Annotated in this window: 383 protein-coding genes, 4 pseudogenes and 1 riboswitch (1 of these 388 cut by a window edge); of the genes and pseudogenes, 182 read left to right on the plus strand and 205 right to left on the minus strand. The window is 63.0% G+C overall.

Features of this window, described 5'->3' with window-relative positions; genetic code table 11:
• The 4 genes from NKH05_RS00490 to NKH05_RS00505 all read right to left on the minus strand — a co-directional run.
• Positions 1–832 carry the 5' portion of an ABC transporter ATP-binding protein gene (locus NKH05_RS00490; protein WP_353024861.1) on the minus strand. It extends 1,064 nt beyond the left edge of the window, so the window shows 832 of its 1,896 coding nt (coding positions 1–832); it begins with the start codon at positions 830–832; its stop codon lies beyond the left edge, outside the window.
• A 165-nt stretch (positions 833–997) separates the two neighbouring features.
• Entirely contained in the window at positions 998–2,338 is a 1,341-nt protein-coding gene (locus tag NKH05_RS00495) for an adenylate/guanylate cyclase domain-containing protein (protein ID WP_023716526.1), read from the minus strand.
• Between the two features lie 51 nt (positions 2,339–2,389).
• Positions 2,390–3,733, minus strand: coding sequence for a nucleotide sugar dehydrogenase (locus NKH05_RS00500; RefSeq protein ID WP_031193288.1), 1,344 nt, complete (start codon positions 3,731–3,733; stop codon positions 2,390–2,392).
• 106 nt (positions 3,734–3,839) lie between these two features.
• Positions 3,840–5,018 (minus strand): DUF3095 domain-containing protein, encoded by a 1,179-nt coding sequence (locus tag NKH05_RS00505; protein ID WP_353024863.1) that lies wholly within the window; start codon positions 5,016–5,018, stop codon positions 3,840–3,842.
• A 74-nt stretch (positions 5,019–5,092) separates the two neighbouring features.
• On the opposite strand from NKH05_RS00505, the gene NKH05_RS00510 reads away from it, so the two are divergent.
• Both NKH05_RS00510 and NKH05_RS00515 read left to right on the plus strand, forming a co-directional pair.
• Positions 5,093–6,181 carry a glycosyltransferase family 4 protein gene (locus NKH05_RS00510; RefSeq protein ID WP_352590464.1) on the plus strand — a complete coding sequence of 363 codons (1,089 nt, stop codon included), beginning with the start codon at positions 5,093–5,095 and terminating at the stop codon, positions 6,179–6,181.
• Positions 6,178–6,954, plus strand: a complete 777-nt coding sequence (locus tag NKH05_RS00515) for a polysaccharide deacetylase family protein (protein ID WP_352590461.1) — start codon at positions 6,178–6,180, stop codon at positions 6,952–6,954. Before NKH05_RS00510 ends, NKH05_RS00515 begins: the two co-directional genes overlap by 4 nt.
• 90 nt (positions 6,955–7,044) lie before the next feature.
• Here NKH05_RS00515 and NKH05_RS00520 read toward each other — a convergent pair whose 3' ends face one another.
• The 4 genes from NKH05_RS00520 to NKH05_RS00535 form a co-directional block, all read right to left on the minus strand.
• Positions 7,045–7,899, minus strand: coding sequence for an MBL fold metallo-hydrolase (locus NKH05_RS00520; protein ID WP_352715985.1), 855 nt, complete (start codon positions 7,897–7,899; stop codon positions 7,045–7,047).
• 122 nt (positions 7,900–8,021) lie between these two features.
• The gene (locus NKH05_RS00525) at positions 8,022–8,471 is read right to left on the minus strand and encodes a cyclic nucleotide-binding domain-containing protein (protein ID WP_254023581.1); all 450 of its coding nucleotides are present in this window, start codon (positions 8,469–8,471) and stop codon (positions 8,022–8,024) included.
• A 157-nt stretch (positions 8,472–8,628) separates the two neighbouring features.
• A complete protein-coding gene (locus NKH05_RS00530) occupies positions 8,629–11,343 on the minus strand; it encodes an ABC transporter transmembrane domain-containing protein (protein ID WP_352638886.1) in 2,715 nt (904 codons plus the stop codon).
• Between the two features lie 17 nt (positions 11,344–11,360).
• A complete protein-coding gene (locus NKH05_RS00535; protein ID WP_352482312.1) occupies positions 11,361–11,825 on the minus strand; it encodes a hypothetical protein in 465 nt (154 codons plus the stop codon).
• Between NKH05_RS00535 and NKH05_RS00540 the strand changes: the two genes are divergently transcribed.
• Positions 11,811–12,482, plus strand: a complete 672-nt coding sequence (locus NKH05_RS00540) for a class I SAM-dependent methyltransferase (protein ID WP_031193291.1) — start codon at positions 11,811–11,813, stop codon at positions 12,480–12,482. The two genes, NKH05_RS00535 and NKH05_RS00540, sit on opposite strands and share 15 nt — an antisense overlap.
• A 129-nt stretch (positions 12,483–12,611) precedes the next feature.
• Here the strand turns inward: NKH05_RS00540 and NKH05_RS00545 are convergent, their stop codons facing one another.
• The 8 genes from NKH05_RS00545 to NKH05_RS00580 form a co-directional block, all read right to left on the minus strand.
• Entirely contained in the window at positions 12,612–13,808 is a 1,197-nt protein-coding gene (locus NKH05_RS00545) for a glycosyltransferase family protein (protein ID WP_352482311.1), read from the minus strand.
• Positions 13,805–15,049 (minus strand): glycosyltransferase, encoded by a 1,245-nt coding sequence (locus NKH05_RS00550; RefSeq protein ID WP_352482310.1) that lies wholly within the window; start codon positions 15,047–15,049, stop codon positions 13,805–13,807. Before NKH05_RS00550 ends, NKH05_RS00545 begins: the two co-directional genes overlap by 4 nt.
• Position 15,050: 1 nt before the next feature.
• On the minus strand, positions 15,051–16,265 hold the full coding sequence (locus NKH05_RS00555) for a glycosyltransferase family protein (RefSeq protein ID WP_023716538.1): 1,215 nt from the start codon (positions 16,263–16,265) through the stop codon (positions 15,051–15,053).
• Between the two features lie 103 nt (positions 16,266–16,368).
• Positions 16,369–16,782, minus strand: coding sequence for a hypothetical protein (locus NKH05_RS00560; RefSeq protein WP_352590455.1), 414 nt, complete (start codon positions 16,780–16,782; stop codon positions 16,369–16,371).
• 344 nt (positions 16,783–17,126) lie between these two features.
• A complete protein-coding gene (locus NKH05_RS00565) occupies positions 17,127–17,645 on the minus strand; it encodes an SRPBCC family protein (RefSeq protein WP_352590452.1) in 519 nt (172 codons plus the stop codon).
• Complete coding sequence (locus NKH05_RS00570) at positions 17,626–17,988, minus strand: ArsR/SmtB family transcription factor (protein ID WP_353024865.1); 363 nt, start codon at positions 17,986–17,988, stop codon at positions 17,626–17,628. Before NKH05_RS00570 ends, NKH05_RS00565 begins: the two co-directional genes overlap by 20 nt.
• Positions 17,989–18,092: 104 nt before the next feature.
• Positions 18,093–18,446, minus strand: a complete 354-nt coding sequence (locus NKH05_RS00575; RefSeq protein WP_023716542.1) for a hypothetical protein — start codon at positions 18,444–18,446, stop codon at positions 18,093–18,095.
• 280 nt (positions 18,447–18,726) lie between these two features.
• A complete protein-coding gene (locus tag NKH05_RS00580; RefSeq protein WP_353024866.1) occupies positions 18,727–19,014 on the minus strand; it encodes a winged helix-turn-helix transcriptional regulator in 288 nt (95 codons plus the stop codon).
• 194 nt (positions 19,015–19,208) lie between these two features.
• Between NKH05_RS00580 and NKH05_RS00585 the strand changes: the two genes are divergently transcribed.
• Positions 19,209–20,063, plus strand: a complete 855-nt coding sequence (locus NKH05_RS00585) for an SDR family oxidoreductase (RefSeq protein WP_352964624.1) — start codon at positions 19,209–19,211, stop codon at positions 20,061–20,063.
• 55 nt (positions 20,064–20,118) lie between these two features.
• On the opposite strand, the gene NKH05_RS00590 is transcribed toward NKH05_RS00585, so the two are convergent.
• The gene (locus NKH05_RS00590) at positions 20,119–22,179 is read right to left on the minus strand and encodes a N,N-dimethylformamidase beta subunit family domain-containing protein (RefSeq protein ID WP_352590449.1); all 2,061 of its coding nucleotides are present in this window, start codon (positions 22,177–22,179) and stop codon (positions 20,119–20,121) included.
• Positions 22,180–22,376: 197 nt separating this feature from the next.
• On the opposite strand from NKH05_RS00590, the gene NKH05_RS00595 reads away from it, so the two are divergent.
• From NKH05_RS00595 to NKH05_RS00635, 9 genes are all read left to right on the plus strand, one after another.
• Positions 22,377–23,150 (plus strand): SDR family NAD(P)-dependent oxidoreductase, encoded by a 774-nt coding sequence (locus NKH05_RS00595; RefSeq protein ID WP_023716546.1) that lies wholly within the window; start codon positions 22,377–22,379, stop codon positions 23,148–23,150.
• 80 nt (positions 23,151–23,230) lie between these two features.
• Positions 23,231–24,553: a histidinol dehydrogenase gene (gene hisD / locus NKH05_RS00600; RefSeq protein WP_352482878.1), complete on the plus strand. Its 1,323-nt coding sequence runs from the start codon at positions 23,231–23,233 to the stop codon at positions 24,551–24,553.
• Positions 24,554–24,568: 15 nt separating this feature from the next.
• On the plus strand, positions 24,569–25,591 hold the full coding sequence (locus NKH05_RS00605; RefSeq protein WP_352895219.1) for a zinc-dependent alcohol dehydrogenase: 1,023 nt from the start codon (positions 24,569–24,571) through the stop codon (positions 25,589–25,591).
• A gap of 31 nt (positions 25,592–25,622) precedes the next feature.
• Complete coding sequence (gene hutC / locus NKH05_RS00610) at positions 25,623–26,354, plus strand: histidine utilization transcriptional repressor HutC (protein ID WP_353024868.1); 732 nt, start codon at positions 25,623–25,625, stop codon at positions 26,352–26,354.
• 215 nt (positions 26,355–26,569) lie between these two features.
• Positions 26,570–27,571, plus strand: coding sequence for an ABC transporter substrate-binding protein (locus NKH05_RS00615; RefSeq protein ID WP_352547393.1), 1,002 nt, complete (start codon positions 26,570–26,572; stop codon positions 27,569–27,571).
• A gap of 97 nt (positions 27,572–27,668) precedes the next feature.
• Positions 27,669–28,466: an ABC transporter permease gene (locus NKH05_RS00620; RefSeq protein WP_245278504.1), complete on the plus strand. Its 798-nt coding sequence runs from the start codon at positions 27,669–27,671 to the stop codon at positions 28,464–28,466.
• A 10-nt stretch (positions 28,467–28,476) separates the two neighbouring features.
• The gene (locus tag NKH05_RS00625; RefSeq protein WP_031193294.1) at positions 28,477–29,259 is read left to right on the plus strand and encodes an ABC transporter ATP-binding protein; all 783 of its coding nucleotides are present in this window, start codon (positions 28,477–28,479) and stop codon (positions 29,257–29,259) included.
• A 399-nt stretch (positions 29,260–29,658) separates the two neighbouring features.
• Positions 29,659–30,027 (plus strand): YciI family protein, encoded by a 369-nt coding sequence (locus NKH05_RS00630; protein WP_352482873.1) that lies wholly within the window; start codon positions 29,659–29,661, stop codon positions 30,025–30,027.
• Between the two features lie 118 nt (positions 30,028–30,145).
• Entirely contained in the window at positions 30,146–31,402 is a 1,257-nt protein-coding gene (locus tag NKH05_RS00635) for an RNA polymerase sigma factor (RefSeq protein WP_352845761.1), read from the plus strand.
• Between the two features lie 64 nt (positions 31,403–31,466).
• On the opposite strand, the gene NKH05_RS00640 is transcribed toward NKH05_RS00635, so the two are convergent.
• The 4 genes from NKH05_RS00640 to NKH05_RS00655 form a co-directional block, all read right to left on the minus strand.
• A complete protein-coding gene (locus tag NKH05_RS00640) occupies positions 31,467–31,874 on the minus strand; it encodes a PIN domain-containing protein (RefSeq protein ID WP_352482870.1) in 408 nt (135 codons plus the stop codon).
• Complete coding sequence (locus NKH05_RS00645; protein WP_023676182.1) at positions 31,864–32,094, minus strand: AbrB/MazE/SpoVT family DNA-binding domain-containing protein; 231 nt, start codon at positions 32,092–32,094, stop codon at positions 31,864–31,866. The genes NKH05_RS00640 and NKH05_RS00645 overlap by 11 nt, the downstream gene beginning before the upstream one ends.
• A 99-nt stretch (positions 32,095–32,193) precedes the next feature.
• Positions 32,194–32,619: a type II toxin-antitoxin system VapC family toxin gene (locus tag NKH05_RS00650; RefSeq protein ID WP_352855283.1), complete on the minus strand. Its 426-nt coding sequence runs from the start codon at positions 32,617–32,619 to the stop codon at positions 32,194–32,196.
• Positions 32,619–32,861, minus strand: a complete 243-nt coding sequence (locus NKH05_RS00655; RefSeq protein ID WP_352845763.1) for a type II toxin-antitoxin system Phd/YefM family antitoxin — start codon at positions 32,859–32,861, stop codon at positions 32,619–32,621. The genes NKH05_RS00650 and NKH05_RS00655 overlap by 1 nt, the downstream gene beginning before the upstream one ends.
• A 324-nt stretch (positions 32,862–33,185) precedes the next feature.
• On the opposite strand from NKH05_RS00655, the gene NKH05_RS00660 reads away from it, so the two are divergent.
• From NKH05_RS00660 to NKH05_RS00685, 6 genes are all read left to right on the plus strand, one after another.
• On the plus strand, positions 33,186–33,509 hold the full coding sequence (locus NKH05_RS00660) for an ArsR/SmtB family transcription factor (protein WP_023716560.1): 324 nt from the start codon (positions 33,186–33,188) through the stop codon (positions 33,507–33,509).
• Positions 33,506–33,916, plus strand: a complete 411-nt coding sequence (locus NKH05_RS00665) for an SRPBCC family protein (protein ID WP_352590440.1) — start codon at positions 33,506–33,508, stop codon at positions 33,914–33,916. Before NKH05_RS00660 ends, NKH05_RS00665 begins: the two co-directional genes overlap by 4 nt.
• 74 nt (positions 33,917–33,990) lie before the next feature.
• Positions 33,991–34,383 carry a VOC family protein gene (locus NKH05_RS00670; RefSeq protein ID WP_352845765.1) on the plus strand — a complete coding sequence of 131 codons (393 nt, stop codon included), beginning with the start codon at positions 33,991–33,993 and terminating at the stop codon, positions 34,381–34,383.
• 86 nt (positions 34,384–34,469) lie between these two features.
• Complete coding sequence (locus tag NKH05_RS00675) at positions 34,470–34,700, plus strand: hypothetical protein (protein ID WP_023716563.1); 231 nt, start codon at positions 34,470–34,472, stop codon at positions 34,698–34,700.
• 4 nt (positions 34,701–34,704) lie between these two features.
• The gene (locus NKH05_RS00680) at positions 34,705–35,175 is read left to right on the plus strand and encodes a DUF1801 domain-containing protein (RefSeq protein ID WP_352845767.1); all 471 of its coding nucleotides are present in this window, start codon (positions 34,705–34,707) and stop codon (positions 35,173–35,175) included.
• A gap of 92 nt (positions 35,176–35,267) precedes the next feature.
• Positions 35,268–35,666 carry a DUF1801 domain-containing protein gene (locus tag NKH05_RS00685; protein ID WP_352846017.1) on the plus strand — a complete coding sequence of 133 codons (399 nt, stop codon included), beginning with the start codon at positions 35,268–35,270 and terminating at the stop codon, positions 35,664–35,666.
• On the opposite strand, the gene NKH05_RS00690 is transcribed toward NKH05_RS00685, so the two are convergent.
• Positions 35,667–36,575, minus strand: a complete 909-nt coding sequence (locus NKH05_RS00690; protein ID WP_352845768.1) for a dihydrodipicolinate synthase family protein — start codon at positions 36,573–36,575, stop codon at positions 35,667–35,669.
• Between the two features lie 265 nt (positions 36,576–36,840).
• On the opposite strand from NKH05_RS00690, the gene NKH05_RS00695 reads away from it, so the two are divergent.
• The 6 genes from NKH05_RS00695 (at position 36,841) to NKH05_RS00720 (ending at position 42,586) form a co-directional block, all read left to right on the plus strand.
• Positions 36,841–37,938 (plus strand): Gfo/Idh/MocA family protein, encoded by a 1,098-nt coding sequence (locus NKH05_RS00695; protein WP_352493888.1) that lies wholly within the window; start codon positions 36,841–36,843, stop codon positions 37,936–37,938.
• 11 nt (positions 37,939–37,949) lie between these two features.
• Positions 37,950–38,609, plus strand: coding sequence for a ThuA domain-containing protein (locus NKH05_RS00700; RefSeq protein WP_352493889.1), 660 nt, complete (start codon positions 37,950–37,952; stop codon positions 38,607–38,609).
• Positions 38,610–38,762: 153 nt separating this feature from the next.
• Complete coding sequence (uxuA, locus tag NKH05_RS00705; protein ID WP_352515646.1) at positions 38,763–39,962, plus strand: mannonate dehydratase; 1,200 nt, start codon at positions 38,763–38,765, stop codon at positions 39,960–39,962.
• Positions 39,959–40,873 (plus strand): PfkB family carbohydrate kinase, encoded by a 915-nt coding sequence (locus NKH05_RS00710; RefSeq protein ID WP_352493891.1) that lies wholly within the window; start codon positions 39,959–39,961, stop codon positions 40,871–40,873. Before uxuA ends, NKH05_RS00710 begins: the two co-directional genes overlap by 4 nt.
• 98 nt (positions 40,874–40,971) lie before the next feature.
• On the plus strand, positions 40,972–41,754 hold the full coding sequence (locus tag NKH05_RS00715; protein WP_352493892.1) for an SDR family NAD(P)-dependent oxidoreductase: 783 nt from the start codon (positions 40,972–40,974) through the stop codon (positions 41,752–41,754).
• 70 nt (positions 41,755–41,824) lie between these two features.
• A complete protein-coding gene (locus NKH05_RS00720) occupies positions 41,825–42,586 on the plus strand; it encodes a GntR family transcriptional regulator (RefSeq protein WP_352493893.1) in 762 nt (253 codons plus the stop codon).
• A 182-nt stretch (positions 42,587–42,768) separates the two neighbouring features.
• Here NKH05_RS00720 and NKH05_RS00725 read toward each other — a convergent pair whose 3' ends face one another.
• Positions 42,769–42,897 carry a hypothetical protein gene (locus NKH05_RS00725; protein WP_280940403.1) on the minus strand — a complete coding sequence of 43 codons (129 nt, stop codon included), beginning with the start codon at positions 42,895–42,897 and terminating at the stop codon, positions 42,769–42,771.
• Between the two features lie 6 nt (positions 42,898–42,903).
• Positions 42,904–43,116 carry a DUF2934 domain-containing protein gene (locus NKH05_RS00730; protein WP_352493894.1) on the minus strand — a complete coding sequence of 71 codons (213 nt, stop codon included), beginning with the start codon at positions 43,114–43,116 and terminating at the stop codon, positions 42,904–42,906.
• Between the two features lie 227 nt (positions 43,117–43,343).
• On the opposite strand from NKH05_RS00730, the gene NKH05_RS00735 reads away from it, so the two are divergent.
• From NKH05_RS00735 to NKH05_RS00775, 9 genes are all read left to right on the plus strand, one after another.
• A complete protein-coding gene (locus tag NKH05_RS00735; RefSeq protein WP_353024985.1) occupies positions 43,344–43,733 on the plus strand; it encodes a hypothetical protein in 390 nt (129 codons plus the stop codon).
• Positions 43,730–44,950: an NRAMP family divalent metal transporter gene (locus NKH05_RS00740; protein ID WP_353024872.1), complete on the plus strand. Its 1,221-nt coding sequence runs from the start codon at positions 43,730–43,732 to the stop codon at positions 44,948–44,950. The genes NKH05_RS00735 and NKH05_RS00740 overlap by 4 nt, the downstream gene beginning before the upstream one ends.
• Positions 44,950–45,312 (plus strand): hypothetical protein, encoded by a 363-nt coding sequence (locus NKH05_RS00745; protein WP_352493896.1) that lies wholly within the window; start codon positions 44,950–44,952, stop codon positions 45,310–45,312. Before NKH05_RS00740 ends, NKH05_RS00745 begins: the two co-directional genes overlap by 1 nt.
• The gene (locus NKH05_RS00750; RefSeq protein ID WP_352493897.1) at positions 45,312–45,650 is read left to right on the plus strand and encodes a hypothetical protein; all 339 of its coding nucleotides are present in this window, start codon (positions 45,312–45,314) and stop codon (positions 45,648–45,650) included. Before NKH05_RS00745 ends, NKH05_RS00750 begins: the two co-directional genes overlap by 1 nt.
• A 24-nt stretch (positions 45,651–45,674) precedes the next feature.
• Complete coding sequence (locus NKH05_RS00755) at positions 45,675–46,973, plus strand: SDR family oxidoreductase (RefSeq protein WP_353024873.1); 1,299 nt, start codon at positions 45,675–45,677, stop codon at positions 46,971–46,973.
• A complete protein-coding gene (locus NKH05_RS00760; RefSeq protein ID WP_352715917.1) occupies positions 46,973–47,446 on the plus strand; it encodes a DUF2269 family protein in 474 nt (157 codons plus the stop codon). The genes NKH05_RS00755 and NKH05_RS00760 overlap by 1 nt, the downstream gene beginning before the upstream one ends.
• 271 nt (positions 47,447–47,717) lie before the next feature.
• The gene (locus NKH05_RS00765) at positions 47,718–48,446 is read left to right on the plus strand and encodes a hypothetical protein (protein ID WP_353024875.1); all 729 of its coding nucleotides are present in this window, start codon (positions 47,718–47,720) and stop codon (positions 48,444–48,446) included.
• Positions 48,443–48,838, plus strand: coding sequence for a phage holin family protein (locus tag NKH05_RS00770; protein WP_353024877.1), 396 nt, complete (start codon positions 48,443–48,445; stop codon positions 48,836–48,838). Before NKH05_RS00765 ends, NKH05_RS00770 begins: the two co-directional genes overlap by 4 nt.
• Complete coding sequence (locus NKH05_RS00775) at positions 48,835–49,749, plus strand: hypothetical protein (protein WP_352590402.1); 915 nt, start codon at positions 48,835–48,837, stop codon at positions 49,747–49,749. Before NKH05_RS00770 ends, NKH05_RS00775 begins: the two co-directional genes overlap by 4 nt.
• Positions 49,750–50,060: 311 nt before the next feature.
• On the opposite strand, the gene NKH05_RS00780 is transcribed toward NKH05_RS00775, so the two are convergent.
• The 3 genes from NKH05_RS00780 to NKH05_RS00790 form a co-directional block, all read right to left on the minus strand.
• Entirely contained in the window at positions 50,061–50,582 is a 522-nt protein-coding gene (locus NKH05_RS00780) for a ferritin-like domain-containing protein (RefSeq protein WP_352482843.1), read from the minus strand.
• An 81-nt stretch (positions 50,583–50,663) separates the two neighbouring features.
• A complete protein-coding gene (locus tag NKH05_RS00785; protein ID WP_352590399.1) occupies positions 50,664–51,095 on the minus strand; it encodes a zinc-binding metallopeptidase family protein in 432 nt (143 codons plus the stop codon).
• Positions 51,096–51,104: 9 nt separating this feature from the next.
• Complete coding sequence (locus NKH05_RS00790) at positions 51,105–52,190, minus strand: M20/M25/M40 family metallo-hydrolase (RefSeq protein ID WP_352482841.1); 1,086 nt, start codon at positions 52,188–52,190, stop codon at positions 51,105–51,107.
• Between the two features lie 452 nt (positions 52,191–52,642).
• Between NKH05_RS00790 and NKH05_RS00795 the strand changes: the two genes are divergently transcribed.
• From NKH05_RS00795 to NKH05_RS00835, 9 genes are all read left to right on the plus strand, one after another.
• On the plus strand, positions 52,643–52,741 hold the full coding sequence (locus NKH05_RS00795; RefSeq protein WP_352482840.1) for a pyrroloquinoline quinone precursor peptide PqqA: 99 nt from the start codon (positions 52,643–52,645) through the stop codon (positions 52,739–52,741).
• Between the two features lie 87 nt (positions 52,742–52,828).
• The gene (gene pqqB, locus NKH05_RS00800; RefSeq protein ID WP_352482839.1) at positions 52,829–53,761 is read left to right on the plus strand and encodes a pyrroloquinoline quinone biosynthesis protein PqqB; all 933 of its coding nucleotides are present in this window, start codon (positions 52,829–52,831) and stop codon (positions 53,759–53,761) included.
• A gap of 14 nt (positions 53,762–53,775) precedes the next feature.
• On the plus strand, positions 53,776–54,516 hold the full coding sequence (gene pqqC / locus NKH05_RS00805; RefSeq protein ID WP_352493902.1) for a pyrroloquinoline-quinone synthase PqqC: 741 nt from the start codon (positions 53,776–53,778) through the stop codon (positions 54,514–54,516).
• Positions 54,513–54,809 (plus strand): pyrroloquinoline quinone biosynthesis peptide chaperone PqqD, encoded by a 297-nt coding sequence (gene pqqD / locus NKH05_RS00810; protein WP_023716589.1) that lies wholly within the window; start codon positions 54,513–54,515, stop codon positions 54,807–54,809. The genes pqqC and pqqD overlap by 4 nt, the downstream gene beginning before the upstream one ends.
• On the plus strand, positions 54,779–55,924 hold the full coding sequence (gene pqqE / locus NKH05_RS00815; RefSeq protein ID WP_502913231.1) for a pyrroloquinoline quinone biosynthesis protein PqqE: 1,146 nt from the start codon (positions 54,779–54,781) through the stop codon (positions 55,922–55,924). Before pqqD ends, pqqE begins: the two co-directional genes overlap by 31 nt.
• Positions 55,925–56,116: 192 nt before the next feature.
• The gene (locus NKH05_RS00820) at positions 56,117–57,295 is read left to right on the plus strand and encodes a lanthanide ABC transporter ABC transporter substrate-binding protein PedA1 (RefSeq protein WP_353024879.1); all 1,179 of its coding nucleotides are present in this window, start codon (positions 56,117–56,119) and stop codon (positions 57,293–57,295) included.
• The gene (locus tag NKH05_RS00825) at positions 57,283–58,251 is read left to right on the plus strand and encodes a PQQ-dependent catabolism-associated beta-propeller protein (RefSeq protein WP_352845784.1); all 969 of its coding nucleotides are present in this window, start codon (positions 57,283–57,285) and stop codon (positions 58,249–58,251) included. The genes NKH05_RS00820 and NKH05_RS00825 overlap by 13 nt, the downstream gene beginning before the upstream one ends.
• Positions 58,248–58,973, plus strand: a complete 726-nt coding sequence (locus tag NKH05_RS00830) for a lanthanide ABC transporter ATP-binding protein PedB/LutE (RefSeq protein WP_023716593.1) — start codon at positions 58,248–58,250, stop codon at positions 58,971–58,973. Before NKH05_RS00825 ends, NKH05_RS00830 begins: the two co-directional genes overlap by 4 nt.
• A complete protein-coding gene (locus NKH05_RS00835; RefSeq protein ID WP_023716594.1) occupies positions 58,970–59,773 on the plus strand; it encodes a lanthanide ABC transporter permease protein PedC in 804 nt (267 codons plus the stop codon). The genes NKH05_RS00830 and NKH05_RS00835 overlap by 4 nt, the downstream gene beginning before the upstream one ends.
• A 3-nt stretch (positions 59,774–59,776) precedes the next feature.
• On the opposite strand, the gene NKH05_RS00840 is transcribed toward NKH05_RS00835, so the two are convergent.
• From NKH05_RS00840 to NKH05_RS00885, 10 genes are all read right to left on the minus strand, one after another.
• Positions 59,777–60,190, minus strand: a complete 414-nt coding sequence (locus NKH05_RS00840) for a c-type cytochrome (protein WP_352482833.1) — start codon at positions 60,188–60,190, stop codon at positions 59,777–59,779.
• Complete coding sequence (locus NKH05_RS00845; RefSeq protein WP_352482832.1) at positions 60,171–61,049, minus strand: cytochrome c oxidase assembly protein; 879 nt, start codon at positions 61,047–61,049, stop codon at positions 60,171–60,173. The genes NKH05_RS00840 and NKH05_RS00845 overlap by 20 nt, the downstream gene beginning before the upstream one ends.
• Positions 61,046–61,387 (minus strand): hypothetical protein, encoded by a 342-nt coding sequence (locus tag NKH05_RS00850; RefSeq protein WP_023716597.1) that lies wholly within the window; start codon positions 61,385–61,387, stop codon positions 61,046–61,048. The genes NKH05_RS00845 and NKH05_RS00850 overlap by 4 nt, the downstream gene beginning before the upstream one ends.
• A 1-nt stretch (position 61,388) precedes the next feature.
• The gene (locus tag NKH05_RS00855) at positions 61,389–61,994 is read right to left on the minus strand and encodes a cytochrome c oxidase subunit 3 (RefSeq protein WP_352482830.1); all 606 of its coding nucleotides are present in this window, start codon (positions 61,992–61,994) and stop codon (positions 61,389–61,391) included.
• The gene (ctaD, locus tag NKH05_RS00860) at positions 61,991–63,967 is read right to left on the minus strand and encodes a cytochrome c oxidase subunit I (RefSeq protein ID WP_352845786.1); all 1,977 of its coding nucleotides are present in this window, start codon (positions 63,965–63,967) and stop codon (positions 61,991–61,993) included. The genes NKH05_RS00855 and ctaD overlap by 4 nt, the downstream gene beginning before the upstream one ends.
• Entirely contained in the window at positions 63,964–64,938 is a 975-nt protein-coding gene (gene coxB, locus NKH05_RS00865; protein ID WP_352482828.1) for a cytochrome c oxidase subunit II, read from the minus strand. The genes ctaD and coxB overlap by 4 nt, the downstream gene beginning before the upstream one ends.
• A 38-nt stretch (positions 64,939–64,976) precedes the next feature.
• Complete coding sequence (locus NKH05_RS00870) at positions 64,977–65,510, minus strand: c-type cytochrome (RefSeq protein WP_352638931.1); 534 nt, start codon at positions 65,508–65,510, stop codon at positions 64,977–64,979.
• Positions 65,507–66,376, minus strand: coding sequence for a substrate-binding domain-containing protein (locus NKH05_RS00875; RefSeq protein WP_352482827.1), 870 nt, complete (start codon positions 66,374–66,376; stop codon positions 65,507–65,509). The genes NKH05_RS00870 and NKH05_RS00875 overlap by 4 nt, the downstream gene beginning before the upstream one ends.
• Complete coding sequence (locus NKH05_RS00880; protein WP_353024881.1) at positions 66,357–68,159, minus strand: methanol/ethanol family PQQ-dependent dehydrogenase; 1,803 nt, start codon at positions 68,157–68,159, stop codon at positions 66,357–66,359. Before NKH05_RS00880 ends, NKH05_RS00875 begins: the two co-directional genes overlap by 20 nt.
• A 62-nt stretch (positions 68,160–68,221) precedes the next feature.
• Positions 68,222–68,998: a heme-binding protein gene (locus tag NKH05_RS00885; protein WP_023716604.1), complete on the minus strand. Its 777-nt coding sequence runs from the start codon at positions 68,996–68,998 to the stop codon at positions 68,222–68,224.
• 212 nt (positions 68,999–69,210) lie between these two features.
• Between NKH05_RS00885 and NKH05_RS00890 the strand changes: the two genes are divergently transcribed.
• The 4 genes from NKH05_RS00890 to NKH05_RS00905 all read left to right on the plus strand — a co-directional run bounded on the left by NKH05_RS00890 (position 69,211) and on the right by NKH05_RS00905 (position 71,532).
• Positions 69,211–70,041 carry an SIR2 family NAD-dependent protein deacylase gene (locus NKH05_RS00890; protein WP_023716605.1) on the plus strand — a complete coding sequence of 277 codons (831 nt, stop codon included), beginning with the start codon at positions 69,211–69,213 and terminating at the stop codon, positions 70,039–70,041.
• A 111-nt stretch (positions 70,042–70,152) separates the two neighbouring features.
• Positions 70,153–70,311: a hypothetical protein gene (locus NKH05_RS00895; protein ID WP_352810369.1), complete on the plus strand. Its 159-nt coding sequence runs from the start codon at positions 70,153–70,155 to the stop codon at positions 70,309–70,311.
• A gap of 4 nt (positions 70,312–70,315) precedes the next feature.
• Complete coding sequence (locus NKH05_RS00900) at positions 70,316–70,951, plus strand: LysE family translocator (protein WP_352845789.1); 636 nt, start codon at positions 70,316–70,318, stop codon at positions 70,949–70,951.
• A gap of 86 nt (positions 70,952–71,037) precedes the next feature.
• The gene (locus NKH05_RS00905) at positions 71,038–71,532 is read left to right on the plus strand and encodes a hypothetical protein (protein WP_023716608.1); all 495 of its coding nucleotides are present in this window, start codon (positions 71,038–71,040) and stop codon (positions 71,530–71,532) included.
• A gap of 43 nt (positions 71,533–71,575) precedes the next feature.
• On the opposite strand, the gene NKH05_RS00910 is transcribed toward NKH05_RS00905, so the two are convergent.
• The 3 genes from NKH05_RS00910 to NKH05_RS00920 form a co-directional block, all read right to left on the minus strand.
• Complete coding sequence (locus tag NKH05_RS00910; protein WP_084642356.1) at positions 71,576–71,875, minus strand: DUF982 domain-containing protein; 300 nt, start codon at positions 71,873–71,875, stop codon at positions 71,576–71,578.
• Between the two features lie 33 nt (positions 71,876–71,908).
• Positions 71,909–72,256: a DUF982 domain-containing protein gene (locus tag NKH05_RS00915; protein ID WP_353024883.1), complete on the minus strand. Its 348-nt coding sequence runs from the start codon at positions 72,254–72,256 to the stop codon at positions 71,909–71,911.
• A gap of 126 nt (positions 72,257–72,382) precedes the next feature.
• Positions 72,383–72,586, minus strand: coding sequence for a hypothetical protein (locus NKH05_RS00920; protein ID WP_352845795.1), 204 nt, complete (start codon positions 72,584–72,586; stop codon positions 72,383–72,385).
• 270 nt (positions 72,587–72,856) lie between these two features.
• On the opposite strand from NKH05_RS00920, the gene NKH05_RS00925 reads away from it, so the two are divergent.
• A complete protein-coding gene (locus NKH05_RS00925) occupies positions 72,857–73,441 on the plus strand; it encodes a sigma-70 family RNA polymerase sigma factor (protein WP_036244131.1) in 585 nt (194 codons plus the stop codon).
• Between the two features lie 370 nt (positions 73,442–73,811).
• On the opposite strand, the gene NKH05_RS00930 is transcribed toward NKH05_RS00925, so the two are convergent.
• The 10 genes and pseudogenes from NKH05_RS00930 to NKH05_RS00975 form a co-directional block, all read right to left on the minus strand.
• Complete coding sequence (locus NKH05_RS00930) at positions 73,812–74,030, minus strand: hypothetical protein (protein ID WP_023717099.1); 219 nt, start codon at positions 74,028–74,030, stop codon at positions 73,812–73,814.
• 267 nt (positions 74,031–74,297) lie between these two features.
• Positions 74,298–74,954, minus strand: a pseudogene (locus NKH05_RS00935) (class I SAM-dependent methyltransferase); the annotation flags it as partial.
• 59 nt (positions 74,955–75,013) lie between these two features.
• Entirely contained in the window at positions 75,014–76,003 is a 990-nt protein-coding gene (locus NKH05_RS00940) for a GNAT family N-acetyltransferase (protein ID WP_353024885.1), read from the minus strand.
• Positions 76,004–76,010: 7 nt separating this feature from the next.
• Positions 76,011–77,075, minus strand: a complete 1,065-nt coding sequence (locus NKH05_RS00945; RefSeq protein WP_352493909.1) for a glycosyltransferase — start codon at positions 77,073–77,075, stop codon at positions 76,011–76,013.
• 20 nt (positions 77,076–77,095) lie between these two features.
• A complete protein-coding gene (locus NKH05_RS00950) occupies positions 77,096–78,028 on the minus strand; it encodes a glycoside hydrolase 5 family protein (protein ID WP_353024886.1) in 933 nt (310 codons plus the stop codon).
• Positions 78,021–78,782: a TIGR04290 family methyltransferase gene (locus NKH05_RS00955; protein ID WP_023716617.1), complete on the minus strand. Its 762-nt coding sequence runs from the start codon at positions 78,780–78,782 to the stop codon at positions 78,021–78,023. Before NKH05_RS00955 ends, NKH05_RS00950 begins: the two co-directional genes overlap by 8 nt.
• A 2-nt stretch (positions 78,783–78,784) precedes the next feature.
• Positions 78,785–79,585 carry a nucleotidyltransferase family protein gene (locus tag NKH05_RS00960; RefSeq protein WP_353024887.1) on the minus strand — a complete coding sequence of 267 codons (801 nt, stop codon included), beginning with the start codon at positions 79,583–79,585 and terminating at the stop codon, positions 78,785–78,787.
• The gene (locus NKH05_RS00965) at positions 79,585–80,688 is read right to left on the minus strand and encodes a CgeB family protein (RefSeq protein WP_023716619.1); all 1,104 of its coding nucleotides are present in this window, start codon (positions 80,686–80,688) and stop codon (positions 79,585–79,587) included. The genes NKH05_RS00960 and NKH05_RS00965 overlap by 1 nt, the downstream gene beginning before the upstream one ends.
• Before the next feature lie 14 nt (positions 80,689–80,702).
• Complete coding sequence (locus NKH05_RS00970) at positions 80,703–81,296, minus strand: histidine phosphatase family protein (protein WP_353024889.1); 594 nt, start codon at positions 81,294–81,296, stop codon at positions 80,703–80,705.
• Entirely contained in the window at positions 81,293–82,396 is a 1,104-nt protein-coding gene (locus tag NKH05_RS00975; RefSeq protein WP_352850525.1) for an inositol-3-phosphate synthase, read from the minus strand. Before NKH05_RS00975 ends, NKH05_RS00970 begins: the two co-directional genes overlap by 4 nt.
• Positions 82,397–82,555: 159 nt before the next feature.
• On the opposite strand from NKH05_RS00975, the gene NKH05_RS00980 reads away from it, so the two are divergent.
• Complete coding sequence (locus NKH05_RS00980; RefSeq protein WP_353024890.1) at positions 82,556–84,388, plus strand: hypothetical protein; 1,833 nt, start codon at positions 82,556–82,558, stop codon at positions 84,386–84,388.
• Between the two features lie 251 nt (positions 84,389–84,639).
• On the opposite strand, the gene NKH05_RS00985 is transcribed toward NKH05_RS00980, so the two are convergent.
• From NKH05_RS00985 to NKH05_RS01020, 8 genes are read right to left on the minus strand one after another with little or no spacing between them, the layout of a single operon-like run.
• Positions 84,640–85,686 carry a UDP-glucuronic acid decarboxylase family protein gene (locus NKH05_RS00985; protein ID WP_352493912.1) on the minus strand — a complete coding sequence of 349 codons (1,047 nt, stop codon included), beginning with the start codon at positions 85,684–85,686 and terminating at the stop codon, positions 84,640–84,642.
• A gap of 23 nt (positions 85,687–85,709) precedes the next feature.
• Positions 85,710–86,819, minus strand: coding sequence for a CgeB family protein (locus NKH05_RS00990; RefSeq protein ID WP_023716624.1), 1,110 nt, complete (start codon positions 86,817–86,819; stop codon positions 85,710–85,712).
• Positions 86,816–87,910, minus strand: a complete 1,095-nt coding sequence (locus NKH05_RS00995) for a CgeB family protein (protein ID WP_352715879.1) — start codon at positions 87,908–87,910, stop codon at positions 86,816–86,818. Before NKH05_RS00995 ends, NKH05_RS00990 begins: the two co-directional genes overlap by 4 nt.
• The gene (locus NKH05_RS01000) at positions 87,907–89,037 is read right to left on the minus strand and encodes a CgeB family protein (protein WP_023716626.1); all 1,131 of its coding nucleotides are present in this window, start codon (positions 89,035–89,037) and stop codon (positions 87,907–87,909) included. Before NKH05_RS01000 ends, NKH05_RS00995 begins: the two co-directional genes overlap by 4 nt.
• Positions 89,038–89,039: 2 nt before the next feature.
• Complete coding sequence (locus NKH05_RS01005; RefSeq protein ID WP_352715876.1) at positions 89,040–90,140, minus strand: glycosyltransferase family 4 protein; 1,101 nt, start codon at positions 90,138–90,140, stop codon at positions 89,040–89,042.
• Entirely contained in the window at positions 90,125–91,417 is a 1,293-nt protein-coding gene (locus tag NKH05_RS01010) for a TIGR04295 family B12-binding domain-containing radical SAM protein (RefSeq protein ID WP_352715873.1), read from the minus strand. The genes NKH05_RS01005 and NKH05_RS01010 overlap by 16 nt, the downstream gene beginning before the upstream one ends.
• Complete coding sequence (locus NKH05_RS01015; RefSeq protein WP_352638951.1) at positions 91,414–92,493, minus strand: NAD-dependent epimerase/dehydratase family protein; 1,080 nt, start codon at positions 92,491–92,493, stop codon at positions 91,414–91,416. Before NKH05_RS01015 ends, NKH05_RS01010 begins: the two co-directional genes overlap by 4 nt.
• Positions 92,490–93,596, minus strand: coding sequence for an NAD-dependent epimerase/dehydratase family protein (locus NKH05_RS01020; RefSeq protein ID WP_352845806.1), 1,107 nt, complete (start codon positions 93,594–93,596; stop codon positions 92,490–92,492). Before NKH05_RS01020 ends, NKH05_RS01015 begins: the two co-directional genes overlap by 4 nt.
• 238 nt (positions 93,597–93,834) lie before the next feature.
• On the opposite strand from NKH05_RS01020, the gene NKH05_RS01025 reads away from it, so the two are divergent.
• Positions 93,835–94,107, plus strand: a complete 273-nt coding sequence (locus NKH05_RS01025; RefSeq protein WP_023716631.1) for a hypothetical protein — start codon at positions 93,835–93,837, stop codon at positions 94,105–94,107.
• Positions 94,108–94,133: 26 nt separating this feature from the next.
• Here the strand turns inward: NKH05_RS01025 and NKH05_RS01030 are convergent, their stop codons facing one another.
• Both NKH05_RS01030 and NKH05_RS01035 read right to left on the minus strand, forming a co-directional pair.
• A complete protein-coding gene (locus NKH05_RS01030; protein WP_023716632.1) occupies positions 94,134–94,730 on the minus strand; it encodes a response regulator in 597 nt (198 codons plus the stop codon).
• A gap of 1 nt (position 94,731) precedes the next feature.
• A complete protein-coding gene (locus NKH05_RS01035) occupies positions 94,732–94,929 on the minus strand; it encodes a hypothetical protein (RefSeq protein ID WP_023716633.1) in 198 nt (65 codons plus the stop codon).
• A 165-nt stretch (positions 94,930–95,094) separates the two neighbouring features.
• Here NKH05_RS01035 and NKH05_RS01040 point away from each other — a divergent pair, with 165 nt between their 5' ends.
• The gene (locus tag NKH05_RS01040) at positions 95,095–98,199 is read left to right on the plus strand and encodes a CheR family methyltransferase (protein ID WP_352482799.1); all 3,105 of its coding nucleotides are present in this window, start codon (positions 95,095–95,097) and stop codon (positions 98,197–98,199) included.
• Positions 98,196–98,555 carry a response regulator gene (locus NKH05_RS01045; RefSeq protein WP_023716635.1) on the plus strand — a complete coding sequence of 120 codons (360 nt, stop codon included), beginning with the start codon at positions 98,196–98,198 and terminating at the stop codon, positions 98,553–98,555. Before NKH05_RS01040 ends, NKH05_RS01045 begins: the two co-directional genes overlap by 4 nt.
• A gap of 60 nt (positions 98,556–98,615) precedes the next feature.
• Here the strand turns inward: NKH05_RS01045 and NKH05_RS01050 are convergent, their stop codons facing one another.
• A complete protein-coding gene (locus NKH05_RS01050) occupies positions 98,616–100,916 on the minus strand; it encodes an FdhF/YdeP family oxidoreductase (protein ID WP_353024892.1) in 2,301 nt (766 codons plus the stop codon).
• Positions 100,917–101,061: 145 nt separating this feature from the next.
• Here NKH05_RS01050 and NKH05_RS01055 point away from each other — a divergent pair, with 145 nt between their 5' ends.
• From NKH05_RS01055 to NKH05_RS01075, 5 genes are all read left to right on the plus strand, one after another.
• Complete coding sequence (locus tag NKH05_RS01055; protein WP_254818791.1) at positions 101,062–101,280, plus strand: hypothetical protein; 219 nt, start codon at positions 101,062–101,064, stop codon at positions 101,278–101,280.
• A gap of 27 nt (positions 101,281–101,307) precedes the next feature.
• Entirely contained in the window at positions 101,308–101,745 is a 438-nt protein-coding gene (locus tag NKH05_RS01060) for a GFA family protein (protein ID WP_353024893.1), read from the plus strand.
• Between the two features lie 148 nt (positions 101,746–101,893).
• The gene (locus tag NKH05_RS01065) at positions 101,894–102,052 is read left to right on the plus strand and encodes a hypothetical protein (protein ID WP_023716639.1); all 159 of its coding nucleotides are present in this window, start codon (positions 101,894–101,896) and stop codon (positions 102,050–102,052) included.
• 138 nt (positions 102,053–102,190) lie between these two features.
• Complete coding sequence (locus NKH05_RS01070; protein ID WP_031193315.1) at positions 102,191–102,370, plus strand: hypothetical protein; 180 nt, start codon at positions 102,191–102,193, stop codon at positions 102,368–102,370.
• A 3-nt stretch (positions 102,371–102,373) separates the two neighbouring features.
• The gene (locus tag NKH05_RS01075; RefSeq protein WP_352482793.1) at positions 102,374–102,592 is read left to right on the plus strand and encodes a hypothetical protein; all 219 of its coding nucleotides are present in this window, start codon (positions 102,374–102,376) and stop codon (positions 102,590–102,592) included.
• Between the two features lie 43 nt (positions 102,593–102,635).
• On the opposite strand, the gene NKH05_RS01080 is transcribed toward NKH05_RS01075, so the two are convergent.
• Positions 102,636–103,022, minus strand: a complete 387-nt coding sequence (locus tag NKH05_RS01080) for a hypothetical protein (RefSeq protein WP_352895231.1) — start codon at positions 103,020–103,022, stop codon at positions 102,636–102,638.
• A 327-nt stretch (positions 103,023–103,349) separates the two neighbouring features.
• Here NKH05_RS01080 and NKH05_RS01085 point away from each other — a divergent pair, with 327 nt between their 5' ends.
• From NKH05_RS01085 to NKH05_RS01125, 9 genes are all read left to right on the plus strand, one after another.
• On the plus strand, positions 103,350–104,066 hold the full coding sequence (locus NKH05_RS01085; protein WP_352895232.1) for a GntR family transcriptional regulator: 717 nt from the start codon (positions 103,350–103,352) through the stop codon (positions 104,064–104,066).
• On the plus strand, positions 104,066–105,160 hold the full coding sequence (locus tag NKH05_RS01090; RefSeq protein ID WP_023716644.1) for an LLM class flavin-dependent oxidoreductase: 1,095 nt from the start codon (positions 104,066–104,068) through the stop codon (positions 105,158–105,160). Before NKH05_RS01085 ends, NKH05_RS01090 begins: the two co-directional genes overlap by 1 nt.
• Positions 105,160–105,705 (plus strand): flavin reductase family protein, encoded by a 546-nt coding sequence (locus NKH05_RS01095; RefSeq protein ID WP_352963484.1) that lies wholly within the window; start codon positions 105,160–105,162, stop codon positions 105,703–105,705. Before NKH05_RS01090 ends, NKH05_RS01095 begins: the two co-directional genes overlap by 1 nt.
• Before the next feature lie 80 nt (positions 105,706–105,785).
• Positions 105,786–106,763 carry a TRAP transporter substrate-binding protein DctP gene (gene dctP / locus NKH05_RS01100; protein ID WP_352963487.1) on the plus strand — a complete coding sequence of 326 codons (978 nt, stop codon included), beginning with the start codon at positions 105,786–105,788 and terminating at the stop codon, positions 106,761–106,763.
• A 79-nt stretch (positions 106,764–106,842) separates the two neighbouring features.
• On the plus strand, positions 106,843–107,355 hold the full coding sequence (locus tag NKH05_RS01105) for a TRAP transporter small permease (protein WP_023716647.1): 513 nt from the start codon (positions 106,843–106,845) through the stop codon (positions 107,353–107,355).
• Positions 107,356–107,358: 3 nt separating this feature from the next.
• Positions 107,359–108,669, plus strand: coding sequence for a TRAP transporter large permease (locus NKH05_RS01110; RefSeq protein WP_353024896.1), 1,311 nt, complete (start codon positions 107,359–107,361; stop codon positions 108,667–108,669).
• Positions 108,670–108,695: 26 nt separating this feature from the next.
• Positions 108,696–109,409: a hypothetical protein gene (locus NKH05_RS01115; RefSeq protein ID WP_353024898.1), complete on the plus strand. Its 714-nt coding sequence runs from the start codon at positions 108,696–108,698 to the stop codon at positions 109,407–109,409.
• A gap of 43 nt (positions 109,410–109,452) precedes the next feature.
• Positions 109,453–110,211: an HpcH/HpaI aldolase family protein gene (locus tag NKH05_RS01120; protein ID WP_353024900.1), complete on the plus strand. Its 759-nt coding sequence runs from the start codon at positions 109,453–109,455 to the stop codon at positions 110,209–110,211.
• A 12-nt stretch (positions 110,212–110,223) separates the two neighbouring features.
• Positions 110,224–111,180, plus strand: a complete 957-nt coding sequence (locus NKH05_RS01125) for a C-terminal binding protein (protein ID WP_352856139.1) — start codon at positions 110,224–110,226, stop codon at positions 111,178–111,180.
• A gap of 226 nt (positions 111,181–111,406) precedes the next feature.
• Here the strand turns inward: NKH05_RS01125 and NKH05_RS01130 are convergent, their stop codons facing one another.
• The 8 genes from NKH05_RS01130 to NKH05_RS01165 all read right to left on the minus strand — a co-directional run bounded on the left by NKH05_RS01130 (position 111,407) and on the right by NKH05_RS01165 (position 118,739).
• Positions 111,407–111,886: a MaoC/PaaZ C-terminal domain-containing protein gene (locus NKH05_RS01130; RefSeq protein WP_023716652.1), complete on the minus strand. Its 480-nt coding sequence runs from the start codon at positions 111,884–111,886 to the stop codon at positions 111,407–111,409.
• Between the two features lies 1 nt (position 111,887).
• Positions 111,888–112,964 (minus strand): Gfo/Idh/MocA family protein, encoded by a 1,077-nt coding sequence (locus NKH05_RS01135; protein WP_353024902.1) that lies wholly within the window; start codon positions 112,962–112,964, stop codon positions 111,888–111,890.
• Positions 112,957–113,286: an L-rhamnose mutarotase gene (locus NKH05_RS01140; protein ID WP_023676093.1), complete on the minus strand. Its 330-nt coding sequence runs from the start codon at positions 113,284–113,286 to the stop codon at positions 112,957–112,959. Before NKH05_RS01140 ends, NKH05_RS01135 begins: the two co-directional genes overlap by 8 nt.
• A gap of 9 nt (positions 113,287–113,295) precedes the next feature.
• Positions 113,296–114,408 (minus strand): mandelate racemase/muconate lactonizing enzyme family protein, encoded by a 1,113-nt coding sequence (locus NKH05_RS01145; protein WP_352814462.1) that lies wholly within the window; start codon positions 114,406–114,408, stop codon positions 113,296–113,298.
• Between the two features lie 4 nt (positions 114,409–114,412).
• Entirely contained in the window at positions 114,413–115,510 is a 1,098-nt protein-coding gene (locus NKH05_RS01150; protein WP_023716655.1) for an ABC transporter ATP-binding protein, read from the minus strand.
• 1 nt (position 115,511) lies between these two features.
• On the minus strand, positions 115,512–116,378 hold the full coding sequence (locus NKH05_RS01155) for a carbohydrate ABC transporter permease (RefSeq protein WP_023716656.1): 867 nt from the start codon (positions 116,376–116,378) through the stop codon (positions 115,512–115,514).
• A gap of 2 nt (positions 116,379–116,380) precedes the next feature.
• Positions 116,381–117,277, minus strand: a complete 897-nt coding sequence (locus NKH05_RS01160; protein ID WP_352856137.1) for a carbohydrate ABC transporter permease — start codon at positions 117,275–117,277, stop codon at positions 116,381–116,383.
• Positions 117,278–117,419: 142 nt separating this feature from the next.
• Positions 117,420–118,739, minus strand: coding sequence for an ABC transporter substrate-binding protein (locus NKH05_RS01165; protein ID WP_353024904.1), 1,320 nt, complete (start codon positions 118,737–118,739; stop codon positions 117,420–117,422).
• A 158-nt stretch (positions 118,740–118,897) separates the two neighbouring features.
• Here NKH05_RS01165 and NKH05_RS01170 point away from each other — a divergent pair, with 158 nt between their 5' ends.
• Both NKH05_RS01170 and NKH05_RS01175 read left to right on the plus strand, forming a co-directional pair.
• Positions 118,898–119,686 carry an IclR family transcriptional regulator gene (locus NKH05_RS01170; RefSeq protein ID WP_352482774.1) on the plus strand — a complete coding sequence of 263 codons (789 nt, stop codon included), beginning with the start codon at positions 118,898–118,900 and terminating at the stop codon, positions 119,684–119,686.
• A 67-nt stretch (positions 119,687–119,753) separates the two neighbouring features.
• Positions 119,754–120,590 (plus strand): amidohydrolase family protein, encoded by an 837-nt coding sequence (locus NKH05_RS01175; RefSeq protein WP_352482773.1) that lies wholly within the window; start codon positions 119,754–119,756, stop codon positions 120,588–120,590.
• Positions 120,591–120,595: 5 nt separating this feature from the next.
• Here NKH05_RS01175 and NKH05_RS01180 read toward each other — a convergent pair whose 3' ends face one another.
• The 7 genes from NKH05_RS01180 to NKH05_RS01210 all read right to left on the minus strand — a co-directional run bounded on the left by NKH05_RS01180 (position 120,596) and on the right by NKH05_RS01210 (position 126,209).
• On the minus strand, positions 120,596–121,177 hold the full coding sequence (locus NKH05_RS01180) for an ABC transporter permease subunit (protein ID WP_353024906.1): 582 nt from the start codon (positions 121,175–121,177) through the stop codon (positions 120,596–120,598).
• A gap of 242 nt (positions 121,178–121,419) precedes the next feature.
• Complete coding sequence (locus tag NKH05_RS01185; RefSeq protein WP_352482771.1) at positions 121,420–122,331, minus strand: M48 family metalloprotease; 912 nt, start codon at positions 122,329–122,331, stop codon at positions 121,420–121,422.
• Positions 122,332–122,529: 198 nt separating this feature from the next.
• Positions 122,530–123,000: a DNA adenine methylase gene (locus tag NKH05_RS01190; RefSeq protein ID WP_353024908.1), complete on the minus strand. Its 471-nt coding sequence runs from the start codon at positions 122,998–123,000 to the stop codon at positions 122,530–122,532.
• Positions 122,997–123,308, minus strand: a complete 312-nt coding sequence (locus tag NKH05_RS01195; RefSeq protein WP_352482769.1) for a hypothetical protein — start codon at positions 123,306–123,308, stop codon at positions 122,997–122,999. Before NKH05_RS01195 ends, NKH05_RS01190 begins: the two co-directional genes overlap by 4 nt.
• Positions 123,309–123,330: 22 nt before the next feature.
• On the minus strand, positions 123,331–124,473 hold the full coding sequence (locus tag NKH05_RS01200; protein WP_353024988.1) for an extracellular solute-binding protein: 1,143 nt from the start codon (positions 124,471–124,473) through the stop codon (positions 123,331–123,333).
• Between the two features lie 20 nt (positions 124,474–124,493).
• Positions 124,494–125,654, minus strand: coding sequence for a CaiB/BaiF CoA transferase family protein (locus NKH05_RS01205; RefSeq protein WP_352590337.1), 1,161 nt, complete (start codon positions 125,652–125,654; stop codon positions 124,494–124,496).
• Positions 125,655–125,657: 3 nt separating this feature from the next.
• Entirely contained in the window at positions 125,658–126,209 is a 552-nt protein-coding gene (locus tag NKH05_RS01210) for a MaoC family dehydratase (RefSeq protein WP_352590334.1), read from the minus strand.
• Positions 126,210–126,398: 189 nt separating this feature from the next.
• On the opposite strand from NKH05_RS01210, the gene NKH05_RS01215 reads away from it, so the two are divergent.
• On the plus strand, positions 126,399–127,496 hold the full coding sequence (locus NKH05_RS01215) for a lactonase family protein (protein ID WP_352917867.1): 1,098 nt from the start codon (positions 126,399–126,401) through the stop codon (positions 127,494–127,496).
• Between the two features lie 7 nt (positions 127,497–127,503).
• Here the strand turns inward: NKH05_RS01215 and NKH05_RS01220 are convergent, their stop codons facing one another.
• Positions 127,504–128,217: a GntR family transcriptional regulator gene (locus NKH05_RS01220; RefSeq protein ID WP_023676076.1), complete on the minus strand. Its 714-nt coding sequence runs from the start codon at positions 128,215–128,217 to the stop codon at positions 127,504–127,506.
• Positions 128,218–128,475: 258 nt separating this feature from the next.
• Here NKH05_RS01220 and NKH05_RS01225 point away from each other — a divergent pair, with 258 nt between their 5' ends.
• The 6 genes from NKH05_RS01225 to NKH05_RS01250 all read left to right on the plus strand — a co-directional run bounded on the left by NKH05_RS01225 (position 128,476) and on the right by NKH05_RS01250 (position 134,407).
• A complete protein-coding gene (locus NKH05_RS01225; protein ID WP_352547462.1) occupies positions 128,476–129,564 on the plus strand; it encodes an ABC transporter ATP-binding protein in 1,089 nt (362 codons plus the stop codon).
• 36 nt (positions 129,565–129,600) lie between these two features.
• Positions 129,601–130,890 (plus strand): ABC transporter substrate-binding protein, encoded by a 1,290-nt coding sequence (locus NKH05_RS01230; RefSeq protein WP_023716671.1) that lies wholly within the window; start codon positions 129,601–129,603, stop codon positions 130,888–130,890.
• Positions 130,891–131,087: 197 nt separating this feature from the next.
• Positions 131,088–131,999, plus strand: a complete 912-nt coding sequence (locus tag NKH05_RS01235; protein WP_352590328.1) for an ABC transporter permease — start codon at positions 131,088–131,090, stop codon at positions 131,997–131,999.
• A 4-nt stretch (positions 132,000–132,003) separates the two neighbouring features.
• Positions 132,004–132,822 carry an ABC transporter permease gene (locus NKH05_RS01240; protein WP_352482762.1) on the plus strand — a complete coding sequence of 273 codons (819 nt, stop codon included), beginning with the start codon at positions 132,004–132,006 and terminating at the stop codon, positions 132,820–132,822.
• A 2-nt stretch (positions 132,823–132,824) separates the two neighbouring features.
• Positions 132,825–133,565, plus strand: coding sequence for an aspartate/glutamate racemase family protein (locus NKH05_RS01245; protein WP_023716674.1), 741 nt, complete (start codon positions 132,825–132,827; stop codon positions 133,563–133,565).
• 5 nt (positions 133,566–133,570) lie between these two features.
• Positions 133,571–134,407: a GNAT family N-acetyltransferase gene (locus NKH05_RS01250; protein ID WP_352547470.1), complete on the plus strand. Its 837-nt coding sequence runs from the start codon at positions 133,571–133,573 to the stop codon at positions 134,405–134,407.
• A 51-nt stretch (positions 134,408–134,458) separates the two neighbouring features.
• Here NKH05_RS01250 and NKH05_RS01255 read toward each other — a convergent pair whose 3' ends face one another.
• The 6 genes from NKH05_RS01255 to NKH05_RS01280 all read right to left on the minus strand — a co-directional run bounded on the left by NKH05_RS01255 (position 134,459) and on the right by NKH05_RS01280 (position 139,399).
• A complete protein-coding gene (locus NKH05_RS01255; RefSeq protein WP_023716676.1) occupies positions 134,459–134,605 on the minus strand; it encodes a hypothetical protein in 147 nt (48 codons plus the stop codon).
• A gap of 76 nt (positions 134,606–134,681) precedes the next feature.
• On the minus strand, positions 134,682–135,974 hold the full coding sequence (locus tag NKH05_RS01260; protein WP_352963547.1) for an NAD(P)/FAD-dependent oxidoreductase: 1,293 nt from the start codon (positions 135,972–135,974) through the stop codon (positions 134,682–134,684).
• Entirely contained in the window at positions 135,971–136,954 is a 984-nt protein-coding gene (locus NKH05_RS01265) for a branched-chain amino acid ABC transporter permease (protein ID WP_353024989.1), read from the minus strand. The genes NKH05_RS01260 and NKH05_RS01265 overlap by 4 nt, the downstream gene beginning before the upstream one ends.
• Positions 136,951–137,859, minus strand: coding sequence for a branched-chain amino acid ABC transporter permease (locus NKH05_RS01270; protein WP_352482758.1), 909 nt, complete (start codon positions 137,857–137,859; stop codon positions 136,951–136,953). Before NKH05_RS01270 ends, NKH05_RS01265 begins: the two co-directional genes overlap by 4 nt.
• Entirely contained in the window at positions 137,856–138,605 is a 750-nt protein-coding gene (locus tag NKH05_RS01275; protein WP_353024915.1) for an ABC transporter ATP-binding protein, read from the minus strand. Before NKH05_RS01275 ends, NKH05_RS01270 begins: the two co-directional genes overlap by 4 nt.
• Positions 138,602–139,399, minus strand: a complete 798-nt coding sequence (locus NKH05_RS01280; RefSeq protein WP_352493944.1) for an ABC transporter ATP-binding protein — start codon at positions 139,397–139,399, stop codon at positions 138,602–138,604. Before NKH05_RS01280 ends, NKH05_RS01275 begins: the two co-directional genes overlap by 4 nt.
• Positions 139,400–139,530: 131 nt before the next feature.
• Here NKH05_RS01280 and NKH05_RS01285 point away from each other — a divergent pair, with 131 nt between their 5' ends.
• The 6 genes from NKH05_RS01285 to NKH05_RS01310 are packed head-to-tail and all read left to right on the plus strand — an operon-like array spanning position 139,531 to position 143,904.
• Positions 139,531–140,268, plus strand: coding sequence for a GntR family transcriptional regulator (locus NKH05_RS01285; protein WP_084642406.1), 738 nt, complete (start codon positions 139,531–139,533; stop codon positions 140,266–140,268).
• Positions 140,265–140,753: a DUF3830 family protein gene (locus NKH05_RS01290; RefSeq protein WP_352482754.1), complete on the plus strand. Its 489-nt coding sequence runs from the start codon at positions 140,265–140,267 to the stop codon at positions 140,751–140,753. The genes NKH05_RS01285 and NKH05_RS01290 overlap by 4 nt, the downstream gene beginning before the upstream one ends.
• Positions 140,754–141,107: a TIGR04076 family protein gene (locus NKH05_RS01295; RefSeq protein ID WP_352482752.1), complete on the plus strand. Its 354-nt coding sequence runs from the start codon at positions 140,754–140,756 to the stop codon at positions 141,105–141,107.
• Positions 141,104–142,159, plus strand: a complete 1,056-nt coding sequence (locus tag NKH05_RS01300; protein ID WP_353024917.1) for an aldo/keto reductase — start codon at positions 141,104–141,106, stop codon at positions 142,157–142,159. The genes NKH05_RS01295 and NKH05_RS01300 overlap by 4 nt, the downstream gene beginning before the upstream one ends.
• An 8-nt stretch (positions 142,160–142,167) precedes the next feature.
• Positions 142,168–142,596, plus strand: coding sequence for a DUF4440 domain-containing protein (locus NKH05_RS01305; RefSeq protein WP_023716686.1), 429 nt, complete (start codon positions 142,168–142,170; stop codon positions 142,594–142,596).
• Positions 142,597–142,644: 48 nt separating this feature from the next.
• Positions 142,645–143,904 (plus strand): ABC transporter substrate-binding protein, encoded by a 1,260-nt coding sequence (locus NKH05_RS01310; protein WP_353024919.1) that lies wholly within the window; start codon positions 142,645–142,647, stop codon positions 143,902–143,904.
• A gap of 71 nt (positions 143,905–143,975) precedes the next feature.
• Here NKH05_RS01310 and NKH05_RS01315 read toward each other — a convergent pair whose 3' ends face one another.
• The 3 genes from NKH05_RS01315 to NKH05_RS01325 form a co-directional block, all read right to left on the minus strand.
• A complete protein-coding gene (locus tag NKH05_RS01315; protein ID WP_353024920.1) occupies positions 143,976–144,893 on the minus strand; it encodes a sigma-70 family RNA polymerase sigma factor in 918 nt (305 codons plus the stop codon).
• A 22-nt stretch (positions 144,894–144,915) separates the two neighbouring features.
• Positions 144,916–145,455, minus strand: coding sequence for a dihydrofolate reductase family protein (locus NKH05_RS01320; RefSeq protein ID WP_352547478.1), 540 nt, complete (start codon positions 145,453–145,455; stop codon positions 144,916–144,918).
• Between the two features lie 138 nt (positions 145,456–145,593).
• Positions 145,594–146,133, minus strand: coding sequence for an Lrp/AsnC family transcriptional regulator (locus tag NKH05_RS01325; protein WP_352482745.1), 540 nt, complete (start codon positions 146,131–146,133; stop codon positions 145,594–145,596).
• 48 nt (positions 146,134–146,181) lie between these two features.
• On the opposite strand from NKH05_RS01325, the gene NKH05_RS01330 reads away from it, so the two are divergent.
• Together NKH05_RS01330 and NKH05_RS01335 are read left to right on the plus strand one after the other, a co-directional pair.
• Entirely contained in the window at positions 146,182–147,363 is a 1,182-nt protein-coding gene (locus NKH05_RS01330; RefSeq protein WP_023716690.1) for an MFS transporter, read from the plus strand.
• 49 nt (positions 147,364–147,412) lie between these two features.
• Positions 147,413–147,841 carry a GNAT family N-acetyltransferase gene (locus NKH05_RS01335; protein WP_353024922.1) on the plus strand — a complete coding sequence of 143 codons (429 nt, stop codon included), beginning with the start codon at positions 147,413–147,415 and terminating at the stop codon, positions 147,839–147,841.
• On the opposite strand, the gene NKH05_RS01340 is transcribed toward NKH05_RS01335, so the two are convergent.
• The 9 genes from NKH05_RS01340 to murA form a co-directional block, all read right to left on the minus strand.
• Complete coding sequence (locus NKH05_RS01340) at positions 147,842–148,966, minus strand: anhydro-N-acetylmuramic acid kinase (RefSeq protein WP_353024923.1); 1,125 nt, start codon at positions 148,964–148,966, stop codon at positions 147,842–147,844. It lies immediately after the preceding gene.
• Between the two features lie 5 nt (positions 148,967–148,971).
• Positions 148,972–149,973, minus strand: coding sequence for a serine hydrolase domain-containing protein (locus tag NKH05_RS01345; RefSeq protein ID WP_352482740.1), 1,002 nt, complete (start codon positions 149,971–149,973; stop codon positions 148,972–148,974).
• Between the two features lie 70 nt (positions 149,974–150,043).
• The gene (locus tag NKH05_RS01350; protein WP_352493946.1) at positions 150,044–151,792 is read right to left on the minus strand and encodes an ABC transporter ATP-binding protein; all 1,749 of its coding nucleotides are present in this window, start codon (positions 151,790–151,792) and stop codon (positions 150,044–150,046) included.
• The gene (locus NKH05_RS01355; protein ID WP_023716694.1) at positions 151,789–152,628 is read right to left on the minus strand and encodes an ABC transporter permease; all 840 of its coding nucleotides are present in this window, start codon (positions 152,626–152,628) and stop codon (positions 151,789–151,791) included. Before NKH05_RS01355 ends, NKH05_RS01350 begins: the two co-directional genes overlap by 4 nt.
• On the minus strand, positions 152,628–153,587 hold the full coding sequence (locus NKH05_RS01360; RefSeq protein ID WP_352482735.1) for an ABC transporter permease: 960 nt from the start codon (positions 153,585–153,587) through the stop codon (positions 152,628–152,630). Before NKH05_RS01360 ends, NKH05_RS01355 begins: the two co-directional genes overlap by 1 nt.
• A gap of 34 nt (positions 153,588–153,621) precedes the next feature.
• Entirely contained in the window at positions 153,622–155,142 is a 1,521-nt protein-coding gene (locus tag NKH05_RS01365) for an ABC transporter substrate-binding protein (protein ID WP_353024924.1), read from the minus strand.
• A gap of 99 nt (positions 155,143–155,241) precedes the next feature.
• Positions 155,242–156,147 carry an N-acetylmuramic acid 6-phosphate etherase gene (murQ, locus tag NKH05_RS01370; RefSeq protein WP_502907172.1) on the minus strand — a complete coding sequence of 302 codons (906 nt, stop codon included), beginning with the start codon at positions 156,145–156,147 and terminating at the stop codon, positions 155,242–155,244.
• 186 nt (positions 156,148–156,333) lie between these two features.
• The gene (locus NKH05_RS01375) at positions 156,334–157,224 is read right to left on the minus strand and encodes a glucosamine kinase nucleotide-binding domain-containing protein (RefSeq protein ID WP_352789794.1); all 891 of its coding nucleotides are present in this window, start codon (positions 157,222–157,224) and stop codon (positions 156,334–156,336) included.
• A complete protein-coding gene (gene murA / locus NKH05_RS01380) occupies positions 157,221–158,477 on the minus strand; it encodes a UDP-N-acetylglucosamine 1-carboxyvinyltransferase (RefSeq protein ID WP_352547495.1) in 1,257 nt (418 codons plus the stop codon). The genes NKH05_RS01375 and murA overlap by 4 nt, the downstream gene beginning before the upstream one ends.
• 216 nt (positions 158,478–158,693) lie before the next feature.
• Between murA and NKH05_RS01385 the strand changes: the two genes are divergently transcribed.
• Positions 158,694–159,542, plus strand: a complete 849-nt coding sequence (locus NKH05_RS01385; RefSeq protein WP_023716700.1) for a MurR/RpiR family transcriptional regulator — start codon at positions 158,694–158,696, stop codon at positions 159,540–159,542.
• 43 nt (positions 159,543–159,585) lie between these two features.
• Here NKH05_RS01385 and NKH05_RS01390 read toward each other — a convergent pair whose 3' ends face one another.
• Entirely contained in the window at positions 159,586–160,431 is an 846-nt protein-coding gene (locus tag NKH05_RS01390; RefSeq protein ID WP_245278491.1) for a FadR/GntR family transcriptional regulator, read from the minus strand.
• A gap of 21 nt (positions 160,432–160,452) precedes the next feature.
• Between NKH05_RS01390 and NKH05_RS01395 the strand changes: the two genes are divergently transcribed.
• The 13 genes from NKH05_RS01395 to NKH05_RS01455 all read left to right on the plus strand — a co-directional run bounded on the left by NKH05_RS01395 (position 160,453) and on the right by NKH05_RS01455 (position 176,402).
• Positions 160,453–161,331, plus strand: coding sequence for a fumarylacetoacetate hydrolase family protein (locus tag NKH05_RS01395; RefSeq protein WP_023716702.1), 879 nt, complete (start codon positions 160,453–160,455; stop codon positions 161,329–161,331).
• Positions 161,328–162,107, plus strand: a complete 780-nt coding sequence (locus NKH05_RS01400; RefSeq protein WP_353024926.1) for an alpha/beta fold hydrolase — start codon at positions 161,328–161,330, stop codon at positions 162,105–162,107. Before NKH05_RS01395 ends, NKH05_RS01400 begins: the two co-directional genes overlap by 4 nt.
• 54 nt (positions 162,108–162,161) lie before the next feature.
• Positions 162,162–163,502 (plus strand): metal-dependent hydrolase family protein, encoded by a 1,341-nt coding sequence (locus NKH05_RS01405; RefSeq protein WP_352482722.1) that lies wholly within the window; start codon positions 162,162–162,164, stop codon positions 163,500–163,502.
• Positions 163,503–163,576: 74 nt separating this feature from the next.
• Entirely contained in the window at positions 163,577–164,578 is a 1,002-nt protein-coding gene (locus NKH05_RS01410; RefSeq protein WP_023716705.1) for a branched-chain amino acid ABC transporter permease, read from the plus strand.
• Entirely contained in the window at positions 164,575–165,600 is a 1,026-nt protein-coding gene (locus NKH05_RS01415; protein WP_353024928.1) for a branched-chain amino acid ABC transporter permease, read from the plus strand. The genes NKH05_RS01410 and NKH05_RS01415 overlap by 4 nt, the downstream gene beginning before the upstream one ends.
• Before the next feature lie 46 nt (positions 165,601–165,646).
• Positions 165,647–166,894: an ABC transporter substrate-binding protein gene (locus NKH05_RS01420; RefSeq protein WP_353024930.1), complete on the plus strand. Its 1,248-nt coding sequence runs from the start codon at positions 165,647–165,649 to the stop codon at positions 166,892–166,894.
• 27 nt (positions 166,895–166,921) lie between these two features.
• Positions 166,922–167,707, plus strand: a complete 786-nt coding sequence (locus NKH05_RS01425; protein WP_352493955.1) for an ABC transporter ATP-binding protein — start codon at positions 166,922–166,924, stop codon at positions 167,705–167,707.
• Positions 167,700–169,955: an ABC transporter permease gene (locus tag NKH05_RS01430; protein WP_353024932.1), complete on the plus strand. Its 2,256-nt coding sequence runs from the start codon at positions 167,700–167,702 to the stop codon at positions 169,953–169,955. Before NKH05_RS01425 ends, NKH05_RS01430 begins: the two co-directional genes overlap by 8 nt.
• Before the next feature lie 79 nt (positions 169,956–170,034).
• Positions 170,035–172,221, plus strand: a complete 2,187-nt coding sequence (locus tag NKH05_RS01435; protein WP_353024934.1) for a flotillin family protein — start codon at positions 170,035–170,037, stop codon at positions 172,219–172,221.
• 81 nt (positions 172,222–172,302) lie between these two features.
• Complete coding sequence (locus NKH05_RS01440; RefSeq protein WP_353024935.1) at positions 172,303–172,740, plus strand: SRPBCC family protein; 438 nt, start codon at positions 172,303–172,305, stop codon at positions 172,738–172,740.
• A gap of 10 nt (positions 172,741–172,750) precedes the next feature.
• On the plus strand, positions 172,751–174,268 hold the full coding sequence (locus tag NKH05_RS01445; protein ID WP_352909384.1) for a zinc-binding dehydrogenase: 1,518 nt from the start codon (positions 172,751–172,753) through the stop codon (positions 174,266–174,268).
• Between the two features lie 84 nt (positions 174,269–174,352).
• Complete coding sequence (locus tag NKH05_RS01450) at positions 174,353–175,462, plus strand: carbohydrate kinase (RefSeq protein ID WP_352515636.1); 1,110 nt, start codon at positions 174,353–174,355, stop codon at positions 175,460–175,462.
• 10 nt (positions 175,463–175,472) lie between these two features.
• The gene (locus NKH05_RS01455) at positions 175,473–176,402 is read left to right on the plus strand and encodes a pseudouridine-5'-phosphate glycosidase (RefSeq protein ID WP_352909450.1); all 930 of its coding nucleotides are present in this window, start codon (positions 175,473–175,475) and stop codon (positions 176,400–176,402) included.
• A gap of 35 nt (positions 176,403–176,437) precedes the next feature.
• Here NKH05_RS01455 and NKH05_RS01460 read toward each other — a convergent pair whose 3' ends face one another.
• The 7 genes from NKH05_RS01460 to NKH05_RS01490 all read right to left on the minus strand — a co-directional run bounded on the left by NKH05_RS01460 (position 176,438) and on the right by NKH05_RS01490 (position 184,425).
• A complete protein-coding gene (locus tag NKH05_RS01460) occupies positions 176,438–177,853 on the minus strand; it encodes an FAD-binding oxidoreductase (protein WP_353024937.1) in 1,416 nt (471 codons plus the stop codon).
• 82 nt (positions 177,854–177,935) lie between these two features.
• A complete protein-coding gene (locus NKH05_RS01465) occupies positions 177,936–179,216 on the minus strand; it encodes an amylo-alpha-1,6-glucosidase (RefSeq protein ID WP_023716716.1) in 1,281 nt (426 codons plus the stop codon).
• Positions 179,217–179,254: 38 nt separating this feature from the next.
• Complete coding sequence (locus tag NKH05_RS01470; RefSeq protein ID WP_352482714.1) at positions 179,255–180,295, minus strand: ABC transporter ATP-binding protein; 1,041 nt, start codon at positions 180,293–180,295, stop codon at positions 179,255–179,257.
• A 21-nt stretch (positions 180,296–180,316) separates the two neighbouring features.
• Positions 180,317–181,156: a carbohydrate ABC transporter permease gene (locus NKH05_RS01475; protein WP_352482712.1), complete on the minus strand. Its 840-nt coding sequence runs from the start codon at positions 181,154–181,156 to the stop codon at positions 180,317–180,319.
• The gene (locus NKH05_RS01480; protein ID WP_023716719.1) at positions 181,153–181,998 is read right to left on the minus strand and encodes a carbohydrate ABC transporter permease; all 846 of its coding nucleotides are present in this window, start codon (positions 181,996–181,998) and stop codon (positions 181,153–181,155) included. Before NKH05_RS01480 ends, NKH05_RS01475 begins: the two co-directional genes overlap by 4 nt.
• 76 nt (positions 181,999–182,074) lie before the next feature.
• The gene (locus NKH05_RS01485; protein WP_352845855.1) at positions 182,075–183,343 is read right to left on the minus strand and encodes an ABC transporter substrate-binding protein; all 1,269 of its coding nucleotides are present in this window, start codon (positions 183,341–183,343) and stop codon (positions 182,075–182,077) included.
• A gap of 38 nt (positions 183,344–183,381) precedes the next feature.
• On the minus strand, positions 183,382–184,425 hold the full coding sequence (locus NKH05_RS01490) for a LacI family DNA-binding transcriptional regulator (RefSeq protein ID WP_352493963.1): 1,044 nt from the start codon (positions 184,423–184,425) through the stop codon (positions 183,382–183,384).
• 226 nt (positions 184,426–184,651) lie between these two features.
• Between NKH05_RS01490 and NKH05_RS01495 the strand changes: the two genes are divergently transcribed.
• From NKH05_RS01495 to NKH05_RS01540, 10 genes are all read left to right on the plus strand, one after another.
• Positions 184,652–185,626, plus strand: a complete 975-nt coding sequence (locus NKH05_RS01495; RefSeq protein ID WP_023676028.1) for a sugar-binding transcriptional regulator — start codon at positions 184,652–184,654, stop codon at positions 185,624–185,626.
• 44 nt (positions 185,627–185,670) lie between these two features.
• Entirely contained in the window at positions 185,671–187,116 is a 1,446-nt protein-coding gene (locus tag NKH05_RS01500; protein WP_353024939.1) for an ABC transporter substrate-binding protein, read from the plus strand.
• A gap of 153 nt (positions 187,117–187,269) precedes the next feature.
• The gene (locus NKH05_RS01505; protein WP_023716724.1) at positions 187,270–188,193 is read left to right on the plus strand and encodes a carbohydrate ABC transporter permease; all 924 of its coding nucleotides are present in this window, start codon (positions 187,270–187,272) and stop codon (positions 188,191–188,193) included.
• 9 nt (positions 188,194–188,202) lie between these two features.
• Positions 188,203–189,060: a carbohydrate ABC transporter permease gene (locus NKH05_RS01510; RefSeq protein WP_353024940.1), complete on the plus strand. Its 858-nt coding sequence runs from the start codon at positions 188,203–188,205 to the stop codon at positions 189,058–189,060.
• Positions 189,061–189,064: 4 nt separating this feature from the next.
• Positions 189,065–190,183, plus strand: a complete 1,119-nt coding sequence (locus NKH05_RS01515) for an ABC transporter ATP-binding protein (protein WP_023716726.1) — start codon at positions 189,065–189,067, stop codon at positions 190,181–190,183.
• Positions 190,180–191,304, plus strand: a complete 1,125-nt coding sequence (locus tag NKH05_RS01520) for an ABC transporter ATP-binding protein (protein WP_023716727.1) — start codon at positions 190,180–190,182, stop codon at positions 191,302–191,304. The genes NKH05_RS01515 and NKH05_RS01520 overlap by 4 nt, the downstream gene beginning before the upstream one ends.
• Positions 191,304–192,866 carry an FGGY-family carbohydrate kinase gene (locus tag NKH05_RS01525; RefSeq protein WP_353024942.1) on the plus strand — a complete coding sequence of 521 codons (1,563 nt, stop codon included), beginning with the start codon at positions 191,304–191,306 and terminating at the stop codon, positions 192,864–192,866. The genes NKH05_RS01520 and NKH05_RS01525 overlap by 1 nt, the downstream gene beginning before the upstream one ends.
• Positions 192,867–192,873: 7 nt before the next feature.
• On the plus strand, positions 192,874–193,914 hold the full coding sequence (locus NKH05_RS01530) for a 2-hydroxyacid dehydrogenase (RefSeq protein WP_352493965.1): 1,041 nt from the start codon (positions 192,874–192,876) through the stop codon (positions 193,912–193,914).
• Positions 193,915–193,933: 19 nt separating this feature from the next.
• Positions 193,934–195,451: a glycerol-3-phosphate dehydrogenase gene (locus tag NKH05_RS01535; protein ID WP_352493966.1), complete on the plus strand. Its 1,518-nt coding sequence runs from the start codon at positions 193,934–193,936 to the stop codon at positions 195,449–195,451.
• Positions 195,451–196,389, plus strand: a complete 939-nt coding sequence (locus tag NKH05_RS01540; protein WP_023716731.1) for a sugar phosphate isomerase/epimerase family protein — start codon at positions 195,451–195,453, stop codon at positions 196,387–196,389. The genes NKH05_RS01535 and NKH05_RS01540 overlap by 1 nt, the downstream gene beginning before the upstream one ends.
• A gap of 46 nt (positions 196,390–196,435) precedes the next feature.
• Here the strand turns inward: NKH05_RS01540 and fba are convergent, their stop codons facing one another.
• Positions 196,436–197,500: a class II fructose-bisphosphate aldolase gene (fba, locus tag NKH05_RS01545; RefSeq protein WP_352493967.1), complete on the minus strand. Its 1,065-nt coding sequence runs from the start codon at positions 197,498–197,500 to the stop codon at positions 196,436–196,438.
• A 262-nt stretch (positions 197,501–197,762) separates the two neighbouring features.
• Here fba and NKH05_RS01550 point away from each other — a divergent pair, with 262 nt between their 5' ends.
• Genes NKH05_RS01550 through derI form a run of 3 tightly spaced genes read left to right on the plus strand, consistent with a single transcriptional unit; the run spans position 197,763 to position 199,767 of the window.
• The gene (locus tag NKH05_RS01550; protein WP_352482709.1) at positions 197,763–198,527 is read left to right on the plus strand and encodes a DeoR/GlpR family DNA-binding transcription regulator; all 765 of its coding nucleotides are present in this window, start codon (positions 197,763–197,765) and stop codon (positions 198,525–198,527) included.
• 11 nt (positions 198,528–198,538) lie between these two features.
• The gene (locus tag NKH05_RS01555) at positions 198,539–199,297 is read left to right on the plus strand and encodes a triose-phosphate isomerase (protein WP_352482707.1); all 759 of its coding nucleotides are present in this window, start codon (positions 198,539–198,541) and stop codon (positions 199,295–199,297) included.
• Between the two features lie 26 nt (positions 199,298–199,323).
• Positions 199,324–199,767, plus strand: a complete 444-nt coding sequence (gene derI, locus NKH05_RS01560) for a D-erythrulose-4-phosphate isomerase (protein ID WP_353024943.1) — start codon at positions 199,324–199,326, stop codon at positions 199,765–199,767.
• Here derI and dhaL read toward each other — a convergent pair.
• The 10 genes from dhaL to mtnK all read right to left on the minus strand — a co-directional run bounded on the left by dhaL (position 199,764) and on the right by mtnK (position 210,474).
• Entirely contained in the window at positions 199,764–200,402 is a 639-nt protein-coding gene (dhaL, locus tag NKH05_RS01565; RefSeq protein ID WP_352482704.1) for a dihydroxyacetone kinase subunit DhaL, read from the minus strand. The two genes, derI and dhaL, sit on opposite strands and share 4 nt — an antisense overlap.
• Before the next feature lie 9 nt (positions 200,403–200,411).
• Positions 200,412–201,419, minus strand: coding sequence for a dihydroxyacetone kinase subunit DhaK (locus NKH05_RS01570; RefSeq protein WP_023716736.1), 1,008 nt, complete (start codon positions 201,417–201,419; stop codon positions 200,412–200,414).
• A gap of 69 nt (positions 201,420–201,488) precedes the next feature.
• On the minus strand, positions 201,489–201,962 hold the full coding sequence (locus tag NKH05_RS01575; RefSeq protein ID WP_023716737.1) for a 6,7-dimethyl-8-ribityllumazine synthase: 474 nt from the start codon (positions 201,960–201,962) through the stop codon (positions 201,489–201,491).
• 76 nt (positions 201,963–202,038) lie between these two features.
• A riboswitch (FMN riboswitch) is annotated at positions 202,039–202,184 on the minus strand.
• 128 nt (positions 202,185–202,312) lie between these two features.
• Positions 202,313–204,622 carry a xanthine dehydrogenase family protein molybdopterin-binding subunit gene (locus NKH05_RS01580; protein WP_353024945.1) on the minus strand — a complete coding sequence of 770 codons (2,310 nt, stop codon included), beginning with the start codon at positions 204,620–204,622 and terminating at the stop codon, positions 202,313–202,315.
• Between the two features lie 98 nt (positions 204,623–204,720).
• Positions 204,721–205,191, minus strand: coding sequence for a nuclear transport factor 2 family protein (locus tag NKH05_RS01585; RefSeq protein WP_023716739.1), 471 nt, complete (start codon positions 205,189–205,191; stop codon positions 204,721–204,723).
• A gap of 71 nt (positions 205,192–205,262) precedes the next feature.
• Entirely contained in the window at positions 205,263–206,249 is a 987-nt protein-coding gene (locus NKH05_RS01590; protein WP_023716740.1) for an FAD binding domain-containing protein, read from the minus strand.
• A 3-nt stretch (positions 206,250–206,252) separates the two neighbouring features.
• Positions 206,253–206,912: a 2Fe-2S iron-sulfur cluster-binding protein gene (locus NKH05_RS01595; RefSeq protein WP_023716741.1), complete on the minus strand. Its 660-nt coding sequence runs from the start codon at positions 206,910–206,912 to the stop codon at positions 206,253–206,255.
• 131 nt (positions 206,913–207,043) lie between these two features.
• The gene (locus tag NKH05_RS01600) at positions 207,044–207,928 is read right to left on the minus strand and encodes a helix-turn-helix domain-containing protein (protein WP_353024991.1); all 885 of its coding nucleotides are present in this window, start codon (positions 207,926–207,928) and stop codon (positions 207,044–207,046) included.
• A gap of 183 nt (positions 207,929–208,111) precedes the next feature.
• Positions 208,112–209,206, minus strand: a complete 1,095-nt coding sequence (mtnA, locus tag NKH05_RS01605) for an S-methyl-5-thioribose-1-phosphate isomerase (RefSeq protein ID WP_023716743.1) — start codon at positions 209,204–209,206, stop codon at positions 208,112–208,114.
• The gene (mtnK, locus tag NKH05_RS01610) at positions 209,203–210,474 is read right to left on the minus strand and encodes an S-methyl-5-thioribose kinase (protein WP_023716744.1); all 1,272 of its coding nucleotides are present in this window, start codon (positions 210,472–210,474) and stop codon (positions 209,203–209,205) included. The genes mtnA and mtnK overlap by 4 nt, the downstream gene beginning before the upstream one ends.
• Before the next feature lie 135 nt (positions 210,475–210,609).
• On the opposite strand from mtnK, the gene NKH05_RS01615 reads away from it, so the two are divergent.
• The 4 genes from NKH05_RS01615 (at position 210,610) to NKH05_RS01630 (ending at position 215,304) form a co-directional block, all read left to right on the plus strand.
• Entirely contained in the window at positions 210,610–212,121 is a 1,512-nt protein-coding gene (locus NKH05_RS01615; protein WP_023716745.1) for a sugar ABC transporter ATP-binding protein, read from the plus strand.
• Between the two features lie 83 nt (positions 212,122–212,204).
• Positions 212,205–213,200 (plus strand): ABC transporter permease, encoded by a 996-nt coding sequence (locus NKH05_RS01620; protein WP_023716746.1) that lies wholly within the window; start codon positions 212,205–212,207, stop codon positions 213,198–213,200.
• Between the two features lie 46 nt (positions 213,201–213,246).
• Positions 213,247–214,302, plus strand: a complete 1,056-nt coding sequence (locus NKH05_RS01625; protein WP_023716747.1) for a substrate-binding domain-containing protein — start codon at positions 213,247–213,249, stop codon at positions 214,300–214,302.
• 156 nt (positions 214,303–214,458) lie between these two features.
• Positions 214,459–215,304: an acyl-CoA thioester hydrolase/BAAT C-terminal domain-containing protein gene (locus tag NKH05_RS01630; RefSeq protein ID WP_023716748.1), complete on the plus strand. Its 846-nt coding sequence runs from the start codon at positions 214,459–214,461 to the stop codon at positions 215,302–215,304.
• Between the two features lie 73 nt (positions 215,305–215,377).
• Here NKH05_RS01630 and NKH05_RS01635 read toward each other — a convergent pair whose 3' ends face one another.
• A complete protein-coding gene (locus NKH05_RS01635) occupies positions 215,378–217,432 on the minus strand; it encodes a bifunctional aldolase/short-chain dehydrogenase (protein ID WP_352590237.1) in 2,055 nt (684 codons plus the stop codon).
• An 85-nt stretch (positions 217,433–217,517) separates the two neighbouring features.
• Positions 217,518–218,483, minus strand: a complete 966-nt coding sequence (locus NKH05_RS01640) for a sugar-binding transcriptional regulator (RefSeq protein WP_352482687.1) — start codon at positions 218,481–218,483, stop codon at positions 217,518–217,520.
• Between the two features lie 188 nt (positions 218,484–218,671).
• Here NKH05_RS01640 and NKH05_RS01645 point away from each other — a divergent pair, with 188 nt between their 5' ends.
• The 5 genes from NKH05_RS01645 to NKH05_RS01665 all read left to right on the plus strand — a co-directional run bounded on the left by NKH05_RS01645 (position 218,672) and on the right by NKH05_RS01665 (position 227,286).
• Positions 218,672–220,312 carry an acyl-CoA synthetase gene (locus NKH05_RS01645; RefSeq protein ID WP_023716751.1) on the plus strand — a complete coding sequence of 547 codons (1,641 nt, stop codon included), beginning with the start codon at positions 218,672–218,674 and terminating at the stop codon, positions 220,310–220,312.
• 250 nt (positions 220,313–220,562) lie between these two features.
• A complete protein-coding gene (locus NKH05_RS01650) occupies positions 220,563–221,171 on the plus strand; it encodes a TetR/AcrR family transcriptional regulator (RefSeq protein WP_023716752.1) in 609 nt (202 codons plus the stop codon).
• A 62-nt stretch (positions 221,172–221,233) separates the two neighbouring features.
• Entirely contained in the window at positions 221,234–222,385 is a 1,152-nt protein-coding gene (locus NKH05_RS01655) for an efflux RND transporter periplasmic adaptor subunit (RefSeq protein ID WP_023716753.1), read from the plus strand.
• Positions 222,386–222,593: 208 nt separating this feature from the next.
• Positions 222,594–225,728 (plus strand): efflux RND transporter permease subunit, encoded by a 3,135-nt coding sequence (locus tag NKH05_RS01660; protein ID WP_023716754.1) that lies wholly within the window; start codon positions 222,594–222,596, stop codon positions 225,726–225,728.
• Positions 225,729–225,798: 70 nt separating this feature from the next.
• Positions 225,799–227,286, plus strand: coding sequence for an aldehyde dehydrogenase family protein (locus NKH05_RS01665; RefSeq protein WP_353024947.1), 1,488 nt, complete (start codon positions 225,799–225,801; stop codon positions 227,284–227,286).
• A 258-nt stretch (positions 227,287–227,544) separates the two neighbouring features.
• Here the strand turns inward: NKH05_RS01665 and NKH05_RS01670 are convergent, their stop codons facing one another.
• The 16 genes from NKH05_RS01670 to NKH05_RS01745 all read right to left on the minus strand — a co-directional run bounded on the left by NKH05_RS01670 (position 227,545) and on the right by NKH05_RS01745 (position 245,234).
• Entirely contained in the window at positions 227,545–229,254 is a 1,710-nt protein-coding gene (locus tag NKH05_RS01670; protein ID WP_023716756.1) for a trimethylamine N-oxide permease, read from the minus strand.
• A gap of 395 nt (positions 229,255–229,649) precedes the next feature.
• Positions 229,650–232,019, minus strand: coding sequence for a trimethylamine N-oxide demethylase (locus tag NKH05_RS01675; RefSeq protein ID WP_023716757.1), 2,370 nt, complete (start codon positions 232,017–232,019; stop codon positions 229,650–229,652).
• A 301-nt stretch (positions 232,020–232,320) separates the two neighbouring features.
• On the minus strand, positions 232,321–232,950 hold the full coding sequence (locus NKH05_RS01680) for a sarcosine oxidase subunit gamma (RefSeq protein WP_023716758.1): 630 nt from the start codon (positions 232,948–232,950) through the stop codon (positions 232,321–232,323).
• The gene (locus NKH05_RS01685; RefSeq protein WP_023716759.1) at positions 232,943–235,927 is read right to left on the minus strand and encodes a sarcosine oxidase subunit alpha; all 2,985 of its coding nucleotides are present in this window, start codon (positions 235,925–235,927) and stop codon (positions 232,943–232,945) included. Before NKH05_RS01685 ends, NKH05_RS01680 begins: the two co-directional genes overlap by 8 nt.
• Positions 235,927–236,202 carry a sarcosine oxidase subunit delta gene (locus NKH05_RS01690; RefSeq protein ID WP_023716760.1) on the minus strand — a complete coding sequence of 92 codons (276 nt, stop codon included), beginning with the start codon at positions 236,200–236,202 and terminating at the stop codon, positions 235,927–235,929. The genes NKH05_RS01685 and NKH05_RS01690 overlap by 1 nt, the downstream gene beginning before the upstream one ends.
• Before the next feature lie 17 nt (positions 236,203–236,219).
• A complete protein-coding gene (locus NKH05_RS01695; RefSeq protein ID WP_023716761.1) occupies positions 236,220–237,473 on the minus strand; it encodes a sarcosine oxidase subunit beta family protein in 1,254 nt (417 codons plus the stop codon).
• A 36-nt stretch (positions 237,474–237,509) separates the two neighbouring features.
• Positions 237,510–238,817 (minus strand): type III glutamate--ammonia ligase, encoded by a 1,308-nt coding sequence (gene glnT / locus NKH05_RS01700; protein ID WP_023716762.1) that lies wholly within the window; start codon positions 238,815–238,817, stop codon positions 237,510–237,512.
• A 34-nt stretch (positions 238,818–238,851) separates the two neighbouring features.
• Positions 238,852–240,180 (minus strand): FMN-binding glutamate synthase family protein, encoded by a 1,329-nt coding sequence (locus tag NKH05_RS01705; protein ID WP_023716763.1) that lies wholly within the window; start codon positions 240,178–240,180, stop codon positions 238,852–238,854.
• Between the two features lie 6 nt (positions 240,181–240,186).
• Entirely contained in the window at positions 240,187–240,921 is a 735-nt protein-coding gene (locus tag NKH05_RS01710) for a GltB/FmdC/FwdC-like GXGXG domain-containing protein (protein WP_023716764.1), read from the minus strand.
• A gap of 4 nt (positions 240,922–240,925) precedes the next feature.
• Entirely contained in the window at positions 240,926–241,819 is an 894-nt protein-coding gene (locus NKH05_RS01715) for a class II glutamine amidotransferase (RefSeq protein WP_023716765.1), read from the minus strand.
• A 95-nt stretch (positions 241,820–241,914) separates the two neighbouring features.
• Positions 241,915–242,235, minus strand: coding sequence for a hypothetical protein (locus NKH05_RS01720; RefSeq protein WP_031193328.1), 321 nt, complete (start codon positions 242,233–242,235; stop codon positions 241,915–241,917).
• Positions 242,232–242,861, minus strand: a complete 630-nt coding sequence (locus tag NKH05_RS01725) for a hypothetical protein (RefSeq protein WP_051409557.1) — start codon at positions 242,859–242,861, stop codon at positions 242,232–242,234. The genes NKH05_RS01720 and NKH05_RS01725 overlap by 4 nt, the downstream gene beginning before the upstream one ends.
• A 102-nt stretch (positions 242,862–242,963) precedes the next feature.
• Positions 242,964–244,364, minus strand: a complete 1,401-nt coding sequence (locus tag NKH05_RS01730; protein WP_031193329.1) for an APC family permease — start codon at positions 244,362–244,364, stop codon at positions 242,964–242,966.
• A gap of 15 nt (positions 244,365–244,379) precedes the next feature.
• Entirely contained in the window at positions 244,380–244,541 is a 162-nt protein-coding gene (locus NKH05_RS01735; RefSeq protein ID WP_023716769.1) for a hypothetical protein, read from the minus strand.
• A 16-nt stretch (positions 244,542–244,557) separates the two neighbouring features.
• Positions 244,558–244,935, minus strand: coding sequence for a hypothetical protein (locus tag NKH05_RS01740; RefSeq protein WP_023716770.1), 378 nt, complete (start codon positions 244,933–244,935; stop codon positions 244,558–244,560).
• 11 nt (positions 244,936–244,946) lie between these two features.
• Entirely contained in the window at positions 244,947–245,234 is a 288-nt protein-coding gene (locus NKH05_RS01745; protein WP_023716771.1) for a hypothetical protein, read from the minus strand.
• Between the two features lie 248 nt (positions 245,235–245,482).
• On the opposite strand from NKH05_RS01745, the gene NKH05_RS01750 reads away from it, so the two are divergent.
• Genes NKH05_RS01750 through NKH05_RS01765 form a run of 4 tightly spaced genes read left to right on the plus strand, consistent with a single transcriptional unit; the run spans position 245,483 to position 249,239 of the window.
• Positions 245,483–246,616 (plus strand): aminomethyl transferase family protein, encoded by a 1,134-nt coding sequence (locus NKH05_RS01750; RefSeq protein ID WP_023716772.1) that lies wholly within the window; start codon positions 245,483–245,485, stop codon positions 246,614–246,616.
• A 14-nt stretch (positions 246,617–246,630) separates the two neighbouring features.
• Positions 246,631–247,227: a dimethylamine monooxygenase subunit DmmA family protein gene (locus NKH05_RS01755; protein ID WP_023716773.1), complete on the plus strand. Its 597-nt coding sequence runs from the start codon at positions 246,631–246,633 to the stop codon at positions 247,225–247,227.
• On the plus strand, positions 247,224–248,189 hold the full coding sequence (locus NKH05_RS01760) for a PDR/VanB family oxidoreductase (protein ID WP_023716774.1): 966 nt from the start codon (positions 247,224–247,226) through the stop codon (positions 248,187–248,189). Before NKH05_RS01755 ends, NKH05_RS01760 begins: the two co-directional genes overlap by 4 nt.
• 9 nt (positions 248,190–248,198) lie before the next feature.
• Complete coding sequence (locus tag NKH05_RS01765; protein ID WP_353024949.1) at positions 248,199–249,239, plus strand: heme-dependent oxidative N-demethylase family protein; 1,041 nt, start codon at positions 248,199–248,201, stop codon at positions 249,237–249,239.
• Positions 249,240–249,407: 168 nt separating this feature from the next.
• On the opposite strand, the gene NKH05_RS01770 is transcribed toward NKH05_RS01765, so the two are convergent.
• Positions 249,408–250,124: a helix-turn-helix domain-containing protein gene (locus tag NKH05_RS01770; protein ID WP_023716777.1), complete on the minus strand. Its 717-nt coding sequence runs from the start codon at positions 250,122–250,124 to the stop codon at positions 249,408–249,410.
• A gap of 260 nt (positions 250,125–250,384) precedes the next feature.
• Here NKH05_RS01770 and NKH05_RS01775 point away from each other — a divergent pair, with 260 nt between their 5' ends.
• The gene (locus NKH05_RS01775; RefSeq protein WP_352484113.1) at positions 250,385–251,743 is read left to right on the plus strand and encodes a trimethylamine monooxygenase; all 1,359 of its coding nucleotides are present in this window, start codon (positions 250,385–250,387) and stop codon (positions 251,741–251,743) included.
• Between the two features lie 26 nt (positions 251,744–251,769).
• Here the strand turns inward: NKH05_RS01775 and NKH05_RS01780 are convergent, their stop codons facing one another.
• Positions 251,770–253,107 carry an aminotransferase-like domain-containing protein gene (locus tag NKH05_RS01780; protein ID WP_352548728.1) on the minus strand — a complete coding sequence of 446 codons (1,338 nt, stop codon included), beginning with the start codon at positions 253,105–253,107 and terminating at the stop codon, positions 251,770–251,772.
• Positions 253,108–253,215: 108 nt separating this feature from the next.
• Between NKH05_RS01780 and NKH05_RS01785 the strand changes: the two genes are divergently transcribed.
• The 5 genes from NKH05_RS01785 to NKH05_RS01805 are packed head-to-tail and all read left to right on the plus strand — an operon-like array spanning position 253,216 to position 258,006.
• Positions 253,216–254,190, plus strand: a complete 975-nt coding sequence (locus tag NKH05_RS01785) for a substrate-binding domain-containing protein (RefSeq protein WP_352484111.1) — start codon at positions 253,216–253,218, stop codon at positions 254,188–254,190.
• Positions 254,191–254,223: 33 nt separating this feature from the next.
• Entirely contained in the window at positions 254,224–255,093 is an 870-nt protein-coding gene (locus NKH05_RS01790; RefSeq protein ID WP_352484110.1) for an ABC transporter substrate-binding protein, read from the plus strand.
• Positions 255,094–255,101: 8 nt separating this feature from the next.
• Positions 255,102–256,022 carry an amino acid ABC transporter permease gene (locus NKH05_RS01795; RefSeq protein WP_352484109.1) on the plus strand — a complete coding sequence of 307 codons (921 nt, stop codon included), beginning with the start codon at positions 255,102–255,104 and terminating at the stop codon, positions 256,020–256,022.
• Entirely contained in the window at positions 256,009–256,782 is a 774-nt protein-coding gene (locus NKH05_RS01800; protein ID WP_352484108.1) for an amino acid ABC transporter ATP-binding protein, read from the plus strand. The genes NKH05_RS01795 and NKH05_RS01800 overlap by 14 nt, the downstream gene beginning before the upstream one ends.
• Positions 256,783–256,824: 42 nt before the next feature.
• Positions 256,825–258,006 (plus strand): M20 aminoacylase family protein, encoded by a 1,182-nt coding sequence (locus NKH05_RS01805; protein ID WP_352484107.1) that lies wholly within the window; start codon positions 256,825–256,827, stop codon positions 258,004–258,006.
• Between the two features lie 123 nt (positions 258,007–258,129).
• On the opposite strand, the gene NKH05_RS01810 is transcribed toward NKH05_RS01805, so the two are convergent.
• The 5 genes from NKH05_RS01810 to NKH05_RS01830 form a co-directional block, all read right to left on the minus strand.
• Positions 258,130–259,695 carry a hypothetical protein gene (locus tag NKH05_RS01810; RefSeq protein WP_352484106.1) on the minus strand — a complete coding sequence of 522 codons (1,566 nt, stop codon included), beginning with the start codon at positions 259,693–259,695 and terminating at the stop codon, positions 258,130–258,132.
• 160 nt (positions 259,696–259,855) lie between these two features.
• Entirely contained in the window at positions 259,856–261,838 is a 1,983-nt protein-coding gene (locus NKH05_RS01815; RefSeq protein ID WP_353024951.1) for an ABC transporter permease, read from the minus strand.
• Positions 261,835–262,911: a quaternary amine ABC transporter ATP-binding protein gene (locus tag NKH05_RS01820; RefSeq protein ID WP_352548720.1), complete on the minus strand. Its 1,077-nt coding sequence runs from the start codon at positions 262,909–262,911 to the stop codon at positions 261,835–261,837. The genes NKH05_RS01815 and NKH05_RS01820 overlap by 4 nt, the downstream gene beginning before the upstream one ends.
• A 73-nt stretch (positions 262,912–262,984) precedes the next feature.
• Entirely contained in the window at positions 262,985–263,959 is a 975-nt protein-coding gene (locus NKH05_RS01825) for an ABC transporter substrate-binding protein (protein ID WP_352493991.1), read from the minus strand.
• 306 nt (positions 263,960–264,265) lie between these two features.
• Positions 264,266–264,496: a hypothetical protein gene (locus tag NKH05_RS01830; RefSeq protein WP_352588893.1), complete on the minus strand. Its 231-nt coding sequence runs from the start codon at positions 264,494–264,496 to the stop codon at positions 264,266–264,268.
• A gap of 21 nt (positions 264,497–264,517) precedes the next feature.
• Here NKH05_RS01830 and NKH05_RS01835 point away from each other — a divergent pair, with 21 nt between their 5' ends.
• Positions 264,518–265,591: a D-alanine--D-alanine ligase family protein gene (locus NKH05_RS01835; protein ID WP_353024952.1), complete on the plus strand. Its 1,074-nt coding sequence runs from the start codon at positions 264,518–264,520 to the stop codon at positions 265,589–265,591.
• A 56-nt stretch (positions 265,592–265,647) separates the two neighbouring features.
• Here NKH05_RS01835 and NKH05_RS01840 read toward each other — a convergent pair whose 3' ends face one another.
• From NKH05_RS01840 to NKH05_RS01860, 5 genes are all read right to left on the minus strand, one after another.
• Positions 265,648–266,433, minus strand: coding sequence for an SDR family oxidoreductase (locus NKH05_RS01840; protein ID WP_352484100.1), 786 nt, complete (start codon positions 266,431–266,433; stop codon positions 265,648–265,650).
• An 8-nt stretch (positions 266,434–266,441) separates the two neighbouring features.
• Positions 266,442–267,206 (minus strand): SDR family oxidoreductase, encoded by a 765-nt coding sequence (locus NKH05_RS01845; RefSeq protein WP_353024954.1) that lies wholly within the window; start codon positions 267,204–267,206, stop codon positions 266,442–266,444.
• A 126-nt stretch (positions 267,207–267,332) separates the two neighbouring features.
• On the minus strand, positions 267,333–268,841 hold the full coding sequence (locus NKH05_RS01850) for a sugar ABC transporter ATP-binding protein (protein ID WP_353024955.1): 1,509 nt from the start codon (positions 268,839–268,841) through the stop codon (positions 267,333–267,335).
• A gap of 33 nt (positions 268,842–268,874) precedes the next feature.
• Positions 268,875–269,813, minus strand: coding sequence for a sugar ABC transporter substrate-binding protein (locus NKH05_RS01855; protein WP_352484098.1), 939 nt, complete (start codon positions 269,811–269,813; stop codon positions 268,875–268,877).
• A 149-nt stretch (positions 269,814–269,962) separates the two neighbouring features.
• Positions 269,963–270,946: an ABC transporter permease gene (locus NKH05_RS01860; RefSeq protein WP_502895879.1), complete on the minus strand. Its 984-nt coding sequence runs from the start codon at positions 270,944–270,946 to the stop codon at positions 269,963–269,965.
• 292 nt (positions 270,947–271,238) lie between these two features.
• On the opposite strand from NKH05_RS01860, the gene NKH05_RS01865 reads away from it, so the two are divergent.
• Positions 271,239–272,201, plus strand: coding sequence for a sugar-binding transcriptional regulator (locus NKH05_RS01865; RefSeq protein WP_031193335.1), 963 nt, complete (start codon positions 271,239–271,241; stop codon positions 272,199–272,201).
• Here the strand turns inward: NKH05_RS01865 and NKH05_RS01870 are convergent.
• The 7 genes from NKH05_RS01870 to NKH05_RS01900 all read right to left on the minus strand — a co-directional run bounded on the left by NKH05_RS01870 (position 272,191) and on the right by NKH05_RS01900 (position 282,029).
• Complete coding sequence (locus tag NKH05_RS01870; protein ID WP_353024956.1) at positions 272,191–273,690, minus strand: xylulokinase; 1,500 nt, start codon at positions 273,688–273,690, stop codon at positions 272,191–272,193. The genes NKH05_RS01865 and NKH05_RS01870 overlap by 11 nt on opposite strands.
• A gap of 20 nt (positions 273,691–273,710) precedes the next feature.
• A complete protein-coding gene (locus tag NKH05_RS01875) occupies positions 273,711–275,033 on the minus strand; it encodes an NAD(P)H-dependent oxidoreductase (protein ID WP_353024957.1) in 1,323 nt (440 codons plus the stop codon).
• Between the two features lie 225 nt (positions 275,034–275,258).
• On the minus strand, positions 275,259–276,365 hold the full coding sequence (locus NKH05_RS01880) for a mandelate racemase/muconate lactonizing enzyme family protein (RefSeq protein WP_352855969.1): 1,107 nt from the start codon (positions 276,363–276,365) through the stop codon (positions 275,259–275,261).
• 50 nt (positions 276,366–276,415) lie between these two features.
• Entirely contained in the window at positions 276,416–277,153 is a 738-nt protein-coding gene (locus tag NKH05_RS01885) for a GntR family transcriptional regulator (protein ID WP_352845937.1), read from the minus strand.
• A 256-nt stretch (positions 277,154–277,409) separates the two neighbouring features.
• Positions 277,410–278,564, minus strand: coding sequence for an efflux RND transporter periplasmic adaptor subunit (locus tag NKH05_RS01890; protein WP_023716800.1), 1,155 nt, complete (start codon positions 278,562–278,564; stop codon positions 277,410–277,412).
• A gap of 16 nt (positions 278,565–278,580) precedes the next feature.
• Positions 278,581–281,760, minus strand: a complete 3,180-nt coding sequence (locus NKH05_RS01895) for an efflux RND transporter permease subunit (RefSeq protein ID WP_023716801.1) — start codon at positions 281,758–281,760, stop codon at positions 278,581–278,583.
• Positions 281,754–282,029: a hypothetical protein gene (locus NKH05_RS01900; RefSeq protein ID WP_023716802.1), complete on the minus strand. Its 276-nt coding sequence runs from the start codon at positions 282,027–282,029 to the stop codon at positions 281,754–281,756. Before NKH05_RS01900 ends, NKH05_RS01895 begins: the two co-directional genes overlap by 7 nt.
• Before the next feature lie 252 nt (positions 282,030–282,281).
• Between NKH05_RS01900 and NKH05_RS01905 the strand changes: the two genes are divergently transcribed.
• Positions 282,282–282,863 carry a TetR/AcrR family transcriptional regulator gene (locus NKH05_RS01905; RefSeq protein WP_352895548.1) on the plus strand — a complete coding sequence of 194 codons (582 nt, stop codon included), beginning with the start codon at positions 282,282–282,284 and terminating at the stop codon, positions 282,861–282,863.
• 552 nt (positions 282,864–283,415) lie between these two features.
• On the opposite strand, the gene NKH05_RS01910 is transcribed toward NKH05_RS01905, so the two are convergent.
• The 9 genes from NKH05_RS01910 to NKH05_RS01950 form a co-directional block, all read right to left on the minus strand.
• A complete protein-coding gene (locus tag NKH05_RS01910) occupies positions 283,416–284,438 on the minus strand; it encodes a LacI family DNA-binding transcriptional regulator (RefSeq protein ID WP_352548708.1) in 1,023 nt (340 codons plus the stop codon).
• 50 nt (positions 284,439–284,488) lie between these two features.
• Positions 284,489–285,283, minus strand: coding sequence for an ATP-binding cassette domain-containing protein (locus NKH05_RS01915; RefSeq protein ID WP_023716805.1), 795 nt, complete (start codon positions 285,281–285,283; stop codon positions 284,489–284,491).
• Positions 285,284–285,287: 4 nt separating this feature from the next.
• Positions 285,288–286,274, minus strand: a complete 987-nt coding sequence (locus NKH05_RS01920; RefSeq protein ID WP_352493998.1) for an ABC transporter permease — start codon at positions 286,272–286,274, stop codon at positions 285,288–285,290.
• A gap of 107 nt (positions 286,275–286,381) precedes the next feature.
• Positions 286,382–287,314, minus strand: coding sequence for a substrate-binding domain-containing protein (locus tag NKH05_RS01925; RefSeq protein ID WP_023716807.1), 933 nt, complete (start codon positions 287,312–287,314; stop codon positions 286,382–286,384).
• Between the two features lie 357 nt (positions 287,315–287,671).
• A complete protein-coding gene (locus NKH05_RS01930; RefSeq protein WP_352493999.1) occupies positions 287,672–288,499 on the minus strand; it encodes an SDR family NAD(P)-dependent oxidoreductase in 828 nt (275 codons plus the stop codon).
• Positions 288,496–289,404, minus strand: coding sequence for an SMP-30/gluconolactonase/LRE family protein (locus NKH05_RS01935; RefSeq protein WP_352515634.1), 909 nt, complete (start codon positions 289,402–289,404; stop codon positions 288,496–288,498). The genes NKH05_RS01930 and NKH05_RS01935 overlap by 4 nt, the downstream gene beginning before the upstream one ends.
• On the minus strand, positions 289,401–290,234 hold the full coding sequence (locus tag NKH05_RS01940; protein ID WP_352494001.1) for a carbohydrate ABC transporter permease: 834 nt from the start codon (positions 290,232–290,234) through the stop codon (positions 289,401–289,403). Before NKH05_RS01940 ends, NKH05_RS01935 begins: the two co-directional genes overlap by 4 nt.
• On the minus strand, positions 290,231–291,154 hold the full coding sequence (locus NKH05_RS01945) for a carbohydrate ABC transporter permease (protein ID WP_352484091.1): 924 nt from the start codon (positions 291,152–291,154) through the stop codon (positions 290,231–290,233). Before NKH05_RS01945 ends, NKH05_RS01940 begins: the two co-directional genes overlap by 4 nt.
• A gap of 37 nt (positions 291,155–291,191) precedes the next feature.
• Positions 291,192–292,634, minus strand: a complete 1,443-nt coding sequence (locus NKH05_RS01950) for an extracellular solute-binding protein (RefSeq protein WP_023716812.1) — start codon at positions 292,632–292,634, stop codon at positions 291,192–291,194.
• A 294-nt stretch (positions 292,635–292,928) separates the two neighbouring features.
• Between NKH05_RS01950 and NKH05_RS01955 the strand changes: the two genes are divergently transcribed.
• A complete protein-coding gene (locus NKH05_RS01955; protein WP_023716813.1) occupies positions 292,929–293,726 on the plus strand; it encodes an SDR family NAD(P)-dependent oxidoreductase in 798 nt (265 codons plus the stop codon).
• 5 nt (positions 293,727–293,731) lie between these two features.
• Positions 293,732–294,748 carry a LacI family DNA-binding transcriptional regulator gene (locus tag NKH05_RS01960; RefSeq protein WP_353024959.1) on the plus strand — a complete coding sequence of 339 codons (1,017 nt, stop codon included), beginning with the start codon at positions 293,732–293,734 and terminating at the stop codon, positions 294,746–294,748.
• Positions 294,749–294,862: 114 nt separating this feature from the next.
• On the opposite strand, the gene NKH05_RS01965 is transcribed toward NKH05_RS01960, so the two are convergent.
• From NKH05_RS01965 to NKH05_RS02000, 8 genes are all read right to left on the minus strand, one after another.
• On the minus strand, positions 294,863–296,077 hold the full coding sequence (locus NKH05_RS01965) for a CoA transferase (protein ID WP_353024960.1): 1,215 nt from the start codon (positions 296,075–296,077) through the stop codon (positions 294,863–294,865).
• On the minus strand, positions 296,074–297,078 hold the full coding sequence (locus NKH05_RS01970; RefSeq protein WP_353024962.1) for a MaoC family dehydratase: 1,005 nt from the start codon (positions 297,076–297,078) through the stop codon (positions 296,074–296,076). The genes NKH05_RS01965 and NKH05_RS01970 overlap by 4 nt, the downstream gene beginning before the upstream one ends.
• Positions 297,079–297,093: 15 nt before the next feature.
• Complete coding sequence (locus NKH05_RS01975; RefSeq protein ID WP_023716817.1) at positions 297,094–297,378, minus strand: muconolactone Delta-isomerase family protein; 285 nt, start codon at positions 297,376–297,378, stop codon at positions 297,094–297,096.
• Positions 297,357–298,391, minus strand: a complete 1,035-nt coding sequence (locus NKH05_RS01980) for a thiamine pyrophosphate-dependent dehydrogenase E1 component subunit alpha (RefSeq protein ID WP_084642367.1) — start codon at positions 298,389–298,391, stop codon at positions 297,357–297,359. The genes NKH05_RS01975 and NKH05_RS01980 overlap by 22 nt, the downstream gene beginning before the upstream one ends.
• The gene (locus NKH05_RS01985; protein ID WP_352789882.1) at positions 298,388–299,395 is read right to left on the minus strand and encodes an alpha-ketoacid dehydrogenase subunit beta; all 1,008 of its coding nucleotides are present in this window, start codon (positions 299,393–299,395) and stop codon (positions 298,388–298,390) included. The genes NKH05_RS01980 and NKH05_RS01985 overlap by 4 nt, the downstream gene beginning before the upstream one ends.
• 96 nt (positions 299,396–299,491) lie before the next feature.
• The gene (locus tag NKH05_RS01990; protein WP_352588929.1) at positions 299,492–299,965 is read right to left on the minus strand and encodes a VOC family protein; all 474 of its coding nucleotides are present in this window, start codon (positions 299,963–299,965) and stop codon (positions 299,492–299,494) included.
• Positions 299,966–299,984: 19 nt separating this feature from the next.
• On the minus strand, positions 299,985–300,782 hold the full coding sequence (locus tag NKH05_RS01995; RefSeq protein ID WP_352494009.1) for an SDR family NAD(P)-dependent oxidoreductase: 798 nt from the start codon (positions 300,780–300,782) through the stop codon (positions 299,985–299,987).
• 39 nt (positions 300,783–300,821) lie between these two features.
• The gene (locus NKH05_RS02000; protein WP_352999403.1) at positions 300,822–301,955 is read right to left on the minus strand and encodes an enolase C-terminal domain-like protein; all 1,134 of its coding nucleotides are present in this window, start codon (positions 301,953–301,955) and stop codon (positions 300,822–300,824) included.
• A gap of 246 nt (positions 301,956–302,201) precedes the next feature.
• Between NKH05_RS02000 and NKH05_RS02005 the strand changes: the two genes are divergently transcribed.
• The 4 genes from NKH05_RS02005 to NKH05_RS02020 all read left to right on the plus strand — a co-directional run bounded on the left by NKH05_RS02005 (position 302,202) and on the right by NKH05_RS02020 (position 305,499).
• Positions 302,202–303,389: an ABC transporter ATP-binding protein gene (locus NKH05_RS02005; RefSeq protein ID WP_352484087.1), complete on the plus strand. Its 1,188-nt coding sequence runs from the start codon at positions 302,202–302,204 to the stop codon at positions 303,387–303,389.
• A 172-nt stretch (positions 303,390–303,561) separates the two neighbouring features.
• Entirely contained in the window at positions 303,562–303,798 is a 237-nt protein-coding gene (locus NKH05_RS02010; protein ID WP_023716824.1) for a biotin/lipoyl-containing protein, read from the plus strand.
• 1 nt (position 303,799) lies between these two features.
• On the plus strand, positions 303,800–304,291 hold the full coding sequence (locus tag NKH05_RS02015) for a MaoC family dehydratase (protein ID WP_023716825.1): 492 nt from the start codon (positions 303,800–303,802) through the stop codon (positions 304,289–304,291).
• Complete coding sequence (locus tag NKH05_RS02020; protein ID WP_352484086.1) at positions 304,291–305,499, plus strand: CaiB/BaiF CoA transferase family protein; 1,209 nt, start codon at positions 304,291–304,293, stop codon at positions 305,497–305,499. Before NKH05_RS02015 ends, NKH05_RS02020 begins: the two co-directional genes overlap by 1 nt.
• Before the next feature lie 6 nt (positions 305,500–305,505).
• Here the strand turns inward: NKH05_RS02020 and NKH05_RS02025 are convergent, their stop codons facing one another.
• Positions 305,506–305,799 carry an AMP-binding enzyme gene (locus NKH05_RS02025; protein WP_352494032.1) on the minus strand — a complete coding sequence of 98 codons (294 nt, stop codon included), beginning with the start codon at positions 305,797–305,799 and terminating at the stop codon, positions 305,506–305,508.
• Between NKH05_RS02025 and NKH05_RS02030 the strand changes: the two are divergent.
• Together NKH05_RS02030 and NKH05_RS02035 are read left to right on the plus strand one after the other, a co-directional pair.
• Positions 305,798–306,334, plus strand: a pseudogene (locus NKH05_RS02030) (LacI family DNA-binding transcriptional regulator); the annotation flags it as partial. The gene NKH05_RS02025 and the pseudogene NKH05_RS02030 sit on opposite strands and share 2 nt — an antisense overlap.
• A gap of 85 nt (positions 306,335–306,419) precedes the next feature.
• Positions 306,420–306,854: a substrate-binding domain-containing protein gene (locus tag NKH05_RS02035; RefSeq protein ID WP_352494013.1), complete on the plus strand. Its 435-nt coding sequence runs from the start codon at positions 306,420–306,422 to the stop codon at positions 306,852–306,854.
• A 45-nt stretch (positions 306,855–306,899) separates the two neighbouring features.
• On the opposite strand, the gene NKH05_RS02040 is transcribed toward NKH05_RS02035, so the two are convergent.
• Positions 306,900–308,057, minus strand: coding sequence for a fumarylacetoacetate hydrolase family protein (locus NKH05_RS02040; RefSeq protein ID WP_023716830.1), 1,158 nt, complete (start codon positions 308,055–308,057; stop codon positions 306,900–306,902).
• Positions 308,054–308,398, minus strand: coding sequence for a hypothetical protein (locus NKH05_RS02045; RefSeq protein ID WP_353024963.1), 345 nt, complete (start codon positions 308,396–308,398; stop codon positions 308,054–308,056). Before NKH05_RS02045 ends, NKH05_RS02040 begins: the two co-directional genes overlap by 4 nt.
• Between NKH05_RS02045 and NKH05_RS02050 the strand changes: the two genes are divergently transcribed.
• The 7 genes from NKH05_RS02050 to NKH05_RS02080 all read left to right on the plus strand — a co-directional run bounded on the left by NKH05_RS02050 (position 308,283) and on the right by NKH05_RS02080 (position 314,977).
• Positions 308,283–309,566, plus strand: a complete 1,284-nt coding sequence (locus NKH05_RS02050; protein WP_502913232.1) for an NAD(P)/FAD-dependent oxidoreductase — start codon at positions 308,283–308,285, stop codon at positions 309,564–309,566. The genes NKH05_RS02045 and NKH05_RS02050 overlap by 116 nt on opposite strands.
• Positions 309,567–309,650: 84 nt before the next feature.
• Positions 309,651–310,538: an ABC transporter permease gene (locus NKH05_RS02055; protein ID WP_353024966.1), complete on the plus strand. Its 888-nt coding sequence runs from the start codon at positions 309,651–309,653 to the stop codon at positions 310,536–310,538.
• Entirely contained in the window at positions 310,535–311,413 is an 879-nt protein-coding gene (locus NKH05_RS02060) for an ABC transporter permease (RefSeq protein ID WP_353024967.1), read from the plus strand. Before NKH05_RS02055 ends, NKH05_RS02060 begins: the two co-directional genes overlap by 4 nt.
• On the plus strand, positions 311,398–312,468 hold the full coding sequence (locus tag NKH05_RS02065) for an ABC transporter substrate-binding protein (protein ID WP_353024968.1): 1,071 nt from the start codon (positions 311,398–311,400) through the stop codon (positions 312,466–312,468). The genes NKH05_RS02060 and NKH05_RS02065 overlap by 16 nt, the downstream gene beginning before the upstream one ends.
• A 59-nt stretch (positions 312,469–312,527) precedes the next feature.
• The gene (locus NKH05_RS02070; RefSeq protein ID WP_023716835.1) at positions 312,528–313,136 is read left to right on the plus strand and encodes a cupin domain-containing protein; all 609 of its coding nucleotides are present in this window, start codon (positions 312,528–312,530) and stop codon (positions 313,134–313,136) included.
• Positions 313,126–314,211 (plus strand): ABC transporter ATP-binding protein, encoded by a 1,086-nt coding sequence (locus NKH05_RS02075; RefSeq protein ID WP_023716836.1) that lies wholly within the window; start codon positions 313,126–313,128, stop codon positions 314,209–314,211. Before NKH05_RS02070 ends, NKH05_RS02075 begins: the two co-directional genes overlap by 11 nt.
• 169 nt (positions 314,212–314,380) lie before the next feature.
• The gene (locus tag NKH05_RS02080; protein WP_353024969.1) at positions 314,381–314,977 is read left to right on the plus strand and encodes a 2'-5' RNA ligase family protein; all 597 of its coding nucleotides are present in this window, start codon (positions 314,381–314,383) and stop codon (positions 314,975–314,977) included.
• A gap of 17 nt (positions 314,978–314,994) precedes the next feature.
• On the opposite strand, the gene NKH05_RS02085 is transcribed toward NKH05_RS02080, so the two are convergent.
• Entirely contained in the window at positions 314,995–315,474 is a 480-nt protein-coding gene (locus tag NKH05_RS02085; RefSeq protein WP_023716838.1) for an SRPBCC family protein, read from the minus strand.
• 2 nt (positions 315,475–315,476) lie between these two features.
• Positions 315,477–315,827 (minus strand): ArsR/SmtB family transcription factor, encoded by a 351-nt coding sequence (locus NKH05_RS02090; RefSeq protein ID WP_353024970.1) that lies wholly within the window; start codon positions 315,825–315,827, stop codon positions 315,477–315,479.
• Between the two features lie 174 nt (positions 315,828–316,001).
• Between NKH05_RS02090 and NKH05_RS02095 the strand changes: the two genes are divergently transcribed.
• Positions 316,002–316,355: an ArsC family reductase gene (locus tag NKH05_RS02095; protein ID WP_023716840.1), complete on the plus strand. Its 354-nt coding sequence runs from the start codon at positions 316,002–316,004 to the stop codon at positions 316,353–316,355.
• 200 nt (positions 316,356–316,555) lie between these two features.
• Here the strand turns inward: NKH05_RS02095 and NKH05_RS02100 are convergent, their stop codons facing one another.
• From NKH05_RS02100 to NKH05_RS02110, 3 genes are all read right to left on the minus strand, one after another.
• Positions 316,556–316,912, minus strand: coding sequence for a DUF488 domain-containing protein (locus NKH05_RS02100; protein WP_353024972.1), 357 nt, complete (start codon positions 316,910–316,912; stop codon positions 316,556–316,558).
• A gap of 57 nt (positions 316,913–316,969) precedes the next feature.
• A complete protein-coding gene (locus NKH05_RS02105) occupies positions 316,970–318,226 on the minus strand; it encodes an aminopeptidase (RefSeq protein ID WP_352484077.1) in 1,257 nt (418 codons plus the stop codon).
• Positions 318,227–318,437: 211 nt separating this feature from the next.
• A complete protein-coding gene (locus NKH05_RS02110) occupies positions 318,438–319,328 on the minus strand; it encodes a LysR family transcriptional regulator (RefSeq protein WP_352484076.1) in 891 nt (296 codons plus the stop codon).
• Positions 319,329–319,480: 152 nt separating this feature from the next.
• On the opposite strand from NKH05_RS02110, the gene NKH05_RS02115 reads away from it, so the two are divergent.
• The 3 genes and pseudogenes from NKH05_RS02115 (at position 319,481) to NKH05_RS02125 (ending at position 321,631) form a co-directional block, all read left to right on the plus strand.
• Positions 319,481–319,864, plus strand: a complete 384-nt coding sequence (locus NKH05_RS02115; protein ID WP_352484075.1) for a DUF1330 domain-containing protein — start codon at positions 319,481–319,483, stop codon at positions 319,862–319,864.
• Between the two features lie 102 nt (positions 319,865–319,966).
• A complete protein-coding gene (locus tag NKH05_RS02120) occupies positions 319,967–320,809 on the plus strand; it encodes an SDR family oxidoreductase (protein WP_352548684.1) in 843 nt (280 codons plus the stop codon).
• Positions 320,810–320,999: 190 nt separating this feature from the next.
• Positions 321,000–321,631 (plus strand): annotated as a pseudogene (locus NKH05_RS02125) (IS5 family transposase).
• Here the strand turns inward: NKH05_RS02125 and NKH05_RS02130 are convergent.
• The gene (locus tag NKH05_RS02130) at positions 321,628–322,542 is read right to left on the minus strand and encodes a LysR substrate-binding domain-containing protein (protein ID WP_353024975.1); all 915 of its coding nucleotides are present in this window, start codon (positions 322,540–322,542) and stop codon (positions 321,628–321,630) included. The pseudogene NKH05_RS02125 and the gene NKH05_RS02130 sit on opposite strands and share 4 nt — an antisense overlap.
• 97 nt (positions 322,543–322,639) lie before the next feature.
• On the opposite strand from NKH05_RS02130, the gene NKH05_RS02135 reads away from it, so the two are divergent.
• The 3 genes from NKH05_RS02135 to sbmA all read left to right on the plus strand — a co-directional run bounded on the left by NKH05_RS02135 (position 322,640) and on the right by sbmA (position 325,509).
• Positions 322,640–322,849, plus strand: a complete 210-nt coding sequence (locus NKH05_RS02135; protein ID WP_352484072.1) for a hypothetical protein — start codon at positions 322,640–322,642, stop codon at positions 322,847–322,849.
• A gap of 111 nt (positions 322,850–322,960) precedes the next feature.
• A complete protein-coding gene (locus tag NKH05_RS02140) occupies positions 322,961–324,115 on the plus strand; it encodes a YbfB/YjiJ family MFS transporter (RefSeq protein ID WP_352484071.1) in 1,155 nt (384 codons plus the stop codon).
• Positions 324,116–324,231: 116 nt separating this feature from the next.
• Positions 324,232–325,509: a peptide antibiotic transporter SbmA gene (gene sbmA / locus NKH05_RS02145; protein WP_352484070.1), complete on the plus strand. Its 1,278-nt coding sequence runs from the start codon at positions 324,232–324,234 to the stop codon at positions 325,507–325,509.
• 25 nt (positions 325,510–325,534) lie between these two features.
• Here sbmA and NKH05_RS02150 read toward each other — a convergent pair whose 3' ends face one another.
• Positions 325,535–326,527: a polysaccharide deacetylase family protein gene (locus NKH05_RS02150; RefSeq protein WP_023716847.1), complete on the minus strand. Its 993-nt coding sequence runs from the start codon at positions 326,525–326,527 to the stop codon at positions 325,535–325,537.
• Positions 326,528–326,729: 202 nt separating this feature from the next.
• Here NKH05_RS02150 and NKH05_RS02155 point away from each other — a divergent pair, with 202 nt between their 5' ends.
• Together NKH05_RS02155 and der are read left to right on the plus strand one after the other, a co-directional pair.
• The gene (locus tag NKH05_RS02155; RefSeq protein WP_352484127.1) at positions 326,730–327,395 is read left to right on the plus strand and encodes a tetratricopeptide repeat protein; all 666 of its coding nucleotides are present in this window, start codon (positions 326,730–326,732) and stop codon (positions 327,393–327,395) included.
• Positions 327,396–327,401: 6 nt separating this feature from the next.
• Positions 327,402–328,835 (plus strand): ribosome biogenesis GTPase Der, encoded by a 1,434-nt coding sequence (gene der / locus NKH05_RS02160; protein ID WP_352496677.1) that lies wholly within the window; start codon positions 327,402–327,404, stop codon positions 328,833–328,835.
• Positions 328,836–328,849: 14 nt separating this feature from the next.
• Here the strand turns inward: der and NKH05_RS02165 are convergent, their stop codons facing one another.
• The gene (locus NKH05_RS02165) at positions 328,850–329,767 is read right to left on the minus strand and encodes a LysR substrate-binding domain-containing protein (protein ID WP_352515631.1); all 918 of its coding nucleotides are present in this window, start codon (positions 329,765–329,767) and stop codon (positions 328,850–328,852) included.
• Positions 329,768–329,887: 120 nt separating this feature from the next.
• Between NKH05_RS02165 and NKH05_RS02170 the strand changes: the two genes are divergently transcribed.
• From NKH05_RS02170 to NKH05_RS02200, 7 genes are all read left to right on the plus strand, one after another.
• The gene (locus NKH05_RS02170; protein ID WP_352885500.1) at positions 329,888–331,207 is read left to right on the plus strand and encodes an MFS transporter; all 1,320 of its coding nucleotides are present in this window, start codon (positions 329,888–329,890) and stop codon (positions 331,205–331,207) included.
• A gap of 107 nt (positions 331,208–331,314) precedes the next feature.
• Complete coding sequence (locus NKH05_RS02175) at positions 331,315–332,499, plus strand: cell wall hydrolase (protein WP_023716851.1); 1,185 nt, start codon at positions 331,315–331,317, stop codon at positions 332,497–332,499.
• A gap of 255 nt (positions 332,500–332,754) precedes the next feature.
• Positions 332,755–333,153, plus strand: coding sequence for an AtpZ/AtpI family protein (locus NKH05_RS02180; RefSeq protein WP_023716852.1), 399 nt, complete (start codon positions 332,755–332,757; stop codon positions 333,151–333,153).
• Between the two features lie 70 nt (positions 333,154–333,223).
• Entirely contained in the window at positions 333,224–333,982 is a 759-nt protein-coding gene (locus NKH05_RS02185; RefSeq protein ID WP_023716853.1) for a F0F1 ATP synthase subunit A, read from the plus strand.
• 67 nt (positions 333,983–334,049) lie between these two features.
• On the plus strand, positions 334,050–334,274 hold the full coding sequence (locus NKH05_RS02190; RefSeq protein WP_006206606.1) for a F0F1 ATP synthase subunit C: 225 nt from the start codon (positions 334,050–334,052) through the stop codon (positions 334,272–334,274).
• Between the two features lie 81 nt (positions 334,275–334,355).
• Entirely contained in the window at positions 334,356–334,937 is a 582-nt protein-coding gene (locus NKH05_RS02195; protein WP_023716854.1) for a F0F1 ATP synthase subunit B, read from the plus strand.
• Positions 334,938–334,947: 10 nt separating this feature from the next.
• Positions 334,948–335,439, plus strand: a complete 492-nt coding sequence (locus NKH05_RS02200) for a F0F1 ATP synthase subunit B (RefSeq protein WP_023716855.1) — start codon at positions 334,948–334,950, stop codon at positions 335,437–335,439.
• Positions 335,440–335,686: 247 nt separating this feature from the next.
• On the opposite strand, the gene rnhB is transcribed toward NKH05_RS02200, so the two are convergent.
• Together rnhB and NKH05_RS02210 are read right to left on the minus strand one after the other, a co-directional pair.
• On the minus strand, positions 335,687–336,382 hold the full coding sequence (gene rnhB / locus NKH05_RS02205; protein WP_352483735.1) for a ribonuclease HII: 696 nt from the start codon (positions 336,380–336,382) through the stop codon (positions 335,687–335,689).
• 166 nt (positions 336,383–336,548) lie between these two features.
• Positions 336,549–337,703: a PA0069 family radical SAM protein gene (locus NKH05_RS02210; RefSeq protein ID WP_352483734.1), complete on the minus strand. Its 1,155-nt coding sequence runs from the start codon at positions 337,701–337,703 to the stop codon at positions 336,549–336,551.
• A 151-nt stretch (positions 337,704–337,854) separates the two neighbouring features.
• Here NKH05_RS02210 and NKH05_RS02215 point away from each other — a divergent pair, with 151 nt between their 5' ends.
• Both NKH05_RS02215 and NKH05_RS02220 read left to right on the plus strand, forming a co-directional pair.
• Positions 337,855–338,358, plus strand: a complete 504-nt coding sequence (locus NKH05_RS02215) for a glycosyltransferase (RefSeq protein ID WP_023716858.1) — start codon at positions 337,855–337,857, stop codon at positions 338,356–338,358.
• A 189-nt stretch (positions 338,359–338,547) separates the two neighbouring features.
• The gene (locus NKH05_RS02220; RefSeq protein ID WP_353024977.1) at positions 338,548–339,522 is read left to right on the plus strand and encodes a phytanoyl-CoA dioxygenase family protein; all 975 of its coding nucleotides are present in this window, start codon (positions 338,548–338,550) and stop codon (positions 339,520–339,522) included.
• A gap of 33 nt (positions 339,523–339,555) precedes the next feature.
• On the opposite strand, the gene moaB is transcribed toward NKH05_RS02220, so the two are convergent.
• From moaB to NKH05_RS02250, 6 genes are all read right to left on the minus strand, one after another.
• A complete protein-coding gene (gene moaB / locus NKH05_RS02225; RefSeq protein ID WP_023716860.1) occupies positions 339,556–340,098 on the minus strand; it encodes a molybdenum cofactor biosynthesis protein B in 543 nt (180 codons plus the stop codon).
• The gene (locus NKH05_RS02230; protein WP_023716861.1) at positions 340,085–340,987 is read right to left on the minus strand and encodes a 4-(cytidine 5'-diphospho)-2-C-methyl-D-erythritol kinase; all 903 of its coding nucleotides are present in this window, start codon (positions 340,985–340,987) and stop codon (positions 340,085–340,087) included. The genes moaB and NKH05_RS02230 overlap by 14 nt, the downstream gene beginning before the upstream one ends.
• A 26-nt stretch (positions 340,988–341,013) precedes the next feature.
• Positions 341,014–341,199: a membrane protein gene (locus tag NKH05_RS02235; RefSeq protein ID WP_023674078.1), complete on the minus strand. Its 186-nt coding sequence runs from the start codon at positions 341,197–341,199 to the stop codon at positions 341,014–341,016.
• Positions 341,200–341,279: 80 nt separating this feature from the next.
• Entirely contained in the window at positions 341,280–342,137 is an 858-nt protein-coding gene (locus NKH05_RS02240) for a S49 family peptidase (RefSeq protein ID WP_023716862.1), read from the minus strand.
• A gap of 87 nt (positions 342,138–342,224) precedes the next feature.
• A complete protein-coding gene (locus tag NKH05_RS02245) occupies positions 342,225–343,025 on the minus strand; it encodes a tRNA1(Val) (adenine(37)-N6)-methyltransferase (RefSeq protein ID WP_352483733.1) in 801 nt (266 codons plus the stop codon).
• Positions 343,025–343,249: a putative signal transducing protein gene (locus NKH05_RS02250; protein ID WP_023716864.1), complete on the minus strand. Its 225-nt coding sequence runs from the start codon at positions 343,247–343,249 to the stop codon at positions 343,025–343,027. Before NKH05_RS02250 ends, NKH05_RS02245 begins: the two co-directional genes overlap by 1 nt.
• A gap of 160 nt (positions 343,250–343,409) precedes the next feature.
• Here NKH05_RS02250 and NKH05_RS02255 point away from each other — a divergent pair, with 160 nt between their 5' ends.
• Complete coding sequence (locus NKH05_RS02255; protein ID WP_023716865.1) at positions 343,410–344,426, plus strand: polyprenyl synthetase family protein; 1,017 nt, start codon at positions 343,410–343,412, stop codon at positions 344,424–344,426.
• Between the two features lie 25 nt (positions 344,427–344,451).
• Here the strand turns inward: NKH05_RS02255 and NKH05_RS02260 are convergent, their stop codons facing one another.
• Positions 344,452–345,888, minus strand: a complete 1,437-nt coding sequence (locus tag NKH05_RS02260; RefSeq protein ID WP_198030447.1) for an MFS transporter — start codon at positions 345,886–345,888, stop codon at positions 344,452–344,454.
• Between the two features lie 104 nt (positions 345,889–345,992).
• On the opposite strand from NKH05_RS02260, the gene NKH05_RS02265 reads away from it, so the two are divergent.
• Positions 345,993–346,598 (plus strand): TetR/AcrR family transcriptional regulator, encoded by a 606-nt coding sequence (locus tag NKH05_RS02265; RefSeq protein ID WP_352965346.1) that lies wholly within the window; start codon positions 345,993–345,995, stop codon positions 346,596–346,598.
• Between the two features lie 18 nt (positions 346,599–346,616).
• Here NKH05_RS02265 and NKH05_RS02270 read toward each other — a convergent pair whose 3' ends face one another.
• Positions 346,617–346,739, minus strand: a complete 123-nt coding sequence (locus NKH05_RS02270) for a hypothetical protein (protein WP_352483732.1) — start codon at positions 346,737–346,739, stop codon at positions 346,617–346,619.
• Between the two features lie 323 nt (positions 346,740–347,062).
• Between NKH05_RS02270 and NKH05_RS02275 the strand changes: the two genes are divergently transcribed.
• Both NKH05_RS02275 and NKH05_RS02280 read left to right on the plus strand, forming a co-directional pair.
• Positions 347,063–348,838, plus strand: a complete 1,776-nt coding sequence (locus tag NKH05_RS02275; protein WP_023716869.1) for a tetratricopeptide repeat protein — start codon at positions 347,063–347,065, stop codon at positions 348,836–348,838.
• 64 nt (positions 348,839–348,902) lie between these two features.
• Entirely contained in the window at positions 348,903–349,847 is a 945-nt protein-coding gene (locus NKH05_RS02280; RefSeq protein WP_023716870.1) for a glycine--tRNA ligase subunit alpha, read from the plus strand.
• Here NKH05_RS02280 and NKH05_RS02285 read toward each other — a convergent pair.
• Positions 349,844–350,017, minus strand: coding sequence for a hypothetical protein (locus tag NKH05_RS02285; protein WP_023716871.1), 174 nt, complete (start codon positions 350,015–350,017; stop codon positions 349,844–349,846). The genes NKH05_RS02280 and NKH05_RS02285 overlap by 4 nt on opposite strands.
• Positions 350,018–350,294: 277 nt before the next feature.
• Between NKH05_RS02285 and glyS the strand changes: the two genes are divergently transcribed.
• On the plus strand, positions 350,295–352,883 hold the full coding sequence (gene glyS / locus NKH05_RS02290; protein WP_353024980.1) for a glycine--tRNA ligase subunit beta: 2,589 nt from the start codon (positions 350,295–350,297) through the stop codon (positions 352,881–352,883).
• A gap of 107 nt (positions 352,884–352,990) precedes the next feature.
• On the plus strand, positions 352,991–353,323 hold the full coding sequence (locus tag NKH05_RS02295; RefSeq protein WP_352965343.1) for an ATPase (modular protein): 333 nt from the start codon (positions 352,991–352,993) through the stop codon (positions 353,321–353,323).
• Between the two features lie 83 nt (positions 353,324–353,406).
• Here NKH05_RS02295 and NKH05_RS02300 read toward each other — a convergent pair whose 3' ends face one another.
• The gene (locus NKH05_RS02300) at positions 353,407–353,850 is read right to left on the minus strand and encodes a hypothetical protein (RefSeq protein ID WP_352965341.1); all 444 of its coding nucleotides are present in this window, start codon (positions 353,848–353,850) and stop codon (positions 353,407–353,409) included.
• Positions 353,851–354,009: 159 nt separating this feature from the next.
• On the opposite strand from NKH05_RS02300, the gene NKH05_RS02305 reads away from it, so the two are divergent.
• From NKH05_RS02305 to NKH05_RS02315, 3 genes are all read left to right on the plus strand, one after another.
• Positions 354,010–354,990, plus strand: a complete 981-nt coding sequence (locus tag NKH05_RS02305) for an L-threonylcarbamoyladenylate synthase (RefSeq protein WP_352483729.1) — start codon at positions 354,010–354,012, stop codon at positions 354,988–354,990.
• 18 nt (positions 354,991–355,008) lie between these two features.
• Positions 355,009–356,439, plus strand: a complete 1,431-nt coding sequence (locus NKH05_RS02310; protein WP_352483728.1) for an FAD-binding oxidoreductase — start codon at positions 355,009–355,011, stop codon at positions 356,437–356,439.
• A 185-nt stretch (positions 356,440–356,624) separates the two neighbouring features.
• Positions 356,625–357,191 (plus strand): DUF6101 family protein, encoded by a 567-nt coding sequence (locus NKH05_RS02315; protein ID WP_352483727.1) that lies wholly within the window; start codon positions 356,625–356,627, stop codon positions 357,189–357,191.
• A gap of 171 nt (positions 357,192–357,362) precedes the next feature.
• Here NKH05_RS02315 and ubiA read toward each other — a convergent pair whose 3' ends face one another.
• On the minus strand, positions 357,363–358,346 hold the full coding sequence (gene ubiA / locus NKH05_RS02320) for a 4-hydroxybenzoate octaprenyltransferase (RefSeq protein ID WP_352588985.1): 984 nt from the start codon (positions 358,344–358,346) through the stop codon (positions 357,363–357,365).
• Between the two features lie 156 nt (positions 358,347–358,502).
• Between ubiA and purD the strand changes: the two genes are divergently transcribed.
• Positions 358,503–359,780, plus strand: a complete 1,278-nt coding sequence (purD, locus tag NKH05_RS02325; RefSeq protein WP_352547529.1) for a phosphoribosylamine--glycine ligase — start codon at positions 358,503–358,505, stop codon at positions 359,778–359,780.
• Positions 359,781–359,801: 21 nt separating this feature from the next.
• Here the strand turns inward: purD and NKH05_RS02330 are convergent, their stop codons facing one another.
• Positions 359,802–360,962: a glycoside hydrolase family 25 protein gene (locus NKH05_RS02330; RefSeq protein WP_502898258.1), complete on the minus strand. Its 1,161-nt coding sequence runs from the start codon at positions 360,960–360,962 to the stop codon at positions 359,802–359,804.
• A 554-nt stretch (positions 360,963–361,516) separates the two neighbouring features.
• On the opposite strand from NKH05_RS02330, the gene NKH05_RS02340 reads away from it, so the two are divergent.
• Positions 361,517–363,280: an acyl-CoA dehydrogenase family protein gene (locus NKH05_RS02340; RefSeq protein ID WP_352895013.1), complete on the plus strand. Its 1,764-nt coding sequence runs from the start codon at positions 361,517–361,519 to the stop codon at positions 363,278–363,280.
• A 36-nt stretch (positions 363,281–363,316) separates the two neighbouring features.
• The gene (locus tag NKH05_RS02345; RefSeq protein ID WP_352788402.1) at positions 363,317–364,069 is read left to right on the plus strand and encodes a crotonase/enoyl-CoA hydratase family protein; all 753 of its coding nucleotides are present in this window, start codon (positions 363,317–363,319) and stop codon (positions 364,067–364,069) included.
• 72 nt (positions 364,070–364,141) lie between these two features.
• Here the strand turns inward: NKH05_RS02345 and NKH05_RS02350 are convergent, their stop codons facing one another.
• From NKH05_RS02350 to pdxH, 4 genes and pseudogenes are all read right to left on the minus strand, one after another.
• Complete coding sequence (locus NKH05_RS02350; RefSeq protein WP_023716881.1) at positions 364,142–364,441, minus strand: hypothetical protein; 300 nt, start codon at positions 364,439–364,441, stop codon at positions 364,142–364,144.
• 71 nt (positions 364,442–364,512) lie between these two features.
• Positions 364,513–364,875 carry a type II toxin-antitoxin system RelE/ParE family toxin gene (locus NKH05_RS02355; RefSeq protein WP_352547692.1) on the minus strand — a complete coding sequence of 121 codons (363 nt, stop codon included), beginning with the start codon at positions 364,873–364,875 and terminating at the stop codon, positions 364,513–364,515.
• Between the two features lie 31 nt (positions 364,876–364,906).
• Positions 364,907–365,079 (minus strand): annotated as a pseudogene (locus NKH05_RS33070) (CopG family ribbon-helix-helix protein); the annotation flags it as partial.
• Positions 365,080–365,106: 27 nt separating this feature from the next.
• On the minus strand, positions 365,107–365,724 hold the full coding sequence (gene pdxH / locus NKH05_RS02360; RefSeq protein ID WP_292663882.1) for a pyridoxamine 5'-phosphate oxidase: 618 nt from the start codon (positions 365,722–365,724) through the stop codon (positions 365,107–365,109).
• Positions 365,725–365,763: 39 nt separating this feature from the next.
• Here pdxH and NKH05_RS02365 point away from each other — a divergent pair, with 39 nt between their 5' ends.
• Together NKH05_RS02365 and NKH05_RS02370 are read left to right on the plus strand one after the other, a co-directional pair.
• A complete protein-coding gene (locus NKH05_RS02365) occupies positions 365,764–366,225 on the plus strand; it encodes an RT0821/Lpp0805 family surface protein (protein WP_352588994.1) in 462 nt (153 codons plus the stop codon).
• Positions 366,226–366,328: 103 nt separating this feature from the next.
• Complete coding sequence (locus NKH05_RS02370; RefSeq protein WP_352788398.1) at positions 366,329–367,258, plus strand: DnaJ C-terminal domain-containing protein; 930 nt, start codon at positions 366,329–366,331, stop codon at positions 367,256–367,258.
• A gap of 63 nt (positions 367,259–367,321) precedes the next feature.
• Here NKH05_RS02370 and NKH05_RS02375 read toward each other — a convergent pair whose 3' ends face one another.
• The 5 genes from NKH05_RS02375 to NKH05_RS02395 all read right to left on the minus strand — a co-directional run bounded on the left by NKH05_RS02375 (position 367,322) and on the right by NKH05_RS02395 (position 374,340).
• Positions 367,322–368,053: a hypothetical protein gene (locus tag NKH05_RS02375; protein ID WP_352788396.1), complete on the minus strand. Its 732-nt coding sequence runs from the start codon at positions 368,051–368,053 to the stop codon at positions 367,322–367,324.
• 29 nt (positions 368,054–368,082) lie between these two features.
• Positions 368,083–369,231 (minus strand): gluzincin family metallopeptidase, encoded by a 1,149-nt coding sequence (locus NKH05_RS02380; RefSeq protein ID WP_502899494.1) that lies wholly within the window; start codon positions 369,229–369,231, stop codon positions 368,083–368,085.
• Between the two features lie 135 nt (positions 369,232–369,366).
• Complete coding sequence (locus NKH05_RS02385; RefSeq protein ID WP_352788392.1) at positions 369,367–370,035, minus strand: TfuA-like protein; 669 nt, start codon at positions 370,033–370,035, stop codon at positions 369,367–369,369.
• Between the two features lie 61 nt (positions 370,036–370,096).
• Positions 370,097–371,245: a YcaO-like family protein gene (locus tag NKH05_RS02390; protein ID WP_352788389.1), complete on the minus strand. Its 1,149-nt coding sequence runs from the start codon at positions 371,243–371,245 to the stop codon at positions 370,097–370,099.
• Positions 371,245–374,340, minus strand: coding sequence for an ATP-binding protein (locus NKH05_RS02395; RefSeq protein ID WP_352715670.1), 3,096 nt, complete (start codon positions 374,338–374,340; stop codon positions 371,245–371,247). Before NKH05_RS02395 ends, NKH05_RS02390 begins: the two co-directional genes overlap by 1 nt.
• Positions 374,341–374,621: 281 nt before the next feature.
• Here NKH05_RS02395 and fabI point away from each other — a divergent pair, with 281 nt between their 5' ends.
• Together fabI and NKH05_RS02405 are read left to right on the plus strand one after the other, a co-directional pair.
• Entirely contained in the window at positions 374,622–375,440 is an 819-nt protein-coding gene (fabI, locus tag NKH05_RS02400; RefSeq protein ID WP_031211054.1) for an enoyl-ACP reductase FabI, read from the plus strand.
• A gap of 31 nt (positions 375,441–375,471) precedes the next feature.
• Positions 375,472–376,059, plus strand: a complete 588-nt coding sequence (locus NKH05_RS02405; RefSeq protein WP_352788386.1) for a histidine phosphatase family protein — start codon at positions 375,472–375,474, stop codon at positions 376,057–376,059.
• Between the two features lie 52 nt (positions 376,060–376,111).
• Here the strand turns inward: NKH05_RS02405 and NKH05_RS02410 are convergent, their stop codons facing one another.
• Together NKH05_RS02410 and NKH05_RS02415 are read right to left on the minus strand one after the other, a co-directional pair.
• Positions 376,112–376,375: a DUF1344 domain-containing protein gene (locus NKH05_RS02410; protein WP_023716902.1), complete on the minus strand. Its 264-nt coding sequence runs from the start codon at positions 376,373–376,375 to the stop codon at positions 376,112–376,114.
• Between the two features lie 15 nt (positions 376,376–376,390).
• On the minus strand, positions 376,391–376,615 hold the full coding sequence (locus tag NKH05_RS02415) for a hypothetical protein (RefSeq protein WP_352494383.1): 225 nt from the start codon (positions 376,613–376,615) through the stop codon (positions 376,391–376,393).
• 37 nt (positions 376,616–376,652) lie between these two features.
• On the opposite strand from NKH05_RS02415, the gene aroC reads away from it, so the two are divergent.
• Entirely contained in the window at positions 376,653–377,768 is a 1,116-nt protein-coding gene (gene aroC, locus NKH05_RS02420) for a chorismate synthase (RefSeq protein ID WP_352589006.1), read from the plus strand.
• Positions 377,769–377,853: the final 85 nt, after the last annotated feature.

A 377,853-nucleotide genomic window follows, 5' to 3' on the forward strand; every position in this document is an offset into this window, starting at 1 on the left:
CGCCAGGCTTTAGGTCGAAATGCGGAACGGCTGCCATCAGGCCCTTCAGGTAAGGGTGGCCTGGCCGGCGGAATATCGCCTCCACAGGTCCCGCTTCCATGATCTCGCCATGGTACATGACCACCACCTCGTCGGCGACATTGGCGACCACGCCAAGGTCGTGCGTGATCAGCAGCATCGCCATGTTCAGCTTCGTCTGAAGCTCGCGCAGCAATTGCAGGATTTGCGCCTGGATGGTGACGTCCAACGCCGTCGTCGGCTCGTCGGCGATCAACAGGGCGGGCCGGCAGATAAGCGCCATGGCGATCATTGCGCGTTGACGCAATCCTCCCGAAAGTTCAAAGGGATACATGTCATAGGCGCGCTTGGGGTTGGGAAAGCCGACAAGGCCGAGCATTTCCTTGGTCAGCGCCTTGCGCTCCACCCGAGCCATGGGCGTATGAATCTGCAGGGATTCGCTGACCTGATTGCCAATCGTGTGCAACGGCGACAGCGATGTCATCGGCTCCTGAAAGATCTTGCCGATGCGGCTGCCTCTCAACGCCCGGATTTCGGGTCCGTCACGCGGCATTTGCAGGATATCCTGCGTCGTGCCGGGCTTTTCAGGATCGGAAAACAGGATACGGCCGCGGACATGGGCTGTGTTCGGCAAAATGCCCATAACTGCCTGGCTGAGAACCGATTTTCCGGAACCGGACTCGCCCACAAGCGCGGTAACCTTGCCGGGCAGGACGCGAAGATTTGCACGCCTGACGGCATGCAACGGTCCCCCTATAATGGCAAAAGAGATGCCAACATCCTCGATCCGCAGCAGATCAACGCTCGAATTCATTCTCACACCAGCCCCACTCTGGCGGCCTGCCGGTCGGCAGGCCCAGAAAAGCGAGACTAGCGCATTGCCAGCCTAGAGCAACTTGGATTCGAAACGGTCGCCAGTTCCCCGGCGGAACCGGCGACCGGACTGCATACCAAAGGCGTTCGGATCAGATCGTGACGGTTACTGGAGCTTCCTCGGGTCGCCCGCCGACAGCCGCGCGGCATCGCGATGAAGCAGCATGACCTGCTCGGCGTCCGATATTCGGTCGTAAATCGGCTCCAGCGCACCGTCTTCATCGAGTGCAAGAGCACCCGACAAATCGGGTGAAAGCACCGTCAGCTTCTGCTTGATGCCCGCCAGTTCCTCCTTGCCGAGCGTCAGCCAGTTGTTGGCGCTGCAATAGCCGGCGAAATCTTCGCTGGCGAGAACGCTGTGCGAATATTTCTTGGTCAGGGTCTGAAGGCGCTGGACCTCGTTTACAGCCGAGCCGAAGACAGAGAATGTGAGCCGGTCGGAAAGCCCGACATTGCCGAACATCACATTGCCGACATGCAGGCCGATGCCGAATTTAATGTCGCCCAACCGCTGCTCCTTTCTGCGCAGATTGAGATCCATCATGCGCGCGGTGGCCTTGTGCGCTGCCGCAAGGGCAGCCCGGCAGGCGATCTCGGACTGCGCACGGTGCCTTTCGCAAGGGTAGACAGCAATGAAGCCATCCCCCAGGAAACTCATGATCTGCCCGCCTCTGCGATTGAAAGGTGCAGCAATGGCATCGAAAAACTGGTTCAGCGTATCGATATAGATTTCGCGGCCGGAGGTTTCGGCAAGCCTTGTCGACCCGCGCATATCGGCCATGACCAGTGCAGCCCGGATTGTGTCGCCCTCGCCGCGCTTGATCTGGCCGTCCAGCACCCGCCTGCCGGCGTCGCCGCCGAGATAAGTGGTCATCATGTTGTCGGCGAGCTTGGTGAGCACCGCCATCTTGGTTGCGATAGCGAGATGGTTCTGGATCCGCAGCAGCGCCGAAATCATGTTGTCACTGAAGCCTGCAGCACTGTCGGTGGACCAAGACCCGATCATGCCCTGACTGGTGTTGCCGCTGAAGGGATGGACGAAAGCCATGTAATCGGTGACGCCCATAAGCTTGAGGTCATCGAAAACAGGAAATTCAGACGGCACCGACGGGTCGAGCCGGCGCCGCAGATGGTCGAGTTTGTGGCTGAGCAGATGGTAGTATGGGCTGGTCAGGAATCTGTCGGAAGGAACGCCGTCGTCATGACGGAAGCCTTCTACTTCCAAGCCCTGGCCGCGGAGCCAGGTGAAGCCAAGCGCGTCATAAAGCGGATGAAGCATCGAAAAGCTCAAATGCACCCGCCTCAACGGCAGGCCGGCAGCAGCCAGCCGTTCACAAAAGCCCTTTACCAATGTTTCCAGGTCGTCGCCCGCCAGCGCCGATTGGGTCAGCCAATCAGCAACCTTATCCATGAGAATGGCAGAAATTTCTGCTTGCGCTGTGCTCATGCTATCTCGAAATCTCCTTGATCCGCCACAAATTCGCCGGCTCGGACGCCGTCAGGCCTTCACCACCGTCTCTCGGGTTAGCCCGAGGCGGCCAAAAACATTGCGTGTGTCGACGATCAGAAGAGCGTGATCCGCGATCGCCTGATAGTCAATCGCGTCGTGGTCGGTTGCAACGACGACAGCATCGAAATCCTTCAAGGCCGCCTCGGTCAATTCGACCGAGCGACGCCCCTTGATCGCCATATGCTCCCGTGTGGTCGGGATCTCCGTAACATGCGGATCGTGGAATTCCGCCTTGCCGCCCCATTCCTCGATGAGTTCAATGAGCCGCAATGAGGGGCTTTCGCGGATGTCGGGCACATTCTTCTTATAGGCGAGCCCGATGATGAGAATGCGCGAGCGGCTGAGCGCCTTGCCGCAGCGCCGGTCCAGCGCCTTCGCCAGTTCATCGACCACATGACGCGGCATCGCCGTGTTGATCTCTGCCGCCAGCTCGATGAAGCGGGTCGGCAGTTCATATTCGCGCGCCTTCCACGTCAGGTAGAAGGGATCGATCGGAACGCAGTGGCCGCCAAGTCCGGGGCCGGGATAGAAAGGCATGTAGCCGAAGGGCTTGCTCTTTGCCGCCTCGATCACCTCCCAGATGTCTATGCCCATCGCACCGAGCACGACCTTCAACTCGTTGACCAGGGCTATGTTGACCGAGCGGAAGATGTTTTCCGTCAGCTTGACCGCCTCGGCGGTCGCCGTGGTGGAAACCGGAACAACGGTCTTGACCACGCCCTGGTAGAAAGCCTGAACGAGTGTCGCCGCTTCAATGCCGTCGCCTGCCACGATCTTGGGGATCGTCGCGACTTCAAAGCTTCGGTTGCCGGGATCCTCGCGTTCGGGCGAGAAGCCGAGGAAGAAATCTATCTTCGACCGCAAGCCGGTTTCTTCCAGTATGGGCTTGATCACGTCGTCGGTGGTGCCGGGATAGGTGGTCGATTCCAGCACGATCAGCTGGCCGAGACGCAGATGCTTCGCGATGGTGCCTGCCGTGTTCCTGACAAAGGAGAGGTCCGGCTCACGGTTTTTCGTCAGCGGTGTCGGAACGCAGATGATGATGACATCGCAGACGGCCAGTTCAGCAAAATCCGCAGTGGCGCGGAACCGTCCGCTCGCCACCTGGCCGGCAAGGGCTGTCGAGGTCACCGCCTCGATATAGGATTGGCCGTTGTTCAGGCTCTCGACCTTCTGGGCTTCGACGTCGAAGCCGGAAACCGGGAAGCCGGCGCGTGCGATCGCAACCGCCAGCGGCAGCCCGACATACCCCAATCCGATCACGCCGACTTGCGCGGCGCGCGTCGAAATCCGGTTCAGAAGACGGTCATATGTCGATCGTGAGGCGTCCAAAAATCTGCTTTCCCTTAATTCGGACAGACCGTCCGCTTCCATGGCGAGGCTCACTTGGTCCCAAGAACCCCGAGGCATATTGCGGAAAATCGATGTCCGCAAGCTGTCAGACCGGCACCTTCGCCTTCAGGCTTGCTGCAGCCATCGCATAGCCGCCGGCGGCGCCATCGATGAAATGAACGTGATCGCGCTGCAGCGGCGAGGCGACGAGGCATGTCATCAAGGCCGATTTCTGGCGGTGCAGGCCATAGTTGCAGATGCCCGCCTCTTCCGCCTTTTTCAGCCGGTTCTCGATCCGTTGCAACACATCCGCGTCAACGTCGATGGTCATCTTCAAGCCGTCGTCGAACTTCCGGAAATCCGAATTGCTGGCCACGTCGCGTTTGTAGATCTTCGGATCGAATCTGCCGATCGTCCAGCCATATCTATCGGTAACAGCCGTAAGCGTCATCAGGAACACTATCCACAGCTTCGACAGCCATCGCCGTCCTGCCCGCGCCGTGGCGCGCGCCTCGATATCGAGGCCGGCGGGCAGCAAACTGTAGTCCGGTCCGTTCACCGGCACCGGGTGGCCATCGCGTTCCTGCCTGCCGGCAAGGGCGATGATGTCGGAAACCAGAAACTGAAAATCGGGCACGTCGCGCGACGCCCCCGGTATGGCTATGATCGAGACGATTTCGCCATGCCGGGCTTCGATCGGGTTCCAGCGGCACGAGAGGCCGGTCAGATCCGGCCGCGCGCCGGCCGGCGCAGGATCGATGCGGTAGCGCCCCGCTTTCATCTCGGCTTCCGCCCAACTGCCGCCACCGCCGGCGAACATGGCATAGAAGACCGCTTCGGAGGCCTGGAACCTCGCCACGCGAACGTCGAGGCCTTGCGCTCTGATATCCTTTATCGGCACGATTGCGGCACGCAAGGTCAGGTCGAGTTCGTCCGCCACCCATCTCTGGACAGCCGCCAGCGCGTTGCGGGTGATCTCCAGCGCCGAGCCGGGAAATGCCACGAGCGCGCCGTCGCCGCCGAAGACAAAGGGAAGATCTTGCCGACCCAGCGCATTGAGCAGCGCCGAAATGACGCTGGCACCGGCCATATTGACGGTTTTATAGCGCCCAGCCCCGATCGCCTTGGTCGAGCCGACGATGTCGGCAGTGGCCAGCGCCCAGCCATCGGGGAGAGGCCGATAGTTATCGATATCGGCAACGCTTTCGAACTTAGCGAAGACCGGCAGGGAAGCGACAAACGGATCGGACGCGGCAGCTGTTTCCATGAGCATCAGATAGCACATTCCACTGCTTGAAGGTGAAGTCGATCATGCTTCGAAATTGACTTGCGCAGGCTTTCCGATGATAGGGTCCGGCGATGCGAATTGCCTTCTACGCGCCGCTGAAGTCGCCCAATCATCCCGTTGCCTCCGGCGACCGCCAGATGGCACGGATGCTGGTCAAGGCGCTGGAGCATGGAGGGCATAGCGTCGAACTAGCATCCGAATTACGCTTCTATCTACGCGAACCGGATTCGAAAAGTTTCGACGCGCTCAAGATCGAGGCCCGGGAGGAAGCCGCGCGGCTGGCAAGGCTTTGGGATCGTGACGGCAAGCCCGGTCTGTGGTTCACCTATCATCCCTATTACAAGGCGCCCGACCTGATCGGGCCCGAGCTGGCGTTGGCCTTTGGTGTCCCCTATGTGACAGCGGAAGCCTCCTATTCGAGGCGGCGCAACACCGGTTTGTGGGCCGATACGCAAGCGTTGGTGGCGCGAGCCGTCGAACAGGCAGCGCTGAACATCTGCTTCACGCAAAGGGATCGTCAGGGACTGGCAGATGCGATTCCCGACGCCGCTTTCGGCATGCTTTCGCCCTTCATCGACACATCGGTATTCCGGGAAACGCCGGCACGGAGTTGTCCGACGCGCCTCGTTACCGTCGCCATGATGCGCCCGGGCGACAAAGTCGAAAGCTATCGCATGCTGGCGCAAGCGCTCGGTCCGATCGGCCATCTGCCCTGGACCATGTCGGTCGTCGGGGATGGGCCTGCCCGTGACGAGGTCAAAGCGCAATTCGCCGGCTTGCCCGCCGACCGTATCGAATGGCTTGGCGCGATTGAGCCAGCCGCCGTGCCGGATGTCCTCTACAGTGGGGGAATTTACGTCTGGCCGGGTTGCGGCGAGGCCTATGGCGTTGCCTATCTTGAAGCACAGGCCGCCGGCCTTCCGGTGGTGGCTCAGGACATCGCCGGCGTGCCGGAGGTCGTGCGGGATGGCCAGACCGGGTTTCTCACCCCGCCGGGCGATGTGGCGGCGTTCGCTTCTGCCATTGAAAGGCTTCTGGCCCGTAACGACGAAAGAACCATCATGGGCGCGGAAGCCAGACGTTTCATCCTCGAAGAACGTTCCCTCGGTGCTGCAGTGGCGCGGCTGGCCGAACTCCTTGCGAAGATCCCGGTTTCATGACATCCGATCAGATCTGGCAGCCCTTGGTGGAAGAACTGGCGTGCCGGCAACGGGCAGATCGCAAGGCAGAGTTTTGGCTGCGCGACGATGACGCCGTGGATCCGACGCCTGCGCTTGATCGGCTGCTCGACCTCACCGGTGAATTCGCGGTTCCGGTGACTCTGGCCGTCATTCCGGCCCTGACTGATGAGAAGCTTGTCGTCCGGCTTGACGAGGCGCCGCATGCCACGGTCGCCATCCATGGCTGGGCGCACCGAAATCATGCGCCCGAGGACCAGAAAAAGCAGGAGCTCGGCGCGCATCGGCCACGCGAGGCGGTGCTCAATGATCTGGCTCGCGGGCTGTCGCACGTAACCGGCCTGCACGGCGCACGTACCGTTCCGATGCTGGTGCCACCCTGGAACAGGATCGACGCCGGCCTGGTATCCGACCTTGGATCGATAGGATTTGCGGCATTGTCGGTCTATGGGCCGCCGAGGCGTGCTTCACTGGCGGTCATCAACAGCAATGTCGACATCATGGATTGGCATGGCACGCGCGGCTGCCGCGATCACGGCCTATTGGTTCAGGCTATCATCGCGCAATTGCAGCATGCATTCGATGGCGGCGAACCGGTCGGTCTGCTCACCCACCATCTCGTACACGATGAATCGGCCTGGCTTTTCCTCGAACGGCTGTTCGCCGTCACCGCACGGACTGAAGCCTGCGCATGGCTTCCGATCAGGACATTGATCGGGCGCAGCGCCGGTAGAGCAATTCCAGGAAAAGTGTGAACGATTTTCCGTCTGGAATTGCGTCAAAACAAAGAGATAGAGCGCTTCGCCGTTTCTGTGAAACGGTGAAGCGCTCTAGAGGAAAATAGCTCAGCGCTTTTTGCGCAATGAGACTGGAAGTTTGAGCGTCTGGCCATCCCGCGCGGCAAAAGCGCCGGTAAACCTGTCCTTGGCCAGTTTCTCGATCTTGTCCAGTTCCTTGTCGGTGCGTGTCGGATCGTGGTGAAACAGCGCAAGCCCCCGCGCACCGGCCGCCTCACAGAGCTTGACGCCCTGTTGCCATGTCGAGTGCCCGTAACCGCGGCGGCGTTCCATTTCCTCCTCGGTGTAGGTGCAATCGTAAATGACGAGGTCGGCATCTTCGATCAGGCCGAGCACCGTCTGATCGAGTTTGTCCGGCTCGTGCTCAGTGTCTGTGATCACCGCCACGACGCGGCCGCCCCATTCGACCCGGTAGCCTATGCAGCCGCCCGGATGGATAAGACTGCCGGTTCGGACCACCACCCCTTCGCGCGGGCGAAGCACGTCTCCGGATACGAAATCGCGATAGTCGAGGCTTGCCTTGCTGATCTCCAGTTTCACCGGAAACCACGGCGGCCGCATGAACTCATCGACCATCTGCCGGGTCGTCATGTGTCCTGCAAGATGCCCGGACCAAAGCGTAACCTTGGCGCCCCGGTCATAGATCGGCGCAAAAGACGGCAGCCCGATGATGTGATCGTAATGGCAATGGGTGAAAAGCAGGTCGAAATCGGTCACGCCCAACGCCTGAAGCGCCGCGCCGGCAGGCCGTAGGCCAGAGCCTGCGTCGAACAGAAGCGTATGCTTACCGCATCGCATCTCGACGCAGATTGAGTTGCCGCCATAGCGAGAGAATTCTGGCCCTGATACCGAAATGCTGCCGCGGACACCCCAAAACCTGACCAGGAAAACGTTGTCGTCCATGCTACCCCTTCGCCCATCATATCCAAACAACTGCTGCTAGGCGAGACAGGCTTTCTCCGGGTGATCTTCTCAGCGAGAGGACAGTGCCGTCACGACGGCGAGGATCGAGCGCACGTCCTTCGTTATTTGGCGCTTCGTGCGTCGATCAGATCCGCGGTTGTATGGCTTAGGCGATCGGCAAGAACCCGCAATATCTCGATGGTCATTTCCGGGAACTCCCTCATAAGCCTCAGGAAATGATCCTTGCGGATTCTCAGGACTTCCAGCGGACTTGCCGCTCTGACGGTGGCAGTGCGGGAGCTGTTGCACAATATGGCGATCTCGCCAACGATCGAATTTGGCTCCAGTTCGGCAACTTTTATCGGTCCGCTGTCGGAATCGACAAGAATATCCGCCCTGCCTGAAAGGATGACATAGGCGGCGTCTCCCTCGTCGCCCTGCCGGAAAAGGATCTGGCCGGCGCTGTAGCTCACACGATCGGATGTGAACGCAAGCAGCTTGAGCTTTGTCGGCTCGATGGCAGAGAACAAGGGAACGCGTTGCAGCATTCCAACTTCATCCTTGAGCAGCATTGTCGCAAACCTTCCAAAATTCGCGTTTGCCAGACTAGAGCAACGGACGCCCAGATGGAATCAATTCTCTTTTCGAGACGGCGAGACAAACCACGCGAAAGGTGGCGAGCCCGATGTCGTGCACCGGCAGAATGATCCCATCTGAATGTCCGTTGCTCTATGACAACAGTTCCTTGAAGATACCGTTCCCTGCCAAAAGTGTCTCGTGTGTTCCGTCTTCCGCCAATTGACCCGAGTCGAAGACGATAACGCGATCGAACATCATCGCCATTGCTGGATTCGTCACGACCCATACAATTGCCGGCGAATGGCCGTCGCGCCTGGCTTCCTCGAGCACGTTTCGCAGCACCTTATCCTGCATGCGCTGGTCGAGCGCCGAAAGTGGCCGGTTGAGAATGAGAAAATCGGGACGCTTGAGCAGGGCCCGGGCAACATCGAGCTTCTGTCGCTGTCCACCGGTCAGCCGCCTGCCGCCGGAGCCGACGTTGAAGTCCAGGCCGACATCCAGAAGTTCGGCATAAAGCCCCAGTTCGTCAAGAATGTCATAGACGATGGAGCGTATGCGGTCCGGTGCGTCGGGATGGTTGTTGCCCACACGCCCGAACAGGACGTTATCCATGACGGTGGCCGCGGCAATGTATTTGGCAGGGTCATACCGTTCGACCGCATTTTGCAGTTCGGGCGGCAGGTTTTCATAGAACCGGCTGCGTGCAGCGACGATCTTGCTCATCAGCTCGTCGCTCAGCAGGCCGAAGCGATGCCGGGGCTCGATGTAGGCAAAGCTCAAGGTGACGATCATGGCGCGATCGTTCTCTGAAACCGCCTCGTGAGGACGGTTCTTGAGCCGTTGTAGCAAGGTTTCGTAGGCGGGTATCTCCTCGGCGCTCATGAAGGCGAGCTGCTGGAAGAACTGGTGATCGGGCGGCAGGTCGGCAAACAGCTCGATCGCCTGTTTGGCGATCTCCAAGCCCATTTCGTAGAGCGTGCGGTCGAGGCCGGCTTGCCTCAGCACAGAAGCAAAATAGGGATTGGCCGCCAGGGCCCTGTCGGCCAGTTCGGGGCCGGCGGCAGCGCCGAAGAGCAGGTTTTGGCCGATCGTTGCTTCCTTGTTGTAGGCGCCCGGTTCGAAAGGAACCACCAGTCCGCTCAGCCCCTCTTGTTCCAGCCGGGTTCGCAGCGCCGCACGCAGTTCAACGATCCGCCTGGCAAGCTCCGTGTGACGCGTGAGGTCGGCCGAAGAGCGCAAGCCGAGATCCAGAATGTCGCGCGACAGAACAACCGCGTCGAGCACCCGGCGCACGGCTTCAAAGAGGTCGTGCGGGCCGGTAGCGCCAGCGGAAGCATAGTTGATCCAGTCGCTGTGGATATCGAGATCCGGATTGCCCGACCGGCGCGCCTCGTGGATATTCCAGCGGTGCTGGTCTGCCGCGGCACCGTCATAAGGCACCGATGTCAGCGGCGCATGCTTCAACCCGTAGAGCAGGTTGTCGCGGAGGCTTGCCTGGAACAGGAAAACATCCGACGAGGCATAGGACATGCGCCGGCCGGTCACTGCCTCGGGAAGTTCAAGCAGGTCGTCGGTGCCCGAAGCGACCCTTCCGCTGTCCGGCCAGTTCAGCCGCGCGAAGGCTTCTGCAAGCGCCTCCGCTCCACCTGTTGCGGTACTGACCAGCGCCACCGTCTCACCCGGCTTGACCTGGAGGGAGATACGGTTGAGGAGCATTGCACCGCCATCGTCTGCTATAGACAGATTGATCGCCGACAGGGGATTGGTCATCGGATCAGGATCGTCGATCGTCAATGCCCCGATTTTCGGCGCGATGAGACCCTCGACGGTGAACTGTTCAACGACCTGTTGATATTTGACCTGGACATCCTGCCGATCCTGATCCCAGTCGATCAGTTCCTTCATCGGTCCGGGCAGGTCCTTGTAGGCGCCGATCACGGCCACGAGCTGGCCGACGTCCAGCCTCCCCTGGATGACCAGATACCCGCCGATCATATAGAACAGAAAGGGCGTGAGCTGCGCGAGAAAATTGTTGAGGAACTTCACCATGAATTTCCATTGGTAAAGATCGAAGCGGATCTTGAAGATGAGCCCGAGCCGGGCAGCTATGTCGGCGCGCTCGTAGTTTGATGTATCGTGGACGTGAACCGCGCCGATGCCGTCGACGATTTCGCCAACCCGGCCCGAAAGCGCGCGCGCCGTCAACTGCCGTTGGCGCCCGAGCACGATCAGCCGCCGCCGCATTCGCGGGATGAGTACGATCTGGATCACCACGATCACGACTGCTATCATTCCGAGCCAGACGTTCTGGATCATGATGAACAGCATGGCCGTCAGCGCCTGGCCGCCGAGCAGTACCGGCTGCAGGAAGGCGTCGCCGATGAAGCCGCCCAGCGGCTCTACCTCGTCCTTCACCATGGTCGCCACTTCGGCGGATTTCACCCGCTTGAAGTAGACCGGCGGAAAACGCAGCACACGGTCCACCAGATCGAAGCGGATACGTCGCAGCATGCGTTCGCCGAGGCGGCCCTTGTAGGTGTTGATGTAGAATTTGAACAGGCCGTTGATGACGACTAGCAAGAGGAACACAAGGCTCAGGGCAAACAGGGTCTCCTTGCGGTCGAGCTGAAAACCGGAGAAGAACTGGACCTCTCCAATGAACGGCAGGTTATAGTGTAGCCTCATGAATGGCTGGGTCGCGCCCGGTTGCTCGAAGCCCCTACCTTGGATCGGGCCGTTGACGATCAGCTTCGGTAGGTCGAAGGACATGAAATACGGGACCATCGAAAGCACGACGATCATCAATATCCAGAGCTGCTGCTTCTTGGTGTGCGTCCAGATGTAGCGGGCTAGGCTGGGTTCCATATGCGACTGCGGACCCTTCAGTTGAAAGGATGCAGGATGTAAACGCACCTGCTGGCGAATGGCGTATCGGCAATTTCTTCGTCGCCAACGACAAAGTCGAAGCTGCAGTGCACGGACATTGTCCTGCGCTCAACGATGCAAGGAACCTGCGAGGCGGCGCGATCCAGTTCCGGCGCATGGTCGATGACAACGACATGGGCATTGTTGATCAGCGAAGAAGGCAGCTGGCCAGACGGTTCGCGGCTTCCGCAGGGCGTTGGCGAATAGCCGAGCAGCACGAGGCCGCAACTGGGCGGCTGGTGCTGGCGGATGGACGCCGATGATCCGGACAGATGCAACAGGCTCTCTCCGGCACCGGGCAATAGCCAAGCGGCTTGCAGCATAATCACGTCCGCGGAATCAAACAGTCTTGCGGGAGGCAAGATTGCGTTGTGTCGCCCGAAATCCCAACATACAAGACAAATATGATGGATGTCACGCAACCACGCAATGCCGGTATGGACTGGCACGAGCAAGCCTTGGACCTCACGCGGGGAATTGCTGCTTATGTCAACTGCCCTCTCGTGGCAGGGCTGGCGCGCGTCGTCACCAAGCATCCGAAGGCCGATATCGCCAACGCCTTCAACCACAAGCAGGTCGCCTGCAAGATGTGGGCGCTCGACAGGCTGTTCGAAAGCTGCGGCGGCCGGTTCGGGCGCATATGGGTTCTGGGTGGATGGTACGGCGTATTGCCGGCAATGCTTTTCAACGACGCCCGCTTCGACATCGCGGCGGTCGATAGCATCGACATCGATCCCGAAGTCGCGCCGGTCGCCCGGACCCTCAACCGGGAAGCCGGCGACCGGTTCCGGGCGCTAACGGCAGATATGTACGCACTCGACTATGCGGCCGTCCGGCCCGACCTGATAGTCAATACGAGCTGCGAACACATAGCCGATCTGCGCGCCTGGCTTGCTCTGCTTCCGCGGGGCACGAATGTACTGCTGCAATCGAACGATTATTTCAGCGAGCCGACGCACATCAACTGCGTGGCTTCACTTGCAACCTTCGAAGCAATGGCGGCGCTACGGGAGGTGCGGTTCTCCGGCGAACTGCCGACAAAAAATTATACGCGCTTCATGCTGATTGGAACTGTTTAATGTATTTCGCCCAAAAGTGCGTAGCGGTTTTCGGACAACGACATGCATAAAACAGGACTTGAAGCGCGTCGCACGAAACTCACCAGACGCGACGTGCGTTAGTCCTACTGAGTCAGTAACGCAGTAGGACTAGGATCTATCGTCTGTTTGATCATGAGCTTTTCCGAAACCGGGCTCCACTTTTAGGGACCATGTTCGATACCGCTCGTGCAGGATTTGCGCGGAGCGACGCGCGCCTTCCAGATCGAGACGATGCGCGGATGGCGTCGGTCTCACAAGCGCCTGTTCGATCGCTTGCGCCAAACCTTCAGGCGTTAGGTCCTTTTCCATCAGCACCGTTGCAAGACCGAGTTCTTCGAGCATCAGGGCGCGAACCGTCTGTTCGGTTTCCCCGCCGGCTGCAAATGGAACGAGCAGGGAGCGACAACCCGCGCGCAGGACATCGCAGACCGTGTTGTAACCCGCCTGCGAGACTGACAGGCGGGCGCCTGTCAGCAGGCTGGCGAAATCCTCGCGGAACCGGAAGATGGACAGGCCCGGCGTGGCATCGCGTGCGATCGCGTCAAATTCGTCTTTCGGCAGGTTTGGGCCGGTGATCAAACACCATTTCCGAGCGTTGTTGGCATTCCGCGCCGCTGCGATCGTGGAGCTGACAAGGCTCTTTCCGGCAGCCCCGCCGCCAACCGACACCAGAACGTCGAAGCGCTCGGAGGCCGCGGGTGAGGGCGGCGCGGCAACGAGCCCTGTGTAGGTGACCTCGGCCCTGATCGTCCCAGCCAGCGGAAATGTCTTGTCGATGGTTGCGAACGCCGGATCGCCGTGGACCATAACAAGGTCGAAATGCCTGTTGATGAGATCGACCGTTTCCTCGTTTCGGCCCGGCTTGACGCGCTCCTGAAGGATGTCACGGACGGACGTCGCCAGCAGCGGTCTGGGCGACGTCGCGTCGATGGCCTCGATCAGCGGCAAGAGTTCGAAACGCATCTGTCGGCGTCCAAATGGAAACGCCTCGAGAATGACGATATCAGGCCTGCAATCCCGGAATGCCTGCAGCAGCATCTCTGAACGCCATTTCTTGAAATCATCGTCGATCGGGTTGCCCTCCAGGTCGACAAGTCCGGAAAATCCTTCATCACCGGAGGTGACAGGTGGCAGGATTACAGATTTTACACCGAGTCCCGGAAACCCGGCGATCGGCGCTCCGCCGGTCACGACGGTCACGTCAAACCCGTCATCGACCAGAGCCGCCGCAATGCGGCTGGCGCGCGCAAGATGGCCGATGCCGAGCAGGTGCTGGACATAGAAGAAAGCGCGCAGCCGCTTCATTCGGCGGCCCGCCACTCCCGCTCGAACAGTTCCTTGAGCTGTCCAATGCTTGCCATATGATCGAAATTGCCGCGCACGCGCCGCTCTGCGGCGTCGCCGAGGCGGGCGCGCAGTACGGGATCACGGATCAGGCGCTCCAGCGCCTGTGCCAGGGCAATTGGGTTTTCCGTCGGAACCAGCAGCCCGGTTTCATCCGGCGATAAAAGCTCCGGCACGCCGGAAATATCGGTCGACACGCAGGCAAGCCGCTGGCTGGCCGCCTCCACCAGAACATTCGGCAGACCGTCACGATCGCCATTTGCGGTGATCCTGCAGGCCAGGGCGAAGATGTCGGCGCGGCGGTAGTGCTCAAGCACTTCCTCCTGCGCAAGCGCGCCTTTCCAAGAGACGCGACCATCCAGTCCGAGCTTTTGCGCCAGCGCCTTGAACCGCTCCAGTTCCTCGCCGCCGCCGATATGCTCGAAACGCCACGCCAAATCACCGGGCAACAGGGCAAGGGCCTGCAGCAACGTATCGTAACCTTTCTTTTCAACGGCGCGCCCGACACTCAGAACGACAACCGGTTCGTCCGGCGCCGAGCCGTCATGCTGCTTTCGCGCCTCGCCGAAACTGCCGAAGCGATCAAGGTCGAGCCCATGATAGCTCAGATGTATAGACGAGTTGCCGTTAGCGAGTTTTTTCAGACGGTCGAAGCCGGTTTTCGTGCAGGTGACCGTCCAGCGCGCCGAGGAAAGCTTGCCGGCCAGATCCCAGTCCGCCGAAGTCCAGATGTCCTTGGCATGGGCCGAGCAGGTCCAGGGCAGGCCACGAAGCTGGCTGGCATAGCGCGTCACCGATGCCGGTGTGTGCGCGAAATGTGCATGCAGCCAGCCCGCGTCTTCCGGCCATTCGGCCGCCAGCACGAGCGCTTGCCCGAAGCGGCGCGCGCGATTGCGCGTAAAGTCGTGGGGGAGATCGGCAGCCAGCGATCCGAGCGTGCGCCAGAAGCACGGCCGCAGCAGATAGGCAAACAGCGAGCGAAGCACGCGCAGCGGCTCTTCATGCAGATATTCCGGCAGATAATGGACCGGCGCTTTGATCTCGTCATGCACGGGGTGGCGTTTTTCGTCGGTCGGCCGCCTGAGCGCGACGAGTATCAGGTCGAACCCTGCACGCTCCAGACCGAGCAATTCCTGCGCGATGAAGGTTTCGGACAGCCGCGGATAGCCCTTCAGAACCACGACGATCTTGCGATGTTGCAACTCAGGTCATTCCTTCAATGACCGAAAGGTGATGGCCGGCCCGCCGGTCGAGCAGTTCCGCGACGATTTCGGAAATATGAGGCAGCCCTTCCAGCGTCAGATGCGGATTGCTCTGTGATGGGTGGGGCCGGTCCGGCAGCGCCACCAGTGCATCGGCAAACCGCTGGGAATCCTTGGCTTCCTCCGGCAAAAGCATCTCGATGAGGCCAAGTTCGGCTGCGCGCCGAGCGCGGATCAGTTGTTCCTGGCGGGGCTCGACGCGCGGCACGATCAGCGCCGGCTTGTCGAAAGACAGTATCTCGCAATAGGTGTTGTAACCGCCCATCGCCACTACCGCCTTGGCGCCGGCAATCAGGTCTTCCATGCGGTTGTCGAACTCGATGATCTTGATGTAGGGGATCTTGGACCCCTTCTTGAGCAGCTTGTTGCGCTTGCGCGCCGGCATGTAAGGCCCAAGCACGATCAGGGCCCTATGCTGCAATTGCGGATCCTGCTGATAGGCATCGATGACGTCGTGGATCAGTTCGGCGCCGTCACCGCCGCCACCGGTAGTAACGAGGATATAGTCGCCCTCGGGCCGGTGGCCGGGCAACTCGTTCCGCTGCAGGCTCCGTTGCAGGAAACCGACGAACCTCATCTTTGCCCTGACAGCCGGCGGCACATCCAAGCCGGTCAACGGATCGTAGAAATCCGGCGGGCCATAGGCCCAGACCTTGTCGTAGAACAGGCCTATCTTGCGCATCACATCCCTGCGTGCCCACTCTGCTTCGAGCAGATGCGGCGCATCCATTACCTCGCGCAGGCCAAGCACGAGAGTGGTGCCCCGCGTCTTGAGGTAGGACAGCGTGTCCTCGATCTCACCGCGCAGGCCGAGCGGTTCCTTGTCGACGATGAAGATATCCGGCCGGAAGGTCTCAGCTGTATGGCGGATGATCGACTGGCGCATCCTTAGCGTCTCATGCAGATCGATGTCCTTTTCCAGCGAGGTGTATTCGCCGTTGCGCAGCTTGATGACGCTGGGGATCTTCACGAAGTCGACACGGGCGCGGTAGTCGAAGGCGCCAGCGATAGTCGCACCCGAAATGATAAGCACCTGAAGTCCGCGGAAATCCTCGACCAGCGAATGCGCGATAGTCCGGCAGCGCTGCAAATGGCCGAGCCCGAACGTGTCGTGGCTGTACATGAGAATTCGAGCGTTTTCTGCGTGCTGGGTCATTGTTGAACGTCTCTTAGAATTCTCGCTTTGAGGACCGTGAGCGACCCGCCGGCTTCGAAACCATCCTGGTTTTGAAACATGAGGCCGCGATTTTCAATTTGTATTACTTCTGTGGAATGCCTGTCAGATAACTTTCTGATTGCCTGAGTCCGAAACTAGATGGATTGGCGAATATCGCCTCGGCGGGAGCGGGTCGAGACTCCCTGTTGTTGTTTTGGGGATCGAAGGGGAAAGCGGTGTCCAAAAGATCGGCAGAAGTCATCGCTCTTGATTCCAATAAGGCCTCTCCGAACTTGATTGGTTTCCGAGCGGTGAAAGCGAATTCCGCTATCCTGCGCATATAGTCAATTGCTTGATCGGTATACGAAAGGACAGGGTCACCGGGCGTCGCACGGCGCATGTTGTTGTAGAACTCATTTCGCGCGCCATTGCTCTCGGTCTTGGGGGACCAAAAGTGCTGCCCATCAATCTCTTGACGGGCGGTCTGATTATGATTCACCGACCAGAACTGAGCCATCTATCGCCCAAGCTAGCCGGAATTTCGGCAGGAATCGAGTGGACGCCAGCGCTCACAACACACCGCCTGCGGCAGAGTGTGTGCAACACCGGTTACTTGTCGATCGCTATGGCCTCTGGCTAATGCCTTAGCTGGGGCGGTGACGGTCCTTTTTGAGACGACCTGAGCGCGTCGCCGAACGTCGCGAGGTGCGAAAATCACTCGATTGGTCCCGATAGTTGGCGAAACCTCAATGAGTTTGATGATTGGCCTCGTAGGTTCACAGAGGGCGGCGACGATCTCGTCGGGGTTCTCTTCCGCCTAGTTGAAGATCCAGGCTGCCGACCGGGAGATCGACGACTTCATCACCGTCGCACGCTCGCGCCTAGCGTGACGAGAAGCTCGTCCAGTTGCTCGAACGTCTCGCCCATCGCATCCGCCGCCCCGGTGCCGGCAGCGTCGAGAGCTTCCTTTGAGGGATAGAGCTCGTGCATGACCAGCAGCGTCTTGCCACCTATTTCCTCGAAGGTCACCGTGGTGATGGGTCCACCGTCACCACCTTCGTCATTGGTCCAGACGAGGCGCGAGTGCGGTGTCACTTCGATATACCTACCGAAGAACTCGTCAGGGTTTGAGGCATCGTGGCCGAATACCAAACGGTACCTGCCCCCGACACGAACATCCATCTCGCAGGAACGCAGGAACATGCCCATCGACTTCGGTGCCCACCACCGCATGAACAGCTCGGGCTTGGTCCAAGCCTCGAACACGGTGCGTGCCGGCGCGTCAAAGGTTCGCGTAACGACCAGCTCCCGGTCGGACTTCCGTTCCACCATCGTGCGGTTCTGCATGGGGGTGGGCTCACTAGCTCTTGTTTCGTCCATCGACTTTCTCCTTCCGTTTCAATTCCTCGACAACCTTGTCCAACTCGTTGAAGCGTGCGTCCCAGAGCTGGCGGTGCCTCTCGATCCATGCCGCCTCTTCCTCCAGTGCGCGTAGGCCAAGCTTGCAGGTCCGCACGCGCCCAACCTTCTTCGTGGTGACGAGCCCCGCCTTCTCCAAGACGCCGACGTGCTTCTTCATGCCCGTGAGGGTCATGTGGAACTTTTCGGCAAGGTCCGTGATCGAGGCGTCTGCTCGTCCGAGTTGCTCCAAAACGCCGCGCCGGGTGGCGTCCGAGAGCGCGGCGAATGAGGCATCGAGGTGGGGCATTAAATACTGAACCATATGGTTCAGTATTTAACAGGCGGGCTGGCGGCGTGCAAGGGGAGACCGAGTGGGCTGCGTTGCCGGCCGCCCCTTCTGGTAAATCGCAAGCGATTAGCGGATGTTCAAGTCGGAGCAGGGTCGGTGAGGAAGGGCATGATGTCCACGCCGTCTCCTGGGAAGACGGTGAAATGCGGGTGGTTCTCGAACAGGCGGGCGGCGGCATCGATGGTATCGGCCTCGACGACAATATAGCCGCAGAAAGGGTTCACGGCGTCGGCGATGCCGTCCCTGGTAACGCGCCTCGTCTTACCGACCATGCCGCCGCGATCGGGGAAAAATGCGGCATTTCTCTCCTCCCAGTCCGCCCACAGCTGTAAGCCGACGGCATCAATCGTATCCTGCTCGGGCTTAGGCAGGCTGCGAAAGCGGGCGAGGTCTTCGGGCTTCATGGTGTAGACGGCAAGAAAGCGGGGCATGCGGCGGTTTTTTCTTCGTGGTGGCAGAAGCATGCTAGCTTAGACTCCTGGAGGGCCCAAGTCACTGCGCATTACCACCCTTTGGCGCTCCGTATCTTTCAGTCCGAAATGATGACCCGAGGCTAAGGTTGGCCATCTATTTTGAACGCTGACCTGGGCGGGCGGAACTGCTCCACCACCAGATCAACACGCACATCAAGCGTCATCCTCGCTGTTAAGCGCAGGCCGAAAGTAGTGTCGACGCCACAAACTCGCGATTCTCTGATGTGCTCGCGATTCTCTAAAGAACAGAATCACCGTGCGGCAGGCGCGACCCGACCTCCACGATAGACCTGATAGCCGGCAGCAGCTCCTGCCCCAACGAGGTCAGCTCATATTCCACCGTCGGCGGCGAGGTCGCCATCACGTTGCGACCGAGGACGCCGCGCTCCTCGAGATCCCGCAGTCTGCTGGTCAGTACCTTCGCCGAAACGGCTGGGATATCGCGGCGGAGTTCCGAGAACCGACGCGGGCCTTCGCTCAGGGACCAGAGCACCTCGGGTGTCCAGCAGCCGCCAAGCAGCGCCATGCATCTCGACATGGGGCAGCCGGGGGGAGCCTTCACCTTCTTTCGCGCCTTGAGAACCATCGCACACCCTTCTCGAGGAGTTTCCAGTTGGTTACCGGAAAATGGCGGTAACCGCAAGATACGTGGTTTCCAATGGTAACGATGGCCGCTATTCGAAGGCTCTCCAATCACACAACCACGAAATGGACTGAACGATGTATGCAATAACTGGAGCAACAGGACAGCTTGGCCGTCTCGTGATCGCGGCACTGCTGAAGACCATTCCCGCCGACCGGATCGTCGCGGCGGTTCGCAATCCGGCAAAGGCCAGCGATCTGGCGGAGCTCGGTGTGATCGTAAGGGAGGCGGACTACGACCGTCCCGACACGCTCGCCCCGGCCTTCGCCGGCGTCCAGAAACTGCTACTGATTTCGTCGACCGAGGTCAGCGGCCGCCTGCCGCAGCATCGGGCGGTGATCGAGGCAACCCAACGCGCCGGAGTTTCGCTGATCGCTTACACCAGCATGCTGCATGCCGACACGTCTTCCGCAACGCTCGCAATCCAGCACCGGCAGACGGAGGAGGTCATCGCGGACTCGGGCGTTCCCGCCGTCATCCTGCGCAATGGCTGGTACACCGAGAACCATCTGCTGGCGCTTCCGGCGGCTCTGGAGCACGGCGCCTTCGTCGGCGCCGCGAAAGACGGGCGTTTCTCGTCCGCAGCGCGGCGGGACTATGCCGAGGCCGCAGCCGTGGTGCTGACGACCGACGACCATGCGGGAAAGACGTACGAGCTCGCCGCAGACCAAGCCTTTACGCTCGCCGAGCTTGCGGCGGAGGTCTCGCGGCAGTCGGGCAAGGCTATCGCCTACAACGATTTTTCCCAAGCCGCCTATCAGGATGTGTTGGCGGGGGCCGGGCTGCCGGCCGACCTCGCTGCGCTTCTGGCCGATACCGACGCCGCAGCCTCACGCGGAGCGTTGTTCGATGACGGAGGCGCCCTCGGGCGGCTGATCGGTCGTCCGACCACTTCGATGCAAAGCCTCGTCGCGGCCGCATTGCGCGGTTGAAGGCTGGGCTCAGCGACTTGAGGATGCGGTCTTTCTCGTAATGAGACCAATCAGCTTATCGATTTTCTCGGCCGGGTTCTCCTTTCGTCGCGCCGAGGCGGTTAAGCAGATTAAACGTGATCCTGCCGACATCGTTCATGGCGCCTGCGGCTGGCAGCGCGCCGCACCAGGCAACCGAGCTTGCCGAAAAGATCAAGCCGCCTGCTGCGAGCTTTCGCAGGGTCATTTCGGCGCAGCGGCGGGCGATGCGTTGCGTATCCCCGCCCTCGCACCAGCGCGTCGGATCCTGGAAGAAGCTGTCGGGAAATCCCGTCGCACGCGCGATCACGACGGTGTCCGCGGATGTGCCGAGGGCTGGATCCGTCGCATCCACTTCGTAGCCCGCGGCACCGCCCAGCACGATGCCGTCCGAACCGAAGGTCGCATTTTCAACGCCTTCGAACAGCCATGCGCATCCTGCTTCATGGCTTTCGTCAGTGCGCGTGAAGGGGCGTGCGCCTTCGAATCCCATCAGTGAGATCGCGCCACCGATCAGCGAGAATTCGCCGCGGCCACGGGAGCGGAGATAGCCGCCTGGTTCGTTGGTGATCGACAGCGCTTGTTCGGCGACCGGGCCGTCCCACGTGCGGCCGGCCTCCAGCGGCGAGCGCCGCAGCTCCATCAGATCGTCCTTGAAAGCCACAGTGGCGGCGAAGCCGTTTCCGCCGAGATAGGCGATGCTGCCGCCTTCGGCCACAAACTGCCGCAGCGCCTGCTCCATCTCGATCGACATATATTCGGGATGACTGCCGGTGACGACCGCTTGGTGTCCACGCAGACCGTCTATACCGCATTCGTGCAAATCATGATCGGTCATGACGTCAAACACGATTCCATTGTCGTGGCAGAATCGGAGGAAGTGCAGATCGACCGGCAAATTGTGTGGGCAGCCGCAGAGGGGATAATCGTAATCGTCCCTGAGCGTCACTTTCGGCTTTTTGTAGGAGCAGATAGAAACGCCGCTAAGGTCGGAGTGGTAGTCGTAAAGAGACTTCAGATTGTTGGCGACCGCGAAGCGATGTCCCCGGTCGTCGCTTTTCCATTCATAAAGATGATCTGGGAGATATTCGTCCGCATAAGCGAGATAGGTGGCCGTCGGCACGAGATACAACAGCGGCGACGAAACCTGTGATGAGGTGACGAAGAACACCACGCGTTCGTAGCTATCCTCCCATTCGATCTGGAACGCGTAGACGCCTGGGCGTGCGTTTTCAGGGATTGTCACGCAGTGCGATGCCGGCCACTCAAGCGGGCCGATGTCGTCGTCGTGGCAATGGATAGCGTCGTAGTGCGACGGCACGAAGCGAGGTTCGAAGCTCGATCCGTCCCAGCGTGCCGAAGTCATGCAGAAGGCTGGCTGATTGATCACATCGAGGAGCAGCGGATCTGCTCTGCCCGACGACAGGATCGGCTGCGTTGGTAACAGCGTCGGGAAATCCCAGGCAATGGTCCCCTGCGGTGTCTCGAGCCGGATCGCGGCAAATTTCGCGTTGAGGGTAGGTTCGTGGTGAGTAGCACTTGCGCCGAAATGGATGCCGTGCGCTTGAAGGTTCCGCGCAGGGCTGCCAAAACCTTCACGAAGTTCGTAAGGCGCGAGGAGATCATGCGATTTGATCCGCAGACGCGGCTGCTCCTGCCGCAGATCCAACTCGACAGTGAGCCACACACCAGTTGGCGCCTTCCTCTCGACAAAGGTTTCGCCGCCGATTTCCAGGGCAAATGCGCCGTCGCGGAGGCGCAGCTTGAGGGCGCCTGCTTCCAGGATCGTACGCGCACCTCCGTTGCGCGTGAGGAACAGCTCAAAACGAATGCCGTGGACGGCTTGTACTTTGGCCAGTTCGCCGGCTCGCACGAACAGGAACGACCCTTGGTCGAAATGCCGATGCCGTGGTTCACCCACCGCTTCGATGGGCCAGGCCAGAAATTCCGGAGCCGGCTTGTCGAGTCGGCAAATTCGTGTGGCCTTTATCGGCCGATCGCATGACAGGCTGAGGTTGATCTGCTGGCCTGCTTTGGCACTCCAGGGGGTGGTATAACCAACCACGCTCATCGCGTCGTGGTCTACTGCGCGCTTCATCTATCCTCCCGATGAACTCCAGATGGGCTGCGGCGAACCGCGCAGACCGGTCCGATGCCGGCCAATACGCTGCCGCTCTGACAAGCAAAGTTCCGCATGGCGCACTACCGCCATGATGTACATGCTTGTATAGATAAGCTGCATTCGGATAGTCTCGACGCGATCGGTCCAAGCGCGACATTACCAAGGAGGATGACATGCGCAACGCATCTCTCTTCGACCTGTCAGGCAGGAAGGCGCTTGTAACCGGCGCAAGCCGTGGCATCGGGCGCAGCATCGCCGAGGCGCTCAGCGCAGCCGGCGCCGACGTCGCGATCACGGCGCGCAGCGTGGCCTCGCTCGAGGAGACGGTGGCCGCCATCCGCACTGCCGGCGGGGCCGCGCATGCCATCGCCCTGGACGTCACCGATGTCGACCAATGCCGGGCGGCGACAGCCGAGGCCGGCAGCCTGCTCGGAGGTCTCGATATTCTCGTCAACAATGCGGGTGTGGAAGAGGTCCGCCCCTCGCTCGATGTCGACGAGGCCTTGTGGGACAGGATTGTCGATACGAATCTCAAAGGCGCCTTCTTCTGCGCCCAAGCCGCCGCGCGGCAGATGAGAGACGCCGGACGGCCCGGCGTCATTATCAATCTCTGCTCGTTGACCTCCGAGGTCGGGATTCCCACGGCGGTGCCTTACGGCTCGTCGAAATCAGGCCTCCTCGGCATGACGCGGGCGCTTGCGGCGGAGTGGGCCGATCTCGGGATCCGGGTCAACGCCATCGCGCCTGGCTATTTCAGGACAGCGATGACAGACGTGTTCTACAGCAACGAGGCATGGCAGCAATCGATGCTCGCCAAGATTCCGCAGCGCCGTTTTGGTGATCTCTCGGACCTGCACGGAATCGCGGTGTTCCTCGCTTCGGATGCGGCAGCCTACATAACGGGCCAGTCCATTCCCGTGGATGGAGGCTTTCTCGCATCGATTTGAAGGCTTCAGGGACTGGAGACGTGTCCCAGAAGTGATCGACAAGCGCTAACCGTGATTGCGTACTAAGAAAAGGAGCCGCCATGTCTGACGTCAGCTTCCACCGCCTGTCATCCCTCAGTGTCGATCAGCGCGCCAATTTACTTAAACGCGCCGAAGGAGATCTGTCTTCCTTCATCGAAAAGGTCCGTCCAATCATCCAGGCCGTCAAGAATGAAGGTGACGCGGCCTTGCTCCGGTTTGCGCGCGAGCTCGACAAAGCCGATGTTGCCGACGGTGGACTGAAAGCTTCGGAAGCGGAGTTCGATGCGGCATTCGACAAGGTCGACAAGGATGTCGTGGAGAGTATCCGGTTTGGCATCGAGAACATAAGGCATTTCCACGAGGAGCAGCGCCCGGAGACGATGTGGCTCAAGGAAGTTCGGCCTGGCGCCTATGCGGGTGACCGATACACACCGATCGCTTCGGTTGCGCTTTATGTTCCGCGCGGCAAAGGCGCCTTCCCCTCGGTGACGATGATGACCTCGGTTCCGGCGGTGATTGCCGGGGTTCCGCAGATCGCGATCGTGACGCCTGCGACTTCGGATGGTTCCGTCGATGCCGCGACGCTGGTTGCCGCCCGCCTCGCCGGCGTGGAGACCGTGTACAAGTGCGGCGGCGCCCATGCGGTTGCCGCTGTCGCCTATGGAACCGAGACTGTGAAGCCCGCCGTCAAGATCGTCGGACCGGGGAGCCCGTGGGTAGTGGCGGCAAAGAGCGTGTTGTCCCCGATCGTCAACACGGGTCTCCCCGCCGGTCCGTCCGAAGCGATCATCTTTGCCGATGACAGCATCGACGGCGGCCTGGCCGCTCTTGACCTGTTGATCGAGGCCGAGCACGGGCCGGATTCGTCCGCCTATCTGGTGACGCACAGCCGCAAGGTCGCCGAAGCCGCGTTGATTGCGATACCGGAACACTGGTCCCGGATGACCGAACAGCGCGTGGAGTTCTCGCGCGCCGTGCTCACCGGAAAACGCGGCGGTATTGTGCTGACCGAATCGCTGGAGGACAGCTACCGCTTCATCAACGACTATGCGCCGGAGCATCTCGAGATTCTGTCAACGGAGCCATTTGCGCATCTCGGACGTATCACAGAAGCCGCCGAGATCCTCATGGGGCCGCATACCCCGGTGACCCTCGCCAACTTCGTCCTCGGGCCCAATGCGGTGCTGCCGACCAGCCGGTGGGCGCGAACCTTCGGACCGCTTTCTGTGACGGATTTCGTCAAGAGATCATCAGTCGGCTATGTGACCTCGGCCGCCTATCCGGAACTCGCACTGCATGCCCGCAGGCTCGCCCGTTACGAAGGGTTCAGCTCGCACGAGAACGCGGTTTCGGAGATCCGCGATCGCTATCTCGCCGGCTGAGCGGAAACGATGATGATGAGGGCGGCACGACTCCATGGACCCGGCGACTTGCGCGTCGAGAACATCGCCGCGCCAGGCGCTCCCGAGGTGGGCTGGGTGAAGCTGAGGGTCGATGCCGCAGGCATCTGCGGTTCCGATCTCCACAACTTCCGCACGGGCCAGTGGATAAGCCGGTCGCCTTCGACGGCAGGCCATGAACTGACAGGCACGGTGATCGCCATCGGCGAGGGCGTGGATACCGTCGCTGTTGGCGACCGAGTGGTCGCCGATTCCCGCTTCTGGTGCGGAGAGTGCGCGCAATGCCATGCAGGCAGGCGGCATCTTTGCACGTCGCTGGGCTTTGTTGGCGAAATATGCGACGGCGGATTTGCCGAACAAGCGGTCCTGCCCGCACGCCTGCTGCACGTCGTCGATACCGCGCTTGACGAACGGGTCGCGGCGATGGCCGAGCCGCTGGCTGTAGCGTTGCATGCAGTGCGGCGTCTGCCGAAAACGGTCGGCTCCGTTCTTGTCGTCGGCTGCGGCACCATTGGCGGTCTTGCCGCGCTGCTGCTCTCTCGAACCTTCGCAGGTACCGTGCTCGTCGCCGATCGCAACCCTGGCCGATGCGCCCGGGTGGCGCGGGTGACAGACGCCAGCATCGTCGACTTGAACCGGGACGCCATTGCCGCGGCGACCGCGGATGCCCCCTTGCTCGCTGCCGTCGAAGCGACCGGCAGTATCGCAGCACTCAGCCAGCTGCTCGGCGTTCTCGATGCCGGCGGCACCGTTGCGATGGTCGGCATATTCCATGGGCGCCTCGATATCGATCCCAACATCCTGGTTGAACGCGAAATCACATTGCTGGGATGCCACGCCTTTGCAGATGAGCTTCCCGACGCCATCCGGATGCTCGGCGAATTGACCGAGCCCATGGTCGAACTGATCGACCGCGAGATCGGTCTGGATGATGTTCCCGCAGCCTATGAGCGGCTGTTGGCGGGGCAGGGCGATAGCTTGAAAACAATCATCCGGATGCGGTCTGCCGGGCGCGTGTGATTTCCGAACATTGCCGGAAAGGATTTTTGAAATGATCTCTTTGCCCGACACCGCCAGCCCTCTTTACGAGAAGGTCAAGGACTACATCCTGACGAACATCGGAACGGGGCGATGGAGCAAGGATCGGAAGCTGCCGTCCGAAAATGAATTCGTGGCGACACTCGGCGTGTCTCGGATGACGGTCCATCGTGCCTTGCGGGAGTTGACCTCTGCGGGTTTTCTGATCCGGCTCCAGGGCGTCGGCACATTCATCGCGCCACCTCGACCGCAATCCGCACTGATCGAAATCAACAACATCGCAGCGGAAATTGTCGCGCGGGGAAACAGGCATCGCTCCGCGGTTATCGTCCTCGAAGAGATCATGCCGACAAAGGAACTCGCGCTTTCGTTCGAGTTCGCAAAGCGCGCGTCGATCTATCATTCCATTGTCGTCAACTTCGAGAACGACCTGCCTGTGCAACTGGAAGAGCGCTTCGTCAACCCGGGCCTGATACCCGACTATGACAAGCAGGATTTTTCCAGGACAGCAACCTACGACTATCTCATGCCGAAAACCCCGGTGACGGAGGTCGAGCATATCATTTCGGCGACCCCTGCCGATGCCGAAACGGCGCGGCATCTGGGCATCGATGCCGGCAGCTGCTGCCTGCTTCTGCATCGCCGGACATGGACGGGCGCCGTCGTTGCCACGATCAGCAAGCTGACTTACGTTGGAAGCCGCTACTCGCTTGGCAGTCGGTATTCTCCGTCCAAAAAAACCTGATCGCAGTGAAGCGATTCAGAGAGGTCTGACTTGTATATGCATGTATGTATTTAGCCTTGACATCCGCTGTTGCTGACGTTGAAGTGTCGTCGCACTTCGGTTGAACTGACGCTAAGATGCCGAGGCACGGTGCCGCAAGAGCAGAAGCCCGCATTCTCACCAGGCCGGATGTTTGGTTCAAAAAAAGCGGCCTGATCATCAAGGGGAACAAGACGATGCGTAACCTAGCAGGACAATTTCGGGCACTCGTTATGGTTGCTGCCGTCGGGTTCGCCCCGGCGGCCTACGCGGCCGATACAACCATTCCGGCGACGCCTGAGGCAGGAACATTCAAGATCGGCATCGAGCCATGGCTTGGCTACGGCCAGTGGCACGTCGCCGAAGCCAAGGGTCTGTTCAAGGCAAACGGGCTGTCCGACGTACAGATCGTGAACTTCGCCGAGGACAAGGACATCAACGCCGCCTTGGCCAGCGGCCAGCTCGATGCCGCCAATATCGCGACCCACACGGCCATGGGCATGGTTGCGGCCGGCCTGCCGGTGAAGATCGTGCTTCTGCTCGACGTCAGCATGACGGCGGACGCCATGATCGCCGGCAAGGACATCGCGTCCGTCGCAGACCTCAAGGGAAAGCAGGTCGCTTTCGAGGAAGGCACGACGAGCGACATCCTGCTCAAATACGCGCTGGCCAAGAACGGCATGTCCATCGCCGATGTCCAGCCGGTTCCGATGCCGGCGGCGGATGCCGGCAGTGCGTTGATCGCTGGCCAGGTGCCGGTCGCGGTTACCTATGAGCCCTATCTCACCGCGGCCAGGGCGCAGAACAAGGATGTCAAGCTGCTCTTCACCGCGGGCGAAGATCCCGGCCTGATCAGCGACGTGTTCGTGGTGCGCGATGAGGTGATCGAGTCGCGTCCCGGCCAGGTGCTTGCCATGATCAAGACCTGGGATGCGGCCCTGAAGGCCTACAACGCCGACACGCCCGACGGCCGGGCGATCATCTCCAAGGCGGTCGGTTCGAGCGTCGAAGACCTCAACACCGCCTTTGATGGCGTGCGTTACTATACTCTCGCCGAAAACAAGGATGCGCTGACGGGCGAATTTTCCACCAAGACATTCGCCGATGTCGAGGCGGCCGCCAAGAACGCCGGGCTGCTTCAGGCGGACGTGACGCCGGAGCAGATGATCGACCCGTCATTCGTCAAGGCCGCGAAATGACGAGGGCCGGCTCGCGGTGGTGACGCAAATGTCCGAGCAGCGTGCGACCAAGCCAAGCCCGTCTCACGCAGCACCGGGGCCGGTGACCAAACAGCCGATGCGCCGTCGCCGATCCTCCGGGATCGGCGCGCCTATCGCACGCTCGCGCTTCCTGATGATAGCGGTGGCCGTCTTTGCCGGCCTCGGCCTCGCCTGGTGGGCGGCAACGGGGCTGGGGCTGGTAAAGCCGATTTTCCTGCCCTCGCCGGGAAGCGTGGTGACCCAACTCGGCAAGCTCGCGGGTGACGGCACGCTGTGGCTGGATCTCAGGACCTCGATATACCGTATTTCCATTGGCTTCCTCATCGCCTCGGCATTGGCGATTCCGATTGGCGTGCTGATCGGCAGTTTCAGGACCTGGGAAGCCGCCATCGAGCCGCTTGTGGATTTCATCCGTTACATGCCGGTGGTCGCTTTCGTGCCCCTCTCCATCCTGTGGTCAGGGACGGGCGATGCCCAGAAGTTCCTGATCATCTTCATCGGCACCTTCTTTCAGCAAGTGCTGATGATCATGGACAATGTGAAGCGGGTTCCCGCTGATTTCATTGGTCTTGGCAGGACGCTCGGGCTGCCGGATCGCAAGATCCTGACGCGCATCGTGGTTCCCAGCGCCTTGCCAGGCATCTGGGATACGTTGCGCATCAGTCTCGGCTGGGCCTGGACCTGGCTGGTGTTGGCGGAACTTGTCGCGGCGACATCGGGCCTCGGCTACCGCATCACCGTGTCCCAGCGTTATTTCCAGACAAACACCATCATCGGCTACATCCTGCTGCTGGGCGTGCTTGGTCTCATCACCGACCAGGTCATGAAGGCACTGGGAAAAGTGCTGTTTCGGCAGGAAGGCCACGTGCAATGAGGCCGGGCCGATGAATTTGCCCAAGCTGCGGATCAAAGGTCTCCACAAGAGCTTCGGCACGGGCGCGCGGCGCACGGAGGTGCTGCGCGATATCAATCTCGATCTTGCCGACAACGAGTTCGTCTCGCTGGTGGGCACGTCGGGTTGCGGCAAGAGCACGCTGCTGTCGATCGTTGCCGGACTGCAGGATTTTGACGCGGGAGATCTTGCCATCGATGGCGCGCCGATCCTGCAGCCGGGCCTCGACCGCGGCGTCGTTTTCCAGTCCTACACCCTGCTTCCCTGGCTGACGGCGCAGCAGAACATCGAGTTCGCCCTCAAGGCCGCGGGTCATGATCGCGCGACATGTCGCAGGATAGCGCGCGAGCATCTCGATCTGGTCAAGCTCCCGCACAGCGCCAATCGCTATCCGTCTGAGCTTTCGGGCGGCATGAAGCAACGTGTGGCCATAGCGCGTGCTCTTTCCTATCGACCCAAAATGCTTCTGATGGACGAGCCCTTTGGCGCGCTCGATGCCTTGACCAGGCATCAGATGCAGGAACTCCTGACGCAGATCTGGGAGGAGCACAGGCTCACCGTGCTCTTCGTCACCCATGATGTGGAAGAGGCGGTCTACCTGTCGGACCGCATCGTTGTGATGGGGATCGGCCCGGGACGCATCATGCAGACCTTCAATGTCGACATCGAGCGCCCGCGCCGGGAAGAGGTCATGGAAACCCCGGCTTTCATGGATTTGCAGCGCAGCGTGCACAAGGCGATCCGCGAGGCTTCAAAACGTCCCGAAATGGTTTAGGCGGGTCACTCATGCGTGTCAGGTCCAAGAGCAGCGCAACGAACGCGGCTGGGCGCGGGGATCGTCTCGGAAGACGGAGTTTCAGCCGGATGACGCCTGATGCCGCTACGGATTGCCGATCACAAGCCGGTTCACAGGTTCATTCGCGGCCGTCTGAAGGGTAGCAGGAGCTTCGCCCGATCAAGGCGTTCATGAAACTCGTGTTCGAGCTTGTGACTCGGGCGCCCGTCAAGCGCCCAATCTCAATATCGCACCGTCGCGATTCCTGACCCGGAAGCGGCCATTGGCGTCCCGCGCCTCAACCGTCGAAAAAAATTTGCAGGACAATGTCGATTTCCTAAACTCCGTTCGTCGTTCCGATGCCGGCCTATGAGGCCGGCTCAAACAAGGAGACAGACGATGCGTGTGATGGTGCTCGTGAAGGCTACCGAGGACAGCGAAAAGGGCTTTCTCCCCACGCCCGAGGCTAAGGAGGCGATGGAGGCGATGGGCAGATTTAATGATGAGCTGCGCAATGCCGGCATCTTGCTCGACGCCGACGGCCTCAAGCCCTCCTCGCAGGGCAAGCGCGTTGCGTTTGATGGTTCCCGCCGCACCGTCATCGACGGGCCTTTCGCCGAGACCCGCGAGCTGGTCGCCGGCTTTTGGCTTTGGGAAGTCAAGGATATGGACGAGGCGGTCGCCTGGGTGAAGCGCTGCCCCAATCCCATGCCGGGACCGAGCGAGATCGAAATCCGGCCGCTGTACGAGATGGCTGATTGGCAATGAAAATCTGATGCCGGAGGTCACGGAAATCCATGACCGAACGCGCGAGAAGCTCAGCGGCAACCGAGACTGTCGGCCGCAATCTGCTTGCCTCCGTTATGGCTTTGGCCGACAAGGCAGCATGACTGCAGGCGAGACGCACCAGGCGATCGAAGCGATTTTTCGCATTGAACGGGCCCGACTCATCGCGGGTCTGGTCCGCCTCGTGCGCAATGTCGACCTTGCAGAGGAACTGGTGCAAGACGCCCTGGTCATAGCCCTGTCCGAATGGTCCAAGGCCGGCGTGCCGGCCAATCCCGGCGCTTGGCTGATGACGGCCGCCAAACGCCGCGCCATCGACGCGATCCGTCGCGACAAGATGCGCGGGCGCAAGCATGAGGAGATCGCGCGGGAGCTTGACGGCGAGTGCAACGGCGCGGCCGAGGTGATCGAAATGGCTATCAACGACGATCTTGGCGACGAGCTGCTGGGCCTCATCTTCACAGCCTGCCACCCTGTACTTTCGGCCGACGCCCGCGCGGCGCTCACGCTGCGTGTCATCGGCGGTCTGACGACGGACGAGATCGCCCGTGCTTTCCTGTCGAGCGAGGTGACCATCGCCCAGCGCATCGTCCGCGCAAAGAAGACGATCGGAAAGGCCGGGCTCAGCTTTGAGGTGCCGCGCGGTGCCGAGCGTGCGGCGCGTCTGTCCTCGGTGCTGGAGGTCATCTATCTCATCTTCAATGAAGGCTATGCTGCCACGGCCGGCGACGACCTTGTCCGGCCGGGCCTGTGCCTGGAGGCACAACGGCTGGGCCGTATGCTGGCCGGGCTGATGCCCGAGGATGCCGAAGTGTTCGGCCTGCTGGCTCTGATGGAAATCCAGGCATCGCGCCTGCCCGCACGCATCGGGCCGGACGGCGCCCTCTTGACCCTGACCGAGCAAAACCGCGCACGCTGGGACCAACTGCTGATCCGCCGAGGCCTTGACGCGCTGGCCCGCGCCGAAGCTCTCGGGGGCGATGGCCCCTATGCGTTACAAGCCGCGCTTGCAGCCTGCCATGCGCGGGCGCGCAGTCCGGCCGATACCGATTGGCCCCGCATCGCAGCGCTCTACGACCGGCTGCGAGCAGTGATGCCCTCGCCGGTGGTCGATCTCAATCGAGCGGTCGCCCACAGCATGGCCTTCGGGCCTGAGGCGGGCCTGCGGCTGGTAGACGAGATTGCCGGCGCCGCCGCCCTGCGCAACTATGCGCCATTGCCGGCAGCGAGGGGCGACTTTCTGTTTCGGGCCGGCCGGCTGGCCGAGGCCCGCGCCGAATTCGAGGCGGCGGCCAAGCTCACCCGCAACGCGCGGGAAGCGGCCTTTCTCCTCGCCCGCGCCGACGCTTGTGGTTGAAGCATCGCCCTCGGTGCCTGAAACGCCGCTCGGCAAGGCCGAAAGCCGCCTTCAATGAGCGAGATCAACCCGCAACGCGAAAGGGATTAACGATGCGCAAGCCATCGCCGAGCGCCATTCCGTGCTGCATATCCTCTGACAAAAGTGTATCGCAGCCAGCGTGAATCGCCGCGGACGCGATCATCGCGTCATAGGTAGAAAGGCTGTACCGCTCGGCGAGCCTCAATCCTGTTTCGTGGGTCTCGAGCGTGAGCGGATGAACCGTCAACAGGCCGCGCAGCGTGGTCAGCAGCGCATGCGTGTCGGTCCATGACATTTGCATCTTCCGACGCGCGACGTTGGCGAGTTCGTTGAGAACCTGCACGCTGATCGCCCCGCCAGCAGCGATGGCCGCCTCGGCCCGATCAGCCTTCGCCGTATCGCTTGACGCGATATAAAGAAGGACATTGGTATCAAAAAAACTAACGGGCATTCGCCTCGTCCCGATCGAATTTGAAGTCAGCGGGGAGCCGACCACGGAAGGCGCGGAGACGCTTCAGCAACTCCTCGCGCCCGGGCTTCCGCGCGACGCCAAGCTGGCGGGCGTCAGCGACATGGATTTCGATCTCATCGCCTTCCCTGAGTTCAAGCGCTTCGACCACAGCGGCGGGAAGGCGGACCGCAAGACTGTTTCCCCATTTGGCGACCTGCATGCCACTTCCTCTCCTAGATATACGCTAGAGAAATGTATATCCAGAAGTGGTCGAGATCAAGGCAACTCGGGACATATGCATTTGAAGAAGGAGCCTTGATTATGCCAGCAACTGCGTCGGCACGCCGAGTATCGGTCCTGCCTCGGCGAGCCGCTGGTCGAGGGTTCGCACCGTGGCGCCATGCTCGGATGCCGTCGCGAGGTGCAGGGCGTCGCCAGCACGAAGCCCGAGCGTATGCTGATCGGCGAATTTCGCGGCGACCCGAAAATGCCCGCCCGTCACCGGCAGCACGGTGAAGCTCTCGGCGACCAGCTTGTTGAACATCGCGAGCGCTGCTGCGCGCTGCTCCAGGTCCATCTGTCCGGTCCGAAGCTTGATCGCCATGGCGGAGGACATCTCGGTGATGGTCCAGTCGCTGATCACAAGTTGCGCTGGGTCCTGCTCCGCCAGCCAGCCTTGAACGCGCGCGGTCATGGCTTCGTTGGATAGCGCTGCTACGATCAGCGAGGTGTCGAGATAGAGCATCAATAGCGATCGCCATCTCGCATCGATCGCACCAGATCGGCGGCCGCCTGAGCCTGCAGAGGCATGGTTGCGGTCAGGGATTGGAGCAGGACGGCGTCGATCCGCCTGCGGGGGCGGGCCACGGCTGTGAGTCGGGCGACCGGCTTGCCACGCCGGGTGATGTCGATCGAATCTCCAGCCTCGACACGGTCAACGAGTTCGCTCAGATGTGCCTTGGCGTCCGCCAGATTGACCGCGTCCATGTCACGCTCCTGACTATGTAGATGGTCATATAGCGCATCACGCTTGACAATTCCAGCGCAGAGTACTTTGGCACAAGGCCGACCCTCAGGTCTGCGACTGTCGCGGCGCGACCATTTTCTCATTCCACTTCTTGAAACGGGCGATCGCCTTCCTGATCGTGTCGCTCGGCATCCTTGCACTAACGTGCGAAGGCGAATGAGCAACTGGCTGCGTGAGCGAAGCAGGTGATCGCTCCTGCAACGAGAATTATGCCGCTTTCCGCTTGACTCATACATATCCCGGTGGTTATACATCGATCAATAGCCGAAGGGTTATCGATCCCAATGCCAAACGCTCACGATGTACTCTTCAGAACGCTTGCCGATCCGACTCGGCGCGCTATTTTTGAGCGACTGTGTCGCGAAGGAGAGCAGACGGTCGGGGCTCTGACGGCTCAGGCCGGGATCTCGCAACCGGCCGTGTCGAAGCATCTCGGGGTTTTGAGGCAGGCGGGGCTGGTGCGCGACCGCCATGCAGGACGACAGACCCACTATAGCGCGCAGCTTGCTGCGCTTGCCCCCCTGATCGACTGGACAAGCCAGATGACCGGGTTCTGGCAGAGCCGGTTCGACGACCTCGAAGACCTGCTCAAAAGGATGGACCAGTGAACCGAACGTCGACCGAAACACTCTCCGTCGTTGTCGAACGGGAGATCGCTTATCCGCCCGAGAAGATCTGGCGCGCGCTCACGCAACCACACTTGATCGAGGAGTGGCTCATGAAAAACGACTTCAAGCCTGTCGCGGACCACCGTTTTAATCTTCACGCAGCCTGGGGCTCCGTCGAATGTCAGGTCCAGACGGTCGAGCCGAACAGAACGCTGACTTACACGTGGGATACCAAGGATCTCAAGAGTGTCGTCTCCTGGACCCTCACCCCCACGAGTACCGGGGTCCGCTTGCGCATGGAGCAGTCGGGCTTCCGGCCGGATCAGCAGCCTTACTTCCGGGGTGCCAAAGTCGGCTGGCCGAGGTTCTTTGACGATCTGGAGCAGGTTCTGGCGCGGACGGACTGAGGTCCGCGGGCGCTATTCAAGCACGGGCTCTGTTACAGAGCGGCAGATGGCGGGGCGATAATGGAGGCAAGCCAATGAAGATCAAGTTGACCAAAGTATACGTGGATGACCAGGAAAAGGCTCTGGGCTTTTACACCGAAACGCTCGGCTTTACGAAGAAGGCCGATTTCAGCAATGGGCCGTTTCGCTGGCTGACCGTCGCATCACCCGACGAGCCGGACGGTGCCGAGCTGCAACTCGCGCTCAATGACAACCCGGCCGCAAAGACCTACCAGAAAGCCATGTTCCAGCAGGGCCAGCCCGCGGTCATGTTCTTCAGCGACAACATCAAGGGCGACTACGAGCGTATCAAAGCGCGCGGCGCCGAATTCACCATGCCGCCGACCGAAGTAACCGGCTCGACCATCGCCCAGCTGAACGACGGCTGCGGTAATGTCGTTCAAATCACCCAGCTGGCGCGCTGGTAAGGCACGCGTTCAGTGGCGTGGCTGCCCGGCGGGAGTCGCCAAACGGGCCGCCGATCCGCTTCGGTTCGTCTTCAGAGGAGGTCTCAATGGATTGGAACAAATGGGTTCGGCAGATCCACCGCTGGCTGTCGATTATCTTTGCGGCGGTCGTCGCCGCTATCTTCATCAGCCTGGGAGCAGGCAAGGAACCCGCCTACTGGGTATACCTTTTGCCGCTGTTTCCGCTCGGCTTGCTCCTGCTTACCGGTCTGTACATGTTCGTGCTGCCTTACGCTCCCAAGTGGCGCAACGCAGGGGGCACCGGCGCATTGGAGTGAACGCATGGCCAACAAGACGTCCATCAGGTCATTGGCGGTCGCGAAGAAGCCCGCCGCCAACCCTGCCGCTGCCAAGCCGGTCCTCCTCGCAGGCGGCAACCCGCAGATAGCGAAGGCCGATGGCGACGCCCCTGTGCAAGCCTACATCGCGGCCATGCCGGGCTGGAAACGCGACGTCGGGCGCCGCCTCGACGCGCTCATCGTGCGCAGCGTGCCCAACGTGCACAAGGCCGTCAAATGGAACTCGCCCTTCTATGGCGTAGAGGGTCAAGGCTGGTTCCTCAACTTCCATTGCTTCACAAAGTACATCAAGCTGGCTTTCTTCCGCGGCGCGTCGCTGCATCCTGTCCCTCCAGGCGAGTCCAAGCACAAGGACGTGCGCTACCTCCATATCCGCCAGGACGACCAGCTGGACGAAACTCAACTGGCCGCCTGGGTGAAGCAAGCCAGCCAATTGCCGGGCGAGCGAATGTGAGTGGGAATGCCAGTCATCCCCGCAAACCAGGTGCCGACTAGCGGTATTCATGTGACGGGCGAGCGGCAACAACCCTAGGGAAAGCGACAATGATGATGAAGAGTGGCTCGATGGAAGGAAATGCAGGCAACTCTCCCTCTCAGCTGATAGATGCGAGGATCAGCGCGCTGGGCGATTGGCGAGGCCAGACGCTTTCGCATGTCCGCGCTCTCGTCAAGCAGGCCGACCCGGAAGTGGTCGAGGAGTGGAAGTGGCGAGGCGTTCCGGTGTGGTCGCACGCCGGGATAATCTGCACTGGCGAGACCTACAAGAACGTCGTGAAAGTGACCTTCGCCAAGGGCGCCTCGCTGCAGGACCCTTCAGGCCTGTTCAACTCCAGCCTCGAAGGCAACACCAGGCGCGCCATCGATATCCGTGAGGGCGAGGCTATAGATGAGAATGCGTTCAAGGCGCTGATACGCGCTGCTGCCGCCCTGAACGCTGCCCGATAGTCAGCTCCGGCCGATATGGTCGGCTAGCGGGCCGAGAGCGGCGAGCAAAGCTTCGCCGCTGGTCTGCGTTGCATTCTCGTGCGGCGCGCGCAGGTTCAGCCAGCGCCTGTCGCCCGATCGTACTGACAGGACCGCCTTCATCGCAGCGATGAGGCCGGCATCCTGGATGATTTTGCGGAACGCCTTGATGCCGGCCTCCGCGTCGGTAGTGTCCTCTCCCGCCAGCGCTGCGTCATAGAGGGCCCGGATCGCCCCGGCATTCAAATTGACCGTCGCCGAGATGCAGCCGGCAGCACCATTGGCAAGGCCTTTGGTCAGCTGTGCTTCCGAACTTGGGAACACCGCGACCCTTGGCGCCGCCGCGATGACCGCCGCGGTGTTGTTCCAGTCACCGGCACTGTCCTTGTAAGCCACCACGACATCGGGAAACGCTTCGCTCAACCGGGCGGTCAGCGCCGGGCTCACCGGTACGCCGGAATTCTGCGGGATGTGGTAGAGGATCATCCTCATCGCCGGGTTCGCCACCCGTTCGATCAGCTCGCCGTAGTAGCGGGCCTGGCCGTTGTCGCCGGCAGCCGTATAGAAGAACGACGGCAATACCATCACCCCGGCACAGCCGAGACCGACCGCATGCGCCGTCAGCTCGACGGTTTCGGCAAGTGCTGTGACACCGGTGCCGGGCATCAGATGGCTTGGCGAAATGCCGGCCTCGACCAGCCACTCCAGCGCTTGCATGCGCTCGCGCAACGAGACGGACAACGCCTCGCCCGTGGTACCGAACGGCGACAGGAAATGCGCTCCCTGATCCAGCACCCACTTGGCGTGTGATATCCAGAGGTCGCGGGCAATGCGGCCGTCGTTTTCGAACGGCGTCAGGATCGGTGCGATGGTTCCTTGTGGGCGGATCATGTGCGTCCTTCTACCGGTGAAAATCGGTGCAGTGCTCAACGCCGGCATCAAGAATGTCGAGCAAGCTACATGAAGCAGTGTTGCTGAGTACCGGGCGTTCGACCTCGAAAGCAAGCGGCTCGCGCATAGGCGCGCGATTGTGATCGGGCCGCGGTTCTGAGGCTCTCGAGGTAAATCCTTTTCACGGGACAACATCGCCTGGCCGAAAAGGGGGTGACAAACGAGTTCTGCTGTTTCATCAATGCCGCCTTTTGAGGAGAAGCCCATGCGGAGGATCGGTGTCGGCATCATTGGCTGCGGCAACATTTCAGACGCCTATCTGAAGGCGTCGCCACAATTCCCGGTGCTCGACATTGTCGGCGTCACCGACATCAACCGGACGGCAGCTGAGGCCAAGGCAGCGGCCTACGGCCTGGCTGCCATGCCGATCGAGGCGCTGTTAGCCGATCCCCGCGTCGAGATCGTGCTCAACCTGACCACGCCGCAGCATCACGTGCCGGTCGGTTTGCAGGCTGTCGGGCAAGGCAAGCACGTCTACTCCGAGAAGCCGCTAGCAACGACGCTCAGCGACGCGGAGCGGCTCGTCGCGGCCGCACGCGAAAAGGGCGTGCGTATCGGCTGCGCCCCCGACACCTTTCTTGGCGGCTCCCACCAGACGGCGCGGCGGCTGGTCGATGAGGACACCGTTGGAAGCATTGTCGCCGGCTCTGCCTTCATGCAGGTGCCCGGCCACGAGCTCTGGCATCCCAATCCAGATTTCTACTATCAGCCCGGCGGTGGGCCGATGCTCGACATGGGACCTTACTATCTGACCTGCCTGGTCAATCTCCTAGGCCCGGTAAAGTCGGTGACCGGGCAGGCGAAGTCATCCTATGCCACTCGTACCATCGGTTCTGGACCGCGCCAGGGCGAAACCATCCAGGTCGAGGTGCCGACCCATATTTCCGGTCTGCTCGCATTCGAGAATGGCGCGGCGGTGTCGATCACCACCAGCTTCGACGTCTGGAAGCACGATCACAATCACATTGAGCTCTACGGCACCACCGGCTCGATGATCGTCTCCGACCCCAACCAGTTCCAGGGCGACGTCAGGACGAGCCAGCGCAAGGGCGACTGGACGGTGGCCGATCAGATCCATTCCTATGGCGACGGCAATTACCGGGGCCTCGGCCTCGCCGACATGGCGCAGGCGATCGTCTCCGGCAGGCAACAGCGCGCCAGCCTCGATCTTTCCCTCCATGTCCTGGAAATCATGGAATCGATCATCTCTTCAGCAGAGATAGGCCAGCGTATCGACCTGAGATATGGCTGCGCCCGGCCGGCGCCGATGCACGCCGATCTGCCTTTCGGAATTCTGGAATAGGGAATAATGCGATGAGCAAGACGGCACTGATTTTCTGGGGCGGCTGGGAAGGTCACACCCCGGCCCGAAGCGCCGAAATCGTCAAGGAGATGCTGACCGGCAACGGCTTCGACGTGCGGCTGGAGCAGGGGACCTCGGCACTCGCCGATCCGCAACTGGGCAAGCTCGATCTCATTGTCCCGGTGATCACCATGTCGACGATCGAAAAGCCGGAGCTGCAAAACCTGACCAGCGCCGTCGGGGCCGGCACCGGCCTTGCGGGCTTTCACGGCACGATGTGCGACAGCTTCCGCAACGAGCCGGAATACCAGTTCATGACCGGCGGCCAGTGGGTCGCCCATCCCGGCAACATCATCGACTATCACGTCGATATCACCAGGCCAGACGATCCGATTGTGCAAGGCATCGATAGTTTCGCCTACCGTTCTGAGCAGTATTACATGCATGTCGATCCGACCAACGCGGTGCTGGCGACAACGACGTTTACCGGCGAGCATCTCGACTTCATCGCCGGCGTCGTCATGCCGGTCGTCTGGAAGCGCCGCTACGGCAAGGGCCGCGTCTTCTATAGCGCGCTCGGCCACACCGCCGATGAGTTCGCCGTGCCGCAAATGCGCACGATGTTCGAACGCGGCGCGATTTGGGCCAGCCGAAACTCGGACCTTGCGTAGCCGTTCAATCTGAACGCCACGTATCGTTGTAATTTTTCAAAGGGCGGCCGCCCGAAACGCCGACCCAGGCACAGGACTGCAGGCAATTGACTGCCATGGTAGTATTCAATACCACCTGTGGTCTGATCGTGGAATTCCGCAGTTGGAGGTCGAATGGAGCAGACGTGGCGATGGTTTGGTCCGAGCGACGCGGCAACGCTTGCCCATGCCAGGCAGGCCGGCGCGACCGGCATCGTGACGGCACTGCACGACATCCCTTACGGCGAAGTCTGGCCGATCGACGCCATCAGGCAGCGCCAGGCGCTGATAGAGGCGGATCCGGCGATGGGGCTCAAATGGAGCGTCGTCGAGAGCGTCCCCGTGCACGAGGACATCAAGCTCGGCCGCGGCGATCTCGACCGGCTCTACGACAATTTCAGGCAGACCTTGCGCAATCTCGGCGCCTGCGGCGTGCGCACGGTCTGCTACAACTTCATGCTGATCCTCGACTGGACCCGCACAGACCTGGCTGCGCCGCTGCCGGGCGGCGGACGGGCGCTCCGCATGAACATGCACGAGCTTGCCGCATTCGATTGCTACATGCTGCAGCGCAAGGGATCGGAGCGCGACTATGCGTCCGATGTTCTCCAGCGGGCAAGCGAATGGTTCGAGACGACGCCGGACACGGCAAAAGAGCGTCTGCTCGCCAACATCATGGCCGGCCTGCCGGGCGCCTTCAAGCGCTACGACATAGCGGAATTGCGCGAAGTGGTTGCCGAGCAGTCGAGCCTGTCGCACGACCGGCTGCGCGAGAACCTCGTCCGTTTTCTCGAAAACGTGTTGCCGGCCGCCGAAGAGGCGGGCGTCACGCTGGCGATCCACCCGGACGACCCGCCGCGCGATCTCGTCGGCCTGTGCCGGATCGTCAAGAACGCCGACGACATTGCCTTTATCCTGGATGCCGTGCCATCGGCCCATAGCGGCCTTACTTTGTGCACAGGGTCGCTGGGGGCCAATCCGGCCAATGACCTGCCTGCCATCGCCAGGCGCTTTGCGCATAGGGTCAAGTTCGTGCATCTGCGCAATGTCAGCAAGGACCCGGACGGCTCGTTCATGGAATCGGAGCATCTGAGCGGCGATGTCGACATGGTCTCGGTGGTCTCGATCTTGCTCGACGAGCAGCAACGCCGCCGCGACGCCGGCGAACCGGCGGCGCTGCTGCCGTTTCGCCCGGATCATGGCCACGAGCTGATCGATGACGCCGCGCGGCACACCCATCCCGGCTACCCCGTGATCGGCCGTCTTCGCGGCCTTGCCGAACTGAGAGGCGTGATGACGGCGATTGCCCATCAGCGCGGCTACCGGCTGCAATGACGGCGCCCCGCCTGCTTTGTGTCGGCGCGCTCACCTACGACACGATCTTGCGCCTCGATGTCCTGCCCTCCGGCGCCGGCAAGTTCCTGCCAAGCGAGGCCGTGCAGATCGCGGCCGGCATGGCGGCCAGCGCCGCCGCGTCGGCCAGCCGCCAGGGCGGACAGGTCTGGCTATGGGCAAGCGTCGGCGACGATGCCGTCGGCCGCGATGTCATTGGCCAGATGGAGGCGGAGCGGGTCGACTGTTCGCTGGTGCGCAGGGTCGAGGGCGGCCGCTCGGCCATTGCTACGATCCTGGTCGACGCCGCCGGCGAACGTATGATCGTGCCCTTCTACGATGCCGTCACGCAAGCCGATCCGGACCGCCTTCCACCCGCGGATTTTTCCCAGTTCGACGCCGTGCTGGTCGATGTCCGCTGGCCCGGAGCCGCCGCCCTGGCGCTGGCGAAAGCTCGTGAATACGGCATTCCGGCGGTCCTTGACGCAGATGTCGCGTCGCGACCGGTGCTCGACCGGCTGCTGCCGATCGCCTCGCATGTCGTTGCTTCGCTGCCGGCGGCACGCATCCTTTGCGGTCCGGAGATATCCGCCGGTTCTGCCGTTGCTATCCTCGGCGAATGGACCGGCGCCTTCGTGGCCGTCACCGATGGGGCGAACGGCACCGCGTTCCAGCACCCGGGTGGCAATGATGTCCGTCACCTGCCGTCGCCGCGGGTCGAAGCCGTCGACACCCTGGCGGCAGGCGACGTGTTTCACGGCACCTTCGCCCTCGGTCTGGCTGAAGGTTGGGACGAAGAGCGGGCCATAGCAGTGGCCAGCGCCGCCGCCGCCCTGAAATGCCTGCGCTTTGGCGGACGTGTTGGCGCACCGACGCGCGCGGAAACGCTGGCTTTCATGCAAGGATCGGCATGATGCCGGACACGCTTGGGCCGGCTCCGCGGAAAAGAGCGCGTCAAATTGCGCCGATCGACTACCATGGTAATCGATCGGCAACTGTTCTTGGAGGATAAATGGCTGAATTCAGAAAACGCGCACTGGTCACCGGGGCAGCCATGGGCATCGGCCGTGCTGTCGCCGAAAGGCTGGCCGAGCAAGGCGTCGACCTTATCCTGTTCGACCGGGCGGGCGATCAGCTGGATGAGGTCGCGGCGCAGCTTTCGGCGCGCGGCGTGACCGTGCGCACCGTGCTTGGCTCAACCGCCGACACAGAAGCCTGCGGCCGCGCCGTCGAGCTTGCCCGGTCCGTGTTCGGCGGGCTCGACATGCTCTCCCACAATGCCGGCATCCAGCGTTACGGAACAGTGGAGACTACGGACGAGGCGCTTTGGGACGAGGTGATGAACGTCAACCTCAAGGCTGCCTACCTGTTGTCGCGTGCGGCGATGCCGCTGCTGCGCCAAAGCCGCGGTGCCATCGTCCATATGAGCTCGGTGCAGGGCCTGGCCAGCCAGGAAGGGGTTCTGGCCTACAGCACGGCCAAGCACGGCCTGATCGGCCTCGTCAAATCGATGGCCGTCGACTACGCGCCCCTCGGCGTGCGCGTCAATGCCGTCGCTCCGGGCGCCGTCGACACGCCGATGCTGCGGGATGCGGTCAAGCTCAACGACAACCCCGACGAGATACTGCGCATCCTCGACAACATGCATCCGCTCGGCCGTACCGCCCAGCCGCAAGAGATTGCCGCAGTCGTTGCCTTCCTGCTGTCCGACGATGCCTCCTTCGTCACTGGCGAGGTCGTGCGCGTCGATGGCGGGCTGCTGGCGCGCATCGGCGGTTCTCCGCGCACGGAGTAACGCCGGGCTGCTGCTTGCGCAGGCATTTCATGAACGGCTTGAAACTGCAGAGCCTTTAAGGGGATTGCCGATGGCAGGGCTTTTGGGAATGCGGACCATCACCGAGGGGCGGTTGGGCGAATCCGGCCCCGGCGCGTCGGTCGCGGCGAGGACGTTCGAGGTTCTGCTCGACCAGATCCTGACCTTCCGCCTGAAGCCGCATGAAGGGATCTCGGAAAAGGCGATGTCGGAAGCCCTTGGGGTGAGCCGCACGCCGGTCAGGGAGGCGCTCGCCCGGCTGGCCGGTCTTGGCCTGATCGACATCTATCCGCAGCGCGGCAGCATGGTGGCGCCGCTCCGTATTGCCAATCTCGAGAAGTCGCAGTTCCTGCGCGAATCGCTCGAAGTCGGCCTGATCAAGCGCGCCGTCGAGAGCCCGCACCGTGCCGACCTGCTTGCCATGCTCAAAGGCGAACTGGCGGTCCAGGAGACGTTCGCCTCCATCGCGGACGACAGGCGCTTCTTCAAGTCGGACGAGCTGTTCCACCAGCATATCGCCAGTCATGCCGGGTTTCCCGGAATCTGGGCCGACATCAGCGCGGCGAAGCTGCACATGGACCGGTTCCGCTTCCTGTCTTTTCCGCGCCTCGACAGCATGTCGGTGGTCCTCGGCCAGCATCGGCGGATTGTCGATGCGCTCGAGCAGGCCGACGCGCTTGCGGCGGAAGAAGCAATGCGAATGCATCTTCGCCACATCTTCGAGGTGCTCGAAATCGTCCAGCAGCGCTATCCCTATTATTTCGAGGCAAACGGCAGCGTGAGCCCGCCGTCAGCCGGCTCAATCCAAGCCTGAGCCTTTCTTGCGCGCTTCCGAAGGCGTCTTGGTCTTGCTGCCGGATTTGTCGGAAGCTGGCTCGGCTTTGCGATTTTGACCCTCGCCGCCTTGCTCCTTGCGGAGCTGCTTTTCCACTGTCGATCGCGATCCTTCGGCAGGGTCCTGTTCAGGATGAGTATCGGTTCCCGCCATGTCAGCTCCTATCCATTCTGATCTATTGCATGCGGCGTGGGCTGAGCTCCGCCACTGGTTCTGTCGCGTCCGATCATCAGCCAGGCGGCGAACAGCACGACCAGTACGACCACGATCCAGGCGACGAGACGAGGCATTGGACCTCACTTCCCCCGCCGCTTGCTGCCGCGCGCCTCTGGATTGGAGCCGGCCCCGACCGTTGGATCGGGCACGACCGGACCGCGTTCGGCCTCGGAACCCTCAGCTTCGATCTCCTGCACGGCCTGATCCCAATGCTCGCGCTCGCGTCCTTGCGGACGGCCTTCGCGCTCCCAGATCTCATTGGCTCGCTGCCTGATACGCTGTTCCCTGTCCATGGCCTTTGCCTCCTCATCACCTAATCCGGCGATCGCTGGTTTGTTCCGCGCTGCCAGCGCCGTTCATCCGGTTCAGTTGACGTGATTACCGGGCGCTCTAGATCAAACTTCACGCCGAAGTCGCTTGGTGCGGGGAGAACAATCGTGTGGCAGCAACGCTACAAGCACGTGTTGTAAATGCCGTTACAGCCGTCGGTCTTCGACCAGACCGCCTGTGCTTGCTGCTGATGATATCTGTACTGACGGCATGCACGTCTTCCGACCAGGTCGAGCAGCAGTCGAAAATCGCGGCTTCCGCCACACAGACCGCATCACTGGTCCTGGAGGCTTGGGTCGCTGGGGCAGCCCCTTCGAAATACACGTCGCGCACGTTGCAATCGGTCGGCAAGGCGCTCGCCGATGCCGGTGCGCAAATCCAGTCCGCCAAGTCGCCTGAGCCCAGCGAGCAAGCCGGTCTGACGACGGCGGTCGGACAGCTTTCGGCGGCGGTAACACGCGCAGCGACCGCAGTGCAGAACGGCAACCGTTCGGACGTGGAACACGCGCAACAGGATCTGCGGGCCGCCGCCGCCGATCTGAGCGCGTCCAACGCCAGATATTTCGCGCCGAAATCATGAAGAAGCTACTCGAAATATCGCTCGGCGTCGTCACCAGCGTTGGCGGCTTTCTCGAGGTCGGATCGATGGCGACCGCAGCTCAGGCCGGCGCGGCGTTCAGGTTCCAGCTGATATGGGCCGTCGTCCTGGGCACGATCTGCATCATCTTCCTGGTCGAAATGGCCGGACGCTTCGCCGCCGTTAGCCATCACACCATCGTCGACGGGATCCGGGAACGGTTTGGCTTCAACGCCTTTCTGTGGCCGCTGCTTGCGACTTTGCTGGTCAACTTGCTGGTCATGGCAGCCGAAATCGGCGGTGTTGCCATTGCGCTCGAGCTCGCCACCGGCATCGGCTTTCAGTGGTGGGCGCTGCCGGTCGCTTTTCTGGCATGGCTGTTCCTTTGGAAAGGCACGTTCGGATTCATCGAAAAAGGTGTCGCGGTCCTCGGGCTGGTCACGCTGTGCTTCGTGGTTGGCGCCGTCATGCTGAAGCCCGATTGGGGGCAGGTTGCGGCCGGTGCCGTGCCCACTCTGCCCGAGCACGACGCGGCCAATTACTGGTTCATGGCGGTCAGCATTCTTGGTGCATCGATCTCGCCCTATTTGTTCATGTTCTATTCGTCGGGAGCGATCGAGGACCAATGGGACAAGAGCTATCTCGGAGCCAATCGGGCCATTGCCGGCTTGGGCATGTGTTTTGGCGGCACAATCGCTATCGGTGTGTTGATCGTGGCAGCACTGGTGCTGGCAGCGCACGGCATTGAGCAGATCGACGACTACCACCAACTGCCGCTGATGCTGATTCCGATCTTCGGTTTCTGGGGGTTCGTCCTATTCGTTGCTTCACTAGGCATAGCTTGCTTCGGTGCCGCGCTCGAAATCGGGCTGCAGCAAGCGTACCTTGTGGCGCAGGGCTTCGGCTGGACCTGGGGCGAGGACCTGAAACCGCGCGACGATCCCGGCTTCAGCACCGTCTATACGATCTCGTTGTTTCTCGCCGCCATTCCGATCGCATTGGGTCTCGATCCGCTGAAGCTCACCATCTTTTCCATGGCTCTGACGGCCGCCAGCCTGCCGCTGACCGTGGTTCCGTTCCTCTTCCTGCTGAACGACGAGCGTTATGTCGGCGAGCACCGCAATGGGCTGATCGCGAATGCAGCGGTCATCTTCATCATAGCGCTCGGTTTCGTGCTCGCAGTCGTGACTATTCCTTTACAGATATTCGGAGGCACTTGATGGATTTGCTGCGCGACATCCTGGACAAGCAAGTGGTCGACCGCGAGCAGGTCAAGATCGGCAAGGTGGACGGGCTGGTGGCCGAACTCGGGCCAGGCAAGCCGCCAAAAATTATTGCGGTCGAGCTCGGTTCGATCACGCTGGCGCGCCGGCTTGGCCAGCGGCCCGGGCGCTGGATGGCGCGGCTTGCGGCAAGGCTCGGCGGCAGGCGCCATGCCGAGCCGCACCGCATCGCATGGAACAAGGTGCGCGACATCGGCGTCGACATCGAGTTCGATATCGACGTCCGCGAAACGGCGATTTTCGACTGGCAGGACTGGCTGCGCGATCATGTCATTGGGCGTATCCCGGGAGCTGGATGATGGCCACCGTCAATCTTGAGCAATTGGCTGGCAGGAATGTGCTTTCGCAGCGCGGCAAAAGCATCGGCCATATCGAGGAGATACGCGCCGAACCGGATGGCGATGACCTCGTGGTTACCGAGTACCATGTCGGCATCTACGCAGCATTCGAGCGCCTGTCCGCTTCTGCCATCGGCACAGCGGTCCTCGACGTCTTTCGAATGCGCAGTCGCGACAGCATGTACCGCATTCCCTGGGACAAGCTCGACATCTCCGACCCGGCGCGGCCGCGGTTGTTATGCACGAAGGAAGAACTTTCCGCTATGAAGGGGAGTATCGAGGGCGATAAGCGGGAATGAACGATACTGTCCCGCCGTCGGAGAATGGGGTCCAGTGTGAAAGTTCTGGTTGCCGGCGCTACCGGCCTGATCGGTGCCTCGGTCGTCGCACGCCTTCTTTCCGAAGGGCATGAGGTGATCGGCTTGGTCCGCAGCCCCGGCGCAAACCGGGCCGGCAATTATCAGTTGCTGGTGCTGGACATCGCGGTGGCGCTGCAGCCCGAAGACTGGTTGCCGCATCTCACGGGCATCGACGCCGTCGTCAATTGTGCCGGCGTTCTGCAGGACAGCCCCCGTGAAAAGACGCGGGAAGTCCATCGCGATGCGGCGGCAGCACTCTTCCTCGCCTGTGCGAGGGTAGGGGTTGCTCGGGTGATCCACTTCTCGGCGATAGGCGTCGATCGGGCGCAGCCTTCGACGTTCTCGGCGACGAAACTGGCCGGCGACCAAGCGCTAATGGCGCTTGATCTGAACTGGGTGATCCTGCGCCCGTCCGTGGTGCTCGGGCGGCCGGTGTTTGGAGCCAGCGCATTGTTTCGGGGTCTCGCCTCGCTGCCGGTGCTGCCGTCCATGCCCGGCACCGGCCGGCTCCAGGTGGTACAACTCGACGACGTGGTCTCAACCGTCGTCTTCCTTCTCGCTCCCGCCAGTCCGTCTCGCGTCGTGCTGGAACTTGCCGGTCCCGAACAGCTGACCCTGGACGAGGTCGTCGGCAGCTATCGCCGATGGCTCGGCTGGGCTCCGGCAGTTAGCTTTGTCTTGCCGGCGGCTGTTGCAAGGCTTCTCTACCGCCTCGGCGATCTTGCCGCGATGTTCGGCTGGCGCCCACCAATGCGTACCAACGCGGCCAGGGAGATCGCCCGAGGGGCGGTTGGAGATCCCTCCAACTGGACCGCCTTGACCGGCATACGGCCGCAAACCCTGGCGGGTTTCCTCGCGCTCAATCCGGCAACGGTGCAGGAAAAATGGTTTGCCCGGCTGTATTTCATCAAGCCTGCGATCTTCGTCGTCCTGCCGTTCTTCTGGATCGCGACGGGTATTGTGTCGCTGACCACCGGCTATAACGGCGGCATCGATCTGATGCAAAGCACAGTGGCTGGCATCTTGTCGGCGCCGATCGTGATCGCCGGCGCTCTGGCCGACATCGCCATTGGCGCGCTCATAGCTTGGCGGTCGACGACGCGAAAAGGCCTCTATGGCGGCATCGCGCTCTCGCTCCTCTACTTAGCCGTCGGAAGTTTCCTGCGCCCGGAGCTGTGGAACGAACCGCTTGGGCCGTTCCTCAAAGTGTTGCCGATCCTGGTGCTGCACTTTGTAGCCTTGGCAGTGCTGGAGGAGCGTTGATGGACTATTTCCTGCTGAAATTTCTGCATGTCATCGGCGCGGCCGTGCTGCTTGGCACCGGCGCCGGCATCGCGTTCTTCATGCTGCTCGCCCACAGGACGGGCAATACGGCAACGGTTGCGGCGGTGGCGCGCATGGTCGTCGTAGCCGACTTTCTTTTCACAGCGACGGCCGTCGTCGCGCAGCCGCTGACGGGCGCCGCGCTCGCCTGGCAGGCAGGCTACTCGCTGTCGGAAGGTTGGATCGTGCTTTCGATCACGCTCTATATCTTCACCGGAATGTTCTGGCTCCCGGTCGTCTGGATGCAGATGGAGATGCGCAAGCTGGCCTCGCAAGCCGCCGCTGCAGGCGCGCCGTTGCCGCCACGCTATCATCGGCTCTTCTGGCTGTGGTTCGCCTTCGGCGTCCCCGCCTTCGCTGCCGTACTCGGAATTTTCTGGCTGATGATCGCGCGGCCAGCAATCGAGTGGTAGGTCGCAGGCAGGTCCCACTGCGATAATGCGCAGTCAAGGCACTGCGGAAAAATTCCGGCCCATGCAGCACGAATATCTGCCGGAAAGGAACTGCGCCTCGACCCGTAAGTCGCACCGGAGTCCGGTCCCGTATCATTCCCAACCGCGCGCTCACCGCCATCGGCACAGGACAAGATCCCGTCTTGAGGCGGGTTAGGCTTCGCTTACCAAAAAAGATGACGTCCGAGGGAACACGGGAAGCACAGGCAAGTTCGGTGCGCAGTGGAGGAGATTGCGCCATGAACAGTGTTATTTATCTCATCGGCCTCGTCGTCGTCGTGCTTGCGATCCTCTCCTTCCTCGGATTCCACTAGGAGACACCATGCAGGACCAGGACGATCAGGGCCGTCAGCCGGCCGATTTCGAGACAGCCAGAAGCGAGCTTTCGGAAAGACTACAACGGGAAAAGCAGACCGCGACGGAAGCGCTCCACGATGCGCGTGACGAGATCACCAGGAAAGCCGGAGATTACGCATCGGAAGCAAAGCAAGCATTGTTCAACAAGGCGGAGGGAACGCAGCGCGACGTGAGCGCCAACCTCAAGGCCTTCAGCGGCGCATTGCGCGCGGCAAGCGAGCATCTTGCCAACAATGATCAACGGACCGCTTCGAAATTCGCCCTTGACGCCGCAGGCGGGCTCGAGCGGCTTTCCTCGTCCCTGAAGGATAAACCGTTCGACGAGGTGCTTGGCGAAATTCAGTCGTTCGGCCGCAAAAACTCGGGCGCGCTGATCGCCGGTTCGGTATTGGCAGGCCTGGCGTTGGGACGGTTCATCAAGAGCTCGCCACCCTCTGCCCAAACCGGAGCACCGGGCCAGTCGGAAACAGGCCGGGCGCCCGAGACGGGTCCTCGCTCGAATGAGTTCGGATGGCAATCGGCAGAGGCAGTTGAGCCGGCCCCGCTAGGATCCGATCAGTCCGGCGATGACTGGGCCAATGCAAGCCTGGAGCGAAACCCATGACTGACAATCAGGACACTCGCAGCCTGACAACCCTTGTCAGCGATCTGGCACAGCAGGTCACAACACTGCTTCAAACCGAAAGCAGGCTGTTGCGGGCTGAAATGTCGGAAAAGGTAAGCAAGGTCGGCGCCGGCGCCGTGGAGGTAATGGGAGGCGTCATTTGCCTGCTTGCCGCCCTGATGGTGCTTTTGCAGGCGCTGGTGATTGCCTTGGCGAGCGCCGGCCTGGGAGCCGGATGGTCCTCGCTGCTCGTCGGCGTCGTGGTGGCAGTAATGGGCGTCATACTCTTGCGCTCGGGCAAGGCAAGCATGGCTCCCTCCGAGTTGACCCCCGACCGGACACAAGACCAACTTAAACGCGACGCACGCGTGATCAAGGAACAGATAAGATGACCGAGAAATCCGCAGCCGAGTTGGAACGCGATGCTGATATTGCGCGCGCCAGAGTGGCAGATACCGCAGACACGATCCGCAGCAAGATGACACCGGGCCAACTGATCGACGAATTCACCGGGATGTTCAGCGGCGAGGGATCCGCCATGCTCAGCAATCTTAAGACTCAGGTCAGGGACAATCCGTTGCCGCTTACATTGGTCGGCGCGGGCCTAGCCTGGCTGATGCTTGGCAAGGGCACGTCGGTAGACAGTTCAGCACTTGATGCCTATTCGACCGGCAGGGAGCCTGACGGCACCCGAAACTTCTCTGACCAGAGGGGCTTGGGCGGGGCCTGGCAGGACTCACGCGGCGATGAGTACGGTGCCGAGGGCGAAGGTTCCGCCGGCTCCATGCTCTCCGATGCCGCTCGTTCGGTTGCGTCCGTGGCAGGCGGTGCGACTGAGGCTGTGGCAGACGTTGCGAGCGGCGCCAAAGAAAGATTGAGAAGCACAGCCGGGCAGGTCGGCTCGGCCGCCACCGATATGACGGGGCGGGTGCGGCAGTCGGCGCAGGACCTGTTCCAGCGCGAACCTCTGGCAATGGCCGCGGTGGGCCTTGCCGTGGGCACAGCCATCGGCGTGATGCTGCCTCACACCGCCGCGGAAGACGCGCAACTCGGCCCTTACCGCGACAAGCTTCGTGACAGTGCCGAAGAAGTCGTTGAAGAAGGCGTGGAGCAAGCCAAGCAGGTTGCCGCCGAAGCATATGAGACTGTAAAGGAAGAGGCTGACCGACAGGGTTCCAGCGGCGACGCCGAGACGTTGGTCGACCGCGTCGAGAAAGTCGTGAAAAAGACGGCAAGCAAAACCGAGGAAGCCATTCGCGATCGTTTGCCGGAGACCGACGAGTCTCCCAAATCGACGTCATAGCGCTGCCACCGGTCGTTCCTGGTGATTTCGACCGCGGGTCGCCTTGCGGTGGGAACATCGAAGTCGGCCAGGAGTCCGCAACCTTCCGCAGACAAATGGGATCGCGGCGTTCAAGCCATCAGAACCGGGGCGCTCCGATCCGTTCGGATTCTTAGCTCTGAATCCGTTCGGTTCTTCGGGCTCCAAGGAAGCGTGTCTGGCCGACGCGTGGCGCGCGGTCCTTAGCAGCACTTCCGATCCCAGAAAAAACAACCACCCCGTCAATTCGGCTGGGGTGGTTGTCAGGAATTCCTCTTCCCCAGCGGGGCGGCCTAACTCTTGGCGGTCTCTCCCGCCTCACGCAGCCTGGCGTATTGCAAGGTGACGGCGCGAAGGTTCTGCTTCAACCAGTCGGCCATTTTTTCTTCTTCGCTGAGATTTTGCTGAAGAGAGTTGGTTGCCTGACTAAACCCTCCGGCTTCGGCGAGTACGAGCAATGAGTTGTAGGCGGCGATCTCGTAATTTTCGAATGCAAAGTTGGCGAAGCTGTTCTTGAGGATTTCGTCGCCGGCTACGGAATGTCCCATCGCCGCCATGCTGCCGACCATCGACATGGCCGTGTCTTTCAATGTGGAATGGTCCTCGCCGAGGCCATCCAGAATGGATTCCAGCCGGGCGATCTGCCCTTCGGTCTCCGTGATATGCTGCTGCAGGCGATCGGCGACCTGCGGATAGTTCTCGATCCGCTTGACCTGAGGCTTCATGATCGAAAGTGCCTGGTTCTCCATGGCGTGGGCGTTGCGCAGCCCAACAATGAAGATCGAACGGGTTTCGGAGTTGACGTCAGTGTCCATAGGATTTCCTCGCGATTTGATTTGTAGAACCAAACCTCGGCTTCGCCGATTTGTTCCTGGCGAGATTTGATGGACTCGTACCTATCCTTGCTCTTTAAGCAGCGCTGCACAAACATCGCTCACGACCTGCGGCAGGACGTCGAAAGCATAGCCGATGTGAAGCCGCTCAGGCGGCGTGTGGTAGTCTCGTCCCCACGGACCGATATTGATGGTGGGAATGTTGGCTAGCCCACCTGACTTCGGCCAGCGAATGCCGTCCCGCCACATCGGCGTGTTGCGGGCGACGACCTTGAGACCGGACTCGGCCGCCTCGCCAAAGAAGCTCATATCCGAGATGCCGGCGAAATAATCCGCACAGCCGATTGCCGAGCCATAGCGGGCGCTTGCGTCGGCCGCGACGTCCGAAGCGATCGCCCGCAGCCGCGCCGCTGCCGGCCGGTCCGAAAGGTTCGTCGGCAAGTAAGGTATCGAGCCGAAGCCGGTGACGATTGCCGGTCCCGGCAAGCGGCTCAATCGCCATGCCTAGTCGGTGACCAGCCGGCATTGCTCCGGCAGTGGAAGATCGCGGGCGGCAAGCGAAGCCCCAACGGCGCCAAGCCTCGATCTTGCCTCCGCGTCGAGACGGTCCAGCACTGCCTCGTAACGATGCAGGGGGATTGTTTCGAGGAGATCGATCGCGGCGCTGCCGTGCTGGAAGTGCCGCCGCCGCTTCAACTCCGCCAGGCAGGCCGAAGCAGCATCGGCGCAAAGCCGGTCGAAGCGTTCGAGCACCTCATCCGGCGTCCGGCGATAGCTCAGCACGTTGAAGGTGGCGAACGCCGCAGCCGGCGTGGTCACGTCATAGCCGGACTTGCCGTCGCGAATGCTGAGCAGACTCGGCGGTGTACCCGGAAGCGACCGGGAGTCGTCGGTCAGCTCCGATGCCCATTCCACCCGGGCGGCTATGGCCGCGGCAATGGTCGCCGCATTCAGGCCACTCAACGGAAAGCCGCTATGCGCGGGAACGCCGACGACATGGGCCGTCGGAAGCAGCTTGCCGACCGTTCCAAGCGCGATGACGCGACCCTTGCTGCCGTCCCCGTCGTCGGCGATCGCATCGAGATTGATCGCCGCGAAAATGTCCAACTCGTGCTCGCCGGCTATCTCGGTGAGAACCTGTGCCGCTTTGCGCGCACCGGCAGAATTGTTCTCTTCGTCGGGAACCGCGATAAACAGAAAGTTTCCCGCCGCGTTGGTGCTTTCGGCGAATGCGGCGCAAACCGCCAGCCCGGCGGCCAAACCGGCCTTCATGTCGAGCAGCCCGCGGCCGGCGAGAAACTCCCCCGAGGCGAAGTCGTCCCGCGCCCGCCTCACGGCAGGCGCCTCGGCCATGGCCAAAGTTTTTCTTAGCGCTTGGGTGAGTTGTTGCGGCTGGGTGGCCAGATCCTCCAGATCGCCATAGTCGCGCGTCGTGACGGTGTCGTAGTGACCGGTCAGCACGATGGTGGCGCGGCCAGTACCGCGGACCAGCATCGCCACGCAATGGCGGCCATCTTCCGGCTCGACCTCTATGGTCCAGGTTCCGCGTGGCGAAACGCGGCTTCGCGGCGTAACTCGTCTGCCAGCCACGGGCCGAACGAGGCTTCGCCGCCGGTCCCGGTGACGCTCTTCTGCTCGGTCAATGCGATGGCCCAGCGCATGGCGCGCCCGGACAGGCTGCTTTTCGCCTCACCGTTCATCATTGTGCCCGATACAAGATGCAGGAGAACGAGCTTAGCGCCAGCAGGGCGATTTCCTCAAGAGTTGCGTTGCCCCGGCTTACATCCTCCTGGCTTCGTCAGAAGCCGGTTGTTTCACCGGGGCTTGCTTCTGGTCACAGGTGGCCGGCCGATGCTGTAAGCTTCGCGCGAACATCCGCCACCCCGGTTCCGCTTTCGGTTGATCTGTCTTTTCTTTGACGCGAGCGTCCGACGCCCAATCCGAAAGAGCACCCCTCGCATACCCTGTCGGGAACAAAGCTTGGGCTGCGTGCTTATGGGATTGGCTGCGGTATTTCCAAGGCAGCCAGATCGGAGAAAGACATGAAGAAGAAGACTTGGAAGAAGCCCGTCATGTGCGAAGTCGCGGCGGGAATGGAGATATCGCGCTATTTGCCTGCCGAAATCACCACAAAGAAATGACATTACGCAACCGGCGGGTACGGCATCGGCTGTGCTCGACCGGTTCGCGACATTGCTGGAATAGAGAAACGCGGAGTTTGTCACGGCGTGTGGATTAGGATCATCGGGTCCGCCGCGGGTGGCGGTTTTCCTCAGTGGAACGCCAACGACAGGCTGAACAGGGCCGCGCGGGCGGGTAATCCTGGGGTCCGCCCGCGTCTTCAGACGAGTGTTGCGGCATCTCCAGACGGGCGACACTGGGTGCTTTTCAATGCCTCTCCCGATATCCGCCAGCAGATTGCTGAAAACCCTGAACTCCAACCGCATCCGGAGATGTCGGCACGCGCCACACCGCTGGCAGCCGTCGTCCTGACCGGCGCCGAGATCGACCAGATTTCGGGGCTCCTCAGCTTGCGTGAGCGGCAACCCTTCGCTCTTTATGCAACGGAGCAGGTTCTGGCGGTTATCGCCTCCAATTCGATCTTCGATGTCCTCGATGCTCAGATTGTTTCGCGCCGCTGCCTTCCTCCTGAAGGCTTCATCGATCTTTGCGATGCCGAGGGCGCGGAAATCGGCATCCGCATCGAGGTGTTTTCCGTTCCTGGCAAGGTGGCGCTCTTTCTTGAAGATGGCGGCCGACAGGATCCGGAGCTCCGTTCCGCCGATGGCGGCACGATCGGGGTTCGTCTGATGGAGGGGAGCCGCTCGCTGCTCTTCATTCCCGCTTGTACAGCCGTCGATGAATCGCTGCGGCAACGGATTGCCGGCGCCGACATGGTTCTCCTCGACGGCACAGTGTTCACGGACGACGAGCTGATCACGGCCGGCGTGGGCGTGAAGACCGGCGCGCGCATGGGACACATCGCCATGTCCGGACCGAACGGTGCGATCGCATGTCTGAACCACCTGCCGGTCGACCGCCGGATTTTCATCCATATCAACAACACAAATCCGGTTCTGGACGAGGAATCGCCCGAACACGCGGCGGTGCGCGCAGCTGGATGGGAGATTGCGCAAGACCGGATGGAGCTCATGCTGTGAACGATTTTTCCGACGTGGTCGGCCGCGGCCTCAATGAACAAGATTTGCGCACAGTCCTTCTGCAGGTCGGCCGCGAGCGTTATCACAACCGACACCCCTACCATCGCAGAATGGTGGAGGGAGCGATGTCGAAGACCGAGCTGCAGGCCTGGGCGCTCAACCGCTACTGCTATCAGGCGGCCATCCCGCGCAAGGACGCCACCATCCTGTCCTACGCCGAGGATCCGGCATTCAGGGCCGCATGGCGCAAGCGCATCGAGGACCATGACGGCGAGGACGGCCGGAGTGGCGGAATTGCGCGCTGGCTGCATCTCGCGACGTCGCTCGGCCTTGAGTCGGAAGAGGTGAAAAGCCAAAGGCTGGCGCTGCCGGCAACACGCTTCGCGGTGCAGGCGTATGTCAATTTCTGCGCGTCCCATACGCTGCTCGAAGCAGTTGCTTCCTCCCTCACCGAACTCTTCTCGCCCGATATTATCGCAGAACGCGTGCCAGCGATGCTGGCGCGATACGACTTCGTCAGGGCCGACACGCTCGCCTATTTCGATCGGCGGCCCGATCAGGCCGCACGCGATTCCGATTTCGCGCTGGGCTACGTGCTTCGCTACGCCGATACGCCGGAACGTCAGCAGAAGGTTGTCGACGCCTTGGTCTTCAAGTGCGATGTGCTCTGGGCGATGCTCGACGCGCTCGACTACGCATATGGGCGTGACGGCGTCATACCCCCTGGCTGCTTCCGGCCGGAGACCAACGGATGACAGCGGACCGCCGGAGAGGGATTGTATCGGCGCAATCTCGCCCGCGCCTCGCGCCCTATGTACGCCTGCGTTTCGATCCCGTCCGGAATGCCTGGGCGGTGCTGGCACCCGAGCGCGTTCTGTGGCCCGATGCAATCGGACTGGACATCCTCCGGCGCTGTGACGGCAAGACGTCAATCAGTGCCATCGTGAGGGAGCTTGCTTGCGAATATGACGGTCAGGGCCAGGAAATCGACGCCGACGTCGGCGCCTTCCTGCAGGAATGGGCAGACCGGCTGTTGGTGCGGCTGTGACGCAGGCGCCGTTCCCTCCGATCGCGATGCTGGCTGAGCTGACGCATCGCTGCCCTCTGCAGTGCCCCTACTGCTCCAATCCCATTGATTTGCTGAAAGCCGACCGTGAAATGGAGACGGAACGCTGGCTCGACGTGTTCGAGCAAGTGGCGGCTATGGGCGTTCTTCAAGTGCATCTTTCGGGCGGCGAGCCGACGCTGCGCCGGGACCTCGAACAGTTCGTGTCAACGCTGTCGCAAACCGGTGTCTACACCAACCTCATCACGGCCGGCGTCGGCCTTGCCGGCATCCGTCTGGAAGCACTTGCCAGCGCGGGGCTAGACCATGTTCAGGTGAGCTTCCAGGGTGCCAATGCCGAAACCACCGCGCGGATCGGACGCCATTCCGGCGCCCACGCGCAAAAGCTCGCTGCCGCCAGACATGCGCGGGCCCTCGGACTGGCGCTGACGATCAATGCGCCGATCCATCGGCACAACATCGCGGAAATTCCCGATTACATCGACCTGGCGCTCTCGCTCGGCGCCGAGCGGCTGGAGATTGCCAACGTGCAATATGCCGGCTGGGCGTTGCTCAATCGTCGCTATCTGCTGCCCGACGGCGCCTCGATAGAGCATCAGGTCGCGACCGTGGAGGCCGCACGGGCACGTCTTGTCGGCGTGCTGGAGATCGATTTCGTGGTGGCGGATCATTTTGCGACCTATCCCAAGCCCTGCATGGGCGGCTGGGGGCGCGATGCTTTCGTCATCGCACCGGACGGCTTGGTGCTGCCCTGTCATGCTGCGATGACCATTCCATCGCTGCGATTCGAGCGCTTCGGCTCTCGGCCGCTGGCCGACATTTGGCGGGACTCGCCGGCATTCAACGCCTTCCGTGGGACGGACTGGATGCTGGAACCCTGCCGCAGCTGCGAGCGCCGTGATGTCGACTGGGGCGGCTGCCGTTGCCAGGCGCTGGCGCTGGCCGGCGATGCTGCGGCGGCCGATCCCGTATGCGTCAGGTCGCCCCCCCATGCCCGGATGGCGATGCTGCTCGAGGAGACGCTTCCGCCGTCCGATGCGAGGACCGGCGGAGACCTCATCCCGCCCTTTGCCTTTCGCCGTATCGGCCGCACATGATCTCGATCAAGAGTCCGGGGCCACCCTCGTTCTCACTCGGCGGCTGGAAGGAACAGTCGAGGTGAGGCCGATCCAGATCTGACCAGCCGTCACCACAAGGCCGTGAATATCCAGAGTGGAACCTTTTCAATGGCGGGGAATTAATCCAACTCCGCCTCGGTCAGTCACTGCGGGAGAGGGAGCTGCAGCGGAATGAGGCTGGCGCTTGCTGTTCTTGCCCTGTTGCTTTTCGTCGCTGCTCCCGGTCTTGCCGAGCCTCAGACGGTGGTAATCGGCTATCTCGGCCAGTCGCGCAAGCCGCCCTTACAGTTGGGTCCGCTGGACCAGTTCGCGACAGATGACGGGCTGCAAGGCGCACGTCTTGGCATCGCCGACGACAATACGACCGGGCGCTTTCTCGGCCAGCATTTCCGGCTGGAGGAGCGAGTGCTGAAGCCCGCCGAGGCGGCATCGGACGCGATAGGCCAGTTCGCTGGCGCCGGCCTTGCGTTTGTCGTCGCCGATCTTGACGCTGTGCCGCTCACGCAGGCGCTTGCGGCGCCTGGCGCCGAGAAGATGCTGCTGTTCAACAGCCGCGCTACCGACGATGCGCTGCGCCAGCAGGACTGCAGGAAGAACCTGCTACACACCATTCCAAGCCGCGCCATGCTCGCCGACGGCCTGGCGCAGTACCTGGTGTGGAAGCGCTGGCAGCGCTGGTTCCTGCTTGTCGGCACGCATTCTGCCGACCAGGCGATGGCCGCCGCTTTTCGCCGCGCGGCGCAACGTTTCGGGGCCGAAATCACCGTCGACCAGCCATGGACGTTCCGTCCGGCGAACGGACGCGCTGATACCGGCCATGTCACGCTGCAGTCAGAAATACCGGCCGCCACGCAGGTCGCCGATTATGATGTATTGGTCGTCGCCGACGAGGCTGACGAATTCGGCGCCTATCTCGATGACCGCACGGCACTGCCGCGACCGGTCGCCGGCACGCAAGGGCTGGTTGCGGCCGGTTGGAGCGCCGTCACCGAGGAATGGGGAGCGACGCAGTTGCAGGACCGCTTCCGGAAGCAGGCGGGGCGATGGATGACGCCGAGCGACTATGCCGCCTGGCTCGCCGTGCGCAGCGTCGGCGAGGCCGCGACGCGGCTGCGCAGCGTCGATCCGTCAGCCATCGCCGGCTACGTGCGCGGCGACGATTTTCTTCTCCCCGGTTTCAAAGGCCAAGGGCTCAGTTTTCGTCCATGGGACGGGCAACTGCGGCAGCCGATCCTGATTGCTGGGCCTCGCCTGCTGGTCTCCGCCTCGCCGCAGCCCGGCTTCCTGCATCAGCGGACGCCGCTCGACACGCTTGGCATCGATCTCGAGGAGAGCGCATGCCGCTTTTGACCGCAATCCTCCTGGTGGTGTCCGTGCTTATCTCGGTCGGTCCTGTTGCTGCCGAAACCGTCTACGTGTCGAACGAACAGGACAATGCGGTTGCCGTCGTCGACGGGGCAAGTATGAGCCTCTCGGCAACGATCGACGTCGGACGGCGGCCGCGCGGACTCGCGCTTTCCATTGACAAGAAGACCCTCTTTGTCGCTGTCGGCGACGACAATCGCATCGATGTCGTCGACCTTGCCAAGAGACGAGTGGTCGGCCAACTGCCTTCGGGAGCCGATCCGGAATTCTTCGTCGTGCATCCCGACGGCAAGCGGCTGTTTGTGGCCAATGAGAACGACAATCTGATCTCGGTAGTGGAAATCGCCTCGGCCAAGGTCATCGGCAACGTCGATGTCGGTGTCGAGCCCGAGGGAATGGCGGTCAGCGCGGACGGCCGTTACGTCGCCTGCACCTCGGAGACGACGAGCATGCTGCATCTCATCGACGCCGGCACGCTCGATCTCGTGGATAATTTGCTGGTCGACACGCGACCGCGCGCCGCGGCGTTCTCCCCGGACGCAAAGCGGCTTTGGGTCTCTTCCGAGATCCGCGGCACGGTGACGGTCTTCGACACCTTAACACGGGCTGAAACCGGCAAGGTCCAGTTTGAGGTGCCGGGTATTCGCCGCGAAGGCGTCCAGGCCGTCGGCATCGAGATGTCGCGTGACGGCGGCACTGCGTATGTCGCGCTGGGTCCCGCAAACCGGATCGCCGAGATTGACACGGCCACGCTGGCGGTGCGCCGCCTTTATCTTGTCGGCCAGCGGCCATGGCACGTCGCGCTGGCAGACGATCAGAGACGCCTATTCAGCGCCAACGGCAATTCCGGCGATATCTCGGTCATCGACCTTGAGAATGAAGAGGTGGTCAAATCGCTGCCGGTCGGGCGCGGTCCGTGGGGCGTCGTGGTTGGGCCATGAAAGCGCTGTCGCTCGACAATCTGGGGCACAGTTTCAAGGACCGGCGGGTGCTCGACGCTATCTCCTTCTCGGTCGAGCAGGGCAGGATGTGCATCCTGCTTGGTCGCAACGGCGCCGGCAAGACCACCTTGTTCTCGCTGATTACCGGTCTCTATCACGCTCGTTCTGGCTCGGTGCAAGTGTTCGGACACGCCATGCGCACCGACCCTGCGACCGCGCTCGCCCAGATGGGCGTCGTCTTCCAGCAGCAGACGCTCGATCTCGATCTCACGGCGGGCGAGAACCTACGCTATCACGCCGCCCTGCATGGTCTTGCCGCCGACGTTACCAAGGTCCGAACACGCGAGGAACTCGGCCGCCTCGAAGTCCTCGACAGGCTCGGCGATCCCATCCGCTCATTGTCGGGCGGCCAGCGGCGGCGTGTCGAGATCGCCCGTGCGCTCATGCACCAGCCGCGCCTTCTCCTGCTCGACGAGCCGACCACCGGACTGGACGTGCCCGGGCGCCGGGCACTGGCGCAGCATGTTCGCGGCTTATGCCGCGAACGCGGCATTGCGGTATTGTGGGCGACGCATTTCCTTGAGGAGGTGACTGCCGAAGATGATGTTGTCGTGCTTCACGGCGGCCGTGTGCGATGGGCAGGCCGCGCCGATCGCATTACCGCCGAACTCGGCGTCGGCAGCATGGCAGACGCGTTCGCTCGCTTGACGGAGTCGGCATGATAACCCGTCATGCGCTGCGGGCGCTCATCGGCATCTTGCAGCGAGAACTGCTTCGCACGCTGCGCCAGCGCGGCCGCCTGATCTCGGCGATTGCCCGGCCATTGGTATGGCTGGCCATCTTCGCCGCCGGCTTCCGCTCCGTGCTCGGCCTGTCGATCACGCCGCCTTACCAGACTTATGTGCTGTATGAAGTCTATGTGGTGCCCGGGCTGGCCGCGATGATGCTGCTGTTCCACGCCATGGCCAGTTCGCTGGCAATGGTCTATGACCGCGAAATGGGCAGCATGCGTCTGTTGCTGACCGCGCCGCTGCCGCGCTGGTATCTGCTCGGCGCTCGCCTGCTCGCCAGTGTGGTCGTCGGCCTGCCGCTCGTGTACCTGTTCTTGCTGATCGCGCGCTACTGGGACGTGCGGCCACCGATGCTCGGCTATCTCGCGGTTCTGCCGGCGCTGGTGCTGTCCGGGCTGATGCTTGGCGCCTTCGGCCTGCTCGTCTCGTCAGTATCGGCCCAGATGGAGAATTTCGCCGGGGTGATGAACTTCGTCATCTTTCCGATGTTCTTCGCCTCGACCGCGCTCTATCCACTGTGGCGACTTGCCGAGGCTGGTCCGGTGCTTGCGACGGTCGCAGCGCTGAATCCGTTCAGCCATGCAGTCGAGCTGATCCGCTTCGCGCTCTATCTGCGCTTCGAGCCGGTCTCATGCCAAGTAGTTCTGGCCTGCCTCGTCGTGTTCTTCCTCGCCGCGGCGGCCGCTTATGATCCCGGTCGTGGTCTGTGGTCGCGACGCGGCGAGCAATGACTTTCATTTGAGCGAATAGAGGTAGGCAGCCACGTCCCGCGCCTCCTGCTCGGAAATTCTGGTCGAAGGCATTGCCGTATGCGGGCTGATCTCCCTTGCCGCACGGATCCAGCGGATCAAGTTTTCCGGCTTGTTGTACAAGACGCCGCCGACGTAAACCCGGTTGGCCAAGCTGGCGTCGAGGCGCGGGCCGACCAGCCCTTGCGCTCCGGGAACGCCGGTGATGGTGTGGCAACCGGCGCAGCCATTGGCCATCATGATCGGTATGGCGCGGGCGCCGACACCGCCGGTCGCATCGTCGGCCTTCTGCTCGACCCGACGGCTTTGCTCGAAGTACAACGCAATCCCGGCCAGGGCTGCAACGAGCACGACAATTACCGCAGCGCCGATTATGGCTTTAGACAGCGTGAAGCGCATGCGGCGCCTCCTTTCGGCTGCTCGAGCGGATCCACAGGCCGGCCAGCAGCAACGCCGCGCCGCCATAGATCAGGCCGGCCGGAACCCACATCACCAAACCGGCGAGTTGCTGGTCCTCGAGCGGACTAAGGCTCCACAATTCTGCGCCGGCGGCGTTTTCCGGGTACCACAGCCTTGGCGAGACCAGCAGCAGCACTCCGAGCAGGCCGGTGTGCAGCGAGGTGAAGAAAAGGTGCATGACCGCGCTGCCATAGGCTTGTTCGCGGCCGGGGCGCGGCAGCAGCACCCACCAGAACAGCAGGCCGCTACCGAGGAAGCTGGCATGTTGCGCATAGTGCAGGGCACCCTGTCCAAGCGCTGCCTCGAACAGGGCCGGAACGTGCCACGCCCATATCGCGACGCCGTGCAGGACGGTGGCGGCTGCAGGGCGGCTGATGGCGACCCAAACCGCTCGCAGCATCTTGGCGTGCCCGGCTGTGCCCAGCGCCTGCCGCAGCTTGATCGGCAATGCCCACATCATCGCCGCGGCCGGACAGGAGGCGACCAGCAAGGGCGCCGCCACCGCCATCAGCAGCTCATGTTCGATCATATGGGCGGTGAAAACGCGCTCACCCAATGCATGGAGCGGATTGACCAGCGCTGCTGCCAGAATGACCCAGCCGGCCGCGAACAGCAGGGCTTGCCACAGCCGCAACGGGCGGCTGCGAGCACTCCGCCGCCACAACCGAGCGGCTCCAGCGGTGTAAAGCAGTGCGATCGCTGCCAACGGCAGCGTAATTGGCAGCGCCAGCGTCCAACCGGCCTGAGGGGCGCCGGCACCGTAGCAGATGGAGGTCGAGAAGAGCGCCTCGAAGCTCATCGTATGCAGCCGTCAAGAATGAGCGAGGCAGCGCCCTGCATGACGATTACCAGCGTAAACAGCACCGCGCTTAGAATACTGACATTGGCGACGAAATCTTCGGTGCCGCGCGTACGCTCCGGTTTGAAGGCGGCGCCGCCTTGCTGTCGCGCCCGCCACGAAAGCGCGCCGCCGAGCAAGGCCAGCACCGCCAACACCAACGCAATGACGGGGATGATCGCAATCCTGTGAGCGCACTGCCACTCGACAACCGCGTAGTTCAGTTGCGTCGATACCGCCCAGGCCAATGGCCCCGACAACAGCCCACCCCAGGAAGTTCCGTACCGAACCGCACGCATCTCAACCCAGCCTCGGCGTCCAGTAAATAAACAGATAGATCGGGATCCAGGTCGCGACCACGAAATCCCAGTAGAAGACGTTGTCGCCCACATCCCCGAAACGCCGGCCGCTATAGCCATGGCGCGTGAACATCAGAACCGTCAGCACCAGCGTGTCGCCGACATCGGTGATCAGATGTGTGGTGTGGAGGCCGAGCAGCACCCACAGCATCGAGCCATACGCATTGGTATCCCAATAAATGTTGAGGGCCGGAAATTCGAACCAGCGCACGACAAGCGGTGCGATGCCGAGCAGCGACATCACCAGCAGGCCGATGCGCACCGGCACCATGGCACAGGCTTCGGCGTAGCGGTTCAGTATGTGGTTGGGCACCACGCTGGCGAGCAGCAACAGCATGACGATGGTGCCCGGCCAATGGTTGGGCGGCGGCACGCCGAGCGGCCATTCGGGGGACAGGTAGGCAAGGTAGAGATAGGCGCCTGCGGCGAGCGCGAAACCAGTGCCCTCAAGCGCCATGAAGGCGAGGGTGCCCCACCAAGTCGGGCTGCGCGGTCCGAGCCCGAAGGTCGGGAGTTCGGAAAGATCCGCGGCCGGGCGCTGTTTCATTCCTCGTCCTCCGGATCGCCTTTCGGCCAGAACCAGCCGATCAAGGTGATGGCGATCGGCCCGGCTCCCCAGACCACCGCCCACGGGCTGAAGATCGAATAGAGAAAGGTGGCGCCCACGGCGAGGGCGGCGAATAACGGCCAGATCGATGGCGTCGCCGACTTCTCGCGCACATCGGGATGCGCCTCTGCCACGGTCGAAATAACAAGTTCGCGCACGTCGACACGAAGCCCAGTCGCCACCGGCAGCGTATCGCGTTCGGCCCACAGCGGCTCGGCATGTGTAACCACCGGAATATGGGCGAAATTGTAGTTAGGCGGCGGAGACATTGTCGCCCATTCCAGAGTGCCCGCATTCCAGGGATTGTCCCCGGCCGGCGCGCCCCTCAAGGCGCTGTGAACCAGGTTTATGGTAAACAGCACGAAGCTCAGGAACAGGACGACCGCGCCGGCTGTGATGAACAGGTTGATGTTGCCCCAGCCGAGCTCCGCCGGATAGGTGTAGACCCGGCGCGGCATGCCCCACAGCCCGACAATGTGCATCGGAAAGAACGCCGCATTGAAGCCTATGAAGGCAAGCCAGAAGTGCCAGCGTCCGAGACGCTCGTTCATTATCCGGCCGGTGATCTTGGGGAACCAGAAATAGGTCGCGCCGAGCAGCGGGAACACCGACCCGCCGATCAGCACGTAATGGAAATGCGCGACCACGAAATAGGTGTCGTGCACTTGCAGGTCCAATGGGACCGAGGCCAGCATCACGCCGGTCAGGCCGCCTGCGACGAAGGTGAAGAAGAAGCCGAACACGAACAGCAGCGGCGTCCTGACTATCGGCTTTCCGTCCCACAATGTCGCCAGCCAGCAGAAGATCTGCAGCCCATTCGGGATGGCGATCAGCATGCTCGACGCGGTGAAGAAGCTCGCGCCGAGCTTCGGCAAGCCGGTTGCGAACATGTGGTGGACCCACAGGCCGAACGACAGAAAGCCGACCGAAATCAGCGACAGAACCATGCCCAGATAGCCGAATACCGGACGCCGGGCGAAAGCGGCGATGATCGAGGACACCATGCCGGTGGCCGGCAGGAAAATGATGTAGACTTCGGGGTGGCCGAAGAACCAGAACAGGTGCTGGAAGAGCAGTACGTCGCCACCCTCGGCGGGATTGAAGATATGGGTGCCGACCAGCCGGTCGAGGATCAGGAACGTCGACGTGATCATGACCGCCGGCATGGCGAACACGATCACGAAGGAGGTGACCAGCAGCGCCCAGACGTAGAGCGGAATCTTGTCCAGCGACATGCCCGGCGCGCGTTGCTTCAGCACGGTGACGATGGTGGCAACCGCGACCGCCAACGACGACACTTCGGTATAGGTGATCATCTGCGCCCACACGTCGGAACGCTTGCCTGGCCCGAATTCAGGGCCGGACAGCGGCACATAGGAGAACCAGCCGACGTCGGGCGCCATGTCGAGTGCAAACGACACCCAGGCGAAGAGGCCACCGGAGAGATAAATCCAGAAGCTGAATGCATTGAGGCGCGGAAAGGCGATGTTGCGGGTGCCGACCATCAGCGGCACGAGGTAGATGCCAGTCGCCTGAACGATCGGCACTGCAAACAAGAACATCATGGTTACGCCATGCATGGTGAACAGCTGGTTGTAGCGGTCGGGCCCGATCAGCCCGCGCTCCGGCCCCGACAGTTGGATGCGCATGGCAACGGCGCTGAGGCCACCGAGGCACAGGAAGAAGAAGGCGGTGATCAGGTAGCGCCGCGCGACAATTTTGTGGTCGACGCTCGAGAGCGCACCGATGATGCCCGGTGCCGTCTGCCATGTCCGCGCCAGCCAGCGGTCAAGGCTGGCGTCGTCGAGGCCGGTATCGCGAGGACTGTCGTGCTCGGGAGCTAGGTCACCCTTTTGTGCTGCGGCGCGTTGCTGGGCGAGGTCACGCTCATGGGCTAGGTCGGCGCTGCTCATTTCAGGCCCTCGAGATAGGCTACGATCGCATTCAGCTCGTCCCCGTTTAGTCCCACTACGGGCATGTGGGCACCTGGCTTGATCCCTTGCGGATCGGCTATCCAGGCTGCGAGATTGCCGCGGCTCATCGCCAGCGTTCCGGCAGCGAGCGTCTGCCGGCTTGCGATATGTGTAAGGTCGGGAGCGACCGTACCGCCGGCGATGGTGCCGCCGATCTTGTGGCACATCACGCAAGGCCGTTTGAGGAATAGGTCATGGCCGGCTTTTGCCTCGCCAGAGGCAGGAGCGACCGCCGGCCGCAGCTGATCGTTCAGCCACGCGTCGAAGACGGGCCGGGGTTCGGCGACGATGAAGGTGCTCATATTGGCGTGCTGCGCGCCGCAGAACTCGGCGCACTGGCCGCGATAGACGCCGGGCTTGTCCGCCTTCAGATCGAGAACGTTCTCGTGGCCTGGAATGAGGTCCAGCTTGCCCGAGAGGTTCGGCACCCAGAAGGAATGGATGACGTCGGTCGAGGTCACGACAAGCCGCACCGGCTCCCCCGCCGGGATATGGATTTCATTGGCGGTCGTCAGGATGCGGTTCGGCTGATCGTTTTCGTAGCGCACCTCCCACCACCATTGATGCCCGGTCACCCGGATCGTCAGCGCCGCATCCGAGCCGATGGCGGCGAGCGTCCGGTTAGCGAAGTAGCTCAGCAGCGTCAGGCCGACCAGGATCAGGGCGGTAGCGGCGAGTGCGGCGACGACAATTCGCATCTTGCTGCGCTCGGCGGCAGCGTCGAGGACAAGCGGATCGCCGAGCGGCGCCGGGCGCCGGGCCAATGGCGTAATCAGCACGGCCATCACCAGAAGCCAGACCGCCGTGCACAGCGCGGTGAAGAACCAGATCAGCCATGCAAGCTCGCCCGCGGCCGGGCCTTTCGGGTCGAGCGCGGATTGCCAGCCGCTGCATCCTGCAAGGAGCAGCATGCAGGCTGTGCTGCAGCACACCCTGCAAAGAAGGCGGTTCACGGCGACTTCCCCAGCGTCGCGGCGTCCGGCAGGCGATTTTCGGATGGATGGGGCATCATGTCGTCGTCGCGGCTCGGCGCAGCGGACTTTGGCGCGTTGCCGCTCAGCGCGCGGACGAAGGCGGCAAGCTCCCAGATCTGGTCGTCAGGGATCTTGTCGCGGAAGCTCGGCATGCCGTTCGGCCGGCCGTCCCTGATCGTGGCGTGGATGCTTTCGATCGAGCTGCCATAGAGCCACTTCTGGTCCATGAGGGCCGGGCCCATGCCGCCGCCGCCATTGGCATGGCAGCCGGAACAGTTGAACCAGTTGAACAGACGCTTGCCCTCGCTGAGGTGGAAGGCGTTGGCCTCGAACACGCCGGCCTTGTTGTCGGACGAGGCCGGCCGTTGGCCGCCCGGCTCGAGGGCCGTCACAGCCGCCGGTTGGTTGCCCGAGCCGAGCACCGACTGTGGACGCGTGTCGCGTTCCTCGCGCTGGCAAGCGGCAAGGACGAGCATCGCCGACAGCAAGCATGGAAGGCCGCGGTTCATCGCACTGCCGCCCCGGCGCCGTCGAGGCGAGGCACGCCATATTCCGCCAGGATCGTATCGATCTCGGCGCGGTGTTTGGCAATAGCTGCGTCTACCTCACCGCGCAGTGCATCGTCGTCGCGGCGCACGGCCATCGAGATGTCGTAGATCATCGGCAGCAGCGGACCGTCGATACGCGGCGCAACCGGCGTAATTCGTAACGGAGCTTTTTGCCTGGCGGCGAAGTAGCCGGCCAACGGTCCCCAGACGACGGCAACATCGATGTCGCCATTCGCCACCGCCTCGATGATGCGCGCTGGCGGGTTCGGCGCGGAATAGTCGCCATAGACCGGGAAGCCGATGAGATGGCCGACGATGCCGCGGCGCCCGAGCGCCTGGACGGGTGGCGAGTTGGCGCCGTCGTCGCCGATCAGCTGGACGCCGATGTGCAGATCGCGCAGGCGAGGATCGTTGAAGGACGTGATTTCCGGCGCATCCTTTCGTGTCACGAAGACGTAGGAAGACCGGTAGTAGGGCGCGGTGGTGCGCAGCATTTCGAGATTGGCGGGTGTGCCGGGCACCAGATCGCACAGGCCGGCTTTCAGCGTGTTGCGCACAAAGCCGCGCCGCTGTGCCCACCATGTGTAGGAAACAGTCGCACCAAGCTCCTCGGCGACGAGTTCGGCAATCTTGTTTTCAAAGCCCTCCCTGGCGGCATTGGAGAACGGCATGTTGTTGGGATCGGCGCAGATTCTCAATTCGCGCGCATCGGCAAGGGGGGCAACAAGCGAGAGCGCCAGTGCACCGACCGCGGCGGCAAGCCGCCGCGGTCGCGTTCTCCGTGGCCGCGCAACTCGGCCGATCGTCTCAAGGCAGCCGGAACACATACAGCGTACCTCCCGGCGTGGTTACATCCTTCAGATCCTTCATGACGTTGACGAAGCCCAGCGCGGCGGTGGCGTCGCGCGGGTCGAGATCGCCGGATACGATCGCCCCAGCCCAGCCACCAACGCCCGAAAGGACCGCGACATATTGGTGCCCGTCTGGGCCGCGATAGGTGATCGGCTGGCCGATGATGCCGGACGACGTCTTGAACTGCCAAAGCAGCGCGCCGGTCCTGGCGCTGACCGCCTTGAACCAGCCTTCCATCGTGCCATAGAACACGACATTGCCGGCGGTGGCGACGGCGCCGCTCCACACCGGAAAGTTCTCCTTCAGGCTCCACGCCGGCTTGGCGGCGGCGACATCCCAGGCGGTGAAAGCGCCGCGATTGCCGCCCGGCCCCGGAATCATGCGCACGTTCATGCCGACATAGGGCGTCCCGGCGATGTAATTCACCTCGACGCCTTCTTCGTCCATGCACATGTTATTGTGCGGAATGTAGAGCAGGCCGGTCTTTGGCGAGAACGCCGAAGGCTGCCAGTCCTTTAGCCCGGATGCGGTGGGGCAGATGTCGCGCACGACCTTACCGGTGCCGGGTTTTTTGTCGGGATTTACAATCAGCCGGCCGGTCTTGAGGTCGACGCCCTTGCTGGAATTGACAGGCCCGAACGGCACCGCCGACAATACCTCCCCCGTCGTGCGGTCCAGCAAATAGACATAGCCGTTGCGTTCCGGTCGGACCAGGACCTTGCGGAGCTTGCCCTGCCAAGTCATGTCGAGCAGCACCTGCTCGTTGATGCCGTCGTAATCATGGAGGTCGTGCGGGGTCCATTGATAGAACCATTTGGCTGCGCCGGTGTCGGGATCGCGGGCAAAGATGCCGGCGGTCCATTTGTTGTCGCCGGGCCTCAGATCCGGATTCCACGGGCCGGGATTTCCGGTGCCGTGGAAGATAAGGTTCAGATCCGGATCATAGGAGATCCAGCCCCACACATTGCCGCCGCCGATCTTCCACGCATCGGGCGGCCATGACGTCACGCCGAGATCCTTGCCCTTGTCCATGTCGTAATGCGGCTTGAAATCGGGGCCGATCAGCACCTCGGCGTCCGGGCCGGTGTTGTAGGCCGTCCAGACGACGTGCCCGTCGCCGGCGTCAAGCGCCTTGATCCAGCCGCGCACGCCCATTTCGCCGCCGGAATTGCCGACCAGCACCTTGCCCTTGACCACCAGCGGCGCCATGGTGATGGTCTCGCCGATATTGATGTTGCCGATATGGGTGTTCCAGACCGGTTTGCCGGTGGCTGCATCAACGGCGATGGTATGGCCGTCGAGCGTGTTGAAATAGATGCGCCCGTCGAAGAAGACCGCACCGCGGTTGACCACGTCGCAACAGGCAACGCCCTGCGCCGCAGGCTCGGGATTGGGCTCGAATTTCCACTTCATCGGCGCGCCGGGCTTGGTAAGGTCAAGCGCGTAGAGGATGTTGGGAAACGGCGTCACGATGTACATCGTGTTGCCGACGACCAGGGGCGCAGCCTCCTGGCCCTTGTTGACGCCAGTGGAGAATGTGAAGGCCACCTGCAGGTTCTTGACGTTGTCCTCGGTGATTTCCGCAAGTTCGCTGTAGCGGGTCGAGGCGTAGTTCTTTGCCGGCATCGCCCACTGGCCGTCGTCGGGCGGAGCAGCCGCGGACGGCGGATTTATCGCAAAGCTTGACGTTGACTGAGCAACCGCCGTGGTAACTAGCGCGAAGCCTGCCAGCAGCGTCCATCCCAGCATCGCAGCCATTGGCCTTTCTCCCCTTTTGGCTGACACACTGGTTTTCGCTGCCACCTGTCGCACTTGCCTCATTAGCGTATCGACCCGCCGACACCGGCGCCAAGCTCTGCGGCTACGTCCGCCTCGGTTCCGGCACACAATGGATGGCCCCAGCCGGAAGCGCTCTTGCCGCCGGGATCGAGGTCGAAAATGATAGCGTCCTTGCGGTTTGGGTTGACGCCGGCCGGTACCTTGTCCAGCCCGAGTGCGGCCCGCACCCGCCAGGCGACATTGTGGTCGGCACAAGAGGAATCGCCGCTTATCCCGAGGGCCCCGACGATCCCCTTGCCGTCGTAGAGAGCCAGGCCACCGCCAAACACGACGACACCGCCGATGGGCTTTCCCAGCAATGGATCGCTGGAGCTTCCATACGTAGAAGGATCGCCCGCATAGGCTGCCGCCTGATTGACCGGATTGGTGGCCAGGAGGCCGAATAGAGGACCGCCGGGCTGCACCGGCGCGTAGAGGTTCGCGGTGGACAAAGCCATCTGCGCGAGGCTGAGCCCGTTGGCCGTATTGGCTTTTTCGGCGGCGATCAGTCGGCTGCCGGGCCACTGGGCGTCGGCGGTAGGCCCGCTGAAGGCGACGGCGCAGACAGTTCCGTCGCGAGCCACGATTGCCGCCCATTCATTGGTATCGAAGCCGCCATTGCCGGGGCCACCGCTGGCTTTGACGTTGGCCTTGAGGGCGGCCAGCAATTTGTCATGGTCGGCCGGGCAAGGTGCTTGAGCCCAAGCCTTTTGCTGGACGGCGCCGATTGTAAGCAGGAACAGACATAATGCTACTGAGACAATCCGATGGCGATCCATTAGCTGCGCCGTCTTTGTTGAACACTCCCAACGCGCGAGAGGCGCAGAAGTGCCAAATGGAATGAAATAAATGTCGGATTCCGTCGGCCAAACTCGGCGGCCGGCGCTCGGGATAGTTGATCCTGGCGTTCTCATTCAACCGCAAATTGGAGTTATTCCCGCGGTGGTCCGGGCTCGGCCGGAACGGAGGGCGCTGTTCGCAGTTGTGTCGGATGCTGTCTGCAGTCGAGCAACTGGCTCAATCGGTGAAAGAGCGACGAGCGATCTTGTTCGTTGGAGCCGGAGTGTCGATGAGCGTCGGCTTGCCGTCCTGGCAAAAGCTCATCGAGCACATGCAAAACGAGCTCGGCCTCGACGAGGACATGATCGGCGCACCGGAGGCCAACTATCAGGCCCTTGCCGAATATTACCGGCTGAAGCAGGGGAGCCTCGGCCCTTTGCGCAGCTGGATGGATCGCGAATGGAGCGTATCGCGGGAAAAAGTGCGGGGCTCGGCGATCCACAAGCTTATCGTGTCGCTCGATTTTCCGATCATCTACACCACCAATTATGATCGCAACCTCGAGGTTGCCTTCGAGATCCATGGCCGGCCCTTTGTGAAAGTGGCCAATGCAAAGGACTTGCCCAAGACAACAGGCGAGGTCACCCAGATCATCAAATTCCACGGCGATTTCGACGACGACAAATCCCTAGTCCTGGCGGAGACCGACTATTTCGACCGGCTTTCGTTCGATTCGGCGCTCGACGTGAAGTTTCGCGCCGACGCGCTCGGGCGTACCATCCTGTTCATCGGCTACAGCATGTCCGATATGAACATCCGTCTGCTGCTGCACAGGCTTTGGCAGACCTGGCGCCGGTCCGGTTATGAGAAGAATCGGCCAAAATCCTTCATCTTCATGCCGCAGCCAAGCATCGTCCAGGAGGCCGTCCTCGGACGCTGGGGCATCGATATGCTGACCGAGGATGCCGACGATCCAGAGGACGCGCTGCTCGCATTCCTGAACGAACTCAAGGACAAGGTCGGCCGGCCCGACGGCGCCTGAAAACCAGCGGAAGCGACGAAGCCGTGGGGAACCGGCTGGCCCGATGTGAGTTGGGAAGGCTAAGTTATACCGGATCCAGCGTGTATGAGTGGACGCAAACACAAGCGAAGAGTGCAAGCCAAAGATTGCCTCTCGACCGAGCAGGTCTATGAGATCAATTTCTTTGCCCGCAGGTGTGGCCTGACCAGGGACGAAGCGCTCAAGATGATGCGAGATGCCGGCCGGTTGAAGGGTGGCGGGAAGCCGTCTTACGAAACCGGGTCGAAGTAGCGGCATGGATCTCGCGTCGTGGGCGGCTTTTGGCGGGACGGTCATCCTGATGCAGATGCCGCCAGGGCCTGACAGTCTGCTGGTGATGGCGCGTGGCGTCGGACAGGGCCGGGACGTTGCCCTGTTCACCGTTCTGGGCATGACCCTCGGCGCCGGAATGGTCCAGTTGCCGCTCCTTGCCCTCGGCATATCGTCACTGCTCCAGGCATCGCCCCTTGCCTTTGCGATGCTTCGCTGGGCGGGCGCAGCCTATCTGGTTTGGCTTGGATCGCGTATGGTATTATTACGGTCGGATAGCGTCGCCGTCGACGAGCCGCGCAATGTCGGACCGCTTGCGGCCGCGCGTGAAGGAATGATCGCCAATCTGATAAATCCCTGGCCGATAACCTTTATGGTGGCATTCCTTCCGCAGTTCGTCGATCCTGCTCGCGGATCGGTCACGCTGCAATTGCTGCTGCTCGGTGGCACACAGAAAATGACCGGTGTGCTGGTGCTAGGCACATATGCGCTCGCGTCCGGCACCTTCGGGGCCTGGATTATGAAACGACCGAAGGTAAGGCTCTGGCAGCGCCGCGTGGCAGGCTGCCTCGTTGTCGGCCTCGGTGTCCGCATGGCACTCGGTGGTGGCGCACACCGCTGAGGATCGAGCGATGGCACCGGCGGCCGCCCTATGGAACATCCATCGACAATTTTCGTTGACATGCTCCACAAGGCGAGAGGTCGAACATGTCGAAGTTCCAAGCCGCCACCCCAGAGCGTTTGCAGCAGCTCAGGCTTGAGGCAACGGCGCACTTTGCGCCCCTCATACTGCGCGAGGCGCTGGTGCGTCTCTGCCGGGCCTGCGGAAGCGATAGCCTCGAACGTTTCGAGAAGACCATGGTCGACCAAATCGAAGCATCGCGTGACGAGAAAGCCGATTTCGACACGATGAAGGAATTTGCCATCGAACAGCTCTATGGCTGGATTCGAGACGTCAAGTCGTCACCGGATATGACACAGCCGCTGGAGAACGTAGATACTCGAAGGACTCCCGGCCGCTCTGAAGAGCCGCAGACGCTGGAAGACCAGTTGCAGGCTGGTCTGGAGGATTCTTTCCCGGCGAGCGACCCGCCGTCGGTCGTCTCCACCGCGATCCCCGGCGGATCGAAGAAGCTCGTCGGAACCGACGAGGTCCTCAGGCAGCAGCGCGAGAAAAAGGCCGAGAACGCCAGCCATTCGTGATAAGCTGGCGCTGGACGGAACTGCCGGGAGGCAGCCTGCCGGCTCACTCGATGTCGGACATGAAGGCTGTCGGGGCATGCGCATCATGCGGCTCGCCCTCGACAAGAATGTTCGCCTCCCAAGCGGCGTCGACAAATGCTTGGCGGGCTTTGGCGGCCGTGATTTCACCGGTCCGGGCGCGATTCAATAAATCTGCCGCCATCAGCGACAGCGGCGCGTTGCGCGCCGGCCATTTCTCGCTTTTCAGGCAATATAATGCTTCGAAAACGGAACTGACCAATCGCGATCGCCCAGGCTTGCCGAAATAGATGCAAACAGGAGTATCGAACTCTATTCTCAGCACCGTATTCCTCCCGGTTCAAGCAAGCTGGCCGCTTCAAGTAAGCTGGGTTTCTCCAGGGTCTCGAGGGCCGTCCGATGGGCGTTTTAGCCAAACGTCGTGAGCCTTCGCAGGTGTTGTAAAGCGTGCTGGTGTTTCGGTCGTCATATCGTGCGCCAGAATGCCCGCCTTGCGGGCGAATGCTTCGAACGCCGCGCGCACCGTCTGGGTATCGACCTCGTTAGCCAGCCCGGCGCGACAGGCGTCGAACGCCGCCTTGTGCGCCGGGCCGCGGCTCGGCCATTCGTTCAAGACGTCATAGGCCTGCCAGACATTTTCGACATGGCGAGGGAAACCAAGGCCGACGAGAATTGGAACGGGGCGGCCAAACGATTTTTTTGTCATCTGTGTCTCCGCGAAAGAGCCTGTCGCATCAACGCTCGGGACGGACAGAGGCCGATGCTCTTTAACGCGGGATTGCTGCACGGGTTGCAGCGGGTTTGTTCGATCGTGCGGCGGCCGGTCGTGCCATTATTTGTTGGTCCGCATCTTCTGCCGGGGATTGATACCGCCTTGGGGCGTGGTGTCGTTCTCGACATCACCTTCGAACGTGTTGTCGCCCTGATCGAGCCGGTCGCCCTCCTTGATCGTACCCTTGGAACTGCCGATGCCGGGATCGTTGGCGAGGTCGCTATCGGCCGGCGTTTTGCCTTTAACGTGCTTGCTTCCTGTCATGGATTCCTCCTGTTTTTGAGGTGGCGGGCTGTCCTTGAGGTGGCGGCCAAGGCTCGCGCCAGTAGCGGCGCCCCGGATTTTCGCAGACCTCGATTCGAACTCCGCGACACCGGTGGTTGTTCCGTCAAAAATATCGCCGTCGGCTGGATCGCCCAGCCAAGCCCCTCCGGTTTCTGGAGCCAGGTGATTTTCGCCAACCGGAACGATCTTTCGCCCAATGCATTTAACTGGTCTGCGCTCACGAACTCATTCTGGACGGGAGCTGGACCATTGCCACCCACAGCCTACGCCTTCGCGACCCGCGAAACCGAAGAAGTTTCCATCGTCCACCTCATACCCGCTTTAAGGGCTTTCGCCCGCACCTTCTGCCGCACTCCCGATGATGCCGACGACCTGGTCCAGGAGACGCTGACCAAGGGACTGGCCAACATCGACAAGTTCGAAGCTGGAACGCGCATGAAGTCATGGCTGTTCACCATCATGCGCAACACCTACTACACGCGTGTCAGAGCCGCGGTGAGGGAAGCGCCAGGCCTGCTCGACTGCGCTTCGCTGCGGCCGATCTCGGAAGCGACGCAGGAATGGTCGGTACAGGGCAAGGAAGTCCACCAGGCCATCCAGAGCCTTCCCGAGCACCAGCGCGAGGTTCTGATGCTGATAGGCGTGCTGGGCGTCAGCTATGAGGAAACGGCCGAAATATGCGGTTGCGCAGTCGGAACGGTGAAAAGCCGGCTCAACAGGGCACGCGCCGGCGTGCTGGAATACCTTGGCGAAAGTTCCTCGCAAACGCTGATGGAAAGGCGCAGCTACCTGTCCGAAGGACAACTGGACTTCGAAGCCGAGAGGCGCCGCTAATATACATGTGACGTTAGTTGCTGGTTTGGCGCAATCGTCTTTCCACAAGCGCGTGCTGCAATTCGATCGCAAGTTTGGTCAGCCGGTCAGGAACCCTTTCCTGTTCGATGGCCGCAAGCAAAGAAGCGATTTCCCGGTCTATCGTCAGATCGGCACGCGTGCTGACGGAATCTTCCCTTGAGCGAGACATCGCGTTCTCTTGGCAAATGTTGGTCCCTTCACCTCACTCTGGTGGCAACAGTGCGAGTTTGCAAGAATTTGCAGGCTATTCCATGCGACCGGCTTCGGTCCTTGCACAGCTTGGTCAGCAGTTGGGCTCTCGCTGCGTTTCAATTGCTCGCCGGCTGCAAGCCACATGCCGCCGCAACGATCAGTTTTCAGGCCGCCGATCCGCTGAATGATCCTGGTACTGCTCGGACTTGACCCGATTGCCGTCGAGCCCACGCTCCTTGGTGTGCTGCTTCTTGTCTCTGTTGGACAGAACGGCGTTCTCTCCGATCTTGTCCTTGGGAAGATCGGTCATCGCGCCAGCGCCAGCGCCTTTGCCGTGACTGCCGCGGCCGATGTGCTTCTTGCTGCCGGACGCCATCTTGTCCTCCTTCATACTGTCGAGCGGCTTTTCCCGTTCGGCATCCGAACCAGCGTTGGGCCGCAATGTTCCGCCGGAAATCGTAAGCAGGAAGGCATCGCCGTCCCAGTGCCGGAACGGCTTTTCCCCGTCGACGAGGACTTGCATGCCATTTGCATTGGCGAAGTTACGAACGTCGGCGCGATCCAGCGCCGGCTGTCCGCGATAGGAATAATTCAAAAGCACAGCGATGCCCGGCCTCTTCAGCACGCGGGCGATTTCCATGAAGTGCCGTTCCGCGAGGCCGGCCAGCACCAGATAGGGAAAGCTGTCGACGGCCAGCACGCGATCGAGGCTGGCATCGCGAAAATCGGCAAGATCGAAACCGCGGGTAGGGCGGAATTCTACATTGCCGAGCCCGGCGCATCGCCGCCGGGCGATCGAGATCATCGCCACGGATATGTCGATGCCGACGATCCGGTGCGATAGAGCGGAGAGCGCCTGTTCGAACCGACCGATGCCACAGCCGATGTCCAGTATGTCGCGGTCAGTGCCGGTAAAGCCTCGCCTCTCCAGCCATGCGACGATCTCAGCCGTCGCGGCCGAGAGCTTTTCCTCATTGCCCAGCGACGACAGCTGGACGCTCGCCGCCGGGGAGATCGCCGCCGCCGCGTCAAATCCTGCCGCCAGCCGCTTGACCACCGCATCGTCGGTCTCGTCCTCCCCGCGTTCGTGCCGAACCGCAGCACCTGTTTTGCGCAGCGTGGCGAAGATCTCGGGCCTGCGCTGAAGCAGGCCGGCAATCCGCTGTAGTTTCGCCGTCTTTCGCGGGTCGGCCGAGTGCATATTTTGCGCAATCGTCGCCAGTTCTACGGCGTCGATTCCTGTCTCGAAACGGAGAGCCAGCCTGGCGATGACGGCTTCGACGCCGGCACCATCTGCCATGCACTCCTCCAGCACCTGTGTTGCTGATGTCGCCCGCCGAGATCTCGATCGGGTCGCGTTCACCGCCCTTTGCTCCGCGTCCAGATCTTGCGCAGCGTCCACCGGTCGACGGCGCCCCAGCTGTATTTGTAGGCCTCTTGCCCGCGCAGAAAATCGAAGTCTTCCGCGCCTTCGCAGATCGCCTGGCTTATCGCCTGGCCGATGAGCAGCGCGCCGGGACTTTCCTCCGCATAGGCCGGATCGAAGCCACCGAGGTAAGCGTAAGCGCGGCCTCGATGATGAAACCCGTAATAGGCGCCCACGATCGCGCCATCGATGGCGACAAGCCAGCATCGGGCAAGTGCCTGAGCAGCCAACAGCGGCAGCGCCTGACGGTGGAATTCTTCCACGCGGGTATCGGACAGGACGCCGTCGCCGTTTCCGGCCCAGCGCGCGCGGTGGAGGCGGATCAAATGATCGAGGAATGTCTGCGGATCGGACAAAACGGGTTCGATGGAGACCCGGCCACGTCTCGAAGCAGCTCTATGGGCGCGGCGCAATTGGCGCCGTCGCCGCGCCGGAACACAGCTGAGAAGCGTCTCATCGCCCGTGAGGGAAAGCACCGGGCAAGCAGCGTGGCTGACAGCCTGGCTTGTTTCGAGCGCGGCATGGCAGATGGCGAGGCCGGCACCGCCGGCCGGCAGATCCGGCAAGATCCACTGTGACCAGCCGATGGAAAGAACCGAGCCGGCGATGACGGCGCCGACCGGTTCGGCGATCTCGGGAAGACAAAGGAGGTCCAGATAGTCGCTCAACGAAATCCCGAGCGGAAGCAATCGCGCGCCGGCTTCCCGGTGTTCCAGATAGAGTGGCGCCAAGCCGACCAGGTCATCGCCACTCCAGACGGCGACCGTCGCAAGCTCACCAGGAGCGAATGTCCGCCACCACGGCACCAGCCATGCGGGAGACTGGAACGGCGTCGCCGAGGGACTGCGCGACCAGAGTTCCCACCAGTGTGGCGCGAGGGCTTCGAGGCCCGCCGCATCGTCGATGATCTCGCTGCGGAGCATGTCCCGCTCACTTCGCCGCCGCGAGCTGTCCGCTGTCTGTGCCGAGCCGTGCCAGCGCCCGATAGGCGTCCATGTAGGAGGAGACCATGCGGTCGAGTGAAAAGCGGCGCCGCGCCTCGGCCCGGCAGGTCTCAGGGTCCAGGCCGGGTGCGGCAACGATGGCTTCCGCCATTTCGTCGACATCTCTGACGAGATACCCCGTCTTGCCATGCTCGACCACATCCGGCAGTGCGCCATTCGGGAAGGCCACCACGGGGGTGCCGCAGGCGAGTGCCTCCATGGCGACGAGAGAACTGGTTTCCGCGGCAAGGCTCGGGACGACCAGGCAGCGGGCTGTGTTGAGCAGGCGCCGCTTGGCGACAAAGCCGAGCGGACCGAGAAAGCGGCGCCGACTGTCCAGCCGCGGCTCGACCTCGTCGCGAAAATACGCTGTGTGGGTTTCGTAGGGATAGACTTTGCCGCCGATGACCAGCGGTACGTTGGCCTTCTTGGCTGCGTCCAGCGCCAGATGAATGCCCTTTTCCGGGCAGATTCGGCTGAGCACGAGCGCAAACTCACGCTTGACCTGTGGCTCGCTCAGCGCGTCGATGTCCACTCCATTGGGGATCGGCCCGATCAGCCTGGCGCCCGGTGGCGCGGTTCGTTGCTGAGCCGCCGATACCGCATGCAGCCACAGATCCTCTCGCGCCGGACTGAGAGCATCGGCCGGATACCAGTCGAGCGGCAGGTGCAAGGTCACCAATGTCGGCCCATCGCCCGGCAGATAGGCATCGAAATCGATGCCGTGCAAATGAACCGCGTCGATTGGCCAGCGTGCGCGTGCGGTAGCTATTGCTGCGCGATGAGCACGCTGGGCCCGGCGCTTCGCCGCTTCATCGAGCACGCCCGGTTCGGCCGGCGTCTCGATGAGGACACCCGCAGCGCGCGAGCCCTGGCAGCCGATCACGATCGAACGGTGTCCGGCCTGTACGAGCGCCTGATCGAGCATCGACAGCACCTGCTCGGCGCCGCCGACCGCATCCGGCCCGACCGGGGCGAGGGGATAGGCGACGTTGAGGACGGTGAGCGTCATGGCTGGCGAGCCGAAGCTCCTCACGCTGCGGAGGCGCGCTGCCTGCCGGCGGAAGGGGCAGCGATGCTGCCGGCATAGCGGCGCGTCATTGCCGCGCAGAACTCGGCGAATTCCGCCGGCACCAGCGGCGGGCTGGCGTGGTGCGGCATCATTCCGCGGTGTTCCGGCGTGAAGCAGAAGGTGACCGTCACGTCGAAGTCGGCCAACGCCTCCATTTGCCGGTCGAACCAGTCAAGTGCGTTCGGCCTGAAACTGTCGGCCCAGGAAAGCCCGGTGCGCAGATTGGTGACGCCGAGCCGTTTCATCCAGGCGACGGCGTCATCCAGCCGGTGATCTTCGAAATGGAACCACTGCACCAGTCCCATTGCCGGCGCGTGGTGCAGGAATTCCTCGAGCGCGGGCTTTGGCGTGCCGTCCTGGCGCAGCAGGCCCATGTAGAAATGGCGGTAGTAGGAAGAGCCTTCCGCCTCGCGATGGCGCGTCGTCGCTTCCCATTCGCGCGGCAGGTCGTAGAGGCTATACCATTGGATGCGCGGTGCGTTGCCGATCAGCAGTTCCGCTGTCCGGCGCAGGCCCCAGGCCTGTACCTCCTCGGCACCGAAGGTCGACACGCCGACCTCGCTGACCCATACCGGAAGATCGGTGACAGCCGAAATTTCGCCAATCTTCTGCGGCCATTCGTGGATCTGCCAGAGGTTCCAGTCGAGCGGAAAGCCGTGCACGGCGACCGCGTCGACATGATCGAGCACGCCGAATTCCTGCATCCGTGTTATGAAGGCGGCGTCGATCGGCGAGATGCCGCCAAGGACCTTGGTCAAGGCCGGATTCTCCGACGCTATCGCGTCGGCGGCCAGGATTGTCATGTTGGCGAAGCGGCTCCAGTCGGGATCGAGCTCTGGATCCCAGTGGGATTTGTTGTTTGGCTCGTTCCAGATCATCGCGGCTTCAATCATTTATCTGTCCTTTCGACGGGTAGATGGCGCCGCCGCCGGCCGGTACGTCGGCGGTGCGGCAGAAATAGACCTCCTGCTCGGGTTGCAGCACGATCTCGAAGCCGGCGCTGCGCAGCATGGCTTCGGTGCAGGCGCGATTGGGAATCCACCAGTTGGTCGGGTCGTCGGCATAACGATGCTCGATGAAATGCAGCTTTGGGAACTCCGGCCGGTCGAACAGGTCGTGCGTCCAGAAATGATAATTCTGCTCGAGTGCCGGCACGTCGGTGCTGCCGCGCTGCATCGACTGGAAAATCATCAGGTCGTCGGCAACGTGCTCCCGGATCAGATCGAGAGCGAGCAAGGGATGGCGCAAATGGTAGAGCACTCCCATGAACAGCACGATGTCGAACCGCTCACGCAGCGCGCCAACGTCGTAGACCGAGAGCTGCTGGAATTCGATGTCGCAGTCCGCAACCTCAGCGGCAAAGCGCGCCTGCGCAAGGTATGCCTCGTCGAAGTCGATGCCGAGCACGCGACCGGCGCCGCGGCGTTTCATCTCGATAGAGTAGAAACCTGCATTGCAGCCTATGTCGAGCACCGCCTTGCCGGAAAGATCGGCGGGAATGGCGTCGGCGAATTTGCGCCATTTGATCAGCGGGTAATTGCCGAGGAAATGATCGGGAGCCGTTTCCACGCCGGCCAGCTCCATATTGTGGAACCATGGGCCGAGCGCATCGATACGGCGGCGGATTTCGGCATCGGAATGCAGCATGGCTAGCCTCCTTCGCCTGCGAGGATAGGGAGGTGCTGGTGGCCGGGCAGCGTCATGGCGGCTTGGTCGTCCTTGGTACTGGCGGCGCTTTCGAGCAGCCGAAGTGCGGTGCGGTAGCCGTTGAAAGTACCGACATCGACATAGGCGGTGCCAGCCTTGATGCCATGTGCTTCACCCCCGGCGGCGAGATAGGCATTGACCAGCGTGCCGATATATTCGTCGCACCGGTCCCGTTCCCGCCACAGCACGGCGAGCTGGTGAAGGGTGTGGCCGGGCATCTTAAACGCACCCCAGATCCAGTTCGACGCGGCATTCTGCTGCTTGACCTGGATTTGCTTCACCCGGTCGTCCTGGTCGACAACGACGGCATCGAAGAATTCCGGCTGGTCCACCGGAAACAGCAGGAAGGACAGGCCGTCGTCCGGGAGAGCCAGGAAGCCGTCTTCGGGAAACCAGATTGTATCGGGAAGCCCGACCAGAACGGTCTCGTCGGCTCCGACGAGCGGTGCGGCGCGGAAGATGGCGTCGCAAAGGCCGACTGGAGAGGGCTGCACCACGAACAGCGCCGCCGCATCGGCATAGCCGGCAGAATAATATTCGAGGATATCCGACTTACCCGAACCGATGACAAAGCAGATCTTGTCGGCCCCCGCGCGCACCATGCGGCGCACCAGGTATTCGCTCACCGCGCAAGGCCGCTCGGTGTTGCCGTCGATGCGGCTGCCGACCGGCAGCAGTTCCTTCGAAAAGCCGAGCGGCTGGATGCGGCTTCCCCGCCCGGCGGCGGGCACAATGCCCAACATCAAACTGCCTCCTTCAACGGCTCGCCATGCGTGGAGCCGTGCAGTGCATCGGACAGGATGCGGTCGAATTCCTTCGCCCGCCGCGCCGAGGTGTGTTCGTCCAGCACCCGCTCGCGCGCCCGGCGGCGGATCGCGTCAAGCTCGGCGTCGGGCAGGTCGAGCGCGGCGACCACGTCGTCGGTGCTGTTGGCCACGACGATCTCTTCGCCGGGCCGGAAGAAGGCCTCCAGTCCCGGCCACGTGTCGCTCACCATCGCAGCACCGCACGCGGCGGCTTCGAATAGCCGGCCGGAAGGACACCAGCCCCTTTCGGCCATCGCCTCGCGGGTCACGTTCAGGGTCAGCCGTGATGATGAAAAGAAGGCGGGGTGTTCGGCGGGCGGCAGGTGACGGACGAAGAAAATATTGTCGCTCCACGGGAATTCTTGCGGATATTGTGCGCCGCCAATGATGAAACGGCGATCCGGCAGGCGCGCAGCCGGACTGACCAGCAGCCTTTCGACCCCGGTCTGGCGGTCTGCCGCATACGTCCCGAGATAGGAAAGGTCGCCGGCAAACTCCGGCTTGGGCGGGGCCGGCCGGTGTCGCTCTGGATCGACATGGCCGTAGAGTGGCATGACGCGGCGCGCGCCCAGCATCGTCTTCAGCGCATCGATCGCGGTTCCTCCCGTGTAGCTCAGCACGAGGTCGAAATCCCGAAGCCCTTCCGGCCCGAAATAGGCCGGAGGCTCACCTTGTTCGATTCGCGCCAGCGTCACCGGCGTGTCTAGGTCATAGAAGACCTTCAGCCCGCGACAGGCCTGGTGGGCAAAGCGCGACGCGCTCACCGCATCGGGGCAATAGGAGGTGACGATGACGACATCGGCCTCATTCACCGCCTGCTCGGCAGCGCTCTGGATGTCCTGCCAGTCCGGATAAAGGACAATGCTGCCGCCATCCAGCTGGTCGAGGTCGCGCGTCCCGGCATAATAGGGAGTGTTGCGTTCGAAGAAGGTGATGGACCAGCCCAGCCCGGCCATCGCCCGGATCAATCCGCGCCACAGCGTGGCGTGCCCGTTGCCCCACGACGATGTCACGGTAAGACCGAAAATGACCATGCGCATCCGGCAATTCCTCGTCAGGCAGCTTCGTTGAGTCTGACCAGCTTCGACCCCCAGTCTCCCCAAACAACCGTGGTGATCGACGCTGGGTCGATATCGAAACGAAAGCAGTTCCCCAGCGACAGGCCGAGCACTTTGCACACGGCGGCCTTGATGACGTCGGCATGGCTGACCAGTGCAACGCACTGGTTCTGGTATGTTCCGCGGACCTGCTCGATCAGCGAGACGACGCGTTGCTGCACGTCCAGCATGGTCTCGCCGCTCGGTGTTCTCGCCTGCTGGCGCTGGTCGTTCCACACCCGCCAGTCGGCATCCTGGTTCAGTTCCTCGAAGGTCTTTCCCGACCAGGTGCCGAAGTCGATCTCATCGAGTTCCTCGCGGGTCACGATTTCACCGGCATTGCAGGCGAGTGCAATCGGATTGGCCGTCTCCTGCGTGCGTTCGCGCGGGCTACAAAAGATTGCCGCTATCGCCTCGCGTGCCATACGGTCAGCCAGATGCGAGGCCTGTGCCCTGCCGGCTTCGCCGAGGCAAACGCCCGCCATCCGTCCGGCAAGATAACAGCCGACATTGTCATGCGCGGCGTGGCGGACCAGAAAGAACGTCGTCATTCCGCGGCATCGAGCATCGGCTCGTCCTTACCGGCGATGAAAGAGAGCGTGCGCTGGCGGGCTTCCGCGTCGGTGAACTGCTCGGGCGGCGATTTCATGAAATAGCTGCAGGGACCGGTCAGCGCGCCTGCGATGCCGCGGTCGAGCGCCAGCTTGGCGCAACGCACCGCATCGATCACGACCCCGGCCGAGTTGGGCGAATCCCACACTTCCAGCTTGAGCTCGGCATTCAGCGGCACACCGCCGAAGGTCGTGCCTTCGACCCGGATATAGGCCCACTTGCGGTCGGTCAGCCACGGCACGTGGTCGCTCGGCCCGACGTGAATGTTGCCGGGCTCCAAGGGAACATCGATCTGGCTGGTGACGGATTGCGTCTTTGAGATCTTCTTCGATTCCAGCCGCTCGCGCTCCAGCATGTTGAGGAAATCGGTGTTGCCGCCGAAATTGAGCTGGTAGGTGCGATCGATACGCACGCCGCGCTCACGAAACAGGTTGGCAAGCAGACGATGTACGATCGTCGCACCGACCTGGCTCTTGATGTCGTCGCCGATCAGCGGCAAGCCGTGTTGCTCGAAGCGGCGGCGCCACTCCGGCCGCGAGGCGATGAAGACTGGTATGCAGTTGACGAAGGCGCAGCCCGCATCGAGCGCGCACTCGGCATAAAAGCGCGTTGCCTCCTCCGAGCCGACTGGCAGATAGGACACCAGGATTTCGGCGCCGCTGTCGGCGAGGATCTTGCCGACATTGGCGACCGGCTCGTCGGCCTCCTCGATCTCGTCGCGCAGATATTTGCCGATGCCGTCCAGCGTCGGTCCGCGTTCGACGCGAGCGCCGGTAGGCGCCACATTGGCAAAGCGGAAAGTATTGTTCGGCGCGCTGTAGATCGCGTCTGCCACATCGCGTCCGACCTTGCCCTTGGCGACGTCGAATGCGCAGACCACTTCAATGTCCTTGACATGGTAGCCGCCAAGATCGGCGTGCATCAGCCCGGGTATGGGCTCATTGCTCCTTGCGTCGCGGTAATAGGTGATGCCCTGAACAAGGGAGGAAGCGCAATTGCCGACGCCGACTATACCGATTCGAACTTTCTTCGATCCCACGAAACCGCTGCCTATGCTGTTGAAGGTAAGTTCTTCGTGCCAAACCGCCTTCCTCCCGGATTGTTCCTTGCCGGCTGCAAAAATCGTGCAACCGATAGTGGATCAAAGTAGCGCCCGCCGAGTTGTGCAGCGAAGGGTGAGGCCAACCGGGACGGGACAATGATCGTCTATGGCGACCACAAGCGAATGCAGAGCGCGCAACATGTTCGCGGCTCAGCGTGCAAAGCGGCCGAGCACATTGCCGACATGCCAAGTGGGATCGAACGCCACGCAGCCTTGGTCGGCCTGTTCATCACGGCCTCGGAACTGGTCCAGGGTCTTGCCGATGCTGAATTCGAGGCCAACGGCACGGACAGGAATTCCCGATACCGGATCGCGGGCGCAAATCTCCTGGTCGGCTTGGCCCGGCACGTGGGTAGATCGTGGGACGCCGGATTCACGATCGATGGCCCAGTCGATGCTGACGTGCCGCGAATGTTGGCCGAACTCGAATGCGATGGCGAAATCCTCACCGGCACGGCTGAGGGATATGCTCACTATGCGCTCTATCCGGAAAGCTATTTCGTCGCCGCGCGGCATTCCGGTCTCGATGCGAACACATGCGTAATCGGCATCCGCAGCATCGGCCTGGGGCTTGCAGCGATGGTGGCTGCAGCCATCGGCGCACCAGCACCCGTCAGCGTCCGTCCGACCGGCCACCCGTTTCGCAGGCGGCTTGCCGCCGATCCGGAGCTGATCGGTGGCTGGATGACGAAGCCGTCGGCCCGCTTTGCAATCGTCGACGAAGGCCCGGGCCTGTCCGGCAGTTCGTTCCACGCCGTGGTCGCATGGCTGCAAGGGCTAGGCATCGATGCCGGGCGCATCCATCTGTTCCCAAGCCATTTGGGTGGCCCGGGTCCCGAGGCTTCGGCGGACAGTCGCGAGGCATGGAGGGTTTGCCAAAAACACACCGCGGATTTCGAACGCACTTTCCCCGCTGGATCCGCTGTCCCGACGTTGCGGAATTGGGTAGCCCGGACCATCGGCAGCACAGCGGCCAGCCTGGCGGAAACATCCGGCGGAGAGTGGCGTCGCTTGCACTATCACTCGCAGGATCATTGGCCACCCGTTCACCGCGGCTTCGAGCGGCGAAAGTTCCTCGCTTCTGCGGGCCGGGAAAAATGGTCGGTCAAGTTCGTCGGGCTCGGCGAAATCGGAATGCACAAGGCCGGGACTGCCGGGAGGCTACATGATGCAGGCTTTGGCCCGGAGGTCGCCGGGCTGTGCCATGGCTTTCTCGTCGAACGCTGGATCGACGGTACAACGCTGGACCGGGCAAGGCTTTCGAAAGAAAAAGTGGTCGCTCATCTCGCGCGCTATCTGGCCTGGCGCGCAGCCAATCTGCCCGCCTCCGAGCCGGGCGCCTCGCTGGAGGCGCTTGCCGACATGGCCGTGCGGAATACAAGTGAGGCGCTGGGCGAGCGCCGCGCGGCGGAGCTGCAGAACTGGTTCTCGAACCAGGCTTCACCCAAGAATATGCAGCGGGTCGAGATCGACGGGCGGCTTCATCCGTGGGAGTTCATCCTTTCGCGCGGCGGAACGCTGATCAAGACGGACGCCCTCGACCATTGCCGGTCGCACGATCTGGTCGGCTGTCAGGACATCGCCTGGGACATTGCCGGCGCCCGCGTCGAATACAGCCTCTCGGACGCGGCGACTGCGGCGCTTTGCAAGGTTGTGGAAGCGAGAGCTTCCCGTCCCGTCGATGCCAATCTGGTCCACTACTACGAGCCCTGCTATCTCGCCTTCCAGCTTGGCTTGTGGAGCATGGCTTTACGATCTGGCGATGATCGGGAACAGATCCGGCTGGCGGCCGCGGCAAGACGTTATAGGGCGATGTTGCTTCGGTTCCTGGATACCCAAGGGCACCTGCGGCCCTTCGAGCAGGATCAGTCCAGCCGGCGAAGCATATCCGCTTCCTTTTCGAGGATGGCGGCTACCTCTTCCCGCTGAAGATGCGTCAGCATCAGGCTCACGCAACATTCCAGATAGGTGATGGAGGCGCGCCGCAGGAAGGCAGCCGTCTCCCTTGCGGCCATTTGCTCGATGTCTTTGGCGGATCGCTTTGGATGCACAAATCGTCTCCATGCCGGTACCCTGGCCGAACCGCAAGCTGGACGGGTTGTTCCCGCGACGAGAAAAAGTGACCGACGATCGGCGCGAAACGACCGTGATCTCCGAGGGGAACGTGGCAAATACTGCCGTCAGGCCGGCAGATTTTGCAGCCGGCCTGATGCAGAATGCACGCTGGTGGCAATTCGCCGTGTTCTGTCGACCGTCTGCGTCGTCTCAAGCTCGGTAAAATAGCTGACTGTATGCATCAAACCTTGCCTGAGCGGCACTTTTGGCGACCAGCCGAGAAGCTTCTTTGCACGGGAAATGTCGGGTTGCCGACGACGAGGATCGTCTTGCGGCAGCGGCAGGAATTTCAAGGCCGATCCGGTTCTGGTCATGCGCCTCACCAGGCCCGCCAACTGCAGGATGGTGAACTCCCCCGGATTGCCCAGATTGACCGGCTGGCGCGGGCTGGGATTGACCTCCATCAACCGGATCAAGCCGTCGACCAGATCGGAAACATAGCAGAACGACCTGGTCTGCAGCCCGTCGCCGAATATCGTCAGCGGCCGTCTCTCGAGTGCCTGCACGATCAGATTGGAAACAATCCGTCCGTCCGCAGGGTCCATCCTGGGACCATAAGTGTTGAAGATGCGCGCGACACGGATATCGGCTTTTCCCATTCTCAAATAGTCGAAACACAGGGTTTCGGCGGTGCGCTTGCCTTCGTCATAGCAGGCGCGGGGGCCGATGCAGTTCACGTGGCCGACATAGTCCTCCTTTTGCGGATGCTGTTCTGGATCGCCATACACTTCGCTGGTGGACGCCTGCAGGAAACGGGCGCCGTTGCGGGCGGCGAGCTCCAGCAGATTGAGCGTCCCGATGACGCAAGTCCGCGTCGTGTGGACCGGGTCGGCCTGATAGCGTGGTGGCGAGGCCGCGCACGCCATGTTGAAAATGCGGTCCACAGGTTCGCCAAGCTCCAAGGGCCGGCAAATGTCTTGCTTGATCAGCCGAAAATCCGGACGATCGGCGATCGATGCAATGTTCTCCATGCGGCCGGTAAGGAAGTTGTCGACGCAGATCACGCGCCAGCCGGCCTGGAGCAATGTCTCGCAAAGATGCGAACCGAGGAAGCCTGCGCCGCCGGCGACAAGCACGGTCCTGGTCCGTTCCGCCTTTCTTGATAGCTGCATCTCTATTTTCTCCCGTCTGCGGGTCATGCTGCACTCTCGACATCCAGATCGAGAGCAGAACGTGGCGATTTGGCCCGCGCCAGCAGCGAAACGAATTCGCGGGCTCTCGCGGTGCTTGTGTGGGCTGCCAGGACGAGCGCGCGCGCTTGCCTGGCCATGGCAAGCCGGGCACCGTCGGATTCCCCAGACAGGATGCCGATCACGTCCTCGGTCCTGCGCGCCGTGTGGATTGTCCGCTCCGGAAACAGGCTGTCCAATCCGGTCCAGCAGTCGCTGATGATCGCGGTGCCGCAGGCGGCTGCCTCGAAGAGGCGCACGCTGGGCGACCATCCGGCCGCGATCATGGAACTGCGCGTGACGTTCAACGTGTAGCGTTGGCGGCTATAGAAGACTGCGTGATCTGCCGGTGGCAGGTGTTCGATGCGATCGACATTGTCCGGCCAGGCAATTTCGCGCGGATATTGCGAGCCGGCCACGACGAAGCGGCGCTCCGGCATGCGACGCGCCGGCTCGAACAGCAGCGCCTCCAGCGTCGCCTGGCGGTCGGGGCTGTAGGTGCCGAGATAGCCGAGATCCCAGCGCATTGGATCACCGGTTCCGTGATGCCGTTCCGGGTCGACGCAGCAGTAGAGCGGCTCGGCCCGCCTTGCGCCGAATTCAGCCGTCAGACGGGCAAGCGTCGGTCCGCCGGTGAACGAGAAATAGACATCGAAATACGGGACCTGCCGCCTGGCAATGTACTCGCAATCATCGGTTGAAAGTTTCACCAGCGTAACCGGCGTGTCGATGTCGTAAAAGCAGAACTGACCCGTGCACAGCGACGCCACGACCTCAATGATTTCAGGGCCTTCCGGAACGAAGGAGCCGACGACCACGATATCGGCCTCGCGCAGGCAGCGCGCAAAATTGCGGCGAAGATCATCGGTCGTTTCATAGTAGCGCAAGGCGCAGAAATCGGGATCGCGCAGATCCCGGTGACTTGCGTACCACGGCACGTCGCGTTCGAGGAAGGTGATGCGGTGGCCGAGCTCGTGGAGACCTTTAAGCAGCCCCCGAAAGGTGGTGGCGTGGCCGTTTCCCCAGGATGAGGAGAGCGACAGGCCAAGAAAGACGATGTCGAGTGGCTTTGTCATTCCGCAGCCTCCACGGTCGGGCGCTCGAAATGGCGCCTGAAAATGGCGTCGGCCAAAACGGCCCGTGTCGTATAGGTATGTTCGCCAAGCACACGCCGAAGCGCAGATGCCCCGATCGCCTTGGCCCGTTCGGCGCTAAGGCTTTGCATGATCTCGGCGACATCGTCGCCATCGCGCGCGACCAGGATTTCCTCGCCGGGTTTCAGGAACAGGTCTACACCGAGCCAGTCGTCGGTGATGAGGCATGCGCCGGCACCCGCCGCCTCGAAGACGCGCGTCGCAGGTGAAAAGCCATTGGCCGCCATGCTGTCGCGGCTGATGTTCAGCACCGCCTTGGCCGTGACGTTCAATGCATTGTGGTCGCGCGTGCCGACATGGCCGAGCCATCGGACATTGGCGGGCATCTGCTTGTCGCCCCAGCCCGATCCGCCGAGCAGGAAGCGCTGATCGGCCAGGCGGCTGGCCGGATCGAGGAAGAAAGCCTCGACGCGTGCCTCGCGGTCCGGCAGCCGATTGCCGAGAAAGGCGAGATCGCAGGCAAAGCGCCTATCCTTGCCGACCGGATGATGCGTTTCCGGATCGAGCGCATTGTAGATCGGCACGCATTCGGCGGCCCCCATGGCCCGATAGGCCCAGACCACGGGATCGCCGCCGCCATAGGTCAGCACCAGGTCGATTTCCTGCAGCGCCCGATGCAGCGGATGATCCGGCTCGTCGCGCAACTGGCCAAGCGTCGCCGGCGCATCGACATCCCAAAATACGGTCAGCGCATCGGCACGGGCGTGATCGAGCACCGCCCGCAACAGCGCGTCGTCTTCGAAACCGACGCCACTCGCCTTGACGACGATGTCCGCCTCGGCCGCTCGCGCCGCCACCTGCATGAGCGCATGCGGGGCGGCCTCGTAGACGACGACGGCACACCAGTCCGGCGCCTCGATATCGCGATTCTTCTGGCGATCGTAGACGTCCGGCTCGTAGAAGGTGATGTCATAGCCCAGCCTGGCCAGGGCCTTGAGCAGTCCGCGGTAATAGGTGGCCGCGCCGTTCCAATAGGACGACAGCAGGCTCGACCCGTAAAATGCGATCTTCATTCGGCGGCCTCCGTTGCAAGGATCGTGTCGGCGGCTTGGCGGCGCCCGCATTCGGCGAGCACGCCGAACAATTCATCCGCCCGGTGCCGGCATGTGTGCCGTGAGCGGATCGTCTCGAGGCCCGATGTCGCCAGAGATGCGGCGAGATCCGCGTCACGCAGCACGGTGCGAAGATGATGCCGCATCTCGAAGCCGGTGTTTGCAAACAGGAAATCGGTGCCGGGCCTGAACAGACGTTCGACATCGGACCACGGTGCCGAAACAAGTGGGATGCCGCAGGCGAGTGCCTCGAACATGCGGATGGTCGGGATGCCGGGCAGGCTTTCGCGATATGGACGCCGCGGGATGTGAACCGTGATGCGGTTCGCCGCGAATGCCTTCGGCACGTCGGCATTGGCGATCCAGCCTTCGTACCGCAGGCCGGCGGCGGCGAGGTCGGCGAGCGCCTCGCGTGGATAGCGGACGCCGTGGACAGTGCCGCTCAGGCCAAGTTCATGCACCGGATCGACCAGGAACTCCCTGATTTCGGTGCTGCGCTCGTCGTCGCCCCAATTGCCGATCCAGATCAGGTCGGCGCTACGGTCGATTTCAGGATGGGGCTGGAACAGATGGTCATCGGCTGCCTCGTGCCAGGTGAAGACCCGCCTGCCCCATCCGGCGCGAAGATAGCTCTCCCGCAGCGCCTCGCCGAAGGCGAGCACGCCATCATAATGTTCAAGCTGCAAGGCGGAAATCGCTTGCGTGGCCGAGATGGCACGATGGTGCGTGTCGTGAAACAGCAGCGTGAAACGGCCGCCAATTGCTTTCGCCCTGCCCAGCCGCGCGACAAGGTCCGGCGCGGTCCACTCGTGCACGATCACCACATCGGCATCGGAGATCCAGGCTTCGTGGTCGAAGGCGGCGTCATAGGTGACCGTCATCAACTCCGGAAAATCTTTCCGGAATCGCTCGATCGCGAAGGACCCTTTCTCGGCCAGCAGGTTCGACCGGCTCCAGCCGTCGGCGGGCTCCAGCGCAATCGCCTGGTGCCCACGCGCGACCAGCTCGCGCATGATGCCGCGCAGGAAATGTGCGTTGCCGTGGTTCCAGTCGGAAACGATCGAATGGGTGTAGAATAAAAACCGCATAATCAACTATCCGCCATGGTGGCCAGGGCCGCCTTGTCGTAGACGCCGCGCATGGCGGTCGCCTGTCTTGCCAATGAAAATCTGCGGCTTCGGCGGGCGGCTGCCTCACCGAGTTCTCGCCGGCGCTGCGTGTCGCTGCAAAGACCATTGATGCATCTGGCGAGATCGCCCGGATCGCGCGCGTCGTAGAACATGGCCGCCCCGTCCCACAATTCGCGGTAGGTCGAGATATCGGCAAGCACCAAAGGCGTCGCCGACATTGCGGCTTCCAGCGTGGCCAGGCCGAACGGTTCGTAGAGCGACGGCGATACGAAAATGCCGGCCCGCGCCATCAGCGAGCGCACTTCCTCGTGTGGTACCGGCCCGACGGGAACGGCATGGCTGAAGCCAACATGCTGGCCGTCCGGCCCTTGCAGCGAACCGGCGACGAAGACCGGCCATTGCGTCAGGGGGGCGGCCTGGTCAAGCACCGCCGCGTTCTTTCCTTCATCCCACCAGCGCGCGGCGGCGAAAACCACCGATTCCCGCCTTTCGCCCTTCGCGCCCGGCCGTGCGCCGTTGCCGACGACGCTCAGCCGCGCGATCGGCCCGTAGCAGGTTTCGAGCATGTCGGCATGGCTGCGGCTCGGTGCAACGACCATGCCTGCTTTGTCGAAACCGCGCCGGTTACGGTCCTTTTGCCAGGCCCACTCGCCGTCCGCCGCCTGTCCCTTGACCGCGTGGAACCATGTCACGACGCAGGAATGCGATACCGCAACGATGGGGCAGGGCACGTCGAGCGCCGCCGCCTGCGTCGGCGCGTTGAGATGGACGACGTCGACAGCGTAGTCACGTATGAGTGGGCGCAGCTCCTGCTGCAATGTGTCGAGAACGTGCTCGCTGCGGGTCATCCAGTCCGGCGGCGTGTTGAGCCATGTCAGCGCCGCGAAAGACTGGGCCTCCTCGGCCTGCTGCCTGGACGGTTCCGGACCAAGCCCGGCAAGCACGACGCTGTCGCCGCCGGCGACCAGTTGCCCGGCCAGATCGAGCGCATAGCGCCAGACGCCACCGACGGCATCGACGGTCATCAGTATGCGACGCGGCGGGCTCAGTGTCCGCAACATGTGGCCTCCAATTCGGCCAGCGGACGCGGCCGCTTCTCCTGGATGTCGCTGAACGTTCGGAAGGATGCGAGGTAATGTTCATGCGCGCGCTCCCAGGCGAGGTCGTCGGGCTCGCCCCAAAGTTCGCGGTAGCTCGGCGAACTCGGATAAGGATAGAGCGGCACCGGTTCGTTGGCCCAAACGCCGTTGTCGATCAGGTGCTTTCGCCAATAATCGACGAGCGCGGGATCGTCCTCGACCACGCCGATCAGATTGGCCTGCACGAACGGCACGTGGCGCCTTGCGTCGACCAGCAGCGCGGCCAGCTCCTCGGTGCCCAAACGGCAGCGTTTTGCCAGCATGGCGCGGCCTTCCACAGTCAGGCTTTCGAGGCCCGCCTCGATCGAGACGCAGCCGGCGGCACCGAGCAGCTTCAGCAATTCCGGCTTCCAGAGGTCGATACGGGTCTGCACGCCGAACTTCACATCGCGATCGACCAGCGCCTCCAGCAATGCCTTTTGCGGCAGGAAGATCTCGTCGATGAAGTAGATGTAGCCGACACCCTGTGCGATCAGCCGGTCGATCTCGGCGATCACTGCTTCGTGGTTCCGGCGGCGATAGGCATCGCGGAAATCGATCTTGGCGCAGAAACTGCAATTATACGGGCAGCCGCGCGACGCCTCGACCTCCGCGCCAAAACCGACCTGGTTGTCGTCGAAGCGGTGATGGTGGTGCGAATGCGCGGCAATCCAGTCCGATGGCCATTCGAGCGGCGGGTGATCGATGAACGAGCTCGCATGCACGCCGCCGTTCGAGACCAGTTCTCCATCCTCGAAATGGGCGGTGGACGGCACCGCAGTCCAGTCGTCGCGCCGGGCAAGTTCCGCGACCACTTCCTCGCATTCGCCGCGCACGACAATGTTGACGCCAAGCTTGCGCAAAGTCGGCGTCGGCGTCGCCGAGCCATGCGGCCCGACTGCGACGGTGCGACCGCCGCGCCCGGCAAGATGATTGAGGAAATCGGCCGGCACGCGCAACTCGGGCGGTGCGCAGCGCCAGAACAGGTAGGTCGGCGCGGTGCTGACGACGGTTATGTCAGGCTCGAATGCGGCGGCGCGATCGGCGAGCGCGGCGTTGTCGAGCTTCTGGATCTGCCCGTCCAGCATCAGCACCTCGTGGCCGGCAGCTTCGAGCAGCGCTTTCGAATAGCCGAGTTCGAGCGGCAGATGCGGCTGGCGGCAGCCGAAATAGATGCTGTCCTGGTACGTCCAGGACGGATTGACCAGAGCGATCCTCATGCCACGTACCTCGCCGGTTCGGGATGCGGGTCGAGGCGATGACGCTGCAGCCAGTCGGCGAGGTCGCGGATGCCGTTTTGCCACGGGACGTGCGCTTTCCATCCCAGCGCCGCCTCGATCGCGCGTGTGTCGGCGACGAAGAACGGTTGGTCGCCGGTGCGTTCGCGGTCGTAACGGATCGGAACGTCACGTTTCGTTATGTCGCGAATCTCCTTCAGCAGCATGCGCAGGCTGACGGCGTTTTGTGGTCCGCCGCCGAGATTGAATGCCTGGCCGCTGATTTCCTCGATCCGGTCGAGCACGGCGCGATAGGCCGCGACCGCATCGGCAACGTGGAGGATGTCGCGCACCTGCTTGCCGTCGCCATAGATGGTGATCGGCCGGTCGGAGAAGGCGCTAAGCAGGAAGTGGGCGACCCAGCCCTGATCCTCCGTCCCGAACTGGCGCGGTCCATAGATGCAGCTCATGCGCAGCACCGCCGTCGGCAGGTCGTATGACTTGGCGTAGTCGAGGACATACTGGTCCGCCGCGCCCTTGGAGCAGCCATAGGGCGTGCAGAAATCGAGGCCGCGCGTCTCGTCGATGCCGTGCGCATGGATGGCCGCGTCGCGAGGCGCGTATCTGCCGTCTTCTTCGCCCATGGCGAGGTCGGCGAGGCGGCCATAGACCTTGTTGGTGCTGGCGAAAACGACGGGGATGCGTTTGCCGCTGCGGCGAGCGGCTTCCAGGACGTTGAACGTTCCGCGCAGGTTGACGTCGAAATCCTCGTCCGGCCGAACCAGGCTCGTGGTGACGGCGGTCTGCGCGGCAAAGTGGAAAACCGCTTTCGAACGCGCCACCAGCGGCGCGAGCGCCTCTGCGTCGCGGATATCGGCGATTTCGATGGTCAGACGGCTGCCGTGCTTTTGCGTCAGCCATTCCAGGTTCTGTTCGACGCCGGGACGGCTCAGGTTGTCGATGACCAGCACCGGTTCGCCATCCGACAACAGGCTGTCGGCGAGGTTGGAGCCGATAAAGCCGCTGCCGCCGATAATGGCGATGGGCGCTTCGCGAAAATCGGGTGACTCCGGTCTCATGATACCAGCCCTCGCGCTTCGAGTTCCCGCTTCATCTCGGCACTGCGATCGATGGCGACGGTGTTGCGCACCCATGCGACGAAATCGCCGAGCGAATGCTCCAGCCGGTGCTGCGGCTGGAAGCCGAGCAGTTCGCGCGCCTTCGAGATATCGGCAAAGCAGTTGCGGATATCGCCGGAGCGTGCCTTGCCGAGGATTTCCGGCTGGCGGCCAGGCACGCCCATGGCTTCGGCGAGCAGCCGGGCGACGTCGGTGACCGCGTAGGCCCGACCGCTGCCGATGTTGATGACGTGGCCGCGCGCCTGGGGCTGTTCCAGAGCCAGGCGGAAGGCGCGGGCAACGTCGCGCACATGCACGAAATCGCGCTGCTGTTCGCCGTCCTCGAAAATCAGCGGCCGCTGGCCATTGGCGATGCGGGAGGCGAAGTTCGCCAGGACGCCGGTATACGGGTTCGAGAGCGCCTGTCCGGCGCCGAAGACATTGAACAGGCGCAGCGCCACCGCGTCGACGCTATAGGCTTCGCCGAAGATCAGTACGGCGCGTTCCTGGGCGTATTTTGTCAGTGCGTAGATCGAGGCTAGATCGACCGGTTTCTCCTCGTCGGTCGGCAGCGGCGACAGGACTTCACCTTCCGGCGACAGGGGATTCCATTGGCCGCTGCGGATGTCGTCCGGCTGCCGTCTTGCATTGTCGATGCGCCGGCCGTCTGGCGTGGCATAGAGACCCTCGCCATAGACGCTCATCGAAGAAGCGACCACAATCCGTTCGATCGGCCGTTTGATCAGCGCTTCCAGCAACGTGGCGGTGCCGAGGTCGTTGGCGCCGACATAGCGGGCGATCTCATACATGGACTGGCCGACGCCCACTTCAGCCGCCAGGTGAATGATCGCGTCGACACCCTCGACCGCCTCTATGATAGCGTCGCGATCGCGAACGTCGCCTTTGATCAGCTTGGCGCCTGCCGGCAGGCTGATTGCCTCGCCGCCGTGCACCTGATCCAGCAGCGCATCGAGAATTGAAACCCCATAGCCATGTTCAACGAGTTCCTGGGCGACGTGGCGGCCGATGAAACCGCAGCCTCCCGTGACCAGTATACGTTTCACGACAACTCCTCATACGAATGGCTTTGCCGCCCCAAACTTCCGGGCGAAAGGTTTGTTCCCTTGCTTCAACAAAGTTCAGGAGGCTCGCCGGGGTAGGTTTCAACCAGGCGTGGGAACATCGAAGGCTGCTTGGTGTTAGGAGCCATGTTCGACCAACCGCGCGCACATGCCGGGCAGCGATGCATCTGCTGGTTGTGCAACGCGGGGGATCTCGCGGTGGAATCGAAGGGAGATTGCCATGTCTGAATCGAAGACGACCACCGATCATGACGAAATCCGCCGTTGGGCCGAAGACCGCGACGGGCGGCCGGCGGTGGTGCGCACCAAGGGCGAGGGGGGCATACTGCGCATCGATTTCGGCGAGCCTGAAGAGACGTTCGAGCCCGTCGAGTGGGACGAGTTCTTCAGGATATTCGATGAGAACGAACTGGCCTTCCTCTACCAGGATGAGACCAGCGGCGGAAAGACCAGCCGCTTCAACAAATTCGTCGAGCGCAGCCGGAAAAGCTAACATCGTCTAGTTGCCGGCGGCCATGGTCAGTGCAGCAGGTTTGCTCCACGTGCCTTGACGATGTTTCGCATGATGCCGTTGAGCCAATCCTCTGTCGAGGAACCGGATCGTCTGTTGTCGATCTCGCCGATGGCCTGCTCGAGCGTTCGCTCGACCAGCCGGTCGGAAGCATCCATATCTCCCAGCAGCAGACGCGCCGCGAGCCTGAGCTTGGGCAGCAGCGAAAATACGTCGTCTGAGGGCTCGGACGCTCGGCCTCCTTTCGATGCCGACGTCTCGGCTGGGAAGAGAGCATCGAAGACTGCTTGGCCGTCCGAGGATTTTCTGAGGCTGCTGGCATATCGAAGGCGCTCAGGAATAACGATGTCTTCGTCGCCGCTGAAAAACACGAACGGCACGCCACGGCGCATCAGTTCGTCGGCGATCGGGAATACCCGCCTTCCGTTGAGATTGACGTCCAGGATCGCGGCTTCCGCCTCATCCGTATGTTTCGATGCCTGTTCGACCGTCGCCACGGGGCCAAGTACGACGGCGCCCATCTTGCTGAAATAACGTGCAAGATCGCCCGCCAGCATCCATTCGTCCTCGACGATCAGGATATGCAAGCCTTGCAGGTCGCGCACCTCATTGTTCCTTCTTCCTGCGGGATTTACGGCTGTCGGCGCGGACGTCTGCAAAGTGGCGCGCCAGGACCTCTTGCAACCGTTCCGCGAGCGCGAGCAGGCGAGGCGGAATATTTTCGGATACCGGGAACTTGGTCAGATCCGGCGACGGCAACAGGACTCGCTTGGCCGGCTTTATCTCAGGTGGTCGTTTTGCCATTGGAACCGCCTCCGAAGTCAGATGTTAATGCCCACCGGCGGTGCTTTGTTCCGTTGGTGGACTATTTACTGGCCTCGGGCTCAGCCCGGTCTTAATCTGACGCGTGATTTGGGTCTAAGGCCCGATTGGACGGCTTCGTGTTGCGGCGGTTACCAGGGGCGTGGCGTGGCATCCCAGAATGGAAGATTTCCCATTGTCGGCGTCGGCGCATCGGCCGGCGGCATTCCCGCGATGGAGGGCCTGTTCAAAGGACTGACCGACGGCACCGGCATGGCGTTTGTCGTCGTCACGCACCTTAGCCCGGAACGGGAAAGCCTGCTGCACGAGGTTATCCAACGTTACACCGAAATGCCGGTCGTCGTGGCCGAGGAGGGCGTAGCGGTCCAACCGGACCAGGTCTATGTGATGCCACAAAACGTCGTCCTCACCATCCGTAAGGGCGCGCTTTCGCTGCGCCGGCCGAACACGCTCAACCGCGAGCGCAAGCCGATCGACATCTTCTTCAGCGCATTGGCCGAGGACCAGGGCGAGTATGCCGTCGGCATCATCTTGTCGGGTGGCGATTCGGACGGCACGCTCGGCGCCAGGGCGATCAAGGAGCATGGCGGGCTGACTATAGCCCAGGCCTCCAACGGGTACGGCCCCCGCAATCCGGACATGCCGCAGAGTGCGATTTCGAGCGGCCTGATCGACATAGCGGCGCCCGCCGAGCAGATCGGTGCAAAGCTTCAGGCGTTTGTCCGCGGCTTCGACGTGCTGAACGGCCTGACCGAAGCGGACGACGAACACAAGGCCGAGATGGATCGGGCCCGCGATGAAATCTACGCCATTTTGCGCAGCCATTCCGGTCACGACTTTTCCGGCTACAAGACCAAGACGTTCCTGCGTCGCGTAAAGCGGCGCATGCAGATCACGCAGCTGCAGTCGGTCACCACCTACATAGAACGGCTGAAAGGCGATCCGGACGAGGTGGCGAAGCTGTTTCGCGACCTGCTCATCAACGTCACCAGCTTTTTTCGCGACGCCGAAGCGTTCAAATTGCTGGAGGAAAAGATCATACCGCAGATTTTCGAAGGCAAGAACGCCTCCGATGCGGTGCGTGTCTGGGTGCCCGGCTGTGCCACCGGCGAGGAGGTGTTCTCGATCGGCATGCTGATGCGCGAGCGCATCGAGAAGCTTTCCGCGCCGCCGCGCGTCCAGATATTCGCGACCGACATCGACGAGCCGGCGCTCGCGGTGGCGCGTGCGGCGCGTTATCCCGAAGCGCTGCTGCACGGGCTTTCGCCACAGCGCAGGCAACGCTTTTTCCACAGCGACGGCGCGAGCTACGTGCTTGGCAACGAGGTGCGCGAACTGTGCATCTTTTCGCCGCACAGCATTATCCGCGATCCTCCCTTCTCGCGCATGGATATGATTTCCTGCCGCAACCTGCTGATCTATTTCGGCCCGCAGATCCAGAACCGGGTGATTCCGATCTTCCATTACGCGCTGAGGCCGGGCGGCTATCTGTTCCTCGGCACCTCGGAAAGCGTCGGTCAGCACGGCGACCTGTTTGCCACGGTCGACAAGAAGCATCGGATTTTCCAGGCGCGGGAACATGCAATGCCGCGGCCGCTGGTTCTGATCGGCAATGGCCCCACGGGTGCCCTTCCGGTCGGACGCGGCGGCTCGACGAAGGATGCCGCCAGCCATTCACTGCGCCAGGCGATCGAGGCTCAGGTGCTGGAGCGGTTCGCCCCGCCTCACGTTCTGGTCAATGGCGATGGCGACATCGTCTACTATTCGGCGAGGACGGGCAAATATCTGGAAGCACCGCAAGGCGCCCCGAGCCGGCAGTTGCTGACACTGGCCCGCCGCGGGCTTAGACTTGAGCTGCGAGCCGCGTTGCGGGAGGCAGCCACGACGCGCCGCACGGTCGTTCGGGAGAACATAGCGGTCGAAGAAGACGACGGACAGCTTCAGTTCATTGCACTGATGGTCGAGCCGTACACGGAACGCGGCAATGGCGAGCCCCTCTACCTCGTCCTGTTCAATCCGGTGGGACAGGCCCAGATCCGCTCCGATCCGGCACGCGAAAGCCGCGGCGCCGACGATGCGACCGATCTCGAACGGGAGTTGCGCGACACGCGCGAGCGGCTGCAGTCGACCATCGAGGAATACGAAACCGCGCTGGAGGAAGTAAAGTCTTCGAACGAGGAACTCGTCTCCGTCAATGAAGAGGCGCAGTCGACCAATGAGGAGCTTGAGGCCTCGAAGGAGGAGATGCAGTCGCTCAACGAAGAGCTCAATACCATCAACGCAGAGCTGACTGGCAAGATAGAGGAACTCGACCGCGCCAACAGCGATCTCAGAAACCTGTTCGAAAGCACGGAAATCGCCACCATCTTCCTCGACCGCAACCTTGTGGTGCGGACCTTTACTCCCGCCGCGTCGTCGTTCTTCAACTTGCGTCCGTCCGATGTCGGCCGACCGCTGACCGATCTTTCGAGCCAGCTCGACTACCCCGAGTTGAAGCGGCACATCCAGGCGGTGTTCGAGACGGGAGAGACCCTGAACCATCACCTTGCGCGCGACAACAAGGGCCGGTTCTACCTGGTTCGCATCAACCCGTACCGGGACAAAGGCGGCAGCATCCAGGGCGTGGTCGTGACCCTGATCGACGTGACGACGCTGGCGCAGGCTGAAGAGCGTCAGCAGGTGCTCATCTCGGAGCTGAACCATCGCGTCAAGAACATGCTGGCGGTCGTCGCCAGCATCACCAACCGGACGCGTGAAAACTCGGCGTCGAAAGACGAGTTCGCCGAAGCCTTGATCGGCCGGCTGCAGGCGATGTCACGAGCCTACAGTCTGCTCTCGCGAGAAAGCTGGACGGAAGCCTCCGTCGAGGAACTGCTGCGCCAGGAACTTGATCCCTTTGGGGCCGAACGGTTCGAGCTCGATGGCAAGCGGGTAAGCCTCAAGGCTGTGCAAGGGCTCTCCTTCGGCATGGCAATTCATGAGCTGGCGACGAATGCCGCCAAATATGGCGCACTGTCGAAACCCGCCGGGCGCATAGTTGTCAAATGGTCGGTGGTGGATGGCACCTTCAAGCTCGTCTGGCGCGAGAAGGGCGGCCCCCGCATCAAGGAGCCAACCGACAGCGGCTTCGGCCTTACCCTTCTGCGTGGAGAAATCGGTTACAGGCTGGGCGGAAAAGTTGAAACAAGTTTCCGCTCAAATGGTTTGGAGGTGGAAATTGCATTCCCTCTGACCCGCGAGGGCTCGTCGTGACCGGAAAGGTGCGTGTGCTGATCGTCGAGGATGAATGGCTGATCGCCGACGACGCGGCGGCTTACCTGCGCAAGGCCGGCCATCAGGTGGTCGGGCCGGTTTCGTCGGTTACGGCGGCCCTCCGCCTCGTCGGTGAAGGCGGCATCGACGCGGCGCTGTTGGATATCCAGTTGAACGACGAGACCAGCTATCCAATCGCGGAAGCGTTGCGGACGCGCGGCGTGCCGTTCGCTTTCCTCTCCGGGTATGGCGAACGCGAAATTCCGGCAGGTTTCCGCGCTTGCAGGATCGTGCAGAAGCCGGCGAGCCAGAGTGCGATCCTGAATGCCGTGGATGAACTCGCGCGAGCCTGCTGAGGTCTCGATTTTGAACCAAGTCACATCCGCATGGTGCGTGCCTGCCGCGAACACGAACGCCTATGGCAAGATCCGCACCGGTACCGATTTGGCGGCCGGGACATGAGCCTTCTCGGCTCTGTGCCAGAGAGGAATCAGTGGGTTGAGCTCGGGATAATAACCGGCGCAATTTCCCTCCGGCACTGAGAAAGGCGTGATGCGCAGCCCGCGCACGCGGCGCTCCGCGCCATCCTGCGCATTGGCTTCGAGATCGACCTCCTGTCCCGCGCTCAAGCCGAGGCGCTGGATGTCCTTTTCGTTCATCAACAGCACCATGCGTGTGCCGCTGATGCCGCGCAGCCGGTCGTTGTAGCCGTAGACGGTCGTGTTGAACTGATCGTTGGAGCGCACCGTGATCAGTGTCAGCACATCGCGGCCGGCGACATCGATGTCAGGATCGGTTTCAAGGCCACTTGGCAGCTTGAAATTGGCCTTCTTGTTCGGCGTCTCCCACACCCGCTTGCTCGCCTTGATGTCGCGATGGAACCCGCCGGGCGTCAGAAAGCGCTTGTTGAAGTCGCGGAAATGTTGGGGGTAGCAGCGCTCGATCTCGTCACGGATGCGGGAATAGTCGCCAACCCACTCATCCCGTGGGATCGAACTCCTGCCCGGCACCGTCGCCTTGGCAAGTTCGGCGACGATCCGGGGCTCGGAAAGCAGATGCGGCGAAGCCGGAGGTCGCGATCCGAACGAGCCATGGATACAGGCGGTGGAATCCTCTATCGACACCCTTTGGTCGCCGCTCGCCTGATGATCTCTTTCCAGCCGTGACAGGCAAGGCAGCAGATAGGTTGTCCGGCCGGCGATCAGATGGCTGCGGTTGAGCTTGGTCGCGATCTCGACATGCAGGTCGAGCCCACGCCAGGCTTTCTCGACCAGGCCGGTTTCCGGCACGGCCCGCACGAAATTGCCGCCGAGCCCGACGAAGCCCTTGACCGATCCGTCGATGACGCCCTCGCAGGTCTCGACCGTATCGAGACCTTTCTCACGCGGCGGTTCAAAGGCGTAGAATTCGGCGAACTTGTCGAGCGGGACGAGCTCGGGTTTTTCCGATATGCCGACGGTGCGCTGTCCCTGGACATTGGAATGGCCGCGCAGCGGCGAAATACCGGCGCCGGGTTTTCCGATATTGCCGCGCATCATCAAAAGGTTGCACAGCATCTGGACGTTCTCGGTGCCGTGCCGATGCTGGGTCAGGCCCATGCCGTAATTGCCGATCACCGCGTTGGCATGGCTGTAGACCTCGGCGACATGCTCCAGATCGGCCTGCGCAATGCCCGATCGTGCGACGATATCGCTCCACTGGGTGTTGCGCAGGAAGGCTTCGAACTCGGCGAAGCCATGCGTGTGCTCGGCGATGAAAGCCGTATCGAGGGCACGCGTCCTGCCGCTTTCGCGGGCGGCATCGTCGAGCGCCAGCAACGCTTTGGCGATGCCCGTTATCGCGGCGATGTCGCCGCCCGAACGGACCTGGAAGAAGTCGCTGGACATTTTGGTGCCCGGTCCGGGCGACAGCATGTCGATGGGGTTTTGCGGATTCTTGAAGCGCTTCAGTCCCCGCTCGGGCAAGGGATTGAAAGTGAAGACGGGCACGTTGCGTTGACGTGCCTCTTGCAGCGGATGCAACAGGCGCGGCGCCGTCACCCCGGTGTTGTGCCCGAAGAAGAACATCATGTCGCATTTCGCAAAGTCTTCGAGCTGCACGGTCCCGACCGGCGAGCCGATCGATTCCGGCAAGCCGACCGAGGTCGATTCATGACACATGTTGGACGAATCGGGCAGGTTCGAAGACCCGTAGATCCGCGCAAAAAGCTGGTATATGAACGAGGCCTCGAGCGAGGCACGGCCCGACGTGTAGAACACCACCGATTTTGGATCGAGCCGTCGCAATTCGGCAGCTATGTCGTGGAACGCGTCGTCCCAGGAGACCGGCTCGTAGTGGTCGACGGCGGCATTGTAGCGCATGGGCTCCGTAAGCCTGCCCTGCTTCTCCAGATCGTGGTCCGGCCAATCGAGCAATTCCGCCACCGAATGCTCGGCGAAGAATGCGGGTTCGCAGCGCAGCTTGGTCTGGTCCCACATCGTCGCCTTGGCACCGTTTTCACAGAATTCGAAAGGCCTCGGCTGGGCTGGCTTTGCCCATGAGCAAGACACGCACATATAGCCGTCGGCCTTGTTCTGCTTGAGCAGCGTGCTCCATATCCCGGACAATAGCAGGCCTTCGCCTCGCGCCTTGCGGACCAGGGATTTGAGCGATCCCCAGCCGCCTGTCGGGTGGTCGTATTTCTTGGTTTCGATGCGATCGGTTACGGCGGGTTTCATGCAAGCCACTCCCTGCAGAAGAGCACTCATACGAACCCGCCGTGAGGCTGAATGTTCCCGGCCGGCTCCGTGCCGTCACGCCGTCCGTCTCACCGGAACCATTTCCGCCATCGTTTGTTCGGCTCGCAGAAAGGGGCCGTGCGAAATGGAGCGACGTAACGCGTTAATTGCGATGGTGATTTCGGCCATCATCATCGTCGGCTTTCTCATAGGCTTTTTGTACGGCGATATGGGCTGGCAGACTTCGCCGCTCAAAAGAGCGCCTGAACAGAACCAGGGTGGCAATGCTCCGGCCGATACCTCGCCTGCCGCCGGCATCAAGAAGAACCCCAAGGAAAATACCGAAATGCCAGGCCAGCAATGAAGGCGAGTCCAGCCATGAAGTTAGCCAATGCCACGAACTGAAACGGGTTCCTGTTTTTGCGGCGCCATAACGGCGCAAATGCGCGGCGAGCCGTTCTGGGTTTGCTCCGATCACGACGACGACTGTCGCAAGGCGATAGGAAGCCCGCTAACGGTGTGGGTCGGTTATCGGCCTTCTGAATTCACCTTGCTCACCGGCATACCGAAGACCTTTTCGAAAACCCCCGGTGTGCTCCGGTCCTTCTGCGCGGATTGCGGAACATCGATCGGCTATGTCGACCAGGGCCTGCCCGACGAACTCTATCTGGCGATCGGCTTTCTCGATCACCCCGAACGGTTTCCGCCACAGGCCCACGCATACTGGGACATGAGGTTACCCTGGGTCGACTTTCCAGACGATTTGCCGCGGGTGGGGATGTATTCGAGGCGGCGAGATCCGGCCTTCGGAAATCCGGCGGAACGCTAGCTTTCGATCCCCTTGCTGGTTGGAAAACGCGCCATTCGGGCTTCGTACGAAAACGACAATTGGCGCGCGGCTGAAAACGCGCGATCATGTGTCAATGGGCCGCCGTTTGGATGACAAGCTCGATTGCAAGGCGTGCGGGACGATCCTGATGGAGATTCCCGACAACCCGAAGGATTCCACACCGATCTATTGCAGCAATTGCGGCGCCTATCTCGGCGAATGGGGCGATCTGCAGGAGGACTTCTTCAGGCAGGCGTTCGGTGCCCAGGCCTTCGATCTGAACAACGGAAACATCATCAAGAAATAATCCTGGATTGTGCGGGCACCCCGCCGGCCCCAAGCCACGGCCTGTGGACCCGGCTCGTTGCGGCAATCGCCGTTCGTATCGGACCCTCGGGAACCTTTCTCCCGAGCCGCTTGTTTGGGTGGCGGAAGGAGAAACGCCATGAGCACGAAACCTCCCCCTGTGCCGCCGAAGAATCTGAGCCCAAAGGGCGCCGGTGACAAAAAATCGGTAGCAGCCGACCAGGCACCGCAATCCACCGTCCCCGATCCCGACAAGCAGGGTCAGCAAGGCAATACGAAGGTCAACACCACTCATCAAGGCAACGTCCAGGATCGCTAGGCCATGTCCACGTCGAAGAAAACTCCTGCCAGCATCCGCCAGGGCGGTCCCGGCGCCGCGCACGAAAACGCCAAGAAGCCGCTGAGCGTCGAAAAGCCGCCGGCCGATTCAGACCTGCGCAGCCACAGCAAGGTCTCCGGCGGCGGCGGCGAACGCGACAGCCACCATACCCATGACCCCGAAAAGAAAGGCGACACTCGGCCGGCGCATCAGGACAAGTGAAGTCGGGCGGCGACGCGACTACCGATGGGGCTCGAGCGAAATGTCAGCGGGGACGGCGCGCCAAGGCAATCGGCACGACGTTGTCGACATTGACCACCGGCAAATCGAACAGCATCGGAAGCCCCCGCGTCGCGGCCATTTCCACGATCAGCTCCTCGATGGAGTGATCGGTCAGAAGGGTTTCGACGCCCAGCCGGATCATCGCCGCCAGCTTGTGCACCGGCACCGGCACGGACTTCGCCCGGTCGTCGAGCAACTTGCTGATTTCGATCACGACGTCGGCGTCGATATTCCTGGGCAAGTCTCGCATAAGCGCCTCCCCGCCAAACGAAACGAAAAGCCCGCCGCACCTTTCGATACGGCGGGCGATCCAGTGATGCGCACCGGCGAGGGGATCGGGGGTGGGCGTGCCGGCGCGCGCAGATCGCAAGTAATTTTAGTTAAATCCGCCAACTTCGATGTGTCACGGAAAAACGTCTGTACGTTTTTTACCGAACCGCGCGGATCGTTAGCTGTCCCCGCCGTCGCGCGGCGCGGCAGCACAGACGGCGCGATCCTCTGCCCTCCGGACAGCGAGCTCAAACAGTATACATTATAGACTTGAAATATCTTGCCAGGTGATCCAGCCTGTGCTCCACTTGAGCCGGGAACAGGGCTGGCAGGTCGATTTCTGCCGATACATGGCTGCATTTCAACGGCACGACTGCGAGATCACAGCCTCAAACGATATACGAAATCTTCGCATGGGAAGGCGTGGATGACGGAAACGATAGAGCTCAAACGGGTTGGCGATGGCAATCTGCGTGCCCAGGTCTATCAACAAGTCCGGCTGACGATACAGCATGGCGAATTGGCGCCTGGCCAGAAGCTGGTGGATGTCGATATTGCCGCCCGGCTCGGCATTTCCAGAATGCCTGTCCGCGACGCCTTGATGCAGTTGGTGCATGAGGGCTATCTCGTCGGCACCACACGCGGCTTCACGCTGCCCACGCTTACCGCAACGGATGTCGCCGACATCTTCGAGGTCCGCCGGTTGCTCGAGCCGCGGGCCGCCGCGCACGCCGCACGGACACTTGACGCCGCTGGCCTCAAGACCTTGGCAGCCGCGCTCCGGGAGGCAGAGGCTGCGGCCGCAGATGGCGATGCCGACCGCTTTTTCCAGGCCAATTCGGCATTCAGGAATTGTTGGCTTGGCGCGGTCGCGAACGAGCGTCTTTCACAAACGATTGCCCGCTTCGCCGACCATGTACTCGTCGTCCGTTTAAGGACGCTGTCGCACCAGCCGACGCAGGCCGTTATCGTGGCCGGCATGCGCGCCATCTACGAGGCATTCGTCAAGCGCGACGCCGTCGCCGCTTACGACCGCATGACCCACTTCATTCAGAACGCCGAGGAGCGTTTCATGAAGCTGAGCCCACCGTTTCAAAACTCCGACGGCGAGGGCAAGAGCATGTCACGGCGGGGGAAATCATGATCAGGAAACAGCACCCGCTGAAAGGGCCGAACAGGTTCAAGCTCGGCGTCTTTTCCATGAACGCCGATGGCGGCCTGGCAATGACCACCGTCCCCGAGCGCTGGCGTGCCCGCTGGGAAGACAACCTCAATTCCGCCTGCATCGCCGATCGCGCCGGCCTCGAGTTTCTGCTGCCGATCGCCCGCTGGCGCGGATTCGGCGGTTTGACGCATGTGCGGGAATGGTCGTTCGAGACTTTCACCTGGGCGGCGGGTCTTGCTGTCGCCACCGAAAACATCGGCCTGTTCATGACGGTGCATGTGCCGCTTGTTCATCCGCTGCAGGCTGCAAAAGCGCTGGCGACGGTCGACCACATCTCCAACGGGCGTGCCGGCTTGAACATTGTGTGCGGCTGGAACCCGGACGAGTTCGCCATGTTCGGGCAGACGGTCGGCGAGCGGACCTACGATCAGGCCGAGGAATGGATCAACATCATCGTGCGTGCCTATCAATCGAGGGAGCCGTTCGACTTCAGCGGCGAGTTCTACGATCTGAAGGGGGTCGTCAGCCGCCCGCCAAGCCTGCAGGCGCCGCGACCGGTGACCATGAACGCCGCCTTCGGCGCGCCGGGGCGCAACTATGCGGCGCGCCACTGCGACTATCTGTTTTCGACTTTTTCCGAAATCGCCGACGGCCGTGCGCATGTGGTCGACATCACCAACCGAGCTGCCGAAGTCGGACGCGAAGTCGGCGTCTATACGGTTTGTCACGTCGTCTGCCGGGAAACCCAGCAGGAAGCCGAGGATTATTACCGGCACTACGCGCTGGAATGCGCGGACGAGGGTGCCGTCGACGAGCATATGCGCAAGAAGAAGGAATTCGCGAACTCGCACGATGCGAAGGCCTTCACCGAATATCGGCAAAGGTTTGCCGGCGGTGCCGGAACCTTCCCGCTCATCGGCACGCCGGAAAAGATCGTCGACGACCTCACCGCGATCATGGACCAGGGTTATTCCGGCGCCGCCCTCACATTCGTCAACTACACCTACGAACTGCCCTTCTTCTGCGACCGCGTGCTGCCGCTGATGCGCCAGGCCGGGCTTCGAGTAAATTGATGCCGGCGGCCGCCATTCCGACGCCGTGGGTGGATGGGCACGACGCCGTTAATCCGCGCGCATTCAAGCAGGCGATGCGGGCCGTGGCGGGCTCGGTCGCCATCCTCGCCTCGGAACATGACGAGATCGGTTTTTGCGGCATCACGGCTACGGCACTCTGCTCGTTCAGTGCCGAGCCGCCGTCGCTGCTGGCCTGCGTCAACCGCGGCAGCACCTTTGCCTCGGCCATTCGCGAAGGTTTGCCTTTTTCGGTCAATCTTCCCGCCGGCGACCAGGAGAACGTTGTGCGTGCCTTTGGCGGCTTGACCAAAGCCAAGGGCGCCGCGCGGTTCTCGTCCGGATCATGGGTGCGTGGCGAAACCGGCGCGCCCTTGCTTGTCGGCGCGCGGGCAATGTTCGAATGCCGGGTGGCCGAAATCATTGTGCGGGCGTCGCACATGATCGTCATCGGCATCGTCTCAGGCGTCGCGCTGGACCGCGCTGACCGATCGCCGGTCTTCTACGCACATGGACGGTTCCTGACAGTAGGAGATGATGCCAGTTAACCGCCGTTCGCGTGGCGGCGCAGCGATTGTAATTTTCAGATCGGCCCGATCATGGGCGAACTATCAAAGGGAACACGGCAATGCGCATTTGGAAATCCCTTGTTCTGGCTGCACTCCTGTCGGGTGTGGTGGGTATCGCCGCGGCCGAGGAGGTCGTCCTCAACGCCGTGCATTTCACGCCGACGCAGAACGGCTACGCCCAGAGCTTCCTGAAGTTCGTTCAGAAGGTGAACGAAAAGGGAAAGGGCGTGGTCCAGATCAACGTCCGTGGCGGGCCGGAGGTCATTCCGCCGATCCAGCAGGGCGCGGCGCTCAGGAGCGGCCTGATCGACGTGATCGACACGCCGGCAGGGCAGTTCCTCGAGCTCGTGCCCGAAGGCGAGGTGTTCTCCGCATCGACGAAGACGCCGTGGGAAGTTCGCGGCAATGGCGGCTGGGAGTTCATCAGCGGAATTTTCGAGAAGAAGGCCAATGCCCATCTGCTGGCGCATGTCGACGCGGGCTCGGGCTTCAACGTCTTCACCATCGACGAACCCAAGCTCAACAGCGAAGGCAGCATCGACTGGAGCAGCCTGAAGATCCGCTCGTCGCCGCTCTATCGCGATTTCCTTGAATCCCTGGGCGCAACGGTGATCGTGCAAGCGCCAGGGGACGTCTACACCTCGCTCGAGCGCGGCGTCGTCAATGCCAACGCCTATACCGTGTTTGGCTATGCGTCGTTCGGCTGGGACAAGTTCACCAAATACCGTGTCGACCCGCAATTCTTCAAAACCGACGTGCTGATCTCGATCAACAAGGCGAAATGGGACACGCTGTCGCCCGAGGCGCAGAAGCTGCTTGCCGACACGGCCGTCGAATACGAGCGCGCGAGCTATGACGCCAATCTTGCCGAGTCGGAAAAGCAGGCACAGGCGATGATCGACGGCGGGCAGAAGGTGATCAGCTTGACCGGTGCCGGCCGCGACAAATTCCTGGCGGCTGCCACGCAGGCGAGCTGGGCGAGAATGGCCAAACGCGATCCCACCAACATCGATCAGTTGAAGAAATTCTTCCAGTAGCCGAGCGGAGGCTGCCTTGTAAGCCCTCCATCAAAGCTGGGCAAAAGCGGGGCAACGGTGGACATGAGGGTCGTCGGACATGGACAGATTGTTTGCAGCGATTGCGAAGCTGAGCCTTGCGTTGGCGGCGACGGCAAAAGTGGTGCTTGGCCTCATCATCGTCGCGGTGGTTGCTGATGTATGCGTCCGCAATCTGGGCCTGAGGCCGCTTGCCTGGGCAGTATCGGCGACGGAATACGGCCTGCTTTACGCGGCATTTCTGCCGATGCCCTGGCTGGTCCACAGCAAGGGCCATGTCTTCGTCGAGTTCCTGCGCAAGGCGCTGCCGATGCGGGCTCGGGCGGTGCTTGAAAAACTGGTCTATCTCGCCTGCATCGGCGTCAGCCTCTACCTTGGCAGCGTCGCCTTGTTTTCCCTGACAAGCGCCGTGGCGGGCGGCGAATATGAAACGCGCAGTTTCGACATGCCGAAATGGCTGGTCTTTCTGCCCATCATGCTCGCCTTCTACCTCTCTGCGCTGGAATGGCTCAGATATCTCCTCGGCCGTGACACGCTGTACACGCTCGATCCGCTGGAAATGGAAGGGCTCTGACCGGTGGCCTGGCTGTTTCCATTCGCCGTGCTTGTTGGCACCATCCTCGTGTTGATGGGGCTTGGGCTGCCGGTCGCCTTCGCTTTCTTCGTCACCAATGTGATCGGGCTGTACCTGTTCTTCGGCGGTTCGATCGGCGTGACGCAGATGGTCGCCAACTTCTCCGACGCCGTCTCGACCTATGCGCTCGCTCCGCTGCCGATGTTTCTTGTCATGGGCAGCCTGTTCTTCCGCTCCGGCCTCGGCGAGAAGGTCATCTACGCGCTCGACCTGTGCATCGGCAATCTGCGCGGACGCCTCGCTTATGTCGTTCTCGCCGCCGGCACCATCTTTTCCGCGCTGTCGGGCTCGAGCCTCGCCAATACCGGCATGATGGGTTCGCTGATGGTGCCGGAGATGCTGAAGCGGGGCTACAAGCCGCATATGGCCTACGGCCCGGTGCTTGGCGCCGGAAGCCTTGCCGTCATCATCCCGCCATCCTCGCTGGCCGTCTTGCTCGGCTCGCTGGCCCAGATCGACGTAGGCGCGCTGCTCATAGCGGGGGCTTTGCCCGGGCTGCTCCTCGTTGTCATGTACGCGGCGCTGATCTTCGCACAGACGAAGATCGATCCGGACGCCTCTCCGCACTATCCGGTGCCCGCCGTTCCTGCGGCCGAGAAGGTGAGGGCGGTTGCCGTCAACATCATTCCGATGAGCGTCATCGTGTTCATGGTGGTTGGCACGATCATCCTTGGAATAGCGACGCCGACGGAATCGGCGGGGCTCGGCTGTGCCGCCGTGTTCGCATTGTTGTTTGTCTACCGGCGGTTCAGCTGGTCGGTTGTCTGGAAGTCGCTGGACGATGCGATGAAGGTCACCGGCATGACCTTCCTGATCATCTCGGCTTCGACGACGTTTTCGCAGATATTCGCCTTCTCCGGCGCCTCGAACGGCTTTATCCAGTTCATCGTCGGCTATGATCTTGGACCGTATCCCATGCTGCTCATGATGGTGCTCGTCATCCTGCTGCTCGGCATGTTCATGGATCAGGTCTCGATGATGCTGATCACGCTGCCGATCTTCCTGCCGATCGCCCACCAATTCGGCTACGAGCCGGTATGGTTCGGGCTGATCCTGCTGCTCGCCTACGAGGTCGGCTTCACCACGCCGCCGTTTGGTCTGCTGCTGTTCATCATGATCGGTGTTGCGCCGAAAGGCACATCGCTCACGACGGTTGCCATGTCAGCGGCACCCTACATCGCGCTGACGCTTTTGCTGATCCTGCTGATTGTCCTCTTTCCGCAGATCGCTCTCTTTCTTCCGAATTTGATCTAGTCGAACTCGATCCAGCAGGTGTCCAAATGCGCTTTGCCTATCTTGCTTTCTTCCATGATGACCGCGAGGCAAATTTGGCCATCACCGGTGAAGACGTTGATGCCGTGCGGCGGGTGATTGCATCGACGCCGGGCCTTGCGCTTGCAAACATCTATCTGCCTGAAGTGGCGACGGACATGTTCAACAACGATGGCCCACCGCCGGTCTTTGGCTTCCAGCTTTATTTCGACGAATTGGCGGACATGGAGGCGGCGCTGGCGCCGTCCGGCCATCTGCAGGCGCTTGCAGCACCGGGTATGCTGTCGAGCGTCGCCGGTTCGAGGCCGACGCAACAGGCAATGTGCGTGCGTCCGTTTCCCGTCGACGACGCTGGCGTCCAGACGTCGGGACTCCCCTGCAGCTATCTTGTCCACTATCCCGGGCCGGCCGAGGACATGAATGTCTGGCTCTATCACTATGTGACGCATCATCCGCAATTGATGCGGGGCTTCCCCGGCATTCGCCACATCGAGGTTCTGTCGCGACTGGATTGGTGCGGTTCGCTGCCCTGGCCGCGCATCGACCATATGCAGCGCAACCGGGTCATGTTCGACAGCCCCGCGGCATTGACGCACGCCCTGCAGTCGCCGGCGCGGCTGGAGATGCGCGCCGACTACAAGACTTTCCCGCCGTTTTCAGGCGGCAGCCGGCATTTCCCGATGTCGACGGAAGCCGTGCATCCTTTGCCGCGGGCCACATAGCGCAAACAGGTTTTGCCGACGCCGAAAAATCTCTGGAGATTTCATGTACGACTTTCGCAAGAAATGTGTCTCTCTCGATCGCCTCATCGGCACGTTCTGCGCCATCCCGCACCCGGTGGCGGTCGAAGTGGCGGCCGCCAGCGGGGTCGATTTCCTGTGCATCGACTGGGAGCATTCGCAGATCGGCCGCGAACGGCTCGAGGATCTGGTTCGCGCCGCCGATGTCCACAAGGTTCCCGCGATGGTGCGCGTTCCCGGCCACACGCCGGAATGGATGGCGGCCGCGCTCGACGCCGGCGCGTCGGGCGTCCTGGTACCCCGCGTCTCGACGGCCGAGCAAGCCCGCATGGTGGTCATGGCCTGCCGTTACCCGCCGGTCGGCGCACGCGGTGTCGGCCCGGGCCGCGCCGCCGGTTATGGCTACAGGATTCCGGACTACCTCAAATCGGCCAACGAGGTCCTGACGGTCGCCATCCAGGTCGAGACGGCAGAGGGCCTGGCCAACATCGACGACATCGTCCAGGTCGACGGCGTCGACGTGGTCTTCATTGGCCCCGGCGACCTGTCGGTCTCGATCGACGCCATGGGGCCGGCCGGCCAGGACAAGCTCAATGCCGCGATTACCAGGATTGCGGCCGTAGCGCGCGCGGCCGGCAAGGCCGTCGGCATCTTTCGCCCTTCGGCGGATGATATCGGCAAATGGTCGCGGCACGGCATCAGCTTCTACATGCTGGCCAGCGACACGATGTTTCTCGGCGCCGGCCTTGCCGCCGGTGTCGTCTCGGCGCGCAACGCCTCATAGCAAGAGTTTGGCATGAAGATCATCAAGACCGACGGCGTATTGTCAGTCGAGGAAGAGCAGCTGCGCTACCTCGACGGCTTGAACGCCCAGTTTGTCGAAAACACGCTGCTCACGGAAGATGCCCTGATCGAACACTGCCGCGACGCCGACGCATTGATGGTATTGCGGGAGCCGATCACGGCTCGCGTTTTGGCCGAACTGAAGAACCTCAAGGTCATCGGGCGGTTCGGCGTAGGGCTCGACTCGATCGATGTCGAGGCCGCCAGCCGTGCCGGTGTTCAGGTAACCTACGTGCCGGATGCCAATCTGGTGGAAGTCAGCACCCACGCCATGGCCCTGATCCTGGCCTTGACGCGCAGGCTGAAGCAGTTCGACAGCGCGGTGCGCGCCGGCCGCTGGGCGGCGATGACCGACGGTGCCGGCATCATGCGGCCGGACAGGCAGATTCTCGGGCTGATCGGCTTCGGCCAGATCGGGCGCCTGACTGCCGAGCGGGCGCGGGTCTTCGGCTATCATATCATCGCCTACGACCCGCATATGCCGGCAGAGCGCATCACGGCCGGCGGTGCCGAACCGGTCGGCTTCGACGAGCTGCTAGCCAGGGCCGACATCGTCTCGCTGCACGTTCCAGCGACACCGGAGACCAGAAACATCATGTCGGCGGATGCCCTGTCGCGGATGAAGGAAGGAGCGATATTCATTAACGTGTCCCGCGGCGGCCTCGTCGACGAGGTCGCGTTGGCGGATCTGATCCGGCGCGGCCATCTGGCAGGCGCGGGCATCGACACGTTCGAGCAGGAGCCGCCTTCGCCCGACAATCCGCTGCTGGCGCTGGACACCGTCCTGGTCAGTCCACACGCGGCGCACTACTCGACGCAATCTTACGCGGAGGTTCGCAACAAGGTGTTTGCCGACGTCGCAGCGGTCCTGCGCGGCGGCAAGGCGGTATATCCGGTCAACCGGGTGTGACCAATTTCCGATGCCGGCACCATCCGCTGCCTGCCGACAGTTCCACCTTAACGTTCCGGGGCAGGCAGCCTTGAGCGCGATCTCGGCAAGCGGATAAAGGCGGGAACGGGCATTTTTTTGCGGACAGCGCCACATTTTGTTCTTGCTTTGTGCCGGCAGCTATGCTACTAATTTGCGTATGGTGCTGATTCGCACCGAGGACCCGCCGCAAGGCGGTTTTTTTGTTTCAGGTTTCGGGGCCGTCCGTCGAGGCCCTGCTCGGCTTGTCGCGACGCTCGACGATGTAGATGTGGTCGGCGACCAGCACCACGTTGCCATGCTGGTTGATCACCTCGCAGCGCTCGACGACCCGGCCTGAATCGGGCCGCTTCGGGTCGTCTTCCTTGGCCGAGATGGTGGCGCGGGTCTTGATCGTATCGCCGATGAACACCGGCTTGATGAAGCGCAGGCGGTCGTAGCCATAGGAGAAGGCGACCGGGTTGACGACGCTCGCCGTCAGCCCGACGCCGACCGAAAAGACCAGCGTGCCGTGGGCGATGCGCTGGCCGAACGGCGTCGTCTTCATGAACTCGGCGTCCATGTGGTGGGGAAAGAAATCGCCGGTATGGCCGGCATGGACGACGAAGTCGGTCTCGGTGATGGTGCGCCCGCTGGTCATGCGCGACGAGCCGATCTGGTAGTCCTCGAAATAGACAGTCTGCTCCATGTCAGGGCCTCGCCGCTATCGGTGTTGCCGGCGCCGCGCTCGATTGGTAGGCGGCTTCGACCAGCGCCATAGTGTTCCAGCCGTCCTCGACGGAACTGACAAACTCGGCGTCCTCGCCCGATGCGTAGCGCTGGACATTGGCCATGCGGCCGACAAAGGCGTCCGGAAACCATGCGCCGACGAGTGGAACCGCAATCCAGTCCTTGCCGCCTTTGGGGTAGATTTCGAGGATGTCCGGCTCGCCGCGCGGATAGTCGAGGTTGACGCCTAATTTGAGGTAAGCGGCGCCCTCGGTGCCGCAGATGCGGAATTCGCAGGCCTGGTGTTTTCGGCCGAATTTGTGATCGTGGTTGATTGACAGCGCACAGCGCACCGTGTCGCCATAGTCGAGGATCGCGCTGGTGCGCGTTTGCGCAACCTTGTGGCCGGGGTGGCCGAGCGTCTTGGCGTGAACCCCCTTGGGGTCGCCGAGTAATTGCCGGATCAGGTCGAGATAATGGATCGAATGCATGGCTATCTCGACGCGCGGCGCCTGCAACAGGAATTCCCAGAGCTGCCAGGGTGTCGCCAGCGCCAGCCATGCGTCGAAATCGACCACGTCGCCCAACCAGCCCTTGGCGATCGCATCCCTGAGCGCCAGCATCATCGGTGCAAAGCGGAGCTGGAAGTTCACTGCCGCTTTGAGATCTTTGGAGCGGCAGATTTCGAGGATCTCGGTCGCCTCGGTGAGATTGCTGCCCATCGGCTTCTGGATCAGTGCCACCGCACCATCGGGCAGCGCCCTGAGCACGCCGGCATGATAGGCCGGCGGTGTCGCCAGATCGAAGACGGCGTCCTTGATCGCAGCAGCTTCCTCGACCGACCGGTAAGCGGTGACGCCCCATTTCTGCGCCAGTTTTTCGGCCTTGGCCAGGTCGGGGTCGAAAAGCCCGGCAACCGGGAAACCGGCCTTCCCATAGGCCGGGAAATGCGCATCGCCGACGATCGAGCCGGCGCCGAAAATCACGATCGGCCTGGGCTTTGACGGCTGTGCCCAGGCCTGGGAGAGCGAGGCAGGATCGAAAATGTCATCAGTCATAATGGAAGACTTCGTCCATCGACGCCCACCACTCGCCCTCCTTGCGGGTCGGCAGCGGCTCCTGGCATGGCATGCACAGCGCCCACCATTCCTGCGTCGTGGGATCGGCGGCCATCTTGGCCATGTCGGCGGCATAGTCGGTGCCGTGGTACTCGAAGGTGCTGAACAAAAGGTGCTCCGGCTCCCTCAGATAAATCGAATAATTCTTGATGTTGCAGGCGGAAATCATCTTGAGGACGTCCGGCCAGACGGCGGCGTGAAGCCGCACATACTCAGCGACCTTCTCCGGCTTGAGGCCGAGCACCATTCCCATTCGCTGCATGTCCGCCTCCTATTTCACTATCGTCGTGGTGAATTCCGCGATGCTCTTCGCCTTGATCGCATCCCAGTCCCAGTCGATGCCGATGCCGGGCTCGTCCGGCGCCAATGCATGCCCGTCCTCGATACGCATTTTCTTGCCGGTCAGCTCGTCGAGCTGGGGAATATACTCGACATATCTGCCGTTCTGAACGGCGCATGTCAGGCTGACATGCAGTTCCATCAGGAAATGCGGGCAGACGGGGATGTCGAACGCCTCGGCCGCGTGCGCGACCTTCAGCCACGGCGTAATGCCGCCGATGCGGCCGACATCGACCTGCACGATCGAACACGCGCCCTTCTGCATATATTCGCGGAAATGCCGGATCGAATAGAGCGACTCGCCGACCGCAATCGGCGTCGACGTCGCACTCGACAGCCGCACATGGCCGTCAATGTCGTCGGCCGGCAACGGTTCCTCGATCCAGGCGAGGTCGAGGTCGCGAAAGCGTTCGGCCCGGCGGATTGCCTCGTCGACCGAAAAGCCCTGGTTGCAGTCGGTCATGATCTCGTAGGAGTCTCCAACCGCCCGGCGCACCGCCGTCAGCCGAGTAAGATCCTCGGAACCGTGCGGCTTGCCGATCTTGACCTTCGAGCCGCGAAAACCCTTGGCCTTGGCGGCCAGCGCATCCTCGACCAGCGCCTCGGTTTCGATATGCAGCCAGCCGCCTTCGGTCGTGTAGAGCGGGCAGCGGTCCTTGGCGCCGCCGGCCAGCTTCCACAGCGGCAGTCTCTGTTTCTTCGCCCGCAGGTCCCAAAGAGCAGTGTCGATGGCCGCCAGCGCGATTGCCGTGATCGCGCCGATCGTCGTGGCATGGGTGGCGAACTCCAACTCGCGCCAGACCGCCTCGATCATGTCGGCGTCGCGGCCGATCAGCCGCGGCGCAAGGTGGTCGGCCAGCAGTCGCATCACCGACGAGCCGCCGGTGCCGATCGTGTAGCTGTAGCCGGAGCCGACCGCGCCGTCGGCATCGGTGATGGTGACGATCGGTGTTTCCTGGCTGACAAAACTCTGGATGGCATCGGTGCGCTTGACCTTAGGCACCAAGTCGACCATGCGCAGTTCGACTTTCTCGATCTTTGCCATGATTTTAACCTCGCAATGTCTTGCCCGTTTCAGCAGAAAACAGATGGGCCTGCGACAGGTCCAGGCTCATCTTGACCCGGTCGCCGGCTTTGAGCGGCTTTGGATTGAGCATCCGTGATACCCAGTCGCTGCCGTTGAATTCGGCGAACACCAGCGTCTCATTGCCGAGCGGCTCGGTGACGGTCACCGGCAACTCGACCTGGTGGACGTCGACATCTTCGCCGGAGCTGATGCCGTGTCCGGTCGGATAGATGTCGTCGGGCCTGAGGCCGAACACGACCTTGTCGCCGGTTTCGACATTGGCTTTGAACTGGCTGGGCAGAGGCAGCTTCTCGCCGCTGGCGAACAGCAGCTGTCCGTCGTCGACAACCGCCTCATGCAGGTTCATCGGTGGCGAGCCGATGAAGCCCGCGACGAAGCGTGTCTGCGGCCGGCGGAACACCTCGTCGGGTGTGCCGACCTGCTCGATAAAACCGTCACGCATGATGACGATGCGGTCCGCCAATGTCATCGCTTCGACCTGGTCATGGGTGACGTAGATCACCGTCGACTTGACCTTGGCGTGCAGCTTCTTGATCTCGGTGCGCATCTGCGTCCGAAGCTTGGCGTCGAGATTGGAAAGTGGCTCGTCGAACAGGAAGACATCGGGATCGCGCACGATGGCGCGGCCCATGGCCACGCGCTGGCGCTGTCCGCCGGACAGCTGCGACGGCCGGCGGTCGAGCAACTGGTCGAGGCCGAGAATGCCGGACGCTTCGGCGACGCGACGGTCCATTTCTTCTTTCGCGGCGCCGGCGATCTTGAGCGAGAAGCCGAGGTTTTCGCGCACCGTCATATGCGGATAGAGCGCGTAGGACTGGAACACCATCGAGATGTTGCGCGAGCGCGGCGGCAGGTCGTTGACCATGCGGCCGCCGATCTCGATGACGCCGTCGCTGATCGCCTCGAGGCCGGCGATCATGCGCAGGGTTGTCGACTTGCCGCAACCGGACGGCCCGACCAGCGCGATGAACTCGCGGTCGGCGACCTCGAGATCGATGCCGTGCACCACCGCCACCGGGCCGTAGCTTTTGGTGAGATTCTTGAGCGATACGGTTGCCATGTCAGCCTTTCACCGCGCCGGAAGTGAGGCCGCCGACGAGGTGTTTCTGGACGATGAAGGTAAGCGTGAGCGCCGGTATGACCATGACCACGGCGAGCGCGCACATGCCGCGCCAGTCGATGGTGAATTCGGCCGTATAGTCGAGCAGGCCAACCGGCAGGGTCTTGGAGTTAATCGAGCGTGTCAGCTGCGAGGCCAGCGCGAACTCGTTCCACGAGGTGAGGAAGGCAAAGATTCCGGCCGAGGCGATGCCGGGCCCGGCGAGCGGAAACTCGACCTGCCAGAAGGCCTGCCAGCGCGTGCAGCCGTCGATCTGCGCCGCCTCGGCAAGGTCTTTCGGTACCTGGCGGAAAAAGCCGTCGATCAGCCAGATGGTGAAGGGCACATTGAGCGCGACATAGACCAGGATCAGCCCGAAATGCGTGTCGATGATGCCGAGCCGCGCAAAGACGAAGAACAGCGGCAGGGACAGTGCGATGCCGGGCACCGTGCGCGTCAGCATCAGGCCGAGAAACATCGCCGACTTGGCGTGGAAGCGATAGCGCGCAAAGGCATAGCCGCCCGCCATGCCGATGGCGATGGCGATCAGCGTCGAGGTCACCGAGATGATCAGCGAATTGCGGAAATAGTCGAGCACCGGAATGCCGCCCTTGCCGACGCCGCTGAACATGGCGACGTAGGCATCGAGCGAGAGTTGCTGCGGAATCCACACCGGCGGCTTGGCCATGATCTCGACAGTCGGCCGCAGCGACGACAGCACGATCCAGATGCCGGGCAGGCAGATGACCAGCATGGCCAGGAACAGCCCGATGCCATGGACGATCCGAAGCGCTTTGTTGCCGGCGCGATGCAGGCTGTTCTGGTCCATCCTCACCACTCCGCCGCGATCTGCGTGCGCGCCGCGGCGAGCTTGCGGTAGAAATAGACGGTGAACAGGATCGACAGCAGGATCGAGAAATAGGCCATGGCATTGGCCATGCCCATTTTGGCATCGCCATAGGCGGTGCGGGCGACCAGCGTCCAGACCAGCTCGGTGCGGCCGGCAGGGCCGCCGTCGGTCATGATCTTGACGATGTCGTAGGCGCGCGCGACGTCGAGCGAGCGGATGGTCATGGCGATGAAGGCAAACGGCATGATGAACGGCCAGGTGACATAGCGGAATGTCTGCCATGGCGTGCAGCCGTCGACGCGGGCCGCCTCGACCGGTTCGCGCGGCATCGCCAGCAGCCCGGCCAGGATGAGGATCGCGAACACCGAAGTCGACGACCAGATCTCGGCGGTCAGGATGGCGATGAAGGCGAGATTGCCGTCGATCAGCCACGGGATGGCGCGATCGGTCAGGCCGAGCGCCTGCAGGGCGTTGTTCACCAGGCCGATATTGTCGTTGAACATGAACTTGAACTGGAAGCCGACGAGGATCGGCGAAAACATCATCGGAAACATCATGATGGTGCGCAGGAGCCGCTGGCCGCGCGAGGCTTTCTCCACCAGCAGGGCCAGCCCGAGCCCGATCAGCATTTCCAGGTTGAGCGCCACCGTCAGCAGCACCACAGTACGGGCAAAGGCGATCCAGAAATCGCGGCTGGTCAGGATGGTGACGTAGTTGCGGGCGCCGATGAAGACCCAGAACGTCTCAGGCCTGGTCAGCCGGAACGGCGTGAAGCTGGAGTAGAGCGACAGCAGCAACGGCACCACCACCACGGCCGCCAGCACGATCACCGCCGGCAGCAGGAGCAGCAATGGTGGCGAGGGTCTCCAGCCTTTCATGGCGATCCGGTTCTGGTTGGTGCCCGGACACCGAAGCCCGCCATCGGCGAGCTGGGATCAAGACAAAGCGGGTTGCGCATGGTTCGAAAAAAGTTCGGGGGCGCCGCTCTTCAATGAGCGCGGCGCCCCCTTGGGAGAATGGTCAAAGCTTGCCGGCGTCCTCGAGGATCTGGGTGGCCTTGGCGGCAGCGTCGTCCAGCGCCTGCTTGGAGGTCTTGTCGCCAAGGATGGCGGCCTGCAATTCGGGATAGACGGCGTTGGAGATTTCGATCCATTCAGGTGTCTGCGGCACGGCGAAAGCGTGCTTTGCCTCTTCCTGGAAAGCCGCCAGCACTTCCTTCTTGTAAGGATCGTTTGCCGCCTGCTGGATGTCCCAGTCCCACACCGCCGTGCGGGTCGGCAGAGGTCCGCTTGCCGCCTCGAGCTTCTGGCTGTCCTCATTGGTCAGGAACCAGACCAGCGAAGCGGCCGCTTCCTTGCTGGCGCAGTTTTCGGTGACCGAAAACCCGTGGTGCCCCGACCAGCCGGTGCGAATGCCGGCCGATCCCTTCGGCGCCACTTTCACGCCGACATTGCCGGCGACCTTCGACGACTTTGGATCGTTGAAGAAGCCTGCCCAGCCAGGCCAATCGAGGTTGATGGCGACGGTGCCCGAGGCAAAACCCTGGCCGAGATCGTCCCACAGATAGTTGGTGGTGCCGGCCGGCACCGCCTTGGCCTTGTAGAGATTGACGAACCAGTCGAGCGCGTGCACGCCGGCCTCCGAGTTGAAAGCGGGCCTGCCATCCTTGTCGAGGTATTCGCCGCCGTCGGCGATCAGCATCTCGTAAAAACGGCCGTTGATCGCCTCTTCCTTGCCGGCGAACTGGGTGCCATAGAAATCGGGCGGGCTGGCGAAGAATTCCGCCTGCTGGGCGACCTCGTCCCAGGTGTCGGGCGGTGTCAGCTCCTTGCCGTACTTGGCCTTGTAGGCGGCCTTCTTGGCTTCGTCCTGGTAGAGGCTCTTCTGGTAATAGAGCGCCGAGACGTCGAATTGCGCGCGCGGCAGCATGACCAGCTTGCCCTCGAGCGTCGAGGCCTTGATCGTCGACGGCACGAAGGCGTCGATCTCCTCCTTCGGCAGCAGCTTGTTGAGATCGGTGTAGATATCAGGATATTGCGGCGCGAAGGACGAGTGGTTCGAGCCGACGCACCAGTTGATGCTGCCGGAGGCGATGTCCGACTTGATCTCCTTGTCGAGCTCGAAGTGGTTCTTCTTCGAGATCACGTTGACCTTGGCGCCGGTCAGTTTTTCCCATTCGCCGATCCGCGCGTAGAGCCCTTCATATTGCTGGCCGCCGATCAGCTTGGCGTCGATGGTGACGCCGTCGAATTTGCCGGGCAGTTCGGCAGCAAGGGCAGCACTAGCACCAAATGCGAGTAGCGTTACGCCGGCCGACAGGCCGCAAAGCAGTTTCGTCATTGGTATCCTCCCAAAGAGCCTGCATCGATCGCGTAGCGAGGTCGATCAGCAGCTTCATTCATATACAAACAAAATATTCATAGGATCGTCAAGCCGAAAGTTCTTTCGGAAGCAACGCTGTTGCGTATATGAAAAGTGAAATTCACTGGAGAGGCGCAATGGCAGAGGACGAGGAAGACGACCGCTATCGAGCCCCGGCGCTGGACAAGGGGCTCGACATCCTCGAGCTGCTGGCCGGCGTCGACGGCGGCCTGACGCAGGCGGAAATCGCCAAGAAACTCGACCGCAGCCCGAATGAGTTCTATCGCATGCTGGATCGGCTGGTGCGGCGCGGCTACGTCACGCGTCCTGATGGCGACCGTTATTCGCTGACGCTCAAGCTGTTTGGCCTGGCGCAGCTGCACGCGCCGGTGCGCCGGCTGGTTTCCTATGCGACGCCGCTGATGCGCGAGCTGGCCGAAACCTCACAGCAGGCAAACCAGCTCGTCGTCTTCGATCGCGGCTCCGCGGTGGTTATTGCCCAGCAGGAGGCGCCGGATTACTGGGGCATCTCTATCCGCGTCGGCTCGCACATCAGCCTGTTCGACACCGGGTCCGGCCATGTGCTGCTGGCGTTCCGCCCGTCGGAAGAGCGGCAGATGATGATCTCCGAACATCTGCGCAGCACCGACAAGCCACCGCAATCGCCAGAGTTTTTCGCCCGCCTCGACCAGATTCGTGAACGCGGCTACGAGATGATGGCGTCGATGCAGACGGCCGGCGTGTTCAACCTGTCGACGCCCGTTCTCGGCTCGGACGGCAAGGCGATCGCCGCACTGTCGATCCCCTACATTACCCTGGTCAACGCACCCAAGGCGCCCGACATCACCAGGACCATAGAGCTGTTGCTGGCAGCGACCGAAAAGCTGTCGCAACTGGCGGGATCGACTGTCAAGCAATCGCGATGAATTCTTATTTGAATGAAGAATTTCTCCGTGAGATGATCTCGAACTCGCGAAGGAGGAGCGCGCCGCCATGATCTTCGACACCCATCTGCACCTGATCGACCAGTCCGCCCTGCGCTATCCATGGCTGGCCGGCGTGCCGGCGCTCAACCGCGATTTCCCCTACGACGAATATGCAGTCCAGGCCCGTCGCGCTGGCATCGACGGCGCGTTCCATATGGAGGTCGATGTCGATCCAGCCGATATCGAGGCCGAAACCGGCCATGTCAAAGCGCTCTCGCGGCAAAAGGGCAGTTTGCTGAGGGGAGCGATTGCCTCCTGCCGTCCGGAGGAGCCCGGCTTTGCCGCTTATTTGGAAACGCAGCGCGCAGATCCTTTCGTCAAGGGCTTTCGCCGTGTGCTGCACGTCATGCCCGATGAGCTGTCGGAGGGCGCGCTGTTTCGTGAAAACATCAAGCGGCTAGCCGGCAGCGGCCTGACCTTCGATCTTGTCGTTCTGCCGCACCAGATCCCCAAGGCGATCGCACTCGCCGATCTCGCGCCGGATGTGCAGTTCGTGCTCGACCATTGCGGCGTGCCCGACATCAAGGGCGGTGCCGAGCACCCCTGGCGCGAGCATATGGCGGAGATCGCGCGGCGCCCGAACGTCGTCGGCAAAATTTCTGGTGTGGTCGCGTATGCGGATGCCGGATCCTGGACTGTCGAAACGCTGCGTTCCTACGTCGAGCACACCATCGAATGCTTCGGCTGGGACCGCGTCGTGTGGGGCAGCGACTGGCCGGTCTGCACGCTCGGCGGCGGGCTTGCGACCTGGATTGCGGCAACGCACGCGCTGCTCAGCGGTGCCAGCGCCGATGAGCGGCAAAAACTGCTGTCAGGCAACGCCAAGCGGCTGTGGAGGTTGTAAGCGGCTCAGATCGTCGCCGACACGTGCCGCTCGCGGCCGTAGAGCGAAACCAGGAGCACGATGACCAGGCCAAGTGCCGCCTGCACGATCGAGGGTCGGAAGCCGAGGCCGATCAGCAGCGTGTTGATCTCCGTTAGCACCAGCACGCCGGCAATGGTGCCGAAATAGCTGCCGCGGCCGCCGACAAGGGCGGCGCCGCCGACCACCACTGCCGCAATCGTCTGGAACAGATAGGGTTGGCCGACATCACCATAGGCAGAGCCGGTGAAGCCGAGCAGCAGCACGCCGGCCGCGGCGGCGAAGAAGGCGCTCGCGGCATAGGTGACCGTCCACATGCGGACTGGATCGATCAGCGCCAGCGGCGCAGCACCTGGATTGCTGCCGAGGGCGTAGAGACGGCGGCCGTATGGCGTGCGCGCCAGCACCAGCGCCACCAGCAAGGTCAGCACCGCGACGCATGGCACCAGCCCCGGTACCGGCAGCGGTCCGACCGAACCGCCGATCGAAACGAAGGCGGAAACCGTGATTCCGGGCCGGCCCGCGCAACAAAACCACCGTGCGCGCGTTTGCGAGGCATGGAAGCTCACGAGAACGTCGAGAACGCCTGGGCGTATGGTATAGAGACGTGCCCTGCCGGCGTGCTGCCGAGCGTCGAAGCCGTGTTTCTGCTTTATGGCCCCGAGCCCATCCATGAGGGTGAGGCGTTAGCCAAGGCTATCATCGAAACCGTTGAAAGGCTCACTCGCCCTGGCTCTTGAAAATCTCTGCGACGAGACATCCTTGGACACGCTTCCACGCCCGGTCGCTGATCGGGGTTCGAGATGTCAATTTATTTGTGCCGGTTCGGGTCAAATGGCGAACCTGCTAGGCGTCCCCTAGCGAATGGCTGTAGAGCTGGCCGTATTCTGGCTTTCCAGTTTCTTTCGAGCATTTTGTTGTACTCCTGTGCTGGGCCGATCGGGCGAGCTACCAATTCTTGGAACCGCTCTTCCCGCTGCCCAAGGTTGGTGGCGGTTTCGACCACACTATCGGTCATCGACCGGATTGCAATTTGCCTCTCCGTGTCAGAGAGGTCGAACCCCTGCAGATGCGTTGCCACAGTGACAAACATTGTATGAAGACGAGTTTCCAAAGGAGGGTACGGGTGTTGCGCTGCGAGGGCAAAATCGCCCTCCCATCCGGGTTTCCGCCCACCCCTGAACTTCACGAACGTATCAAAATAATGATATATAGCTGCTCCTAGAATGCTCATTTGCTGGGTTTGGTTGCCAAAGCGATTGGATTCTGGCCACCGCCAAATCTGGCTACCGTCCTCTCGTCGTCCCTCGGCTTCAGCACCGGCAATTCGGGAAAAAAGCGCCTGCGCGGCATAGCTGTCAGCATCATATTCGAGCGTTTGGTTATCCAGCCCCGAGAGAGCGTCGCGCCCGACGTGGCTCCGGAGATCTAGGTGCCCATTCACTATGTGAGCAAACTCGTGGAACCTTGCTACCGACACAGCCGCATGTGCTGTTATCGACCATCTTCTCTTGTTTTCTGCTGAAAACGGCCGCTCGGTGAGACCGATAGCTTTGCCGCATTCCCCGTACAAAAATATGATCACCGCGGCGCTGATGCCTACGAAATACTTTCCGTTTAACACACCAGCGTAGGCGTTAATCGCTTCGCTTGCGAGGACAGCAGCTTCTACCACTATGCTGTGCGCACTCGCGCTCCACTGCGCAGCGTCTTTGCGCAGCATTGCGGCTTCGCTCGCAATGATGGCATCGAATGCGTCGGGCTCGTCCCGAGGGATCCAAATGCCCCCCCGTTCACCTGCCCAATGGACGAATTCAGGTGAATATGGGGTCGTTGGTTGTGCGGATAGGCCTTCCAATTTGATTCTTTAAGTCCCTCTTTCAGAGCAGCTTACTGCTCGCACAAGCTCAGGTCCTCGCAATCAAGAGATTATCAGCTCCCGCGCTGGCTGTCCCTTGCCGCCCGAGACCGTGTAGATCAGCTCGACGCCGTCAAATGCAAAACCCCCGAACGTCTCGCGGATCTCCGGCACGTCGTTGATGGACAGGATGAAGCGCCCCTTCAACGTTCGCAGCTTCGTCGCCAATGCATCGAATTGGTCGCGGCCGAACATCTCTTTGCCATAGTCGCTCTCGCTGCCGAAATAGGGCGGATCGAGATAGAACAGCGTCTCCGGCCGGTCGTAGCGGTCGATGAAGGCCGACCAGTCGAGCTGCTCGATCACGACGCCCGCAAGCCGGTCGTGCACGTCGGCCAGGAGCGGCTCAAGGGTCGTCAGGTTGAAGCCCGCCGAGGAGCGCGGGTCGACTCCGAAATTGCGGCCAGTGACCTTGCCGCCGAAGGCCAGGCGCTGGAGGTAGAGGAAGCGGCCGGCGCGCTCCAGATCGGTCAAAGTGAGCGGGTCGCTGCCACCGTCCCGTCGGCGATCAGCCCGTCGACCAGCCGCTTCAACTCCTTGGTGACTGTGACGCGCCACGGATTGCCCTGATAGGACTCGGAGTGGCACCATTTCCACGGCTTTGGCGGCGGCATGAAATTGTCCCAGGCCGACGGCAGCATCTTCTGCGGCGCGCCGTCATATTGCGCCTTCAGTTCGGTCGGCAATCCAGCAATCACGCCCGAAACGTCTTGAGCGCAGGCTATGGTCGTGAGCGATGCAAGTGCGGTTGCGGCCATAAGGCCGCGGATCAGGCTGTTCATGTTCTCCTCCGTTCGGTTGTTTTCAGGCTCCTCCGCCGGCAACGCCGGACACCTGCGTCGAAAGGCTTTCCCGAAACAGGCGATTGAGATCGGCAACGACGCGAGCGGCATTGTGCCTTTCGCTCAGGCCGAGATTGATGCGATCTGACGCCGCCTGCTGGAAGGACATGTAGCCGTCGTGCCGCGGCCTGACCCAGGCACCTTCGAGCGTGGCTCGGGTGTCCTTGTAGAAATTGCCGGTGGCAGCGTTGACGGCGGCATCCTCCCAGGCTGCCGCGTGGCCGGGCTGGCCGCCGGCCGAGGCGTAAGGGCCGCGCTGCACGTCACCGCTGGCGACCCAGGAAGCGAAGTCGATGGCCGCCTGCCTGGCCTTCGAAAAAGCTGACACCGCAATGCCGGTCCCGCCGAGCGCCGAGCCTTTGGGGCCGGCATTGCCCGCGACCGGGATATCCCCGAAAGCCAGGCGGTTGGGTCGAAACCCGGCGATGGCATAGGAGACATAACCATAGATCAGCGGTGCACAGGCGATCCGTGATCCCGATCCGGCCATTTGCTCCAGAACCGCGATCGGATCCATGCCAAGGCATGCCGGATCGACGAGGGCCGCGATCTCGCGCATCATCTCGAAAACCTGCTTGCCGGTTGCCGGGTCCACATGGTCGCCTGGGCCTTCACCGGCGGGCCGGCCGAGATTGCCGGCGAGCGTGTAGAACACCATCAGCGAATGCGGCGGCCTGAGCGGCAACAGCACGTGGCCTTGCCGGGCCAGATCGAGCGCATCGGCCCAGCTCGCCGGCGCAGCCGAAAGCATGTCCGGCCGCCAAGCCTGCACCTGGCTGGCCGCGTCGATCGGAAACGCCCACTGCCGGCCTTGCCAGTTGTAGCTCGGAAAGGACCGGCCGACACTGCCCGCCGCAAGTGCTGCACGTTCGCCTTCCCGACCAGCGACATCGAGCGGCGTCAAACAATTCTCGGCGGTGATCTGGCCGACATGCGGATGGTCGATGACGATCAGGTCGTAGGCACTGGCCAATTCCTCGACCGGGAAGGATTCGAAATCCTGCAGCGAGCGCTTGTCCCATTCGATGGCGACGCCGGTGCGTTCCGTCCACAGCGCCGAACAGGCGACCATCGGATCATAGCCGCGCGGATGGCTCCAGGTCATGCCTTTGAGCGTCACGTCGCTCACAGCCCGAACTCCTCGCGGATTTTTGCGCTGTGCTCGCCGATGCGTGGCGCGGCCCGCTCGACCTTGGCGCGGATGCCGTCGACCCTGAGCGGCGAGCGCGTGGTGAGGATCGAAACGTCATCCTCGCGCGTCACCGTCTGCAGCATGTCGAGAACCTGGAAGCCTTCGCTGGCCATCATTTCCGGCCAGGTCAAAACCTTGGCGCACCAGATGTCGGCGGGCTCGAGGATGCCGAGCCACTCATCCACCGTCCTGGTCGCGATTTTTTGCGCGATGATCGCCTTGATCTCGTCGCGGGCGGTGAACCAGGTCGACGGCTGATCGCGGTAGGGCGCAAGCTCTTCGAGGCCCAGAAGATCGGCCAGCTTCGATATCGGCGTCATGGCGATCGCCAGATAACCGTCCTTGGCCGGATAGACGCCGTAGGGCGCCGACAGATAGGCATGGGCGCTGCGGAAAGATGACCGCCGCGGCAGCCGGCGTCCGTCATTGAGATGCGTCGTCAGCACCTCGAACTGGAAGTCGACCAGTGCTTCGAGCAGGCTGGTCTCGACATGGCTGCCCTTGCCGGTCACGCCGCGCCGCACCAGTGCGGCAAGGATGCCTTGCGCGGCGGCGGAGCCGGCCAGCATGTCGGCAATGGCCAGCCCGAAGGGCACCGGCCCCTGGTCCTCGTCGCCGTTCAGCCACATCACGCCGGAGCGGGCCTGCGCCAGCAGATCCTGACCGGGCCGCTTGACCCAGGGGCCTTCCTCGCCATAGCCGCTGATCGAGGCATAGACCAGGCGCGGATTAATCTTGCGCACCGCCTCGTAATCGAAGCCCAGGCGTTCGATGACGCCGGGCCTGAAATTCTGGATCAGCACGTCGGCCTTGGCCAGCAGGCCGCGCAGCGCCGCAAGATCGGCCTCGTCCTTCAAGTCGATGGCAAGGCTTTCCTTGGCGCGGTTGATGGCATGAAAAATGGTGGAATCGCCACCGATCTCGGTGTCGCTGAGATAAAGCCGGCGCGACAGGTCGCCGCCATCCGGCCGTTCTATCTTGATGACGCGGGCGCCGAGGTCGAGCAGTCTAAGTGAACAGTAAGGCCCGGACAGGAACTGGCTCATATCGACGACGATGAGCCCGGTCAGCGGCAGTTCGGCAATGGCCGCCATTGCCTATCTCTCCGTCTTGCCGGCGAAATCGGCCGGATTGCGGTACTTCACCGTCTGCAGGTGCTCGCAATAAAGCACGAGCTCGCCTTCGCCCTTGAAGACTTCATAGCTGGCGCGGATCAGCCCCATTTCCTTGTATTTCGGCTTCTTGTCGAGGTTGGAGCGGATCGAATAAATCGTGTCGCCGATGAACACCGGCTTGATGAAGCGCAATTTGTCGTAGCCATACGAAAAGGCGTTGATGCAATTGGTGGCGACGAGCCCGAGCCCGGCCGAGAACACGAAGGCGCCGGCGACCAGCCGCTTGCCGAAGATGCCTTCCGTTTCGGCGAACATCTGGTCCTGCACGTATGGATGGATGTCGAGCACCAGCGTATTGAAGAGATGGCTGTCGCCCTCGGCAATGGTCCGGCGCAGCGAACGGATCTTCTGGCCGACCGGCCAGTCTTCGTAGAACCAGTTCTCCGCGTTCCAGACGGGAAGGTCGGCGTGTTCCTTCGGCATGTTGGCGGGGTGTGTCGATGCCACGCCCACGGTTGGCGCGAAACCGCTCATGACGACTTTCCCGGGCAGCGGGAATCGTCCATCAGGGCGCGCCGCAGACCAGCGAAATGCATGATCGATCCTCCCGTCAATCTTCTTTTGTGAATAGTATTTTCACATATGGGGTTGTGTTGCAAGCGAGTCTCGGCGAAATTTTGCTGCGATCCGCGGCGGCCAACGCCGGCGGAACAGGAGGAAATGATGCAGAATGCCTGTCTGGTTTTCGTCGGCAGCCTCAATCGCGACGCCCCATATTTTCAGGGCGCGCGCGGCGTCGGGCTGGGCGTCTATAGTTTCGACGAGGGGGCGCTGGAGACGAAGAAACTGGCCGAGACGGGAGGCATCGACAATCCGACCTTCCTGTCGGTGACGCCGGATGGCTCCTACATCTACGCCAATTCCGAAGTGTTCACCTGGCGCGAAGGCGTGGTCTCGGCCTACCGTTTCGACAGGCAGGCCGCCACGCTGTCCTACATCAATAAGCAGCCGACGCTGGGCAGCATAACGGCGCACAACACCATCACGCGCGACCGGACGAAGCTATTGGTCGCCAATTACGGCATGGGCGAGGGTGGCCCCGATCGCTCGGTCGTGGTCTTCGGGCTGCGCGACGATGGCGGCCTGACCGCGCCATTGTCGAGCGTCGCCCATAGCGGGACCGGACCAGACCTCGCACGCCAGGAGCGGCCGCATGCCCATAGCGTAACCGAGACGATTGCCGGCGGTGTTGCGATCGTCGCCGACCTCGGCATCGACCGGCTGGTGTCCTACCGCATCGGCTCAGACGGCAGCCTGACCAAACTGGCCGAGTCGGCGCTTGCGCCCGGCGCAGGTCCGCGCCATCTCGCGCTGCATCCGGGCGGCCGCTTCGTGTTCGTCATGAACGAACTGGATTCGACGGTCGTCTCGCTGGCGCTGGACGAAGCATCAGGCAAGCTTACAGTGGTCGACAGCAAGCCGGCCGTGCCGGCCGAGGCACGCGACGGCAATCACTGTGCCGACATCCAGATCTCGCCCGACGGCCGCTTTCTCTACGGCTCCAATCGCGGCCATGACAGCATCGCCGTGTTTTCGATCGACCAGCAAACCGGCAGGCTTGCCCTTGTCGACTATACGCCTTGCGGCGGTGCCACGCCGCGCAATCTGGCACTGACGCCCTCGGGCGGCCATCTGTTCTCGGCCAACCAGAATGCCGACCGCATCTCGATTTTCGCCCGTGATGCCGCAACCGGCCGGCTGACCGACACCGGCCGATCCATCGGCATTGGCACGCCGATGTGCGTGAGGATCGTGCGTTGACGCGATCTCAGAACTCGAGCGCCTGCCTGAGTGCCGGGCCGCTCCTGACGCGCAAATCGAGGTCGGCCTCGATATGGTCGATGTGGTGCAGCATCAGCGCGCTGGCGCGTTCGGCATTGCCATTTTCCAGCGCCTCGAGGATCTGCGTGTGCTCGTTGTGGCCGCAGCTCGAGATACCCGAGCGGCCATAGAGCGCGATCACCAGAGATGAACGAGCGACCAATTCCTCCATGAAGCGCTGCAGGATGACGTTTCCCGCGACCGACGCCAGCAGCAGGTGAAAATCCCCCGACGCCTTGATCTCCGATCGCCTTGCGTTCGGTCCGCGTTCGGCGATGAAACGGCCTTCTTCGTCGAGCTGGGCCTTGAACGCGGCGACATGCGCCGGCGTCATCCGCCCGGCGGCGGCAATCGCGATGCCGGGTTCGATCAGCCGGCGCGAAGCAAAGACCTGCCGCGCTTCCTCCGGCGACGGATTGGCGACGAAGGCGCCGCGATTGCGCTCGGTGCGCACCAATCCCTCGAAGGAAAGCATCTGCAGTGCGGCGCGCGCCACGGTGCGGCTGACATCGAACAGCGTGCCGACTTCGCCTTCGGAAAGCTTGGTTCCGGGCGCCAGCCGGCGATCGACGATCGCGTCGCGCAACTGGTCGCGGATCGCCTGCGCGCGATCCTCGTTGGCGGCCTCGATAGCAGGGAAAGTCTGGTCGGCAATGTTCATGGCGGGGATCCTGCGTACTTCTACCCTGAATCGCATCGCTTGGACGAGAGACAAAGTGAATACAGGGATGAAAAAGATTGCATGCGATTTTTGCGAGGATCGGCGGCGATCGCCTATAATTTGTGCATTGCACAAGGATGCCATATCGGCAGCCATGTCGATGCAGCCCTGATTTCTTCGAGGATTCAGTCGGTTGGTGCGGCGGCGCGGAACTGGCACGCATGATGCTTTGGCTAATCCGACCAAAGGGGAAGCTGGATGTCCAAAGCCGCCGAAATCGACATTGTGTCCGTTTCGAAAGTCTATGGCGCGACGACTGCCGTCGAAGGCATCAGCCTGAAAATCCCTGCGGGAACCTATTGCTGCCTGCTCGGTCCGTCCGGCTGTGGCAAGACCTCGACGCTGCGCATGATCGCCGGGCACGAGAGCATATCGAGCGGCGATGTGCGGCTCGGCAACACAGTGGTCACCGACCTGCCGCCGGCCAGGCGCGGCACTGCCATGATGTTCCAATCCTACGCGCTGTTTCCGCATCTCGACCTGATCGACAATGTCGCGTTCAGCCTGAAGATGAAAGGCGTCGGCAAGGAGGAGCGCCGCGCCAAGGCACTCGACATGCTGAAGCTGATGCAGATGGAGGCATATGCCAGCCGCCGTCCGGCGCAGCTTTCGGGCGGCCAGCAGCAGCGCGTTGCTCTTGCGCGCGCACTGATCACCGATCCCGAGGCGCTGTTGCTCGACGAACCGCTTTCGGCGCTCGATCCGTTCCTGAAGATCCGCATGCGGGCCGAACTGAAGAAGCTGCAGACGTCGCTCGGCATCACTTTCGTCCACGTCACCCACAGCCAGGAAGAGGCGATGGCGCTGGCCGACCTGATCGTGGTCATGAACGACGGCCGTATCGAGCAGGCGGCGCACCCTCGCACGGTGTTCGAGCGGCCGGCCACGGCCTTCGTCGCTCGTTTCATGGGCGACCACAATGTCATCTCCGGCCGCGTCACCGGTAGTCGTGACGGCATGGTTGTTTTCGATGTGCCCGGCGGTGTCACGCTCGCCGCCAGCGGGCAGGGCAGGGCGACCGGGGAGCCCATCGACATCGCCATTCGCACCGACCACGTGCGGATCGGCGAGCCGCCGGCGGCGGGGCTCGGCTTCACCGGCATCGTTTCAAACGTCGAGTACCGCGGTTCGACCGTGAAGCTCTCGGTCAATGGCGCGGGCATCGAGGATTTCACGGTGATCGTCGACGACACCAGCTTCTTCGCCAGCCCGGTTGCCGTCGGCGACGCAGTGCCGATCGCCTGGGACGCCGAGGACGCGATCGTCCTTGGCCGTCTCGATTCCTGAAATCCAGCATAACCAACCAAAACAGGGGAACTGAACATGACCAACACCACAGACAAGAAGACTGGAATATCGCGTCGCTCGCTGCTCAAGACAGGCGCCGCCGCCGTCGGTTTTGCCGCCGGTTCCGGCGCCATATCAGGCTTTCCGACCATCTGGGCGCAATCGAACATCACGTTGCGCCAGTTCGGCACCGGCGTGTCCAACCTCAATGCCATCGCCGACAAGTGCAAGGCGGATCTCGGCATCACGCTGGAGATGACGGCAACCGATTCCGATGCCGCCGCCCAGCGCGCGGTAACGCAACCCGACAGCTACGACATCGCCGATATCGAATACTGGATCTGCAAGAAGGTGTTTCCGACAGGCGTCCTGCAGCCGATGGATGTCACCAAGCTGAAATACTACGACGAGCTCGTGCCGCTGTTCAAAACCGGCAAGCTGACGCCGGACAGCGTCATCGCCCAGGGCACCGCGCCGCACACGGTCGGTTACGTCGAGGCGCAGGACAGCAAGGTATTCGCCAAGGCGCCGACCAATTGGTTCACCATGGTGCCGACGATCTACAATGCCGATACGCTCGGCATCCGCCCCGACCTCGTCGGCCGTGACATCACCACCTGGGCCGACATCATGGATCCGGCCTTCAAGGGCAAGACAGCCATCCTCAACATCCCGTCGATCGGCATCATGGATGCGGCGATGATCATGGAAGCCACTGGCAATATCAAATATGCCGACAAGGGCAACATGACCAAGGAGGAGATCGACAAGACGATCGATTTCCTCATCAAGGCCAAGCAGGACGGCCAGTTCCGTGCCTTCTGGAAGTCCTTCGACGAAAGCGTCAACCTGATGGCTTCAGGCGAAGTGGTGATCCAGTCGATGTGGTCGCCGGCCGTGGCCGCGGTCCGCTCCAAGGGCATCGCGTGCCGGTTCCAGCCGCTCAAGGAAGGCTACCGGTCCTGGGGTGGCGGGCTTGGCCTGGCAGCCCATCTCTCCGGCGCCGAACTCGATGCCGCCTATGAATACATCAACTGGTACACGTCCGGTTGGGTGGGCGGCTACCTCAATCGCCAGGGCTACTACTCGGCCAACATGGTGTCGGCCAAGAAGTTCATGTCCGAGGACGAATGGGGCTACTGGATCGAAGGTAAGCCAGCAAAGGGCGATATCCTGTCGCCGGACGGCAAGGTCATGGAAAAGGCAGGCGCCGTGCGTGACGGCGGCTCGTTCGAAGAGCGCATGGGCAAGGTCGCCTGCTGGAACTCGGTCATGGACGAGGACCGCTATATGGTAAAGCGCTGGAACGAGTTCATCGCTGCTTGATGCCCTCTGCCTTCTCCCCTTGTGGGAGAAGGTGGATTGGCGCGCAGCGCCAAGACGGTTGAGGGGTGCTGGACGGAGCACTGTTGGTGCCAAGCTGGAACACCCCTCATCCGACCGAGCTTCGCTCGGCCACCTTCTCCCACACGGGGAGAAGGGAACACCCCTCAGTCGCATCGCCGACTTGGACCGAGAGATAGATGGCAGTAGCGCTCGAACAATCCACGCACGTTACGTCTGCGAAGCCGGCCAGACCTAGGCGCTCCTTTGCCGGCGTCGCACCCTATCTCCAGGCGGCACCGCTGGCGCTGATCCTCGGCGCGTTCCTCCTGTTGCCGATCCTGATGATCGCCGTGGTCTCATTCTGGGACTACGATTTCGCGGCGATGTATCCGGATTTCCTGACCACCAACTATGCCGACTCGCTCGGCTCCTGGGTCACCTGGAAAACCTATCTGAACACGCTGAAATACGCCGCCATCGTTTGGGCGCTGACGCTGTTCATCGGTTTCTGGGTCGCCTATTTCCTCGCCTTCCACATCAGAACCACAGCCATGCAGATGGTGCTGTTCCTCGTCTGCACCGTGCCGTTCCTGACCTCCAACATCATCCGCATGATCTCGTGGATTCCAGTGCTTGGCCGCAATGGCCTGGTCAACTCGACGCTGGTGCAGATGGGGCTGATCCCGAAGCCGATCGAATGGTTGCTCTATTCCGAATTCGCCGTGGTGCTGGCCATGGTGCATCTCTATACGCTGTTCATGGTGACGCCGATCTTCAACACGCTGATGCGCATCGACAAATCGCTGATCGAGGCCGCGCGCGACGCCGGCGCTTCCGGCTGGCAGGTTCTGTGGAACGTCGTCATCCCGCTTGCCAAGCCCGGCATGGCGATCGGCACCATCTTCGTCGTCACCCTGGTGATGGCCGACTTTTCGACGGTGCAGGTGATGTCCGGCGGCCAGAGCGCCTCTGTCGCGCTGATGATGAAAAACCAGATGTCGCTGCTGCAATATCCGGCAGCCGCCGCCAACGCCGTCGTGCTGCTGGTGCTGGTGCTGTTGATGGTCGCGGGCATCCTGCGCATCGTCGATATTCGCAAGGAGCTGTGAGGCGATGAGCCACGACAAGCGCACCTTCGAATTCTACGTGCTGGCGGCCTTCTTCGCGCTTTTCGTGCTATTCCTATACGGCCCGCTTTCGGCGATCCTTATCCTGTCCTTCCAGGGCGAGAATGGCGGTCTGACGTTTCCGTTGAACGGCGTTTCGCTGCACTGGTTCGCCAATCTGTTCGAGCGCCAGGCGGTCGGCGATTTCGGCGGCAGTTTCAAACGCTCGCTCGTCCTTGGCCTGATGGTGATGATCGTCACGGTCGTCGTGTCGCTGCTTGCCGGCCTTGCCTTCCGGCAGAAATTTCGCGGCGCAACTGCCTTGTTCTATCTGGCCGTCGCCAGCCTCGTCGTGCCGTCGATCATTATCAGCCTCGGCATCGGCGTCGTCTTTCAGCAGGTCGGCTTCCCCCCCGCCTGGTACACGTCTGCTTTCGGCGCCCATCTGACCTGGACCTTGCCTTTCGGCGTGCTGATCATGTTCGCGGTCTTCAACCGGTTCTCGCCGGCCTATGAGGAAGCCGCGCGGGATCTCGGAGCATCGTCGTGGCAGACCTTCGCCCATGTCGTTCTGCCGATGATCGCGCCCAGCCTGATCGGTGTCGGCCTGTTCGGCTTCACTCTGTCATATGACGAGTTCGCCCGCACGCTGATGACCTCGGGGACCTTCAACACGCTGCCGCTCGAAATCTACGGCATGACGACGAATGTGACGACGCCGGTGCTCTATGCGCTCGGTACAGTGACGACCGTGTTTTCCTTTCTGGTGATCCTGCTGACGCTCGGCGCAATCGTCTATGTCGGCCGCCGCCGGGAGCGTGCCTGACAGTGCAGATCCTCGTCGTCAATCCAAACACCACCGCCAGCATGACCGAGACTATTGCGGCGGCGGCCCGATCGGTCGCTGGTCAATCGACGAAGATCGTTGCCGTCACCTCGACGATGGGCCCGGTTTCGATCGAAGGCTATTACGATGAAGCGCTTGCCGTACCCGGCCTGCTGGTCGAGATCGCTGCCGGCGAGCGCTCAGGCGCGCAGGCTGCGATCATCGCCTGTTTCGACGACACCGGCCTCGACGCCGCACGCGCCATGGCCAACATTCCGGTCATCGGCATTTGCGAGGCAGCGCTCAGCACGGCCTCGTTCATCGCCCAGCGCTTCACCGTCGTCACCACCACCGGACGCTCGCACGTGCCGGTCGAAGGGTTGGTGCAGCGCTATGGCATGGCGGGGCGCGCGCGCGTGCGCGCTGCCGATATCCCGGTTCTTGCCCTCGAAGATCCGGCATCCGATGCGCTCCTGAAGCTGCGCAACGAGATTGCGCGCGCCATCGACGAGGATCGCGCCGAAGCGATCGTGCTCGGCTGTGCCGGCATGGCCGACTTGGCGGCCGCGCTGCAGCGGGAATTCGGGCTTCCGGTCATCGACGGCGTCGGCGCCGCAGTCAAGCAGGCCGAGGCCTTGATAACGCTTGGCCTGACGACATCTAAGCGCGGCGCCTATGCAAGCCCATTGGCAAAGCCCTATCATGGTGCGTTGAAGTCCTTCGCGCCTGATGCCGCCGAGTGATCGCAATGCCCCGAACGATCCGAACGCTCGCACGTGAAGAAGTGCAAACCCTTGTCGATTGGGCGGCGGCGGAAGGCTGGAACCCCGGCCTCAGCGACGCCGCGCTGTTCCAGGCAGCCGACCCGCAGGGCTTCATCGGCGCCTTTGTCGACGGCGAGATGGCGGCCGGCATTTCAGCCGTTGCCTATGGCGAGGAATTCGGCTTCATCGGCCTGTATATCTGCCGGCCGGACAGGCGTGGCCAAGGCCATGGTAAGGCCGTTTGGGATGCCGGCATGGCGCGGCTCGACAACCGCACGATCGGCCTCGACGGCGTCGTCGAACAACAGGCCAACTACCGCAGCATGGGTTTTGCGCCGGCCTACCGGACGATACGGCTCATGGGGTCGTCGAATGCCCCGGCAGCCGCCGGCAGCGACATTCGCGCCGTAGGGCCGGAACTCGTGCCGGACATACTGGACTATGACCGCCGCTTCTTTCCCGGCCCGAGGCGATCCTTCCTGGAGCAATGGCTGCGCCCGCCGCATATGGCCCATGCGATCGTCAAGCACGGCGCCATTGCAGGATATGGCGTCGCGCGCCAATGCCGGGACGGCTGCAAGATCGGCCCGCTCTTTGCCGACAGCCTGGATGCAGCGAGCCGTCTCTTCGCCGCACTCGCGCACATGTCCGGTCCCGGAAACGTCCATCTCGACGTGCCCGAGACCAGCGGGCAATTTGCAGATTTGCTGTCGTCCGCCGGCCTTCAACCCGGCTTCGAGACAGCTCGGATGTACAAGGGAAGGGCGCCGCAGCTCATGCAGTCCGGGGTTTTTGCGATAACGACGTTGGAGCTTGGCTGAAACGGTGCAAGCCGACGTCTAGCGTAAAGTCGGGCAACACGAATACCTGGTCTATTTTTCCTGAACCGAAATGCCGGAATCGTCGATACGAAGTTCCACGCCTTTCGGCTTAGTCTCCTCGCGATAAACGTAAATGCCCAAGGCAATGACGGCGACGACCAAAGCGCCGATGATGAGATAAAGATAGTTCTGCTTCATCCGCTGTCGTTAACAACATGATGTGGGCGAGTCTAGCAGTTCGGGTATCAGGACGGCGGCCGGAGACGCACGTCGATCAGCCATCCAGCCGGTCGCGCAGCATGCTCCAGGGGAGCACCATGTTTGGTGCATGCCGCACCAGGCTATGGAACGGGATCGGCGACGGCGGCGCAAACGGCAGCGGCAAATCCTGAGGCTTTGTTCCATCAGCCCAGTCGGCAAGCACCTCGCCCATGGCAGTCGTCATGGCGATGCCGCGCCCATTGCAGGCAAAGCCCGCAACCAGGCCGGGGCCGAGATCGACGAGGTGCGGCAGGAAGTCGGGCTCGACCGCAGCCATCCCCGACCAGCTGTAGTCGATCGGCGGCATTCCCGGGAGATCGAGATGCCTGGCAAGCCGTCGCCAGATCGCCCGCGGCACCCGCGTGTCGGCACCGGGGCCAAAAACATGCATGCCGCCGGTTATCAGCCTGTTTTCGCCATCGAAGCGGAAGGTGAAGAGATATCGCCTTGTGTCGCCGACGCCTTGCCCTCCTGGAAGCAGGCGGGTGCGGTATTCGCGCGGCAGCGGCGCCGTCGCGATCTGGAAGATTTTCAGCGGGAAATAGGTTCGCTGCAGCGCGCGATCCAGCGCCCCGCCATAGGCGTTGGTGGCGACCAGCACTTTTTCGGCACGCACCGAACCGGCGGCCGTCTTCAGAGTCCAGCCACCCCCTGTCCGCTCGATCGATTTAACCCGCGTATGTTCGAAGATGCGCGCACCGGCCTTTTCCGCCGCGTCGGCCAGCCCGCGCGCATATTCGACCGGATTGAGGACGCCACCCGACCTGTCCATCCAGCCACCGAGATAACCGCGAACGCCGGTCAGCTCTTCGACCGCCTGTCTGTCCAGCGCGACAGTCTGTCTTCCGCGTTGTGCCCATTGTTCGGCGCGCGATCTGGTCTTTTGCAAAGCGGCCGGTGAATGGGCTGGTTGTATCCAGCCGCTCTGGACGGCATCGCATTCGATGGCATGCCGCTTGATCAGGGCAAAGACGAGGTCGGCGCTGCCGGTGGCGAACCCGACAAGGCGTTCGCCGCGTTCCGGCCCAAGCTGGGCAATGATATCGTCGGGGTCTCTTTTCGCGAAATTCGGCACGACGAAGCCGGCGTTCCTGCCGGTTGCCCCCCAGGCGATGATTTCCGCCTCGAGGACGGCAACCGAGATGCCTTTTTCGGCGGTGTGCAGCGCGGTTGAAAGGCCCGAAAATCCGCCGCCGACAATCGCCAGATCGACATCGAGTGCACCTTCGAGAGCGGGCCGGTCGCGGCGGTTGCGGCCGACCGCATGCCATAGCGACAGGCCGCGTGGCATGGCAACGTTGCTCATGACCGTGCAGCGCTCTCGTCCGGAGCCGCTTTCGCGCCCTTGCCGAAGCTTGCGCGTCGCGGCCTGTCGCCGAACAGGCCGTTCGGCCTGACCAGAAGGATGACGCACAGCATCACGCCGATGGCGACGATCTGCAGTGAGGCGGCGCGGGCCTGCTGTTCGGGCGAGAACAACACACTCGTCAAGGCTCCTGATCCGGCCCAGATCGCCCAGACCAGGATACTGCCGATGACGGCGCCGATATTGCTGCCCGAGCCGCCGACGATCAGCATCACCCAGACCTGGAAAGTCAGCGCCGGCAAATAATTGTCCGGGGCGATGAAGCCGGTGAAATGCGCCTGCAGCGCACCGGCCAGCCCCATGATGGCGCCGCCGACGGCAAAGGCCTGGACCCGGTAGAACCGCGCGCTTTTTCCCAGGGATATCGCGGCCCGCTCATCCTCGCGAAGCGCCTTCAACACGCGCCCCCACGGGCTGCGCGACAGATGCTCCAGCGCGAGGTAGACGATCAGCGTCACCACCGAGACGACGGCAAGATTCGACAGGTTGAACAGTAATGGGGTTTCGGCAAGACCGCCGAACGGACGCGGAATGAAGCCGATGCCGAACGGGCCGCCGGTCAGCGTCTGGGCATTGAGAGCCACCAATTGCACGACGACGGCGACGCCAAAGGTGGTGATCGCCAGATAGTCCGATCTCAGGCGCAGCGTGGCGATGCCGGTGATGGCGGCGGCGACACCGCCCACCAGCATGGCGCCGAGCCAGCCGACAAGGATCGGCAGATCGAAGCCGCCGAGTCGCGCGGCATCGTCGGGCGTGGTCAGCAGTGCCGAGGTGTAGGCGCCGATGGCAACGAAGCCGGCGACCCCGACATTGAAAAGCCCGGTCAGCCCCCATTGCAAATTGAGCCCGAGCGTGACGAGCGAAAAAATCAGCGCGGTGGTCAGGAAGAAAGCGCCGTAGCCGAGCAGATCCATCAGCGTTCCCCCACTCCGAAAAGGCCGATAGGCCGCACGAACAGCACCGCCATCAGGATGATGAAGGAGATGGCCGCCCGCCATTCGGCGCCGATCAATTGCACCGCGCCGGCTTCGGCCAAACCGATGATCAAGCCGCCGAGAACGGCGCCGGGCACACTGCCGATGCCGCCGAGGATGGCGGCCGCGAACATCGGCAGCAGCATCTCGAAACCCATGAACGGGCGGATCTGAATGAGAATGCCGATCATGACGCCGGCGACACAGGCCAGCCCCCCGCCGATGATCCAGGTGACGCGCACGACTTTGGCGACGTCGATACCGACAATGCGGGCAAGTGCCGCGTTCTGGCTCAACGCCTGCATCGAGCGGCCGGTCTGGGTACGCGTCATCAAAAGATGTACGCCGAGCACCAGAACGGCGGTCAGCAGCAGCAGCGCGATTTGGTCCGGGGTGATGCGAATGCCGAAGCCTATCGGCATGGCGATCTGGATCGCCCGGCTGAAATAGGTCGGACGCGAGGTGAAGATGAATTCGAGCAGGCTTCTCAGCGCCATCGAGGCGCCGAAGCTCGCCATCACCACGATGATCGCCTGGCCCTTGGCGCGCAGCCGCGCGAACAGCACCATGTCGAGCGCCAGCGCCAGCAGGCCGGTGGCCGCCATGCCGATGATGAGCGCGACGATCAGCGGCCAGCCGAAGGAGAGGGGTGCGATCGGCGCGATCTTGCCGAACATCGCGCCGATAGCGCCAACCACGGCGAGCGTCGCATAGGCGCCCCAGGCCATGAAGTCGCCATGGGCGAAGTTCGAGAAGCGCAGGATTGAATAGGTGAGCGTCACGCCGATGGCGCCGAGGCCGATCATCGAGCCTGCCAGCAGCCCGTCGGCGACGAATTGCAGGTTCATGCCGCGCCTCCTTTTCCAAGGTCGGGGCGGCGCTGGCCAAGATAGAGCTCGGCGACGACAGGATCGTTCCAGAGCTCGGAGGCGATGCCCTGGTGCCGGTCCTTGCCCTCGACCAGCACGTAGGCGCGATCGCCGATCGCAAGCGCTGCCTTGGCGTTCTGTTCGACCAGCAGAATGGTGACGCCGGATTTGCGGATACCGGCCAGCATCTCGAACACCATCGCCACGAATTTCGGTGACAGGCCGGCCGACGGTTCGTCGAGCACCAGCACCGTGGGATGGACGATCAACGCCCGGGCGACGGCCAGCATCTGCCGCTGTCCGCCCGAGAGATTGCCCGCGGCCGTTCTGCGCTGACGGGCGAGATCGCGAAAGGCCGCATACATTTCCTCGATGCGGGCAGGGATCTCGCGCGGCCTCAGGATGCCGCAGGCGACCTTCAAATTGTCCTCGACCGACATCAGCGGGAAGATGTTTTCGGTCTGCGGCACGAACGCAAGGCCAAGGCGGACCATGGTGTGGGCGGGCGCCGCCGTGATGTCCTTGCCGTCCAGCAGCACGGTGCCGCCGGTGATCGGGACAAGGCCGGCGATGGCCTTGATAAGGCTCGACTTGCCGGCGCCGTTGGGACCGAGGACGACGACGATCTCGCCCTGGTCGACGGTGATCGAAGCGCCGCGCACGATCGGCACGCCGGGCTCATAGCCGGCTTCGAGACCGCGGACGTCGAGTACCGTTTGGCTCATGCAGCGCCTCCGAGATAGGCCTCGATGACGCGCGGGTCGCGCGCAACCTCGTCCGGAGTGCCCTCGCACAGCAGCTGGCCGCTTGCCATGACCAGCACCCGGTGGCAGAGCCGCGTCACCATGTCGATATTGTGCTCGATCAGCAGGAAGGTGATGCCGCTTCTGTTGATATCGCGGATGCGGTCGATGATGACTTCAAGAAGCGTCGCATTGACGCCGGCCGCAGGTTCGTCGAGCAGGATGATTGCCGGATCGGCCATCATGACGCGGGCCAGCTCGAGCAGCTTGCGCTGGCCGCCCGAAAGCACGCGCGCCGGCTCGTGCGCCAGGCGGGCGAGCGTGACGAGCTCAAGCAATTCGATGGCTCTCGTCTCGGCCGCCCGCTCTTCGGTGGCGACCCGCCGCGGCGTCAGGAAATTGGCGAGCAGTCTTTCTCCGGCCTGCCCCTGCGCGGCCAGCATGACGTTTTCGATCAGTGTCAGATTGGGCAAGGGCCGGGGGATCTGGAACGTGCGGCCAAGGCCGCGGCCGATGCGGCGATGGGCAGCTTCCCCCGACACCGATACGCCGTTGAGAAGGATTTCGCCGCTGGTCGGCAGGATGCTGCCGGCCAGCAGGTCGAACATCGTGGTCTTGCCGGCGCCGTTCGGACCGATAAGGCCAAGTATTTCGCCTGGCTGGACGTCGAACGAGACATTGTTGACCGCGACAAGGCCGCCGAAGCGTCTGACGACGTTCCTGGCCGTCAGAACCGGCGTGCGGATCTCCTCCTGCCGTTCCGTCGTGTCGCTCATCAATCCCTCTGGCCGAAAGCGATCTTCGGTTGCCTATGATTTGATTTGTGATCACACTTGCTTTGATCACGCTATTCGGCTTTAATTTCTTCCGCAAGCCGAAAACGGGCCGAATGGCCACCGGGAACGCCATGCAGAAGGCCGCCATCGAACGGAATAACGAAACGATCGCAGCCCAGCTTACGCCGGTCGGCCGCGAAACCGTGCAGGATCGCGTCTATTCGGAGCTGCGCCGTGCCTTGATCGGCGGCCTTTTTGAGCCGAGTCAGGTGCTGACCATCCGTGGCCTCGCCGACGCGCTGATCACCAGTACCATGCCGGTGCGTGAGGCGCTCGGGCGGTTGATCACCGAGAAGGCGCTGGAGGCGCTTCCCAACCGCTCGGTGCGCGTGCCGCCGATCACGCTGGAGCGTATCGACGACCTCTTGCGCGCCCGCTCCCTCATAGAGGGCGAAGCGATAGCACTTGCCGCTACACGCATGAATTCGCGCCAGATAGCCACGGTCGAAGCCATGCTGGGCCAATGGGACGAGATGCGGGCGCTGAAGCACAAGAAGGATATCGACCGCGAGGCGACGCTCAACCAGAGCTTCCACTTCGAGATCTACCGATGCTGTGGCTCCGCCGTGCTGATCCCGATGATCGAGAGCCTGTGGCTGCAATCCGGGCCGTGCATTCGCGTGGCCATTTACGCATTTTCCGATGCCGGTGAAGTCGATACCGCCCACTACCATCGTAGTATCGTCGCAGCGCTTTCCAGGCAGGATGCCCAGGCAGCGCGCGAGGCGCTGGTGGCGGACATCAGCCGGCCCTTCGCCTTCCTGCGCGACAAGCTCCAATCCGCAAGCAAAGAAGGATTGAGGGCATGACGACGCCTGGCATCAGGATCACCGAGCCACGCTCGAAGCTTTCCGTGACCGCGCTGCTGTTGCCTGAAAAGGCGCCCGACAACGCCGCCTTCCTGCTGGCCTATCTCGAGCAGCCGCGCGTCGTTGCCGGCATCCATGCGATGTGGACCGGGCCGGAAATCTCCTGCCCGGTTCCATCAGCCGAACTTGAGGGCCAAACCTATGCCAGGCCCTTGCCGGCGGAGAACGCAACGCTAACGCCGCAGCCGGGTGACATCGTGTTGTCCTACGTGCCGCCGCGCATGTGGGGCGGCAACCCGAATGCCATCTTCGACATCGGCTTGTTTTATGGACCGGGCGCGCGCTTGCTGTTCCCGATCGGCTGGCTTGCCGGAAGCGTCGTCGCGCAGGTGCGTCCCGAAGAGCGCGATCAATTCGCTGCCGCCTGTGGCGCGATCCGCCGCAACGGCGCCTGTGACATCACCTTCACCCGGGTGGAGATCTGAATGGCCGACGACAGTTTCGAACTCTTCGACCTTCGCGTCGAGGCGGTCGTCCCCGAGGGCAAGCCGATCTATTGCGGTGCCAAGGCCGGCGACTATTTCGAGTTGAAGGGCGAGATGCTGTCGATGCCGACGGGGCAGGGCTTCTCGATCTATTCCATTGCGGCAGTGTTGCCGCTTCTGGCCGCAAAGCAACGCCCGACCCACAGGAACGACTGGATGACTTCGGATGCCGAGATCGCCTGTCCAGATCCCAATTGCGCCAGCCGGCTCAGGATCGTCAGGACCGGCAAGCGGTGGTTCAGTCATTCAGAAACCACGGCTGTGCCGCTGCCCAAGGAGACTGACCAGAGATGACCGGCAAGGCGTTCGAGCTCAGCCCCGGCTACACGATCTCGCGCGTCATTCGTGGCGGCTGGCAGCTTGCCGGCGGGCACGGCGCGATCGACCGCCAACAGGCGGTAACCGACCTGATCGCCACGTTCGACGCCGGCATCGGGACCTATGACTGTGCCGACATCTATACCGGCGTCGAGGAACTGATCGGTGCCGCGCGCCTGCGGCTTGCCAATGAGCGCGGCCTCGACGCCGCCGCCAAGATGAAGGTGCACACCAAGCTGGTGCCTGACCTCGAAAGGCTTTCCAGCATCAGCCGCGACTACATCAGCAGCATCGTCGACCAGTCGCTGCGGCGGCTGAAGACCGAGCGGCTCGATCTCGTTCAGTTCCATTGGTGGGACTATGCGCTGCCGGGCTACGTCGATGCGATGGGCTGGCTCAACGACCTGCGTCTCCGAGGCAAGGTGCGCAACATCGGCACCACCAATTTCGACACGCCGCGGCTGGCCGAGATCCTGGCCGCCGGCGTGCCGCTGGTCAGCCAACAGCTGCAATACTCGGTACTCGACCAGCGGCCGGCCAACAGCCTTGCGGCGCTCGCCAGCCAGCACGGCGTCAGTTTCCTCTGCTACGGTTCGGTGGCGGGCGGCTTCCTCAGCGAAAAATGGCTAGGCGTTGCCGAGCCACAAACGCCACTCGAAAACCGGTCGCTGGTCAAATACAAGCTGATCATCGACGACTTTGGCGGTTGGGAGCTTTTCCAGGAGTTGCTTCGCACACTGAAGGCCGTCGCCGACCACCACGGCGTCGACATCGCCACCATCGCCAGCGCCTGGGTGCTGGAGCAGCCGCAAGTGGCGGCCGTCATCGTCGGCGCCCGCAACCAGGCGCACGCCCTTGCCAATGCCAGAATCATGGACATCGCGCTCGATGCCGACGACCGGGCGAGGATCGCTGCCGTGATCGCGCAAAGCCGTGGGCCGCTGGACGACGTCTACACATTGGAACGCGACCGTCACGGCCGCCACGGCTCGATCATGCATTACAATTTGAATGCAGGCAGGAAATGAGCGCGGCCATGGACGAGAAGCCCTCCTTGCTTTCCCGCGCCAGTGCCGAAGTGGTCGATCTCCACCGCTTCTTCGTCGACTGGTTCAATGCGGCGAGTGCGGACAATGCAGATTTCAGCCGCTTCGAACGCGTCATGGGCGAAGGCTTCTGCATGGTTGCGCCGGACGGTCAGGTCCTCGATCGTGACGCGGTGCTCGACCATGTCAGGGCAAGCCGCGCCACCTCTGATGGCGATTTCAGTATCTCGATCGAGGATATCCGGGCCGGCTGGCAGTCAGACGACACGATCGTCGTCTGTTACATCGAAGCACAGCAGCGCGGGGGCAAGCACAGCCGCCGCCGCTCGAGTGCGGTCTTCACCACCAGCTCATCGGCGCCCAACGGCGTCGAATGGCGACATCTGCATGAAACCTGGCTGCAGATGCCGGAAGACTGAACAGGCTCAAGGCGTCAATGAGAGTCGTGTAACGAAAGGGGAACAACAATGAAAAAGACCATACTTCAGATCACCACTGCGCTGGCTCTGGTGACAGCGGCCGGTGCAGCGCAGGCCGCGGATTGCAAGATCACGGTCGGCCTCGTCTTGGAACTGACCGGTCCCGCCGGCGAATACGGCCAGGCCGGCGCAAAATCGGTCGAAATGGCCTTCCGCGATATCAACGAGGCGGGCGGCGTGCGCGGCTGCGACCTAGCAACCGACACCCGCGACAGCCAGAGCCAAGGCAACATCGCGGTCGATGCCGCGACACAACTCGTGCAGGTCAAGAAGGTGCCGGTGATCATCGGCGGCATCATTTCCTCGGTGTCGATCCCGATCCTGACCTCGGTCACCGCTCCGGCCAAGATCGTCCAGGTGTCGCCTGCTTCCTCGTCGCCGACGCTGACGGCGCTTGGGCGCGACGGCAAGACCAACGGCATCTTCTTCCGCACCATCACATCTGATGCGCTGCAGGGTGTCGCTGCCGCCAAATACGCCATCGACAAGGGTTTCAAGAAGCTGTCGGTCATCCACGTCAACAACGACTTCGGCGTTAACATGGTGGCGGAATTCTCACGCGCCTATAAGGCGCTCGGCGGCACCATCGTCTCCGACACGCCCTACAATGAAAAGCAGTCGAGCTATGCCTCGGAAGTGACCGCGGCGATGGCCGGCGAACCGGACGGGCTTTATCTCGTCAGCACGCCTGTCGACGGCGCGACCATCGCCCGCACCTGGATTTCGCAGGGCGGTGTCCAGAAGTTCCTGCTCAATGACGGCATGAACAGCCCGGACTTCATCGAATCCGTTGGCGCGGATTACCTGAAGGATGCGTACGGCACTTCCTCCGGCACCAGCCCGACCGCATCGACCGAGTATTTCACCAAAAACTACAAGGAATTTTCGGGCATCGAACCCTCGAACCCGGCGGCCGATCGATCCTATGATGCCGGCGCCATCGTCGGCTTGGCCATCGCCATTGCCGGCTCTGAGGATCCGGCCAAGATCAAGGACGCGATGTACAAGGCGGTCGACCCGGCCGGCACGCCGATCTATGCCGGCAAGGACGAGTTCGCCAAGGCGCTCGGCCTGATCAAGGAGGGCAAGCCGATCCGCTACGAAGGCGTCATCGGTCCGGTCGCCTTCGATAAGTATGGCGACATCACCGGCCCGTTCCGGCTCTGGAAGATCGTCGACGGCAAGGTGACGACCGACGGCGAAATGACGACGGATGACGTCAACGCCTTGCAGGCGAAACTTCAGTAAGCGCCTATGCCCCGTCCGGCATCGATCCCATTTTGAGGTCGATGCCGGACACTTGCAGGTCCTGCTGCCGGTTAGGCCGGCCCGGAAACGACCACCGCACCAGCGGCCGGCATGATCCAGGGGCAGGCATAGTAATCGGTGACGCGATTTATGATCCCGCCAGCGGCTTCGATCCGAACCGGATGGGCCGGCTTCCAACCGTCTTCGCCATGGTGAAGCACGAGCAGCACCGCCTCGCTATCGATTATGCCAATCGCCATTTTCCAGGTCGTCGAGGCTCTTTCGTATTCAACGAAGTAAGGTGAGTCCGATAGCCTTCCCTTGAAGCAATCCGCGACTTGCAATTGGGCATCCGCGCTGGTCAGCGCCCGTACCCCGTCCCAGTCGCGGCGATTGAACAGTTCGACATAGCGGCTGAGCAATTCCAGAAGTTCCGGATCGCGCTGGGGCTCCGAACGGACGATTGGCTCGCCTGACAAGGCGGCCAATTTGGAGCGGCCACGGCTCAACGCGGCCTTGACGCCACCCACGGTCGAGCCGACGAGATCGGCGATCTCTTCCAGCGAATAGTCGAAGACATCCTTGAGCAGGACGCAGGCGCGTTCCTTGGGCGGCAGGTGGATAACCAGCCGTTCGATCGCGCGATCCGCGCCGTTGCCCACCGGCTCGACCGGCAGGATGATCTCGTCTTCGACGAAATTGGCCTCCGCATGCTGACGCACCTGCCGGCTTCGCAGGAAATCGATGCAGCGATTATGTGCAATGCGAAACAGCCAGGGGCGAAGAGCACTCGCATCGTCCAGCTTCTCGATCTTCCGATAGGCCTCGAACAGCGCCTCTTGCATCACGTCTTCGGCGTCGAGCGTCGAACCGGTCATGCGTGCACAGTAGCGGTGCAGCCGCCCACGCAAATGCGCGACTGTCTCCAGGAAGCCGGCGTAGCGGACGTCGAAAAGCCCGGTCGGGTCAAGTCTTGGCTGCATCTTCATGGGCATTCAATTCGGCGGCGGATCACAGCGGGACATAGGTCAGCGTAATGACGCCGTTCTTGAAACGGTGCGTATCTATAAGCTCCAGCTTGACCAGGGATGGGTCGACATCCTGGAAAGCGCGTTTGCCATGCCCGACGCGGGTCGGCACGATCGAGAGTTGATACTCGTCGACAAGCCTGTTGGCGAGCAGCGTCTGGTCGAGATTGCTCACTCCATACTTCAGTATGTTGCCGCCGGCCTGTTGCTTGATCCTGGCAATTTCGGCAGCGACGTCGCCTTCGATCAGCGATGCGTTCCAGCTCACCTCCTTGAGGCCGCGCGACGCAACGAGCTTCTTCAGTCCGTTCATGCGGTCCATGTACTTGCTGCCTTTGACCTGCGGCCAGCGCGCCGAAAACATTTCATAGGTGATGCGGCCGAGCAGGAAAAAATCGGCCTCGCCGGCCTTTTCATAGGAGTGCTCCTTCATCTCCTCGTCGAAGAAGGGCGAGGCCCATTCCATTGGCGCTTCGATGACGCCGTCCAGCGAAATGAAGCTGCCCACGATCAATTTTCTCATCGCATATCTCCGGTTGCGCACAGGCGTCCCGTGAGACCCAAGAACCGGCGAAAACGAAACGGCCCGATGGATAACCACAGGATGCAGTCTCTAGGACGTTCCCGGTTCGACTTTGGATACGCGTGAGGATCGTTTGAGTTAATAGAGCGGCTTGGCCATGTGCCGGGGCGTCGGCCACTCCGTCGTAATCCCCGGCTGCACTGGCCGCTCCAGATAGGTCGATAGCACCACGTAACTTCGCGTCGAGGTGACGCCGGGTGTTTCGTAGAGGCGCGACAGCAGGCCTTCGAGCGCCCGCGTGTCCTCGGTGCGGACCTTGATCAGCATGCATGTGTCGCCGGCCACCGAATGGATCTCCTCGACTTCGGGATGTTCGGAAATCGCCATCAGCTCCGGCGTCTTTCCCCACCCCTTGGTATCGATATGGACGAAGGCGAGCAGCGGCTTGTGTACCGCCTTGGGATCGATGATGGCCGCGGTGTTGCGGATGGCGCCACTCCGCCGCAGGCGCTTGACGCGTTCATGGACTGCCGGCGGCGAAAGGCCGACGCGGTCGCCGAGCTCGGCATAGCTGATCGTCGCGTCGTCGACCAGGACGCCTAATATTTTTCGGTCGATTGCATCGATATCGCGGGCGGCAGGCCTGTTCTGCGGAATGCCATCTGTTTCTTCATCCATATTAAAATTCCCGATTGATGCAGAATTTAATACGGCCATTATTGCCATATGTCGAACAGTGATCAAGTCGCCACATTCGCAGCGGCCCCCAAGCCGCCAATCCCGGCACTCGCTTACCTGCTGACCGGGTGCATTGCCGTGATCGGCTCGAACTCGCTTGTGCTCGGTCCGATTGCACCGGCGGTGGCCGCGTCGTTCGGCACAAGCGTGCCGGCGGTCATGATCGCGTCCGCCGCGTTCGGGCTCGGTACGTCGGCAAGCGCCTTGTTCCTAGCGCGCTACATCGACCGGCTCGGCGCCCGCCGCATGCTGCAGGGAGCGTTGCTGCTGCTGGCAATAGCGCTCGTCGCCAGCGCTGCGGCGCCGACGGTGACGGCGCTGGTCGCGGCCCAGCTTCTCGCCGGCATTGCTGCGGGTGTCGCCATGCCGGCAATCTATGCCAGCTCCGCCGCGATTGCGCCGCCCGGTCGTGAAAGCGGGACCATCGGCGTCGTGCTGACCGGCTGGACGCTGAGCATGGTCGCCGGCGTTTCGCTGTCGGCCGTACTTGCCGACCTGGTGCATTGGCGCGCCGTGTTCGCGGCGGTCGCGGTGCTCGCAACACTCGCATTGGCCAGCCTCACGTTGACGTTGCTCAGCGACGTCAGGAAGAGCGGTCCGGCACCGACGCCGCTGGGCGCCTTGGGTGTTCCCGGCATAGTGCCGCTTCTGGTCGCCTGCGCCGCCTTCATGACGGCGTTTTATGGCGTCTATGGCTATCTCGGCGATCACCTTCACAACGGCCTGGGACGGCCGGTCAGTGCCAACGGGCTGGCCGCGCTCGCCTATGGCGCCGGCTTTGGCACGGCGGCACTTCTTGACGGCGTCATCGATCGTCTGGGCGCGCGGCGGGTCATGCCGTTTGCCTATCTGCTCGTCGCGCTCGTCTATGTCGCGATTGCTGCGGCAAGTGGCAGCTTCGGCCTGACCATAGCGATGATAGCCGTCTGGGGCCTTGCCAATCATTTCGGGCTGAACGTCCTGGTGATGCGCCTATCGGCGCTCGACCCTGCGCGCCGCGGCACGATCATGGGTTTGAACAGCGCGGTGACCTATCTCGCGGTGTTCGTCGGCACCACGGCGTTCGGGCCGCTTTATTCCACGTTCGGGTTTGCGGCATCGGCGGTGGTTGCAGCCTTGCTCATGCTGATCGCTGCTGCGGCAGCGGCGTGGCGTTCGCCGAAGCTATAGCGCAGCAAGGCTTGCGTCTCGGCCCGGTCCTTCGATAGATGCTCGTTGGATGTACAATACAACGCTTGAGACAACCGCCAATCCCTTGCCGCACGAGCTGGCTTTTCTTGGAGAGCGGCTTGCGGCGTTCAACGACAGCGATGTCGGCGCCTCCGGCAGGAAGACATTGGCCGTGTTCGTGCGCGATGAGCACGGCGCGATTGTCGCCGGCATCTCGGGATACACCGCCTGGGGCTGGCTCTATGTGCAATGGCTCTGGGTCGATGAAAAGCTGCGCGGCCAGCGCATGGCCGGCCGGATGCTCGAGGCAGCCGAGAGGGAGGCGATGGCGCGCGGCTGTCACGGCGCCTGGATCGACACGTTCAATCCCAAGGCCGCCAAGGCCTATGAGCGCCAAGGTTATCGACCGTTCGGTGCGCTCGCCGACTTTCCCATTGGCCGAAGCCGTATCTTCCTGCAGAAGAAATTGGTGGCTTAACTAGCCGGCAAGGCGTCCGCCGCACATCGGCTGTGGCACGCCGGTCGTGCTGGGGAAGCTGATCGGCAAGCCCCTAAGCACGCGCACAGCCAGGAAGGCAAAACACTCCGCCTCCACCGCGTCGCCCTTCCAGCCAAGCGCCTCCGCCGGCACGGCTTCGACGCCGGCGCGGCTGGCAAGCATGGCCATGATCGTTGGGTTGTGGCGACCGCCACCGCTGACCACCAGCCGCTTCGGCCGGCGCGGCAGAAGATCGAGCGCCTTGCCGACCGCGGCCGCGGTGAAGGCCGTCAGCAGGGCAGCGCCATCCTCGGCATTCATCCCTTCCGCCATCGAGGCGCCGAAATCGAAACGGTCCAGCGATTTCGGGTATGGCTTGGTCAAGTACGGGTGCTGCAGGAGCTTGGCCAACCGTGCCTCATCGACCGTCCCGACGCGAGCCAGCGCGCCGTCGCGGTCCATTTCGCCAAGCCCCTTCGACTTGATGAAGTCGTTCAGCGGCGCGTTGGCGGGTCCGGTATCGAAAGCGATGACATTGTCCTTGCCGTCCCACCAGGTGATGTTGGCGACGCCGCCGAGATTGAGCACCGCCGTGTCGCCGCTGGCGTCGGCTTCGCGCAGCAGCGCGGCGTGATAGGCCGCCGACAGCGGCGCGCCCTGGCCGCCGGCGCGCATGTCGGCCGAGCGGAAGTCATAGGCGACCTTGGTGCCCAGCATGGCATGCATCAGCTCGCCATCACCGAGCTGGCGACTCTGGCCCAGTCGGCCTACTTGCGGGGCACGGTGCAGCACGGTCTGGCCATGAAAGCCGACGACGCCGATGTCGGCCATGGTCAGGCCGTGGCTTTCGACAAGATCCTTGACCGCCGCAGACTGGGCGCGCGTCAGCGCCTCCTCTGCCTCGTGGAAGATTGCCGGTTCCGGCCCGGTGAAATTCCAGTTCCTTGCCTGCCTAAGCGTCTCTTCCAGCAAGGTCCGGATCGACTGCGGGTAGGGGGCCAGCGTGTAGGTGCCGAAATCCGCGATCCGCTCGCCGTCGGTCTTGATCAGCGCGACGTCGATATTGCCGTCCAGCACGGTGCCGGTCATCAAGCCGACGGCCCACATTGGTTCGCCATTTTTCATGATTGTCAGGCTCCGTTGACGAGATCGCCGACCGCTTGGCGAAGCGCTGCGATCCCGCTGTTGAAATGACGTGTCGGATGGATCCGGTTGGTGAGCAAGGTCCACGCTCTGCTTTTGTCGAAGTCGACCCAAAGCCCGGTGCCGGTGAAGCCGGTATGCCCGATGGTTTCGGGGCTGCACAGCCGGCCGCCGGACCAGCCTTCGTAGGGTCGCTCCCAGCCATGGGTGCGGGTTGCCGACAAGGGCGTGCGCATCAGCGCTATCGAACGCTGCGACGCGCCGGTCCCGTCCAGCAGCCCTCGCGCAAAGTCGAGGACCGAAGCTGCCGTTCCGAACAGCCCGGCGTGACCGGCCCCTTGCAATGCCGAGCAATTGTCGTCGTGGACCTCGCCTGACAGCACGCGATGGCGCCATGTGCAATCTTCTGTGGCCGCCGCTTGACCCGGTTCGGCGGAGAACGCGAAGCCCGGACCGGGATCCATGTCGCGAATGGTCTTGCCGGACAGGCGCTCCAGGACGAAGCCGAGCAGAATGAAGTTGATATCGGAATAGACCGGCTCCCCGACCTGCCACTCGCGCTGCAAGACAAAGGCGCGCAACAGCTCGGGGTCACGCCCATAGGTGTAGATCGGCGCGACGGCGGGAAACGGTGTCTGATGGCCGAGGCACTGGCGAAACGTCACCGTCCGCTCCCAGGCCTTTTCGTCATATTGGCGAAGATCGGTCAGGACCGAAATCAGCGGCGCGTCGAGGTCGATGACCCCCTCTTCCGCCAGCGCCAAAATGCGCGGTGTGGTGAAGATGATTTTTGTCAGGGATGCCAGATCGAACCATGTCCCGACATGCATCGGCCTTATCTTCGGCACGACTTGGGCTGAGCCGATTGCCCGGACGATGCGTTCGCCGTCCCGGTCGACCATGCCGAGCACGCCGCCCGGAATGCGCGCCGCAGCCACTGCCGCTTCGAGAGGGGCGAATGCGCGGGAGAAGAGATCGGGATCGATCAATTGCGGCGTCCGTCTGAAAGGCAGCGAGGGAGCTGTCCGTCTGCCTCTGCATGCTTTCGGGCGACAATCATCACACTTCCACCCGTACTCTATGATCCGGCCCGAACTGCTGCCATTTTGCCGGGCCCGGCTCAAATCCCAGCGGACGCACGAGCGAGGGAACCTGGCGCGTGTCCAGCTCGAAACGTTCATGCCGCCGGTCTATGGTGGGAACGGCCGCGATAAGCTGTTTGGTATAGGAGTGCTTCGGCTCCGAGAGCACCAATCTGGCATCGCCGATCTCGACGATCTGGCCGGCATAGATGACCGCGATGCGATGGGCGATCCGCTCGACCACAGCCATGTCATGCGAGATGAACAGATAGGCCAGCCCGAATTCACTCTGCAGCTCGATCAAAAGCTCCAGCACTCTGGCCTGCACCGATACGTCGAGCGCCGAAACCGCTTCGTCGAGGACGACAACGGAGGGATTGAGCATCAGCGCACGGGCAATGCACAGCCGTTGGCGTTGGCCGCCGGAGAATTCGTGCGGATAACGCTGCAGGCTGTTTTCCGGCAGGCCGACGCGGTTCAGCAGCGCGGCCATTTTCGCTCGCGTCTCAGCAGTTATCCGCCCGCCCGTGGCGATCACCGGTTCCGCAAGAATGCTTTCGATGGCGAGCCTGGGATTAAGCGAGCCATAGGGATTCTGGAACACCATCTGCACGGGAAGGGCGCTCTGCCCGGCGGCGGCCTTGCGCGTGCTGGCCAAGATTGTGCCGCGCGTCGAGCGCACCAGCCCCAGAATCGCACGGGCGGCGGTGGATTTTCCGGAACCGCTCTCGCCGACGACGGCCAATGTTTCGCCCGGCATCAAGTCGAAATCCACACCGTCCACCGCATGCACGGCACCGCTGGCGCGGCTGAAAAAGCCACCCTTGACGGGAAATCGCACCACGAGGCCATCGACCTTCAGCGCCGGCTCGGTAGCTTTTTGCTTTTCGCGTTGCATGTCTTTGCGTGTCGCACTGCCGCCGGCGAAATGCGGCACCGCATGAAGCAGATGCCGCGTATAGGGATGCTGCGGATCGTCCAATATCTGGTTCAGCGCGCCTTGCTCGACAGCTTCTCCGCTTTGCATCACCATCACCTTGTCGGCGATACCTGCAACCAAGCCGATATCGTGGGTGATGAAGATCATCGACATCCCGGTTTCCTGCTTCAACTCGGCGAGCAACGCCATGATCTGCGCCTGCACCGTAACATCCAGCGCCGTCGTTGGCTCGTCGGCAATGAGCAGGCGCGGGTTGCAGGCGAGCGCCATGGCGATCATCACCCGCTGCAGCATGCCGCCCGAAAGCTGGTTGGGCGTGTATTTCAGCCGCCGTGCTGCGTCGGGAATGCGCACACGGTCGAGCGCGTCCTTGGCCGCCGCCGTCGCTTGCCGGCCGGTCAGGCCGCGATGCAGGCGAAACGACTCCTCGATCTGCCTGCCGATGGTCAGCACCGGATTGAGCGAGGTCATCGGCTCCTGGAAGATCATGCCGATTTCGCCGCCGCGGATCTTCGTCAGCTGCGGCTCGGCCGCGGCGGTCAGGTCGAACATGCTGCCGTCGGCCCGCTTCAGCTTGATCGAGCCCGCGGTGATGCGGCCGCCGCCATAATCGACAAGGCGATTGATCGAGAGCGCCGTCACCGATTTGCCCGAGCCGCTTTCGCCGACGATGGCCAGCGTTTCGCCGTCAGCGAGATCGAAGCTGACGCCGCGCACGACCTCATTGGCTGACGGCTTTCGGCCGAAGCCGACGCGCAAACCGCTGACGGACAGCAGCGGGATCATGCGATCGATCTCCGCGTCTTCGGGTCGAGCACATCGCGCAACGCATCGCCGAGCAGGTTGAAACCGAGGATGCTGATCATGATCGCCACCCCCGGGAAGATCATCAACCAGGGAGCTGTCTCCATCAGGTTGCGGCTGTCGCTCAGCATCAGGCCGAGCGACGCGGCGGGCGGCTGCGTGCCGAGCCCGAGGAAGCTCAAGCCGGCTTCGGTGAGCAGTGCCCAGGCCAGCGCCAGCGTCACCTGAACGGTCAACGGCGCGACCAGATTGAGCAGCAGATGCCGTGTCACGATGTAGCTCGAGCTGCTGCCGAACGTGCGGGCCGCGTCGACGAACTCACGCGCCTTGAGCGACAGAGCCGGGCCGCGCACCACGCGCGTGAAGATCGGCGTGTAGACGATGGCAATGGCGACGACACTGGTCCAGGTTCCCGGTCCCGCAACCGCGACGATCAGCAGCGCCAGCAGGATCGCCGGGAATGCCAGCAGCACATCCATGATGCGCATCACCAGGCCGTCCCAGCGGCGCCCGAACCAGGCTGCCGCCAGCCCGAGCACGGTGCCGGCCAGTGTCGCGAAGGCGACCGAAAAGAAGGCCACGAGGAAGGACTGGCCGATCCCGGTCATCAGCCGGCTTGCGACATCGCGGCCGAACAGGTCCGTGCCCATCCAGTAAGTGCTGTCAGGCGCATGCAGCCGCTCGACCCGGTGCTGCGTCAGCGGATTGTCCGGCGTCAGCCCCAGCATGCCAAGTACGGCAAGCAGCAGATAAAGCGCAACGATGGCACCGCCGATGCGGCCGCTGGTGTGCGCAAGTATGGCCCGCAATGTCGCCATCAGTGCTCGCTTAGCCGAATACGCGGGTCGAGCGCGACATAGGCGAGGTCGACGAGGAGATTGACGATCATGAAGTTGAAGGCGATGAACAGCACGCTTCCCTGCACCAGCGCATAGTCGCGCTGCAGGATGGCGTCCAGCACCATGCGGCCGAGACCGGGCAGCGCATAGATCTGCTCGACGATGACTGCCCCGCCCAGGAGATAGCCGAACTCTATGCCGCTCAGCGTCACGACCGGGATGAGCGCATTGGGCAAAGCATGCCGCCAGATGACGCCGCGCGCCGAGACGCCCTTGCTGCGCGCGGTCCTGACGTAATCGTCGCTCAGCACGTCGAGCATCGCCGAACGCGATATACGGGTGACCGACGCCGCGAAGGCGAAACCGAGCGTGACGGCCGGCAGCAACAGCTGGCTGAGATTGCGCAGCGGATCCCGCCACAGCGGCGAAAACTCGCCCATCGCCGGCAAAACGCCAAACCCCGCCGACAGCGTGTAGATGATCAGCAGTGCAAGGACGAAGTTCGGCGTCGATTGTCCGATCATTGCGACAACGCGCACGCCGAGATCGGAAAGCTTCTCATTGTGGGTGGCGGCAAAGATCCCGGCCGGCATGCCGACGACAAGGGCGATGATCATCGACAGCAGCGCAAGCTCCAGCGTCAGCGGGAAGCGTTCGAGAATAACGCCGAGCACCGGCCTGCCATAGGTGGACGAAATGCCGAGATTGCCTTGGAAAAGACCAAGCAGCCAACGCCAGTACTGGATGAACCAGGGCTGGTCGATGCCGAAATAGGCCGCAAGCGCGTCGCGCTGAGGAGGCGTCAGCAGGCCGGCTTCGCTTCCCAGCATCGCCGTGATCGAATCGCCCGGAACCATCCGGATTGCCAGGAACACCACGATGGACACGCCAAGCAGGACGAGAGGGAAGGTCGCCAGTCGCCGCATCAGATAGTTCACGCGAAGAATATCCTCTCGTCCGGCATCGAAGCAGCTACTGGATCGTCACCTTGGCGAGGCTGAACAGCGAACCTGTCGGCACCGGTTCGAATCCCGCGATATTCTTCTGCTGGGCCGTGTAGCTGTAGGACGTGTAGAGCCATATCCAGGGCGACATCTCAGTGATGTGCTTCTCGAAGTCGGCGAAGATCGCTTTGCGCGCCGCCGGGTCGGTCTCGGTGCGGCCCTTCTGCATCAGGCCGTCCAGCGTATCGTCGATATAGTTCGCCACCTTCTGCAGATTGCCGGTCTTGGTCCAGTAGCGATTATACATAGTGTAGGGATCGGCCCTGCCGCCGTTCAGCGCGACGGCCATGTCGAAATCGCCCTTCAGCCATGCATCGACATAGACGTTGAGCTCCATCATTTTGATGTCGAGCTTGACGCCGATTTCGGCGAGCTGCGACTGGATGACCTGGGCTTCCGCCGCTGCTGTCGGCGGCTCGCCGGTGGCGCCGATCACGGTCGCCGAAAAGCCGTCGGCATAGCCGGCTTCAGTCATCAGTTGCTTGGCCTTCTCGACGTCGCGCTTGTAGCAGAACAACTGGTTCGGATCGGTCGCCAGCGCCGGGATGGTCAGCGGGCCGGTGACCTTGCCTTCGCCGAGCGAGGCGGTGTCCAGCACTTCCTGCCGGTCGATGGCGCAGGAGATCGCCTGACGCACCTTGAGTTCGGTCATCGGCTTGCGGGACGGATTGAGCTGCAGCACGTGATAGGCAAGCACCGGCACGCGGTTCAACTGCAGGCTGGCCTCCTTGGGCACCAGCGTGGCGACAAGCGGATCGTTGAGCAGGGCAAAATCGATCTGCTTGGTGCGCATCGCCGCCAGGATCGCCGTCTCGTCCGGCAGCACGCTGATCTCGATGCCGTCGACACCGGTCGCGCCGCCCGCCCAATCCTTGTTGGCGACAAGCACTTCCTTGGAATTCGGATCCCACTTTTCGAGCTTGAACGGACCCGAGCCGACCGTCGTCGTGCCGATCGAGCCGGCCTTGATTTCGCTTGCCGGGACGATCGCGGCATTGACGTCGCTCATCGCCGTCAGGATCGGCACATCCGGCTGCGAGAGATGGAACACAACGGTGGCTGGATCGGGTGTGTCGATGCTGGCGATCGAAAGAAAGTTGGCGCGGGCGGCCGCACCGGTCTTCTCGTCGAGTATGCGCTCGAAGGATGCCTTGACGTCGGCCGAGGTCACGGCGGCGCCGTTCTGGAATTTTGCTTTCGGATTGAGCCTGAAGCTCAGCTCCTTGCCGTCCGCCGAGAACTGCCAGGAGTCGGCAATCGCGGGCGTGATCTGCAGATTGGCGTCGAGCCGTACCAGCGGTTCATAGATCAGCTCCAGCAACCGCAGCGAGGAGAATGCCGTCTGCTTGTGCGGATCAAGACCGGTGGCGTCCTGCGACCAGGCCATGTGCAGCGTCGCCGCACTCGCCTGCACCGGTGCCGCGGCAATGGCCAGCATTGCCGCAAGCGTCATCCCGGAAAGCAGTTTCTTGCCAATGTGCCGTACCATTGTCGTCTCCCATTATTGTTAAACCTGATGCCTTGCAGTTCCCCGGACCGCTTCAAAGGGACACACGCCCCGGAACATCGGCCCAGCATCCATGCGGTCTTACACCGTCTTTTCGCCTATCGCCTTGCGCAGGAAACCTCCCGCATTGGCAAGCGCCTTACGTGCTTCTTCGACGCCCATGCCGGTGATCGTCACCAGGATTGCCAGTTTTACGTCATTGCCGGTCTGGTCGAGTGCCTGTCGTGCCTGCTGCGCCGCGCAGCCGGTCGTCTGCATCACGATCCTGACCGCCCTGGCGATCAGCTTCTTGTTGCTTGGATTGAGGTCAACCATCAGGTTCTGATAGCTCTTGCCGATGCGGATCATGCTGGCGGTCGACAGCATGTTGAGCACCAGCTTTTGCGCGGTTCCCGATTTCAGTCGGGTCGAGCCGGTGAGGACCTCCGGTCCAACCACCGGAGAGATGGCAATATCGGCAATTCCGGCAATGGTCGATCGCGGATTGCAGGACAGCGCCACGGTGGTGGCTCCCACCTGCTTGGCATAGGTCAAGCCGCTGATGACATAGGGTGTGCGTCCGCTGACAGCGATGCCGACCACCACGTCGCCGGCGGTCAGCTTGATGTCCTGCAGCGCCTTTATTCCCTGCTTCGGATCGTCCTCCGCGCCTTCCGCGGAGTGCACCAGCGCGTCGACGCCGCCGGCGATCAGGCCCATCACCATGTCCTCGGGCACGCCGAAGGTCGGCGGACATTCCGAGGCGTCGAGGACGCCAAGCCGGCCGCTCGTGCCCGCGCCCATATAGACAAGGCGTGCACCTTTCTGGAACGCGCTCACGATCCGGTCCACGGCCGCAGCAATGTCGGGAATGACCTTCTCGACGGCTGCCGCAACGCCTTTGTCCTCGTCATTGATCTTGCGCAGCACCTCGAGGGTCGGCAACAGATCGATGTCTATCGTCTTCGGATTCCGGTCCTCGGAAACCAATCGCTCCAGCTCCGACATCAACCCGTGTTCGACCACTTGCTTGCTTTCAATCTGCTGTGAGCAGGAATGTGATGCGGTGCCAGCCGACGTCCAGTGCCCGCAGCCGGCGACCGGCAACTTGCTTCTGCTTGGTTAACTTTTTAGAATTCGATATTCCTCGTGTCAACGGATTCTAGGAATATAATATTCCTTCAGGCAGGAGCACTATCGCTGACACAGGGATTTCCTAGCCAGGATTATGGCTCCCGAAACCGCATCGCCATCGGCCGGCTTCAGACGTCGGCGGACGTCGGGAGCGAGCCATGGCTCTAGCGGGCTGGACAGACCGCCGAGCAGCGTAACCCGCGGCGCGCCCTTTTCGAACAGCACCCGCACGAACGTGTCGACCTGCTCGGCAGCACCTTGCACGATGCGCCGTCCGGCCGGATCGCCCTGGTCGGCGTGGCGGATCACCATCGGCGCCAAGGCGGCATAGTCGGTCGCGCTGGCGCGGTCCATCCAGGCCACCGCCTCGAACGGATCGTCCCTGAAGCGCTGCATCACCTCGGTCAGCAGCGCCGTCCGCTCATGCCGGCCGTCATGGGCACGCAAGGCAAGCTGCACTGCCTTTAGTCCGAGATCGGCGCCGCTGCCCTCGTCGGAAATCGGAAAACCGTAGCCGCCGACGCGCAGGTCGCGCCCTTCGACAAAGCCGAGCCCGATCGAACCGGTCCCGGCTATGACGATGGCGCCGTCTTGACCCGAATGAGCGCCAAGGCAAGCCGCGACTCCGTCGCTGACGAAGTCGATGCTCGCAAAGCGATGTTCGATGCCACGAAACGCCTCGAGCGCACCCTTGCGGCCGATGCCGGCAAGACCGATGCCGGCGCGGATCCTGGCGATTTCCACCGCCGCGAACCCTGCCTCTTCGATCGCCGCGCCAAAGGCTTTGGCAATCGAGGCCCAGGCCGCCTCTATACCGAGCCGCGTTGTCGCCGGGCCCGACAGGCCTTGCCCGAGCACAGTTCCTGCCTCGTCTTCGATACGCGCCCGGCAGCCGGTTCCGCCGCCATCGACGCCCAGGAAATAATGCGGAGACACCGCGCCGGCACTCATCCACTTATCCGCTCGATCTGGGCGCCACACAGGCGGAGCTTGCGGTCCAGCTGCTCATAGCCACGGTCGAGGTGGTACACCCGGTTGATCGTTGTCTCGCCTTCGGACACCAGCGCCGCCAGCACCAGCGAGACGGAGGCGCGCAGGTCGGTCGCCATCACTTGCGCGCCCTTCAGCTTCTCGCCTCCGCGCACCAGCGCCATGGTGCCTTGCAGCTTGATATTGGCGCCGAGCCGCATCAGTTCGGGCACATGCATGAAACGGTTCTCGAAGATCGTCTCGCGCAACAGCGAAGCGCCCTCGGCACAGCACATTAACGCCATGAACTGCGCCTGAAGATCGGTCGGAAAGCCCGGATAGGGCTCCGTCGTCACGTCGACCGCCTCGAGTGGCCCGTCTCTCGACACGATCAGCCCGCGGTCGCCCGGCCATATTTTCACACCGGCTGCTTCGAGCAGCTGGACGACGGATGCCATGTGCTCGAGCCGCGCGTGGGTCAGCTCGAGCTGACCGCCGGTGATAGCCGCTGCGACGGCATAGGTGCCGGCCTCTATCCGGTCCGGGATGATGTCGTGCGTGGCGGCGCGCCAGTCTGTGCTGCCCGCGATCAGGATGCGGTGCGTGCCGGCGCCCTCGATCCGCGCGCCCATGGCGTTCAGGCAGGCGGCAAGATCGGCCACCTCCGGCTCGCGGGCCGCGTTGAGGATCTCGGTCTCGCCGTGTGCAGTCGTCGCCGCCATCATCGCAGTTTCGGTCGCGCCGACCGACGGCGAGCTCAAAACGATGCGCGCGCCTTTCAGTCCGCCCGGCGCAGACGCGACGATCAGCCCGTTTTCGATGGCAATGTCGGCGCCAAGTGCCGCAAGCGCGGCGACATGCATGTCGACCGGCCGTGCGCCGATCGCGCATCCGCCAGGCAGCGAGACCCGGGCATGGCCGAAGCGGGCAAGCAGCGGACCGAGAACCAGCACCGTCGCGCGCATGCGCCTGACTGTGTCGTAGCTTGTCTCCCTAGAGACGGCAGCACTGGCATCGATTGTGGCGGCATGCGCCGATCTGGTGACTTCAGCCCCATGAAGCCCGACGACGCCAAGCATGTTGTCGACATCGGTCACCTCAGGCAGGTTGGTCAGCTGCAGCGGGTGGGGGCTGAGCAAAGCTGCCGCTATTTGCGGCAAGGCCGCGTTCTTGGCGCCGGAGATCGTCACCGCGCCCTCAAGCCTGTGCCCGCCGACGATCCGCAATCTATCCATGGCTCTGCCCTAATCCAAGGTGTCGGCGAGTCTACGCGCTTGCAGGCGATCTTTCATGTCCGAATTCCCGTGCATGTCCGAATCGTTGGTGTGGGCGAAAGGCCAGGCCGAAACCGCACGGGTCGAGATTTGATAGATCATTCTTGGCTGTCAATCAGGAACGGAATAATTTATTCCTTGGCTTGGCATTGTCGATGACTGGCAACAGGGGAACGCATGTCCGTCCTGAAGAAGATCGAGGCCAAGCTCGAGATCATGGCGCCCGGCGATCGCGAGATCGGGCGGTACATCGTCGACAATCCCGACCAGATGCTGCGCCTGTCGACGGCGGCGCTCGCCGCCGAAATCGGCCGCAGTCAGTCGAGCGTCGTCAAGTTCAGCCAGAAGCTCGGCTATGCCAGCTATCAGGAGCTCAAGCTCGCCGTCAGCGAGGCCAAGTCGCAGGAATGGCACGTGCCGGCCGGCATGATCCACGGTTCGATCGAGGTCGGCGACAGCTATCTGGTCATCTTGCGCAAGCTGATCGGCAGCAAGCTCTTGTCGATGCAACAGACCGTCGCAGCCAACACCGAGCAGGAAATCGGCAAAGCCCTCGAAGCGTTGAACGGGGCGCGCCGCATTCATCTGGCCGGCGTCGGCGCATCCTCGCTCGTGGCGCGCGATTTCTCCTACAAGCTGATGAAGCTCGGCCGCAACGTGCTGCACGACAGCGACAGCCATGTGCAAATGGCCAATGTCTCGACGCTTGGACGAGGCGACGTGCTGTTCGCGCTCTCCTATTCCGGGGCGAGCATCGAAACCCTGCGGATAGCCGAACTGGCTCGCAAACGTGGCACCACCGTGATCGCCGTCACTGGACTTCGCGACAATCCGCTGAGCCGCGTTGCCGACATTCGCCTCCACACGATCGCCGATGAAGAGCGCGCGCGCTCTTCGTCGATAACCGCGCGCGACGCACAACTGACGCTCACCGACCTGCTGTTCATCCTGCTCGTGCAGAAGCAGCCTGACGCCAACGAATACGTCCACAACAGCGAACTGGCCGTCTCGGTACTGAAGGCTTAGTCGTTGGACGCATCTCACCCGCTCTCCTTGAGCCGCGCGTCTATTAGCGGCCCAGAAGGTTGCGCTCGACTGTCTTGAGATGGGCGAGCATCGCCTGGTTGGCGCTTTCCGGGTCGCGGCGCAGCAATGCGTCCAATATTGTCTGATGCTCGTCGCAATAAACGCGCCTGCGCTCCTCCGAGAATGAGCGCTTTTTCATTTCGAACCACGGCGATTGGTTGCGGATCGTGCGCATGAGATTGTGAATCTCTTTCAGGAAGTCATTGCGGCAGCAGGCGAAGACGCAGTGATGGAACTCGGCGTCCCAATGCTCGAAGTCCGGCATGTCCTCGGCAGCGCATGCGGTCTGATGCGCTTCGCGAACCGCGTTTAGTTCCGCCATGCTGGCATTTGTGGCGGCGAAGGCCGCCGCCGCTGGCTCCAGCAACTGCCTGATCTCCATCATGTCGGCGGGGCTGGTGCCTTCCATCCGCGTGACCGTCGCCGCGATGGAATCGGGATTGGTCGCAGTCAGAAAAGTGCCGCGCCCGACATGCCGGACAACCGTTCCGTCCTCCTCCAGGAAGCCGACGGCACGACGCACCGTATTGCGCGCCACGCCAAACTCGGCCGCAAGGTCGCGCTCGGGCGGCATCCGCCCGTCCTGAAGCCACTCGCCGGCCGAAATCCGTTTTTTCAGCACAGTGGCGATGTCGTTGGCGACGAGCTTGGGCATTTGTTGAGAGCTTTTAATCTGATCCAATGTTGAACCAATACTATCAGCCGGCGCCCTGCCGGTCCAGTACCTGATGAGGTCAAGGCCCGATTTACCGCGACAAGTGACGAAAACCCTCTTGCAGCCTAAACCAATCGGCGATAGCGTGTAACGAAAGAGCTTATATTGGCTCATAAAAGGTTCAGGGAGGAACGAATGAAGGTCGCGACGTTTTCGATTGCAGGCGAACGTCGCGTCGGCGTTGTCGATGTCGACAATCAGTCGGTCGCCCCCTTCGATATCCCTGTTGACCAGGCGCTGTCTGGCGTGCTGGCGCTGTTGCGGCGCAACGGCGCCGGGATGCCGCGCACGCTGTCGCCGGTTCCGCTGGCGCAGGTCGAGCTCGAGGCGCCGATACCTTTGCCTGCCCGCAACATCTTTTGCGTCGGCAAGAATTATTATGAACACGCCCACGAGTTTGCCCGCAGCGGCTTCGATTCGAGCGCCGGTGCCGGCGCCATTCCGCAACATCCGATCATTTTCTCGAAGGTCCCCGAATCGGTCGTTGCAACACATTCGAACGTGCTGATCGACCCTTCCATATCGATTGCGATCGATTATGAGGCGGAACTGGCGGTCATTATCGGCAAGGGCGGACGCGGCATTTCGAAAGCCGAGGCTTACGATCACGTCTGGGGTTATACGATTGTCAACGACGTCACTGCCCGCGACCTGCAGGGAAAATATAGCCAATGGCTAATCGGTAAGTCGCAGGATACGTTTTGCCCGATGGGGCCATGGGCGATCACCAAGGATGAGCTCGACCTGGAAAACGCTTCGGTACGTTGTTTCGTCAATGACGACCTCCGCCAGAATTCCAAAATATCGCTGCTCATCTTCGATATTCCGACGATCATATCGACGCTTTCGCAAGGCATCACCTTGAAGCCGGGCGACATCATCGCCACCGGCACGCCGGTCGGTGTCGGCATCGGCTTTGATCCGCCGAAATATCTCAAAGCCGGCGACATTGTGCGGGTCGAGATCGACGGCATCGGGACGCTGGAGAACCGGATCGTGGAGCGGGTGCAATGACAACTGTCACCGTCGGTCCGATTGTCGCGGAAGTCGCCGGCGAGGGCGAGCCGGTGGTGATGATCCACGGTCTCGGCGGAACCTCGAACATGTTCCAGCCGCAGCTGGAGGCGCTCTCGGCCTACCGGGTCATCCGCCTCGACCTGCCTGGATCCGGCCGCTCGCCGCGGCCGCTCGATCCATTGACGATCGAGCTAATGAGCGACGCCGTCATCCGCGCCATGGCGGGCATGGGCGTCACCCGGGCGCATTTCGTCGGCCACTCCATGGGCACGATCGTCTGTCAGTTGGTCGCAGCGATGCAGCCGTCGCTGGTCAGGTCGCTGGTTTTGTTCGGTGCTCTCGCCGAGCCGGCCGAGGCGACGCGGCAAGGCCTTGCCAACCGGGCGCGATTGGCGCGATCGGGCGGTATCGCCGACATCGCCGACCAGATCGTCACCAATGCGCTGTCGGCACATACCAGGGAAACCTCGCCGGCCGCCGTCGCCTTCGTGCGCGAATCCATCACCAGGCAGGACCCGGAAGCCTATGCCCGCAGCTGCGAAGCTCTGGCCAAGGCGACGGCTGTGGATACGCGCCGGATTTCAGCGCCGACCCTTTTGGTTACCGGCGACGCCGATACGGTCAATCCGATGAGCGTCGGCCAGGCGCTTGCCGACAGGATAAAGGGAGCGATATTCTTGTCTCTCGATCGGTGCGGACATTGGGCCACGGTGGAGTGCCCCCGCGAAAGCAGCCAAAGGCTCGCCGATTTTTTGAGACGCGTTGATAGGTGAGGATCGGAATTCGGGCGTAAAAACAGTGCGCCCGACAGTTTGGGAGGTTTTCTGATGGCAGACGACGGCTGGAACGGAAACGGTCCGGGCAGCACGCTCTTTACCAATGTGCGCGTGCTCGATGCGACCGGCGAATACCCCTACACCGGCGAAGTGCTGGTTCAGGGCAACCGTATCAAGCAGATCACCAAGGGCTCGTCGCGTTTCGGCTCGCCGGCTGTGTCGTCCTCCTACAGCGGCTTGTCAGGCGGTGTCACAACGATCGACGGCATGGGCGCGACGCTGATGCCGGGCATGATCGACGCGCATCTGCATCTCTCCTGGAACAACGCGCCCGGCATCGACCCGATCCAGATGATGGAGGTGGAAGAGCACATGCTGGTCACCATGGAGATGGCCAAGCTGGTACTCGACGCCGGCTTCACTGCCGGCCGCGGCGCCGCAGCCGCCAAGCCGCGGCTCGACGTGGTGTGCAAGAAATTCATCAATCAGGGGCGTTTTCCCGGGCCGCGTTACCTCGCCGCCGGTCCCGAGATCACGACGGTCGGCGGCCTCGGCGATTCCGCGCCTTCGCACATTCCGCATGAAGGCCTCAATCTCGGCATCGTCGTCTCAGGTCCCGAGGAAATCCGCCGCACGGTGCGCCAGCTGATCAAATACGGTGTCGATTCCATCAAGCTCAATCTGTCAGGCGAAAGCATCACCGGCATGGGCGCCGAAGAAACGCCAATGTCGGAGGAAGAGGTCGCCATGGCCGCCTCCGAGGCGCGCTGCCGCAACAAGGTGCTGTCGGCACATGCGCGCTCATCCGGCTCGGTCAAGCAGTGCGTCCGTCATGGCATCCAGAACATCTACCACGCTTCGTTTGCCGACGAGGAAGCGCTCGACATGCTCGAGGCGGCCAAGGACAAGCATTTCGTGGCCCCCGGCATCGCCTGGCTGATCAACACCGCGCGCCATGCCGAGCAATGGGGCATCAAGCCCGGCTCGCCGCTCTCGCTCGAATATGAGCGCGAGCTCGAAATGTGCATCGAGACGATGAAAAAGATGCATCGACGCGGCATCCGCGTCTGCATCGGCGGCGACTACGGTTTTGCCTGGACGCCGCAAGGCACCAACGCCAAGGACATCCAGACCTTCGTCGAGATGCTTGGCTTCTCGCCGATGGAGGCAATCCAGGCCGGGACCAAATATGGCGGACAGATCATGGGGATGGCCGACGAGCTCGGCATGATCAAGGAAGGTTATCTCGCCGATCTGCTGTTGATCGACGGCGACCCGATATCGGACGTGCGCATCCTGCAGGACAAGAACCGCATCCTCGCCATCATGAAGGACGGCAAGTTCCACAAGGCGCCGCGCTTGAATGAGCAGCGCCGCCGGCTGACCGCATGAGCATTCTGGACCGGCCATCTTCGCCCGATATTTCGCGGCCTAAGACTTCGGGGCTCGAGATTTCTGGCGGCGGCATGACGCGCAGACAGGCGTGGGGTCTTTTCTGGCTCCTCGCAGCTGCCGTCATTGCATGGCTGGTCTTTGCCGTCTGGCCGGACTGGCTGAACGCCATCCTGATTTCCAAGAAGGCATTCGTCAGCGCCATCCTCAACGGCATCACCCTGGCTGGCCTTTATTTCCTGGTCGCCAGCGGCTTTACCCTGATCTTCGGCCTGATGCGCAACGTCAACCTGGCGCATGGCTCGCTCTATCTGCTTGGCGCCTATATCGGCTATGAGGTGGCGAACCGCACCGGCTACTGGCTGCTGGGTGTCGCCGCGGGCTTCATCGTTCTGGCCCTTGTCGGCGTCGTCATGCAGATCTTCGTCTTCCGGCGACTGGAAGGCGACGACCTTCGCCAGACCCTGGTCAGCATCGGTATCTCGATCGTCGCCGCCGACCTGATGCTGGCGGTCTGGGCCGGCGGCACCTATCAGATCCCGGTGCCGGAATGGCTCGACGGTGCACTGACCTTACCGGTGGTCACGGCCGTGCGGTCTAACGGCGTCTCGGTGTTTCTCACCTACCCGCTTTATCGCGTCGTCGTGCTGGCGGCTGCGATCGTTATCGGCATCGGCCTTTGGCTGATGCTGCACAAGACGCGCGTCGGCATGATGGTCCGCGCCGGCGTCGACGACCGCGCCATGCTGTCGGCCTCGGGCGTCAACGTACACGCGGTCTTTGCTATCGTCTTTGCCGTCGGCGCCGGGCTTGCCGGCTTTGCCGGCGTCGTCGGCGGCTCGGCATTGTCGGTTGCGCCCGGCGAGGACGTCCGCTATCTCCTGGCCTCGCTCGTCGTCGTCATCGTCGGCGGCATGGGTTCGATTACCGGTGCTGCAATCGGCGCGCTGCTGATCGGCCTCGCCGAACAGATCGGCCTCGTCTATTTCCCGACCTACGGCATCGTGCTCACCTTCGTCATCATGGTGGTAGTGCTGTCGGTGCGGCCGCAAGGCATCATGGGGAAAGCGCGATGAGCCTGACCGTCGCCGTAGGCGCCGCGCCTCGACAGAACTGGCTGGAGAAGCTCGGCGCCGGTCACATCATCCTTGGCGTAGCATTGGTTCTCTACCCGCTGGTGGCATCCGATTTCTTCCTGACGCAGATCGGCGGTTATTCGCTGATCTTCGGCATGCTCGCACTGTCGCTGATGATGCTGGCCGGCTATGGCGGTATGGTCAGCCTTGCCCAGATCACTGTCGCCGGCATCGCCGCCTATGCCATCGCCATCCTCGGCGAGAACAATTCGAACGTGCTCGGCCTCGGCTGGCCGTGGTGGATCGCAGCACCCTTCGCCATTCTGGCAGCTGCGGTGGCATCGGCGCTGATCGGCTGGATCTCGGTGCGCACCGAAGGCATCTATACCATCATGATCACGTTGGCGATCGCCACCGCGACCTTCTATTTCGCCCAGCAAAACTACGCGATCTTCAACGGCCATTCCGGCTATGCCGGCATTCGCGCGCCGGTGTTCTGGGGCGTCAACTGGCGCGACCCGAAGGCCTTCTATTATCTCTGCCTGGGTTCGGCGGTGCTGTCCTACGCGGGGATACTCTACGGCGCCCGCTCGACCTTCGGCATGACCGTGCAGGCAATCCGCGACAATCCGCGTCGCATGCGCGCGCTCGGCTATCACGTCACCGCACACAAGGTCTTCGCATGGTTCCTGGCCGGCATCATTGCCGGTGTCGCAGGCGTGCTTTTGGTCTGGTTCAATGGGCGCGTTTCACCCGGCACGATCGGCGTCGATGCAGCCATCGACGTGCTGATCATCGCCGTCATCGGCGGTTTGCGCCACCCGATCGGGCCTTTTCTCGGCGCGCTCGTCGTTGTCCTGATGCAGACCTTTGCCATCGACCTTGTCGGAGCCGAGCGTTTCAACACGCTGATCGGGCTGATGTTCCTGGTGATCGTCTTCATCTCGCCGGATGGAATTCTTGGGTTGTGGGGGAGGATCAGACCGCAGCTAGCTCAGGAGTCCTTGCGTTCCGGTCCGTGACGCCGGAGCGGAATGAACTGCATCAATCAATCAAAGGGAGGAAAAAATGAGAATACATCGACGCACACTGCTTGCGCTGGCGCTTGCCACCGGGCTGACAGCTCCGTCTCTGGCGCTAGCCGCCGACGACACGATCAAGATCGGCCTGCTCGCCACTTTCGAGGGACCGTTCACGGTGCTCGGCGAAGACGGCGAGCGCGGCGCGAAGACGGCGCTCGACGAGGTCAGCGGCATGGTTGCCGGCAAGAAGATCGAAATCGTCAAAGGCTCGTCCGACGCTTCACCTGATACCGCCGTGCGCGCTGCGCGCAAGCTGGTCGAGCAGGATGGTGTCAAGGTTTTGGTCGGCCCGCTTTCGGGCGATGAGGGCCTCGCCGTCAAGGACTATGCCAAGACCCAGCCGACCGTGACCTTCATCAATGGCACCTCGGCGGCGCAGGACACGACGCTGCGCAATCCGGCGGAAAACTTCTTCCGCTTCTCGACCGACGGCGCGCAGTGGATGGCGGGTCTCGGCACCTATGCCTTCAACGACAAAGGCTACAAGCGGGTCGCTACGGTCGCCGAGGACTATTCTTTCCCGTATACGCAGGTCTTCGGCTTCATGGCCGAGTTCTGCAAGGCAGGCGGCAAGGTGCCGTCCAAATCCTGGGTGCCGATCGGCAACAAGGATTTTTCTTCGGTTATCGCGGCCATTCCCGATGACGTCGATGCAATCTACGTCGCGCTTGGCGGCGCCGACGCCGTGAACTTCCTGACCCAGTATCAGCAGGGCGGCGGCGCGGCCCCCTTGATTGGTGGCTCGATCACCGTCGACCAGACGGTGCTGACCTCGAAGGGCAAGCTGCGCGACGTGCTGGTCGGCACGCCTTCCGCCGGACCAACCGCCGACACCAACGACGCGCCTAGTTGGAAAACTTTCGTCGAAGCCTACAAGAAGCAGCCAGGTGCCTTTCCCTCGCCGTCGCTCTTCGCCCACGGCTATTACGTCAACATGAAGGCGACATTGCTCGGTCTCGAACAGGTCGGCGGCGATGTCTCCGATGGCGGCGCCAAACTGCGTGACGCACTCTCGAAACTGTCTTTCGACACGCCGACCGGCAAGGTGTCACTGGACAAGAACCGCAACGCGATTGCCGACATCTACCTGACCGAGGTGACCGAGGGGCCGGACGGCAATCTTTTGAACAAGCTCGTCAAAGTCGTGTCGCAGGTCAACCAGACGCTGGGCATTCCCGAAGACGAGTTCACCAAGCTTGGGGCTGTCAGCCGCGACAATCCGAGCTGCCCGTAACCGCGTGGCTTGCGAGTATATCCGCCCGTGACCGAAACTCTTGCCGCGAACCGTCTCCAAAGCTCCGGCGCCTTTGCGCTGGAACTCGATGGCGTTGCGCGGCATTTCGGCGCTTTGGTGGCGCTCTCCGGCATTGATATGAGGATCGCGGCTGGCGAGCGGCGCGCGGTTCTCGGGTCTAACGGCGCCGGCAAGACCACGCTGTTCAATGCAGTGACCGGCGATTTCCTGCCGACGGCTGGCCGCATCCGCTTCTTCGGCGAGGACATCACCGACTTGCCGCCGCATGAACGCATCCGGCGGGGCTTGCGGCGGACCTACCAGATCTCGCAGCTGTTCAAAGGCTTGTCGGTTCTCGACTCGATCTTTCTCGCTTGCCGCGGCGTCTCACGCCGACGGTTCTCGCTGCTCCGCCCAAAGGCCACCGACGTCAACATGGTGCAGGCGGAATCGATCCTCAATGCCGTGCATCTCGAGGCCTATCGCGACCTGCTGGTGGCGACACTCAGCCATGGCCAGCAGCGGCAGTTGGAGATCGCGCTGGCGCTGGCCGGCGCGCCACGCTTCATCCTGTTCGACGAGCCGGCGGCCGGCCTGTCGCCGACCGAGCGCCGCGACTTGGTGGCGATCCTCAATGCGCTGCCCAAGCATATCGGCTATATTATCATCGAGCACGATCTGGATGTCGCGCTGCGCGTTTCGGAATATGTGTCGATGATGCACAACGGCCGTCTGTTCAAGGAAGGCACGCCGCAAGAGATCGAGGCCGACCCGGAGGTCCAGGAGATCTATCTCGGGGGCAAGCATGGCTGAGCGCCCCGTTCCCCTCGGCCGAACGCTCCCTTCTGGCCCAGCCTCTTCCGGCAAAATAGGCAAGGCGATCCTCAAAATAGAGGATCTGCAGGTCTATTACGGCGAAAGCCATGCCCTTCAGGGCGTCTCGCTGGCGCTGGAAAGCGGCGTGCTGTCGGTGGTCGGCCGCAACGGCATGGGCAAGTCGACGCTCTGCAACACCATCGTCGGCCTGAAGCGCGCGCGCTCCGGCTCGATCCGCGTCGACGGCCGCGAGATCACTGCGCTCGAACCGCACGAGATCCATCGCCTCGGCGTCGGTTATGTGCCGCAAGGGCGGCGCGTCTGGCCAAGCCTGAGCGTTGATGAGCATCTCCGTCTCGCTGCCGGCAATCGGCGCGATGCGAGTTGGACCGTCGAACGCATCTACCAGACATTTCCGCGCCTCGCCGAGCGCCGCACCAATGGCGGCTCGCAGCTCTCCGGCGGCGAACAGCAGATGCTGGCGATCTCGCGTGCCCTGCTCAGCGACCCGAAGCTGCTGGTCATGGACGAGCCGACCGAAGGCCTTGCGCCGATCATTGTCGACCAGGTTGAGCGGATGCTGGTCACCTTGGCCGAGGAAGGTGAGATGGCGATCCTCGTCATCGAGCAGAATATCGGCGTGGCGACCGCGGTTTCCAACCAGGTCGCCATCATGGTCAACGGCCGCATCAATCGGCTGATGGACGCGGCAGCGCTCGCGGCAGACCGGGAATTGCAGCAACGGCTGCTTGGTGTCGGACGCCATGCCGACGAGACGTCCGTCACGCCGGCAGCCGCGGCACAGGCGAAGGACCAGTTGGCTGAAGTCTACCGCATCGACCGGACGGCTACCGGTTCCGAACCGATGACCCAGAATGGAACCTACCTTCCGGTCACCGAACTGCCCAACCGCTGGAACGTGCCGGTCACGGCCATGCGGCAAGCGGCTATCGAGAGGGCCGCGCCACAGGACGATTTGAAGAAGGTCTTTGCAATTCCTTTCGCCGAACGCATTGGAAGAACAGTGCTCGTCGCCGGCACTTTCGATACCAAGGGCAAGGAATTGCGGTTCGTCGCCGACCGGCTGAAGTCCCTCGGCATTCCGGTTCGCACCGTCGACCTCTCCACCTCCGGAAAACCGTCGAGCGCCGACGTTCCTGCCATGCAGGTAGCCGGAATGCATATGCGGGGATCGGCGGCCGTTTTCACCAATGATCGCGGCGGCTCGGTGAGCGCTATGGCGGAAGCCTTCGCGCGCTGGATCGAGCGCGAGCCGCGCATTGGCGGCGTCATCTCGGCCGGCGGCTCCGGCGGCACCACGCTGGCAACAGCAGGCATGCGCGTGCTGCCCGTCGGCATCCCTAAACTGATGGTGTCGACCGTGGCAGCCGGCGACGTCGCCAAATATGTCGGCGGTGCCGATATCATGATGTTCCATTCGGTCGCCGACGTTCAGGGGTTGAATTCGATCACCGAACAGGTGCTGTCGAACGCCGCGCATGCGATGGCGGGCATGGTCGCGCAGCTGCCCAATGCCGAAGCCTGGGAGGCCAGGCGCAAGCTGGCGCGCCCCGCAGTCGGCATCACCATGTTCGGCGTAACAACGCCAGCAGTGCAGGTGGTGACCAGACTGCTCGAGGCCGACTACGACTGTCTCGTTTTCCACGCCACCGGCATCGGCGGGCGGGCAATGGAGAAGCTCGGCGATTCGCGGCTGCTCTCGGCCTTCCTCGACCTGACCACGACGGAAGTGGCCGACATGATCGTCGGCGGTGTTTTTCCGGCGACTGAAGACCGCTTTGGCGCCGCAATCCGCACCGGCTTGCCCTATGTCGGCTCGACCGGCGCGCTTGACATGGTCAATTTCGGCCCGCGCGACAGCGTGCCGGAGAAATTTCGAAGCCGCAAATTCGTCATCCATAATCCGAACGTCACGCTGATGCGGACAACCCGCGACGAGAACCGCGCCTTTGGCGAATGGATCGGTGCGCGGCTCAATGCCATGAATGGCCCGGTGCGGTTCCTGTTGCCGGAGGGCGGTGTCTCGACGCTCGATGCACCAGGCCAGCCGTTTCACGATCCGGAGGCCGACCACGCCCTGTTCGAGGCGATCGAGAAGACCGTTCGCCAGACGCCGCAGCGCCATCTCGAGCGTGTGGGTGCGAACATCAATGACGCGCTCTTCGTCGATGCGGCGGTCAATGCGTTCCGCGCGATCACGCCGAAACTGCAGAGGCGAGCATAATGGCTTCGAGCACGCGCAATTGTAAAATCGGTGCCGGTAGCCTGTGGCTGACCGCATTCTATTTGGGAGGGTAGAAAAGATGGCCGCGCAGACCTTGGGCGCTTTCCTTTTGTGGCTAATCATTGCCGCGATCGTCGTGGTGATCGCCGTCTACATACTGCGATGGCTTTATCGCCGGTCGACCAAGGAGACGGCATTCGTGCGCACCGGCTTCATGGGCGAGAAGGTGGTGGTGAACGGCGGCGCTTTCGTCATTCCGGTGCTGCACGAGATCACGCCGGTCAACATGAACGTCCTGCGCATCGAAGTGCGCCGCGAGGATGCCCTTGCGCTGATCACCAAGAACCGCATGCGCGTTGATCTGGTCGCAGAGTTCTTCGTCCGTGTCGGCGCCGGCCGCGATCTGGTCGCCGCCGCAGCCCAGACGCTCGGGCGCCGCACGCTGCAGCCCGACAGCCTGCGCGAATTGCTGGAGGGCAAGTTCGCCGGTGCCATGCGCACCGTTGCCGCCCAGATGACGCTGGAAGAGATGCACGAGCTGCGCGGCGACTATGCGGCCAGGGTCCGGCAGCTTGCCTCGGAATCGCTCGCCGCCAACGGGCTGGAGCTGGAAAGCGTCGCCATCGTCGACCTCGACCAGACCAGCCTCGAATATTTCGATCCGTCCAATGCCTTCGACGCCGAAGGCCTCACCCAACTGACGGAATCGATCGAGACGCGCCGCAGGATGCGCAACGAGATCGAGCAGCGCACGCTGGTCGACATCCGCAACCAGAACCTCGACACCCAGCGCAAGGTGCTGGAGATCGACCGCGACACCGAATACGCCCGCCTCGAGCAGGAGCGCGAGGTCGAGATACGTCGCGCCTCGCAGCGCTCCGAACTCGCCAGGGAGCGGGCGATCCGCGACCAGGAGGCCGAGCAGGCGCAACTGTCGGCGCGCGAGGCCGTCGAGAAATCGCGCCTCAACCAGGAGCGCAACATTACCGAGGAGCGCATCAAGAGCGAGGAAGACACGCAGCGCCGCGAGATTGCGCGCCGCCGCGCCCTCGATGAGACGGAAATGAAAATGCGCGAACTGACCGAGCGCGAGCAGATCGCGCTAGAGCTCGCCCTGGAAAAGGCCAGGATCGAACGCGAAGGCACGCAGAGCGAGCTCGAGATCGAGCGCAGGAAAGCCCTCGAAATCGCCGAGCTCGAACGCCAGATCGCGCTGGCGGAAAAGGCATTGGAGGTTACCAGGGCCGAGGCGGAAAAGCGCCGCGCCGAAATTGTCGAGAACCAGGCGACCGAAACAGCGCGGATCGGGCAGGAGCGTGCCATCGACGAGGTCAGGATTGCACGCGAGCGTCACCTCGAGGCGCTGCAGATCGCCAAGCGCCAGGCTTTCGAGGAAGCCGAAATATCGGCCGGCGAAGAGGTCGAGCGCGCTCGCATCACCACCGAGCGCGGCATCGAGGAGGCGCGGCTGATCAAGGACCGCGACATCCGCCAGCTCGGCGTCGAGCGCGACCAGAAGATCGAGATAGCCGAAATCCAGAAGGCCATCGACATCGCCAAAAAGACGCAGGAGCGTTCCTCCGCTATCGCGGCATCCGAGGCGGTGCGCGCCAAGGCCATCCAGGCTGAGGAGCAGGCCTTCACGGCGCGCGAGCGCGAGATCGCCGAGCGCCGCAAGCTGACCGACTTGATCGGTGCGGCTCGCGAGGCCGAGCGCGAGGCCTTGCGCATAACCGCGGCCGCAGATGCCGAGATGAAGGCGGCCAAGAGCCTGGCCGAAGCGCAGAAGATCGCCGCTGTTGCCGCAGCCGAGGCGGAGAAGATCCACGCCCTTGCGGCGGCCCAGCGCTACGAGGTTGATGCCGCCGGCCATCGTCAGCTCAACGAGGCCGACAATCTGCTCTCCAACGAGGCTCGTGCCGGTCGCCTGCGCGGCAAGTTGCTCGACCACATGGAAGGCATCATCCGCGAAAGCGTCAAGCCGATGGAGAAAATCGACGGCATCAAGATCCTGCACGTCGACGGCATCAATGGCGGGCAGGGCGGCAACCGCAACGTCACCGACGAGGTGATCGATTCGGCGCTGCGCTACCGGGTCCAGGCGCCGATGATCGATAATCTGATGAAGGAGATCGGCATCGAGGGCGGCTCGCTCGGCCGCATGACCGACGTGCTGCGCGATGCCAAGGACATATCGAGCCTGACCCGCGACAAGAAAGGCAAAGGCAAGGTCAGCAAGGACGACGATGACGACCGCGACCGCTGACCAGGTCCGGTGGGCGGTGTGCTGTGCGAATGAGTGGCGATGCCTCGGCACCGGCCGCTCGTTCGATGCGGGCGGTGGGGCATGACCAAGGTCTATGTGTCCTCGGTCATCCCTGCGCCGGCTGCGGAAGTCTGGAAGCTCGTGCGCAACTTCAACGGCCTTCCCGCCTGGGCGCCATTCGTTGCGGAGAGCCGCGTCGAACAGAACGCACTGGCCGACCAGATCGGCTGCATCCGCAACTTTGTGCTCAGGGATGGCGGGCGGATTCGCGAAAAATTGCTGGCACTGTCCGACTACGATCTGTCGTGCAGTTACGCTATCCTGGAAAGCCCGATGGCGGTGGAGAATTATATCGCCACGCTGTCGCTGACGCCGATCACCGACGGCAATCTCACTCTGGCCGAATGGGAGGCGGAGTTCGACTGTGCGCCTGAGCGCGAAGCAGCACTTATGCATCAGATCGGCACCGGCGTCTTCCAGGCGGCGTTGAGCGCACTCAAGCAGCGCTTCGGGCGCTGACATTCCCGCGATGGTTCAAGTCCGCCAGAGCACCATCATCGATGCGCCGATCGATGATGTCTGGTCGATTCTGCGCGATTTCAACGGCCATGAACGCTGGCACCCGGCGATCTCGTTCAGCGAAATCGAAGGTGGCGACCCGGTCGACGCGGTCGGTTCGGTTCGTCGTTTCCGCCTGGCCGATGGCGGCGAGTTGCGCGAACAGCTGCTGGCGCTGTCCGACAAGGACTTTCGGCTCGCCTATTGCCTGCTCGAAGCGCCGCTGCCGCTGATGGGTTATGTCGCATCGATCCAGCTGAAGCCGGTGACCGACGGCAACGCGACCTTCTGGGAATGGCGTTCCGAATTCCATCCACCTACGCACCGCCGCGACGAACTGGTCAAGCTCGTCTCCGAAGGCATTTATCAGGCCGGCTTCGCGGCGATCCGTAGCCTTTTGCGAGGAAGGGTTCTGACTGCCAAGGCAAGAGCGCCAACGCCGGCACCTCCGTCAGCCCCGCCGCTGATCGCTTCGCCGGTCTCTTCCGCAACAACATCGTTCGGCCAGTCAGCAACAACCAGGGCTATTGTGGTCGAGCGCTATGGCGGTCCGGAGGTGCTGCAACTCAAGGAGATCGGCTTGCCGCCGCCGGCGCCGAACGAGGTGCGGATCCGCCATACTGTGATCGGCGTCAACTTCATCGACGTCTATTGCCGCACCGGCTATTTCGACCTTTTGCAACCACCGGGCGTGCCTGGCATGGAGGCAGCCGGCGTCGTCGAAGCGGTCGGTTTGGAGATTGCCGGTTTCTCGGTCGGCGACCGCATCGCCTATGCCTGCCCGCCGGTCGGCGCTTATACCGAGCGGCGCAACGTGGCGCCCGATCTGCTGGTTCGCCTGTCCGACGATATTCCCGACGAGATTGCGGCCGCGGGTCTGCTCAAGGGCGTCAGTGCGAGTTTTTTGCTGCATGATGTCCATGCGGTGCAGCCGGGCTCCGTCGTTCTCGTCCATGCCGGCGCCGGCGGCATCGGCCAGCTTCTGGTGCAATGGGCACGCCATCTCGGCGCAACGGTCATTGCAACGGTGTCGAGCGACGACAAGGCGCGCATCGTCGAACGCCTCGGTGCCCATCATGTCATCGTCTACTCGCGTGAGAATTTCACTGAGGCCGTCATGCGGCTGACGGGAGGCGTCGGCGCCGATGTGGTCTACGATGCGGTCGGCCAGGATACGTTCGGCGGCTCGCTGGCGGCGCTCCGCATTCGCGGTCACCTCGTCAGTTTCGGTCAGGCGTCAGGGCCGATCGGCAATTGGGACATCGGCCGCTTTGCATCGAAGTCGATCACCGTATCGCGTCCCAACTATGCGCATTACACCGACACGCCGGAAAAACTAGCCCCGCACGTCGAGCGTTTCTTTGCCGCGCTGCGACAGCGCGTCGTCAGGATCGAACCGCCCAAGCGCTATAACCTATCCGACGCCGGCGATGCTCACCGCGACCTTGAGGCCAGGCGGACAATAGGCGCATTGGTGCTGGTGCCATAGCCGACACTCGTCGAAACAGATGTTGACAATGTCATCTGTTGTTGCGAAAGCGTTCAGCCTCGAATTTGACGGCCGGGCGGGACAATGGACGACCTTGGAGCACAGGAACAAGCGGTTCTCGACCTCATTGCGGCGAACCCGTTCGCCGGCCAGCAGGACATAGCAACGGCGCTCGGCATCGCCCGCTCGACGGTCGCGGCCCACATCGTGCAACTCGTCAACAAGGGCTATATTCTCGGCCGTGGTTACGTCTTGCCGACGTCCAAGCGCATGGTCTGCGTCGGCGGCGCGGTGCTCGACCGCAAATACCACGCCAAGAAGGATCTGATTTTCGAGACGTCGAACCCGGTCGACGGTTATCGCAGCTTCGGAGGGGTCGCCCGCAACGTAGCCGAAAACCTTGCCCGCCTCGGCGTCGACATAAGCTTCGTCTCGATCGTCGGCGACGATGAAACCGGCCGCTCGCTGGTGCGGCACCTGCGCGATCTTGGCGCCGATGTCAGCCAGGTCATCACCACCACGGAACGGCCGACGGCGGAATATGCCGCCATCCTCGACCGCAACAATGATCTGGTGCTCGGCATTGCCGACATGGAGATCTTCGATCTGTTTTCGTCGTCCTATCTCGACCGCTTCTGGCCGCATCTGGCTTCGGCGACATGGGTGTTCATCGACTGCAATCTGCCGGCTTCGACCATCGCAGCACTGATCTCGCGCAAGCAGGGCGCGCGCTTCAAGCTCGCCGTCGACACAGTCTCGTCGCCGAAATCAGCGCGCCTGCCTAAGGATCTGACCGGCATCGACCTTCTGTTCACCAACCATGACGAGGCCAATACGATGCTCGGCATGACGGATGCCGACAAGCGGCTAACGCCGAAGGAAGCAGCAGCAGCGCTGCGCGCGGCCGGCGCCAGCACGGTGATCGTAACCGCAGGCGCGCATGGATTTGCCGTTGCGACCGAGAGCGGTGTTACGACGATGCGCTCCGTCCCGGCGCAGGCCGTCGACATCACCGGCGCCGGTGACGCGATGATCGCTGGCACTTTGTACAAGGTGCTTTCGGATGATCCGGTAGCTCATGCCGTCCGCACCGGCGCACTGCTCGCCACGCTGACCACGGAGAGCGAATCCAGCGTCCACCCCGATCTATCGCCGCGCTTCCTTGCCGCCGGCATGTACCGCATTCCTGCCTGAAAGCGAGATGATGAAACCTTCCCTTGTCCACCTGAACGATGAAGTCGCTACCGCGCTTGATGAAGGCCGCGCGGTGGTGGCACTGGAATCGACGATCATCACCCACGGCATGCCCTATCCGGCCAATCTGGAGACGGCCCGCGACGTCGAAACCGTGGTACGCGAGAACGGCGCCGTGCCCGCCACGATCGCAGTGGTCGCCGGCAAGATCAAGGTTGGCCTCGACGACCGTGAACTGGAAGAGTTGGCAGCGGCAAAGGGCGTGGTCAAGGCTTCCGGGCGCGATCTCGCCGCCATCATGGTGCACGGCGGCTCGGCCGGAACCACCGTCTCGGCGACGATGCGGATCGCGGCACTCGCCGGCATCGGCATTTTTGCGACCGGCGGCGTCGGCGGCGTGCATCGCGGCGCCGAAGCGACTTTCGACATCTCGGCCGACCTGACGGAACTCAGCCAAACCGGCACGACTGTCGTCTGCGCCGGAGTCAAGTCGATCCTCGATATTGCGAAGACGCTGGAATATCTGGAAACCCAGCGTGTGCCGGTGATCGCCTATGGGAGTGATGATTTTCCGGCTTTCTACACCCGCTCCAGCGGGCTCAAGGCCGATCATCGCCTCGATACCCCCGACGAGATCGCGCGAGCCATGCTGCTGCATGACGAGATGGAATCAGGCACCGGCATTCTCGTCGCCAACCCTATCCCCGAAGCGGACGCGCTCGATCCGGCATTCATCGACGGCACGATCGCAGCGGCGGTAGCCGAAGCGGAGCAGCGCGGCATCGGGCGCAAGGAACTGACGCCGTTTCTGCTCGCCCGCATCAACGAGCTTTCGCAAGGCCGCAGCCTGAAGGCCAACATCGCGCTGGTCCGCAACAACGCCGCGCTCGCCGCCCGCATCGCGGTGGTGCATGCGAAATTGAAGGGCGTGACCAGATAGAGGCAGCACCCGGCCAGCGCTACCGGCCTTCGATTTCAGCCCGTCGCAAGGTCGAAGATGCGCCCGGCATTGAGGATGTTGTTCGGGTCGAAGGCTGCTTTCAGGCGCCGCATGGCCGCAATCTCTGCATCGCTGCGCACCAGATGCAGCCACTCCTTCTTGTCAAGGCCGATGCCATGTTCGGCCGAAACGCCGCCGCCGGCGGCGGCCACACCGCGGTAGACGGTGCCGTATGCGGCTGCCGGATCCACCGTGCGGATCTGGTAATGCAGATTGCCATCGCCGAGATGGCCGAAGACGTAGATGTCGGCGCCGGGGTCGACGGCCTTGATGGCGGCTTCTGTTTCGTCCAGGAAAGTCGCCATTCTCGCCAGTGGGATGCTGATATCGACGCCAATCAGGCCTGCCATCGAAAACAGGAAACGGTTGGCCTCCTCCCGCACCGCCCAGAGCGCCCGGAATTCGCGCGGCGATTGCGAGACGACCACGTCGTCGATCACGCCCTCCTCGACCGCCTGCATCAGCGTCGCGGCAAAGCGTTCGCCGTCGCGGTCGGGCTCGCTGCCCTGTATCTCGGCAAGCACATAGACGGGCGAGCCCGCGGGCAGCGGCGCCGGCGCGTCCATGCCGGCGATCATGGCGCCATAGAGCGGGGCGAAATTCACCTCATAGGCCGAGAGCGAGGGCCCGAGTTTCTGCCTGAGCAGCGCCAGCAGCGCGATTGCAGCGTCGAGCGAAGCAAGCGCGCAGAAGGCGTTGATCTCGGTGGCCGGCTTCGGGTGCAGCCGCAGGCATGCGCGGGTGACCACGCCGAGCGTGCCCTCACTGCCGATGAACAATTGGCTGAGGTCATAGCCGGAATTGTCCTTCGCCAAACCCTTGAGCGAGGTCAGGATGCCGCCGTCGGCAAGCACCGCTTCCAGGCCAAGCACCTGCGCCCGGTACATGCCGTAGCGCAGCACGCGGATGCCGCCGGCATTGGTGGCGACATTACCGCCGATGGTCGCCGCGCCGCGCGCTCCGATGTCGACGCCGAACAGCAAGCCGGCCGCATCGGCGGCTTCCTGCACCGTTTGCAGCGGCGCGCCGGCCTCGGCGATGATGGTCGCCGCTTCACGGTCGAGGGCTTCAACGGAAGTCATACACTCCAGCGACAGCACCGCTTCGCCGGGTTGGACGCGAGCGCCGCCGGCGAGCCCGGTCCGGCCACCCTGGATGACAAGCCTCTGTCCGGCCTCGTTGCACAGGCGAAGTATGTCCGACACCTCGCCGGCCGTACGTGGACGCAGCACGAACTCCGGCGATACGCCGGCTTTGCCGTCGGGGTCTTCCCTGTAACGCGGCCCGGCCTCATCGGCCGAAACGATCGCCGACCGGTCCAGCCGCTTCTCCAGCCGCGACAGGAGTTCGCCGGTCAGTGGGGACAGAGCGCTCACGGATGGTGTCGTCATGCGCCGCTCCTGTAACAGGCAGACGATAGACACGGACTGCTGTTTGTCAAACCCACGCGGGACTGCCAGTCGTGGCCGGCCTTCAGCCTCGACCCTTCAAAAACTCGATCACCATTGCCGCGGTCCAGGTGAAACGGTTACCGCCGAGCGGCTCGCCGCTGAGGGGATCGTAATATTCGGCAAAGCCGCTCTCGGCGATCAGGTCGAGACTGGACTGGGTGATCCGTTGTGCGATTTGGCTGTGGCCGGCGGCGGCAAGGCCATTAGCGATCATGTAGTTGACCACCAGCCAGACCGGGCCGCGCCAGTAGCGCTTGGCGTCGAAGCGCGCATCGCCAGGATCGTGCGAGGGGACGATGTAACGCGCTTTGCCGGCGATGCGCTCGATCGTTGCGGCGATGGCCGCTGCCCGGCTTTCCGGAATAGCCGAAAACACCGGCAGAATGCCGCCGACCGACGCGCTGTCAACGTGCTTTCCGGCCACTCGGTCGAAACAAATGTACTGGCTATGTGTGTCGCTCCACAGCCGTTCCATCGTTGAAAGCCCGTTTTCGGCACGGGCGCGGTTGGCTTTTGCGATTTCGGTTTCGCCAAGTGCCTCGGCGAGATCGGCAAGATCGGCGGCGGAACGGATCAGAATGGCATTGAAGCCGGGATCGACGACCTGGAACGGCGAGGCATCGTGCAGCCTGGCATTATCCCAGCCAAGCCCGCGGAAATGCTGCAGCAGCCAGATATAGCGGTCATACTGTGCCTTGGTTGGACGATGCGCCGGATCGGCGTGCAGGATGTCGCGGCGGGTGTAGGGCTCGACGCCTTCGGTCGGCACGTGCTCAAACGCCTCGTCCCAGTCGATCGAGTTGTCGCGACCGGACTCCCATGGGTGGATTATGGCGACCAGCCCTTCGCCGTTCGGGTCGCGGTTTTCGTAGAACCAGCGGTGCCAGGCATCGATTTTCGGCAGCAACACCCGGGCACGCTCGGCCGCCAGCGTCTTGTCCTTGGCCTGGTCAAACAAGCGGCGCACGGCAAAGCCGGCGACCGCCGGCTGGGTGATGCCCGAGGTGGCGGTCGGGCGGTCCGTCCGCCAGACCTCCGGTCCCGGGAAATAGCCGTCGCTCCAGACATGGAAGACGATGTGCGGTACCATGCCGTCCGGCCACTGGTGGGCGAACAGCGTGTCGATCTCGGTCCAGGCTCGAGCCTCATCGTAGTGGGCAAGACCGAGCGCGGTCAGGCAGGAATCCCAGTTCCACTGGAACGGGTAGAGGCCCTTGGTCGGTATGGTGTAGGTGCCTTGGTCGTTTTCCCTGAGCACCTCTACGGCGCGGGCGATGGTTTCGTCGACAGCAAGAGATATCATGGGGGCGGTCGTACTTTCAGGATCGAAGGGCGTTTGGATCAAAGCGCGTTGGTGGTTTCGGGGTCGAACCAGCGGATGCGGTCGGGTTTGGGCAAGAGCCGCAGGTGATCGCCGACGGCGACCGTGGCATTCGATTCGAGGATGGCGCGGAACAGGCCGCCCTCGACATCGCAGGTGACCAGCGTGTGCGGTCCGAGCGGCTCGACAACGCGCACGGTGGCGTGCAGCCCTTCGGTGCCGGTGTCGACATCCTCGGGGCGAATGGCGAATTCTATCGTCTGCTTGTCCGATTTGGGGCCGGGCAGCGTCAGCCCGGCGACGGTCCAGCTGCCGTCTGCCGCCTTCGTCGCCAGGATGAAATTCATCGGCGGGTTGCCGATGAAGGAGCCGACGAAGCGTGCGGCCGGATTGCGATAGACCTCTACCGGCGAGGCGGCCTGGACGATATGGCCCTGATGCATGACGGCGATGCGGTCGGCGAGGCTCATCGCCTCGACCTGATCGTGAGTGACATAGATGGTGGTGGTCTTGGACGCGGCGAGCACGCCCTTGAGCTCGGCGCGCATTTCGAGCCGCAGCAGCGCATCGAGGTTCGACAGCGGCTCGTCCATCAGGATCACGTCCGGCTCCATCGCAAGTGCCCGAGCGACTGCCACGCGCTGGCGCTGGCCGCCGGAAAGCTGGCCCGAATAGCGCTTCAAAAGCTGCTCGATGTGCATGAGCTCCGCGGTGCGGTTGACGCGCCCCTCGACCTCCTGCTGCGGCAGCTTCTTCATGCGCAGGCCGAAGGCGATGTTCTCGAACACGGTCAGGTGCGGAAACACGGCGTAATTCTGGAACACCATGGCGATGCCGCGTTCGCGCGGCGGCAGATGGTCGACGCGACGGCCGCCGATCCAGACCTCGCCCTGGCTTGGCGTTTCCAGCCCGGCGACCATCCTCAGCAGCGTGGTCTTGCCGCAACCCGAGGCGCCAAGCAGCACCATGAATTCCTGGTCGGCGATGGTCAGGTCGATCGAATGCAGCGCGGTGAAGCCACCGAAACGTTTTGCGACCTGCTTGATGGCGATCTCAGCCATCGGCGTTCTCTTTTGTGCGCGTCATCGGTTGGCGATCCCCCACATGGCGAACAGATATTTGCGAACGGCGAAGATGAAGATCAGCGCCGGGATGACCAGTGCCGCGCCACCGGCGAATTTGAGGTAGAGCGGCGATTCGCCGAGGCTCTGCAGCAGGAAGGCGGTCAGCGTCCGGTTCTCGATGGTGACCACGGCGGCGGCAAACACTTCGTTCCAGGAGATGGTGAAGGCAAATACCGCCGACGCCGCGATGCCCGGCAGCGCCAGCGGTAGAATGATTTTTCGGAATGCCTGCAATCTCGTGCAGCCGAGCGTCCAGGCCGCTTCCTCCAGCTCGACTGGAATGCCGGAGAAGAGCGAGAACGTGATCAGCACCGCGAATGGCAGCGCCAGCGTGGTGTGGACCAGCGCCAGCCCGATCGCGGTGTCGTCGAGGCCGGTGCGGATGAACATCACCGCCAGCGGTAGCGCCAGCAGCGGCAGTGGGAAGGCGCGGGTCATCAGCACGAGGAAACGGAACGTTTCCTTGCCCGGGAATTCGAAGCGCGACAGCGCGTAGCCCGCGGGTGCGCCGAAGCCGATCGAGAGGAGCATCGTCAGCGTGGCGACGAGAACGGAGTTCCACAGCGCCCTGGCGACGCCGGCGAAATTGATGAAGAAAGAAAGGCTGCCGAAATCGAATGACGGGAAGAAGCGCTTGGGAAAGGCGGTCACCTCTTCCGGCGACGACAGCGCGTTGACGATCAACAGATAGATCGGCAGCAGCACCCAGATGCAAAGCAGGATGACGGTGGCGACCAGCAACCAGTTGCCGGCTTTGCGGGCCTCAGGCGCGGCGATCGACAGCTCCACCGTGCTCATATCCGCGCCTCCTTCGGCACACGCAGCACCCGCAGGAAGAACAGCGTGAAACCGATCGATATGGCGAGGATGAACAGCGCCATGGCGGCGGCGACATTGCGGTCCTGCAGCGTGAACTGCCAATTGTAGGTCTCGCCCATCAGCACCGGCAGATTGGTGCCGCCGAGTGCTGCAACCACCGCAAAGACCTCAAAGGCAAGGATGACGCGCAGGATGATCGCCGTCTGCAGGCTGGGGCGCAGCAGAGGCAGCGTGATCTTGATGAAGCGCTTCCACGGACTAGCGCCAAAAACCTCCGCCGCCTCGTAATATTCCCGGGGGATGAGCCCCATGCCGGCGACCAGAATGACCATCATGATGGCGGTCGCACGCCAGATCTCGGCCAGCGCCACGGCGATGAAGATCGTCAGCTTGCTCTGGTAGCCGAGGAACATGACCGGCCTGTCGATGACGCCGAGATTGGAGAGCAAGGTGTTGAGGAAGCCGGACTGGTCGAAGATGGCGAGCCAGATCAGCCCAGCGGCGAGATCGGAGATGCCGAGCGGAATAGCGAAGATATAAAGCGCGGCGCTGCGCCCGGCCGCAAGTCGCGACACCATCGTTGCCATCAGCAGCGCCATGACCAGCTGGATGGGCACGACGACGGCGCTGAGAAGCAGCGTGTTGCGAACCGTGACCGGAAATTTCCAGCTGCTGGTCATGGTGCGGAAATTGTCGAGCGTAAAGCCGCCGTCGCGGGTGAACGCCTCGAAGGCGACCAGCGCAAACGGATAGAGGAAGAAGACGCAAAGGAACAGCGTCGCCGGCGTCAGCAGCAGATAGGGCAGGGCCTTGCCGTGCATGGAGCTCTCTCTATTCGAAGCTTCAAAAGGGGTGGGCGCCCGGCGCGCTGGAAATCCGGACGCCCGGGGAGGATTCTTAATCGACGGGACAGGCGCCTTGCGATGGTTTGTCGGGCGCCCAGCACGGCGCTTTCGCCTGGTCGATGATCGCCTTCAGCGCCGTCGCCTGTTCGTCGAGCACGCCGTGCACATCCTCGCCGCCGAGCACGATGCGCTCGAAGCTGTCGGTGTAGATCTGATTGAACTTGCCGCCGAGGCCGCCAAGTCCCATCGGCAGCAGCGCCGGCAGCGCATCCGGGGCTCCGGTCATGGTGGCGATCACTGGGCTGAAGGCCTTCACCGAGGCCGGCATGTCGTCGGGCAGCTTGACGTCGACGATGGGGAAGAAGTTTGTCGCCTTGAGCGTCGCGATCTGGGTTTCCGGTTTCAGCATATAGGCGACCAGTGCCTTGGCCTTGTCCATGTCGGGCGAGGTCTTCGGGATAGCGACGCCGGCGACCACCGGCATGTAGCCGCGGCCTGCCGGGCCGGCCGGCGCCGGGAAGGCGACGAAGTCATCGGGTTTCTGGTTGAAGGCGTCGGCGAGGCGCGCCACGTGATCGAATGCCACCCAGACTTCGCCGGTCAACAGCGGCTCCTGCATGAAGGCATAGTTGGTCGAATTCGGGTTGGTGTATTGCCACAATTCCTTGAACTTGTTCCACGCCGTCTCGGCCTCCGCCGAGCGGAACTTGGTCACCATCGAGCCGGTATACGATGGAAGGAGAAAACCCTCGAAGAAACGGTGCTTCAGCCCTTTCGGGCCGGCCGGAAAACCGAATTTGGGCGAACCGGTCTTTTCAGCGATGTTTTTCGCCCACTCGATCAGTTGGTCATAAGTGATGGTGTTGAGATCGGTGCCGGCCGGCAGATATTGCAGCGCCTGCTTGCTGGCCGCCATCAGAAAGGTGGCCTGCATCCATGGCAGGTACTTCTGCTCGCCGGTGCCGAGCATGCCGAGCTTCTTGTAGGTCTCGTTGACCTTGACGCCACCGAGATCGACGCCAGAGAGATCGACAAGGTCCGCGCCGACGGTGGAGAAGTCTCCGTGCAGGCCGCCGAGCACGCCTATGGTGCCGGAGCCGGCCTGCAGTTCGGCCTGAAGGCGGGTGAGCCAGGGCCCGTCCTCGGCGACCTGATAGTCGACCTGGCCGTCAAACCCCTTCAGCACTTCGCTGCGCATCTTCTGTGTCTCTTCCACTGGTCGCGCCTGTGTCGACCAGAACAACACCTGCTGGGCTTGCGCTGCGCCGGCAGCGAGCGACAGCGCCAGCACGGCGCCGGCCAATATCCGCAAAGCATTCATCGTCATCTTCCTCCCTGGGTTGCGCCGCGAAGCGGGCGTCAGTTCTGTCTTGTGGGTGCCGGGCCATGGCTTGCCCGCGAGACAAGTGTCGGCCGGACCAGCCGCGTCAGTGGCGCGTCCGGCCTGTTGCCGATGACGGTCAGCAGCATCTCGCCGATCTCGCGCGCGCACTGGCGGATCGAGGCGTCGAAAGTGGTTAGCCCCGGCGGCGCATAGGCTGAGGCGGCTATGTTGTCGAAGCCGATCACCGAAAGGTCGCGAGGAATGGCAAGGCCGGCTCGGGCAGCCTCTTCCATCACCGTCAGCGCCAGCTCGTCGAACAGCGCGACAATGGCCGTCGGCCGCTCGGTGGCGTGCAGTAGCCGGTTGATTGCATGGATGCGGGCACCGCGATCGAACCGCGGTGCCGTCGCCACATCGAGCCTGACCGTCGGATCGCCTCGGCGGGCGATCGCGGCAGCGAGCCCATCCTGCCTGAGATGGCGAAACGTCATCGGCTCGGAAATCGTCACCAGGCCGAAATGGCGGTGTCCGAGATCGTAGAGCATGTCGAAGGCCTCGCCGAATGCGTGCGCGCCATCGGTATCGAGCCAATGATAGGCAAAGTCACCGTCGAGCAGCCGGCCATGCGCGACGAACGGAAAATTGCGTTGACGCAGATAGGTAAGCCGCTCGTCGACCTCGGCGATGCGGGTGACGACGACCCCATCGGCGCGTCCGGATTCGACAACATGGCGAAGCACGGAAAGTTCCGACTGGCCCTGCGCCGCTGCGGCCAGGATCAGGTCGGAACCGTGCGAAACCAACCCTTCGCCGAGCCCGGTGACGAATTCGCCGAGGAAGGAATCGACCAGATTGGGGCCGCGGATCGGCAGCACCATGCCGACAAAACCGCTGCGGCCGGAGACTAGCGTGCGGGCTGCCGTGTTCGGCACATAGCCGGCCCGGCGCGCGGCCTCGGTGACACGTTGGCGCGTTTTCAATGCGATCTGCTCGTGGCCGGCAAGGGCGCGCGAAACGGTGGTGATCGACAGGCCGAGCTGTGCGGCTAGTTCCTTGAGGGTGGTAACGCGGCCCGGCATCGTTCCTCCCGAACGAAGTTTGAAACGTTTGTAATCAGTCCAAGCGAAATTGCAAACGTTTTAAATGCGCGCGATCGGTGTTGCTTCTTGCCCGTTGGTTCGCGCGGCCCTGTTCGGCCCCGGGCCGGCAAGCTCCCGGACGGAGATTTAAACGCAGCGGTTGCTTGACTCGGGCGACGCCTTGTGAAAAATTTTGCAGCAACTGATAAAAATATCAAGGGCGGAAATGGTTGGTTTTGGCAACGGCCTGCTGCGCGACGACGAGACCGGGATGGCAGCCCGCGCTGCCTGGCTTCACTATGCCGGCGGCCTGACCCAGTCGGAAGTCGCCAAGCGGCTCGGCCTGACCAGCCTCAAGGCGCATCGCCTCATCACCAAGGCCAATCAGGAAGGCCTGGTCAAAGTCTATATCGACGGCGAAGTCTCAGAATGCGTGGAGCTCGAGGACGAGTTGTCCGGCCGTTACGGCCTCGACTATTGCGAGGTGGTCCCGGACTTCGATGCCGAGGACCTGCCGCTCAAGGCGCTCGGCATTGCCGGCGCGCAGTTTCTCAAGCGCGAGATCGAACGCGGCGAAGAGGCGCTGATCGGCGTCGGCCACGGCCGCACGCTTGCCGCCTGCGTGGAATATCTGCCGCGCATATCGGCCGGCAGGATCCGTTTCGTCTCGCTGCTTGGCGGCCTGACGCGCAAGTTCTCGGCCAATCCGCATGACGTCATCCACCGCGTCGCCGAGCGGACTGGTGCGGAAGCCTATGTGATGCCCGTACCGATGTTCGCCAACACGGTCGAGGATCGAACCGTGTTGCTCGGGCAGAAGGGCGTCAGCGATGTCTTCGACCTCGCCAAGTCCGCCGACTTGCTCATCGCCGGCATCGGCACCGCCGAACGTGAGGCCTCGCTTGTCGCTACCGGTATGATCGAGAAGGGCGAGATGGAGGAGATCCGCCGCAATGGCGGCGTCGGCGAACTGCTCGGCCATTTCTTCGACGATGCCGGAAAGGCCGTTGCGACGACGCTTTCCGACCGGGCGCTGGCACTGGCGCGCGAAGACATCAGCAACCGCAGGATTGTCGCCGTCGCCGGCGGCAAGGTGAAGGTTCGCGCCATCAAGTCAGTGCTGGAGGGCCGCTATCTCAAAGGCTTGATAACCGACGAGCGGACGGCGCGATCGCTCGTGGAACAGACGCCGGTCGGGTAGCCGGCAACCATTTCGTTGAAACTACCCTGTGGAGGAGAAGAGAAATGCATGAGAAAGAGAAAGACCTCATCGACGCATTCCTGCGTGGACAAGTCGACCGCCGTGGGCTGATCAAGGGCCTCGGTGCAATGGGCCTTGCCGCCAGCACCGCCGGTACACTGCTCAATTTCGGGCAGACCCGTGCCCTCGCAGCTGATTTCGACTGGCAGGCGCATAAGGGCAAGACCATCAAGCTGTTGCTCAACAAGCATCCTTACGCCGATGCGATGATTGCCAACCTCGACAATTTCAAGAAGCTGACCGGCATGGAAGTCGTCTATGACGTGTTCCCCGAAGACGTCTATTTCGACAAGGTTACCGCCGCGCTGTCGGCCAGCTCGCCCGAATACGATGCCTTCATGACCGGCGCCTACATGACTTGGACCTACGGCCCGGCCGGCTGGATCACCGATCTCAACGAATGGATCAAGGATCCGGCCAAGACCAACCCGAAATATGCCTGGGACGACTTCCTGCCCGGCGTCAAGAATTCTTGCGCCTGGAACGGCCAGCCGGGCGGCGCGCTCGGTTCGGAAGACGCCAAGCAATGGTGCATTCCGTGGGGCTTCGAGCAGAACAACATCACCTGCAACAAGGGCATGTTCGACAAGGTCGGCGTCAGCGTTCCCGGCAATATGGATGAAATGGTCGCTACGGCGGCGAAGCTTACCAAGGATGTTGGTGGCGGCGTCTACGGCATCGGCGTGCGCGGCTCGCGCTCCTGGGCAACGATCCACCCGGGCTTCCTGTCGGCTTACGCTAATTTCGACCAGAAGGACCTGAACGTCTCGGCTGACGGCAAGCTGTCGGCCGCGATGAGCACCGCCGAATCCAAGGCTTTCCACAAGCAGTGGGTGCAGATGATCCAGGAGAGCGGCCCCAAGGACTGGTCGACCTACACCTGGTATCAGGTCGGCACCGATCTCGGTGCAGGTGCGTCGGCGATGATTTTCGACGCCGATATCCTCGGCTATTTCATGAATGGCGGCGACAACAAGATGGCCGGCAAGCTCGCCTTTTCGGCGTTCAAGGCCAACCCGGCCGCCAAGGCGCCGACGCCCAATATCTGGATCTGGTCGCTGTCGATGTCCAACTTCTCGAAGGACAAGGACGCCACCTGGTACTTCATGCAATGGGCATCCGGACCCGAGCATGCATTGTTCGGTGCGACCAAGATGGACTTCGTCAATCCGGTTCGTCAGTCGGTCTGGAACGACGAGATGTTCCGCGAGAAGCTGAACAAGAGCTATCCGGGCTACGTCGAGATGTTCGACGTCTCGGCGCCGGGCGCCAGCATCAAGTTCACACCGCAGCCGCTGTTCTTCGATCTCACCACCGAATGGGCGGCGACGCTGCAGAAGATGGTGGCCAAGGAAGTGCCGGTCGACGAAGGCCTCGACAAGTTGGCCGAGAGCATCAACAGCCAGCTCAAGGAAGCCGGGCTCGGCTAAAGCCGCGGCCAAGGCTGGCCCGTCCGCGGGTCAGCCTTTGAGATGTGATACGTTTGCGACGCGGTGCCGAGCGGTACCGCCTGCTCGCCCGACCGGCCGCCTTGCTCCCTTGGGCGGCCGGGACGGCGAAGCAACAGAATGACGGAGCAGCAGATGACTGCGGCGACAATACAAAGAAACAGGCCGTCGGGCTTCAGGATCAGCAAGCGGGTGCTGCCCTATCTCCTTAGCTTGCCGGCCTTGCTGGTCTGCATCGGCATCCTGATCCCGTTCTTCACATCGGTGGTCTATTCTTTCCAGCGCTACCGATTGAGCCAGCCTTGGGCGCGGCAATTCAACTGGGGCGACAACTATATCTCGTTCTTCACCGACCCGAAGTTCTGGAACACGCTGCAGGTGTCGCTGCTCTACGCCGGCATCACCGTCGTGCTCGAGTTGCTTCTCGGTCTCGGCATCGCCATGCTGCTGCAAAAGCGCTCGACGCTGAACAACTTCATCTCGATCATGCTGTTGATGCCGCTGATGACGGCGCCAGCGCTCGCCGCGCTGATGTGGAAGCTGATGACCAATCCCGGCTTTGGCGTGCTCAGCTATCTCGCCAGCCTGATCGGGCTGCAGGATTTCCGCTGGGCCTCGTCGCCCTCGACGGCACTGCTCACCGTCGTGCTTGTCGACATCTGGGTCTACACGCCCTTCATCATGATCCTGCTGCTTGCCGGTCTGCGCAGCCTGCCGACGCAGCCCTTCGAGGCGGCAGCACTCGACGGCGTGCCGCGCAGCTTCGTGTTCTTCCGCATCACCCTGCCGATGCTAACCCCCTATATCCTGACGGCGACATTGTTCCGCCTGCTCGATTCCATCCAGCAGTTCGACATCATCTACGCCATGACCCAGGGTGGTCCGGGCGACACGCTGACCGTGTTCCAGGTCGAGGCCTATCTCAACTTCTTCCAGTCGACCAATGTCGGCCGCTCGGCGGCGCTGATGATCATCCTGTGGGCGATCACCTATTTCCTCTCGAACATCTTCATCAAGAACTGGCTGCGGCTGCGCGAACGCGCCCGCGGCCAGGCATAGGAGGCTGGCATGGAACATACCTCCCTTCTCGAACGCATCCTGCGCGGCATAGCCCTGGCGCTGGTCGTGATCTTCTTCATGTTCCCGATCGTCTGGATCCTGATGATGTCATTCCAGACCAACGAGACAATCCTGCGGATTCCGCCACAGCTTGTCTTCGAGCCGACGCTCGCCAACTACACCGCCTTGATCACCGGCAAGCTGATGACGGCGGCCGGCACGCTCGACATCGCCTTCATGCGCAATCTCTGGAATTCCGTCTTCCTGTCGGTCATCTCGGTTGCCGTCGCGTTGCTGCTCGGCGTGCCGGCCGCCTATGCGTTTGCGCGGCATAAGTTTCGCGGCTCGGAGGACATTGCCTTCACGCTGCTGTCGTTCCGTTTCGCGCCGGCGCTGCTGGTGCTTTTGCCGCTCACCCTCTATTTCCAGAAGCTCGGGCTGGCCAATACCTATATCGGGCTGATCTGGGTCTACCAGCTGATCTGCCTGCCGCTGATCCTGTGGATCGTGCGCGGCTATTTCGAGGATATACCGGCCGACATCGAATACGCCTACCGCATTGCCGGACATTCCTGGTTTGCTACCTTCCGCAAGATCGCGCTGCCGCTCGCCGGCCCAGGCATTGCCGCTGCCGGCCTGCTCGCCTTTATCTTTGCCTGGAACAATTTCGTTTTTGCGCTGGTGCTCGCCTCGGCCGACAAGCAGCCGGTGACGGTCGGCGCGCTCGCCTTCATCACGTCCTCCGGCATCCAGTATGGCCAGATTTCGGCGGCGATCGTGCTGTCGATCACGCCGACCCTGGCGCTCGCTCTCTATGCGCAACGCTATCTGGTCGAAGGCCTGTCGCTTGGCGCGGTGAAAGGATAGTCCGATGGCAAGCCTCGAACTGCGAAACATCGTCAAGCGCTATAAAAGCCAGACCGTTCTCGACAATCTGTCGCTGACCGTCGCCGACGGCGAAACGCTGGTCCTGTTCGGACCGTCCGGCGCCGGCAAGACGGTGCTGTTGCGGCTGGTGGCCGGGGTCATCGACCCCGACGAGGGAAAGATCCTCATCGGCGGCGAGGACATGACCGATCTCGACGCCGAGTTCCGCGGCGTCGGCATGGCATTCCAGAACTTCGCGCTGTTCCCGCATATGACGGCGTTCGACAACATAGCCACGCCTCTGCAGGCGAAGCACTCATCGCAGGGCACGATAAAGACCGGCGTCGAGAGCGTCGCTAAGCTGTTGAAAATCGGCCATGTGCTCAGCCACAAGCCGCGGGCGCTGTCCAACGGCCAGAAGCAACGCACCGCGCTTGCCCGCGCGTTGGTCGGCTCGCCGCCGCTGCTGCTGCTCGATGATCCCTTGCGCAACGTCGATGCCAAATTGCGCTTCGAAATGCGCCTCGAGCTGCCAAGGCTGCTCGCCGATCGTGGCGCGACCGTCATCTACGTCACCCAAGACTACAAGGAAGCGATGGCGCTCGGCGACCGCATCGCGGTGATGTCGCAAGGCGTCGTCAAACAGCTCGGCACGCCCGAGCAGATCTATCGCGAGCCGGCCAATGTCGAGATTGCCCGGCTGTTCGGCGACCCGACCATCAACCTTCTGGACGTCAAGCCGTCGCGGGACGCCAAGGGCATCTATGTCGGCCTGTCCAACGTCCAGGTCCATCTTGCCGGCGCGCATGAGGCGGCGGTCGGCCGTGATTGCGTGATCGGCCTGCGGCCGGAGGCTCTGGCGTTTGTTGATGAAGGCACGCCCGGCGCCATCCCGGTGACGGTCGAGGCTGAGACGCCGCTCAACGAGAAGATCGTCACCCTGGCGCGAACCGTGCGCGGCCGTGAAATCTTGGTCTCGCGTCCGTCCGGGACACCTGGCCAATCCGAGGGCAGGGCGCATATAGCCGTCGACAGCAAAAGCGCCCTGCTGTTCGATCGCGCGAGCGGCGAGCGCATTGGCTCGAAAAACGTCGTCAATTTGCGCAGTGGAGAAGCGGCATGAGCCCAAGCGCAATCACCCTCTCAGGCGTCGACAAGTTCTACGGTCCGATCGACCGCGGTGTGCATGCGGTCAAGAACCTGACGATGGAAATCGCCAAGGGCGAGATCGTGGCGCTGCTCGGCTCGTCCGGTTGCGGCAAGACCTCGACATTGCGTATGATCGCAGGCTTCGAAGAGGTCTCGCGTGGCACCATCGCGGTTGCCGGCCGCAAGGTGCACACGTTGCCGCCGGTCAGGCGCAACGTCGCAATGGCCTTCGAGGGCTATTCGCTCTATCCGCCCCTGACCGTGCGCGAGAACATGGCCTTCGCCCTCAAGGCGGCCAGGCTGGCGAAGAGTGCGGTCGATGCAAAGGTTGCCAACATCGCCAAGCTGCTCGAGATCGAGGACATTCTCGAGCGCTATCCGAGCTCGATCTCCGGTGGCCAGCAGCAGCGCGCCAGCCTCGGCCGGGCGCTGATCCGCGAGGCCGACCTGCATCTGCTGGACGAGCCGATGGGCCAGCTCGAGCCGCAGCTTCGCGCCGTGCTGCGCGGCCGCATCAAGCATTTCATCAAGGAGCGTGGCCTGACCGCGATCCTGGTCACGCACGACCAGACCGAGGCCAATGCGCTGGCCGATCGCATCGCCGTCATGGAGGGCGGCGTGCTGCAGCAGTTCGATACGCCTGACAGGCTCAAGGAACGGCCGGCAAACCTGTTCACCGGCACCTTCGTCGGCGAGCCGCCGATGAATGTCTTCGAGGCCTATGTCGGCACGGCTGCCGACAAGATCAGTCTCAAGCTGCCCGACGGGCTTTCGCTCGACTACGACAAGGACGCGTTCAGCGGCCCAGTTCGCGATGAATTGCTCAACCGGCAACGCGTCGTCATCGGTGTCAGGCCCTATGCCGTCCGCCGCTCCAAGGACGGTGTGCCGGCCACGGTTTCGGCCAATCAATGGCTCGGCGACCAGACCCATATCGCCGCCGACTTCGCCGGCGGCTCGCTGGTTCTGGTCGAACATGACCGGACTCGCCTGGAACTCGGGGCGCCTATCAAGGTCAGCATCGATCCAAAAAACCTGCACGTCTTCGATCAGGCGAGCGGCGACGCCATTTCGCACGGCACGGAGCTTGCCTGATGCGGGATGTGCTGATCGGCATCGACGCCGGCACGTCTGTTATCAAATCCGTCGCCTTCGACACGGCGGGCAGGCAGATCGCGGCAGCCGCGCTGCCGAACAGATACGAGACACTGCCGGGTGGCGGCGCCGAGCAGGACCTAGTCCGCACCTGGGCCGATACCGCGACGACCTTGCGCCAACTGGCCGACAAGGTGCCGGATCTCGCCAGCCGGACCATTGCCATCGCCGTGACCGGGCAGGGCGACGGCACCTGGCTGATCGACAAGGATGGCGAGCCGGTGGCCAAGGGCTGGCTGTGGCTCGACGCGCGCGCTGCCGCCGTCGTCGAGGAGATCCGCGCGCGGCCCGAAGACCGGCTGCGCTTCGAAAAGACCGGCAGCGGGCTCGCTGCCTGCCAGCAGGGGTCGCAATTCGTCTTCATGAAGCGCCACATGCCCGCGATGCTTGCCAATGCAGCGACGGCGTTCCACTGCAAGGACTGGCTTTATTTCAAGTTGACCGGCCAACGCGCCACCGACCCGTCCGAAGGCACCTTCACCTTCGGCGACTTCCGCACGCGCAGCTATTGCGACGATGTTCTTGAGGTGCTCGGCGTCACCGATCTCAGGCATCTGCTGCCGCCCATCGTCGATGGCACCAGGCAAAGCACCGCACTGTCGGCGACAGCAGCCGATGCGACCGGCCTGCTTGCCGGCACGCCGGTCGTTCTGGCCTATGTCGATGTCGCCTGCACGGCGCTCGGCGCCGGCCTGTTCGATCGCGAGCGCAAGCCGGGATGCTCGATAATCGGCTCCACCGGAATGCATATGCGGCTTGCCGAGACGCCGGACGAGGTTCTGCTCAACGAAGCTGCAACCGGCTACACGATGACCATGCCGGCACCGGGCGTCTTTGCGCAGATGCAGTCGAACATGGCGGCAACGCTCAACATCGACTGGGTCCTCGGCCTCGCCTCCGGCATTCTCGCCTCGCAAGGTATCACGCGGACCAATGGCGAGATGATCGCGCTGGTCGACCAGTGGATATCGTCGTCCGAGCCAGGCTCGCTGCTCTACCAGCCCTATGTCTCCGAGGCGGGCGAGCGCGGCCCGTTCGTCGATGCCAATGCCAGGGCCGGTTTCGTCGGCATTTCGTCCAGGCACGGCTATGCCGACATGGTTCGTGCGGTGTTCGAAGGGCTGGCTTTCGCGGCACGCGATTGCTACGCCGCCATGGGGCCGCTGCCCAAGGAAATCCGCCTGACTGGTGGAGCGGCCAGGAGCCCGGCTCTGCGCAAGATCCTGGGTGCTGCGATCGGCGCCGACATTCGCACCAGCGAGCGCGAGGAGGCCGGTGCTGCGGGCGCCGCGATGATTGCTGCGGTTTGCGTTGGCCAGTACGCATCGATGGACGATTGCGTCAGTGAATGGGTCACACCTTTGCTCCGTGCGGCCGAGCCAAGCGATCGAAAACTTGCCGCTGCCTACGAGGCGATTGTTCCGTCCTACACATTGGCGCATGAGGCGCTGCGGCCGGTCTGGCGTTCGCTGGCCGCATCCAGACAAACTGACGTGAATTGAGAAGAGCATGCCCAACAAAATTGCGATCATCGGCGACCGCTTCATGCTTCCGGAAGTGTTTCGCGAGAAAATCGAAGCGGCCTGCGGCGATAATCTCGACATCCGCACCATTGAGACCGCATGGCCCGACGAGCCGATGGAATTCGGCAATGCGGCGCTCGGCCTCGACAAGGTCAAGGAATATTTCGGTGATCCGGACGAGGTGGTCGATTTTATCGGCGATGCCGAAATCTTCGTCACCCAGCTTGCGCCGCTTTCCGAAACCATGATGCAGCGCTTGCCGGCGCTCAGGCTGGTTGCGGTGTCGCGCGGCGGGCCGATCAACATCGACATGGCTGCCGCCAACGCCCATGGCATCACCGTGGTCAATGTGCCCGGCCGCAACGCCAGCGCGGTGGCCGAGTTCACCATCGGCGCCATTCTCGCCGAGACGCGGCTGATCCGCGTCGGCCACGAAGCCTTGCGCAAGGGCGAGTGGCGCGGCGATCTCTACCGCGCCGACCGCACCGGCCGCGAGCTCAACGAAATGACCGTTGGCGTCATCGGCTATGGCAATATCGGCACCAGGCTGGTTCGGCTGCTGCGCGCATTCGGCTGCCGCATCCTGGTCTCCGATCCCTATGTGCAATTGAGCGTCGAGGACCGCAATGCCGGCGTCGAGCTGGTTGCGCTGGACGATCTCCTGTCGCGCTCCGACGTGGTCACGCTGCATTCCCGGGTCACCGAGGAGACGCGCGGCCTGATCGGCAAGGACGCCATCGCCCGGATGAAGCCCGGCGTGATCTTCGTCAATACCGCGCGCGGACCGCTGGTCGACTACGATGCGCTCTACGAGGCGCTCGTCTCGGGGCAGATCGGCAGTGCCATGCTGGAGACGTTCGCCGTCGAGCCGGTGCCCGTCGACTGGCCGCTGCTGCAGCTCCCGAATGTGACGCTGACGCCGCATATCGCCGGCGCGTCGGTACGCACCGTGACCTACGCAGCCGAGCAGGCGGCCGAGGAAGTGCGCCGCTTCATCGCCGGTCTGCCGCCGGCCAATCCATGCTGACGACAGGGCATAGAGCGAGATGAGCGGTGACAGCGAAATCGTCGACCTCTTCGTCATCGGCGGCGGCGTCAATGGCGCCGGCATCGCGCGCGATGCGGCAGGCCGGGGGCTGTCGGTCATTCTTTGCGAAAAAGACGATCTCGCCGAAGGCACCAGTTCTAGATCAGGAAAGCTCGTCCATGGCGGTTTGCGCTATCTCGAATATTACGAGTTCCGCCTGGTGCGCGAGGCGCTGATCGAGCGCGAGGTACTGCTGGAATCCGCACCGCACATCATCTGGCCGATGCGCTTCGTGCTGCCGCACAGCCCGGATGATCGGCCGGCCTGGCTGGTCCGGCTCGGCCTGTTCCTCTACGACCATCTTGGCGGCCGCAAGCGGCTGCCGGCCACTCGCACGCTTGACCTGCGCACCGCACCCGAGGGCGCGCCGATCAAGGACAGCTTCAAACGCGGCTTCGAATATTCCGACTGCTGGGTCGACGACGCCCGCCTGGTCGTCATCAACGCGCTCGACGCCGCGGAGCGTGGGACCAGGATATTCACCCGCACTGCCTGCACCGCCGCCCGCCGCGAAAACGGCCTGTGGTCGGTGGAGATGCGCGACGGTCGAACCGGCGTCAGGACCACGGTTCGGGCACGGGCGCTGGTCAACGGCGCCGGCCCCTGGGTCAATGACATCATCAATCGCGTCGCTGGCCAGAATTCCAGGCGCAACGTGCGCCTGGTCAAGGGCAGCCACATCGTCGTGCCGAAATTCTGGGAAGGCCGGCAAGCCTATCTCGTCCAGAACAGCGACAAGCGCGTGATCTTCATCAATCCCTACCAGAACGATCTGGCGCTGATCGGCACCACCGACATTCCTTATGACGGGCGGCCGGAAGACGTGACCGCCGACGCCAGCGAGGTCGACTACCTGATTAAGGTGGTCAACCGCTACTTCAAGCGCCAGCTTGCGCGCAGCGACGTCGTCTACTCGTTTTCCGGCGTCAGGCCGCTTTATGACGACAATGCCGACAATCCGAGCGCGGTCACCCGCGACTATATTTTCGAGCTCGACGTGGCGGCGGGACAGGCGCCGCTGCTTTCCGTCTTCGGTGGCAAGATCACCACCTTCCGCAAGCTGGCCGAGCACGCGCTCGACCGCATCGCCCCGTTCTTCCCGAAGATGGGCAAGCCGTGGACCTCGAAAGGACATCTGCCAGGCGGCGATATCGCCAATGCCGATTTCGAGCAGTTCCTCGGTGACCTCGGCCACGAATATCCCTGGATGCCGGCCTCGCTGGTCAAGCATTATGGCCGGCTCTACGGCACAAGGACGCGTGATCTGGTCGGCGCGGCCGGTTCGCTCGCTGAACTGGGGCGGCGCTTCGGCAAGGATTTGTTCGAGCGCGAAGCCAATTACCTGTTCGAGCATGAATGGGCCGAGACGGCCGCCGATATTCTCGAACGGCGCACCAAACACGGACTGCATCTGTCCGCCGCAGAAAGAACCGCCTTCGAAGACTGGTGCTCGAGCCGGCTGGCGAAGGCAGGCTGATGGCCTTTACGCTGTCCCTCAACACCAACCCGCTGGTCAATCGTTTCGCCGAACCGGACGATCTGATCGATGCGATCGCCTACGACATCGGCATCCGCGACGTGCAGCTCACGCATGAATTCGTCAATCCCGGTTGGCCGGCGGCGACGATCGCCAAATTCATCCGCCTGTTCCGCTCCGCTCTCAACCGCACCGGCGTGCGTGTGACCTCCGCGATGACCGGCCCCTACGGCCGGCTCAATCATTTCGGCCATCCCGATGCCGACGTGCGGCGCTATTATGTCGACTGGTTCAAGACCTTTGCCGAAATTTCGGCCGAGCTCGGCGCCCGCGGCATGGGCACGCAATTCGCGATCTTCACTCATCGTGACTATGACGATCCCGAGCGTCGCGCGCGGCTTTTCGAGATCGCGCTGGAATGCTGGCGCGCGGTCGCCGAGCACGCCAAAGCGGCCGGCTTGACCTACCTGTTCTGGGAGCCGATGTCGGTCGGCCGCGAGTTCGGCCATACGATCGAAAGCTGCCGGACGCTGCAGAGCGAGATCGATGCGGCCGGCATGGCGATCCCGCTCAAGATGATGGTCGATATCGACCATGGCGACGTGACGTCGAGCAATCCGGACGACATCGACCCCTATGCCTGGGCCGAAGCCTTTCCAAAGGAATCGCCGATCATCCACGTCAAGCAATCCTCAATGAACAAGGGTGGCCATTGGCCGTTCATTGCCGCCTACAACAAGGACGGCCGCATCACGCCGGAAAAGCTGCTGGACACTGTTCGCCGTGGCGGCGGCGTCGACAATGAGATCTGCCTCGAATTGTCGTTCCGCGAACGCGAGCCCGTCGACCACCAGGTCGTCGCCATGATCCGCGAATCGGTCGACTATTGGGCGCCCTTCATCGAGGCCGGCAGGGCCGGTCTTTTGCCGAAAGCATGATGGATGAGCAGGTGCCGACGCGGCTCCTGCTCAGAACCGGAATATGTCAGCCGAATTTCGGATCGAGACTGCCCGACTTGTAGCGCTTGGCCATTTCCGAGACCGGCAGCGGCTTGATCCTCGGTGCGTTGCCGGCAGTGCCGAACTGCTCGAAACGCTCCTTGCACAGCTTCCGCATGGCGGCCATCGCCGGCGTCAGATATTTGCGCGGATCGAATTCGCTCGGGTTCTCGGTCAGCACCTTGCGGATCGCGCCGGTCAGCGCCATGCGGTTGTCGGTATCGATATTGATCTTGCGCACGCCATGCTTGATGCCGCGCTGGATTTCCTCGACCGGCACCCCCCATGTCGGCTTCATCTGGCCGCCATATTTGTTGATGATCTCCTGCAGCTCCTCCGGCACCGAGGACGAGCCGTGCATGACGAGGTGCATGTTCGGCAAGCGGCGGTGGATTTCCTCGATGACGTTCATGGCAAGCACCGCGCCGTCCGGCTTGCGGCTGAACTTGTAGGCGCCGTGGCTGGTGCCCATGGCGACGGCCAGCGCATCGACACGGGTGTCGCGCACGAACTGTTCGGCCTGAACCGGGTCGGTCAGCAGCTGATCGTGGCTGATGACGCCCTCGACGCCATGGCCGTCCTCCTGTTCGCCGCCGCCCATCTCCAGCGATCCGAGAACGCCGATCTCGCCCTCCACCGACACGCCGCCCCAATGCGCCATATCGACGACGCGGCGGGTGATATCGGAATTATAGCCGTAGTCGGCCGGCGTCTTGCCGTCTTCCTTCAGCGATCCGTCCATCATCACCGAGGTGAAGCCGTACTGGATTGCGGTAACGCAGGTCGCTTCGTTGTTGCCATGGTCGAGATGCATGCAGACCGGGATATCAGGATGGATTTCGACCAGCGCGTCGATCAGCTTGGCCAGCACGACATCGTTGGCGTAGGCCCGCGCGCCGCGGCTCGCCTGCAGGATGACCGGCGATTTGGTCTCCTCGGCTGCCTCCATGATGGCGAGGCCCTGTTCCATATTGTTCATGTTGAAGGCAGGCACGCCATAACCGTATTCGGCGGCATGATCGAGCAATTGTCTCAGTGTGATGCGAGCCACTCAGTAGTCTCCCGTATCCGGTTTCGAGCCAGTGTTTGCGGGCTGTTCGGCTATTGTCGAGCCCGCTAAAGCTTCTGGCCGGATTTCCGCTGCACCGCAACCGCTGGACGCCCGGCCGACAGCAATTCTTGTTACGGCACGCCGTCAGAAACGTCATGATATCCCAGGCAGATATAACATTATCACAAAAATACTGGTGGCTATGCGACGTTTCCTGTTATATCTCGGAACGTGGTTCGGATTGCACGAGGAAGCCGCGGAAATGAAGAGCGACGGCCGTCGGCAAGGCATCATGGATTTTCTGATGGACACCGGCACCGCCAGTGTCGACGATCTTGCCTCGCGCTTCGGCGTCTCCAAGATGACCGTCCACCGCGACCTCGACGAGCTCGAGGAGGGCGGCTTCCTGCGCAAGGTACGCGGCGGCGCCTCGATTCAGCCGAGCAGCCTTTTCGAGAGCGATTTCCGCTACCGCCAGAGACTGGCCGGCGACGAGAAAAAGCGCATCGCCGCCGCTGCCGTGACGATGATCGAACCGGGTCAGACGGTGATCATCGACGACGGCTCGACCGCGGGCGGCGTTGCTCGGCATCTCGTCGATCTGCGTCCGCTGACGGTGATCTCGAACAATCTGGCTGTCATCCAGGATTTGGCGGGCGTTGCCGGCATCAACCTGATTGCGCTCGGCGGCCAGTACAGCAAGAAGTTTCACGGCTTCTTCGGCCTGCTCGCCGAAGATACACTGAAATCATTGCGCGCCGATGTCGCCTTCCTGTCGTCATCGGCTATCCACGGCGCTTCCGCCTTTCACCAGGATCAGGAAGTGGTCCAGACCAAACGGCTGATGATGGCCGCTGCGGCGCGCAAATATCTGCTGGTCGATCACGGCAAGTTCGGCCGCACAGCCTTGCATTTCCTGACCGATCTCAAGGCTTTCGATACCGTCTTCACCGGCCGCGAGCCGCAGCCGCAGATGCGTGCGGCGCTGGATGGTGACGGCGTGTCGCTGACAGTGGTCGCAGAGTAGGAGGAGCACGCATGGTTTACTGGGTCGGCACCAGCTGGAAAATGAACAAGACGCTCGCCGAGGCGATGGCTTTCACGAGGGCATTGGCCGAGTTCGTCCCCGGTTTCGACGAGCGCATCCAGCCCTTCGTCATCCCACCCTTCACGGCGGTCCGCGAGGTCAAGAAAGCGCTGTCGCCGACGCGCATCAAGGTCGGCGCGCAGAACATGCATTGGGCTGACGCCGGCGCCTGGACCGGCGAGATCTCGCCGGTAATGCTGAAAGACTGCGAACTTGATATGGTAGAGTTGGGCCACAGCGAACGGCGCGAGTATTTCGGCGAGACCGACAAGGCTGTCGGGCTGAAGACCGCAGCGGCGGTGAAGCACGGTCTCGTGCCACTGATCTGCGTCGGCGAGACTTTGGCTCAACGCGACAGCGGGCAGGCGGATACGGTGCTGGCCTTGCAGGTGCACGGCGCGCTGCAGTTTCTCGAAGGCGCGGCCAGGGCGGCGACGATCCTGTTTGCCTATGAGCCGGTCTGGGCGATCGGCGACAAGGGCGTGCCGGCAAGCTCGGACTATGCCGGCAGACAGCAGGCGCTGATCAAGAAAATCGCGCGCGACCTGCTGCCGGCCGTGCCGCCGGTGCTTTATGGCGGCAGCGTCAATCCGCAAAATGCCGCCGAACTGATCGGACAGTCTCATATAGACGGCTTGTTCATCGGCCGTTCCGCCTGGCAGGCGGACGGCTATATAGACATCCTCAAACGCGCCTCAGCGGCGATCTGAACCATCGAACAGGAAGGAAACCGAACATGAAAATAGCCATTGGAGCCGACAGCGCCGGCAAACCGCTGCTCGATGTCATCGCCGCTCACCTCGCCACCAAGCCCGGCCTCACGGTCAGCGATCTCAGCCAGACGGGCTTCTACGCCGACCTGTCACAGAAGCTCGCCCAGACCATCCTGGACGGCGAGAACGATCGCGGCATCCTGTTTTGCGGCACCGGCATCGGCGTATCCATTTCCGCCAACAAGGTTCCCGGCATTCGCGCCGCACTCACCCACGACACCTATTCGGCCGAGCGCGCTGCAAAATCCAACAACGCCCAGATCATCACCATGGGCGCGCGCGTCATCGGCCCGGAATTGGCCAAGTCGATCGTCGATGCATGGCTTGCCTCGGAATTCGATGAGATGGGACCGTCGGCCGGCAATGTCCAGGCGATCGACAAGCTCGATGCAGCGAAGGTCCGTTAAGCCAGACTGTCCCGTATCGCTTTGATGATCGTGACGGCCGAGGCAGCGCCGGGATCCATATGCCCGAGCGATCGTTCGCCGAGCCGCGAGGAGCGGCCCTTCGCGGCGATCATATCCTTGGTTGCCTCGGCGCCCCGTTCGGCTGCGGCGAGTGCAGTTTCCAAGCTCTCCAACAGGGTCTTGCCGGCTTCCTGCGCGGCGCCCGCTGCCTGTGCTGCCGGCAGCCAGGCGTCGACCATGGTCTTTTCGCCGAGCTCGGCCTTGCCGCGATCCTGGATGCCTTGCGCCATCGCCCGGAGCATGGCGATGATGTCAGCATCCTCCAGAATTGCCTTGCCTTTGACGGCGGCGGCAGCGCGCATGAAGGCGGTCGCATAGAGTGGGCCTGACGACGCGCCGACGGCGTTGAGGAACGACTTTGCCGCGGTATTGAGCAGCGCCGTCGGTCCGGTCGCCGCGAGGTCGAGTTGCGCCAGCGCCTCGCGTACCGCGCCGAAGCCAAGCGCCATGGCGATGCCGTGGTCGGCGTCGCCGATGACGCCGTCGAGTTGGCAGAGCCTGTCCTTGTCGGCGTCGATCGCCGCCGCGATCTCATCGAACATTCTTTTCAAGCCGGCTGAGTCGATCGAGGTCATGATGCTTTCTCAGCCGGCGCGGAACATGGCGCAGTCGCAGGGATGGTCGAGCATCTCCTGCAATTCGCCGTCGAGATGCATCAGCGTCACTGAGGCGCCGGCCATTTCGAGCGAGGTGCAATAATTGCCGACCCAGGTCGCGTGGACGGAAACGCCGATGTCGTCGAGCCTCTGCTTGACCCGCCGGTTCATGATGTAGAGCTCCATCAGCGGCGTCGAACCGAGCGAATTGACCAGCACGGCGACCTTGTCGCTGCGCGTCGGCGCCATTTCGTCGAGGATCTTGTCCAGCATCTCGTCGGTGATCTCGTCGGCCGTCTTTAGTTTTCCGCGTGCGATGCCCGGCTCGCCATGGATGCCCATGCCGATCTCCATCTCGTCCGGTCCGATTTCGAAATTCGGCCGGCGGGTCTGCGGCAGCGAACAGGGCGAAAGCGCCACGCCCATAGTGAAGGTCTGATCGTTGGCCTTCCTGGCGATACGCTCGCATTCATCGAATGTCAGCATCCGGTCGCATGCGGCACCGACAGCCTTGAAGATGAAGAAATTGCCGGCGACGCCGCGCCGCTTCTGTCTCTGGTCGCGCGGCGCCGAGGCGACATCGTCGGTGGTCAGAACGGTGCGCACTTCGATGTTGTCCATTGCCGCTATTTCGGCGGCCATGTCGAAATTCATCACGTCGCCGGCATAGTTGCCGTACATGAATAGCACGCCAGCACCGCCGCTGGCCGCCTTGGCGCATTCAAGAATCGGGTCCGGCGGCGGCGAGGCAAAAACGTTGCCGATCGCGGCCGCGTCGGCAAGCCCCTTGCCGACGAAGCCGAGGAAGGTCGGCTCGTGGCCCGAGCCACCACCGATGACGAGGCCGACCTTGCCGGGGCGTGGCCCGTCGCGGGCGACGATGGAGCGGGGGCTGCCGTCCGCACGTCTGAGATGGCGCGGATGCGCGGCCAGAATGCCCTCCAGCATCTCGTCGACGGAGCGGTTGCCGTCATTGATGATCTTCTTGGTCTGCACCGGCATCCTCCCTGGTTTTCGTGAGATACTACAGCGCCTTACCGGGATTTCCACCCGGCGGCGGAGATTTCACGCCGCGATGCGTTCGCGTGTCGCCAGCAGTTGCACGCAGGCGCTGGCCGCCTCTTTGCCCTTGACCCTGAAATGCTCGAAAAAGAAGCGGTGATGGTCAGCGCTGTCATGGTAGTTGTGCGGCGTCAGCACCGCCGACAGCACCGGCACGCCAGTCGACAATTGCACGTTCATCATGCCGTCGATGACCGCGCTCGCCACGAACTCATGCCGGTAGATGCCGCCATTGACGACGAACGCGGCGCCGAGGATAGCGGCATAGCGGCCGGTCTCGGCAAGCGTTTTTGCATGCAGGGGAATCTCAAAGGCGCCCGGCACATCGAAGACATCGACGGCAAAGCGTTTCTCCCCGACAACCGCCAGTTCCGCCTCGAATGCTTCAACGCATTGGTCGACGATATCGGCGTGCCAGCGCGCCCGAATGACGGCAACGCGGATCGTTTCATAGTCGTTCTGGGAATGCTGATTCATGGGTCCATCCTTCCGTTTCGAACCAGAATCAGGACGCACGATACGGAGTCCGAACCGCGAAGGCGGACCGTCTTCCATTCGTTCTCTTTCATCCGGACTGTAACCGTCGGCTCCGGAATCACACCGAATCTGCTGACCTTTCCGGTAGTCCGGAAAGCGCTCGCGGGCTTGGCCGAGACCCTTACCGCCGGTGGGGACTTTCACCCCGCCCTGAGAACATTGACGGCGTTTGTATGGAAGGGCCGGATAACGCTGTCAACCACCGACGTCGTCGCGGATGGCGCAGAAATGGCCATCCGTTCCGACTTGGTCACCCTTGAGGGCGAGGGAGGCGCTGATACGTCGCAGCGTCAAATGGCGATCACGGGCAAGGCAGGCAGCACCTTGTCCAAGGTGATGGGAAATTCACGCACACGCACTCCGGTCGCGTTGTAAATGGCGTTGGCGACGGCAGCCCCCGCACCGCAGACGCCGAGCTCGCCGAGACCCTTCGCGCCAAGTGGATTGGCCTTGTCGTCATCTTCCTCGAGGAAGACGACTTCCATCTCGGGGACGTCGCCATTGACCGGGACGTGATATTCGGCAAGATCGTGATTGACGAAGTGGCCATAGCGCGGATCGAGCACCGTCTGCTCCATCAGCGCCGCACCGATCCCCCAGGTCATGCCGCCGATGATTTGCGAGCGTGCAGTCTTGGGGTTGAGGATACGGCCCGCGCCGACCACAGTCAGCATCCGGCGCATGCGGATTTCACCGGTGTCGCAATCGACAGCGACCTTGGCGAAATGCGCTCCGTACGAATGCTGCGAATAAGTCTTGTACGACTCGGTGGTGGCGCCTGCGGCTACGGAGCCTTCGGCCTCGAACCCGTCGGGAGCGATCCTCCCGATGAGATCGGCCAGGCTCGCCGATCGCTGGCCGATCCTGACCTCGCTGTCGGCAAAGTTTGCCTCGGTGGCGTTCGCGCCGCGCAACGGTGACGCTTCGCTCGACTGCGCCGCGTCCAGGATCCGTCCTTTGAGGGCGTTGCACGCATTATACAGGGCCGAACCCGCGCTCGCCGCGCCCCAGGACCCGCCGGAGCCGGCGGTACGCGGGAAGCGGCTGTCGCCGAGCTCCACCTTGACGGACGAGATCGGCACGCCGAGGCTCTCGGCAGCAATCTGGGTCAGGATCGTATAGGTGCCGGTCCCAATGTCGGTCATGTCGAGCCGCGCCGTCACCCGACCGTCCCGGTCGATCGCAACCCGCGCCGTCGCCGCGCCGATGTAGTTCGGACGGATCGCCGCCGCCATGCCGTAGCCGATGAGCTTCCGGCCCTCCCGGGTGCGGCCCGGTGTCGGGTTTCTCCGCTCCCAACCGAAACGGCGGGCGCCTTCCTCCATGCAGGCGACGAGATTGCGGGTGGAGAACGGCACTTCGCGCTCGGGATCCTGAGCCGGTTCGTTGCGGATCCTGAGTTCGATCGGGTCCAGGCCGACCCGCTCGGCGAGCTCATCCACTGCGCATTCGAAAGCCAGCATGCCGGGCGCTTCGCCCGGCGAGCGCATCCATTCGCCGCGGTTGATGTCCAGCGGAACCAGGCGATGGCGGGTGAGACGGTTCGGCGCCGCATAGAGCGAGCGCGCAAAAACTGCCGTTTGTTCGCAGTACTCCTCGAAGCTGGACGTCGCGGACCAGACATCGTGCGCGATCCCGGTGAGCCGCCCATCGGTATCCGCGCCGAGACGTACCTGTTGGATCATCTCTGCACGGTGACCGGCATTGGCGAACATCTGTTGCCGCGTCAGCGCGATCTTCACGGGGCGCTGCAGGACCTGCGCTGCAAGTGCGGCCAGGATCGTATCGGCATGGGCAATCAGCTTGGAGCCGAAGCCCCCGCCGGTGAAAGGGCTCACGATGCGCACCCGCTCGAGCGGGATGCGAAGCGTGCTGGCGACGCCGGCCCGGAAGTTCGCGAGGGTCTGCGCCGATGTACGGATCGTCAGCTCGTTGCCTGACCAGGCGGCGAGCGTCGCATGCGGCTCCATCGGATTGTGATGTTCGAAGGGGGTCCGGTAAGCGGCATCGATCTTGATCGGCGCCGTCGCAAAGGCGCGCTCGAAGTCGCCGACCACGCTGTCGGTCTCGAAGCCGGCATTGGTCCGCTTTGGCGCGTAGGAGTCGGCGATATGTCCCGGTAGATCGTAGAGGCCCGGCTCCTCGTCGTAGCGCACTCTGATGAGGCCCGCAGCAGCGCGTGCCGCCTCGAATGTCTCCGCAACGACCAGCGCGACCGGCTCGTCGCAATACCGCACCCGATCGCTGTTGAGCGCGGGCCGGGCGCGGGTGAAGACCTCCGGCACCGTCGGCGTGACCGCCGGGCCGAAATCCGGCTGGGCCGGCGCATTGCGGTGCGTCATGACGAGCAGCACTGCCGGCGCCCGTTCGGCTTCGGTCGTGTCGATCTCGGCGATGCGGCCCTTGGCGACGGCGGCGCCGAGAATGTAGCCATAGGCTGTACCATCCAGCTCATTCTCGTAAGCGTATGTGGCGCCGCCCGTCACTTTGAGCGGACCGTCGATGCGGTCGATCGGCCTCCCGATGATGCCAGCACCGGGACGCGGTTTCACTCTTGAATGGGTGGCGGAGCCGGGCAGTCCGGGTATGGTCTCGTTCATAAGTCACCTAAAGATTTTCATTTGGAGTTCGGAAGCATCGAGGCCGCGACGACGCCTCTTTCCTCGCACCTTCATGTTCGTCGCGCAGCGGCCGGAGCTCACGCGGCGATCTCGCCGAAATACTCGCGAAACTCGACCAGCTTCCCTGTCGGGCCGGCGCGCATGAAGATCGCATGCAGGCCAGTGTAGGGCGCGCCGCTGATTGTCCCGCTCCCGCGATCGCAGACGATGACCCAGTCGGCGGCGAAGAGCTTGAGATCGACGGTCGATTTCGTGATCCTGTTTCCTTGCGCTTGATGCGCGGCGGTCCAGGCTGCGAGTGCCGGCTTGCCGTCTGGCGGTCCGTGTCGGCCTCGTTGCTCGCCGACAGGGAATTGGAAGGTCATCGTCTCATCGCAACAATCAAGGAATGCCGTCCAGTCGCCGGAGGCCCAGCCGGCAAAGAAGGCGTCGACGGCGGCCTCGAGCACGTGACGAGCTCCCGGGTCGGATGTGGCGCCCCAAGCTGCGGCGGCAGAAACAAAAAGGCCGCCACCCGCGGCGGCAACGGCGCGTCGCGTGAGTTTCATATCGATCTCCTGCTCGTCGCCTGCATCTGGGAACCGCTGTTCGGGGTCGTCGTCTCTGTCATCGTGTCGCCTCACGCACTCTCGACGGCAGCAGCGAGTGTGTGCCGCACCGTTCGTTTCGCCAGCGGGATCTTGAAGTCATTGGCGCCATGCCCAACGGCTCCGGCGAGCGCGGCTTCGGCAGCGTCGGTAAAGGTATCGTCGGACGCCGCTGCGCCTGCCAGCCCGCGCTCCGCCTCCGTCGCGCGCCAGGGTTTCGCTGCCACGCCGCCCATGGCGATCCGAGCGCTTCGGATACGATCGCCGCTTTTTTCGACGATTGCTGCCACCGACACCAGCGCGAAGGCGTAGGAAGCTCGGTCGCGCACTTTGCGGTAAAGCTGCCGGCCGGGTGGTGGCGGCGGCAGGGTAACCGCGACGACCATTTCGCCGTGGCCGAGCACGGTCTCCACATGGGGCATCGTCTCGGGCAATCGATGGAAATTGCCGATCGGGATCGTGCGGGTCTCGCCGCCGGGCGAAACGGTCTCGATCCTGGCGTCGAGCCCGGACATGGCGACCGCCATGTCCGAAGGATGGACCGCGATGCAGGCTTCGCTCGCGCCCAGTACAGCGTGCATGCGGTTGAAGCCTTGAAGCGCCGCGCAGCCCGAACCCGGCTGGCGCTTGTCGCAGGGCATGTTGCGGTCGTAGAAGTAGGGGCAGCGCGTGCGTTGCAGGAGATTGCCGCTGGTCGAGGCCTTGTTGCGTATCTGGCCGGACGCTCCCGCCAGCAGCGCTTGTGTGAGCATCGGATAGCGGGACCTCACCCGCGGGTCGGCGGCAAGATCGCTGTTGCGGACCTGGGCGCCGACCCGAAGCCCGCCTTCTGCCGTCTCCTCGATCCGATCAAGCGGCAGCCGGCTGATGTCGACGAGATGCGCTGGGCGCTCGATATCGAGCTTCATCAGGTCGAGCAGGTTGGTGCCGCCGCTGATGAACTTGGCGTCCGGCCGGGCCGCGACCGCGGCGGCCGCCTGCTGGGCACTCGTTGCACGTTCATAAGTGAAGGACTGCATTGCTCATGCCTCCTCTGCCGCGTCGCGGATTGCAGCGACGATGTTCGGATAAGCGGCACAACGGCAGATGTTGCCGCTCATCCGCTCGCGGATCTCGGCATCGCTGAGAGCGACGGAAGCCGCTGCCACGTCGGCGCTCGCATGGCTCGGCCAGCCGGCCTTGGCTTCGCCCAGCATACCGACCGCCGAGCAGATCTGGCCTGGCGTACAGTAGCCGCACTGGAAACCGTCGCGGGCGACGAAGGCGGCCTGCACCGGATGCAGCCGGTCACCCTCGGCAAGGCCCTCGACCGTGGTGATCTCGTCGCCATCATGCATTGCGGCAAGCGTCAGGCAGGAATTGATCCGGCGTCCATCGACAAGCACCGTGCATGCGCCACACTGGCCGTGATCGCAGCCCTTCTTCGAGCCGGTGAGGCCGAGATGGTTGCGCAGGGCATCGAGCAGCGTCGTCCGCGGGTCGAGTTCGACGGCAAGGTCCTTCGCGTTGATCCGCAACGATATCGGCATCGTCGGTACCGGCGTGCCAGATGCCGTCGCCGTGACGGTGTCGGCCGGCTCGGCGCCGACCGGTATCCCGGTAGCCAGGAGCACCCCGGTCGCCACCCCGCCCTCCAACACGGTTCGACGCGTTGGCCCCCTCCTGTTGTCTGTTTTGGCCATGCAAGATCTCCCAGTCGCAATGAAGGACGCAGACGGCAATTTGACCCCGACAGCGGACCCTCGGGTTCGGTCATCGACACTGGAGGTGGGGGCGCACGCAGCGGCTTTCTTTCAAGAAACCGGCGGCACTATCAGGATTCTGGAGAAGAATTCACCCGATAGGCACGAGGCGTCATGCCCCTGAGACGCCGGAACGTCGTGGTGAAGTGGCTCTGGCTTGAAAAGCCGAGCCGAAAGGCAATGGTACTGATCGACAAACCCGTTTCGCGCAACAGTGCCTCCGCTCGCCGCACCCGTTCCTCGATTACATAGGCATAGGGGGCAAGACCGGTCGTCGCCTTGAAGCGCCGCGCAAAACTGTCGACGGCCAAGTCGGCGACAGCTGCAAGCTCGCTTAGCGAAATGTCGGAATTCATACGTGCATCGATATAATCCCGAACTCGACCAAGTGCTCGGCGGCTGAGACAGCCGTGACGTACGAGCGGCTGTTGCTCGCGGCTCAGGTTGGCCACGCGGAGGCTGACGAGGGCCACCAGATGCTCGACATAGGCAGTGTCCGGCTTGTGACCGAGGGCCATCTCGTCGCGAAGCGAACTCAGCAGCGTGGCGACGACCGCGTCCTTCTTGTTTACCAGTATCGGCAGGTTCCTCAGGCGTTCGCATCCGGGAAGCCCGATATCGGGATCGATCCACAGGGCTGAATAGGAGAGGTTTACATCGCGATAGAAGCCCTGTCGCTCCGCGCCTGCCGGGACGAAGGTGAGGGCTCCGGGATGATCCATTCCGTCGTAGAGGGATCTTGCCTCGTGCCGGATAGACGTATGGGACGTGCCGCCTTCTTCGGTCAGCACGATCAGATGATGAGGGGCTGTCCAGCGGAGCTCCGCCTCCCGGCACGCCCACCGCCGGTTGTCGAAAACGATCGAGGAGCTGACCCATGACGCGGTTTGCAGGGGCTCCGACTTTTCCTCCTGGCTCCGAACCCGTCCGTCACCAAGCAGCGGTCTGAATGACATCGCGGCATCCCGCTGGTTCACTCGCCGAGCCGTGGTCAGCCCCGGCTTGAGCGTTGCGCCGCCCCGCCGCTACGCATACGACCGTCCATCTGGGACAGGCAACGGACGTTTTTAACCGCGCCGTGTTCAAGAAATCGTGAGATCAGGCAAAATCCAGGGCTCCTCCTGGCACTCCAAAGCGGATCATCCGCGCTCGGGAAACATCGCCTTCAGGCCTTCGCGCGAGGCCGTGGCGACGCCGCGTTCGGTGATCAAGCCGGTGACCAGCCGCGCCGGCGTCACGTCGAAGGCAGGGTTGGCCGCCGGCGTGGCTTCCGGCGACACGCGGACCTGGGCAATCTCGCCGGAAGCGGTCTTGCCCCAGACCAGCGAGACCTCGTCGGGCGAACGCTGCTCGATCGGGATTTCGGCCAACCCGTCCCCCACCGTCCAGTCGATCGTCGGCGACGGCAGCGCGACATAGAACGGCACGTCGTTGTCCGCGGCGGCCAGTGCCTTGAGATAGGTACCGATCTTGTTGCAGACATCGCCGTCGGCGGTGGTCCTGTCGGTGCCGACGACGACCATGTCGACCTGGCCGCGCTGCATCAGATGGCCGCCGGCATTGTCGACGATCAGCGTGTGCGGCACGCCGTGGCCGGCCATCTCCCAGGCGGTCAATTGGGCGCCCTGGTTGCGCGGTCGCGTTTCGTCGACATAGACGTGGACTGGAATGCCGGCTTCCGTCGCCAGATAGATCGGCGCGGTGGCGGTGCCGTAGTCGACGGTGGCCAGCCAGCCGGCGTTGCAGTGGGTCAGGATATTGACCGGTTCGCCCGGCTGCTTGCGCGCCGCGATCGTCTTGATGATTTCGAGCCCATGGGCGCCGATGGCGCGGTTGAGGCCGACATCCTCGTCGGCGATCTCGCCGGCACGCCGATAGGCGGCTGCGGCACGTTCTGCCAGGGGAAGCGCCAGCAGGAAGCGCTGCATTTCATTCAGCGCCCACCGCAAATTGATCGCCGTCGGGCGCGTTTCGTGCAGGGTTGCCCAGACGGCGTCGAGCGCCGCATCCGACGGATCGTCGGCCATCTGCATGGCGACGCCATAGGCGGCAGTGACGCCGATCAGCGGCGCCCCGCGCACCCACATGTCGCGGATTGCCGTGGCGATGCCGGCGACGGTATCGATCTTTTCGATGCGGAAATCATGCGGCAGCCAGCGCTGGTCAATGATCTCCACCGAACGCCCGTCGTCACTCGGCCAGATCGTGCGGTAGTGGCGGTCACCGACGTTCAAATCCTGCTCTCCCGTTCGATCAGCGCGGCCAATTGGTTGACCTCGTCGATGCTGTGGATCTGGCGCCGGTTGACGGCGAGGTGACGGCCGAATTTCAGCGCCTTTGCCTCACATCTGGCGCGCAGATCCTGATCGGCAATGGTCTCGAAATCGGCATTGTGGGCAAGTCCGAGAATTCGCCGGTGAACCTCGACGCCGGCAAAGCCGAGCAGATCGGTCCAGATCGAATGCAGCATGTGGTCGAGCGCCTGCTCGGCGCCAAGCCTGTCGCCCTGATCCTCGAACAGGCTCTTCTGGTAGAGCATGCCGTCACGCTCGGTTCGCCACAGATGCGAGAACTCGGCGCGGAATGCCGACCATGTATCGACCGTGACGTCGAGCAGATAGGCGCGCATGGCGTCGCGCTTGCCATTCTGCTCATGGCCGCGCTGCGAGAAGAACGCCATCCAGAAATTGGCGAGCAGCATGCCAACATCGAAGGCGATCGGGCCGTAGAAGGCGAATTCGGGGTCGATCATCCGTGTTTCGGTGTCGGTGACCATGATCGAGCCGGAATGCAGGTCGCCATGCAGCAGCGTCTCGGCATTGGCGGCGAAGAGGTGCTTCATCCGCTGCGCCTCGACCTTGAGGTCGCGGTCGGCGCGCAGTTCGGCGACAATGCCATCGAGCTGCGGGCTGGTGTGCCGGTTCATCTTAGCATCGAAATACGGGTCCGAGAAAACCAGGTTCTCGGTGATGTCACAGAGTTCGACATTGTCGGCGAACAGCGCCAGATCGGCCTTGCGGTCCTTGGTCGCCATGCTGAGGTCGGAGCCGCGAAACAGCGTGCGGGCCATGAACAGGCCGATGTCTTTCGCGATGTTAGGCAGTTGCCGGCCCTCGATCAGCGCCCGCCGCAGGATAATGTGCGGCGACAGATATTCCATGATGATCAGCGCCTGGCCTTCGTCGAAGTGATAGATATCAGGCACGGAACCCGGCGCCCGCGCCTGTTGCCGCGTCAGCGCATGATATTCGAATAAGGAGCGTTTCAACGGCAGCGGCCAGCTGTCGCCGACCAGCCGGACGTAGGGCAGGGCCTGCTTGACCACGGCCGCACCCTCAGCACCCTCGACAATGAACACCAGGTTCAGATTGCCGTCGCCGACTTCACGGACCTTCCAGCGGCTCGTATCCTTGCCGATCTGCGAACACAGGGCCCCGTTGGCACGGAGACGGCCCGCCAGTGTCTCGACCGACAGTGCTTCGAACGGCGATTTCCCAGTCATCCTCACCTCCCGCTTATGTGCTCCGATGATAGCGGAGCCATGGCGGTCGGGCCAAGCTAGGAAGCCCGCTAGCAATTGTCAATCGTGTTGACAATTGCCGATATAGCCCATAGCGTCACGGTCAGGGAGGAACGAATGGGCAATGATGCCGTGTTCCGCGTCGACGGCCTGAGGAAATCCTTTGGCCATATCGAGGTGCTTGGCGGCGTCTCGCTCGAATTGCATGCCGGCGAAGTCACCGTGCTGATGGGTGCCAACGGCGCCGGCAAATCCACCCTCGTCAAGATCATCAGCGGCGTCTACGACCATGGCGGCGGCTCGATGTCGCTTGTCGGTCAGGACTTTGCGCCGAAAACGCCGGCCGAGGCGATCTGCGCCGGCGTCGTCACCGTCCACCAGAACATCAATGACGGCGTCGTCGCCGACCTCGACGTCGCAACCAACCTCACGCTCGACAGGCTGAGCGGCAGCGGCGTGCCGACGCTGTTCAATCCAGGCCGGGTGCGCCGTGAGGCCAAGGCGGTTGCCGACCGCATGGGGCTGGCCATCGACCTCAAGGCCCGCATCAGTGACCTCTCGCTGGCCGATCGTCAGATGGTGGCGATCGCCCGCGCCATGGCGCACCGGCCGAAAGTGCTGATCCTCGACGAGCCGACCTCCTCGCTGTCCAGTGCCGAAGCCGACCGGCTGTTCGCATTGCTCGACCGGCTTCGCCAGCAAGGCGTGGCCATTCTCTATATTTCGCACCGTATGTCTGACATCAGACGGCTTGCCGACCGCATCATTTCGATGCGCGACGGGGTCATCTCAGGTATCTTCGACAGGAAGCCGCTGGACTATGAAGGTGCGGTCAACGCCATGCTCGGCCGCAAGATCCAACTCGAGCGGATCGTCGCCAGGAATTCGGCCAAATCAATTTTTATTGCCGACGGCTTGCGGATTGCCGAAGGCGCCAGGCCGATTTCGCTGACGCTCGGCGACGGCGAGGTCGTCGCCATCACCGGCCTCGTCGGCGTCGGCAAGACCGCGCTCGCCGAGACGCTGTTCGGCTTGCGCCAGCCGCTGTCCGGGACCATGGTGCTGAACGGGAAACCCTATGCTCCGGCGTCGACGGGCGAAGCGATTGCCGCCGGCGTGTTTCTCGTCGCCAAGGACCGGGGCGAAAACGGCATCGTCGGCGACTTCAACATCCAGGAAAATATCAGCCTGCCGTTCCACAGGCGAATGTCGCGTCTCGGCGTCCTCAAGCGCCGCATCGAACGCGCCATTGCCCGCCAGCAGATCCAGGAGTTGGGCATCGTCTGCCGCTCGGAGAAGGACGAGATGTCGTCGCTTTCCGGCGGCAATCAGCAGAAGGTGATGGTCGCCCGCTGGATATCGCAGACCGCAAGGCTTTTCATCCTCGACGAGCCATTTCAGGGCGTCGACATTTCGGCCAGGCGCGATATCGCCGCCAAGCTGCGGGCCAGCGCCAGCGGCCGCGCGACGCTGCTGTTCGTCACCGAACTGGACGAAGCCCTGGAGACGGCCGATCGCATTCTGGTGATGTCGGAGCAGACGATCGTCGGCGAGCACCGCAACACCGATGTCGATCTCGAGCGGCTGCTGGCCGAAGTGGCGGGCGGGCCGTTGCACAGCGCAGCCTGACGGCAGGAAGACGATGAGAATTGGAATGGAGAGGGCATGAGTTCAGGTTGGGTAAAGACAGTGCCAGCGTGCGGGAGCGCTGAATGATCCTGCGCGACCGTGCCATCCGGTATGGCTTCATCGTCCTGTTGTTCGGTCTGATCGCCTATTTCGCCATTGCCGCCGATGGCTTCGTGTCGCCGCAAAGCGCCGTCTTCATCTTCCAGTCGGTCGCCATCACCGGCGTTCTGGCGCTCGGCGTCACCGCCACGCTGGTCGTCGGCGGCTTCGACTTGTCGATCGGCTCGGTCGCCACCAGCGCCATGATGGCGGCTGCCTACGTCATGGTGGTGCTGGAGCAGAATGCCGTCGTGGCGGTCGTCGCCTGTCTTGTGATCGGCGCCGTTGTCGGCCTCATCAATGGCTGGCTGATCGTCTATATGCGGGTGCCGGACCTTTTAGCGACGCTCGGCATGATGTTCCTGCTCGTCGGCCTGCAGCGCATCCCTACCGAGGGCCGTTCGATCGCCACCGGCATGACCATGCCCGACGGCTCGGTCGCCAACGGCAGCTTCGGCGCCGCGTTCCTGGCGCTTGGCCGCCATCGCTTCGATTTCTTCATCCCGAACCTCATTCCGGTGTCGGTCGTCGTCCTGCTCGTGCTGGCGGTGCTGATCTGGTTCTTTCTCGAATACACCCGTTTCGGCCGCATGATGTACGCCGTCGGCAGCAACGAGCGCGCTGCCGAACTCGCCGGCGCGCCTGTCAAGGCATACAAAATCTGGGCCTACGTTATTTCTGGGGTTTTTGCCTCGATCGGCGGCATTTTGCTCGCCGCCCGGCTTGGACGCGGCGACATCGCCTCGGGTAATAATCTGTTGCTCGACGCGGTGGCTGCGGCACTCATCGGTTACGCGGTTCTCGGCGCCGCCAAACCGAACGCCTTCGGCACGGCCGTCGGCGCGGTGTTTGTCGGCGTGCTGCTGCAGGGCCTGACGATGATGAACGCGCCTTACTACACGCAGGATTTCGTCAAGGGCGTGGTTCTCGTGGTCGCCCTTGTCTTCACCTTCGCCCTGTCCGGCAGGGGCAGGAGATAGGGTTCGACCGGGTCACATTTTGGGTTCAACAAGTGGAGGAAACGACGTGAACATCACAAGAAGACTTTTGGGGAAAGCAGCGCTCGGGCTTGCCGGCGCAACATTGCTGATGCAGTTGCCGGCAATTGCGCAGGACAGGCCGGCGCCGTTCGACAAGCCGGGTGCCGTCAAGATCGCGCTGGTCCGCTATCTCTCGACCGGCGACTTCTTCCAGGCCTATCTCTCCGGCGTTGAGGCGCAGGCCAAGGCGCTCGGCGTCGACCTGCGCGTGCTCGACAGCCGTCAGGACGCGGCGCTTCAGGCGGACATGGTCGACCAGGCCATCGCGCTCGGCGTCCAGGGCATCATCATCCAGCACGGATTGACGGAATCGATGAAGGACGCCGCCCAGCGTGCCGTCGATGCCGGCATCAAGGTCGTCGCCTTCGACGTCAATGTCGAAAACCCCAAGATCCCGCAGATCGAACAGTCCGACCGCGACCTCGCGCGCCTGGCGCTCGAACAGGCGGTCAAAGACAATGGCGAGAGCTGGAAGGCCGGCTATGTCTATGTCGCCGGCATCGCCCCGCTCGATCGCCGCAACGAGACCTGGGTCGAATTCAAGAAGAAATATTCGGGCATCAACGAAGCCGCCATGTTCGGCACGCTCGACAATCCGATCGCCAATTCGGTTGCCAACCAGGCTCGCTCGGTGTTGTCGGCTCATCCCGACATCAAGGTGATGTTCGCGCCCTATGACGAATTCGCCAAGGGCGTAAAGATCGCCGTCGACGAGGCCGGGCTGAACAAGGATATCAAGATCTATTCGGCCGACATCTCGACCTCCGACATCGCCGCGATGCGCGAGCCCGACAGCGCCTGGGCGGCAACCGCCGCCACCAACCCGGCCGTCGTCGGCCAGGTCTCGGTGCGTGCGCTGGCGCAGCTCTTGGCCGGCGAAGATCCCGGCCACAACGTCATCGTGCCACCGACGCTGATCACCCAGAAGGACCTGCTCGACAAGGACATCAAGAACATGGAAGACCTCTCGGCCAAGCTGCCGCAGTTCGCCCATGCCGATGTCGCCATGCCGGCCTGGATGCCGAACCCGAACGCGAAGTAACTTTCGGCACGAGCAAAACAATAGCCGCCTGCAGCAGCTTGCTGCAGGCGGCTTTTTTGTCGAAGATGTCTGGCGCGCCGGACTGCCGAATTTCAATTGTCGCAGTCTCCGATTTGCAGGCCGATTGGACGGTTGAACCCAGGATTCGACGGGTACATGGAGGCGCATGCGGTAAGAGAGGAAAGTCCGACCGGTGTCGTCGCCGGAACATTTTTCCGACGCTCGCAGGCCACCACGGGCGTTGTGGTGTTGGGTGGATCGAGTGGTCGTGTTGATGTCGGGCGCGCGCGGCTTTTTACAGATGCCGGTACGTCGGCCTTGGCGTTGCAGTGGTTTGGCGGCGAGGGCCAGATTCCGGGAATATGTGAAATTCCCCTGGAAACGTTCTTTGCAGCAACAGACTATCTCATTGAAACAGGGTGCCGTCGCATCGTTTATGTCGGCACATCCAAAGGTGCCGAGGCCTCATTGCTTGCCGCGGTCCATGACCAGCGAATCAACGCGGTGGTCGCGATCAGCCCGTCATCGGTAGTTTGGGGGAATATCGGTGCGGGCCGGGATGGTGCCAGTTGGCCTGAACGATCCTCATGGTCGCTCAACGGTATCGCGCTGCCGTTTGTGCCGGCAGATCCAGATTGGACACGAGAGTATGTGGATGGCCTGGTATCTTACAGGGGGCTTTTCAAATGCTGTTTGAAAACCTTCAAGAGCGAAGCGAATGCGGCGACCATCCCCGTTGAGACCATATCGGCCGAGCTTCTGCTTGTCGCCGGTGGCAACGATGCGCTGTGGCCTTCCCTATCGTTCGCCCGAGATATTATTAGGCGGCGCGGCGAAGCAGGTAAGGTCACTCATCTCATTTCGTCGCCGGATGCGGGACACCGCATTCTGTTGCCAGGCGAGAGCACACCACGCTCGACATTGCACGCACATGGAGGCAATGACGAGGCCGATTCAAAGCTGGGCAGAAAGGCTTGGGAAGGCATCCGAGGCCTGCTGTAGTAGCAGTTCGAGAATGCCTTCCATGGCCGTGTCGCAAAATTCCGAGTTGCGTGCCTGTCTCGGCCGGTTCCGCCTACCGCAGCGCCGCCGCGATGTTGCCGCCGTCGACCGTCGTCACATCGGCTGTGGTCCGATCGGCCAGCGCTTGATGCAGAAAGGCCTGGGCGACGTCTTCGGCCATCACTTCCTGCCCGAGCAGGTTGCCGGACATGTACTCCTTCTCCGATACGCCGCGCGCGCCCGAGCGGCTGGCGATCATGGCGTCGGTCAACAGCCCCGAACGGATGCGGTCGGCGTTGACGGCATTGGAGCGGATGCCTTGCGCGCCGTAGTCGAGCGCATATTGCCTGGACATGAACAGCGTTGCCGCCTTCGGGATGCCGTAAGCGCCGAACTTCGGTCCCGGATTGATCGCCTGCTTGGAGGTATTGAACAACAGCACGCCGCCGGTGCCCTGTTCGAGCATGATGCGCACGGCATTCTGCGCCGCCGACTGGTGGGCGAAGAAATTGAGTTCGAAACTTTTGCGCAAAGTGGCGTCGTCGAGCTCGCCGATCCGGCCCTCCCAGGCTGCGCCCGCATTGGAGACGAGAATGTCGAGGCCGCCGAAGACGGCGACGGCTTTGTCGAACGCAGCGCGCATCTGCTCCGGATCGGTGATGTCGGCGCCAATGCCGATCGAACCGTTACCGGCTTTTTTGGCGGCCTCGGCAGCTCTTGACCCGTCGACATCGACGACCACCGCATGGGCACCGTTGTCGGCGAATAGCTTTGCCGTGGCAGCACCGATCGCGCCGGCGCCGCCGGTGACCAGTACCACCTGGCCGGTCAGCGGCTTCGGCTTGTTGGCGGCGAGTTTGGCCTGTTCCAGCGACCAGTATTCGAGCGGGAACAGATCGGCTTTGGAGAGCGGGCGGAAATCGCCGACGGCTTCGGCGCCGCGTACCGCCTCGATCCACATTTCGCCGACGTCGGAGGCGATCTTCGCGTCCTTGAGCGTGCGGCCGTGGCCGAACATGCCGAGGCCGGGCACCAGCGTCAGCCGTGGCATCGTGTCGAGCATGGTGCGCTTCACGTCGTCGAGCGCATCGTTGGTTTCGAAATAGGCGCGATAGTCCTTGGCGAATTTTTCGACATGCTGGCGGATGACGGATTTGTAGTCGCCGACATTGTCCGCGTCGGGCGCCGGCAGTGCCATCGGTCCGGTCTTGATGCGGATCGACAGGTCGGGCGTCGACACGCCGCGTCCGGCATAGTCGGCAATTCTAGCCGAATTGATGAAATCGACGATCGCATCCGAGGTGCGGAAATCGCTGACCATGCGGTCGAAGCGGCCTTCGCCGCGTGCCACCGCCACCGCGCCGCGCAGCATCGGCGCAATGTCCGCGGGCTTGGCCAATCTGGCCGGCAAGGCCGCTTTTTCGGTGCGCGGCTTGCCGTGGCTGGCGATGAAATCCTCGGCGACGTTCACATAATGGATCATCCGGTCATAGGCCTGCCTGGCATCGTCGCCGAAGGTGAAAATGCCGTGCTTGTCGAGGATCAGGCCTTCGACCGTCGGGTCGGCGTCGAAAACATCGGCGGCAGCCTTCGCCAGATCGAAGCCCGGCATGATGTAAGGCACGAACCCCATTTTCTCGCCGAACACTTTTCTGCTCAGCGCCTCGCTGTCCTCCTGGTCGACGATGGCCAGGATTGCGGTCGAATGCGTGTGGTCAACGAATTTGTGCGGCAGGAAGGCGTGCAGCAGCGTCTCGACCGAAGGGTTGGGCGAGGACGGATCGATCAGGTTCGCCCGCTGCAGCGCGACCATGTCCTCGTCGGAGAGCTTCTTGAGCGACCGCGCCTTCAACAGCGCGCCGAGCTTGACCGCCGGCAGGCCCTGCGGCTCGATGACGCCCATGTCCCAGCCGCTGCCCTTGACGCAGAGCACGTCCCATTCGTCGCCGACAAGATCGGTGGCCTTGGTCTTGCACGAGGTGTTGCCGCCGCCATGCAGGACGAGCCGCGGCTCGCCGCCCAGCAGCCTGGTCGTATAGACGCGCAGCGCCAGGTCGCGGGCCACACCCTTCTTTGCATAGTCGGCGACCAGCTTCTCCGCGTCGCCGTCATTCCACAGGTTCTTCATGTCAGCTTCGTCCGATTTCTCTTTTGTTGTGAACAGGAATGCCGCGACGCCCTGATGACAATGCGTCGGCGACTGAAACTAGGTATCAGGCGACCTTTTCTGCTACTGCTCCGGCATGGTCGAGCAGCCGTCGCGCCATGCGCGCGCCGACGACGAGATGGGTGCAGAGCCCGCCGGCGATCGCCGCGACGAGCGGTTCGAACTTGCTCTCTTCCTGCACCACCACAAGGCGCTTTTCGATCTGGCGCAGCGATGACAGCTCTGCCGAAATCAGCCGGCGGTTGTAGCTGCAGTCGAGCGCCTGGCCTTCGGTATCGATGATCTGCCCGGCAATGACGCCGGCTGCACCCGCCTTGCGCAATGCAGCCATTTCGCTTGGCGTCAGCGCGCCGCATTTGACCAGATGGCTGTCGGTATCCACCGAGCCAACCGAGTATAGCGCCAGGTCGCAGTCACCGATACCCGACAACTGCTCGCGGATCACCGGTTCGGCGCGCAGGCCGCGTGCCAGTTCTTCCGTCGTCAGCACCAGCGGCGCGTAAAAATTCAGCCCCTTGGCATTGAGCCGGCGCGCGATTTCCATGGTGCATTGGTCCGGCCGGTACGAATAGGGTGCTCCCAGATTGCCGCAGAGCTGCACCACCGTCACGTCCTGCAGGTCGGCATAGGACATGATGTCGGCGATCGTGTAGATGGTCCGCCCCCAGGCGACGCCGATACGGTCGCCCTTCCTGACCAACTCAAGAAAGACGCTTGCCGCCAGCACCGCGATGTCGGTCGACGGATCGGCGACATAGCCGTTTTCCGGCGCGATCCAGACCGCGTCGAGCTTAAGCGCGTCTTCCAGCTTGCGTGCCAGCACGTCGTCGGTGAAAAGCTGGGTCGAGGTGGAGATGTTGACGATGCCGGTCTCGCGCGCCTTGCGCAGATACATGGCCACCGAGGCACGGGAAATCTTGAGTTGGCTGGCCACCTGGTCCTGGCGCAGGCCGTGTGCATAGTAAAGCCAGGCGGCCTTGTGGATAAGCTGTTCTGCCGGTCGGATCGCCATACCATCTCCTCGCTGACATTAGTCACGGCTCTCGACAAAAGTCAAATTGGGAGGAAGGCATAGATGCCCTTGCGCTCGCCGAATCTAGACCATTCTTGTGCCAAGCGCGGTCTATGATGGCATCGTTGGTGGTGACGGGCCGGAAGCCGGTAGCTAAAGTTCTCGACGAACACATTGCGGAGGACGGGATGGGCAATCCCTATGAACAGGACCTCGACCGGAACCCGGCCAACCACCAGCCGCTGAGCCCGCTGACCTATTTTGAACGGGCGGCAAAAACCTTTCCCGACCAGACCGCCATCATCCATGGCCGCCAGCGCACGACCTATCGCGATTTCTGGAAGCGCTCGCTGAGGCTTGCCTCGGCGCTGGCGAAGCGCGGCATCGGCAGGGGCGACACCGTTACCGTCATGCTGTCCAACACGCCGCCGATGCTGGAAGCGCATTTCGGCGTGCCGATGACCAAGGCGGTGCTGCATTCGCTCAACACCCGCCTCGACGCCGCAGTCATTGCCTTCCAGCTCGACCATGCCGAAACCAAGGTGCTGATCGTCGACCGCGAATTCGCCGGCGTGGTTAGACAAGCGCTGACGCTGGCCAAGGTCAAGCCGCTGGTGATCGACTACGACGATCCCGATTACGCCGCCGACGCGCCCTATGCCAAGGGCCTGCGGATCGGCACGCTCGACTACGAGGCGTTTGTCGCCGGGGGCGACGAGGATTTCGCCTGGTCGATGCCGGACGACGAATGGGACGCCATATCGCTCAACTACACCTCCGGCACCACAGGCAATCCGAAGGGCGTCGTCTGCCACCATCGGGGCGCGGCACTGATGGCCTATGCCAACACCATCCATGCCGGGATGGGCAAACACCCGGTCTATCTGTGGACGTTGCCGATGTTCCACTGCAACGGCTGGTGCTTTCCCTGGACGCTTGCCGTACAGGCCGGCACCCATGTCTGCCTGCGCTGGGTGCGGCCGAAGCCGATCTATGACGCCATCGCCGATCACGGCGTCACCCATCTCTGCGGTGCGCCGATCGTCATGTCGGTGCTGATCAACGCCAGGGACGAGGACAAGCGGCAGTTTCCGCAGACCGTCACCTTCAACACCGCCGCGGCGCCGCCGCCTGAGGCGGTGCTGTCGGGCATGGCCGATGCGGGTTTTGCCGTCACCCATCTCTACGGCCTGACCGAAACCTACGGCCCGGCCGTCGTCAACGAATGGCATGGCGAGTGGGACCGGCTTGCGAAGGGGGCGAGGGCGGCGAAGAAGGCCAGGCAAGGCGTGCGCTATGCCGCGCTCGAAGGTCTGACCGTGATGGACCCGCAGACGATGCAAGAGATGCCGGCCGACGGTGAGACGATCGGCGAGGTGATGTTCCGCGGCAACATCGTCATGAAAGGCTATCTCAAGAACCGCAAGGCGAGCGACGAGGCCTTTGCCGGCGGCTGGTTCCATTCGGGCGACCTCGGCGTCATGCATCCGGACGGCTACATCCAACTCAAGGACCGTTCCAAGGACATCATCATCTCCGGCGGCGAGAATATTTCCTCGATCGAGGTCGAGGAGGCGCTCTACAAGCACCCCGCCGTTGCTTCCTGTGGCGTTGTCGCCCGATCCGACGACAAATGGGGCGAGGTGCCGGTCGCCTATGTCGAGCTGAAGCCGGGCAAGGCGGCAACCGAGGCCGAAATCATCGAGCACTGCCGCGCGCTGCTCGCCCGCTTCAAGGTGCCGAAAGCGGTGATCTTTGCAGAAATCCCCAAGACTTCGACGGGCAAGATCCAGAAGTTCCGGCTGCGGGAGATGGCGAAGCAGCCTTAGCGCCTGACCCGAAAACGGAACCGATTTCGGGAGGCATCATTTCAAAATCCTGTGCGTTCAAAAAGACGCGCGGTGTTGCAGGCGTGCCCGGCGGGAACCACATGCGCTTCATGGGCCAACTCCGTCCAGAGATGTCACCATCTGTCATCAGTGGCGTCAGCTGGCCGAAATCATGTCTTGACAGGTGATGGTTTTCAATTTACGAGTGACGAAATTCTAAATTCGTCAGTCGTAAATTTTGGCCAACGAGATGCTTGAAACCTTAGACACCACCGCCGATTCCGCCCGCCAGGAAAATGTCACGCGCATCCTGGATTGCGCGGAGCGATTGTTCCGCCACTACGGCTACGGCAAGACCAACGTCGCCGACATAGCGCGCGAACTCGGCATGTCGACCGCCAACATCTATCGCTTCTTCGCCTCCAAGGTGGAAATTCACCAGGCGGTTTGCGGCCGTATGCTCGCCACCTGCTACCGGTTGACCTACGAAGCCTGCCATGGTCCCGGCACCGCCAGCGAGAAGCTCCGCCGCTATGTGCATACGCACTATCAGTGGACGCTCGAGACCATGATCGACCAGGAGAAAGTGCACGAGATGGTCATCGTCGCCATCGAACGCGATTGGCATGTCATCGAAAAGCACATCGACAGCATCCACGAATTGGTCGCGGAAGTGATCCGCGAGGGCATCGCCACCGGCGAGTTCGTCGATCAGGATCCGGTGATCGCGTCCAGGTGTTTCGGCGCTGCTATTATCAGCCTCTGTCATCCGCAGATGATGGCCCAATGCCTCGCCAAGAAGAACCGGGCGACGCCGGACGAGCTTACCGAGTTTGCCATCAGAGCCTTGAAGAAATGACCGTTGCCGCCCGTCGGGCGGTGATGTCGGCAATTCATCCCCACAGTTCGGGAGTACGAAAAGTGTCTTTGTCCAAGTCCATCACCTACAGGCTACCGGCCGCCGGCCTGGCACTGATTGTCGTTGCCGCTCTCGGCCTCGCCGGCTGCTCGCAGGAGAAAGCCGAGGTCAAGGAGATCATCCGCCCGGTCAAGGTGGTCGAGATCGCCAAGGCGAGCGATACCCGTCAGCTCTCCTATTCCGGATCGGTGCGCGCCCGCACCGAGATGAATCTCGGCTTTCGCATCAACGGCAAGATCACCGAGCGCCTTGTCGACATCGGTGACCGCGTCAAGCCCGGCGACGTTCTCGCCCGCATCGATCCCACCGACTACGAGCTTTCGGTGAGAAGCGCTCAGGCCAGCCTCGATGCCGCCGACCGTCAGGTCGAGACAGTCGAGCTTACGCGCAAGCGCGCCGAACAGCTCTACGCCAAGAATTTCGCACCGAAGTCGCAGCTCGAGCAGGCGACGCTCAGTTACAATCAGGCGGTCGCCACGCGCGACTCCGCCCGCTCGCAGCTTGCCCAGGCACAGAACCAGGTCCGCTATACCGATCTCAAGGCGGACAAGAATGGCATCGTCACCGCCGTTGCCGCCGATGTCGGCCAGGTGGTCGGCTCAGGCACGCCGGTGGTGACCGTTGCCATCGACGGCGAGAAGGAAGTCCTGATCGCTGTTCCCGAAACCGATATCGCCGAGTTCAAGCCGGGCAAGACCGTCAAGGCGGGTTTCTGGTCCGATGAGGCGCTGACGCTCGAAGGCAAGGTCCGCGAAGTCGCCGGCAGCGCCGATCCGCAGTCGCGCACCTTTGCCGTTCGCGTCAGCCTGCCCAACGATCCGAACGTGCTGCTTGGCATGACGGCCTCCATCGAAGCCGCGGCGGGCAACCGGCAGCAGCTGGTGTCGATCCCGCTGAGCGCATTGGCACAAAAGGACAGCCAATCGATCGTCTGGACCGTCGACCGCAGTGGCGGTACCGTTCATGCGCATCCGGTCAAGGTCGCCGCCTTCACGCCTGACGGCGTCAGTGTCGCCGACGGGCTGAAGCCGGGCGATGTGGTCGTCGCTGCCGGCACGCAGTTCATGACCGAGAATCTGAAAGTCAAGCTTACCGGTGATGCAGCACAACAGTCGGCCTCGGCCGATGATGACGCCGCAAGGCGCTTGCGCTGACGGCCAGGCAATTCACGGTTTCCGGGCGGCAGGCGCCCCCGATTTTCGAGATCTCAGGTCGATGTAACCCCCACATCGATCCTCGTGTCCCACCGCGATGTAGATCTCTCAACTCGGAAAGCCTCGCCGCTCGGAAGCCCACATCGGAAGTTCCTTGGGCATGCGAAAGCGCGTGCTCTGTTGATCAAATTGAAACGGACTGACGCCGATGACCACCGACACCACTGAAAAGCGGTCTTTCAATCTTTCGCGCTGGGCAATCGGCCATCCGAGCATTGCCCGCTTCCTGTTCGGGCTTATCATCGTCGCCGGTGCGCTCGGCCTGATGCGCATGGGCCAGAAGGAAGATCCCGATTTCACCTTCCGCGTCATGGTCGTCCAGGCGATCTGGCCGGGCTCCTCGATCAAGGAGATGGAGGACCAAGTCGTCAACAAGATCGAGCGCAAGCTGCAGGAAACGCCGCATCTCGATTTCGTCCGCTCCTACACCCGCGCCGGCAGCGCCATCATCACCTTGCAGGTCAAGGGCGACACCAGTCCCGCGCAGGTCGCGGATGCGTTCTATCAGGTGCGCAAGAAGGTCGGCGATATCTCGAATGAACTGCCGCAGGGCTTGCTCGGGCCCTACTTCAACGACGAATTCGGCGACACATTCATCACCCTGCATTCGATCAGCGGCGATGGCTACAGCTATCCCGAGCTGAAGAAATTCGCCATCCAGGCACGCGACATGCTGCTGACGACGCCCGGCGTCGAGAAAGCCGTGATCATCGGCGACCAGCCGGAAAAGCTCTACATCGACGTTTCATCCAAGGTGCTTGCCGAACGCGGCCTGACGCTGACCGACCTGCAGAATGCGATCAGGGGCCAGAACAATGTCGACCCGGCAGGTTCGGTCGACACCGGCCAGCGTTCGGTGCGCATCTCGGTCGAAGGCGACGTGGCCAGGGCGGCCGACATTCGCGAGCTTCGGCTGCGGGCCGGCAACCAGGTGACGCGCCTCGGCGACATCGCCACCGTGACCTCCGGCCTCGAGGACCCTTATCAGCGCAAATACCGCTTCAACGGCCATGACAGCGTCCAGCTCGGCGTCGTCATGGCCAAGGGCTTCAACGTCACCGACGTCGGCAAGGACGTCGAAGCGACCTACAAGCGCTTCGAGGAGGCGCTGCCCTATGGCGTGTCGGTGGACCAGGTCTCCGACCAGCCGGAAGTCGTCAAGGATGCGGTGGCCGAGTTCATGGAAGCGCTCGGTGAAGCGCTGCTGATCGTGCTTGTCGTCTCGTTCCTGTCGATCGGCTGGCGTTCGGGTCTGGTGATCGCGATCGTCATTCCGCTGGTCCTGGCCGCCACCTTCGCCATCATGTACGAGCTCGGCATCGACCTGCAGCGCATCTCGCTCGGCGCGCTGATCATCGCCCTTGGCCTCTTGGTCGACGACGCGATGATCGTCGTCGAAATGATGGAGCGAAAGCTCGAGGAAGGCTTGGTCAAGGTCGAGGCGGCGAGCTTCGCCTATTCCTCGACCGCCTTCCCGATGCTGACCGGCACGCTGATCACCACGGCCGGCTTCATCCCCGTCGGTTTCGCCGCCTCGACGGCTGGCGAATATGTGCGCACCCTGTTCTACGTCGTCGGTATCGCGCTGGTCGTGTCCTGGTTCGCGGCGGTCTATTTCACGCCATGGCTCGGCCACATGATCCTGAAGCAGCGCAAGCACGCCGGCAGCCATCACGATGTCTTCGACACGGGCTTCTACCGTCGCCTTCGCTCGACCGTGACCTGGGCCGTGCGCCATCGCATCATCGTGCTGGTGATGACGATGATGACCTTTGCCACCAGCCTGTGGGCGTTCCAGTTCATCCCGCAGAATTTCTTCCCGCAATCGTCGCGCCCGGAAATCCTTGTCGACCTCTGGCTGCCGGAAGGCACCAGCATCAAGGAAGTCGAGACACAGGCCAAGGCGCTCGAAGCCAGGATGATGGACGACAAGGACAAGCGCTTCATCGCCACCTATATCGGCGAAGGCGCGCCGCGTTTCTTCCTGCCGCTCGACCAGCAGCTTCGCAATCCGAATTTCGCCCAGCTTCTGGTGATGGCCAATGACGAACCGGCCCGCGAGCGGCTGATTGTCAAGCTGCGCACCATCCTGGCCGAGGATTTCCCGTCGATCCGCGCCAAGGTCGACCGCCTGTTCCTTGGTCCGCCGACCGGCTGGCCGGTGCAGATGCGCGTCATGGGTCCGGATCGCCAGGAGGTGCGCCGCATCGCCGACGAGGTGAAGGCGAAGTTCCAGGCAAATCCGCTGCTCGGCGCCATCCACGACGACTGGCTGGAGCCGGTGCCGGCGATGAAGCTGGTGATCGACCAGGATCGCGCCCGTGCGCTCGGCGTCACCTCGCAGCGCATCCGCCAGATGCTGCAGGCGACCATGTCGGGAGCGCCGCTCGATGACTTCCGCGACGGCGAGGAGACGGTTTCGATCGTCGCCCGCGAACCGGAGGCAAGCCGTCACCTGCTGTCGGCGGTCGATTCCGTCTATATCCCGACCGATTTCGGTGGCTCCGTGCCGCTGTCGCAGGTCGCCAAGATTGTCCCGGTGCTGGAGCAAGGCGTCGAATGGCGGCGCGACCGCTTGCCGACCATCAGCGTACGCGCCACGCTGCCGGATGGCGTGCAGCCGAACGATGTCGCCATGAAAATGTATGGCGAGATGTCGGGCCTGCGCGCCGGCCTCGCACCCGGCTACAAGATCGAGATCCAGGGCGGCGCCGAGGATGCGGCCGAAAGCCAGGCCTCGATTGCGGCGAAAGCTCCAGTCATGCTGGCGGTCATCGTCGTGCTGCTGATGATCCAGCTGCAGCATTTCGGGAAGGCGATGCTGGTGCTGGCGACCGGTCCGCTCGGCATCATCGGTGCGGCGGCGGCACTTTTGATCAGCGGTGCGCCGTTCGGCTTCGTCGCCATCCTCGGTGTTATCGCCCTGCTCGGCATCATCATGCGAAACTCGATCATCCTGGTCGATCAGATCGACCAGGACATCGCCGCCGGCGTGGAGCGCTCCGAGGCCATCATCGGCTCGGCCGTTCGCCGGTTCCGGCCGATCGTGCTGACGGCGCTGACGGCGGTGCTGGCGCTGATCCCGATCTCGCGCGGCGTCTTCTGGGGGCCGCTCGCCTATGCCATGATGGGCGGCATCCTGGTCGCCACGGTGCTGACCATCCTTGTCCTGCCGGCAGCCTACGCGCTGTTCTTCGGCCGGGAGCCCAAGAAGGTGGTGGAGCAGCCGGCCGAGACGGAAGAAAAGAACGAAAGGCCGCAACTGGCCCTGGCGGCCGAATAGAGCTGTTGGCAAATGTGACCTCCGGCGGTTTAATCCGCCCACCAGGCGTAGGTGCCGGAGGAGGACCGTCATGACCATAGCTCAGGCACCGCTGCGGCTGCCGATCGACGGACGCCATCGCCAGATGTTCATCGGCGGTGGCTGGGTCGATGCCCGCTCCGGCCGGACCATGGAGAGCCGCAATCCTGCCACCGGCGCGGTCATCGCCACGGTGCCGCGCGGCGACCGCCTCGACATCGACTTGGCGGTGACTGCCGCCCGCAAGGCGTTCGAGGGACCGTGGAGCCGGCTCAAACCTTACGAGCGGCAGGTACTGCTGCTGAGGATCGCCGATCTCTTCGAAAAGAACTGGGAAGAGATCAGCCTCTCCGACACCACCGACATGGGTATGCCGATCGTGCGCACCCGCGCCAATCGCAACCGCGTCATCGGCATGCTGCGCTATTATGCCGGCATGGCGACGGCGCTGCACGGCGAGACGATCGAGAACTCGCTGCCCGGCGAAATCGTCTCCTTCACCCGCAAGGAGGCGGTCGGCGTCGTCGGCGCCATCATTCCCTGGAACGCGCCGACCGCCGCGTCGATCTGGAAAATCGGCCCGGCGCTGGCGACCGGCTGTACCATCGTGCTGAAACCATCGGAAGAGGCGCCGCTGACGCCACTGCTGATCGCCGACATCATGAACGAGGCCGGCGTCCCGGAAGGCGTCGTCAACATCGTCACCGGCACCGGCACCGAGGCGGGCGCCGCACTCGCCGAGCACATGGGCGTCGACAAAATCGTCTTCACCGGCTCGACGGCGACCGGCCAGTCGATCGTGCGCGCCTCGGCCGGCAACCTCAAGCGCGTCTCGCTGGAGCTTGGCGGCAAGTCGCCGGTCATCGTCTGCGCCGATGCCGATCTCGACAAAGCGGTGCCGGTGGCCGCGATGTCGGTGTTCGCCAATTCCGGCCAGATCTGCATCGCCGGTTCGCGCCTTTTCGTCGAACGCGCGGTCCATGACGAGTTCATCGAGCGTCTCGCGGCATACGCCAAGGGTCTCAGGGTCGGCGACGGCATCGACCCGGCGACCGAGATCGGCCCGCTCGTCTCCGAAAAGCAGTTGCAACGGGTCACCGGTTACCTCGAGGCCGGTACTGCAGAAGGGGCGAAACTCGTCACCGGAGGCACCCGGCTTGTGGAAGGCGCGCTTGCCGCCGGCAATTTCGTCGCGCCGACTGTCTTTGCCGGCGTCTCGGACGATATGAAGATCGCCCGCGAGGAGATCTTCGGGCCGGTGATTTCAGCCTTGCCGTTCGATACGCTGGACGAGGCGGTCGAGCGGGCCAACAACACGCCTTACGGCCTGGCTGCAGGGGTCTTCACCCAAAATCTCGCCACCGCCCACCGGCTGTCGCAAAAGATCCGCGCCGGCTCGGTCTGGGTCAACACCTATCACGCCATCGATCCGGCCGTGCCCTTCGGCGGCTACAAGATGAGCGGCTACGGCCGCGAGGGCGGCGCCGAACACCTTGACGAATATCTCAACACCAAGGGCGTGTTCATCAAGATCGATTGAGCCAGAATAGGCCCAGAAACGAAAAACCCGCCTCAGCGGCGGGTCTCGGGGCGAATCAGCACCATGGCGGGATTAGTAGCATAGCTGCCGGCACAAAGCAAGAACAAAATGCAAGCGATCGAGCGCGCATCGCGCGCCCAATCCGTAGAACGGTTCATCGTTTCACGGAAACGCCGAACCGCTCTATTTTTTGTTTTGAGGCAATTCCGGCCGGAAAACCGTTCACACCTTTTCCTGGAATTGCTCTCAAGGCAAGCCTCAGATGACGAACAGCCAGTTGGCGAGCAGCATCACCGCGACGCCGGCGATCAGCGTCAGGTAGGGCAGCATGCCCGCCTTTCGCACTGCGAGGTCGGACGAGTTCATGCCGAGATCGGCCAGCATGTGGTCGGGGAACTTGCCTTTGTCCTGGATGTAGTGCCGGAAGCAGAACACCGGGATGATCAAGGCGGCCGTGATCAGCCCGGCCCACAATGCCATCGGGTTCCAGACCTTGGCTCCGGCGCCCATGAAGACCGCGTTGACATAGGCAAAGATCGCGCCGAGGCCGAGCAGCCAGCTCGGCGCCTTCCAAGGCCGCGCGATGTGGCCATTGTCGATGCGGTGGATCCAGCCGGCGTTGAGGTTGAGGAAATTGAAGATGATGTAGCCGCAATTCGACACCGCCAGGATGAAGAAGAAGCTCGTCGCGTCGGCCGAGGCGATGGCCAGCACGATCAGGTTGAAGATCAGGTCCGTCCACATCGCCCGCGTCGGCGCGCCGTGCTCGTTGACATGGCTGAGGTAGCGCGGCAGCCAGCCATCGACCGAACCCTGGTAGAGCGTGCGCGAGGAGCCGGCCATCGCCGTCATGATGCAGAGCACCAGCGCCAGGATCATCAGCATCACCAGCAGGCTGTGGATCAACTGTCCGCCGCCGACCATGCCGGCCAGCGCGTCGGCAACGCCGGAGCCGTCGACGATCGGCGTCGCCAGCATGCCGTTCAAGCCGAGCACGCCCTGAAAGGTGAATGGCACCAGGATGAACAGCAGCATGCACAACAGGCCGGAATAAAAGATCGCCTTGAAGGTATCTGTGCCGGGGTTCTTGAACTCGGAGGTGTAACAGACGGCGGTCTCGAAACCGTAAGTTGACCAGGCCGCGATGAACATGCCGCCGAGCACCAGCGTCCAGCCGGCGATGTTCCACGCACCGGGCTCCGGCGCATAGGCTGCCGCGAGCGGCACCAGCGGGGAGAAATTCGCCCAGTTGATCTGGCCGGTGACGATCGGCACCACGCCGACGATGAGCATCGGGATGATAACCAGCAGGCCGATATATTTCTGCACATTGGCCGTGCCCAAGATGCCGCGATGCTGGATCGAGAAGATGATCAGCATCAGCACCGCGCCGATGAAGAAGGTGGCGTTGAAGGTGAAGGAAACCGGACCAAGCGTGTGACCGTAGAGCGTCCAGTTGCGGATCGCCGGCGTCGCCGCCGCGGTGACCGCGGTGATGGCGTCGGCGGCGCTGGTTCCGGCATGGGCCGCGATATAGGCGGCGACCTCCGGCGAAGTGTCGGTGAACAGCGGCACCGGCGCCAGCGCGTTGAGGATATAGGCGGCGGCGATCGAGCAGCCGAGCGACAGCACCGGCGACCAGGCGAACCAGTTGCACCACACCGAAAGCGGCGCGATGAATTTCGAATAGCGCAGCCACGCGGTGGCGCCATAGATCGAGGCGCCGCCGGACTTGTTCGGGAACAGGCCGGCGATTTCCGCATAGGTGAAGGATTGCAGGAAGCCCATGATCATGGATGCGGTCCAGATCATGAAGGCCAGCGTTCCGGTGGTGCCGGCAATGCCGCCGATCGAAAACAGGACAAGGGCCGGAACGCCGCTTGCCACCCAAAAGGCGCCGCGCCAATCGATGTTCCGGTGCAGCTGCCCTTCGGCAGGCGGCACCAAGGTGGTGACTATCGTGCTCATTTACGTGGATTCCCCATTTTTGATGTTCCCCATCGGCAACAGCCGCAATCTCGCGAGGCGTCATCGACGCTCACGTTGAACTGCCCAGGCGTTTTCCGCTCAGTAGTATTTTATTCTTAGCAGTGAAGATTGACCCAACGCGCTTTCACGTCAAGCGGTTTGTGACGCTGTGCACATTGCGCGTGTGAAACAGTCGAGCTTCGTTGGCGCTGCCAACGGGTGCGGTCTTTCCTTCTCCCCTTGTGGGAGAAGGTGGCCGAGCGTAGCTCGGTCGGATGAGGGGTGTTCCAGCTTGGCAAAACCGCACTTCGTCCAGCGCGCCTCAACCGTCTCGGCGCTGCGCGCCGATCCACCTTCTCCCACAAGGGGAGAAGGGAAGAACCGGGCAGCGTCGATCAGGAGCGCGGCCTGGTCTTCTGCGGATCGTAGTGGGCAATGGCGACGACGCGCGCCGGCAGCCGCTTGCTGTGGCCGTCGAGCTTGCCGATCTCGACCTCGGTGCCGATCGCCGAATGGGTGACGTCGAGCCTGGCCAGCGCGATGGTCTTGTTCAGCACTGGCGAGCGCATGCCGGAGGTGACGACGCCGATCTGGGCGCGACCGACATGCACGCAATCGCCGTGGCCGACCGCGACATTGGCGTCGATGTCGAGGCCGACCAGCTTCTTCTGCGGATTTTCCTTGCGTCGGATCAGCGCCTCGCGGCCGATGAAATCGTCGCTCTTGGTCTTCAGCGGCACGGTGAAGCCGATGCCGGCCTCGAACGGATCGGTCTGGTCGGAGAACTCGTAGCCGGCAAAGATCAGCCCGGCCTCGATGCGCACCATGTCGAGCGCCTGCAGTCCCATCGGCTTCAGGCCGTGCGGCTGGCCAGCCTCCCAGATGGCGTCGAACACCTTTTCCGCGTCGCGCGGATGGCACCAGATCTCGTAGCCGAGCTCGCCGGTGTAGCCGGTGCGCGAGACAACGACGGGAATGCCGTTGCCGCCGCCGATGCGGGCGACGGCAAAGCGGAACCACTCGAGCTCGTCGATCGACGGCTGCAGCGGCGAGGTCCAGATGATCTGCCTGAGAATGTCGCGGCTTTTCGGTCCCTGCACGGCGACATTGTGCATCTGGTCGGTCGATGAACGCACCAGCACGGTAAGGCCGAGTTTCGTCGCCGTTTCGCGCAGCCATTCGCCGAATAGATCGTCGCCGCCAACCCAGCGGAAATTATCCTTGCCGAGCCGAAGCAGCGTGCCGTCGTCGATCATGCCGCCATGCTCGTAGCACATGGCGGAATAGACGACCTGGCCGACGCCGAGCTTCCTGATGTCGCGGGTCAGCGTGTATTGCAGCAGCGCTTCCGAATCCGGGCCGGTGATCTCGAACTTGCGCAGCGGCGACAGGTCCATGATCACTGCATCCTGCCGGCAGGCCCAGTATTCGCCGATCGGGCCTTGCTTGGCGAAGGAATTGGCCAGCCAATAACCCTTGTACTCGACGAAGTTGCGGGTGTGCTTGGCAAAGCTCGAATGAAAGGCGGTCTCGCGGGTCATTTTCGGTTCCGAATCGGGCGTCATGCGTCTGGCGATCGCTCGCGAGAATTTGTGCTGGCCGGAATAGGTCCGCACATGGATGTCGGTCGGGTTCCAGCCATTGGCCGGCGTCGTATCGTCGGGGCAGGCGGACGAGACGCAGACGATGTCGGTCAGCGCCCGCAGCAGCACATAGTCGCCCGGCCGCGACCACGGCTCGTCGGAAACCACGACGCCATACGCGTCGATGGCCGTGTTGAAGAAGAAGTTGATCGCCATCCAGCCGGCGCGGGGCGTCACGCCCTTGTCGGCCAGCGCGCGGTTGAAATTCTCCGAGCAGTTGGGATGGCCGGGATAGCCGATGTCGTCGTAATATTTGGCAGCGCAGGCGAGCGCGAATGCATCGTGGCGGCCGCAAGTGTCCTGGATAACCTCGACCAGCGGCTCCATGTCCTGGTCATAATATTTCGAGTGCAGCCCGGGCATCGGATAGCTCGAACCCATCAGCGTGCGCGTCGTCGTCACGTCGAGCGGATGATCGCGGCCCTTGTCCAGCTTGCGCGCCGAAAAGCACTGGAAGTCGGTGCATTGGCGCCCGTCGACATCGATGATCTGCAGATAGTCGCCGGCTTTGACGAAATAGGCTTCCGCCGTCGCCGAATGGACGCGCAGATCGAGCACCGGATCGGCCAGCGGGTCGGCAAGCCGCGACTTCGCAGCTGGACGGATCGTGGCGCGGCGCAGGATGACGCTGAGCGGCGTTGCGGTATCGTGGCCGTCGACCAGCATCGGACCGCCGGGTGCAGCGACGAGCATCGAGCCGTCGCGGGCGATCGCAAAGCTCTGTTCGGTGCCGGCAGGGGTGGAGCCGCCGAAGACGCGGACCGCCTTTGCCTGATCTAGCTGTACCTGGCGACGTTCGAGGCCTCGGCGCAAGGAAGCGAGGCTATCGTCGCTATCGGCCAGCAGCGCCTTAATGCCGGCGGCATTGCTGTTCGATTTTTCGCCGAGAATACCGGGATCGGTTACGCCGGTGCTGTCCCATACCAGCAGCTCGCAGGCCTGCCCGCCCTCGATATTGCGCACAGTGATGCTGTCGCCGGCCTCGACCTCGATCAGCACCGCGCCATTGCCCTGAACCGAATAGCGCTCCATCCCGGCCGGCAGCGCGATCTGGCCTGGCCGCAGGATCAGACTCGGCCGGGGCGGTCCGGCGGCGATTACGGGGTAGGGCGACTGGCTCATCTCAACCCTGGTTTCGAGAAACAAGTTTGCCTGTGCGTGAAATTATTTTAGCGGGAAGAATAGGGCAGAAGAGCCGGAGTTGGCAAGGTGAAGGTGGCACAAGCTCCCCCTTCTCCCCTTGGGGAGAAGGTGTCGCCGAAGGCGACGGATGAGGGGTGTTCCAGGGAACGCCAGCCTCTCACTCCGCTGGAACACCCCTCATCCGTCTCGGCGCTGCGCGCCGATCCACCGCCCTGGGCGAGCCACGGGTCTCGTCCCGTCCTTCGGACCCCACAAGGGGAGAAGGGAAGACGCGCCAAGGCTATGCCAATTCCTCGGAATGCCGGATATCGACGCCATACTCCGCGGCGGCATCGAGCATCGTGTGCCACAGGCTCCCGGCAAACGTCGCGAACACCAGGAGATTGAACACCGCCTGTCCATCCGGCCAGTCATTGCCGCGCCAGAGATTGATGCTGGTGTGATCGACCGATGTTGCGGCGGCGGTGCCGACCGGAAATGCCGCCGGGTGCAGGTCTAGTGAAGACAATTTGGCCAGCATCGAGCGCGCTTTTTCTCCCGAAACGCTGATCAGGACGCGCGCATGCGACTGGTCCGATAGCGAGGCGGATTGCGAGAACGCCTGGCTCAGCGGTTCGATCGCGTGCTTGCCGGCATTGGACAGGACGAGGAACTGATCCGGTCCCGACCAGATCAGCGTAGCGTCGGGAACTCGGACCGCCTTGGGCGTTTCCGGTGCGGCAACGCCGAAACGGGCCTGGGCAGCTTTTGCCAGCTCCGCCGTTTTGCCGCGCCGCGCCATCACCTGGATCAGGTCGAAATTGCGGATTTCCGTCAGCCAAACGCCGGCCTCGGTGCCGCGCGCGCCATGGGCGCCGACGACGAGCGCGTGCTCCAGCGGACTGCGGGCAATCCAGGAAAACTCAGCCACGCTGGCGCCCTCCATCCGGATCGTAGAAGACCGGGCTGCACAGCTCGACATCGTAGTCTTCGCCGCGCAGCGGGTCATGCGTATGGACGATCTCGCCGATGCGCTCGCGGCCGCATTCGACCAGGCCAAGCCCGATCCACTGGTCGAGCGTCGGCGAGAAGCAGACCGAGGTGACGTAGCCCTGGTCGTTGTCGGGACCGGGTGTCTTGTCCTTCGGAATGATATGCGCGCCGGAACGCAGGCGGCTTGCCTTATCCGTCGGCTTGATGCCGACCACGACCTGCCGGTCCGGGGCGACCAGCGCCTCGCGCCCGGCCATGACGCGGCCGATAAAATCCTTCTTGGTCGACATCATCTTGCCGAGGCCTAGGTCGGCGGCCGTCGTCGTGCCGTTCAGCTCCGGCCCGGCGACATGGCCCTTTTCGATGCGCATGACGCCGAGCGCCTCGGTGCCGTAGGGCGTAACGCCGAATGGCTTCCCGGCCAGCATCAAATTGCGCACCAGCGCGTCGCCGTAACGGGCGGGAACCGAAATCTCGAACGCCATCTCACCGGAGAACGAGATGCGGAACAGCCGTGCCCTGGTGCCGCCGCGAAGCGATACCTCGCGCGCCCCCATGAACGGAAAACCTTCATTCGACAGATCCTCGGCCGGATCGACGATTTCCCGGAGCAGGTCCCGGGTCCTAGGTCCAGCGATCGAGAATTGCGCCCACTGGTCAGAGACGGAGGTGAGCTGGACGTCGAGCTCAGGAAATAGCACCTGCCGGCAGAATTCGAGATGCTGCATCACCAGCCCGGCCTTGGCGGTGGTGGTGGTCAGGAAATAATGGTCCTCGGCCAGCCGCGAGGTGGTGCCGTCGTCATAGACGATGCCGTCCTCGCGCAGCATCAGCCCGTAGCGGGCTTTTCCCACGGCAAGACTGGAGAAGGTGTTGATGTAGACGCGGTCGAGGAAAGCGCCGGCGTCCGGGCCGTGCACGTCGATCTTGCCGAGCGTCGAGACGTCGCAGAAGCCGACGCCGGAGCGCACCGCCTTGACCTCGCGCGTCACCGATTCCAGCCAGTCCTTTTCGCCGGCGCGCGGATACCATTGCGCGCGCTTCCACAGGCCGGTGTCGACGAACACCGCGCCCTGTTCGGCTGCCCAGTGATGCGACGGCGTCAGCCTCGTCGCATGGAAGTTCTCGTCGCGATGATGGCCGGCGAAGGCGCCGATAGCGACCGGCACATAGGGCGGGCGGTAGATCGTCGTGCCGGTCTCGGGAATGGATTTGCCTGACAACGTAGCCATGATGGCGAGGCCGGCGACGTTCGAGGTCTTGCCCTGGTCGGTGGCCATGCCGAGCGTCGTATAGCGCTTCAGATGCTCGACCGATTCGAAACCCTCGCGCTGCGCCAGTTCGATGTCGGACGCCGTGACATCGTGCTGGTAGTCGACAAAGGCTTTGCCCTTGCCGGCGACATGCCAGAGCGACGTCAGCGAAAACGCCTCATCGTCGGCGACCGGCGGCGTGCCGGCATTGCCGCTGCGCCCGGCACTCTGTGCTGCCGCCGCTCCTGCGGCAAAGCCCTGGCGCAGGCAGTCGCCCAGCCCGAAGGCGCCGTTGGCGGCGCCTGCGGCCATCATGCCCGGAGGCGCACCGTCCGGGACGAAGGCTGCGATGTCGTCCTGCCATTTCGGCCGGCCGCGATGGTAGGAGGTCAGCCCGACCGCCGGATTCCAGCCGCCGGAGACGGCAAGCCCGTCGGCTTCGACTTCCGCCCGTGCGCCGCCGGTCAGCGAGATCGCGATTTTCCGGACGCCGGCCTTGCCGCCTTCGACCCCGTTGACCGAGCCGCTGAGCACCGGAAAGCCGGCCTTGGCGGCGAGCGCGCGATGTGCGGCGGAGACGTCCGGGCGCGCATCGACGACCGCCGCGATCTGCAATCCGGCGGCGAGCGCGGTCTCGACCGTGCGCCAGCCATCCGCATTGTTGGTGGACAGCGCGATCCTCTTTGCCGGCGCCGCCGCGTAGCGCGCGACATAGGTCCGCATCGCCGAAGCCATCATCACGCCGGGCGTGTCGTTGCCGGCAAACACGATCGGCCGCTCGATGGCGCCGGCGGCAACGACGCAGCGCCTAGCCACGATCCGCCATAGCCTTTGGCGCACTTGGTGCTCTGGCGGGGAGGGCAGGTGGTCATTGACCCGCTCGATCGCGCCATAGGTGCCGCCATCATAGACGCCGAACAATGTCGTGCGGTTCATGATGCGGATATCGGGGAGTGCTGCGAGTTCGGCCAGCGTGCGCGAAATCCATTCGGCCGCCGGCAGGCTGTCGATGGTGCCGCCGTCGGCAAGCAGACGGCCGCCGAACGCAAAATCTTCCTCGCACAGGATGACACGGGCGCCGCTGCGCCCGGCCGCCAATGCCGCCGCGAGCCCGGCCGGGCCAGAGCCGGCGATCAGCACGTCGCAATGCGCCCACGCCTTGTCGTAATGGTCGGGATCGGCCACGCCGGCGGCGCGGCCGAGACCGGCGGCTCGGCGGATCGCCGGTTCGTAGACCGCTTCCCAGAATTTCGCCGGCCACATGAAGGTCTTGTAGTAGAAGCCGGCGACGAAGATCGGCGCAAACAGCTGGTTGACCGCCATCAGATCGTGGCGCAGCGACGGCCAGCGGTTCTGGCTGGCGGCCTCGAGCCCGTCGTAAAGTTCGGCCGTGGTCGCCTTGGTGTTCGGCTCGCGCCGCGCTCCGCTGCGCAGTTCGACCAGCGCGTTGGGCTCCTCCGACCCGGCGGTCAGGATGCCGCGCGGGCGATGGTATTTGAACGATCGGCCGATCAACTTGACGCCATTGGCAATCAGCGCCGAGGCCAGCGTGTCGCCTTGGAAGCCGGCAAAGCTCTTGCCGTCGAAGCGGAAGCTCAGCGGCGCGGCGCGATCGATGAGACCGCCGCTCTCCAGCCGGTGTGTCTGCGCAGGGCCAACCATCAGGCGCCCACCTTGGCGGCGCCAACGCCCGCAGCCGGCTCGACCGACGAAATCTCGTGCGTCAGCGTGTTGCGGGCGACCTTCAGCCAGGCCCGGCAGCCGCCGCCATGATACCAGTATTCGCTCATCGGCCCGGCGACATTGTCGCGCAGATAGACATAGTCGAAGACCTCGTCTTCGGAGGAGCCGGCCGCCGGACGCACCGGCCTGGCGTCGCCCAGATAGGTGAACTCGCCGAGTTCGCGTTCGCCGCAGAAGGGACAGACAATGCGCATGCTTCTTCAGCCAGCCTTCAATGCAGGTTCGGTTGGGCGCCCTGGCCCTTTTCGTCGATCATCGCACCTCGCCGGAAGCGGTCGAGACGAAAGCGAGTAGCCTCCTTGTGCGGCTCGTCGCGCGCCAGCAGATGGGCAAAGACCAGGCCGGAGCCGGGCGTCGCCTTGAAGCCGCCATAGCACCAGCCGGCGTTGAGATAGAGCCCGTCGACCGGTGTTTTGTCGATGATCGGCGAGCCGTCCATCGACATGTCCATGATGCCGCCCCACTGACGCAGAAGCCGTATCCGGCCGATCATCGGCATCAGCGCCATGCCGCCTTCGCAGACGTCTTCCATGACAGGCAGATTGCCGCGCTGGGCGTAGGAATTGTAGCCGTCTATATCGCCGCCGAAGACCAGGCCGCCCTTGTCGGACTGGCTGACGTAGAAATGCCCGGCGCCGAACGTCATGACATTGGGGATCAGCGGCTTGATCGCCTCGGAGACGAAGGCCTGCAGCACATGGCTTTCGATCGGCAGCCGCATGCCGGCCATCGCCGCGACGCGCGACGAGGAGCCGGCGACCGCCATGCCGACCTTGGCCGCGCCGATCCTGCCGCGGCTCGTCTCGACGCCGGTCACCTTGCCGCTGCCGTCGCGGATAAAGCCGGTCACTTCGCAATTCTGGATGATGTCGACGCCGAGCGCGCTCGCCGCATGCGCGTAGCCCCAGACCACCGCATCGTGTCGTGCCGTGCCGCCGCGTCGCTGCAAGAGGCCGCCCTGCACCGGGAAACGTGCGTTGTCGAAGTTCAGGAACGGCATCATCTTCCTGACCGCCGTCAGATCGAGCAGTTCGGCATCGATGCCGTTGATGCGCATGGTGTTGCCGCGCCGTGCGTAGGCGTCGCGCTGCGCGTCGGAATGGTAGAGATTGATGACGCCGCGCTGGCTGACCATGGTGTTGTAGTTGAGGTCCTGCTCCATCCGTTCCCACAGCTTCATCGACAGCTCGTAGAAGCCGGTATTGCCGGGCAGCCCGTAATTGGAGCGGATGATGGTGGTGTTGCGGCCGGCATTGCCGGAGCCGATCCAGCCTTTTTCCAGCACCGCGACATTCCTGATGCCGTACTCGCTGGCGAGGAACCATGCCGTCGCCAGTCCATGGCCGCCGCCGCCGATAATCACCACGTCGTAGTGGCTCTTCGGGCTGGCGTCGCGCCAGGTACGCTGCCAGTTCTTATGGCCGGAAAATGCCGCCCGGGCGAGGGAGAAGATCGAGTATTTCATGAACCTGTTTCGCGCCGGGCGTGCAACAATTCCGGATCAGATGTCGAGCGTGTGGTCGCGCTCCCACTGGGTGAAGTGGGAAGCATAGGAATTCCATTCCTGTTGCTTGAGCTTTAGATAGGCCGACGAGAATTCCTCACCCAGCGCCGCCTTGAGCGATTTGTCGTTGTCGAACTCGCGCAATGCGTCGAGCAGGTTGAGCGGCAGCTTCGGCGCCCCTTCGACCGTATGGCCGAACTGGTACATGTCGATGTCGTAGCGCCGGCCGGGATCGGCCTTCGAGCGGACACCGTCGAGCCCGGCGGCGATGATCACGGCCTGCAGCAGATAGGGGTTTGCCGCGCCGTCGGGCAGGCGCAGCTCGAAGCGGCCGGGGCCGGGCACGCGCACCATGTGGGTGCGGTTGTTGCCGGTCCAGGTCACGGTGTTCGGCGCCCAGGTGGCGCCGGAGATGGTGCGCGGTGCGTTGATGCGCTTGTAGGAATTGACCGTCGGGTTGGTGATGGCGGCAAGCGCGGAAGCATGTTTCATGATGCCGCCGAGGAAATTCCTGCCCTTGGCCGACAGGCCGAGTTCCATCGCATTATCGGCAAAGACATTGGTCTTGCCGTCCCTGTCCCAAACCGAGATGTGGGCATGGCAGCCATTGCCGGTCAGGCCCTGGAACGGCTTCGGCATGAAGGTCGCGCGCAGCCCGTGCTTTTCGGCAACGGATTTCACCATGAATTTGAAGAAGGAATGCTTGTCGGCGGTCGCCAGAGCATCGTCGAAGGCCCAGTTCATCTCGAACTGGCCGTTGGCGTCCTCATGGTCGTTCTGGTAGGCGCCCCAGCCGAGCGCCAGCATATGGTCGCAGATCTCGGCGATGACGTCGTAGCGGCGCATCACCGCCTGCTGGTCGTAGCAGGGCTTCGACGCCGTGTCGTATTCGTCGGAAATCGTCTTGCCGTCCGGCGAGATCAGGAAGAACTCGGCCTCGACGCCGGTCTTGATGTGCATGCCGTCGCCGGCGGCCTCGGCGATCAGCCGCTTCAGCGTGTTGCGCGGCGCCTGCTCGACCGATTTGTCGTCCATCATGCAGTTGGCGGCGACCCAGGCGACTTCGGGCTTCCACGGCAACTGGATCACCGAATCCGGATCCGGCACGGCCAGCATGTCGGGATGCGCCGGCGTCAGGTCGAGCCAGGTAGCAAAGCCGGCAAAGCCGGCGCCGTCCCGCTGCATGTCGGCGATCGCCTGCGACGGCACCAGCTTGGCACGCTGCCCGCCGAACAGGTCGGTGTAGGATATCATGAAATATTTGACGCCCTTCTCCTTGGCGAAGGCGGCGAGATCGTTCCCCATTATAATTCCTCGCTTACTGGCATTTTGGTTTGTCTTAGAAGCCGTTCTTGCCCGGTATCCAGTTGGTGCCGGTCAGCGGCACGCCGGCCATGGCGGCGGCTTCGATCGTCAAGGCGACAAGATCCTCGGGCTCGAGATTGTGCAGGCTGTTCTTGCCGCAGGCGCGGGCGATTGTCTGAGCCTCAAGTGTCATTACCTTAAGATAGTTCGCCAGCCGTCGTCCGGCCGCAATCGGATCGACCCGTTTCATTAGCTCGGGATCCTGCGTGGTGATGCCGGCCGGGTCGCGTCCCTCATGCCAGTCGTCATAGGCGCCGGCGGTGGTGCCGAGCTCGTTGTATTCCGCTTCCCAGCGCGGGTCATTGTCGCCGAGCGCGACAAGCGCTGCCGTGCCGATCGACACCGCGTCAACGCCGAGCGCCAGCGCCTTGGCGACGTCGGCGCCGTTGCGTATGCCGCCGGAGACGATCAGCTGCACCTTGCGGTGCATGCCGAGATCCTGCAGCGCCTGCACAGCCGGCCTGATGCAGGCAAGCGTCGGCTGGCCGACATTTTCGATGAACACTTCCTGGGTTGCCGCCGTGCCGCCCTGCATGCCGTCGACGACGACGACATCGGCGCCCGATTTCACGGCAAGCGCGGTATCATAATAGGGCCGCGCGCCGCCGACCTTGACGTAGATCGGCTTTTCCCAATCGGTGATTTCGCGCAGTTCGAGGATCTTGATCTCGAGGTCGTCCGGCCCGGTCCAGTCGGGGTGGCGCGAGGCCGAGCGCTGGTCGATGCCTTTCGGCAGCGTGCGCATTTCGGCAACGCGGTCGGAAATCTTCTGGCCGAGCAGCATGCCGCCGCCCCCGGGCTTGGCGCCCTGGCCGACGACCACCTCGATCGCATCGGCGCGGCGCAGATCGCGGGGGTTCATGCCGTAGCGCGACGGCAGGTACTGGTAAACCAGCGTCTTCGAATGGCCGCGCTCTTCCTCGGTCATGCCGCCGTCGCCGGTGGTGGTCGAGGTGCCGGACAGCGTCGCCCCGCGGCCGAGCGCTTCCTTGGCCGGACCGGACAGCGAGCCGAAGCTCATGCCAGCAATGGTGATCGGGATCTTCAGCTCGATCGGTTTCTTCGCATAGCGCGAACCGAGCACGACGCTGGTGTCGCAGCGCTCGCGATAGCCTTCGAGCGGATAGCGCGAGATCGAAGCGCCGAGGAACAGAAGGTCGTCGAAATGCGGAAGCTTGCGCTTGGCGCCGGCGCCCCTGATATCATAGATGCCGGTCGCCGCGGCGCGGCGGATCTCGGAAAGCGTATAGTCGTCGAAGGTCGCGGATTTGCGCGGCGTCGTCGGCGGGTTGCGATAGGTCATGCTGCCTCAATACGCATCGGCGTTGTCGATATTGAAATTGTAAAGCGTGCGCGCCGAACCGTAGCGCTTGAACTCCGCCGCCTTGACGCCGGTCACGCCGGCACGGTCGAGCAGGTTTTGCAGCAATTCCAGGTGTTCGGGCCGCATCTCCTTGGCGATGCAGTCGGCGCCGAGGCTTTCGACCTTGCCGCGCACGAAGAGCCGCGCCTCGTAGATGGAATCGCCGAGCGCATCGCCGGCATCGCCCAGCACCACGAGGTTGCCGGATTGCGCCATGAAGGCCGACATGTGGCCGATATTGCCGTGGACGACGATGTCGATGCCTTTCATCGAGATTCCGCAGCGCGACGACGCATTGCCTTCGATGACCAGCAGCCCGCCCCGGCCGGTGGCGCCGGCATACTGGCTGGCATCGCCTTTGACGACGATCTGGCCGGACATCATGTTTTCGCCAACGCCGGGCCCGGCCGAACCATGCACGGTGATGGTGCCGCCGTCGTTCATGCCGCCGCAATAATAGCCGACGCTGCCGCGGACATCGATGGCGACCGGCTGGTCGACGCCGACGGCGACCGAATGGCTGCCGCGCGGATGCAGTACCTCCCAGGCGGTCTCGTTCGAACCGGGAGCCAGATCGTGCAGCGCCTGGTTGAGCTCGCGCAGCGACATTTCGGCCAGGTCGAAGACCCTCGATGCCTGGCCCGGCTCGCGCGCGGCCTTGGAGAGGTTAATTGCCGGCATAAGATCAATGCTCCCAGAAATAGACGGTTGCGGGCTCGGGTTCCCAGACCTTCGCATTGTCTATGCCGGGCAGTTTGGTCAGCGCACGATATTCCGAGCCGAAGGCGACATACTGGTCGGTTTCGGCCATCACGGCGGGCTTGCAGGCGATCGGATCGCGCACCACGCCGAAGCCATTCTTGGTGCCGACGACGAAGGTGAAGAAGCCGTCGAGGTCGCTCAGCGTGCCTTCCAGCGCCTCGCCGAGGTTCTTGCCATGCGCCATCTGCGAGGAGAGATAGGCGGCCGCGACTTCGGTGTCGTTCTCGGTCTCGAATGTCATGCCTTCGCGGATCAGCTCGCGGCGGACATTGTTGTGGTTGGACAGCGAGCCATTATGCACCAGGCACTGGTCGGCGCCGGTCGAGAACGGATGCGCGCCCATCGTCGTCACCGCCGATTCGGTCGCCATGCGGGTATGGCCGATGCCGTGCGTGCCGGTCATCTCGCGGACGCCGAACCGATCGACGACCGCTTCCGGCAAGCCGACTTCCTTGTAGATCTCGACGACGTCGCCGGCGCCCATGATGCGGATGTCGGGGCGCAGCGCCTGGATCGCCTCGCGCGCTTCGTCGATCTTGGCAGGCGTCGTCCTGACCACCGCATGCGTCGACTTCGCAGCCAAGCTCACCGGCGCGCCGATCGCCTTGGCGAGGTCGGCGTCGAGGCCGCGGAAATCGCGCTCCGGCTTGGCCGACTGGATGGTGATCTTGGCTTCATTGGAAGACGCGCCATAGATGGCGATGCCGGCGCTGTCGGGACCGCGATCGCTGAGCGAGATCAGCATCTCCGACAGCATCGCGCCAAGCTGGGGCTCAAGCGACTTGTCCTTCAAAAACAGTCCGACGATTCCGCACATGTCAGGCTCCGAGATTTGTTCCCTTGGAGATGTATCGAATGAGTCCCGGGAATTCAATTAGTATGAAAAAAATTTTCCTGTCGTTATATATCGGCTCAGGCGCTGCCGGCCGCACTATCGCTGCGCTTGCCGCCATTGTGAACCCATTTGGCATGGCGGACGCGGGCGATCTTGTAGGCATCCAGGATCGACAGGGCATAGATCAGGAAGCCGCCGGCATGCCGGCCGATGAAGCTGGCATCCGGCGGCGCGATCTTGGCGGTGACCCAGGCCAGGATCACCATGAAAAACAGGAACTGCAGGCCGCGCACCGGCACACCTAGCACGACATGCCCGCTCGCCGGCAAGACGATCGCGGCGCCGAGAACCAGATACGGGTTCGGTGGCGCGGGGGAGGTGGTGCTCTGCCTGCTCATGCCGCTTGCCGTTCGCTTTGATTGATGGCATCGCGCAGTGCCGACGCCGACGACAGCAGCCTCTCGACCAGCGCCGGATCGAGCCTGACCGTGCCGAATTCGGCTTGCCGGAACACGCCATAGCGCGCCCGCTCGGCCTCGGCCAGCAGCCAGACGATGCGCACGCCGTTCGGCGTGATCAGCAATTCCTTGGCGCGCCCCTCGACAAAGACATCGAGGTGGTCGGTGATAATGGCGTCAGGGAAGCGCACGCCCTTGCGGTCGCTCCGCAGCACCGCTTCGGCTGGAAATTCCGCCGCCTTCGGCAGTGTATGGTCGAGATGATCGAAATTGGAAAAAGTCGTCGGCGATCCTGGCCGCATCATCATGTCGAAAGTGCCTGGCACCGCGACTTTTTCGTTGATCGAAACGCTCAGCCAGCGCGCTGGCAGCTTCCTGATCGCCAGCGTGTCAACGATGGTCCGTACCTGCACCCGCCGGCCGTTCCACGAGCCGGCGAAGGTGACGACGCCGGCGGTGCCGTCCGAGACATTGGCCACGTCGGGAATGATTTCGCGAAGTCCCGCTTCGTCGGCGGCAAGTGCGGTCGAAGCCTTGTTGCGGTTGGCGCGCGCAAACCAGGTCATGTGGAGGACGAGAGCCAGGGCAACCGCCCCGGCGAGCAATGCTGAGATCACCTAACGCACCTCGTCACGCAAATGCCCGCCCAGACAGGGCGCGCCCTCCTGTCAGTACCCCTGTGGTTTCGGCCACGGCATGGTGAACTGGGCACCGCGGCGCACGAATCTGTAGCGGTAGAAATGGAACCATAGCGAGATCAGGAAGTAGAAGGCGACCATGGCGATCAGCTGCGAGCCGAAGCCGAGGAAGATCGCAAAGAAGGTGACCACGCAAAGGCAGAACAGCACGATCGCCGGCAGCGGATGGAAGGGATGGGTGTAGCCGCGGCGGATCGAGCCGAGCGGCCACTTCTTCCTGAACATGATGATGTTGATGCTCATGAAGGTGTATTGCAGCACGCCCGACAGGATCGAGAAGGTGATCGCCTGGTTGAGGTCGGCGATGAAGGCAAAGGCCAGCGCGATCGGCAGCAGGAACAGGATCGAGCGATAGGGCGTGCGGTATTTCGGATGCACCGCCGAGAACCAGGTCGGCAGATAGCGGTCGCGGCCGAGCGAGAACCAGGCGCGCGCGGCGTCGTTGATGCAGCCATTGGCCGAAGCAAGTGCAGCAAGCAGCGTCGCGATGAACAACAGGTTCTCCAGCAGCGGGCTGCCGGTCAGCTTGCCTGCGTCCCAGAGCGGATAATAGGTGATGCCGAGATATTCCCAGGGCATCAGCGAGGCGCAGACATACCAGGTCATGGCGGCGGCGATCAAAAGCGTAATCATGCCGGCCATCGTGCCGTAAGGCAGCGAGCGCGCCGGCGAGCGAACTTCCTCGGCGGCCTGCGTGGTGCCCTCGATGCCGAGATAGTACCAGATGCCGAACTGGAAGGCGGCGATGACGCCGATCCAGCCATAGGGCAGGGCGTTGCCGGGGGTGACCAGCTCGTTCAGCTTGAGCACGGCGCCTTGCGTCCACGGGCTGACCGAGAAGAACAGGATGACGATCGAGACATAGGCGATGGCGGTGATGACGAAGTTTACGTTGAGCGTCATCAGCACGCCGCGATAGTTCAGCCATGCCAGCACGACGATGGTCGCGGCGATGAAGGAATTGTGGTTGAGGCCTTCGACGCCGGCCTTGGCGACGATCGTGTCGCCGAGCAGGATAGCGTCCGACACTTCGAGCATGGTGTAGGCAAAGACCAGGAACAGCGCGACGTTGAAGGCCATCAGCGGCCCGACAATGTGCTTTGCCTGCGCATATTGGCCGCCGGCGGCGGCAACCGTTGAGGTGACTTCGGAATCGATCATGGCGACCGAGGTGTAGAGCAGGCCGACGATCCAGCAGACGATCAGCGCCGCCAGCGCGCCGCCCTTGTCCGCCGCGAAATTCCAGCCGGTGAATTCTCCGACCAGAACAATGCCGACGCCGAGTGCCCAGACATGGGCGGGGCCGAGCACCCTGAGCAGCGAAACCCTGTCGCCTTGCACTTGCACTGCCGGTTCAAGCGTGACCGTCATCGTTCAATCCCCTACTCAGATCCGGTGTTTTTCGGACACGGCTTCAAGTTCGCCTTCCCTGGACGAGGTCAGCACGTCTTCGGAAAATGTCGTGTCGATCTTGAACCAGTCGTAGAGCATCCACAGCGCGAGCACGATCGAGATGCCCCAGCATGCGTAAGATAGTGCCACCCACATGACGATGCTTCCCGGTTTATTTGTCGTCGAATTTTTCGTTGATGACGTCGCGGTATTCGCGGTCCGATGCGCGGAACAGAAAGATGAAATAGCCGATCAGCACTGCGGCCATGATGATCAGCGTCGGCCAGTCGATGATGTAGTGGAACCGGTTCTGGATGATGTCGTGCGCGGTTTCCGGCGTGTAGCCGAGCTTTTCCCAGATCGAGGCCATGGTCGGGTTCTGGCCGAGCGCTTCCCACGTCTTGGCGTCGAGCGCGTCGATGGATTTTGCCGCCCCTGCCAGCCCCAGTTTCAGCGGCAGCCACAGCGCGACAAAAATCGCGACCACGACGACGGCGATATCGAAAACCTGTCCGGCCTTGCTCTGTTCGGGCGGTGTGTAGCGGGCCATGCGTCTCCCCCTCAGGACTTGCGGTTGCGGTAAGCGTCGGCATTCTTGATGTCGAGGCCGTAGATGAAGTCCTTGTCTTCCTTGTAGTGGTTGACCATCGCCAGGATGGCGGCCGTGTTGAAGATCAGCACCGCGGCGGCAGCGACCGCGACGACTAGCTTGATGCCTGCGTCGGGGATGTACGGCCATGTCATGAAGAGGACGAAGAGGATCGTCGCCCACAGACAGACGATCAGGAGCACCGATCCACGAAGGTCGGAACGGTACAGGGCTTCAATGCGCTGCTGCATGTCGGACATCGGTTCCCCTCCATCGCTCTCTTTCAAGAGAGTGAAATTTTTTTCATAACTTCAAGCCGAACTCCGCAATTGTCAAGACGATTTTACGCAACGTTAACTGTTTGTTTGACCAGCCGGATTTTGCCTGACAATGAAATTATTTGCTTGCGGGTATTGCAGGCTCTCGGCGTTTGCGATCAATATTCGGGCAACGCTCCCGCCAGGGAGCAGGGGAAAGCAAGAAGTTTTTTCGAACGGAGGACCAGCGGATGACGGCATCCTGGAGATTTTCGGCCCTTGCGGACCGCCATCGCGCGCTCGGCTCGAAGCTCGAAGACTGGAGCGGCATGGGCACCGCGTGGACCTACGACAAGGACGCCGACGAAGAGTATATCGCCATCCGCACCAAGGCCGGCCTGATGGACGTGTCCGGCTTGAAGAAGGTCCACATCACCGGGCCGCACGCCTCGCACCTGATCGACCTGGCGACGACGCGCGACGTCGAAAAGATCTATCCCGGCAAGTCGGCCTATGCCTGCATGCTGAACGAGGCCGGCAAGTTCACCGACGACTGCATCCTCTACCGCACCGGCCCGAATTCCTGGATGGTGGTGCATGGCTCGGGCACCGGCCATGAAGAGCTGCAGCGCGCTTCGGTCGGTCGTGACGTGTCGCTGCGCTTCGATGACAATCTGCACGACCTTTCGCTGCAAGGCCCGACCGCCGTCGACTATCTGGCAAAGCATGTGCCGGGCATTCGCGACCTCAACTATTTCCATCACATGCAGACGCAGCTGTTCGGCTTGCCGGTGATGATCTCGCGCACTGGCTACACCGGCGAGCGCGGCTACGAGATCTTCTGCCGTGGCCAGGACGCCGGCACGATCTGGGACAGGATCCTCGACGAGGGCAAGAGCGCCGGCATCATCCCGTGCCGCTTCACCACGCTCGACATGCTGCGCGTCGAGAGCTACCTGCTGTTTTACCCCTACGACAATTCGCAGAAATACCCGTTCGAGAACGAAGGCCCCGGCGACACGCTGTGGGAGCTCGGCCTCGATTTCACCGTCAGCCCCGGCAAGACAGGCTTTCGCGGCGCCGAGGAGCATTATCGCCTCAAGGGCAAGGAGCGCTTCAAGATCTTCGGCGTGCTGCTCGAAGGCAAGGAGCCGGCCGACGAGGGCGCGCCAGTCTATCGCGACGGCAAAAAAGTCGGCGTGGTGACCTGCGCCATGTATTCGCCGCTGGTCAAAAAATCGATGGGCATCGCCCGGCTCGACGTCGACTGCGCGGTACAAGGCACCAGGCTCGAGATCCGCAACAAGAGCGGCGCCATCAGCGCAACCGCCGAGCCGCTTCCGTTCGACGATCCGAAGAAGACCAAGCGCACGGCGAAAGGCTGAGGCATACTGCGGGTATGGCAGCGAAAAGCATCATCAGCCGGCCGGTCTATGGGACCCTGTCTCCGCAGCCCGGCAAGCATCATCTTTTCATAGCGGATGCAGAGGGAGCGCTGGCCATTGCCGATCTGGCCGCCAAGGCACCGGCGGATTTCTTCGGCGGCGCCCACATCATTTTCATTCCCGGCCGCGACAGCAAATATGCCGATGTGCTCGAAGCGCTGAAGCCGGCGCAGTTCTACCTCGGCCATTCCTTTGCCAGCGCTTTGCCGCGGCTGAAGCAGACGCTGGCAAACGCGCATATGGGACTCAGGCTCTACCTTGCCGGCACCGAAGGGCTGATCGGCCAGGCCATGCAGGCGGCGCTCGAAGCCGGCATCGACCACACCTCGATCCAGACCGAGCATCGCGGCTCGCTGGCGCGCCGCATGCAGTGCGTCCACTGCAAGGGCATCACCGAGAATGTCACGACGCAGCCGGCGACCTGTTCGCATTGCGGCCTGCTGCTTCTGGTGCGCGATCACTATTCGCGGCGGCTCGCCGCCTTTCAGGGCGTCTGCATCAACGCCGAGGACCGCAGTGAAATTCCTCCGACGGAGGAGGTCTTTCGATGAGCACCGGCACCACCAAGCTCGACGTCATCGTCAGCGATGTCGTTCCGGTCAACGAGTTGGTGACGCGCTTTCACTTCCGCAGGCGCGACGGCGAGCTCTTGCCGACCTTTTCCGGCGGCGCCCATGTCGTCGTCGAGATGCGCGATGGCGAACGCACCAGGCTCAATCCCTATTCGCTGATGGGCTCGCCGCTCGATACCCGCGAATACACCATCTCGGTTCGCCGCGACGACGCCGGCCGCGGCGGCTCGCTGTTCATGCACAGGCAGGTCAGGCCCGGCACCGAGATGGTGGTCAGCTATCCCGTCAACCTGTTCTCGCTCGATCTGCGCGCCAGGAAGCATCTGATGCTGGCCGGCGGCATCGGCATCACCCCGTTCATGGCGCAGACCGCGCAGCTGGCGGCGGAAGGCGGCAATTTCGAGTTGCATTACACCTGCCGCACCGCCTCGCTCGGCACCTATGCCGACCTGCTCAAGGAGCGCTACGATCGCCGGGTCAGGCTCTATCACGACGACCGCGACGAGCGCGTCGATCTCGACCGGCTGTTGTCGTCGCAGCCACTCGGCACGCACCTCTATGTCTGCGGCCCGTCCGGCATGATCGGCTGGGTGCGCGAGCGTGCCGCCGCCCTCGGCTGGCCTCCCGAGACCGTGCATTTCGAGCATTTCGCGGCCCCGCAGCCCGGCGCGCCCTTCGACGTGACGCTGGCGCTCAGCGACAAGACCATCAGTGTCGACGAGCAGCAGAGCCTGCTCGAGGCGATCGAGGCGGCCGGCGTCGATCCGCCCTATCTCTGCCGCGGCGGCGTCTGCGGCCAGTGCGAGACCAACGTCATTTCGCATGACGGTAAATTCATCCACAACGACCACTGGCTGAGCGAGGAAGACCACCGTTCGGGCTGCAAGATCATGCCCTGCGTCTCGCGCTTCGAGGGCCGGTCGCTGGTGCTGGAAAGATAGGAGGCGAGCTTGGGCATCACCTTTCGCAAGGAAACCTTTCGCGACGACTTCACCTTCAGGAACAGCCCCGAGCACATCAGGCGGTTCCCGTTCCCGTTCCACGAAGACAGCTACATGTATGCGGTCAACATCGAGCCGCATGTCGTCGGGCCGAAGGGCAGCGTGCTGCAGAATTTGATCGACGTCGACGAGCACTATGTCGCCGAGATGCAGGACCGCGCTTTGGTGCTGGCCGAGGATCCGCTGCGCTGCCAATCGCTGCCGCACATGACGCTGGCCGGCTGGGATCTGCTTGAGCTTTTGATGGAGCAGCAGGCGCTGGGCTATCCCGAGCATTTCACCCTGGCCCGCGACGGCGACCGCTGGCGCTGGATCAACCGGCCGCTCGGCATCGACGACAGCTTCACCTTCGGTGACGTCTCGACGCTGCCCTATGGGCCGATGGAATACATCACCCGCCAGAGCCAGGGCGATTTCTGCATCCTCGACCAGCGCGACGGCAATCTGTGGATGGATGCCGGCATGGTCACCACCCAGGCCGACTGGTCGCTCGATTTCGACATCGGCATGAACTTCTTCGAATGGCACGGGCCGGTGCCGCTGGCGCATGAGAAGGGCATATTCGTCCGGGCGCTGAAGTTCCTCACCAATATCCAGCAGGGTAAGCCGGCGCGCCGGCTGAACTGGACGATGACCATCAATCCGCGCCTCGATACCAGCCCGGAAAATTACCACAAATGGGGTCCGGACCGCGCCACGGTGACGCCGGAAAATGTCGGCGACAAGGTCCATCTGCGCGTCGAGCTGCAGAGCTTCTGGCGGCTGCCGCGCTCGAACGCGATCGTCTTTCCGATCCGCTGCTATCTGATCAAGATGGACGAGCTGGTGACGCAGCCGAAATGGGCAAGGCGCCTGCACCGCGTCATCCGCGACCTGCCCGACGAGCTCGCCAACTACAAGGGCCTGACGCGCTACCGCGCGACGCTGGTCGAATGGCTGTCGAAGTTGGATGACGGCAGTGCGATGTCGCCGGGGTTTGGGCCGGATTAAGCAAGTCCCCTCATCCGGCCGCTTCGCGGCCACCTTCTCCCCGCTGGGGAGAAGAGGCTAGCGCCGGCGCTGCCAATCTCCTCTCCCCTCGGGGAGAGGTCGGATTGCCCCGAATTGTCCTTCACAATTCGGTTGGCAATCCGGGTGAGGGGGTCGCTTGCCTCCCGCTCACCCCGCGCTCTGCGGGTAGCAAATGATCGACAAATAGCGCATCGGCAGAACGGTCAGCACTTCCGGCCCGTGCGGCGCATCGGCGTCGAAGAACAGGCTGTCGCCGGGCTTCATAGGGTAGAGATTGCTCCCGTGCCGGTAAACGACTTCGCCTTCCAGCATGTAGAGGAATTCCATGCCTTCGTGCTGGAAGGTCGGAAACACGTCGGAATCCTCGGTCAGTGTGATCAGATAGGGTTCGACGACGACGCCGCTGGTGTTGGAACCGATATGGCCGAGCAGATTGTACTGGTGGCCGGCGCGCGTGCCGCGGCGCTCGACGTCGAGGCCTTCCCCGGCCTTGACAAAGACGGCGCTGCGCTCTTCCTCGAAGCGGCGGAAGAATGCGGTGACGGGAACGCCGAGTGCCCGCGACAGCGCCTGCAACGTGGTCAGCGACGGCGAGGTGATGCCGTTCTCGATCTTCGACAGCATGCCAAGCGAAATGTCGGTGGCGGCCGCCAGATCGGCGACGGTGATGCCGAGCTTCTTGCGGAATGCCCGCACCTCGCGGCCGATCGCGACCTCCAGCACTTTTTCGCGAGTGTCGCGAATGGCGTGCGGGTTCTGGGTGAGCGGCGCGCGCATCTTGCGCGGATCGATTACAGCAACCGACGGCTTGGCTTTGCCCGCGGCGGCTGCCGCAGGCTTTAGACTGGTCGCTTTTTTCGCCATTTCGCCACCCCGGACCTTGCCGATTCATTTCACTCACGGTGAACATATTCGGTGCCGATACAGAAGCGCAACTCTTACGGCAAGCCACCCCTGTCGAATTGCGCAATGACCGGATTTCGCGCGAGCTACCGCGTCGCTTGGAAATCCAGCGTGGTGAAACGAGGGTTTCGCGACAAGGCCTGTTGACAGCATCGAAGGGGTAATTACTGTCCTGTCAGTGAAATTTGTTTCGTTAGAGAAATGAGATCGGGAGGCCCGAAATGAAAGATCGTGTTGCCGTCATCGGAGCCGGGCCGTCCGGCATGGCCCAGCTCCGGGCCTTCAAGTCGGCCGCCGACAAGGGCGCCGACATTCCCGAGATCGTCTGCTTCGAAAAGCAGTCCGACTGGGGCGGCCTGTGGAACTACACCTGGCGCACCGGCCTCGACGAGCACGGCGACCCGGTGCACGGCTCGATGTACCGCTATCTCTGGTCGAACGGCCCGAAGGAATGCCTCGAATTCGCCGACTATACGTTCGAGGAGCATTTCGGCCGGCCGATCGGCTCCTATCCGCCGCGTGCCGTGCTGTGGGACTACATCAAGGGCCGTGTCGAAAAATCCGGCGTGCGCCAATGGGTGCGCTTCAACAGCCCGGTGCGCATGGTCACCTTTTCCGATGCGACGAAGAAGTTCACCGTCACCGCGCATGACCGCACCAACGACGTCACCTACTCGGAAGAGTTCGACAATGTCGTCGTCGCTTCGGGGCATTTCTCCGTGCCCAACGTTCCTTATTTCGAGGGCTTTTCGACCTTCAACGGCCGTATCCTGCACAGCCATGACTTCCGCGACGCGATGGAATTCAAGGGCAAGGACATTTTGATCATCGGCCGCTCCTATTCGGCCGAGGACATCGGCTCGCAATGCTACAAATACGGCGCCAGATCGATCACCTCGAGCTACCGCTCGAAGCCGATGGGCTTCAGATGGCCGGAGAACTGGAAGGAAGTGCCGCTGCTGCAGAAAGTCGTCGGCAAGACCGCGCATTTCAAGGACGGCAGCACCAAAGACGTTGACGCCATCATCCTGTGCACCGGCTATCTCCACTCCTTCCCGTTCCTGACCGAAGACCTGAAGCTGAAGACCGCCAACCGCATGTGGCCGGACGGGCTCTACGAGGGCGTCGTCTGGGAGAAAAACCCGAAGCTGTCCTATATCGGCATGCAGGACCAGTTCTACACCTTCAACATGTTCGACGCGCAGGCCTGGTTCGCCCGCGACGTCATCATGGGCCGCATCAAACTGCCCTCGGCCGATGCGATGGCCGAGCACGGCAAAAAGTGGCGGGCACGCGAGGAAACGCTGGAAGACGCCGAGCAGATGATCTGGTTCCAGGGCGACTACACCAGGGAGTTGATGGAGCAGACCGACTATCCCGGCTTCGATGTCGAGGCTGTCAATCAGACCTTCATGGAGTGGGAGCACCACAAGGCGGAAGACATCATGGGCTTCCGCGACCATTCCTATCGCTCGCTGATGACCGGCACGATGGCGCCGCTGCACCATACGCCCTGGCTGCAGGCGATGGACGATTCGATGGAGAGCTATCTCGAAGTGAAGGGCGTGGCGGCGGAGTAGGGAGTCCGAACGACGATTGCCTTGCCTCACACAACGTCCCGCGCCGGGTCGGCCGCCAGCGCCAGGGAATTTGCGACGTGCTCGAGGTGCTCCTCGCTCAAGATGCTGGTCGCGACGCGCACGGCACTGGTCTTCCCGGTCGAAAACTTCGCCCCGGCATGGACCGCGATGCCGTGGGCAGCCAGCGTGACCATTGCGTAAGGTTCCGAAGCAACCGGAATGAGGACGCTGAGACCGTGTCCGGCGTCGATCCCGACATTGCGTTTCGCCAGCTCGCCGGCGAGCCGTTCGCGACGGCGGTGGTACACTTCCTTCGCCTGCTCGACCAAGACAGCCGTGGCCGGGTCTTGCAGCAGCCAGGCGGTGGCGGCCTGCAGGATGCGGCTGGTCCATCCCGAGCTGAAGCTGCGATAGGACTGGATCTGTTCGACGATCGTCGCCGATCCGGACAGGACGGCGAGCCGCAGGTCCGGGCCATGGGTCTTGGAATAGGACAGGATATGGATGACGCGATCGGGAAAACGCCGGCCCAGCGACATGCGCGGCGCCTCGGCAATATCGCCAACGCCGTCATCTTCGACAATCAGCACGTCGGTGCCGGCGAGCAGTTCGCCGATGGCTTCCAGCCGCGCCGACGACATGCAGGCGCCGGTCACCGAATGGACGCGCGGCTGGAACAGGAACGCGACCGGCCGCTGCCGCAGAGCGTTGGCGAGCGCGTCGGGCAAGGGGCCGTAACTGTCGCAGTCCACCGGGATGATCGGCACGTCGAGATCTTCGAGGATGTCGAGCAGGCGAAGCGCCGTCGGATTCTCGATGGCCACCGGCGCCCCCGTCGGGACCAGCGCATGCAGCAAGGTGTAGATGGCGTTGTAACCGCCATTGGTGGCCAGGAACGCGCCGGGATCGTACGGCCATGACGGGCGCACCGCGGCCTCCAGCTCGGGCAGGATGCGCACCCGGTCGTAGCTGTTGAGCTTTTCGGCGCGCGCGCCATGCGCCAGCGCGATGTCGAGCGGCGGCAAGAGCTTCACATCGGGCTCCGCGATCGCCAGGTTCAGAATGTCCGCACCGTAATTGCCGCCGCTCATGTGGCGCTCGGGCCGGGCGGCAAAGCGGTTGCCCATGATCCAGGTGCCGTTGCGCCCGCGGCCGCCGATGATCTTGTAGCGCCGCAGCTCGCTCCACGCCTGCGAGACCGTCGCCGGGCTGACGCCGAGCACATAGGCAAGATCGCGCACCGGCGGAAGCTTTGCGCCGACAGGCAGCGCGCCGCTTCTGATCAGCGCACTGGTCTCGCGCGCGATGCCGCGCGTCGTGCGGTCGCCGAGGCGTTCAGCGAACCATCCTGCATCGAAATCCATCGAATCAACGACTGCCAGTGTTAATGTTCAGTAACATAATAACATTTGATCGGCCAAAAATAAACATTTACCAATCGCCGGTCAAACATAGTGTTGAAGTTCATGCCGATGCCCGTTTCCATCACTATAGCCACCCGTGATTGGGACTATCTCACGCCCTTGGTCCTCGGTGACGTCACCTCCAGCCGCTTGTCGGTGAAGGTTGACCGCGTCGCCACGCTGATCGCGGATCTCGGTACCGATCCGAACTACGATGCGGCGGAGGTCTCATTCAGCCGTTATGTGTCGGCCATGGCGTCGGGCCGGGATACGGTGGTTGGAATACCGTGTTTCATCATGCGCGGCTTTCGCCACCGCTGCATCATCACGGTCAGTGACAGTCCGCTGGTACGGCTCTCCGACCTTGCCGGCAAACGCATCGGCGTCACCGGCTGGCGCGATTCCGGCAACACATGGACGCGGGCGGCACTTCGCCGCGAAGGTGTCGGCGTCGAGGACGCCTACTGGTTTGCCGGCAGGCTGACATCCGAGCACCCGGTCGCCGACCGCCTCGACGGATTCGGCAGGCCGGGTCGCATCGAAGCAGCGCCAGGCGAGCGCCCGATGATGGAGCTGCTGGCGCAAGGCGAGCTCGACGCCGTTTTCACACCCTTCATGCCGGACGGCTTTTTCGGCCCGGCTTCCGGCTTCCGGCAAGTGCTGCGCGATTTTCGCGCGGCCGAACGCGCCTATTTCGCCGACGTCGGTTATGTCCCGGGCATGCATCTGGTCGCCGTCAAGGCCGTCCTGGCCAGGGAGCACCCCTGGCTGCCGCAGGAACTCGCCAGGCTGATCGACGAAAGCCAGCGCGTCTGGACGGGCAAGCGCCGAAAATATGCCGATACCTCGCCCTGGATCCTCGAGGAGCTGCTTCATGCGGGGCGCGACCTGCCTGCCTCCTGGAACGCCAGCGGCCTGCCCGCCAACCGGCGCATGATCGAGGATTTCGTCACCGAGCTACATGCCCAGGGCATTCTGACGGAACCGATTTCCGCCGAAGCCTTGTTTCCTTTCGATGCCAGGTCGCGGGCCACCGCAGCCTGACAACGCGCAACGAAGAACACGAAGGAGAATGCCATGAGGACAATCAGCTTCATATTCGCCTCGCTCGTCACCATTCTGGCGCAGGCCAGCTTCGCCCAGGATATCCAGAAGCAATCGGTGAACGAAGATTTGCGGGCCCGGCTGCCGGAAGAGATCCGCACGGCGGGAAAGATCACGGCCGTCAACAACGGCTCGTTCCCGCCCTATGAGATCGTCACCGGCACCGAACTGACCGGGGCAACCAGGGACATTTCCGACGCCATCGGCCAGCTGCTCGGTGTCGAAGTCGATCACGCCTCGGTCGCCGGCTTGCCGGCCTTGCTGAGCGGCATCAATGCCGGCCGTTATCAGTTCGCGATGGGACCTGTCGGCGACTATCCCGACCGCCAGAAATCCAACGACTTCATCGATTGGGTGCGCGAATACGTCGTCTTCGCCGTCGAGAAGGGCAATCCGCAAGGCATCACCTCGCTCGACACGGCGTGCGGCAAGCGCATCGCCGTGATGTCGGGTGGCTCAGCCGAAAAGGTCATCAAGCAGCAGGCGCAGAAATGCACCGAGGGCGGCAAGCCGGCCGTCGAGGTGCAATCCTTCACCGACCAGCCGAGCTCGATACTGGCCGTCCGGTCGAAGCGCTCCGACGCATTCTTCTCCTCGCAGGCGCCACTGACCTATTTCGTCGAGCAGGCGAAGGGCCAACTGGAACTTTCAGGTGTCGGCCAGGCCAATGGCTTCAAGGACATCTATCAAGGCGCCGTCGTCAAGAAGGGCTCGCCGCTGGGCGGTGTACTACTCGACGCGTTCAAGATCCTGATGAAGAACGGCACCTACGCCGCGGTGATGAAGACGTGGGGTCTCGAGAAGAACATGATCGACGCGCCCGGCATCAACCAGGGACAGTAGAGGCTGCCATGACCGACGCGACCGCTGCCTACGCGTCCGAGGTGCCGCGACGTCCCGACGACGCTCTGCGCGATGTCAAGCGAGCCCACCGGCCGTTTCCGCTTGTCCGGCTGGCGCTCTGGGCGTTCACCGTCGCCGTGGCGGCCGGCTTCGCCTATATCGTCGCGGTCAACCCGAATTTCGGTTGGCCAGTCGTCGCCCAGTATTTCTTCGATCCGACGGTCATGCAGGGGCTTTCCGTAACGCTCGGCCTGACGGTCGTGGCGATGATCCTGGGTATCGTGCTCGGCCTGCTGCTCGCCATCGCGCGCATGTCGAAAGACAGGCTGGCATCTTTTCTATCCGGACTGTTCATCTGGTTCTTCCGGGGAACGCCGCTGCTGGTGCAGCTCATCCTGTGGTACAATCTTTCGACGCTGTTTCCGCGCATTTCCATCGGTTTTGCGAGCTGGAACACCAACGACCTGATCACGCCTTTGACGGCCGCTATCCTCGGTCTGGCGCTGAATGAGGCCGCCTATATGGCAGAGATCATTCGTGGTGGGCTGCTGTCGGTGGACAAGGGGCAGGCCGAAACGGCTGAAGCCTTCGGCATGACCCGCGCGCGGGCCCTGCGGCGCATCATCATCCCGCAGGCGATGCGCTCGATCGTGCCGCCGACCGGCAATCAGCTGATCAGCATGATCAAGGCGACGTCGCTGGTCAGCGTCATCGCCATGGCCGACCTGCTGTACTCCGTGCAGTCGATCTACAACCGCACCTTCGAAATCATTCCGCTGCTGATGGTTGCGGTGCTCTGGTACCTGCTGATCACCTCGGTTCTCAATGTCGCGCAGGGCGCGATCGAACGCCATTACAGCCGCGGCGACCGCGGCGCCCGCGAGAAGACGGCGACCGCCACCCTGGAGGCCGCCAATGAGCGCGCATGACACGCCCTTGGTCCGGGCGCGCAACGTTCACAAGGCCTTCGGCCCGCTCGAGGTGCTGAAGGGCATCGACCTGGACGTCGCGCCTGGCGAGGTGGTGGTCGTTCTCGGACCGTCCGGCTCCGGAAAGTCGACCTTCCTGCGATGCATCAATCATCTCGAGGCGATCGACCAAGGGGCGATCGAGGTGGACGGCGAGCAGATCGGCTACCGGTTGCACGACGGCCGTCTCGACAAGCTCTCCGATCGGGCGATCGCGGCGCAGCGGCGCAAGATCGGCATGGTGTTCCAGCAGTTCAATCTCTATCCACACATGACGACCCTTCAGAACGTCATCGAGGCTCCGGTCGGCGTTCACCGGGAGAACCGCAAGGAAGCGATCGGCTACGCCCGCGAACTGCTGACCCGTGTCGGTCTCGCCGACAAGATCGACGCCTATCCGCGCCAGCTTTCAGGCGGCCAGCAGCAGCGCGTCGCCATCGCCCGTGCGCTCGCCATCCGCCCGAAATTGATGCTCTTCGACGAGCCGACGTCGGCGCTCGATCCGGAGTTGGTCGGCGAGGTGCTCGCCACCATGCGCGATCTTGCCAGGCAGGGCTTGACCATGATCGTGGTCACGCATGAGATCGGCTTCGCCCGCGAAGCGGCGGATCGGGTGGTGTTCATGGACGACGGCAATGTGATCGAGGCCGGGCCTCCGGACGAGGTTCTCGCCAAACCCAGGCACCCGCGCACGCGGGCCTTTTTAAGCCGTTTCATCTGACAGAAAAGCCGGCGCCATTACGTGCTCGGCAAAGGACCCCTCATGCCAAAGACCTCCAACCAGTTCGCCGATGTTTCCGACTTCGCCGACAAGGCCGCCGAGCTTGCTGCGGCTCGCCAGCACCTGCACGCGCATCCCGAGCTTTCCTTCCAGGAGCACGAAACGGCTGCATACGTTGCCGAACGGCTCGAAAGCTGGGGCTATGAGGTGACACGCAATGTCGGCGGGCTCGGGGTCGTCGGCCGCTTGCGCCAAGGCAGCGGCCGCAGCATTGCCATCCGCGCCGACATGGACGCCTTGCCGATCACCGAAGCGACCAATCTCCCTTATGCCAGCCAAGCCAGCGGCAAGATGCACGCCTGCGGCCATGACGGCCACACCACGATGCTGCTCGGCGCGGCCGAATACCTGGCGCGCACGCGCCATTTCAACGGCACGGTGAACCTCATCTTCCAGCCGGCCGAGGAAGCCGGCAAAGGAAGCGGGGCGCAGGCGATGATCGCCGACGGCCTGTTCGAGCGCTTTCCCTGCGATGCGATTTTCGGGCTGCACAACCATCCGGGCGCGCCGGCGGGTTCCTTCCTGATGCGCGCGGGGCCGCTGATGGCAGCGAGCGATACCGTCACCATCAAGATCGCCGGGCGTGGCGGCCACGCCTCGCGTCCGCACCTGACGGTCGACCCGATCGTCGCTGCCGCCAACATCATCATGACCCTCCAGACGGTGGTGTCGCGCAACGTCAACCCGATCGAGACGGCTGTCGTCACCGTCGGCACCATTCACGGCGGCACGGCCTCCAACGTCATCCCCGAACAGGCCGAGATCACGCTCAGCGTCCGCTCCTTCTCGGTCGAGATTCGCGATAGGCTCGAGCAGCGTATTCGCAGTATCGCAGCACTTGTGGCGCAGGCGCATGGCGCAACCGTCGAGATCGACTACGAGCGCGGCTACCCGGTGGTGGTCAATTCCGAGAGCGAGACGTCCTTTGCGACAGACGTCGCTGTTGAACTCGTTGGTCACGACAAGGTGGCCGTCTGCCCGTTGATCCCCGGCAGCGAAGACTTTTCCTATTTCCTCGAGCACAAACCCGGTTGCTTCCTCCGCCTCGGCAACGGCGAGGATTCAGCCATCCTTCACAGCTCGAAATATGATTTCAACGACGGCAATTTGACCGTTGGCGCAGCGCTCTGGGCTCGATTGACCGAGAGATTCCTGGCCGCTTGATCCATACTTGCGGCTGGGATCGCCGATCGGCCGGTCGAGCAGAATTGGGGCGACCGGCCGCGCGACCATCTTCAACGAACTCTCACCGCATTCCAGCTACTTCGAACAGGTAAGGTTTCACTTTCAGACGAACAAAAAGTCACTCGTTGTCAGCGGGCTCGCAAAGTTTGCGAGAGTAACTTGATCGACTCCCGCGGTAATAATGGTGTCGGTTCCACTTTGCGCAATTGTGAGATCATCGAACGATTGCACGCCCTCCACGCCACTAAACACGATAGTGTCGCCTTGGGTCTGGCTGAAGTCGTAGATGGTGTTTTGGGTTCCGACCGTCATTGAACCATCGTCCTTGAATATGAATTGGTCTGCGCCGCCCTGAGCCAACTCGCTCAGTTGTCCATCCCCCCACATGTCATTGATGACCGTGCAGCCAGGTGCCGCGCTCCCTGCGTACAGGACATCGTTGCCGCCCTGAGCCGAACCGGACATTTGCAGAGCGTCGCCGCACAGGAAGTTGCGAACTTGGCCGCTTTCGCTGTTCTGGCCCCCGGTAAGAATGTCATTGCCGCCCTGGGCGGAGCCGGACATAGCGCGCGCGTCGCCGGACAACTCGTTTAGAACGTCAGGAAAGGCGCTCTTGTCCCCGCCGGTCAGGGTGTCATTGCCGCCCACAGCGTTGCCGAGCATCGTCACGGCGTCGCCATACCCCACATTATGGGCGGTGCCTTGCAGCACGGCCACGTCATCGCCCCCAAGCGCATGGTCGAACATACTGCCGCCCGCGTCACCGTAGAACGTTACCCGGGACCCACCCACGCTCGTGAAGGTGTCGTTGCCGCCCGTGGCAAAACCGGAAAGATCGCCGCCCGCATCGCCATAGAGAGTTTTGCTCCCGAGATCCCCAAACGTGTCTGTGTAATAGTCGTCGCCGCCCAGAGCATGGCCAGACATGTTGCCGCCGGCGTCGCCGAAGAAAGTGTTGGTGGAAAAGGAGCGGCCCGTAAAGGTATCGTTGCCACCCCTACTGTCGTCCGACATGTCGCCGCCGGCATCGCCGTAGAAAGTGTTGAATGAATCGCTCTTGCCCGTGAAGCTATCGTCGCCGCCCCGCGCATTGCCGGACATGTTGCTGCCGGCGTCACCGTAGAAAATGTTATTGGCTTCTTTCGAGCCCTCGAAGGTGTCGTTGCCGCCCTTGCTGCGATCGGACATCTCGCCGCCTGCATCACCGTAGAAGGTGTGGTCGGCTCCTTGTTTGGTTTGGGTCAGGAAAGTGTCGTCACCCCCATGAGCATGGCCGAGCATGTTGCCGCCGGCGTCCCCATAGAAGGTATCGACTACCTGCCTTGCCAATCCACTGTTGAAGGTATCGTTGCCGCCCTTGCTGTGGTCCGACATATCGTCGCCCGCGTCACCATAGGCAGTCGTCGTGGTGGACGAAAGCCCCGTGGTGAAGGTGTCGTCACCGCCCCGAGCAAAATTGAACAAGCTCCGAGCCGCGTCACCGTAGAAGGTGTAGGTCGACGGTGCGGTTTCCGTAAAGGTATCGTTGCCGCCTCTCGAGAAATCGAGCAGGCTGCCGCCGGCGTCGCCGGTCAAGATATTCGTGTTTGGATCGCCTGTGAGGGCGTCATCGATACCCCACTGATGATCTGCTAGATCACCGGTAGTAAAGGGAACGCGTTTAGACATTATCCGCTCTCCTGTTGAGCCTACCCGTCCCATCACAGCCGTACGATGTGAGCCAAGAGCGAGCAATAATCCCGAAGGGCTATGTCGTTAGGCGTAGGGATCGGTAACTCGTCACCGGGGCGCCATTAGCGGCAGCTTCCTGTGGCCGTCCTATTCCCGGCTATCCCAGCCTCGCTCTCGCCTTGGCCGTCCATGCATTGAACAGCCGGTCGGCGACGATGCCGATGAAGGCGATGGCCAGGCCGGCGACGATGCCGCGGCCAGAATCGGCCTTGGACAGGGCGATGAACACTTCCTGGCCGAGATCGCGGGTGCCGACCATGGCGCAGATGATGATCATTGCCAGCGCCATCAGGATAGTCTGGTTGACGCCGAGCATGATCTCCGGCAACGCCAGCGGCAGCTGCACGCGAAAGAAGGTCTGGCGCTTGGTGCAGCCGGAAACCTTCGCCGCCTCGATCAGCGCCGGCGGCACCTGCCGGATCCCGTGATTGGTGTAGCGGATGGCCGGCACCACGGCGAAGGCGACGGTGGCGATCATCGCGGTGACGTCGCCGACTCTGAACAGCATCACCACCGGAATGATGAAGCAGAACGACGGCAGCACCTGCAGCGTGTCGATGACCGGCGTCACGATCTTTTCGAAGCGGTCGCTGCGCGATGCCATCAGCCCGATAGGGATGCCGATCAGGCAAGCGATAAAGGCCGAGATGCCGCACAGGTAGACCGTCGCCATGGTCTTTTCCCAAAGGCCGGTGACGGCGCAGAACGCTGTCAATGCCGCGACCAGGGCGGCGAGGCGCAAGCCGCCGAGCTGGTATCCGGCAAGGCCGAGGAGACAAACCGCGCCCAGCCACGGAAAGCCCTCGCAGAAGGCGCGCACCGGGTTCAGCACATTGAGGATCAGCGCCACGCGGAACGCCTCGATCGTGTCGAAGAAGTTGATCGTGATCCAGTTCACCGCCGCCTTCCACAAAGGTGCGGTGGTGAAGGTGATCGCCTTCGGCACCGCGGCGAAGGCCGGCACGAACAGGCTGAGCAGCGTGGCGACGGCGAGGATGGCGACGGCCAGCGTCAGGTTGGGATAGCGCCGCCAGAAGCTGGTGCCGGGCTGATGGCGGACATTGCCCTTGGCGTGATTGTGCGCGATCGCCTGGCTCAGCCGGTCGAGCGCAATTGCCAGTGCGACGATGGCGAGGCCTGCCTCCATCGCCTCGCCGACCTTGAGCGCGCGCAGCGCCAAAAGCACATCATAGCCGAGGCCGCCGGCGCCGATCATCGAGGCGATGATCACCATATTGAGCGCCAGCATGATAACCTGGTTGACGCCGACCATCAGCGTCGGCCGCGCCGACGGCAACAGCACCCGCCACAGCTTCTGCCGTGCCGTGCAGCCGGCCATCTCGCTGAAATCGTCGATCTCCGACGGCACCCGCGACAGGCCCAGCATCGTCGCCCGCACCATTGGCGGTGTCGCGAAGATTGCCGTCGCGATCATTGCCGAGACCGGGCTGTTGCCGAACAAAAGCAGCATCGGGATGAGATAGGCGAAGGTTGGGATCGTCTGCATCAGATCGAGGGCAGGGGAGATCAATAGCCTTTCTGCCCAGGGCTTGCGCCATGCCCAGATGCCGGCGAACAGCCCGGTGACAATGCAAAACGGCACAGCGATCGAGATCAGGCCCAGCGTCAGCATGGCGCTGGTCCACTGCCCGAACAGCGCGATGTAGAGAAAACACCCGCCGACCAGCGCACCCAGCTTCCAGCCGCCGGCGGCGCGGCCGGCAAGGTAGGCGGCAGCGCAGACGCCGACCCAGGACAGGCGCGGCAAGACGATCATATCCGCGCCATGGCCGATCTTGAAATTTTTGGCGAGAAGATTGAGCGCGAAATCGAGCGGCACGCCGAGCACGGCGGTGATCGAGCGCGTCAGCCAGGAGAAATTCGACTTCACCCAGTTCATCAGCGCGCTGACCCAGTCGGCGACGGGAATGACGGCATTGGCTGGGTAATTGACCGTCCAGGGCAGGCTTTCCTGCAGCAGGAAGACAACAAGCACGGCGGCGAGCGCGCAGGCCCAGATCACCAGCCAGGTCTGACCCTGCCGCGGCCTCGCTGCGCTCGCGCTTGCCGTGACCGTCATGCGCCGGCTCCGGGACGTTCGATGCCAGCGAGAAGATCGATCACCGCCTGCGGCGTTACCTCGCCGATCGGCTTGCCGGTGCCGTTGACCACCGCGAAGGGCTTGCCGGCAGAGACGATATCTGCCGAGAAACTGGCGATCTTGGCATCCGGCGCGACCGTGCCGCCATGTTCAGCGGCGTCGCAGGCGCGCATCAGGCTCTTGGCCGAGATCACCTTGGCGCGGTCGACGTCGCGGGTGAATTCGGCGACATAATCCGTCGCCGGGTTGACCACCAGCTCTTCCGGCGTGCCGATCTGGATGACCTCGCCGTCCTTCATGATGGCGATCCGGTCGGCCAGCCGGATGGCCTCGTCGAAATCATGGGTGATGAAGACGATGGTCTTGTGCAGCATGGTCTGCAGCCGCATCAGCTCGTCCTGCATCTCACGGCGGATCAGCGGATCGAGCGCCGAGAATGGCTCGTCGAGGAACCAGATTTCCGGCTTGGTGGCGAGGCTGCGGGCGATGCCGACACGCTGCTGCTGGCCGCCGGAAAGCTCGCGTGGATAGAAATGCTCGCGGCCGCGCAGGCCGACCAACTCGATGACCTCGCGAGCCCGCTTTTCGCGCGTCGGCCGGTCCTGCCCCTGGATGCCCAAGGGAAAGGCGATGTTCTCCAGTACGTTGAGATGCGGCAGCAGGGCAAAATTCTGGAACACCATGCCCATGCGGTGGCGTCGCAGCTCGATCAGCGCGGCATCGGAAATCTTGAGCAGGTCCTTGCCTTCAAACTCGACCTTGCCGTGGGTCGGCTCGATCAGCCGCGACATGCAGCGCACCAGCGTCGACTTGCCGGATCCCGAAAGTCCCATGATGATGAAGATCTCGCCTTGCCGGATTTCGAGATCGACGGCGCGCACCGCGCCAACCAGTCCGGCAGCGGCGATGTCCGCCAGGCTGGCCTTGCCGTCGCGCCGGCGGATGAAATTGGCCGCGTCCGCCCCGAACAGCTTCCAGACATTGCGGCAGGCAAGCTTTATCGGGCGGGCATCGTTGCCCGCTTTCGCCGCGCCTTCAATCGTATCGGTCATGCAATCGTCCTTCTGGAATAGGGATCGAGACCCGGCCACGAATGGCCGGGCCGTCGGATTTCCAGTCAGACGGTCACTCGGCCCAAGCTTTCCAGTCGCCTTCGTGGGCGGCGATCCAGGCGGCGGCGACGTCTTCCGGCGTCTTGCCTTCGAGATCGATCTCGCCGCTCATCTTGTTGAGCTCGTCGGTATCGACCGTGTAGTTTTTCGCGACCTTGTAGGCGACCGGCCATTTGTCCTTCATGCCGGCCCAGGAATATTTCCAGATCTCGCCATGCGGCTTGCCACAGTCGTATTTCGCATCGGGGTTCACGCCCCATTTCGGGTCGGTGTAGCACTCTACAGTATGGTCGGGGAATTCGATCCATTCGCCCTTGTATTTGGCCGGTGCCCAATGCGGCGAATAGATCCACAGCATGATCGGCGCCTTGCGCTGATAGGCCGAGTCCAGTTCGGCGAACATCGCTGCATCGGTGCCAGCATGGATGACGGTGAAGGGCAGTTTCAGCGCCTCGACGCGCTCGTCGTCAAAACCTTCCCATGTCACAGGGCCGCCGAGATAGCGCCCCTTCGGTGTTGTTTCCGCCGTCGAAAAGGCCTCGGCGCATTTCGGGTCCTTCAATGCCTCCCAGTTCGGCAGGCCCGGGCATTTCTCTTTCATATATTCGGGAAACCACCATTCCTCCTTGGCCTTGGGCCCGAGCTTGCCGAGGCGTTCGGTCTGGCCGGTTGCATCCGAGGCCTTCATCGCTTCGCCGGCCGTCGTGTCCCAGAACTCCATGCCGACATCGATGTCGCCATTGGTCAGGCCGGTGGTCAGGCTGGAGAGATAGTCGGCGGTCGGGTACTCGACGGTATAGCCGAGCTTTTCGAGGATGCCGCCGAGGATCTTGGCGTTCAGATTGACGCTGGTCCAGTCGAACAGCGCGATCTTGATCGGGTCGTTGGATTCCGGCGCCGCTGCTTGTGCCGGTAGTGTCAGCGCGCTTGCTGCGGCAAGCGCCAAGGCTCCCATTGATAGTTTCGAAATCATGCTCCGAAGTAACATGCTTGTTCTCCTGTCAAGCTCTGGTGGAAGTTATCGTTAGTTCCCTTCTTGCGTCTTTTTTGATTGTGTTGGAAAAGCTGGTCGTTGCGCAAGGCCGTCGGCGCCACAATGCTGCCGAAGCGGATGCCGGCGCAAAACGGGGTGGTGCCCAAATTGGTGAAGATGTGCGCGGGACCGGCCGCGTCATGACTGCCGATGGTTTGCTGCGGAAGCAGTCATCCGCGGATCGATCGCCGGTCTTGAGGTGCAAACCATCAAAGTCCCATGATCTCGGCTGTTGGCTCGGCAACTCGCCCAGAGCCGCTTTCATGGGATGAAATTATATATACCAACGTTCACGTCGCGCAACGAATAACGCTGCGCCAATTTCACGGCCGTCTTTTTACATGGACCGTAGATCGGCTCGAAAAAAAGCCAAGGTTGCCAGTCATCGGGTACCAGCCGCGACGACAGGACATCGACACAATGCAGCAGACCAAAGCGCCTTACTTCAGCGCCAACCGCGGTATTGCCGTCGGCTTCTGACCCTTTCAACACCAGATCATCTCCGAGGCTTTCATGACCTCTTCCTTAAACAGACTGCGCATTGCCGTGCTCTTTGGCGGACGTTCCGCCGAACATGACGTTTCGGTGCTTTCCGCAACCAATGTCATGCGTGCGCTGCCTGCCAAATACGATGCCGTCCCAATCTTCGTCACGCGCGAGGGACGGTGGCGGCTGAGCAGCTTTCAGGATGGTAAGCTCGCGAAACCTGCAGGCGGCACGGAAGTTTGCCTGCTTCCGGGTGGGCGCGGACGGATGATGGCGATCCCGGCCGACGGCACGCCCTATGATCTGCCAACGATCGACATCCTGTTTCCCATCCTGCACGGCCCCCATGGCGAAGACGGCTCGGTACAGGGGGTGGCCGAGGTGGCTCTGGTGCCGCTTGCCGGCTGCGGCATCCTGGGTTCAGCAACCGCGCTGGACAAGGATGTCACCAAGCGGCTCCTGAAAGCGGCGGGTCTGCCAATCGCGCGCTCAGTGACGGTCCATGAAGGTGCGGCGCCCGCCCTCGCCACACTCGAAGGCGAACTCGGCCTGCCGTTCTTCATCAAACCGGCGCGTCAGGGATCGTCTGTCGGGGTCAGAAAGGTCAATGCCAGCCAGGAATTCGATGGGGCGCTTGCTGAAGCCTTCCAGCACGATTGCAAGCTGTTGGCCGAGGAATTCGTTCATGGGCGCGAGATCGAATGTAGCGTGTTGGAGGACCCGGCAGGCGACCTGTTCGTCTCGCGGCCAGGCGAGATCGTGCCGGCGGAAAGCCACGGTTTCTACAGCTACGATGCCAAATACATCGACGAGAACGGCGCGGCGCTAAAAGTGCCGGCCGAACTGCCGCCCGAGGTCGAGGCAAGCATGCGGGATGTGGCTGCAAGGGCTTTCAGAGCCGTCGGCTGTGACGGGATGGCGCGCATCGACTTTTTCCTGACACCGGACATGCAGTTCTTGGTCAATGAAATCAACACCATCCCCGGCTTCACCGATATCAGCATGTACTCCAAGGCAATGGCGGCAAGCGGCGTCAGCTATTCCGAAATCATCGACCGGCTCGTGGAACATGGATTGGCGCGGGCCGGCCGAGCAGCCTGAATGCAGCGAAGCGGCTTTCAGATCCCGGCGGATGGAACGTTGGCCTGTGTCGTATCTTACGACATGATCAGGCCGCCATCGACATTGATGGTCTGCCCGGTGATATAGGCCGCATCGTCGCTGGCGAGAAAGCTGACCAGGCCGGAGACGTCCTCGCCGCTGCCGGCGCGGCCCATCGGGATGTTCTCCACCCATTCGGCCATCAGCTCGCCGGGCTTATAGTCGCCCATCAACTTGCCCCATGCGGCATCGTTATAGGCCCACATATCGGTGTCGATGATGCCGGGGCAGATCGCGTTGACGGTGATCTTCTCCTTCGCCACTTCCTTGGCGAGGCTCTGGGTGATGCCGACGACGCCGAATTTCGAGGCCGCATAATGCGGCGTGTAGATAAAGCCCTGCCGCGCCTGGCCGGATGCGGTGTTGATCAGCCGGCCGCCATCGCCATGCTTGCGGATGCGCGCGATCGCCTCCTGGCAGCACAGGAACACGCCCTTGGTGTTGACCGCCATCACCTTGTCCCATTCTGCCTCGGTCATCGCCTCGATCCTGGCGATGGTGATGACACCGGCATTCTGCACTGAGATGTCGACGCGGCCGAATTGTTGCTCGGCCAGGTCGTAAAGCGCGACGACCTCTTCCTTTTTGGTCACGTCCATGCGCATCCACGCAACCTTGGCGCCCGCAGTCTTCAGATCGGCGGCAACCTCTTCAACGCGCGCGTCGATGGCGCTGACGACGACCGCAGCACCTTCCACGGCGAAGCGCCTGGCCATTGCCGCGCCAATGCCGCCGCTCGCGCCGGTGATGACCGCCGTTTTTCCCTGGAATCGCTTCTGCATTTTTTCTCCTACCAGCAGACGAAGCCGCCATCGACGATCAGGTCGATGCCGGTGACGAAACTCGCGGCGCGGCTGGCCAGGAACACGGTCGGGCCGACCATCTCTTCCGGCGCCGCCATGCGGCCCATCGGCGTGTCGCGCTCGAAGATCCTGACCTGGTCGGCGACCTCCGGTCGCTTGTTCATCGGGGTCAGCGTATAGCCGGGGCTGACGACGTTGACGCGTAGACCGCGATCGGCCCATTCCGTGGCGAGGCTCTTCGACATGTGGATGACCGCGGCCTTCGACGAGTTGTAATGCGCCTGGGTCAGGCCGCGGTTGACAATCGAGCCCGACATCGAGGCGATGTTGATGATCGAGCCCTTGCGCCGCGTCAGCATGGCACGGGCCTCGGCCTGGCAGGACAGGAACACGCCGCTGACATTGACGTCATAGAGCTTCTGCCACTTTTCCAGCGACAGCGTCTCTGCCGGCTCAGCTCCGGCGACGCCGGCATTGTTGACTGCGATGGTCAACGCGCCGAGTTCCTGCTCCGTACGCTCGATCGCGGCCGCGAGATCGGCCTCTGAAGTCACCGTGCCGGTCAGCACCAGTGCCTTGCGGCCGCGTGCTGTGATCTGGTGTGCGGTCTCCTCCAGCCCGCCTTTGGAGGCGTGGCCGAAGCAGGCTATGTCGGCGCCGGCCTCGGCCAGGCCGATGGCGATTGCTTGCCCGATGCCGCTGCCGGCGCCTGTCACAAGTGCCACGTCACCATGAAGTTCGAATAGTTTCATCGTCGGTCCCTCTCCTCCAATCGCCGTCCTCCGGAAATAAAGGGGCGCCAACTCTGTTGCTGGCGCCCCGCGCGGTCTGGTGCTTGGGAGGATACCACCTGCTGCGCTTTGTTTCGATGGGCTGTCCTAGCTCGTGGCGAGTTCCATGACGGCGACATTGCTCGCATCACTGCGGTCGAGAATGCCGCGCTGACGGCCGCGGCTCAGCACGAGCACGCGATGCGACAGGCCGAGCACTTCCTCGAGGTCGGAACTCACCACCACCACCGCCATGCCGGAACGGGCAAGGTCGGCGATGACATCGTAGATCGCGGCGCGGGCACCAACGTCGATGCCGCGCGTCGGCTCGTCCAGGATAAACACCTTGGGCGGGCGCGACACCCATTTGGCAATGATCACCTTCTGCTGGTTGCCGCCTGAAAGCTTGCTGACCGCCTGGTTCGGCCGGCCTTTGACGCCGAGCCGGCGAATACCGGCCTCGGCGAATTTCTGCACCGCCTTCGGGAACACCCAGCCATTCGGCGCGACATGGTCGAAATTGCCGATCGCCAGATTCTCGCCGATCGTCTGGTCGAGCACCACGCCTTGCGCCTTGCGGTCTTCCGGCACCAGCACGACGCCGGCCTTGATCGCCGCCGCCGGCCCATTGAGATGCACCGGCTTGCCGGCGACGCGCACCGAGCCGGATGAGATCGGGTCGGCGCCGGCGATCGCCCTCACCAGCTCCGTGCGGCCGGCGCCGATCAGCCCGGCAATGCCGAGGATTTCGCCGGCCCGCACTGAAAAGCTGACATTTTGAAAGCTGCGTTCCGGCGAGGACAGGTTCTCGACCTCGAGCAGCGTGTCATTGCGGGGCGCCGACAAAGTCGGGAACATCCGCTCGACGCTGCGGCCGACCATCTGCTCGACGACAGTGCGCACCGGAATATCGGCGCGCTCGTGCCGCGCGACGATGCGCCCGTCGCGCATCACCACCACACGGTCGGCGATTTGGGCGATTTCGTCCAGCCGGTGGCTGATATAGATGAAGGACATGCCTTCCGCCTTGAGCTTGCGGATTTGCTGGAACAGGAGCTCCGTTTCCTCGCCGCCAAGGGCGGCCGTCGGTTCATCGAAGATCAGCAGCTCGGCATTGAGCGTCAGCGCCTTGGCAATCTCGACCTGCTGCTGGGCGGCGATACGCAGCGTGCGCACCTTGCGCTCGGGCGAGACATCGAGCCCGAGGCGCTTCAACTGGGCTGATGCCCGTGCATTCATTGCCGCGCGGTCGATGCGGCCGCCGCGCATCGGCAGGCGCCCGACATAGACGTTTTCGGCGACCGACAGATCCGGCAGCAGCTTCAGCTCCTGGTGGATCATGCCGATGCCGGCGTCGATCGCCGCGGCAGGATTGGCGGGGGAATAAGCGTTCCCCCGCCAGGTGATGGTGCCGGCATCGGGCTTGGTCGACCCGGCGATGATGTTCGAGACGGTGGACTTGCCGGCGCCGTTTTCGCCAAGCAGCGCCACGACCTCGCCCGGCCGCACCTCGAAGCTCGCATCGGCCAGGACCTGCACCGGTCCGTAGCTTTTGCAGAGGCCGCTGACGACGAGACCCAGATTGGGGCTGTGCATGTGGCGAGGTTCGGTGGACATTGTTGCGCTCGTCGACTGCCGGACTGGTCTAAATCAGGGATGCTTGGCGATGAACTGCTCGACATTGTCCTTGGTGGTCAGCGTCGCATCCTGCAGCTGTTCTGCGGGAATGGTCTCGCCGGCCACCAGCTTGATTGCCGCATCGACGGCAAGCCGGCCCATGCCCTGGGTCTGCTGCGTCGCCGTCACGTCGAAGACGCCGTCCTTCAGCGCCTTGAGCGCCGCCACGTCGCCGTCGAAGCCGGCAACCCAGACCTTGTGGCCGGGATTGGCGACCTTGACCGCCTGCGCCGCACCGAGCGCCAGCGCATCGGCCTGGCCGATGACGATCGACACGTCGGGATGCGACTGCAACAGATCCTGCGTCAGCTTGAAACCTTCGTCCTGGTGCCAGCCTTCGCTCCACAATTCGCCGACGACCTTGATGTCGGGATAGCCCTTCAGCGCTTCGCCGCAGCCCTTCGAGCGATCGACCTCGGGCGTCGTACCCTTCTGGCCGTGGATGATGATCAGCTCGCCCTTGCCGCCGGCCTGCTTGGCGATGTAGTCGCAAACCGCTTTCGCCGATGCCACGCTATTGGTGGCGATGAAGGTGTCGCCGGGCGCGCCGTCGGCGTTGCGGTCGACATTGATGACTGGGATGCTGGCAGCCTTGGCCGTCTTGGTCGGCACGGTGGCGGCGGTGGCGCCGGCCGGAATGTAGATCAGCGCATCGATATTCTGCGTGATCAGATCCTGCACCTGGCTGACCTGGGTCGCCGAATCGCCCTTGGCGTCGACGGTGACGACCTCGATGCCCTTTTCCTTGCCGTAGGCTTCGACGGACTGCTTGATCTGGTTGAAGAAGTCGGCCTGCAGATTGGCGACGGCGAGGCCGAGCTTCTTGGCTTCCTTGGCCGAGGCCATGTCGGACAGGCTAAGCAGCGGGATGATGGCCGCGGCGGCAAGCAGCAATGAACGTTTAGTCAGCATGTTATTCCTCCGTTGATGTTCAATCTGTCCTGCCCGCGCATCGCGGCGCCCCGTGGCCGAACAACTCCCAGTTTCGGATCACCGATCCGTTTTCGCCCGAATATCCGGGTGAATCTCATTGAGCCCAATTCTTCATTGTGCCCCATTTTTCATTGTGCTCTGCGCCGCCAGGTGTCGGTGGCCACCGCCAGCGCGATCACCACGCCGATAACCACTTGCTGGATGAAGGGCGAGACACCGAGCAGGTTCAGCCCGTTGCGCAGCACGCCGATGATGAGGACGCCGATGGCGGTGCCGCCGATCGAACCGACGCCGCCCGACAGGCTGGCGCCGCCGATAACCACCGCCGCGATAGTGTCGAGCTCGTAGCCAAGGCCGGAGCTCGGCTGGACGGAATCGAGCCGGGCGGCAAGCACGATGCCGGCGAGACCGGCCAGCACGGCGCAGATCGTATAGACCCAGTTTGTCAGCGACTTGACCGGTATGCCGGACAGCCGGGCGACTTCGGCGCTGCCGCCGATTGCGTAGAGGCTGCGGCCGGTGGCGCGATAATTCAGGAAGATCGCGAAAATGACGGCAAGCACGATCATCAGCCCGACGGTGACCGACAGGAAGCCGAAATGGCGGATGATCGACAGGCTGGTGAACCAGTCGGGAAAGCCGACGATCTGCGAGCCGTCGGTGATCATATTGGCGAGACCGCGCGCCACCGACATCATGGCCAGCGTGGCGATGAAGGGCGGCAGCTTGGTGACCGTCACCAGCAGGCCCGAAACCAGCCCGCAAAGGCCGGCGACGACGAGGGCTGCGGCGATGCCGGCCGGCAGGCCGAGATTGAGATAGTCCGGATGGGCGACGAAGCCCATCACCATGGAAGCCAGCGCCAGCACCGAGCCAACGGACAGGTCGATGCCGCCGATCAGGATGACCAGCGTCATGCCGATCGCCATGATGCCGAGTACGGTAACCTGGTCGAGCACGTTGAGGATGTTGCGGATGGTCAGGAACGTATCGGTGGTCAGCGAGAGCGCCAGGCACAGCAGGACCAGCCCGATCAGCGGGCCCATGGTTCCGGCAAAGACAGCCGAAAACTTTGCGCCCGTCGTGGCCTGCGTACCAGAGCCTGCTTTCAACTCGCTTGCGTCGTTGCTCACAGCCACTTCGTCTCCTCCACAGCAATCCGGCGCTGCATCACCGGGCCACTTTGTTCACCAGGCCCCTCCATGTGAACAATTTATCTTTAACATGCAATTTTGTTCAGCTAAACTGTTCGTCGGAAAATTGTCAAGGCCTGCCGTTTCATTCGACGACGGTTTGCGCTGTCCGCCGGTTTGCCTTACGCAAGGTCTCGGAAATCTTGGGCATTTCGAAGTCGCCGGATTGGAATATCATGAGCAGAGCCGGCGGCTGCGGCAAGGCAAACAGATGACGATCGTAGAGAACGAAAGAGCCTCGCGCTTTCCCGACGCCGAACTCAAGGCCCGCGCCGCCTGGCACTATTATGTCGAGGGTCTTACACAGGAGCGGATTTCCGAAATTCTTGGCGTCGGCCGCATCAAGGTACATCGCATTCTCTCCGCCGCCCGCGAAGAGGGTGTCGTCCAGTTTCGCATCCGCGACAGCGTCGTCGAATGCGTGGTTTTGGAGGAAAGCCTCAAGCAGAGGTTCGGGCTCAGCCAGGCTGTTGTGGTGCCGTCGGCTGCCGACCGAAGCAACGCACCGCTGATGATCGGCCACGCCGCCGCCGCCTATCTGGCCGACCATGTGAATGCCGGCGATGTCATTGCGCTGGGCTGGGGGCGGACGCTGAAATTCGCCATCAATGAGTTGCCAAGGCGGCCTATCGCCAGGACCACGGTGGTTTCGATGCTTGGCGGCCTGACCCATGCACAGCCGCTCAACCCGACAGAAAGCGCCTGGGATTTCGCCGAGAAGATCGGTGCGGAGTGCTTCCTGCTGCCGGTGCCGGTCTATGCCGACCGGCCGGAACAGCGCGACGCGTTCATGAGCCAGCGCAGCGTTCAGGACGTTGTCTTCCGTGCACGCCGGGCAAACATTGCCGTGCTCAGCGTCGGCTCGTTTTCCAACGACAGCCCGATCGCCAATTACGGCTTCATCAAGCCAAGCGAACTCGAGGAACTGCAGGCGGCCGGCGCCGTCGGCGATATTCTGTGTCATTTCATCGACGCCGAGGGCCGCCCGGTCGACCACGAGGTGAACCGCCGCGTCTGTGCCTATCCGCTGCAGGATCTGTCGGATATCCCGAGCATCATCCTGGTGTCGGGAGGGCAGGAAAAGATTGCCATCATGCGGGCAGCACTCGCCAACACCAAGGTATCGGTTCTGATCACCGACGAGGATGCGGCAAAGGGGCTGCTCAACCGCTAGTCGCGTTGAGAGCACTCAGCCGCACGTGGATATCGCGCGTCGCTTGATAGAGATCGCGGTAGATTGCCTTGCGGCCGCGATAGCCGGCAACAAGTCCATCGACCCGGTCGACATGCATGGTGGGAGCGGCAGCCATTGCCTTTGCGGCGGCTTCCGGCGAGGCAAACCAGCCGACCGCGGCGGCCGCCAGCATGGCGGCGCCGAGTGCGGCGGCTTCGTTGACCGGCGAAACCGAGATCGGCCGCTCGAGCACGCTTGCCATGATCTGCATGAGGAGTACGCAATTGGTGCCGCCGCCGGCGGCAATCATCGCCGCCTGTCCGCCGGCTTGGGCTTCCATGGCCTCGGTGGCAACGGCCTGCTCGAAGGCGATGCCTTCCAGGACAGCGCGGAAAAGATGCTCCGGCCGGTGGTCGAGCGACAGGCCGACAATGGCGCCACGCGCGGCACCATCCCAATAGGGGCTCATGACGCCGGCCCAATAGGGCAGGACGAGCAGGCCCTCGCTGCCAGCGGCAACCTCCAGCGCCGCTTTCTCCAGTGCTGCCGCCGACGGCGAACCGGTCGTGCGGACAATCCAGTCGACCAGTTGCATGCCCGAACGCAGCACTGTCTCCAACATGAAACCGGAACCGGTCGGCGAGACCAGCGTGCGAAAGGCGTCCGAGGTTTTCACCTTGCCGGAATAGCAGCCGCTGACCACGCCGGAGCCGAGCGAGAGATAGCTCTTGCCTTCGCCGTAGACGCCCATGCCGAGGCCCATCGCCTGGCCGTCCCCAGCGCCGGCAACGACCGGCGTGCCGGCCCTCAGGCCGGTCAGTTGCGCCGCGGTTGCGGAAAGCCCGCCGCAAATTGCGCCCGGCGCGACCAGGTCGGGCAATTGCTCCATCTGCAGTCCGGCGGCCGCAACGAGGCGGGGATGCCAGGTACCTCTCTCGACGTCGAGGAGCCCGAGCGGATCCGCACTTGCGGTGCTGGTGACCAATCGCCCGGTCAGCCGCTGGACGAAGAAACCGTGCACGTCGACCAGTGCCGCTGCCTGGTGAAGCATCTGAGGCTGGTGTTCGGCAAGCCAGGCGATGGCGTAGAGCGCCGGCGTCGGGTCCGGCGGCTTGCCGCTCCAGTCGCGGATCGCCTCGCGGCCGAGTTCGGCCGAAAGCCTGATAACCTGCGGCCGGGCGCGTTCGTCCAGCCACAGGATCGCCGGAATAAGTGGTTTGCCGGCGCTGTCGACCAGCGTGAAGGTCTCGCGCTGGTGGGCAATGGAGATCGCCGCCACGCGGAAAGCGCCGACCGCCTCAGTGACCTGCTTCAATGCGCCAAGCAGCGCCGTCCACCAATGTTCGGCGTCCTGCTCGAAATGGCTGGGCTTCGGATTTGAAAGCGGATAAGTCTCGCGTGCCTGGAACAGCTCCTCGCCGTCGCGGGTGAAGGCAATCGCCTTCACGGCCGTGGTCGAGGCGTCGATCCCGATTACGATATCGTCCATCAGGCGGAGATCCGGCGGGGTCAAGCCGCGTTGGTAGCGAACCGTCCGTCCGACTGATCGAGACGACGGCGGATCTGGGTTATCACCATCGAATCGTCGGGTACACAATTTTCATAGGTCAGGAAATCGCCGATCTTGAGCGGCTTGACCACCTTGGCCCGTTCGGCAAGGCCGAGCGGCAGCGCGCCCCGGGCGCGTGCATCTTCCCATGTCATGGCGAACCCGCGATAGTCGTTCTCGCCGATCATGCCGAGCGACTGGCCGACGCCAAGATCGCTCTTGGCAACCGCCACCGCCTCGGCGACCGGACGGTCGAGCGGCTCCATGTCGGCCCGTTTGTAGACGACGGCGCGCGCCGCCGACAGCGGCACTTCCAGGCTGGTCAGATGATAGGGCCGGAAGATCGTGAAATAGGGGCCTTTGCCGACCTTGAGGTCGATCATGCGCTCCAGCACGCGCGGATGCTGGGTCTCGATGATGCAGAACACGCCGGGCGCCACGCCCTTGCCGATCGAATAATCGACCACGCCCTTGCGATGCAGCACGCCGCCATCCTCGCGCGGGCAGAGCACGCTGGCGAGCTCCTCCAGCGTTGCGGTTGGGCCGTGCATGCCCGGCACGTCGGGCACCAGGCCGGTGGCATTGGCGATCGCCACCATTTCGATGGCCGTCTTCGAGCCGTCGACGAATTCGACCAGCATGCGCGCATTCATGTTGCGCTCGGCCGCTTCTTTCTCGTAATCGGCCGGCATGGCGTCGATCTTCAGCGGATTGTTCTTGCCCTTGCCGGCGGCGATGATGTTGAAGCCGAGGCTTTTGGCAAAGCCGATGATCTCCAGCGTGCAAGCCGGCTCGTCGCCGGCGGCACCGGTATAGACGACGCCGGCCTTGCGTGCCTCGTCCTTGAGGAAGCGGCCGATCGTGATGTCGGCCTCGACATTGAGCATGACGATGTGCTTGCCGTTCTTCATCACTTCCAGCGCGAACAGCGTGCCGATATTGGGATTGCCCGTCGCGTCGATGATGACGTCGATCCGGCCAGCCGCCGCCAGCGCGTGCAAATCTTCGGTCACCGCAATCTTGCCGGCCTCGATGGCGCGGTCGATCGCCGCCGCACTGCCGGCCTGGACGATGTCGGAACGGTCGTGGCCAGCGAGCAGCGCCGCGTCGATCGCTGCCTGCGGCCTGACCTCGGAAATAGCGCCGATCCGCATGCCCGGCATCAGTGCCACCTGGACGACGATGTCGGTGCCCATCTGACCGGCGCCGGCAAGCCCGATGGTGATCGGCCCCTGCTGTTCAGCGCGCTGCAGAAGTTCCGCTGCAAATTGCGGATGGGACATGTCGCTTCCTCCAGTTCTTGACGCGCCGCAGCGTCCAAATCAACGTTTTGAACATTCCTATTTCCAAATGAAAAATATTTCAACCTGCAATTGGGACATTCCCGCTCTGGAATGGCCGATCGCTTGGGGTCAGCTGCCGGTCAGGGCACGACCTCTGCAGGTAGCCGGACGGTGCCGACCGATGCGGGTTGCTCGACGTTGCCTTGAGGTGGCGCGGTCTCTACCTCAGCTGCCGATCTCGAAGAAGGGCGCGCCGAGCAGGTCGGGAACGACATCGATGCCAAGTCCCGGCCCGTCCGGAATGCCCATGCGGCTGCCCGAGACCGGCGGCATATTGGATGCGGTGCGCACCGTCACCCATTCGTGGAAGGCGATGGCGTGCAGCCGGCGCTCCTCGGGCGTCGACAGCGACAGATGCGCCATGGCCGATGTGTCGATCTCGGCGCCGCCAGTGTCCTCGACGGTGATCATGAAGCCGAGATCGACGGCGAGGTCGCGGATTTGGCGCGTTTTGGTCACTCCTCCGAGCCGCGAGATCTTCAGCGTCAGCCCGTCGGCAGCGCCCTTGCGGTGGATGTCGAGCATGTCGTCCAGCGAGGCGACGGATTCGTCGAGCACCATCGGTTTGTCAAGCGAGCGGCGCACCGACATGCATTCGTCGATCGTCGTGCAGGGTTGTTCGAACGTGTAGTCGATGGTGCGCGTCGCATCCACGAACTGGCGTGCCTGGTAAGGCGTCCAGCCGGCATTGGCGTCGCAGAAGATGACGGTGCCCTTCGGCACCGCGGCGGCGACGGCTGTGACGCGTTCGATGTCGTCATGGACGTTGCCGCCGACCTTGACCTGCAGTCGATGAAAGCCGTCTTTGACGATGCGCTTGGCAAGTGCAGCCATCGCGTCGACCGTGCCATGGGTGACGACCTTGTAGAGTTCGGCCGTCTCGCTCTCGCGTCCGCCAAGCAACGTAACCAGCGGCACGTCGGCGGCGCGCGCCGCGAGATCCGAGCATGCCATGTCGAGCGCCGACTTGACGTAGGGATGGCCCTTGAACACCGTATCCATGAGCCTGTTGATCCCGGCAAGCCCGCGTGGGTCATGGCCCATGAGATGCGGCGCGATCTCGACGACGCCGGCGCGCGTGCCGGCGGCGAACGCCGGCGAGTAAAAATTGCCGAGCGGCGCCATTTCGCCCCAGCCGGTGAGCCCGCTATCTGCGGTGACGGCGACGATCACAGCGTCGAACGCATCGGCGACGCGCCCCTTCGACATCCGGTAAGGTCCGTCCACAAAGGGCTGCACGACATGGTAGGCTTTGATGGTTTTGATCTGCACGTCTTCTGTCCGTTGTCTGTGTTCCGGGATGACCGCCAAACTTGTCGGGCTCAGCCGCCTTTGGGCCGATTGCGCGTTAGGCCGGCACGATCCGCGCCGGCGCCCTTTGAGCCACGCTCTTCCAACTCGCGCGCATAGGCGAGCAGTTCCTCGAAATCCAAATCGATATGCTCCTTGGCGTGGCGCTGTGCAGCGCGCATGTCGCTGCCCTTGAGCAACTGCACATAGCTTTCGTGAGCGTCTTCGGCAGGCACCGGCTCGTTGCGCGCCCGCTGGTGCAGCGCAAAATACATCTGCAGCCGGCTGGCCAGCCGTTGCCAGGTCTCCAGCAGCACCGAATTGTCGGCCCATTCGTGGATCAGGCCATGCAGCTGCAGCGCCGTTTCGATCTGTCGCGTCGTGTCCAGTTCGCGCGTCGCCTGCTTCACCGCCGCATGCCGCCGGTCCATCTCGTCGAAGAAGCGCTGGTCGCGAAGCGGCCAGGTCCGCTCGATAGCGAATTCGTCCAGCACCTTGTTGAGCGAATAGGCATCGTCGATGTCCTTGGCGGTCACCTCGATGACGAAGGTTCCGGCGTAGGGGATGCTGGTCAGGATGCCTTCCTGCACCAGTTCGCGCATCGCCTCGCGCAGCGGCGCACGGCTCACCCGCATCTGCTCGGAAATCCTAAGTTCGTTGAGCTTCTGCCCCGGTTCCAGCTGGCCGGTCAGGATCGCGCGCCGGAGCAGCGCCACGATCTCGGCCCGGCGTGTCGTATCCGCGATCGGACTGAAATCCAGCGTTGCCATCCGGCTGCTCCAGGAGACCAAAAGCAACACAGCAGATTGTCGACAATCTAACAAGAGGTAATTGCGGGTACAGGTTCTCCGCTGGCCAGCTGCTTGCGGCAGACGGGTACGTCACGGCGCGCTCTACTTGCGCCTTCATGGCTCCTGCCAAGGTCGAGTGTGCCGATGAGGCCGATCTTGCCGACCCTGCTCAGCAAAAACGGCGCCCTCGGCGTGGGAGCCGAAGGCGCCGCGGGACCGGACCTGATGGGGGTTATCAGGTGGCCGGTTTCTGGGGTAGCGGCGAGACCGGCATTCCCGGACCGATCTTCTGCAGATTGCCGGTGATCACCTGGTCGCCTTCGGCTACGCCGCTCAAGATGGCCACCTGATCGCCATTGGTCGGTCCGAGCGAAACGATGCGCTGGTCGACGGTGTTGTCCTTGCCGACGACATAGAGGTATTTGCCGAGCTGGCCTGAGCCGAGTGCCGTCTGCGGTACCATCAGCGCATCGGGCTGCTCTTTGACGTGCAGCCGGACGCGGACATACTGGCCGGGCAGCAGGGTGAACTTGCCGTTGCCGACCGTCGCCCGTGCCGTGATCGTGCCGGTCGAGCGATCGATCGTGTTGTCCATGAAGGTAAGATCGCCCTTCTGGCGCGGTTCGGTTTCACCGGGAAGCAGGACGTCGACACTGATCGGTCCCGCGGCCCGAGCTTCCTCGATCTGGGTCAGGTCCGTTTCGCTCGGATTGAAGGTGACGTAGATCGGATCGAGCTGCACCAGCGAGTTGAGCACCGTGCCGGCAACGCTGACCAGCGTTCCGACGGAAGCCTGGCTGCGTCCGATGCGTCCCGCGAATGGAGCACGGATTTCGGTATAGCTCAAATTGAGCTCGGCGGTCCGCAAGGCGGCCTGGTTCACGGCGAGCGAGGCCTGAGCCTCGCGCAAGGTGCTGGTGCGCTGGTCGAACACGTCCTTGGCGAGATAGCCGCTCTTGGCGAGCTCGCTGCCGCGCCCGAGATTGGAGCGCGCATAGTCGAGTGTTGCCGTGTCGCGCTGGATAAGCGCCTTCGCCTGCTCCAGGGCAGCCTGGAAATCCTCCGGGGCGATCTTGTAGAGAAGGTCGCCCTTTGCAACATCGCCGCCGTCGGTGGCGACCTGCTCCTGCAGATAGCCCGGCACGCGCGCCTGCAGCGTAATGCTGCGGATCGGCTCTACCCGGGCGGCGTAGTCGAGATAGATCGGGATCGTCTTCTTGACGACGCTCACCACCGGCACCGGCATGACAAAGGCTTCCGGCTTGGGTGTCGCCGCCCCGGCCGTGCCGGCGTTGAGGCTGAGACTGCCCATGTCGAGCAAGTGAACGCTCGCTATCGAAATCGCCCCAAGGGCGACGGCCGTTCCCAGCGCGATTTTCCATTTACGCATGATCGATTCTCCAGTCCTATTCAGCCGCTTCGGCCAATGGCTCGAAGGCGGGTTCGGCGGTTGGTTGTTCAGTCGTTTCGGAGACCGGTTCGCTCTCGCTGCGGCGCTCGCGCAGCTGCTCGATCACCGCATAGAAGACCGGCACGAACACCAGCGACAGGATGGTCGCTGCGACCATGCCGCCAAAGACGGTGGTGCCGATCGACTGCCGGCTTGCGGCACCCGCACCTGTGGCGAACATCAGCGGCAGCACGCCGAGGATGAAGGCGAAGGCGGTCATCAGGATCGGCCGCAGCCGCAGCCGCGCCGCTTCCATCGCGGCGTCGACGATGCTGAGGCCTTCTTCGCGCCGGCGCCGGGCAAACTCGACGATCAGAATCGCGTTCTTGGCCGCCAGTCCGATCAGCATGACGAAGCCGATCTGCGAGTAGACGTCGATCTGCATGCCGCGCAGCCACAGCACGACGAACGCACCGAACAATGCGAGCGGCACCGCCAGCAGCACCATGAACGGCATCGCCCAGCTCTCATATTGCGCGGCAAGGATGAGGAAAACGAAGACGATGGCGAGGCCGAAGACGACGGATGCGATCGATCCCGCCTTGAGCTCCTGATAGGTGATGCCGGTCCATTCGTAGCCGAAATCTCTCGGCAACGCCGTGGCAGCGGCACGTTCCATTGCCGCCACCGCCTGGCCGGACGAAAAGCCGGGGGCGGCGCCGCCATTGATCAGGGCCGACGCATTGTTGTTGTAGTGCGGCACGGTCTCGGGGCCGACGATGGGCACAAGCTTGCCCAGCGTGCTCAGCGGCACCATGCCACCCGACGCATTGCGGACATAGAGCCGCGAAATGTCGGCCGGACCGGCTCGAGAGTCCTTGTCGGCCTGGATCGTCACCCGGAAGGTGCGGCCAAACAGGTTGAAGTCGTTCACATAAAGCGAGCCGAGATAGATCTGCAGCGTGTTGAAGACGTCCGGCAGGTTGAGCCCGAGCAGCTTTGCCTTGGCGCGATCGAGATCGTAGTTGAACTGCGGCGTCGAGGTCGAGAACGACGAGAACAATTGCTGTGGGTTGAGCTCCGGCTGCTTGCGCGCCTCGGCAATCACAGCTTGCGTCGCATCGTTGAGCGCCACGCTGCCGCGGCCGGTCAGATCCTCGACCTGGAACTCGAAGCCACCGGTGGTGCCGATGCCCGGGATCGAAGGCGGGTCGAAGCTCAGCGCAAAAGCCTCCGGAATTTGCAGCAGCTTGTTGCGCACGTCGGCGACGAGCTTCGAGGCGCTCTGGTCGGGGCCGCGTTCGTCCCATGGCTTCAGGATGGCGAATTCGACCGCCGAGTTCGACTGCGCGGCACTGGTCAGGAAGTTCAAGCCGCTGATCGAGCCGACAATGTCGACGCCGGGCGTGTTCTGCAGGATATCGCGTGCCTTTTGCGCCACTGCATCGGTGCGTTCCAGCGAGGCCCCGTCGGGGAGCTGGATAACGACGAAGAAGTAGCCCTGGTCTTCGACCGGAAGGAAGGTCGAGGGCAGGCGCTGCCAGACGAAGTAGGTCGCGACAAGTCCGGCCGCGAACAGGCCAAGCATGATCCAGCGCAGACGGATGAGAATGCGCACGCCATTCGCATACGCATGCGACAGCCGTTCGAAGCCCATGTTGAACCAGCGGAACAGCACGAACTGCGTTTCAGGCCGGTGGCGCAGGAACGCCGCGCTGAGCGCCGGAGTAAGCGTAAGCGAGACAAAGGCCGAGATGCCGAAGGAGATCGCGACCGTCAGGGCAAACTGGTTGTAGAGCCGGCCGGAAACGCCGGGGATGAAGGCAACCGGCACAAACACGGCCATCAGCACGGCGGTCGTGGCGATGATCGGTCCGGTGACCTCGGCCATCGCCGTACGCGTGGCAGCCAGCGGTTTGAGGCCGGCCTCGAGCTGGCGTTCGACATTCTCGACGACGACGATCGCGTCGTCGACGACGAGGCCGATCGCCAGCACCATGCCGAGCAGGCTGAGCATGTTCAGGGAGAAGCCGAACATGTACATGACGACTAATGTCGACACCAGCGACACCGGAATCGCGATCGTCGGGATGATCGTGGTGCGCCAGCTTTGCAGGAAGATGAACACCACCGCGACGACCAGGACCAGCGCCTCGCCGAGCGTGATCAGCACGTCATGCATAGACGCCGATACGAAACGTGTCGTATCGTAATGCATGGCATAGCTGACCCCCTTCGGGAAGCGGGCCGACAGCTCCTGCATCTTGTCCTTGACGCGCTGCTGCAGATCGAGCGCGTTGGAGCCCGGCATCTGGTAGACCGCGAGCACCACCGTCGGGTCCTTGCCGAAGAAGGCCGACGACGAATATTGCAGCGCGCCGAGCTCGATGCGCGCAACGTCGCGGAGCCGCACCAACGAGCCGTTGGCGGTATTGGCCCGCACGACGATGTCGCCGAACTCCTTGGGGTCGCTCAGCCTGCCGACGGCGTTGACCTGCATCTCGAAAGCGGTGCCGGCCGGAGCCGGCGATTGCCCGATCTTGCCGGCCGCCACCTGGACGTTCTGCTCGGCGACGGCGTTCTGCACGTCGACGGCGGTGATGCCGAGATTGGCGAGCTTGTCGGGATCGAGCCAAACGCGCATCGAATAGCGCCGCTCGCCGAAGATCTGCACGTCGCCGACGCCAGGCAGGCGCTTCAGCGGATCGACCACCTGCAGGTAGGCGAGATTGCTCAAAGTGACCGGGTTGACGGAGCCGTCCGGGGAGGTGAGGTCGACGATCAGGACGAAGTTCGGGTTCTGTTTCTTGATCGTCACGCCGCCCTGGTTGACGATGGCCGGCAACGAGGAAGCCGCCTGCGAAACGCGGTTCTGGACGTCGACGGCGGCGGTGCTCAGGGAATAGCCGACCTCGAAAGTGATGGTGATCGTCGAGGAGCCGTCATTGGAGCTCGACGACGACATATAGGTCATGCCCTGAACGCCGTTGATCTGCTGTTCGAGCGGCGTCGTCACCGTGTCGGCGACAACCTGCGCGCTGGCGCCCGGGTAGTGGGCGCTGACCACGACCTGGGGCGGCGTGATGTCGGGAAACTGCGAGACGGGCAGCAGAAAATAACAAATGCCCCCGGCGAGCACCATGATGATGGCGATCGCCGACGCAAAGATCGGACGATGAATGAAGAAGTTTACCATGAGATGCACGCCTCGCCCGATGCTCTGGCCCGGCCAAAGGCCCTGGCCACCCTGGACAGTCGCCGGCTGCGCGTTGAGCCGGAATCTTCGAGAAAGCCGAAATCTTGCAGCGGGCGACGCGGCGCGTTGCGGCGCTCGGCCTGCTCGTCCGCCAGCGCACGCAGCATCGCCTCGAAAGACCGCGGATCGACGCGGTCGGCCTTCATCAGCATGCGGATCATCGGATCCTTCACGACTTCATCGATCGTCAGATCATTGCGCTGCGACATCGAAGCGGCTCCTGGTTTTTGGCGATCCGCGGCAGGCCGCGGATCGGGTGTTCTCTTGCTCGCCGGCCGAGGCCGTAAGGTGCGGTTCGTCCCCTTGCCGATTGGGCGGGGCTGATGGCCGGCACTTGCGAGTTTGACATGATGCAATGCGGGTGTTACAGGTAAGTAACATCTCTAACGTTACAGACCGGTAACACCCTAGTCAAGAGGTGCACCGAGGGAATTTCGGGAAACGCAATCACGGAGGTTTTGATGACAGACAGTGTTGTGGAGCGTGGTCGCCCCCGGGACAGGATCCTGGAGACGGCACGGGACATGTTTCACAAGCATGGCATTCGCGGCGTCGGCATCGACGCCATCACCGAGGCCGCCGGTACCAACAAGATGACGCTCTACCGGCATTTCGAGTCCAAGGACGACCTGATCATCGAATGTCTGCGGGCGACCGCCTGCAGCGCCAACGCGATGTGGGAAAAGTTCGAGGCCGAGAATCCGGGCGACAAACTGGCGCAACTGCACGCCTGGGTCCGGATGGCGGCCGATTGCCTGATGTCGGATCGTCGCGGTTGCGACATGGCCAACGCCGCCATCGAGCTGAGCGAGACCGATCATCCGGCAAGGCAAGTGATCAAGGAACTCAAGGAAGCGCAGCGCGAGCGGCTGGTCTCGCTGTGTCGCGATGCCGGCATCGGCCAGGCCGAACTTCTCGCCGACACGCTGTCGCTTCTGCTCGAGGGCGCCCGTGTCAGCCTGCAAAGCGTCGGCGCCGAAGGCCCGAGCGCGCAGTTCGTCCGCATGGCGGAAGGCCTGATCACTTCTTTCAGGGCCAGATAGTCTCGCAAGCGGCGAAACCATTGACAGCTCGTTGGTTACGAGCCGCGCCGCCGAGCGCTCTTTCGTCCCATTCGGATGTGTCGTCACCACACTTCTCCGTCTGCCGCCGCGCCATTCCTTGCGCGGCGTATTGCTTGTTGGTTGTGAGGGCAAGATAGGGCCGGCAGCGAATTGGTGAGAGTGACAAGTGTGACAGGATTCCGCCCGGAAATGCCGTGGCGATCTCAGCGAAGGCCCATCGATTCGCGGATCGGTACTCGTCCCGGTGATAGTCATGGCCCCAGCCTTGGCCGATACCTCAGAGCCGGAACGAAAAAAGCCCGCTGCCGGGAGGAGGTGGCAGCGGGCTTGATTTTCGAATGCGGTGCGGGAGGAGGTGCACCGAATTCAACGTCGGCATCGCATCTGGGAGGAGTAGATGGCCGACGCTTATGAACTTACTGGTTGCCCAATGATTCGGCAACCACAAAAGTTGCATAGCTGATGTGCAGATTTGCGGTATCAACCGAATTTTAACGATCGAGGCCGAGCGAACACCGCCCTCGCGCGGCATCACTGCACCGGGACATTTTCCTTGAAGATCAGGCGCGGCTCGATGAATTTCCGCGTCAGATAGGGCGCCGACGAGGCAATCGAGCCGAGCAGGCGAATGACCGACTGTTCCGCGATCAGCCGCGCATTCTGGTCGATGACGACGTCGAGCAGATCGTCGACAAGATAGCCGCGCGTTTCGCGCGTCAGGTCATGGCAGATGAACACCGGCTTCTTCTGCGGCCTGGCTTCGAGCAATGCTTTTGCCACGCCCGAGCGCCCGGCGCCGATACAGTAGATGCCGAGCAGCTCCGGCTCGTTGTGCAGCGCCTTCATGGTCGCGGTATAACTGACCTCCGGCTCGTCGTTGATCTCGACGGCACTGGTGACGGTCAGATTGGGGAACTCCTCGCCGAGCACCGAGCGAAAGCCCATTTCACGTTCCTCGTGGCCGCGATAGGAACGTGAGCCGACCACCATCGCCAGATGGCCTTGGCGGCCGCCGAGGAACCGTCCCATCAGCAGCGCCGCGGTACGGCCGGCCACCCGGTTGTCGATGCCGACATAGGCCGAGCGGGGCGCGCCGGGAACGTCGGACACCAGCGTGACCAGGCGGATGCCGGCCTCGACGATCTCGCGCAAGATGTTGCGCGTTCTCGGATGATCGATGGCGATGACGCCGACACCGTTCGCCTTGAGCGAGAGGTTTTCGACGGCCCCTTGTAAGGCGCTCGGCGAGATCCCGGCGAGCTTGTGGATGCGGCAGGAGGCGACCAGCGGCAGGCGCGCCGCATAATCCTCGATGTGCCTGGCCAGATCGGCCATGAAGGCATTGCTGCCGATCGGCAGGAAGAATTCGAGATGTGCCGGCCGTGAGGGCAACGCGACCTGGTCGACAACCGGCAGATAGCCGAGCTGCTTGGCTGCCTCCATCACGCGCTGCCGGTTGGCGGCACTCGCCCCCGGCCGGTTGTTGAGCACACGGTCGACCGTCGCGGTCGACAGGCCGCAGCTCCTGGCAATATCCGAAACGGTGGCTTTCATCTCGCAACCATGTGGCGATGCGATCCAGTGCCTCGGCGGTCAGCCGGCGGTCAGTCGTGCCGCTTTGTGCGCTCGACCAGCGCGTCGTGGATCTCCTTGTCCGACATGCCGGTGATGACGCGTTCGACTTCGGCGACGCTGGTCTTCTTCGGGTCGATATCGTCGGCGACCACCTTGCCGCGGCGCATGACGACGATGCGGTCGACCACCTGGAAGACGTGGTGGATGTTGTGGGCGATGAAGATGCAGGAATGGCCGGAATCGCGGGCGCTGCGCACGAAGCTTAGAACGCCTTGCGTTTCGGCGACGCCGAGATTGTTGGTCGGCTCGTCGAGGATGATGAGGTCGCTGTCGAAATGCATGGCGCGTGCAATCGCCACCGCCTGCCGCTCGCCGCCGGAGAGCGAGCCGATCGGCGTCGTCGGCGGAATGTTCTTCGAGATGCCGACCTGCTTGAGCAGGTCGCGGGCAACCACGTTCATCGCCTCCTGGTCCATGCGGTTGAGGAAACGCGGCGGCTTGATCGGCTCGCGTCCAAGGAACAGGTTGCGGGCGATCGACAGTTGCGTCACCAGCGCCGAGTCCTGGTAGATCGTCTCGATGCCGTGGGCGATGGCGTCGCTGGTGCTGCGCAAATTTACCCTCTTGCCGCGGATGAAGATGTCGCCGCTGGTCAGCGGGACCGCGCCCGACAGCACCTTGATCAGCGTCGACTTGCCGGCGCCATTGTCGCCGAGCAGTCCGACGATCTCCCTTTCGTTGACATGGAAATTGGCATCAACCAGCGCCTGAACGCGGCCATAGGACTTGCGGATGTTCGTCATGCGGATCAGCGGCTCGACCATCGTCTCAAGTCCCTGCCTGATGCCGGCGTTCCAGCCAGGAGTGGAGCGCCATCATGCCGAGGATGATAGCGCCGATGAAGATGTTGTAGGCAAGGCCCGGCACACCGATCAGCACGATGCCGTTGCGCATCACGCGCAGGATCAGGATACCGAGCACTGTGCCGATGATGGTGCCGCGCCCGCCGGTCAGCGCCGTACCGCCGATCACCACCATGGCGATGACTTCGAGCTCGTAGCCGGTGCCGCTGTTGGGGTTGGCCGCCGAGGTGCGCAGCGAGCTGATGACGCCGGCAAGCGAGGCCAGGATCGACGACAGGATGAACAGGCCGATCTTGACGCCGCTGACATTGACGCCGCGCGCCCTTGCGGCACTCGGGTTGCCGCCGGCCGCCTGGATCCAGTTGCCGATCCGGCTCTGCGTCAGCACGTAGCCGAGCGCGACGGCGGCCGCGATGAACCAGAACAGCGACATATAGATACGGAACGGCCCGATGAAGAAATCGCCGACCAGGGCTTCCGCCAGCCAGCTCCCCTCGGCGCTCCAGGTCCGCTGCGGAAACCCGTTGGTGACGAACAAAGCGGTGCCGCGCACCACCAGCAGCATGCCCAGCGTCACCAGGAAGGACGGGATCTTGAGCTGCGTCACGAACCAGCCATTGACCAGCCCGATGAAGGCGGCAACCACCAGGGCAACGGCGAAGGCGGCTTCGAGCGAGGTGAGACCGCTGTTGAACAGCGTCCACATCAGGACCGGCGAGAAGCCGAACACCGAGCCGACCGAGAGGTCGAATTCGCCCGATGTCATCAGCAGTGTCATCGCCAGCGCGATCAGCCCGAGTTCGACCGTGAAGGCCAGCGTGTTCGAGATGTTCTGCGGCGACAGGAAGTCGTGATTGATGCCCCAGAACACGGCAATCTCGACGACAAGCAGCACGAAAGGCCCGAACTCTGGCCGCGCGATCGAGCGTTGGATAAGGGAACGATTTTCCACCTTGGACCCGCGATAGGATTGGAACTGGCCGAGACGGCAACCGGCTTCGGCGGAATGATGAGACAGCCACGGCCGCCGGAGCGGCCGTGACCAACTCGATCGCGGATTTATTTGCCGGACAGGATCTTGTCGTAGACTGCCGCGGTGTCCTTCTCGTACAGCGCGCCGGTGATCACGTCGAAGCCGGGCGGAATGCCGCTCGCCGCCATGTTGGCGAGCGAGAGCGCGACGTAGCTGGTCGCCTGCGGATCCTGCCACTGGCCGGCATTGACGTAGCCGTTCAGCACTTCCTGGGTGGTATCGAGCGAGTTGCCCCAGCCGACAACCGGGATTTCGCCCGGCTTGACGCCGACCTGGTCGAACACTCGCTTGATCGAACCGGTGACAAGGTCGCCGAGACCGATGACCGCCTTGACCTTGGCCCTGTTGGCGGTGAGGTAATCGACCATGCGGTTGATCACTTCGGCCTGGTCGAGCGTCGCTTCGGTGATTTCATAAGTGATGCCGAGCGGCTCGAAGACGCTCTTGATGCCTTCCTCTTCCTGGACGCCATAGGTGGCGCCGGGAATTTCGACCGGCATCCAGACGAAGTCGCCCTTCTTCACCAGGCCCTTGTCGACCAGATACTGCGCCCAATGCTTGCCGAAGGTGACGTTGTCGCCGCCGACATAGGCGTTGAAATCCGCCTTCGGGTCGGGCGTGTTGAAGTTGATGATCGGGATGTTCGCCGCCCGCGCTTCCTTGACGATCTCGACAAGGCTGCCCGGATCGGGGCTGGTGGTGGTGATGCCGTCGGCCTTGGCGGCGATTGCGGCGCGAACGGCTTCCTGCTGCGACGCCACGTCACCATTGTGGAACGAGGTGTTGACGGTATTGCCGGTGTCCGTCGCCCATTGCTTGGCGCCGGCAAGGAAGTAGGTCCAGACCGGATCGGCCGGGCCGCCATGCGAAATCCAGTAGAATGTCTTGGCCTGTGCCGCGGCCGGAATGGCCAGCGCCACCACCAAGCCAAGTACAAGCAGTCTTAGCCTCGTCAGCATTTGATTTCCTCCCATTTGAACCGAACTCCTCCTCCCACGACGATCGCGGCGAAAAACCGTGCGCGGCAAAAACCGCGATCGTATTCTGCCAGCGTCGACCTGGGTGCATCAGAGCATCCCCTTTTTCGATCGATGGCAAGCCTTCATCTGCCAGTGGTAGTTGGCGCATCCGCAGGCGCCATCAGCCCTACCATCAGATTGCATCAGTTTGCGTGATATTTTTCAGGCAGGCGATTCCTGGACTGCGTCGGCCGGATTGCTCCCGGCGCCCATCTACTCCAAACGACCATGACGTCCCTTGTCGTGGGCGCTGCGGGCCTGTTTGATACCGAAGACCTCAGGTTCCGGATGTCAAGATCAGCCCTTGATCCAGGCCGGGTCGCGAAAATTGTCCCATGTGGCACCGATGCCTGCATCGACCGGAATGGCAGCGCCTGTAATGCCATTGGCTATGGGCGAGGCGACGAACGCAATCGCCGCTGCGATGTCACGCGGTGTCAGCACCCGGCCGAGCGGATGCCGCTCGGCGTAGGAGGCGAGGATCTCGTCGCCATTCGGCAGCGCTGCCAGCCGTCCGGCCAGCAGCGGCGTATCGGTCACGCTCGGGCAGACGCAATTGACCGTGACCCGGTCCCGCGCCAGGTCGAGCGCCGCCGCGCGGGCAAGGTTGAGCAGCGCTCCCTTCGACACGCAGTAGGAGAACATGCCGTGCTCGGCCTGCAGCCCATCGAGGCTGGAGAGCAGCACGATGGCGCCGCTCTTTTGCTTGCGCATGCCCTTGGCCGCCTCGCGCACCACCAGGAATGAGCCTCGCACGTTGACGCCCATCACCTGCTCGAAATCCTCGACCGAGGTCTCGAACACCGGCCCGCCGACGCCGAGCACGCCGGCACAGGCCACGGCGACATCGATTTCGCCAAGCTGCTTGCGCGTCGCCGCAAAGGCATCGGCGACGGTCTTCTCATGACCGGCATCGCCTTCGAAGGCGATCGCTTTCCGACCGATGTGCTTGACCTGCCTGGCGGTGTCTGCAGCAGCGCCCGCGGTCCAGTCGAGGATGGCGACATCGGCGCCGAGATCGGCCAGTGTCAGCGCCGTCTCGCGGCCTATGCCCGAGCCGCCGCCGGTGATGAAGGCGACCTTGCCTTGATAGGAAAGTCCGGGAAACGGTTCGCGCGGGCTCATGCGCCCGCCTCCGCTGCCATTTTGATCGTGCCTTTGTAGGTCGGGGCGCCGCCGCCCGGCACTTTCAGCCGCCACAGGCGCCCGGCATAGGACGGTTTGTCGCTCGATGCCAGCACGCTGGCGTCGGTCACCCACAGCGTCTCGCCATCGAAGGCGAGATTGGTCGGCGCGCCGCCGCACTTGATGAAGCCCTTGATGGCGCCGTCGCGGGCGACGACATGGATGCCGCCGCCGACCAGATCCGTGACCAGCAGCGAACCGTCGGCGGCGATCGTCATGCCGTCGAGGATCGGGTTATCCCCCGGCATGCGGCCGAGATCCTCGATGCTGCCGTCGCCCTTCAGTCGCCTGACACGGCCGGTGTAAGATTCGTCCCAGACGATCGAGCCGTCGGCCTCGACGACGATGCCGTTCGGAAACACCGGTTCTGGGAAGGCCACCTTGATTGTCGCCTTGCCGTCCGGCGCCAGCGCAAAAATGTAGCTCGGGTCGGGACTGGCGGGATTATAGGTGCCGGGGTCGGTCCAGACCAGCGTACCATCCGGCGCAAAGACCAGATCGTTCGGGCCATTGAGTTTGACGCCCTCGACCTCGGTCACCAGAATTTCCGGCCCGGCGCCCGGCCGCACCCGCTGGATCGATGGCACGGTCATCTCAGGCGCGCGCCACGGACCGACGGTGCCGCCGTTCTGGCAGACATAGAGCGCGCCGTCGGAGCCAAGCACGCAGGAGTTCGGCGCGCCGGTGACATAGGCGAATTGCCTTGCCTTGTCGTCCTTGCCAACGATGGTCAGCTGGCTGCGGTAGCTTTCGACGAAGACCAGGCTGCCGTCCGGCATCACGGTCGGCCCTTCCGGCCATCCGAGATTGTCCGTCACCAGTTCCGGCGAAAGATCGTTCTTCATTTCACGGCCCCTGCGGTTAGTCCGCGCACGATGTAGCGCTGGACGAAAAGCGAGAAGAGGAGGATCGGGATGACAGTGACGACGCCGACCGTCGCGGCGATGTTCCAGTCGATCGGTCGCTGCGCGCTGACCAGGGTCGCGGCACCCAGCGATATGGTCTGGAAGGCACGGCTGTCGATGACGTAGAGTGCGACCAGGAACTCGTTCCAGATGAACAGCGCGCCGAACAGCGCTGCCGTCACCAGGCCCGGCCGCACGATCGGCAGCATGACGTGCCACAGCACACCGACGCGCGTGCAGCCGTCGATCATCGCCGCTTCATCGATCTCGCTCGGGATTTCGTCGAAGAAGCCGATCATGATCCACACCACGAGCGGCAGCGAAAAGGCGATATAGGGCAGGATCAGGCCCGGATAACTGTCCTGCAGGCCGGCCGTCTTGACCATCAGAAACAGCGGAATGGCGACCGCGATCGGCGGCATGAAGCGCATCGACAGGATGGTGCTTGCCAGCTGCTCGCTACGCTTGAAGCGCAGCCTTGAAAACGCATAGGCCGCCGGCGTGCCGATCAGAATCGCGGCTGCGGTTGCGATGCCGACCACGATGATGGAGTTGAGGGTGAAGGCCAGCATCCCCTGGCTGAACAGCACCTCATTGTAGTTCTTGACGATCTGCGTCCAGTTGAGGTTGAGCGTCGGTGGCACCTGCGCCAGGATCTCGATGCGCTTCTTGGTAGACAGCACCGCCAGATAGAGGAAGGGCGCGGCGCCGAAGATGCCGAGCACGATGAGGAAGAGGTAGGCGATGACCCGGCCCGGGCGGATCTTCATCGCGAGTTCCCGGGCCGGATCTGGACGTATCTGAGCATCACTGTCGTGCCGACGGCGAGGATCAAAAGCATCATGTAGGCGACCGCCGCGGCATAGCCGTAATTCTGGAACTGGAAGCCGTTCTGGAACGAGAAAAAGGACAGCGTCGTCGTGCTGCGCGCTGGCCCGCCATAGCTCAGCCCGTAGATCAGGTCGAACGAACGGAAAGCATCGACGGCGCGGAACACGGCGGCGAAGACGATGGCCGGCGTCAGCATCGGCAGCGTGATGCGCCGGAAGGTGACGAATGGGCCGGCGCCGTCGACCTGGGCGGCTTCGAAGACATCCTGCGACAGCGCCTGCAGGCGCGCAAAGACGATGATGAAGACGAATGGCGTCCATTGCCAGCAGTCGACGAGGATCACCGTCACCATCGACATGCCGACCGAGCCCAGCCAGTCGGGTGGCGTCAGTCCGATCTGCTTTATCGCCCAGTTGACCAGCCCCCAGTCCGGATTGAGCAGGGCGCGCCACATCACCCCGACGATGATCGGCGTCATCAGCATCGGCAGCAACAGGATGCCGCGCACGATCCAGGCGCCCTTCAGCTGCAGGTTGAAGAACATCGCCAGTGCGACGCCGAGCACGACCTGGATGGAAACCGAGAAAAACACCATGATGGCGCTGTTCATGGCGGCGTTCCAAAACAGCGGATCGACCAGCAGGGCACGGTAATTGGCGAGGCCGACGAAATTGCCGGTGCCGGTCGCGGCGGTCAAATCTGTAAGCGACAGGCGCAGGCTGTGGAACAGCGGATAAATGCTGAAGACGATCAGGTAAAGCAGGCACGGGCCGAGGAGCAGCCACACGGCTCTCCCCGGCTCGTCACGTGTGCCGAAGACGAATTTCGTCTGGGTGGCGGCGGTTGTCGCAAGGCTCATCGAAAATCACATCCACAGCGATCCGCGCGGGCACCGATCAGGCAAGGTGGCCTGCCTTCCGCAAGATCGCCTCCCACTGGGTCTGCACTTTTTCACAGGCAGTCTTGGCATCTTGCGTGCCGATCAGCGCCGCGTTGAACTCGACGTTCATGACATCGTTGAGTTGAAAGAATTCCGGGATCAGCGACGTCGGTATGGTGTCGGCCGTCTCGATCGCCGTCAGCGCGTCCTTGAGGTAGGGGAACTTCGCCACCAGCTCGGGATCTGTGAAAGCCGAGGTGCGGTTCGCATCGATGTTGTATTTCTCGATGGAATAGCGGTTCACCGCCTTGCTGGTGATCCAGGTCAGCGCCAGCCAGGCGGCGTCCTTCTTCGCCGGGTCGATATTCTTCGGGATGCCGACCCCCCAGCCGCCTTGGATTGCCCGCGGCGACTTGCCGTCGCCGGAAGGAACCGGGGTGGTCGCGGTGGTCTCGGCGACCATGGAATTCTCGCTGTTCAGGATCGGCCCGGCAATTGTAGACCAGAAGATCATCTGCGCGATCTTGCCGGTGGAGAAGCCGTCGACGTTTTCGGCAAAGCCGTATTTGGTCACATTCTTCGGCGCATAGGGCAGCAGGTCGATCAGCATCTGCAAGGCGCCGATGCCTTCCTTGGAATTGACCTGCGGCTTAAAATTCTTCTCCTTGGCGCTGCCGGTCATCAGCACGCCGCCAGTGGTGATGAAGCGAGTGTACCAGTCGACCGCGGCGAGCGAGAAATCGTTGGCGCCGATGAAGGAGCAACCGGCCACGTCGTCGGTGTTGAGCTTCTCGGCGGCAGCCTTGAACTCGTCCCAGGTCTTGGCCGGCTGCAGGCCTGCCGCGTCGAACAGGTCCTTGCGATAGAAATAGATGACCGACCCGGAATGCAGGCCGGGTATGCCGTAGACGTCCTTGCCTTTGCCAACCGTGCCGGAGGCCATGTCGAAAATGCCGACATTCTTCATCGCCGCCGGGATGAGATCGGCGAAATCCCAGTCCGGCGGCGTTTTTGCGGGATCGTCGATATAGGCGTTGAGCTGCTCGTAATAGCCGCCGCCGACCTGCTGGGTCGTCAGGAACCCAAGATACTCGATCAATTCGAACGAGGATTTGTCTGCCTTGAGGTTCTGCAATGTCTTTTCGATCAGCGCGCCGAGTGCCGGCGAGGTGATCTCCAGTTCCATGCCGGTCTCCTCGACGAATTTCGGCATCATGTCGGCGAGCGCGCGATGGTCGTTCTCATCGCCGGTCATCAGGATGTTGATTTTGGTGCCGGCGAACTTCTTCATGTCGAAACCGGCGGCGTAGAGCGGCACGGTGCCGCCAAGTCCTCCAAACGCCGTTGCCAGGCCCAGCATGCCGGCGCGCTGCATCAGGTCGCGGCGCGTCAGGCCGCCTGTATCCACGGCGGCGTTTTCGCCGGGCCGCGGGTGATCCGTCTGCTCTTTTCCGCTCATGTCTCACTCCCCAGTTTCTTCTTTGTTCTGCCGACGGGACTGCATCGGTCCGGACGGCAGATTGCATCCGGCGATCTAAATAGTCAATCGATTGCTTAATGATCGCTCAAACGATTGCTTGAACAAACACGTCGTGTTATCGATGCCGTGCTCTATGGGTGAAAATTGTCTCGGGCGCAGGCGCTTGACAGCTGTCGCGCACGGCCTCTACACGCTGGCAAACAACAATGTGCCAGGCGACTGAATGGCGGCCTTCCAGCGCATCCGAAGCCCGAACCGACAGGGAGGTCGTCGATGAGCCTGGGAAGCGTTGTCGTGACAGGTGCGGGCGACGGCATAGGACGCGCCATAGCGATCCGATTGGCCGCCGACGGCTGGAATGTCGTCGGCCTCGAACTTGACCGGGCGGCAGCCGAGGCGCTTGGCAAGACGCTTGGCAACGGCCATCATGCGGTGTGCGGCGACGCATCCGACCGCTCGGTGCTGAAAGCCGCCCGCGAGGCGGCGGAACAACTCGCGCCGTTGCGCGGATGGGTCAACAATGTCGGCATCGCCTTGATGGGCAATCTGCATGAACCCAATGAGCCCGAGGTCGAGCGTTTGTTCGCCGTCAACCTGATGTCGCATTTCTGGGGCTCGTCCGAAGCCATCCGGACGTGGGTTCGAGACCGGGCGACCGGTTCGATCGTCAATGTCTCCTCGGTGCATGGCCGCTCGGCCTTCAACATGTGGGCGGCCTATGATGTGGCCAAGGCCGGCATCGATGCGCTGACCCGCTATATCGCGGTCGAATACGGGCCGATCGGCATCCGCGCCAATGCGGTCGCGCCCGGCGCCGTCCGTACGGCGCTGGTGCAACGCGTGATCCGCGACAGCCCCGACAGCGCGGTGGCTGAAAAGGAAATGTCGATTCAGCATCCGCTCGAGCGCATCGGCGAGCCGGAGGAGATCGCGGCCGCCGTCTCGTGGCTGATTTCGTCCGAGGCCTCGTTCGTCACCGGCCAGTCGCTGGCCGTCGATGGCGGCTTGACCTCGCGCTGCTACCGCTATGCGCCCGACGCGCAACTGCTCGCCATGTACGGAAAGGGCTGAAGCCTTTGAAGCCAATCAGCCCGCCGGGGCGCGCCACGCTGAAGGACATTGCCCGCACTGTCGGCGTCGACGTTTCCACCGTTTCCAAGGTGCTCAACGACGGCGGCATCAGCGTGCGGCCGCAGACGCGCCAAGCAATCATCGACGAGGCAAGCCGGGTCAACTATCGCCCACATGCGCTTGCTCGCAACCTGCGCACCCAGCGCACCGGCGCACTCGGCATTCTGCTGCCCGACCTCACCAATCCAATCTATGCTGAGACGGTGCACGGCGCGATGCGCCAGGCCGAACAGTCCGGCTACGTCATGCTCATTGCCGAGGTTGCGGACGAGCGCACTTCCGCTGCCGCCTATATGCGGCTGGTCAGCGAACGCCGCATCGACGGGCTGATCATCGCCGTCAGCGCCGAAAGCAGCGAGATGATCGCCGCCATCGAGAACAATCCGGTGCCGCACGTCTTCGTTAACCGCCGTTCCAGCATCGGCCGCAGCGTCACCGTCGACGACCAGGCTTCGGGACGGCTTGCCGCGCAGACCCTGATCGAGGCCGGCCATCGGCGCCTCGGCTTCATCGGCGCGTTGCCCGAACTCGACACCTCGCGACGCCGGCGCCATGGCTTCGTCGAAGTCTGCCAGGCTGCCGGCCTGCCGGCCGTCGTCGAAATCGCCGGCCCGGTCTCGCGCCGCGGTGGCTACGATGCCTTGCACAGGCTGCTCGATGAGGCGCAACGCCCGACCGGCGTCTTCGCCTTCAACATGCTGGTCGGCATCGGTGCGCTGGCGGCGGCCCGTGTGCGCGGCGTGCGCGTGCCGGACGATCTTTCGGTGGTTACGCTCGACGGCGAGGACGCCATCTTTACCGCGCCGCCGCTGACCGCCATCATTACCCCGCTCGCCGAAATGGGCGCGCGCGCCGTCGTCGAGCTCGAAGCCATGATCCAGGGGCGCGAACCGCAGGATGTCGTCATCGATATCCCGCCGAAGCTGGTTTACCGCGAATCCGTGGCGCCGCCGCCTCGCTAAAGCGGTTCATCGTTTCACGGAAACGCCGAACCGCTCTATCTCTTTGTTTCTACGCAATTCCGGACGGAAAACCGTTTCACACCTTTCCTGGAATTGCGCTAAAGCCTTCGCGGCTCAAGCCGTCGCCGGACCGGCGACGATGCCGCGGTCGTGCAGGCCTCCGATCTCGCCGTCGCTCAACCCCAGTTCGGTCAGGATCTCGTCGGTGTGCTCGCCAAGTACGGGCGCGCGGACTGCAGGAAGCCGTTCCACCGAGGAGAAATCCAGTGGCGAAGTCGGCGTCAGCAGCGATCCGAGACCGGGGTGATCGACCTTTGCGAACATCGGGTTGTCCGTCGAGCAGCGCGGATCCTCGACCAACAATTGCCGGAATGTCTGGTAAGGCCCCCACGAGACGCCGGATGCCGTGAAGATGCGCCGCACGTCGGCGAAGCTCCGTGCCGAAAACCACGGCGCCAGTAGGGCGGCGATCGCCTCGCGCGCCGCATAACGCCCGCCTTCGCTGTCGAGGTCGGCGCCGCTTGTTGCCGCGAGCTTTGCCGTGTCCAGCCCGGTCGCCTGCAGCAGTACGGCCCATTGCCGGCCGGTCAGCGCCATCACCATGACGCGGCGGTCGTCGGCGGTGAGGAAATCCCGCCCGAACGCACCATAGAGATAGTTGCCGTCCTTTTCGGCACTGCCTCCAAGTTCGGCCTGCGCCAGCCGACCGAGATTGCCGGTCATGGCCAGCGCTACGTCCGATAGCGCCAGTTTCACCAATGACCCGTTGCCGGTGCGGCTGCGGTGGCGGTCGGCGGCAAGCACGCCCACCGCCGCCATCTCGCCCATCGCGATGTCCCAGGCCGGCAGCACGCTATTGGTAGGCTCCGTGGCGCCGCGCGCGCCGGTGATTTCGGCAAAGCCGGTTGCCGCGTTGACGGTATAGTCGACCTCGCTGGTTCCATCATTGTTGCCGGTCAGCGCGATCATGATGACGTCGTTGCGCCGGTGCTTCAGGGCCTCGTAGGAGAGGGCGCCGCGCGCCGCAAAATTGGTCAGGAAGATGCCGTTGCCCGGCCCCGGTCTCGCGATCAGACTGGCCACGACGTCCTGCCCTTCGGGCGACTGCAGGTTGATCTGGATCGAACGCTTGCCCTTGTTCATGCCGGCCCAGAACAGGCTCTGGCCGTTGTCCGCCACTGGCCACCGGCCATGGTCGAGCCCACCGCCGATCTGGTCGTAGCGGATCACGTCGGCCCCCAATTGTGCCAGCGTCATGCCGCCGAGCGGTGCCGCCACGAAGGCCGAGCCCTCGACGATGCTAAGGCCGGCGAGAATGCCGCCGCTCATGCGAACAGCCCCACTGATCGCCAGTCGAGCACGTCGGAAATCCCGCCATCGGAAGCGGTCGCCCGCACCAGTGAGCGCAAATGCACCAGCCCACCGCCGCCGGGCAGAGGCTCGCAGCGCCCGATGCCGATTTCGGAGTGCAGCGTGTCGCCCTCGTGCACCGGCCCCAGATGATCGCAGTCCTGCCAGCCCAAAATGGTTACCAGCGACGGCAGTGCACGGGTCAACTGTGCCGCTGCCAGCCCGATCGTATGGCCGCCATAGACGAGGCGCTGCCCCGTCTGGGTGCGGTCATGGTGGATCGTCGCCAGGTTCATCGTCAGCCGCGCCAGCTCCGGCGCGCTGCTCACCACATCGCCGCCGGCAAGGCGATGGATGGTGCCGGCGCTGAGATCGTTGAAATGCGGGCCAGGCACCGCCTTGCGGTAAGCGTCGAGGTTCCATCCGCCGATCGCCGCCGGCGCTCCCATGAACTCGGATCGCGGCGGATCGGTTTCGCCCTGCGCGGCACCATCCCCTGCCTGTCTGGCCGGTAGTAGCGCGCACCGGCAGAAATCGAGTACCGGTCGGTCCTCCTGATCGCTGGTGGCGATCCGCATGGTGACCAGGCCGCGCGACGCACGCCCCGGCCTGGCGGCGGCGGACCGCAGCCCGATGATGGTGGTAACGGTCTTCAAACTGTCGCCGATCGCCGGCGCCCGGCGAAAGATCAGACCGCGGTAGAAGAGGTTGGCGATCGCCCGCTGCGTCACCAGCGTCGACTGGCCGATCGCCACGTCCCAGACCAGCGCCGGCGCGGCAAAAGGCTGCTTTAGTCCGGTCACGGATGCCGACAGTGCCGCATCGAAGGCCAGCCTCAGCCTGCCGCCGACGATTGTATGGTGGGCAGCGGCAAGGCCGTCGCTCAGCCGCATCACCGGCGCTCCGTCGAAGCGGTCGCCGATGCGGAGATCCTCGTAGAACGGACCGTCGATGCCTATTGCGGGTGGAGACGTGCTCACGCTGCTGATCCTTCGTCAGCTTCGGCCCGGATCAGAAGGATGCGCTGCCAGCGGCCGCACCACCACCTTCAGCCAGGGGTAGAACGGCAGCGACGCGATCGCCTCATGCAGCGCGGTCGCGTCGGGCGCCTCCCAGATGCCGAAATTCGCCCATCGGCCCGGCTGACGCCACAGCCGGCGCACGATGCCGGCCGCGGCCAATTCCTTGGCGCGACGGCCTTCTGCCGCGATCAGCTCCGCCTTTTGCCGGGGGTCGCCGTCGGGCGGGAAATTGACCTCTATTTCGACCAGAAATTCCATCTCTGGTCCCCTCCAGCCGAATGGGCGCCGACATGCGACAGGATTTCGCCGAGATCCGGCGCCGGTGAGTCCAGCACCTCCATTGTCGCCCGCTCCACGGCATCGCTTATGTCGGCCTTAAGCTGGTCGAGACCGCCCGGCGCCAATATTTTTTCGCCGGCCAGCCGCTCTGCCAGGATGTCGATAGGGTCACGCTTCAGCCAGGCATCGAGCTCGCCGGCCGGCCGATAGGTCGCCGGGTCCGAACGTGAATGGCCGGAATAGCGATAGGTCTTCATTTCGATCAGTGTCGGCCCTCCGCCGCGGCGGGCGCGGGCGACGGCGGTCGCCATCGCCTCCGCCACCTTGTCGACATCCTGCCCGTCGGCGACGACGCCCGGCATGTTGTAGCTCGCGGCACGTATGGCGATGTCCTCGACCGGCGTCGACAGCTGGATACGGGTGTATTCGCCGTAGAGATTGTTCTCGCAGACGAAGACCACCGGCAGCTTGCGGATCGCCGCGAAATTGAGCGACTCGTGGAAGGCGCCGATATTGGCCGAGCCGTCGCCGAAAATGGATACGGCGATGCGGTCCTTGCCGCGGGCGCGAGCCGCCATCGCCGCGCCGCAGGCGATCGGCAGGCCGGCGCCGACGATGGCGGCGGTCGGCAGCAGCCCGACCTCCGGCTCGACCAGATGCATGGAACCGCCGAGGCCACCGGCGCAACCGATGACGCGGCCGCAGATCTCGCCGATGACCGCCGTTGGCGACACGCCGAGCGCCAATGCATGGCCATGGCCGCGATAGGTGCAGGTGACGATGTCGTCGGGATCGATCGAGCGCGCGATGCCGACCGAGACGGCCTCCTGTCCGCTGGCAAGATGCGTGCTGCCGCGGACGTGCCCTTCGGCGAAGAGTTTCTGGATGCGCTCCTCGACCGCGCGAATCTCGACCATGCGCGTGAGCTGCTCCAGCCTGTTCTTCAAGGCCTCGCGCCGCACGATCGGCACATTCGAATTGGAGAGCGTCATGCTGCGTTCCTCCACCACGGCAGGGGTGGCTTGTTGGTCGAGACAAGCGTCGCGATCTGCTCGGCCACATAGGCCGGGCTCGGCAGGAAACGGGCTTCCAGCGCGCCGCTATAAGGTACGGGCGCTTCGGGAAGAGTGATACGATGCGGCGGCGCCTTCAGCCGGCCGAACGCTTCGATGGCGATCGACGAGACGACATCGCCGCCCCAGCCGCTGCCGGCCGGCGCCTCCTCGAGTGTCACTAGGCGGCCTGTGCGCGCAACCGATTCGGCAACACTCCGGCGGTCCCATGGCCACAGCGTCAGAAGGTCGACGACCTCGATATTGGCGTGGCTGGTTTCCGCTGCCGCGAGCGCCACCCGCCGCATCGCGCCGCAGGTGACGAGCGTCACGTCGGTGCCGGGCCGCGCGATCTCGGCCTGGCCGAGCGGAATGCGGTAGTTGCGGTCGAATTCGTATTCCTCGCGCTCGGCGTAAAGCACACGCGGTTCGAGCACCACCACCGGATCCGGATCTTCGATCGCCGACCGCAGCAGGCCATAGGTCGTGCGTGCATTGCTGGTCACCGCGACCTTGAGGCCGGGCGTGCCGCGGAACCAGTGGTCGAGCATCTGCGAATGCTGGCAGCCAAACCCCTGGCCGGCGCCGGCTGACGCGCGCACGACGAGCGGCGTGGTCAGCCGGCCGCGCGACAGATAGCGCATCGTTGCCGCCTGCGTCGTCAACTGGTCGAGCGCGACGCCGATGAATTCGATGAACATCATCTCGACCACCGGCTTCAGGCCGCAGACGGCAGCACCGACCGCGGCACCCATGAACGCCATTTCCGAAATCGGTGTGTCGATCACCCGTTCGGGGCCGTGCGTGGCAAGCAGCCCCTCGGTCACCTTGAACGGACCACCGGCGGCGGCGATGTCTTCACCCATGACGATGACGCTGGGGTCATCCGTCATTGCATCGTCAAGCGCCCGCAGAACCGCTTGCCGTATCCAGATTTTAGCCAAGGTTCAGACCTCCCAATGCACTGCTCGGATCGTCGATAGCGTCGGCGAAATCATCGCAGCGGAAAAGATTTGGAAACGTTTTTATCGGCACTGGCGTCATTCCGGTTTGTAGCTGCCGAAGGCTTGGGCACTTTCGATGAGCTCGACGCGGAAGCCGTCCGGGTCGATCAGGTAAACCGCCTTGCCGCCCTTGTTCGGCCCGATCGTCGGTGTCACCGGCGGCGACACGGATTTGACGCCCATCGCCGTCAGTTTTTCGTAGAACGACATGAGGTCATCGACGTTGAAGGCGATGTGGCCATTGCCGACATTGCCGTTATGCATGTCGACGGGAATCTGCTCGACATTGCGGTATTCCAGAAGCTCGAGGCAGACGTCGGTACCGGGCAGGCGCAGGATGGCGCTGTGCAGGTCGACTTCTGGATAGCCGACCAATTCGCCGATATAGGGCGCACGCGGGTTCCATTGGAACGCCAGCTCGAATCCGAGCACGTCGCGATAGAACGCGATCGAGCGGTCGAGCGAGCGCACGGTGAAGCCGGTGTGATGGGCTTTCGTGATCCTGGCCATTCCGTCTGCGCTCCTTTGGTCAGGCGTTCAGATAGCCGTCGTCGCACATGACGACATGGCCGGTGACCAGTTCCGAGGCGTCGCTGGCGAGGAACACCGCCGTGCCGATCAGTTCGCGCGGCAAGCCGAGTCGCGGCCGCGGCATACGCGCCTTGATGAAATCGGCGGTGATCGAGCTTGTCGCTCCCGCCGCCCTGGTCAGCGGCGATTCCATCAGTGTCGGCCCGATGCCGTTGACCCTGACGCCGCGGTCGCGCCACTCGAGCGCCAGTGCGCGGGTGACCTGCAGGACGCCGCCCTTCGACGCGAGATAGGCGCTCGCCCAGGGATAGGCTTTGAACGAGCCGATCGAGGCGATGTTGATGATCGAGCCCTTGTTCTGGCCGAGCATCACTCCGCCAAAGGCCTGGCAGCAGAAATACGTGCCCTTCAGGTTGAGGTCGAGGATGAAGTTGAATTTGTCCTCGGGGAACTCCTCGGCCGGGCTGCGGAAGGCCGAGCCGGCGCTGTTGACCAGTATGTCGACATGGCCGTGACCGCGCTTGACCGCCTCGGCCAAGGCGAAGCACTGGTCGCGCTTGGTGACATCGAGGCTGGCGACCTCGGCTTTGCCACCCTGTTCGGCGATCGTTGCGCGCGTCGCTTCGGCGCCGGCCATGTTGATGTCGGCAACGATGACGGTGACGCCCAATTGCGCGTAGCCGATCGCGATCGCGGCACCCAGCCCGCTGCCGCCGCCGGTCACGACGGCGACGCGGCCGGAGAGGTCGAAGAGGCCCGCTGCATAATTGGCGGGAACGGTCTGGTCGTCGGTCATCGCTATGCCCGTGTCTAGGCCGCTCCGCGGCGGCTTTGGTCAGTTGAGAATGTGGTCGGGATCCTGGTGCGGCTGGCTCAGCGCCCATTCCCGGTTGAGCATGTCGCCGAAGCCGGGTTTGGCAGGAAGCGGCTTCATCAGCCCGCCCTTGATGATTTCCGGTTGCACCAGGCTGTCCGCATAGGGGTCGACGCCGCTCCACGGCACGCCCCATTCGACCGGCTTGTCGGAAAAGCCCCAGGCGCTGAACACCTGGCTGTGCACATGCGCGAACATGTGCGGACCGAAATCGACGCCCGCGGCAAGGCACTCGTCGATAATGGCGCGGCCGCCGGTAATCCCACCCATGCAGGTCAGGTCGACGCGCACGCGGTCGACGGAGCCGGCCATGATCAGCGCTTCGGGATAGTAAGAGCCGCCCTGTTCGTCGCCTTGCCAGATCGGCATTGGCACGCGTTTGCGCAGCTCGGCGAGCTTCCTGGCGTTTCCCGGCGGGAAGATGTCTTCGATGCAGCCCATATTGAGATCGGCGAGGCGGTTGGCATAGGCGGCAGCCGCGTCGACGTCCGAGAACATCCAGACCAGATCGGTGCCGAGCCAGGCGTCCGGCGCGTTCCTGCGCGCGGCGCGCAGCCGCGCTTCGGATTCATCCAGCGTGACGCCCATTGGCGCCTTGAACCGGCGCCAGCCCGCGGCATAGAGCCCTTTCACCTGGTCGCCGATCTGCTGCGGGTTCATCAGCGCCGGCGGGTAGCCGACGATCGCGGTTGCCGGCATTGGCGCGGTTGTTCCGCCGAGGAACTCGGCGATCGACTTGTCGGCTATCTTTGCTGCCGCGTCCCATGCGGCGAGGTCGACCTGCGACAGCGCGCGCAAGCCGACACCGGCGCTGTGCGAACCGTAGCTGCGCCCCTTGGCTGTCTTGAAGGTCTTCACGCGGTCGCCAACGTCGGTACCGATATAAACTGGGGCGATGCTCTTGCGGATCTGCTCGGCGCAGGCGCCATCCCGCGTCAGCGTGAACGACCAGCCCTCATGGCCGGACTGCGTGCGCAGCCGCACGACCACGAATTCCCTTTGCTTCATCACCCAGTCGCCAAAGATCACCGGCGCCGGCAATTGGCCCTGTATGGCGGCGACGCTGATATCGACGATAGTTGAAGGACCAGGCATTCCATCCCCTCCCAAGGACCCCGGCCGACCCGGGAAAGCGGAGCAACCATAGCCCCGCGAGGCGGTTTGGTCAACCGATTGATCTGGTCTGGTCAAACGATTGACATAGATTCTCGAATTGCCTAGTCTCGCGCCACAATTTCTGGTGCGGGACCGCTTTTGTCGGCAGTCGCCAACGGTGCGAAATGCGCTCCTGCATCGCCCGCGCCTGGCTGCTTGCAGGCCGTTGCGCAGGGAAGGGTGTTGATGGGATCGATCAGCCTGCAGAAGGTCGGCAAGCTCTATGGCGCCGTTTCGGCGGTCCATGGCGTCGACCTTGAGGTCGAGGACGGCGAGTTCGTCGTCTTCGTCGGCCCGTCCGGCTGCGGCAAGTCGACATTGTTGCGCATGATCGCTGGGCTGGAATCCATCACCACCGGCAAGATCAGCATCAATGGCAAGGTGATGAACGAGGTGTCGCCGCGCGATCGCGACATTGCCATGGTCTTCCAGAACTATGCGCTCTATCCGCAAATGACGGTGCGCGAGAACATCGCCTTCGCGCTGCAGTTGCGTAAATTTGCCAAGGCCGAGATCGACCGCCGCGTCAGCGAAGCGGCGCGAATTCTCGACCTCGCCGATCTGCTTGACCGTAAGCCGCGCGAGCTCTCCGGCGGCCAGCGGCAGCGTGTCGCCATGGGCCGCGCCATTGTGCGCGATCCGGAGGCCTTTTTGCTCGACGAGCCGCTCTCCAATCTTGACGCGAAATTGCGCGTCCAGCTACGCGCCGAGCTCAGCCGCCTGCATGTGCGGCTCGGCGTCACCACAATCCATGTCACCCACGACCAGGTCGAAGCGATGACGCTCGGCAGCCGCGTCGCCGTCTTTTCGCGCGGCGCGCTGCAGCAGTACGACACGCCGCACGCGCTCTATCACGCGCCGTCCAACATTTTCGTTGCCGGTTTCATCGGCAGCCCGGCGATGAATTTCCTTGAGGCAACTGTAGTCGATGCCGGGCGCGGCAAGATGGTCGTGTCCATCGGCGACGGTCGGCTGGTTGTGACACCGAAGTCGGATGCCCACGACCTCCCGGCCGGCAGAACATTGCTGGTCGGCCTCCGGCCGGAGCACCTGTCATGGCGGCCTGCAGGCGAAGCTTCGGCCAGCGGGGGGGCAGCAAGCTGTCTGGCCGGCCGTGTCGAGCTGGTCGAACAGCTCGAACCTGAATCCTTCATCGCGGTGGCTCCAGCCAATCCCCAGGTCGTCATCCGCACCGCTGATGATTATTCGATCGGCACTCCCGCCGATCCGGCCGAGCTGGTGCGCCGGGATGCCCGCCTGATCGTGCTTCGCGTCAGCGCCGACAAGGTGCCGCGCCGCGACACGATGCTGGAACTCGTCATCGATGGTAGCCGCGCGCATCTCTTCGACGGCACCACGGGCAAGGCGCTGTGATGAGAACGCGTGCCGCCTCGAATTTCACCGAAGTCTTTGCGCTCGATCTTGGCGGGGGTCTTGTCGTCTGGCAACGAAGAAGTGGGTGTTTTCAAGCGCCCATCCGCCGCGAAGCCTGGCTGCCAGCCGGCGGACTTCCTTCAACCCTCGCCTTGCAGACGGAGAACTGACGATGCGTTCCACACTCAAGATGCCCAAGGTCGGCGATGCCGTCGATGAAGTCGTCATCAGCGAAATCCAGGCCAGCATCGGTGCCAAGATCACCGAGGGGCAAACCCTGTTCACGGTGGAGACCGACAAAACCCAGGTCGAGGTTCCCGCACCCTTCGCCGGAACCGTCATCGAGATATTGATCGCTGTCGGCGATGACGTGAGGACCGGCGCCCCGACCCTGGTGCTCGAGGTCTGACATGCCGAGGGTTCATTCGGCCCGCGACGAAAGGTTTGGCTCGTATCTCGACGACTACGAGATCGGCGACGTGTTCAAGCACTGGCCGGGCAAGACCGTTACCGAGGCCGATGACCACCTCTTTTGCCTGCTGACCATGGCGGCCAGCCCGCTCCACATCGACCGCCATTTCGCCGAGACCGAAATGGCGCAAGGCCGCAATGTCGTCGTCGGCACCTATGTCTACTCGCTGCTTCTCGGCATGAGCGTACCCGACATTTCCGGACGCGCGGTCGCCAATCTCGGCCTTAGCGAGCTGCGCCATCTCGCTCCGTTGTTCCATGGCGATACGCTCTATGGCGAGACCGAAATACTGGCGCAGCGTCCATCCGCCTCCAGGCAGGGCGAGGGGGTTTTGACCGTTCGCACGGATGGGTTCAACCAGGACCGGCTCAAAGTCTGCACATTCACGCGCTCGGTCCTGCTGCCGCTGCGCCCCGGGAAGGACGCGTGATGGACAAGCCGGCTCCGCCAGCGACCAAGACCGTGCCGAAGGCCGAAGCGTCGGGGCCGCTCGACGGCGTCCGCGTCATCGAGCTGGCCACCGTCGTAGCCGGGCCGGGTGCCGGCCGTTATCTTGCTGATTTCGGCGCGGAGGTCATCAAGGTCGAGGGGCCGGGTGGCGATCCGACCCGCCGCATGGGGTGGACCGGTCCGGGGGAAACGGATTCCTATTTCTGGAAACTGGTCAACCGAAACAAGCAGGTCATTGCGCTCGACCTCAAGACCGATACCGGCAAGGAAAATCTCTGGTCGCTGCTGCTCGACGCCAACGTACTGATCGAGAACATGCGGCCGGGCAAGCTCGAGGCGCTGGGTTTTGCGCCGGACGAACTGCTGCGCCGCAATCCCAGGCTGGTGATCCTGCGCATCACCGGTTTCGGCCAGGATGGTCCCTATGCCATGCATCCGGGCTTCGCCACGATTGCCGAGGCGATGAGTGGGTTTTCCGGGCTCCTCGGCGAGGCCGGGGGCCCGCCGCTGCTGCCGCCGATCGCCATGACCGACGAAGTCACCGCCCTTGTCGGCGCCTTTGCGGCGCTGGCGGCGCTGCGTCATGCCGAGCGGACAGGCGAAGGCCAGACAGTCGACGTCAATCTGCTCAACTCGATGTTCCAGATCATGGGGCCGTTACCGTCCGCCTATGCCCATCTCGGCTATCTGCAGCCGCGGCTCGGCTCCGGCATCCCCTACACCGTCCCGCGCGGCACCTATCGTTGCGCCGATGGCGTGTGGGTGGCGATTTCGAGCTCGTCCGATTCCGTCGCCCGCCGCGTCCTGGCCTTGATCGGTCACGGTGACGATCCCCGCTTTGCCGGCTTCCAGGCCCGCAGCCAGAACCGCGAGGCATTGGAGGCCTATGTCGCCGCCTGGGTCGCCGGCCGGCCATCCGAGGAGGTGCTGCGCGAGTTCCGCCGCGTCGATGCGGCAATCGCCAAGGTCCTCGACATGAGGGACATCTTTGACGACGAGCATTTCCGCGCCCGCGGTATGATCGCCGAAGTGGACGGCGTGGTGATGCAGAATGTCGTTGCCGGCATGTCGAAGACACCCGGCCGCCTGCGTCATCAGGGCCGTCCGTTCGACGCCGATACCGAGGCGGTGCTCGCCCGCTTCGCTGGGGGTCGGGGAGCCGCAAAGAAGCCGACGCAGAAGACCTGAACCACTTCAGTCCGGCGCGAGATTTCGGCGCAGCAATTTGCCGTTGGCGCTGCGCGGCAGGCTCGGCACGAAGAACACCTGTTTCGGCCGTTTGTAGGCGGCGAGCCTTTGCCCCGCCAGGGCGACGATATCTTCGGCGCTGACGCTGACGCCTGCCTTGCGCACGACATAGGCCGCGATGACCGAGACATCGTCGCGCACCCGGTGTTCGGCAACGGCGATCTCGGCGACGCCGGGGCAGGGCGCAAGCGCTGCCTCGACTTCCAGCGGCGAGACGCGGAAGTCGCCAGCATTCATCATGTCGCGTTCGATTTTCAGTTTCGCGACATGGAAAACCCGGATTCTGGCGGCGACAATACGCGACGTGGCGCGCGTTTCCGGCGTGTCCGTCGGAACCGTTTCGCGGAGCTTGAACGCGCCTGAGACTGTCAGGCCGGAGACGTTGGGGAAGGTACGCGCGGCAATCCAGTCGCTCGGCTTCCAGCCCGATTCGCGCGCCCAGAACATGCGCCGTCGAAACACCATGACGGTTGGTTTCGTCATCGACGACATTGCCAATCCCTGGCATGCCAGTTGCTTCAAGGCGGTGGACGCGGAAATGCGCCAGCGCGGCTATTCGCTTTACCTGATGAGCACCAACGGCCGCGCCACCGAGGAGGCGGCGGCGATCGACATGCTGCAGCATGGGCGGGCCGACGGCATGATCATGACCATCAACAACGAACAGGATGCGCGCACCATCAAGCGCTTGAAGGAGTTGCGGATTCCATCAGTACTGCTCGATCGCGACATTCCGCTCGAGATCGACGCGGTGCTGACCGAGCACGCCGCCGGGTTACGGCAGGCGACAAGCTATCTGATCGAACTCGGGCACCGTCGCATTGCCATCATCACGGCCGGCAGCGACATCAGGCCGGGCCGTGAACGGGGTGCGCGGCTTCGTCGAGGCGTTCCAGCGCAGCGGCCTGCCGGTGCCGCAGGACCTGATCCGCTCGCAAAGCCTCTCGGTGGACTTCGGTTTCCGCGAGGCCACCGCCCTGTTCCAGATGAAGGAGCGTCCAACCGCCATCATCGCCGCCGGCAACCGCATTCTGGTCGGCGTGCTGCGCGCCATCCAGCAGCAAGGCGTTTCGGTCCCGGGCGATATCTCGCTGATCGGCTGCGACAGGTCGGACGTCGCGCTGCTTTATCCCGGCCCGATCACGCTCATCGACCGGGCCGTCGAGGAGATCGGCCGCACCGCAGCACAGCTTCTGCTGGAGCGGCTCGGCCGCCAGAGCGAGCGGCCGGCGCAACGCATCGCCTTTCCGACCCATCTGATCCTCGGCGGCTCCTGCTTGCCCGTCCCGAAATAGAGGCGGTTCACGGCCTGGTTACTGCCGAATTGGATCGTTCTCTATTCAGATCAGGTCGGCTCTGGCGAGGTCGCGCATCAGATGGCTGGCGCCATAGGTCCAGTGCGGGCAGTCGGGTGACAGCCGCACGCGGTTGACCAAGGCGCCGAACTTCTCCGACGAGATGGTGACGATGTCGCCGACCTTGTGGGTAAAACCCTTGCCTTTTTCGCCGCGATCCTTCGACGGCACGAACATCGTGCCGAGATAGAGCGCGAGCCCGTCCGGGTACTGGTGGTGCGGCCCCATCGCGGCGGCGACCAACTCTTCCGGCGAACGGCTGATCTCGGCCATCGAACTGGCGCCCTCCAGCGAGAACCCGTCCTCGCCCTCGACCTTCAGCCGTACGACCGCCTTCTTCACGTCGCCGATGGAAAATGTCTCGTCGAACAGCCGGATAAAGGGGCCAAGTGCTGCCGAAGCGTTGTTGTCCTTGGCTTTGCCGAGCAGGAGCGCCGAGCGTCCCTCGACGTCGCGCAGATTGACGTCGTTGCCGATCGTCGCCCCGACAATCCTGCCGCTGCTGGCGGCAATCATGGCGATCTCCGGCTCCGGATTGTTCCATGTCGAAACCGGATGCAGGCCAACATCGGCGCCGAAGCCGACCGAGGCCATCGGCTGGCATTTGGTGAAGATCTCGGCATCGGGCCCGATGCCGACTTCCAGATATTGCGACCAGGCGCCGCGCGCGATCAGCTTGGCCTTGATCTCCATCGCTTCCGGCGAGCCGGGTTTGAGCTTCGACAGATCGTGGCCGATCAGCCCGGCGATGTCGGCTCGAATGGCGTCGGCCTTCTCCGCCGAGCCGCGCGCCTGTTCCTCGATGACGCGCTCGAGCAGGCTGACGACAAAGGTAACGCCAGACGCCTTGATCGCCTGCAGGTCGACGGGGGACAGCAGGTACGGCGTTCCCGGATCGCGCGCTGTCTCGAAACTGTTGGCGGCAATGGCTTCGAGCGGGCCGATCGGCCGCCCCTTGGCCGAGCGGACGTGTCCTGCCGGATCCGGCAATTCGCAAATGTCGCGTACGGTCGGTGCCACATTTGACGTGATGTCGAAGACCGTGCCGTCGCGCACCGTGACCACCAGCGGATGGGAAGCATCGCTCGTCCGGGCGCGGCCTACGAAGAGGCCCTCGGCGGGCAAATGTGTGGCGTTCGTCATGACTTGCGTTTCCTGTTGTCTTGTCCTTTGGCCGCGGCACTTTCAACAAATTCCCGCCAAACGTCTATCCCGCTTCCAGGATGAGCTTTGTCAATTCTTTCCAGCGGTCTTCGCATCGCTGGACCTTGATCGAGCCTGACGTGCGCCAATGGCCATGGAAAACGCTCTTTCAAAATAATGAAATCGTCGCTAGGGTTTTCACTTACTGAAATCTCCAGGTGACGCTTGCGCTTACGGTTTTCCGATCCAATCTGGCAAAAGCCGCGGACAGCAACCGCGTTCCAGTCGCTTTTTCCAGCCGGCCGACGCGTCGATGTCGTCATCGTCGGCGGCGGCATCATGGGGCTGTCGACGGCCTTGCACGCCGCCCGGCTCGGTCTTGCCGTCCAGGTGCTGGACGCCGGCGAAATCGGTAATGGCGCATCCGGCCTGAACGGCGGTCAGGTCATTCCCGGCCTGAAATACGATCCGGACTGGCTGCTGGAGCATTTTGGTCTGGAGCGCGGCGAAGCGCTCGTCAACTTTGCCGCCTCGACCGCTGACACCGTCTTCGAATTGATCCGCGACGAAGGACTGGCGGTGCCGTTCGTCCGTAATGGCTGGATCCAGGCGGCGCATACCGGGACCGCGCTAAAAGCGGCGGCAAACCGGGATCGGCAGTGGCGCGCCCGCGGCGCCGATGTCCGGCTGCTGAGCGCGACGGAGATTGCGACGATGACCGGCGCGCAAGGCTATCTCGGCGGCTGGCTCGATCGCCGCGCCGGTGTCATCGATCCGCTCGCCTACACGTCGGAACTGGCGCGCGTCGCTGCCGCGGCGGGCGTGAAGATCGCCGAACGCCAGAACGTGATGCAGATCAGCAAGGGTGCTGGCATTTGGCACGTTTCGGCGGAAAGCGGCGCCGGACTGAAGGCCAAGGCGGTCGTTCTGGCGACCAACGCCTATACCGGCGGCCTGCTTCCCGGCCTCGCCGAGACGATCGTTCCGCTGCATTCCTTCCAGATCGCGACAGCGCCGCTATCGTCCAATCTCGCTGCGGCGATCCTGCCGGAAGGGCAGGCGGTTTCGGATTCGCGCCGCATCCTCGTCTATTACCGCAAGAGTGCCGACGGCCGGCTGGTGCTCGGCGGGCGCGGCCGCATGGCTTTGCCGAACGGCCCGGCCGACTGGGCGCATCTTGAACGCGCGCTGCTGCGGCTTTATCCGGCGCTGTCAGACATTGCCATTGAAAAGCGGTGGTTCGGCCGGGCGGCAATGACGCCGGACCATCTCCCGCATATCCACGAGCCAGAGAAGGGTCTGCTGGCGGTCGTCGGCTGCCAGGGCCGCGGCATCGGCCTGATGACCGCGCTTGGCGAGCGCATCGCCTCCTATCTGTCGAGCGGCGACACCAGGCAATTGCCGTTCCCGATATCGCCGATCCGGCCGATCCCTTTTCACGCGTTTCGGCAGGTCGGCGTTGCCGCGACCATCGCCTGGTACCGGATGCTGGACGCGTTCGAACGCTGACTTTCATTCCCAAGCGTGAAACAGCTTGACAGTTTCACCAATATGAAAAAAGCTTAGTCGATTTCAAATTTCGACGGACAGTCAATGTCGACCATTGCCGCAACGCAGCCGCTGCCGGAAACCCGGTCTTCGCCAGGCTTCCGTTTCGCTATGCTGCTGCCCGGCGGGCTGGTCACCTTTCTGCTGATCCTTTTCGCCCTTGGCTTGGTGTTGTTCCTTGCCTTCCGCGGCAATGACGGCTCGCTGCTGGGGGCTGGTTTTACCCTTGCGAATTTCGTCACTGTGGCCACCGATCCGCTGTACTGGACGGTGACGCTGCGCTCGCTGGGCATCGCCGGCCTGGTCACGCTCGCAACCGTCGTCACCGCCTATCCCGTCGCCTATTATCTGGCTTTCCATGCCGGGCGGCGGCGTGGGCTGCTGCTGTTCCTGCTGACCCTGCCGTTCTGGACCAGCTATCTTCTGCGCGTCTTCGCCTGGAAGATCGTGCTTGCCTATAATGGCGTGCTGAACTCGGCGCTGATTGAAAGCGGCATCTGGTCGGAGCCGACATTGACCTTCCTCAATACGCCGACAGCAGTCGTTGTCACGCTCGCCCACGCTTATGCGCCGTTCGCTATCCTGCCCATCTATGTGGCGCTGGACACCATCCCGAAATCGCTGCTCGAAGCCGCTTCCGATCTCGGCGCAAAACCGTTCACCAGCTTCCGCCGCATCGTGCTGCCAAATTCGATGCCTGGCGTGCTGGCCGCGGCCCTCGTCGTTTTTGTGCCGACGGTCGGCGACTACGTCACGCCGGCGCTGGTCGGCGGCCCGGCCAGCACCATGATCGGCACGCTTATCCAGGCCGAGTTCGGCAAGGCCAATGACTGGCCGTTCGGCGCCGCACTCGCCGTCGCCGTCATGCTGGTCATTCTCGCCGTGGTGCTGGTGGTGCGCTTCGCCGACCGCCGATACGGCAGCCGCACATGAACGGGACGCGTATCGATGCAAGGCAGGGCGGCGGCTGGCTGGGAGCCTACGTCCTTGCCTATCTGGTGTTCCTGTATCTGCCGATATTGCTGATCCCGCTGTTTTCCTTCAACAATTCCGTCCAGGCGGCATTTCCCCTGCAAGGCTTTACGCTTGAATGGTACGGCACGCTGTTAGGCAATTCGGCGCTGTCCGGTGCGCTCGCCAACAGCCTCGTCATCGGCGCCATTGCCGCCACCGGCGCCACGCTCTGTGGCATCACGGTGTCCTATATGGACCTCTACGGACGCTCGCCGCTGGCCGCCACCATCAGTGCCATAGCGCGGCTGCCGATCCTGATCCCAGGCGTCATCGTCGGCATATCGCTGCTCATCCTGGTCAACCTCGCCGGCTTTGGGCCGTCGCGCATTGCCATTGTGCTCGGCCACATATTGGTGGCGCTGCCGGCGACGGTGGTGGTCATGCGCAGCCGCTTCGCCGCCATCCCGAAGACCATCCGTGAGGCAGCGCTCGACCTCGGCGCCTCCGACTGGACGACCTTCAGGCGGGTGATGCTGCCACTCAGCCTGCCCGCCATTATCTCGGCGTTCATGCTGGCCTTCCTGACCTCGTTCGACGAGTTCATCGTCGCCTTCTTCCTTGCCGGTACCGAGCCGACGCTGCCGCTTTATATCTGGAGCCAGCTGCGCTTCCCGAAATCGCTGCCGACCGTCATGGCGCTGGGCACGGCGATCTTGGCCGTGTCCTTCGTCACCGCCGCACTCGCCGAAATCCTGCGCCATCGCGGGCTTGCCGCCGCTCAGCGGCCAGCGACCGCCAGGCTGTCAAAACCAGAAGAAACCGAAAGAGGAGAACTGCAATGGCATTCGACCTGAAATCGATAACGACAAAGACAGCGAAAACCGGACTGGCCGCCTTCGCGCTGGCGCTTGCGTCGACTGTCGCTTTTGCCGGCGACAAGCTGCAATATTTCACCTGGTCGGGCTATGAGCTGCCCGACTTCAACAAGAGCTTCCTCGCCGCGCACCCGGATGGTGTCGAAGCCTCGATGTTCGGCGACGACGATGACGCTTTCACCAAGGTCAAGGCCGGCTTCCGCCCCGATGTCGCGCACCCATGCTATGACAAGGTGGCGCGCTGGAACAAGGAAGGCCTGCTGCAGCCGATCGACACCAAGCGCATCATGAACTGGGATTCGATCTTCCCGGTCTTCAAGAACCTGCCCGACCTGCAGGCCGGCGACGGCAAGGTCTGGATGGTGCCGTGGGACTGGGGCAACACCTCGATTCTCTACCGCACCGATCTGGTGAAGAACCCGGAAGCGAGCTGGAACCTGCTCTGGGACAAGCAATATGCCGGGCGCATGGCGACCATCGATGCCGTCCACGACACTCCGGTGGTGGCGGCCCTTCTTGCCGGCGTCAATCCATTCGACATGACGGCGGAACAGATGGACAAGGTTGCGGAGAAACTGCGCGAGCAGCGCCCGCTGCTCTCAAACTACACCACAGACATGACATCGGTCGAACAGGCGCTGGCCAGCGGCCAGCTGGTCGCCGCCATGACCTGGAATGCCTCGGCCACGTCGCTGAAGAAGCAAGGCGTGCCTGTCGAGTTCATGAAGCCGAAGGAAGGCATGCTTACCTGGGCTTGCGGTTTCGTCATGCTCAAGGACGCCAAGAACGTCGACCTCGCCTATGACTTCATCAACAGCCGGCTGGAAACGGACTCGGGCAAATACCTGATCCAGGCCTATGGCTATGGCAGCTCGACCAGCTCGGCTTTCGCTGCCGTGCCGAAGGAGGAGCTGGAGAAATTGCAGCTGCCGTCCGATCCGGAAGTGATGTTGAAGACCACCATCTTCACCGGGCCGATGAAACAGAATGATGAACTCGCCAAGATGTTCGAGAAGGTCAAGGCGGGCGGCTGAGCCTGCTTCTTCCTTCTCCCGCAAGGGGAAGGGAAAGCGTTGGCAAAAAGGACGAATGGATGGACATGCTGGACGAAGCGGCTGAGAAGCCGAAGGACGACGCCGACGTCAGGGTCGGCCGGCGCGTGCGGGCGCTCAGGCTGGAGCGTAATCTCTCGCTGGCCGAACTTGCAGCCAAAGCCGGCGTCTCGATCGGAGCGCTGAGCCAGATCGAGCGCGGCATGTCGTCATTGCGGGTCCGAGTGATCTGGCCGCTCGCCGCCGCCCTCGACATCGAGCCGTCCGCGCTGATCGCCGACGGCAACGACGCCGGCAACGATCTTTATTGTGTGCGCGCCAACAGCCGGCGTCAGATCCCGGTCAAGTCGGAAGGCATCGCCAAGTCGCTGCTGTCGCCGCCGGCTGCTGCGCTGACCGGCATGCTGGTGACGGTGGAGGCCGGTGGCGGCACCGCCGAAGCCTACGCCCATGCCGGCCATGAATTCGGGTTCGTCCTTTCGGGCGAGGTCGAGCTGGTGGTCGATTCGACCAGATACGGCCTGAAGGCCGGCGACAGCTTCGCCTTCAAGAGCACCTTGCTGCATGCTTTCCGCAATCCGGGCAGCGAGCGCTGCCAGATCCTGTGGGTCAACACGACCAAGCCGTCCGAGGTTCGCGATGGCACCTGATCCACTCGTCCGGCTGGACAAGGTCTCCAAGATATTCCCCGGCAGCATCGTCGGGCTCGATGCCGTCGATCTCGATATTTCGCGCGGCGAGTTCCTGACCCTGCTCGGACCATCCGGCTGCGGCAAGACCACCAGCCTGCGGGTCATCGCCGGCTTCGAAAGCCCGTCGAGCGGCAAGGTTCTGCTCGAAGGCCGCGACATCAGTGCGCTCAGGCCCTTCGACCGTCCGGTCAATACCGTATTCCAGGACTACGCGCTGTTCCCGCACATGAACGTCGCCGAAAATGTCGGCTTCGGCTTGTCGCTGCGCAAGCTCTCCGGTGCCGAACAGGCAAAGCGCGTCGGCGCAGCGCTCGACATGGTCGGCCTTGCTGAAAAGCTCGGCGCCCGCGTGTCCGAATTGTCGGGTGGCCAGCGCCAGCGCGTCGCGCTTGCCCGCGCCATCGTCTGCGAACCGCGCGTGCTGCTGCTCGACGAGCCGTTGTCGGCGCTCGATGCGCATCTGCGCGAACAGATGCAGGTCGAATTGAAGCGACTGCAGTCGCGCCTCGGCACCACTTTCGTCATGGTCACGCACGACCAGACCGAGGCGCTGTCGATCTCTGATCGCATCGTCGTCATGAACAAAGGCCGCATCGAGCAGATTGCGCCGCCGGCGACCCTCTACGACCGGCCCGCCACCAAATTCGTTGCCAGCTTCATCGGCACGATGAACCTTCTGCAGTCGCGCTTCGTCGGCCGTGACGGCGAGCGCTTGCGGTTCGCCGCCGGCGCCCTGCCGCTGGAAGCGGTTTCGGAGACGGGCGAACTGCCTGGCGAGGGCACGGTGCGCACCATCGGCGTGCGTCCAGAGGATTTTTTGGCGACGACCGAAGCGGCGGCCGGCACTGTACCGGTGCGGGTGAACAGCATCGTCTTCCACGGCCGCACCTTGCGCCTTCATGCGGAGCTGGGGCAGGGGACACAGGTGGTGATCGACGCGCCGCGCCGGGCGGAGGGTTTTCAATTCAGCGTCGGCGACGTGGCGCATATCAGCCTGCGCCGTGGCGCCAACTGCCCTATGCTGTCCAGCTAGGCAACGGCCGCGAATACGCCGACCGGGCGATCCACGATTTCCTCGAGATCAAGGGCATCATCGGCGACGGCGCCTGAGCCATCAACATACGGCCGACCGAAATGTGGTTGCGAGCGTTGGTGCTGCCAGTACCGGCGCTCGTATCATTTTCGTTTGATTTGTTCCCTTTTTGTTCTATTCTGCTTGGCAGGAGCTGGATCGGCGCTGGAATGACCGGCTGTTCTTCGCCATTCTTCTTGAAAGTACGATCGCCGTGCCGCTTGCACGCCGGGCCGCCGTCTGGCGGCGAGAATCGGGATTGCGAGGGCAAGTGTTTCCGGCGGAACGCCTGCACATCTCGCTTATTGGGCTCGGCGACTATGATGGACTGCCGGAGGAATTGGTCAAAATCGCCCGCCACGTCGCCTCGATGGTCCAGGCGAAACCGTTTGAGGTGTCGTTCGATCGGTTGTCGGCTTTCGGCGGCGGTGCGTTGGTGCTGCGTGGCAGCGACGGCGTCCCGCCGCTGCAAGCGTTCTGGCGCAATCTTACCGCCCTGATCGCCGACAGCCCGCTGAAGCCCTTTGTGGGGAGCTCCTTTGAACCTCATGTTACATTGCTTCGTGACAAATTGCGGGTTCAAAGGGTTCGAGAACGGGCGATCGAACCCATCAGCTGGACCGTACGTGACTTTGTGCTCATCCGCAGTCTGATCCGGCAAGGCCGGTACGAAGAGCTCGGGCGCTGGCGGTTGAACGGCCACGACGATTCCGTGGCCGCAATGTGAGCCAAGCCAGGGTCCCCTCAGATCGTCTTGACGTAGCCCGCCAACTGATCCGCCACCGTGCCCCAGCCGTCGTAAAAGCCCATCTCCTCGTGGCTGTTGCGCGTGGCTTCGTCGCGGTGGATAGCGGTCGCGGTGTAGCGCGTCGCCTCGCCCTGCGATTGCAGCGATATGACGGCTGTGATGAATGGGTCGCCTGACGGCCGGTAGCCGGGCAGCAGCGCATCGGTCCACACCAGCCGCTCGTTCTGGACGATCTCGAGGTAGCAGCAACGCCTGTCGTTGACCTCCTTGCCGTCGGGCGACTGCATGCGGGTGCGGAACAGACCGCCGGGCCGCAGGTCGATCTCGCAATCGGTGATGATCCACGGCTTCGGCGTGAACCATTGGCGGACATGCTCGGGCTTCGTCAAGGCCGTCCACAGCAGTTCTCGTGGCGCCTCGATCGTCCGTTCGAGCACGAGGTCGAGCTTCGGATCGGGTTGAAAAAACGCGACCATATTCATCTGTCTGTCTCCTTGAGTTTCAGCACGTAGTCGTCGAACTGGTCGAGACGGCGCTCCCACAGCTCACGCTGCTCGGCCAGCCAGCTTTCCGCGAGCTTCAGCGGCTCCGGCGCAAGCCGGTAGGTCCTGACGCGGCCGGCCTTCTCCGAACGCACCAGCCCGCAGCCTTCCAAAACCCTGAGATGCTCGATGAAGGATGGCAGGGCCATCTCGTACGGCTGGGCAAGCTCGCTGACCGAGGCGGGGCTTCGGTTCAGCCGCTCGACCACGCGCCGCCGGGTCGGATCGGCGAGCGCACGGAAAATGCCGTCGATCGGTGGGGGGCTTTCGGTCTGCAGGCTCGTCATGGTCATTTCCTTGCCTCGGCCATTCCGCGTGACCAAAATTAGCTCGGGAAAATAGTTAGGAAAATTCCTTACTATTGGCAAGCGCAAAAATCACGGATGCCTGGCAAGGCAGCTGGAAAAGTGAGAGGCACGGTTTTAGGGTGCCATCAGATTCGACCGATCCGAGGAAGCGTTTTGACGATCACCATGTACGGCATCACCAATTGCGATACGGTCAAGAAGGCGCGTTCCTGGCTGGCGAGCCATGATGTTGCCTATCGCTTTCACGATTACAGGGCAGACGGGCTTGACGCGGATCGGCTGAACGGCTGGTCAGGCAAGGTCGGCTGGGAAATCCTGCTCAACAAGGCGAGCACGACGTTTCGCGAACTGTCGGAGGAGGACAGACTGGGTCTGGACGAGAACAAGGCCAAGGCGCTGATGCTGGCCAAACCGACGATGATAAAGCGACCGGTGCTGGAACTTGGCGACAGGGTTCTCGTTGGCTTCAAGCCTGATGTTTATCAGCAGGCGGTGAGTGGGAAATAGGACCGACCCGCCGCGATCCGTCGCGCCCCCTCTGTCCTGCCGGACATCTCCCACTCTAGTGGGGTGATTGGATGTCACTTCGGCGTTCGCTAGTCTCCAAAGAAGGGCGCTTTCGGCGAAGCTGCCAATCTCCCCCCTTGGGGGCCCACGAGGGGGAGATGTCCGGCAGGACAGAGAGGGGTGCTGTCCCGCCGGCGTGACTAATTGTTCTCACGCAAATAGCTAGCCAGTGCCACCGCATTGTTGTGCGCCTCGTCATGGGCGCCGTAGAGCAGCGTCACCTTGCCTTCACGGAGCAAGGCGCGCAGTTCCGCCACCGCCTCGCCGTTCCGTTCAAGCTCATCGCGGTATCGCCGCTGGAACTCCGCCCAGCGCGCCGGCTCATGGCCGAACCATTTGCGCAACGCGTCGCTTGGCGCGATGTCCTTTAGCCAGGCCGTCAGCGCCGCGTCCTGGTTGGCGATGCCGCGCGGCCATATGCGATCGACGAGCACCCGCTGCCCGTCATCGGGCGCCGGCGGCTCATAGATGCGCTTGACCGCGAGCTCCATTGCCAACTCCGCATGGGCCAGCAGGCGCCGATGCTTGCTGGCCTTCGCTTAGCGATCCCGGGCCTAAACCCACTCGCCCTTGCGCATCACCGGCACGCGGCTGCCGTCCTTGTGGATGCCGTCTATGTCGATCTTGTCGGAGCCGATCATCCAGTCGATGTGGATGAAACTCTTGTTGCCGCCGCGCGCCGCGATCTCGTCCTGGCTGAGCGAGGCGCCGTCGACGAAGCACTTCGAGTAGCACTGGCCGAGCGCAATGTGGCAGGCGGCGTTCTCGTCGAACAGCGTGTTGAAAAACAGCAGCCCGCTCTTGGCGATCGGCGAGGAATGCGGCACCAGCGCCACCTCGCCGAGACGGCGCGAGCCTTCGTCGGTGTCCAGCACCTTTTGCAGCACATCCTCGCCCTTCGTGGCCTTGGCCTCGACAATGCGCCCCGCCTCGAAACGCACCGCAATGCCGTCGATCAGCGTGCCCTGGTAGGACAGCGGCTTGGTGCTGGTGACATGACCCTCGACGCGCCTTGCATGCGGCGTGGTGAAAACCTCTTCGGTCGGGATGTTGGGGTTGCAGGTGATGCCGTTCTTGGCGGTCGAGGCACCACCCATCCACTCGTGGCCTTCGGCCAGTCCGACGGTCAGGTCGGTGCCGGGGCCGGTGAAATGCAGTGCGTGGAAATTGTGGCCGTTCAGCCATTCGGTGCGGCTCTTCAACGCCGCATTGTGCGCCGTCCAGTTGCCGATCGGGTCTTCGACGTCCACCCGCGAGGCCGCAAAGATGGCGTCGGCTAGCTTGGCCACGGCGACGTCTTCGGCGTCGTCCGGGAAAACCTGCTTGGCCCAGGCCTGATCGGGATAGGCGACGATGTTCCAGTTGATATCGAAGCCGGTGATCTTCTCCAGCGCCGGCTGGTAAGCCATCGAATTCGCCTTGTTGGCACGCGCCACCTTTGCCGGGTCCTGAGAAGAAAGCAGCGACGGATCCTCGCCGCGCACGGCAAGCCTCGCCGCATTATTGGCGAAGGCTTTTGCCATGCCTTCAAAGAGCCAGCCGGCGGCGCGGTCGAAGCCGGCGTCGGCGCCGTAGCGGAAGCGCGCCAGCGTGATCTCGTCATCGTTGAAGATCGGCGTCACCAGGCCCGCACCTGCCTTGTAGGCGTGCTCGACGATCCGCCGCGTCAGAGGCAGCGCGGCGATAGACGAGGTCAGCACCAGATCCTGCCCCGGCTGCAATTGCAGCCCGACCTTGACGGCGACCTCCGCCAGCCTGTCGAGCTTCACCGGGTCGATGCTTGCGGAAACGCCGCGCGAATGTGTGGTCATGATCCTGCCTGCCGTGATTGGGGACTGTGTCTTACATAGACCGGCGCTACCGACCTTTCCACTCTGATGACGCCGGCAGCCCTAGGCCGTGAACTCATAAATTGGGGAAGACTGGGATCGGTGGGAAACGGACGCTCCGGACTTCCTGTACTGGGCGGCTTGGATAGGTGCCATGGTCGTCGAGGTCTGACGACCCTTATTTCAACCGCACTCAGTCGCGGTAGCGCAGCGTTTCCAGCACGAGTGCGAAAGCCGGCGAGTGTTGGCGCCGGCTTGGATAATACAGGTGATATCCCGGCCGAAGGGGGCACCAGTCCTCAAGAACACGCACCAGGCGACCCTGTTCGAGTGGGTAGGTCACCAGATCCTCGGGCAGATAGGCGAGCCCGAATCCTTCAAGGCTGGCCTGACAGATCATCGCGAGGGTGTTGAACGCGGCGTGTCCTTGAACGCGCACCTTCAACTCCCGCCCCTCCTTGCGAAACTCCCACGGTGCACAGCCGCCTGTGGGCAGTCGCAGGGGTATGCACGCATGATCGGCAAGGTCTTCAGGCGTGACCGGACGGGAGCGGCTTGCGAAGTATGAAGGCGCTACCACAACCGCCATGCGGAAGTCTGGCCCAACGCGCGCCGAGATCATGTCCTTGTCCACCTGTTCGCCAAGCCGTACACCCGCATCGAAGCGATCGGCCGCAATGTCTGCCAAGCCGTAGTCGTGGATAATCTCGACCCTGATGTCGGGATAGTCGCGCATGAGCCCGACCATGGCGGGCCAGATGATGGTCTCGCCGGCATGCTCCACCGTGGTGATCCGGACTGTGCCGGCCGGCTTGTCGCGCAGGGCGCTGAGGGCGGCAATCTCGCTTGCGATCTCATCTAACTTGGGAGCGATGCTTCGAAACAGGCGATCCCCCGCTTCGGTTAGCGAGACGCTGCGGGTCGTGCGGGTCAGCAGCCTAACGCCGAGGCGCTCTTCCATCGTCCGGATCGAATAGCTCAGAGCCGACTGCGACACGCCGAGCATGGCGGCCGCCTTGGTGAAGCTGCGCTCGCGGGCGACGGCGATGAAGGTCAGGAAGTCATCCAGGCTGTCGCGACGCATTCATCAATCCCCCTTCTAAGCTCATGCAAATTATACCATCTAATTGCATGCCGCTAAAGGAGCTAACTTCCTGACATCAAGGCCAGACGGTCAACCGGAGCAACTCTCCGCGCAATGCCTACCGTCCAACTGGCCCACTGAAGGAGAACAAAATGAAGAAGGTAATCGTGGGCGCGCTCACCGCTCTCACCATGATCGTGAGCCCGGCCGCCTTTGCTCAGGAAGCGACGGGCGCCGTCCCCCGCGCCTACATGATCGGCAGCTATGACATCAAGGATCAGGCGGTGTTTCAGCAGTACATCGAAGCCGCCTCGCCGCTCGTCACCCAGTATGGCGGCCGCGTGATCGTCTACAATCCTAATGTCACTGCCATCGAAGGAAGCTCGAGATCGGTGATCGCCATCGCCGAGTTCCCGAGCCTTGCTGACGCCAAGCGCTACTACAACTCGCCGGGATACACGGCGGCCCGGCAGTTTTTTACCAAGTCGACCGAAGGATTTCGCATCATCACCGAAGGCGCCGGCCTTCCGCAGTGATGCAGTCCGCTAGCGGATGGGTACCAGCATGGGACGTCAGCCCATGCTGGCCATCCGTCCGAATTCGAGGCCGAGCTGCGGCCTAGACAACAGGAGCCCAATATGAGTGTTTGGTTCATCACCGGCGCAGGCCGGGGCCTCGGTCTGGATATCGCCAAGGCCGCGTTGGCGGCGGGCCACAAGGTGGTGGCAACCGGCCGCAACACGGAAAAGGTCGCAAGGGCCGTCGGAAAGTCCGAGAACCTCCTTATCGTCAAGCTGGACGTGACGAGCGCGGCCGACGCCGAAGCCGCTGCCCAGGCAACGCTTGACCGGTTTGGCCGCATCGACGTGCTGGTCAACAATGCGGCGAGTTTCTTTGCCGGGTACTTCGAAGAGTTGACCGCCGAACAGATGCAACTGCAGCTCAGCACCAGCCTCGTCGGTCCCATGAAGGTGACGCGGGCCTTTCTGCCAGCGATGCGCAACCAGCGGTCCGGCAGGGTCATTTCGATCTCCTCGACGGCCGGGCTGATGGGTTTCGAGTTCTGCTCGGCCTATTCAGCCTCGAAGTTCGGCCTCGACGGCTGGATGGAGGCGCTGCAGACCGAAGTCGTGCCGTTCGGCATCGAGACGATGATCGTGAACCCCGGCTTCTTCCGCACCGAGCTTCTCACGGAAGAGTCGACCAACTATGCCGCGCCTTCCGTCGAGGACTACCATGAGCGGCGGACGGCGCAGATCGCTTTCTGGCGTTCTCAAAACGGCAAGCAAGGAGGTGACCCCGCCAAGCTTGCGCGCGCCCTGATCACGCTCGCGGCTGGGGACGTGCTGCCCCACCGTTTCCTTGCCGGTGCCGATGCCATTGCCACGGCAGAGCAGAAGATTGCCATTCTGCAGCAGCAGATCGATACCTATCGCGAGCTGTCGAGTTCCCTCGCCATCGACGACAACGGCCGCAACTAACGACCCCTGCGGAACGTCCGGACTTGCCGTGCTGGTAACTGAACACCATTGGCACTGCAATTCCGAGGTCAAGACTTCGTGGCTGCGGCACTCCCAAGACCACCTGTGAATTGATCAAATACGTCCGCTAAGAGGTCGATTGTCGACTGGCGGCTTTCCTATTGCAGAGGAATCTGATTCCAGACTCTGCATGAGCCGATATGACCTGACCGACTTCGAATGGCACGTGATCAAGCCACTTTTGCCCAAAAGGCCACGAGGTGTGCCGCGTGTCGATGATCGGCGCGTGCTATCACCAAAGTCCATGACGGCAAGGTGCAGATGATCGACACCTCTATTGTTCGCGTCCATCAGCAGGGCGCGACGGCAAAAAAGGGGGATCGAGATCATTGTCTCGGTCGTTCCCGAGGCGGGCTGACAACCAAAATCCATGCTCTTGTCGACGCCAAAGGCATGCCGATCAAACTGATGCTCACGGCAGGTCAGATGAGTGACATTACCTCGGCCGCGGACCTGATCACGGATTTGCCGGAGGGTGCCATGCTACTCGCCGACAAGGGCTATGATGCCGACGCCTTGCGCAATGCGGTCAGCGAGCGAAAAGCATGGGCCAACATCCCGCCCAAGGCCAACCGCAAGGACCCGATCTGCTTCAGCCCCTTCTTGTATAAGGCCCGCAACTTAGTTGAGCGCTTCTTCAACAAAGCGAAGCAATTCCGCCGCATCGCAACCCGCTACGACAAGCTGGCTGAGAACTATCTTACCGCGCTCAAACTCGTCGCAATCCGCATCTGGCTACGCGGTAATGAGTCTACGTCCTAGCTGGCCCTCTCGAGCGATCTGAACTGCGCCATCGTCGCCTCGATCTCTTCGCGCACCCAGATCTTGAAATCCCTGACCTTACGGCTTTCGCTCTTGCTGGCCGAGGTCACCAGCCAATAGCCAAGCCCGCTCTGCGCCCTCGCGCCGAACGGCGCGACGAGCCGGCCATCGGCCAGCGCGTCGGCGGCCAGCAACTGCCAGCCGAGCATGACACCGTGACCGGCAATCGCCGATTCCAGGCACAGCATCGGATCGGTGAAGCGCGCGCCCTGCATGAAGGTGACCGGCTCCACGCCGGCCGCTTCGAACCAGCTCTCCCAGCTGATCATCGACCTTTCGTCGGTGATCGCACAGGTCAAAGCAAGGTCCTCGATCGATTTCAGCTTGCTGGCGATCGCCGGTGCACAGACCGGAAACACCTCCTGCGCCAGCAGCAATTCGGCCCGCCCGCCCGGCCATTTGCCGTCGCCGAGCCGGATGGCGACGTCGATGTCCGAACGATCGAGATCGGCAAGCCGCACCGAGGCATCGATCCGCAGGAGCACGTTCGGATGCCGGGCAAAATGCCGTGACAGCCGCGGCAGCAGCCATTTCGAGGCGAAGGCCGGCGCTACCGAAACCACCAGCGTGCACTCCGAGCTTTCATCGGCAAGCGCCATCGCCTGCGCAAGTTCGCGAAAGCCTGCGCTGAGCCGCGTTGTGAAGATGGCACCGAATTCGGTCGCCACGAGGCCAGCTGGCGTTCGTTCGAACAGCGTCCGGCCGAGCTGCTTTTCGGTCCGGTTGATCTGCTGGCTGACGGCGCTGACCGAGACGTTGAGCTCGCCGGCCGCCGCTGCAAGCGAGCCCAGGCGGGCGACGGCGTCGACGGCGCGCAGGCCGTTGAGATGGACACGGTTCAGCATAGCCATACAGTTTCTCTAAACTCGTACGGCTGAAATCTCAATTGCCAAGCGCTGCCGAATGCCGGATTCTAGGTGGGTTACTCAGAGTGAGGAGGCAAATCCGATGAAGATTTTATCATGGCTCGGCGCCTTTTCTCCGATTGGAATGCAGCCACACCGGCATGACAGCCAGGCCATCAATCGGGTGACCGATCCGTTGGCGCATCCGCTCCTCGATACCATGTCGGAGCGCGAACTCGCCGACATGCCGTTCAGGCTGACCGCGCGTCGCACTCATTATGAGACGGCCTCGACAAGGACCTGCTGCGACTGAGTCTCCTGAACGAAGCACTCAGGTGAGCCAGCCGCCGACGCGGCCGCGAACACTTCTGGCCCAATAAAAGGCGGATTGTCTCACCGGCAGGCGCACCTATGGTGCACCGCGATGAACATCGCTTCGCCCTTGCGCCTGGCAATCGCCGGCATGATCGCCCTGGCCGTCGCCATGGGCATCGGCCGCTTCGTCTATACGCCGATCCTGCCCGGAATGATGGAAGAGCTCGGCCTGTCGCCGGCCGATGCCGGCTGGATCGCATCGGCCAATTATCTCGGCTACCTCGTCGGCGCGCTTGCCGCCACCGACGGCTGGGCGCAAGGCCGCGAGCGCCACCTGATGCTGGCCGGCCTTGCCGCCACTGCGATCCTCGCCGGGCTGATGGGCCTGACCGGCACCATGCCCGCCTTTCTCCTCATCCGCTTTCTTGCTGGCCTCGCCAGCGCTTTCGTGCTGGTCTTCATGACCAGCATCGTTTTCGGTCATCTCGCCGCAGCCGGGCGAAGCGACCTGCAGGCGCTGTATTTCGGCGGCGTCGGCGTCGGCATCGCGGCGTCCTCGGCGCTGTTGGCAATCCTCGTCACCGAACATGCCGGCTGGGCGGCGGGCTGGCTGTGGTCGGCGGTGATTTCGGCCGGCGGCTTTGCCGCCGTCGCCCTGCTGGCCGGCGGCACCTCGGCCGCGAACAGCACCACCGGGAGCGAGCCGGCACTGCCGAAAAACCGATCGCTGGTGAAGATCATCGTCGCCTACGGCCTGTTCGGCTTCGGCTACATCGTCACGGCAACGTTCCTGGTCGCCATCGTCCGCCAGGGCGGCGGCGGCCGCGTCTTCGAGGCTGTGGTCTGGATGGTCACCGGACTTGCCGGTTTTCCCTCGGTCTGGCTGTGGCAGAAGCTCGCGGCTAAAATCGGGCTCTATGCCACCTACGCGCTTGGGTGCCTGGTCGAGGTGGTCGGCGTCAGCGCCAGTGTCATCATGGGCGGGCACACAGGGCCGCTGCTCGGCGGCCTTCTTGTCGGCGGCACCTTCATCGCCATCACCGCGCTTGGCCTGCAGACCGGCAGGCAGCTTGCTCCGCAAGCGCCACGCCGGATGCTGGCGGTGATGACGGCCGCCTTCGGCCTCGGCCAGATCATCGGCCCGATCGTCGCCGGGCTGCTTGCGCAGGCCTCGGGTAACTTTTTCCTCGCCTCGATCGTTGCCGCCGCCGTCCTGCTCGCTTCCGGTGCGATCGCCTGGTCGGCTGCGCCAAAATCGCCATGATTATGGTCTTGCTCGGCGCCGGGCGTCGGGCACGGGCATTTTCTTTCCCACTAATGTGTGACTTTATGCCCGCTGACCAACGCCGCTGATTTGCGCCGACCGAGGATTTCGCCACAGTGTTCGTATCGTTTTTTCCGCAGCCGAAGCTCTTTTTCACCTCGGCCGCCGTCTGGAGTGCGGTCATGGTGGCCGTGTGGTTTCTCGGCGGCGACCAGCTAGGCGCTTTGGTCGGATTTCCCCTCCCTGCAGTGGACGCGGCGCCGATCATTGGCGTTTCCGTTTTCTGGTCGCCTCCGTTCCTTTGGTTCTACATCTATTTTACACTTGGTGTGCTGCTCTTTTACGCCTTCTGGCATTGGTATTCCCCGCACCCGTGGGACCGCTGGTCGATCCTTGGCAGCTCGCTGATCTTGTTCACGACCTATTTTCAGGTTCAGGTAAGTGTAGCGATCAATGCCTGGTACGGGCCGTTCTGGGATCTGATCCAGGGCATTGTGAGCAAAAGTGTGAAGGCGACAGAGTATGATGTTTATGCGCAGTTAATAACTTTCCTCGGCATCGCTCTGGTGGCTGTTACTGTTTACGTTCTGACAAATTTCTTTGTAAGCCATTGGGTGTTTCGCTGGCGGACAGCGATGAACGACTACTACATGTCCTATTGGCCTAGGGTGCGGAGCATCGAGGGAGCTTCCCAGCGCGTGCAGGAAGACACGATGCGCTTTTCAAAGATCATGGAAGATCTTGGGACCAGCTTTATTGATTCGATAATGACTTTGATCGCCTTCATGCCGATTTTGCTTGCCTACTCAAAGCACATTACGGCATTGCCTTTCATCGGTCAGGTGCCGCAGCCGTTGGTTTTGGCTGCGATCTTCTGGGCGATGTTTGGGACGGTATGCATTGCCACCGCCGGCATAAAGCTGCCCGGCTTGCAGTTTCGCAACCAGCGCGTCGAAGCCGCTTACCGCAAGGAACTTGTTTATGGTGAGGACGATCAGTCCCGAGCGCAGCCGCCGACCGTTTCCGAATTGTTCGGAAATGTGCGCCAGAACTACTTCCGGCTCTATTTCCACTACGTCTATTTCAATGTGGTCCGCTATCTCTACTTGCAACTAAATACCATATTCCCTCTTTTTTTGATGACTCCTTCGTTGGTCGCCGGAACCTTGACGTTGGGTCTCGTCAACCAGGTCAATTCCGCGTTCAGCCAAGTGACCAGCTCGTTCCAATATCTTGTTAATTCCTGGTCAACGATCGTTGAGCTCTTGTCAGTCCACAAGCGGCTGCGAGCGTTCGAAGCCACGATCAAGGGCGAGCCGCTGCCGGCGATCGACCAGCACTATCTGGAACGTGAGCAAGCCGGGCTGCGTCCTGAGGACCAGCCGGCAAGCTAAGACTGGCGGGCGGCGAGCACTGGGCTCAGCCGCCCACCGCCGTCTGCCTTTCTCCGCGCCGCGCGACATAATCGCGAAAACTGATGCACTCGACGTCCGCTTTGATGCAGACCTCGCCGGCAAAGCGTTCCAGCGCGTTCCAGTAGGCGCCGTCGTTCATCAGCGTGAAGTGGAAGCCGAGCTCCAGCGGAATGCGCTTGCCCCGGTATTGCGCATCGAAGGCGGCGCGGAACGCGTGATAGGCCCGGTCAGCGAACTCTTCTGCCATGCTCGGCCGCTCGAAGCCGCCGGAATGTCTGACATAGAGATTGTAGTCCATGGCGATCACCCGCCTTGAGCTCGGCCCTTCCGGGATCTGCGGCAGCGAAAAACGCGTGATGCCGCTGACGGTCGGTGGCTCAACCGGCCCACGCGAGACGCCGCTTGCGTCGAGCAGGAAACCGGCCGCAGGCAGCGCCTCGTAGAGCGCCTTGTTTGCCGACAGATAAGGCGCGCGGAAGCCGACCACTGCCTTGCCTGCGAAATCGCGCCAGCCCTTTGGTTCGGGTGCAATGCCGTTGATCGAATAGGCGTTTTCGAGAACATGCTTGAACGAGCCGAACTCGCTTAGCCAGTCGGCTTTGCTCCAGTCCTTGCCGTCGAAATGGCCGCAGCCATGGCTGCCGATATCGTGGCCTTCCGAGGCGGCGAGGTTGATCTGCTCGAGCCGCTCGGCGACTTCCTGTTTGGAGGCGGCAAAGCCGATGTTCGATTTGCCTTCTGTCTTGCCGGGCGCGGTGTATTCCTTGCGCGTCTCGGGCGACAGCAGGAATACGCAGGAGACGAAATAGGTGAAATGCGCACCCGTGCGTGCGGCCAGCGCCCGGCTGCGCTGCCACTGCGAAATGTCGCGGGCGCTGTCGAATGAGATGATGACGATCTGCTTCGGTTTTGCCGGCGGCGCCGGCGGGTCGGCGCAAGCCGCGCCGGCAGCAAACACGGCAATGGAAAACGCAACAACGCGGGACAAACGGGGCAAAGGCATCTGACCGGGTCAAGGAATGTAGAAGCGACGCCTACCGGTGAAATATGGCACGGGTACGATCGACCTGTCGGCCGCCGTTGGCGGCGACTGCCTCGTGAATAGGCGATTTTCCTGCCGAACCCCTTCCATGCCGGCAAAATTTCGCTAAAACGCGGGCTCATCAACCGCCCCGCCCGGGGCATGAATGGTTTTGATCATGTCGGACGACAGTTTTATCCGCGAAGTCAACGAAGAGATTCGTCGCGATCAGGCGCATGCGCTGTGGGACCGTTTCGGTCCCGCCTTGCTCGTGCTGGCCGTGCTGGTGGTGCTCGGCACTGCTGCCGTCGTCGGCTACCGCTATTGGGACGAGACCCGCGCCAACCGCTCGGGCGATGCTTTTTCGCAGGCGCTCAAGCTCGCCAATGACGGCAAGAACGACGAGGCGCTTGCCGCGCTGGAGGGGCTGGAGAAGGACGGCTACGGCGCCTATCCGCTGCTCGCCCGCATGCGTGCGGCAACCGTCAAGGCGGACAAGGGCGACGTCGATGCCGCCGTCAAGGATTTCGACGAGGTCGCCGCCGACACCAAGATTCCCTCCGGCATTCGCGACATGGCGCGCCTCAGGGCAGCGCTGCTTCTGGTCGACCATGGCTCTTTCGCCGATGTCTCCAGCCGCGTCGAGGCGCTTACCGCCGACACCAACACGCTGCGCCATACGGCGCGCGAAGCACTTGGCCTTGCCGCCTGGAAGGAAGGCAAGGCGGCGGATGCATTGAAGCTGTTCGACCAGATCGCCGCCGATGACGGCGCCCCGCGCAACACGCGCGAGCGGGCGACGTTGATGTCGGAGCTGATCCGCGGCTCGGGCGGTGTATCGTAACAACGGATGACTTTCAAAGTCGCCATCATCGGCCGGCCTAACGTCGGCAAATCGACCCTTTTCAACCGGCTGGTGGGAAGGAAGCTGGCGCTTGTCGACGATACGCCGGGCGTCACCCGCGATCGACGCGTCCATGCCGCAAAACTCTACGATCTGCATTTCGACGTCATCGATACCGCCGGCTTCGAGGATGCGGCCGCCTCGACGCTGCCCGGCCGCATGCGCGCGCAGACCGAGATCGCCATCCGCGAGGCCGACCTGATCTTTTTCACGATCGATGCCAAGTCCGGGCTGATGCCCGACGACAAGACCTTCGCCGAGATCGTGCGCAAATCCGGCAAGCCGGTTGTCGTCGTCGCCAACAAGGCCGAGGCGCGCGGCGCCCAGGGCGGCATGCTGGAGGCCTGGGAGCTCGGCCTTGGCGAGCCGATCCCGGTCTCGGCCGAACACGGCCAGGGCCTGCCCGATCTGCGCGATGCGGTGATCGCGGCACTGGGCGAGGCGCGCGCCTTCGGTGAGGACGAAGAGGCCGGTGAGGAGGAGGTCGCCGCCAGCGAGGTGCTGATCGGCGAAGACATCACCGACCCGGACGCAGAGCCGAGCTATGACGACACCAAGCCGATGCGCATCGCCGTCGTCGGCCGTCCCAACGCCGGCAAGTCGACGCTGATCAACGCGCTGATCGGCGAGGAACGGCTGTTGACCGGCCCCGAGGCCGGCATCACCCGCGATTCCATCTCGGTCGACTGGGACTGGCATGGCCGCCGCTTAAAACTGTTCGACACCGCCGGCATGCGCCGCAAGGCCAGGATCCACGAAAAGCTCGAAGTGATGTCGGTGCAGGACGGCTTGCGCGCCATCCGCTTTGCCGAGATCGTCATCATCGTGCTCGACGCGACTATTCCCTTCGAGAAGCAGGATCTGCAGATCGCCGACCTGATCATCCGCGAGGGCCGTGCCCCGGTGATCGCCTTCAACAAATGGGACCTTATCGACCATCCCCAGGAGTTGCTGGCCGAGCTGCGCGAAAAAACCGAGCGGCTGTTGCCGCAGGCGCGCGGCATGCAGGCGGTGCCGGTCTCGGCCGAGACCGGGCGTGGCCTCGACAAGCTGATGGATGCTGTCATCAGGACGCATCGCGTTTGGAACAGCCGCGTGTCGACCGGCAAGCTCAACCGCTGGCTGGAAGGCATCCTGGCGCATCACCCGCCGCCCGCCGTCGCCGGACGCCGGCTGAAGATCAAATATGTCACGCAGGCCAAGACGCGGCCGCCGGGCTTCGTCGTCTCCTGCTCACGGCCCGACGCGATGCCGCAATCCTATGTCCGCTATCTCTCGAACAGCCTGCGCGAGGCTTTCGACATGCCCGGCGTGCCGATCCGCATCGCCTTGCGCACCTCGGACAACCCATTCGCCAGCAAGGCAAAGAAGCGCCGCTGAGCGCCACTTCTCCTCTACGCCACGTTGCGCAGGACAGGCGCTGTTTGCGTCTGCGGCAACGCTTCCAGCGCCGCCTGCAGCAGGATGTCGCCAAGCCGCGCCGCCACCGGGTCGGGCTCGGCCTCCTTGCGATGCAGGAACAGCGCCATCTTGGGCAAAGCGGGCAGCCCGGCGATCCCCGGCGTCATCGCCCTGACGGTGGCCGGCAGGCCGATATCGGTGCGGATCGTCAGTCCGAGCCCGGCGGCGACGGCTGCCCAGATACCGCCAAGGCTCGGGCTGGAGAAGGCCATCCGCCATGCCAGACCAGCGCGGTCCAGGGTTTCGGTCGCCACGCTGCGGAGCAGGCACGGCGCTTCGAGCGCCACCAGCGGCAAAGGCTCGCCATCGCGCAGGCTGGTCTCGATCTGTTTTGCCGGGCCGATCCAGCGCATCTGGACGTCGGCGACATGCCGGCTGTAGGGCAGCGTCGCGCCATTGTGCCAGGCAAGCGCGATATCGAGGCTGCCCGAAATGATCCGTTCGGCAAGCTCGTGGCTGCGTGCGATCCTGGCTTCGATCTTGACCTTGGGATGGGCGCGGGCGAAGCGCCCGAGCACCTCCGGCAGGACCGCCTCGCCGAAATCCTCCTGCAATCCAAGCCGCACCCAGCCCTCCAGCTCGACGTCGTGGATGGCGGACGCGGCCTCGTCGTTGAGCTCGATCAGCCTGCGCGCATAGCCCAGCATGGTCTCGCCTGCCTCGGTCAGCGCCAGGCTGCGCCCCGACTTGCGGAAGATCGGCGTCGCCGCCTGCTCCTCCAGTTTCTTCAATTGTGCGCTGATTGCCGAGGTCGAGCGGCCGAGCCGGTCGGCGGCCTTGGCGAAGCTGCCCAACTCCATACCGGTGACGAAGCTGCGCAGGACGTCGAGATCGAACGTCACGCGTCGCATGGCAATAATCCTGATATTTGGGACATTACGTCAAAAACTTCCTGATATTCAGGACGAAGCTATGGCGATAGAGACAGCGCGTCAAGACCGAACGCAACCAGCCCATGCAGGAGCTGAACCATGTCTGCTGTCGCCACAGGACCAGATTGCAAACCGCTTCGCCCAGGCGCCGTTGCCGCCCCGTCGGAAGCGGCGGCACTTCGAGCCAATCATCGCTGGAAGGTGCTGGGCATCGGCGTCGCCGCCAATGCCTGCTTTTCCGCGACCTTCTCCGGCATTCCGGCGACGGCGGTGTTCCTGCGCTCGGGCTATCATCTCTCCAATGGCGAACTCGGCATGGCGCTTGGTCTTCTCGGCCTGGGCGTAGCGCTGAGCGAATTGCCGTGGGGACTGCTGACCGATCGCTGGGGCGACCGCCGCGTGCTGCTGACCGGGCTCGGCGCAACCGCGGTTTGGCTGCTTGTCATGGCCGCGCTGATCGTGCCGTCACCGGCCCACATTCCTGGCATCGCGCTTCTCGCCGCTGCCCTGCTGGTCACCGGATTGCTCGGCGGCAGCGTCAACGGCTCCAGTGGCCGCGCCATCATGGCCTGGTTCGGCGAAGGCGAGCGCGGCTTTGCCATGAGCATCAGGCAGACGGCGGTGCCGCTTGGCGGCGGGCTTGGCGCGCTCGTGCTGCCGTCGCTCGCTTCGGCCCATGGCTTCACGGCGGTCTTCGGACTTCTGGCGGCTGCGTCCGCCGTCTCGACCTCTCTCGCCTGGCGCTGGCTGCATCAGCCACCGGTGCATGACGATGCCAATTCGAGCAGCACGGCAAGGCCGGCCGGCCCGCCGCCGCTGCGCAACCCGGCCGTCTGGCGCATCGCAACAGCCATCGGCCTGCTGTGCTTTCCGCAGGTGGCGGTGCTCACCTTTGCTTCCGTCTTCCTGCATGATTTCGCCGGCATGGGAACAGCCGTGATCAGCGCCAGCCTCGCTGCCGTGCAGGTCGGCGCCATGGTCATGCGCGTCTGGAGCGGCCGCTACACCGACCGTCACGGCAACCGCCGGTCGTTTCTGCGTCTGTGCAGCCTGTTGAGCCTGATCGCCTTCACCGTGCTTGCGGCACTCGTCTTGTTGGCCGCCCAATTCTTGTCAGGCCAGGTGCCGATGCTGTCGCCGGCGATCGTCGCGATGCTGGTCGTGGCCGGCATTTGCGTCTCCTCCTGGCATGGCGTCGCCTACACCGAGCTTGCGACGCTGGCCGGCGCGAGCCAGGCCGGAACCGCGCTCGGCCTTGCCAACAGTCTGGTCTTCATTGCCTTCTTCCTGGTGCCGATCGCCATTCCCGGACTTCTCGTGCTCTGCTCGTGGGCAGGCGTCTGGCTGGGTGCGGCTATTTGCGCACTGATCGCCTGGCCGATCTTTCTTCCGTCAAGCGATGGCCGCAAAAGCGCCTGACTTCGACATGAGATGGGAAAACAACGTTCTAAGCTGTTAACGCCCCATCAAGGTTAATGCATCATTGTAGCTCTCCAGTGGGGTCCGTTGCGTTTCTGGAGAGTTCCGTGCATCGACGTGTTTTGACGCGGCTTGTCGCCGCCGCCGGTGACAAAAAACGTTCCTTCCTGTCTCCGTTTATTATTGGCCTTGGCATCTGGATCGGCTTTCCGACGGTCGCTGCCTATCAGGACATGACAAGCCTGGTCTCCGGCCTTGAGGCGCCGAGCGTCCGCTGGAACGCCTATGTCGAGAAGTCCGTCGCCGGCTCCGTTCACGCCGCCGAAATGCCCTTCCTCGATTCCAGCAGCACCGGCTCGCTCTCCGGCTCCGGCGTCCAACTGCCCGGCATCGGCTCCGTCTCGTTTCGCGGCAAGGGCGGCATCGCCGGCACGACGCCGGACGAGAACCGTATCACGCGTGCCGACAAGAAGGGCCGCATCATCCAGGTCTCGCCCGTCTCGCCGCCGAAGAACTTCAACGCCGGCTCGATCTTCGAGCGCACCTCCTCACTGCTCCGCCCAAGCATGGACAGCGGCCTGAGGATGGCTTTCGCCAAGCCCGAGATCAAAGGCAAGGAAATCCAGATCGCCGCCGCCTTCCACACGCGCGTCGACAAGAAGCCGGATCCCGGCGTGCCGGCGATGCTTGCCGCGCTGGTCAACAACGATCATCCCGACGTGCTGGCGACCGCCTATGCCTCGTCGGCTCCCGACTATGCCAAGGCATCGCCTTTCGAGGCCTTGCTGCAGGACGAGGACCCGAACGATGGCCGCTTCATTCCACCGCTGAGCAAGGGCGATCATTCTTGGATGCAGACGCCGCTGCCGGCGAGCGTCTTTTCCAAACCGGAGCAGGCCTGTCTCGCCAACGGCATCTATTTCGAGGCGCGCGGCGAATCCGTGCGCGGCCAGGCCGCCGTCGCCCAGGTCATCCTCAACCGCGTCCGCAACCCGGCCTATCCGAACTCGATCTGCGGCGTCGTCTACCAGAACGACAACTGGTTCAACCGCTGCCAGTTTTCCTTCGCCTGCGACGGCAGGAAGAAGCGCATCGACAATCCCGCCGCCTACAAGACCGCCCAGGATGTCGCCATGGCCGTCACAGCCGGCAAGATATTCATTCCGGAAGTCGGCTCGTCGACCCATTATTACGCCAACTACGTCCATCCGGGCTGGGCGAGGACGATGAAGAAAATGACCAGGATCGGCCTGCATATCTTCTACCGCACCTATGGCGGCGGCTGGAGCTGAGTGCTCGGGCAGCCCTTGCATCTTTCGCGGGAGAGCGGCCGATCGAAGACCCGTCGTCGTGGGGATTCGGCCGCAGCCCGCCAGAGACCGCGTCGGGCACGATGTCGCACCCAAGCAAGTAGCTGATTTATAACGAAAAAATACTTGAGCTTGAACGTCCGCTCGTGGCTTGACGGGCGCGGACCCTCTAACTATGTTGCCGGCGACTTTAAGAAGCGGACGGACGGTGACGGTCTGACCGGGCAGGGGGGTTGCGTGGCCGACAAGAATGGGCCAGACGGAACCGGAAAAACCGGCCGCGGCAAGCAGCATGAAGCCGACATCCGCGACGACGATCTTGAGCGCCGTCGGCGCGACCTTGAAGCATCGCTTGCGACAAGGCGGCCGGACCGGCTCGAGGGGAAAGACGACGCGAAAGCGGGCAGTGTGGCCGGGTACGGCCAGGCGCTCAAGCTGTCCAGCGAGTTCATCGCCGGGATAGTGGTCGGCGCGGCTCTCGGCTGGTTTATCGATCGCGTGGCGGGGACATCGCCATGGGGTCTGATAGTCGGGCTGTTGCTGGGTTTTGGCGCCGGCGTGCTCAATGTCCTGCGTTCAGCCGGGCTTGTGTCGGAATTCGGAACGGGCGACAAACCGCGCGATCCGAAAGAATGAATTGAGGCGCCGCATGCCGGCGCATTGAACAGGATACTCAAGCCGTCTGCGGCTTCGATGGGGATTTAAAGTGGCTGCTGACAAGGTCGATCCGATCCACCAGTTCCAGATTCAGCCGATCATTCCGATTCACATCGGCGGCTACGACCTGTCTTTCACCAATTCGGCTCTGTTTATGCTTGCGACGGTTGCTGTTGCATCGGCGTTTCTCTACCTCAGCACGTCGAGCCGCAGCCTCGTTCCCGGCCGCCTTCAGTCGGTCTCGGAAATGGCCTATGAATTTGTCGGCAATATGCTGAGGGACGCCGCGGGCACGCAAGGCATGAAGTTCTTCCCCTTCGTGTTCTCGCTGTTCATGTTCGTGCTTGTCGCCAACCTGCTTGGCCTGTTCCCATATTTCTTCACCATCACCAGCCACATCATCGTCACCTTCGGCCTCGCTGCGCTGGTGATCGGAACGGTCGTCGTCTACGGCTTCACCAAGCACGGCTTTGGCTTCCTGAAGCTGTTCGTCCCGCATGGCGTGCCGGTCTACCTGCTGCCGCTGGTGGTGCTGATCGAGGTGATTTCCTTCGTCTCGCGTCCGGTCAGCCTCTCGGTTCGTCTGTTCGCCAACATGCTTGCCGGTCACATCACGCTGAAAGTGTTCTCGGGCTTTGTCGTCAGCCTGAGCGCGCTCGGCGCGGTCGGCGTGGCGGGCTCGGTTCTGCCGCTGGCGATGGCCGTGGCGCTGACGGCGCTGGAGCTGCTGGTCGCGTTCCTGCAGGCCTACGTCTTTGCCGTGCTGACTTGCATGTATCTCAACGACGCCCTGCATCCCGGGCACTAACAAGGTTTCCGGCATTGCCGCCGGATCGAATTTGCAACGGAATTTTAGATCCAAAGGAGTTGAACAAATGGACGCAGAAGCAGCAAAGTACATCGGCGCCGGCATCGCATGCCTCGGCATGGGCGGCGCGGGCATTGGCCTCGGCAACATATTCGGCAGCTATCTGGCGGGCGCGCTGCGCAACCCGTCGGCCGCCGACGGCCAGTTCGGCCGCCTGATTTTCGGCTTCGCCGTGACCGAAGCGCTGGGTATTTTCTCGCTTCTCATCGCGCTTCTCGCCCTGTTCGGCTGAATACTTGTTCGGCTGAACATTGGGAAGAATTGAACAGGCCGGCCGCGATCCTGCGGCGGGTCTGAATTTCGGGGATAGTCCATGTTCGTGACATCTGCCTTTGCGCAAGAGTCCGCGCCCGCCGCAACGGAAGGCGAAACGCACGCCGCCACCGGCGTGCCTGCCGAGGCGCACGGCACGTTCCCGCCATTCAATCCGGCGACGTACCCGTCACAGCTGCTGTGGCTGGCAATCACTTTCGGGCTGTTCTACCTCTTCTTGAAGCGGGTAGTGATGCCGCGCGTCGGCGGCATCATCGACGTGCGCAACGACCGCATCACGCAGGATCTCGATCATGCTGCCCGGCTGAAAGGCGAGGCCGATGCCGCCGTTGCCGCCTATGAGCAGGAATTGGCGGAAGCCAAGGGCAAGGCCAATGCGATCGGCCAGCAGGCCAACGATGCGGCCAAGGCGGAAGCCGAGGCTGCCCGCAAGACGATCGAGGCAGCGCTTGACCAGAAGCTTGGCGAGGCCGAGGCGCGCATATCTTCCATCAAGGCCAATGCCATGAAGGAAGTCGGCACGATCGCCGAGGACACCGCTTCGGCCATCGTCGAGGCGCTGGTCGGCGGCAAGGCCAGCAAGGCCGAGATCGCGGCCGCGGTCAAATCCGTGGCCGGGTGAGGAGCGCATCATGGACGCCACATCTCTCGCGACGCTTTGGGCAACCGTTGCCCTCATAATCTTCCTCGGCATTGCCATCTACATCAAGGTGCCGGGCATGATCGCCAAGGCGCTCGATGCCCGTGCCGACAAGATCAGCAGCGAACTCGAGGAAGCGCGCCGGTTGCGCGAAGAGGCCCAGCAGTTGCTCGGCCAATATCAGCGCAAGCGCAAGGAAGCCGAGCAGGAGGCCGCGGCCATCGTCGCCGCCGCCAAGCGCGAAGCCGACATGCTCGCCGCCGAGGCGCACAAGAAGACCGAGGATTATGTCGCCCGGCGTACCGCCTTGGCAGAGCAGAAGATCGGCCAGGCCGAGCGCGAGGCGATCGGCGAAGTGCGCGCCAGCGCCGTCGACATCGCGGTCGAAGCCGCGCGCGCGCTGCTGGCCGGCAAGATCGACGCCAAGGCCGGCGCCGACCTTTTCAACGCCTCGCTGCAGGATTTGAAGTCGAAGCTGAATTAAGCGACGTCGTCGAGAAATTCATCCAAGGCCGCCTGGGAAACCTGGCGGCTTTTTTGTTAGCGAAAGCGGCTGAGCGCAAATCTCCCCCCTCGAGGGGGAGATGTCGCCGAAGGCGACAGAGGGGGTCAGTACGTCCTGGCGCGACGCCATGTGGGACGAAAGAGAAGGTTGGCGCTTCACGCGAGGCGACCCCCTCTGGCCTGGCCATCTCCCCCTCGAGGGGGAGATTACGCCTAGCCGCTTTCGCTCAATCCAGGCCCGAAAGGCCCTCTTCCTCCAGCACCTCGGTGCCGCCGAACCGGAACGGCGCGAAGGAGGCGCGGTGCAGCCGTGCCACTGGCCCGTGCAGATCGATCGCCGTGCGATGGCGCACAGTGGCGTAGCCCATATGCAGCTCGAAGCCGTAACGCGCATGATGGCTGCCGCAGCCGCACATCATGCGGTCGCGCAACACCTTGGCGACGATCGAGGCTGCAGCGATCGACTGCGAGCGCTGGTCGCCCTTGATCAGCGCTTTGCCCTCGCAGGGCAGGCCGGGCGGCACGTCGCGGCCGTCGGCCAGCGCCAGCTTCGGCCGGATTGACAGGCCGGCCACTGCACGGCGCATCGCCTCCAGGCTGGCCTTGAGGATGTTGGAGGCATCGATGCCTTCGGCGCTGACCGAGGCCATCGATACGGCGAGTGCGGAGCCGAGGATTTTCAGGAACAGCGCCTCGCGCTGCAAATGCGTCAGCCGCTTGGAATCATCGAGGCCGTCGGGGATGTTGGCGGGATCGAGCACCACCGCTGCAGCCACCACCGGCCCGGCGAGCGGGCCGCGGCCGGCCTCGTCCATCCCCGCCACCGGCCACAGGCCTTCGGCCATCGCCTTCGTCTCGAACGAGAAGTCGGGTTTCTCGACGATTTCGAAGAGAAGCGGAGAATCGGAACGCGGGCGAGCCATGGTGCGGCGAGGTTCGCATCGGCTCCGATTCTCCGCAAGTCCCCTCCGGGTCGGGCGGGGCACCGGACCAGGAGGGGCTACCGTCTGCAAGCCCGGGGACAGAACAGGCCGGACGGGATTTTTCGCCTGCTGCGGCCGCTTCAAGCGGCTGGCGCGAGACGCTTTGTCACAGCAGCATCAGCTGCTCGGTTGCCTTGGCGGCGGGGACGAACCGGTCGGTCCTCAGCGAGCGCCGCTCGGCATTGAGGCCGAGCCGTTTGGCGGCGATCTCGAAACGGCGGCCGATCTGCCAGGCATAAGGGCCGGAGCCTTTCATGCGCTTGCCCCATTCCGAATCGTAGTCCTTGCCGTCGCGCATCGAACGGATCAGCGACATGACGTGGCGATAGCGGTCGGGATAGTGGCGCAGCAGCCAGTCCTTGAAGATCGGCGCGACCTCCAGCGGCAGGCGCAGCAGCACATAGCCCGCTTCACGCGCGCCCGCTGCCTGCGCCGAATCGAGAATGCGCTCCATTTCCGAGTCGGTCAGTCCGGGGATGATCGGCGCGACCATCACCGAGGCCGGAATGCCGGCGTCCGAAAGCTGCCTGATCGCCTCCAGCCGCTTGGTCGGCGTCGACGCGCGCGGCTCCATCGTTCTGGCCAGCATCCTGTCCAATGTCGTCACCGACAGTGCCACCTTGGCCAGCCCGCGTTCGGCCATGCGTGACAGAATGTCGATGTCGCGTGTCACCAGCGCTGACTTGGTGACGATGCCGACTGGATGCCCGCGCGCCTCCAGCACTTCGAGGATCTCGCGCATGATCCGGTATTGCTTCTCGATCGGCTGGTAGGGATCGGTGTTGGTGCCGATGGCGATGGTGCGCGGCTGGTAATTATCCCTGGACAATTCCTTGTCGAGCAGCCGCGCCGCATCCGGCTTGGCAAACAGCTTCGATTCGAAATCCAGCCCCGGCGACAGGCCCATGAAGCTGTGCGTCGGCCGCGCGAAGCAATAGACGCAGCCATGTTCGCAGCCGCGATAGGGATTGATCGAGCGGTCGAAGGAGATGTCGGGCGATTCGTTGCGGGTGATGATGGTGCGCGGCTTCTCGACCTGTACCTCGGTCTTGAAGGGCGGCAGCTCCTCCAGCGAATTCCAGCCGTCGTCGAACACATGCCGGCTGACCGGCTCGAAACGGCCGGACGGATTGATGCCCGCCGACCTGCCGCGATTGCGGTCTGGGCGGACGCGCATGCCGCTCTGCTCGATCATCGCATTCGCCATCTCGGCCCTGCCAGCGCCGAAGGCGGCAATGTCGGCACGCACGATCTGTTCCATTTTGGCCCTTTCCCAGGGACTGTCCGCCCGCTGTCGAATCGCTCTGCTCATGAATGTATTCCTATCGCACCGAGTGGAACAAAGCAAGAACTTTCTCGCGGCGTGCCGCAAAAACTGGCGCTGCCCACCGCTTTCCGCTATTCGGCTAAACATGCTCAGCGTCCTGATCGAAACCCTGAATGACGAGGAGGGCCTCGCCCGCACGCTCGCCTCGCTGATCGGCGGCGCGGTCGAAGGCGTGGTGCGCGACGTTCTCGTCTGCGACACCGGCTCGACCGATCAGACGCACCGCGTCGCCGAACATGCCGGCTGCCACTATGTCAGCGGCGGCATCGCCGCCGGCATCAGGCAGGCCAAGGGCGACTGGCTGCTTTTGCTGGAACCGGGAGCGCGGCTGGGGGAGGGCTGGATCGACGAGGTCGTCGCCCATACGGCCAGGCAAACCATGGCGGCGCGATTTTCACGGGCACGCGGCAGCCGCGCGCCGTTCCTGTCGCGGGTCTTTGCCGGAAATCGCGCTCTCGCCGAAGGCTTGGTGATCAGCAAGCGTCAGGCCGCCGCGCTGTCTAAGAGCGCCCGCAGCGCCGAAGCGATCGCCCGCGGCCTGGCGACAAGAAGGCTCCACGCCGAGATCTGGGTGGCGCCGCGGAAGTGACGGCTTACCATCCCGGCCTAGGAAACGCCGCCCAAGCAAATTTTCTGGCGGGTTGTCGTTTATTGTGCATTGCACAAAATCTGGCCGGGGGTTACCATTCCCAGCGATACGGGCGAATGGGTTTGGGGTGTGCCGGAGCGGCGACGACGACTATCGTCGATGCTGTTCCCTCGACATTTGAGGACCCCGATGACCCTTTCAAGCCCTGACAAGTCCGGCGCTGCAAGCCTCGAGGCGATCGCACGCAACGGCGGTACGCTGCGCCGCATCGCCGCCCGCATTCCGACCTATCTTTCCGACCTTCGCGAGAATCCGGCATGGCTGCCGATGTTCATGCTGGCGCGCACCATGCCGGCGCGGCGGCTGCACTGGCGCGGTGCGAAGCCGGTTCGGCCGGCGCGCAATGTCAGTGAAACGATGTTCGCCGGCGTCGGTCGCGATGCCGTCGTCGGCGCGCTGCGGACGGAGGGGCTCTATTCGGGCCTGACGCTGCCAGCCGCCATCCATGAGGAGATCGCCCGCTTCGCCGAGCACACGCCATGCTTCGGCAATTTCGACCGCCGGCTGGAATTCCTGCCCGAAAAACACGCCGATGCAGAAAAGCATTTCGGCCGCCCGCTGCTCAGCGGCCACTATTTCGAGCGGGTCCTCGACTGCAACGCTGCGGTCGCCGTGCAGCGCGATCCGCTACTCCTCGACATCGCAGCGCACTATCTCGGCAGCCAGGCCAAGCTGATCACCACCCGCGTCTGGTGGAGCTTTCCGACCGGTGGCGTCTCGGACGCCGACAAGAACATGGCTTCGCTCGGCAAATACCATTTCGACCTCGACGACTGGCGCATGCTGAAGTTCTTTTTCTACCTGGTGCCGGTCGACAACGACACCGGGCCGCATGTCTATGTCCGCGGCTCCCACAACCGCCGCATCCTGAAGCATCAGCTGACGCTTCTGGTCGGCCATTCGGCGGAAGAGGTGCTGGGCGTCTATGGCGAGCAGAGCCCGGTCACGCTGACGGGGCAGGCCGGTCTCGGCTTTGTCGAGGATCCGTTCGGCTTCCATATGGGTACCGTGCCGACGCGCACGCCACGACTGATGATGGAAGTCGGCTTCGGCGTCTCGCCGCCGTCGCGCCGGCGGTTTCACGGCGAGCCGGTCATTCGCTGAGGCGGGATCGCCCGGCTGATACCTCGCTCCGTCTCAGCCGCGCCGCAAATGCTCGTCCAGGCGCGGCATGATCTCGACGAAGTTGCAGGGCATGTGCCGATAGTCGAGCTGCGGCTTCAAAATGCCGTCCCAGGCGTCCTTGCAGGCGCCGGGCGAGCCCGGCAACACGAAGACGAAGGTGGCGTTGACGACGCCGCCGGTTGCCCGGCTCTGGATCGTCGAAGTGCCGATCTTGTCGTAGGAGATGCGGTGGAACACTTCGGAAAAGCCGTCCATGCGCTTTTCGAAGATCGGCTCCAGCGCCTCCGGCGTCACGTCGCGGCCGGTGAAGCCGGTGCCGCCGGTGGTGATGACGACATCGATCGCATCGTCCTTCGACCAGCCCAAAACCTTGTCGCGGATCTTGTCGCGGTCGTCGGTGACGATGTCACGAGCGGCGAGGATGTGGCCGGCCTCGGTGATGCGGTCGGCCAGGGTCTGCCCGGATTTGTCGTCGGCGAGGCTGCGCGTATCTGAAACGGTCAGTACCGCGATGCGTACGGGAACGAAGGGGCGGCTCTCGTCAATCCTGGCCATGCGCCTCAGCCTCCGATGTCATGCTTCGCGTCGCGGCGACAAACCAGTCGGGATGGCGGCTGCGGATATCGACGGCCGCGCGCTTGGCCACATTGCCGGTCTCGAACAGCCCGAAACAGGTGGCGCCGGAACCAGACATTCTGGCAAAACCGGCTCCAGCCTTGTTGAGCACAGAAAGCGCCTTGCCGATGGCGGGCTGGATTGCACGCGCCGCAGGCTCGAGATCGTTGCGGGTGATCTCCAGCCAGTTGCGGATGCTGTGGAAGTCGAGGCTGTGCGGCAGCGGCGGCAGCCCCGCATTGTCGCGGCGGCCAAGCGCCTCGAACACTTCGGCCGTCGAGACGGCAGTTCCTGGATTGACGAGCACCAGACCCAGGGCCGGGAAACTCCGCACGAGCGTCAGCTCGTCGCCGATGCCGCGGGCTATCAGCGGCTTGGCTGCGAGGCACATCGGCACGTCGGCGCCAAGCGACAGGCCGATCCGCGCCAGTTCGGCATCGCCGATGTCGAGCCTCCAGGCCTGGACCAGAGCACGCAGCACAGCCGCCGCGTCGCTTGACCCGCCGCCGACGCCGGACGCGACCGGCAGGTTCTTTTCGAGCCTGATGGCGACAGCCGGCGCATGCTGGGGACCGGCCTCGCGACGCAGCGCGTCGCGCGCTTTCGCCACCAGATTATTGTCGTCGGCCGGTACCGCGGAGGCGTATTTGCCGGACACGGAAAACCCGTCGCTGTCGGCAAGTTCCGTCTCGATGCGGTCGCCGAAGCGCGTGAACACAGCCAGGCTTTCGATCGTGTGATAACCGTCGGCGCGCCGGCCGGTGACGTGCAGCGCGAGATTTATCTTGGCGTGCGCATGCGATGCCCGGATGCTGGTCTCGGAATCCACTGGCTCGGCCGCGAGGGAGACGACGGTCAATCCTTGGCCAGACGGTATTCGCCGGTCTTCGGATCCTTGACCAGCGTTCCCATCGTACCGTTGGCGGCTTGCTTTTCGGTACGCCGCACCTTGGCGGTCACCCGCTCGGCTTCCCTGACGAAGGAGCGGTAGCCGAAATAGGCGGCAATGCCGACGACGGCGAAGAAGATGATCTGCGGCATGTCAAACTCTCCCTCGCAAGGCCGGCAAGACGGCCGGTCGGGTCGGTTGATGATTTATGCTAGACGCTTTCACCGGCTTTTCAAAGCCCGAAGCGCGCCCACAGCGCGCGCTCTTCCGCCGCATCGATGACGCCGCTTGCCGCGGCGGCGGCAATATCGGGCGCCGAAAAACTCGAGCCGAACAGGCCGAAGCGGCCGAACAGGCCGCGCGGCGCGGTGATCAGCTTGAGCTGGGTCTTCGGCCCGAAACGGCTTTTCAGCACGCTGCGCATGTCGCCGAGGGCATCGACCAGCCCGAGCTCGAGCCCCTTCTTGGCCGTCCAGAACAGGCCGGTGAACAGGTCGGGATCGTCCTTGAGCTTGCTGCCGCGCCTATCCTTGACGAGATCGATGAAGGTCTCGTGGACCTCGAGCTGCAGCGCCTTCAGGCGCTCGACGTCTTCCTTCTTTTCCGGTTTGAACGGGTCGAGCACCGCCTTGTTCTGGCCGGCGGTGTGGACGCGGCGCTCGACGCCGATCTTCTTCAACAGCTCCGGAAAGCCGAACGAGGCCGACACCACGCCGATCGAGCCGACGATGGAGGACGGGTCGGCAAAGATCTCGTCGCCGGCGACCGCGATCATGTAGCCGCCCGATGCCGCCACGTCCTCGACGAAGACCAGGACCTTCTTGTTTTTCTCCGTTGCCAGGTCGCGGATGCGCCTGAAAATCAGCCGCGACTGCACCGGCGAGCCGCCTGGCGAATTGATCGAGATGGCGACCGCCGGCGCGTCGAAGGAAAACAGCTTTTCGAGAAGGCCGGCAGTCGACGCCAGCGACAGGCTCGGCCGGAACTGGCCGCCGCCGGGCATGATGGTGCCGTGCAGCCGGATGACCGGAATGGTGACGACGTTCGAGCGCCAGGATTTCGGCAGCAGGCGATTGAAAAGACGTTTCACGAGGGGGCTGTCTCCGGTCGATTTGCTTGAGGCATGTAGGAATTCGCCGGCCAACGGCAATGCCGTCACCCCGGCAATCAAAATGGATCAGTCTCCGAACAGCGACGCCAACCCGTTATTGATCAGCTCTGCCCGTTCCGAGGGGCCATTGCCTGAATAGGCATGCAGCATCAGCGGCGGCCGGATCGACAGCTTGCCGCGTGCGCCGAGTGCTGCCCGGACGACGATGCGGATCGCTGCCGCTTCGGGGCGAGGATGGACGGCCAGCATCTCGGCATCGCCGAAGCGGCCGGCAATGGCATCGAGGATGGCGCCGAGCTGTTCCGGCCGGGCAATGACGGCCAGCCCGCCGCCCGGCCTGACCACCGCCGCCGCGCTGCGGATCCAGCTGTCGAACAGCCCGTCCTCCGCGACATGCGCGGCCTTTCTCAGCGGATCGGGCGTCGCGCGATCCTCGGCGGCATTGAACGGCGGGTTCATGATGACGAAATCGAAGCTGTTATCCTCGAGGCCGGCGGCCATTCGCGCCCGGCCCGACAGCGCGACATCGGCGACGAGCACCGAGGCGCGGTCGCTGAGATGCGCGTTGCCGGGATGGGCAAGCGTGGTTGTGGCGAAGGCCGCCATTTCCGGAGAACGCTCGACGAGCACTGCCTCGGCACCGGGGCAGCGCGACAGTACCGCCAGGCCGGCGGCACCGGCACCCGCGCCAAAGTCTGCAAGCCGCCCGGCGAACGAGGACGGCACGGCAGCCGCCAGCATCATCGCATCCATGCCGGCGCGGTGGCCTGCCTTTCTCGGCTGCACCAGCCAGAAGCGACCGCGATGGAAGGCATCGACCGTATGAGCCGGCATGTCCGGGACAAGGGCAGCGGGCGACGCGGACATTATTTTTGGCGGATCTCGTTGGCGATGCCGGCATCCGTCAGGATGCGCCGCGCCGCATCGGCCTTGTCGGCGTCCACCATGACACGGCGGGGCAGAATGCCGATCGAGCCGTCGAGCACGCTCATGTTCTGGTCGGCGACGAAAAAGCCGATGCCGGCATCGCGCATCAGCGATTCGACAAAGGAAATGATGACGGCGTCGTTGGTGCGGATGAGCTCTATCATCGAATGAAACTCGCAGTTTGCGGCGTTGATGTAAACGTGGACGTGATTATGTACCAGAGCCGCCGCGCCAATTCGCCTCTTGCCGCACCGGTGGCTGCCGCCCTAGAGTCTGTCCAGGGACCATGTTGCCGTCGTGCATATCGAGGTTGGGAGTTTTGCCGTGGGTGTCGTTCTCAACATTGAAAACGGGAAGCGGGAAGCCGCCTCGATCAAGGACCTTATCGACCTGACCGCCGCCGACATGGGGCGCGTCAATGAACTGATCCTGTCGAAGGCCGGCTCCGACGTCGAGATGATCCCGGAGATTGCCAACCACTTGATCTCGTCCGGCGGCAAACGGCTGCGGCCGATGCTGACGCTCGCCGCCGCCCAGATGTTCGGCTATTCCGGTGACGGCCACGTCAAGCTCGCCACCTCGGTCGAATTCATGCACACCGCGACACTTCTCCACGACGACGTTGTCGACGAAAGCGGCATGCGGCGCGGCAAGAAGACGGCGCGCATGATCTGGGGTAACCAGGCCAGTGTTTTGGTCGGCGATTTCCTGCTCGGCCAGGCCTTCCGCATGATGGTCGATGTCGGCTCGCTGGAAGCGCTCGACATCCTGTCGAGTGCGGCTTCGGTCATCGCCGAAGGCGAGGTGATGCAGCTCGCCGCCGCCAAAAACCTCGAGACCACCGAGGATGAGCATTTCGCCGTGATCAAGGCCAAGACCGCGGCGCTGTTTTCGGCCGCCGCCGAGGTCGGCCCGGTCATCGCCCAGGCGACGCGCAATGATCGCGCAGCACTCCGCTCCTACGGCATGAATCTCGGCCTTGCCTTCCAACTGATCGATGATGCGCTGGATTACGGCGGCACCAGCAAGGACCTCGGCAAGAATGTCGGCGACGATTTCCGCGAGGGCAAGGTGACGCTGCCGGTGATCCTCGCCTATCGGCGCGGCACAAAGGCCGAGCGCAGCTTCTGGAAACGCGCCATCGAGGATAATGCCGCCGACGATGCCGGACTGGAGAAGGCCGTCGGCCTGATGCTCCGCCACGGCGCAATTGCCGACACCATCGGACGCGCCCGCCACTTCGGCGAGATCGCCCGTGACGCGCTGGCGCCGCTCGAGGCGACGCCGCAGAAATCGGCGCTGATCGACGTCATCGATTTCTGCATCAGCCGGGTGAATTGACAGGCGTCGGCGCCCGCGCCTGTTCTCATCGCGCCTTTGCCGGAAGAACCATTGCTGCGAGCAGGCTGACGACGATGCCCGCCGCCGCGAGCCAGAAGGCGACCTGGATGCCGTCGGCGACGGCAATTTTCAAGGCATTGCCGGACAATTCGCCGATTTGGCTGTTCGCAATCGCAATCAGCACGGCCATGCCGACGGCATTGCCGACATTGAGTGTCGTCGAAGCCATCCCCGAGGCGACGCCTTGCTGATCATGCGCAACGCCGGAAGCGGCGGCAATCCACATTGCTGTCCAGACGATGCCTTGTCCGACGCCGGAGACGATCAGGCCGGGTACGAGGGACAGATAGCTGCTCTCCGCGGTCGCGCCTGATACCATCAATGCTGTGCCTACCGCGCCGACGATCATGCCGCCGACCAGCGTGCTGCGCGTCGAAAAGCGCGTCGCCAGACGCTCGCCGGCTTGCGTGCCGGTGGCGATGGCGACCGACGGCACGAGAAAGGCGAGGCCCGTCTGCAAGGCGGTGAAGCCGTGCACGTTCTGCAACAGCACGGTGAGGAAGTAGGGCAGCGCTCCGAAAGTGGCCATGTAGAGGAAGGTGATCGTCATGCCGGCGACGAGGCTGCGGTTGTGGAACAGGCGCAGCGGCATCAGCGGATCGGCGCTCTTCGCCTCGATCATCGTGAAAGCGATCAGGAAGAATGCCGCCAGTGCTGCACTGACGATGATTGCGGTCGATCCCCAGCCATATTCGGGCCCCTGAACCAGTGTGAAGACAAGCAAGGTCGCGCCGGCGGTGACGGTCAGCGCGCCCGGCAGATCGAAGCTGCGGTGCTCGTGCGGCTTCGGATCGCGCGGAATGATGGCGAAAGCCGCGATGATGGCGATCCCGGCCAAAAGCACGTTGACGTAGAAGACCGACGGCCAGCCGAAGGCGCTGGTCAGAAACCCGCCGGCAAGCGAACCGAGCGTCAGGCCGCTGGCGCCTGCGCCACCCCAGACGGCGAGCGCCCGGTTGCGTTCCGGTCCTTCGGCGAACAGACGGTTGATCAGCGACAGCGTCGCCGGAAACAGGAAGGCGCCGCCGATGCCTTGCACGGCGCGGGCCGCAATGATGATTTGCGGCGACCATGCGAGGCCGCCGACCAGGGACGAGAGCGCGTAGAGCCAGAGCGCGAAGATGAAGACGCGGCGCTGGCCGATCAGGTCGGCGGCCCGGCCGCCGAACAGTAGGAAGCCGCCGGTGAACACGGTATAGGCGCTGACCACCCATTGCAGGGTCTGGCCTGAAAATCCGAGGCCGGCGCCGATCTCCGGCAACGCCACGAAGACGATGTTGAGGTCGAGCGCGATGATGAGCTGCGCGAAGGCGAGCAGCGCCAGCGTTGCGCCGCGCTTCGCGCTGGTTGTTCCTTGCGCTGCCATCGCCCCGAGCGGCGCGCCTTGATCGAGTGAACTCATGCCGGTCTCCTTGTCGACAATTATTTAATGATCGACAAAGAATTGAGATTTGCAATCCGAAGTCAAGCGGATTATTTGTTGATCGACAAAAATTGGAGACCGCCATGGCAGGCAGGCCAAGGGAATTCGACCGCGACCAGGCGCTTGAGAAAGCCCGCGACGCCTTTTGGAGACGCGGCTACGAGGGCACCTCGATGGCCGATCTCGTATCGGCGCTTGGCCTCGCATCGGCGCGCATCTATGCCGCCTTCGGCTCGAAGGAGGACCTGTTTCGCGAAGCGGTGGCGCTTTACGAAGCCAATGAGGGCGGCTTCGCCACGCGCGCGCTGCAGGAAGAACCAAACGTCCGGCGCGTCATCGAGCGCATGCTTCGCGACGCCGTCGAAATCTATACGCGGCCGGGGCGGCCGCAGGGCTGCATGGTGGTGACGGCCGCGACCAATTGCGCCGTCGAAAATGACGCCGTGCTGCAATGGCTGGCGGAGCACCGGCTGGCACGTACCGCATCGATCGTCGAGCGATTGAAAAAGGCCGTGCGCGATGGCGAATTGAAGCCGGCCACCGACGCCGCGGCGTTGGGCGATTATTATGCCACGCTGATGCACGGCCTTTCGGTGCAGGCACGCGACGGCATTCCGAAAAAACGGCTGCACGATCTTGTCACCGTCGCCATGCAGGCGCTCGACGCAAGGCTTTCGCAAATGTCCTGAGTTCCGGGCCGTGACGCCTCACTTACCGGCTTGTTCGGCGGCCCTTCTGGGATTGACCTCCGGCGTCGGCGGCGGCGAACGCTGCTTCGTAGATACGATCGAGATGGCGAAGGCTTCTTCGTCGCGCGGCACTTCCAGCATCGGCGCCCCCATGGCTGGCGAAGCAAGAATTGAAATCTCATCCTGCCACGCAAAGTTGCATGGCGGAAGCTTTCAACCGATGGCGCTTATGGATCGCTTACGGCATCGGGCAAATAGCGACGCGCAGGCAGCGCCAAAGCGGACGCCACGCGGTCAAGGGTCGCAGTTCAGGCCCTTTCGGCATGGTTTATTAATTGCTTGACCCGATTGTGAATTCGGGCCGGGTTGAAGCACGACCCCAAAAAGGCCATGCTTTACCTGTAAAGATCGAGTCTACGGCGATCCCGCTGACGCGGAGATGGCGTTTGGCTGAAAGGGATATGATGCGGCAAGGATATGCGCGCTGGCTGACGGGGCTGGCAATCGCGACGGGCATGGCGATCTCGGCTCTGCCGGTCCATGCCAAACAGACCGCAGAGCCGGTCAGGATCACATCCTTCTCGGGGGCCTATCTCGCCGCCCGGATTGCCGAAGGCGACAACGACCTCGACAGCGCCGTCTCCTACTACAAGCAGGCGCTTGCCTTCGATCCGAACGATACGGGACTGCAGCAGAGCCTGATGCTGTCGCTGATCGCACAGGGGCGCTTCGATGAGTCCCTGGTCTACGCCGACAAGCTCAAGGCGGTTCCCGATGTCGAGCGCTTCTCGCGCCTGGCGCTGGCCATCGATTCCTTCCACAAGAAGGATTTCTCCAAGGCCGAATACTGGCTCAAGCTGTCGCTCGAATCCGATCTCGACCGGCTGATTTCCGGCGTCATGACCGGCTGGGCCAAGCAGGGTGCGGGTGACGCCGGCGAGGCCATGGCTTCCATCGACAAGCTGCAGGGCCCCGACTGGTTCGGCCTGTTCAAGTCCTTCCACCGTGCCTTGATTGCCGACGCCTCCGGCCTGCCCGACAGGGCGGATGCGCTCTACACCGCCACCCTGCAGGACACGGCCGCCGGCGGTGCCGCCCCCGAAACATGGATGCGCAACGCGCAGGCCTACGCCTCTTTCCTCGCCCGTAAGGGCGACAAGGCCAAGGCGCTGTCGGTGCTCGACCAGGCCGAGACATTTGCGCCCGGCAAGGTCGAGATTGCAGCCCTTCGCGACAAGATCAACAAGGGCGAAAGGATCCAACCCTTCGCTGCCGGCCCGTCGGACGGCGCCTCGGAAATCCTGCTCGATCTCGCCACCGCGCTCAACCGCGGCGGCGGCGAGCCGTTCGTGCGGCTTTATCTGCAATATGCGCTGGCGCTGCGGCCCGACAATGACGCGGCGCTCGTTCAGCTTGCCGCCGTTGCCGAGCAGTTGAAGGACGGCGAGGGCGCCATCGCGCTCTATCGCCGCATTCCCGCCGGTTCGCCGCTGAAGGAGCTTTCGGACCTGCAGCTCGGCCTCAACCTTGCCGATCTCGACCGCAACGACGAGGCGATCACCCACCTCAAGGCCATCGTCGATGCGCATCCCGACGACATGCGCGCCTATCTGGCGCTCGGCGGGGTCTATTCCTCGAAGGAGGATTTCCGCTCCGCCGCCAATCTTTATGACAAGGCGGTCGAGGTGCTGAAGACGCCGACCGCCGTCAACTGGAACATCTTCTACCAGCGCGGCATCGCCTATGAGCGGCTGAAGGAATGGCCGAAGGCCGAGCCGAATTTCCGCAAGGCGCTGGAGCTCTACCCCGACCAGCCGCAGGTTTTGAACTATCTCGGCTATTCCTGGGTCGACAAGGACATGAACCTCAAGGAAGGCCTCGCGATGATCCAGAAGGCCGTCGACCTGAGGCCGAGCGACGGCTACATCGTCGATTCGCTGGGCTGGGCCTATTATCGCCTTGGCCAGTTCGACGACGCTGTGCGCGAAATGGAACGCGCCGTTTCGTTGAAGCCGGAGGATCCGGTGCTCAACGATCACCTCGGCGACGCCTACTGGCGCGTTGGCCGCAAGCTGGAAGCCACCTTCCAGTGGAACCAGGCCCGCGACCTGAAGCCGGACCCGGACGTGCTTGCCGCCTTGCAGCAAAAGCTGATGAAGGGCCTGCCGCCGATCGAATCCAACACGGCGCAGGAAACCCCGAACGTAAAGCCCGAGCCGGCGCCCGCCCCGAAGGGGTGACCCCATCGCCTTGACGGTCGCGGAGCGGCACTCTACGAGGTGCCGCATCCCGCCGGAGGCCGCCGTGACCGTTGACATCCCTGCCCACACGCATCCCAGCCGCTCGTTCCAGGGGCTGATCCTGACCTTGCATAATTATTGGGCGGACTATGGCTGCGTCGTCCTCCAGCCTTACGACATGGAAGTCGGCGCCGGTACCTTTCATCCGGCAACGACATTGCGCGCGCTCGGCCCAAAACGCTGGAACGCGGCCTATGTCCAGCCCTCGCGCCGCCCCAAGGACGGCCGCTATGGCGAAAATCCGAACCGGCTGCAGCATTATTACCAATACCAGGTGATCCTGAAGCCCAATCCGCCCAATTTGCAGGAGCTTTACCTCGGCTCGCTGGCCGCGATCGGCATCGATCCGCTGCTGCACGACATCCGCTTCGTCGAGGACGACTGGGAAAGCCCGACACTGGGCGCCTGGGGACTGGGCTGGGAGTGCTGGTGCGACGGCATGGAGGTGTCGCAGTTCACCTATTTCCAGCAGGTCTGCGGCATCGAATGCGCGCCGGTGGCGGGTGAGCTCACTTACGGGCTGGAACGGCTGGCCATGTATGTGCAGGGCGTCGACAATGTCTACGACCTCAACTTCAACGGCCGCGAAGGCGCCGACAAGGTGACCTATGGCGACGTCTTCCTGCAGGCCGAGCAGGAATATTCGCGCCACAATTTCGAATTCGCCAACACGGTGATGCTGCTCAGGCATTTCGAAGACGCCGAGGCCGAGTGCAAGGCGCTGCTACAAGCCGGCGCGCCGGCGTCGAACGACAATCTGGCGATGCACAGGATGGTATTCCCCGCCTACGACCAGTGCATCAAGGCCAGCCATGTCTTCAACCTGCTCGACGCACGCGGCGTCATTTCCGTCACCGAGCGCCAGAGCTACATCTTGCGGGTGCGCAATCTGGCCAAAGCCTGCGGCGAGGCGTTTCTGCTGACGCAGGCGGGTGGAATGGCGGCTTAGCTCCAGGCGATTTCGACAGGGGCGCTGATTGGCAACGTGCCTTGGCCGCTTGCACCGGCTATTGTCCGCAGCGCCTGCCGGACGCCGGGCATCGAGAAGGCACCGTGCACCTGCGCTGTAAAACAGGCGCTGAGCGCGAGGATCTGCAGGAATGTCGATGCCGTTTTCATGGTCGTTCAGCCAATAGCTCTCTGCCTGAGCGTTGGTCGCTTCAGCGCTGCGTTCGGTTCATGGAAATCTTTGATCCAAGGACGGGCGGACCGGCGCGTGTCCGACAGGAGGCTGAATTTTTTCGGAAATCGCCGCTGGACGCCTTGATCGTGCTGGCCCGATCTTGCTGGGAAGGGTGACAGCAGCCGACCGAGTTGCTATGCCCCGCTTACCTCCGCCTCGATGGGGGAGGACGCCGCGAAGCGGCGGCTGTTTTTTGTCGCGTGAGCTCTTTCAATGCCTGACCTACTTCTAGAACTTCGTTCCGAAGAAATCCCCGCTCGCATGCAGCGCAAGGCGGCCGGCGATCTCAGGAAGCTTTTGACCGACGGTCTGGTCGAAGCCGGGCTGACCTATGAGGCGGCGCGCGAATATTGGACGCCGCGTCGGTTGGCGCTCGACATCCGCGGCCTGACCGCCCGCTCGAAGGACATCAGCGAGGAGATCAAGGGCCCCTCGACCAAGGCGCCCGAGCAGGCGGTGCAAGGTTTTCTGCGCAAGGCCGGCCTTGCCTCGATTGCCGAGGCGCATGTCCATTCCGATCCGAAGAAGGGCGACTTCTATGTCGCCCATATTTCCAGGCCGGGCAGGTCGGCGGAGCAGATCATCGCCGAGCTGGTGCCGGGCATCATCCGCAACTTCCCCTGGCCGAAATCGATGCGCTGGGGGCCGGCGTCGGCCAAGCCCGCGTCGCTGCGCTGGGTGCGGCCGCTGCAATCGATCCTGTGCACCTTCGGCCCGGAAACCGAGGAGCCGGTGGTGGTCGATTTCGAGATCGACGGTATCCGCTCAGGCAACGTCACCTACGGCCACCGTTTTCATGCGCCGGGCGCCATCACGGTGCGCCGCTTTGACGATTACGTCGCCAAGCTTGAAGCGGCCAAGGTCGTGCTCGATGCCGACCGACGCAAGGAGATCATTCTTGCCGATGCCAGGAACCTCGCCTTCGCCAGCGGGCTCGACCTCGTCGAGGACGAGGGGCTGCTGGAGGAAGTGTCGGGCCTGGTCGAATGGCCCGTCGTGCTGATGGGCGAATTCGAGCAGGATTTTCTGGCCATTCCGGCCGAGGTGATCCGGCTCACCATCCGCGCCAACCAGAAGTGTTTTGTGACGCGGCCGCATGGCGCGGGCGAAGAGCTCTCCAACCGCTTCATCCTGACCGCCAATGTCGAGGCCAAGGATGGCGGCAAGGAGATCGCCCATGGCAACGGCAAGGTGGTGCGCGCCCGCCTGTCCGACGCGCTCTATTTCTGGAAGACCGACCAGGGCGACCTGCCGGATCTCGACCAGTTGCAGGCATCGGCGGAAAAGTTCGGGCTTGACCTCAACAAGCCGCTCGACCAGCGCATGGCCCGCCTCGACCATCTCAATGTGACGTTTCATGCCAAGCTCGGCACGCAGGGCGAGCGGGTGGAGCGGATTGCGCGCTTGGCCGAAGAACTGGCACCAATCGTGGTGCGCGCAATCTCCCCCCTTGAGGGGGAGATGGCCGGCAGGCCAGAGGGGGTCGCTTCGCGTGAAGCGCCGGCATCCTCGGTCCACAAGAGAGAGTCGCGTCAGGACGCACCGATCCCCTCTGTCGCCTTCGGCGACATCTCCCCCTCAAGGGGGGAGATTACCGCGCTGGCGCGTCGCGCTGCCGTCCTCGCCAAGGCCGATCTCACCACCGAGGTGGTTGGCGAATTCCCGGAACTGCAGGGCGCCATGGGTCGCAAATACGCCCTGCTGCAACGCGAGCATCCGTCGGTCGCCGCTGCGATCGAGGAGCACTACAAGCCGCAGGGGCCGTCAGATCGCGTGCCGACTGATCCGGTATCGATCGCCGTGGCGCTCGCCGACAAGCTCGATACGCTGGTCGGGTTCTGGGCGATCGACGAAAAACCGACCGGATCGAAGGACCCCTATGCGCTGCGGAGAGCGGCGCTGGGGGTAACGAGGATACTGATTGAGAACGGGATTAGGTTGTCCCTGAAATCTGTGGCCAATATCGCGTCCGAAGATATTGCAGGTCACATACGCGATCCCAAACTCGACCGACAGTTCGAAATTGCTGCGGAGCTAGAGCAGCAACTCGGAGGAGATTCGCTTACCGATCTCGTCATCGAACGCGATTCCGCAATCTCAAACAACACCTTTGAACGTTCCGGAGAAAGGCAGCAGCGAGAGATCAACAACCTCCTCTCCTTCTTCCACGATCGCCTCAAAGTCTATCTCCGCGACCAGGGTGCGCGGCACGATCTAATCGACGCGGTGCTGGCGGCGGGTTCGCGCCCGATCTCCCCCCTCGTGGGGGAGATGTCGGCGCAGCCGACAGAGGGGGGCGCTGTCCCGCCGGCCTCTCGGCGCGAGGCGCCCCCCTCTGCCCTGCCGGGCATCTCCCCCACAAGGGGGGAGATTGGCCAAAACGACGACCTGCTGCAAATCGTCCGCCGCGTCGAAGCGCTCGGCTCATTCCTCGATACCGAGGACGGCAAGAACCTGCTTGCCGGCACCAAGCGTGCGGCCAACATCGTCGCTGCCGAAGAGAAGAAGGCGACGGCGATCGCAAGCAGCGTTGAGCCGGCTCTATTCCGGGAGGACGCGGAGAAAGCCTTGTTTGCTGCGGTGAATCAGGCTGAGAGGCAAGCCGGCGAAGCAATTCAAAACGAAGAATTTTCCGCCGCCATGCTGGCGCTTAGCGTGTTGCGCGAGCCGGTTGATTCATTCTTTGAGAAAGTCCTCGTAAACGATGACGACCAGGCGGTGCGCGCCAATCGCCTGGCATTGCTCGCCCGCATCCGTGCAGCGACCGACCGGGTCGCGGATTTCTCCAAGATAGCCGGCTGACATCCGCGAAAAATCATCGCTTACCAGCCATTCGAGCCGGCTTACAGTCATATGCCGATGATCTCCGCGTGGCAAAAGGGACATGTTCCCAACCCACGGAGGCTTCCATGAATTCCGCTCACGACATCGAAGTGACAGAAGAGACCGAGACGCTTGAACCCACCTCCGAAACGATGCTCGACGAGGCCGCTGCCGTCGTGGTCGAGGCTGCCGATCTGTCGGACGATGAGGACGGCGACGATGAAGACACCGACGGGGAAGCTGCTGAAGACGATAAGTCGGCTACCCTCTCCGACGACGAAGAAGAAGACGACGATGAAGATGACGAGGAAGACGACGACGACAGCGTGAAGGCCGAAAGTGCCGGCGAAAAAGACGCTGACGACGACGAAGAAGAATCAGACGACGCCGACGACGCGGACGAAGAACAAGCAGCCTGAGATTTCAGGCGCTTTACGCCGCTTCAGTCCATGAACCAGGGCGGCGCTTCCGCGCCGCCCTGGTTCCGGCGCTGCTTCAGGCGCTATTTAGGCTGGTCGGGAGCTGCTAGCGGCGCAGGCTGCGGCGCTGCGGGCTCGGGGTTTTTGCTGGCGATCTTTGGATCGGCCTTGCTGACCGCAGAGGGCGTTGCAGCGGTGGCCGGCGCGGTTTTGGGCGCGGGCCTTGCAAAGGCATCGCCGACGATACCGCCGCGAATGATCATCGGGCTTCCGGTGAAGCCATGGCTCGGCTGGCTCGGGATTGCCGCGACCTTTTCATCGGTGACGTTTCCATTGACGTCAGGCAGCTTCTCGCCAAGCGCGACGATCGACGGTGTTTTCGTCCGCTCGACCGAGCCGGGACTGGCCACCGTACCGACCACCGAAGGCGTCGCCGTCGTCTGCCCGAGAAAAACCAGCGACGAGGCCTGTGCCGTGCCGGCCATAACCGCCAGACCAAGCGCACCAAGGATACGCATCGAAAGCATGATAGTTCCCCTTGCCCAAGAAGACGGCACCCTAGCCGAGGGCAGTTGATGCCGGCTTGCGGGGAAACATAGCATTTTAGCGATTTGCGATTCGCCAACGCCTGGGCTTGCTCGCCCGGCGTCGCCGTATTAGGCACCCGCATCCGTGAGGTGACGACAGTGGCTGAAATTCGTACCGTCGGCGAGGCGATGGAAAGGGCGTTGGCGCTGCTCGAAAGCGGCGACGTCGTCGCCATACCGACCGAGACCGTCTATGGGCTGGCCGGCGACGCGACCAATGGCGTTGCCGTGGCTCGTATCTTCGAAGCCAAGGGTCGCCCGCGCTTCAACCCGCTGATCGCCCATATAGCCGATCCGACGATGGCCGAGCGCATCGCGCTGTTCGATCCGCTGTCGGAAAGATTGGCGCAGGCATTCTGGCCGGGACCGCTGACGCTGGTTCTCCCGCAGCGGCCCGGCAACGGCATTCATCCGCTGGTCACCGCCGGTCTGGACACCATCGCGCTGCGCATGCCGAAAGGCTTTGGCGGCGAGCTGATCGCCAGGTTCGGCCGCGCGCTTGCGGCGCCCAGCGCCAATTCCTCGGGCAGGATCAGCGCCACCACGGCCGAGGCCGTGGCCGCCGACCTCGGTCCCCGGATCAAGCTCATCGTCGATGGCGGCGCGACGCGGGTCGGGCTGGAATCGACGATCCTCAAGGTCGAAGCCGGAAAGCTGCGGCTGCTGCGACCGGGCGGCATTGCCGCCGAAGAGATCGAAGCAGTGGCCGGGACAAAGTTGCTGCGCGGCGCTTCGGGCATCGAGGCGCCCGGCATGCTCGCCTCGCATTACGCTCCGGGTGCGGCGGTGCGGCTCAATGCCGGCAAGGTCGCCACAGGCGAAGCCTTGCTGGCCTTCGGCCGCCGCCGTGCCGAGGGCTGGCGCGATGCAGCCGCACTGCGCAATTTGTCGGAGACCGGCGACCTGCGCGAGGCAGCAAGCAATCTCTTCGCTCATCTGCAGGATCTCGATGGCAGCGGCGCCAAAACCATCGCCGTCGAGCCGATCCCGTTCGAAGGGCTGGGCGAGGCGATCAACGACAGGCTTTCGCGCGCCGCCGCCCCGCGTGACAAGATCGCCCCTCGTGACAAGATGGATTGAGCACCATAGTTTCCACCCATGAACGACATTTCCCCCGACCTCGATCCTGCCGTCATCGCGCGCTTTGTGACAATCGTCGGCGACAAATATGCGCTGCGCGACCAGCAGGACATCACGCCTTACCTCGCCGAGCGGCGCGGACTTTGGCACGGCAGGACGGCGCTGGTGCTGAGGCCGGGGACCGTCGAGGAGGTCAGCCGCATCATGCGGCTGGCGAGCGAAACGGGCACGCCGATTGTACCGCAAAGCGGCAACACCGGGCTGGTCGGCGCCCAGGTGCCGGACGCGTCCGGCCGCGAGATCGTGCTGTCGCTGTCGCGGCTAAACCGCATCCGTGAGATCGATACCCTGTCCAACACGGTGACGGTCGAAACCGGCGTCATCCTGCAGACGCTGCAGGAAGCGGCCGATGCCGCCGACCGGCTGTTTCCGCTGTCGCTTGCCGCGCAAGGCTCCTGCCAGATCGGCGGCAATCTCTCTTCCAACGCCGGTGGCACCGGCGTGCTTGCCTACGGCAATGCGCGCGAACTCTGCCTCGGCGTCGAAGTGGTGCTGCCGACCGGCGAAGTGTTCGACGATCTGCGCAAGCTGAAGAAGGACAATACCGGTTATGATCTGAAGGACCTGTTCGTCGGCGCCGAGGGTACGCTCGGCATCATCACCGCCGCCGTGCTCAAGCTTTTCCCCAAGCCCAAGGGGCGCGAGGTGGCGTTTGCCGGCCTGTCATCGCCGGAGGCGGCACTGTCGCTGTTCAGCCTCGCGATGGACCGTGCAGGGGCAGCGCTCACCGCCTTCGAGCTGATCGGCCAGAGGCCTTACGACTTCACGCTTGCCCACGCACAAGGCGTAGTGCGGCCGCTGGCCGGCGATTGGCCGTGGTATGTGCTGATGCAGATCTCGTCGGGCCGCTCGGCCGAGGATGCACGGGCGCTGATCGAAGAGGTGCTGGAGGCAGGCCTCGAGCAAGGGATCGTCGGCGATGCGGTGATCGCGTCAAGCATCACCCAGGGCGATGCGTTCTGGAATTTCCGCGAAGTGCTGCCCGAGGCGCAGAGACCCGAAGGTGCCTCGATCAAGCACGACATCTCGGTGCCGGTGGCGTCGATCCCGCCCTTCATCGAAAAGGCCGCCGGCGCCGTGCAATCGGTCAGTCCCGGCGCACGCGTCGTCTGCTTCGGCCACATGGGCGACGGCAATCTGCACTACAACATTTCCCGGCCGGTCGACGGTGACGACGAGGCGTTTCTCGGCCTTTACCACGTCATGAACAAGGCCGTGCACGACGTCGTGCGCTCGTTTCATGGCTCGATCTCGGCCGAGCACGGCATCGGCCAGTTGAAGCGGGACGAATTGATCGCGACGGCGCCGCCGATGGCGATCGAGCTGATGCGCAGGGTGAAGGCCGCTTTCGATCCCGCCGGCATCATGAATCCCGGTAAGGTTATCTGATCCTTTCGCCGGCCCGCGCCGGTTCGTATTCCGATAACCATCCGCCTCGGATCAGCAAAATTTAACCGACTTTCTTAAGCGCGAGGATAAGAAGCTCGCGCTAATGTTTCTCCACAACGAGGCTGGGAAAACCGGCCCGGAGATCCGGAAACACCGGCTCTCAGGAGAAACAGGAAAGGCACGATATGAACACTGGACTGAAGCCAGTCTGGGCCGGGCGCAATATGCGCCTCGACCCATTCCGCCTGCCGCAGGTGGTGAGCTACGCCACGCGCGACGACTATGGCGACGTTACCTTCACCATCGATCAGCGCGGCGCGGTTATCCGCCGCACGCTGGAGATCAGCGGCGTGCCGGCGATCATCGCTCTGCCCGCCAACGCGTTTCGCGGCGTCGCCGCGCGCGCGATGGAGGATCCGGATGGCAATGTCACAGTGACGCTTGAGCTTCTGCACAACGACCCGATGCTGTCGGTGCCGCTGCTGGTCGCCGACGATCTAGACGACGTCGCCGCCGACTGGCGCGCCTGGGCCGACGCCTACCGTCTGCCGATGCTGCTGATCGAGGCCGACGGCATTGCTCGGACGCTGGAAGAATCGCTCGGCGCCGCCATCAAGGCGCTGCCGGCGCAGGACCGCCGCAAGGGTCGCGTCTCGACCATGCGCCGCCCGCGCTTCCTCGCCCGCCGCCGCGCCGGCGACCTCGGCCTCAGGCTGGTCATCGGCGGCGAGGAGCTTATTTCGCGGGAATAGGCCTGAGCGCCTCTTCCTTCTCCCCCTGTGGGAGAAGGTGGCCGAGCGGAGCTCGGTCGGATGAGGGGTGTTCCAGGGAACGCCAACGCCTCATTTCTTCCAACATCCCTCAACCGTCTTGGCGCTACGCGCCAATCCACCTTCTCCCACAAGGGAGAAGGGAAAAGGCTCCTAAACCAGCGGCTTCAGCGCCACCCAGACCGCGCCGCCGATCAGGCCGAGGAAGATCAGCCAGCCGACCTGGTTGTTCGATCTGAACAGCCTCAGGCACTGGTCCGGATCGTCGATGTCGAGCACGCCGATCTGCCGCGCCAGATGGGCGCCGGCGGCAATCAGCCCGGCGAGCGCCGGCACCGGTGCCTGCGCCGAGGCGAAAGCAATGGCGAAGCAGACCAGCGCTCCGCCATAAAGTCCGGCAAGCCAGGCCTTGGTGTTGTCGCCGAACAGGCGCGCCGTCGAGCGCACGCCGACGATGGCGTCGTCCTCCTTGTCCTGATGCGCATAGATCGTGTCATAGCCGATCACCCACAGGATCGAGCCGATATAGAGCATGATTGCCGGCCCATCGAGATCGCCGAACTCGACCGCCCATCCCATCAGCGCCCCCCAGGAAAAGGCAAGACCGAGAACCAGTTGCGGCCAATTGGTGTACCGCTTCATGAACGGGTAGATGGCGACGATGACCAGCGAGCCGATGCCGAGCAAGATGGCCAAGCTGTTGAACTGCAAAAGCACGGCGAGGCCGACCAGTGCCTGCAAGACAACAAACATCCAGGCCTGCCGGCGCGTAACCTTGCCGGCCGGCAGCGGCCGCGAGCGTGTGCGTTCCACCTGGTTGTCGATGTCCTCGTCGACCAGGTCGTTGTAGGTGCAGCCGGCGCCACGCATGGCGAACGCGCCAAGAAAAAACAGCAGCAGATACCACGGCGACGGCAGCAGCGAGAGCAGCGGGTCCGTCGGACGCGGATAGGCGCTCGCGGCAAGTGCAGCCGACCACCAGCATGGCCACAGCAGCAATTGCCAGCCGATCGGCCGGTCCCATCGGGCAAGCTGCGCATAGGGCCACAACCCCCGCGGCAGCGCGCGATAGACCCAGTGGCCGCTCGGCGCATCGGCGACGCGGCCCTGGGCCGCTTTCGACTGGACGGTTTCCATTTTGCTGGAGTGGCAGCAGAGGCGAATGCCGTCAAGCGTCAAGCAGGCCGGATCCGCTCGCGGCGCGGAATCGCCGCCGCGGACAGCCAAATGTCTTGACCCGCCGCCCGGGGCGCAATAGCGCAGTCCTGATCGGAACGGGCAAGGAATCCAGGCATGCGTGTTTTGCTGATCGGCTCCGGCGGACGAGAACATGCGTTGGCCTGGAAGATGGCGGCGTCGCCGCTGCTGACCAAACTCTACGCGGCGCCCGGCAATCCGGGCATCGGCGGCGAAGCCGAGTTGGTGAGGCTCGATGTTTCGGATCATGCAGCGGTGGTCCGGTTTTGCCGCGAGAAAGAAATAGACCTCGTCGTGGTCGGCCCGGAAGGGCCGCTGGTCGCCGGCATTGCCGACGACCTTCGCGCCGAGGGCATCCGCGTCTTCGGCCCGTCAAAGGCAGCGGCACGGCTGGAAGGCTCGAAGGGGTTCACCAAGGACCTCTGCGCCAAATACGGCATCCCGACCGCCGCCTATGGCCGCTTCGGCGATCTGGCTTCGGCCAAGGCCTATGTCGAGAGAATGGGTGCGCCGATCGTCATCAAGGCCGACGGCCTCGCTGCCGGCAAGGGCGTCACCGTCGCCATGACGCTTGACGAGGCGCTGGCCGCGCTCGACGCCTGTTTCGACGGCTCCTTCGGCCAGGCCGGCGCCGAAGTGGTGGTCGAGGAGTTTCTCAGCGGCGAAGAGGCAAGCTTCTTCTGCCTTTGCGACGGCATCACCGCGCTGCCCTTCGGCACCGCGCAGGATCATAAGCGCCTCAGTGACGGCGACACCGGCCCCAACACCGGCGGCATGGGCGCCTATTCGCCGGCGCCGGTGATGACGCCGGAGATGATCGACCGCACCATGCGCGAGATCGTCGAGCCGACCATGCGCGGCATGGCTGAAACAGGCGCGCCGTTTTCCGGCGTGCTGTTCGCCGGGCTGATGATATCAGACAGCGGGCCGAAGCTGATCGAATACAACACCCGTTTCGGCGACCCGGAATGCCAGGTGCTGATGATGCGGCTGAAGGACGATCTCCTGGTCCTACTCAACGCCGCCGCCGACGGCCAGCTGGCGCACACCTCGGTGCGCTGGCGCGACGAGGCGGCGCTCACCGTGGTGATGGCAGCCAGGGGTTATCCCGGCACGCCGGAAAAGGGCTCGGTCATTCGCGGCGTCGAGGCAGCGGCAGGCGACGGCGTCGAGATTTTTCACGCCGGCACCGCCATCAACGGCGGCGCACTCGTCGCCAATGGCGGTCGCGTGCTCAACGTCACGGCGACCGGCCGCACCGTCGGCGAGGCGCAGAAGAAGGCTTACGCCGCGCTCGACCGGATCGACTGGCCGCAAGGCTTTTGCCGCCGCGACATTGGCTGGCTGGCGGTGGCGCGCGAGCAGGCGAACTGACGCTTCAGGCGGCCCTCAGCCTCAGCGCAGGCCGCGGCCGAATACGGTCGAGACGCTGCTGACCGCATCGGCGGTGGGGGCAATTCCAGACACCGATGCCAGGCGCTCTTCGTTTCGCGTCCAGGCAACATATTCGGCAATCCCGCGCGGAAGGCTCGGCGCCGCCTTCGCCGCAGGCATTTGAAAGCCGCTGCTGAACCTGGCCAAGCGCGTCCTGAATACCGCGACCAGTTGCTCGAGGCTCGCGGGTGCTGCCACTGTGGCATAGGTCATGGCAGTGCCGGCGAGCCCCGCCTCGCGTGAGAGCGGCACCGGTATCGAGGCGAGATAATCCGGCTGCACGTCGATCAGGCCGCCGAACGGCCACTGTGCGCGCAATTCCGTCGCGTTCATCGGCGCGACGCTGACATCGATATCGTTGGGCGTGCCCGCAACCCTGTAGGGACAGCGGAACCGGCCGCAATTTGCTCGCGCCGAAAACTGCCAGAGCGCATAGCCCTGCCAGTTGCCCATCGGAAAATGCACATCGATGTCTGGCTTATAACGCGCGTACCACAGCGGCAACCGGGACAGGAGCGGGTATTTATACTTATTGTCGGCGATATGCCTGGCGGTCGTGCCGTTGGTGTAGAGCACCGGAAAGCGGCCAACCCGACGATGCACATGGCGCACGAATTCCTCGGCATCCTCGAGCGACATCCATTGGGTGGGATCATCGTCCTCGATGTCGAGGGCAAGCAGGTCATCCGGCCCGGGTTTCACGAAATTGATGAAATTATTGGCCTGTCCCACGGGGTTGCCAGGGCGGGCGAGATGATAGGCACCCCATTTCAGGCCCAGCGCCTTGGCCACCACCTTGCGCGTCTGGAACAGCTCCTGTGCCATCGCATGGCGCTTCCAAAGCGTCTTGCACAGACGCATCTCGGTCTCGTCGCCGAAACAGAAATAGGGTGGCGGCATTCCGTCGGATGCCTTGTTGATGAAGCCGACAAGACGCTTGTCGGCAGCTAGCCGGGTCCAGTCAATGGAATTGTATTCGTAGGCGTCGACGACCAGCGCCCGGTCCGCATCCTTCCACGGTTCGGAGAAATCCGAGGCCCTTGCCGGCGTCAGCGCCAGGGTTATCGCGGCCGCGACAAGGAGAAGCGCTGAGCGGACAAGGGGGTGCGCCGGCGTTTTCAAACAGCAGGTCCTTGCTGGCCAAAGCCAGATCCTGAACCGCCATGGTTAAGGAAATGCTTTCGATCGCGGCCCGCGGATGCCACGGCTCGGACAGCTTCTCCGTCGATGGTCTTGATGGTTGTCACTGGCGAGAGGGGATATGAAACGGATTGAGCGCCGGCACTTGCGACAGCGTTCCCTCGGCCTCGCGTTTGCGATGAGGGGTCAGCGAGCATGGTGGTGAGCACAATGTGCCGCGATCCGACCAATAGGCTGCGCCGTTCTCGACCTTACCTTCATGATAGCAAAAACCGGCCGCCCGCCAAAGCAGGCGCATTCGATGCAGCGATGGGCGTCAAGTCTGCGAGCACGAGGCAATCCTATTTCGGTATTCTGCTCTATCTTGGCGAATTTAGCCTGCGTCGTGGCAATTGCAAAATCCACGTGACAAAGTTTGACGTTTACGTAAAAAGAAGATGGACAGGGAACTCCGAAAGCAGATGATTTTGCGCCGGCACGGGTCTTAACTTGGCCTGCCGGACTGAGGAGAGCCAGGCTGAGGAGAAGCGAGCGCCATGTATCGGGCACCGGTCGAGGAAATCGCCTTCACCCTGAAGCATGTCGCCGGCTTGAAGGCGGCGCTCGATGCCGGCACCTTTGGCGAACTCGGCGAAGACCTCGTCGACGCCATTCTGGCCGAGGCCGGCCGTTTCGCCAGTGAGGAGGTGGCGCCGCTCTATGAGATCGGCGACCGGCAAGGCGCGGTGCTCAACGGCGCTGCCGTCACCACGCCAACCGGCTGGAAGGAACTTTATCGCCGCTGGATAGATGGCGGCTGGAACGCGCTGTCCGCGCCGGAAGCGTATGGCGGCCAGGCGCTGCCGGCCATGCTCGGCGCCGCCGCGCTCGAAATGTGGAACTCCGCCTCAATGGCGTTCGGCATCGCTCCGACGCTGACCATGGGTGCGGTCGAAGCACTCGACAAGCACGGCTCGCAAGCGCTCAAGGCCAAATATCTGGAAAAGCTGGTCTCTGGCGAATGGATGGGCACTATGAACCTGACCGAGCCGCAGGCCGGCTCGGACCTGAATGCCTTGCGAACCCGTGCCGAGCCGGCCGGCGACGGCACCTACCGCATCTTCGGGCAAAAGATCTTCATTACCTATGGCGAGCACGATTTCACCGACAACATCATCCATCTGGTGCTGGCGCGGCTGCCGGACGCGCCGGCCGGCACGCGTGGCCTTTCGCTGTTCCTGGTGCCGAAATTCCTGGTTGGCGACGATGGCGCGCTGGGCGGGCGCAATGACGTCTTCTGCTCCGCGCTGGAGCACAAATTGGGCATCCACGCTTCGCCGACCTGCACCATGATCTATGGCGATGGCTTCGAAGGCAGCACGCCCGGCGCGATTGGCTGGCTGGTCGGCGAGGAGAACAAAGGCCTCGCCTGCATGTTCACCATGATGAACAATGCGCGTCTTGCCGTCGGCATCCAGGGCGTCGCGGTCGCCGAGGCGGCGACGCAGAAGGCGCTGGCCTACGCCAATGATCGCCGGCAAGGCAAGGCGGCAAGCTATCGCGGTGCCGGCATGGCGCCGATCGTGCATCACCCCGACATCCAGCGCAGTCTTCTGACTATGAAGGCGCTGACCCAGATTGCCCGCGCCATCTGCTATTCCTGCGCCCACGCCATCGATCTCGCGTCCGCGAGCGAGGATGCAAAGCACTGGCAGGAACGCGCCAATCTTTTGACGCCGCTGGCTAAGGCGTTTTCCACCGATGTCGGCGTCGAGGTCGCCTCGCTTGGGCTTCAGGTGCATGGCGGCATGGGGTTCATCGAGGAGACGGGGGCTGCAGCGCTTTATCGCGACGCACGCATTGCGCCCATTTACGAAGGCACCAATGGCATCCAGGCAATCGATCTGGTGACGCGCAAACTGCCGCTCGGCGGCGGCCAGCATGTGCATGGCTACATCGCCGAGCTCAAGGCCGTCGCCGATGCGGTGCGAGCGTCGAACCTTGAAGGCTTCGGCCGCACCGCCGATCGGCTCGACCAGGCGCTCGACGACCTCTCCCAGGCAACCCGTTTCCTGCAAGACCTGCAGGCCGAAGGCCGTTCGGACGAGGCGCTGGCCGGCGCCACACCTTATCTCAGGCTGATCTCGCTTGCCGCTGGCAGCGCCTATCTGGCGCGCGGTGCGCTTGCCGACCAAAACCGCATCGCGCTTTGCCGGTTCTTCGCCGAGAACCTGCTGGGCGAGGTGGGCGCGCTGAAGGAGCGCGTCATCGGCGGCGCCGACAGCCTTGGCGTTGCCGGCAAAGCGCTGATTTCAGCCTGACGTTCGCAACGCCCGAAATTCACAAAGGACCAATCCGTGACAGACCACATCCTCGTCGAACGCCAGGGTGCCATCCAGATCATCCGCATGAACCGTCCGGACAAGAAGAACGCCCTGACCCGCGCCATGTACGCGACGATGTCGGCGGCTCTTGCCGGCGGCGACGCCGATCCGGCGATCCGCGTCCATGTCTTTCTCGGCGCGCCCGGCGCCTTCTCGTCCGGCAACGACCTTGCCGATTTCATGGTCGTCGCCTCGGGCGGCGAAAGCGGTACCGAAGTCTGGGATTTCCTGATGGCGCTGGCCAAAGCGGAGAAGCCCATGGTTTCCGGCGTCGACGGGATTGCGGTCGGCATCGGCACCACGCTCAACCTGCATTGCGACCTGACGTTCGCCACGCCGCGCACAATATTCCGGACGCCCTTCGTCGATCTCGGCCTTGTGCCGGAGGCCGGTTCGAGCCTGCTGGCACCGCAGATCCTCGGCCGGCAGGGCGCTTTCGCGCTGCTTGGCCTTGGCGAGGGCTTTTCGGCCGAGCGGGCGAAGGCCGCCGGGCTGATCTACGAGGTGGTCGAGGAAGACGCACTCGAAGCATCGGTATTGGCGGCGGCGGGCCAGATCGCGGCCAAGCCGCCGCAAGCGCTGAGGATCGCGCGAGACCTGATGCGCGGCTCGCGCGAAGACCTTGTCGAGCGCATCGGCCAGGAAAGCCAGCATTTCCGCGAGCGGCTCAAATCCGATGAAGCCCGCGCCGCCTTGACCGCCTTCTTGACCAGGAAAAAGGCCTAGACCTTCTGGCCTTGTCTCGCATCGTGGACCCGCCGGCAGCAATCGGCGGGTTTTCTCGCCATGCTCTCTTTGTCACATCGCCATTTTTTTACATTCGGCCTGGGCCTTTGCCGAAGACGTGTCGATCATGAATGTCTTGCCTTTGGCGTCGGTCATCAACATCATGCAATGCTTGATCGGTTTCGCCATTTTCATCATTTCGGCGCTCATCTTCGCGTCGGGCATCATGGTGCCCATATGCCCATCGGGCATGATCGCCATGACCTCGCCACCCTTCATCACCGTCATTGTCCCCATCGCGTCCTCCGCAAAGGCTTGCGAAGCGAAAAGGCCGGCAAGACCGGCTATCGTGACCAACCTGAGTGAATGCATTGCGTCCTCCTGAATTTGCGCCAGCGGCGCGTTGAGCCCTTCCCTGGTTCGTCCCCGCAAGCTGGAACGTTTCACGCACACGAGATCGTGAAGTGAGATCGGAAGCGCCAGGTCTCTGGAGCCCGGGAGTTCCGGGTGGTTCGGCGCAGGCGGTATGGCCTGACCTGGGTGCCGAGCGACTTACAAGGCCTAAGCCACCGCTGGGCGGCGTGCATGACGGTGAGGATTTCGACAGTCTCGCCGTCGACGCGATGAGGGATGATATACGGCTTCGACCAAGACGAGTTCCCGTGTCCCCTTGATGCGCCCGACACGCCCCATCGCGGTTGTTCGGCGAGATGTCCCGCCGCCGTTACGATGCGCGCAATGACTCTCGCGGCGGCCTCGGGATTGTCTTTCTCGCCATGCGCGCCGATTTCATCAAGCCGCCGCAGCGCCCGCTCGGTTTAGCGGATTGACTGTGGCTTATGCCTGGCGGGTCGACTTGACGTATTTCCCGACAACAGCCTCTACCTCGCCGGCACTGGCAAAATCGCCGCGCGAGCTTCAGCCAATCCTGCCTCTATTTCGGCGAGTTGCCATTCCTCACGGGCTACAAAATCCTCGATGGCCTGCGCAGCCACATAGGAGTCACTCCTGCGATTGAAACAGCGCGGCATCGTCCCCTACGGATAAAGCCTCACCTTGTCCCAGCCGCCCTCGGCGTTGCGCGAAAAGACGACACGGTCGTGCAGCCGGAACGGACGGTCGTGCCAGAACTCGATGGTCTGGGGCACGATGCGGAAGCCCGACCAGTGTTTTGGCCGCGGGATGTCGCCGATAGCGTGGCGCGCCGTATATTCGGCGACCGCCTTTTCCAGCGCGAAGCGGCTTTCCAGCGGCCGCGACTGTTTGGAGGCCCAGGCGCCGATGCGGCTGCCGCGCGGGCGGGTCGCGTAATAGGCATCGGCTTCGGCGTCGGTGACGATCTCCACCGGGCCGCGCGCCCGCACCTGCCGGCGCAGCGATTTCCAGTGGAAGCACATTGCCGCTTTCATGCTGCCCAGGATCTCACGGCCCTTGGCGCTCTCGAAGTTCGTGTAGAAGACGAAGCCGCCCTCATCGAAGCCCTTGAGCAGCACCATGCGCACATTCGGCATGCCCTCGGCATCGACCGTCGCCAGAGCCACGCTGTTGGGGTCGTTGATCTCGCTCTTCGTCGCATCGTCGAGCCACGCCGCAAAAAGCCGGAACGGCTCCGCCGCCTCGGTAAAGTCACCGCTTGTTAACCCGGTTTCGCTCATAGTTTTCCCAAATTTGTCGCCGGCTGGGGAGATTGCCGATTGTCGCGTATCGCGCAAGCTTTTGACAGTGGGCAATGGAACGTTATCGCTTCGGCCAGCGCCAAAGCCATGATCGTGATAATCGTCCTGCCGCTTGCCGCGTGTGGCGGCGGCGGCTTCAGCCTCGAGCAGGCGGAGGTCGACCGCTCGGTGCTGACCTCGAGCACGCCGGCCCCAGTCACGTCGCTCGATCAGGACCGCGCCTCCGACCAGGCCACGATCCGCAACGCCGTGTCCTCCGCCGACGTCGAGCAACTGGCCGGGCAGGCCGTTCCCTGGGCGAATGCCGACACCGGCTCGCGCGGCTCCATCACCGAACTGGCGGAATTCAGGGCTAACGGCGAGACATGCCGTCGCTTCACCGCGTCACGCGAAAGCTTCGACGGCGTCGTGCTGTTCAAGGGCGAAGTATGCCTGGCCGGCGGCAGCGCCTGGCGAATGCAGGACTTCAAGGCGCTCTGATTTTCCGCCAGCCATATGGTGGCAAGCCACTGGAATTTCTTCCTATGCGAGCGCATATAGGGGTAGCAAATCGTGGACTCACTCCTTCTCCAGGGCAGTAAGCATGCGCGACCCCTATGAGGTGCTGGGCGTTGCCAAGAACGCATCGGCCAAGGATATAAAATCGGCGTACCGGAAGCTCGCCAAGAAGTATCATCCAGACCAGAATCCGGATGATCCCAAGGCGAAGGACCGTTTTGCCGCCGCCAACCAGGCGTACGAGATTGTCGGCGACGAGAAGAACCGGGCGGCTTTCGATCGCGGCGAGATCGACGCCGACGGCAAACCGCGTTTCCAGGGTTTCGAAGGCGCGGCCGGCGGCGCCGATCCTTTCGCCGGTTTCCGCCGGCAGCAAGGGCCGGGCGGCGCGCATTTCGAATTCCGCACGGGCCGTCCCGGCGGCGATCCGTTCGACGGCAACAGCGACATCTTCAGCCAGATCTTCGGCGATGCTTTCACCCAGCAGCGCGGCGCCGGCGCGGGCGGCCGCCGTCAGGCCCCGACCGCCGCCGATCTCAACGTGACGCTGGACGTCACCATCGAGGAAGCCGCCACCGCGGAGAAGGTGACGGCGATGTTCCCCGACGGCCGCAAGATGGCGGTCAAGTTGCCGGCCTATGTCGAGGACGGCCAGACCATCCGCCTGAAAGGCCAGGGCGAGCAAGGGCCGGGGCAGCCGGGCGATGCACTGGTCAAGATCCGCTTTCGCCGGCACCCGCGCTACCGCGTCGAGGGCCGCGACCTGCATGTCGACCTGCCGGTGGAACTGGCCGATGCGGTGCATGGCGCCAAGGTGGCGGTCGAAACTCCGACCGGCAGGATTGCGGTCAATGTTCCCCCTTGGTCAAGCTCGGACAAGGTTCTGCGGCTGAAGGGCAGGGGCCTGCCGGAAAAAGCCGGCGGTCACGCTGATCTCTACGCGCATGTGCGGCTGATGCTGCCGGAAGGCGGCGACGCCGAGCTCGAGGCGCTGATGGGCAGGCGAAAGGGCTGACGGAAGCCGAACTGGGGCTAGCCGACCACAACTCGCGATCGGTCATGCGCGCACTCGCGCCTATCAGTCGCCAAGTCTTCCCCCGCGGTGCCCCATCATCATCCGGGAAGCATACATCGTGGGCGAGCGCTTGCCGGGCAGATTTGCATCGAGAACGATCTGTTCGACGAACCCCTGGTTCGTTTCGAATTCAATGCACTCATCAAGCTTGTCGACGATCCAAAGCATGTATCTATCCTCCACACTCCCATTTTGGTTATTTTTCTTGTCATAGCCGCAATCGTCGGGCGGGATTTTTTCAGGAAAGGCTGGGATTAACATGATTTTCGGTTTCGGTAGATCATAGCAATGTCCTTCATATGAATAACCAACAATAATCCCACAAGAAAGCAATTGTCCTTCCGCTAGTGCCTCTTTTATTGTTATCAATGTTGATAAAGCTATTTTACCAAACTTTCTCGTGTCGAGTGCAATTTGGTACGACAGTCCTATGGGCCACGGAAAGGCAGGTATGGTAATAAGTTTTTTAAATACTTCTTCGTCAGATAATATATTTTTCCCTGTACCTCTTAATTCCTCTATTGCTTTCTTAACCTCTGCATTAGTTTTCTCATCATCTTTTGGATCGTCCATAGATATATTTGAAGAAATGCTTGTGTTGTTTGTGCCGACGGCCTTTGAACTCCCCGGGAACACGAGACCACGACTCCCGGGGATGCCGTAGAGCCTTGCTTGGCTGGCGTTATACGCGCCATCGGGAAAAGTCAGTGTCGGTCGGTGAAAATCGTCGCTCATGTTGCTTCTCCTCCGTTGTAATCACCAGTTCATAAAATTTCCCGCCACCTGAAGTTCTCCTCGAAGCTTGCCGCTATCGCCGGGCGGATGTGGTCGGACACTTCGATGATGGCGGAGGCTGCGACTGCGAATGTGAGATGATCGGCATCGAGCCGCGCCCACGCGCGCGCTAGCGCAAGCGCGACATCGTCGCGCGCCTTGATTAGCTCGGTCTTGAAAAGGAATGGACTGGCCCGGAATGCATCGCCCGTGAAGTTGGAGATGTGCCGCATGTCGGCTTCGCCAACCTGCCTGATGTCGAAGCGAAGCAGGCGCTCGTCGGCCAGGCCCTGCCGCACCAGGCCGGCATGGTAGAGATCGACCAAGGTATCGAACACCGCTCCCGTGAAGGGGCGGGACCTGTCATGAATCTCTTCGGTCACTTCCGTCATCTTGCGCGAGTTACTGGCAAGGCGGATCTGGCGGTCGCCCGTCAGTTCGGCGATGCGGTTGAGCTCGTTGAGGACAAGCAGGTTTGCCTGGCTGTGCCGTAACAAACGATCCATCCCGCTGTCGAAATGCAGGAACGAAAGCAGCGAAATAAGATCGGCGTTGGCTTCGTGGAACGGCCCGAAGTCGCCGTCCTGCAGGCCTTTCTTAGGCACTCCGAAGAGAGAAAAGAGTATGGAGTGACCCACTTCATGCGCGATCACGTCGAAGTTTAGGGCATATGGATGGCCGTGCCCATCGGCTCCACGCTCGCGGCCAAGCTCCAGATAGCCATACCCCGATTGCGCATTCTCCCAGTCAACCCAGGGAATGATCTCAAGCCGCTCGTATGTTTCGGCGAAGTACCAGACAATCGGCTTGCCCAGATAGCTTTCCCAGATGTCCAGCACCCGGCTCGCAGCCGCGAACGCATGCGCTGCCAGGAACTGGCGCGACTGAAGAGAGAGGTGGTCGAAATGACCATCAAAGCCGGGTTCGGCTGGTGGGAAATACGCGCCAACGAAGGGCGGCAGGTAGGGATACTCGTACGGCTGCTTGTCCAGCACGGGATCACGCACGTATATGCGACGATCCTCCGGGCCCGGATGGATCAAACCAGGCGATGTTGAAATCCAGACTACCTCGGGTTTCTCGTACCCAGAAACGTAAGGCGCTTGTGGGTATAGCAGGAAGCGTGTTCCAGCCGACATCCCCGCCCGACCGGCGACATCGAGCGCGTTCAACTTCGCGGCCCCTCCCACTGCGCGGCCCCTCCCATGGTCTGCGACACTATCACGAAGCCTGCACTTCGTAAATTGCACCAAGTATCACCGGCAACTCTGTCGTCAGATTGCTAAGCCGGCGTCCTCCAAATCCTGGACAAACGCGACCGTCATTCTGAAATTCTTCAATTCCGCCGGCACCAATGCATTTTCGCGCATAAATTGCAGAGCTGACAGTGCGTCGCGTTTCTTTTGCTGAACGAAAGCTCCTGCGAGAATTTGCCGGCAGACTTCGAAATCATGATCACTGGCTTCCGGCAATGCCTCGCGGACCATTCGCGACAGCGTACGTTCCCGAAAATTGAGGTTCCGGGCCACATTCTCAAGCTTTCCTGACAAATCGGTGGAGATCAGGTTCCGCCTCCAAGCAGCGCGGATGGTCATTCGTAAATCAACCAAAGCGTGCGTTAGTGGCGAAAAATTCACCGCCTTCGGACCGTACAGCACTGCCACTGCGTCGTCAGGCAGGAAAGCAAAGCGGCGGTACCATCGATAGATAAGGCCAACGCCGTGCATGTATGGGTAAAGCTCGGCGGCTCGCAAGGCTCCCATGCTTCCGGCACCAATCACCGGGATGGCCTGGCTGATCGCCCACAGTATCTCCTTGTGCCTCACTGCCGGCTCAGCCTGGAAAGCGCCGTCTATGATGACAATTGCAGCGGGGTCATAACGCTGCACCGCAGCTATGATTGAGCCTTGCACCGCCGGCGCCAGGCAGATCACGTCGGCCACCTGCCGTGCCTCTGGATGCGATAGCGTGGGGCCGGTGAAAACGAGCCGAGGTCGCATCCGCTCACTCCACCAAAGGGTACAATTGGGGGATAACTATCCTGACGGCCGACAGTCGGTTCCAAGGGCTGGTGTTGAGGCGGACCAGATACACGGCGCTGATTCCGCTTTCCGCCAGTCTCGCGAGAAGGCTGCCACGCAAGGTCTGCCCGCCCGCCGCTCGATAGGCAGGCTGGCGGGCGAAGCACACGTCCTTGCAGCCGCGGGTGATCAGCTGGCGGTGCGCCTCGATAAGCTGCCAGTCGGGATATTTCGGATAAGACGCCCGGGTCATGTCATCGCGCGCACCCGAAATCGCCGCAAGCCGCGCCTGCGCCGCCTCATGGATCGCTTGGACGGCAGCTGCCGCCGGATCGAACGCAGCGGCCGAGCCATCGGCTGGCAGATGGAGCAATGCCGTCTCGCGAGGATTGCTCTCCATCAGATGGCACCAAATCACAGGCAGGCCAACAGGCGACGGCGCAAGCCAAAGGCCGACGATCATGTCCTTTCGTGCAAGTTCATCCAATAGAGCCAAGACCCCTGCGTCATGGATGGTCGCTGGATCGATTCGCTGGCGTTGCAGAAAACCATGCGTCTTGAGAGCGCGGGCGATCGCATCGCGTTCGACGCACTCCAATATGCCGTGTGTGATGGCGTCTGTTTCATCAAGTGCGGCCGCCAGTCCGGTTGTCGTTGGCGTGAAAATTCCGTCACAGGGGCTGGGCGGTACGAGATAGGCCGTGTGCACCAATTCCAGCGGAACGAAGTCGCGGCCGCCGCCCAGCAGGTTTTCCGCCTCTACCCAAGCGATTTCTCGGCCGCGCCAATCAGCACGTGCGGGCTCTCGCAGCCACATCTCAAATCGCCCGTAGGGTATCTGTAGTAATTTGGCCGAAGCGTAAGCTGCATCAAGATGTTCGATGCGCTCGGCGAAAAAGCTTTCAGCGGATTCCAAAATGGCCGATATCGCAGCGCGAGCTAGGTTGGCGCCCTTTCCCTGCGCGACCGCGTTTGAAAACGAGAACGGCCTCGTTGCCTGCACGACCGGGATGCCGACACGGTCCAGGCCGGTAATGTCCGCAATACGGGTGATGCCCAACGCTTGTCGCATCGACATCAGATAGGTCAGCGCTTCGTCTGCCGGAGGACCAAGGCGCTCATATTGTTCCACTATCGGCTGGCCCGCAGTTCCGGCTCAGGGTTCACGATCAGCGGTTCGCCGGGCTCAACCGACTTCCTTGCCGCTTCGACACGGTCGTTGTAGCGCCGAAGCAGTTCGGGCGAGAGATTTGACGCACTGAGCGTCTCGTAGGCCGCGATGAGGATGGGCACGGCATTTTGCTCGGCTGCAGTATTGAGGCTCTTCTCAAGGGCAGCTGCCACCCGGCCAGCTGCCGCCCTGTCAAGGACGAGAAGTTGTGCAATTCGCCGGTGTAGTTCCGCCAGCCAATATCGGCTGCCACCCGCCTCGGCCTGCGCCACCGCCGAATGAAGCAGGGCAAGCGCGTGACTGATCTCACCCGAGCGCGCGAGAAGTTCCGCTAGCATGCCGCAATAGACGGGCTCGTCCTCGGGTGTCTGCACTTGTCCATGCAGGCCGAGGGCCTCACGCATCTTGTCCTTGCCCCGCTCGAGTTGGCCAGCGTTGCCATCGCACCAGCCCTCGAAGATTTGTGCCGAGACGACTAGCGAAGGCAGGTGATGAAGCGCGGTCAGCTGTCGCAGATCCTCAATCACGTCACGTAACGAAGTGAAGTCGCGGCGGTAGCAACTCAGCATCGCGTCGTTGATACAGGCATGCGCAATGCTGCTGACATGGCCAGTCTGCTGTGCCCAGCGGCGGGCCTCCGACATGGAGTGGAGAGCGCTCGTTGCACGTCCCGAGAACCACAGCGACAGTGCACGATGCGCCAAGCCGCACACGCGCGCGTCGTGCCCCCCAAAACGCGTGGCATTCGCGTGCCCCTGGCCCACGTCATAGAGCGGCAGTCCAGCATCAATCGCGGTTATGCATCCACCATGGTCTCCGCGATTGAAATCGACTGCCCACAAGCAGTGCCTAGCCTGAAGCTGAATCTCGGGGTCGTTAACCTCCTGTAGATCACTGACGACGGCCTGCGCCCGCTCGCCGTCAACGACCGAACCCGTGAACCACCAACCCCAATAGATCGGGAACCACTTGGCGCGCTCCGCTATCGGCCGACGCCGTGCGATCTTTACGCCGTCGTCATAGAGCCTGCGGGCGTGCTCGGAATTTGGCCCTTCGACGGCGGTCAGTATCGGCCCGAGCGCCACCATCGCCGAGAGCCGCAGCGCATCCCGTTTGTCATGATCAGAAACCTGCTCGCAAAGCGCAATGGCATGCTCGAGCAACTGCCTTGCCTCAGCCATGGCCGAGCGGGACGAGCTTTCCATGCCGGCATTGACGAACTCGCCGATCGCTTCGTCAAGCAGGCCGCCTCGCTCAGCATGATCTGCAAGAGCTGCCGTTGTTAGCCAGCCAACGAGGCTGCGGTTGTCACTAGCCACCGCGTAAAGACGCTGATGCAGGATCTGCCGCCGTTTCCGCAGTGTTCCATTATAGATCGTCTCTTGGATAAGCACATGCCGAAACGCGTACACTGTTGCTGCTGCGTGCCTGGCGCGTACGAAGCCTGCCTCGGCCAGGGCATCGAGCGCCGCAGAGATTGTGCCCGGGTCAAATTCCGGCAAGAGCGCCGATAGCAAGTCCAGGCTGAATCTGTTGCCAGCGACGGCGGCCGCACGCGCCACCTCGCGGGCGCGGCCGAGAGGCTCAAGCCGGGCATCCAACACTGTTTCCAACACCGCCGCGCGGCCGAGCGAAACGCCCTGTGGCAGCTGCTCCGTACCGCTAGCGGCATTCTCCGCCATCCATTGGCAAACTTCCTCGATGAACAGGGGTACACCGCCGGTGACGCGCTCGACCAACTCTATCAGCTCAGGCGCAGGCGCTCGCTTGCCTTGAGGCCACATGGTCGCGATTGCCCGCAAGGTGTCGGCATGCTCAAGGGGAGCGAGCAAGACATGCTTGCTTTTATCGTCCAGCCAGTCGCCACATCCCGGCCTCGCCGTTGCGATCAAGAGCACGGGGAAACTAGGAACCAGCTTTGCAAGTTCACCCAGCAGTTGCTTCGACGTAAGGTCGATCCAGTGAATATCTTCAACGATCAAGACCACTGGGCCACTGGCGCACGTTGCTTGTAACGCATGGCGCGCAGCCCAATCGGCCTTCTCCCGGACCACTTCCGGATCCATCTCATGGAAACCGGACCTCGCGCCTTCCACGCCGAGCAGAAAAGAAAAGATGTCGACGACTTCGGCGTCGTGAACGTCATTTGCGGCGAACACCTCGGCCACAAGCGCAGGGGTGAGTGCACGCTCGCCGTCGTCGAAATTGCCCAGCATCGCCTGCCGCAGTGGATACAGCGTCGAACGCGAGTCGCCTGGCATACATTGGAAGAGGAGCAACCTGTTGCGTTGGAAGCGCGTTCGCCGGCGCACCTCGTGTAGGATGCGCGACTTGCCAATGCCGGCTTCGCCCTCGATCACGATGACTTGGCCACGTCCCGAAACGGCTTCATTCCAACATTCATGTATCAGCTCGGCCTCATCCGCACGGTCGATCAAGGGGCTGGTGAGGCGTCCGAACGCGAAGAAACGGTCTACCCCCCGCTTGTGGCTCAGCGCCTGCCAGACCTGCTCGGGTTGCGCGAACCCTTTGATGACGTGAGAACCGCAGAAGCTAAATACGTGTGAGCGCCGTGTCAGATTGCGCGTCTCGTTGCACACGACGACGGTATCTGGCCGGGCGATTGCCTGCAGCCTGGTTGCCAGCGCAAATGCAGGGCCGGTTACCGTGTCCTGCGCTGCAGCGGTATCCCCCTTCAGGATTAGCGTCATCGAGGTCGCCACACCGACCCTCACATGTAGGTCGCTCCTCCCTTTCTCCGCGGCAAGGAGCTTGCATGCCCTGACGATCTCAAGTCCGGCGCTGATCGTCAGCGACGCCGCATCCTTCGCACCCAGATCGACTGGGAACACAGCGACGCCGCCGTCGCCGACCTCGACCCTCACGGTTCCGGAGCACGACACGATCGCTTTCCTGGCGGCCATTTGAAACGCCAAGATAAGTTCCTCAAAATCTTCGATGCCGAGCAGGCTGAGCAACTCGGTGGAGCCTACGAGATCGTAGCAAAGGGCGGTTAGTACGCGCCGCTCGTGACGGGCCTCGATGCCGTCGTCCATCAACTCCCTGCCGATCGGAAGGCGCGAGCCAGTCCCCGCCTTCGGAACATCAACTCGGCTCTTATGCGACATGTCACCCTCGCTGACAGGGCATACTATCAAAAGTATGACAGAGCACAAATTACAGAGCGGCGATCGCCGGAACCTCAGGACCTCTCGCTGTGGGTTGGCGGGACTCAACGGCTTTGTCCCCCGAACTGTCCGCTTTGAACGCTTGAAGGGGCACTGTGGCTGTGCGATAGGCACTCCACAAAGTAGAGAACCTTGCGGAGAGCGCTGACATGGCGGGTGGACGGGGCCTTATGGCCGGCAAGCGCGGCCTTATCCTTGGCATCGCCAACAATCGCTCGATCGCTTACGGCATCGCCAAGGCCTGTGTCGACCATGGCGCCGAGATCGCGCTGACCTATCAGGGCGAGGCGTTCAAGAAACGCGTCGAGCCGCTTGCCGCGGAACTGGGCGCGCATGTCGCCGGCCATTGCGACGTGACCGACCCGGCCAGCCTTGATGCGGTGTTCGCCGATATCGCCAGCCATTGGGGCAAGCTCGATTTCCTCGTCCACGCCATCGCCTTTTCCGACAAGGACGAGCTGACCGGCCGCTATGTCGAGACGACGCGCGACAATTTCCTGCGCACCATGGATATTTCGGTCTATTCCTTCACCACCATCGCCAAACGTGCCGAGGCGCTGATGACCGACGGCGGCTCGCTGCTGACGCTGACCTATTACGGCGCGGAAAAGGTGATGCCGCACTACAACGTCATGGGTGTCGCCAAGGCGGCACTCGAAGCCAGCGTGCGCTATCTGGCCGTCGATCTCGGCGCCAAGAAGATCCGTGTCAACGCGATCTCCGCCGGCCCGATCAAGACGCTTGCCGCATCCGGCATCGGCGATTTCCGCTACATCCTGAAGTGGAACGAATACAATTCCCCGTTGAAGCAGACGGTGACGCAGGAGGAGGTTGGCGATTCCGGCGTCTATTTCCTGTCCGACCTTTCGCGCGGTGTCACCGGCGAGATCCATCATGTCGATTCCGGCTATCATGTCGTCGGCATGAAGGCGGTCGACGCGCCGGATATTTCTACCGTCAAGGACTGACGCCGCCGCCTGACCTCTTCCGGAAGACCTGATGTACCCGCTCGTCTATATCGTGCGCCACGGCCAGACGGCGTGGAACGCCGAGGCCCGGCTGCAGGGGCAGGCCGATACCGACCTCAACGAGCTTGGCCGCGAGCAGGCTAGCCGCAACGGGCGTAGGCTGGCCGAACTCATCGACAAGCCCGAAGATTTCGACTTTGTCGCCAGCCCGATGCGGCGCACGCGCGAGACGATGGAGCGCCTGCGCGCGGCGATGAAGCTCGATCCGCACGCCTATCGTACCGAGCCGCTACTCGTAGAATTGAGCTTTGGCGACTGGCAGGGTTTCACCTTTGCCGAACTCGAGGCGAACGATCCCGGTTCGACCAGGCACCGCCGCCTCGATAAATGGAATTTCCAGCCGCCCGGCGAAGGCGCCGAAAGCTATCAGATGCTGCTCGAACGGGTGAAGCCGTGGTTCGACGCTCTCGATCGCCAGACGGTCTGCGTGACCCATGGTGGCGTCATGCGCGCGCTGTTCCGCCTGGTGCTGGGGATGTCTGAACAAGAGGCGGTCAGCATGGAAGTGCCGCAGGACCGCCTGCTCAGGCTGGACGGCCGGCGCCTGGAGTGGCTTTGAGACCGATGAGGTAGCGTATGTTGAGACCAGGTCGGGCCGGCACCGACGCGCCCTACTCGGTCGATCCGGTGTCCGGCAGTTCCATGTCGGTGACGACGTTCTCGCCATTCGTCACGTCATACGCGAGGACGATGTCCATGCCCGGTTTCAGCGCATCGAGATCGGTTTCGGCGTTCAGCTTGTAGGACTTGCCGTCGTCCAGCGTCAGCGTCAGCGCGTCCTTGTCGACCTTCTTGATCAGGCCTTCGGTCTGGCCGGCGAAGGCGGCGGTGGAAATCAACAGCGTGGCGGCAACAGCGCCAATCAGGATACGCATCATCGTCCTCTTTAATCATTGCCGGTACAGCGGCTCGGTCCAACGGAACGGAACTGAGCAGAAACCAATCGAATGTGTCAAAACTAAATCCGCCGGATCACAGTTTGACCACTGTGGAAAACGCCAATAGAAGGCAAGCTGCAGCGCCGCGTCCTCCTGGGCGCGCAACGAACGCTGTAGCACTTTTGATTTTTTTTGCGCATGATCCTTTCCGAAAATCGCGCCGATTTTCGAGGTCATGCGCTAGGCCGGCTCCGACGCCGGCAGGGCTGGTTCCATGTCGCACAACACGTTCGGCCATCTCTTCCGCGTCACCACCTGGGGCGAAAGCCACGGGCCGGCGCTGGGCTGCGTCGTCGATGGCTGTCCGCCCGGCATCCGCTTCACTCGCGACGAGATCCAGGCCGAACTCGACAAGCGTCGCCCCGGCCAGTCACGTTTTGTGACCCAGCGTCGCGAACCTGACGAGGTCAAGGTCCTGTCCGGCTTTATTGTCGATGAGGACGGGGAGACGATGATCACCACCGGCACGCCGGTGTCGATGCTGATCGAGAATGTCGACCAGCGCTCCAAGGACTATGGCGACATCGCCCGCCAGTTCCGGCCGGGCCATGCCGACTACACTTACGAGGTCAAATACGGCCTGCGCGATTACCGCGGCGGCGGTCGCTCCTCGGCGCGTGAGACTGCGGCGCGAGTGGCGGCCGGGGCGCTTGCCCGCAAAATCGTGCCAGGCATGGTGGTGCGCGGCGCGCTGGTGTCGATGGGCGAAAGATCGATCGATCGCGCCAACTGGAACTGGAATTTCGTCGGTGACGCCGAAAACCCGTTCTTCACTCCCGATCCGGCGTCGGTCGCCGTCTTCACCAAATATCTGGACGGTATCCGCAAGGCGGGCTCCTCGGTCGGTGCGGTCATCGAGATCGTCGCCGACGGCGTGCCGGCGGGGCTTGGCGCGCCGATCTATGCCAAGCTCGACCAGGACATCGCCTCCGGCCTGATGTCTATCAACGCCGTCAAGGGCGTCGAGATCGGCAACGGTTTCGAGGCCGCCCGCATCACCGGCGAGGAGAATGCCGACGAGATGCGCATGGGCAATGACGGCAAACCGGTCTTCCTGTCCAACAATGCCGGCGGCATCCTCGGTGGCATCTCGACCGGCCAGGCGATCGTCGCGCGTTTCGCCGTCAAGCCGACCTCGTCGATCCTGACGCCGCGAAAGTCGATCGACAAGGACGGCAACGACGTCGAGATCATGACCAAGGGCCGGCACGATCCATGCGTCGGCATCCGCGCCGTGCCGATCGGCGAGGCGATGGTTGCCTGCGCCATTGCCGATCATTATCTGCGGCATCGGGGACAGACAGGGAGGGGAGTAGGGAGTAGGGAGTAGGGAGTAGGGGAGTAGGGGAGTAGGTTATGCAGCTCCCGCGACAGCAATTTTTTCCTTTTCCCTACTCCCGTACTGCCCTACTCCC

The organism is Mesorhizobium sp. M1399 (assembly GCF_040317735.1).
GTDB lineage: Bacteria > Pseudomonadota > Alphaproteobacteria > Rhizobiales > Rhizobiaceae > Mesorhizobium.

What these genes read in the sequence shown, in the direction of transcription:
- NKH05_RS02380 (WP_502899494.1), bottom strand. Translation starts at nt 369,231, where the DNA reads ATGTCGGCTGGAACACGCTTCCTGCTATACCCACAAGCGCCTTACGTT.
- NKH05_RS00745 (WP_352493896.1), top strand. Translation starts at nt 44,950, where the DNA reads ATGGATTTGCTGCGCGACATCCTGGACAAGCAAGTGGTCGACCGCGAG.
- NKH05_RS01535 (WP_352493966.1), top strand. Translation starts at nt 193,934, where the DNA reads ATGAGCGGTGACAGCGAAATCGTCGACCTCTTCGTCATCGGCGGCGGC.
- murQ (WP_502907172.1), bottom strand. Translation starts at nt 156,147, where the DNA reads ATGTCGGAGCTGGAGCGATTGGTTTCCGAGGACCGGAATCCGAAGACG.
- NKH05_RS00495 (WP_023716526.1), bottom strand. Translation starts at nt 2,338, where the DNA reads ATGAGCACAGCGCAAGCAGAAATTTCTGCCATTCTCATGGATAAGGTT.
- NKH05_RS02115 (WP_352484075.1), top strand. Translation starts at nt 319,481, where the DNA reads ATGAAGAAGGTAATCGTGGGCGCGCTCACCGCTCTCACCATGATCGTG.
- pqqE (WP_502913231.1), top strand. Translation starts at nt 54,779, where the DNA reads ATGGGCAGACCGGCTGTTGGTGCGGCTGTGACGCAGGCGCCGTTCCCT.
- glyS (WP_353024980.1), top strand. Translation starts at nt 350,295, where the DNA reads ATGCCTGACCTACTTCTAGAACTTCGTTCCGAAGAAATCCCCGCTCGC.
- NKH05_RS01550 (WP_352482709.1), top strand. Translation starts at nt 197,763, where the DNA reads ATGAAGAGCGACGGCCGTCGGCAAGGCATCATGGATTTTCTGATGGAC.
- NKH05_RS01005 (WP_352715876.1), bottom strand. Translation starts at nt 90,140, where the DNA reads ATGTTGCGGACACTGAGCCCGCCGCGTCGCATACTGATGACCGTCGAT.
- moaB (WP_023716860.1), bottom strand. Translation starts at nt 340,098, where the DNA reads ATGGCCAGGATTGACGAGAGCCGCCCCTTCGTTCCCGTACGCATCGCG.
- NKH05_RS01595 (WP_023716741.1), bottom strand. Translation starts at nt 206,912, where the DNA reads ATGGCCAAAACAGACAACAGGAGGGGGCCAACGCGTCGAACCGTGTTG.
- NKH05_RS00970 (WP_353024889.1), bottom strand. Translation starts at nt 81,296, where the DNA reads ATGACGACGTTCTTTCTGGTCCGCCACGCCGCGCATGACAATGTCGGC.
- NKH05_RS02220 (WP_353024977.1), top strand. Translation starts at nt 338,548, where the DNA reads ATGACCCTTTCAAGCCCTGACAAGTCCGGCGCTGCAAGCCTCGAGGCG.
- NKH05_RS01200 (WP_353024988.1), bottom strand. Translation starts at nt 124,473, where the DNA reads ATGACCTGGAGCCATCCGCGCGGCTATGATCCGATGGTCGCCTGTTCG.
- NKH05_RS01335 (WP_353024922.1), top strand. Translation starts at nt 147,413, where the DNA reads ATGTACAATACAACGCTTGAGACAACCGCCAATCCCTTGCCGCACGAG.
- NKH05_RS01720 (WP_031193328.1), bottom strand. Translation starts at nt 242,235, where the DNA reads ATGAGCAGGCAGAGCACCACCTCCCCCGCGCCACCGAACCCGTATCTG.
- NKH05_RS00830 (WP_023716593.1), top strand. Translation starts at nt 58,248, where the DNA reads ATGAAAGCGCTGTCGCTCGACAATCTGGGGCACAGTTTCAAGGACCGG.
- NKH05_RS00520 (WP_352715985.1), bottom strand. Translation starts at nt 7,899, where the DNA reads ATGGACGACAACGTTTTCCTGGTCAGGTTTTGGGGTGTCCGCGGCAGC.
- derI (WP_353024943.1), top strand. Translation starts at nt 199,324, where the DNA reads ATGAAAATAGCCATTGGAGCCGACAGCGCCGGCAAACCGCTGCTCGAT.
- NKH05_RS01805 (WP_352484107.1), top strand. Translation starts at nt 256,825, where the DNA reads ATGCCAAAGACCTCCAACCAGTTCGCCGATGTTTCCGACTTCGCCGAC.
- NKH05_RS01510 (WP_353024940.1), top strand. Translation starts at nt 188,203, where the DNA reads ATGGAACATACCTCCCTTCTCGAACGCATCCTGCGCGGCATAGCCCTG.
- NKH05_RS00905 (WP_023716608.1), top strand. Translation starts at nt 71,038, where the DNA reads ATGTCGAAGTTCCAAGCCGCCACCCCAGAGCGTTTGCAGCAGCTCAGG.
- NKH05_RS02165 (WP_352515631.1), bottom strand. Translation starts at nt 329,767, where the DNA reads ATGCGACGCGTGACGTTCGATCTCGACGTCCTGCGCAGCTTCGTCACC.
- NKH05_RS00940 (WP_353024885.1), bottom strand. Translation starts at nt 76,003, where the DNA reads ATGCTCCGCAGCGAGATCATCGACGATGCGGCGGGCCTCGAAGCCCTC.
- NKH05_RS01870 (WP_353024956.1), bottom strand. Translation starts at nt 273,690, where the DNA reads ATGGACGATATCGTAATCGGGATCGACGCCTCGACCACGGCCGTGAAG.
- NKH05_RS01790 (WP_352484110.1), top strand. Translation starts at nt 254,224, where the DNA reads ATGAGGACAATCAGCTTCATATTCGCCTCGCTCGTCACCATTCTGGCG.
- NKH05_RS01585 (WP_023716739.1), bottom strand. Translation starts at nt 205,191, where the DNA reads ATGAAACTCACGCGACGCGCCGTTGCCGCCGCGGGTGGCGGCCTTTTT.
- NKH05_RS01875 (WP_353024957.1), bottom strand. Translation starts at nt 275,033, where the DNA reads ATGTCCCATCCGCAATTTGCAGCGGAACTTCTGCAGCGCGCTGAACAG.
- fabI (WP_031211054.1), top strand. Translation starts at nt 374,622, where the DNA reads ATGGCGGGTGGACGGGGCCTTATGGCCGGCAAGCGCGGCCTTATCCTT.
- NKH05_RS00825 (WP_352845784.1), top strand. Translation starts at nt 57,283, where the DNA reads ATGCCGCTTTTGACCGCAATCCTCCTGGTGGTGTCCGTGCTTATCTCG.
- NKH05_RS01470 (WP_352482714.1), bottom strand. Translation starts at nt 180,295, where the DNA reads ATGGCTGAGATCGCCATCAAGCAGGTCGCAAAACGTTTCGGTGGCTTC.
- NKH05_RS01905 (WP_352895548.1), top strand. Translation starts at nt 282,282, where the DNA reads ATGACAGACAGTGTTGTGGAGCGTGGTCGCCCCCGGGACAGGATCCTG.
- NKH05_RS00690 (WP_352845768.1), bottom strand. Translation starts at nt 36,575, where the DNA reads ATGATCCGCCCACAAGGAACCATCGCACCGATCCTGACGCCGTTCGAA.
- NKH05_RS01465 (WP_023716716.1), bottom strand. Translation starts at nt 179,216, where the DNA reads ATGATATCTCTTGCTGTCGACGAAACCATCGCCCGCGCCGTAGAGGTG.
- NKH05_RS00920 (WP_352845795.1), bottom strand. Translation starts at nt 72,586, where the DNA reads ATGACAGGAAGCAAGCACGTTAAAGGCAAAACGCCGGCCGATAGCGAC.
- NKH05_RS01980 (WP_084642367.1), bottom strand. Translation starts at nt 298,391, where the DNA reads ATGACGCTCTCCAATTCGAATGTGCCGATCGTGCGGCGCGAGGCCTTG.
- NKH05_RS00660 (WP_023716560.1), top strand. Translation starts at nt 33,186, where the DNA reads ATGCCAAACGCTCACGATGTACTCTTCAGAACGCTTGCCGATCCGACT.
- NKH05_RS01445 (WP_352909384.1), top strand. Translation starts at nt 172,751, where the DNA reads ATGGTTCAAGTCCGCCAGAGCACCATCATCGATGCGCCGATCGATGAT.
- NKH05_RS01125 (WP_352856139.1), top strand. Translation starts at nt 110,224, where the DNA reads ATGAAGATCATCAAGACCGACGGCGTATTGTCAGTCGAGGAAGAGCAG.
- NKH05_RS01330 (WP_023716690.1), top strand. Translation starts at nt 146,182, where the DNA reads ATGTCGAACAGTGATCAAGTCGCCACATTCGCAGCGGCCCCCAAGCCG.
- NKH05_RS01825 (WP_352493991.1), bottom strand. Translation starts at nt 263,959, where the DNA reads ATGTTACTTCGGAGCATGATTTCGAAACTATCAATGGGAGCCTTGGCG.
- NKH05_RS00840 (WP_352482833.1), bottom strand. Translation starts at nt 60,190, where the DNA reads ATGCGCTTCACGCTGTCTAAAGCCATAATCGGCGCTGCGGTAATTGTC.
- NKH05_RS01085 (WP_352895232.1), top strand. Translation starts at nt 103,350, where the DNA reads ATGACGGAAACGATAGAGCTCAAACGGGTTGGCGATGGCAATCTGCGT.
- coxB (WP_352482828.1), bottom strand. Translation starts at nt 64,938, where the DNA reads ATGCTGCTCCTTGCAGGATGCAGCGGCTGGCAATCCGCGCTCGACCCG.
- NKH05_RS00795 (WP_352482840.1), top strand. Translation starts at nt 52,643, where the DNA reads ATGAAGAAGAAGACTTGGAAGAAGCCCGTCATGTGCGAAGTCGCGGCG.
- NKH05_RS01410 (WP_023716705.1), top strand. Translation starts at nt 163,577, where the DNA reads ATGACGCGCAGACAGGCGTGGGGTCTTTTCTGGCTCCTCGCAGCTGCC.
- NKH05_RS02395 (WP_352715670.1), bottom strand. Translation starts at nt 374,340, where the DNA reads ATGGACGACGGCATCGAGGCCCGTCACGAGCGGCGCGTACTAACCGCC.
- NKH05_RS02410 (WP_023716902.1), bottom strand. Translation starts at nt 376,375, where the DNA reads ATGCGTATCCTGATTGGCGCTGTTGCCGCCACGCTGTTGATTTCCACC.
- NKH05_RS00760 (WP_352715917.1), top strand. Translation starts at nt 46,973, where the DNA reads ATGGACTATTTCCTGCTGAAATTTCTGCATGTCATCGGCGCGGCCGTG.
- NKH05_RS00900 (WP_352845789.1), top strand. Translation starts at nt 70,316, where the DNA reads ATGGATCTCGCGTCGTGGGCGGCTTTTGGCGGGACGGTCATCCTGATG.
- NKH05_RS01050 (WP_353024892.1), bottom strand. Translation starts at nt 100,916, where the DNA reads ATGAAACCCGCCGTAACCGATCGCATCGAAACCAAGAAATACGACCAC.
- NKH05_RS02010 (WP_023716824.1), top strand. Translation starts at nt 303,562, where the DNA reads ATGCGTTCCACACTCAAGATGCCCAAGGTCGGCGATGCCGTCGATGAA.
- NKH05_RS00670 (WP_352845765.1), top strand. Translation starts at nt 33,991, where the DNA reads ATGAAGATCAAGTTGACCAAAGTATACGTGGATGACCAGGAAAAGGCT.
- NKH05_RS00505 (WP_353024863.1), bottom strand. Translation starts at nt 5,018, where the DNA reads ATGTGCTATCTGATGCTCATGGAAACAGCTGCCGCGTCCGATCCGTTT.
- NKH05_RS01885 (WP_352845937.1), bottom strand. Translation starts at nt 277,153, where the DNA reads ATGGCAACGCTGGATTTCAGTCCGATCGCGGATACGACACGCCGGGCC.
- NKH05_RS00695 (WP_352493888.1), top strand. Translation starts at nt 36,841, where the DNA reads ATGCGGAGGATCGGTGTCGGCATCATTGGCTGCGGCAACATTTCAGAC.
- NKH05_RS01815 (WP_353024951.1), bottom strand. Translation starts at nt 261,838, where the DNA reads ATGACGGTCACGGCAAGCGCGAGCGCAGCGAGGCCGCGGCAGGGTCAG.
- NKH05_RS01505 (WP_023716724.1), top strand. Translation starts at nt 187,270, where the DNA reads ATGACTGCGGCGACAATACAAAGAAACAGGCCGTCGGGCTTCAGGATC.
- dctP (WP_352963487.1), top strand. Translation starts at nt 105,786, where the DNA reads ATGCGCATTTGGAAATCCCTTGTTCTGGCTGCACTCCTGTCGGGTGTG.
- NKH05_RS01420 (WP_353024930.1), top strand. Translation starts at nt 165,647, where the DNA reads ATGAGAATACATCGACGCACACTGCTTGCGCTGGCGCTTGCCACCGGG.
- NKH05_RS01300 (WP_353024917.1), top strand. Translation starts at nt 141,104, where the DNA reads ATGACCGGCAAGGCGTTCGAGCTCAGCCCCGGCTACACGATCTCGCGC.
- NKH05_RS02135 (WP_352484072.1), top strand. Translation starts at nt 322,640, where the DNA reads ATGAAGATTTTATCATGGCTCGGCGCCTTTTCTCCGATTGGAATGCAG.
- NKH05_RS02155 (WP_352484127.1), top strand. Translation starts at nt 326,730, where the DNA reads ATGTCGGACGACAGTTTTATCCGCGAAGTCAACGAAGAGATTCGTCGC.
- NKH05_RS01415 (WP_353024928.1), top strand. Translation starts at nt 164,575, where the DNA reads ATGAGCCTGACCGTCGCCGTAGGCGCCGCGCCTCGACAGAACTGGCTG.
- NKH05_RS00565 (WP_352590452.1), bottom strand. Translation starts at nt 17,645, where the DNA reads ATGGACGAAACAAGAGCTAGTGAGCCCACCCCCATGCAGAACCGCACG.
- NKH05_RS02200 (WP_023716855.1), top strand. Translation starts at nt 334,948, where the DNA reads ATGGACGCCACATCTCTCGCGACGCTTTGGGCAACCGTTGCCCTCATA.
- NKH05_RS02055 (WP_353024966.1), top strand. Translation starts at nt 309,651, where the DNA reads ATGTCGACCATTGCCGCAACGCAGCCGCTGCCGGAAACCCGGTCTTCG.
- NKH05_RS01640 (WP_352482687.1), bottom strand. Translation starts at nt 218,483, where the DNA reads ATGGCGATCCGACCGGCAGAACAGCTTATCCACAAGGCCGCCTGGCTT.
- NKH05_RS01480 (WP_023716719.1), bottom strand. Translation starts at nt 181,998, where the DNA reads ATGCACGGCAAGGCCCTGCCCTATCTGCTGCTGACGCCGGCGACGCTG.
- NKH05_RS01260 (WP_352963547.1), bottom strand. Translation starts at nt 135,974, where the DNA reads ATGAGCAACGTTGCCATGCCACGCGGCCTGTCGCTATGGCATGCGGTC.
- NKH05_RS01910 (WP_352548708.1), bottom strand. Translation starts at nt 284,438, where the DNA reads ATGAAAGCCACCGTTTCGGATATTGCCAGGAGCTGCGGCCTGTCGACC.
- NKH05_RS02190 (WP_006206606.1), top strand. Translation starts at nt 334,050, where the DNA reads ATGGACGCAGAAGCAGCAAAGTACATCGGCGCCGGCATCGCATGCCTC.
- NKH05_RS02085 (WP_023716838.1), bottom strand. Translation starts at nt 315,474, where the DNA reads ATGGTCGCGTTTTTTCAACCCGATCCGAAGCTCGACCTCGTGCTCGAA.
- NKH05_RS01580 (WP_353024945.1), bottom strand. Translation starts at nt 204,622, where the DNA reads ATGAACGAGACCATACCCGGACTGCCCGGCTCCGCCACCCATTCAAGA.
- NKH05_RS01065 (WP_023716639.1), top strand. Translation starts at nt 101,894, where the DNA reads ATGGAGATTCCCGACAACCCGAAGGATTCCACACCGATCTATTGCAGC.
- NKH05_RS01775 (WP_352484113.1), top strand. Translation starts at nt 250,385, where the DNA reads ATGAAAGATCGTGTTGCCGTCATCGGAGCCGGGCCGTCCGGCATGGCC.
- NKH05_RS01000 (WP_023716626.1), bottom strand. Translation starts at nt 89,037, where the DNA reads ATGCGGTTTTTATTCTACACCCATTCGATCGTTTCCGACTGGAACCAC.
- NKH05_RS01105 (WP_023716647.1), top strand. Translation starts at nt 106,843, where the DNA reads ATGGACAGATTGTTTGCAGCGATTGCGAAGCTGAGCCTTGCGTTGGCG.
- NKH05_RS01290 (WP_352482754.1), top strand. Translation starts at nt 140,265, where the DNA reads ATGACGACGCCTGGCATCAGGATCACCGAGCCACGCTCGAAGCTTTCC.
- NKH05_RS00735 (WP_353024985.1), top strand. Translation starts at nt 43,344, where the DNA reads ATGATATCTGTACTGACGGCATGCACGTCTTCCGACCAGGTCGAGCAG.
- NKH05_RS01165 (WP_353024904.1), bottom strand. Translation starts at nt 118,739, where the DNA reads ATGACGAAACTGCTTTGCGGCCTGTCGGCCGGCGTAACGCTACTCGCA.
- der (WP_352496677.1), top strand. Translation starts at nt 327,402, where the DNA reads ATGACTTTCAAAGTCGCCATCATCGGCCGGCCTAACGTCGGCAAATCG.
- NKH05_RS02245 (WP_352483733.1), bottom strand. Translation starts at nt 343,025, where the DNA reads ATGTCCGCGTCGCCCGCTGCCCTTGTCCCGGACATGCCGGCTCATACG.
- NKH05_RS00880 (WP_353024881.1), bottom strand. Translation starts at nt 68,159, where the DNA reads ATGGCTGCGATGCTGGGATGGACGCTGCTGGCAGGCTTCGCGCTAGTT.
- purD (WP_352547529.1), top strand. Translation starts at nt 358,503, where the DNA reads ATGCGTGTTTTGCTGATCGGCTCCGGCGGACGAGAACATGCGTTGGCC.
- NKH05_RS01395 (WP_023716702.1), top strand. Translation starts at nt 160,453, where the DNA reads ATGAAGGTCGCGACGTTTTCGATTGCAGGCGAACGTCGCGTCGGCGTT.
- NKH05_RS00915 (WP_353024883.1), bottom strand. Translation starts at nt 72,256, where the DNA reads ATGACAAAAAAATCGTTTGGCCGCCCCGTTCCAATTCTCGTCGGCCTT.
- NKH05_RS00570 (WP_353024865.1), bottom strand. Translation starts at nt 17,988, where the DNA reads ATGGTTCAGTATTTAATGCCCCACCTCGATGCCTCATTCGCCGCGCTC.
- NKH05_RS02120 (WP_352548684.1), top strand. Translation starts at nt 319,967, where the DNA reads ATGAGTGTTTGGTTCATCACCGGCGCAGGCCGGGGCCTCGGTCTGGAT.
- NKH05_RS02300 (WP_352965341.1), bottom strand. Translation starts at nt 353,850, where the DNA reads ATGCTTTCGATGCGTATCCTTGGTGCGCTTGGTCTGGCGGTTATGGCC.
- NKH05_RS01555 (WP_352482707.1), top strand. Translation starts at nt 198,539, where the DNA reads ATGGTTTACTGGGTCGGCACCAGCTGGAAAATGAACAAGACGCTCGCC.
- NKH05_RS02210 (WP_352483734.1), bottom strand. Translation starts at nt 337,703, where the DNA reads ATGGAACAGATCGTGCGTGCCGACATTGCCGCCTTCGGCGCTGGCAGG.
- NKH05_RS01490 (WP_352493963.1), bottom strand. Translation starts at nt 184,425, where the DNA reads ATGCCGGGCCGCGTTACCACCCTCAAGGAACTAGCCGCACAGCTCGGC.
- NKH05_RS01400 (WP_353024926.1), top strand. Translation starts at nt 161,328, where the DNA reads ATGACAACTGTCACCGTCGGTCCGATTGTCGCGGAAGTCGCCGGCGAG.
- NKH05_RS02070 (WP_023716835.1), top strand. Translation starts at nt 312,528, where the DNA reads ATGGACATGCTGGACGAAGCGGCTGAGAAGCCGAAGGACGACGCCGAC.
- NKH05_RS01780 (WP_352548728.1), bottom strand. Translation starts at nt 253,107, where the DNA reads ATGGATTTCGATGCAGGATGGTTCGCTGAACGCCTCGGCGACCGCACG.
- NKH05_RS01495 (WP_023676028.1), top strand. Translation starts at nt 184,652, where the DNA reads ATGGTTGGTTTTGGCAACGGCCTGCTGCGCGACGACGAGACCGGGATG.
- NKH05_RS01430 (WP_353024932.1), top strand. Translation starts at nt 167,700, where the DNA reads ATGGCTGAGCGCCCCGTTCCCCTCGGCCGAACGCTCCCTTCTGGCCCA.
- NKH05_RS00685 (WP_352846017.1), top strand. Translation starts at nt 35,268, where the DNA reads ATGATGAAGAGTGGCTCGATGGAAGGAAATGCAGGCAACTCTCCCTCT.
- NKH05_RS00640 (WP_352482870.1), bottom strand. Translation starts at nt 31,874, where the DNA reads ATGCCCGTTAGTTTTTTTGATACCAATGTCCTTCTTTATATCGCGTCA.
- NKH05_RS00595 (WP_023716546.1), top strand. Translation starts at nt 22,377, where the DNA reads ATGCGCAACGCATCTCTCTTCGACCTGTCAGGCAGGAAGGCGCTTGTA.
- NKH05_RS01475 (WP_352482712.1), bottom strand. Translation starts at nt 181,156, where the DNA reads ATGAGCACGGTGGAGCTGTCGATCGCCGCGCCTGAGGCCCGCAAAGCC.
- NKH05_RS01575 (WP_023716737.1), bottom strand. Translation starts at nt 201,962, where the DNA reads ATGAATCAGCATTCCCAGAACGACTATGAAACGATCCGCGTTGCCGTC.
- NKH05_RS01215 (WP_352917867.1), top strand. Translation starts at nt 126,399, where the DNA reads ATGCAGAATGCCTGTCTGGTTTTCGTCGGCAGCCTCAATCGCGACGCC.
- NKH05_RS01485 (WP_352845855.1), bottom strand. Translation starts at nt 183,343, where the DNA reads ATGAATGCTTTGCGGATATTGGCCGGCGCCGTGCTGGCGCTGTCGCTC.
- NKH05_RS00530 (WP_352638886.1), bottom strand. Translation starts at nt 11,343, where the DNA reads ATGGAACCCAGCCTAGCCCGCTACATCTGGACGCACACCAAGAAGCAG.
- NKH05_RS01315 (WP_353024920.1), bottom strand. Translation starts at nt 144,893, where the DNA reads ATGAAGATGCAGCCAAGACTTGACCCGACCGGGCTTTTCGACGTCCGC.
- NKH05_RS01690 (WP_023716760.1), bottom strand. Translation starts at nt 236,202, where the DNA reads ATGCGCATTGTCTGTCCCTTCTGCGGCGAACGCGAACTCGGCGAGTTC.
- NKH05_RS01755 (WP_023716773.1), top strand. Translation starts at nt 246,631, where the DNA reads ATGGCAGCGAAAAGCATCATCAGCCGGCCGGTCTATGGGACCCTGTCT.
- NKH05_RS00820 (WP_353024879.1), top strand. Translation starts at nt 56,117, where the DNA reads ATGAGGCTGGCGCTTGCTGTTCTTGCCCTGTTGCTTTTCGTCGCTGCT.
- NKH05_RS01440 (WP_353024935.1), top strand. Translation starts at nt 172,303, where the DNA reads ATGACCAAGGTCTATGTGTCCTCGGTCATCCCTGCGCCGGCTGCGGAA.
- NKH05_RS02310 (WP_352483728.1), top strand. Translation starts at nt 355,009, where the DNA reads ATGAACGACATTTCCCCCGACCTCGATCCTGCCGTCATCGCGCGCTTT.
- NKH05_RS00960 (WP_353024887.1), bottom strand. Translation starts at nt 79,585, where the DNA reads ATGTTGGGCATTGTGCCCGCCGCCGGGCGGGGAAGCCGCATCCAGCCG.
- NKH05_RS02285 (WP_023716871.1), bottom strand. Translation starts at nt 350,017, where the DNA reads ATGAAAACGGCATCGACATTCCTGCAGATCCTCGCGCTCAGCGCCTGT.
- NKH05_RS02195 (WP_023716854.1), top strand. Translation starts at nt 334,356, where the DNA reads ATGTTCGTGACATCTGCCTTTGCGCAAGAGTCCGCGCCCGCCGCAACG.
- NKH05_RS01055 (WP_254818791.1), top strand. Translation starts at nt 101,062, where the DNA reads ATGGAGCGACGTAACGCGTTAATTGCGATGGTGATTTCGGCCATCATC.
- NKH05_RS01185 (WP_352482771.1), bottom strand. Translation starts at nt 122,331, where the DNA reads ATGCTGCGCAAAGACGCTGCGCAGTGGAGCGCGAGTGCGCACAGCATA.
- NKH05_RS01460 (WP_353024937.1), bottom strand. Translation starts at nt 177,853, where the DNA reads ATGACGACACCATCCGTGAGCGCTCTGTCCCCACTGACCGGCGAACTC.
- NKH05_RS01740 (WP_023716770.1), bottom strand. Translation starts at nt 244,935, where the DNA reads ATGGCCCGCTACACACCGCCCGAACAGAGCAAGGCCGGACAGGTTTTC.
- pqqD (WP_023716589.1), top strand. Translation starts at nt 54,513, where the DNA reads ATGACAGCGGACCGCCGGAGAGGGATTGTATCGGCGCAATCTCGCCCG.
- NKH05_RS00750 (WP_352493897.1), top strand. Translation starts at nt 45,312, where the DNA reads ATGGCCACCGTCAATCTTGAGCAATTGGCTGGCAGGAATGTGCTTTCG.
- NKH05_RS01635 (WP_352590237.1), bottom strand. Translation starts at nt 217,432, where the DNA reads ATGAAGAACCTGTGGAATGACGGCGACGCGGAGAAGCTGGTCGCCGAC.
- NKH05_RS00725 (WP_280940403.1), bottom strand. Translation starts at nt 42,897, where the DNA reads ATGCCTCGTCTCGTCGCCTGGATCGTGGTCGTACTGGTCGTGCTGTTC.
- NKH05_RS01035 (WP_023716633.1), bottom strand. Translation starts at nt 94,929, where the DNA reads ATGGCAAAACGACCACCTGAGATAAAGCCGGCCAAGCGAGTCCTGTTG.
- NKH05_RS02105 (WP_352484077.1), bottom strand. Translation starts at nt 318,226, where the DNA reads ATGACCACACATTCGCGCGGCGTTTCCGCAAGCATCGACCCGGTGAAG.
- NKH05_RS02065 (WP_353024968.1), top strand. Translation starts at nt 311,398, where the DNA reads ATGGCATTCGACCTGAAATCGATAACGACAAAGACAGCGAAAACCGGA.
- NKH05_RS01620 (WP_023716746.1), top strand. Translation starts at nt 212,205, where the DNA reads ATGATCCTGCGCGACCGTGCCATCCGGTATGGCTTCATCGTCCTGTTG.
- NKH05_RS00590 (WP_352590449.1), bottom strand. Translation starts at nt 22,179, where the DNA reads ATGAAGCGCGCAGTAGACCACGACGCGATGAGCGTGGTTGGTTATACC.
- NKH05_RS01405 (WP_352482722.1), top strand. Translation starts at nt 162,162, where the DNA reads ATGGCAGACGACGGCTGGAACGGAAACGGTCCGGGCAGCACGCTCTTT.
- NKH05_RS01975 (WP_023716817.1), bottom strand. Translation starts at nt 297,378, where the DNA reads ATGGAATTTCTGGTCGAAATAGAGGTCAATTTCCCGCCCGACGGCGAC.
- NKH05_RS00650 (WP_352855283.1), bottom strand. Translation starts at nt 32,619, where the DNA reads ATGCTCTATCTCGACACCTCGCTGATCGTAGCAGCGCTATCCAACGAA.
- NKH05_RS02415 (WP_352494383.1), bottom strand. Translation starts at nt 376,615, where the DNA reads ATGACCTCGAAAATCGGCGCGATTTTCGGAAAGGATCATGCGCAAAAA.
- NKH05_RS01275 (WP_353024915.1), bottom strand. Translation starts at nt 138,605, where the DNA reads ATGAGCCAAACGGTACTCGACGTCCGCGGTCTCGAAGCCGGCTATGAG.
- NKH05_RS01745 (WP_023716771.1), bottom strand. Translation starts at nt 245,234, where the DNA reads ATGTCCGACATGCAGCAGCGCATTGAAGCCCTGTACCGTTCCGACCTT.
- NKH05_RS01155 (WP_023716656.1), bottom strand. Translation starts at nt 116,378, where the DNA reads ATGGACCAGAACAGCCTGCATCGCGCCGGCAACAAAGCGCTTCGGATC.
- NKH05_RS01135 (WP_353024902.1), bottom strand. Translation starts at nt 112,964, where the DNA reads ATGACTGATGACATTTTCGATCCTGCCTCGCTCTCCCAGGCCTGGGCA.
- NKH05_RS01070 (WP_031193315.1), top strand. Translation starts at nt 102,191, where the DNA reads ATGAGCACGAAACCTCCCCCTGTGCCGCCGAAGAATCTGAGCCCAAAG.
- pdxH (WP_292663882.1), bottom strand. Translation starts at nt 365,724, where the DNA reads ATGAGCGAAACCGGGTTAACAAGCGGTGACTTTACCGAGGCGGCGGAG.
- NKH05_RS00560 (WP_352590455.1), bottom strand. Translation starts at nt 16,782, where the DNA reads ATGGCTCAGTTCTGGTCGGTGAATCATAATCAGACCGCCCGTCAAGAG.
- NKH05_RS01835 (WP_353024952.1), top strand. Translation starts at nt 264,518, where the DNA reads ATGACCTCTTCCTTAAACAGACTGCGCATTGCCGTGCTCTTTGGCGGA.
- NKH05_RS01725 (WP_051409557.1), bottom strand. Translation starts at nt 242,861, where the DNA reads ATGACCTGGTTTGCGCGCGCCAACCGCAACAAGGCTTCGACCGCACTT.
- NKH05_RS01075 (WP_352482793.1), top strand. Translation starts at nt 102,374, where the DNA reads ATGTCCACGTCGAAGAAAACTCCTGCCAGCATCCGCCAGGGCGGTCCC.
- NKH05_RS00930 (WP_023717099.1), bottom strand. Translation starts at nt 74,030, where the DNA reads ATGGCGTCCGGCAGCAAGAAGCACATCGGCCGCGGCAGTCACGGCAAA.
- NKH05_RS01670 (WP_023716756.1), bottom strand. Translation starts at nt 229,254, where the DNA reads ATGAGCACGATAGTCACCACCTTGGTGCCGCCTGCCGAAGGGCAGCTG.
- NKH05_RS01955 (WP_023716813.1), top strand. Translation starts at nt 292,929, where the DNA reads ATGAGCCTGGGAAGCGTTGTCGTGACAGGTGCGGGCGACGGCATAGGA.
- NKH05_RS00955 (WP_023716617.1), bottom strand. Translation starts at nt 78,782, where the DNA reads ATGCTGCATTCCGATGCCGAAATCCGCCGCCGTATCGATGCGCTCGGC.
- NKH05_RS01175 (WP_352482773.1), top strand. Translation starts at nt 119,754, where the DNA reads ATGATCTTCGACACCCATCTGCACCTGATCGACCAGTCCGCCCTGCGC.
- NKH05_RS01940 (WP_352494001.1), bottom strand. Translation starts at nt 290,234, where the DNA reads ATGAAGATCCGCCCGGGCCGGGTCATCGCCTACCTCTTCCTCATCGTG.
- NKH05_RS01365 (WP_353024924.1), bottom strand. Translation starts at nt 155,142, where the DNA reads ATGGTACGGCACATTGGCAAGAAACTGCTTTCCGGGATGACGCTTGCG.
- NKH05_RS01515 (WP_023716726.1), top strand. Translation starts at nt 189,065, where the DNA reads ATGGCAAGCCTCGAACTGCGAAACATCGTCAAGCGCTATAAAAGCCAG.
- NKH05_RS00715 (WP_352493892.1), top strand. Translation starts at nt 40,972, where the DNA reads ATGGCTGAATTCAGAAAACGCGCACTGGTCACCGGGGCAGCCATGGGC.
- NKH05_RS01800 (WP_352484108.1), top strand. Translation starts at nt 256,009, where the DNA reads ATGAGCGCGCATGACACGCCCTTGGTCCGGGCGCGCAACGTTCACAAG.
- hutC (WP_353024868.1), top strand. Translation starts at nt 25,623, where the DNA reads ATGATCTCTTTGCCCGACACCGCCAGCCCTCTTTACGAGAAGGTCAAG.
- NKH05_RS01280 (WP_352493944.1), bottom strand. Translation starts at nt 139,399, where the DNA reads ATGAGCGACACGACGGAACGGCAGGAGGAGATCCGCACGCCGGTTCTG.
- NKH05_RS01890 (WP_023716800.1), bottom strand. Translation starts at nt 278,564, where the DNA reads ATGCGTAAATGGAAAATCGCGCTGGGAACGGCCGTCGCCCTTGGGGCG.
- aroC (WP_352589006.1), top strand. Translation starts at nt 376,653, where the DNA reads ATGTCGCACAACACGTTCGGCCATCTCTTCCGCGTCACCACCTGGGGC.
- NKH05_RS00850 (WP_023716597.1), bottom strand. Translation starts at nt 61,387, where the DNA reads ATGCGTGCGGTTCGGTACGGAACTTCCTGGGGTGGGCTGTTGTCGGGG.
- NKH05_RS01715 (WP_023716765.1), bottom strand. Translation starts at nt 241,819, where the DNA reads ATGTGCGGAATCGTCGGACTGTTTTTGAAGGACAAGTCGCTTGAGCCC.
- NKH05_RS00620 (WP_245278504.1), top strand. Translation starts at nt 27,669, where the DNA reads ATGCGCCGTCGCCGATCCTCCGGGATCGGCGCGCCTATCGCACGCTCG.
- NKH05_RS02140 (WP_352484071.1), top strand. Translation starts at nt 322,961, where the DNA reads ATGAACATCGCTTCGCCCTTGCGCCTGGCAATCGCCGGCATGATCGCC.
- NKH05_RS01250 (WP_352547470.1), top strand. Translation starts at nt 133,571, where the DNA reads ATGCCCCGAACGATCCGAACGCTCGCACGTGAAGAAGTGCAAACCCTT.
- NKH05_RS00950 (WP_353024886.1), bottom strand. Translation starts at nt 78,028, where the DNA reads ATGATTGAAGCCGCGATGATCTGGAACGAGCCAAACAACAAATCCCAC.
- NKH05_RS01195 (WP_352482769.1), bottom strand. Translation starts at nt 123,308, where the DNA reads ATGAACAGCCTGATCCGCGGCCTTATGGCCGCAACCGCACTTGCATCG.
- NKH05_RS02375 (WP_352788396.1), bottom strand. Translation starts at nt 368,053, where the DNA reads ATGAGCGACGATTTTCACCGACCGACACTGACTTTTCCCGATGGCGCG.
- NKH05_RS02235 (WP_023674078.1), bottom strand. Translation starts at nt 341,199, where the DNA reads ATGCCGCAGATCATCTTCTTCGCCGTCGTCGGCATTGCCGCCTATTTC.
- NKH05_RS01525 (WP_353024942.1), top strand. Translation starts at nt 191,304, where the DNA reads ATGCGGGATGTGCTGATCGGCATCGACGCCGGCACGTCTGTTATCAAA.
- NKH05_RS00870 (WP_352638931.1), bottom strand. Translation starts at nt 65,510, where the DNA reads ATGAACCGCGGCCTTCCATGCTTGCTGTCGGCGATGCTCGTCCTTGCC.
- NKH05_RS00775 (WP_352590402.1), top strand. Translation starts at nt 48,835, where the DNA reads ATGACCGAGAAATCCGCAGCCGAGTTGGAACGCGATGCTGATATTGCG.
- NKH05_RS01270 (WP_352482758.1), bottom strand. Translation starts at nt 137,859, where the DNA reads ATGAACCTGCAATTCGTCGCCGACGGGCTGCTGGCAGGCTCGATGATC.
- NKH05_RS00630 (WP_352482873.1), top strand. Translation starts at nt 29,659, where the DNA reads ATGCGTGTGATGGTGCTCGTGAAGGCTACCGAGGACAGCGAAAAGGGC.
- NKH05_RS00555 (WP_023716538.1), bottom strand. Translation starts at nt 16,265, where the DNA reads ATGACCCAGCACGCAGAAAACGCTCGAATTCTCATGTACAGCCACGAC.
- NKH05_RS00545 (WP_352482311.1), bottom strand. Translation starts at nt 13,808, where the DNA reads ATGAAGCGGCTGCGCGCTTTCTTCTATGTCCAGCACCTGCTCGGCATC.
- dhaL (WP_352482704.1), bottom strand. Translation starts at nt 200,402, where the DNA reads ATGACCTCGATCGACTCAGCCGGCTTGAAAAGAATGTTCGATGAGATC.
- rnhB (WP_352483735.1), bottom strand. Translation starts at nt 336,382, where the DNA reads ATGGCTCGCCCGCGTTCCGATTCTCCGCTTCTCTTCGAAATCGTCGAG.
- NKH05_RS01230 (WP_023716671.1), top strand. Translation starts at nt 129,601, where the DNA reads ATGACCAACACCACAGACAAGAAGACTGGAATATCGCGTCGCTCGCTG.
- NKH05_RS00615 (WP_352547393.1), top strand. Translation starts at nt 26,570, where the DNA reads ATGCGTAACCTAGCAGGACAATTTCGGGCACTCGTTATGGTTGCTGCC.
- NKH05_RS01810 (WP_352484106.1), bottom strand. Translation starts at nt 259,695, where the DNA reads ATGTCTAAACGCGTTCCCTTTACTACCGGTGATCTAGCAGATCATCAG.
- NKH05_RS00890 (WP_023716605.1), top strand. Translation starts at nt 69,211, where the DNA reads ATGCTGTCTGCAGTCGAGCAACTGGCTCAATCGGTGAAAGAGCGACGA.
- NKH05_RS02015 (WP_023716825.1), top strand. Translation starts at nt 303,800, where the DNA reads ATGCCGAGGGTTCATTCGGCCCGCGACGAAAGGTTTGGCTCGTATCTC.
- NKH05_RS01095 (WP_352963484.1), top strand. Translation starts at nt 105,160, where the DNA reads ATGCCGGCGGCCGCCATTCCGACGCCGTGGGTGGATGGGCACGACGCC.
- NKH05_RS01240 (WP_352482762.1), top strand. Translation starts at nt 132,004, where the DNA reads ATGAGCCACGACAAGCGCACCTTCGAATTCTACGTGCTGGCGGCCTTC.
- NKH05_RS01025 (WP_023716631.1), top strand. Translation starts at nt 93,835, where the DNA reads ATGTCTGAATCGAAGACGACCACCGATCATGACGAAATCCGCCGTTGG.
- NKH05_RS01710 (WP_023716764.1), bottom strand. Translation starts at nt 240,921, where the DNA reads ATGCCGGCAATTAACCTCTCCAAGGCCGCGCGCGAGCCGGGCCAGGCA.
- NKH05_RS01650 (WP_023716752.1), top strand. Translation starts at nt 220,563, where the DNA reads ATGCTTGAAACCTTAGACACCACCGCCGATTCCGCCCGCCAGGAAAAT.
- NKH05_RS01730 (WP_031193329.1), bottom strand. Translation starts at nt 244,364, where the DNA reads ATGACGGTCACGCTTGAACCGGCAGTGCAAGTGCAAGGCGACAGGGTT.
- NKH05_RS01170 (WP_352482774.1), top strand. Translation starts at nt 118,898, where the DNA reads ATGGCAGAGGACGAGGAAGACGACCGCTATCGAGCCCCGGCGCTGGAC.
- NKH05_RS01150 (WP_023716655.1), bottom strand. Translation starts at nt 115,510, where the DNA reads ATGGCAACCGTATCGCTCAAGAATCTCACCAAAAGCTACGGCCCGGTG.
- NKH05_RS01705 (WP_023716763.1), bottom strand. Translation starts at nt 240,180, where the DNA reads ATGACCTATCGCAACCCGCCGACGACGCCGCGCAAATCCGCGACCTTC.
- NKH05_RS00585 (WP_352964624.1), top strand. Translation starts at nt 19,209, where the DNA reads ATGTATGCAATAACTGGAGCAACAGGACAGCTTGGCCGTCTCGTGATC.
- NKH05_RS01950 (WP_023716812.1), bottom strand. Translation starts at nt 292,634, where the DNA reads ATGAGCGGAAAAGAGCAGACGGATCACCCGCGGCCCGGCGAAAACGCC.
- NKH05_RS01840 (WP_352484100.1), bottom strand. Translation starts at nt 266,433, where the DNA reads ATGCAGAAGCGATTCCAGGGAAAAACGGCGGTCATCACCGGCGCGAGC.
- NKH05_RS00755 (WP_353024873.1), top strand. Translation starts at nt 45,675, where the DNA reads ATGGGGTCCAGTGTGAAAGTTCTGGTTGCCGGCGCTACCGGCCTGATC.
- NKH05_RS01665 (WP_353024947.1), top strand. Translation starts at nt 225,799, where the DNA reads ATGACCATAGCTCAGGCACCGCTGCGGCTGCCGATCGACGGACGCCAT.
- NKH05_RS00835 (WP_023716594.1), top strand. Translation starts at nt 58,970, where the DNA reads ATGATAACCCGTCATGCGCTGCGGGCGCTCATCGGCATCTTGCAGCGA.
- NKH05_RS02045 (WP_353024963.1), bottom strand. Translation starts at nt 308,398, where the DNA reads ATGATGCCGCCGCCGACGATGACGACATCGACGCGTCGGCCGGCTGGA.
- NKH05_RS00730 (WP_352493894.1), bottom strand. Translation starts at nt 43,116, where the DNA reads ATGGACAGGGAACAGCGTATCAGGCAGCGAGCCAATGAGATCTGGGAG.
- NKH05_RS02350 (WP_023716881.1), bottom strand. Translation starts at nt 364,441, where the DNA reads ATGCATTCACTCAGGTTGGTCACGATAGCCGGTCTTGCCGGCCTTTTC.
- NKH05_RS01685 (WP_023716759.1), bottom strand. Translation starts at nt 235,927, where the DNA reads ATGGTTGGCCCTGCGCAGACACACCGGCTGGAGAGCGGCGGTCTCATC.
- NKH05_RS00540 (WP_031193291.1), top strand. Translation starts at nt 11,811, where the DNA reads ATGGATGTCACGCAACCACGCAATGCCGGTATGGACTGGCACGAGCAA.
- NKH05_RS02110 (WP_352484076.1), bottom strand. Translation starts at nt 319,328, where the DNA reads ATGCGTCGCGACAGCCTGGATGACTTCCTGACCTTCATCGCCGTCGCC.
- NKH05_RS01160 (WP_352856137.1), bottom strand. Translation starts at nt 117,277, where the DNA reads ATGAAAGGCTGGAGACCCTCGCCACCATTGCTGCTCCTGCTGCCGGCG.
- NKH05_RS00575 (WP_023716542.1), bottom strand. Translation starts at nt 18,446, where the DNA reads ATGCCCCGCTTTCTTGCCGTCTACACCATGAAGCCCGAAGACCTCGCC.
- NKH05_RS02170 (WP_352885500.1), top strand. Translation starts at nt 329,888, where the DNA reads ATGTCTGCTGTCGCCACAGGACCAGATTGCAAACCGCTTCGCCCAGGC.
- NKH05_RS01455 (WP_352909450.1), top strand. Translation starts at nt 175,473, where the DNA reads ATGAAACCTTCCCTTGTCCACCTGAACGATGAAGTCGCTACCGCGCTT.
- NKH05_RS00855 (WP_352482830.1), bottom strand. Translation starts at nt 61,994, where the DNA reads ATGAAACAGCGCCCGGCCGCGGATCTTTCCGAACTCCCGACCTTCGGG.
- NKH05_RS01865 (WP_031193335.1), top strand. Translation starts at nt 271,239, where the DNA reads ATGACGATCGTAGAGAACGAAAGAGCCTCGCGCTTTCCCGACGCCGAA.
- NKH05_RS01995 (WP_352494009.1), bottom strand. Translation starts at nt 300,782, where the DNA reads ATGACCGACGACCAGACCGTTCCCGCCAATTATGCAGCGGGCCTCTTC.
- NKH05_RS01915 (WP_023716805.1), bottom strand. Translation starts at nt 285,283, where the DNA reads ATGGTCGAGCCGCTGATCCGCATGACGAACATCCGCAAGTCCTATGGC.
- NKH05_RS00525 (WP_254023581.1), bottom strand. Translation starts at nt 8,471, where the DNA reads ATGCTGCTCAAGGATGAAGTTGGAATGCTGCAACGCGTTCCCTTGTTC.
- NKH05_RS02090 (WP_353024970.1), bottom strand. Translation starts at nt 315,827, where the DNA reads ATGACGAGCCTGCAGACCGAAAGCCCCCCACCGATCGACGGCATTTTC.
- NKH05_RS02265 (WP_352965346.1), top strand. Translation starts at nt 345,993, where the DNA reads ATGGCAGGCAGGCCAAGGGAATTCGACCGCGACCAGGCGCTTGAGAAA.
- NKH05_RS01390 (WP_245278491.1), bottom strand. Translation starts at nt 160,431, where the DNA reads ATGAGCCAATATAAGCTCTTTCGTTACACGCTATCGCCGATTGGTTTA.
- NKH05_RS00965 (WP_023716619.1), bottom strand. Translation starts at nt 80,688, where the DNA reads ATGCGCATGGTCATTTTCGGTCTTACCGTGACATCGTCGTGGGGCAAC.
- NKH05_RS01235 (WP_352590328.1), top strand. Translation starts at nt 131,088, where the DNA reads ATGGCAGTAGCGCTCGAACAATCCACGCACGTTACGTCTGCGAAGCCG.
- NKH05_RS00675 (WP_023716563.1), top strand. Translation starts at nt 34,470, where the DNA reads ATGGATTGGAACAAATGGGTTCGGCAGATCCACCGCTGGCTGTCGATT.
- NKH05_RS00580 (WP_353024866.1), bottom strand. Translation starts at nt 19,014, where the DNA reads ATGGCGCTGCTTGGCGGCTGCTGGACACCCGAGGTGCTCTGGTCCCTG.
- NKH05_RS00700 (WP_352493889.1), top strand. Translation starts at nt 37,950, where the DNA reads ATGAGCAAGACGGCACTGATTTTCTGGGGCGGCTGGGAAGGTCACACC.
- NKH05_RS02405 (WP_352788386.1), top strand. Translation starts at nt 375,472, where the DNA reads ATGTACCCGCTCGTCTATATCGTGCGCCACGGCCAGACGGCGTGGAAC.
- NKH05_RS00885 (WP_023716604.1), bottom strand. Translation starts at nt 68,998, where the DNA reads ATGGATCGCCATCGGATTGTCTCAGTAGCATTATGTCTGTTCCTGCTT.
- NKH05_RS01925 (WP_023716807.1), bottom strand. Translation starts at nt 287,314, where the DNA reads ATGCTGACGAGGCTAAGACTGCTTGTACTTGGCTTGGTGGTGGCGCTG.
- NKH05_RS00995 (WP_352715879.1), bottom strand. Translation starts at nt 87,910, where the DNA reads ATGAAGATCGCATTTTACGGGTCGAGCCTGCTGTCGTCCTATTGGAAC.
- NKH05_RS00945 (WP_352493909.1), bottom strand. Translation starts at nt 77,075, where the DNA reads ATGACGCTCACCGTCCTCAACGTCGCCTATCCCCTCGCCCCGGTCGGG.
- NKH05_RS00740 (WP_353024872.1), top strand. Translation starts at nt 43,730, where the DNA reads ATGAAGAAGCTACTCGAAATATCGCTCGGCGTCGTCACCAGCGTTGGC.
- NKH05_RS00985 (WP_352493912.1), bottom strand. Translation starts at nt 85,686, where the DNA reads ATGCAGCTATCAAGAAAGGCGGAACGGACCAGGACCGTGCTTGTCGCC.
- NKH05_RS00680 (WP_352845767.1), top strand. Translation starts at nt 34,705, where the DNA reads ATGGCCAACAAGACGTCCATCAGGTCATTGGCGGTCGCGAAGAAGCCC.
- NKH05_RS01255 (WP_023716676.1), bottom strand. Translation starts at nt 134,605, where the DNA reads ATGAAGCAGAACTATCTTTATCTCATCATCGGCGCTTTGGTCGTCGCC.
- NKH05_RS00770 (WP_353024877.1), top strand. Translation starts at nt 48,443, where the DNA reads ATGACTGACAATCAGGACACTCGCAGCCTGACAACCCTTGTCAGCGAT.
- NKH05_RS01295 (WP_352482752.1), top strand. Translation starts at nt 140,754, where the DNA reads ATGGCCGACGACAGTTTCGAACTCTTCGACCTTCGCGTCGAGGCGGTC.
- NKH05_RS01630 (WP_023716748.1), top strand. Translation starts at nt 214,459, where the DNA reads ATGGAGGCGCATGCGGTAAGAGAGGAAAGTCCGACCGGTGTCGTCGCC.
- NKH05_RS01935 (WP_352515634.1), bottom strand. Translation starts at nt 289,404, where the DNA reads ATGAAGAACGATCTTTCGCCGGAACTGGTGACGGACAATCTCGGATGG.
- uxuA (WP_352515646.1), top strand. Translation starts at nt 38,763, where the DNA reads ATGGAGCAGACGTGGCGATGGTTTGGTCCGAGCGACGCGGCAACGCTT.
- NKH05_RS00780 (WP_352482843.1), bottom strand. Translation starts at nt 50,582, where the DNA reads ATGGACACTGACGTCAACTCCGAAACCCGTTCGATCTTCATTGTTGGG.
- NKH05_RS02250 (WP_023716864.1), bottom strand. Translation starts at nt 343,249, where the DNA reads ATGATAGAGCTCATCCGCACCAACGACGCCGTCATCATTTCCTTTGTC.
- NKH05_RS01675 (WP_023716757.1), bottom strand. Translation starts at nt 232,019, where the DNA reads ATGAGCCAGTCGCCCTACCCCGTAATCGCCGCCGGACCGCCCCGGCCG.
- NKH05_RS02025 (WP_352494032.1), bottom strand. Translation starts at nt 305,799, where the DNA reads ATGATGAATGCTGGCGACTTCCGCGTCTCGCCGCTGGAAGTCGAGGCA.
- NKH05_RS01210 (WP_352590334.1), bottom strand. Translation starts at nt 126,209, where the DNA reads ATGAGCGGTTTCGCGCCAACCGTGGGCGTGGCATCGACACACCCCGCC.
- NKH05_RS00510 (WP_352590464.1), top strand. Translation starts at nt 5,093, where the DNA reads ATGCGAATTGCCTTCTACGCGCCGCTGAAGTCGCCCAATCATCCCGTT.
- NKH05_RS01945 (WP_352484091.1), bottom strand. Translation starts at nt 291,154, where the DNA reads ATGAGCCTTGCGACAACCGCCGCCACCCAGACGAAATTCGTCTTCGGC.
- NKH05_RS01130 (WP_023716652.1), bottom strand. Translation starts at nt 111,886, where the DNA reads ATGGAGCAGACTGTCTATTTCGAGGACTACCAGATCGGCTCGTCGCGC.
- NKH05_RS01350 (WP_352493946.1), bottom strand. Translation starts at nt 151,792, where the DNA reads ATGATCCCGCTGCTGTCCGTCAGCGGTTTGCGCGTCGGCTTCGGCCGA.
- NKH05_RS01660 (WP_023716754.1), top strand. Translation starts at nt 222,594, where the DNA reads ATGACCACCGACACCACTGAAAAGCGGTCTTTCAATCTTTCGCGCTGG.
- NKH05_RS01735 (WP_023716769.1), bottom strand. Translation starts at nt 244,541, where the DNA reads ATGTGGGTGGCACTATCTTACGCATGCTGGGGCATCTCGATCGTGCTC.
- NKH05_RS01965 (WP_353024960.1), bottom strand. Translation starts at nt 296,077, where the DNA reads ATGAGCGGCGGCATTCTCGCCGGCCTTAGCATCGTCGAGGGCTCGGCC.
- NKH05_RS01895 (WP_023716801.1), bottom strand. Translation starts at nt 281,760, where the DNA reads ATGGTAAACTTCTTCATTCATCGTCCGATCTTTGCGTCGGCGATCGCC.
- NKH05_RS02260 (WP_198030447.1), bottom strand. Translation starts at nt 345,888, where the DNA reads ATGAGTTCACTCGATCAAGGCGCGCCGCTCGGGGCGATGGCAGCGCAA.
- NKH05_RS01320 (WP_352547478.1), bottom strand. Translation starts at nt 145,455, where the DNA reads ATGAGAAAATTGATCGTGGGCAGCTTCATTTCGCTGGACGGCGTCATC.
- NKH05_RS01285 (WP_084642406.1), top strand. Translation starts at nt 139,531, where the DNA reads ATGCAGAAGGCCGCCATCGAACGGAATAACGAAACGATCGCAGCCCAG.
- NKH05_RS01520 (WP_023716727.1), top strand. Translation starts at nt 190,180, where the DNA reads ATGAGCCCAAGCGCAATCACCCTCTCAGGCGTCGACAAGTTCTACGGT.
- NKH05_RS02275 (WP_023716869.1), top strand. Translation starts at nt 347,063, where the DNA reads ATGCGGCAAGGATATGCGCGCTGGCTGACGGGGCTGGCAATCGCGACG.
- NKH05_RS02270 (WP_352483732.1), bottom strand. Translation starts at nt 346,739, where the DNA reads ATGCTGGAAGTGCCGCGCGACGAAGAAGCCTTCGCCATCTCGATCGTA.
- NKH05_RS02215 (WP_023716858.1), top strand. Translation starts at nt 337,855, where the DNA reads ATGCTCAGCGTCCTGATCGAAACCCTGAATGACGAGGAGGGCCTCGCC.
- mtnK (WP_023716744.1), bottom strand. Translation starts at nt 210,474, where the DNA reads ATGACTGGGAAATCGCCGTTCGAAGCACTGTCGGTCGAGACACTGGCG.
- NKH05_RS01695 (WP_023716761.1), bottom strand. Translation starts at nt 237,473, where the DNA reads ATGAAATACTCGATCTTCTCCCTCGCCCGGGCGGCATTTTCCGGCCAT.
- NKH05_RS02315 (WP_352483727.1), top strand. Translation starts at nt 356,625, where the DNA reads ATGAACACTGGACTGAAGCCAGTCTGGGCCGGGCGCAATATGCGCCTC.
- NKH05_RS01600 (WP_353024991.1), bottom strand. Translation starts at nt 207,928, where the DNA reads ATGTCATTCAGACCGCTGCTTGGTGACGGACGGGTTCGGAGCCAGGAG.
- NKH05_RS00515 (WP_352590461.1), top strand. Translation starts at nt 6,178, where the DNA reads ATGACATCCGATCAGATCTGGCAGCCCTTGGTGGAAGAACTGGCGTGC.
- NKH05_RS02340 (WP_352895013.1), top strand. Translation starts at nt 361,517, where the DNA reads ATGTATCGGGCACCGGTCGAGGAAATCGCCTTCACCCTGAAGCATGTC.
- NKH05_RS01990 (WP_352588929.1), bottom strand. Translation starts at nt 299,965, where the DNA reads ATGGCCAGGATCACGAAAGCCCATCACACCGGCTTCACCGTGCGCTCG.
- NKH05_RS01340 (WP_353024923.1), bottom strand. Translation starts at nt 148,966, where the DNA reads ATGAAAAATGGCGAACCAATGTGGGCCGTCGGCTTGATGACCGGCACC.
- NKH05_RS01760 (WP_023716774.1), top strand. Translation starts at nt 247,224, where the DNA reads ATGAGCACCGGCACCACCAAGCTCGACGTCATCGTCAGCGATGTCGTT.
- NKH05_RS00875 (WP_352482827.1), bottom strand. Translation starts at nt 66,376, where the DNA reads ATGTGTTCCGGCTGCCTTGAGACGATCGGCCGAGTTGCGCGGCCACGG.
- NKH05_RS01220 (WP_023676076.1), bottom strand. Translation starts at nt 128,217, where the DNA reads ATGAACATTGCCGACCAGACTTTCCCTGCTATCGAGGCCGCCAACGAG.
- NKH05_RS00655 (WP_352845763.1), bottom strand. Translation starts at nt 32,861, where the DNA reads ATGGACGCGGTCAATCTGGCGGACGCCAAGGCACATCTGAGCGAACTC.
- NKH05_RS01140 (WP_023676093.1), bottom strand. Translation starts at nt 113,286, where the DNA reads ATGCAGCGAATGGGAATGGTGCTCGGCCTCAAGCCGGAGAAGGTCGCT.
- NKH05_RS00990 (WP_023716624.1), bottom strand. Translation starts at nt 86,819, where the DNA reads ATGACAAAGCCACTCGACATCGTCTTTCTTGGCCTGTCGCTCTCCTCA.
- NKH05_RS01930 (WP_352493999.1), bottom strand. Translation starts at nt 288,499, where the DNA reads ATGAGCCCGCGCGAACCGTTTCCCGGACTTTCCTATCAAGGCAAGGTC.
- NKH05_RS01115 (WP_353024898.1), top strand. Translation starts at nt 108,696, where the DNA reads ATGCGCTTTGCCTATCTTGCTTTCTTCCATGATGACCGCGAGGCAAAT.
- ctaD (WP_352845786.1), bottom strand. Translation starts at nt 63,967, where the DNA reads ATGAGCAGCGCCGACCTAGCCCATGAGCGTGACCTCGCCCAGCAACGC.
- NKH05_RS00625 (WP_031193294.1), top strand. Translation starts at nt 28,477, where the DNA reads ATGAATTTGCCCAAGCTGCGGATCAAAGGTCTCCACAAGAGCTTCGGC.
- NKH05_RS01750 (WP_023716772.1), top strand. Translation starts at nt 245,483, where the DNA reads ATGACGGCATCCTGGAGATTTTCGGCCCTTGCGGACCGCCATCGCGCG.
- NKH05_RS01325 (WP_352482745.1), bottom strand. Translation starts at nt 146,133, where the DNA reads ATGGATGAAGAAACAGATGGCATTCCGCAGAACAGGCCTGCCGCCCGC.
- NKH05_RS01385 (WP_023716700.1), top strand. Translation starts at nt 158,694, where the DNA reads ATGTCCGTCCTGAAGAAGATCGAGGCCAAGCTCGAGATCATGGCGCCC.
- NKH05_RS01590 (WP_023716740.1), bottom strand. Translation starts at nt 206,249, where the DNA reads ATGCAGTCCTTCACTTATGAACGTGCAACGAGTGCCCAGCAGGCGGCC.
- NKH05_RS01850 (WP_353024955.1), bottom strand. Translation starts at nt 268,841, where the DNA reads ATGTCCACCGAACCTCGCCACATGCACAGCCCCAATCTGGGTCTCGTC.
- murA (WP_352547495.1), bottom strand. Translation starts at nt 158,477, where the DNA reads ATGGATAGATTGCGGATCGTCGGCGGGCACAGGCTTGAGGGCGCGGTG.
- NKH05_RS01500 (WP_353024939.1), top strand. Translation starts at nt 185,671, where the DNA reads ATGCATGAGAAAGAGAAAGACCTCATCGACGCATTCCTGCGTGGACAA.
- NKH05_RS02005 (WP_352484087.1), top strand. Translation starts at nt 302,202, where the DNA reads ATGGGATCGATCAGCCTGCAGAAGGTCGGCAAGCTCTATGGCGCCGTT.
- NKH05_RS01310 (WP_353024919.1), top strand. Translation starts at nt 142,645, where the DNA reads ATGAAAAAGACCATACTTCAGATCACCACTGCGCTGGCTCTGGTGACA.
- NKH05_RS01435 (WP_353024934.1), top strand. Translation starts at nt 170,035, where the DNA reads ATGGCCGCGCAGACCTTGGGCGCTTTCCTTTTGTGGCTAATCATTGCC.
- NKH05_RS02295 (WP_352965343.1), top strand. Translation starts at nt 352,991, where the DNA reads ATGAATTCCGCTCACGACATCGAAGTGACAGAAGAGACCGAGACGCTT.
- NKH05_RS01375 (WP_352789794.1), bottom strand. Translation starts at nt 157,224, where the DNA reads ATGAGTGCCGGCGCGGTGTCTCCGCATTATTTCCTGGGCGTCGATGGC.
- NKH05_RS02370 (WP_352788398.1), top strand. Translation starts at nt 366,329, where the DNA reads ATGCGCGACCCCTATGAGGTGCTGGGCGTTGCCAAGAACGCATCGGCC.
- NKH05_RS00845 (WP_352482832.1), bottom strand. Translation starts at nt 61,049, where the DNA reads ATGAGCTTCGAGGCGCTCTTCTCGACCTCCATCTGCTACGGTGCCGGC.
- NKH05_RS01845 (WP_353024954.1), bottom strand. Translation starts at nt 267,206, where the DNA reads ATGAAACTATTCGAACTTCATGGTGACGTGGCACTTGTGACAGGCGCC.
- NKH05_RS00645 (WP_023676182.1), bottom strand. Translation starts at nt 32,094, where the DNA reads ATGCAGGTCGCCAAATGGGGAAACAGTCTTGCGGTCCGCCTTCCCGCC.
- NKH05_RS00635 (WP_352845761.1), top strand. Translation starts at nt 30,146, where the DNA reads ATGACTGCAGGCGAGACGCACCAGGCGATCGAAGCGATTTTTCGCATT.
- NKH05_RS01015 (WP_352638951.1), bottom strand. Translation starts at nt 92,493, where the DNA reads ATGAGACCGGAGTCACCCGATTTTCGCGAAGCGCCCATCGCCATTATC.
- NKH05_RS01855 (WP_352484098.1), bottom strand. Translation starts at nt 269,813, where the DNA reads ATGCTGACTAAACGTTCATTGCTGCTTGCCGCCGCGGCCATCATCCCG.
- NKH05_RS01820 (WP_352548720.1), bottom strand. Translation starts at nt 262,911, where the DNA reads ATGACCGATACGATTGAAGGCGCGGCGAAAGCGGGCAACGATGCCCGC.
- NKH05_RS01615 (WP_023716745.1), top strand. Translation starts at nt 210,610, where the DNA reads ATGGGCAATGATGCCGTGTTCCGCGTCGACGGCCTGAGGAAATCCTTT.
- ubiA (WP_352588985.1), bottom strand. Translation starts at nt 358,346, where the DNA reads ATGGAAACCGTCCAGTCGAAAGCGGCCCAGGGCCGCGTCGCCGATGCG.
- NKH05_RS01540 (WP_023716731.1), top strand. Translation starts at nt 195,451, where the DNA reads ATGGCCTTTACGCTGTCCCTCAACACCAACCCGCTGGTCAATCGTTTC.
- NKH05_RS01355 (WP_023716694.1), bottom strand. Translation starts at nt 152,628, where the DNA reads ATGGCGACATTGCGGGCCATACTTGCGCACACCAGCGGCCGCATCGGC.
- glnT (WP_023716762.1), bottom strand. Translation starts at nt 238,817, where the DNA reads ATGGGGAACGATCTCGCCGCCTTCGCCAAGGAGAAGGGCGTCAAATAT.
- NKH05_RS01060 (WP_353024893.1), top strand. Translation starts at nt 101,308, where the DNA reads ATGCCACGAACTGAAACGGGTTCCTGTTTTTGCGGCGCCATAACGGCG.
- NKH05_RS01145 (WP_352814462.1), bottom strand. Translation starts at nt 114,408, where the DNA reads ATGGCAAAGATCGAGAAAGTCGAACTGCGCATGGTCGACTTGGTGCCT.
- NKH05_RS01305 (WP_023716686.1), top strand. Translation starts at nt 142,168, where the DNA reads ATGGACGAGAAGCCCTCCTTGCTTTCCCGCGCCAGTGCCGAAGTGGTC.
- NKH05_RS02000 (WP_352999403.1), bottom strand. Translation starts at nt 301,955, where the DNA reads ATGCCTGGTCCTTCAACTATCGTCGATATCAGCGTCGCCGCCATACAG.
- NKH05_RS01795 (WP_352484109.1), top strand. Translation starts at nt 255,102, where the DNA reads ATGACCGACGCGACCGCTGCCTACGCGTCCGAGGTGCCGCGACGTCCC.
- NKH05_RS01205 (WP_352590337.1), bottom strand. Translation starts at nt 125,654, where the DNA reads ATGGCGGCCATTGCCGAACTGCCGCTGACCGGGCTCATCGTCGTCGAT.
- NKH05_RS00980 (WP_353024890.1), top strand. Translation starts at nt 82,556, where the DNA reads ATGATCGTCTATGGCGACCACAAGCGAATGCAGAGCGCGCAACATGTT.
- NKH05_RS01645 (WP_023716751.1), top strand. Translation starts at nt 218,672, where the DNA reads ATGGGCAATCCCTATGAACAGGACCTCGACCGGAACCCGGCCAACCAC.
- NKH05_RS01010 (WP_352715873.1), bottom strand. Translation starts at nt 91,417, where the DNA reads ATGAGGATCGCTCTGGTCAATCCGTCCTGGACGTACCAGGACAGCATC.
- NKH05_RS01450 (WP_352515636.1), top strand. Translation starts at nt 174,353, where the DNA reads ATGGACGACCTTGGAGCACAGGAACAAGCGGTTCTCGACCTCATTGCG.
- NKH05_RS01530 (WP_352493965.1), top strand. Translation starts at nt 192,874, where the DNA reads ATGCCCAACAAAATTGCGATCATCGGCGACCGCTTCATGCTTCCGGAA.
- NKH05_RS01900 (WP_023716802.1), bottom strand. Translation starts at nt 282,029, where the DNA reads ATGTCGCAGCGCAATGATCTGACGATCGATGAAGTCGTGAAGGATCCG.
- NKH05_RS00710 (WP_352493891.1), top strand. Translation starts at nt 39,959, where the DNA reads ATGACGGCGCCCCGCCTGCTTTGTGTCGGCGCGCTCACCTACGACACG.
- NKH05_RS02130 (WP_353024975.1), bottom strand. Translation starts at nt 322,542, where the DNA reads ATGGCTATGCTGAACCGTGTCCATCTCAACGGCCTGCGCGCCGTCGAC.
- NKH05_RS01120 (WP_353024900.1), top strand. Translation starts at nt 109,453, where the DNA reads ATGTACGACTTTCGCAAGAAATGTGTCTCTCTCGATCGCCTCATCGGC.
- hisD (WP_352482878.1), top strand. Translation starts at nt 23,231, where the DNA reads ATGTCTGACGTCAGCTTCCACCGCCTGTCATCCCTCAGTGTCGATCAG.
- NKH05_RS01770 (WP_023716777.1), bottom strand. Translation starts at nt 250,124, where the DNA reads ATGGCGAAAAAAGCGACCAGTCTAAAGCCTGCGGCAGCCGCCGCGGGC.
- NKH05_RS00720 (WP_352493893.1), top strand. Translation starts at nt 41,825, where the DNA reads ATGGCAGGGCTTTTGGGAATGCGGACCATCACCGAGGGGCGGTTGGGC.
- NKH05_RS01225 (WP_352547462.1), top strand. Translation starts at nt 128,476, where the DNA reads ATGTCCAAAGCCGCCGAAATCGACATTGTGTCCGTTTCGAAAGTCTAT.
- NKH05_RS00605 (WP_352895219.1), top strand. Translation starts at nt 24,569, where the DNA reads ATGAGGGCGGCACGACTCCATGGACCCGGCGACTTGCGCGTCGAGAAC.
- NKH05_RS02060 (WP_353024967.1), top strand. Translation starts at nt 310,535, where the DNA reads ATGAACGGGACGCGTATCGATGCAAGGCAGGGCGGCGGCTGGCTGGGA.
- NKH05_RS02040 (WP_023716830.1), bottom strand. Translation starts at nt 308,057, where the DNA reads ATGACGAACGCCACACATTTGCCCGCCGAGGGCCTCTTCGTAGGCCGC.
- NKH05_RS02020 (WP_352484086.1), top strand. Translation starts at nt 304,291, where the DNA reads ATGGACAAGCCGGCTCCGCCAGCGACCAAGACCGTGCCGAAGGCCGAA.
- NKH05_RS02075 (WP_023716836.1), top strand. Translation starts at nt 313,126, where the DNA reads ATGGCACCTGATCCACTCGTCCGGCTGGACAAGGTCTCCAAGATATTC.
- NKH05_RS01785 (WP_352484111.1), top strand. Translation starts at nt 253,216, where the DNA reads ATGCCCGTTTCCATCACTATAGCCACCCGTGATTGGGACTATCTCACG.